The following is a 461373-nucleotide window of genomic DNA, read 5'->3' on the forward strand; positions in this document are numbered from 1 at the left end:
ATAAGACTCATTCCTGTCCTCAATACACCATCTTCTGGTCTTGCATGTGGGAAGGCCATTCCTTTAGATATTACGACATAAGGGCCTATTTCTTTGACCATATTTATCATTGCATCTATATATCTATTCTCTACTGCCCCGCTTCTTTCAAGGAGTTCCCCACCCTTCCGGACAGCCTCCTCCCAGTCCTCAGCATTAACCGCCAACTCAATAGAGCTTTCAGTAATTAAATCAATTAACAATTTAACCATCACCATCCAGCAATAATTCTAATTTATATGCATTGAAAAGAGATGCAATTAAGTATGTGTTTATATATGAAAATGCTACTGCTCCAGTATCATTAATAATAAATGCAATAATTGATACTATAAACATTATACAATATTTTTCAAAGGATTCAATGTCAATTTCAGTAATATGCTTAATAAACTTCTTTTCATCCTTATAAAACCTTCTAAGAAAAAGTATTTGAAACAAAATAATTATACTCCAAGGAGGCAATATTGATATAATCAAAAGCTGCTTTAGCTTAACAGTTAAAATATACATAAGTTCATTGAAGCCAAAGAATTTAATTCTTTCAATAAGACTCCCTGCATGACTAGTATTTGCGCTATTAATGTCAATGTACAAATTTACTCCAAAAATAATAATTCCAATACCTATTAAAAATAACATACCTTTTTTATCTTTATTGCGACCAAATAAAGTTGAATATATCAATATTAAAAATAATATAATTGAGGTTATATACCCGCCTACATTGGCACCATGCCTTCCTGATAATGCAATTATCACTACCCCAAAATATAATAATGCTAAGGAGGATGGCACATAGTTAGATAGCCATCCTTTCAATTTATAAAAGGTAATAATAGATGTCACAATTAGTACTCCCATTATATCATTATTAAGTCCATAAAATCTTCCTGCTGCGACTATATTGTTATATCCTATAAAAGAATCATATATCATATTTAAATTAAAATAGACACCTATTAAAATCAATATATTAGTAATTATAGATATCACATTAATAGAATTAATTCCTCTCTCAATCAAGATTTTTGATATGACTAAGGAAGTAATGATTATAAAAATACAATAGGTCACAATATGCCTATGGAAATTAAAAACCCCATAAATCAAGGATAAAAAAATGCTTAAAATTATACTTGTCATTATGAACTCATATTGATGAATATTCCTTTTTTTCATGAAAACGTAGTTGTACAAAACATAAAGCTGACCAATAATCACATATCCATGAAAAACATATTTAATTATATTTAAGTTCAAAAATTCAAGTAGGTCATTTTTACTTTCTTCAATAATATCTTTACTTCTGATAACTTCTAATCTGTTGCCTATATTAGTACCTTTACTAATATCATATTTCGCCTCTATATCTGTTTTTATATCCAAATTAGCTACTAGTCCGTCTCTTCTTGTTGTTTTACTAGTTAATGTCCCTACCCCTTCTCCACTACTTCGATATATTAGGGGAACAAGAGTACTATTCCATCTATAGGATATATCTCCATTAATATTTTCAGGAAAAACATATAGATGAATACTGCTAAAATTGTCAATATATCTTTTCAATATTTTAATTCTTTCCTGTTGTCCATCTATTTCATAAGAAACAACTAATACATCCACATATCTGAATAACTCATCAGTCTTTTCTTTAAGCCATTTATCATTATAGCTAATACTGTCTATACCTTTGTCAATTTTTCCATCTTTATCTGCTATTAATAATGACGAATGTCCTCTCCCCAAAAAGCCTGTCCTTATTCCATTTTTCCTTAAACTGTCACCTAACAAACTAATTTCCCGGGAAAAAGATGGATACTTATGTCTAAAATCTTTAATCACATTTTCATAACCCAAAATCCTAATTGAATCTGTATCTGTTCTTTGAATTCCTTCATATAATCCCATTTTAAGCTTTAGTCTTCTTCCCGCAGCCATAGTCATAAAAAAGCTTTCTTTGCTGCTTTCCTTATATAGCTCAGCTGTTTTTGTACTCATGAGACCTAGTGAAACATCGTCATTAATAATTTTTTCTGCTATGCTTAAATCTAGTTCATCCAATACTATGATTAATGCTTTTTGATTAATAGCTAGGCCATAGCTAGGCAATAAAAAAATTGAAAAGATAATTATAACTGCTATAAATAATATCATTTTTCTTCTTCTCATATTTACACCCTTTTAATATATTAAATAATTTCAAAGATATCTCCAAAGACACTGTATAACCCTAGCAAAATAAAGACTATTCCCACATATATCAATATATCACCCCATATATATGTCTTCTCCAATCGTTAAATATATATTATTGTATATTATGATTATTACGCAACTATTAAATAATAATACTATTTACTTAATATTAGAAGGATTTTCTCCCTCTCTGTCGAATATTGGTAAATAACTGTAGAAAGGGGTGTCTTTATGAATATTGCAATAGTAGGAGCAGGTCATGGAGGAACGAATCTCATTAAGTCTTTGACTGCAATAGATGGTATAAATATTACCATAGTTGTAGACTTAGATCTAGCAGCTCCTGGAATAGCTTTAGCAAAAGAACTAAAAATTAAATATTCTTCATCTATTGATGATATAGCAAGTGTGCCTGTAGATATGATAATAGAAGCAACTGGAACTAAAAAGGTTGCTCATATTTTAATAGAAAAATTCGATAATAGATACAAGATAATTGATTCTCATGCTGCTTTATTAGTATCTACCTTAGTTGAAGGAAATATGAGTACCTTAGAAAAAATGAATAAGCAAATTGAAGCCATTAACCAAACTTCTGTCTCTATACAAGAAAATTTACAATCCATCTATGGCTCTATAGATGAAATTCATACTGTAAGCGATAATCTTTTTGTTTCTACTAATGCTTCAAATAAATATATTGAAGAAAGTGATAAAGTAATTAAATATGTAAACAAGATAGCTAATCAAACTAAAATATTAGGCTTAAATGCAAATATAGAAGCTGCAAGGGCTGGAGAACATGGAAAAGGTTTTTCAGTAGTAGCTAAAGAGGTGCAGGTATTGGCAAGTAATAGCGAAAAGTTTGCTTCAGAAATTAGCCAGCTTCTTGGTAAAATATCTGAGGAAATTCATAAAATCAATTTTGAAATCGATAAGCTTAAAGATTTATCTGTAGCACAAATAGATTCATCTAGATTAGTCAGTGCTGCTATGGATAGACTAGACGAGGTAGCATCTAATAAATAAAAGAGAAAGTCTTTACTTTCTCTTTTATTTATTAGCTCACTAAACAGCAAGTACACTATTTATTCTATTGGCTAATTCTGAAATTTTATTGCTATTGGTCTCAATTAGCCCCAACATTTTTTGTGCCATAACATACTGTTCCATCTCATAATAGCATAATGCTATGTAATAATTTAGTTCCTCAAGCTTTGACCTATCAAGTACTTTTATGTTTCTAGTAATTTCATAGGATAAATTAAAATATACAAGAGCCTGACGTAGCTCTCTTTTATTATATAGTATAATTCCAATTTTTTCATAAATATCACTTACATATACGAAATCGTTTTCCTTTGCATAGTAAACCAAAGCACCTAATAGCTGTGTCATAGCGCACTGATATCTTTCATTATGCAGAGATATTATGCCCTTTAAATAAAGTGCCTTTGCTCTATAACCATTCAATCCATATTTTGAAGATATATGAATTGTCTTAGAAAGATTTAATATACATTCATTCTCACTGGTTTTTAAGTTAACTTCCGTCTCCTCCAACCATTTCTCACATTTATCCCTAGCTAAGTCTACATCGCTTTTCAAGAAATAAGAAGCATTTATGTTTATATCATACCCCTTTATTTTAGCATACTCATTAATTCTACTTGATAAATAAGTAGCATTAATAGCATTAATAGATCTTTTATTATTTTCAAACATAGAGATGTAGTTCTTAGAAAACTTCTCGCCTGCAATTTCACCCTGCCTCAGCTTCATCTTCTTTCTGATTTCCTTTAAGCGTTGTCCAGGGCTTAAAATATCTAGCTCATTCACTCTACATCACTCCTTGAATTTTCATGTTTAATAAAATTTTAACACAATGAATATAAAAAAATAGTCTTATTTTGTCGATATACTACGTAATTTAATGTGAAATTCGTTTTTTATGCTGTTTAATTAGCTTTTTTATCATTAGCATCTAGCCAAATGCATATATCGTCCATTACCTGATCCCTTGTTTTTTCATTCATTATTTCATGATAGAGGCCTTCATATAATATTATTTTCTTATCCTTTGACTGTATTCTACTATAAAAATTTTCGGAAGCTTCCTTCGGAACTATTTTGTCATCTCCACCATGTAAGATTAAGCAAGGATAATCATATTGGTCAATATGACTATTTAGCCATTTTACGCCTTTTACTAAGAACTCGACATAAAAGTTAAGAGTGGCCTCCTTTAAATTCAACTCATCTTTCAAATAATCTTCCACAACATCTTGATTTTTACATAGTGTTTTTGAGATAGGATTTTTAATTCTAATTTTAGGTGCAATTTTATTTAATGCCTTAAACATATGTCCCTTTATTCCCTTGACTTGAGATGATGTGGCTGTGGCGGCTCCCGAAAAAATCTGCCCCTTAAGCTTGTCTCTATATTTTACACCATAGGATGCAGTGATAAATCCCCCCATACTATGCCCAAGCATGTAAATAGGAAGAGAGTTATTCTCTTCTTTTGCCATCTCTACAATAGTATCAGCATCATACAAGAAATCTTCAAATTTCTTGATATGACCCCTTTCACCCTTAGTTTTTCCATGTCCCCTATTATCAAATCTATAAACTCCGTAACCTTGGTCATTTAACCTTTTTGTCAGATATTCATATCTTCCCAAATGTTCTGCAAATCCGTGGACTACTACAACAATTCCTTTTGCTTTCTCTGGTACATCCTTTACTGAGTATAGCTCTAGTCCATCATAGGATTTAACATAAGCCTCTTTATGCATGATAATACCCCTCCTTAATATTATCTGATATGTAGATAAAATTGTCTTTAGCTAAAAATAATAGAAATTCTCTCTAAGCCTCCAACACATTTATATATTGTTACTATTATTGTACTACATTTTTAATTAGTTTTCCGATTAAATGTGATAAAATATAGTAAGCTACAAAGAATTGAGAGGAGTATAACCATTGGGTAATGAATTTTTTGATTTTCTGAAGATGAAATATAGAATTAACTTAAATGAGCAGCAAAAAATGGCTGTATTGCATAAAGACGGACCTGCAATAGTGTTAGCAGTGCCCGGAGCTGGGAAAACTACAGTGCTAATATCACGTACAGCCCATATGATATTAAATCACAATATAAGGCCTGAAAATATATTGTCTATTACTTTTAGCAAAGCAGCGGCAAGAGATATGAAGGATAGATTTTCATCAATATTTGGACATAATGTTGGAAGTAGAACTATATTTTCAACTATACATAGCTTTGCATATTCAGTAGTAAGGGATTATGCAAATTCAGCTAAGATTTCTTATACTTTAATAGAAGGAGACAGCTCCTCAGCAAATAAAACAGCGATGCTAAGAGATATATATCGAAAAATTAATAATGCATTCATTAATGATGATAAATTAGAGGAGCTTCAAAGTAGCATAAGCTATATCAAAAATATGATGTTGGATGTTGACGATTATATGAAGCTCAATAACAGCTCACTCAATGGATTTAATCATATATACAATATGTATGAAAGCATAAAAAAAGAAAATAATTTTATAGATTTTGATGATATGCTAACCTTAGCTTATGATATCTTTAATTCTAATCCTAACATATTAAATAAATATAGAAATAGATTTAATTATATACAGGTAGACGAGGGACAGGATACTTCTAAAATTCAAAATGAGATTATAAAGGCTATCTCAAGGCCGAGTAACAATCTATTTATAGTAGCAGATGATGATCAAAGCATATATGGATTCAGGGGAGCTGTACCAGAAGAATTATTAAACTTTAATAAAGTATATCCTGCTGCTGAAATGTTTTACATGGAGAAAAATTATCGTTCTTCAAATAATATTGTATATATTTGTAATGAGTTTATTAAAAAAAATGTAAGCAGATACTCGAAAAATCTATCTACTTCAAATCCAAATAACCGACCAATAACTATAGTAAAGGTAAAGGATCAATGCCAGCAATATAAATATATAATTGATAATCTTATAAAAAAACAATGCTATTATAATGCAGCTATTCTGTATAGAAACAATCTTTCTTTAATAGGTATTGTAGAAAGCTTCACTAGACATAATATTCCCTTTTATGTAAGGGATTCAAAAATGAACTTTTTTAATCATTGGGTATTAAAGGATGTAGTAGCCTTTTTCAATGTTGCATTAAATCCTAAGGATAAGGCCTCCTTTGAAAAAATATACTTTAAAATGAATAGATACATATCCAAAAATGCTATGAATTTCGTTTTAAATGCCAAAAACTCTGAATCAGTTTTTGATTTACTTCTTGAGTTTCCGGGCTTTCAATACTTCCAGCTTGAAAACATCAGGAAACTTAATAGAGAATTTAAACAATTATCAAAAAAAAGTCCAACAGATGGGATTTCATTCATAGAAAAGGAGCTGGAATATGCCAGCTATTTAAAGGATAACTGCAAAAGCCTTGGATATTCTTTTGAAGGGATAAAATCTATAATATCAAATATAAAAATTATAGCTATGGAGACTAGAAATATTCCAGAGTTTCTAGAAAAGCTTAATAGACTGCAAAAATGCATTGAGGATTCTAAGTACAATAAAGGTAAAAATGCAATACATCTATCCACTATACATTCTGCAAAGGGATTAGAATTTGAAGAGGTATATATGATTGATCTAGTTGATGGTGAATTTCCTTCATCTTCTACTATAGAAGCTTATAGTGATGGAAACTTTAAACCTATGGAGGAAGAAAGAAGGCTTTTTTATGTAGGCATGACAAGAGCAAAGACTCACCTAGATATTATTACAATGGACTCAGTAAATAATGAAAAAACCGAAAGCTCTAGGTTTGTAAAAGAGCTTCAGGATATAATGCTAACCCTTCAGGAAAGTCAAACTAAAAACAGCATCAAATCAGGAGCACAAGTAGTACATACTAGGTTTGGTAAAGGCAGAGTACAAAATCTAAATAAGGATAAGATAGAGATATTATTTGACAATAATGGTTTGAAGAAAATGTCTTTAAGCAGCTGTTTGAAGAATGATTTGTTGAAGATAGTTAGGTAAGGGAATACATCATATGTATAAAAACGCACCATGTGTAGGGGACACACCCAAAAGCATGGGAATGTCCTCGTGCAGTAGGATTAAGCCGTCTAGAAAGCATTTTCAACCATGAGAACCTTCGCTATGCTCAGTGCGACAATTTCCATATAGCCTAATGTTGCTGTACATTAGCTGTCATATTGAGCAATTAGCGAAGAATCTATAGGTTAGAATGCTATGATTAGACCTCCATCATTTGCATATACTGTACTGATCCCTGCTGTTTCTACTATTATAATATCCTTAAAGTTATATCTTTGCTGAACCTCTTCCTTGAATTTCATAGCCTTTTCCAAACAATTACAGTGAGCTATGCCTAAAATCCTATCTTCAAGCTTTTCTCCCTGCTCTCCTATTACATCTACTAGCCTTTTTAAAGCTTTCTTAGAGCCTCTTACATTTTCCACTAAAGCAATTTCACCATTTTCAGTTCCTCTCATAATTGGCTTTATTGAAAGAAGTGAAGCTAATTTTCCCTTTAGCGAGCTTATTCTTCCTGACTTAATTAAATTCTCAAGAGATTCTAGAACAAAAAAGGTCTTCATACTTTTTATATATTCGTTTACTCTTTCAACTATTTTAGGAGGGTCCTGTTCATTTTTTAAAGTTTCTAGTATCTTTAGACTTACTAAAGTCTCTCCAACAGATGCACTGAGGGAATCAAAAACATGAATAAATTTATTTGGTAAGTCCTCCAAGACTATTTTCTTTGCCATCATGGCATGATTATGAGTACTGCTTAGCATAGAAGATAAAGTGACTACAAATACATTTTCTCCATCTTCATATTCTCTAATAAAATCTCCTGGAGAAGGGCTTGCAGTCTGAGGAGCAGTTTCAGAAGCGCTCATTACCCTTAACAGTTCTTTTTTATCTAAATTCATATCATCTACATATACCCTATCACCTATGTGTATAGTTAATGGAACTAGATTAATATTTACAGATTCCCGTAATTCTTCATTAAAATCACAACAGCTATCAGCAATAATCTTAAATTTCATAAAGCTTCCCCCTCAGTATTTTGATATGTTTTATTAATTATTACACTTTATAAGAAAATAAACAAGTTTTTTGTAGAAAAAACATGAAGTAGTTTTCATTACTACATACTATTATATCACCATTTATTTAAAAATTACAATAATTTATTTATTGTTTTCATTTTTATTTTATGTTATGTTATAACTAACCGAGGTGATGATATGAAAGTACCAGAAGAAAAGCTACATGAGCTTGTAGAAGAAATATCTTTGTTTAATGAAATTGATATAAGAGACATTCCCTGCATAGACCTCTACATGGATCAGGTCACTACCTTTTTTGATGATAGGCTTGGTCATTTAAAAAGAGATGAGAAGGATTCTATACTGACTAAGACCATGATAAATAATTATACTAAAGATAAAATTATTATACCACCTAAGAGCAAAAAATATGGTAAGGACCACATGATTTTACTTATACTAATATATAATCTAAAACAAATATTATCTATAAATGATATTAAATCCTTACTCATGCCGCTGACTAAAGAAATTATAGCAAATGATAATATTTCTCTAGAAGAAATATATTCTGCTTTCATTGAAATAAAAAAAGAGGAACTAAGTAGCTTCCATGAAGACTTCGAAAATAGATTTTCAAGCATTAAAGAGAAATTATTAGAAAGAAATAAAGAAGAGTATCCTAAACTTGAACTTCTTTTATTAGTTCTTTCATTAATTACACAAGCATATTCTCAAAAAAGGCTTGCAGAGAAAATAATTGATACCTATTTTAATCAGCCAAAGTAAGTCAAGAGCATTATTATAAAAAGCCACATTTACATGTGGCTTTCTATAATTGTGCACTAGAATAGGTGCATAATAGCTTAAAAAACTATCTGTCTCTGTTATCTCTGCTGTCTTTGTTGTTATTATCCTTGTTGTTCTTGTTTTCATTTCTGTTTGAATTGTTTTGATTATTGTTTTTGTCTTTGTTGTTATTATTGTTTCTGTTTTTAGCCATACATAAACTCCTTTCTTATAGTGATTCGATAATATTTTATCCATAGAATGTAATATTATGTATGGTCTAAAAATTATTTAAATATTATTTTTCTATTAATCACGGCATGTAGTACATACACGTTTATGAGCCTTTACACTTAATAGCTCTATATCCGGAGAAAGGAAGCCTTCTTTAACAGGCTCTTCTCTCATTAAATCAGTGCTTAAGTACTTTTTATTATCATCAGAGAAGACAGTAACTATTACACTGTCCTTTCCTAGCTTGTTTTGCGCAATAATGGCTCCTAGTAAATTAGCCCCAGAAGAAATTCCTACTCCTAATCCTAGTCTAGCAGCTAGCTTTTGAGCCATAATAATTGAATCTCCATCATCAACATGGATTATATCATCTAACTTCTCTAGCTTTACTATAGAAGGAATGAATTCATCTGATATACCTTGTATTCTATGCTTACCTACTTGATGACCAGTAGATAACGTAGGTGAATTAGCTGGCTCTAATGGAAAAAGCTTAATATCTGGATTTTTTTCTTTTAGATATCCACCAGCTCCCATAATAGTACCACCTGTTCCTACTCCTGCTACCATTCCATCTGGCTTGATGCCAATCTCTTGAAGCTGGTGCCATATTTCTGGTCCAGTTGTTCTATAATGAGCCTCGCAATTATCTGTATTTGAAAATTGATGAGGTAAGAAAACGTTTGCATTTTTTTCAGCAAGCTCATCTGCTTTATCAATACTGCCTAAAAAACCGCCTTCTTCTTTGCTAACTAATTGAACATCAGCTCCATAGCTTTTCATTAGATTTATTCTTTCTTGACTCATCCAATCAGGCATAAAAATAGTTACCCTATGCCCTAACGCCCTACCTATTGCAGAAAAAGCAATACCTGTATTTCCGCTAGTTGCTTCGACTATTGTATCTTCTGGCTTCAATCTGCCAAGCTCATAAGATTTTTTTAAAATGTGTAAAGCCATTCTGTCTTTAATGCTACCTGTTAAATTATAATGCTCAGCTTTGGCATAAATTGTACGTTCTTCATTTTTATACTTTAGTTTGATTTCCAGTAAAGGAGTGTTTCCAACCATCCCAGATAAATTATCAATTTGGCTGTTTAAGCATTCAGAACACATATACCCTGCCTCCCCTTTTATATTCACCTTAATTATAACCCTTGTCCTAGTATCTGTATACCTTATTCTAATAATATAAAGAACAGAAGACAGGAAACTTTGTTCCATGTCTTCTTGTTCTATATATTTAATTATCTCCTACTTTTGGCTTTCCCAGTATTTGTTTAAGAATTCTTTTGCTTTTGCAGGATCTGCATTGTGGATATTACCAGTATCTACCAATGTAGAAACTGTAGAATAAGCTTTAATCTTTAAGTTGTTATATACAGCTAAAAATTCATCTTGATTGATGCTGTATAGAACTGCTTTTCTTAAGTTAGCATCAGAGAATTTGCTGCTTCCTTTCAAGTTAAAGAATGCATAAGAAACTCCATTACTAGGTCTCTTTTGAAGGAAGAATTTAGGATCATTTTCTATTAATGAATATTTATCTTCAGGAACACTGTATAATACATGAACTTCTCCACTTCTAAATGCTGAAAGTGAACTGTCAGCATCTTTAATGAATTTAACAACTACTTTTGATATCTTAGGTTCATGCTTTGTTCCTTGCATATATCCAGGGTTCTTTTCAAATACTACTTCATAGTCATTCTTGTAAACAGCAATATATGGTCCACTAGTAGCTAAAGTATTGTTATATGTTGCACCTTCAGTTATAGTAGTTTGGTCACCATAAGCTATATCCTTGTTTCTATCATAAGTAGCTACATCATAAGTATTTATAGCTTCTACTTGAGCTTTAGAAACAATACCTGCTGATTGATGTGCTAGGTAGTTCAATACTTGTGGGAATGGTTTGTTAGTAGTTACTTTAACTACTTGATACTTTCCATCTGCATTTTTAACATCCTTTTTATCAGCTACAATTTCTTTGATTGGGTTTTGTAAATCTTTTTCTAAAGCTTCCTTTATAGTTATATCTTTACCAGATGCTTTTTTAGTTTCTAATTCTTCAATATCAGTAACTATTTCAATTTTATCCATGCTTGAGTGTAAGCTGTATGTTCTGTGATCAGGAACTGAGTCTTTATCTTTTGCTCTGTTCATTGAGAAAACAACATCTTCTGCAGCTACAAGTTCACCAGAATCAACTGCTTTTTTATCTACTACTTTAGCAAATCTTACGTCATCTCTTAAAATAAAGTAATACTCTTGATTACCTTCTCCTATAGCATGATTATAAGATAAAGAACCTTCTGAAGTTACTTCGTCGTCATCTGTAAGGTTAACTAATCTAACATATTGGTTAGTATTAATGATATTGATAGAACCATCATTACCTTTTATAGGGTCTAAAGAAGTAAGTGAAGGCATAGTTTGGCTAAATAAAAATGGTTCTGTTGTTCTTTTTGACTCATCAATAAAATCAAGCTCTTCCCATGGTAGTGAACGAGATTTGCTTAATCTAACGCTATCTAGCTTTAACACTTCTTGGTTTATAGCTTGGCTCTTGTAATTTGAATATAGAGGAATAATGTAAGCATTATCTTCTACAAGTATTTTTTCAAGCTCTTTATAAGTCTTAACATATTCTTCAGGTGTTTGAGTAGCAGCCTCATCTACAAGTCTGTCAAGATCTGGATCTGATAGACCATAATCGTTATAATCTCCACCTGTTGTAAATATAGATCTTACAGCATAGTCAGGGTTTCCTGTGACTGTAGTCCAGCCTGATATTGCTAGGTCATAGTTACCTGCATCTTTTTGACCAGTAAAGCTACCATAGTCTGGTTGTATATTTAGCTTAACATTAAAGCCTGCCTTAGAAAGCTGGTCTCTTACTATATTAACATCCTTTTCATTAGAGCTCATAGATAGTATTGTAATGTCAACTGGTTGTCCATTTGCAGCAGAGTTATCTGCATTGCCGTCATTTGCTTGGTCTTTTGTCTTTACATTACAACCTGATAGTACTCCTAGCATCAATACTGCAACTAGAAATAAAGCTACTGTTTTTTTCATTTTAAAATCTCTCCTTTGTTATATTTTATAAGTTGGTACAAAACTAAAGTTGTCTAGCATTTTATGATGTTGATACCACCTCCCTTAACAGGAATTAATAATTAAAATTATTTATTATTTGGTATCATAGTGTAGTGTCCCATTCTGAATCTCTTTATATCTGAAGCAAGCTACAAAATGCTCCTCTTCGACCTCCATAAATGGTGGATTTTCTTGAGCACATTGCTCTGTTGCAAATGGACATCTAACAGAAAATCTACATCCAGGCTTAGGATTAATAGGTGATACTATCTCCCCTTTAAGAATAATCTTCTTTTTCTTAACCTTAATATTAGTAGAAGGTATAGCTGATAGTAAGGCAATAGTATACGGATGTAGAGGCTGCTTAAATATATCCTTCTTAGGAGCTTTTTCTATAAGCTGTCCTAGGTACATAACACCGATATTATCGGAGATATGCTTAACAACTGATAAATCATGAGATATAAAAATGTAAGTAAGTCCAAATTTCTCTTGAAGTTCCATCATTAGATTTAATATTTGTGCTTGCACAGAAACATCTAACGCACTTACAGGCTCATCACAAACAATAAACTTTGGACCTATGGATAGTGCTCTTGCTATAACAACACGCTGACGTCTTCCACCATCAAATTCATGTGGATACAGGTTATAAGCACGCTTAGACAAACCTACATATTCCATAAGACCCTCAACTCGTTCTTTTCTTTCCTTGTCATTTTTATACATATTGTGCAGCTTCAAAGGCTCCTCAATAATCTGCGATATTGTAAACCTCGGATTTAGAGAGGCATAAGGATCTTGGAAGATAATCTGCATATGCTTTCTCATCTGACGCATTTCCTCTTTATTAAATGTTGTAATATCCATTCCATCATATATAACATTTCCAGAGGTAGGCTCGTGTAAACGAAGGATAACTCTTCCTAGAGTACTTTTACCACATCCTGATTCTCCAACAATGCCTAAGGTCTCCCCTTCTTTGATTGCTAAGCTAACATTATCAACTGCATGTAAATGTCCATTAGGTACACTAAAATATTTTTTTAAGTTTTTGACTTCCAACAAAGGCCTCATATTTATTGCTCCTTTTCAAATAATGAAAAATGACATTTATATAAATGTGACTGTCCTTTAACAGGTGGCGAAACCTTCTCGCAAATTTCCTGTCTATGCTTACATCTCGGATGGAAATAACATCCTGTTGGCAATGCTGCAGCATTAGGAGTGCTACCAGGAATAGGTATCAACTTCTCACTATCTTCATCTAGCTTTGGTATTGATTCGAATAAACCTCTAGTATAAGGATGCTTAGCATTTGTATATACCTCTTCTATAGTACCTGTCTCTACTATTTCACCAGCATACATAATAGCAACCTTATCACAGGTTTCAGCAACAACACCTAAATCATGAGTTATTAGAATCATAGACATATTATACTTTCGTTGCAGGTCATGAATAATATCTAGAACCTGAGCTTGTATAGTCACATCTAAAGCTGTAGTAGGCTCATCTGCAATCAATAACTTTGGATTACATAAAAGTGCCATGGTAATAACTACTCTTTGCTTCATACCACCTGAAAACTGGTGAGGATAATCATTAAATCTATCTTCTTTAACGCCTACAATCTTTAATAGCTCTATTACCTGTTTTTTTGCCTCTTCTTTACTAACCTTTTTATGGGCTAAAACAACCTCTACCAGTTGTTCTCCGATAGTCATTATTGGATTTAGAGAAGTCATAGGATCCTGAAATATCATAGAGATACCATACCCTCTCATTTGCTGATTTTCTTTATCTGTATTGTAAATAAGGTTTTTACCTTCGAATAATATTTCACCATCTGTGATTACACCAGGAGGATATGGCACCAATTGCATTATAGATAATGCTGTAGTAGTTTTACCAGCACCTGTTTCACCTACTAGACCTAAGCTTTCTCCTTGCTTTAAGGATAGGTTCACACCATTCACTGCCTTAACTGTTTCATCTTCTGTAATATAATGAACATGAAGATTTTTAATTTCTAATATATTATTATCCAAAATATAACCTCCTTCCTTACTTTAACTTAGGATCTAAAGCATCTCTAAGACCGTCACCAAAGTAGTTAAAAGCCAAAACAATTAGTATAATTGCTAGCCCTGGGAAAATAGCCAAATATGGGCTTGTCTCAAGATAAGCACTTCCTATCTTAAGAATATTTCCCCACTCTGGAATATGTGGCTCAACTCCTAACCCTAGATAGCTCAAAGAACTAGTAGATAGTACGGCTCCTCCTATCCCTAAGGTTGCTCTTACGATAATAGGTGCCATAGAGTTCGGTAAAATATGCTTGAATATTATGGTAAAGTCTTTTGCTCCACAGGCTTTCGCTGCCTCTACAAACTCTTGGTTGGCAATACTCATAACTGTTGCCCTCACAGTTCTCGCGTACATAGGTATAGAACCAATACTTAGTGCCAAAATCAAATTCATCGTATTAGCTCCAAAAGCAGCTACTATGGCAATTGCCAATAGCATTCCTGGAACAGCATAAAGCACATCCAGCAGTCTCATAATGATGTTGTCTACTCTCTTTCCATAATAACCTGACACTGCTCCTAAAATACCACCAATGACAATAGGTACTAATGTAGAAATCAGACCTACAACTAAAGAAATCCTAGCACCAAATACAATTCTTGTAAACACACATCTGCCGTAATTATCTGTACCAAAAGGATACTCTAGAGAAGGCGATAAAAGTATAGCTGAATAATTATTATCTATTGCAATAGAATAATCAAATGTTAGGTAGCTACAGATAGATAATGAAATAAGCAGTGTCACTACAAACATTCCTAAGACTGACATATAGTTTCTGAATAATCTTCTTAGAACATCAATCCATTCAATAGATATTTCCTCATCTTTATGTCTTACTTTACTTATAATTATCAATCCTAAAATAAATGCAAATACATTACCAATGAAAATACTAAGAATAAGAGGTATTGCAACAGGTATCAGTTTTTTATCAACATGTTTTCCATTAACATACTTTGATACCATAAGCATGGTGAATACATAAAATAAAGTAATACCAAGCAGTACACCCATACCTAACATAAATGTGTTAGATACATATTCTTTGAATAAATTCAATGCCGAAATAAGCATAATTGTAAAAGAAGTCAATATAGAGTATATGCAAAGAGTGTACTCAATAGTTTTTTCCTTCTTAATCAATGTAAATCCAGCTATTGCCATGAAAAAGTTTCCTGTCACTGCAAATGGGATAAGAAAATATCCTATTATTCTTGTTGAGCGTTTAATATCATCATATTTCAATATCTCTTTCTTGACTTTCAAAGTGACTAGATATTGGATGATACCAGATGCCAAAAACACAGCAGATACAGCCATAGATAGATAATTTATCTCACCGCTTGCTATATCTATGCTTGAAAGAAAAATAACTAAAAATAACAATAAGGATGCTCCCCACGCAAGTGTGGAAGTTTTATACTCTTGAAAACTATTTAATTTCCTATGTTCAATTCTTTTCTGATATTGTTTATTTACCATAGCCATACTCTCCTTAATAGGATTTCATTTTGGATTTAATTCTTGGATCCAAAAATGAATACATAATATCAACTATTAGATTAGCTAAACTTATGATTACTGCAACATATACTACACCTGCTAAAACAATAGGTATGTCAGGAATAAACTGCTTGTCTACTATGAAGCTACCAATACCATTGATGTTAAATACTTTCTCTGTAACAGCAGCTCCTCCAAGCATACCACCAAATTGTAATCCTATAACTGTAACTATAGGTATCATAGCATTGCCAAGAATATGCTTTGTAATGACCTTTTTTTCATTTAGTCCTTTTGCACGAGCTGTTGTAATATAATCCATATTTTTTACCTCTAGCATAGAAGATCTGGTCATCCTAGCTACGCTGGCAGCTAGACCTGTACCTAAAACAATACTTGGCATAATAAGCGTTTTCCAATTTCCTACAACAAATGTGGCTGGTAGCCATTTCAATTTAATTGAAAAATTCAATATTAAAATTAATCCCAACCAGAAATTTGGTATGGATAATCCTAACAAAGCGAACAGCATAAACATATAGTCAAATGAAGAATATTGTTTTATTGCAGAAATAATTCCCGAAGGTATTGCAATTAAAATTGCAACTAAAAGAGATGCAAATGTCAACTGTAATGTTATAGGGAATTTTCTTAATATTGCTGACAATACATCCTCATTTCCTACGTAGGATTTCCCTAAATCAAATGAAAATAAATTTTTAAAAGTGTTCAAAAGCTGAATATGGTAAGGCTGATCTAATCCATAAATGCTATTGAACTGCGCAACTTGATCTGGTGTTGCTGTTTGTCCTAATATGTTAGTAGCAGGATCCATTGGTGATAAGTACATTATTGTAAACACCAACCAAGTAACACCAAATATTACAAATACCATCATAAAAAGTCTTTCAACAATATATTTTGAATAAGGATTGCTAAAAATCAAAATCAATATATACATTGGAAAAGAAAGAATTATTGAAGCAGCAAGAAATAATTTATTACTAAACATCTCTATAAAAGTATTGCAAAAAGTAACATCACTTACTTGGTTCTGTCTAGATACTATATTTAATTCATTATCAATAATTTCATTAAACTGCTTATTTGTAATATCCTTGACTTGACGTTCAAATTCTTCTGCGCTTAATTCTTTCTTGAAAAATGACTGTTTGTTCTTAAGTTGTTCTTTAGCATTATTATATATTTCATCTTTAACGCCATCTTTTTCAAGCCTCTCATAAATACTTCCTCTTAACTTAGAATAATCATTATTTTGTTTGTTTTTCATATGCTTGATAAAAACAAACGGAAGAGAAAGAATTCCAAATATGAATACCAAGACTCTGTAAAAAGGACGTTTATACATTTTCTCAAATGTCAATCCGAGTTTTTTAATCAACTTGTTTACCTCCTTATTCCATTCTTAATTCCTCAAGATTTAATAATGACTTATCAAAAATAATTTCTTCACCATTATTTATTACAATACAAGGCAGACCTACTCTGCCAGCCTTCCTAATTTCATCAAATTCAGGTGCTTTGTCCCTATACTTTAGGAAGTTTTTTAAATTCAACATATTTTCGGTAATATCTAGATATAAAAACCGAATATTTTCGCTCGAAAGAAACTCTTTCATTGGAGCACAGCCTGGTCAATGCTTACTTCCAAAAACAATTATTTTTTTCATGACATTCCTCCCGTAGTTTAATTATGTGTCTTGTTTAAATAATGCAATAGTCATGCCATATTAATATAGGGATTTGGTCATGTTTTATAATCACAAAGTCTCAACAATGAGACTAAATAAAATCTGTTTCTACCTATGTTACGTTTTTTAGACATCCAACTCCCGATTCTCATTATTGAGACAAGTCTCATTGTTGAGACAAATGTCTAGTTCTTTTATTTTTCTATAAAAAGTAGCTCTTCCTATTTCTAATTCGTTACACACCTGCTGTACCATATAATCTCTACTGTTAAAAAATGAGTATTTATTTATACAGTTACTGATAAGCTCTTTTTCTAGCTCTTTTATTGAAGCACCAAGAGATTTACCATCAAAGCGATCTGATAGATTACTCTTATCCTGATTAGATAGAAGTCTTTTCTCAATTAATTCACTACGAATCATTTTTCCTGTCTCGAAATTGACTGCATATTCTATGAGGTTCTGAAGCTCCCGTACATTTCCTGGCCAAGGATACTTCAAAAGCAGAGACATGGCTTCATTGCTTATACACCTCATGTCCTTTTTTAGGATTTCAGCATAATATTTTATAAAATGATTGGTAATAAATACAATATCCTCTTTACGTTTTCTTAATGGAGGAATGTTTATTGGTATAACGTTAAGTCTATAGTATAAATCCTCCCTAAATAAGCCTTCTCTAACTCGCTTCTGCAAGTCAACATTTGTAGCTGCTATTATCTTGATATCAATTTTTTGTATCTTATTGCTTCCAATCCTAGATACTTCTTTTTCTTGTAGGATTCTCAGTAATTTTACCTGTAGCCTATATGGCATTTCACTGATTTCATCTAAAAAAACAGTCCCCTTATCAGCTATTTCAAATTTTCCAATCTTATTTGCATAGGCTCCAGTGAAAGCACCTTTTTCATAGCCAAAAAGTTCGCTTTCAAATAATTCATCTGGTATCGCACCACAGTTAATAGGAACAAAGGCATGTTCTTTTCTATCACTGCAATTATGTATTGCTCTAGCAAAAAGTTCTTTTCCTGTTCCGCTTTCACCTAGTATCAATACATTAGAATCAGATAAAGCTGCTTTCTCTGCAAGTTTTTTTACTTCAAGAATACCATCTGATATGCCTAAGATATTATCAAATTGAAGTCTAAGCTGGTTCTTTTCAATAGACTGCATTACCTGCTTTTTAAAATAGTTTATGTTTTGGATAGTCAACATAACTTCATTAGAAAGACTATCAGTATTCAAGCAAGTGATGGTTACAAGAAGGCTATACTTTACGCCAAGAATATCTATTGCTATTTCACAGGGGCGGGTACATTCATCATTATCTAAAAGACTTTGAAGAAGCTGGTTTTTCCTAATCTCCTTCACAAAACAATCAATGTCCTCTATGCCCATTTCGTTTAAAATCCTAACTAAAGAATTATTCTTGTATAAAACCTTACCCTTTCCATCATAGATTACAACTCCTGAATTAATGGTATCTAGTATCCCCTTCATTCTATCTGACAATATCTTTTTTTCCATGTTAACTTGGAATTCTGAATATTTTCCCTCGAGAAGAAGAGCCATCTTTTCCAGATAGTTTAAATAAATATCTGCATTTTTAATAATCTGTTTTTTTTGTTCTTCATTAAAAGCAATGATACCTAGTACACCAATAACTTTCTCTCCTTGCCTAATGGGAACGCAAATTGCAGCATGTTCGACACAGGTTAAAATCCTTGAGCAGCCACAGCACAATGAACTTTCCGGACATCTGTCAGTTATAACCTGAGATTTACCAGTAGACAGACATCTGTCAAAGGCAGAATTTTTCTCAATCTGATCATTGACTAAGGTTTTATAAATACCTGTCCCTGCTACACGTTCCATAGATTCATTCATTATTGTTACATCGATGCCAAGAACAGCTTCTATAGCTTCAGCAACTTTTTGTGATAATTCATAGTATTCTTGGATACCAGTTTTTTCATCCCCCATTAAACTGCCTCCTTTTATCAACTCTTGTAACTCATGAATATAATCAATAATAATAATAACTATTATAACCCATTTTGTTCATATTGTACACATATACGTCATTATTCGTGTTAATATACCAAAAAAATCGTTCTCTTTTTCTCTCAGTTTATTATATCTATACAGTATAATAATCATATACTTGATGTTTTCTACTTAGAAATACGTAATAGATATAGTAATAATAAAATAGAACAAGAGAAAAAGCTCTCTTGTTCTATTAGTTATTTTGTTGCATTTTTCAAATCTAAAATTGTGGATTTTAATTTTGGTATGTCATTATGAAGCTTCAATATTGTACTTCCAACAAATACTCCATCTGCATTGGCAGCCTTCGCCATCCTTATGTCTTCAGCATCTCTAATGCCTACTCCACAGTAAATTTCTCTATCTATGCCTAGAGCTTTTAAGTGAGCAATACAATCCTTCAATGTAGGATACTTATCATTAATATTATTTGACATAGGTTTTGCCTGCATATATACGAAACCATTAGACTCTATGGCTGCTTTAACTTCTTCTTCAGGCATATGGAATTGAACGTAGCAGGATATTTTCAAGTCATTGTCAATTAGCTTATTTATAAGCTCAGTGTTTTCTCCTACAAAAATAAGGTCTTTGATATCATTATCTAAACAAAATTTTATAAATTTATCTACGCCAATTCTTTCTATAGTATTTCCATAAGCTAAAAGCAGCATCTGTGTATTAGGATTTTCCTTTTTTATCTTTATAATTCCATCCATATATTTGGCATAATCATCGCAGTTATTTAAAGCCTCTTTCATTCTGCCGGCTATGAATTCTCCCTCTAGATATGGATCATGTGATGGAAAATCGACTTCAATAACATCACATCCAGCCTCAGTATATATTTTAGCCATCTCAATGCTGCTTTCTATAGTTGGATATCCATTTGATAAATAACAAATCAGTTTCATGTCTTCTACCTACCTTCTTCCGTAATATGAATATAAATATAGATCACGCAATTCTTCTCTTGTTGGAATAATTGGATTTGTCTTTGTACATCCATCTGCTAAGGCCATATCTATCATTGTATCCATATTCTCAAGATAGCTCTTTTCATCTGGTATTAAATCACTCAAGGTAGATGGATTATTTACCTTACTATTTAATTCCTTTACTGTACTTATTAAATCCATATTTTTATTTAAATTAGCAGCCAGTCTTTCATATTTATCCTTGGCCTCAATATTTTGGCTATTAAACTCCATAACAAATGGGAGTAAAACAGCATTCAACAATCCATGTGCAAGACCATAAAGGCTTCCTAAAGTGTGAGCCATTGAATGAACTATTCCTAAAGATACATTAGTGAATGCCATTCCAGCTACTAATGAAGCATTCAGCATTTTTTCTCTGTATTCTAAACTATTTCTATCTTCAAATACTCTAGGTAAATATTCTACTATATCCTTAACTGCTGCCTCTGCAAGTATATCACTGACATGATTAGCTCTATTTGACACCCAGGCTTCTAATGCGTGGGCTAATGCATCCATTCCTGTTTCAGCTGTGATTTTATCAGGCATAGAAACAGTAACAGCTGGATCACATATTGCTATATCAGGCATCATCTCCATATTTCCAATGCCGTATTTTTTATGAGTTTCGTCTTCTGTAATAACTATTGACCTGCTTACTTCACTTGCTGTTCCACTTGTGGAAGGTATACATACTAAGTAAGCCTTATTTCTTAATTTAGGGAATTCGTTTGGAGGCAATATATCATGTAAGGTTTTTAATTCTTCGTTTTCATAATATATCCACATAGCCTTTGCAGCATCCATTGCTGAACCTCCGCCTAGACCTATTATAATGTCTGGCTTATATTCTTTCATAGCATTAGCACCTTTCTCTACAGTGCTGAATAAAGGATCTGGTTCAACACCAGAAAATACAGTGCTGTCAATATTAGCTTCTTTTAGGTAGTCTATAACCTTTTGAAGTATTCCACTTTTTTTCATGCTTGTCCCGCCTGTGACAATAAAGGCTTTACTGCCCTTTAATGTTTTCAGGTGCTCTAAGCAGCCTGCTCCGAACATAAGCTCCTTACCTGCTAGTTTCATTGGTCTCATCATTTGATTTCACTCCTATTTATTTAGATTATCTACAATTTCCTTTGTTAGTTCATAAGAAATTGGGTTTGTAATTACACCGCCGACTTTTAATGCAGAGCCAATAATAGCTCCGTCAGCTATACCTAACTGTTCTTTTACATTGTTTTTATTGACTCCACTTCCAGCTATAACAGGAATAGAGGACATAGCTTTTACCTTTTTAATTATTTCAATAGGTGTCTCTTTACCTATGTGAGTTCCTGTAACAATAATAGCATCAGCTCCACAGCTAATAGCTGCACCTGCTGAATCTTCTATAGAAACAGTTGGAAGCACCATATGAGTATGTTTAACTTGAATATCTGCAAATATCTTCACATTTTCTGCTCCTATTTGCTTTCTATATAATAATGCTTCTCTTGCAACTGGCTTAATAATTCCACCATAAAACTCTACAGTATCAACAAATACTGGTATCCTAACAAAATCAGCATTGATGATTTTAGCTATAGATAATGCTGTTTCATAATCATTCATAGCGGCGTCAATTCCAATAGGTATATTGACCTTTTCTGCAACCAGTGTACCCACTGATGCCAAAGCTGCCACTTGGATATTGTCTAGTTTAATGTTGAATGGGTCATCTCCCATGTTTTCGATAATGATGGCATCAGCGCCAGCCTTTTCAAGTGTAATAGCATCGTTTATTGCTTGGGAAATTATTTCTGACATATTATCCTTATATTTAACTGTACCAGGAAAAGGCAAGCAATGTACCATTCCTATAATTAGTTTTTTATTAAAGTCTAATTTATTCATATTTGTATCCCTCTCTATCATAAATAATAATCCCATCAAGGACTATTTTACATAAATCCTCTTCAGCCTTCTTTCTATCTTCACCTTCAAGAACTTCTTTTAAGTTTCTTAGAACAGTTGTCATAGTCACGCTACATACTTTAATATCCATTAAATTACCTAAAACAAGCATTAAGCTGGTTTCCATATCAACACCAGATATATTGTATTTTTCAATATCGTCAAATGTCTTTAATATATCGGTATTCATCTTTTTTGATAATCTGGATTCTCTCATTTGACTATAAAAACCATCCATAGTACATGTAATGCCATTTATATATTTTCTGTTATTTGATAATACACTTCTATTCATGGAGTTTATTAAATCTATGTTAGCTACTGCTGGAAAACCTTTAGGTGCATAAGTATCACTGGTTGATTCCATTCTCATAGCGCCATTCGGTATCAATAATTTGCCTAACATATCATCTTTTAAACCCATTACAGTTCCCATTCTTACCGCTACTTCCATTCCACAATCATATAGTTCTTCCATAGCAATAGCGGCAGAAGGAGCACCTATTCCAGTTGAGGATATTGTAATAGGAACACCCTTATATGTTCCTGTATATGTGTTAAATTCCCTGCTAAAAGCTATATGCTTTGGATTATCCAGTAATTTTTGTAATATTTCAACTCTCCAAGGATCTCCTGAAAATATTACGTATTTTGATATATCCTCTTTACTAGCCTTTAAATATAAAGTAGACATAAATATCTCCTCTCCTTTAAATTTTAGTCCAAACTTTTTAACCAAAATAATAAAATAATGCCTTAATATTCTATTAAATATTTGAGATATCTACCTGCATTAATTTAATCTGTTATGTCAGTTAAAATAAATGATTTCTAGATACTCTTTAAATATGCTTCATATCGTTTAGAAAATACCTCATAGCTTGGTGCATTAGTAGTACATCCAACGCTTTCTATAATAAAGGAAGACATTACACTGCCCATATAGCAGGATTCCCTAATACTTTTATCATTAAGATATCCATATAAAAATCCTGAAATATATGCATCACCTGCACCAGTAGCATCTGCTACTCTTTCAGCCTTGCATGGCCTGATTTTTTCAGTTTCAAAGCCTGTGGTAGTTTTTGCGTAATATTGACTTCCATTCTCACCTAAAGTCGTTACTATAATTTCCGCAGAGCCGAGCTTAAATAAATCGGTAATATCATCGATATCCATAATTGATATGATGTCCTTTGCTTCTGACTCATTGGAAAAGATGATCTTGCTATTAAGCATAATTTCTTTAAGAAAATCTTTAGGAAATGCATCATAATCTAGCTTTGTACCAAAGACTATAGGCAATTTATATTTTTTGCACTTATTGTAGAATTCCAAGTTATCTTTATATGAGCCTACTGTCAGTACTCCTAGCTTTGAAGCTGCAAAAAACTCATCAGCCATATCCTTGCTATACTTTGAATCCATTGCTCCGGGATAAAAAATAGTGACATGATTATTATTTTTATCAGAAACAATATAGCAATTTGATGATGACTCACCTTTAATTACATCAACTGCATCAAGAATTACATTTGCTGATTCTAAATATTTTATAAACTCAGCAGTATCAGCGTCTTCACCAACTCTTATTATGGGCAGTGCTTTTAATCCCAATTTTCCTAGTATACATGAAATATTAATCGGGCAGCCTCCATAATAAACTTTCGTGTTATCTGAATTGGAAATAATAGAAGTGTATCCAATTTCCAAGGGGCTCTCTACTTTTATAATCCTATCCATGCTAATATATCCGCTAGTAACTATGTCGTACTTCATCCTATAGCTCTCCTTTTTCAAGAAGTTCAGAAAGCTCTTCTGATGATACTACTTTTCCAAAGTACTTTTTAATATCAGATAAATGAACATCATTTACTACATCATCATTAGTTGCCACACAGTCAGATACAACATATACGTTATAGTCTAAATAATAGGCATCTGTAACCGTTGCTCTTATGCAGCAATTGGTCTTAGTTCCTGTTATAATAACATTTTCAATATTATTTTCTCTTAGTACTAAGTCTAAATCTGTTCCGAAGAATCCACTATATCTTCTTTTTTTAATAACATAGTCTTTTTCTTCATCAACAGTAAGCATTTGATCTATTTCATCTCCGCCACTGCCCTCGATACAATTGGGTCTCATATTAATCAGGTTTTTATCAAATTTGTTTTTCCTATAGCTATGTCTAAAAAATATGACTAATATATCTTTTTTTCTACACTCCTCAAGGACTTTCTTTATTCTCGGCAAAACTTCTCGGTTTTGTGGATAGAAAACTAGTCCCTCTGGATCAGTGAAGTCTTTTACCATGTCTATTATTAATAAGGCTGTTTTATTCACTAATTAAAACCCCCTTAAATTAGTTTTTTTGCTGCTAATTCCTGATACTATGAATAGTACAAGCACTATCATCAAATAAGGAATCATTTCAAATAATCCTGATATAGGACCTGCATATAAGCCAAGATTAATAGCTAGAGATTTAGCTAATCCAAATATTATAGCGTAAACAGATGACTTATAAGGGCTTGCTTTTCCACAGTAGATTGCTGCAATTGCTATAAATCCTCTTCCTGCTATCATGTTGTCTGTAAATAATGCCATTCTTTCAGAGGATAAATTTATACCTGCTAAAGCACATAATAATGCCCCTATTAAAATTGCCGCATATTTATAATGATTGATTTTAATACCAACTGATTTTGCAGCTTCTTCATTTTCTCCTACAACTCTAAGATGTACTCCAAATTTAGTCTTATACAGTACAATAGCAACTATGAAAATTAAAGCTATACTTAAATATGTTATTGGAGTATGACCGCTTAATAAGCTTGACAAAACAGGTATGTCTTTAATAATAGGTAATTTAATTTTTAAATCATTTATATTTACTAAATGAGTAATATTTATATTTGGCAGTTTTTTAAATTTCAATATAAAAGTGCAAATAGCAGATACTAAAATATTTAAACCAAATCCAGTAATGATAAAATTACTCTTTAGAGATATGCTAAATATTGAGAACACTAATCCTACAATCAAAGTGCAAATTATGGCTAATATAATTCCTAGATAATAATTTCCAAACAGTAGAATAAGGAGAGAACTAGAAAATGCCCCCATCAATATCATTCCCTCAAGTCCAATATTAAGCACATTAGCCTTATAAGCAAACAATCCTCCCAATACTGCTAAAATTAGAGGGGTACTATGATATACCATATCGTACAATATATTGTCTAGTAGTCTCATTATTGCTTCCCTCCATTTTCATTTAATTTTATGCTTGCTGATTTTTTCTTATTGATTTTATTCTTGATTAATCCAGTAATATTAAACTTATCACTTACAAATTTTGCTGATAAGAATAGTATTAACAGTCCTTGAATAATTGCAACAATATCCTTTGGAACGCTTGTATATATTCCTATATATTCACTGCCTGTTTTTAAGGCAGCATAGAATATAGAAGCAATTAATACACCTATTGGATTATGGCTTCCTAATAAGGCGATAAGCATACCATCCCAGCCTAAACCAGGATTACCAGAGAAATCTAAAGTAAATCTATATTTTTCACTCATTAGATAACCAGCGCCTGCCAGTCCACTTAATGCTCCGCTTATAAGCATTATCTTTATAATATTTGTACTTACTTTCATACCCATTGCTTCGGCAAACTCTGGATTTTTTCCTATTGCAGTTATTTCATAGCCTAATTTCGTCTTTTTAAATACTATATAAAGTATGAAAAAAGCTAATAATGCAATGAAAAAGAAAATAGTAATATCTGTTCCAAATAATTTATTGAACATTGCGCTTGAAGAAATTGCATATGTGGCTACATAGCCTGAGGCAGGATCTCTATATACTCCTTGAGACAGATATTTTACCAGCTCAAATACTACATAGTTAAGCATCAATGTAACTACCATTTCATCAGCTTTGAAATATGCCTTTAGGATTGCTGGTATCAATGTAAATAGCATACCCGTCAAAACCCCAGTTAATAGACATAAAATAACGTGTAATATAGGTGGCAGACCATGTACTGAAAAGCCAACTACCCCAGCAAAGAAGCCTCCTAATACAGCTGCACCTTCAACTCCCATATTGAAAATATTAGCTTTAAATGTAATAGCTATAGCTAGACCAGTCAATATTAAAGGAGAGGCAAAATGTAGAGTCTTTAGTATGCCCGATGAATCAAATAAAGACTTTTGAATCATTATTTTATATGTTAATATGGGGTTCTCTCCTATGGAGATTATCAATACAGCGCCTAAAATAAATGCTGCAAGAATAGGGATTAGTATACCAGTTATCTTTTTAGATTTATTTTCTATTGACTTCATCTTCATCCCCCTTGCATAATTCTTTGTTTTTACCAATTCCCGCCATGAGTAATCCTAGCTCGGAAGCTGTTGTCTCTTCTGCATTTACGATGTCAATTATTTTTCCTTTGTACATAACTGCTATTCTATCACTTAGGTTCATTATCTCGGATAATTCACTTGATACTAAAAGAATAGCCTTGTTCCTTTTTCTAAATTTCAGTATTCTATTATGAATAAATTCAATTGATCCTATATCCACACCTCTAGTGGGTTGGGAAGCTATCAATAAGCTTGGATCAGACTCAAATTCTCTTGCAATTATTACCTTCTGTGCATTGCCGCCTGACAGCTGTGATACATTTCCATCTTTATCTGCAACTCTTATATCATACTTGTGTATAAGATTATTTGTTTTCTCTTTTATTTTATTAAATTTCATAAAGCCATGCCTTGAGTATTCTTCTCTATCATGATAACCTGCTATTATATTTTCTGATAGCTTCATATCTCTACATAATCCCTGAGCATATCTATCCTCAGGTATGATGCCTACGCCAGATTTTCTAATTTCCTTAGGCCATTTATTAGTTATATCTTTACCATTTATATAGATTTCGCCTTCTGATGATTCCATTAAACCAGTAATCACCTTCACTAGTTCACTTTGTCCATTGCCTTCTACTCCAGCTATACCTAATATCTCACCTTCATGAATCTTGAAGCTTATGCCATCTAAGCATTTCTTGCCAGGCTGAGGCTCAGTGGAGATATTCCTAAGCTCATATACAACAGAGGCTCCTTCTTTTTTAGCCCTATCTTTGTTAACATTTACTAGAACCTCTCTTCCCACCATTAAACTTGCCAGCTCCTCACTGGATGTATCTTTAGTCTTTTTACCGCCTAAAACCTTGCCACGCTTTATGACAATAACATTGTCACTAACATCCATTACTTCTCTTAGCTTGTGTGTTATGAGAATTATTGTCTTACCTTGTTTCTTAAGTTCCCTAAAGCTTTCTAGAATTTCATCTACTTCTTGTGGTGTAAGCACTGCTGTGGGCTCGTCAAATATGAGAATATCAACGTTTCTATATAGCATTTTCAGTATTTCAATTCTTTGCTTTGCTCCTATAGAAATATTTTCAACTTTATCATCAGGATTCAAATCAAATTTATAAAGGTCTATAATCTTCTGTACTTCTTCCTTTTCTTTCTTTTTATCGATTATAAAGCTATTTAACTTGAATTCTTTCCCGATTTTAACTTTCTTTTTTATTTCAATTCCAAGCATAATATTTTCAAAAACTGTAAGGCTGGGCACCAGCTTAAAGTGCTGGTGCACCATACCTATACCGTGTTCAATTGCATCTATAGGAGACTTAAAATTTACCGATTTGCCATTTATATGGATTTTTCCACTTGTCGGCTGTAATAATCCATATAACATATTCATCAAGGTCGTTTTACCAGCTCCATTTTCGCCTACAATTGCAGTAATCTCACCTTCCTTGATGGAAATATTAATATTATCATTTGCAATAAAATCACCAAATTTTTTTGTTAAATTAAAAGTCTCTATCTTATTCATGATATCTCCTCTTATCAGATACTTATTATTGGATTCTAGTCATTTGGCATTGACACATTATTTAAGTTAGCTTTATTGAACTCTTCTCCTGCTTGAGCATTAGTTACTTTTATTTCACCAGCTGCAATTTTATTTGCTATATCTTGTAATTCAGCTTTGATTTCTTCCAATTTAGCTTGTCCTGATTCTGTTACCTTTGACTCAATAACTGACAAATCAGTAATTCCTGTTGCCTTTGATTCTAAATTATAGCTTATTGACTGACCTTGAATTTTATCCATTGTGTTATTCTTATAATTTTCTGCAATGCTATATACAGGCACTTCAGTATTTTTTAATACACTTGTCAATACATAGCCTGGTTGATTATTATCTTTATCAGCATCTACTTCAATTGCTAGCTTTTTAACTTCTTTAGCTTTTGATGTTACTCCGTCTCCTACAGCTCCTGCAACTGAGAATATTATATTAGCTCCTTCTGAGTAATATGTGTTTGCTTTTGTAGCTCCTGCTGCTGAATCGCCAAATCCAACATTATAATCACTTATATATGAGTAATTAACTCCAAGCTTTTTAGCCATGTAGTCTATACCTTCTGCAAAGCCATAACCAAATACTGTGATTCCATTAGATTTTGTACCACCAAAGAATCCAATTTTTCTTCCTTGATCGTCTTTTGTAAAATTATAATCAGCTTCATTGAACAATACATCATGGTTTTCGTTTACTAGTACGCTTAATGCACCAGCTAAAAATGATGCTTCATGAACATCAAATAGAACTGAAACTACATTTTTATGCTTAGCTGTTCCGTCTTCATTTAAGTTTGGATTATCATTAAAAATGACAAAAGTCGTATCAGGATATTGCTCTGCTATTGGCTTTCCTCCGCCAACACCACTGATTAGGGCATCAAAATTGTATTCTAGTGAGAATACAAGCTTATATCCTGCTTTTGCTAATTCTGCAAGACTGCCAGGGATATCTGTTGATTCAACTACTCTATAGTTAATACCAAAATCATTTTTTACTTTTTCTAATCCTTTAATCGCTGAGGCATTGTAACCATTATCATTTGGTCCTGCAGCTGATGTTATTAGAGCAATACCAAGATCATTTTCAGTTGAACTATTGCTGCCACCACAACCTGTAAACACTAGGCTTACAGCCATTAACATTGAAAGCATTACAATTATTTTTTTTGAAGATTTAATCTTTGACATTTTGTTCCCCCTCTTTTTACTCAAAAATATTTTTTATTTCGAAACGGCTGATAATACACCGCTTAAAACAAGGATTTGCCTTCACTGTGCTTGTCCAACATTTACTTTACTTGATCTATATAGAATTTAAATCTATCAGTTCTATAAAAGCTTTTAAAGGTTTCTATTGGAATTTCTTTGCCATTAACTATTCCCATAGTTACGGCCCTAAACAGTATTACTGGCTCTTTCTGAACTAGTTCTAAATGATCTGCCGCTTCATCGATAGCTAAAACAGCTTCTAGGGTTCTTTGAGTCTTTGTAATTTTAACGCCATATTTATTTTCTACTACATCATATATTGATTCTTTGCTAAAATCATAATCTTCAATGCCAAGAAATACTTTGCATGGAAGATATGTAGTAGTGTAGTTTAATGGCTCATTGTCTGCATAATATACTCTTTTTAGCATTAGAACTTTATCGCCCTTAGCCAATTGAAGTCTTTTAACACGAACTGCATCGGCTTCTTGAACAGAATGAAATATTAATTTCTTCGATGGCGTCATTCCCATCCTTATGATATCTTGAGTACAGCTCATAAGAGAAACAAGATCATGATTCCCTTCATCTGATTTTATGAAGGTCCCTTTTCCTTGTATCCTATACAGATAACCTTCATTGACTAATTCATCTATAGCTCTTTTTACAGTGATTCTACTTACATTAAACATAGACACTAGTTCTCTTTCACTTGGAATCATTCCAGCTTCAGTAATTTCTTCACTATTTATCATCTCTATTATTCTATTTTTGATGATATAATATTTAGGTACCATTGAATTAAAAATCTCCATTTTTCACCTCCTAATTTCTTTCTATATCATTATGTTATTATGTTGATATATCCACTTACGTTTATTTTAATGTATACGTTTTCAATAGTCAATACTTTTAAACATTTTTTAATGTTTATTGATGATTTTTGTATGCTTTTTATGAAATAGCATATACTTTTAAGCGATATAGTATATCAAAATAGAAAATCCAAGCTATTTTTCTCAATAAAAAAAGAGCAAGCTAAGTTGCTCTTTTTGTTTAAATACTAAAAGGAAGCTGACAATGTATTTTTCTTGTCTCTTCGCATATTTATAGCTCCATTATCACATTTGTTACCCCAAGCATCTATGAGTTCATTATCCTTATATATGCATATGATTTCACAATTATTAGAACACTTTCCACATTCTACTCCCTTTGTGATAAATTCAATGTTTGCTATATCAAATGTAAAAGTCTTTTCTATTCTAGATTTCTTTGCCAATATAGCCACACCTAATGCACCTATTAGATGACTATTTGGGTCTACTGTTACTGGATATCCAGTAACAGCTTCAAATGCTTTTACTACACCTTCATTTTTACTTACTCCTCCTTGAAAAACTATTGGAGGAACTATTTTTTTACCCTTACCTACATTATTGAGGTAATTAAGAACAACTGACTTGCATAAGCCAGCAATAATATCTTCTTTTTTATAACCAATTTGTGCTTTGTGAACCAAATCCGATTCTGCAAAAACTGTACAGCGAGCAGCTATCTGTGTCGGTTTCTTAGATTTTAATGCTATTTGCCCAAATTCTTCTACTTTAATTCCTAGTCTATGTGCCTGACTGGATAAAAAGGCACCTGTTCCCGCTGCACAGAGGGTATTCATTGCATAATCTACAACTATTCCATTTTCAATTAATATAATCTTGGAATCTTGACCTCCTATTTCAAAAACAGTACGTACATCCGGATAAAGTGATGTGGTACCTATTGCATGGGCTGTTATTTCATTTTTTACAACTGCTGCCTCAGTCATTACCCCTATTAGTTTACGAGCACTGCCTGTTGTTCCCACTGCTACAATCTGATATTTGTCCATGTCAATTTGTTGATTTAGAGATACTAAAAGGCGCTTCACGGCTCCTACAGGATCTCCTTCTGACCATAGGTATTCTTTAGCAACAATATTGTTATCTTCATCAATAATAACTCCCTTAGTAGAAATAGAGCCAATATCTATTCCCAAATAAGCCTTATTCATTTTGCTTCTCCTTCCTCATAGTTATCATGTCATAAAATGCTTCAAGACGAGTTTGTATTCCTGTATCACTGGTCTGTGAATCAAAGCTAAAATATAGTATGGGTATTTTATAATCAGTACTTATGTTTTGCAGTACAGACATGGCATCAATTTCAGGTGTGCAGCCTGCTGATTTTATATGGATTATTCCATCATAACCTTTTTTAGCAAATTCCAATGCCTTGTCTATGCTATACATACTTGTAGCTCCCATATCATACTTAGCATATTTTTTTATATGCTCCTTTGCCTTTTTCTCAGGACGATGAAGCAGTGAATTTGTAATATTCATCCATCTGTCAACTACTATTCCCATTTGAGCTAGCTCTTTTTCAATGTAATGGTTGCTGAAGGGCTCTATAATAGTATAATACTCACCTACTATTCCGACCCTAAGTGGATTTTTAGGCTTGTTAACCTTGATTCCCTTGAAACTCTTCATGAATTTATTATAAATATTATTCAGTTCTTCCTTATTTCTTACAGCTCTAAGCTCTGATAGGAATTCTTCATGGACTCTATTAAAAGAGCCTACTTCGACTTCGAAGCCAATATTTTTTCGTATATAATCTTCTATTTCATCTATATATTCAACCATTTTTAACACTACTGGAAGAATCTTAGCTATCTTTTTTAAGGACATATTAGGATTTATTTCTTTAAATTCATTATAAAATGTAATAGGATTTGAATACTTAGCCTTTGCCATGTTTACAAATCGCACATTATAGCCTAAATCCTTGAGTATTTGCTCGTCAAGCTCTCCATAATATCCTAATCTACATACTCCTCCAGTTTGTACTAGTGTATTGGCACCTGATTCTATAGCCTCTAAAAAATTTCCAAGTGTATATTTAAATGGAGCGCAGACAAATTCAGGACTGTGACGGCTGCCTAGTTCCAAGGTTCTTTTAGTAATAGGCGGCGGCATGATGTACTCGACCTCTAAGCCTACTGTAAATAGAATTTCTAAAGGCACATTATAATTTCCCAATTGAGGAAAAGAAACTTTATATAATTCCACTGTAATCATCCTTTTTAAATTTGATTATATCTAAGAAGCTTTCTAATCTAGTTTCCATACCTGCACTTCCTTCTTGCCCATCTACTATGAGATTAAGTATGGGCTTGTCCTTTACACGTCTAATTATGATTTCATTGACTAAGGAATCTGGTCCGCAATTAAACGAGCTTATGAGTATGATTCCATCAACTCTATCTTTGTACATCGCAATTGAACCAATTAATTCTTTATTATATTCCCATGGAAGAGTTTCTGTTATTTCATATGATTTTTCAATTGCCTCCTTTTTATTAGCAATATCACCTATTATAGGTACAGCTCCTGTATCTCGAATATAATCAATAATAGGTGCACCGATATATTTATCATTAATATTGTAGTGATGTGCTATTAAAAGGATTTTGATTTTATTTTCATTAAGCAATTGCTCCTGATATTTTTCGTCCATGATCTTGGCAGTTTTTTCAGCTTGTTTTGCTATTAAATAAGCTCTCATACATTGAGATTTTCTTTTATTAAGCACCTTTCCCATCTTTAGAAAAGCTCTGACTTCAAAGTCAGCACTTTTAACATCTATATTATAGTACAATATATTAATATTCCTGTCTCTGAAAGTGTTTTTTACTATATCGTATATGGCTTGAAATTTTGTGCATACAGTTCCAGCGCTTCCATAGTTTGAAACACGTGGAACAAGTATATAATCACATTTATCTATTAGCCATTCAACATGACCTAAATATATTTTAGAAGAAAGACAGGCTTCGTCAATTGCATAGGTCATGCCTTTATTAATAATCTCTTTGTTCGTATCTGGACTAACAATATATTCTATCCCAAGCTCTTCAAAAAAAGTCTCCCAAAGATAACTGTATTTGTAATATAATAATGCTCTAGGTATACCTATCTTCACCAATATCATCTCCCTAGTTTGTAAAGTCTAATTTTATGCATATATAAAAAGTGCTAAAAAAACTCCATCAATATTATTATATTTTAATTTGTGAAAGATTTAAAGGAATATATGTCAACAAAACATAGAAAAAGCAGACATCTATTGTAGATCTCTGCTTTTATCTTTCTATTATATAATAATGAATTTCAAATCTTCTTGTACTACATACTTTCGTCCTTATTGAAAATAATAATAAAGAGGTGATAACAGTGACAAAAAATAATAAGAAGGAAAAACATATAGGAATTCCTATTGAAAAACAAAATACTGCTGCTTGGGCAAATATTGAAAGCCAGCAGCCAGTTTCTAAAGTTCCTATACCTAACTTCCATCAAGTAGAAAATGCTAAAGAATGGGTGGACAGTAATCAGAAATAAGATTTTAATAAGCTCTGATTAACACGCTCTAATAAAGAAATATCTATACAGCATACGGCATAGTCATTATGGCTATGCCTCTTTGCTGTTGTTTTCATTGATATCTGGTAATCTAATTGCCTCAACGCAGTTATAGCTGATTTCCACCTGTCGAAACATTGTAGAGTGTTTGAAAAAATAGAAATAGCATGAATATGCAGGCTATGATATAATGCAATCAACAAAGAGTTTTTTCACAGAGGTAAAGCGATAATTTAGAATTTGTGACTGAATTGTGAGTGAGTATTATTTGATTTTTGAGGGGGATATGTATGAAAAAAATATATCGATTTCTCCTATGGGGAGTAATTATAGCATTTGTTTATTTGCTAATTTTTCCTATTCCTATGAAAGTTGATAAGACCATTTCTGCTGTTGAGGTCAGTCTGGGAGATCCATCATTCTGTGAACCGGTTAATATAATAATTGATGGAACCTATCATTGGAAAATGCTTGGTGATGATACCTTTAACGGTAATATAAAGTTTGATGCTTATCCATTTACTATGGAAAATACACTGGCCCAAGGAACCAATCTTCCCACACTGCGGTTTGAAGGTGGAATCGATTCACTTGATTATGGAGAATGGTTGGATTCAGAGTCCTTCGGTAAAATCCATACCAAGCCTTTTTTCAAAGCTTTTATTGTACAGGTTTTTATAAACCGTGAAAATGGAGAAAAGGAAAGCTGGTCTACTGTTGACGGTCGCTGCATAGTTGCTCCTGCCAGCAACAAAGAAGAGGCACTATCCATATTAAGAAGGATTTCAAATAATGACTTGGCGCCATATGAATATTGGATAGAATAAATTAAGTGCTTTTTTCTTAACTAAATTAACACAATATGCATCTTTCAATTCCAAGTTTATCAGTAATCATATAGTAAAAACGAGAGAGAGCTTCAAGGATAATTAAGTGCTTTGTTATCCCTAGTATCCCTCCCGTTTTTACTTTTAAGTAGCCACTGTTCCTCAACATTTCCTTATTGGGGGTCAGTCTTATGGAACTTTGTAAACCTTAATACTTCATATCTGCTAGCCTTTTATAGGTTTCATATCTTTCTCTTGAATGTTTCTCTGCTTGAGTAAATAATTCATCTGTCACATCAGGGAATACATTCATAATCTGTGAATATCTAATCTCACCCTCTATAAATTCTCTAAAGCCCGCTGTTGGTTCCTTAGAGTCAAGAACAAATGGATTTTTACCCTCTTCCTTCAGCAGAGGATTATATCTATAAAGATGCCAATACCCTGCTTCTACAGCCTTCTTCTCTCGAGCAACACTAGTTCCCATTCCTGTCTTGATACCATGGCTGATACAAGGAGCATAGCAAATAACAAGAGATGGTCCTTTGTAGCTTTCTGCTTCTCTGATAGCTTTAATAGCTTGATTCATATTAGCACCTAGAGCAATCTGTGCTACATAGACATAACCATAGCTCATTGCCATCAATCCTAAGTCTTTTTTTCTAACTCGTTTTCCTGCTGCTGCAAACTTAGCTACAGCTGCTGTAGGAGTAGCCTTAGAAGATTGCCCTCCCGTGTTAGAATAAATCTCTGTATCAAGGACTAATAGATTTACATCTTCACCTGTAGCCAATACATGATCTACTCCACCATAGCCTATATCATAAGCCCATCCGTCACCACCAATAATCCACATGGACTTTTTTGTTAAATAATCCTTTTTCTCTAATATTTCCCTTGTAATTTGATCCTTATGGTTATGCTTTTTAAGCATCTCTAGAACTCTCTGAGAAGCCTTTTTAGACAGTTCCCCATCATCTATATTATCAAGCCAATCCTTAAAAGCTGCTTTACATTCCTCATCAAGATTTGACTCAATTCCTTGTCTCATCAACTCACCTAATCGTTCTCGCATCTGACGTACTGCCACTGACATTCCAAAACCATATTCTGCATTATCTTCAAATAAAGAATTACCCCAAGAAGGTCCCCTTCCATCAACAGTAGTGCTATAGGCAATAGAAGGCGCACTAGCTCCCCAAATAGAAGAACATCCTGTAGCATTGGAAATCATCATCCTATCCCCATAAAGCTGAGTCACCAGTTTTACATAGGCAGTTTCACCACAGCCAGCACAGGCTCCTGAAAACTCTAATAAAGGTCTAGAAAACTGACTGTTTTTCACCGTATTCTTATCCACTAAATAATCCTTGTCACGTACAGACATAGCAAATTCCCAGTTCTCTTCTTGCGTTGCTATTTCCTCATCTGCCTCCACCATAATTAAAGCCTTACCTGGCGCAGGACACACATCAGCACAATTTCCGCAGCCTGTACAGTCTAAGGGACTGACTTGAATTCGATAAGATAAATTTTCAATCCCTTTACCAACTGCCTTTTTGGTTTCAAATGTATGAGATGCCTTATCCTTTTCTTCCTCATCTAATAGGAACGGCCTAATTACCGCATGGGGACAAATATATGAGCATTGATTACATTGAATACATTTTTCTATCTGCCACTGAGGAATCATAGAAGCAATGCCTCTCTTCTCATAGGAGGTTGTTCCAAGTGGATAAGTTCCATCCTCCATTCCCTTAAATGCACTAACTGGCAGTTCATCTCCCTCATGCCTTGCCATTGGTCTTTGAATATTTTTTATGAAATCTGGTTCTTCCTTAATAGGTAGGCTTTCATCCTGTGCTTGAGACCAATGAGATGGAACTTCTATCTTAACTAAACTGTCCACGCCTCTATCAACTGCTTTCTTATTCATACTTACAATTTTTTCGCCTTTTTTTCCATATAGAGTTTCAATGTTCTGCTTTAAATATTTTACTGCATCTTCAATAGGGATCACCTTAGACAATTTAAAGAATGCAGCCTGCATTATCATATTGATTCTATTACCTAATCCTACCTCATGTGCAATTTTCATGGCATCTATGGTATAGAAATCAACCTGATTTTGAGCAATAACCCTTTTCAGAGAAGCTGGAAGCTTATTTTCCAACTCTTCATTAGTCCATGGACAGTTTAAAACGAAAATTCCCTTTTCCTTTATTCCCTTTAGTAAATCAAAATGATTCACATAGGACATATTATGACAGGCAATATAGTCAGCATTATAAATTAAGTAAGGAGATTTAATTGGGATTTTCCCAAATCTAAGATGAGAAATTGTAGAGCCGCCTGATTTTTTGCTATCATATGAAAAATAAGCTTGAGCAAAAAGGTTCGTATTATCTCCTATAATTTTCACAGCAGTTTTATTGGCTCCTACAGTTCCGTCTGATCCTAATCCCCAAAACTTGCATTGAATAGTTCCCTCTGGTGTTGTATCGACTATATCCTCTACAGGAAGCGAAGCCCCTCCTATGTCATCTACAATCCCTATGGTAAATCCATCCTTCGGTTCGGCCTGTCTTAAGTTTTTGTATACAGCAATAATTTGGGAAGGTGTTGTATCCTTAGATCCTAATCCATATCTTCCTCCTATGATTAATGGTTGGTCTTTTTGATTGTAAAAAAGACTCTTTATGTCTAGGTACAAAGGTTCTCCCACAGCACCTGGTTCCTTTGTCCGATCCAAAACTGCTATCCTTTTTACACAGGAAGGAAGCACTTCAAAGAAATGTTTCGATGAAAAAGGACGATAGAGATGAACCTTAATTAAACCTACTTTTTCTCCTTTGGCCAGCATATAATCGATAGTCTCTTCTATAGTATCGCAGGCAGATCCCATGGCTACAATAATATCCTCTGCTTCTTCTGAACCGTAATAATTAAAAGGTTTATAGCTTCTACCTGTCAACTGACTGATATTGTCCATATATTCTACCACTATATCTGGAACATTGTCATAAAAAGGATTAGCTGCTTCTCTTCCTTGGAAGTATACGTCAGGATTTTGTGCAGTTCCTCTAACTACAGGATGCTCAGGATTTAACGCACGCTCTCTAAAAGCCTTCAAAGCATCATGATCTAATAAATCTCCCAATTCCTCATATTCCAGCATTTCTACCTTCTGATACTCGTGAGAGGTCCTAAAGCCGTCAAAAAAGTGAAGAAAAGGCACTCTAGATTTTATAGCCGCTAAATGAGCAACTCCAGCTAAATCCATAACCTCTTGAACACTACTAGAAGCTAATAAAGCAAATCCTGTCTGTCTTGTTGCCATCACGTCTTGATGATCTCCAAAAATCGATAGGGCATGAGCTGCAATTGCGCGGGCACTTACATGAAACACTCCCGGCAGCAGTTCTCCTGCTATCTTGTACATATTAGGAATCATAAGCAAAAGCCCCTGTGATGCTGTATAGGTAGTTGTCAATGCTCCAGCCTGTAATGAACCGTGAACAGCTCCCGAGGCTCCAGCTTCTGATTGCAGCTCTACTACTCTTACCGATTGCCCAAATAAATTTTTCCTTCCATGGGATGCCCACTCATCTACTCCTTCTGCCATAGGTGTAGATGGTGTAATTGGATAAATTGCTGCTACATCAGTAAATGCATATGATATATAGGCAGCTGCTTGATTCCCATCCATAGTTTTCATTTTTCTTGCCATCGTCTTCCTACCTTTCCTATGATTTAATATTGTTTACCAGTATCTAGATATATTATTTGATATTTTGCTTGAATAATACATATTTATAAAACGGATTATTACGAAAGGCACAATTAGCAAAAAGTCTATAATTTTTGATACCTCTACATTTAATTAAATCAAAAAACGAAAAATCCGTCCTATATAATAGAACGGAATAATCTCCAAAATGTATATTACTGATTAAAGCTGTGTACAACTAAAAAAGAATATATGTCCATCTAACATCGTATTTAATATTCCCATACAAATCCCCTGAATAATATTTCTTCTACAAATTCTAAAAATATCCATACGCATATGATTTCTCATTTGACCTGCTTTTCTCCATATTTAACTTATTTCCTTAGTTCCGTCACCTATTCCAGTCAAATAAAAATCAGCTTCATATCCTATTTTGCTTTTATACATTTGACCAACTTTATCTATAAAATCCCCTACATCTTCATCTTTTACAAGAGCTATGGCACATCCTCCAAATCCTGCACCTGTCATTCTTGCACCTATACATCCATCTTGTTCTAATGCAAGGCCCACTATGGTATCTAATTCAATACCTGTTACCCCATATAAATTTTTCAAAGAGTAATGGGATTCTATAAGCAATTGTCCTAACTCAAGTATGTCTCCATTTTCTAAAGCTGTACAAGCCTTTAAAACCCTTTGATTTTCATAAACCACATGACCAGCTCTATTTTTAATATTGTCTTCATCTAAATATTTCTCTAGCTTCTCAAACTCCTCTATTGTAAGCTGACATAGATTATCTATATTTATATGTTTTTTAAGAATACTCAATGCTTTCTCGCATTCATCTCTTCTTTCATTATACTTCGAATCATTTAACTCTCTTCTTTTGTTAGTGTTCATAATAACTAATTTATAATCTTTAATATTTATTTTCACGTACTTATAAATTAGACTATTACAGTCTAAAAGCATAGCATTATTTGCTTTACCCATGACTACAGCAAATTGATCCATTACACCGCATTTCACTCCAATAAAATCATTTTCTGATTTTTGAGAAATCTTGATTAAATCCATTTTAGATATTGCTCCATCATTAAATAGATTGTTTATCATTTCAGCTATTAGTAGCTCCAAAGAAGCAGAAGAAGAAAGGCCTGCCCCATTTGGAATGTTTCCCCATACCAGTATATCCATTCCCGAAACCTTGTAGCCATTTTTTTTCATAAAAAAAATAACGCCTTTAGGATAATTAGCCCAGCCATGCTCACTTTCATATTTTAAATCTTCTATATCAACTTCAACCTTTAATTCAAAGTTCTCAGATACAAGTCTTATTTTATTGTCGTCTCTTTTTTGGACACAGCCATAGGTACCTAATTGGGTAGCACAGGGTAATACATATCCTCCGTTATAATCTATATGCTCCCCTATTAAATTCACCCTACTGGGAGAAAAGAACGTCCTCGACTCTCCGTTATTACCGTAAAGCATATAAAACCTCTGTTTTAAACTAGATAAGTCCATTTTCACACCTCATCTTAATTATTTAGAATTTTTACTAGAAAATTTTCTATAAGCTTCTCTAAGCTCTTCTGCTGTTTCCTCAACATTTCTTGGATTGCAATTAGCCCAAGCTCCAGTCTCTGAGGATGCATTGTACTTTATTTTGTCAGATTCTCTTAGAGGTGGATAAAATTCCACATGAAAATGAAAATACTTATCGTAGTCCCCATACTCTGCCGAATTTACAGGTGCTTGATGTATTGCCATCATATAAGGAAATACCTTATCATAAATTGAGTCAAAGGTACCTGTAATGTCTTTTAAAATTGAAGAAAAATTGTCCTTTTCTCTTTCTGTAAAATCAATCATTTTGCTCCTATGTTCCTTAGAAACTATAAATACTCCAAAGGGATAATCAGTAAAAAATGGAAGGTAGCATATAAAGTCTTCGTTCTCTATGATTATTCTCTTTTGAAACTCCTCTTCTTCTTTATTCATTCTACATATTAAGCATTCATTGTTTTCTTCATAATACTCTCTAGAAGATTCTAATTCCAATTGCAATTTTAGGGGTACAACTGAATAACCGTATATTTGCCCATGAGGATGAGGCATAGTCACCCCTACCTCTTTCCCTCTGTTTTCAAAGGGATAAATATATTTGATTTTTTCATCCTTAGAGAGCTCAATATATCTTTCACACCACAGGTCAACAAGTTTTCTCAAATGCTTTAAGTCTAGCTCCCATATCAATGCATCATGCTTTGGCGAGTACAATATTACTTCACATTTCCCATAAGCAGGTTTTGTCCTATAAAAATCGCTCCCTACATTTTCTGGTTCTGGTGGGCTCTGATCCAATGCAGGAAAATCATTGTCATACCTATATATATCATAATTCTCTGGGACTTTCCCTGAACCTGGACAAAAAGGGCACCAAGCTTTAGGCATTTGAGGTCTATTTTGTCTATGGGATGCTACAATCGTCCAGTCCTTTAATAAAGGATTCCATCTCAATTCCGCCATACACTAAGCCTCCTTAACTTCCATGTATATAGTCCAACAAAACTCTTCATATGGCTTAAGCCTCGTTACTTTCTCGTTTTGAATAGCTAATTCTAAAGAATCATAATGCCCAGTTGAAGGCTCAATAGCGCAATTATACTCCCCTTTAAATCCACCCTTAGTAACCCATACACCTAAATAAGGTATTTTTTCAGAATCATATCTCAGAACATACACTATATTTTCATTCTCATAATGTAGTCCTACTTCACCATTTTTTATTTGGTCTAAGAAATAATATTTATAGGATCTATTGTCCTTATAGTTCTTAAGTAAAGATAAATCTATTGAGTCTTCAGCCATGCTTTTAGCTATAGGGAAAAGGTTCTTTTTCCCTATCATTCCTAATACATCATTTTCGTGAACATTCAATATGCTTTGGGCTTCTTTAGGAACTAATGTCCTTGTTCCATCATCAAATACATTAAGTCCATGTAATGCCCATAAAAAATCTATACTTTCATTTTCTAGGTTTTTGACTTTGTAATCTATTTTTAAAATATTATCCACTTGGAATGCCAAAGTTTTATGAAATTGTAATGGAAGTTTTTTTAATTTTACTTCCCCTCTTACAGCATTATTCCTAATCTCTACATTCCAAGGTACGCTCCATACTTCACCATGGTCTGGCAATTGACGTCCCTTATATACACACTCATCTATAGTGGGTATCATTTCATCTAATCCTGAAGTATCATATTTTTCAAAGGGTGCACCATAATGTGGTATGTCATATGAGCCTTTTTCAGGCTGAAAAAGTAATTCTTTATCCTTTGAAATATATTTAAATGAAGCTATTTTGAAACCTAATTTAGGCAATATTTTAATCTGCAAATACTTGCTTTCCATTATTATTGCATCCATATTAAAATGCTTTCCGTCTCTTATCTGCACCATTTTCACAAATCCACCTATTTATTTTCTTTTACCACAGCTTTCTTTAACTATTAGCTTAGTATTATATACCACTTTTTTAGTTTTCGTATGCTTTCCCTTTATCATATCAATTAACACTGACGCTGAATTTTTACCTATTTCCTGCATATTTAAATCAACAGTTGTAATTTTAGGATGATTTACACTTGAAAGTAATGTATTATCAAAACCAATTACAGACATATCCTCAGGAACTTTGACTTTAGCTTTATTGCAAGCATTTATTACTCCTACAGCCATCAGATCATTACATGCAAAAATGGCAGTTCCTCTATCTTTAGAGTTTATAAACTCTCTACATATTGCTTCTGTCTTTTTTACTACTTCCAAACTATTTCCCATTCCTACAGATATTATTTTTTCATAGTTAAGGTTATTATCTTTCACAAACTGCCGGTATAAATCTTCCTTTAAGTCATAGGACAAACTCCTATCGCCACGAACAAAGGCTATTTCTCTATGTCCTAATTGCAGCAGATGCTTAAAAGCTTCTTTAGTTCCCACTTCTTCATCATAAGAAATAAAGTTGCATTTATACTTATTGGTATTTCCATTTATGATTATAATAGGAATTTTCTCAGATAAATTAGGGAAATAATTATTCTCCAGGTTCTCCATTGAGGGGTCAATAGCTATTATTCCATCCATATTTCTTGAAATAATACTATCAACTACTACCTTTTCCCTTTCTGTATCACCTTCTGTGATATATAGAGACATTGTAAATCCACTACTTACCAATACTCTATTAATCTCTTCAACTATTGTAGGGAAAAAAAGGTTAGTAATACCCGGCACAACTATTCCTACACTAGATGTGCTTTTAAGTATTAAACTTCGTGCTATTTCATTAGGCACATATCCTAATTCTTCAATAGCCTCTTCTATTTTTTTCCTTGTTTCCTCTTTTACTGGATAGTTATTATTTATGGCTCTTGATACAGTAGTAATAGAAACCCCTGCCTTTTCTGCCACATCATATATAGTAATTTCCATAGTCCCACCTCATAAAATAAGCCTTACTTTTTAACAATATATTTCCCCCTGTCTGTTGAGATAGCCTAGATATAAGATAAACAAGCATAATATATTTACACCTAATACTGCTGCTACCTCTGGGCTTACGCCTATTACAAACATATTTTCGCCTAATATTATTCCGTATAATATTATAACGGCTATAAGAGCCAATGTGGGTAAGTCCAGATTAAGAAGCAGTAAATCTTATTCAAATAGAATTAAAATATAGTTTATAAATGTTAGTAATATAAGAAGCTCCAATTTCGGGTCTAGCTAAGCTTAAATGCCTAGCACTACAAATTTATATCGTAATTTCAGTTTCTTTATCGAAAATATACATTTCATCCATATTAAAGCTTAAGTTAATATCTTTCATTCTTTCTGCTTTAGTTGAGGATTCTACATTTGCAACAAAATTTATATCTTTACTTATAAGATATAAATTTACCATAGAGCCCATGTTCTCAATAACATCAACTTTAGCAGTTATTTGAGCATTCTGATTTAATTTAATGAACTCTGGATCATCACTAATATGTTCTGGTCTTATCCCAAATATTATCTCTTTATCAATATAGCCCTTGTTCTCAATAACCTTAGCTCTATTCTCGGGAACTTCAAGCTTTACATCATTAAATCTAATGTAGAGCTTATTATTTTCTTTAGTTATCTTACTTTCTATAAAATTCATTGGAGGGTTCCCTATAAATCCTGCAACAAATAAATTTATAGGTTTTTTATATATATTATTAGGTGTGTCTACCTGTTGAATGATTCCATCTTTCATAACTACAATTCTATCCCCCATTGTCATAGCCTCTACCTGATCATGGGTAACATAAATAAAAGTTGTATTTAATCTTTTATGCAGCTTTAAAATTTCAGTTCTCATTTGAACCCTAAGCTTAGCATCCAAGTTTGACAAAGGCTCGTCCATTAAAAAAACCTCTGGCTCTCTGACAATCGCTCTTCCAAGCGCAACCCTTTGCCTTTGCCCACCAGATAATGCCTTGGGCTTTCTATGAAGATACTCTTCTATATCCAGTATTTTTGCTGCATTCTCAACTTTTTCTTTGATTTCCTTCTTTGGTGTCTTTCTCATCTTCAAACTAAATGCCATATTATCAAATACCGTCATATGAGGATATAATGCATAGTTTTGAAAAACCATAGCTATGTCTCTATCCTTCGGCTCCACATCATTACAAAGTCTGTCACCTATATAAAGCTCTCCTGAACTTATTTCCTCAAGGCCTGCAATCATTCTTAGGGTAGTTGATTTACCACACCCTGAAGGTCCCACCAAAACTAAAAATTCTTTATCCCTAATATGAAGATCAACATTATTAACAGCTAAAACATCTCCTGGATAAACCTTGCAAATATTGTTTAAAACTACATCTGCCATTTTATCGCCTCCTAAACCTTTATTCACAACATTATATTAAATATTCCATGCATAATAAAAGCAACATTCCTGCGGACCAGCTAAAGTTTGTACAATGAAGTCCTTCTCCATTTTCAGGATTATAATTTTCCCTTATGACTTCACCATCAACCATACCACCTTGGATATTCTCAACTATTTTCTTTGCTAATTCTTTAGCTTCATCTTCATAACCATTGTTCTTTAAACCCTTTACTGCAAAATATGCCTGATCAAGCCAAACTGGTCCTCTCCAGTATCTTTCCGGCTCATATCTTTCATTATCCTTTGAAGCTGTAGGAAAAGGAACTTTGGTATTAAATTTAGTCTCATCAACTAAAATATTCTTCACCATTTCTGCTTGTTTTTTTGAGGCCGCTTCTGCCCAAAGAGGAATAGCTCCTTCTATTCCCTTGCCTCTGTTTACAAGGGGTTTCTTAGTGTCAATATCTACATCATAGAAAAATCCTGTTTCCTCATCAAACATATTTCTTTGTATAAAATTCTTTACATATTCTGCTTCTTTTTTATATTTATTTGCATCAGAAGCTTTGTTTAATACTTCTGCAATTCTTTCCAGATACCTTTTTTCTGCATAAAGATAAGAGTTTAAATCCACAGATTCCTGATTAATAGAATAACCAATAAGCTCTCCATCTTCATTTATATTTTCAAGAACCCTAACCCCATAGTCCATATCAAATCTAACAGCATTATCCATTCCACTTTCCCAGGCAGCCGCTCTTATTATTTCCTCTTCTGTGTTGTTTAAAGCATCTACAGAACCGCCATACTCAGCAATGCCATTTTTGTCATTGTCCCTGGCAATATACCACCAATTGTGATAATTAACCAGTTTAGGATACATTTCCTCAAGGAATGACTTATCTCCACTAGATTCATAAACCTCCCATACTGCCCATGCTGCAAGGGGTGGCTTTGAATTTCGTTCATTCCAGTTTCTACCTTTTTCCCCAGGATAATTGTATTCATTTTTATTATAAAATATGGCATCTATAACCATCCCATCATCTCTTTGATAATCAAAAATTGCTCTTATATTATCCTTGGCAAGCTCTGGTGCAAAGCTTGTAACCGCTACTGCCTGTTTCCATGAATCCCAGGCCCACATCCCGCTAAACCATTTATAAGATATGGATGGAGTAATTCCATCTCTTTTTATTGCCCCAGCAGGACTTCTCCAATTGGTTATTAAGGTTTCCATTGTTTTTACAATCAGTTTATCATAATCACGATTTTCACCCTTTAAAGTATTCTTAAGATATTTTTCCCATCTTAATTCGTTATCTTTAATATATTCTAATGGGTTTTTAAGTATATTTGCTATTTTTTCACTTTCCCTATCTTTTTCATTCACAGTAAAGGTATAGGTGTTTGCAGTATTTATGGTATATTCCTTTTCTGGTTTTATAGATATTTCGTCTATTTCAATTATGTATTTTCTCCCATCGGTTTCAACATCCACTTCAAAGGGATATATAACTTCATATTCCATTTCATTCGAAGTAAAAGCATCCCATGTCCAATTTACATTCGGGAATTTAGCCTTTACTCCATTTTTGCAAGCTTCTAATTTAATATCCAATGCTTTACTGTCGTTGAGACTAGAGTGTTCTAGTAGTTCACCATCCCAACTTAGTTTTAAATTTAGATCTTTGTTGGTTTTATTTTGAATTCTTGTCGTAACAAGAGCCGTCCTGTTTGTAACAAATCTAAGCTCTATATTTAGAGTCAGATCTTTCATATTATATCTTTGTACTAATAATCCTGGGTAATATGATAAATCTATATCTTCACAATCTGCCAATCTAATCTCTTCTACATTTTTACTATTATATATTTTTATACGATTAAAAGATTTACTTAACCAGCGTCCATACTCCTGAGCAATATATAATGGGCCTATAAAACCTCCATAATATTCTTTGTCACCTATCCCTGGAAGATGGTATGCATGCCACGCGCCCATATCGGAAAATGGATTTATTTCGAGATTTGTATCAGGTACTGCTTTATTTGGAACTCCTTTTACATCTACTATATCTCTAAATTGATATCTGATATTTTTAGTTTCTAAGGAGGGTTTTTTACTGCAGCCCACCATAGTAGATACTATAAACAGACACGCAAACAGCTTTACAATTATTTCAATAGCTAACCTCATATAAACACTCCCATAAATACTTATATTTATTCTTTTAATGACCCCAGCATGCTACCCTTAACAAAATGCTTTTGTACAAAGGGGTAAATACACAGAATTGGCAGAGTTGAAATAACTATGGTACTGTATTTAATTAACCCCTTATATGCTTCAGCCTGAATAAATTGTGCAGAGCCTCGAGGAAGATTCATCATTTCCCTCATATCACCGGATATAAGTATTTCACGCAGAATAAGCTGCAATGGATATTTTCCTCTATCATCTAGGAAAATCATTGCATTAAACCATGAATTCCATTGACCTACCGCATACATTAATACCATAACTGCCATAGTTGCCTTGCAACTAGGTATGACAATCTTAAATAAAATAGTAAAATCATTAGCACCATCCATTTTTGCAGATTCTATAAGGCTTTTAGGTACTTTTTTAAATGCTGTTCTAAGTACAATAAGGCTCCATGCAGATATGGCTGATGGTAAAATAATTGCCCATCTAGTATCTCTTAAACCAAGTCTTTCCACCTGTAAAAAGAATGGAATCAAACCTCCGCTAAAAAACATGGTTACAGTAACCATTAGCATCAGAGGTTTCTTAAATAATAATTCGTCCTGAGCAAGCACATAAGCAGAAATTGCGGTAAAAAATATACTTATGCCTGTTCCTGCAACAACATAAAAAACCGTATTTAAAAAGCCTTTCATAATACTTGGATTCTTAAAAACTAAAGAATAACCTTGGAGAGTAAATCCTAAAGGTTTATATAAAAGTCCTTTATGCTGCATAAGGAGATATGGATCACTTAAGGATGCAAATAATACATACAAAAGAGGGTATACGCATACAACCATAAGAGCTATCAACAGTATTACATTAAATACATCAAAAATCTTTCCGCCTGTAATTTTCTTTGCAGGCTTTATTTTTTTTGAGCCTTGTTTTGCTAACATTCTATCCCTCCTACCATAAACTTTCTTCGGTTACTTTCTTACTGATCTTATTTGCTATTATGAGTAAAGCAAATCCAATTGCTGATTCAAAAAGACCTACTGCTGTACTGAAACTATATTCGCCACCTCTAACGCCTTTTCTATATACATAACTAGATATAACGTCAGAAGTTTCATATGTCAGTGGATTGTACAAATTAATAATCTTTTGGGAGCCTACACTCATAAGCCCACCGATATTAAGTATAAACATTACAATAATAGTTGGAGCTAAGCCTGGTAGAGTAACATGGAGCATTTGCTTCCATCTTCCTGCCCCATCAATTTTAGCTGCCTCATATAGGGAAGGATCTATTCCCGAAAGAGCGGCAAGAAATATTATACTGTCCCAGCCAATACTCTGCCATAACCCAGAGCCTATGTAAATGGTTCTAAACCACTCAGGCTTTGTAAGCCAATTTACAGGCTCTACCCCAAAGTTTACAAGTATTGAGTTTATCAAGCCATCAGTTGATGTAAAATCCACGATCAAGCCACATATTACTACCAGCGATATAAAATGAGGTAAATAAGTGATTGTCTGCACACTTCTCTTAAATTTTTCATTTTTTATTTCATTTAGCAACAATGATAAAATAATAGCTGCTGGGAATCCCCATGCTAAGGAGTAAAGACTCAACAGTGCTGTATTTTTTAGTGTTCTCATAAAATATATGCTGCCGAAAAAATTTCTGAAATGCTTAAGCCCCACCCATGGACTTCCCCATACGCCTAGCCTTGGGTTGAAATCCTTAAAACCTATAAGTACCCCATACATAGGCATATAGCTAAACAGGATAAAAAATATTATCATTGGTATAGCCATCATGTAAACATATTTATGCTTTTTAAAGTCTTTTTTGACTTTTTCCCATTTTGTTTTCTTCTTTTCAACAGGTTTATTATCTATTTGTTTTGTCGTATCCACAAGCACATCTCCTTTCTACTGAAACCTTCAATAAATTCTGAAGAGGCAAAAGCCTCCTCAGAATTTCAGAATAATTGATTAGCTTATCTGCTATTGTATCTATCAAGTGCATCTTGATAAATCTTTATTGCTTTATCTATATCCATTTTTTTGAGCTGTGCTACAAAGTTATCAAATTCGCTTAATGGTTCTTCTCCTACTATAAACTTTAATACCATTTCATCTTTATAAGTAGCTATATCTGTCATGACATTTGAATACATTTCATCATCTTCTGGAGTAAAGTTTACTGGAGGTATTACAAGATCTGTTCCTGCTTTTGTCCATTGCTCCATACAATCGTAATCGATGTCTGTAAACCCTGGTGTTGCAGTATAATCTCTTAAATATGGACCTACCTCTAATTTATACTTATTAGATACTGACCAGAAATCAAGCCCATCTGGGTTATTTGTTAAAAGCTCAGTAAATTGTGGTTTACCATCTACCATATTGTAGCTTACACCTTCTATACCGTAATTAAACAGCATAAAACCGTCTTGGCTATATGCATAGTCAAACCACTTAACTATAGCCGCTGGATTTTTAGCTGAAGTTGTAATAACAGCCTCATAGCCTCCGTTTCTATTATTGACTACCCTGTAATTTACTTTCTGACCAGGTTTTAGTGATGGCTGTACCCCAGCTACAAATTTTGCCTTAGGGTCAGTTGACTTAATTGCTGCCTGATATTGGTCTACCAGTGCATATTCAGTAATATATATTCCAGTTTCTCCTGAAGTAATTAAATTGGCTCTAGCTTTACTATCTCTTGTAGTGAAGTCCTTATCCAAAAGACCCTCATTATACCATTTGTTCATAGTAGTGAGATATTCTTTAAATTCTGGCTGCATAGGAGCGTACTTAATTACATTATCCTTTTTATAAAAACCAGGTCCAATGTCCCAAGCACTTATAATAGTTCCATATGGATCTATACCTCTAGTACTTATCACTAATGGTGCCTTAGCATTTTTCTTTAGCTTAAACTGGGTTAGTACATTATGCCACTCGTCTATGGTAGTTGGAATTTCTAATCCAAGGTCCTCAAGCCAGTCGCCACGGAAAACTGGTCCCCACCATGCAGGCTCATTTGGATCTATACCAATTACAGGAAAAGCATAGATATTTCCCCCATCTGTCATCGTCTGCCTTGCTAATTCAGGATCTTCTTCTCTTAGCTTTTTGAAATTAGGCGCATATTTGTCAATCAACTCATTAAGCCTTAGGTAAACTCCATCTTCTATGGCTTTATCCATACCACCTTTGTAATCTCCAGCATATGTCTGGATAACATCAGGCAATTCCTTTGAATTTAATAGAAGATTAAATTTCTCTGATTCTTCTCCCTCTGTAGGATGAATGAAATCCACATGAACTCCAGTCCTTTTTTCCAGTTCCTTGTACATTTCGCTTTCATTTAGACTTTGAATATATTGGTTTGGAGAAAAAGGTACCCAGTATTTAATTGTAATTTTTTCATTTGGGTCGTTTTCTGCTGATATTTGCTTATCTTCTTTCTTACACCCAACCATACTTGATAATATAAGCATGGTAATAAAAATTAATATCAACACTTTTTTCCCTTTCATAATATAACCCTCCTTATTTTATTATCAATTGCACCATAACTTTTATAATGCAATTAAGGTCGTTCTAAAGATCCTCTCCCTCACAAAATGGCCTTAATACCATGGCAAACTCGAAATCACACGGTTTAAGACTGTACTGCGGTTGTGGAACTGGCCCACAGCTATTGCTTCCAAGTCCATGATGCTTATAGTCGATATTTAATGTAATAAAGTCTCTTTTTCTAAGATCTGTTAAATGCTTAGCTTTTTCTATATCTTCTGTAGTATAGTAATGGGCACTAAAGTTAAGATATTCTTTACCTGTAGTCACAAAGCCCATTCCCCTTTCATCAGTTAAAGCTACCCATTTTACATCAGTTCTATTTCCATTGTCCTGAGGATATACATAGGGAGTATATAAACCATCTACGGTGCTACTATATATCCCGAAAGTATTAGCTTCCTTGCTGTCAACATAGGATTCCCCCGGTCCTCTTCCATACCATTTAACCCTTTCCATTTCATCTGGTAATTTCATCTGTAGCCCAATCTTAGGGAATGACTCTGGAAGATTTCCTCTTGGATTTCCCTTTACAGTTATGGATACTTCACCGCTACCACATATCTTATAGGAATACTTACATCCTATGGCCCAGTCACCATTTGGTGGTGATACAAGAGTATCCACATTTATAGTTACCTCTTTATTCTCTATCTCTGTCTCTACATTATCAATTCTATGCTGTATCATATGGATTCCTTTTTCATTCCACCTTTTTACAACATACATATCATTGTCTATAGGCGCCCTCCAAAGATTTAATCTAGGGCCTTCCTTCAAAATATTTACTCCTTCATAGTTCCAGGATAAAAGTTGTCCTTTAAGCTTATTGAATATAAAGTTAAAATTATATCCTTTAATATCCACAAACTTATTATCTTCTTTAACAGTTAGACTGGATATATTTTTCTCTACAATAACTGCCTTTTTTGAATAATTATTTGGCAATTTAAACTGCTCCCAGGCAATGACATGGCCTTTATCTGCCCAGATAGTATCAACAGCTAATACAAACTGAATATTTAACCATAAATCTGTTTTCAATTTATATTTTTTATTAAGATCAATAGGTATTGTTATATCTTTACTATCACCTGGTTTAACATCACGCATATTTAATATCCCACTTTGAAGCTTTCTGCCATCACCAAAAATATCCCAATGTAAATTTACATGATCTAAGGATAAAAAATCATATATATTTTTAACATTTATTTTACCTTTATCTAAATCAATTTCTTCTACCTTAATAGGCTCTATTATCTTTTTATATTCAAGTAAGCCTGGGGTAGGAGTTCTATCTGGCATCAACAATCCATCGCAGCAGAAGTTTGAATTATTTGGCTCATCTCCAAAATCTCCACCATAAGCAAAGTATTCTCTGCCATCTTCCGTGTATCTTCTGAGGCCATGATCAACCCATTCCCATACAAAGCCGCCTTGAAGTCTTTTATATTTATAGAAGATATCCCAATACTCTTTAAGTCCACCAGGACCATTTCCCATAGCATGGGCATATTCACATAGAATATGTGGCTTATCCATATTTTCTTTTCTCCCATGCTCCTCCATTCTTCCATGATTAGAATACATAGTGCTTACCACATCCGCTACCTCTGCATCACTATCTCCCTCATAGTGAACTAATCGAGAAGAATCTCTATTGTGACACCAATCCGCCATAGCCTTGAAATTAGGTCCAAATCCTGACTCGTTGCCCAAAGACCACATTATAATGGATGGATGGTTTTTATCTCTTTCTACCATTCTCTCGATTCTGTCCACATAAGCCTTCTCCCATTTTGGATCCACGCTTATTTCACTAATATCGCCCATTAACTCAAATCCATGACATTCTAAATCTGCCTCATCTATAACATATAACCCATACTCATCGCAAAGATCATAAAACCTTGGATGATTTGGATAATGAGCAGTACGAACGGCATTTATATTGTGCTTCTTCATTAGTACTACATCTTCTTCCATTGCGTAAAAAGGTACAGCTCTTCCTAAATCAGGATGTACTTCATGACGATTAACACCCTTTAACATTATAGGTACGCCATTTACAAGGAAGTTCCCATCCTTTACCTTTATGTTTCTAAACCCTACTTTAACAGGTGCAACTTCTAAGACCTTATCCTCATAGTCTTTAAGAATTATGAGAAAATCATATAGATACGGAGTCTCTGCAGACCATTTATTAGGTTGATTTACTGGTAGTTTTGCCTGAATTGTATTTGTAGAATTTGCAGCTAAATCTATATCTGCGACTGTTTCATTTATTACTAATGCGTTTTCATCTTGCAAAATATATTCTATTTTATATCCTTCTTCATCTCTAGAATTAACATTTTCTATTACAGTTTCTATATTGAGTACTCCATTTTCATAATTCTCGTCCAAATCAGTCTTAATAAAAAAGTCCCTAATATGTATATTGTTCCTAGCAATTAGTGCCACATCTCTAAATATACCACTTAACCACCACATATCTTGGTCTTCTAAATAACTGCCATCTGTCCATTGATAAACTCTCACAGCTAAAGTATTTTCACCAGCATTTATATATGGAGTAATATCAAATTCTGAAGGCATTCTACTTCCTTGACTATATCCTACTTCCTTTCCATTAACCCAAAGGTGAAATCCACTATCTACTCCTTCAAATCTAATGAGTATTTGCAGACCTTTCCAACTATCAGGTATAAAGAAGGTTCTTCTATAACAACCCGTTGGGTTTTCTGATGGAACTCTAGGAGGATCTACTGGAAATGGATATATTAAGTCTGTATAATGAGGATAACCATATCCTTGCAGCTGCCAATTTGCAGGTACCCTGATATCTGCCCAACTGCTCACATCAAAATTTTTCTCATAAAAACCTTCTGGGGATTCTTCAGGAGAATCAAAATATTGAAACTTCCACATTCCATTGAGAATCTTAAAGCCCTTTGCTCTTCTTCGCTCAAAAGACAGAGCCGAATCTACATCGGTATAAGATATAAAATAGGCTCTGCTATTTAATCTATTACGATGTAAAATCTCCAAATTGTCCAAATCTCTCGAATTTACCATTGTTTGACCCCCTTGAATAATGATCTTTATCTATAGAAAACGTTTTCTATGAGTATATTTTATTTTATCATATCACATATCAAGTATAATTCAATATTACATTTTTAAATTTCAGACCTGTTTGCCTTATCCTTATTTTTTTCAGTATCAATATTTTTACAGTAATAAAAGCTAAAATATCTGCTATACCTATATGATATGAATTCAATAAATATTATAAAATTCTAAGCCACAAAATTATATTCATTAGCATTCACAAGAAACCTTATATATAATATCCATACCATATCCAACTTTTATCCTATAGTACCCCTCTAAGGCATTGTCAGTTTCTCTGTCTCCTGTATAGACTAAAAGGGGCTTTCCCCTTAGATTAATTATCTTACTATTAGAGGAGATAATTATAATATTCTCTTTACCTATTTTCCTGACTATCTCTGCGCTTATCTGTTGATTTCCTCTCCCTAATAGATACCCTTGCCCTCCTGTAGGAGTTATAATGAGTTTTCCTGAATGATTACCTAAAACCTCTAGGATCTCTTTTTCATTGCAATCTAATTTTATCAATCTTTTATTCTTAACTATATCTACTCCAAGTAGTGTATTAGATAAGTTTATACTTTCCATAATTGTTCTTGTTGTAGTCCCGGGTCCAATTACGTAATATACATCATCTATCATATTATCAATAATATCTAGTGCAATAGCTTTTTGGGCAGCTTCTTCAGATAAAGGTGTTGGGGCTTTTTTATTTTGAATATATTCCTTCTTATAGGGAATTTTTAAATATCCATATAATTGGGTTCTAACTATATCGTTTCTAAATGAATCCTCATCTAAATCGATTACTTCCTCTTCTTTAACTATGATATCTTTGTCCTTTAAATATAATAATGCTAATTCTCCTGCTTTTTCTGGCGTATTTGCATAAACAGGCGAATGGATTTTTACTCCAGCTGGAATACCTAAAGTAATTACTCTATCTTCCACAGCTCTATAGATATCCCTTGCTGTTCCATCGCCTCCCGCAAACAGAATTAAATCAACTTTCCTTTCCTCCATTATTTTGGCAGTTTTTAATGTATCAAAGCAGTCAGTTAGTCTGTCAGATTCATATACTACCCCGTGACCAAAGCCTAGTGCTTTACATTGATTTTCTCCCATATCAGAAGAGGCTGTTAAAATATATAACCCTTCTTTAATAGGGAGCAGCTTTTCCAGGGCCTTTATTGCTTTGTCAGGGGCTTCTTTAGTTGCCCCCAGCATTATTGACTTATTTAAAATACCCTTTCCATCCGTGCCCTTAAGTCCAACTTTTCCGCCCATACCAGAGATAGGATTGATAATTAATCCAATGGTTTTCAAATTATCACATCCATCAATTCTCTTTACTCTTCCTAAGGTATACTCTCCAAGTTGGACACCATTTTTCAGGATCGTCAAGACTTGATTCATCCACTTGATGAATTGTACTATTATTAGGTGCACTATTGATTATTTCGGGATTTTCATAGGCCTCATTAAAAATTTGATGAAGTGTTTCTATGTACTCATCTAGATCTTCCTTAGAAGGAGATTCTGTTGGCTCAAGTGTAATTGGTTCAGGAATATAATATGGATGATGACTTGACCAAATATGCATTCCAAAATCCATTACTCTGCGAGCTATATCTCCTGAAGATATTCCAGTATCTTCGGTTATTTTTTCTACGGTGTATCTAGCTTGTTCAATTCTTTGAGTATCTAGCTTATATGGCAGCGTTACGCCTTTATGCTTTAACAGCTTTTTAATCAAGTAATTATTGTTTAATGCAGAAACCTTGGCTACTTCATAAAGGCCTTCTGCACCTAGGCTCATAATCCAGGCATAAGCCTTTAATACGACCTGAGGTGTTCCTAAAAAGGATTTAACCTTGCCTATGCTGTTTTTAACATCATAGTTTAAAAAATATTTTTCTCCATTAAAATCAACCAATGGTTTTGGAAGTAGGTCCTTTAATTCTTTAATAACCCCAATGGCACCTGAACCTGGTCCACCGCATCCGTGAGGTGTTCCGAAGGATTTATGAAGGTTGAAATAGCACATATGAAAGCCTGCTTCTTTTGCCCTTGCAATTCCGAATAATCCATTGGCATTAGCCTGATCATAGCAATTAAGTCCTCCAGCCTTTGTTACCAAATCAGTAAATTCTTTAACCCTTGGATTAAATATTCCAGTATCCTCAGGATTTGCAACTACAAATGCTGCTGTTCTTTCACTAACTGCAGCTTTAAAGGCCTCATAATCAGGATGTCCGTTTTCATCTGCCATAATAGTAATTATCTTATATCCTTTTAAAGCTGGAGCCGCAGCATCTGAAGGATGGGAGTAAACAGTTGTTATTATTTCATCTCTTTGATCCTCTTCTCCTCTTAGCCTATGATACATTCTTACTATTGACGCCATAGTCATAGTTGCTTGAGACCCACCTCCTGGTTGGAAGCTGAAATAGTTCATGCCGGAGATCTCTCTCATCATCAAATCTGTTTTATACATTATTTCTAATATTCCCTGTACTGTGCTTTCATCTTGCAAAGGATGAAGAGCTGTCATTTTTTCTGCATTTGCAATTTTATCGTTTATTTTAGGGTTGTATTTTACAGTACATGTACCCTGACCAATTTCCACATTTATATCTCCACCTAAAGTTTCCTGGGAGAGTCTTAAGTAGTGCATAAGAACTCTTTTTTGATTTATCTCAGGTAAGTTTGGTAATCCTTTTCTTCTCATGGACTGAGGAAGCTTAGATATTCCATCTCCCACCTGGTTAACAATTGCCTCCTCAGCTTTAGGAACCAATACTCCTCTTTCACCTTTTTGACTTAATTCAAATATAATAGGTTCATTCCATCTTGCCTGATGAAAATCTCTGACTTTAGAGTTTCTATTAATTCGATTCATCCAATCATTCCTTTCTATACAATCTATCACTAAAGAATTTCCGTTAGTGCATTAATCAAAGCATCTATATCTTCCTTTAAATGGACTTCCGTTACACAATATAAAGCTACCTGTCCTAACTCAGGAAATTCCTCAGAAAGGTCTTTACCACCAAAGATTCCTTTATCCAGTAATCTTTCATTTATCTCTTTAACAGTTTTATTTGTATCATTAAAATCTACTACAAATTCCTTAAATCCTATACTATTGAATCTGGAGCCTTTAACGCCCTTAATTTTTGACAATTCTTCAGTAGCATAAAGAGATTTTTGCATAATATTCTGACCTAATTCAAACATTCCCTTTGGTCCCATTAAGGAAAGATATACTCCCGCTGTAATTCCGCATAGAGCTGTTTGAGTACCTACATATTCCTTTGCCCTTTCCCTCAAATTTCCAAAGGATGTTCTTTCATAGGCTATATCTCCAAATCCATATTCTCCTTCTTTAATTGTAGGAGCTACTCCAAATAATCTTGATGGAAACTCTAGTACAAATCTTTCTTCATCCCTTGTAGAAATAAATCCAGACAACCCTCCGCCATAGTTCATGTGCATGCCAAGGGGCTGTAGGTCTCCACATATAATATCTGCTCCATAGGATGATGGAGGTGTCATTATTCCAAGGCTGCTTGGGTCTACGCCAACAACAGAAATTGCACCGGCCTCATGAGCTATTTTAGAAATTTCATCGCCTTTATCTTCAATAAAACCTAAATATGATGGGTTTTCAAAATATACTGCTGCAGTATTGTTGTTTATTTTTCTCTTTAAATCCTCCAAATCCATCTTTCCAGTTTCTTTGTCATAATCAACTAGAATAATATTAACTCCTGGGTCACAGTAGTTTTTAATTATCGTAAGCCTTTCACTACTTATGGTTCCAACTACTAATGCTTCGGATCTATCTGTAATCCTTGATGCCATTCTTAAAGAGGTTGCAGCAGCTTGCGGCCAGTCAAAGGTTGGCACATTCACAACATCCATATCTAATAATTCTGCCACTAAGGATTCGTATTCAAAGAGAGTTTGAAATCTGCCGTGATCGTTATAAGGCTCTCCCGCATAAGCAGTTAAAAACTCTGATCTGCTACTAATTTCATCACATACAGCTGGAACATAATGCTGCCAGCAGCCTGCTCCTAGAAAGCTTATATATTCACTAGAGGATATATTTTTGTTTAATATCCTGTTAACTTCTCTTTTTAATTCATATTCAGAAGTAAAAGGTTCAGGCAAATTCATTTTACCCTTAAATTTTAATTCTTCTGGTATTTCACAATGCAGATCTTCCAGAATTTCTAACCCTATTTCCTTAAGCATTTGTTTTTGAACTTGTTCATCTGAATTAGGAATATAGGGATGATTTTTAAATCCGCGTAATGTCATTTAATTACCTCCTCTTTTTTATGCTATTCCTCCACCGTCTACAACCAAAGCTATACCTGTAACCCATGAAGCTAAATCGCTACATAAGAATAATACTGCATGAGCAATATCATTCGGTGTTCCAAGTCTTTCAAGTGGTCTGCCTTTAGCTGAATCCACTAAGAAGCTATCTACTTGTTCACCCAATTGTCTTCCTTCATCTCTTAGCATATCTGTGTCTGTATCTCCAGGGCAAACAGAATTAACCCTTATATTTTGTGGTCCATGATCAATTGCCATTGCACGAGTTAAGTTAACGATACCACCCTTTACAGCACAATAAGCTGCTGCTTTGTCTCCACCTTTTAGCCCCCAGCCAGAACTAGTATTGACTATACTTCCTCCGCCGCCTTTTGCCATAACGGGTATTGCATATTTTGAAAGCAAAAATGTTCCTTTAAGTCCTACATCCAGAACAAAATCCCACTCTTCCTCTGTTAAATCTACAACAGTTTTTCTCACTGTAACTCCAGCATTATTAAACAGGATATCAATTCTGCCAAATTCTTTTTCTATAAATGCAATAATATTTTTACAATCTTCATTATTAGTAACATCACATTTTTTAAATACTGCAAAATTTCCTTTGTCTACAATTTCCTTTGCTGCAATATCTCCCTTTTCCTGATTAACATCTAGCAGTACAATCTTTGCACCATACTCAGCCAGTAATTTAGCTGTTCCGAGTCCAATTCCTGACGCTCCACCAGAGATTACTGCTACTTTCCCTTCTAATGATAATACATTATTCATAATTATCCTCCTTACAAGTTTTGAGTATCATGTTTAGGCAATGGAAGCAATTGCATCGCATCACCTGCTTGACTATAATTGCTATTTGCCACTTTCTCTAGAGATGGCGACATCTTAGCCTTGTTATATTATATACATTGCATGAATTATGCCAATGCCATAGGCTTCTAGCTTTTTTACTCTAAATCTTAAAAGTCTGCATCTTTACAACTTTCTCTACTAAAATTATTTTTTTGTATTTCAGATGTGATATAATAAGTATAAAATTATTGCCAGTAATGACAATTTAATTGTCAATAATTACAACGGAGGTAATTATGGATATAAAAAGTATAAGACAAAACTTAGTAAATATTATTTCTACAATTTCAAATCTTACTAATATGGAATATGCAGTGTTTGATACAAATTCCCAACTAGTATCTAGCACCAAGGTCTATTTGGAAAAGAAAGGGCCTAACGTTCACTCTGCCTCTATAGAAGAGGTTTTAAATCAAGGTAATGTAATAGTAAATAAGCCTGGTCATATGCTATCCTGTATTGGATGTAGGTTTGTCAATAATTGCCCCTCAACTATAGAGCTATTGTCTTGCATTAAATTAAATAATGTTCCTATAGGAGTACTTAGCCTTACTTCCTTCTCTCAGGAAGGCCATAATATGATTGAAAGCAACATTAGAAGCTATATGGAATTACTTGAATATATCTCTAATCTAATAACTATGTTTGCTGCTAATGAAGCTATAAAGCAAAATACTCAGATATTACATAGTGCTATAGACGAAATTATAAAAGAGATGGGGAAAAACCTTATCATAATCAATAAGGATGGTTTATTAATCCATTGGGATAAAAGCATAGAAAAGTTTTTCTCGTATTGCAATTTATATCCCCAAACAATATATCAAATGTTTCCCGACGAGATAACAAACTGGTTGTTTTCTACTAAAAGACATAGCAAAAAATATTTTTCCACGAAAGATTATAGTGGCAATCTATACCTAACTCCATTGATAATAGATAATGCAATTTTGGGCTATATTCTAAGGCTTGAAGAAGAAAATAAAAAAAGCTTAGATCATCCGAGGGAAAATTATGGAAATTATTTAGAGTCAATAATATCGAAGAGTAGCGAAATGGAAATTGTTAAAGAAAAAATAAGAAAAATAGGTAATTCCTCTTCCTCAGTTTTAATCACTGGCGAAACTGGTACAGGAAAAGAAATGGTTGCTAAAGCAATTCACTATACCAGTAACAGAAAATCACACCCTTTTGTACCTATAAATTGTGCTAATATTCCTGAAACTATTTTTGAATCGGAATTATTTGGCTATGAAGAAGGTGCTTTTACAGGGGCTAAAAAAGGTGGAAAGCTAGGGCTATTTGAAATGGCAAATGGAGGAACGATATTTCTTGATGAAATAGGAGAGCTACCTTTACACCTGCAAGCCAAACTATTAAGGGTTTTACAGGAAAACACTATTCAAAGACTTGGAAGTATAACATCCGTCCCAGTTGATATAAGGATAATTACCGCTACAAATAAAGATTTAGAAATAATGATGAATGAAAAAAAGTTCAGAGATGATTTATTCTATAGATTGAATGTAATACATATTTATATACCTCCCTTAAATAAAAGATCTGAAGATATAGAAATACTTACAAAGCATTTTGTAAAGAAATACTCCAATAAGCTTAATAAAGAAATTTTCTCAGTATCCAATGAAGCTATGGATGTATTGAAGTCCCATTCATGGCTAGGAAATATTAGAGAATTAGAAAATACTATTGAATATGCAATCAATATGGAAGATACAAATATAATTCAGAAATATAATCTCCCTGATAGAATCAATAGCTTCGCAGATAAAATAATAGATATTAAAGACATGGTTTTGGAAAAAGAAATTGATGTTATTATTAATGCATTAAATAAAAACGGATGGGATACTAAGGGAAAGGAAAAGGCCGCCAAGGAATTAGGCATTAGCGTTAGAACATTATATAGGAAGCTTAAACATTGTTAAGTGTCCCCAACTGCGATTATATGAAGGCTCAATAAGCTCTGATATGGTAAGGTTGAGTAAGCAAAGGGCTACCGAAAAAGTCTATTTATGTCATCTTGAGCGTAAGCGAAAGATCTCTCTTGTATTGAAAACATACATCTTCAACTGCATCTCAGAATGACAAACAAAACAGACTTTTTCAGTGGCCTTTCAAACAAAGGACTTTATTTTATTCACTGGCTTTAAAATTGTATATCGGTTTTATAACATCAAGTACTTGGGCTGTATCCTGAATATTGTTGATGATCTCATCCATAGGCTTGTATGCTAGTGCACATTCATCTAAAGTTGACTTGTTTACAGTAGTGCTATATATACCATCCATTGATTTTTCAAATTCTTCAAGACTAATAGCTTCTTTAGCTTGTCTTCTACTCATAAGCCTTCCTGCTCCATGAGGAGCTGAGAAATTCCAGTCCTTATTTCCTTTTCCAATGCAAATTAGACTTCCATCTCGCATATTTATTGGAATCAACACTTTTTCTCCCTTCCTCGCAGAAATAGCACCCTTTCTTAAAATCATGCTGTTTAAATCAATGTAGTTGTGTATAGTAGTAAACTGTTCCTTTGCTTCAAGATTCATTCTGCTCATAATCTCATGGACAATGGCTTTGCGATTGTATACAGCAAACTGTTGAATTATTTTCATGTCATATAGGTAGTTATTATAATTATCTCCTTTTACATAGGCCAATTGTTTATTAATCTTATCAGTACTTACTTTCTGAATTTCATCGTAGATTTCCTTTTCTCGTCCTTCTTTCTTTAATCTATTAACAATTTCTACCTTAAGCTTATTTTCTCTTACAAGCTCTTTGTATCCTAATTCCTGATAGTACTCGGCAGCCTGTTTTCCTAAATGCCTACTTCCAGAGTGAACAACCAAGTATAGCTCTCCGTATTTGTCTTTGTTGACTTCTATGAAGTGATTGCCCCCTCCTAAGGTTCCAATGCTAAGCTTTGCTCTATTAAGATTGACATGATTTTTACAGGCTAAATCGTCAAAATCAATATTTTCAGCATATTTATGCTGTTCTTTTCTAATGCAAAAACCTGATGGAATATATTCATAAATAATCTTATCTAATTTATCTAAATCAATCATTCTTTGCTTTAACTTTATGGTTTCCATTCCGCAGCCTATATCCACACCAACTAAATTAGGCACAATTTTATCAGATATTGTCATGGTTGTACCTATAGTACAGCCTGCACCAGCATGAGCATCTGGCATGATTCTGATAACACTATCCCTTGCAAATTCCTGATTGCATAATTCTATAATCTGAGCCATTGCTCCTTCATCTATATTATCTGTAAAGACTTTAGCAGTATTATGTTTTCCATTAATTTCAATCATATTTTCTCCCAACCCTTCTATGCACCAGTATTACCTGTCATTAATATTATCAAACGACCTATAGTTTAGCAATAAGTTTATGTATATTATCCCGTTTCCAAAATAAATTAAATGCCTGACAGCATCGATCTTTTAACTGTCAGGCACCACCTATTAGCTTATTTTAAAGTTACTTCTTTTAATACTGATTTTTACAGCATTATATAAAACCATGCCCACTACTGTATTTATGAGGACAGCAGGTATGACAATTGAAATTAATAATACACTGAAGTTTCCTGGAAGCCCTGCCAAAAGTGCTGCTGAAGACAGGAAAACTACTCCACTTATTAAAGTACCTAAGGATATTATGATTATCATCAATACTTGATCTTTAATATGCTTAGATAAAGCTCTAATACTGAAATATATTATAGTTGTAGTAATTATCTTATCAAAAATATTAGGTAATTGTCCTGCTGGGAAACCAGTTGTTAGTGCGGAAAATATCCCAATAACTAAGCCTGATGTTATACAGGATTTAAAATCTTCATTTAATGATATTACTATAAAGAGCATAACCAGCGAAAAGTCTGGCTTCATACCAAGCACTAATGGTGGAGTAATCTGATGCAAAAGAGCTCCAATCGCAAGTAGTAAAGAATTTAATACAAATTTTTTCATATTCATTAAAAACACTCTCCTTCGATTTTTCTTTCTGTTTTTTATTCTTATACTATTGACACTAGCTTCTCTTCACATCACCATCACTCCCTTCTGTATTTGTTAAATCAAAAAACAAAAAATCCGTCCTATATAATAGGACGGAATAATATCCGCGGTACCACCTAAATTGTGTAAAGTACACCTCTCTTCAAGTACTAACATACCCTATCCGCTGTAACGTGCGGCTAACGGCAGTGCTAATCTAAACATTTATTTCACACTACTCCTCAAGGGCCCATTCATCGAATATATCGTGCCAGATTTCCACCATCACCAGCTCTCTATGACTAAACATTCAACTACTATTCCCTATCAACGGAATGGATTAAATTATTAATATGATATCACTAGAGCCTTGAATAGTCAAATGATTTTTCATTGTAATAATAAATTTCATAGACAGAAATAGTCATCATATAAATACTAATAAATTAAAAAACATATGGTTTTGATCTATTAAATATTGATGGATAATGATTTCATCCGTACAAAAACAATATTTTAATCTATCAAGTTTAAATTCTGACGTTTTAAACTTCATATTCCAATCAGACTTTACATTGGTATTGACAATTGTATATACACCTGCTATTCTATTATTGAATAATATTAGGAGGTGTGCATCATGAATACAAAAAAACTAGCAATGGCAGCTTTACTGACAGCACTTGCAATTGTTATACCTTTTGCAGTATTTTTTAAAGTAATAATACCGCCATTTTCAGCTACACTTGGTTCTCATGTACCTATGTTTATAGCCATGCTGCTAGGTCCTGAAGTAGCAATTATGGCTGGTCTTGGTTCTGCTCTTGGATTTTTTCTAAATCTTGGCCCTTTAATTGGTGCTAGGGCCTTTATGCACGTATTCGTTGGATTAGCCGGGTCAAAGCTCATAAGAAAGGGGATGTCATTTGGAAAAGTATCTGTTATTACAGCCCCACTGCATGGATTACTTGAAGTTCTTGTAGTGATGCCATTTATAGAATTCAATGCTTATAATCTACTTATAATTACAGGGGTTGGAACTATACTTCATCATTATGCCGATGCCTTCATTTCATATGTAATTATAAACATACTTCAAAAATCACCTGCAGCTAATTTTATTAAACTAACTAATGAAAAAAGTCATAGTCACATATAAAATTAATTGTTTAGGTGAAAAAGAGACTTACTACAAGCCACTTGATTGCTTGTAGTAAGTCCCGTATTTTTGATAAATTTATTTCATCTCTAATTAAAAAAGAATTATATGTAGTTCCAATTCGCTTAGATAGCTTTTTTCCAAAAACTTGTCCAAAATCCCAATGTATTTTCCCTAGCCAAGTAACTGCCTCATTTATCTTATAGCCCATACTTTTCCTCCTGTCAATTTCATTTAACTGTATTCTCTTCTATTTATTCATCATTTTTAAGTGTTTTAAACATTGATATTATTATTGTATATCATATTTCATTATTACAGTCCACAATCATAGCCTTTGCTTTTAACTATTCTCACCATTCAGCATAATCAGGCATTATTAATCCTGCCTATTCAGTTAAGTATAACTAAAAAAATATTATATCAAAATTAAGCTTTTCACGTACTATTTTATTGTCCTATGGACATGCTATAATAATATTAGGAATAATTTTTAGGGGGAGAGTCTTTTGAATAGTAAAAAAATTAGATTTTTAGTAGAAGAAAACAGGGTAGGTATGGCGAACGAAATATTATCTGCTTTGGCTTCAAAAAATATAAACATTATTACTATGGAAATACATCCACCCTATATATCTATAAAAATTGAGTGTGAAGATATTAATTTTAACCAGCTTCAAAATTGGATTAAAGGCGAAATTAAAGAAATCTTAGATGTAACAGAAATAGATATGATGGATTCTGAAAAATTAGCCATGAAGCTACAGACAATTATTAATAGTATGACTGATGGAGTTATTGCAGTTGATAAACTAGGAAATATAGAATATTTTAATTCAAAGTCTGCCAGTCTTTTCAATATAACACATTTGGAAAGAGACATTAACATAAATTCTATAATTCCAAAAGAAATTTATGACCCTAATATAGATATAGATGATAAAAACAGCATTGAAGTATGTACAAAAATTAGAAATAAGAAGCTAAATTTAATCTTAAATATAAAGCATATAAAAAATCACTTAGGTATTAAACTTGGTGCTCTTTTAATTTTTAAAGAAATGGGGGAGGTTAGAAAGCTAATACAAACTATTTCTGGACCCTCTATGGTAGATTTTGATGATATCATAGGAGAATCAGATAGTATAAAAAACACTATCTCATTAGCTAAACTAGTATCAAAAACAGAATCTAATGTTCTAATATTAGGAGAAAGCGGAACTGGAAAAGAATTATTTGCTAGAGCTATTCATAAAAATAGCACACGTAGCAATGGACCTTTTGTGGCTGTTAATTGCTCAGCTGTACCTGAAACTTTACTTGAAAGTGAATTCTTTGGATATGAGAAAAATGCATTTACAGGTGCCAGCAAAACAGGTAAGCAAGGACTTTTTGAATTAGCCACTGGCGGCAGTATTTTTCTAGATGAAATAGGGGATTTGCCAATTCATTTACAAGGAAAAATATTAAGAGCTATACAGGAAAAACACATACGCCGTGTAAGTGGAGAAAAAGAAATCCCCATAGATGTGAGAATAATATCCGCAACCCACCGAGATCTACAGGACATGGTACAGCAGGGTACCTTCAGAGAAGACTTGTATTATAGATTAAATGTAGTACCAGTTCAAATATTGCCTTTAAGAAAGAGAAAAGAAGATATTCCTGTTTTAACAGAATACTTTATTCAAGTTTTATCAGAAAGTATGGGAAAAAAGAATATCCAGATAACAGACGAAGCGCTAGATAAATTATTAAACCACCATTGGCAGGGTAATGTAAGAGAGCTTCAAAACATTATAGAAAGAGCAATAATATTCGCAAAGGATAAAATAGAGATAAACCATATAATGATAAATAATGAAGGCTCAAATATAACAGAAAAAAATGTTGATGAAAGTAAAGCTGATTCTAATTTTCCAGTAAATCTACCACGAATAATAGAGAACATCGAATATAAATATATTAGAAATGCTAGTAAGGAATTTAACTCCTCAAGAGAAATAGCTAAAGCCCTTGGTATATCCCACACAACTGTGATAAATAAGCTAAAGAATTATAATCTTTTGTAAAATGTTTTTACGATATGTAAATATTGTTTACAATATTCGTAAAATATGTTTACATACGGAATAAAGTTTTATCTGCAAGCATGTAATTTTCAAGTTTTATCTATTATATTTTCTTGGCATTAATATTGCTTTATATATGTGTAACTTGATAATAAGGAGGAATATATAATGGATAAGAAATACATGCCAGAACCTTACAAGGTTAAGATGGTGGAGCCGTTAAGAATTCTACAAAAGGAAGAAAGAGTTGAAGCTATAAAAAAAGCAGGCTATAACACATTTTTATTAAATTCACGAGATGTTTATATAGACTTGCTTACAGATAGTGGTACAAATGCTATGAGCGATAGACAATGGGCAGGACTTATGATGGGTGATGAAGCTTATGCAGGTAGTGACAACTGGTTACATCTTAAAGAAACTGTTCAAAGCATAATGGGATTTAAACACGTAGTACCTACTCATCAGGGAAGAGGTGCAGAAAACCTATTATCACAAGTATTAGTTAAGCCCGGAACTTATATCCCTGGTAATATGTACTTTACAACTACAAGAGCTCATCAGGAAATGAATGGCGGCACATTTGTTGATGTAATAATAGATGAAGCACATATTTCCGATAAAGAGGATGTGCTCTTCAAAGGAAATATAGATATTAAGAAATATGAAGATCTAATTAATAAGGTTGGAGCGAAAAATATTCCTTATATATGTGTTGGAGTTACTGTAAATCTAGCAGGTGGTCAACCTGTAAGCATGAAAAACCTAAGAGAAGTTCATGAGTTATCTCAAAAGCACGGTATTAAAGTCATGTTTGACTGTACAAGATATGTAGAAAACGCTTACTTTATTAAGGCAAGAGAAGAAGAATATAAAGATAAAACTATTGCAGAAATAGTTAAAGAAATGTTCTCCTATGCTGATGGAGCTACAATGTCAGGTAAAAAAGATGGTATAGTAAACATCGGTGGATTCCTGGCTATGAATGATGAAGACCTATACTATAAAGCGGCTGCTTTAGTAGTGGTTTATGAAGGTATGCCAAGCTATGGAGGCATGACTGGTAGAGATATGGAGGCATTTTCCATAGGACTAAAAGAAGCGTTAGATTATAATTATATTAAACATAGAATAGAGCAGGTTGAATATTTGGGAAATAGATTAATTGAAGCTGGAATCCCTATTGTTAAACCAATAGGAGGTCATGCAGTATTTCTAGATGCTAAGAAGTTTTTACCTCACATTCCACAAAGTCAATATCCTGCTCAAGTTTTGGCAGCTGAAATATACATTGAATCAGGTGTTAGAACTATGGAAAGAGGAAATGTTTCAGCTGGTAGAAATAAGGAAGGTAAAGAATACTTCCCAAGCCTTGAATTAGTTAGACTTACTATACCAAGAAGAGTATATAGCTACGCTCATTTAGACTATGTTGCAGAAGCTATAATCAATACCTATAAGAGAAGAGATGAAATTAAAGGTCTTAAATTCTCTTATGAACCACCAGTATTAAGATTCTTCACTGGTAAATTTGAGTATATATAATCCCTTTAATCAACTTTTAAATCAAGAGTTATTCTGTAGATAATAAATAATAGTTAATATGTAAACACTCCAGGTTTAGAACTAGCAATTTCTAAAGCTTGGAGTGTTTTAGCTTTTCTTATCCCATAAATCAGCTACTAGCCTACTTGTGGAAGCTATTCTCTTTAAAGCAACTTTTTTGCTAGTTATAAAATCATCTTTTTATCTAGCTCTAGAATAAATTTCTTGCCTAGAGACTTTCATTAAAGTATCAATTGGATGTATTTAAATCAAAGAAGAAATGACAATTTAACAGTCGAATATGATAAACCTCAACATCAGTACGTTTTTAATATTATATATATATTGTTAGTTCCTTAGCATAACTCATTATAAAAGATCTAAAACTACAGCTTTAACTTATGACCATTTATTTTTAGCCACTCTCGCCTTTGAATATAGTCTGGCATCATAAGTCCTACTTCATCCCAAAAATCTTTTGAATGATTCATAACCTTTAAGTGGCACATTTCATGCACAACTACGTAATCAATTATAGAGATAGGTGCCATGACTAATTTCCAGTTTAAATTAATATTTCCCTTTGAACTACAGCTTCCCCATATGGTTTTCTGATCTTTAATAACCACTTTATGTGGTGCTAACTCAAGTTCTAAAGAATATTTTTTTATTCTCTTACCTATAATCTCAACAAAACACTTCTTGTACCATTCTAATAGCTCTTCCTTTACTATTTGCTTTTTATTTTCTCCCTCCAGCCCTTGAGGTAAATATACTGTTATTATATCACTCTGAACTCTCACTTTATCCTCATATAGCTCTTGCTCTACTACTTTAAGTTCATATTCTTTTCCAAGATAAAGAAGCTTTTCTCCATTTACATATTGCTTAAAAACTTCATTTTTCTTTATTTCCTGAACCTCACGTAGCTTTTTTAAAATCCAGTTTGATCTTTTCTCTACCACTTCTGCAATCTGATTTTCACTAATACGTAAAGGTACAGATATTTTAACCTCGCCATTTATATCTACAGTTATCCCAATTGTTTTTCGCTTGGTCCTAATTAAGCTATAATAAATGGCACTATTTTGGGTTTCAAGTAAATATTTTTTGTTTTCCATGTAACAATCACCTGTTAGCTTAAAATTTGTAAGTTTGATACTTAGAATATTATATCAGTAATTTTGAAGTTTTGTCTTGGTAGGTTAGACTATTTTATATATTATATTTTTAAGACTTATATTTTTAAGCTGAGCAGTAGTGTCAATATCTGCCTTAATTTTTGATGAATTTATTAGTATATGGTATTAAGAATTTTCTGCTCTAGCTCTATTAAAAGGTTGAAGGTGCTTGAAGCTTATTAAAGGGGCTTTATCACAGAGTTAATATTTCTATTGTATTTTCTGCTTTTATTTAAATACATCCAATGTTATGGTTTATCTCAGCTCCTGCGTCATATAAGTTCTCTAATATGCTTATTTAAATACATCCAATGTTATGGTGTTCTATTAAAGGTTGGATTGGAAGCATAAGCGTTTTTCCCAATATTGTACTTTACATTCTACTCTAGTTCTATTAAAGGAATTTGTATGATTTTATGCTGAATATTACAGTTTACTTTACATTCCACTCTAGTTCTATTAAAGGGTCTTTACCAAGGTAGCATGAAAAACCGCTTACCGCACTCTACATTCTACTCTAGTTCTATTAAAGGACTAAAAAAATGATTAGTTGCTTATCAGTTATTCCAACTTTACATTCTACTCTAGTTCTATTAAAGGTAAAAACATAATAAGAGCTCATCATGAAAGATGGGACTTTACATTCTACTCTAGTTCTATTAAAGGGAAAGAGAAGTGTTTAAACCAGATAAGCTTACTGACTTTACATTTGTGACTGGTATAATAAAAGGGAGGAATTATGGCAAACAAAAACGGAGAATATTTTCCAACTTAATACAATAATACCTTATCTTCTGATAAAATTAAAGATATGTTTTATCAGAGGAGGAATACAGCTTGAAGGGATGGAATATGTTTGCTGAAATTAAGCAGTATAAATTAAAAGGATTCAATAAGTCTCAAGTAAGTAGATTTCTTAATATTAACTACAAAACAGTAGATAAATACTGGAACATGTCTTATGAAGAATATGCAGAACTAAAGGAGGATGCTAAGAGTAGAAGTAAAAAGGTTGATAAATATATGGAGCTAATATTATCTTGGATAAAGGAATTTAGAGATATTTCAACTGCTCAAATATTTGATTGGCTTAGAGAAAGGTATGGTGAAGTGGATTTTAGTGATAGAACATTAAGACTTTATGTAAAAGATTTAAGAGAAAAACATGGACTGCCTAAAGTTCCTTGTGCAAGGCAGTACGAGGAGATTCCAGAGCTTCCAATGGGATATCAAGCACAAGTAGATTTAGGTCAAACTTGGTTATCCAAGCGTGATGGCTCAAAAATTAAAGCATATTGTTTTGCAATGGTACTTTCTCATTCAAGATATAAATTTCTATGGTGGAGAGACAAGCCTTTTAATACCCTATCATTCATAGAAGCTCATAATAAAGCTTTCGAATACTTTGGAGGCATGCCAAAAGAAATAGTATATGACCAAGATAGGATTTTGGCAGTATCAGAAAACCATGGAGATATTATCTTCACTGAAATGTTTCAAAACTACATAAGTAGCATGAAATTTAAGACTAGGCTATGCAGAGCTTTTGACCCAGAAAGCAAAGGAAAAATAGAAGCAGTAGTCAAATATGCAAAATATAACTTTGCAAAGCATAGAGCCTTTATAGATATTGATTTACTAAATGAAGACTCACTTAAATGGTTAGATAGAACTGGTAATGCTAAAGTACATGAAATAACAAGAAAGGTACCTAAAGAAGTGTTTACTCTGGAAAAGGAACACTTACAGAAAGTACCTAGCCTGTTTGAAAATATTCAACTTAATAATAGTTTAACCTATACCGTTAGAAAAAACAATACCATATCATACAAACAAAATAGATACCAGGTTCCAAAAGGCACATACAGACCAGGTAAAGAAGTTAAACTAATAATAAATGATAATAAGATGAATATAGTCGATTTAGATACTGAATTAGTTATTGCAACTCACAGTATCAGTAATCAAAAGGGCAAGCTAATTCAAATATATCATCCAGAAAGAGAAAAAAGAAAACCAGAGACGAAATGTATGATAAAGCCCTAAAGGCTCTTGGAATGACAGATGAAGCAAAAGAGCTATTAGATAACATACGAAAAGAAAAAGAGAGATATTGTAGAGATCAGTTTGGATTAATAATATCAGTAGTAAAGGATTATGACGAAAAGCTAGTAGGACAAGCAGTAGAATACTGTGTAAAACGAAAGCTATTTAGTGCAGGAATGTTTAAAGATACACTAGAATATTTGAGTATAAAAAAAGAAACAGGTTCAGAAAAGAAATATGATAAAGCAAATCTATCCATCTCTTCAAAGTACCAAGATGTAAAACCAGAGATCAGAAACATTGATGAATATATAAATGCTTTGAAGGGAGATAAAAAGACATGGATAAACTAGAGCAAATTAAAGAACATGCAAAAGAACTTAGCCTGAATTACTTAAGAATTAACGCAGATAAAATTATTGAGGAAGCTGATTTAAACGATTACTCATATCAAGATATATTAATAAAAATACTTGAAAATGAAATAGAAATAAGAGATAAAAAAGCACAAGAAAGAAGATTAAAGAATGCAGGATTTCCGGTAATAAAGAAAATAGAAGACTTTGACTTAGATTTTCAAAAATCTATAACAAAGAAACAGATAAATAGGCTATTAGAAATGGAGTGGATAGATAGGATGTATAATCTTATCTTCCTAGGCCCTCCAGGTGTAGGAAAGACGCATCTATCAATTTCATTAGGATATAAAGCAGTAGAAATAGGGTATAAGGTTAGCTTTGTAACAATGGATAACCTGATGCACGTACTAAAAACACACGAAATATCAAGAAAGAGCAAAGGAAAAATGAATAGAATACTATCTTCAAGCCTTGTAATAATAGACGAACTAGGTTACCTTCCAATAACAAGAGAAGAAGCAAATCTATTTTTTCAGTTAGTATCGGCACTTCATGAACAGGCTTCAATTATTATCGCATCTAATAAAGGCTTAGAAGATTGGACAGAGCTATTAGGATATCCTGCTTTAACAACAGCAGTATTAGACAGAATTACATACAGATGTGAGCTTTTTAGCATGTCTGGCAAGAGCTATAGACTAGAACACAGAAAGTCATTATTCTAATGTTCAAACTGGGAAAAATTCAGTAAAATTATTTGCCGAAATTTCTCCAAAAACACTTGCCAGTAACAACATTCTACTCTAGTTCTATTAAAGGATGTAATCACCTACTAAAAATATTGTAGTGTCCTTTCTTTACATTCTACTCTAGTTCTATTAAAGGAACATTTAGTGTATATGTGTATGTAAATATTAGCTATCTTTACATTCTACTCTAGCTCTATTAAAGGATACAGAATAAAGCATTGCGATAAATTAGCTTTAGTCTTTACATTCTACTCTAGTTCTATTAAAGGTAATCTACACGCAGGTTTTGTAACTTGATAAGTAACCTTTACATTCTACTCTAGTTCTATTAAAGGAAGATACTCCACAAGGTCGTACATACAGTGGTACACCCTTTACATTCTACTCTAGTTCTATTAAAGGTCTATGCCAGTAAAATCTGCTGTTTCTTTACATATCTTTACATTCTACTCTAGTTCTATTAAAGGACAATATGATTCATTTATAAATTCTAATAGAATAATCTTTACATTCTACTCTAGTTCTATTAAAGGATGCAACGTGTTGATTTAAATATAGTCTTCTAGCTTATTTACATTCTACTCTAGTTCTATTAAAGGGTGTTGATTGTCAAGTAATTTTGACCACTTTTTACGAATAAATTTGACCATCAAATCTAATAATCGTTTATATATAATTTTTGTATTTTCTTAGTGGTCAATTTTAAGCTTTTACACTTAAAATTAACCACTTGTATCATTTATTTACGTCTAAAATTGACCACTTTATAACTAGTTTATAGTTATCTGATAGCCATCCATTTTCAGTGCTGTTTTATCTATAATAACCGTATTTGAATATCGGTTGAGCTTAATATATTTACTTAATTCCATTAGCTTCTCTTGCATGAGGTCTTTGTATAGGAATTCAAGAGTAATATCTTCTATGCTATTAACAGAAACGGTTTTACGGATTGATATTTCGTTTTCAACCTTTTTATTACATAATTCTTCTATTCCCATAAAGATTTCTCCTTCTGAAGTACTGGAAGTTATTATCTTATTGTTTATGGAATCGAAACTAAACCCAGGAGAGTTCTTAATTCTCATTATTACACCCCTAGGAGCTTTACTTCCATAATTCTCACTAATATATTCCATTGCAGCCTGATTACCTGATTCATTATATATATTTGCTATTTTTTCGTAATCATATTTACGCACTTTAGACATCTATTTTCCCTCCTTAGTACTTTGTTTTCTAGATTTAGTTTCTTTTTGTTCTGCTAGATATTTCCCACCTTTGACACGGAAACTATCTCCTGTTACACTAAGGATATGACAATGATGGACTAATCTATCTAGTATTGCGGTCGCTGCTAATTGACCAGTAAATATTTCATCCCATCTGCTTAAGGGAAGATTAGTTGTTATGATTAGGGAGCTTTTTTCGTATCTTTGCCGGATAACCTGAAAAAATATGCTCTCTTTTTCTTTGCCCATTTTGACGTAGGAAAGCTCGTCTATGATAAGGAGCTGAACCTTACTTAAAGCCTTTAACGTCTGTTTTAAAGTATCTTTCTTAACCGCTTCTGATAGTTTGTCCATTAATTCCTTTGCGTTAATAAACATGACAGTTTTTCCAGCATTACAGGCGTTTATTCCAATTCCAGTGGCAATCATGCTTTTACCAACTCCAGGCGGACCAATGATAATGATATTTTCATTTCGATCCATAAATGACAGTGTACCTAGTTCTTTAACCTTTTGATAGCTGATGCTTTCATTAAAATCGTATTCTATGTCATCTAAGGTTTTGATAAAATCAAATCCTGCCTTAAGCGTTAACCTTTCTGTCAGTCTTTTTTTCTTTCCTTCTTCTTCAACTTGAATCAGCCTAATTAAGAAATCCTTGTATCCTAGCTTTTCTTTTATGGCCTCTTCTATGATGCTTTGATAGTTTTCACGTATATCAACAAGCTTGAAGAGTTTTAGCATTTCGCGGATATATTTGTCGTCATATTTCGCAGTACCTGCTATCATAATGCTGTTACCTCTCTAGTTCCCTCATAGTAATCTAGGCTTCTTATGATGCCCTCAGTATCAGTACTTTCGATAGCTTCATTGGTTTTAGTATCATCTGCTATGATTTTAAAGAAGTCATTCCTTATCAGCTGCTTTATTGACTTAATATCAAGCTTGTTATTAGCGATTGCGTATGCGATTATCTTATCCAGTACTTCAGGCTCATAAAGATCTAATAGTTCCAATATCTTTCTGGCATGATAACTAGGTTGTTGGAACAACCCGGTTGCAGCCTTTAAATATGCTTCTCCATTTTTAAATGTACTCGTAAAATCTCTTTTTATCTGTGGAATAGATTTATTAGCTTTGACTTTAATATCTTCATAATGTTCAGGGTTTCTAAAGATCCCATGTTTACCATCCTGAACCTCAAGAGACATTATGTATTCTTGTTCCTCTGTATATATTTCTATACGAAATCCATAAACAATGCGGTATTTAAGCTGTTTTGTAGCATATTTTATTGGTACGCTGTACTTATTAGTATTTATGTGTATATATCCATCATTGCTTACTATTCTTTTTTCAAGGGCTTTCATTCTAAATCTAGTGTTTGGTAGTGGCAATAGTGCCTGGATTTCCTCATTTTCGAAGAATTCATTAGGGATTCGCCTTGTGGTTGTATGCATTTCTCCATTCCAATCCCTGATAAATTTTTTTCCTCTTTTATTTAGCTCTTCCATAGAAGAAAATGTATTTCCTTTGATAAATTGCTCTTCTATATATTGAAATGGTTTTTCTATCTTGCCCTTGGTTCTAGGCCAGTAACAGTTACAGGCATTAAGCTCTGTACCAAGATGTGCAGCCAAAAGAAGCGCCTGCTCATTAAATTTTATTTCATCCTCACTCTTAGGGTTGTTTTCTATTACAAGAGTCTTAGGATTATCAATCAAAAGCTCTAGTGTAATGCCACCCAAATCATCATAGAGTTCTTGTATTGCTTCATAAATTGCTTCAGAATCACAAGATAATGAAAAACATATTGCCTTCTTTCTACTTGCTGCTAGTATCATGCTAAAACAGTAGACAGTTCTAACTCTCTCGGTTACTACAATCTGATACTCAGACCAATCATACTGAGCTTGATCTCCAGGAGGTGTTTCAATTCTAACAGTTGCATCGCGTGAGATCTCAGTCTTTCCTTCATCAATTTTCTTTAAGGCTCTGTAAATTGGATTAATTGAACCATCATAGCCCTTTTTAACTAACTCCCTAAAGATTCTTGTGCCATTGAAGTCGTATTCAGTGGAAGTACGCCATATTAATATCTGATCTAAATATGATTCAACCTTGGAAGGGTAATGAACTCTAGTGTACTTTGGCTCCTCCTTTAGCTTTATTAGCTTCTTAACAGTGTTTCTTGACATATTTAATTGCTTTGCAATCTTAAGTATGGGAACCTTTCTTTTATGTAATTCCTGTACTGCTGCCCATTCTCTCAAATTTTTCACTTCCTCCTTGACCACCTTTCGTAAATACTACAAAAGTATGGTATATTATTTATATTAGGTGGTCAATTTTGGGCGTAAAAAATTATGAGAAAACGAATTAAAATTTTTGGCTAGATGCTTTGAATTTTATCCACTTGGTGGTCAGTTTTATCTGTTAATTAGTGGTCACTTTTAATTGTAAATCAATAATAAAGCATTGCGATAAATTAGCTTTAGTCTTTACATTCTACTCTAGTTCTATTAAAGGTAATCTACACGCAGGTTTTGTAACTTGATAAGTAACCTTTACATTCTACTCTAGTTCTATTAAAGGGTGTATGGTTTGGTAGCTCTAAGTCATGCGTATGATTCTTTACATTCTACTCTAGTTCTATTAAAGGATAACTAGCATATGAATCTAGATTAGCGCCATCATATTTACATTCTACTCTAGTTCTATTAAAGGAGGCTTAGAAGGCCTAAGAGGTATGTCTGCTTGGTGATTTACATTCTACTCTAGTTCTATTAAAGGATGCAACGTGTTGATTTAAATATAGTCTTCTAGCTTATTTACATTCTACTCTAGTTCTATTAAAGGTATTATTATGTGATGGAGAATAGTTTTATCCATACGGATTTACATTCTACTCTAGTTCTATTAAAGGTATAACTTAAATAATAGAATTCCAACCATTAAAGAAATTTACATTCTACTCTAGTTCTATTAAAGGAATTAATTGAGATGGCTAGAAGAGGAGGTATTAAAAAATTTACATTCTACTCTAGTTCTATTAAAGGCTGTCTTTGCCTCCTGAGAAGCATAAGTAATATCCTTCATTTACATTCTACTCTAGTTCTATTAAAGGGGCTGAAAGAGATTAATTTAAGGAGGAATGTATAAAATTTACATTCTACTCTAGTTCTATTAAAGGCTGAAGTAGCTAGAAACCAAGTTGCCGAAATAGAGTATTTACATTCTACTCTAGTTCTATTAAAGGAAAATTAAATCAGTTATGGTGCCTTACTTGGAAAGCATTTACATTCTACTCTAGTTCTATTAAAGGGAACTTAGTAATAAAAATATAAATCTATTTTTTATATTTACATTCTACTCTAGTTCTATTAAAGGAGAATCTTCCCTGGAGGAAAACTTTTGGAGAAGCACATTTACATTCTACTCTAGTTCTATTAAAGGCAATATAGCTGCTTGTTCGTCGCTTTCAACTACTAAATTTACATTCTACTCTAGTTCTATTAAAGGGAAAAACTGATGAACTATATAATTATAGCTATAAAGATTTACATTCTACCCTAGTTCTATTAAAGGTATAATTATAAATGGAAGTGTAAGAGATACAAATGTATTTACATTCTACTCTAGTTCTATTAAAGTAACTGTATCTGAATTAGCTCTATTGGCCTTAGTAAATTTACATTCTACTCTAGTTCTATTAAAGTGGAATAGTGGCAACGGGAATAGTGGCAACAGGAATAGATTTACATTCTACTCTAGTTCTATTAAAGGGAAACTATATTCCTACTGGACTGCCGACTATAGACTAATTTACATTCTACTCTAGTTCTATTAAAGGTTATAGGCATTTTGATAGAAATGGCGCCCTTCCACATATTTACATTCTACTCTAGTTCTATTAAAGAAAACTACAAATGAGCAGTTTAAGAGCATTGAATATATTTACATTCTACTCTAGTTCTATTAAAGCAGAAGTATTTACTCCATATTCTATACAAAGAACAAATTTACATTCTACTCTAGTTCTATTAAAGCAGGGGTTAAAGACAAGAACGGAACAGAGCTTTATGAATTTACATTCTACTCTAGTTCTATTAAAGTGGCCACAAACCTTATACCGTCTAGCACATCATTTTATTTACATTCTACTCTAGTTCTATTAAAGCTGCTTGTCCCTCAACAGGCTCATATGAATCTGTATCATTTACATTCTACTCTAGTTCTATTAAAGTTACCTGCAAGGCTATGAGGTTGGCAAGGAAACCCCCATTTACATTCTACTCTAGTTCTATTAAAGTAGCACAAGTATTTTTACTTCTTATGATAATCATGTATTTACATTCTACTCTAGTTCTATTAAAGTACTGAATCAAATATTTGCTTGAACATCTGTAGCTCATTTACATTCTACTCTAGTTCTATTAAAGGCTCTGAAAGTGTTAGCATGCCTTGAGGTATATCTACATTTACATTCTACTCTAGTTCTATTAAAGAAGCTCCTGCATTTCATAAAATTCTTTTTCATATACATTTACATTCTACTCTAGTTCTATTAAAGGCTTGCTGTTGGTGTAGGTAACATCATTAAGGCTTGATTTACATTCTACTCTAGTTCTATTAAAGGAATGCAGGAGAGAAAAGTATTAAGTATTCTGATAAATTTACATTCTACTCTAGTTCTATTAAAGGTGCTATTGTATTAGCTTTTATGTAGCTTATTTTATTATTTACATTCTACTCTAGTTCTATTAAAGCAGCTTGCTACCTTTTATATAATCCCTCACACTATTATTTACATTCTACTCTAGTTCTATTAAAGGCATTAAAAGAAGGGAAGCTCTACCTAAGAAGGCAATTTACATTCTACTCTAGTTCTATTAAAGGGTTCATTAGCTTGCTCCCTCATGTCTTTAATAGTCATTTACATTCTACTCTAGTTCTATTAAAGGACAACAGATGAATGATGATGACTTAACCTTGATAAATTTACATTCTACTCTAGTTCTATTAAAGTAGAACTAGTAGAAGATAGTGAAAATGCAAATTTACATTCTACTCTAGTTCTATTAAAGTATTAGATAAGTCTTGATTGTTTGTTGCTTGATTTGAATTTACATTCTACTCTAGTTCTATTAAAGGTGTTTTTGTAGTAAACGATTTGATTGAAAAAAATATTTACATTCTACTCTAGTTCTATTAAAGGAAGCAAATAAAGGGTATGTTGCTCAAGCTTTCATATTTACATTCTACTCTAGTTCTATTAAAGGCTTTCATGTCAGAAGTGATGAAGATATCGAAATGATATTTACATTCTACTCTAGTTCTATTAAAGATGTAGTTCCTACTAGCAAGCCATTACCTGATTTAACATTTACATTCTACTCTAGTTCTATTAAAGCTCCTAACGTGTTTCACTATTATGCACACAAACAAACATTTACATTCTACTCTAGTTCTATTAAAGTTCAGTTGCAAGCTGATAAATAATTCCTTCAATGTTATTTACATTCTACTCTAGTTCTATTAAAGTTCCACATTAGTTAAGAAATCTGATGTCGTTTGCAAATTTACATTCTACTCTAGTTCTATTAAAGTCCTTGCCTTTCCCATTCTTTGTAATCAACACCATCATTTACATTCTACTCTAGTTCTATTAAAGATCCATCTAATGCATTAAATTTATTTCCATCTGCTCCATTTACATTCTACTCTAGTTCTATTAAAGGGTTAATAATTTGTTATTTCATCATGAAAATTATGAATTTACATTCTACTCTAGTTCTATTAAAGAATTATTGACAGAGTATATAACATTGTGTAATAAGTATTTACATTCTACTCTAGTTCTATTAAAGGAAGATGGGAAAAATGCAGAATATAGGTTTGGAAGCATTTACATTCTACTCTAGTTCTATTAAAGATAAAGAGTTAAGAGCGAATATAAAAAAGGAGAGATTATTTACATTCTACTCTAGTTCTATTAAAGATAGGATCTTTAACATTAAACTTGTCTAAAATAACTATTTACATTCTACTCTAGTTCTATTAAAGTCGAATGATACCAAATTTCAAAAGGACGTCCTTCGCATTTACATTCTACTCTAGTTCTATTAAAGGAACTCAGGTAATGGGAACTCAGGTGATTGGAACTCATTTACATTCTACTCTAGTTCTATTAAAGAATAAAGAAAAACCGTCCCTATTCATTAGATATTCATTTACATTCTACTCTAGTTCTATTAAAGCTAAAAAAGTTTACTCATAGAAAAGGTCATAGGATCAATTTACATTCTACTCTAGTTCTATTAAAGTCTGCTCTAGTTTCTACAGATGTAGCTGTATAAACATTTACATTCTACTCTAGTTCTATTAAAGGTCCTAAGATACCATTCATAAAATGCATGTGATTCATTTACATTCTACTCTAGTTCTATTAAAGTAATATGATTTTTACATATTATTCGACAAAATAATACATTTACATTCTACTCTAGTTCTATTAAAGATAATAACTATCGCATTTTGTCTTCCCGCACCTATATTTACATTCTACTCTAGTTCTATTAAAGCATGACCTTTCATCCATAGAACTAATCCAGGTATTTCATTTACATTCTACTCTAGTTCTATTAAAGTTAGAAGTGTAGGCAAAGTTTCTTGAACTAAAAGATATTTACATTCTACTCTAGTTCTATTAAAGTTTTCAACATACGATTAATCTATTTCAACCTCTAAAATTTACATTCTACTCTAGTTCTATTAAAGAATAACTTACAAAATAGAATACCAACCATTAAAGAAATTTACATTCTACTCTAGTTCTATTAAAGTAAAGGCTTCTTTATCAAATGATTTTATTCCTAAATATTTACATTCTACTCTAGTTCTATTAAAGCTGAATTATATAAGTCTATTGAATTTTTTAGTGAATTTACATTCTACTCTAGTTCTATTAAAGGTTTAATTGTTTTGTCCAAATCACAACCAGCAACATTATTTACATTCTACTCTAGTTCTATTAAAGATAACAGCACAAACAGGAGATAAAGCTTTAATAAAATTTACATTCTACTCTAGTTCTATTAAAGTATGTTTAGTCTTGATAGCCGTTCATTTAGTAGTAATTTACATTCTACTCTAGTTCTATTAAAGCTTGAGGATAAAGTGTATGTTACACGTAGTTTAAAGATTTACATTCTACTCTAGTTCTATTAAAGACAGCAAATGATTGATTTAGCAGTTGAAGAAAAGTAATTTACATTCTACTCTAGTTCTATTAAAGTGTAACAGGATTACAAGGAAGTGGTAAGACAAGCTTTAATTTACATTCTACTCTAGTTCTATTAAAGGTATTTTTGACGTTTTTTTGACGGCAAATGAAAAGGGATTTACATTCTACTCTAGTTCTATTAAAGGGAACTAGAAGCCAAGAATATACTTCTTTATTTTATATTTACATTCTACTCTAGTTCTATTAAAGATGTAATTACAAAGCATAGCAAGGAGGTGAAATTAAATTTACATTCTACTCTAGTTCTATTAAAGGCGAGAATGGAATCACATATTTTCATTTAACTGATGAATTTACATTCTACTCTAGTTCTATTAAAGATTGTTTTCTGATTGCTTTGCCATATTCTGTTCTTGTATTTACATTCTACTCTAGTTCTATTAAAGTAGTGTAGTAGGTAAAAATAAAACTTCTACAGATCAATTTACATTCTACTCTAGTTCTATTAAAGGAAATCATTTCGTAAGCGATCAATAATTGATGGATTGGATCAATCACTAATGGGTTGTATAATTTAAGGGAGATGATAGTTCCATCTCCCTTAGCTTGATTTTAGTCTGCTTTGCATGTTTTTTGAATTAATGAGTCCCATGGCAGCATAAGATCCAGTACTTTCGGATTAGTCTTAAAATTGGACCCAGGTATTCTGGATAAAATGAATTCTAAATATTTGTAGGGATTTAAGCCATTAGCCTTTGCAGTTTCCACTAATGTATATACACATGCACTTGCTTTAGCACCTTCAGGACTTCCACAGAACTCCCAGTTCTTCCTTCCCACTGTAAATGGCTTGATGCTGTTTTCTGCAATATTGTTGGATATTACACAGTTGCCATCTTCGAGGTATGTTTGAAGCTTTTCTTTGTGATTCATTGCATATTGAAGAGCTGTTCCAATTTTAGATTTTGGCAGTACTTGTGTGAGTGCTGTTTCTGCCCACGACCAAAAGGCATCAAGAATTGGTTTTTCCTTTTCTAGACGCTTAGCTTTTCTCTCTTCAGGCGGGAGATCTTTAAGTTTTCTTTCCCAGTCAAATAACTGATTGCAATATGCTATTCCTGTAGCAGGCAGAGTTGCTTCCTGACTTTTCGTATCTTTTGGCATAGCATCATTAAAGTATCTCCTGACATGGGCCCAGCACAAGCAGTGGTGGATATCTTTTACTTTTCCATAACCTGAGAAAGCATCCGTATGTAAAAATCCACTGAACCCTTTAAGAAATTTGCTTGCGTTTTCTCCAGCTCTTCCTGTAGCATATTTAAATATCCTAATGCCACGATTTGCATGGGTGGATGTAGAGTAAACCCACATGTATGATTTAGTAGTGTTTTTCTTTCCAGGTTCATTTAGTACTTGAACTGGAGTTTCGTCAGCATGCAAATACTTCTCCTTTAAGAGTTCTTCCTGAAGTCTTTCCACTACAGGCATTAGCCATTCTTCTGATGTCTTTAGTATCCAATTGGATAGTGTTGCACGGCTAATTGGAAAGCCCATCTGCTTCCAATCTTTTTCTTGGCGATATAGGGGAACTGCTTGTACAAATTTTTGATACATAGTCCAAGCAACGCTTGATGCAGTGGCATATGAATGTTGTAATACTGGCTCTGGAGTATATGGATTAAAAATAGAAGGCAGACCTTCTTTTTTGCATTTTCTGCACTCATAGGTCTCTTGATATATATTTACAATGCTGATTTCGGCTGGAATATATTTAATTTCAGAACGTAAGAATTTCTTACCTACAACTGATAGATTATCTCCACATTTAGGACAGTTCCTTTGAGTTTCTTCTAATTTGTATACTTGGTCTTGCTGAGGAATATTTTTAAATGCTGCCTTCCTTTTGTAACCTGAACGTGTTCTTCTTACAGGTTCTTCGAATGGAACTGGTTCTAGCTCTGTAAAATCTGCAGCTACCTCTGCTTCATTAAAAAGACCAAGAGCCACTTCCTCAATTACAAGTTGTCCATTAATTGCAGATGTTTTTTCGGTCTTTCTGCCATATAGTTTCTTTAATAGAAATTCTACATTTTCATTAGCACGCTGAAGCTCTTTTCTTAGAGATTCTATTATTTCATTTTGTGATTCAATTGTCTTTTGAAGTGTTTGTATTAATATGTTTTCAGTCACTTTAAATTAGCCTTCTCTCTAAGTTTTTATCTATCTTAATTATACCATTTTTTGTTTGAAAAAGCTACTAAAAAGGCTTAAAATACGCTTTTTGGTGCGTTTTTTAGCCTTTAAATTACTCTCTTTTTCTCTAATTTTGGTATGGTATTTTTCTGATGGATAGATAGACCTTCCATTAACCAACGATATTGCTGAGGAGTTATCTCTAATACTTCCTGAGGGTCTTTTGGCCAGTTAAAAGAACCGCCTTCAAGTCTTTTGTATAGTAGTAAAAACCCATCTCCCTCCCATAACAATCCCTTCAATCTGTCACGTCTTCTCCCACAGAATAAAAACAGACTCTTTTCAAATGGATCAAGATGAAAATTTTGAGCTACAATGGTTGCAAGACCATCGATTGATTTCCGCATATCCGTATGTCCGCATGCAACGTAAATATGGACAAAGCCGTTAAATTCTGCTAACATAAGCTATCTAATATCTGGAGAACCTGCTCCAATGTTTTAGGATTAGCAGCATTCTTAATTTCGATGGAAAATGAACTAGTTTTTATTACTGCACAGGTACCAGCCTCATCAGTATCTGTATTGTTCATTTCAGAAACTTTAACAGCTGCAAAAGAAGGTTGAACTACCTGCGGTTCTCTTGGTATCAATGCCAGGGACTCATTGCGAATCACCCTTAGCCAGTAATAGAATTGACTTGGTTTAATTCCATTTTCGCTACACCATTCTCGTACTGGCATACCACTATTTCTACATCTAGAGATAATTTCACGCCATTCCTGAACCTTAACCTGATGGCTTATAGATCTCATATCCATATGGATCCCTCCTTGAGACTTTTATAGTGTTTGTAACACTTGTAAACACTTTAAAAGTGTTCACAAGTTTACTTTATTATCTCATTTGGGGATTAGTTATAAAATCCATCAATTATTATACGCTTACATCATTTCTGCGATGTGAACACTAACAAGAATATTTACATTCTACTCTAGTTCTATTAAAGGATAATTGTATGAAGATAATAACAGATGCACTAAAATTTACATTCTACTCTAGTTCTATTAAAGGGGAAGGAAAAAGAGCTTGATAGGGGGAGAAATTTAATTTACATTCTACTCTAGTTCTATTAAAGCCGCAACAAATATAAGATGGGTAGAAATAAAAAGATTTACATTCTACTCTAGTTCTATTAAAGCACACAAAGAAATTATAAAAGAATTAGGATTCAGAATTTACATTCTACTCTAGTTCTATTAAAGACGGTTCAATATTTAGTACAAGTCTTATATGATGAAAATTTACATTCTACTCTAGTTCTATTAAAGTAAAAGGAGATGGTGTTTATGTTTGATGTTAAATGGACATTTACATTCTACTCTAGTTCTATTAAAGGATGTTGCGACTATAAAGAATTAAACCCTAAAAATAATTTACATTCTACTCTAGTTCTATTAAAGGGTAGTAACTATTTCTAGTCAATATGGATGTAATAGATTTACATTCTACTCTAGTTCTATTAAAGCTACATTCATTCTAATCGCATGTTCTCTGTATAAGTGATTTACATTCTACTCTAGTTCTATTAAAGCTGAAGCAAATTGGTATATTGGAAATGACAAAAACAAGTATTTACATTCTACTCTAGTTCTATTAAAGTAAACCGTTTAGGAAACCTGATGTAATGTCTACTTATATTTACATTCTACTCTAGTTCTATTAAAGTGATATTACTAACATTTAGCGATACACACACACGAATTTACATTCTACTCTAGTTCTATTAAAGTTGGTTAAGAATGACAGTAATTTGTCTAATGTGCAGATTTACATTCTACTCTAGTTCTATTAAAGGAAGTTAAAAGAACTAAAAGAGTTCAATTTTTAGCAATTTACATTCTACTCTAGTTCTATTAAAGAAATAAAAGATGATGAAAGTTTGGTTAATATGAAAATTTACATTCTACTCTAGTTCTATTAAAGTACAAGGACAATTTGTATGCAAAAGAGGTATTTTAAATTTACATTCTACTCTAGTTCTATTAAAGTTGCAATAATTTCTCTGGATTCTGATATAAACCTATTTACATTCTACTCTAGTTCTATTAAAGGCTAAATGAAAGAATAGCTTATACAGATGAAATGCATTTACATTCTACTCTAGTTCTATTAAAGCTTTTGTGTCTGGATTATGAGATATGCTATGTCCTACATTTACATTCTACTCTAGTTCTATTAAAGTAACATAGACCCACATACATTTTCAGCGATTTGGTAATTTACATTCTACTCTAGTTCTATTAAAGTATAGAGATACCCCTTACCCAAGCATAGGCAGCTGTATTTACATTCTACTCTAGTTCTATTAAAGGGTAACAATGACAGAGGGTGGAAAGCAGACTTTGACATTTACATTCTACTCTAGTTCTATTAAAGAGACTTACATGAGAAATTTAAGAGTATTTTTAAAAATTTACATTCTACTCTAGTTCTATTAAAGACAAGCAGCTACCAACTTATAATCCGCAAAAGACTACATTTACATTCTACTCTAGTTCTATTAAAGCTCTTATCTGCATTATACTTTTCACATATTTGCTCATTTACATTCTACTCTAGTTCTATTAAAGTACTTCTTCATTGAATCCTTGACTAACTGCTGCACTATTTACATTCTACTCTAGTTCTATTAAAGTTTATAGCATTAACTAGCCTATTTTTATTTCTAGTAAATTTACATTCTACTCTAGTTCTATTAAAGATGAGTATTTTTTCTGCACCTGGTTTAAGTAAACTATTTACATTCTACTCTAGTTCTATTAAAGGTAAATTAAGCAATCCTTACTGTTGTATTTTTTTATTATTTACATTCTACTCTAGTTCTATTAAAGATCTGCAATAGCTTGCAATATCGGATATACTTGCTGATTTACATTCTACTCTAGTTCTATTAAAGTATACATTCTTCACAATTAAATTCTAGTTTGCAAATTTACATTCTACTCTAGTTCTATTAAAGGCTGCTGCTTTTAGCGTTGTTGCACTTCCTGCGCAATTTACATTCTACTCTAGTTCTATTAAAGTAAGAAGCTTTTGCTGTTTCGTCTAAAATAACATTATTTACATTCTACTCTAGTTCTATTAAAGTGTTTATGGGATAATCTACAACGATTAACATTTGGAATTTACATTCTACTCTAGTTCTATTAAAGAAATGTTTATAGAAGCTCATAAAATGACTAGAAAAAATTTACATTCTACTCTAGTTCTATTAAAGTTAGTGACTGCTATGGACTGATTAAAGGATTTGCAATTTACATTCTACTCTAGTTCTATTAAAGGTTTATCATCTGCTTGGGAAGGCTTTCAAATAGTTATATTTACATTCTACTCTAGTTCTATTAAAGCATATACTCTCTCATGTATTCTTTTCTTTCTTCTAATATTTACATTCTACTCTAGTTCTATTAAAGTCATAGAGAAAGTTCCTGAAATAATAAACAAGTTTATTTACATTCTACTCTAGTTCTATTAAAGTGACGTAATTAAGTTAATATTATATTAATAATTTAAATTTACATTCTACTCTAGTTCTATTAAAGTCATCTATTACCAAATACTTGAGACTATCATCAAAATTTACATTCTACTCTAGTTCTATTAAAGACATTATAATCCTCCTCTCTTAAAGTATTTATATAAAATTTACATTCTACTCTAGTTCTATTAAAGTTGCGAGCCTATGAATTACGTTGAGCTATTCGATAATATTTACATTCTACTCTAGTTCTATTAAAGTTTATTGAGTGTGGGGAAGAGCATAATAACAACTTTATTTACATTCTACTCTAGTTCTATTAAAGGTTCATTATAACTGTTTCCTACATAAGCAATAGACAATTTACATTCTACTCTAGTTCTATTAAAGCTAAGTTCAACAATAGCGGGAAGATGATTTTTAACATTTACATTCTACTCTAGTTCTATTAAAGATCCTATAGCTGTCAGAATAAAATCTCTATACTTGATTTACATTCTACTCTAGTTCTATTAAAGCCATTAATAAAGCACCCATTTTTACCCTGTTTCCTTATTTACATTCTACTCTAGTTCTATTAAAGATTATACTCTATCATATAAGCTAAATTATCATCCTCATTTACATTCTACTCTAGTTCTATTAAAGCAGGTATAGAGGATGAGAACAGTAAAATAAAAAATATTTACATTCTACTCTAGTTCTATTAAAGCAGGTATAGAGGATGAGAACAGTAAAATAAAAAATATTTACATTCTACTCTAGTTCTATTAAAGGAGGATTTCCACCATCACCCTTTGTCTTATCTTCTATTTACATTCTACTCTAGTTCTATTAAAGATTATTGTCCTGAATGTAAGGAGGAATAAAGATGATATTTACATTCTACTCTAGTTCTATTAAAGCGGAAGCAACGAAGCTGCCTGAAGAAACAAAAGGGATTTACATTCTACTCTAGTTCTATTAAAGTTTATTTAAGATACTTGTTTCAGTTGCAGTAATAGGATTTACATTCTACTCTAGTTCTATTAAAGTATAAGATATGAGTTTAGAAGATTATCTACTATGAGATTTACATTCTACTCTAGTTCTATTAAAGAAGAAAACCTTAAGAGAGATATTAAAAAGCATGCTTCATTTACATTCTACTCTAGTTCTATTAAAGCAAAACATCTAGCAGTTTCATTTACTATGTTTTATTATTTACATTCTACTCTAGTTCTATTAAAGAGAAGCTAATGAAATGGATAGCCAGTGGTTATATAGGATTTACATTCTACTCTAGTTCTATTAAAGGTCAATTTTCCTGAGCAACTAGAGACTATACTCAATAGATTTACATTCTACTCTAGTTCTATTAAAGCTTTTGAATTTAAAGAATATGGCCTTCATATGTTTTGATTTACATTCTACTCTAGTTCTATTAAAGACCACCATATTTAGCAGGCATTGTTATTTCATATACATTTACATTCTACTCTAGTTCTATTAAAGAATGCAAGTTCTAACTTTGAAACTTTCATCAATTTCTATTTACATTCTACTCTAGTTCTATTAAAGACGTAGAAAGACATACTATATTTGGTTCAGAAGGATATTTACATTCTACTCTAGTTCTATTAAAGTAGTCCTTGCATTTATCTTGCTATTAACACTCCAATTATTTACATTCTACTCTAGTTCTATTAAAGGAAATCGATTGTCTTTTTTAATTCTTTTACTTCACCATTTACATTCTACTCTAGTTCTATTAAAGGATTTAAGACATACCTATGCAACTAGGCTAGTTCTAAATTTACATTCTACTCTAGTTCTATTAAAGACCTTTCAATTTACCTTGTTTGTCAATCATATCTAGATTTACATTCTACTCTAGTTCTATTAAAGGGGAGCAATATTTTATACAATGTAACTTGTTTAGAATTTACATTCTACTCTAGTTCTATTAAAGTAAGTAACACCCCCTTTCAAGAAGATTTTACCACACTATTTACATTCTACTCTAGTTCTATTAAAGGAAAGAAACGGAAAGTGAACACGAAGGAAACACGAATTTACATTCTACTCTAGTTCTATTAAAGTATTATAATTAAATTAAGATAAAGAGTTAAGAAAACATTTACATTCTACTCTAGTTCTATTAAAGTTAGCTTTGTTTCTGCCTAATACATGGTTTGTATCAATTTACATTCTACTCTAGTTCTATTAAAGCATATCACTTTGCTTACCTCCTTAGCTATAGAGTAGCATTTACATTCTACTCTAGTTCTATTAAAGATCTTTTATAGCTACTTTATAGCCTGTCCCTATCCAATTTACATTCTACTCTAGTTCTATTAAAGTGTCTTTAAATGCTTTAAAATTGATTTACTAATTTTTATTTACATTCTACTCTAGTTCTATTAAAGTAAGGAGGACTTAGGCATGGCATATGAAAAAACAGTAATTTACATTCTACTCTAGTTCTATTAAAGGGGGTAGCAATGTTACTAGATATAGTTTCAAAATATAATTTACATTCTACTCTAGTTCTATTAAAGTATTATCCCTTTTACTTCTAGCAAAATTTCTTCTTCATTTACATTCTACTCTAGTTCTATTAAAGAAGTTGAAAGAAAAATATTAGAGATGTACTATATGAGATTTACATTCTACTCTAGTTCTATTAAAGTTGTAGAGTGCAATACCTGCTGCTATTAACCCTGCTAATTTACATTCTACTCTAGTTCTATTAAAGAGCTCATGAAAATATAGATTATAGAGAACTTATTGAAATTTACATTCTACTCTAGTTCTATTAAAGTTCTTCTACTTAAGAAAGAAGATATTAATATATACCATTTACATTCTACTCTAGTTCTATTAAAGTATGATAACAGATGCTCTTATGTTAGAAATGGAGTTATTTACATTCTACTCTAGTTCTATTAAAGGTTGAAGCAGGCCCCTGCTCTTCCAGCTTTATTTCATTTACATTCTACTCTAGTTCTATTAAAGAAAGCAAGATTAAAAATTTCAGTTGAAGGATACCAGCATTTACATTCTACTCTAGTTCTATTAAAGCCGAAAATCAACAATATTAAAGGTATGATTTTTATATTTACATTCTACTCTAGTTCTATTAAAGGAGTTTCTATATTTGCAGCTACTATACTTGCAATAAATTTACATTCTACTCTAGTTCTATTAAAGGAAGATGTACTTGATGAATTAAAGGATTAGTTGAGAAATTTACATTCTACTCTAGTTCTATTAAAGTAAGTAATAAGCAAAACTTTTATATTCATAAATAAATTTACATTCTACTCTAGTTCTATTAAAGGGATATCCCTATTCCTTGTAGAATATAAATTCTAGAATTTACATTCTACTCTAGTTCTATTAAAGTGCCTATTTTAGCTGCAACTGTGCCTATTCCGACTATATTTACATTCTACTCTAGTTCTATTAAAGCAGTAATAGCTTTAGGTTTTCTAGCTGGTTTATTTGTATTTACATTCTACTCTAGTTCTATTAAAGATTTTCCTAATGATATTTATAAAAAAATTGATTATATATTTACATTCTACTCTAGTTCTATTAAAGTTAATATCCATTTAAACTCATCGAGCAATGAATATTTATTTACATTCTACTCTAGTTCTATTAAAGTGTACATTACAGAATCAAACAAAGTAAAGGAAATAAATTTACATTCTACTCTAGTTCTATTAAAGAGAAATCGAAAGACTTTTCCCAACTTCATACTCATATATTTACATTCTACTCTAGTTCTATTAAAGTAGTGAAAATCTTTTCCCTAGTGATACATTGTATCCATTTACATTCTACTCTAGTTCTATTAAAGCAGTTCATGCAGTTAGCAAAATATAAATATCTTTCAAATTTACATTCTACTCTAGTTCTATTAAAGGCATTATACCACCTCACTTATTTCTACCTCAATCCTATTTACATTCTACTCTAGTTCTATTAAAGCTATAATGTCATTCAATTCATCAATACTATTTAAATCATTTACATTCTACTCTAGTTCTATTAAAGTATAATGTCATTCAATTCATCAATACTATTTAAATCATTTACATTCTACTCTAGTTCTATTAAAGGAGGACCTCTGACCTGTTCTGAAACCTTTCATCTTTATTTACATTCTACTCTAGTTCTATTAAAGAGCTTTTATTATTGTATTTAAGTCTGGTAATTCTCCATTTACATTCTACTCTAGTTCTATTAAAGCAGTTGCTCCACTCATAGCTTTTACTTGTGACATACATTTACATTCTACTCTAGTTCTATTAAAGCTTTTAATACATCACAACAAAATCTGCTCATTCTTGAATTTACATTCTACTCTAGTTCTATTAAAGAAAGCACTCTTAATCAAAGAGTGCTTATGGTTCTGTATTTACATTCTACTCTAGTTCTATTAAAGAATGTTAATCCAGTTGTATTTAAAGCGTTATACACTATTTACATTCTACTCTAGTTCTATTAAAGAGGTATTAACTCAGCTATTAGCCCATCTTTTATTTTAATTTACATTCTACTCTAGTTCTATTAAAGCCTGTTATTTCATTCAATTTGTTAAAAGCTAGTCCCATTTACATTCTACTCTAGTTCTATTAAAGGCGTTTCTTTAAAGCCTTTGATTCTACAAGGCTGTGTACACAATAATTGTCTATGTACATGATTTGTCCTAATTCATGCAACAAATTTTTATAATATTTCAATCAAATTTTTGTTTATATGTCATGTTTAAAAGGTTTGTCTATCTCCGTATGTTTTTGTACTACTATAGGTCGACAGAATGTTTATCAAAAAAAATTAGATGTTTTATCATCTTTAAGACCTAAAAATTCTTTAGTCAACCATCTTTCATCTCGGCTTTTAAATATAATAAGAGAATCTTTATTATCTCTAATATATTGCTCCAATTCTTTTTTTAGTTTCATTAAGTTTAACTCCGATAAATTTCCCTCAAATACTGACATTTGTATATGTGTCAAATATTTTTTACATATTTTAAAGGTATTTCTCTGTACTCTTGCTCCTCCTTCATCCATCGTTATATCATACATTAACACTATATACATTAAATCACCACCAAATTTTAAATCCAGTATACTCTTTCTCACCTATAATATCTTTTATTAGTTTATAGCATTCTAACCTAATAAGATATCTATAAGAAACATCTCTTCCTAAATCTTTATGAGCTATAGTTTGTTCAAGTCGCTTATCATACTCCATTAATATTTTCCTTTTCCCAGATTCTTTTAAATATATAAAATTAGATTCTCTATCAAAATCATCTTCCGTTATCTGATTTTTATTAAGTAACGAAAATATCATTCTTTCTCCAATTAATGGCTTAAATATTTCTGCAATATCTAAACAAAGTGAAAATCTTTTTGTGCCAGGTTCATGAAGGAAACTTATTGTTGGATTTAATTGAGTTTTATATATTTCAGATAACACTGTTGTATATATAAGACTATTTACAAATGAAATCAAAGAATTAATCATATTATCAGGTGGTCTCTTAACTCTTTTTTCAAAGTTGATATCTTGCTTTACAATACTATTCCAAGTAGAATAATATATTTTTCTTATGTTCCCTTCTAAGCCCATAAGTTCATTTATAGACTTTCCATAATCAAGTTTTTTAATTAAACTATCAATATTTTTCATTTGCTCTTCTAAGTTAATACCTCTCCCATTATAATATCTGAGGTTTCTATAGATATTATAGGACGAAGCTTTTAATATCTCTTTAGCAATTCTCAATCTCTTTTCTTCATCATCATAATTTCTTACTTGTTGCACTAACAAATATCCACTTATATTAGTTTCTCTAGGATAATAACTACCGCTATAGAATCCATAATAGTTAAACACATGAAGTATAATACCCTTCTGAGATATAAAATTCAGTAACTTTGTATTAAGGTTAACCTCACCAAACAGATATATTTCATCTGCAACTTCTGCTTTGAGATTCTTTTTATCGCCTTCTAAGCTCGTAATAACTATACTATTATCTTTTCGTTTTAAATCTCCATCTTTAAAAATATAAAATGTTTCTCCCAATATCACACCCCCTATATATAGCACAATTCATAATAAGAACATTTCTTGCAAAATGCTTTATTAATAACTCCAGGAGGCAAGTCCTTATTGATTATGTGCTGAATTTGTTCTAATACCTCCATCAACTCTTCTTCCTCAGAAGTAGTTAGAAATATCTCTTCTCTTTTTCTTAAAAGGGGATAATCTAGTATCCCCTTTTCTATTTTAACTTCTTTATTTCTTAGAACCCAAATATAATATTTAAGTTGCCATTTAGCAGCCTCATCCAACTTTCTAGACTTTTTTACTTCATGTATGATTTTCCAATCCTTTAAAAAGTCAACATTAATAGTTTCATCAATTAATATATTCTTTTTCTCTCTATTATAAGAACTTTCATCAATCAATTTTCCCATTCCTACTAATTCACTAGTATGCTCCATATTTACATCATTATTGAAATACCATAGCTTTCTTTTGCATACAAAATAGTAATATACCATTACCCCTGTTATTTTTTTCATCTCATCACCTTTTCACTTACCAAGATCTTTCTTCATAGCTTGTACTATCTGCCTTCACATTATCTTTGGGTTTATATATTATCCCAGTCTTATCATTATAATCGCAGTCAAATATTTCTATAAATTCATAGTTACTAATATCTTTCTTTTCTAAAAGATGTTTTTCTGCTCGAAATAAAGGTATAGATAACGTAAAGTCATCTAAGTTAATTCTTGCTTCTAATTTTTCTTCTTTTATCATTTTTCGTTCTTCTAAAGTGGCCTCTTTATCGCATTCTTGTTTTAATGTTTTAATATATCCATCTATCTTATCATCACATTTGTCATATATAGGTTTAGGTATAATTGTTTTAGACTCTATGTTTCTAAAGATTTTCTTTATCTCTGAAGCTGATTTCTCATATGATTCTATCAACTTAACATACTCTACAGCATCTATTAATTTTTTATGATAATCCGTTTCCTTTAGTTTTTCCATAGTATAGATACTGTCTATTAATTTAATTTTTTCATCTTCTGTTATCGGTCCTTTTATCCTTCTTAAAGCTTCCTTAGAAAGCTTGAATATATATTCATCTATAACATTTCCAACTCCAGAACATTTAGAGTCTCCTCCATTAAATACATAACAATTATATCCTTCTTTATCCCAATCTCTATCCCTATAACATCTACCCAATCTTTGGAATAGTCCATTTAGATCTGAAAGCTCTGTAACTAAAATATCAAAATCTATATCTAAAGAGGCTTCTACTACTTGAGTTGTTATCCATATTCCTTCACATGTTTTTCCCTTATCTCCAAATTCTAATATTTCTTCTTCTTTTCTTTTTCTATCTTTTTTTATAAAACCACTATGAAATAAATTTATATTTTTCGCAATCTCTTCATCTTTTGATAGCTCTCCATATATTCGTTGTGCTTCCTTCACAGTATTACATATAACCAGAACCTTATTATTCTTATACACTTTTTTAATAAATTCGGAATTCAATTTCTCATTGACTACCTTTATGCTATGCCTTATTCTTTTATTTGTAAAAGGTTCTGGCTTTAGAAATTTTATATTTTCTTTTTCTAGCAATTCCACAAATATTTGAGGTAAGGTCGCTGTCAATATGGCAAATTTTCCACCTATTTTATCTATATAAGATAGACCTACAACTAAATATGCTAATAAATCTGGTGAATACATCTGCACTTCATCTATTACTACTTTAGAATATGCTAATGTAGCAAGCTTTGGCTCGAATCCTCTATATCTATATACAAAGTCAAATATTTGATCTATTGTACATACAGTTAAAGGTAAGGATAATTGCCTTGTCTTATTATAATACTCATCAAAATCTATTTCTCCTTTTCTGGTTAAATACTCTCTTTTAATATCTGAATGCAGAAGACCAACTTTATTTTCATAATCATCAACTACTATTCTCTCTGTTATTCTTTTATACATTGCATTTATAGCTGTTTTAAGTGGAAGTGTAAAAAAGCCTTTATTATTTCCTATCCATAAAAGTCCCGCTTCTGTTTTTCCCATACCAGTTTGAGCTACTATTATAAGATTACTATCTCTATGTTCTATCATATATTTCTGCAGTTTATTCCATTCAGCATCAGGCTTTTTTATTCTAAATGTTTCCAATAGATTTTCTTCTAAGTTTTGTAATAAAAAGTTGTTTTCTTTTTCAACGTCAATACCTCCACTAGATGCATAGTCTATTCTGTTAAGTAGACCTTTTATCATTATATACCTGAAGAAAATATCCTCTTCCTCGTCATCATGTTCCTCATTTTCTTCATAAATTCTATTCATGGAAAAATATTTAGAGCTTAATTTTTTTACAACTATATTATCTAATCTTCCGTAATTAAACTTACTAACCTCTTTCTTCATTAATTCTATTTCTCTTTTTAACATTTCCTTATCAAAGTTGAAATCTCTTTCATGATGATATGCTATTGCTTGTGCAAGTAGTTTTATTCTCTCTTTTGAATAACCTTGTTCCTCTAGGTCTTTAGCATTTATAAATGCTAGACTTAATATCCCATGAGGAATTTCATCTGCATGCCTTTTAATACGTTCTATCTTATCCTGAAATTTCCTATTCATTTTACCTAAATCATGATATAAACATGATAAGTATAATATATCCCAATCCACATTGAGATTGGGATATATTTTTTTAAACACTTTGTAATTCTCTATTAATTTTTCTGTGTGATCTACAATAGTTTCTCTTGGATTCGATTTAGCCCAATAATTGTTCATAATTAATACACCTCTACATTATGCCTTTAGTACAATATTATTATCTACATCTTTCAATACAACTGCATCTTCAACTGCTGTAATATGAGAAGAATATAGTACATCTACTTTGTTATTCCATGTTCTAAACATTTTAGGTGAGTTAGCTGTTCCATGATTTATTCTCTTATAATCTTTTGTAATTTTATATCTTGTTCCTCTATTCTTTATTCCATTGTCACCACCATCTACTACAATTGATTCATCTTTTATCATGTTTAGTGGAATATAGGCAATATAATCTTCTCTTAATTCAATATCTTCTTCTAACTCCTCTTCGAAAATATCAACTACTTTAACTTCTTCAATAATTACAAGATCCTCTCTTCTACCTAAAGAAGGATACTCTCTAGGATAAAGAAAAGCTTTCTCTATTTCTTCCACTAAACTTTGATCATGTGGAATAATATGAATTAATAGCTCTACATCAACTAATAATTCTACTGTGGAAATACCTCTGCTTATACCAAATTCTCCTACCTGTAATTGATGCCTTGCTGAATCAAATTTCATACCATTTTTAAACTCGTATCTGGTATATAAATCATTTACTTTAGAATGATATTTACCTTGTATACTAATTTCCATATCCTTATACTCTTTATAATCACAAAGGCTATGAACCATACCTATTATCGTTGAATATGGTGGAAGTGGGTAGGTTTCTTTAAGCTGAAAACTAGTTGGTTTCTTATAATTAGCCATGTTTTGATATAACTTTAATCTAACCGCCTTTTTATTTTCCTTCATAATAATCTTTCACCTTGCTTTTTAATCCATTAAAGAATTCAGGCATAGTCAATGAATTTAGTTTTTCTTTTATTTCATTGTCATTGATAAATTTGCCTTCAATCAATCCACAGTTTGTATCTTCTTTTACAGAATCAAACATAACTCCTTCAATTTGTTTAACCACTAGTCTGTTATCTTTTACATCTAGCACATTTTCAAATATAGGGTTCTTTATATCATAAACTCCACCTATAGCAAATAGAGGCTTTAAATCTTCTCTTCTGCCCCTTATATCTCTATATAAGAAAGCAATTGTATCTAATAATCTATTAACTCTTCTTATTTTCTCTTCATTCTCAAGTTCAATAGAATACACTTCATCTATCCCTATTTGATCTAAATCCATAACAACAGTATATCTATAATAGGATCTATGAATTTCAGATTGGGCTATATTCATATTTTCATCTATTCTATCTGCCAAACCTTTATTTGTTAGAAAATCTAAATCTCCTTTAAATGTCTCTAAAGATATAGCATTAGATAATCTTACTTTTGCAGTCCTCTTTTTTCCGCCTGTACCTTTTTCAGTCTTTAGATATCCAAAAAAGTCTATCTCTGGATAATCTCTTATGGTAGCTTCTTCTGCAAATTGGACAACCTTTTTATCTCCACTGCCTTCTGCCTTTACTGGTGCAATATCCTCCCCTAGTTGTTCTGATATATTATATCTAATTGCTTGTCTCGAAATATAGGTGTACTGTTCCCCTTTATCTCTGGTTAGTTTTTTTAAAGAGGCTACATTTCCTACTCCTTCACCGTAGTTTGCACTTTCAGCTTCAAATATCATTGAAATTGCTAATCCCTTTGGTTTTAATTTACTCATTATCTTTTCCCCCATTCTCATTATCAGTATTATTTTCTTTCCTTCCTTCTATAAGCCCTGCTACAAACGCATATCCAATGGTTTTAAACTTATCCTCATCCTTTAAAGTATCTAAAAATATTTCAGGTACTGATGACTTTACATACATATAGCAATTCAACAATGTATCCATAAAACTATCAACATTATTTGTCTTTAAAGAATTTAATAGTCTGTATGATATACCACTAAGCTTATCTACAGAGCCTTTACTACGATATTTTTCCCTTAATTTTTCTCCTGCGTCATTCCCTTCCTTAACTATGTCCTTATATACTCCTTTCATGCAACCTACCCCCTTTAAAAATCTTATATTAATTCTTAAAATTCTAGTTATATGAAATGTATGATAATAAGAATCCCTTGGCTGTGATAATTTATAATGTAGCATTTTTTGAATCAATGTAAACATATTCTGGCTATTCAATAGTCTATCTATAACTAGTTCATATACATTAAAATAGGTATTGATTTCTTTAAATCCACAATTAATCAATTTATTTAAATCATCTTCAGAATCTTTTATAACCTTTAGAGAATTTTTAGAAAGAATATTAAATCTATATTTCCCATCCTCATATCTAACTAGTTGGATATCTGCTAACTCATATTTTATTTTATCGTTATATTCCTCATTAATTGATTCCACCAATGCCTTATATGTTAGCTTTTTATCTTCATCTTTTTGCCTGTAAATTCCCATGTGTATTTTATTATTTATAGCTATAGCATTTCTCATACTCGAGTTATCGTTTATATATATTCCTTTATCGTAAAGATAAGAAATTCCAGCTGGCACACATGAATATACTAGTTTACAAATAGGACAAACAGCTATATCGTTCTGAAAATCCCATACATGAGAAGATTTTCTGCTTACATCAAATCCTGTTGAATTTAGAAAGCTAAGATCATTTGAAAAGTCTTTCATCTTTCTATTGCAAGAAAAACAACTATATTTAAATTTAGATTTATCTGTATTCAAATACTCTATTGTAGGGTCAATGAAATAGCACTTATAGTCTATATACATATCCTTCTCTTTTGTCTGAGGATTTAAAAAGCAAACTCCGTTCCAGCCATTTTTAATTACACTATACATAGCATTCTTTGCACCTATATACTTGCGAGATTCTTCTAGCTTCATATATTTAATTACTTGTTTCATCAAATCAAATATATCCTTTATTTCTGGTAATATATCTCTTATCTCCTGTTTCTTTTTTAAATTTATAGTTTTTAAGTTCTTTTCTAACCCTAAAATATCAACAGGTGATTCTATTAACTCGTAGGCTGACTTGTAGCTGTTGCTTTTTATTTGTTTCTTTGCTACATCAGATATATACTTGTTTGTAAACTCTAGACTCTTTTCATTGAAATTTTCAAAATTATTTTCTTCATGGTGCAATATAAATTTTTCAAATGAAATTATTTTATTCAATGACAGTGTATCCTTATATTTGTCTATAAAATAATTAAAGTATTTTTTTTCGAATCCTACTAGAGCATCAGATTCAAACTCTATATAATTTTGTTTTATTACTACATCATTTTCTGCATGCTTTAATACATTGTAAAATCCTACTAACCCACTATTATATAGCCAATCTTCCATATATAAGCGTGTCTTTTCTCCCATCATATCACCTCCTATACTAGATCTAGCATTCCAAACCCACTATTTCTTTTTGATCCTATACCTGATTTGTAAATATAATCTAAAATATATGGCTTAGCTTGTACCTTTATCATACATATATTTGACAGGATTTCTATTCCATAGTGTTTTACTTTGACCTCTTTATTGATTAACACCTGAAAATCTACTTCTTCAATATCTAATCTTCTCTCTTCACCAAAGCTATCTAATAACTGGTATTTAATATTTTCTATAAATATTTCTTTTCCTTTTTCTTCATTTAAAGAATGGTACCATGTTTTCTCATTATCACCTTTATGTTCTCTAACAACTACCGGAGACATAGAAGAATAGACAGCGTAATCATTAGTTATTATTTTTTCTTTATTCATATTTATCCTATTTATAGTTATAGAATTATCTTTCACTTTATAAGGTTTTCCTTTATTGGCTAATGCTGCATTATAGAAGAGAATTCCGTCCCTCATATCGGCTGTTGCAAAATTCAAAATTATTTTCTTGTTTGGAATTATTATTTCTTCTCTAGTAAATTCACAGTTTGGCATATATAAAGAAAAAGCGAAACTTTTGCTTTTGTTCTCTTCATTCTCGTATAATGATACATAATAGTCTTTATCATAGGATTCATAAATATGTTTTAGAAGAGAAATTATAATCCTATTTTTATCTTTTGGTATATTTTCATTAGATAATATTAATTCAACATTATATCTCATGCTTTCACCTCCCTTATAAGTGTTTTGGTGTTGTCTAGTAAAGCTGTAATCTTTTACAACTTAAAATTACAGCTTTATTAGAGTTGTTAAATTAAATTTAAGATATATTCTATTTTTCAATAATAATTTTAACAGAAACAGGTATCTTGCTTATTATTAAGAATATAACCAATAAGTAATTAATCACTTTTTTACTTCCATTGTTATTTTATTTATTTAATTAATGCTCTTAATAATAAGATATAAAAAAATATCTGCTTTGTCAATATGTATTTTTTAAAATTTTTAATAATATTTTTCTATTAAATATGATATACTATAAATGCGTATTTAATAGAATCAATATATGGAATGTAAATTTGTTATTTTATTTATTTAATCTTTTTAATAGAACTATATTAGAAATTATCTACTTCCAACTGAATGATATTATTACATCAATAATATCATTCAATGGTGAAGTAAAATGTACCTATTCATAAATAGTTTGCAATTTCTTCAATAATATCTCCCTTATGTTTATCTAGTTCTAAAATCTTCACCTTACTATCAATTCTTATTGCCCATATCTTAACTTCCTTATGACCTTTTAAATTTGCTTTAAAATTTATACTATTTTTATCTACTTCCGTTATTTTTTATTCAAAGAACAGTGATTTTCCTTTATACAAGTTAATTATTTTAGTAGCCTCTTCTATTATATCTTCTTTCAATTTATTAGGTTTAACGACATCTACATTACTTCCCATACTCATTACCCATGCTTTTATTTCTGGGTATCCATTCATTTTTGCTTCAAAAAGTATAGTCTTTGTATCCAATTCAGTTATTTTTTGTGACTTAGATATTTGTTTTTCTTTTACTATTTCACTCATTGGATAGAATATCTTCAATTCAAGATCAATAATTTCATCATTAAATATTCCAAATGACTTTTCCATAATTTCTTCAAACTTAAATCTATGCTTTATGTCAAACTTGTCTTTCATAACTTGATAGTCTAAGATTCTAGACAATTTAAAAAAACGTACATTTCTTGCACTTTCACAATACCCATAGAAATACGTAGCACCTTTATAGTCAAAAATACCATATGGGTTTACTATTCTTTCCTTTATTTCTAAACCATATTTCTTTAAGGATTTATATTTTATTTTTACTTTTTTTCTTTGATTTATTGCTAGATTAATATCTATCCATACTCTTTTTTCTTTTTCAACTATTTCATCCGATTCCTTCATTAGTTTATTGTGATAAGATATATTATCATCTAGGTGTTTTTCATAATTTAATATTTTACTCGTAAATATCTCGAACTTTGAACTATAGTGATATTTACCGCTTTTAATTGTTTCTTTTGCCATCTTTAAAGCACTTAACTCATCTTCCGTAAAAGATAGTCCATCTAGGTATCTCTTATTTTCTAAATAGTAACCTCCATACCTTCCTAATTTTGAACCTATGTATATACCTGCCATTTCTAAATCTTTTTTGTATTCTTTTATCATTCTTGAGCTTACTTCTAATTCACTTGCTATTTCATTGATTTTCATTATATCTCTCACTTGAAGTAAAAAATACATATTAAGTGCATTAGATATGCGAGACATCCCATCACCCTTTCAAAACGAAATAATTTCTTTTTACTAATTTTTTTGCCTTAATTAAATTTCTTGATTGTAAGCTAGTTTATACTCTGCCGTATATCGTACATATTCCACGTACTTCCTCAATTCCCTTTAAATTATTGACTTTTATCGGGTTCATTTTACTTTTAGTCCAATATTAACTTAAAATAACAATTAATTCGTTTTCATATACATTAAAGGGACGTTATACTTGTAATCCATACAATAACGTCCTTTTATTAATGGAAATAGTTTAAAACTTCAAATTGAAATAATTCTTCTGGTTCTTCTATCCCTTCTTATCTTTTTTATTTTCTTTATTCCAATCCTCAAGCTTTTTATTGTCTTTCATCTCTTCATTATCAACTATGCCATGTTCAGCAGCTATTTCATAGTTCACTTGATTAAAAAAGTTTTTATCAATTTTTCTCTTATTATCTTTGTCCTTTATTTTTATCACCTCAGATTTATTTTTTCTCTAATATATTGCTACATACAAGGCAATTTAAGGAATATCTATATTCTAATAATTTTATCTACAATATAAATAACCCATAGCATCAGCCATGGGTTATTTGCAATTTTTTACATAAACTTTCAAAAATAGAGATTTCTCACTAAGTTCGAAATGACAATATTACGCTTAAAGTGGCAATATTATTCTTAAAATAATTACTCTCTTACGCCTCTACAATAGTCCCACTCTCACCCTTCAAGGCTTCTTTAGCTTTGTCCAATGATGCTATAACTGCTTTTCTTCCTGGTTTTGATTCTGCGAATTCTATGGCGGCTAGGACTTTTGGTAGCATGCTGCCTGGTGCGAAGTGGCCTTCTGCTGCATATTTTCTCATTTCTTCTGTAGACACTTTGTCTAGCTCTTTTTGATCTGGTTTTCCGAAGTTAATTGCTACTTTTGGTACTGCTGTGAGTATAACTAGTATATCTGCATCTGTATCTTCTGCTAATCTTTGTGAGGCTAAGTCTTTATCTATAACTGCTGCCGCACCTTTTAGTCTTCCGTTTTCCTCTACTACTGGGATTCCGCCACCGCCTACAGTTATGACTACATTGTTGTTATTTATTAGAGTTTTTACTGTTTCTAACTCTACTATTCTTACTGGTTTTGGTGAAGCTACTACTCTTCTATATCCTCTACCAGAGTCTTCTACCATAACATAGCCTTTCTCTGCTGCTATTTTATCAGCTTCTGCTTTGGTGTAGAATGGTCCTATTGGCTTAGTAGGATTTTGGAACGCTTTATCATCCTTATCTACTACTACTTGGGTAACTATAGTTGCTACTGGCTTGTCTATTCCTCTGCTTCTAAGCTCATCTCCTAGAGCTTGTTGCATATGATAGCCTATCATTCCTTGACTCATTGCTCCGCATACATCAAACGGCATAGCAGGTGTTACATTATCTGCTACTTCATTTTGTATAACTATTCTTCCCACTTGTGGTCCGTTACCATGAGCTACTATTAGATTATAGCCTTCCTCTATTATATCTGCTAAATACACTGTTGTCTCTTTTACTACCGCAAGCTGAGCTTCTGCTGTAGCTTCGCTTCCTGTTGCCTGTAGTGCGTTTCCTCCTAATGCTACTACAACTTTTTCCATTTGCATCCCTCCCAGAAAATTATACAATAAGTTTAAATATAATGCCATATTTTTAAATTGACCTATAAAAAGCTTCTAACTAATCATTATAAGTCGGCTCTTTATGAAACCCATATACAAAAGCTTCTTGAAATTTAAAATAAGTGAGAGCTTTTCTGTGTATTATAAATATAGGCTCCTCCATAGGGGGAGCCTTTTATATTAAAGCGCTTTTTCATCTTTTAGACTTTGTATTTTTTCATCATCGTATCCTAATAGTTCCTTTAGGATTTCATCTGTATGTTGACCTAGTACCGGTGCTGGTGTTCTGACACTACCTGGTGTGTCGCTTAGCTTTATTGGTACTCCTGGCATCTTTAGCTTTCCTGCTACTGGGTGTTCTACTTCTACTATCATTTCTCTTGCTAGTACTTGTGGGTCTTGTATTACTTTATCTACTGTGTTTATTGGTCCATTTGGTACTCCTGCTTTATCTAGTAATTCTAGCCATTCTTCTGTTGTCTTCTTTGTCATTGGTTCTGCTATTAGTGGTCTTAGTTCATCATAGTTTTCGTTTCTTAATGGATTTGTTTTAAATCTTTCATCGTTTATTAGTTCTTCTGTTCCTATTACTTGACAGAACTTAGCCCATAGTACGTCGTTTCCTGCTGCTACTACTACTTCTCCATTTTTTGTATCGAATGGTTCAAATGGTACTATGGAAGGATGCCTGTTTCCTCCTGGCTTTGGTACGTTTCCTGTTACTACATAACGTGCTATTGCATTTTCTAGTATTGCTACTTGTGTATCTAGCATTGCCACGTCTACTTTTTGGCCTTTTCCTGTTTCATGTCTATTATTAAGTGCTGCTAGTATTCCTATGGCTGTAAATAATCCTGCATTTATGTCTGCTATGGATGAACCTACTCTTGTTGGCTTCCCATCTTTTTGACCTGTTATGCTCATTACTCCGCCCATTGCTTGTACTACTGCATCGTATGCTGCTCTTTTACTATATGGGCCTGTATGTCCATATCCTGATGATGCTGCATAAATTAGCTTTGGATTTATTGCTGATAGATAATCATATCCTAATCCAAGCTTTTCCATTGTTCCCGGTCTAAAGTTTTCTACTACTACATCAGCTTTTTTAACCATTTCTAAAAAAACGTTTTTTCCTTTTTCTGATTTAAGATTTATTGTAATACTTCTTTTATTTCTGTTAAGACTCATGAAATAAGCGCTTTCATTTTTTACATAAGGGCCAAAAGCTCTTGAATCGTCTCCTGTTAGTGGCATTTCTATTTTTATTATATCTGCTCCTAAATCCCCTAATATCATTGTTGCATAAGGTCCTGCTAATACCCTTGTAAGGTCTAGTACTCTTATATTATCTAAGGCTTGCTTCATTGTGTTCGCCCCCTTCATTTTTATTGGGATTCTTATCAAACGCTCAGAATGACAATTTGTCTAATTAAATAGCTACCCGCCAAAGGCGGGCAGTTATTTAATATATATTTCTAGTTAATTATTCAGCGTCAAATGCTACTATACGGCAGAATGCTGATTCTCCACCTTCAAATTTCCATGGGAAACAACCGATAATCATACGTTTGTTAAGTACTTTATCGATTTCTCCACCAAGGTTTTCAGCATGGATGATTTCGTGTGGTTGTGGGAATACTTGAATATGCATTGCTTGATATACGTTTGGCCATGGATAAATATCATTTAAGCCTTTTCCGTATTTTTCTTTTAAGTATTTGTCACAAGCTTCTGCTTCTCTTGGTTCCCAATCACGAATCTTAGTGTTCATTGGGTGGTCAGCAGAACCACAGTCAACACCTATCCAAGCTATTTCCATTTCTTTTACCCAATCAACGAAATCCATTGATGGTCCTGGATGTCTTAGCATATATCTTCTTTCGTCTGCTTCTGGTTGATCCCAGCCATATTTGTGGTATCCTGTATTGATGATAAGGATGTCGCCTTTTTTAACTTCTACTCTGTCCATAATATCTTGTGGAGTATAGATGCTGAAGTCTTCAGTTATATCTGATAAGTCAACTACAACTCCAGGTCCAACTAATTTGTTAAGTGGTAGAGAAGCGATGTCTCTTCCAGCAGTATCAAAGTGTAAAGGACCATCTAAGTGAGTTCCTACGTGATTAGATGTAGTAATAAATTGTCCATTAGCACCATTTGGTGACAATCTCTTGAAAAATTTAACTTGAAGTGGCTCATAAGTTGGCCATGGTGGTGTTAAATGGCTAGTATTTTGTGTTAAATCATACATTTTAACATTGTTCCAGTTTTGTAACATAATAAATTCCTCCTCGTATTTTTATTATTATTTTGGGACTTCATTTTTAATGATGAAGCCTATTTTGTTTCCTAGTTTATTTTTATAATTCGCCTTCAGCTTCTAACATTTCAACAAAAGCTTCTAGTGCATCTTCGAAACATTTCATAGGTGGATGAACTAATCCAGCTCCAACTTGACCTACACCGGCTCTATTACATGCAATACCTGTGTTGATTATTGGACGTATGCCTGTTTCGATAACCTTTTGTATATCTATACCCGTAGCTGACCCTCTGAAATCAAGAACTGGTATTTTATATGCATTATTTTCTGCTTCTGTTATTTCATACATTGATTTTGAGTAATTCATAGCATCTTGTGGAGTACCACCAACGAATTGTACTATTGGCATAGCTGCAGCCATTGCAAATCCACCAATTCCTGATGTTTCTGTTATAGCACTGTCTCCGATATCTGGGTTAGCATCTTTTTCAGTGTATCCTGGGAAATATAGTCCTTCTATCATTTCTGCTGGTGCTGTAAACCATCTATCTCCTAATCCTGCTACTCTTATACCAAATTCTGTACCATTTCTAGCCATTGTATATACTAGCGTACTGTATTTAACGCCTTTCATTGGCTCTAATGAACATTTAGCTGATGGCATTGTTAAGTTTAGGAAGAAGTGGTCATTGCTATGCATAAAGCTTAACACATCTGCTTTGATGTCATCTGAGAAATTAGTTTTTACAATATATGGAGCTAATTCTCTTATTAATAATGATGTACCTGCTTTATTTCTGTTATGTCCTTCATCACCCATTTGAACAACTTGAGCTATCATTGTTTTAAGATCTATTTCTCCAGAAAGCTCTAATGCAGCTTTAAGAACTGGTGCTAATGTGTTTTCCATCCATTTAAGTCTAGTTATAACTTCCTCGCCGTATGCTCCAAAACGAAGAACCTTTCCTAAACCTTCATTTAATGTACAGTAAGCATAGTTTCCAAAAGCTTTGTTTTGCACTATCCATACTGGCATTGAGTAAGTTACAACTCCTGCCATTGGTCCTACTGCATTACGATGATGACAAGGATCAAAAGTGATTTCTCCTGATTCTGCTAATTTAATAGCTTCTTCTTCATTTGATGCAAGACCTTCATATATAAGTCCGCCTATTACGGCTCCTTTTAGTGGTCCGCTCATCTTTTCCCATGTAACTGGTGGTCCAGCGTGAAGTATAGTCTTTTTAGTCATTCCAGGTAAATCTTTACCTGCTGTTCCTATTCCAACAAGTGTTGGCTGAGCATTTAGTAAACGTCCTACAGCCTCTTTATTGGCTTGTGCAATTTTTTCAGCTATCATTTATCTCACTCCTTAGAATTTTTATTATTACTTATAGTTATATCTATTTTAATTTAGATAAAAGTGAAGCCAACTTTTTGTTGCCACCTGCGGCAGGTCTCCAATTTACATGAATCGCAGACACTTCTTGCTTTTTTAAATCATTGTAGAATGATTCTAATCCTATATTAATAACTTTAAGTTCTTGCTTAAAAAGTTTATTTACATTTGACATTATCGTACCCTCCAAATCTATTTAATTTTGTTAAGGATAAGTCCTGTTAATCTTACAGCTTGTGCATTAGAAGGCATTACTATAACTCCTGCTTCCTCTAGTCTTCTTTGTGATTCTTCTAAGCTTTGTGGGTCATTTTCAGTACCACAAATTGAACCTACTACACAAAGGTATTTGCCTTTCTTAGCCATTTTTTCTTTAGCTTCTTTTATTGCTGGAAGCATTTCTCCTGCTGGATCTTCATGTGATCCATATCCTAGTACGAAGTCCATAAGCAATACAGCCATCTCTTCGTCGTCTCCTTCTTTCATAAGACGCTCTACTCTACCTATTGGATCAATCATTGGGTGAGGTTTTCCTCTTGTAAATTCATCATCACCAAAGTCAATACATGTATGTTCCTTACTAACTTTTGCGTTTTCCATCTTATATTCAGGAGTTAGTGGAATGTTAGAATAAATGTTTCCTATTTCATTGCTTAATAGCTTCATAGCCTCATCTGCCAATGTTCCACCAGTATAAAATGCTCTTAGATATTTCTGACCTTTATCTAATTTTTTAACTTCTCCATCTACTATCTTTTCTATCTCTTCATTTGATAGATCAAATCCTGCAAAATCTTTTGCTTCTTCTCCTCTTAACAGAGCAACTGCTTTTCTTGCAGCATCTTCAAGAGATACACATGCATGTGCGCCATATTTTTCTATTAGTTTTCTATCTCCGCCTATGAAATCTACAACAACTGGTTTAGGTGAATTTTCAATTGCTTTTAATACTTTTTCTGCCACTTCTTCTGCTGGTGGCTTAGAAATAAGTACTATGACTTTTGTATCAGGGTCATTTTTCAATGCTTCAATTCCTTGTAGCATCATAAGACCGCCAATTTCTGATTTTAGATCTCTACCACCAGTTCCTATTACTTGAGATACACCTTCACCTAGTTTATCTATTATAACTGTAACTTCTTGAGTACCTGTACCTGATGCTCCTACTACTCCTATATGTCCTTTTTTAATTACGTTTGCAAATGCTAATGGTACATTGTTTATAATAGCTGTTCCACAGTCAGGTCCCATCATCAGTAGACCTTTTTCACAAGCTAATTCTTTAAGTTCCTTCTCATCTTTTACACTTACGTTATCACTGAAAAGCAATACGTGTAAATTATTGTTTAGCGCTTTCCTTGCTTCTGCAGCTGCATATTCTCCTGCTACTGATATAACTACTATATTTGATTCTGGATCATGGTTTATAGCAGATTCTAAAGTTGGTGGCTTGTAATCTGAGCCGCTATTGCTTTTCTTTGCACTAAGTAGTCTCTCTACTTCTGCACTAATAGTTTCTATTTCTACACTGTCATCTGCAAGAGCACTTACAAAGAAATCGTTTGGAGTAAGTTCTCTTATATCAGCATGTGATATTCCAAGGTTCTCAGCTAATTCTTTATTTAACTCAGTTCCCATCCCAACAAGAGCTTCTTCTACTCCGCTTATTTTTTTTATTTCTTTTGAAATAATCATTAATGTAACTGAGTCATAATATGTGTTTTTTCTTATTTCATATTTTACACTACTCATGAATATACCTCCTAAGTATTAATTAAGCACTATACAGCTTCCTATATATATGCCTGAAATCATATCTGTTCCTGAAGTTTCTCCAAAATCAGCAACCTTTTTTAAGCATTCATAGAAAATATCAATAGAGCTATCTGTCAGTAAAGATACCATAAGATTTCTAACATGTTCATTTACTTCTCCTACTGAAGAGTACATCAGCATCTTTTCGCTGACTAAAGTTGTCTTGTTTTCTATGTCCTTAATGATAGCCTTGTTAACCTCATAAGCCTTTTTATCGTCATAGTTTAGATAGGATGATAAGTAAATTTTTGAAACCATGATACCTGATAAAAAATCATCCATAGAAGGTGTAAGGCCTATTCCATAGCCTACTATCCTACTAGCTCTTAGAGAAATTTCATCAATATTTTCTTTTATATAGCTATCAATAAAAGCTAAAAATCTTTCCTTAATAAATTCTTCCTTTTTACTGACAGCAATACTATCATCCAATAAAAGCTCTGCACCCTTTAAATTACCTTCAAGAGTTTTTAAAAGCGGAACAATTCCATTCTTTTTTCCTTCTTCTAGTATGAATATACCCATTTTATTAAGCTTTCTAAAAACGTTTTCCATAGAATCCCTTGTTAAATTTTTGTCTGTAAATAAAAGGGGACTCTTTTCCCATAAGGCAGCCTTATCATAATAAATCACAGTATTGTTTTCTTTAATCAAAACAAAGTCATCATAAAATTCAAGCTTCTGTCCTTGCTCAAGACCTAAATCTAAAAATGAAATCTTTTCTGCAATTTTTATAGAATTTGGTGCCATAGGTTTATTTGGGCCTAGAAATGAAATGAGCTGATTATCTTGGTCTAATACATTAAAACTACTATCAAATACTGAATGAATCTGTCCTTTCAGGCTATTTCCTTGTATAACCTTGTATAGCTTCTTACAGATACTGGATGCATTCATTATATCAATCCTTCAAAAGTTAACTAATTTGTTCTTTAATAATATAATATCCTATTTATGCAGCTATTTCTTTATATAGTCTACCTAAATATTAACCCTTTGCTTTGTAAGTAGTTCATAAAATGAAAAAAACTTCCCCAAATTAACGGGAAGTCTTTATTATTTACGGTTTGGTCTTTCGTTTTCTTGCATTTCTAAAATCTTTAAAGATATTTGGAAGTTAAGTCTATCATTATAGTTTTCAAAGTCTATACCTGTTATTTCTTTTATTCTTTGAATCCTATATATTACAGTATTATAATGGGTGTACATCTCCTCAGATATCTTTTTTAAATTTCCTGCACACTCGAAATATTTTTTTAGAGTTTCTATTAGTTCAGTTCCTTTTTCATTGTCATATCTTACTAAAGGCTCTAGTATTTCTTTATAAAACTGTTGCAGCTCTGGCTGTAATTCTTCATACGAAAGAATTCTAAATATACCTAAATCATCGTAATGAGTTACTTTTTTCTCATAAGATCTTTTCTGACATTCTACAGCTCTATTAGCTTCTCTATAGCCCTTCCATAAATCATGAGTATTTTTGTAGTTCCTTCCTACTCCAATAGAAACTTTATCGTTAATATACTCATATTCTGCATAGCTTAATATCTCATTGCAGAAGGAATTAATATCTTGTTTGATTTTTGCCTCTTTAGTTTCTATTTCAGTCCCGAAAAGAATTATTATACTATTGCTTTTATTGCCATATATAATTCTTTCCTTCCTATTTCTTGTTATCCTGTTTATAATACTTAATAATCTGACATTTATCTGCTGCAGAAAACCATTGGTATCAGGATTATATTGGCTATATTTATCACTGTCGCTTAAAGAAATAACTATTACAGAGTATCCCAAATTACTGTCAAAGTCAAAATATGAAGCTCTTTCTAGCGCTTTTTGATGTCGATTCTCTTCACTTGAAAATAGATCTTCAAAGAACTCAACCTTATGCTTGCTTTCAATCTCAAAAATAGATTGCTTTTTATAAAGATCTAGTGCAATAATTGGTGTAGAAGCCTCTATTACTGTTAATTCCACAGGAGTAATTTGTTTTTTATCCTCCCATATATATATACATCCATACTCTCTATCCTTTGTAAAAATAGGAATAGTCAATCTATCTACCTTTTCTCCGCCTAATATGTCAGAATGCTTTGTATGAAGAAATTTCTCACCAAATCCATAATTGAATTTTTCCTTTTTCAAGCTGTCGGCTTCGACAATCGTTTCGATATGTTTTTTCTTATCTTCATCACAAAAAATTACACTCGTTTCAAAAAGATATTCTTTTATAGCCATTGAATTTTCGTCAATGCTTTCATATAGTGCTTTAGCTATTTCTTTTAGGCTACCACCGCTTAGCATTAAGTTTATTAGCTTATTATGGGTATTGTCTATTCTGTAAAGTATATTAGTTTGATTATTCACAATCTCTGTTAAGGCATCAGCTATAATGGAAGAATAGGAAACCTCAAAAGGTATCTCTATTAAAGAAAATCCAAGCTCATTTGCTACTTTTAGGGTGTTGTCAGGGATTTCATTTATATATCTTTTGGTCTTGATACCCATACCTGCCAGTCCTTTTTTGTTTAGCTCTGATATAAGCTCATCAAGCCTTGTCAAATTATCTTTTATTGAATAGGCTGTCGTAAGCAGAAATTCACCATCTTCAACCCAATTTACTATATCTGGTACTTCCATTACATTTAATTTTGTTATCCTTCTATCTAGTCCGCCTTCTCCCGCCAAAATCTTTGCATCTTTCATTATCTCAAGCTCTAGCAATTCTTTTACTGTAATTCCAGAATATTTGTACATTTTAACACCCCGCTTTACTATATAATACCCAAAAAGCTTAGCTACCAATCTAAATATAAAAGCCTTTTTTCACATAGACTAACACATAAGCCACAGCCTGTACATTTTGAGTCGTCTATAACTATTATATCATTTTTTAATGAAATGGCGCCGTATATACATGATTTTACACATTTACTACAATTATCTACTGTGCATACTCCCTTGACCTTTGCGATATATGGCTCTATAGGTATCTCCTCAAAGGATTTCAAGGATGCCAATGCTTGTCCTCTGATATCTTCTAAAGAAGAATAGCCCTTACACTGAAGCCAATTTTCTAAATCTGCTAGTATTTCTCCAATTCTACCATATCCGTTCATAATTAAGGATGTACAAAGCTGTACAGTACTTGCTCCTAGCATTATAAATTCAATAACATTTCTATAGTTCTCTATTCCACCAATACCAGAAACAGGTATCTTTACGGCCTGAGATATACTGGCAATTGCGGCCAAGGCTATAGGTCTTATGCCTTCTCCTGAATATCCTCCATAGGTAGGCAACATTACCTTAGCTCTATCTATGTCGACTCCAATAATAGATCTTATAGTGTCTATGGCACTAATAGCCGAGGCACCAGCTTCTTCTACAATATGAGCTAAAGCTGTCAAATTGCTTACATTAGGAGAAAACTTCACCATAACTGGGATACTAACTGAATCCACTGCCATTTTAGTCAGATTATATAGTCTTTCCATATCACTTATAAGGAGTTCTACCCCTTCTCCATGAGGAATAGATATACCTAGTTCAATAGCATCTACTCCAAAACGTTCTACCTTTTTTGCTATATATGCCATTTCTGAAGGCGTATGAGCCAATATGTTTGCTATAATTGCTGCATCTTTTTCTTTTACATAGTATATTTCCCTTTCCCACTCTTCTAGAGTTAAGTTGCTATATAGCTCGATATTCTGCATTCCAAAGGAATTAGCCGCTATTCTTGGTCTGACGTTTTGCCTTACTTCATTAGTTATTGTTTGAGTCACAACTGCACCAGCTCCTGCTTCAATAGCCTTTCTTATCATACTGCCACTACCAGACAAAGGACTTGCTGCCACTATTATAGGATTTTTTAATTTAATCCCCATAAAATCTACTGATAGACTCATAATATCACCCTTTAACTAAATATTTCTTCAATTCTATTGTCATATCCACAAGATTTTCTGACTTTAAGCATAGGCTGAATAAATATTTTCTGTTTAAAGCAATCCTCTTCTTCATTTGTAATATTGTCTAGTAAAAGTCTTGCTGCTGTCAATCCCATTCTATATACTGGATGTGTTACTGTAGTCAACTTCGGCTCTATAAGCGACGCTACATCTATGTCATCAAATCCAACCACTGCAATATCATCTGGTACAGCATAGCCAGATACTTTTATTGCTTCAATGACACCTAAAGCCATTAAATCATTGGCGACAAAAATAGCATCTGGCTTTCCTTTTTTCTTAAGTATTTTCTTTAGCGCAAGGTGACCCCCACCAATTTGATTATCTCCTTCAATTACATATTCCTCATCATACTTATATCCAGCTTCTAATAAAGCTTTTTTATAGCCCTCTAGCTTTTCGACACTAGGCTTTCTATTCATAGGGCCAGATATATGAGCTATTGTTTTACAACCTGTTTTTATTAAGTGATTTGTAGCCATATATGCGCCTAGAAGGTAATCAGTATACACTACATTTATATCGGCATCTTCTATATAGTCCCCTAATAGAACTAGAGGAACTTTTTGCCTTATTATTGTATCAAAATCAGCCCTTTCTAAAATACTGGAGCAAATTATTAATCCGTCTACTTTTTTGCTTAAAAGCATTTCAATAGAGTCCTTTTCTCTTTTAGCATCGTTTTCTGTGTTGCTAAGAAGTATATTATAGCCTTTTTTATAGAATACATCCTCTACTCCCTTTGCAATACTAGGGTAAAGGGGATTAAGTATGTTAGGTATTATAAGTCCAATAGTGCTTGTTCTATTTGTACTTAAGCTTCTAGCAATGCTATTGGGAACATAGTTTACTTCCTCTATAACCTTAAGTATCCTGTTTCTAGTTTCTTCTGAAACAGTTTCAGGATGATTTAGAACTCGAGAAACAGTGGCTACAGAAACTCCAGCTAATTCCGATATTTTTCTTATATTTGCCATAATACCACTCCAAAATCAGGTTCATTTTACTTAATTATATCATTCTTATCCATATAAATAAACATGTCTCTGATAAAAGCGTTCAGAAAATCGGGTTAGGTCATTTTCCGCAGTCTCGCAACTCAAATTTATTTGTTCGCTGTCGCTCTCATAAATTTGGTGCTCGTTGCGTTTGACCTACCAGCGATTTTCTGATAAAAGCGTTCAGAAAATCGGGTTAGGTCATAAAAAGGACGGATATATTTATCCGTCCAGAAAAAATTTATATAGCTAATAGAGACTCTAAAGAAAGTGATACAGTAATAACTCCCCCTTTAAGAGGTACATGAAGAAACTTATACATCTGATTGTCTTCTACTCTCTTTCTAATAGGAGTAGCTAAATATGCTGTCTTACCTTCTGCTGCTTTTTTAGATACAGGATCAATTTCAAATGAATCCAAATTAATTGCCTGTTTTTCACTAGAGTTTACTATGATACCTCTATTGTTTACTATGTAAATATCATCTAATTTAAAGCTTTCTGCCAGTCTTTTTAGTTCAGTGCTGTCCAAATTTTTATTATCAATTAAACTTATCAATTCCACAGCCTTATGATACATATATCCTTCCATAGCTACTGAAGCAGAGCTTTGCTGTAGATAGTTAGCCTCCTCTTCTAATGCTTCTGTATTGGTGACAATATCTTTAAATGAGGCATTTATTTCTTGAATCATTGCGCTAAGCTCTTGACTTCCAGCGGCATTGGCCTCTGATACTGTTTGAATGCCATTAGTAAAATTAATAATTTCTTGTCCTCTTTCTTTAATTTTACTTACGAAGCTGCTGATTTCTCTTATACTTTCCTTAGTTATAAAAGCGCTTTCTTCAATTGTTTTAAAGGAGCTATTGGTCTTTTCTACTATCTCCTTACTTTTTTCTACTTCTTTAGCATTGTCCCTTAGAATTACGGTTAATTCTTTTAGCTTTGCTCCTGTATCATTAAGTATAACTTCAATATCCTTAGAAGCCTTTCTTGACTCCTCAGCCAAGCTGCCTATTTCTCTGGCAACTACAGCAAATCCTTTCCCATGTTCTCCAGCTCTAGCTGCTTCTATAGAAGAATTTAAAGCTAATAGGTTAGTATTGTCAGAGATTTCTGAAATAGTTTTTACGAATCCAGATATCCTAGATGTTTGGCTGTTCAAATCTGTTATAAGACCTAGAAGGTTTTCAGTTAACTGATATACCTTATCTATAGTGTCTTTAGTCTCAACCATTAATCCTTTACCTTCATTTGCATTGGTAAAAGAGCTTTCAGCATTTTCAACACTGTCTAGAGATTTATTTGCTATATTTTCTAAATCATTATAAATAATATCCAAGGATTCAATTATTTTTCCTAAAGATTGAATCTGATCTGAAGCTCCCTCTGCCAAATTCTCTGTGGAGGAAGTTATTTGGTCTGTAGCTATTTCCATTTCTTTAATAGTACCATTTAAAAATGTCATTGATTGAGCAACCTTAACGCTAGTCTTTAATGTGTTTTTATAGGATTCCTTAGATGTACTGAAAAGCTTTGATAAAGAATTTACAATTCTATGCAGTCTTACTGGAATATCAGCTTCAGAAATCGGCTCATCATATCTATCCTTTTCTATGATGTCACAGCGTTTTTCTAATGATTGCAATTTCTTTTCCCACAGTAAACTAGTGATTAAATAGCCTAATAAAACTGATGCCATAGTACCTAATATTCTATTAAGAATTAGCGGCATACCTCTATCAAAAATAATATAAACAGTAAACAAGGTAATGATTAATGCAAAAGCGACCATAATATTGTATTTTCTTCTTGTCATATGAACAACCCCTTCTGCTATGATTAGAAATGTATTCAAATTTTTAATGTAAACGCTTACATTAAAGTAGATTCTCCTTTATTTTTTGTTTTCCTTCTGTTTTATTTAATAGTTTATTTTTTTGTTAACTTACACCAATGCTTTTTAGCTATTTTAGTCACTTTCTCCTTTTTAATCTTTTTTCTTTGTATACTTTCCACTACATGTCAATTAAATGCCCTATATTTATTAACGCCTCTATAGCCTGTATATCTATTTGAATTTCTATTATCTATTATATATATAAAAGAATTGTATCAAAGTCTACATGAGCTTCAGCTTAATTAAATGCTTTAATTAATGCAATTATCCTACTCTTATACGTAAATTTATATTTTAAAATTTTTTTTAAAATAAAGAAGGATTTTCATTTTTTATGTCTAATTATACATTAAGCAAATGTAAACGTTTACAATTTTGTATTTCTTGGTAGGCCTTGAAATGCAGATAGATAAAGCAAAATTAGTTATATTTTTTTAAACAAAAATGTAACTGGTTACATTAAAATTGAATAGCTATATAATTCAACTTTAATGTTTTTTTATAATAATACTATGGTATTTATGTGGGACTAATCATTCCGCAATTTACTAAATTAAAAAATGAAGGAGGATTATCATGTCAGATTTAACAAAAAACAAAAATGTTGACACTGAACACTCTCTGTCAGCAGTGGATGCTGCAAGTAGGCAAGGTTTTTGGGCAGTACTTGTAGTTATGGTGGGCTTTACATTCTTTTCTCCTAGTATGACTGCTGGAGGTACTCTTGGTATTGGACTTAACATGAGAGACTTTTTTATCGCAATGACACTAGGTAATGCATTCTTAGGAGTATATACAGGAGCACTAGCTTATATTGGTCAATCTACAGGTCTTACTCTAGATTTACTAGCTCGCTACTCATTTGGTGAAAAAGGTTCTTATTTATCCTCTATACTTATTAGCTTTACTCAAATTGGTTGGTTTGGTGTAGGTGTTGCAATGTTTGCACTACCTGTAGGAAAACTTTTAGGCATCAATACTACTATCCTAATATTAGTAACAGGTATTTTAATGACAGCAACAGCTTATTATGGAATAAAAGCCCTTGCAGTACTAGGTTCCGTAGCTGTTCCTTTAATAGCAGTATTAGGTATTTATTCTGTAAATTTTGGAATCAATCAAGTAAACGGTTTCCAAAATGTATTTGCAGAAGTACCTTCAGCACCAATTACTATGGCAGCAGCACTATCAATAGTAATAGGGAGCTTTGTCAGTGGAGGTACTAGTACTCCTAACTTCACTCGTTTTTCTAAAACATCTAAAATTGCAGTATGGGCAACTTTAATAGCATTCTTTGTAGGAAACAGCATCATGTTCATATTTGGAGCTGTAGGCGGTGCAGTTACTGGAACTCCTGATATATTTGATATTCTAATCACTCAAGGTCTTATGATACCTGCTATAATTGTACTCGGATTAAATATCTGGACTACAAATAATAATGCTCTATATACTGCAGGACTTGGACTTGCAAATATAACTAAAATTCAAAGTAAGCCTTTAGTTCTTGTAGGCGGTGGAATAGGTACTGTTGCAGCTATTTGGCTATATAACAACTTCGTATCATACCTTAGTCTACTAGGCGGAATGATTCCTCCTGTTGGTGTTGTTATTATAATCCACTACTTTATGAATAGAAAACAATATGAAACTGAAGGATTTAAACCTGCTACAGTAAATATTGGAGCTATAATAGCAGTTGTAGTTGGAGCTTTAGCTGGAGTATTTGTTAAGTGGGGTGTTCCACCAGTAAACTCACTTGTTGTTTCTGCAGTAGTATTTTTTATAGCTGAAACTATTAACAAAAAGAATGCTTAAATAAATAGTCTAAAAATATTTTAAAAGGAGAGATTGATACTATGTTAATAAAAAATGTATTTCTAGAAAACAGCACTGAAAAAACAGATATACTAATTAAAGACGGTAAATTTGAAAAAATAGCTCCTAATATTACTCCGACACCTGGTGATGAAGTAATCGACTGCAATGACTGCATGGTATTGCCACAATTTATAGAATCTCACGTTCACCTTGATTCTGCACTTACTGCTGGAGACCCAAGATGGAATTTATCAGGTACATTATTTGAAGGAATTGCTTGCTGGTCTGAAAGAAAAGAAAAATTAACTAAACAGGATGTAAAGGATAGAGCAAGAGCTGCCATAAGAAAACAGGCATCAAACGGAATAGGACATGTTCGTACACATGTTGACGTAACAGATCCAACATTAGTAGCTATGGAAGGTCTATTGGAGTTAAAAGATGAACTAAAGGATGAGGTAAATATTCAAATAGTTGCATTCCCACAAGAAGGTATCATGAGCTTCCCTAATGGTGAACAGCTAATGGAAAATGCAGCTAAAATGGGAGCAGATGTTTTAGGTGCAATTCCACACTTTGAATTCACTCGTGAATATGGAGTTGAGAGCTTAAACTACACTATGAAATTAGCAGAAAAATATGGTTTGCTTGTTGACGTTCACTGCGATGAAATAGATGATGAGCAATCACGCTTTGTTGAAACCTTAGCAGCAAGAGCTTATGAATCAGGATTAGGAGATAGAGTAACAGCAAGCCATACGACTGCAATGCACTCCTATAACAATGCTTATGCATACAAATTATTTAGACTTTTACGTATGAGTAAAATGAACTTCGTAAGCAATCCATTAGTAAACACTCACCTTCAAGGACGCTTTGACACTTATCCAAAGCGTAGAGGAGTTACGAGAGTTAAAGAATTGCTTGCAGATGGAATCAATGTATCATTTGGTCATGATGACATATTTGACCCTTGGTATCCATTGGGAGATGGAAACATGAGAGATGCTCTTCATATGGGACTACACGTATGTCAAATGATGGGATATGAAGAAATTCTAAATTCTTATAATTTAATCACTCACAATGCTGCAAAAACTCTTCATTTGGGAGAAAGCTACGGTATTAAGGAAGGAAATCCTGCAAGCTTTATAATTCTTAATTCTGATAACTTCTATAATGCACTAAATGAAAAGAAAGAAGTTTTATATAACTTCACTAGAGGAAAATTAATTGCGAAAACAGAACCTGCTAAAAAATCTGTTCTATTTTAATTAAGTACTACAATAAATAGCCGTCACCCCCTGACGGCTATTTATTTTTATTTACCTTTCCTTTATTTTTTCCTTAGCTGAATATATTGCATTTTTTATACCTTCATATCCTGTACATCTACAAAGGTTGCTTTGCAGCCATTCTTTTATTTCTTCATCATTGGCCTCTGGCTTCTCCTCTAAAAGTGCATAGGCATTTAATAAAAATCCAGAGGTGCAATAGCCGCACTGGAAGCCCCCTTCTTCATGAAATGCCTCTTGGATTTCTGTATTATTTAAGCCTTCAATAGTCGTTATATCCTTATCGGCCACTTCTATAGCAAGTATCATACATGATTTCACTGGTTTTCCATCTATAAGTACAGTGCAGGCTCCACAGTCTCCATTTTCACAGCCCGGCTTACCACCTGTAAGTCCTAACTTTTCTCTAAGTACTCTAAGAAGTGTGTCCGAAGGCTTCACTATCACTTTTCTTCTTTCACCATTTATATTTAAAATTATAGATGTATAGTCTTTATATCCTATCATTATTTACCTCCCTCCAGTTCCTTGAGAGCATTAACTATTGCATTTTCAAATAAATATTTTCTAAAATCACTCGATGCAAACATATCATTTCTAGCACCACTTGGTAGGTTTTCTACTGCATAGTGAGCCCTTTCTTCAAAGCTTTTAGTCCTATCATTTAAGACCTTTTCTATCTCTAATGACCTAAAAGGATAAGCACATATACCTGAAAATGCAAATCTTATATTTTCACCCTCTTTAAGTGCTGCTAAATGAAATAAGGGGTAATCTATCTCTCCCTGCTTTTCCTTTCTTTCATTGAAGTATGGCAATGAAACGTATTTCTTGTCAATTTCCACCTGAAGCAGTATTTCGCCAGCTTTTAGGTTAACTCTTTTATCAAAGAATTCCAGCACGGAAATTCTTTTTATTCCTTCTTTTCCAGCCACTACTACATTTCCTTCTGCAGCTAATATAGGCAATATTGCCTCTCTATAGAAAAGTCTGCCACATATGTTTCCTCCTAGACTTAATCTATTTCTAACAGTATGGTCTGCTATTTTTCTAATTACATTTGCCATGAGCTTAAAGCTTGTTTTTTCTATTATTTCATTTAAGCTCAATGCAGCACCATAGATTATTTTATCCTCCTCTTCAGAAAATGCCAAACATTCTGGTATTCCTTTCAAATCTATTACTGTACCAGTATTGATTAGTTTTTTTCTAGCATATGTTACAGTTTCTGTTCCTCCACTATAGTATACTGGGTTTTTACCTTCTTTTACTTTTTCATCAAATAGCTCCAGTGCTTCCATATATGTTTCTGGTCTATAGTATTCAAAATCATAAGATATCATTACTCTACCTCCTTTTTAGCTTTCCAAAGGTTTTCAGGTGTTAGCGGTAATGCTTTTAGCTGCACTCCTAAAGCCCTAGATAGAGCATTTGCCAATGCACTAGGTATACCTATTATGGATTGCTCTCCTATGCCTCTTGCACCATAAGGACCATCACCTTGAGGAGTTTCTACATAATCTACATAATATTCTGGTTCTTCGCCATATCTCATGATTTTAAAGGATCTTAAATCATCATTTGTTACTTGACCTCTGCTGTTGAATATAAATGCTTCATTAGCTGCAAAGCTAAGTCCCATAGCCATGCCGCCTATTATTTGACCTCTAGCTATCTTAGGATTTATGATTTTACCTACGTCCATAACACATGCAGATTTAAGTATTTTATAGCTGTAATCTCTCAAATCTAATTCGACTTCTACTCCCTCTGCTCCCAAGGTCCATTCTAATGCTGGATGTCCTTCCCCTGTATCCTTATCTATGCCCGTTAATCTTCTAGAAATATATCTTCCACTGCCAATTATTTGACCCTTTATAGCATTTCCATTTTCATAGACATAGCCTAATACCACATACTTTAGTGGTAATCCTATATGCTTCTCATTTTTTATAAATACCCTATCACCTGCTACTTCTAAATCCTCTGGAGGACATCTCAGTACTTGTGAGGCCGTGTCTTTTATTTGTCTAATAGCATCATCCGCTGCCTCTATAACTGCTCTTCCTGCCATAAATAAGCCTCTACTGGCTGCTGTCGCCCAGTCATGTGGAGATACCTTTGTATTTACATCTAAAACTAAATGTATTTTATCTAGTCCTATTTTAAATTTCTCTGCTAATATTTGTGCTAGTCCTGTTTTAGTTCCTTGACCTATTTCTACTATTGAACAATGTAAGTTTATACTTGCATCCTCATTAAATGTTATTATAGCACCAGCATCTGTATTTGTAGGCATGGCAGGAGCTTTCCACAAGCATGTTAAGCTCTTGGCTCTTACTTTATTTTCGTCTATTTTTATATAAGTACCTTCGTCCCAATTTAAAAATTCTTTAACTCTATCTATACACTCTACCAGGTCTCCAGTATTTTCATCCATCAAGCTTCCTGTTGGAGATGTATCTCCTTCCTTTATAGCGTTAAGTCTTCTAATATCAGCTGGATCCATTGACAGCTTTTCAGCCATAATATCTAATGCAATTTCTATGGCAAATGCTAGTTCCATATGACCAAAGCCTCTAAAGGCATTTGTAAAGGGATGATTTGTGTACACACATAGAGAATCACAGGATACATTCGGAACTCTATAGGGACCTGTACATGCTATGGCTGCTGCTCTGCTTATGTTAACAGAGTAGTCAGAATACGCCCCTGCATCAAACATATATAATAGCTCTAATGATTTAATTTCTCCTTTTTTTGTACAGCCCATTTTGACTTTACCCTTAAAGCCTATTCTTCCCGGTGAGCCTGTTAGGTCTTGTTCCCTAGTATTCACTAGCTTTACAGGTCTTCCATCTACTGCCTTGGACAACAAATACGCCAATGCTTCAAGTTGAATGCCTGCCTTGCCACCAAATCCTCCTCCTATAGGAGGAGATATAATCGTAATCTTTCCTGTTGGAATATTGAAAAATTCACTCATAAGACTTCTTACTACAAAAGGTGCTTGACTTGTTGTAGTAATTATAATCTGTCCATCACTTTTAATCTCAGCTATAGATGCTCTAGTTTCCATAGCCACGTGGTCACCCGTTGGAAATGAAAACTCATCTTCTATGACTACTTCTGACTCTTCAAAGCCTTTTACTATATTACCTTTTCTTATTTTTGTTCTATTGGCCACGTTTGTTTTTGGTTCAGGATGTATTGCAGAAATATGCTGATATCTGCCTAATTCTTCATGAACTAATAGAGAATCCTCCTTGAGGGCATCCTCTACAGATAAAACTGGAGGAAGCTGTTCATATGTTATTTTAATTAAATCCACTGCCTCTTTTGCCTCTGCTTCACTATCTGCAATAACTGCTGCTATAGCCTCACCATAGTGCCTTACTTTCCCCCTAGCCAATGGATACTTGTCTCCTAAATATAAACCGACTACATAAGGTAGTTCCTCACCTGTAACTACTGCTCTTACACCTGATGCCTTCCTAGCTTCCTCTGTATCTATAGATATAATTTTAGCATGTGCATGAGGACTTGTTTTAAGCACTGCATGTAAAAGCCCAGAAGGGTTTAGATCATTTACATATTTAAGTCTTCCTGTTATCTTATCTCTACCTTCTATTCTTAGATGATTTTTACCAATTACGCTGTATTTATCCACTTTATCACTCTCCTTGAGAATATAGCCCTTAACCCATATATACCAATTTGGGCTAATTATAAACTTTTATTTCAGCTTTTATGATAAACAAAATCCCTATGCTAACTTTCAATTAGCATAGGGATTTTCCTAGTTATATTTTATGATTCCTTGATTATCTATCTTGTGGTAAAATTTTGTTCATTATGATTCCTACTATTGCTGCTAAAGCCATTCCTTCTATAGAGAAGTGTACTGAGCCAATGTTAAGAGGTACTACTGCTCCACCAAGACCTAATACTAATATAGTTGCAGCTATTATTAGGTTTCTTGATTTTGTAAAGTCAACCTGATGCTCAACTACTGTTCTAAGTCCAATAGAAGCTATCATACCAAATAGTACTATTGATATACCACCAATTACTGCTTGTGGTATTGAAGCGATTACAGCAGCTATTTTAGGAACTCCTCCTAATATAATAGCAAATACAGCAGCTATCTTCATTACTAATGGATCCCATACTCTAGTCAATGCTAAAACTCCTGTGTTCTCTGAATAAGTTGTGTTTGCTGGTCCACCAACAAATGCAGATAAAGAAGTCATTAAACCATCAGCTAACATTGTTCTATGAAGACCTGGGTCCTTTGTGAAGTCATCATCAACTGTAGCTCCTATAGCTATTATGTCTCCAATATGCTCAACGATTGTAGCAAGAGCTACTGGTGCAATTACCATGATGTATTGAAAGTCAAATTTAGCTATTGTAAAATTAGGTAATCCAAGCCATTGTGCCTGTACAATAGGTGCAAAATCAACATTTTTTGTAATTATTGCTACTACATAGCCAGCTATAAGTCCTGTGACTACAGGAATAATTTGTAGGAAGCCTTTTGCAAAAACGTTTACCGCAACAACTACTATAAATGCAACTATTGCTAAGAACCAATTTTCAGAAGCCATGCTTATAGCATTAGGTGCTAATTTAAGTCCTATAACCATGATTATAGGTCCAGTTACTATTGGTGGGAAGAAGCTAACTATCTTCTCAGAACCAAAGAAATAAATAAGTAATGCAACTATTGCGTAAATCAAACCTGCTACAACTATACCACCTGCTGCATAGGGAAGTCCATTCTCAATACCATTTGCATTCGCTAGCGCAACTGCTGCTCCTATAGGTGCAATGAAAGCAAATGAAGAACCAAGAAATACTGGAATTCTGTTTTTCATAATTAAGTGACCAATTAGAGTACATACACCAGCCATAAACAGAGATACTGATACGTCAAGTCCGGTTAATATTGGAACTAGCACGGTAGCACCAAACATTGTAAATGCGTGCTGTGCCCCTAAAAGAACTGTCCTGCCTACTCCAAGCTGTTCCAAGGCATTTCTAATAGGTTCCTGTTGTTTAACGTTTTCCATCTTTTAAATTCCCCCTTTTTTTAATTTCTGACAGATTACTCTGTTCAGTTTATATGCATTACCAAGCTGCTAGCTGCATAACAGCTTGGTAAGTACATTTAGAACTAAAAGAATATAGAATATGTTATAAGACAAGCGTTTGCATGTACTCACCTTGCTATTTATGGTTAAAAGTAAGTACATGCATTTTTCATTAGTATTTTTGTCCTGTATTTATATTAACTAGTTTTATCAGCTTTATTTATTTGTTTTTTCTTTAATCGCTTTTAATACTCTCTCTGGTGTTAATGGTATTTGGTGCATTCTTACCCCTATTGCGTTATATAATGCATTAGCTATTGCTGGTGCTGATGGTATCATTGCTGGCTCTGCCATTCCTCTTGCCCCAAATGGCCCATCATGTTGTTCATTTTCTACAAAGCTTACCATCATTTCGGGCATATCTCCTACTGCTGGTATCTTATAATCCATAAATGATTGATTTAAGAATTTACCTTTGTCTAGTTTAATTTCTTCAAATAATGCTGAACCTAATCCTTGTACTATTGCTCCTTCTACTTGTCCTTCTATTAATGTAGGGTTGATTACTTTTCCTACATCCCAGCAAGCTGATACCTTTAATACTTTTATGTGTCCTGTTTCTGTGTCTACTTCTATCTCTGCAGCATTTGCTCCATATGTCCAAAAGGCTACTGGTTTATCTCCTTGACCGGTTTCTAGATCAAAATTTTTCACATTTTCTGGTATAAATGAGCCTCTTCCTATTATTGGTCCATGAACTCCTGAACCATCTGGCATTGTTAATCCTAATGCTAATTCGGCATATGAGACCTTCTTGTCTGGATATTGAGTTGATACTACATGTCCATCTTCTAGTTTCAAGTCTCTCGGATATGTTGATAGCTTAATACTTGCTAGCTCAATTAGTTGTCTTTTCACATCTTCAGCTGCTTTTACTATTGCATTACCTGCACAGAATGTAATTCTACTAGCAACTGTCTGCCACTCATATGGTTGATTAGCAGTATCTCCTGTATTAATAGTGATTTTCTCAGGTGGAATTGATAACATCTCTGCTGCAATTTGAGTCAATGCAGTATCTGACCCTTGGCCTATATCTTGTGCACTTACTTGTAAATATGCTGTGCCGTCTTCGTTTAGTCTTATAACAGCGGATGATGCTACGTCGTTAGGCATTGATGGTGCCTTCATTCCACATGCTATTCCTTTAGCCCTAATCTTCTTAGAATCACTTGGCTGTTCAGATGGAGTATAGTAGTCTATATCCTTTGCAACTCTGTCTATACATTCCACTAAGCCACAATTATCATAAACAGGTGCACTTGTTGCTGTTTTTCCACCTGGTTTGTGTGCATTTAATTTTCTAAATTCTATTGGATCCATTCCTATTGCGTTTGCAACTGTATCCATGTTTTGCTCTATACAGAAGTGTATTTCTGCCATACCAAATCCTCTGTATGGTCCTCCTACAGGATGATTTGTATATACGCAATACGAGTCACCATGAATGTTTGGTACTTCATATGGACCTGCCATTGCAAATCCTGCTGACTTAGTTATATTAACTCCGTATTCTGTAAAAGCACCGCCATCCCAAACGAATTCAATTTCTTCTGCTACTATTTTCCCATCTTTTGTTACACCAGTTTTGAATTTAGAATGCATTGCCTGTCTAACGTATGAGTTACAGAACTCATCTTCTCTTGAATAAGTTAATTTAACAGGTCTTCCTGTTTTCATTGATAGTGGTATTACTATACCTTCTAGTGTTGTACCTGCTTTTGCTCCAAATCCTCCACCTACTGCTGGTGATATTACTCTTAGCTTATTTAGTGGTATTCCAAATGCAGCTGATAAAGCTCCTCTAACTGCATAAGGTGATTGACAGCTAGCCCATACTGTTAAACTACCATCTCTATCATATTTAGCTATGGCTACATGGTTTTCAATTGGACAGTGTTGAATGTGTGGAACATAAAAACTTGATTCTAACACATAATCCGCTTGCTTAAATGCTTCTTCTGCATTACCTTTTCTTAATTTAAAATGTTCACTTATATTTGTTCCTGGTACTGTATGGAATATTGGAGCATGTGTGTAATCTCCAAGCTCAGGATGCACAAGTGGTGCACCTGGTTTCATAGCTTCTATTGCATCTGTTACTGGTTCTAGTTCTTCATATTCTACTTCTATTAGCTTTACGGCTTCCGCTGCTATTTCTACTGTTTCAGCCGCTACCGCTGCTACTGCTTCTCCTCTATATCTCACTTTATCTACAGCAAGGAATGTCTTGTCAGCTAGATAAAGTCCTACTCTCTTTGGAAAGTCCTGCCCAATAGTTACTGCTTTTACTCCAGGTAATTTTTCTGCCTTGCTTATATCTATGCTCAATATTTTAGCATGAGGATACGGACTTCTTTTAACTGCCGCATAAAGCATTCCTGGCATTTTTATATCATCAACGTATTTTAAATCTCCAGTTACTTTCTTAATACCGTCCACTCTATTTACTCTTTGACCTATATATTTCATAATACTTGACCTCCCTTCGGCTTAAATACTCTCTATTTTTCCGCTACATCCATTATTGCTTCAATAATCTTTTTATATCCTGTACATCTGCAAAGATTTCCACTAATAGCTTCTTTAATTTCCTCTTCTGTTGGATGAGGATTTTCGTTTAATAATCCCTTTGCTGCCATTATCATACCAGGAGTACAATATCCACATTGTAAGGCACCATGTGTTATGAATGAAGCTTGAAGTTTATCTAATTCTGTTCCATTTGATAGTCCTTCTATAGTTAATACATCTCTACCATCGGCATCTACTGCTAACACTAGGCAAGAGTTTACTGGTTTACCGTCTAATAGCACAGTACATGCCCCACATTCTCCCTGACCGCAACCTTCCTTAGCTCCAGTAAGGTCAAAGTCTTCTCTTAACATTCTAAGAAGGGTTTTGTGTGATTCAACTTCATGTTCAACTTTTTCATTATTTAAAGTAAAACTGATTTTATATTTCATAACCTCCACCTCCTATTAGTCTCTTAGTTGCTCAAGACTTCTGCGAACCATTACTCTAACCATTTCTATTCTATATTCTCTAGATGCTCTAACATCATCTATAGGTTTAGCTTCTGAAGCTGCTGTGTCAGCAATTTTATTTATCATTTCATCTGTAAGTTCTGCCCCATTAGCAAGCTTTTCTGCTTCTTTAGCTCTTATTGGAGTTGGTGCTACTGCTCCCATAGCTATTCTTATTTCGTTTCCTACTTTTGCTACAGTTGTACAAACAGTAGACAAGTCTACTTCTTTTCTTCTTGAGTTTTTAATAAATACTCCTTTTAAGTCTTTATACGCTGGTATTTTTATTCCAGTTACAATTTCACCATGACTTAAACAAGTTTTCCTAACACCTTTAAAGAAATCGTGGATAGATACTTCTCTTTCACTATTAAGTCCATAAATACATACCACAGCGTCTAATGCTAGAATCGGAGTTGATGTATCAGCAAGCGGTGATGCATTACAGTTGTTTCCAGCCATAGTAGCAAGATTTCTGACTTGACCTGAGCCTACAGTTTCAGCTGCATCTGCTAAAAAACTATAATTCTCAACAACTGCTCTATTATGTGCCATGTCACTTAGTTTTACACAAGCGCCAACAAAAAGTCCTTCTTTTTCATCATAGCTTATTTTGTGAAGTTCCTTTATCCCTTTAATATCTACTATTACATCAGGTGTAGTCAAGTTCTCTCTCATTCTTACAACTAAGTCTGTACCACCATTAAGTATGTGAGAGTTCTCTCCATGTTTTATAAGTAGCTCACTAGCTTCTTTTAAAGATTGTGGTTTAAAATATTCAAATGACTTCATAGAATTTCACCTCCAGATTTAATAGAAAAAAATTATTTAAGACCTGCCTAGTATATAAAACAAAGGCAACGCCTCTATGAAAACGTTTTATTACTTCACTCCTAAGTATAGCACTAATGCTATTATCAAATTTATATAAATCGACAATGTTTTGCATAATTCTTTTAGTAATAATCGCTATACATTTAAACGGATAACGCTTTATACCATTAATCTATAGCATATTGTCCTCTAAAATCAAGTAAATCATCAATGTGCAAGCCTACTTGAACAATCCCTTTTTTGCCTTTTTTTGAAACTCCAGCAAACTTGAAATACTTACCATCTATATCTCTTATTTTCATTTCTTGACATACCTTCAAATTCGGTTCTAATAATATTCTATAAAAATCATAAGCTTGAGTAGTTGGATCATTACTAATTATAAAGCCTATTCCACTAAGATTGTTACAATACTCAGTTACTCCCTGAGAATCAGTGATATAAAACTCAGATATACCTGTTTTTTTAGATAGTTCTTGAAGGAAGGTGTTATTTATAAGCCCTTTTGCTTCAAGCTCCGCTATCTTCTCACAAGCTGCTATTAGTTGTTTATCTATTTCTTCCTCAAAGGTCTTCGTAAATTCACTAAACTTAATGGCTATTTCAGTGATACTGTTAGATGTATCAAGACTTTCTTTTTCCATCTGAACCTGCGTGGAAATATTGCTATCTATATCTTTAATAGTTTTATTTAAATCCCCTATAAAGCCTGCTGCATTTTCCACATTTTTTGCTAAGGACTCTGTTGCTTTATTTTGCTGGTCTATATTTTTACTAATATCATTTATAAAACCTGCCATTTCATTAATTTTATAGGTTATTTCATTTAAACTCTTAGTAGCATTGTTACTCTTTTCTCTAATTTCTATGGATTTATCAGCCCCTTGTTTTATTTCTTCAACAACTCTACCTATGCTTAGATCTATTAGAGAAACATTTTCCTTTATTTCAGTAGTTGTTCTTTCGCTTTCCTCAGCTAGCTTTTTTATTTCTTCTGCTACTACGGAAAAGCCTTTCCCAGCTTCGCCAGCTCTAGCAGCTTCTATAGATGCATTTAAAGATAGCAGATTTGTTTGATTAGCTATCTCAGAAATTGCATCGCTCATTTTGTAAATTGAGCTTAAATGTATTTTAAGCTTGTCTATTTCTTTGGATGCCTTAGACATTATGCTTTCAATTTCTGCAACATCTTCTAATGTCTTTTCTATTTCGCTGCTATCCTTCATAATTCTATCAGCTGATTCGTAGGTAACTGCACTGAATTTTACAGCATTCTCTGTAATTTCTGTATTTGAGCCAAGTAGCTCTTCAGCTATGGCAGCGTTTTCCGTTGTGTCCTCAGCAGCCTTAGCCGAGCTGAAGTTTATAGCATTTATAGCCTGTGAAATTTCATTTATACTTTCTAAGGTTGCACTAGTATTCTTATGCAATATTTCAGCATAATCATCTATCTTAACTCTAGAATATAAAACATTATAAAGCCAGTTTTGCATCTGAGTTCTTAAAGCACTTATTGTTTCTTTTATTTCTTGTTGCTTAAGGGACTTCATATCTCCTTTAAATTCTATAAGGAAGTTGCCCTTGGAGTATTCTTCTAGGATTCTTGTTATCTCTTTTACTAAGGTAGAATTATTGCGATTGTATATCATATATATACCCCAAATTATTAGCATAATCATGGATGATACAACAACTTTTACCAAAGAGCTTAAATTGTTATTGTTCATATAAATAACTGCTAACACATTTAAAGCTAAATTCGACAGTAAAGCTAAGTAGAAACCTTTTCCCTGTTTAAACATTTGACTAATCCCCCTTATAATTAATAACATGCATGATTTATTATAAATATCTCTATTTATTCTGCATGCTAAAATTATATCATGCATATCCTTTATGATATATAGGATTCCAGCAGCATCTTGCATATTTCATACAATTCTGTCTTGAATAAAAATTCTATATTTTTTTAAAATTACCTTTGTTATAGTTATACAAATGAATTTTGATAATTCGACAAATCCTTGTATCTATTTAATAAAAAAATGCTGAATCCTTAAATTATAGGAACCAGCATTTTCTTGAGTTTTAAATATTTATTTGGCTTTAGTAAAATATTGTTTACATCTTTTTTTATCTATTTAAGTATTCAAGCCAGTTTTCTTTAACTTCGCTATAGGCAACTCCGAATATACGTTTGAAACCATCTGCACCAGAACCATTTTTACAAAATTCTAGAAATATATCTAGAGAGTAGTTGTCAATTAAATATGCAGTAAAGGATGCAGCTTGGATATAGCTCAACTCATTTCCTTCATACTTTTTTACTCCTCCAATATGCTTATAGAATTCATATATTGGCATATATCCTCTAACCCAATTTCCTTCACTATTAAGTGTTGCATAAGCTAGTCCATCACTCCAAAGTCTTCTATCAATATTATCTATTTTTATGCTTCCATCATGGTTTATATAATATTCCAAAGCTAATAGATAGTACTCTGGAAATTCAGTAAGATCTTTTGATACTAGTTCTTCATCAAAACTAATTTCTATAAAATAATTTTCAGGACAAACAACCATACTTAAATATTCGGCTATACCTTCGTGCTGCCAATGGAAACTGTTGTATAGCGGCCATATTAATATATGACTGTATTCATGTAGATGATCAATAGCCTTGTTCCCTAAGCTTATATAACCATTTTCCAATGCATATGAACGAATATTTTTCAACATAGGATCACTTAAAAAATAATAAGAAGGTTTTTCGTTTTTTCTCACATAACTAAAATTTTCAGGTGCATTCTCCTTCAAGTATTTTAATATATAGCTTCTACCCTGTTGATCTTTATATATGAATTTCTCGATTTCTGCCCCAGTTGAGGCATCTTCAATAGGAATCATGTTATATTCTGCTGTATCTGACTGTATAATCATAGAATAGTCTCTAGACTTAGAGTATCTAAGGTTTTTAAATTCTCCCTCATACCTATTCTCGTACTCCCTGTCCACTCCAATTGATTTAAGCCAATCTCTTTTAAAATCTATGTCAACATTTTGACTTATGAGTTCTTCTACACTATTGTTCTCAATAAGATATTTGACTAAAGAACTTGCAGTATCCTTAGCTATCTTTATTTCATCTTCTGTGTTCCATTCTTCATAAAATCGTCCACCAAATAAACCTAATATACTCATGTCATCTGTGCTCTTATAATAATCTGTAAGGTAAGCGTTATCTTTTTTCTCTCCAAATACATAATCACTTAATCCATGTATTATCCAAGGCTCTGTTAGATTGTAGCAAGCTCTAATTAAAGCTTCTCTATACATATCATTTTCTATTTCTTCTATGGTAGTATATACATTTTTTCCTCCAACATAGAAACCGGTATCTAATAGAGTGTCTAAAACATATACATTAACTTTTTCTTCAATAAGTATTCCAACTTTTTTCTCAATATATTTTATATCAGAGAAAACTTTTTTTATGATTTCTTTGTTGTTTTTCTCATCATACAGCTTTTCTAAAAATCCGATCCCTACTTTGTCCGATTCTCCATAGTACATATCAAAGTTTCTTATACATACATCATTGCTTTTAAATTTCTGTAATGTAAAATCTAGGTTAGCTGGAATATCTTTAGAACAGGCTGATAGAAGGCAAAGAAATAGTATTGTAGCGAGTATAAAAGATACGACTTTCAAGTACTTTTTCATTACTATAATCGTCCCCTTTAATAGTTTTATATATTTAGGCTTTAACGATTACCAAAAGATTGTAATGAAAATATATTCTATATTGTAATTAAATATAGTCTATAATGAAATGTCATCAGATATGAATGTCAGAGATGAAAGTATGCAAAATTTTGTAATATTGTGTTTCAGCTGTAATGTTATTGATACTATAGCATAAATAGCATGTCGATAGTCGCTGAATCTTGTCAAAGAAGATATTAAAAACTTGTAACACTTGTATTTATACTTGCTTTTTTCAAGCGAGTAAACTTCGTAATTATGAAAAATTTATCTCTTTAGCTTTATCAAAAAACACCGTATTCCAAAATTTGGAATACAGCGTTCTTTTTAACTAATTGCTATTGAACTTTTTCAAGCTTTAAGCCAGTTTCATGATCATTTAGGCTGTGCTTTTCAAAGCTATTGTCTTGAGCTCTTTCTATACTCAAAGCTAATGTTTCCTTTTTAATATAATCTTCATGAACTTTGACTGCCTTAGCTATTTCATCATCAGTCTCATAAAATATTTTAATGTTATCCATCATTTCATAGCCATTATTTTTTCTCATCTGTTGCACCTTTGATATAAGCTCTCTTGCAAAGCCTTCATTGATCAGATCATCTGTTAGTGTAGTATCTAGAATTACAAAGTGGTTATCTTCCATTGCAACTGTAAAGCCTTCTTTTGCAGTTATTGTAACTGTTACAAACTCCCTTGTAACTTCAAAATCTTCGCCGCCAAGGTTTACAACTACATTTTCTCCACTTTCTATTTTAGGAGCAGCAACTGAACCGTCTAGCTCTGAAAGCACTTTGCCAAAATCTTTAATCTTTGGACCTAATACAGGGCCTGCTACTCTAAAGTTTGGCTTTAAGCTGAAATTCATATATTCATTCAAATTTTTTGCAAATTCTACTTCCTTGACATTAAGCTCCTCTTGTATCAATGGCACTAAATCTGAAATCTCCTCTTCATGCTTTCCATCAATTAAAACTTTTTGGATTGGCTGACGAACTTTTATCTTTACAGACTCTCTAGCCGCTCTGCCAAGTCCTACTAAGTCTCTTACAAGGTCCATTTTATGCTCTATTTTCTTGTCAATATATTCTTTCCTTACTACAGGATAATCACTTAGATGAACTGAAAATTCTCCTGTAAGATTTTTATAGATTTCTTCTGATAGATATGGAGCAAATGGAGCTATCATTTGAGATATTCCAACTAATATTTCATAGGTCGTATTATAAACAGCTTTCTTATCTTCAGTTAATTCCGTTTCCCAGAAACGTCTTCTAGAACGTCTTATATACCAGTTAGATAAATCCTCGTTTGCAAAATCTTGAATCTTTCTAACTGCTTTTGTCAAATCATATTCTACTAAATCCTCTTCAACTGCATTTAACAGGCTGTTAAATTTAGAAATAATCCATCTGTCCAGTTCAGGTCTATCTGATACTTCCACATAAAAATCCTTTGGATCTATTTCGTCAGTATTTGCATATAGCGTAAAGAAGTTGTAAACATTCTTTATAGTTCCAAAGAATTTGCTTAATACTTCTTTAAGACCATCTTCATCGAATTTAGTAGGTGTCCATGCAGGAGATACATAAAGAAGATACCATCTTAACGCATCTGCACCGTATTTATCGAACAACTCAAATGGATCTACTGTATTTCCCCTAGACTTAGACATTTTCTTTCCTTCCTTGTCTAGTATCAGGTCATTCACTAGTACTCTCTTGTAAGGTGACTTTCCAGTTACAAATGTAGATATAGCCAATAATGAATAGAACCAACCTCTTGTCTGGTCAATACCTTCACATATAAAGTCTGCTGGAAATAGCTCTTCAAAGAATTTTTCTTTATTTTCAAATGGATAGTGATGTTGTGCAAAAGGCATCGAACCACTATCAAACCAACAATCTATGACGTCTGTTACTCTTGTCATAGTTCCACCACATTTTTCGCATTTGATGTGAACATTATCTACATGTGGTCTATGAAGCTCTATATTTTCGTCTATAGGCTCTATAGCTTTCTCAACTAATTCTTTCCTTGAACCTATACTTTGTGTATGGCCACATTCACATCTCCAAATGTTTAGTGGAGTTCCCCAATATCTACTTCTAGAAATAGCCCAGTCATTAAGATTTTCAAGCCAGTTTCCAAATCTCTTTTCTCCTACATAATCAGGATACCATTTTACAGAGTTATTGTTCTCTATAAGCTGATCCTTAAGCTTAGTCATTTCTATATACCAGCTTGGCTTTGCATAATATAATAGTGGTGTCTTACATCTCCAGCAGTGTGGATAGTTATGTGCCATTTTTTCTTTTTTAAATAGCTTTCCTTCACCATGGAGCCATTTAATTATTTCTATGTCTGCATCCATTACAAACGTGCCCTTCCATGGTGTGTCGATATATTTTCCATCTTCATTTACAGGCTGTAATACTGGAAGATTGTATCTCTTTCCGGTGTTGTAGTCATCTTCTCCAAATGCAGGAGCAGTATGAACTATACCTGTACCGTCTTCTGTAGTTACATAGTCAGCTACAGTTACAAAAAAAGCTTTTTTGTCAGCCTTTACAAATGGCATAAGCTGTTCATATTCAATATATTCCAAGTCTTTTCCCTTTAATTCTTCTAATACTTCAAATTCTTGATCTCCAAATACTCTCTTTGATAAAGTTTTTTCAACATAATATACTGTTCCATCTGATTTTACTTTTAAATATGTGGCATCTGGACTTACTGTAAGAGCAACGTTTGAAGCTAATGTCCAAGGTGTTGTAGTCCAAACTAGAAAATATTCATCTGCATCCTTTCTCTTAAATTTGACTATAACTGTATTAGTCTTTATTTCTTCATACCCTTGAGCTACCTCATGTGAAGCTAATCCTGTACCACATCTTGAACAGTATGGCAATATCTTATGTCCTTCATATATTAATCCTTCTTTGAAGAATCTGTCTAATATCCACCATACGCTTTCGATATAATTATTATCTAAAGTTATATATGCATTGTCTAAGTCTATTTCATAAGCCATTCTCTTAGTCATTTCTCTCCAAAGGCTTTCATAGGTGAATACTGATTCTCTACACTTCTCATTAAATTCTGCAAGTCCATAATTTTCGATGTCATGCTTATCTTTAAGCTTTAATTGCTTTTCCACTTCAATTTCAACTGGAAGTCCATGAGTGTCCCAGCCAGCTTTTCTTTTTACTTGAAAACCCTTCATAGTCTTATATCTGCATACTGAATCCTTTAATGTTCTTGATATAACATGGTGAATACCTGGTCTACCATTTGCTGTAGGAGGTCCTTCAAAAAATACAAAAGGTTTGCTGCCATTGCGGACTTCTACTGTTTTAGTTAAAATATCAATATCATCCCAAAAATCTGATATTTGCTTTTCATTTTCTGATACTGATAGATTAGAGAGTTCTTTAAACTTTTGCATGATTTCACCCTTTCAATAAGTTAAAATTTATACAATATGATTAAAAATATTTAAATACTAGTCTTCCTTAACTTTCCGCAGTCTCGCAACACAAATTTATTTGTTCGCTGTTGCTCACATAAATTTGGAGCTCGTTGCGTTTGACCTACCATCGATTTTCTGATAAAAACATTCAGAAAATCGGGTTAGGTCATAAAAAAAAATCCCTAGGTCAAAAAAACCTAGGGACGATTATTTACCGTGTTACCACCCAAATTATAGGAATATAAGCTTCCTATCACTCATTACAATTTAACGCATATACACGTAATGCTTTACTTAATTTCAAGCATCAAGCTCAAAGGTGATTTTCATAAAAGGTTCCGCAATAATCTCTCACCACTGATTATCTCTCTGTATACTAAATCCTTTTATTACTGTCCTCGTCATAGCTTTTATATATTTTATTGTTTAATGACATATTATAATGTAATATTTAATAATATACCATATTATCAAATATTGTCAAGTGTAAATATTTGAAAAATAACAATAAGGTCATGGGAAAAGCTCAAGAACACAAAAAGCATGAATTTTCATTCACGCTTTTTGTGCCGTTTATTCTAGACATAATAAAACAATACATTAAACACTATGGATAATAGTAAAAACACACCACCTGCAACAAGAAAATGTGCTATTGAATATTCCTTATCTCTCTGCTGTTTAAAATCAAAATAAGTTTTTGGAAAATTAGTATCTCTATTTTCTTTTCGCTTGAATGTTTCCCTAATTAATCTAGAGCTATAGATAAAAATATCAAACATTCCTCCGTTACTTACTAAAAGCAAGATACCAATTCCTCCTATAATTACGGCAGGTACAAGAAAGCCATCACTTAATATCCTTACAATATAGGATGTATCAGAGGCGCCAAATATGTTTTTATAGGAAAATACAGCATATGCCATTATAATTCCTACTGTAAAAGTAATAATATATTTTATATATCTATTGCTCATTTTCTACTCTCCCAAATACATAGTGTTCATCGCATTAAAAATTAAAATGGATACAATTAAATTAATATGAGCTAGCATTTAATTGTTTCACATATTTATTATATTCAGCCTCATTGCAATAAACATAGTGCTCATCTCCAATATCCCTCAAGGTAGGCTTATCAATTGAATAATCATGCTCTAATGAAGGATTATATGTTATCCTTTTACGCTTTCTTTCATAATGCGGATCTGGAAGAGGAATAGCTGATAATAAGGATTTTGTGTAAGGATGCATTGGATTCTCAAATAAATCCTTTGAAGAAGCCAATTCTACAATCTTACCAAAATACATAACACCTATTCTATCAGAAAAATATTTAACAACAGATAAATCATGGGCAATAAATAAAATTGTAAGACCCATTTGATTCCTTAAGTCATTAAGTAAATTTATTATCTGAGCTTTAACAGAAACATCCAATGCACTTATAGGCTCATCAGCAATGACTAATTCTGGTTCTAGTGTCAATGCACGAGCAATACCTATTCTTTGACGCTGCCCCCCACTAAATTCATGAGGATAACGTCCAGCATGCTCAGGAACAAGTCCAACTAAGTCAAGCATCTTATAGACTTTGTCATCAATAAATTTTTCATCCTTAACTCCATTAATTCTCAAACCCTCTGCAATAATTTCACGAACAGTCATACGAGGATTTAAGGAAGCAATCGGGTCTTGGAATATCATCTGAATCTTAGTGATTATTCTTTCATTTTTAATTCCAACTTTTTCAGCATATATTTTATCACAATTATCATTATCACGTTTTGCTAATTTTATCAATTCCATTTGCTCTGCTATAAGCTTATTAAGTCTTTCTTTTTCTTGTGCATCAGCAGTTTTCTTTTTAGCTTTTGCTTCTTCTATAATCTCTTCATAGGAACCTACACCAGCACAAATTCTTTGGTCCTTAAAATATACATTGCCCGAAGTGATGTTGTTAAGCTTTATTATAGTCCGTCCTGTAGTAGTTTTTCCACAGCCTGACTCACCAACAAGGCCAAACACCTCGCCCTTCTTAATATAAAAGCTCACATCATCTACAGCCTTTAATACTGCTTTTTTCCCCAGTGGGAAATACTGTTTCAAATTTTCTACCTTAAGAAGTACATCTTTTTCATTATGCATTCTCTGCCACCCCCATATTCCTCATTCTTTCAATACGGTCTATAACAATTTTAGGTGGCTCTACCTTTGGTGCACTTGGATGAAGCAGCCAAGTAGCAGCATAGTGAGTAGGTGTTATTTTAAACAATGGTGGCTGCTCCTCAAAATCTATTTGCATGGCATACTTATTTCTAGCCGCAAATGCATCTCCAACAGGTGGAAATAACATATTAGGAGGAGTACCTGGTATTGCATCTAACTTTTCTTTTGTATCCAAATCAGGCATAGATGCCAAAAGAGCCCATGTATATGGATGTGCTGGCTCATAGAATACTTCGTCTGCAGTTCCTATTTCAACAATTTTGCCTGCATACATAACTGCTATTCTATCTGCAATATTAGCAACAACACCTAAATCGTGAGTTATAAATATAACTGAAAGCTGTCTTTCTGCCTTTATTTCATTAATCAATTCCAATATTTGAGCCTGAATCGTAACATCAAGAGCTGTAGTAGGCTCGTCACATATGAGTATATCAGGGTTAGCTGCTAAAGCTATTGCTATAACTATACGCTGTCTCATACCACCTGAAAATTGAAACGGAAATTGATTGTATCTTTTCCTTGGTTGCGGTATCCCAACTTCTTTCATTAGCTTAATAGCTCTATTTTTAGCCATGTTTGGTGTTACTCTATATACCATTGCTAAAGCCTGCTGCTTTAAGTGTTCTACCATTTCTTCAGATAGAATATGAAAGTCTATATCTGTAATATTGTCAATTTGATTTTTATATAAATCAATTAGATTTTTGATTAGTTTCACAGTATCTGATTTTAAAAGCTCTAAATCAACTATAACAGCAGGAGTAACTTTATGTGTGACCTTACCTTTCGCCCTAAGTTTTTCAATTTTCTTATTTTCTTTATCAAAACGGTTGTTATTCTTCTTATTTGATACAATACCGTTAAAATATTTATTCACAGCACTCATAATACTTGTACTAAAGGTATATGAAGCACTTTCTTTTCTAATAGATAATTTATCTATTGAATTGTTAACAGCATCGATCATTTTTTTTGCTGCATTTATGCAAGTATCTTTTTCCCAATCAACATTTTCAAAAACTGAAATATTAGCTTCAAGTGCTTTTATAGCTTCTTTTTTTGCTTCAAATGACTTCATATATGAATACTCTATTGCTTTTTCAATCATATTTTTAAAATCATTTAGGAAATTTTCATTAAAAAAAGCCTGCATAGTTTTATTTAAAGTATTTATATCTATATCTTTTATATTTGCTTCTTTTTTATAGGTTATATAATATGCCATAGCTAAAAAATCTGGCTTTGGCAGAGAAGTTGCTTCATCTAATATTTTTGCTATGTCATTTAAAATACTTGAAATAGTACCTTGGTTTTTAACATCATTGTATGCTTTTGCAGCTTCTGTCAAAGCTTCGACTTTCTTAGTAAGCTGACTATTATTTGCTACAACATAATCATTATAGGTTTTGTTTAGTTCAGGTATAATATATTTAATCTGCTCACGAATTTCCTTTGGATCTCCTTTTAAAATATCAATCAATAGATCCTTAATTTCATAGGAAGCATCAGAAGCGTATTGATATGCAATATTATATGCTTTTTCTAATTTAATTCCTTCATTGATAATCTTATTGAAGATATCAATTTTTTCTTCAGTATTGGCAACTCCAGCTTTTTGCAGATTCTCTTTTAAAAGAGTTCTTTTTAAATCATACTCTTTTTTTGCAGATCTTTGATTTGACTTCCCATTTAAAAGCATTGCCTCTGTAAGCTGTTTACCAATTCTCATAATAGGGTTTAAGCTCGACATAGGATCTTGAAATATCATGGATAACTTGTTCCCACGATAATCATGAAATTCATCCTCAGATATTTTTAACAAATCCTTGCCATCATATATTATTTCTCCGCTTTCAACAATACTATTGGGAGCTAGTAATCCAAGAACAGCCTTAGCAGTAACGGATTTGCCAGAGCCTGACTCTCCAACTATGGCCAAAGTTTCACCCTTATACAAATCTAAATCAATATCTCGAACAGCTTTGACTGTACCGTCATTAGTTCTAAATGAAACTCTTAGGTTTTTTATATCTAATTTTTTTTCCATATCTTAGCCCTCCGAACCTCTTAGTGATGGGTTAAATGCATCACGTAGTCCATTGCCAAATAAGTTAAATGATATCATCAGCAATGATATATATAATGCCGGGAAGAAAATAGCATGGGGATACGTTGATAATGCAGTTTGACCGTTAGAAAGCAATGTGCCGACACTTGTCAATTTTGACGTCTGTAAATTCACTATTCCCAAATATGAGAGGATTGACTCTGTGAAAATCACACCAGGGATAATCAATATTGTAGAGGTAATTATAGTCCCTATAGCATTTGGTAAAATATGGCGGAATATAAGCCTTCTATCTTTTGCCCCTAATGTCCTAGCGGCTAATACATATTCCTGCCCTTTAAATCGATAGAACTGTGATCTAACCCGATATGCGGGTCCAATCCAACCCGTTAGTATAAATGCAAACAACAGGGAAATAACTGGCCCAAGTTTTCTTGCAAAATGCATTTGAAACAATGCAAAAGTCACTATACTAGGAATTGAGCCCATAATCTCAGCAAAACGCTCCATCATCAAATCCAGGGTTCCGCCATAATAGCCTTCAATAGCACCATATATTGTTCCAAGAAATATGTTTATAGCAGAAACAGTTATTCCTAATATAAATGATAATCTTGCACCACTTGCAAGACGAACAAGAATGTCCTGTCCAAATCCATCACTGCCAAATAAGAAACAAGGATAAAAGCCATTGGTATATTTGTAATATTCATAGTATAAAACACGAGTCCTATACTGGTTTCCTCCCATTTTCATCGTATAATATGCATATCCATCTGGGCTATTTTTGTCCTCCAAATAAATGCTCTGATAATTACCGTTTTCATCATAAATAGCTGCACCTTTAGAAGTATGAGCAAACCAATAGTTAGGATCAGTATCAAAGCCAGGAGCTACTTTGGATAAATCAATTAGCGGATACAATATCTGTATTCCAGTTTCTTTTTCATATGCTAACACATCTTCGTATTCCTTCTGTGTTAGATTTTTATATACATATCCAGTTTTCATATATGAATCCAGTGTGACATCATAATAAGTAGTAGTAGTATTCCTTGGCCCCGGTCCTTCATAAGTATTATGCACCTTAACTATAGCTCCAGGAATAGCATTGTAGTAATCAAAGCTTTGCTGGTTGTATGTATATTTTGAATGTCCTTTCATAATACCAAATTTAGATAGAAACTCGCTTTTGGGCAGAGTATAAGTATAAAAACCATCTTTATAATCAACAGCATATTTGGAAAACATAGGAACCAATATGGCGAATAACAGCTGCAAACCTATTATGCAAGCTGCAATAACAGAGCCCCTATTTCTACTAAAACGAAGCCATGCATCCTTTAAATATCCAATTGGTTTAGTATCAAATTTTAGGTCATGGATAGTTTCATCTTGTTGGACTAAAACAAATTTTTCTAAAGGCATATGTTTAATATCAGTTGCTTTCATTAGTCTTTCCTCCTCCCATTCTAATACGTGGGTCTACTATTCCATAACTTAAATCTACCAACAAACCACTTACTAATCCTATAATTAGATAAAACATACTAATTGCCATAAATACACTATAATCTCTTAAAATAATTGATTGAACATATACATTGCCTATGCCAGGAATTGCAAATATACTCTCAATAATCATTGATCCTCCTAATATTCCCATAAATTCACCTATAATCATAGGCAATATAGGAACTAGAGAGTTACGAAAGGCATGTCTGAATGTGGCTTGTCCTATAGTCAAGCCTTTTGCACGAGCTAAGAGCATATATTCACTTGTTAGAGTTTCAGTAAGCTCAGCTCTTGTAAAACGCATAAACCTTGCAATAATACCAAATGACAATGCCATTATAGGAAGAGCCATAGTATATAACATCTTCATGCTGAAGAAATCTGTACCTGATTTAACTACAATAGGAAACCATCCTAGTTTAAAGCCTAGAAAATATTGTACTATAAAAGCATAAACATAATTAGGTACTGAAATAAATAGCATTACTATTACAGATATAACCTGATCCTGCCATCTGTTTTTCTTCAGTGCTGCATACATACCAAATACTATACCAAAAGGCACTCCAATAAGCATAGTGTAAGTATTAACTGCTACAGTAGCAGGTAGTTTATTTGCCAAATAACCTGTTACAGGCTTCAAATATGGTCCAATAGTGGTACAAAAGCCCCAGTCCCATTTAGTAAAAATATTCCTCAAAAATATTCCATACTGTGTAAGTATAGGTTTATTATATCCCCAGGCTTCACGCATGGCTTTAACAGCTGCTGCAAAGTCACCCATTCCTGGAGGTATTTGATTGGGCAACATACGAACTAAAACAAAGCATATAGTCATTATGATAAAAAACGTAATGAGCATTAGACCTAATCTTTTCAATATATATTTAGCCATATTCTCTCTCCCAACTTATCATATAATAGTCTACTAAGGTGAAACACCTTAGTAGACTTTAGTTTAATAATTAATAGTCAAGTTGATTATTGTTATCTGAACAATATTTTTCCCATTCTGCGTCTGTATAGTTGTATGTCATATAACGTACACCACCGAACTGTATTATTTGAACAAAATCATAAGTTGGATATTCTATTTTTTGTGAATATAATGAAGTTGCAGTTCTATAATAAATTGGTGTAGTAACATATGTCTCTAGTATCCCATACTCCATACCAGCAAGTATTTGAAGTTTTGTATCAGGATCTGCTGTTACATATTCACCATTACATAGAGCTTCATACCACTCAAGGAATGTCTTTGTCATCTCTTCTCCATTTACATTGATAGTACATTTTTGAATATCTGGTTTAAATCCATATTCATGCAAAGATTCATACTTAGTATAAACCTCCATTAAACCATATGGATCCATTCCGGAACCGCCCCAAGTACTGATTATGATTTCAAATGCTCCTTGTTTAGCATGGTCATAATAATCTTCGTCAGGTACCATTTTTATTGTAACCTTATTTTCTAATGGTGTACCTACAATTGCAGCATTTATAGCATCCTGTACAAAGTTAACTATCTTAACATAACTTTCATCAGATTTATAGACCAAAAATTCTAATTCAATCTTATCTCCAGCTTTTATATCTCCAGCAGCTAAAGCATCATTATATGCTTTTGTAAACAATTCTGCAGCCTGTACCTTATCATAACCAGTTATATCATCTACGCTGTCAGCATTGTACAACTTCATTAATGCTTGTTTTCCTTGTTCTGAGCCTCTATAAGACGAACCTGTTTCAGGATCATATATATACAAATTATTAAGTAATCCAAAGCCAGCAACATGCGTTGCTGTACATTGCGCAGCAAACTCTTGCCTATCTATTGATAAAGCAAATGCCTTACGGAAATCCTTGTATGCTAATATAGTTCTATTTACTCCTGGAACCTCACGACTCTTAAGCGCAGCCTTATCACTATTAAAAGTAAATTTAGAAGTATAGGTTTGAGGAGTATACAATATATAGTCACTTGTTCTATATGTTCCCATATCCTCTGCAATTAAGTCTACATTATCAAGCTTTCCTTGAATGAATAGCTGTAAAGCTGTAGCTTGAGCAGGAACTATCTGAGTATCTATTGCAGTTGTTTGGAACAATCCTTCATGTTTTCCATCAGTGTAGCCATACCAGTTTTCATTTCTTTCCATTCTTATTTGCTTATCTTGCTGATATTCAGTTAATTTATATGGTCCATAGGACATATAAGTATCTACTGAGGTACCATAAGTTGTCTTTATTATATCTCCTGTTTCTTTTTTGTTTTTCTCATACAAGCCTTCATGTACTAGCCAGCTGCCACCTGCCAGATTATATTTCAAATAGAAATCTGTTATTGGTTTGCTTAAAATAAGAGTTATTTCGTATTCTCCTGTTTTCTTTAAGCCAACTTTTTCAAAATCCATGCTTTCTCTTTCACCATCATAAGTAAAGCAGAATTCCTTATATGCTTCAGGATTAGTGTCTCCAATTGCTTTAGCTATAGTTAAAAGGTCTTTCTTAGCTTCATCTGTTAAATCATTATAGTCTTGTGAAGAGTATTTTGCAAAAAGGTCATTGCCTGCCTCATCCATAAATGGACTAGAATCTGAATCATAATATTTTTTTGCAGTATCACCATTAAAAAAAACTACTGGTTTTGTTAAGCTGAATTTCATATCAGAGTCAGCTACATCACGGTAAGCATCATCCTTATATATATCAGTATATATAGGTTCATTTTGTTTATAATAATCTTCTGCATTAGCTAGAGTTAGAGTTCCTGAATAATAACTACTTGCACGATAATTTTTCATTTCAGGATTTAACATCTGCTTCATAGAGTAGATATAATTATCTGCATTGATTTTGTCCCCATTTTCCCATGCTGCTTTTTCATTTAAGGCAATCTTAAATGCATATCCTTCTGTTGCATCAGCAGGTACTCCATAAACTTCATTTCCTGCATATTCTTTAGTAATATCTACTGGAAAATCAACTGCCATCTCAGGCACAAATACATATTTATCATAGGTTTCATTAAATCCATACTCGTAAAGTCCAAATTGCGTATAAGTCATAATGTAACTGTCAGAATTGGTTTCCCACTCATGAGGATTCCATGTTTTAGGAGATCCTGCCATGTAATCATTATATGTATAGCTAGCATTACTTTGATTACCATCTACTTTGCCAGGATCATCGCCATCACCAGTTGTACTTGGAACATCCTTGCCCTTACAGCCAACTGCTGAAATCATCATGCTAAGCACCAACATTAATACAAGCATTGGTCTCAACACTTTAAAGATTTTTTTTCTTTTCATTTTTTTACCCCCTTATTTTTTTTGAGATACGTCTTTATGCTTTTTAACGTATCAGCCTTAATATAATTATATACTACCTTAGAAATAATTATATATCTTTCCGTTCTTTTGTCAATCATATTCTGAAAATTATATATTTTCTCGACATTCTTCGTCAAAGTTCGTCAAGATTTAACAGAAATTTCCTATTAGGGATTTTAATTAGACACATTGCAAATACTCAATATCATAAATAAAGAACTTAAAGAAACAATCTAAGCACCATTTTTTAAATTTTATTCATATAATCCTTTTATAATCTCTGTGTCAGAGTTTAATTTATATACTATATCCTTTCTCTCTACTATTATCTGAGTTTTCTTTGAAAGCTCTGGATCATTCTTTATGGAATTGAAAAGATTTTTATTGGGATTGATAGCTATAGGATTTCCTACCATTTTTAGCATAGAAAAATCTCCTTGAGTGTCTCCATAGGCAAAGCTATTTGGCAAATCTACATCATATTTTTCAACAAATTCATCTATAGTCTTCTGCTTATTATCTGAATCCCACATCTTAATGATTTCACCAGTAAAGTTATTGTTTTCATCTACTACATATGTTGTCCCTCTAAATTCAGTGACACCGTATTTTTCAGCCATCTTAGATACTAAAAAATCAGGGCTTCCAGAGATGAAAAAAATTTTATGCCCTTCTTTTCTGTGCCAATCAATTCTTGTTCTAGAATATTTGTAAACCTTATCACCATTGAGGTTTATGACTTGACTTGCAATGAATTCTATATTTGACTTGTTAACTCCCTTTAGTTCCTTTAAATATACATCTGCTAGCTCCTCTAAATAGTCTTCATAATCACCATATCTTTTTTCCCATTCATCATAAGTATGCTTGACACTGCTATGCCAAATGTATGGGTCTATAACCTCGTATTTTATTAGCTTCTTAAAATGCTGAATCATTAGTGAATTTCTATAAATAGTTCCATCTATATCAAAAAATGCTGATATGTTACCCATTTCTACCACCCCTTTATTAAGATTAAATATTACTATTATATTCTGATAATTATAAAATTGCAATTGATTATTGCATTTTTTATACCCATATTTTTATTAAATATATGGCTATTATAATATTTCTTCCCTATTCCATGTGTACTATTCAAAAAAGTTAAACTTCTTTTTCACCAAAAAAACTACATTACATATAATGTATTAACAACATAAAATATGTTTGATTGTTAATATAAAGGAGGGTATTTTTATGACAGAGACTACTGGTAAACAAGGATGCGGCTTTTTTGGAGGAGAATTTATTTGGATAATTATCATCATTATTATCTTCTGTTGCTTCTGTAACCGTGACGGATTTGGTAAATGGTAATCTTTAAGTCACACCACTAAATCAACAATATAAAGGAGGGTGTTTCATGGTAGATACTGCTGGTAAACAAGGATGTGGATTCTTTGGAGGAGAATTTATTTGGATAATTCTTATTATCCTTATAATCTGTTTCTGCTTCTCCGGTTCTAGCTGTGGATTTGGTAAATTTTAATCTATAAAAAAATAAGGAGGTTGTGTTATGGTAGAAACTAATTGGAGACGTGATTGCGAAGGCGGCGTAGGAAGCGAGCTTTTGTTCTTCTTCATACTGCTAGTAATCATTTTCTGCACATGTGGAACTGATAGAGGATTTGGAAAATTCTAAAATAGAAAAGCAAAAGCCTTTCAAAGCTACATCATGGTCAAATGATCAATATATAAGAAAAAGAGGGATATTTGAGCCCCTCTTTTTCTATGCTATTTAGACATTAGGGCTATGATGTACATTTACATGCTTTTTCTCTATCATAGGCTTGTTTTTCCTATCTCTTAATCTGACTTTTATAGAGTTTCTGCTATCTATAGAAATAATTATTGCTCTTATAATATCCTTTTCTCTTTTAGTAAGCATAGTAAAACCCCTTTTATAGATTTAGATAATTAGACATAAATATAGCGAAAAAAGTTCCTTTGCATTGGCTACTGCATAATATTATTAGTTTTAGGCTTATGATTTTCGATTTTCGCATCATTATAATTAAAAGATACTGTATGCATAGCTGACAAAATAGAATCTCTTTTAAAGCTTCTTATGACACCTTTATCAATATCAACGGCCTTTATAAGATTGCCGCTTATATTAAAAACCCTTATTTTTCTTTTTGTTATTTCCATACCCTTCATATATATAATGTCTATAGGCTTACGATTTTTTAAAGAGTAATTGATGACATGATCTATCATAGTATCACTCCCCGTAATTTTCCTCTATTTATATTATAACAGAACAAGTGTTCTGTGTAAAGAGTAAAAAAATGACTAGATTTCTCTAGTCTGTTATTATTTCAGCCTTAGTGCTCTTTCTCTGGATTCTTTTTCTTCTTCATCTTTTGGTTCGTCTAGCACAATATTGTGAGGCATAGATTTATTATTTTCATCTACAAAAACAAATGTTATAAATCCATCAGATATGATTTTATCTGAGTTGTTTCTGGTTATTTTCCCATATACAGTAAAGCTAGTTTTTCCTGCTTTTACAACATAACTTTCTAAATTTACAATATCCCCCTTGTTACCTGGTGTTGTAAAGGTTAAACCATGTACATTGACACATACTATATTCTCTGGCTTGCCTGTTTCTCTTGCTCCACTTATAAAGCAAGCTTCTACAAACCATTCTGCCATCCTACCTGCAAATAATGTTCCGTGATGATTTAAATCTTCTGATTTTACTAGGCGTGATATTTTTATTCTGTTCATTTTTCTCCTCCTATAATTATTTATGATTACATACTATAATATTTTCTTATGTTATGCTTTAACACAAATAGTTGTCTATCTTTGTAAAGTTGTCCTAATAGGTTAAGACTGTCTATTGTAAAAAAACTAGAATATATTTAGGTTGTGATATAATAAATATATCACTTTAAACATTCATATAACAACATATAATAAAGGTAGGGGATGAAGATGAAAATTCAATTTTTAGGTGCAGCTAGAGTAGTAACTGGTTCATGTTTTTTACTCACTACAGAAAAAAGCAAAATTCTTATTGACTGCGGACTATTTCAAGGTAGTGAGAATCTTGAAAAGCTAAATTATGAAGAATTTCAGTTTAATCCTGCAGAAATAGATTATTTAATTTTAAGCCATGCGCATATTGACCATAGTGGTAGAATTCCAAAGCTAGTAAAGGAAGGCTTTGAGGGACAAATAATTTGCACTAAAGCAACTAGTGATTTATGCGAAATAATGCTACTTGATAGTGGTCATATACAGGAATCTGATGCAAAATGGGAAAACAAAAAAAGAAACAGAGCTGGTAAACCATTAGTAGAGCCTCTTTATACTGCAAAGGATGCCTCCACAAGTCTAAGGTATTTTAAGCCTATACTGTACGGTCAAAAAATAAATTTAAATGATGAAATATCTATTAGGTTTAGGGATGCTGGTCATATATTAGGCTCTTCTATAGTAGAATTATGGATAAAAGAAAAAGAAAAAACAGTAAAAGTAGTGTTCTCTGGTGACTTAGGATTGCCTAACAAACCAATATTAAGAGATCCTGAATATATTGAAGAAGCTGATTATCTTATTATTGAATCTACTTACGGAAACAGAGAGCATATAAATGTGGAAAACAGGGTAGAGAGACTTACTAAAATAATTGATTCCACTGTTTTAAGGGGCGGAACAGTTGTTATTCCTTCCTTTGCAGTTGGAAGAACTCAAGAGTTAATATATGAACTGAATAAGTATTACGAATATAATAAAAATATTGAAGCATTTATGAGAATTCCAATATATATTGATAGTCCTATGGCTGTATCTGCAACTAAAATTTTTCAAGAAAACTCGGATTGTTTTGATGCTGAAGCTAAAAAGTTAATATTAAGTGGGGACAACCCCTTTGAGTTTCAAAATCTTCATTACATTCGCTCTCAGGAGGATTCAATGAGATTAAACTCATATGATTTCCCTAAAGTAATTATTTCAGCTAGTGGAATGTGCAATGCAGGGAGAATCCGTCATCACATTAAATATAATCTATGGAAAAAATCCAATAGTATTGTATTTGTAGGATATCAAGCTGAGGGAACCTTGGGAAGAATGCTTAAAGACGGGATAAAAAGTGTAAAATTGTTAGGAGATAAGATAGCTGTAGAAGCTGAAATTCACAGTGTTGAAGGATTTTCTGGACATACTGATCAAAAAGGACTAATAGATTGGATGAGGGGTTTCAAAAAACTACCTAAAAATGTTTTTATAGTCCATGGTGAAAGTGAATCATCTCTAGGACTATCTCAAGCCATTGAAAAGCATTTTAATATAGAATCTGTAATCCCTGCCATGAATTCAGCCTATGAATTAGATACTGATATTATTGACAATGAACTCATTGATATTGTAGAAACTATTAAATTAAAAGATAATATAAAGGTAGAGCTACAGCAAGTATATGATCAGTTTGAAGGACTTGTATCTAAAACAGGAAAAATGATGGATGATGAAACTTTGAAAAAAGATTATGATTCACTAAAAAACAACTTAATAGAGCTTCAAAAGAAGCTAATGGACTTAAATATCTTAATTAGTGAATAAAATAAATAACTGCCAAAACTATTATATTATTATTTCAAATCTAAATAGTATTGGCAGTTATTATATTATCTATTTATTTTTTTCATCATTACTCATTATTTCTTTTAATGAAGTAGCTAATCCAGCTAAATTTTGTATTTCGGAAGGAATAATAATCTTAGTAGCCTTGCCATCTGCAACTTTAGCTAAAGATTCCAAGCTTTTTAGTGCAATTACTGATTGATCTGCTCCAGCTTCCTTTATCATTTTAAGTCCTTCTGCAGTTGCGTTTTGGACTTTCATAATAGCTTCAGCTTGACCTTCAGCTTCTCTAATAGCTGCTTCCTTTTTAGCCTCTGCCCTTAATATGGCTGCTTGCTTTTCTGCTTCGGCTTCTAGAATAGCAGACTCTTTTTTCCCTTCAGATACAAGGATAGCTGATTTTTTCTCTCCCTCAGCTCTTAATATAGCTTCTCTTCTTTCTCTTTCTGCTTTCATTTGCTTTTCCATTGCATCTTGAATTTCTCTAGGTGGTATAATGTTCTTTAATTCAACTCTATTTACTTTTATCCCCCATGGATCTGTGGCTTCATCAAGTATTAAACGCATCTCTGTGTTTATAGTATCACGACTAGTTAGAGTCTCATCTAATTCTAAATCTCCAATTATATTTCTTAATGTAGTAGCAGTAAGATTTTCAATTGCAGCTAGTGGATATTCCACACCATAAGTAAATAACTTAGGGTCAGTTATTTGAAAAAATATAACTGTATCAATTTGCATAGTTACATTATCCTTAGTAATAACTGGCTGAGGAGCAAAATCTGCTACCTGCTCCTTTAATGATACTCTCTTAGCTACCCTATCTATCAGAGGTATCTTAACATGTAGACCTACTCCCCATGTATCCTGGTATGCTCCAAGCCTTTCAACAACATAAGCATACGCTTGAGGTACTATTCTGATATTAGTCATAACTAAAATTAAAGCAATAAAAAGTAAAACAATAAACGTTATAATTCCTGCCATTATGATTCCTCCCCTTTACTTTTTTGTTTAACTACTAGCTTTACACCCTGTATATCTAATATTTCTATGATACTGTCTTCTAATATTTTCTCATCATCAAAGGACTTTGCTGACCATATCTGTCCTGAAACCTTGACTTGGCCAATTCCTTGTATATTATCTATTTCTTTAATCACAACTCCTGTTTTACCCTTTAGTGTCTCTGTATTTGTTTTAGTATGACCTATTTTCAGTACTTTTTGTGCTATTGGCCTTGTGAAGTATAGAAGTACACTTGATGAAACTAAAAACGTTAGAACTTGGGCCCATAATGGTGCATCAAATAATGAAATTACCCAGGCTATTAAAGCTCCTACTGCAAACCAAATTGTAGCCACTCCAAGTGTGATTGCTTCAATAAAACCAAAGGCTATAGCTGCTATTAGCCATAACATACTATTAGTTAGTTGAAATCCCAAATTTATGCCCCCTTTCAACTCAGTATAGAATAATTAATATTAATCCTATATTCATAATATACCACATTTTCACTCGTTATAACAGGGTTGTCAGAAATATAACAATGATATATAAAAGGCCAAGGTACCAAAACCCTTTAGCCTTTATTTTCTAGTTATTTTTTATTAATTAATTGTTTCTGTCCCATTTCAACTAAATTTTTTGTCATCATTCCGCCTACGAGACCAGCAGTAAACATATTTTCTATTGGATCTAATTTGTTTAGATTATTAGCCAAACCCATTTTCTTTGATATTTCTAGCTTCATTTCCTCTAAAGCTTTTTCTGCATTAGGATTCAATGCTCTTCTAGTCAAATAAATCACCTCGATATTTAATTTTCATTCATTATTTATTTTGTATATATAAATAGCTTTAGATACTAGGTAATTTTATGCAGACTAATAACAGTACTAGTAAAATAATCAAATTCATCAATTATTTATAGTATATATTAAGTGTTTTATTGCAGATAATAATCATGTAAGTGAAAAACTTACTAAAACTTTAATTGGAGGAATGAGCTAATGAAGAATACTATGGGTAGAGTTCCTAGTTTGAAAAATTCTAAAAATATAAGCCAAAGCGAAGCGCAAAACGCAAGGCAAAAGATGAACAATAGTTCGAATATGAGTCAAAGCTTTGCGACTGGTATGACATCAAATACTATGGCAAACCTAAGTAATTCTACTTCAGTAGGTTTTGGAGAAATAAATAATGCAAAACAAAATATGAATGCTACTAATGAATTTACTACAGGTATGACATCAAGTATGATGCCAACACTAAGCAATTCGACTTCTGTAGGACAATATGAAAAACAGAAGGCTAAACAAAAAGTACAAAAGTCAAATAGCTCAAACTCTAATAATTTTTACTAATCAATAATTTCGGCCCTCTAGTTCTTAGAGGGCTTTTTATTCTAAGAAAGCTTGTTATTAATATCTAAATTCCTATATAAAAAATAAAATTTTATTGGTATAATAGATGTTGAATTAAATGAAGGAAACAAGGCTTGAGTTGGAGGGCTGCATATGACAAATGATGAACAGCTAACTATATATGAATTAATAGGAAAAGCAAAACAGGTTGGAACAAAAAAAATTCCTGAAAATATTAGGCTAAAGAAAGGACAAAGCTGGTGCCCATATTGCAATAATATAGTTGTATTTATTAAAGATAAAAGGCTAAATGTAAAGAAATGTCCTCTTTGTGGAATATCTGATAATGATTTCTGGGTTAAGAAGGTCAACAAAAAATCAGGGAGGTAATTCCCTCCCTTTGAAGCCAAAAAATTTCCTGTTTATTTCTGTTTATTTGTTATGTGTTATTTTGCCTATATCCTTTATTAGTATTGATATCGTACCATCTGCATTGGTAATAAACTCAATTTTATCATTATTTCCATAGTATTCAACAGGCAGACTGATTTCTACTCCTGTATCTGTTTTGATTTTCTGCTTTCTAAAGTTTTTATCTACTATTTTTTCATTATCAATAGGAATACTTTTTTCTTTTATCCCAGCTTTTTCTACATGTTCTATATATTCTTGTTTAAGCTGCGGATTTTGTGAAAATACTGATTTTGCCACTTCTTCAACGTCTATCGCTTCATTTTCTTCTATACTTTCAACTACAGCTTTTTTTATTTCTGCATGAATTACTGGATCTTCATCAAAATATGTTTCACTAAATTTTTTGGTGGCCTTTGTGAATATCTTTACTTTCTCATTTAAGGATATTTGACTGCTGCATTTTAAAAACATGGATGAAAAATAGTAAATCTTCTCATCGTTAATGTTATATTTTTTCTCATAAAGATTTAAAGAAAAATCCTCTAAATTGATTATGGCACACTCATCTACTCTTTGCCCTATTGAAGGTAAAGTAGTTTTTTGCTTAACTATTGAATTAATAATTCCACTTTCTGTGGTTTCAATATGATGTATGTATGAGTGTTTATAATTAAGCTTTAATATTCCAAGATACATTACACTATCTATGTCAAATAGAATGAATATCACATCTGCTGGTGGAATTTCCACGTTTTCATACATTATCTTGAATAAAACATCTCCCATATCTATGGTACCTTTTAAGAAAAACTCATTTTCCTTTGATATTTTTTCACATATTGATCTTACTTTATTATCTTCTTCAATAAAAGTCGCAGATTTCAAACTGTCGTCATCAACTATTTTTTCAATATGTCTTCCAACAAATTCTATAATATCATCATCCAATTGACTCTCAACTTCCGAAAAAACAGGCATTTGTAAATTGTTATCTAATATATGCACAACTATTTTTTTTATAGATATATTTTCCACGGACACTATAATCATACCTTTCAAGGATATTTTTAGAAAATCAAGAAATGGATTTCTTAATACTTTTCTGCAATAAAAAGTGTGCAAAGACAAAATAAGCATGAAAAAAGACTTACAGAAAAACATCTGCAAGCCTTATTTTGCTATAATTTTCTGGTGCATCTTCAGGGACTCGAACCCTGGACCCACTGATTAAGAGTCAGTTGCTCTACCAACTGAGCTAAAGATGCAAAATTGACTACAAAAGATATTATACTACTATATTTTGATCTTGTCTATAGAAAATTTAAATTTAATTATTTTTTATTTACTTCTTTTTAAGTTGCCTTTTATTGGCTTTTTATTTATCTTTAGTACCAAGCAATCAACACGCTTTGTGCACACTTTCTAATGTCCAATGCACATAAAAAATAAAGGCTCTCTACTGCTGGAACCTTTATTTCATCATAGACTACTTTATGTTAGCATAATCCTCTCTTAATATACTCATAATTACTTCATCATAGTATCTACCATTTCTAAAAACTGATTGTTTCAGTTTGCCTTCTTCTACAAACCCATTCTTTTTATATGACCCTATAGCTCTTTCGTTAAATGAAAAAACAAAAAGCTGAATTCTATTGATATTCATTTGATTAAATATAAAATCAATTAAAAGACCCATGGCTTCTGTTCCATAGCCCTTTCCTCTAAAATCCTTGTCTCCAATATATATACCAACTGTAGCTACTCTGTTCTTCCAATCAATTTTGTTTATGCCGCAGCCTCCTATATATAAACCTGTTTCAATATCCTCTATAGAAAAATTATATGTATCCTTCATTGCTATTTGGTTCTCAAACCATTGCTTCTCTCTTTCTAATGTCATTGGATATGGTATTCCAGGACTTATATTTAGCAATACCTCAGGATCACACATATACTGATATGCTGGCTCTACATCTTCAATTTTTAAACCTCTTAGCTTTACCTTTTTTCCAACAAACACACTATCTCCCCCATTTAATAAAACCTGTCTTCAAAATTTCTCTTTGTTTTTTTCTTAACTTTTGTACCATCTTTTAACAGCTGTACTATATTTTCTATATATTCAACTGCTTTTTCATAATTTAAATTGGTTTCAAATATGAAGTAATCTAATATAGACATACTTAATGATGTAAGTAAAAAAGCCTTTAGCTTAACATCTATGGAATCATTTATATCTTTATTGTCTATCCCTTTTAATATTAATTCTTCAAACACATTATCAGTACTTAAGGATTCCTCTAGTATTTCCTTTTTAAATTCTATATTACGATTTTTTTTAAAATCTAGACTTATAGCTGAAAGCTTTGGTAAATCTATAGCAAATTTAACTTCTGAAAGAAAAATATCCTTTAATGAATCAAAATAGTCTGAGATATCCTGTTTTTTAATTGCAACATCTAGATATGAAAGCTTTTTCTTTTCTGATTCTCCTACTATATATCTATATAAATCCTTTTTATCTTCAAAATACTGGTAAAAACTTCCTTTTGCTATTTCTGCACTCTCCACTATTCTATTAATACTTGCATTTTCGTATGAGTATTCCTCAAATTCATCTATGGCTGCTTCAACTATTTTATCGATTTTATCTTTAGGTAAATTGAAAAAAGTATTTTTTGGCACCTTAACAACCCCCTTTTGTTATAAGTGTCAGTTTATGACTTTATAGTCATATTATATCACGATTTATCAGATTATCAATATGAAAACCATTCTACTGTTTTTCATATTTTTCTCTGAAATCTTTTACTGATTTTACTACTAGTGACGACAATCCTATTAAAGCAATAAGGTTTGGTATAACCATAAGTGCATTAAACATATCAGCTAAACCCCATACAAGCTCCACATCTAATAAAGTTCCTATTATAATTCCTGCTAGAACCAAAACTCTATAGAATGGTACACCACTATTTCCAAATAGGAATTTAATATTTTGCTCACCAAAGAAATACCACCCTATTATAGTTGAAAATGCAAAAAAGAACAAGGTTATTGCTATAAACTGAATTCCAAAGTTACCAGTAATACTGCTTAATCCTAAACGGAAGCCCTCCTGTGTCAATTCAGCTCCAGTAAGTCCAGAACCTAATGACCCTGTTGTCAATATGACTAAAGCTGTAATTGTACATACTATACCTGTATCTACTATAACTCCAATCATAGCTACTAAGCCTTGCTGAACAGGGTGATCAACCTTTGCCACTGCATGAGCATGTGGTGTTGAACCCATACCTGCTTCATTAGAAAAAAGACCTCTTGCTATTCCATACCTCATACTTTCTTTTACTGTCACTCCTATAAGTCCACCAGTTGCCGCTTTCGGATTAAATGCACCATATATTATCATCTTAAAAGCAGGTATAAACATATCAGCATTTATTACTAAAATAACTATCCCACCAATTAAATAAAATGCCGCCATTATTGGAACTAACTTTTCTGTAAAAGATCCTATACGGCTTATTCCACCTATAAAAATCAATCCCGCTAATATGGCAATTACAATCCCAACAGCTAAAGGTGGTATTGCAGGTGCCGCATTTTTTATTGCTACTGCTATAGAGTTTGATTGAACTATGTTACCCATTATTCCCAATGCTATTACAATGAATACTGCAAAAAATCCAGCGAGAAATTTGCTTTTTAATCCCTTACTTATATAATACGCTGGACCTCCTGTTAATACCCCATCTCTCTCTTCATTAAATAACTGCGCTAATACCGCTTCTGAAAATATGGTACCCATTCCAAAAAAAGCACTAATCCACATCCAAAATACTGCTCCTGGTCCTCCCGAGGCTATTGCTGTAGCTACACCTGCTAAGTTTCCAGTACCTACTTGAGCAGCTATGGCAGTAGTAAGAGATTGAAAAGGCGATAATCCTTCTGCTCCTGATTCTCCTTCTTTCTTCCTAAATATTTGCTTCATGGCTGTACCTAGTTTCGTAACTTGTAAAAATCTAAGTCTTAATGTGTACATAAGACCTGTACCTAGTAAAAGAAACATCATAAATGGTCCCCATAATACATCATTTATTTTATTAACAATTTCCATAATATTAGCCATTATAAAGAACCTCCCAGTTTTTTTCTTTCTTTTAGTTTTTTCTTTGTGGGGGCTTTATATTATCATAACTATATGGCAAAAAAGGATTATATAGGATTTCTATTTTCCCAAAATATTTTCGAAGCTAAAAAAGCAAAAAAATGAAGAGCAGAAAGCAATTTTATAAGATTCTTTCTGCCCTTAATTGGCAATTATTTATTTAGTTTCTCTTTCAAGAGCTAATTTATCAATATCAAAGACTCTTAAGCTATCATTGACACCTTTTTCTATAGCAAGCTTTCCATATTTATCTACTTCATTTCTATCCTTAGGACCATGATGCAACGACGCTGCTCCTCCAATGCAGCCTCCTGTACACACCATTCCTTCAATGAAATTTGCATCAAGCCTATTGACTCTAGCAAGCTTTAGGGCTTTATCACATTCTTTTATGCCATCACAGCTTATTGGCTTATATGCTATATCTATGTTGTCAGTTTCAATTACATGCCTTACTGCCTCTGAAAGTCCTCCTGTTCTAGCAAATATTCTTCCAAAGAATGATGCATTATCAAGCACTGCTTCATCGCAGTATTCAATCTTGATTTCCGCAGCATCTAATACTGCAGTTAGCTCCTCAAAAGTCATTACATAATCTACGCTTCCGCTTAAATCTTCCTCTTTAATCTCCATTTTTTTTGCAATACATGGTCCTATGAAAACTACCTTAGAATTCTCATCAGTACTCTTTATAAGCCTTGAAACCGCAATCATTGGAGATACTGAATGAGATATTTTGCTCTCTAGCATAGGATAAATTTTCTTTATAAATGAGACAAATGCTGGACAACATGAACTAGTCATAATTTTTTGATTTTCTATGTTTTGGGCAAACTCTATAGCCTCATGCTTAGCTATTATATCTGCACCGAGTGCAGCCTCTACGACATTATGAAAGCCTAACATTTTAATTCCATTTACTACCTGACCAATCTTTGCATATGTAAATTGACTTGAAATTGCAGGAGCTATTATTGCATATACTTTAGTATTTTTGTCATACTTAGCTTTTTTTAATAGCTCTATTATCTCTACAATACTTGACTTATCCATTACTGCCCCAAAAGGACATTGATAAACACATGCTCCACATTGAATGCATTTTTCATTATCAATAACAGCCTTTTTATCTTCATTAATAGATAATGCTGATGTAGGACATGCTCTTTTGCATGGCCTCATTACATCAGATATGGCATTATAGGGACACGATTCCTTGCACTTTCCGCACTCTATACATTTATTAGGATTTATATATGCCCTATGCTCCACGAAATGTATAGCATCTACAGGACATGCATCATAGCATCTATGTGCAAGACATCCTCTGCAAGCTTCTGTAACTACAAAGCGATTTATAGGGCAAGCATCGCATGCCGTTTCTAGAACCTCTACTATATTGTCATTATTTTTATTTCCTCCTAATGCTAATCTCACTCTCTCAACTGTTATGGCTCGCTCCTTATGAATACAACATCTAGTTCTTGGCTCAGGTCCTGGATCTATTATGGATGGAATTGTATCTAAACTTTCATCAAGTCTCCCTTCCAAAGCTAATCTGGATACTTCTCTTAAAACTTCATATTTAATGAGCTGAACCTGATTTTCAAATTTTCTCATGCAAGTCCTCCCCTTTGCTTCCATACTAAACATAATTAATTTTTACTATCTTGCCCATGCTTTCCATCAATGAGGAAAGTTCTTTAACCACTTTAAGTTTGATACTTAAATCAACTGGTAAGCTAGGATTCTGGTGGGCTGGATTGATGGCTTTTCCTACCCAAAGATTTAAATGCGTGCAGTCTTCTATTAGCGTCTTAGCCAAACATGATGCTCCATCCTTACCGTTTAGATTGTATATTTTTTCTCCATTGGAGGAACTATTTCTATATTTTTTTATTTTATCTACTGCTCTGCTGAGAGTAAGCACACCCTCCGTAACCAAATCTATTCCTCTTATAATAGCCATAGGTGGAACATCTACAGTCATAGAAGCTAGATCAACCTCAATATCACGCTTAAGCTCCCTACCCACTATCTTTGCAGCAGTACCTCCGCAGACTATTTTTTTTCCTTTACTTTTCATAAAGTCTTGAACAAGCTTTTGATCGTTTTCTTCATTTTCTGGTGGCCCCGTAAATAAGTCTACTACTTCAGGCTGTCGAACTTTTATTGTGACAACTGTAGTATCGTCTCCCGGCTTGCCTGCATACAAGCATTTACATGTATCTATAAGCCCTCTAGATATGCTTCTAGCACTCTTCTTGTTTCGGATTTGTCTTATTAGATAATCAGATACATTGTCCCATTGCCAGCCTAGATTCAATATTCCTCCTACACCAGCATGTATTACTCCATCACTTACAAGTGTGATGACATCTCCTTCTTCAAGCTTTATATAGCTTTCTTTTATCTTTTTTTCGTTTATTACTATATCATTCTTTTCAATCATCATAGTTTCATTATTTCTAGTAAAAAATAAAGGAGGATTATCATATTCTATAATATAAGCCGTTCCATCCTCCTGAATTTTAATTATTCCAAAGGTTGAGTATGCAAGCTTTCTAACATTACATACGGGAAGAGTATTGGCTATTGTATCTACGGTTTCTAGAATGCTCGCCCCTTCTTTTAACATAGTACCTGCTATTTTAGTTGTTAGAGTTGCTAGTATATTTGCTTTTACTCCACTGCCTAATCCATCTGCTAAGACTACTATGATGCTATTATCAGTATTGATTATTTCTACCTTATCTCCACAAAGCTCTTCTCCATATTTGTTTAGACTGTCATATGCAACGTCTACGAAGAAGTCCATTAAATATCACCTGCTTCCCCTAGAGCTATATCCTTTAGCTTTGTAAGTATAACCTTTGTCTCTGCAGTAGTCTCCCCTAGAAGACTTGCAATCTCTTGAGCTACTCTCATCTGCTTTTCGATTACTTCCTGTGCTGCATTTATAGTCTTTTCTTTTACTATAGCAAGCTCTTCCTTATTTTTTTCCGCCAAGGTCACATCAGTCATAATTACCATTAAAACTTTTTCCTTTTCAAGATATATAATATTTCCTATTAGAACTAGACCATATTCAGGATAAAAAACTTTTTGGCCTACTAAATTCTCTTTAGTTGAAATAACTCTCCTAAAAATATCTTCATCTATGAGCTTTAATATAGGCTCCCCTTTTATATTCTCAGCCTTTATTCCAAATGCTCTTTCAGATTTAGGATTAAATTCCTTTACGCAAAGCTCTTCATCTAGAAGGAAAATTATGTTTGGGCTATTTTCAAATATAACATTTCTTAGACTTTCTGCTTCTGCTCTCATAAAAGGCAGACACATATTTATATCGGACATTCCCTCAAATACGGATTCCGCCTTTTCTCTACATGAAAAATAACCACATGCATTACAATTAAGCTCATCTTCTGGCTTATGCTTGCCCATTTTCCCTAATATCTCTCTAAGCTCTTTCTCAGAAGCAGTTTTTCTATTTGCCTTTCTATTAAAAAATATCTTAGTAAAATCAATCTTTTCATAATTATATTCAATATCGCCTTGATTGCGATTTCTCTTTTTATTTATATATCCTTTTATTTTATCCTTCCTAACATAATGGTTGGTATTGTCTCTAGGCATTCCCGGTCCATCTATACAGCTGTTATTACATATATTTAATTCTACAAAAATACCACTTATGCTGTTATTTTCAATGCACTCGAGAAATTCCTTACAGTTTTCTACTCCATTTATCCTCATTATTTCATACTTACTTTCATTAGAACCATTATGATCAACCAATCCTCCTTTTGCAGGAAATGAGCTTCCCCTCTTGTATGAAGTATGGTTAAAGGGCTGAGGTTTGAGATTGTTCAATACTATATTTTCTTCTGCAAACCAATGTGATAATTCTTCAAAGGTCAAAACAGAATCGATTATTCCCCTGTGCTGAAAATCTTCTGCCTCGGCTTTTTTAGCAAGGCATGGCCCTATGAATACTACTACACTATCCATTCCATATCTATGCTTTAATAACTTTCCATGGGCAATCATTGGAGATACTACTGGTATCATGTATTTAGTCAATGAAGGATAGTATTTTTCTATGAGATTATTAACTGAAGGACAGCTTGTAGTAATAAGGTTTTCATATTTTTCTTCTTCCCAATACTTATCATAATAATCTAGTACTATTTCAGCACCTATTGCTGTTTCCTCAACCATTTCAAATCCAAGGAGCTTTAATGCTGTTACAATTTTATACTCATCATCTATATTAAATGCTCCAGGAAATGATGGTGCTATACTAGCTATCACTCTTTTTTTATTTTGTATAGCCTCTTTTACTTGTTCTATATTACTCTTAATATGTAGTGCCTCTTTTTGGCATACAACCTGACATTTCCCACAAGAAATACATAAATCATCAACTATTTCAGCATGATCTTCAAGAATAGTTATGGCTTTAGAAGGACATGTTCTCAAGCATTTATAGCAGTTGTTGCAATTCTCCCTTGTAAAACTTATAAATTTCATTTTATAGCCTCCCAACTACATGCTGTTCAAAAAATTCCTTCACAGTTTCCTCCCCAACTGAAACTACTTTATCCTCATCAACTCTTACAGATACTGCCTTTGTACATTCCCCTAGGCAAAAGGCGGCCTTTACAATAACCTTTTCTGACAGCTCTCTTTCTTCTATAATATGTTGCAGATTATTTATCACTTCGTAGGCCCCCTTTAAGTGACATGCACTGCCAATGCAGACATTTATAGTTACCATAATTGCAATCCCCCTTCTTTATTGTTATATTATTAACAATGTTTGCTAAAATTTTTTCCCTTTTAATTCGCTTAATATAATCTATAAATACAGTATACTTGTTTGTTATATTTTTATCAATGTTGTTGCTAAATTATAATAACTTATCAAGCTAAGTGTTTGAGCAGGCTATAGCAAATTAATATAATTATTACGAAAAGTTAAGAAAGGTCTTTTCTAAATCAAATAACATAATTTCCATATTAACAGACTTTTTACTATATATAAAAAAGCTTCATGAAAAGATTATGAAGCTTTTTTATAGTATATTTTTATTCCTCTTCGTTCAAAAAAAATATAGCTAAAGTTCCAGGGCCTGAATGTGCTCCAACAGCGCAACCTATAGTTCCTATGACAAATTCCTTACATTTAAATCTTTCTTCTATCATTTCTTTTGCTTTCATAGCTACTTCTAGGTCATCTCCATGAGTTATACCTATGGTTTGTCTGCTTAAATTAGCTCCTCTTTCTTCAATTATCTCTATCATTCTTTTTAAAACCTTATTTCTTCCTCTTATCTTTTCTAGAGGAATTAGCTTCCCATCTTCTACATGAAGTATAGGTTTAATATTTAGAAGAGAGCCTACTACAGCAGCTGTTCTGCTAACTCGTCCTCCTCTATACAGATACTCTAAATCATCCACTGTAAATATATGCTCCATATGCTTAGAATAAAAAATAGCTGTTTTTACTATGTCTTCCTTTGAGACACCTTCTTTAGCCATTTGAGCAGCCTTTAGCACTACTAGTCCAAAGCCACCAGATGCACATTTTGTGTCTATTATGGTTAAATCGAAATCTGGATAATCTTCTAGTATTTCATTTTTTGCCATGAGAGAGGCTTGATATGTTCCAGATAGTCCAGATGAAAAAGCTATGTAAATACAAGGCTCTTTTTTCTTTGCATATTCTTCAAATTTTTCTTTAAATACATGAGGTGGTATTTGAGCTGTCTTATATACTTTTCCTTCCCTCATGTTATCATAAAGCTCTTTTGGTTTTAATGTTTCTCCGTCTTTATATTCATTTTCTCCTAGATAAACTAGTATAGGCAATAGGTCTATTTCAAATTTTTTAATTAAATCAAGTGACAAATCGCATGCACTATCTGTAATAATCCTAGTTTTCACATAATCACTCCTCATAAATAAATCTTTGTATCCCTTATTATATTATACTTGTCTTAATCTGTAAATCTAAACCGCTATATAATACTATCATTTATGTTTCAAATTAATATACTTTCTATAATTTATTTAATAACTTTGCTAAAAACAATTTGTACGTTTTATGAATATATCTTCGGTCTTGCAAATAGATTATAATATGGAATACTGTACCCTAGTTTATAAATATATACAAGGGGTGATATTATGGCTAGGATTTTTTTCATAAGAAAAAAGGTATTGTATGGTGTTATTGCCATTGCTGTTTCTATTGTAGCACTCTTAATTATTCTTTCACTGCTCTAAGAAAATGCATAATACAGTCCACATAGCAACATGAGAAAAGCCCTAGCATCAAGCAAGGGCTTAGGTTTTATGCTTTTATCTTCTATTTTTTTGACTATTGTTTGAATTACTTTTCTTACTCTTATTTGTTTGTATTTCTTTATTCTTATTATCGTAATTACTATTTTTATTGTTCTTATTTTGATTCCTTATATTCGAATTGTTGATTAATTTGTTATCCTTCTTTTCACTATCGCTCTTACCAGTATTTGTTTTTTTATTAATCTTATTATCCCATTTGTAGATTTTATTATCCTTCTCATCATATTTTTTGCTATTGGTATTTAATTTGTCCTCTTTTTTCTTATCTTCTTTTTCTATGCTTTTATTATTTTTATCTAACTCCTTGTTCCATTTCTCTACATTTTTCATGCCTTTATATATTCCTTTATTTTCCTTTTTATTTTCTTTTATAATGCTCATTATTTCATTGATTGATTTATCTTTAATCTCGCTTGGATTAATATCTTTGTTTGCAGCCGCTGCCTTTTCAATTAATTTAGCCTTTCCAGGAGATAAGCTATTTTTCTTTGCATCATCATAGGATTTTTTATCACTTTTTATAACTACTACTTTAGCTTCAACTGATGAATCCTTTATGTGGGTATCTATTTCTTCTAATATTTTTTTATCATCAATTTCATTTTTATTTCCTGTTATTGTAACAAGAACTGTATTTTCCTCGTTATTCTTTATATAATTTTCTTTAATTGCACTATCTATAATTTTATTTACTACTACCTCTATAGGTTGATTTTTATAGTCTTTAACATTCGCTAAAATATTTTCTCCATCTTTGTTAAGACTTTTTATGCCTATTACTCTTTTATATCGATTATATGAAAGCTCTACATTTGGGTTTATATCCACATCTACATAACCATAAACTGTATGGTATCCAAGTATACCGTATCCGCTCGATAAAAACAATATAATTGCAGCTGCTATTGAAGCAACTTTCCTAAATATTTCAGATTTATGAATAGGATTATTTTTTACTTCTATTTCTTGTCCAATTTCTACTGATTTAACATGATTTTTTATTTCTAAAAACTGACCATTATCAGTCATTACAATAAGCCCGCTTTTATTTTTTTCCATTACTATTCCTCTCACAATATCACCTCCAGTCCGCATATTCTTTTAAGTAAGGATAATCGCCTTCCATCACTATTACTAATGATATTATATATATTCGACCTCTTTCTAATTTTTTTCGATGTATGCCAGTTAGACTTTCAATTTCTTTTATTGGTAATCTTTGTTTTGCAACTAATATATCAAATAACTCTTTGTTTTCTATTATTAATTTTGCGACATCCTTATAAAGACTTCTTAGCTTTTCTTGCTTAGGAGATACTTTTACTAAATCTGAAAATTCAATTTGCCAATCACTTAGCTCCTTTTTATATTGAAGAATTTCAAGCTTTCTAGCTTCATTTTCTCTTTCTTTTTCATATTCTTCTATAGACCTTATTGATCCAATATCAACTGTACTTTCATTATCATTCTGACTAATCAATTCCAATGAAATAACATTTCCCTCTTTTTTTGTCTTTCGATAATAGTCTATCATTCTTAAGTTAATGACATGTTTTGCAAAACTGAGGAACTTGCCCTTGCTTTTATCAAAGGAATCTATTGACTCTTTAAATGCTAGCATCCCAATAGTAAGCTCATCATCATGGCCATACTCTAGGAAACGTCCCGTTCTCTTCTGAACTGTACTTGCTATAAATGGCTTATATTCTTCAATAAGCCTATTTATTTCTTCTGGATTATTTTTTGCTTTCTCTACTCTGTCTTCAAGAGAACTCTTAAAAAACATCAGGTCACCTCTTTTCCATACGGCATCAATATATATTCGTTAAGTTTTATATAATAATCAAGGTAGCTTTTCCAATCAAATAATACACAGTCTATTTTATATAGAAAATTTATTACCCTTTGATTATCAATTATACTATAGTTTTTAAAAATAATTATACTAAAACCAAAAACAGGAATCTTTTACTAATTATATATTTAGATTAAACTCCTAATAATATTAGCAATGGAGGTGCTAAATAATGATAAAGAAAATATCTCTTGTCCTTCTTTGTTTACTTTTAACAGTTTCATGCATTAGACAACCACAAAGGCCAGATACTGGAGAAATGCTTAGGAATCAGTCCTCAATAAATGGAACTAATACTGTGAGAACTGTAAGAGCAGCAGTAGATAATTGTGAAATAAGGAGCGGTACTGGAACTGAATCTAATGTAATGCAAACAGTTAATAAAGGTACTTTACTTAATACAGTAGGAAAATCAGATAATTGGTATATCGTAAGACTAGACAATAATCAAATAGGAATAGTATCGGAAAATGATGTAGAGCCTGTAGTAGATGATTTTAAGGATACTCAAATACAAGGTGCAGTCAGACTTACAGCAGAGGAGCAACAGATGGTGACATTAGTAAATCAAGAAAGAGCCAAAGCAAATCTTCCTCCTCTAACTGTGGATATGGAAGTAGCAAGGGTTGCTAGAATGAAGGCTAAGGATATGGTAGACCATAATTACTTCAGTCACAATTCTCCTACTTATGGAAATCCTTTTGATATGTTAAATAATTTGGGAATTAAATATCTGCATGCTGGCGAAAATTTAGCCGGTAATCCTTCTATTGAAGATGCCCATCAGGCCCTAATGAACTCTGAAGACCATAGAAAAAATATTCTAAACACTAACTATACTCATATAGGAGTAGGGGCGCAGGCTAGTAAAAGCTATGGAAATATTATTGTTGAATTTTTTATTAGTAAACCAAAATAATATTTAGATTTGGATTCTTGAAAATTTGGATGGAATTATATAAGACTAGAAAGGAATACTCCCTTCTAGCCTTATTTTAATGAGTTAAAGCTGCTTCTTCTTGATGACCTTTTTCTTCATTTTCTTTATTGAGATTTCTAAAAGCCACTGATAGCATTAATTTTATACGATTAAGCTGATTGACCTCGCTAGCGCCTGGGTCATAGTCAATAGCTGCTATATTTGACTCAGGATATGCCCTTCTAAGCTCCTTTATCATACCTTTACCTGTAATATGATTAGGAAGGCAGGCAAAAGGCTGTAGACATACTATATTAGGTACTCCGCTATTTATCAGCTCTACCATTTCAGCAGTTAAAAACCATCCTTCTCCAGTTTGATTGCATAAGGATAAATGTCTCTCTGCCCCTTCTGCAAGCTCTTCTATAGATACAGGAGGTGTAAATCTTTTGCTGTTAGCTAAAGCTTTTTTCATGTCTTTTCTATAATAATCAATTGCTCCTATCGAAATATCAGCCAACAATGAACCCTTGTAAGGTCCTGATAGTTCTTTATATTTTGTTTTGCTATTGAATGCAGTATATAAGAAAAAGTCTGTTAAATCTGGAACTACTGCCTCTGCACCTTCTGTTTCCAATATATCTACTATATCGTTGTTTGCAGTAGGGTGGAATTTAACTAGTATCTCTCCAACTACTCCAACTTTCGGTTTAATCACATCTTCATGAATCTCAAGATTATCAAAATCCTCTACTATATCATATATATTTCGTATAAAGTCTTTTCGAGTCCCTTTTTCTAGGGTTTGTATGCACCTGTCTACCCAGTATTCATAAAGCCTATTTGCAGAGCCTGGTGCTTTTTCATAAGGTCTTACTTTATAGAGAACTCTCATTAGTAAATCTCCATATGTCATACCCATTAGTAGATTATTTAGAATTGGGATAGTTATTTTAAATCCTGGATTCTTTTCTAGTCCTACTGCATTAAGAGAAATCACAGGTATATTCTCCATGCCTGCATCTCTTAAGGCTTTTCTTATAAATGCAATATAATTTGTAGCTCTACATCCTCCTCCAGTTTGAGATATGATAACAGATGTATTGTCTAAATCATATTTTCCAGATTTTAAAGCCTCCATTATCTGCCCTACAGTTATAATAGAAGGATAGCATGCATCATTATGAACATATCTCAGTCCTTCATCAATAGCTTTTTTGTCTACTGATGGCAGTATTTCAACATTATATCCTGCCTTTCTAAATCCAGTCTGTAAAAACTGAAAATGAATAGGCGACATCTGTGGAGATAGAATTGTATGGGTCTTTTTCATCTCCTCCGTAAATATTATTCTTGTTGGAATACTATGCAGCTCTACAGGCTCAAAATCTCTCTTTTCTCTTTCAGCTATTGCCGCCATTAAGGAACGAATACGTATTCTAACTGCCCCTAAGTTATTTATTTCGTCTATTTTAATTACAGTATATATTTTCCCAAAGCGTTCTAATATCTCTTGTACCTGATCTGTAGTTACGGCATCTAGTCCACAACCAAAGGAATTCAGCTGAACTAATTCTATATCTTTTCGTTTAGCTACGTATGTGGCTGCTCTATACATTCTTGAGTGATATACCCATTGATCTACTACTCTAGTTGGTCTTTCTGTTTTAGCTAAATGACTTATTGCATCCTCTGAAATAACCGCAAATCCGTAGGATTTAATCATCTCTGGTATACCATGATTTATCTCTGGATCTATATGGTATGGACGACCTGCCAGTAGTATGCCCTTAATATTGTTTTTTTCTATATATTTAATTGCCTCTTCACCTTTTTTTCTGACATCTTCTTTATATTTCTCCAGCTCCATATATGCCTTATCTACAGCATTAGATATTTCTCTTTTACCTAAGCCTTCCATTGCCAGCTTTTCGTGTACCCTTTTCTTAAGTCTTTTAGAATCATCTATAGGTAAGAATGGATAGTAGAAGGTAATAATGTCTTCTTTCAATTCATCTATGTTTGCATTTATAGTTTCTGGATAAGATGTGACTATAGGACAATTGTAGTGATTGCCTGCTGTCTCATCCTCAATTATGTTATGAGCTATACAAGGATAGAATATCTTTTTGATCCCCTTATTTAATAAATCCATAATGTGTCCATGGACCATCTTACCAGGATAGCATACTGATTCTGATGGTATGGTTTCCATTCCTAGCTCATAAATCTTTTTTGAGGAACGTCCAGATAATATTACCCTATATCCTAGTTCTGTAAAAAATGTAAACCAGAAAGGATAATCCTCGTATATATTTAATACTCTAGGAATACCTATGGTTCCCCTCTTAGCCTCTTCTAGCTTTAAAGGCTTATAGCTAAAGAGTCTGCTGTATTTATATTCATAAAGATTAGGTATATCATTTTCAGCTTTTTCAATACCTGCTCCTCTTTCACATCTGTTTCCTGATATATATTCACGTCCATCAGAAAAATGATTTATTGTCAGTAAGCAGTTATTTCCACATAATCCACATCGTCTCATGGATGTTTCAGATGTAAAAACCTTTAATTCATCATTCATTAGTAGCTTAGTCTGGTATCCCGCATTATACCTTTCTTTTGCAACTAATGCAGCTCCAAAAGCTCCCATTATTCCTGCTATATCAGGTCTAACTACTTCCTTACCTACTATAATCTCCATAGCTCTTAGTACTGCTTCATTGTAAAAGGTTCCGCCTTGAACCACTATTTTTTCACCTAAATCTTCAGCACTTCTAAGCCTGATTACCTTATATAATGCATTTTTAATTACTGATATAGATATACCTGCTGATATATCGCCGATCTCAGCCCCTTCTTTTTGAGCCTGCTTAACTCTTGAATTCATGAACACGGTACAACGGGTACCTAAGTCTACAGGATGTTTTGAGCTCAGGCCTGCCTTTGCAAAATCCTTCACCTCCATGTTTAATGAATTGGCGAAGGTTTCTATGAATGAGCCACAGCCAGAGGAGCATGCTTCGTTAAGCATAATAGAATCTATAACTCCGTCATGAACCTTTAAGCTCTTCATATCTTGCCCTCCAATGTCTAGTACAAAGTCTACTCCTGGAAGGAAAAATTCTGCAGCCTTATAGTGTGCCACTGTTTCAATTTCTCCAATGTCTATTCTTAAAGCAGATTTTATTAGATGCTCTCCATACCCTGTAACTGCTGAATTTACTATATTTATTTTATCATCTAATTTGCTGTATAAATCCTTTAATGCATCTATTGTAGATTGCAATGGACTACCCATGTTGCTTCCATAAAAAGAATATAATAAGCCTCCATTCTCATCTATTAAGGCTACCTTTGTAGTAGTGGAGCCCGCATCTATGCCTAGATATGCGTTTCCAGTATAATCTTCTATTGATACTCTCCTGACTTTATGCTTACTATGCCTTTCTTTAAACTCGTTATACTCGTTTTCATCAGCAAATAATGACATTAACTTGTTTTCTTCATTTGTGTCCATTCTATTTATATCAGGTACTCTTTCATATAGACATTCAAAGGGAATTGAGTCTTCATTTCTCGAGGATAGAGCTGCTCCTAAGGCGACATAATATTGTGAATCTTCAGGAAATATTACATTGTCCTCTTCTAGGTTTAAAGTCTCGATAAATCTTTTTCGAAGTTCAGACATAAAAAACAAAGGCCCGCCTAGAAAAGCTACATTTCCTCTTATGGGTTTACCTTGTGCCAAACCGCTTATGGTCTGATTTACTACAGCCTGCAATACTGAAGCCGCAATATCCTCCTTATCAGCACCTTCATTTAATAATGGTTGAATATCTGTCTTAGCAAAAACACCACATCTAGATGCTACTGGATATATAGTTCTATGGTTTTTTGCAAGGTTGTTCAGTCCTTCTGCATCTGTCTGCAAAAGGGCAGCCATTTGATCTATAAATGCCCCAGTTCCACCAGCGCAGGTTCCGTTCATTCTTTGCTCAATAGAATCTCCCAAATAAGTTATCTTTGCATCTTCTCCGCCTAATTCTATTGCAACATCTGTATATGGAATATAGCTTTCAATTGTATTGGTGCAAGCTATGACTTCCTGTATAAATGACACGTCCAATCTTTTAGAAATAGAAAGTCCTCCTGAGCCAGTAATCATCATTGTAATCCTATTTCTCTCTAAGATAGATTTTGCATCTTCAAACATTGAAATAACTGTGTTTTTTATGTCTGAAAAATGTCTTGAATATTTTTTATATAAAATATTGGCCATCTCATCTAATATAACCATCTTTACTGTAGTTGAACCTACATCTAGTCCAACATTTAGTACACTGTTCATTTTACTTTTCCCTCCATGCATCATGCGAAGTAAGATTTTTAATAGAATTTACAATTATACAATTATATTTAACTGATCACAATAATATAGCTTGTACCACAAATTGTTTTTTTATCTAAAAAAGTCTCCCCAATATCACTGGTATTGCTGTCTCTACTCGAAGTATTCTTTCCCCTAGGCTAACTACTTCAAATCCCTGTTTTACTAGCATATCTATCTCGTAGGGAATAAATCCTCCCTCTGGTCCTATGGCTAAGGTCACTGGCTCTTTTATGCTCCTTGGGCATTCCGTATCTTGGACAGGATGAGCTACTATTGCCCTTGTTCCTTTTATTATATCTGGGATGCGGTCTTCCACAAAAGGCTTGAAAAGCTTAACTACCTCTATCTCAGGAAGTATTGTATCTTTCCCCTGCTCTAAACCTAATATCATATTTTCAAATAAGCTGTCTTCCTCTAAAACTGGACTATTCCAAAAGCTTTTTTCAACTCTCCAGGTTTTAATGATGTATATTTTTTTTATTCCCATAGTTGTTACATCTTGGACTATTCTCTTTAATGCCTTAGGTCTAGGCATAGCAAGAACTAGCTGAGCATTTAACGGTGGTGGATTAGGTTCTGATAGCTCCACCTCCATTTCCATTTCTTCCTCATTTAGCTTTATAATCATTCCTTTACCCATTTTACCATTTATTAATCCAACTCTCAGAGTATCTCCTAATTTTGCCCTGTGAACAGTTAATACATGCTTTAATCTTCTATCTTTTAATCTAACTTTATTTTCTGTAATAAAATCCTTTTCAAATAAGATTATTAGGTTCATCTGAAGCCCTTCCTTTGTTTTTTTCGACGAGTTTCTTCCTATATATAAGTATATTATATTGTACCACTTAATATAAATGTAAACAACAAGAATAATTGAGAATTTAAAAATGAAAATCGCGAATTATTAAAGCAATTAAAATCTAAGAATTGAATAGCAATTATTTATCTACTGCCTTACTGCTGTTTAACTAGTAAAAAAAAGCAACCTTTCGGTTGCCTTCTTATTTTTTCCTATCTATTTTTTCTTTTCCTCTACTTCTTTAACTACTTTTGCTATAAAATCTCCTACTGCCATCTGCCCAATATCACCTTCGTCTCTTACTCTTACAGATACTAGGTTGTTTTCTGCTTCTTTTTCTCCCACTATTAGCATATAAGGAGTTTTTGCAAGCTGGGCCTCTCTTATTTTAAAGCCTATTTTCTCTGCTCTTGCATCGACTTCAACTCTTATATCTTTATCTTGAAGCCTGTTTTGAATTTCATAAGCATATTCATTGAATTTATCTGATATTGGCAATACATTTACTTGTACTGGAGATAGCCATACAGGGAATTTTCCTGCATAATGCTCTATTAATACACCAATAAACCTTTCCATACTTCCTAATATAGTTCTGTGAATCATAACTGGCCTATGCTTCTCATTGTCTTGGCCTATATATGTTAAGTCGAATCTTTCTGGCATTTGAAAGTCTAATTGTATGGTAGCGCATTGCCAAGTACGTCCTATACTGTCTTCTAGGTGGAAATCTATCTTAGGGCCGTAAAATGCCCCATCGCCTTCATTGATAATATAATCAATACCCTTTTCCTCTAACGCTTCTCTTAAGTTGTCTGTAGCTCTTTCCCACTGTTCTTCTGTTCCCATAGAGTTTTCCGGCCTTGTGGAAAGCTCTACATGGTATTTAAAACCAAATATTTGATACATATAGTCAGCTAAATCTATTACTTTTATAAGTTCTTCCTTAACCTGCTCTGGCAGCATGAATAAGTGAGCATCATCTTGAGTAAATGTTCTAACTCTCATAAGTCCATGTAATGCTCCTGCTAGTTCGTGGCGGTGTACCTGACCTAATTCAGCCCATCTAAGGGGCAAATCTCTGTAGCTATACATCTGGGACTTGTATATAAGCATTGCACCTGGACAATTCATAGGCTTTATAGCATATTGTCCTTCGTCAATTGTTGTAAAGTACATGTTTTCCTTATAATGATCCCAGTGTCCTGATTGATGCCACAATTGTTCATTTAATATGAGTGGAGTTTTGACCTCTCCATATCCTCTTTTGATATGCTCTTTTTTCCAGAAGTCCTGTATAGTATTCCATAATACCATTCCTTTTGGATGGTAGAATGGAAATCCGGGTCCTTCTCCATGCATACTAAATAAGTCAAGCTCTTTGCCTAATTTTCTGTGGTCTCTTTTCTTTGCTTCCTCAAGGAAATCCAGATATGCATCTAAGTCTTTTTGTTTTTCGAAGGATGTTCCATATATTCTTTGGAGCATGGGTCTTTTTTCGTCCCCTCTCCAATATGCTCCTGCTATACTTGTTAGCTTAATAGCCTTTACTTTCTTAGTACTTGGTAGATGAGGTCCTCGACATAAATCTACAAACTCACCCTGCTGATAAAATGAAATTACAGAATCCTCTGGTAAATCTTCTATAAGCTCTACCTTATACTTTTCGTCAGATTTTTTTACGAATTCCAATGCTTCATCTCTTGAAAGGACGAATTTCTTAATTTCTAAATCTTCTTTTGCTATTTTAGCCATTTCTTTTTCTAGTATTTCTAAATCCTCTGGTGTAAATCTATGCTCCACATCTATATCATAATAGAATCCGTCTTTAATTGCAGGGCCTATAGCTAGCTTTGCATCTGGAAAATGTCTTTTTACGGCTTGAGCCAATATGTGAGCACTAGTATGTCTAAATACCTCACGTCCGCCTTCGTCTTCAAATTTTAATAATTGTACGTCTGCATCCTCGTCTACTTCATCATTCAGTCCAAGTAAATTTCCATTTACATTTGCTCCTAAAACCACTCTCGCAAGCCCTTCGCTTATGTCCTTTGCTATGTCTATGACCTTTACTCCCCTGTCGTACTGTCTAACCGAGCCATCCGGCAGCTTAATATTTATTTTTGACATTTTGTTACCTCCTTTTATTATTAATTTTGTCCCCCTGAGTATCAGCGAAGGGTCTAGCTTTTAGAAAATAGATTCTTCGACTGCGTCTCAGAATGACATATAATATTCTTTTATAAATTAAAAAAGCTCTCGCTCCCAGATATATTATCTAGGGGCGAGAGCTATTAATCCCACGGTACCACCCTAATTAGAACTTTTAATAAATAAAAATCCCACTTAAATGATTATAACGTCATCAACGGAAATCCTTATCCAGAAAACTGGCTTCAGATACAACTCAAGGGTAGTTTTCAATTAGGCTAGTCTGGGGTTGCTTCCAGCCACGGCGTCCCCTCTCTTTAGACCGTTTACTAATTTACTCGTCCTATCAATGCTTTATGTTATTTGGTTTTAATATATTATATTTTTATTTTAGTATTATGTCAAGGACATTTTCTGTTTTAAATACCTTTATTATCTTCGCTCATATCAAGTTTTTCAGCTAGTTTGTCTTCAAATTTATCTACATACCAGTTTCCACTATGATCTATGGTGGCATACATTACTTCATCAATCTTACTGACTCCATACATTTTTAGATTATTTATTAACGTTTTACCATCTATTTTCATTTTCTTTAGATTATCATAAATAATTTGACCTCCTATGATTAATTCTGTAGGGATTGTGTCGGGACTTGGCACTAGGTTTAAGTCTCCTAGTGTAACAGTTCTTTTATCTCCTTTTTTAATTATGCTTAGTTTTCCATTCGGTTCTAAAAGTCCATATTCAACATCACCAGGTGAAAAACAACCCGCCTCTCTTAAAAGCCCATTTAGCTCATCCATATGGTATCTAGCAATTTTCAAATTTCTTTCTAGTATTTTTCCGTTTTGTATTACTATTAATGGTTCTCCCTCAAGAACCTTGCTTATTGTCCTGCTTTTCATAGTTACATAGGATACTAAGAAAGTTAGTGCTCCAAATAATATTAATCCAATGAAATGCTGCCAGGTTCTTTGGTCAACATCTGTTGCAAGAGTTGCGGCAATTGAACCAAATGTAATGCCATTTATGTATTCATGAAAGGTCAATTGGGATACCTGTTGTCTTCCTAGCAATCTAGTGATATATAATATTGAAAAAAAAGCCAGCAATGTTTGCACAATAACTTCAATAACTGTTTTCAATTACTATCAGCTCCTAAATAATATTGACATCTATATTTTGCTCCTATGTTGACTATACTATTCTATAATAGATATTTTCATGAGGTGAAATTTGATGAAAAGGTTAATTATTGAAGTTGTTCTTTCTTTAGTGTTTATTGTTGTAGGGTATATAATTCTTTATGTGTTGAGTAAGAAAGAGTTGATTTAATAATAAAGCAATAGAGGGAGTGACTATGAACTCTTCGCAATCACTCCCTCTATTGTTTTTGTTTGTGGGGTTATATATATTATCAAACTAGAATATAGGGATTTTTTCTAGTTTGTTGTTGGTGGCATTACATCAAGGGTTACGTCTACATCCATATATTTCCCATCTCTATATATAGTCAACCTAATAGTATCTCCAGACTTATGTCCTTCAATAATATGTGATAGTTCTTCTGTTGTCTCTACCTTTATCTCATCTATTTTTACTATTATATCGTTAGGTTTGAGTTGTGCCTTTTCAGCTGGGCTATTATAATATACTTGCCCTACATATATACCAACTGGGATATTATACTGCTTTGATTCCACTTCTGTTATACCCTGTATGCCAACTCCTATCCAAGGTCGTTTTACATATCCATTTTGTATTAATTCATTTATTATAGGAAGTGCATCATTTATTGGAATAGCAAATCCCATACCCTCTATTTCTGGTGATGAAAGCTTTATACTGTTTATTCCTATTACTTCGCTATTCTGGTTAACTAATGCTCCACCACTATTTCCTGGGTTTATGGCAGCATCAGTTTGTATAAGCTTCATTTTCTTTTCTCCAATATTTAAGGAACGATTTAGAGCACTTATTATGCCTGCTGTTACAGTTCCCGAAAATTCTTCACCAGCTGGATTACCTATTGCAACTGCAAGCTCTCCTACCATTAAATTGTCTGAGTCTCCAATTTTAGCTGCTGGAAGATTATTAGCTTCTACCTTCACTACTGCTAAATCAGTTTTTGTATCTTGACCTAATACTCGCCCCTTATATTCAGTTCCATCATGTAAGGTTACTGTTAACTCTGTTGCGCCATCAATAACGTGTTGATTTGTGATTATATATCCGTCTTTTCTGTATATGATTCCTGAGCCAGTACCTTTATCTACTTGTTGAACTTCAAAACCCCTGTTGATATTTACTTTGTTCTTAATCATAACTATTGATGGAAGTACTTCATCAGCTACTTTTGCTACTGGATTTGTATACCAATCTGTACTTAACAATTTTTTTGTAGAAGCATTATTATTGGCAGAATTATTATCTGGAGATGTAGCTTCAGCAAATTTAAATAAGCCTAATCCATTGAATTGCAATATCCCATAGGTAAATGCTCCTCCTATCATGACTCCTATAAGTAAGAAAGCAAGTATAATATTTAATAATCTGCTCTTTTTATACCTTTTTTCATATTGTCTGTTCTCGCTGTCACTGTTATACATGTTAAAACTACTGTTTGTACTATAGCTTTTATCTAGGCTATTATTATTGTTTGTATATAAGACATCATTTGTTCCAAAATTACTGTTTAGGCTATTGCTATCATTAGAATCATCATTATAATTATTATTCATATTATAGTCATCCATATTAAAACCTCCCTTATTTACTTACCCTTCTTTAATTATATTATAGACAAAATATTTTAATAAAATATGAACAAATTGTAAATTAATTGTCACTATAGTTTTTTATTCATAATTTAATCACAAGAAATAAATGCTATTCTTATATTATTGATTATAACCATTTATTTACTGATTTTTCTATCTTTTTTTGTTGTATGCTTACATTGTATATCTATTTTGTTCATATATAATATTTGATGTGGCAAATTTTTTTTGATAAAGTTATTATGTCTTTCAAACGTAAGAAAAACCATATCAGTATATGGTGAAATATTACGCTGACAATTATTGTAGGGGGAATGGGTTATGTTTTTATATCAGCTTTCTATTATTTTAGCAGCAGGAGCTTTTGGAGGTTACATATCTAGAAAATTAAATCAACCTGCCGTGTTAGGACAACTCATCTTTGGTATTTTAATTGGACCATCACTTTTTAAATTAGTTGAACCCACAGAAACCTTTACTCATTTAGCTGATTTAGGTGTGGTGCTTTTAATGTTTATTGCAGGATTAGAAACAGATATTGATGAAATGATTGAAGCAGGAAAGGCTTCTTTTTCTATTGCAGTAGGAGGAGTTATTGTACCTATAATTTTGGGTATGGGCGCAAGTATTTTATTCAAGATCAATATTGAGGAAAGCTTTTTCATAGGAGTAATATTAGCTGCTACTAGTGTTAGTATAACTGTAGAAACCCTAAGAGAAATTAATAAATTAAAAACTAAACAAGGTATAACTATTCTTAGTGCAGCTGTTATAGATGACGTCATTGGCATTATATTGCTATCCTTGGTTTCTGGATTTATTAATCCAAGTGAAGGGCAAAATATTGTTTTAGTAATAGCAAAGCTACTTGGTTTCTTTATATTAGCTATGGGGTTAGGATTTTTGGTGGTAAAGCTTGCAAACAAATTTTTCAGTCTCAAAAATACTACCAGAAACGTAACTATAATAGGCTTGATATTCTGTCTTGGATTTGCCTTTGTATCTGAGGAAATGGGAGTAGCTGCGATTACTGGAGCTTACATAGCTGGTATAATACTATCTAGCACACCTTTCAAGCAAAAAGTATCTTACGGAGTGCAGGAGCTTTCTTATTTACTTTTAACACCTGTCTTTTTTGTAGTTACTGGTATGAAGGTTGATATCTCCCACATGTTAAATGACTTAACTTTTGGTATTGTACTAATGCTGGCAGCAGTATTAGGCAAGCTTATAGGCTGTGGTTTTGTAGCTAATCTTTTGAAGTTCAGTAAAAAAGAATCCTTACAAATTGGCTTAGGTATGATCCCTAGAGGTGAGGTTGCATTAATTGTTACCGATATTGGATTAAGGCTTGGAGTTGTTCCAAAGGGACTTTTTGCTGCCATAATATTTATGATAGTAGCTACTACTATGATTACACCACCTTTATTAAAAAAATCTTTTGAAAAAACCGTCTAAAGTTAGTATATTATTAATATAAGGTTATAAAGATACTTATGCTGTTTCCATCAGATAGAATAAATATTAATATGGGGGTTTAGCTATGTATGTTTTATTTGTGGTATTTAATAGTCCAGAATATTTACGAGAAATATTGAAAAAGATGAAAGCTATCGGAATAACCGGTGCTACAATTATTGATTCTGTTGGTGCAGGAAAGCTAAAACGTAGTATTGGTAAGGAGATTCCACTTATTGGCGGTATTATGAAATCTTTAGATGCGGATATTGCAAATAATAAAACTCTGTTTACTTTAATTGAAGGGAAAGAAAAACTAGACACTATCATGGACGAAATAGAAAAAATCTGTGGAGGGGATATGTCTCAACCAAATACTGGTATTATGTTTGCTGTTCCTGTAATTACTTCTAGAGGCGGCAGTGTAAGTAGAGTCAAGAATAATAGTAATGCTAATACAGAAAAATAGAAAATATCTTTGATAAATAAAAAGCTGGCTCAAAAGAGAGCCACTGAAAAAGCCATTTTTGTCATCCTAAGCGTCAGACTGTGTGAAAATTCACATTCAGCACGTTTTTGTCATTCTGAACGCAGTGAAGAATCTGTATTTGAAGCTATTAGAGACCCATTCGCTTCGCTCAGAGTGACAGTTTACACACAGTCTAGCGTCTCTCATGCATTGAAAACATAAGATTCTTCGACTGCATCTCAGAATGACAAACAAAAATAGACTTTTTCAGTAGCCATCACAAAAGACCAGCCTTTTATCTATTGATTTCCAGTTCCTTTATGAAAAGCCCTTCGTAGGTAAGGCTTATACTGCCAATCTCAGGATGACATTTCTCTGTTTCTCCACTTACTCTTTAGATGACACAAATCATTCATTATTACAAAGGCTTAGAGTAAAACTAAATACTGTCCCTTCTCCAGCTTTACTTTCTACCCATATTTGTTCATTATGGCTTTTTATTATTTCTTTTACTATAGAAAGACCAAGTCCCGTTCCTTTTACTTGTCTGGATCTTGACTTGTCCCCTTTATAAAATCTTTGCCAAATATTATTTAAATCCTCTTCTGATATGCCTATACCTGTATCCTTTATTGATATTAAGGCTTTATCTTCTTTTATGTCAGTATCAATAAACAAACAGCCACCATTATTCATGAATTTTATTGCATTATCTACTAAGTTCGATATTACCTGGGAAATACTTTCTTTATCCGCCATTACCAATACAGGATCGAATTTAAAATTAGCTTCTACATTAATATCCTTATCTTCAAGCTTATTGCTGTAATTAATTATATTTCTTCTAATTAACTCATTGATATCAAATTTCTCTACATTTAACATGTTTTTTCCTGACTCCATTTTAGATAAATCAAGCAGATTGTTTATGAGCTCAGTAAGTCTATCTGTCTCTTTATATATTATGTCTAAATATTCTTCTTTTCTTTCCTCAGATAGCTGTACATCCATAAGTCCTTTGACATACCCTTTTATTAGTGTCAATGGTGTTCTTAGCTCATGAGAAACATCTGCTATAAAGCCCTTTCTCATTTCTTCTAGTCTATCTAATTCTACTGCCATGTGATTAAATGAAATAGCCAGCTGTCCTATCTCATCCTTTGACATTATTGATACCCTTTTGTTAAATTCTCCTGAAGCTATGACTTTAGTTATTTCATTTATCTCTTTTATTGGCTTTGAAATCTTTTGAGAAATGAAATAAAGCAGTACTACTGCAATGACCATCGATATAAGCATTGAATAGATAATTATTTTATATGTTTCATTCAAGGTTTCTTTAATTTCATATATTGGTGAGTGCATAAAAATTCCATTCTCCACTCTCCCATTTATGAATATGGGAATCCCTACTGTCATAACTGGTCCGCCAAAATATTCATCATAGCTTCCTCGTTTAGCCACAACATTTCCTTTTAACACATTTACAATATCACCTTCCGTAAGCTGTCTTCCAATCCATTTTGTCTCAGATCGACTTGAAACACCATATACATATCCCATTTTATCTATAATCCATATCTTGGCATTCAAAAATCTTTCTATAGATTCCATCTCTATTCCAAGTCTCTCATAGGTGACTTGATTGTTAAGATACTTTATTACTGTAGAGTTAAGCTTCTGTCCCTCGGCAATCAATGCTTCACTCTTTTTTTCAAAATAGTAGTTCTCAAACATTTTCATCATAGATACTCCTAGTACGGCAAAAATAATCAGTATTACAACAAGATATACGGATACTAGTCTCTTAAATACTGTATTAAACAACTTTCTTCACCTCAAATTTGTAGCCTACTCCCCAGACTGTTTTTATCTCATATTTGTCTTCAACATCTTTCAGCTTTTCTCTCAACCTTTTTATATGAACATCAACGGTTCTTGTTTCTCCTAGAAAGTCGTATCCCCATATCTGCTCTATGAGCTGCTCTCTTGTAAATAACTTGTTAGGATTGGAGGCTAGAAAATATAAAAGCTCCATTTCTTTTTTTGGCAAGTTAATGACTTCATCTTTTAGTCTTATACTAAAATCATCCATATCTATCATCAATGAAGGAAAAATTATTTTTTCGCCCCTGCTATATTCTTTAGGATTAGTTCTTCTTAAAACAGCCCTGATTCTTGCAATAAGCTCCTCAGGATCAAAGGGCTTTACCATATAATCATCTGCTCCAAGTCTAAGACCTAGTACTTTATCAAAGGTCTCTCCTTTAGCAGTAAGCATTATTATGGGTACTTGGCTAATCTTCTTTATTTCTCTGCAAACATCGTATCCATCCATTTTAGGAAGCATTATATCTAATATAACTATACTTGGCATTTCTCTAGTGAATTTTTTTACTGCTTCTTCACCATCATATGCCTTTACTACCTGAAACTTTTCTTTCACCAAAAACATTTCAATCATATTACATATTTCTATATCATCGTCAACTACTAGCACCTTATCAAAATCATTAGACATAATAAAATCACCTCGTTTCATATCCATAACTTAATATTATCAAATAAAACATTCATTGTGAACTTTTTGATATAATACTTAAATATAGGGTAATAATTAGTTATGAAATTATACTCATTGTTTAAAATAGAAATTATTTTACATGGTTTTAAGCAAAATTTATATCTGAAGGGGGATTTTCATGGCAAATATTATAAACTCAGAAAATGTTATTTTAGTTGGAATTATAACAAGTATAATAGCTGGTTTTTCTACTGGCATAGGGGCTCTTCCTATATTCTTTACAAAAAATGTTTCTAATAAGGCACTTGATGTAATGCTAGGCTTCGCAGCTGGAGTCATGCTGGCAGCTACTTCCTTTTCCTTAGTTATTCCAGCTATAGAAGCTGGTGGTGGAGGATTTAAGGGGGCTAGTATTACCTTAGTTGGAATATTACTTGGAGGGATATTTTTAGATTTCACAGATAAGCATTCTCCTCATATGCATCTTCTTGATAAACGTGAAGAAGGTAACACAGCATCTCTGGCTAAAATGTGGCTATTTATAATAGCTATAACAATCCACAACTTTCCCGAGGGTCTTGCTGTAGGTGTTGGATTTGGAGGAGGAAATGTAGCTAATGGGTTATCAATTGCTCTAGGTATAAGCCTTCAAAACCTTCCTGAAGGATTGGCAGTGGCATTGGCCCTTGTGAGAGAAAAATATTCTACAAAGAAAGCCTTCTTAATTGCTATGCTGACAGGACTGGTAGAACCCATAGGATCATTTATTGGATTATTGCTGGTAAATATTGCGAAGCCCTTACTTCCTCTAATATTGGCCTTTGCAGCTGGAGCAATGCTATTTGTTATCAGTGATGAGATAATACCAGAAACTCACAAAAATGGCTATGAAAGGCAAGCTACTTATGGGATACTTATAGGATTTGTTATAATGATGTTTTTAGATGTAACTTTGGGATAGCTAAAGCGGCGAATATTTCGCCGCTTTAATATATTATTGAATATTTAATTCATTTTCTACTATTTCTGTACAATCCATGTAAAAATAGTGAAGACTATATACCCTATGGAATCATATCCAAAGGGTATTTAACTCAGTGTTTAAGCAGTCTCCTACATCTTATAGCTATAATATCTATATATAAGCTTGTCCAACTCAACACTTAGCTCTAGGGCTTTTATCTTATCTATGATCTCATCTTCTAAAAGCTTATTTAATTCTGCCTGTTTTATTTCTATAGCAACTTTTACATCTTCACTAGAACAATCGCACATGAGATTTCACTTCCTTATTAAAAATAGACAACAAACGGTAAATTTCGGCTAAGTACTATTTCTTTAGTGATAGTAGAACACACATACGCTATAGATTATAGCATTTTCTGACAATAAATACAACATAATCTAGAGGTTTTATTATATTTTTCACACTACAATCTACGACATTTTCTGATATAATCAATTATTGCCAATTGATTTGTCCTAAACTATAACCATTTTCTGTTTTTTCCAAACAAAGTTGCCTTATTAAACTTGCCCAGCTTGCCTATTTTGCCTATTTTAATTTCATTTATACACCTCCTCAATTTATTAATTACTTATATTTATTATATCAGTTTTTACATTTTTTTAATGGGTAAATAGTTACATTTGAATTACAATCACATTACTTTTTGAATAATCAACATCTCCAGCTGTCCACTTAGTATTTAATTTTATATATATCCTTCTCATTATGTAGGCAAACAAAATTTATTCGTCTATTTCCAGCAAATTTCTCTTCATATGTCTTAGATATTTTTTTGCACTTTTATAGTATGGCATTGTACTCAATTTTAAAGAGTACTATTTTTCTTATAGAATCTGTAGCTTTACGTCTTCTTCATTTTCCGCTTTTTCTTCAAGATATGTCCGTATTCATATTATATCATCGACCCTTATTTTTTGGAGATAAAAAAACTACAGGGGGGTAGCCCTGTAGTCAAAGGGGGGAATTATTATTGATTTTGGGGGTAATTTATTTAGTTGATAATTGTTATCAACTACTTATTATAATATTACCCAGGGTTAATAGCACTAAACATTTACATGTAAATTTTTTTATATTATCTATTAAACTAGCTTTGATAATATTTGTTCCAAGTTCTTCTATTTCTTTTATAAATGCATTATAATAAGTATTAAATGAAATAGTATAGTATATATAATAAATATGTTTTATGGGGTGAAATGTACAATGAAAAAAGTAGTTGATAGGTTCTTAAATTATGTGGCTATAGACACAAAATCAGAATATGATTCTCCAAGCTTTCCTAGTTCAAAAAAACAGTTTGATTTAGCAAATCTTTTGGTAAAGGAATTAAATGAAATAGGGCTTAAAGATGTATCGGTAGACCAAAATTGCTATGTTATGGCTACTCTTCCTTCAAATACAGATAAGGCTGTACCTGTTATAGGCTTTATTGCCCATATGGATACTAGCCCTGATATGTCAGGAGAAAATGTAAAGCCTAAAATAGTTGAAAACTATGATGGTAATAATATTGTATTAAATAAAGAAAACAACATCATTTTATCTCCAAAGGATTTTCCAGAATTGAAAAATTATATAGGAAAAACTTTAATCACTACAGATGGTACTACTTTATTAGGAGCCGATGATAAAGCAGGTATAGCAGAAATAATTACTGCTGTAGAATACTTAGTAAATAATCCACAAATAAAGCATGGAGATATAAAGATTGCTTTTACACCAGATGAAGAAGTAGGAAGAGGTGCAGATTATTTTAATGTAGATAAGTTTAATGCAGATTTTGCATATACAGTAGACGGTGGTGGATTAGGAGAACTTGAATATGAGAATTTCAACGCTGCTGGAGTTAAGCTAGTTATCAAGGGTAGAAATGTACACCCAGGGACTGCTAAAAATAAGATGATAAATTCAATAGAAATAGCTATGGAATTAAATTCTATGCTTCCTGAAAATCAAAAACCAAAATATACAGAAGGCTATGAAGGATTCTTCCTTCTTTCATCCTTAAATGGCGAGGTTGAGGAAACAAAAGCAAGCTATATAATAAGGGACCACTTTAAAGATAAGTTTGAAGAAAAAAAGGCTCTTATGCAAAAAGTAGTAGATTTCTTAAATGATAAATACGGTGAAGGTACTGTTCAGGTAGAAATAAGTGATCAGTACTACAATATGAAGGAAAAAATAGAACCAGTAATGCATATAGTTGACACGGCTAAAAAAGCAATGGAGAAGCTAGGTATAACTCCTATAATAACACCTGTACGCGGTGGTACTGATGGAGCAAGATTATCCTATATGGGACTGCCTTGTCCTAATTTATTTACAGGTGGACACAATTATCATGGAAAATATGAATTTATATGTACAGAATCTATGGAAAAGGCTGTTCATGTTATTTTAAAGGTTATTGAGTTATATAGCAAATAAGAAGTGTGACCGCAAGGTCACGCTTCTTATTTATATCACTCTATTCTGTGGATTTCCATCTAGCCAGCAGATTATGTTTTCAAAGGTAATCTGCGCTCTTCTTTTCATAGCTTCTTTTGTTGCAAAGCCTATGTGTGGAGTTAGTACTGTGTTTGGTGAGCCAAGTAACGAATATTCTAGCGGTAGTGGTGGCTCCATATCAAATACATCTATGCCCGCTCCTCCTAGCTGTCCGTTCTTTAATGCCTCCGCTAAGGCTTTATTATCTATAATAGGACCTCTAGCTGTATTTATAAGTAATGCATTTTCTTTCATTAATTTTAGCTTCCTTGCATCTATTAGCCCTCTTGTATCTTTGGTTAATGGAAGATGGATAGTTACTATATCACTTTCTCCTAATAGTTCTTCTAAAGGCAGATATGTTACTCCTTTATTTTTAAGTTCTTCATTTTCAGTTCTATTATACGCTAATACCTTACATCCAAAGGCTAATCCTATTTCCGCTACTCTTTTCCCTATGGCACCAGTTCCTATTACTCCTAAGGTTTTACCATATAAATCTGCTTGGTTAAACCCTGTCATGGTTTTTCCTTTTCTAGAAGCATCATCTAATGGAACTATGTTTCTAAGTAATGAAATTATTAAGCCATATGTAAGCTCTGAAACTGATGGGGTACTATATCCTGCTGAGTTTGAAACCACTATATGATTTTCTTTGCATACTTCTAAATCTACATGATCTACTCCAGTAAATGCTACTGAAATCAACTTTAACTTGTCACTAGATTCTATAACTTCTCCTTTTAATGGCATATTAGCTAATACTACAACATCCATATCTTTTGTTCTTTCTTTTAATGCTTCTATTTCTGTTACCTTATCATTATATATTATTAGCTCATGTCCTTTGTCAGTTATAGGTTTAGCAATGGCCCTGATTTCTTTTTCTGTTATTCCTAGAGGCTCTAGTACTGCAATTTTCATTTAACAACAGCTCCTTTGTTTTATGTTTCCTTATATTAATACCCTATATTCCAAGGTTATCAATAAACTTTTAAATATTTTTCTATGTCCTATTATAGCATTTTTGAAAACAAAAAAACTTAATCGATCAGAAACCTTTGCTAAGTGAAAAGTTGGCAAATTATTGACTGATTCTCTAGCTTTATACACAAGGGTATTACAATTTAATCTCTTGAAATACTGCTACAATAAATGAGGACATAAATATTGAAATGCCGAAGCATCCTGCTATTATAGTTTTAGTAGTTAACTTAAAGTAACTCTTTATATGAAATATCCTTAACAAATTATTTCAGTTCCTTTCTAAAGTCTGTCTTCTATTACAGCCTGAGTAAATAATTAATTATGAATAATAATCATAAACTACTTTAGATACTTTCCCTATAATTTCCTTAGCTTCTATATCGCTACTTGCTTCAGTAACAAACATGCCTAAAAGATAGTCAATGCTACCCAAGTAAAATATTCCTATATCATGGCTAAGGTTTTTAAGACTGCCTGTTTTGTGTGCTATTTTTACATCTTCTGAAAAAAATCTACCTAGGCAGTCTTTATATTTTTGTTTCTTCAATATTCCTGTCATTAATTCACACATGTCATGAGATAATATCTGCTTTCTATATATGCTTTCCATAATTATTGCCATATCCATAGGACTTGTGCAGTTTTGTCGTCCTTCTTTAATAGCTTTAAATTCTAACATTTTTCTAGATAATATAGTGTTTTTAAGTCCTAGCTTTTCTGCCATTTTATTGATATTATCATAGCCCAATAAGTCAATTAATATATTTGTGGCAGTATTATCACTTACTATTATCATGAGTGTTATAAGATCCACATAGTTATAATAGTCTGCTGTTAAGTCTTTTACTATGCTAAAACCAACCTTGTCTTCTTCTTTTATCCTTACTTTTTGCTTAAGCTGATATTTTCCCTCTAAAACTTGATTTAATGCCTCTATCATAATAAGTATTTTTATGGTACTGGCAGATGATACAATTCTATTTTCATTTAATGTATATATCCATCTGTCATTAGTTAAATCTTTCAAAACTATGGATATATTTGCTTTTGTGTCTGTGCAACAGGATTTAATGTTTTCTATAAGCATTTCTTCACCTCTTCTTTGTGTTTTACCATCCATTTTTCAAGTTAAAAACTCAAATTAAAACAAAGTAATAAGGCTTTTCATCTAATGGCTCCACCTAAAACCATACATGCTCTGAATAGCATAAATAACTCTAGATAGTCATCTGATTCTATTCTTATGGTCTTATTGTTTATCCTCTTAGCCTGAGGCAGTAGCATTACATTTTCAGCCTTAATCTCTGATACAAATTCTATATCCATAGTAGTATTTCCTTCATATTTAATTACAGGATAGCTTTTTATATTTTCAAATGCATTTTTAAGCTTTTCACCATAGGTTTTCTTTAGGTCATTATAGGATAAATTATGAGCTACATATCTGCTTACCGCTCTTTTAACTATAATAGTTTCTATATCTCCTATTTCCTCTATTGCCTGAGCTGCCAATAAATCATCACCTGAAATAGCTAAGACAGGTATTCCAAAGTATCCTCCGACTCCTGCATTTATTCCGCATTCTCCTGCTTCTTTTCCATTTATGAAAATCTTAGATATTGTGGAGCCCATGTATGTATGATTGAATACTCCATTAGGAGTGCCGCATCTTGTATGATAGCCTATAAAAATGATTCCATCAAAGGTATGATCTATGCCCTGCATCATGCTTAGAGGCTTTGGAGAGCCACTTATTAGCTGTGCCCTTGGATCTAACTCTTCAATCAATAAGTTATCCATATTGTCATGTGAATCATTTACTATTACTTCAGTAGCTCCATTTTTAAATACTTCGTCTATTACCAAATTAGCTTCTTTAGTCATAAGCCTTCTCATCCGTTGGTATTCGCTTGTATCACTGTTTACATGTGAAGGGGATACTACTCCCCATATGCCTTCCATATCTACAGAAATAAATATTTTCAAGTTTTTTCCTCCTTTTTTAATTTAGAATAGTAGTTGAACTGTAGCTAAACAGTAGAGACCCTTCGAAAGTAAAGCTTATACTGCCCATCTCAGGGTGACACTTTACCTGTCGTAATTTTCAAATTTCAATTGCTTTTCAAATTCCCTCATTCTCAATCAATTATTTTTTTTTATCAAATATGCTCCCACACTTAATTATAGACTTAGCCAGCTCCTCCCAATAATCCTCATGCTCTGGATTTAAACTATTTATAAATACTCCACTGTTTCGTGATGAGGAATGTATATATTTATCATCACCTAAATACATAGCAACATGACCTGGAAAGAATATTAAGTCTCCCTTTTTTATTTCTTCTCTAGGTATTTCTCTCATATCGTATCCATCTTTTATTTGAGCATCCCTGTAAATTGTGACTCCATTTATTAAATATGATATGGAGCATAGACCTGAGCAGTCTAATCCTAAATGTGATTTGCCACCCCATCTGTACTGGGTTCCTAAATAATCTAAGGCAGTATTCACCAGATTATTTCTTAGCTCTTTTTCTGGAATGCTATTAGATGATGCTCCATAGTCTCCTATATATACTGACTTTATCCAGCCCTCTCTACTATCTGGCAAAACTATCTTGGACCAGACATCAGAAGTCTCAGTAGTAGCTTTAATTATGGAACCTTTAACTAGATTGTGGATAATATGAGACTGATACTTAGGTTCTGCCATGACGTCTACATATCTATGGCTAATAATATTTTTTGCTTCTTCCTTCCACTTGCAGGCTTTTTCAGTATCGATAGATATATGGCTTTCATAAATATATCCTTTATATCTATAGCTAGTATTGCAATAATACCATCCTTTTGAAAGTTCCTCTATAATTTCAACAGTCATTCCACATAAAGCCTCATCAGCTTTTTCTGTGTTAAATTCAGGTACTGGCATTAAAGGGGCTATAGTACTAGTAACTATGGCTGACTTCATTTTATTCACCTCAATCTAAAAAATATACACCGCTACTTCCCCTAGCTATCCTCACCTTAGCTCCCAATGGTATAGTAACAGTAGGGAGATCATGACCACAGGGGAAGCTATATATGGTTGGCTTGCTTAGCGGCACTATTAGCTCCTTAAATATATCCATAAGAGTTAAGCTCTTTTCCGGCTCTTCAGCTATGCAATTTGTAAAGTAGCCTAAAATAATTCCTATGGCGCTATCTAATTTTCCTGCCTGCTTAAGCTGTAATAGCATCCTATCTACTCTATAAGGCTCTTCATCTACTTCTTCTATGAAGAGTATCTTTCCCTTTGTATCTATTTCATATTTAGTACCTATTGAAGCTGTTATTAAAGACAAATTACCTCCAGTAATAATTCCCTCACATTCGCCATCTACTAAGGTCTTGATCTCCATTCCTTCTGGAGCCTTTATCAAACCTATAGGTCTGTCTGTAAAAATATTGTTTAGGTAAGAATCCATTGTATAGCTGTCTAAACCCTTGTAAAGCTCAGTAGATGGCATTGGTCCATGGAATGTTACTAGTTTACAGATTTGATTAAATGCAATGTGTAATGCTGTAACATCACTATATCCTATAAAGAGCTTAGGGTTTGACTTTATCATTTCGAAATCTATTAAATCTAATAATCTTGCTGAACCATATCCTCCTCTAATGCAGAATACTCCTGCCACAGATGGATTTTGGAACATGCTGTTGATATCCTTTGCTCTTAGGTCATCTTTACCCGAAAGATACCCATATGAAGCATAGCAGCTTTCACCGGCTATAACATTCAAGCCAAGCATCTCCAAAGCCTTTATTGCTAGCTCTATTTTATCAGAAGGAGTTGAACTAGAGGCCCCTACCAAGCCTATTGAATCTCCAATTTTAAGTGGCCTTGGTCTTAACATATTTATTTCTCTCCAATATTTTTTTATAGTCTTCAAGCTCTTCCTCATTACCTAGGACAAAATGTCCTTTTTCTATCTCTACCCATTTAGGTAAGCTATACCTGTAATCGTGTATACTAGGGTCATATGATTCTAATATTTTTTTCTTCTCTGCTCTAGGATCTGGAAGAGGTATAGCAGATAAAAGTGCTCGTGTATAAGGATGTAATGGATTTTTAAAAAGCTTTTCTGTTTCTGCCAGCTCTACTATCTTTCCTTTGTGGATTACTGCTAATCTATCTGTTATAAATCGTACAACAGATAAATCATGGGCTATGAAAAGATAGGTCAAGTCTTTCTTTTTTTGAAGCTCTGATAGAAGGTTCAAAACCTGTGCTCGAATGGAAACATCTAATGCAGATATTGGCTCATCTGCTATGATTAATTCTGGTTCCATGACTAAAGCTCTCGCAACTCCTATTCTCTGTCTTTGTCCTCCTGAAAACTCATGGGGAAAACGGCTTAAAAATTCAGGCAGCAATCCAACATCTAATAGCGCCCTTTCCACTTTTTCTTTTCTTTCTTCTTCGCTTCTATAACTTTTTAAATTATACAATCCTTCTGATACTATATATTCAACCTTCGCTCTTTCGTTTAGAGATGACATAGGGTCTTGAAATATCATTTGAATTTTTCTAGTCAGTTCCCTATCTAACTCTTTATCTATATCTCCGTTTATTTTCCTTCCATTAAAAAGTATTTCTCCGCCAGCAGTCTCATTTAGTCTCATTATTGCCCTGCCAATAGTAGTCTTTCCTGAGCCTGATTCTCCTACTAACCCAAAGATTTCCCCCTTATATATATGAAAACTAACATCGTTTACAGCAACAAGTTTATCCTTTTTCTTTTTTCCGAACTCTACACGTAAGTTTTTGACTTCCAATAAGATTTTTCTCTCTTTAATAGACATTTTCTCCCTCCCATTGCCAACGTAGTACTTTTATAGATTCAGGTGGCTCTGTCTTTGGTGCACGTGGGTCCAATAACCAAGTCTTTGCTTTGTGTGTAGAGCTCACTGTAAAGTACGGTGGTTTTTCCACGAAATCAATTTTAAGAGCCTTGGGATTTCTTGGAGCAAAGGCATCGCCTTCTATTTCTAAAAATAGATTTGGTGGTGTCCCTTTAATTGAATGCAGAGGTTTTCCTTTAACTCCAAGCTGAGGAAGCGATGATAACAATGCCCAAGTATAGGGATGCTGTGAATTATAAAAAATTTCTTCGCTGTTCCCTATCTCTATGATGTCTCCAGCATACATTACGGCTATTCTATCTGCTACATTTGCTACTACTCCTAAATCGTGTGTAATATATATAATCGTTAAGTCATGTTTCTGTTTTAATACTTTTAAAAGATTAAGTATTTGTGCTTGTATTGTCACATCTAATGCAGTAGTAGGTTCATCACAAACTAGAATTTTAGGTTTACAAGCCACTGCTATGGCTATAACAACTCTTTGTCTCATACCTCCTGAAAACTCGTGAGGATATTGACTATATCTTTTTTCAGCCTCAGGTATTCCAACATCATTTAGTATCTCTATTGCCACCTTTTTAGCCTCTTCCTTTTTTAAGCCTTGATGAAGCTCAACTGCTTCTTGAACTTGTTTTCCTATGATTTTGAGAGGATTTAAGGAAGTCATTGGATCTTGAAAAACCATTGCTATATGCTTACCTCTAATCCTCACCCAATCATCTTCATCATGGAATAAGGCTATATTTTCACCATTATAAATTATATCTCCGCTGTCTATCCAGCCATTTGCATCTAACAATCCAATGAAGCTTTTAGTAAATACTGATTTGCCAGATCCAGATTCTCCAACTATGGCTAGACTTTCACCTTCACAAAGGTCTAAAGATGCTCCTCTTATTGCAGTCAATACCTTGCCTCTTAACCTAAACTTAACTACTAAATCTTTTACTGATAAAATGATTTTATTATCCGACATAATGGACCCCCTAAATATGATTTCTCGGGTCAGCTGCATCTGCAAATGCATTCCCCATGACATAAAATGATATAGTGATAATAGAAAGGACTATAGCTGGAAAAATCAATTGATAGCGTAAGGATGGAACCATCATAAGAGCTCTGCCTTCGTTGATTAAATTCCCTAAAGATGGGATACTAACTGGTAGCCCAAGACCTATATATGTCAAAAAAACCTCATAGCCTATGGCTGCTGGAATAGCCAATGCCATTCTGAGCATAATTACTGAAACTAAGTAAGGAAGTAAATTTCTGGTTATAATTCTTCTAGTTGGAGTTCCTAAGCATCTTGAGGCTAGATTATATTCTCTGTCTCTGATAATTACTATTAGATTACGTACGAAGCGTGCCATTCCTAGCCATCCTGTCATACACATTGCAAAAATCATTGTGGTTAGGCTGGGTCTCATTATGTATGTTAGGAGTATTAGAATGATTGTTGTTGGTATATTATTTATGACATTATATATTTCAGTTATTATACGGTCTAAATATCTCACATATCCCCACAATGCCCCTATTATGATTCCAACAGCTGCCTCCCAAAGACTGACTACTATTCCTATTAGCAATGATGTTCTCGTACCACTCCATATACGTGCCCAAAGGTCCTGTCCAATGGAATTAGTTCCAAACCAGAACTCCATATTTGGAGAATGATTTCTAAGCTGCATTTTTGTATCTTCATCAATATATATTTTAGTCGGAAGCTTTTGATTTGGTAAATATGGCTGAATTAAAGTAAAAGTTAAAACTAGTGCAATAAGTATTAAAAGAAAAACTGCTATTTTATTTTGGGTAAAAACCTGCCAAATAGAACGCCAATAGGAATAATTAGAATATCCTGCTCTCTTTGCTGCTTTATCGTCATATTCAGCAAACTCAAATAGTTTTTTATTTATAGTATTTGATGGCTTATTGACTTTCTTGTTGCTCATTATCTAGCGCCCTCCTTTTTTTGTAGATTTATACGCGGATCAAATGCTGCCATAAGTATATCTCCCAGTAATAGACCAATTATTCCTATTGATGAGTATATAAGAACTAAAGCTTGAACTAATGAATTATCTTGTCTTTGTATAGCATCAACTAATAATCCGCCCATACCAGGAATTGAGTATAATGACTCTATGTAGATAGAGCCTGATATTGTATACAGCAACGATGTAGGTAGATACTGAGCCATAGGGACAAAGGCATTACGAAAAATATGCTTAACCATAATTTTTTTATCTTTGAGTCCTTTAGCCCGTGCTAGTCTTACATAATCCTTGCTTATTTCATCTACCATATAGCGTCTCATCCACATAGCATAAGAGGCTGTACTGCCTAATGACATGGAAACAGTTGGCAAAATCCAGCTAATAGGTTTATCTGGATTAAATAAAATCGGTAGCTTTAAAATATCTGTAACGTATAGCTGTAAAAACAAATAATATACTGCTGCTGGAACTGCATTTATAAATACAATATATCCTGTACCAAGCTTATCCCAAAGCTTACTTCTACTGCGTGCCATGATTATTCCTAGAAAAACACCTGCAAAAAGAGATATTCCCATGGCTGCTAAACCGAAATATAATGAGTAAGGAATTTTAGTCTTGAGAATTTCTGCTACAGGCACTCTAGGCCTGTAAATTATTGATGTTCCTAAATCACCTGATAAAAGAGCTTTATAAAAGTTGCCTAGTTGTATATGGAGCGGATCCCTTAGCCCCATACTAATTAAAACTGCCTCTTTCTGAGCCTCATCTAACTTTTCATATCCACTTCCAAAGTATCCTTCTTCTGGCATAAGCCTCATTAAAAGAAACACAACTGTTATAATAATGAACAGAGTGATTAGAGATTGAAATAATCTTTTTAGTGAATATCTAACCATATCTCTCCCCCTTTTCCTGTTGCTGTAGAGAATAAGCTTCTTAGACTGCGTCTCAGATAAGCAGGAAGCCAAAGTCATGCTTTTGGCTTTGTGTTCATCGCTTATTCTTCACCTAATGATAGCAACAAGGACTATTGAACAATAGTCCTTGTCTTGTTTTTCTAATTCCCAGCAGCTTTTAATGCTTCAGCTCGTTCCTTTTCCCATTGTGCTAGGCCTTTAGTAAACTCTTCTGAATTCATGGATTTTACCATAACCTTTTGACCTTTATATCTTTCTGCAGAAACTCCAAATGGTGAATAAGGCGATTCAAATGGATTTAGCTTGGAGGCTGAGTATCCTCCACCGCCTACTGCATAAGGAATTGCAAAGGCTTGATCTATGAAAAATGTCTCAGCTTCTGCAAATAACTTGTAACGCTTTTCGTTGTCAAGTACTTCTGCTTTGGCAGCATCTACCATGTTCTGATACTTAGTGTTTCCGTTAGCCTCAACATAGCCTTCTGCGAACTCAGGCCAATTATAAGTTCCACCAGGATAGAATGGGTCTGTATATGTTTCAGGATCTGCATAATCTGGTCCCCAGTTACATTCTAAAAATGCATAATTTCCAGAACGTCTTACTTCCTTCAAGAATCCTGTAGGCGGCTTTGGATCTATGATTATATCTATATAATCTGTCCCTAGTAAGCCTTCCACCTGCTGCTCTATTACTTGTGCACGGTTTGCCCATTCAGTTAAGCCTGTATTATAAGGCATTAGAACCTTAATGGGAAAAGTAGCCTTTCCCTTTAGTTCTTCTATTGCCTTATCTCTAAATTCTTTTGCTTTTATTTCATTAAAGGAGTCAGTATTAGCAAACTTAGCCAAATCTCCAAGCTGAGTATAATCTACTCCATCTAAATCAACGAAGTTCTTTGGAGTAATAGTGTTAGATATTCTCTTTTCTGGATCATATGGCTCTGCTGTCATCATAGCTGCTTTTCTATCTAATGCATGAAATAACGATTTACGAAAGTTTAGATTGTTTACTGCTTTCTTCCAGTTTTCTGGCTCATATTCTGCTGGGAATTGCGGATCAAAGTTAAAAGCGTAAAAATAAGTATAGAATCCTGTTCGATTAGGACGTACCATATCTTTCTTTGCAGGGTCTTTCATCCATTCATCAATAATTGATGAAGAAACATCAGCATAATCTGTTTCCCCACGTAAAAATAGTTCCGGAGCTAGTGTCGCTGATTCTTTATTATAGGTAGATGTGATTTTTTTTATATGAATGTTTTCTTTATCCCAATAGTTGTCGTTTGCTAAAAGAATTCTTCTAGTCTGAGGTTCAAATGTTTTCATTATATATGCTCCGTTATACAGTATGGTAGTATTATCTGTGCCAAAACTTTCTCCTGTTTCACTTAAATACTGGCCATTAACTGGAAAGAAGCATACATAAGTAAGCATTGAAAGTAAATATGGGGTGGGCTTTTCTAGGGTATATTCAAGGGTATATTTGTCTTTTGCTTTTACTCCTACTTCATTAAAATCTGTAATCTCTCCATTATAAAACTTTTCAGCATTTTTAATAACCGAATATGCTATATTTGCAGTTTGAGATTCATTTTTACTATCAAGAATATACTTCATAGCATCTACGAAATCTTGAGCTATGACTTCTGCATATTCTTTGCCATCATATGTTAACCATTTAACTCCTTCACGAAGCTTAAATGTCCATATCAATCCGTCATCGGAAACTTTCCACTCAGTGGCCAGACAAGGCTGTGGAACTCCATACCTGTCATAATCAATCAATGTATCTACAAAATTAGCTGCTAGCCCAAACTCATTTGTGGTTGCAGTTACTAGATAGTTTATTGTTGATATTTCTCCGGAATAAACTGTTCTGTATTCTTGCACTACTTCGGGGATATCTATTGCACCCTCTGCACTTTCTTTAGGTTTTTCAGCATCAGCTGGTGTATTCTGCCCTCCTTTTGTACAGCCCGCTAGTATCATCAGTAATACTAGCATTAAAGCCATTACTCTTTTCATTGTCCCCCTCCTTAAAATTTAAAATCCTTCAGGTACAATTTTCTCAAAATATGACATTATTATAGTATATTCAAAAACGCTCTCTAATGTTAAACTCTTTTGCAATAAAAAAATTAATAGACTCAATCTGCTTCTAAGCATTAAGCTCTATTAATTTATATGTATTTTTTTATACAATTATTTGTTTTTATGTGCTTTTATAAATGATTTTTATATTCTTTATTTACATATTTCTTAAGTCAATCTGTTATGCTAGTTAAGTTAAAGACTAGTTATTTTCTGTGCTACCTCCTCTAAATCCTTTCCATTTACATCTGCATTTGCGCTTTTTTTTCCTATCTTTGCTGTTTTGCAGCCTGCACTTCTTCCTGCTTCAATATCCGTTTCCATATCTCCTATCATCCAACTGTTATTTAAATCTATATTATATTTTTCAGCTAATTCTAAAATCATACCTGGTTTTGGTTTTCTGCAATCTGATTCATTTTTAAAATCTGGGCAGTATACTATTTCAGCTATTTTACAGAATGGCTTTAATTCTGCAATTAGTCTTTCATGTATTTTATCTAGCTTTTCATGGGTTAAATGCCCTAGTTCAATTCCTCCTTGATTTGTAACTACAAAAATATGATAATCAGAGTCGTAAAGGAGTTCCATCCCCTTCTTTGCAGCATCATATATTATTATATCCTCAGGCTCATTGACATACTTTTTATTATCGTTTATTACACCATCCCTATCTAAAAAAACGGCTTTTATTTTAATCACCTCTGCTGTTTAATTATTGATTATTTTATTATATAATATTAATAAAGCAATCTATTGTGCTAGCTAAAGCAATATTAAGGAGGATTTCTAATGGGCCCACATTATAAGTATGTACAAAATTCAAAATGCGAATACTTTCCTTGTCACAATGTTAAGGATTCTGAACAATTTAATTGTCTGTTTTGCTATTGTCCACTTTATATGCTAAAGGATAAGTGTGGTGGAAATTTCGTTTATAGTAGTGGAATTAAAGACTGCTCGAAGTGTATTATTCCCCATAGTCCTGGAGGATATGAATATATAATGAAAAAAATGGAAGAAGTAATTCGCATAGGAAGTGAAAGAGACTAGGTTTTGATTCTAGTCTCTTTTTTCTCTAACCACTATTTCGTCTAATATCTCAGCTGCCTTTATGATTACATCATCACAGCCTTTCAGCGTAGTTCTATATTCTTTTTTCAATGGAGCACACTCAATGCTTTTCATTTCTTCTTTATATCTATTCAAGAACTCACTTGTTATTTCTCTTATTTTGCTTTCATGAGCTGTATTTTCTACAAAAAGCTTGCTAAGTGCCATAACTGATGCTGTTAGAGCTCCACATGTGCTCTCTATACCCATACCACCACCAAATCCTGCGGCTAGCTTCAGGGTCTCTTTATCTAATCCTAAACTATAAGCTTCATTGGCTCCATATAATATTTTTTCTGCGCAATTATATTTTTGTTCTTTTCCATATCCATTTGCAATCAATTTTTTAATCATACTAAGCCCTCCATTTTTAATAAATACATATTATCATAAAAAGTTAAATAAGCAATACTGAAATTTTAGGTATAAATATTAATTTGCTAAAAAGTTTCTGTTTATTAATAGAAATAATAAATCTAAAAATATTTCGTGTATCTAATTATTTATATTGAAAAATCTTTGATTTGAAGTTAATATTAATATGTATGGTAAAATTTGAAGACGGAGGGGAATCTATGGATATGAGATGGAGTTTAAATGAGCTTTATAATTCGTTTGAATCTGAAGAATTCAAAAGAGATATGGAAAAGCTCTACAATCAAATTGACAATTTAAAAGAATGGACCGAAGCAAATTTCAATTCTAAGGAAAATGCAGTAAAAAAGACAGAGGAATATATAAAACGTTTATCTGAATTTGTAACTTTATTTTCTAAACTGGCTTCATTTGCAAGCCTCACTGCCAGCGTAGATGCTAAAAACGAACAAGCACTAAAGATTTCTGATAGATTAAGCATTAAATATTCAGAATTGACTAAGGCCTTTGTCAGCTATCAAAAATGGATTGGCAGCATTGAAAATCTCGACGAATTATTTGCTTCATCAGAATTGTTAAAGGATCATGAATTCATCATTGCAGAAGCTGCAAATAACGCTAAATATCTACTTGGTGAAAAAGAAGAAATAATAATTTCTAAAATGAGAAATACTGGCTCTACAGCTTGGTCTAATCTTCAAAATATGATTACTTCAACTCTTCTAGTTGATATAGAGCTAAATGGCGAGAAAAGACAGCTTCCATTGCCAGCAATTAGAAACCTAGCTTTCGAAAAAAATCCTGTAACAAGAAAAACGGCTTATTATGCAGAGCTAGAATCCTATAAAAAAATAGAAGAATCATCTGCAGCATGTCTAAATGGAATAAAGGGTGAAGTAATAACTACATCAGGACTTAGAGGATACACTTCTCCTTTAGAAGAAACTCTATTTAAATCAAGAATGGATAAGGAAACTCTCGATGCTATGCTTTCCGCTATGAAAGAAAGCTTACCTGCCTTCCGTAAATACTTTAGAAAGAAAGCTGAACTTCTAGGACATTCTAATGGTCTTCCTTTCTATGATATGTTTGCACCAATGGGCGAAGTAAATATTACATTTACATATGAAGAAGCAAAAAATTATATTGTTAAGAATTTCAAAAGCTTTAGTGACGAGCTTGCAGATTTTGCAGACAATGCATTTGAAAAAAATTGGATTGACGCAGAACCAAGAGAAGGAAAACGTGGTGGAGCTTTTTGTTCTAATCTTCGTTCAATACAAGAAAGTCGTATAATGGCTAACTTCAATGGAAGCTTTAGCAATATGACTACTTTGGCTCATGAGCTAGGCCATGGATATCATGGACATTGCTTAAAAAATGAATCTATTTTAAACTGCAGCTATCCAATGCCCTTAGCTGAAACTGCTTCTATTTTCTGTGAAACAATCGTCGTGAATGCTGCATTAAAAGAAGCTTCTCAAGAAGAAGCCTTTGGAATTCTAGAATCATCTATTTCAGATGCTGGGCAGGTTATTGTAGATATATTAAGCCGTTATATATTTGAAACTAATCTATTTGAAAAGAGAAGAGACAGTGCTTTATCCGTTAAAGAATTAAAGGAATTGATGATAAATGCACAAAAAGAGGCCTATGGTGATGGGTTAGATCATGGCTATTTACATCCTTATATGTGGATTAATAAGACACATTATTATTCTGCGGGGAGAAACTTCTACAACTTCCCATATGCATTTGGTCTTTTATTTGCTAAGGGAATTTACGCAGAATATCTAAAACGTGGCAATGATTTCGTACCTGAATATAATAAGCTTCTAGTTGCTACTGGAAGAAATAGTATTGCTGATGTAACTAAGATGATAGGTATAGATGTTCACTCTATAGATTTCTGGAGAAGCTCCTTGAAGCTTGTTGAACAGGATATTGAAAGATTTATTGAACTTGCAGATGCGATAAAGTAGTTAATATGATAAGGTAAATAAAACACCGTTAGCAAATTTCAAACTACTGAAAATGCCAGTACGTCATTCTGAGGCAAAGCCGAAGAATCTCGTACTTTAAGTTTTATAGAGATCCTTCGCTTACGCTCAGAATGACAGAAAATAGCTTTTTCAGCAGTCTTCGTTATAACGGTGTTTCTTATTTAACTATTCTATTCCTGCTATACTTACATTTAGCAGCTTAATTGACTTTGGTCCACTAAAATTATTTATTTTTTGAATTTCCTTTGATAAATACATTTCTTTATGAACCTCATTTATATTACCTGAGATGGAGCCTCCTGTTACTGGCACTGTTTTTTCTCCATCATTGTACCAGCCTAATCTTATTTCTCCTGCAAAATCACCCGTCAATGTATCCATTTGAAAATCAGAAAATACTTCAAGTTCTAGATATGCTCCTTCTTTAATCTCTTTTAAAGTCTTAGTTCCACCCTCTACTACAATATTTCTTATATTGCCAGTAGGCTTGATATCTAAATAATGAGAAAACCTTGTGCTTCCCCAATATCTTTTTAAGATACCATCTTCGTATAATGAAACTCTTGCCAGTCTAAGACCATCCTCATCATAAGGAGCTGATTGTGTAGAGTTGTCTAGATAAGGGTCAAGAGCAATGTTGACTTTATCTCCTCTTACATCATCGCCCTGTATATTTTTATCTAGCTTAGCAGTTGAGGTCTGATCATAAACCGAACGTGCTCCTGCTTGAACATAATAGTAGGCAAAGAACTCTTTTACTGGCTCACCTGATAATATTACTGGTATATTTTTGAGTACAGGTGTAGGTTTTGCAATTGCCTTATCTCTACATATTTTTAACATCTCATCTACTGATTCAACTATTAATTTCTCGTCATAGTCTGAAAAGACAATATCCTTATATAGTTCTACTTCTTCGCCTTCTTTTTCTTCCTGCCAATTTGTAATGAACTCAAGCTCTCCTCTATAGGTTTCGTATGAAGCATCCACTCCATTAGAGTTTAGTATCCTTGTGCTTACCTTGTCTAGGAAAAGCTCTGTTGAATTAATCCAACCCTTATCATATTTATCAGCTATAAAAATTTCATCTGTAAGCTTAGGCGTCCAATTGGACATAGAATCCTTCGAAAACCTATTTTCCATTATAGGTCTAATCTCTACTTTAGGCTCAACTAATGGATAGTATTCATTTTTTACAAAGCTTGAAGCATATAATGCGCTGGTTATGGAACTCTCTATGTCTTCTTTACTCATAGTGGGATGTATTGCAGTTGTAGAAGATCCTCTATATTTTTTGCCATCTTCTTCAAAGTCCTTATAAACAGTGACTTTTATATGATGTACATCCTTAGCCCTATTCATATCAAGCTCTTTTTTTATGAAGAACAGTTCCTTTGACTCAATTCTTCTCTCATTGATTTTCCATCCATCTATTCCGTTAATATTTGATAATATTTCTTTTATTTTCTCTATCATTATCCCAACCTCACTCTTGCTTTAATATATGGTCCTCCATCAGCTGCTTTTACCCATTCCTTGTAGCCCTTTCCACAAGCTCCTGAACCAAATATCTCCACTTCCTCGGATACCATAGAGATGGATTTTAAAACATCTGGCACATAGCCAGTCACAATAACAGGAGACATAATATTTCCTGTAAGCTTTCCATCTTTTATTTCTTTTGCTACAAGGATCATGCATTGTATTCCCCAATTCTTAGGATCTTCCATACCACTTAGGACAACATCAAGAAGATATCCTTCTTTTATTGAAGCAATCATATCTTCAAGCTTGTTATTGCCTCCCGCAAAGAAAGTATTAGTCATTCTAGCATAGGCTTTTCTCTCAAAGGATTCTCTTTTCCCATTACCAGTAGGTGATGTTCCAAGTCTAAGAGCAGAAAGCAAATCTGATATTCCAGTTTTTAGTATTCCTTTCTCTATTATTATAGTATCTGTCCCAAGCACACCTTCATCATCAAAAAGGTATGAGGATACATTCTCTGCTGCAGCTGCTCCATCATGCATGATTACCAGCTCTGATGCAACCTCTCTATTGATAAACTCAGCAGCTTTTGCTCGATTTTTTACAAACATATCCATTTCAACGCCATGCCCAAAGGCTTCATGTGCTATTAAACCTGATATTCCTGGTGAACAGATAACATCATACTCTCCTGGAATGATTTTCTTTGCATCTAGAAGTTTTTCTGCATATGATACTACTTCTTTTACTTTATTCTGAAGCTCATCTAAGATCTCAACACCTTTTAGTCCTGCTTCACTATCATAATAAAACTTTGTGTTATCATCTTTTCTAACTACTGCTGAAAGACTACCTTGACTCCATATGTAAGATTGCTCAAGGTCTTTATTTTGAGAAATAAATATTTTGGATATATGACACTCTTCGTAGTTTATTCTGAAATCCACCAATAGATTTGAATACGTAAAGGCCTCATTTTTTATTTTAGTCATCTTCCCGATCTTTTCCTCTGCACTTACTTCTTCAGGAAGTACCCCTACCTCTTTGAAAAGCTTTTCTGCTATTTTATCTTCTTCTATAACTGGATAAGTACTCGTTTTTATTCCTGAAACTTTCAGATTATTGATATCTTCATTGACCTTGTTTTTTATATTTTCAACTAATAAGCCTAATTCTGCTTCTGAAAGTTCATTAAAAGAATACTCTGAGTAATTATATCCATTATGGACTCTCACTACAAAGCCTCTCTCGGCCCATTCTGAATCATTTAAGCTAGCTCCTGTTTTATAGACTGAATATGTTTTTCCACCTATATCTGTTCCTAAAACTGAAGCATACTTAAAATCCTTTAGTAGGATTTCTATTAATTTCTTTAGTGTCTTCTTTTGATTTGTTAAATATTTTGACATTGAAACCTGCATAATGCACCCCCTTAATTAATTTACAGTAAATGCTAACTTATAATTACACTTTATCAGTAATCTAATAATAATGCAATTAGTTTTGCCTCATTAATCTATTGTACTAGCTACATAGGATTTGGGCAGATGAAGCTATTAAAAACTTCATCTGCCTATATTAAACTTGTCAGGTATTGTCGATAAAATCAAGCTCATGACTTTCTAATAATCCTATATTTAATTCATCCCTGAAACTCCTTGATAAGGATAATAACTTATTCATGTTTATATACCTCCTATTTTTTATTATTAATCTTCATTCTTAATACCCGCAACGCTTGCTAAATCCAAGCTTTACATACTCATCAAAATTAGTATATTTCATAAGCTGAGGGAAAAACCAATATTCTGTTAATAAGCTAATCTTAAACATAACTTCCTACACCTCCTATTTTTTAATAACAAACCTTATTTTTTATATCACTAACACTTTCTAAGCTCAAGCCTTGCATATTCCTCATAACCAGTATACTTCTTACGCTTGGGGAAAAACAATGATTCTAATAGCAAACTCATCATAAATATCACCTCCTTAATATATGAATTAAATTACATTAAAGTAATTTGTTGTAAACCAGTAAGCACAAAAAAACCGCAGTAATAACCTACGGCTTTTTGTTCTATATTGGAGTGAATTTTTCCAAAATAAAAAGTCGTAGGAAATAGCCTACGACTAACTTTAGTTTTTAGTAAAAATATATTTATAATATAATTCACCAAATATATAATAAAGTCGCAGACTATATGCCTGCGACTAATAAATCAATTAAAAATTATAACAATATAATATAATTTTACAATTATCTACTTAATGCACAGGCCGTTATTACTATTTCTGTTTTTACTTTTATTAGCTTTGTTTAAAGTTATCATAATCATCTTTCACGGCCTCCTTTTCTATATTGGTAAACTGTACTAATTGCTCTACTTTTATATATTAACACCATTTTTTACATAATGCAATACCTTTTTTCAATTTTTATTATTTTTTTATATTTAACTTTATATATTCCTGCATCTTTTGCAGATATCCTTCAGCTATTCTTTTGATAATACTGTTATTCACTGAGTCCAATTTAATATCATCTATAGTAGCTATAGGAAGAGCATTGACTGATGTTCCTGTCATAAATGCTCCATCAAGGTCTTTTAAAGAATCCATATGAACCTCTTCTTCTATTACCTCTATATTTTGCTCTTTACATACATTCATGATTTCATTTCTTGTTATTCCTAGAAGCACATCTCCTGCTGAGGCTGTATATACCTTATCTCCTTTAACAAAGAACATATTAGATCTGCTGCCTTCTGTAATGTAACCCTTTCTATTTACTAATAAAGCTTCATAGGCATTTTGTTCCTTTATCTCATCATTGATTCTCTGTCTTAAATCAGCATTGACTATTTTAGCATTAGGATTTTCCCTTTCTGAGTGGAAAAGAATAGTATGGATTCCTTTTTCATATACTTCTTTTTCTGGATAGCTGCTTTTTATATAGTAAGCCATAAAGGTTTGATTTGGACTATCTACATTGCTACATAAAAGCTTTATATTCATATTATACTCTTTATTAGAATCTATCAGCCTATGTATTTCTTGTTTAATTTCTTCATCAGTTTTTTTTATTGTCTTACCTATGAGCTCAGCAGATTTTCTCATTCTTTCTATATGTCCCTCTAAAAATATGGGAACACCATCTATAACCCTAATTACCTCATATATTAATGGCGAAGATGCTTTCTCAAAGCCTTCATCATTTGATGTAGGTTCTATTTCACCATTGTACATATAATATTTTAATATTGATTCATTGTACATCCTACTCACCTCTAGTATATTGTTGGTATCCTTCATATACATTATAGCTTATTATGAGTAAAAATATAGTGTTTTTTATTCTTCATCCCTATCAATTTTTTTATTTCTTCTTTTTATAACTTTTTTTCCAATGTAGAAGGCAATCAACCCTATAATTAGTAAAATAAATACTACAGGTAATAGCACTGCTATAACAACTATAAGTTCCTTAGCTAAACTCACAATTCCTTTTATAGATTTGCTAAATCCATCTATTATTCTCTCGCCAAGCGTAACTGGCTCTGGTGACTTTATCTCTCTGACCTCATATACTATTACATCTATGGTTGAAAAGCTAACTAGGTTATCCCACTTTTTTAGGGTTCCTGTGTAATTTTCAATTTGGTATCTAACATTGGAAAGCTCTCTTTCTAATTCTATTATATCCGATACTTTATCTGCTTTTCTTAGTATTTCTAGTAGTCTTTCTTCTTGAATAGTTAAGGATTTCAGTCTTGCCTCAGAGTCAAAATATTGGCTCGTTATATCTTCTCCCCCACGTTCAATCCTTATTACATTTCCCATATCATTAAAATCAAGTAATAGCTGTTCAAAGCTCTTTTCAGGAATTCTAAGCTTAAAGGAAGCAACTCTATTCCTAAAATCTTCTTTATTAATTGGACGGCCTCCTGTTATACTGGAGCTTTCTATATAACCTCCAAGATAATTTGTTTTTTCTGTAATTATATTAGTGGTTTTATCAAACTCCTTTGTTTCTAGTTCCACGTTTGCAGAACGTATTACCTTTCTGCCAGCATTAACTTGAATATTTTCCTCTGATGTACTTTGCTCTGCTTCAACTTTCTTTTCATCATTACCGAAGCCCATATTACCTGTATAATCTAAATTTGAATCTCTTGAATACTCCATAGATTGTGATTCTTGCGTCTCTGGTTGGGCTGGTGATGCACTATCATTAGAACTAAAGTTGCCTTTACCAGAACAGCCTGAAATTATTAATATTAGCATCATGATGGTTAAAAAGAAGCTTAATGATCTTTTTTTACTCTTTAAAAACACAATAGCCACCCCCGTGCCTTTTTTATATTAGACGGAAATAGGTGGCCTTTGTTCCACTATAATTTACCTTTTATTTCATCTACGTTCTTTAATACAATATCCCTTTTAATTTTTGTAAGCTCAATATTTTTCTTAGGAATAGATGTTTTCATATTTATAATTGACAAGTTTAGTTTTTCCATAAGCTCTTGATCTTTTTTATCAAGCTTTATTTTTGCCCTAATCATACTCATAGACTCTTCTGCCTGCTTTATGCTATCTTCACTTTTATTCCATTCGTCCTCCATTCCGTATATGAGAGCTTGCCTAGCAAAGTAATTTAGCCTCATTAATTCCCCTTCATGGTTTCCCTTATATGAATCAAAGAAAGGAGTCATATTATAAGTGATTTCATTGGAATAATTTAATGACTTCAATATGTTTTTTTCTTCTACAGCTACAGTTAAGTTATTTATTGCCTCTTCATATTTTGATAATTCTGGTTTCTTGATACCATTTTCTATGGCTAATATTTCATAATTTCCCCAAGAAGTATGTATTTCTTCTGAGGTTTTTTTTGCTACCTCCCACATAGTATTGATCTTTTCTTGCTTTGTTTCAGTAGACTTCTCCTCTCCAGTCTTTTCACTAGAGGTCTTTTTTTGATTCTCGTCAGATTTTTTTTCTCCTTCTGAATCACTCTTTTTTTCTTCATTATCTCCATTGGATTTTTCGTCTTTCTCGCTCTTTTTTTCTTCTTCTTTTGGTTTTTCTGGCTTTTTCATTTCTTCAACTATTTTTTCTATTTCTTTTATCAAATCTTCATTCTTCTCTTGCATTGCCTTTAAGCTTTCAGGAATTTTTTCTTCCTTGCTTGGCAACTTCGGTTTTTCTGCTTTTTTACCACAAGCTGTTATCAAAATCATAATCATAGCTAGAATTAATAAAAGCCTTAAGGCTATGTTTTTCTTTAAAATAAACAAAGCAATCACCTCGAATTTAGTATATCCAAGATAATTGCTTTTAATTTATTTGTATTTTTTTATTTTTTAAAATACTTTCTTGTTCTCAATTAGCTACTTTTTCTCCGGTTTTTAAAGCAGCATTTATACTACCAAACTGCTACTTGTCCATCTGTTCTTGGCTCTGTAGCACCACAAAGAACACCATCATCATTTCTCCAAATTATCTGTCCTCTTCCAAAAACAGTACTACTTGCCTTGACTACAATATCATGGCCTGCTCTCATAAGCTCTAAAGCCAGCCTATTATCAAGGCTCTGCTCTACCTCTATAGTCCTTCCCCCAACCCATTGCCATCTAGGTCTGTCTAATGCCTCTTGAGGATTCATATTATAATCTATTGTATTTATCATTACTTGAAGATGAGCCTGTGGCTGCATAAATCCTCCCATAATCCCAAAAGGTCCTACTGGCTTTCCGTCCTTAGTTAGAAATCCTGGAATAATTGTATGATAAGGTTTTTTACAGCTTCCAATGCAATTGTCTGATTCTTCGTCTAAATTAAAATTTGCACCTCTATTATGTAATGAAATCCCTGTATTCGGCACCACTAGTCCTGAGCCAAAACCCATATAGTTGCTTTGTATATATGAAACCATATTTCCTTCTTCGTCTGCTGTACAAAGGTATACAGTTCCGCCCTTAGAAGGCTGTCCAGCTTCAGGCATTATGGCCTTATCTGATATTAACTTCCTTCTCTCTGCTGCATACTCTTGTGAAAGCAATTCTTCTGTCTTTACTCTCATTGTTTTTGGGTCAGCTACGTATTTTTGAGCATCTGCAAAGGCGAGCTTTAAAGCTTCTATTTGTAGGTGTGTGCTATTAAAGGAATCTCTAGGACCTAGATTCATATCCTTTAGTATATTCAATGCCATGAGGACAGTTATTCCATGACCATTTGGAGGTATCTCATATACTTCATATCCCTTGTAGTCAGTACTTATTGGCTCAACCCATTCTGGATAGTAGCATCTCAAATCTTCTTTAGTAATATATCCATTGTATTTTTTTGAAAAGGAATCGATTTTCTCCGCCAGCTCTCCACGATAAAAGCTTTCTGCCATAGTCCTTGCTATTTCTCTTAAAGTCTTTCCATGATCTTTTAATATTATATAATCTCCGATCCTAGGACAATTGCCATTTGGTGCAAAGGTATCAAACCAAGTTTGAAATTCCTCTTTATCTTCTCTTTCCTTAGAATAGTTTCTAAATGCTGCTGCCCATCCAGCTCCTACTCCTGGCTGAATAGCAAAGCCTTCCTCTGCATATTTAATTGCAGGCTCTAGTACTTCATCAAATGGAAGCTTGCCGAATTTCTTTGAAAGTTCTGCCCAAGCAGCTGGTGCGCCTGGCACATTGACAGGTATTATGCCATACTTAGGCATTTCTGTATAACCTAATTCTTTTAATGTCTTAGCGTTTATTGTCTTTGGTGAAGGTCCACTGCTGTTTAAGCCATGAAGCTTGTTTCCTGCCCATACTAGTGCAAATGCATCTCCACCTATTCCATTAGCTGTTGGCTCTACAACCGTTAAAGTAGCTGCAGTTGCAATGGCTGCATCTATGGCATTGCCTCCCTTTTTTAGTATTTCAAGTCCTGCTTGGGCTGCTAAGGGATTGCCTGTAGCAACCATACCTTTTTTACCATAAACCACGTTTCGCTTAGATTGGTAGCTGTAAGTTAAAGGATCAAATCTAAATTTCAAGACTAATTCCTCCTTAATATATGAAATACCCTAAAATCCCTGCCACAAATGTTATTAGTATGGGATTCATTTTATATTTATATGTTGCAAAAAAAGCTAGTGCAAAAAATATAATGCTTTTATAATCGATAAAGGTTTCTTTATTAATTAATAGCAGCATTGCTGATAATACAAGTCCTACTACTACCGGCCTAAGTCCTACAAATGCATTTTCTACATACTTGTTATTCTTAAATTTAAAAAAGAAATTGCATATTATCAGCATTATAATTACAGATGGTAGTGTAACTCCTAGTGTGGCAAAAAACGAGCCTAAAATACCATTTGTAACTGTATATCCAATATATGTAGCACTATTTATTGCAATAGGCCCTGGTGTAATCTGTGATATAGCAACTATATCCGTAAATTCACTGATACTAACCCAATTATTGATATCAACTACTTCTGTCTGTATAAGAGGCAGCATGGCATATCCTCCACCAAAGCTAAAAAGCCCTATTTTAAAAAATGTAATGAAAAGGCTTAGGTAAACCATTATTCTTTACCTCCCTTTTTAGCCATGTAAATATTTCCTCCAATAACGGCTAATATAATAAATATAATAGGAGTTATTTTAAAATATTTGACACAAAGAGCTACGGCTATGGGAATTATTAAGGCTTTTCCCTTTAACTTGGAGCTTTTAGATAGGCTAATGACTGAAGAAGCTATTAAGGCCACTACAGCAGGTCTTATGGCTTTAAATGCACTTTCAATTTCTTGTATGTCTCTTATCTGACTAAAGAAAGTAGCTATTGCTAAAATAATCAGAAATGAAGGCAATACTGCTCCTAATGTAGTAAAAAAGGCGCCTCTATATCTATCCATTTTAAAGCCCACAAATACAGCTGTATTTACTGCTATAGGCCCTGGTGCAGATTGAGCTAATGCCAGAGTGTCTACAAATTCATCTTTTTCAATCCATTTTTTCTTATCTACAACTTCAGCCTCAATGAGTGGTACCATGGCATATCCTCCGCCTATTGTAAATGCACCTATTTTGAAAAAAGCTGAAAACATTTCTAAATGTTTTTTCATTATGTCACCTCTTTTTTAGTTTGAGTCCTAATACATACTTTATCAGATAATAATCAAAAAGTGTATAGAAATCAAAGACTTTTAACTCAAGTTTATTTGTTAAAGAAGACTTAGGAAATCGGGTTAGGTCATAAAAAAACTGCCCATATTAAGGACAGTTGATAAAACTATGATTTTCTCTTTCATAACTAAGTACCCCTTATGTGTTTGGTATTTTAATTATAAAAAGAAAATATAAAGGGAATATGAAGGAAGTAACTTAGTTGCTAAATTGCTGGGCATATAATCCTTCATATATTCCATTAAGCTCTAATAGCTCTTCATGAGTTCCTATTTCTGCAATTTCTCCTTCTTTTAGAACTAATATATTATCTGCATCTTCAATAGTAGATAACCTATGAGCTATAATTAATGTGGTTCTTCCTATCATCAGTTTATTCAACGCTTCTTGAACTAACTTTTCCGATTCTGTATCAAGAGCAGAAGTTGCTTCATCTAATAAAAGGATTGTTGCATCCTTTAGTATTGCTCTTGCTATAGCTATTCTCTGCCTTTGCCCTCCGGAAAGCTTAGTACCCTTTTCCCCCACTAATGTGTCGTATCCATCCTCCATATTTATTATAAAATCATGAGCATTGGCCATTTTAGCTGCGTTCACTATTTCATCACGAGTTGCATCTTCTTTTCCTTGCTTTATATTATCCATAATGGTTCCTGAAAACAAGTATGCATCCTGTGGCACATAAGCAATATTGCTTCTTATATCCCTTATTTTTTGATTGGATATGAATTTACCATTTATTGTTATATTCCCTTCATTAGATGGATAGAAATTCAATAATAGCTTAAAAATAGTACTTTTCCCTCCACCACTGGGTCCAGCTAATGCATAAACCTTTCCCTTAGGTACTGTAAATGACAAATTATCTAATACTTTTTTATTGCCATATTCAAAGCTCACATCATAGAATCCAATAGCACTATCATCTTCAATATCTTCACTAATCACTGCATCAAAGCTTACAGGCTCTTCTTCCTCATCTAATATTTCAAATAACCTGTCTGCTGCTGCAAGGGAGCCTTGAAGCTCAGATATGAAATCTCCAAGACCTTGAGCAAGTGAGCTCACACCATTTTGCAGTTGAACAGCGGCAATAATTATTCCTATAGATATGTATCCCTTAATCGCCAAATATGCACCTACAGCTACAGTTCCTACAAATGTAATTATTCCTATAATGTTGTTTATAGTCGAGACCATAGCTTTTTTATTTACTCTACTACAAGATATGTCATATGCCTCTTCATTGGCCTTATTGTATTTGCCTAATATAACACTGGCTATATTGAAGCTTCTAATAATATGAATACTTTCCAATACATCTGTCAGTCTTTCATTTAATCTAGATAAGCTTTCCTGTACTTCTGCGCTCATATTTTTAAGTACCTTAGCGTAATTAATATTAACTAACAAACTGGTTAAACCAAATATTAGAGATAAAATGCCTAAACGCCATTCTAAAATAAATGTAAATATCAAAGTTCCTATTCCCATAAGTATCATAGATGAAAATTTAATAAAGTAACTGGAATAAGCTTTTTCAACCTCATTAATATCATTTGTCAATCTGGAAATTAGATCTCCACTATGTTTGCCTTTAATATATGAAAGAGGCAAGACCTTAACCTTTGAAAACACATTTTTTCTTATATTACCTGTAGTTATAGCAGCAGAATAGTGGGCCATATATAAAAATACTGGATAAATTACAAACATGAGTATAACATATATTCCATATTGCTTAACTGCGTATATTAACATTGACCATTCTTTAATAGCTATTGCATCAAACATATCCTTGAATATTAGGGAAATAAATACTTGGAGTAAAAGACCAAATATTGAAAGCACTAATAATCCAAATGTATATGGTATAAGTAGCTTTTTCATAAATTTAAAAATTCTTAGAAAGCTATTTTCCCTCATTTATACCACCTCCTTCTTTAAAGTCAGCTCTTGATTTTTAAGCTGATTGTTATAAAGTTCTGTATAGACTCCATTAAGGGTAAGTAGTTCATCATGGCTTCCTTCTTCAACTATTGCTCCATCCTTTAATACTAAAATTCTGTCTACATTTTTAATTGTTGATAGTCTATGGGCTATGATCAAACTAGTTTTATTTTTAATAGACTCTCTTAAGGCTTCTTGAACTAGCGCTTCAGATTCTGTGTCTAGTGCAGATGTAGCTTCGTCTAATAATAGTATGGGTGCCTCCTTTAACATAGCTCTAGCTATGGACAATCTTTGCTTCTGTCCTCCGGATAAAGTGTTTCCCAGTTGACCGACTACTGTGTCATAACTATTTTCAAGTTCAGTTATAAATTCATCTGCATTGGCACTTTTAGCAGCTTTAACAACATCTTCGTAGTCAGCATCTAATCTTCCGTAGTTAATGTTTGTCCTTATTGTATCAGGAAATAAGTAAGTATCTTGAGAGACCAATGCAGAGTTGCTCCTAAGACTATCTAGATTCCATTCTTTAATTTCCTTCTCTCCTACTTTTATTTCTCCACTATAGCTATCATAATATCCTAATAAAAGTCTAATTATTGTACTCTTTCCTCCACCACTTGGACCTACTATAGCAACCGATTCTCCTTTCTTAATAGCAAAACTCAGTCCATTAAGTATTTTTTCCTCTCTATTGGGATAGGAAAAAGCTACATTGCTAAAGCTAATCGCTTCTGAGGACTTGTCTATTTCAAAACTAGAGCCATCTATTCTTTCTTCATCTGCATCTAGTATTTCAAAAACCCTATCGGCAGCAGACAAGCTACTTTTCGTCTCCCCTATTAGTCTAGGAAGGGAGCTTATAGGATTAGTCAAGTAATTTAATAAATTTATAAATGCTATTAAACTTCCAACAGTCATAGTGCCTTTAATAGCCCAATATCCACCTATAATAAAGGTAGTGAAAAAAGGGATTATTCCTAATACTTGTGAAAAGCTCTCTAACATGGACATCAATTTTGCTAGACGTTTTCCACTTTCCACACTTTCATTAACAGCTTCGTCATGCTTTTTGCCTAAGCTTTCTTCTAGATTATATGCTTTACTTATCTCTATTCCTCCAATTACATCTTGTACAATGGAATTTACCTTTCCCAATTTTTCCTGAAGTGCTTTGCTAATCTTCCCTATGGGTTCGCTTAGTTTTCCTGCACCTAACAACAATATAGGAGTTAGGATTAAGCTTATTAGGGTTAACTTCCAGTTTAAAATACAGAGATATATTAAAGCTCCAATGGCTGAAAGCGGAATCATAACCATCTGTGATACTGTAGTTGATAAAAATGTTTTAATTTTTCCTATATCATTTGTTGCTATTGAAACATAGTCACCTGAGTGCCTACCCTCCAATTCTTTAACAGGCATAAGAACTATTTTCTCAGCTATTAGCTTTCTAAGTCTAGATACTCCAGATTCTGTATATATGCCTAGTAATCTATTTTTTGCATAAATTAGTATTGTATCTAAGCCAAAAATTATAAGGCCTAAAAAAATAGTTTCTTTAAAGTGAGCCATATTCTTATTAGTTGCTGCATCTAAAAATTCTTTGATGATATAAGAACCTAATATACTTGTTACTGATAAAATAGTAAGAAAAACTATTCCTAAAATAAAGTATAATTTTTTAGGAAATGCTTTCAGTAGTCTAATAAATTTTTTAAAACTGCTTTTACTCTCCATGCCCATCACCCCATACAATATTTGCTAATTAGATTATAATGCTGTATATTAAAGATGTCAATATATTTATTAAGATATTTAATATCTATATTAAACATCTTAATATTTGATTAGCTTTTTTATTCAAAACAAAAAAGGCGTAATAAAACTAATTTAATAGCTTTATTACACCTTTTTGATCAATAAAGAAAGTTATTTAGATATTTCCTTCACCATTTGATAAATGGTTCTCACTGCTACTCCTGTACCGCCTTCTGCTATATATTCACTGCCTTTACTTGTAAAAGCTGTACCTGCTATATCCATGTGTATCCAAGGTTTATCCTGTACAAATTCACCTACAAATAATGCTGCTGTTATTGCTTGAGGATTTCCTGCAGAATTGGTCAAGTCTGCTACCTTAGATTTTATAAGCTCTTTGTACTCTTCAAAGTTAGGCATTCTCCAAATCTTTTCTCCTGCTATTTTTGATGCATCCTCTAGGGCCTTGTAAAATTCATCATCATTAGATACTACTACTGTAGCCAATGAGCCTAAAGTAACTACAGCTCCTCCAGTTAATGTAGCTATATCCAAAACCTTTGTAACCTTTTCTTTTTCAATAATATAATGTACAGCATCAGCCAAAGTCAATCTGCCTTCTGCATCAGTACTTCCAATAAATATAGTTTTTCCTGCCATAGAGCCAATTATATCACCAGTTCTATATGCATTGCCGCTAATTGAGTTTTCACATGCTGCAACTACTGCGATTACGTTAGCTTTTAGCTTTCTCTCTGCAATGGCCTTCATAGCTCCTACCACAGATGCTGCTCCACCCATATCACTCTTCATATTTACCATGCCATCTTTTGATTTAATACAAAGACCACCACTATCATAAGTAAGGCCTTTCCCTACTAGACCTATAACCTCTTTTTTATTCTTTTTGTCCCCAAAATATCTCATAATTATTAATCTTGGTGTATTCTCTGAAGCTCTACTGACAGCTAAAAATGCTTCCATACCAAGCTCTTGTATCTTATCCTCTTTTAAAATTTCTACATCAAATCCGCTTTCTTTACCTGTTCGTTCTGCAATAGCAGCTAATTTTACAGGTGTCAATATGTTTGCAGGTTCATTTACCATATCTCTAGCTAAAATAGTTGCTTTGCTTAGAACATTTCCTTCTTCTATACCTTTATCTATATCTACTATCTCATCTGCCTCTGTTCCAACAATGTATATATTATTAATTGGGTTTTCTTTTTTATCTTTTATATATTTATCAAATTTATAGCTGCCTAGTAATAATCCCTCTGTCATTGTCCTTGTTATTTGACTTAATGATAAGTCATTATTGCTGCATACAGGATAAATATCCACCCTCTTTGCTTTAAGTTCCATTATCTCTTTTATAGCTTTTGCGAATATTTTTCTAATCTTTTCTAAATCTAATTCTTCTTTTTTTCCTAGTCCCAGCAATACTACTTTCTTAGGATTGTCCTTTCTAGCTAATTTAAAGCTTTGTACTTCATTATATTTTCCTAAAAACTCTTCTTCACTTAATAAGTATTTTATCATATTCTCAGCTTCTTTTATTGATGTATTTACATCTGAGTCTGCAAAGCCTTCATAATATGGCAATACAATTGCCTCAGAAAAATCATCAGTAATTTTTTTAGTTAATACTTCAAGTACCATAGTAACATCTCCTTCTTATTTTTAAATACTTATAACATTAGATTTCTATACAAAGGCCTATTTTCCTTCAATATATAATCATATGTATATTTTAAATTATTTATAATACATATTAATTATACAACATTATCGTAAGGGGGCCTTATTTTGCTATACGCAATTTTACTTTTTTTTATAGGTTTATTATTAATTATAAAGGGTGGAGATTGGTTCACAGATTCTGCAATTTCCTTAGCTAGAGCTTCGGGACTTCCAGAGGTTCTTATTGGAGCTACCATTGTAAGCTTCGCCACTACCCTTCCAGAGGCTATTGTCTCTATAACGGCTGCTCAAGATGGATTTACTACTATGAGTGTCGGAAATGCAGTTGGCTCAATAATCTGCAACATTGGATTAATACTTGCATTTGTTAGTATTATAAAGCCTAGTAAAATAAATAGCAACTTTTTTAAGCTAAAGTCTATTCTTATGATTTCTTATTTTATTATAATGGCATATCTGGCGTTTGACGGTACAGTTAGCAAATCAGATTCACTCATACTCATTGCTATGCTTATTATCTATGTGGTTTGTGACTTCTTTATTCTTAAAAATAGAACTAGCAAAAAAACTGTTAATGAAAAACTTCATTTGGAGCCTAAGACCAAATTAAAAATTGGTGTGCTCTTTGCAGTTGGGGCTATTTCCATATTTGCAGGAGCAGAGTTGCTTATACACAGTGGGATAGTAATTGCAAAAGGCATAGGTGTGCCTGAATCAGTCATAGCCCTATCAATAATTGCAGTAGGTACATCCTTGCCTGAATTTGCAACAGCAATTACTGCACTAAAAAAAGGCCATTCTAATATATCAATTGGAAATATAATAGGAGCAAATATATTAAATATCACCATGGTTACTGGAATATCTGCTTTTATAGCTCCACTTAAAATATTAAGACAAAATATATTACTTGACTTTCCTATTGCCCTTTTAATTATGCTAACTTTGGTTATTCCTTCTTTTATTAAAAAGAAAATTTATAGAGCTCAGAGTATAATTTTATTGGTGATTTATATTGGGTATGTTGTGTTTTTATATAGTGTATATCTGTAAATAAAAAGAAGATTAGCTCTAGACATAGGTCTACATAAAGCTAATCTTCTTTCTTTAATATCTTAGTTTTTAGTTATATTATTTTTTATATATTCTCTCTAAAACTTGTAAAACAACTAGGGCTATTGAACCTCCTATTAAGGCAGTTAAAAGCTGAGGGAAGCTTAATGCCGCTTTTATTGGAGGATTTACTGTTAAGAAGAAGTTTACAGCAGAATATAATAATCCAAACTTTATAAATGCTGCAGCAATAACTCCAATTATTTTACTTCTTCTTTTTAACAATGAATAGATAGTTCCATATAGAATATTACCTGCTATAATAAAAGGTACAACTATAATCATTGCAGGAGGTTGAACTCCTAAAACTACAGCCATAAAAGGTGTAATAAATCCAATAGCCATTGCCCATGGCAATCCACATATTTGGGCTGCTATGATTAGTACTGCATTGATACCAGATCCAGTGACTAGCTGACCCATTTTTACAAATTGAAACACTAAAGCAATTGCTAGCAATATAGCCGCTCTAGTCAAAGTACCTACTTTTTTATTCATTTATACCACCTAAAACCTTTCTCTTTTCACATAATGAGTGTGTAGTAGCTGGTGGGCCTTATGTCCATTAGCTTCTCCTAGATATTCATCGTACAAAGCCTTGATTTCTGGATTAGTATGAGATTTTCTCAATGGCATTTCTCTATCAATATTATATAGGCCTTGTGCTCTTAATTTACATACTTCTTCAGTTTTTTCTTTATCCATTATAATTGGCTGTCCTCCGCCGTTTATACAACCTCCTGGGCATCCCATTATCTCTATAAAATGATAATTTGCTTCACCATTTTTAACACTATCTAGAAGGCGTCCAGCATTTCCTGTGCCATGTGCAACTGCTACTTTTATATCTAAATCGCCTATCTTTACAGAAGCTTCTTTAATTCCTTCTAATCCTCTTACTGGAGCATATTCTATTTCTTTTAAATCTTGTCCTGTCAATATATCAGCTACAGTTCTTAATGCAGCCTCCATAACACCGCCAGTAGTACCAAATATTACTGCAGCACCTGTGGATTCTCCCATAATCTTGTCGAAGCTTTGTTCCTCCAAGGATTTAAAATCTATTCTAGCTTCTTTTATCATCTTAGCCAATTCTCTTGTAGTAATAACTGCATCTACATCACTCAATCCATTTACTGATAATTCCTCTCGTGCAGATTCATACTTTTTAGCTGTACAAGGCATTACAGACACGACAAAGACTTTTTTAGGATCTATTCCCATCTTTTCTGCATAGTATGATTTAGTCAATGCACCAAGCATTTGATGAGGAGATTTGCAGCTTGATAGATTATCTAGGAAATCGTTATGATAATGCTCACAATATTTAATCCAACCTGGTGAACAGGAAGTAATCATTGGTAGCTTTCCACCATTCTTTATTCTTCCTAGAAGCTCTGTACCTTCTTCTATAATTGTCAAATCCGCTGCAAAATCTGTATCAAATATCTTATTAAAACCTAATCTTCTAAGAGCTGTTACCATTTTCCCCTCTACATTAGTTCCTACAGGCATACCAAATTCTTCACCTAAAGCAACTCTAACTGCTGGAGCAGTTTGAACAACAACATGCAAATCATTGTCTTCTAATGCTTCCCATACTTTATCCCTATCGTCCTTTTCTCTTAAAGCACCAACTGGGCACACCTTTATACACTGTCCACAATTTATACATGCTATATCAGACAAGCTCTTTTCAAAAGGAGTAGTTACTACAGTTTCGATTCCTCTGCCAACAAAGTCTATAACTCCTGTTCCCTGAACATTTTTACATACTCTTACGCATCTCCCACAAAGTATACATTTGTTTTGATCTCTAACTACTGAAGGGGAGGCATAGTCTACAGCATATGGCTTCTTTTCATTTTGATAATCCAATTTATCTATACCCATTTCTTCAGCTAGCTTTTGAAGTTCGCAATTTAGATTTCTTGAACAAATAAGACATTCTCTTTCATGTCTTGCAAGAATAAGTTCAAGAATAGTTGCTCTAGCTTCTCTGACTTTCTTTGAAGATGTCAATACTTCCATGCCATCCTGAGCTTGAAGAATACATGATGCTTGCAGAGTTCTTGCCCCTTTTACCTCTACAACACACATTCTACAGGAACCAACTTCGTTGAGTCCCTTTAGAAAGCAAAGGGTTGGAATGTGAATATTTAATTCTCTAGCAGCCTCCAAAACAGTTCGTCCTTTTGGTACTTGTGTCTTGATGCCATCAATCGTCATGCTTATCATTTCCATAATATCTATCCCCTTTATCATAAACATTTTGAAAACAGAAAAAACTCCTTGCAAAAGAAGCTTTTTAAGCAGCTATAAAAAGCCACTACATCTACTAGATGACAATGAAATGAAGCTCCTTTCCAAACATGAGAGGCATGAGTATTTCTATTCATACCCATAGGCTTATATCCATTGACTCTTATCTTTAGGTTTATAAGCTCGGAATTATTCTTTTTCTAATCTTATTCTAAATCGTCGATATATTTTTGTCAACGTTACTTGCTAAATATGAAGCATTTGTTCTAAATAATCTTAAAGTTCAGAAAAAATCACAATCCAGCAGCTCAAACTTGTTAACTCCCTTCGATCGTTCAAACTTGGTCCTAGTGGACACTCCTATCATGTTCGCAATCTCGCAACTCAAATTTATTTGCTCGCTATTGCTCACATAAATTTGGTCCTAACGGACACTCCTATTATAAACCTACAACAGGGTTGGTGCTCGTTGCGTTTGACCTACCAGCGATTTCCCGATAAAAGCATTCGGGAAATCGGGTTAGGTCATGTTCGCAGTCTCGCAACTCAAATTTATTTGCTCGCTATCGCTCACATAAATTTGGTGCTCGTTGCGTTTGACCTACCAGCGATTTCCCGATAAAAGCATTCGGGAAATCGGGTTAGGTCATGTTCGCAGTCTCGCAACTCAAATTTATTTGCTCGCTATCGCTCACATAAATTTGGTGCTCGTTGCGTTTGACCTACCAGCGATTTCCCGATAAAAGCATTCGGGAAATCGGGTTAGGTCATAAAAGCCATAGTTGAGAATAATCTCTGCTATGGCTCTTATAATCTATTTCTTCTTAGATTTATATCTTAAACTACTATCAAGTATGCTTTTTCTTACTCTAATGCTCTCTGGAGTAATTTCTAGTAATTCATCATCTTCAATAAATTCTAATGCTTCTTCAAGGCTCATGACTTTAGGTGGTGAAAGTCTTAATGCATCATCTGAGCCTGAGGCTCTAGTATTTGTAAGCTGTTTTTTCTTACATACATTTACTTCTATATCATCAGATTTTGCATTTTGCCCTACTACCATACCTGCATATACCTTTGTTCCAGCTGTAATAAAGAGTATTCCCCTTTCTTGTGCAGCATATAATCCATATGTTACTGATTCTCCAGATTCATAGGCTACTAATGAGCCCTGAGGCCTTCTAGGTATGTCTCCTTTATATGGCTCAAATCCCTCGAATACTGAGTTTATTATTCCGTTCCCCCTAGTATCAGTCATAAACTCTGAGCGATAGCCTATCAAGCCTCTAGCTGGTATCATAAACTCTAATCTAGTATATCCTCCATTAGGCTGAGTCATAGTAACCAGTTCACCTTTTCTCTGTCCTAGCTTTTCTATAACTGAGCCAACGAATTCTTCTGGTACATCTATAGTTACCTTCTCTATAGGTTCATGTTTCTTTCCATCAATAGTCTTATATAGAACCTCTGGTTTTGAAACCTGGAATTCATAGCCCTCTCTTCTCATGGTTTCTATTAATATTGAAAGATGGAGTTCTCCTCTGCCTGATACCTTAAATGAATCTGTTGAGTCTGTTTCCTCTACTCTTAGACTTACATCAGTATTGAGCTCTTTGAATAACCTTTCTCTAACTTGTCTTGATGTTACAAATTTTCCTTCTTGACCAGCAAAAGGACTATTGTTAACTGAAAACGTCATTGCAATAGTTGGCTCTGATATTTTTATAAATGGAAGAGGCTCCGGGTTATCTGGCGCACATATAGTATCACCTATGTGTATTCCTTCAACACCAGATACTGCTATTATGCTTCCTATTTCAGCACTTTCCACTTCTACTCTATTAAGCCCTTCAAATTCATAGACTTTTGTTATCTTAACTTTTTTAGAAACCTCTGGCTCTAAATAATTTACTATTACTGCTGGTTCATTTACTCTAATGCTTCCTCTTTCAACCTTTCCAACTCCTATTCTACCTACATATTCGTTATAGTCTATTGTAGATATTAGAACTTGAAGAGGCTCATCTTTTTCTCCTTCAGGAGCTGGTATATATTCTAATATGGTTTCAAATAAGTCCTCCATATTATCTTTTTGCTCATTTACATCTAAGGAGGCCGTTCCACTTTTTGCAGATGCAAATATAAATGGACATTCTAGCTGACTTTCGTCTGCACCTAGCTCTATAAATAAATCTAAAACCTCATCTATTACTTCATTTGGTCTGGCCTCTGGTCTATCTACCTTATTTATACAAACTATTACAGGCAAACTTAACTCTAGAGCTTTTTTCAACACAAATTTTGTTTGAGGCATGGGACCTTCAAAAGCATCAACTACTAAGATTACACCATTTACCATCTTAAGAACACGCTCTACTTCTCCACCAAAGTCAGCATGTCCAGGAGTATCTATAATATTTATTTTTGTACCCTTATAGTGTACAGCCGTATTCTTTGATAATATTGTAATACCACGTTCCTTTTCCAAGTCATTTGAATCCATGACTCTTTCAGTAAGGACTTGATTCGCCCTGAATATACCACTTTGTCTCAAAAGCTGGTCTACTAGTGTAGTTTTACCATGATCAACGTGGGCGATTATAGCTAAATTTCGTATATCATCTCTTTTTGTCTTCACAATTATTCCTCTTTCCAATTAAAATTCCAACAAAAGCTATTTTATCATATTGAGTTTAAAAATCAATAAAAATCACTAATAGAAATTTTTTAGTACATAAATTAATTTTAATAAAAAGTGCACTAAATTATAGTTTTCCTCACAAATACTTTATACAGCCATGCTCTACAAATATAATTTAAATTTCTTTTAACTGTATGCATTTAGTTTTTGCCAATTCTAGTATATATATTAAACCAATTCATACCTAATAGAAATTCTCTTTTGAAACTTTTAAAAGAAAGCCTTTAGTAATAAAAAATACCCTCCATCAATTATTGAGGGAGAGCAAATAACTTTTTATTTTTTCTTTCTTGATTTTATACTATTCTTTGACTGATTGATTTTATTACTTTCTAACGAGAGCTTTCTCTCTTTTCCTTTATTATCCCTATTATTGCTATCCTTGTTGCTCTTACTAAACTTATCATTTTTATATCCTCTATTGGCTTTATTAAGACTTCCCTTAAATCTATTATTTTTTCCTTCATTTTCTTTCTTTTTAGGCCATATTAAGCACCTTCCTCCAAAACCTATTAAATCTGTCCTGCCTGCTTTTATAAGTGCCTCATGTACCAAATCATAATTTTTTGGATTTCTGTACTGAATCAATGCTCTTTGCATTGCTTTTTCATGAGGATTTTTAGGTACATATACTTCCTTCATTGTTCTAGGATCTAAACCTGTATAATACATGCATGTAGATAATGTTCCCGGAGTTGGATAAAAGTCCTGTACCTGCTCAGGCATATAGCCTAAATCTCTTAGATACTCTGCAAGCTCTACAGCTTCTTTTAATGTAGAACCTGGATGGCTGGACATTAAATATGGAACTATGAACTGATTTAAACCTAAGTTTTGATTAATTTTTTTATATTTTGCTACGAATTTTTCATAAACCTCTCGCCTTGGCTTACCCATTTTTTCTAGCACATTTGGAGAAATATGCTCAGGTGCAACCTTTAGTTGACCGCTTATATGATGCTCACATAGTTCATTAAAAAATTCTTCATCCTTATCATGTATTAAATAATCATACCTTATCCCCGAACGGATAAATACCTTTTTTACATTTGGCAGCTGTCTAAGTTTTCTTAAAAGGCTTAAATAATCTTTATGATCTATATTCAGTTGATTACAGGGATTCGGAAAAAGGCATTGCTTGTTTTTGCATACCCCATATTTTATCTGCTTCTCGCAGGCCCTGTGTCTAAAATTGGCTGTAGGTCCTCCCACATCATGTATATATCCTTTGAAGCCTGGTTCCCAAACAATCTTTTCTGCTTCTGTCATTATAGATATGTGGCTTCTAGCTTGAACTACTCTACCTTGATGAAATGTCAATGCACAAAAACTACAGCTTCCAAAACAGCCTCTGTTGCTTATTATGCTAAACTTGACTTCCTCTATGGCAGGGACACCACCGGCTTCCTCATATGTTGGGTGATAGTTTCTCATATATTGCAATGAATATGTTCTATCTAGCTCTGATTGCTCTAACGGCCTAGCAGGTGGATTTTCTACTATATACACATCTCTATAGGGTTCTATTAGAGTTTTGCCCCATACTGCATCCATATTATTATGCTGATTCATGAAGCTTTCAGCATACTTTTTCTTTGATTCTATTATTTCGTCGTATGACGGTAATATCGTGCCATCATATATATGGTCTATTGTCTTAGTTTTATATACAGTCCCTCTTATAAAGTTTAAATAATGAATATCTATTCCATTATCTAATCCATGGGCTATATCAATTATTTGATTTTCTCCCATACCGTACACTAACAAATCTGCTTTTGAGTCTAGTAATATAGAACGCCTAACCTTATCATCCCAGTAGTCATAATGAGCTAATCTTCTAAGACTGGCTTCTATACCTCCTAGAATAATTGGTACGTCGCTATAGGCTTCCTTTACTCTGTTGCCATAGACTATAGTTGCTCTGTCTGGGCGAAGTCCCATCTTTCCACCAGGAGAATATGCATCATTTTTCCTTCTTCTCTTAGCCACTGTATAATGATTTACCATTGAATCAATATTGCCGCCTGTTATCAGAAATGCAAGTCTAGGCCTACCTAACTTTTTAAAATCCTTAGTATTTTGCCAAGAAGGCTGAGATATGACTCCTACTTTAAAGCCTTCATTCTCAAGTAGCCTTCCAATAATAGCTGCACCAAAGGAGGAATGATCCACATATGCATCTCCTGTAATTATTACAAAATCAAGCTGTTCCCAGTCTCTTTCTTTCATATCTTCTCTATTCATAGGTAAAAATTGAAGCATTAAATCATTCCTTTAATTAAATTTTTAGTACCTAAAATTCATATAATAAGCAGTTTTATATAGAAATATACACTCTCAACTTCGAATACAATGGATCTCCAGAAAGCTTTAGTTTCGCTGATGATTCTTTTCATGTCAATGCTGACTAGAACAAATCAGAACCCTTTAACAAGCTATTTTTTAGCTTATATGACTTTTTAATACAGTCCTTTACCCAATGAGGGATGTCTTCATTCTCTAAAATTTCTTCTATTGTCATCCAATAGACTTCTGCAACCTCATTAGGTGATGCTGGATAAGGCTCACCTTTCTCATGCTTGCAGAGAAACACTACATCTACAACAGGTCCCCACTTTTTAGATATGAATCCTATGCTTTCAACATATATCATATCTTCCCCCAGCTCTATGCCTACCTCTTCCATAACTTCTCTTCTCAATGTATTTTCAAGAATATTATACTCTTCTCCTTCATTTTCTACCTTGCCGCCTACCATAGCAATTGTTCCAGGTGCATATTCTTCCTTCTCACTTCTTTTTATCATAAGCCACTTGTTGTCTCTATATATGGCACCTACAACGTTTATTACATTTCTTATGGTCTCCATGCTGCCCTCCCAAATACATTTTCCGACAAATTTTACTGTTATATTATATGTTATCATTTATATAGGTGTAATACTAGAGAAACCATTGATTTTGGATGCATTTATCAAGATTTAATGTATAGGCTAATGTATTTCATAGATAAAAAAGTAAAAAGGAACATAAGAAATATATCTCTAAAGTTCCTTTCTAATAAATCTATTTAATTACTTCGAGCTTTTTCTTAATGCAAAATACTTCTTTTTCAGTTTGAAATTCTTTATGAGTAAGAAATGCGATATCCTCTGAAATCTTATCGAGTCTAGTATTAGATGCTACATGATTTGCAGCATTTTTTCCTTCTAAATCAATGAGCTTATCCTCAATTCTGTCAAATCGCTCCAGAACTTCTTTATGATTGTTATCAACCTTGGTTTCAAGCTTATCAAATTTATTATCTAGATTATCAAACCGATTTTCCAGATTACCAACCTTATTTTCTAGGTTATCAAACCGATTATCTAGACCATTGAATCTGTTTTCTAGATTGTCAAACCTATTTTCTAGACCACTGAATCTGTTTTCTAGGTCGTCAAACCTATTTTCTAAATTATCAAATCGATTATTTATGCCTTTTATATCATGTTGTATGCCTTCCACCACATTAAGTAGTTTTTCAAGTATTTCATTTGACATAACAGCACGCTCCTTAGCAACTAATTAGTTTTATTATACACTACTTTAAAATATTTTTCATTACTTTGTCTAATTTTTGCTTCAATGACTAGATGACCAAGATTTTTTGCCAGCTACGATTACTTCCCTACGCAATAACTGTGATGTTTACCATATTGATATCTTTACTATTAGAGGTGCACCATTGATTGTTTGTTCAAAGGCTTCCTTAGAATATTCGTTGAATTTGACTTTTTGAATTGATATAATATTCTCCTCCTGTATTCTATTCATTCGATTTTTCCCAATCTACTTCAGGAAATTCTATTTTTACATTGTTAGTTTTAGATTTGAATGTATTTACCCAGAATGGTTGAGATGGTAGTTGTTTAGACGGCTCTCCATATTCTACATACTCATAGCCATCTGCCTTAATTGTTTTAAGTCCATGAAGCTCATACCATTCTTCATCAGTAAGTCGTTTGTCACTAGTAAATTCATAGTATGAATATACTGCTCCTCTTGTTAAATATAATTTGTCCTCAACAGGTATAACTACGTAGATTTCATCAAAATATCCTGTGCCCATACTGAGGTAATGATTACCTGGTAATGTTGCCACATCGGATACAATCATTGCACTTTTCTCAATTGGAAAAACTCCGTTAAACAGTTCGTCTTCAGAAGCACTTCCGACGGTGTAGCAGTTAATTATATTCTCAATAGCACCTCCAACCCATAAAAGACTATTTTTTTCATCCTCTGTAAGAGGTTCATTGTTAAGCTCTTTTATTGATGCTGATTTTAGAAGTTCTAATAATTTAATATGTGATTCAGTTCCTTCTAAAATGTTATTATTCAAAAGATTCCTTGCCTTTAAATTCTCTACAGTATATTTCATCAGCCAAAGCAATGTATCGTATAGTTCTGCATTTGGTTCAACATAATGCTGATCATAAGTTATCATAGGCCCACCGGCTTCAGCTACTGGCTGTTTTCCATATAGGACAGTATCATGCTTTAGCTCTGCATAGCTGGATAATGCTGCGTTTAAGGACTTACTTCTCCAGCCATCATTAATCATGAAAACAGGCATTCCAGAGTTTTCATCGAATTCAGTTAGTTGCTTTTTAATTGACCATAGCCATCCATTGTATAAATTGCTTTGCCATAATTCGTCTTTATAGCTTTTTACATCTGACTTTAACTCTTTATATTTTTCCTCATATTCTGGCCATGATTTTTGCGGCCTATAAACTTTAAATAGCAAGTCTTCTCCTCGATCACTTCCCAGCACTCCCATTACATCTAATCCATTAGGAACTGGTCTTTTAAGTGGTTCCATAAGCTCTTGCATTATAAATCCATCTAGTATATACCTCTGACCCATAAGTTTGAAGCTTTTCACCGTAGGCTTTGAAACGAACTTTCCAACTATTTTAGGTTCTCTCAAATCCTTTACTCCTTGTTGGATTTTATCATAAAATGAAGGGTCATTGAAGCTATTTACATCTATATCTTCACCAAATATGGAAATAATCATATCCCTAATGTCGATAATATTTATATCATCTGATTGGCCTACATAAAAGCCTGTTGGCTCATAAATATTACTCCATGCTTTAATATCGTTAGAGCCTTTATAGTCTATAAATGCTGTATAAGTAATCAAAAGTGTCATTAAGGTGTTTTCATAATACAACTCTTTTGTCTGTAAATTCATCAAATTAATCGGAGTAAATCCATACCACATCATGGTCTTAAAATAATTTTCGAGTGCAGTACTTCTAGTATAATGGCCTCTTACTGTAAACTGAGAATAGTCTAATTCTTCATTCTCAAATAAAACTGATTTTTCGATGCCTGAGGAATCTTGGATAAGCTTATATTCCTTCTTTGCTAAGCTTAATATATCATCATCTGCAGTAACAGCTATATTTTCATCCCCCAATATTAACATTTTAGCAATTAAGAAATATGTCACGTTCTTCTTCTGTAAATTCTTTAATTCATTGTCTTCTATTTGTTCTAATAAAGCTATGGATTTATTCAGCATCCTATCTGTTAATGTCTCTAACTCCTTAGATAAAAGCTCTGATTCAACAAAGATAAGTGATTTTCCATAAAACTGATGATACAAATGTAATACTGTATCTGCTGTTACAAAATTAGGTATGTCTGAATATTCGTTTTCTTCATATATGTAATTTAATTTTGTACTTCTACTTGGAAGTACAATGAATCCGTTTTCAGAAAGCATCTTTTTCTGCTCATCTGTAAATCCAGAAAAGCGCTCTATGTTTTCAATATTCGAGAGATCCTCTTTAATTGTATAAGGTTTAACATTAGCCTTATAAGCTGTAGGCTTGTAAGCTATCTGGATGTTTTTTATTTCTTCTGGTATTGACCAATTTATATTGGACTTATTGATATCCTCTAAATCCTTTTGTGCATTGGCAGGATTATCTTCTATGTCAATACCACTGTTGTTGCTACAGCCAAATAAAATGCTGTTAAAAACAATTATTATAACTAATAATGTGGCTATCCTTTTCAAACTATCTCCTCCAATCTTAATCAATTTCTATAATCTTACCCTTCTTTAAAATTACCTTTGCAGTAGCTTTGTTACTTTGTTCTTTATAAATTAATTCTAGTAAATTATTATCTAAGTACCTTACTTCTTCTATTGCATCATAAAATTTACTCTCCGCCAAAAGCTGAAAGCCAAAATCCAACCAATAATAAACTAATAATCTCTCATCTCCTTCTTGGTTTTTATCTATGACCACTAATTCATCACCTTTCACATCTAGAAAATCCATTATGTAAAAATTCTTTAAACCATAGCCTAGTCTTGTTCCAGTCCATTTCTTATAGAGCTTCTCACCGTCCCAATTAAATACGAAAAGCCGATTGTTTTTTTCTTTATCAAAGTAAGTGGTTTTATCTACTCCCATTATTACCTGAGGCCCGTCTAAATAATCAATATTCCCTATTTCAATTTTCCAAGGCGAAACCATAGTAAAATCATATTCTGCTATTTTTTCCCACCTTTCTTTTTCAGAAAAATCCTTTGATCTATAGATAAAGATATTTTTTTCGAAATCATCTCCTTCTTTTTCTTCAATAATTGCGAAAAGCCATTGTTCATTAAATGTGTAATCTATTAGTCTTTGGTTCTGAGCTAATTTCAAGGATAAACATAATTCTTCATGTAAGGGCCTCAATATAATTACTCCAAAAACTATAACAGCTAAAATTACGAATATAATTATCATCCGCAATTTATTAATCATATGCAATAAATTATCACCTCTTTGATATTTTTTAAATTATCATTTAGACGTTTTTTATAAATTGTTGTTCCATATAAATAAAATAAGCACTCCTTTTAGAGTTTTTCTCTAAAAGGAGTGCTTTAATCTATATTAATTAGGAGAGGTCTATAGGTTTATATTTTCTGCGTTTGAATTTTAAAATGAATATATAGGCTGTTATCAAGGCTAATGTACTTCCTCCTACTAGTAATAAGGAAACAATAGAGATATAGCTGCTTAAATCTCCTGACTGTTCAAATCCTATTGGAGAATTTCTATCTATTTGAGTTCTTTTTCCTCCTTGATTACCATTATTTTCAGTTTCAATATTAGCATTAGGTCCATTCACACCCATTCCATTTGGAAATTCTTGTCTTGTCATTTTAAGCATTTCCTCTATTTCAGCATCTGAAAAACCTAGTTCTTTTATCTTTGATTTTTCTTCTTCTGTTAAATTACCATCCTTTGAACTCATAATTATTTCCATGGCCTGCCTCATTACATCATTATTTCTAATTTCCTGCCCTTCAAACACTTCTCTCCCTTGCCCCTCTATCTGTCCTCTTGCCTCTCTATTTCCCATACCTCTGCCCATGGAACCTAGAACTGATAAATCTACAGTTGTGGCTAGTGTTCCATAAGTAGCTGCAGGCTGTTGCCCATTTAGCTGAGCCATTATACTGTCTCTTCTGTCCTTGCCAAATTGCAACAATACAGGCAATGATTTTTCATATTGAGCATAGGTATAAAAGGCAGTGGCATCTTTTTTTACATAATCGGCTATTAAATCATTCACTTTGCTTATGGCAGCCTCATATTTACCTGAACTTATATACTTTACTATCAGTTCTTCCAAATATTGATGATATAATGCTTTGTATTCATCCACTTCTAGTAATTTTGAGATAAGTGGACTGTTTTCCATAGTATCACTGACAGGATTATCTATTGGAAAGTTTACCGCCTTACCTCCATCTGACATTTGATAACCTGCAAAGGACATGTTTAAGTCCCAAGGTAATATTTGAAGTACCCCATCCTTTTCATATAAATAATAATTATGCTTTAAGCTGCCAGCATAGCTATCCAGATTTACTAGAAATGTATTTACAGCAAAATATCTGAGGACTCCGTTTACATCTATATATTTTTCTAAATCAGTCCCACTATTCAAATTTTTTAATATATTGATTAAGGTTCTTTGGTCTTTTTCATTTGTATATTTGAATATGGCATTATCAAAAATCCCAGAATAGCTTGATAGATTATCATCCGTATATACTAAATTAGTACCACTACTGCTGCTCCTGCCCATTCCAAATCCTGCCATATTATTTGACATGTCTTCCTGTTTAATATCTCTTTCTTTTGGTAGATTTTCACCTATGACTTCTGGATTTATTATATTTCCTTCATCATTTTGGTTATTCTGCCTAGGAGCATTCCTTTGTATATTGCCTACCATATCTCTGTTTTCAATGTTTCTATTTCCGCCCATCTCCATGCCTTCAGGCTTATATAGATTTCCATCTATACTGCCATAGTATCTTTCAATAAAGCTTTCCTCCATGACTTCAACTGCAAGGTATAAGCCCCAATCCTTACCATTTATTTTAATGTTGGAATAAGCAAAGCCTGGTGTAGGAATGTCCATTTCTGAAAACATATCATAGGAAAGATACTCCTTCATATAAGTGGCATCGGACATGTTATTGTTAAGTGCCAATTTATCCAGGCCATAGTAGCTTTGTCCTTTAATATATTCACTAAAATCTACTTTAAAGCTATATCTATCTGTAGTGCTGTCATTAGCTACCGTACTTAAGCTTGAATTTCCTTTTGCTCTAATTCCTACATTTGTAAAAGTTTCACCATTTATTGATATATCACAATTATAGTATTCTTCTTTAATTGCGTTATCTAAAAGCTCCTGCCATTTGTCTTCATCAATTATTATATTTATCTCTGAAACCTTATCCTTATCAAATACTTTAGACATATATTCAGGTTGAGAAGCTTCAAAAGAAACTTCGCTCTTATGAACAGAGGTCAATAAGACTGCTATGAAAATAGCTATTGTTGCCATAAATATAATGCTTATGGTAGTTATATACTTTTCTTTAATCAACTTTATTCACCACTCTTTCTGAAAAAGCTAACTACCCCATATAATCGCCATTATAGCTGACCATTACTACATTAGAAACTCCATTGATTTTATTTATTTCATTAATAAATGACGTAGTCATATTTTTAAGCCTAATTTCTACAGTGACTTCTAGTCCACTAATTTTAGAAGCAGATTTAGATTTAACAATGTATTTTTCAACCTTACTATCTATTACAGATAAAACTTCTTTTTCAGAATTATCATCTTCACAATTGACTACCATTATATATGGTATTTCATTAGATTTCTTATTTACAAACAGAACTAAGACTATTCCAATAAATATGGAGCCAAATATGGCCAAGGGTATAAGCCCTGCTCCTAGAACTATACCTCCAGAAATTGCCCAAAAGAGAAATGCTATGTCAATAGGTTCCTTTATGGCACTTCTAAAACGAACTATAGATAATGCACCAACCATACCTAGAGACAATACTATATTTGAAGTTACTGCCAAAATGATTAATGTTGTAATCAGTGTCAAAGCCATTAGAGCTACTCCAAAGCTTGAGGAATACATGACTCCCTTAAAGGTTTTCTTATAAACTGTCATTATAAATAATCCCAATATAAATGCAAGTCCTAGGGCTATTATCATATCAAGGGCTGATATGGCACCTATTTTATTGAGAAAACTTGATTTAAATATATCACTAAAATTTAAAGTATTTGTAGTTCCATTCATTCTCTCATCTCCTATATTCCATTATTATCCTATTACTCTGCACAATGCATATTTTGATACTGCTGTAGCTCTTCTATCTCCAATCTGTATAATATCTGAAATGAAATCTGGAAGAAATTCATCAAATTTTACTTCAAGAATTATGAGCTTAGTATCCAAAGCCTTCATTGTAGGTAATTTTGTATCAAATATATTAGTTGAAAATAGTCCAGATTTTATTGATTTGTCAAAGGTAACTCTTATATTACCTATTGGATAGATATAAGCTTCTCTGTCATAGTCTACAATAGTTTTAGGCCTAAATAGTTGATTCTTCATCTTAGTATACAGCTCATACAAAAGACTGTCCTCACTGGTTCTAATCCAATCCATGTCTCCATTAAGAATTTTTAAGCAGGCTTCAGCAGATATTTTAGTACTGAATTTTGCGGTGAGTCCATTATTTTTGATTTTTTTCTCTAACCGAATATATGAGGAATCTCCATTATAAAATCTTATCCTAAACTTTTCCCTGTGATTTACACCATTTATCTTTTCAAAAAGTGCAGTATCCTTTATATCATCAAAATATATGCTTCTAATAGAGTAGTCTCCGCTGTCTCTAGAATTTCTATCTAGCTTCATTAAAGCCTTTATCCTAGTTCTTAAAGCATAGTAATCCCCTGTATTTATAAAGAACTTATATTCATGTCTATATTTGATTTCATTCATTTTCTCACCTCCTAGATTTCGTCTTAATCTAACATTAATTTGTTTTTGTGAAAAACATATGATATTATTTAGAAATTCAGGTGAAAAGTCTCCAAAAAACACAAAAATAATAAAAAGCCAAGCCAATATTTGCAAGATATGGCTTGGGTTTCTACTATTTCCCATTTTAATCTACTTAGCTTTTAGCTGAAACCAAAAAGTGCTTCTCTTATCTAATATGCTCTCTACTCCAAACCTTGCATCATGGGCTATTAGTATGCTCTTGACTATTGATAAGCCTAAGCCGCTGCCTATGATGCCACGTTTATATGTTTTACCTGAGCTATAATACCTATCCCAAATATGTGGTATCTCCTCTTCAGAAATACCCTTGCCTGTATCAGTTACCTTAAATTCTATATATTCCCCTAAGTTTCTTAAATCTATGGTAATAAGTTTATCTTCGCCAGTATGATTAACAGCATTGCTGATTAAGTTATATATTACCTGTTCTATTTTCTGTTCATCTCCAATTGCTATATCGTCATCATCACTGTTTAGAATAAATCTGTACCCATATATATCTGATAAAACAGAAAATCTCTTTAATATGTTTTTAGTAGTCCTTCCAATGTCAAATTCTTTATAAGCTACTTCGTTTATTCCTGACTGAATCTTTGATAAATCTAACATATCATTTACTAATGCATTTAATCTATCACTCTCATCTATGATTACTTTCAAATGTGAAATCCGTTTATCTGGATTGTTTCCTGATATGTCTCTTATCATCTCAGCATAGGATTTGATTAGGGTTAAGGGTGTACGCAAATCATGAGAAACATTGGCAATGAGTTCTCTCCTAAGCTCCTCTGTCTTGGATAATTCTGCTGTAGTAAAATTCAGAGTATCTGCCAATTGATTAATCTCTGTATAATCGCCTCTTTGAAAAATCACATCATAATTACCCTTAGCAAGTAAAGCAGCTGAATTAGTTACATTAGTTATAGGTTTAGACAATTTAGTAGCTATCAGAAAAGAAAGTCCTATGGCTAAAAGTAAAGATATGACTGTTACTATTATTAATTGGTTTTTTAGTACGGAAGTAGTCGAATCTATAGGCTCTAATAAGCCATTAATATAAAGATAATGCTTCTCTCCATTTTTTCCTTCTAAAATAGCGCCATAAACTACTGAGTGTGTCCTCATTCTAAAATCTTCAATTGCATATATGATCTTACCATCTGGACTGTCTTCTAGTTTTCTAATAAAGCTCCCATTTATTGGAGCTTCTCTTTTAGGAGGTCTTATTTCTCCAAAAGTATTTATGGGAAATATTGAATCTCCGTACTCATTAAAAACTTGAATAATTATTCCTTTAATAAAGGATGTACTATAGATTAAGTCTTCAAAGCCATCCTTGTTGTATTCTTCAACTAGGGCATTGCCTATTTTCTTTATTTCATTTGTCTTCATAGACTTATAATAGGTGTTTAAAAAAACTATTTGTAAAAGCCAAAGTATTATCATTATAATGGCAGCAAAGAATATAAAATAAGTCCAAAGTTTAAATTTGAGACTATTAGTATCAAAGGATTTTCTCAAATCATTCACCACGCTTCATCTATTCTATATATTCAAACTTATAGCCTAAGCCTCTTAGAGTCACTATATAATCTCTATAAGGGCCTATACTGTTGCGAAGCATCTTTATATGCGTGTCTACAGTTCTGTCATCGCCATAAAAATCAAATCCCCATACTTCATTTAATAGCTTTTCTCTAGTAAGAGCCACATTCTTATTCCTGACAAGATAAAATAGAAGCTCATATTCCTTTGGAGTCATATCAGCCTTTATTCCGTCTACAAATACATTTCTGCCTATCATGTCTATCTGTAGACCTTTAAAGGTTAGTCTAGAGCTTTTCATGGTTTCTTCTTTTGATTTTCTGTTACGGTTCACTATCACATTTAGCCTTGCCATGACTTCTTTAGGTGAAAATGGCTTGACTACATAATCATCTATTCCTATTTCAAAGCCAAATAGCTTATCGTATTCCTCTCCACGAGCTGAAAGCATGAGAACTGGTATTTCCTTTGCCTTTTTTATCTCCTTATATGCAGAAAATCCGTCTAATTTAGGCATCATGATATCCATTACTATCACATCAAAATCTTCTGTTCTACAAAGGTTTACTGCTTCCATTCCATCTTTAGCTTCAACTACAGTATGACCTTCAAATTCTGCATATTCTCTGATAACCTCTCGAATTTTTTCTTCATCATCTACCACTAAAACTTTAAACATAAAAAAACCTCCAATTTAGTCCAGATATAAATATATTATAATAGATTATTGTGTTAGTTATGTGAAAAAAATCAAGGAGGATAAAAATTAGAAGCAGGTATACTGATTTGTATTATAAACCAATATATCTGCCCTTAATTTTTATCTAGGACATTAAAATAAAATAGTGCCATAAGTGTATCTAAAACGCAAAGCTTTAAAAGCTCATAATACTTCCAGCATTTGATGTAATCTATTGTACTATCTAATTCAAGTAATTCCCAAATTCAAAGTTCCTTATGACTTAATTAGAAATATAAAACTCACCAATAATTGTTTTTCCATCTTGAAGATACAAAGGAATATATCTTCCCCCTTTATGCTGCTTGTTATAGGCCAACGCTTCTTCAATAGATTTAACCTCTGGGCTTAGGTCAGATGCTTTTACATATCCTTTTACTCCATTGACACCCTCAGCAAGTATCAAATCAGGCTCAGGCAGTATACTGTCGTATATATCAGGTCCATATGTTTCGCCAAATTCATTTACAGGGTATCCATTAAGAGTTATTTCTTCAATTGAAGGAACGTCTAATTTGGCATAAATTGCATTAGTTGATGTTGTAATCAATGGCATTGATGATTCACCTGTACTCAATGTGGGCACTGCAAAAACAATACTAGCTGCTAGTACTAGAATAATTGCACATCCAAAGCCTAGAACCTTTGTTTTCTTATATTTCATAATTGACACAATCCTTTCTTGAATAGAATTCTTTCCAAATCCATTATAGAATAAAGAAATACTCGCTCTCTTCTCAGCTAAATTAATTAGAGCCAGTGCATATGCCTCTTTATTGTTTTCACCAAGAATAGATATAACTTCTTCATCACACGATATTTCCAAATCTCTATTGAATAATACATACATCACCCATACTAATGGATTAAACCAGTGTACACATACTGCTATTATGGATACTATTTTCCATAGGTTGTCAAATCTTTTAATATGAATTAACTCATGGCTCATTACATACTCTATTTGCTTATTGTCTGTAAGGCACATCATCTTTGGCAACACAATTTTCGGTGAAAATATTCCATATGTAATAGGTGTAGAAATTCTATCAGATACCCTTAGCTTTATAGTACGTCTTAGCTGATTTTCATGTAGCCATGCATTAAGAAGTTCATTGTCCTCCAATGGTAAAGCCTCCTGCAGCTTTCTATAGCTTCTTATGTATGACACAAGGAAAAATAGCAATAGTATTATGGCACCAATAACCCAGACAACATATAAAGTAGAAAAAATATTAGCGGCCTGCGGAGAGGTTTCCATTTGTCCTTGCATTAGGCCAGAAACGACATAATTCAAATCTAAAGCATTAGCTGTTTTATCTACATTTTCTACTAATATTCTTCCACCTAATGTATCTCCGATATTAATCTTTACTGGGATTGTAATAGGTACCAGTAATCGCAGCAATACTATACCCCATAACGCAACAAATGTCTTCTTTGGAAGTCTATTTATTGCGAGAGAGCGAATTACGAAAATAGCCAATATCAACATTCCAGCAGAAAAACTCATTTGAAGAATTCTCATGAGATCCACCTCATTTCAATTTATCCACTAACTTCTTCAATTGTTCTACTTCCTCTGTTAAAAGATTCTTACCATCCAAAAACGCAGCAAAAAATTTTTCTTTCGAGCCATCAAACATCTTATCAATTAACTCTGCAGTTTCATAGTTCTGCACCTGCTCCCTGCTAATAATCGCTCTGCACATGAAATTTGGTTCATAACGTTCAATGGCACCTTTATCTATACATTTTTTAATAACAGTATAAGTAGTATTTCTATTCCATCCTGTTTCAGCTTTCAAAATCTTCACAAGCTGTCCAGCAGATAAATCTCCTTCTTTCCATAAAACATTCATTACCTTTAGCTCTGAATCAAATAATTTTACATCCATAATACTATACTCCTTTCATGACTACCATGATAGTCATCCTTATGAATATACTACCAGAATATACACTCCATGTCAATGACTATTCTAATAGTCAAAAAGCAAAAGCAGGTATACTAGTTTATACTATAAACCAATATACCTGCCCTTAATTTTTTTCTAGCCCAATAAAGTAAAATATCCAATTACCAATAATCCTAGAATAATACGATACCAGCCGAAGGCTTTAAAATCGTTATTTTTAATATACCCTATAAGGAATTTGATAGCTATAATTGAAACAGCAAAGGCTACAATCATACCAGTAAGCAAAATGCTGATTTCAGCTCCAGTAAAGTTGAAACCAAATTTAATAAGCTTTAATGCACTTGCTCCGAACATTATTGGAATAGCCATGAAAAATGAATATTCTGCAGCAATATAGCGTGATGTACCAAGTAAAATAGCTCCAAGAATAGTAGCTCCAGAACGTGATGTTCCTGGAATTAAAGACAAAACTTGAAATATTCCAATTAAAAAGACTGTTCCATAAGTCAAATCCTCAAAGGAGTTAATTTTACTTCTTCGTCTCTTATTTCTATTTTCAATAATAATAAATAGAATTCCATAAACAACTAAAGTAATAGCAACTGTTTGATAATTATATAAATGTTTATCTAGCCAATCGTCAAATAAAGTCCCCAGCACACCTGCTGGAATAACACCAATAATTACTTTATACCATATGGACATTGTATTTCTCTTTTCTTTAAGAGACTTTCTAGGCGAAAAAGGATTTAGCTTGTGAAAATAAAGAAGAACGACAGCTAAAATAGCACCTAGCTGAATTACTACACGAAACATTTCCATAAAAGCTTCCGAAGCATCTAAACGTATGAATTCTTCAACTAAAATCATATGACCAGTACTGCTTATTGGCAGCCACTCAGTAATCCCTTCAACAATTCCTAAAATAACTGCTTTCAATAATTCCATGATCTTACCCCCAAAGTATTTAGTTATGCTGCATTCACTATTAAATTTATGAGCAACAAATATAATTAAGTACATTACACCTTTAAATAATATCACTTTAACTAGGTAATTTGCAACAACTAATCACACTAATCCTTATTTGACTGTCCTACTTAATTTTATAGCTTGCTTATAATCAAGTTTCCAGATTCATATTTTCGAAGTCCTCTATAGAAAAACCAGTATGAGAAGGTAGTCCATACTACTACAGCCAATAGCAATATAGCAATCCATTTCCATGAGAATACAGTTAGTATCTTTACAGGAACAAGTGAAATAAAGGCGGCTGGTATAGCAGTATATATTATAAGCTTCACTAATCCTTTATACATTCCCTCTGGGTAAATGCTGAAGGATATCATGAACTCCAAAATAAGACTACTTATCCCTTGTGAATTTCCCATATAAAATGTCAATGAATTTGCAAAGACTACAACGCTGGAAAGTATCAATGATGCAGTTATGCAAAATAGTAAGAATAGCAGAAAGCTGCCTATATGAAAGCCATTTACTCCAATGAATAGGATGATTCCATAGAATAAGTCTCCCCAAGCAGATACTACTGTACTTGATGAAATAATATTTAATAGTACATCCTTTGGCTGCAATAAATAAGTATCTAGTTCTCCGTTTATTATCATTCGAGATATATTTCTTATATTTCCGAAAAGAATAAATGCAATACCAAATGAAGAAGATGAAATAGCCCACAGTGTCATAACCTGTTCAAATCCATATCCGCCAATACTTTCAACGTTTTCAAACAAAATCCACCAGAAGAATATAAATGAAGCATTATTTATAATCATTCCAAATGTCTGTGTCAAAAAACTTGCGCGATACTCCATAGAAGCAGAAAGATTGAACTTAAAATACATTGCAATAAGCTTTATATTTTTTTTAACCTCCATTAACATTTAATGCTCGTGCCCCCTTTCTGAATATTATCATAGACAGTATGAAGAAGAAGCCTAAATATACTAGCTGAAAAGCTATAGTATATATGAATCCACTATAAGAAAAATTAACAGCAAGCTTTGCTGGTGCGTAAGTAACATATGCAAAGGGAAGATTTATAGCAATGCTTCTAAGCCACTTAGGAAACAGCTCTAGTGGCATTAGCATACCACCTAATGTAAATACTAGCTTATTATATATCCAAAAAAAAGCGCTGTTTTCTTCAAGCCAAAATGAAGTAAGAGAAAGTGAAATATGAATAAAAAAGTTAATAAATATACCTATTAATATGGAAATTATGATAAAAGGCAGATGAATAAGGCTGAAATTTTTAAGAGGTCCTACACATAAAATCCCTATAATAAATCCCATTATGGTATTATTCAACAATTTGATTCCCATCTCTCCCAAGGAATTGGAAAAGCAGTAGAGGATATAGTTATACGGCTTGTTCAGCATATATGCTATATTGCCATTCTTTACATCTTGAGTTGCCTCCATAAATATATTAGACCGAGACAGGGTAACTATTTCTGTTACGACTAAGTACCATATCATTTGATTTAAAGTAAGCCCAGCAACATTTCCGCCCTTACTTCCATAAATATTAGTCCATAGCATCATGTAGATATATATAATAAATAAAAAGAAGAAATTACGAATTAAGAAGTCTCCAAAGTACACAAAATTGTTTGACAAACTAATTTTAGTAATATAAAAGTATTTATTGACTTTCTTCATAGCTATCACCTGCCTTTGCTTTTTGCCGATAGATATGAGATATTATATCTTCCATTGGAGGCTCTGAAATGGTAATATCCGCAACTTTCCCCAGCTTCATTAGCTCTCCTATTACATTATCTATATCACAGATAGAGCTGTCTATCTCCACCTTTGCAGCATAGCCCTTATGCTTCAATACTTTTATATTAGGAATATTGATTTCAACAGGCTCCATGTATTTTATATCGATAATCTTTTGATTCAAATAGTTATATTTAAGGTTCTTTACTGATTCATCAAGGACTACCTCTCCATGGTTAATAATCATAACTCTCTTGCACATCTGTTCAATATCTCCAGCATCATGAGAAGTAAGAAATATGGTTGTATTCTCTTCCTTATTTAGCTTTGTAATAAGCTCCCTTATCTTATGCTTTACTACAACATCTAAACCAATAGTAGGCTCATCTAGAAAGATTATTTCTGGATTGTGTAAAATAGATGCTGCTATTTCACAGCGAATTCTTTGTCCTAAGGAAAGCTTACGTACAGGTATTTCTAGTAGCTCGCTTATCTCAAATAATTCTGTAAGATATGAAATCCTTTTTTTCAAATATTCATCCTCTAGTTCATATATCCTTCCTAATAGATTAAAGCTGTCAATAGGCGGAAGATGAAACCATAGCTGTGATTTCTGTCCAAAGACAGTGCCTATTCTATAGGACAACTGTTTTCTGTCTGTAGAAGGATTTAAGCCGAGTACACTAAGGTCTCCTGAGGTTGGATAAAGTATCCCAGTAAGCATTTTTATGGTTGTAGATTTGCCTGCACCATTTGGTCCAATAAATGCAAGAACTTCTCCCTTATCTACATTAAAGGAAATGTTTTTTACTGCCTCTACCTCCTTATATTCAGGAGAAAATATTGACTTCATGCTCCCTTTTAATCCTGCACTTTTAGTTTTTATCTTGAATGTCTTTTGTAAGTTTGTTACTTGTATTATGCTCATTACTTCCCCTCCCCTTTTAAATAATGCAGTCTCGCAACACAAATTTATTTGCTCGCTGTCGCTCACATAAATTTGGTCCTAACGGACACTCCTATCATAAACTTACACTAGAGTTGGTGCTCGTTGCGTTTGACCTACCAGCGATTTTCCGACAAAAGCACTCGGAAAATCGGGTTAGGTCATAAAAAAAGCCTGGAGACAAGTCGTTTTGAGACTCGTCCTCCAGGCTTTTCTCCTAGAAGTGTAGACAACATCCTGTACCGCTTGGACCTGCGCTTTATAGCCGGAACCCTAGGTACACTCTCAAGTATTACTATATAATATACAATGTACTGCCAAAAATGTCAATATTTAAATTCAATATCTTATGCTACTAGCTTATTGTCCCATAAAGTATTTAAGATATGGAGAGTTTATAGGCACCATTAAAACTGTTTCTCCGTCTATAGATGTCTTATATGAATTTAAGGTCGTATACAATTTAAAAAACTCTACATCCTGTCCATATGAATCATTATAAATCTTAGCAGCTTCTTTTTCGCCCTCTGCAACTATCTCTTTAGCCTGTGAATTGGTTTTAGCAATTAGCTCCGCTACTTCTCTGTCTGCATTTGCCATAATCTTAGTTTTCTCTGCATCTCCCTGTGATAGGTATTCTTGAGCTTTACTTGCTCTCTCTGAAATCATCCTCTTATATACGGACTGTTCATTGCTTTGTGGTAAATCTATTCTTTTCATTTGAATATCTACTATTTCTATTCCATTTAGATTGCTTTTAAGTATAGCATTGATATTATCCTGAACTACTAAATCTATACTGCCTCTATTATTGTCAGCAGGGTTAATGATTTCACCATATTCTAGTTTACCAAGTTCATTTCTCACAGATGAGTACATAATATCACTTAGTCTGGCTTCCGCTGCATTTATTGTCTTTAAGGTTTCTAGCATCTGTACAGGATCTGTTATTTTCCATAATGTATAGTAGTCAACTAGTATTCTTTTTTTATCAAAAGTATTTATTTCTGTAGCAGGTACATCATAAAAAAGTACATGCTTTGGTAGCTTTGATACTGACTGAACAAGAGGTACTTTTATCTTAAGTCCATCTTCCTCAATTACCTTCACTATTTTTCCAAATTGTTTTATTACTGCATACTCATTTGGCTTTACTATAAATGTATTGCTCAATAGAGCAAAAGCGATAATCAGGATAGGTATATAAATGAAAAATATCTTTTTAACTATGCTTCTATTTTTAACTGCTTCCATTTAATTTACCCCCTTTTTTATTATGTCATCTATAGGTAAGTATTTTACTGTATTACCGCTATCGTCTACTATAATAACTCTTGCTTCTTTGAACGCTAGCTCTATTGCCTGTATAGTTAATCTATGTCTAGTAATGCTTGGATTATTTTTATATTCGGAATAAATAGCGTTAAATTGTGCTACATCTCCTTTAGCCTTTTCTATTACACTAATCTTTTCTCCCTCTGCCTTGCTAAGTATGGCTGATTGTTCACCTTCTACCTGATTTATCTTTTCATTTCTATATTTATTTGCTTCGTTTATTTTCGTTATTCTTTCCTCTCTAGCATCGGTTACTGATTTAAATGCAGCATCTACCTCTGATGTTGGCAAGTCTACATCCTGGAGGTTTACATTTATTATTGATATCCCCAAGTTATAATGATTAGTTAACTCAATTAGATTTTGTCTTATATCATTTATTATCTTAGTTCTACCATCTGTTAGAGCATCATCTACTGTAGAGCTTCCTATTACAGTTCTTAAGGATGAGGAGGTTGCATTGAATAATATGGTCTTTGGATCACTGGTGCTATATAAAAATGCTATAGGGTCAACGATCTTCCACTGAACCTCTAGGTCAGCTAATATGATGTTTTCATCTCCAGTTATCATCTTAGATTCCGATTCGCTTACTTGTACCTGATTCTCTCTTTCTTTGTATCCTAGTGTTAATGAGAAGGTTTCTTTTGATAGCTTATGTACATTTTGTATGGGATAAGGTAATTTAAACTTTAGTCCAGATTCTACTATATCTCCGCTTGGCCTGCCAAAGGTTGTGAGTACAGCAAATTCAGTCTGATCAACAGTATAAATGCTGGAAGTTAAAAGAAATATAACTACAACACCTATAACTACACCCCATATAATTCTATTATCTACTTTTAATTTTGGCTTCTTATTCTCATTAGGGTTAATATCAATTACATTGTCATCATAATACTTTTTCTTTCTCTGCTTTTTTACTTGTTCAACAATTAAATAAGCTGCTACTGCAACAATAACTATTAAAAACTGCATAATATTTCTCCTCCTTTTATGTAGTTATTTCTAATTATATACCCTAATCGTTAGTTTGTTAACAATTTATTCTTTTCTTTCACCTTTTTTATATAAACCCACATCTCAGTCTTATAATAATCCTGCAATTCCACCATTGAGTATGCTTTATTGTAAGGTAAGAAAGATTATTTGCTTTTAACTTTTTTAATCAATACTCTTGTTCTTATACTCTAAAAGCTTGAAAATATTTGTCCTCTAAATCTTCTAAGTGACCAAATATGTGTACTAAATCTTTTCCAAAGCTTAGCAATGAATAGGATATGGTCTTGTCCTCAACTGTTTTCTCTATAACATTTTTTTCTATAAGTACATTTAATTTTCTATTTAGCTCTGTATGACTCATATATGGAATACTTCTTAATATTTCACTATAATGCTGGTTGCCAATCTGAATAGATTTTAATATTTCAGGTACCCACCTTAATTTAATTAAATCCTGTACAATTTGAAATCCGTTTGATATTTTACTTTTCATATCATCGCTCCTTACGAACAAATTTGCGCCTTTTTGTTTCTTTTATTATATCATATAATTATATTAACAAAACAAATATAGGATAATTTCTAAATATTTAAAATATCTTAAGGAGGTATGATTATGAAGCATATTGATTTATTACAAAATTATTTAGCAAACCTAAGTATCTTAAATGTAAAACTACACAATATTCACTGGAATGTAGTAGGTGGAAAATTTATGGAAGTTCACAATTTCACAGAAGAAATCTATGATGAGTTATTTAAAAATCTAGATGAAGTAGCAGAGTTATTGAAGATGAAGAATATAATGCCTTTATCAACTATAGCTGAGTATCTAGAAAAAGCTACAGTTCAGGAAATTAAAGCTAAGGATTTTACAGTTAAAGAATCTCTAGAAGTCATCAAAAAAGATATGGAATTAATGAAAGAATTAGCAACTGATATTAGAAATACAGCAGACGAAGAAGGAGACTTTGAAACAGTTGCTATCTTCGAAGACTATGTTGCATACTATAGCAAGAACCTATGGTTTGTAAGCTCTATGCTAAAATAAGATTCTAAATCGAGTAAGAGGAAAATAATTATTTTATTTTCCTCTTTTGATTTTTTTAAAATACTAGTACTGCAAATGCCCACCAAAAAGGTCTGTTTTTTTGTCATTCTGAGACGCAGTCGAAGAATCTTATGTTTTCAATAAGCACAGCGGTATTAATAGTATGCAAATTAAAATTTAATTTTATATAAACCTTCCAATTCTCTCAACAGGAATTGGAAAGGAATTTTTCAAGCTATTATACTCTCCTTCATCTATTGAAATAATAGCACAGGTTGCTGGTCCTGCTGATCTTTCTATGTCTAATGCTATCTCATCTTCTAAACAATAGCTAAGATTATTTGTCCTTGCCATTTCTTTTAACTCATACAATATTCCTTTTGAACCTACTGGCAGTATTTCATGAATACTTGGATTATTTTTAAGCTCTAATAGGTGAGAAATGGATAAAATTTCTCTTCCCTTATCCTCTATTATTTCATTTCCTATTTTAGGAACTCCCACTACTGCCACTAGGGTATTTGCCCTAGCTTTAGGCCTGCCCCAATTCTTTTTATCTATTATCCCTATTATAGTAATACCCATGCCAGTTTGACACACTGGAAAGTTTTCTTCTGTACTGCCTGTTATTATATCGACATCAGAAAAATCTAAAGGCTCTACCACACGTTTTATTCCTTCAATTATTCTTTTCCCCGTATCATCCATCTCTACAGACAATGTGTTGACTATAGTTATAGGCTTTGCTCCAATAGCAAGTATTTCCATAAGAGCTACTTGTGCCGTAAAATAACCTACTATCTCTGGTTCTACTTTTACTATATCCTTTTCCTTATTTCCTATAGCGCCTGCAGAGTCACAGGATATAACCATAACCTGATCATCGTTTATGTCAATAATGGTTAAGTCTCTAAATTTAGAAATCTTCATAGTCATCAAGCCTCCCGTTTTATAAGAACTTCAATCACAATCAGCTATGTTAGTCTCCTTAAAAAGCCAAAATTATCTACATACTCTATTTCAGCATACCCTGCGGGAGGGCATTGAAAATGCCACATCTTATCTAGTCCTAAGTCCAAAAGATGTGTAATCATAACCTGAATAACTCCTCCGTGAGTTACTATTATGGAATCCTTGTCCTTCTCTATAAGCTTATCTAAAAAAACTTTTATTCTGTCATATAGGTCTATTAGGTTTTCTCCCTCTGGTATTCTGTAGTTCACGTAATCTTCAATCCAAGACTTCCATTCATTATCATGATTTTTTTGAATATACTGCCCTTCCTTACCATCAAATATTCCAAAGTTCATTTCCTTTAAATTATCAACTATTTGTATCTCTTTATTTATGGATGCTGAAATAGCCTTTGCTGTAGTCAAAGCCCTATTCAAAGGACTGGAATAGATTATATCTACATTTTTGTATCTTTTTAAGTTTTTTGCCGTTGCCTGTATATCCTTGTTGCCCTTTTCAGTAAGGGGAAAATCCGTCCATCCGCTGTAAATTCCCCCAATATTAGCCTCTGTCTCTCCATGTCTAACTAGTATAAATTTCATATACTCATCTCCATTTTAAATATGTGATTCATCCTTTTATGTTATAAAATTTATCAAGGCTTTTTTGTACAAGAACTAATACCTCTAAGGCTCATTTTATAATTTACAACAACTAGTTTAAACTATTGCATGAACTATTTGTCCTTCGTTTCCCGTTTTGTTGACATCAATAATTCTTTGATTTTCAGAGCCTCTAAATTTAAATGCTAGATTTCTTTTTTCAATTTCAAATTTACCATCTATTAATATGTCAGTATTATATAGAAGCTCCTTCCAATCATGATTTTCGGAGAATCTGCTTGTTATGAATTCATAAGTATAGCCCGTATACGTTACTATATTATATCCTAATTCTCTTGTAATCTTAGCTAATTTAGATAAAGCTTTTGCTTGTTCAAAAGGTTCTCCTCCACTTAATGTTATCCCGTCTAATAGAGGATTTTCTTTTATCATATTGACAATACCTTGAATATTAATCAGCTCTCCTCCCTCAAAGGAGTGAGTATGGGAATTATGGCAGCCTAAGCAGCTGTGCCTACATCCTTGAACAAAAACTACAAGGCGTATTCCTGGCCCATCTACAATTGATTCTTTGACTATACCTGCAATTCTTATTTCGTCAGACAATACTATCACTACCTTAAAATCAATTTATTATTTCATAGATAAATGCTTGACTCTATCTCTCTCCTCTGCTCTTTTTGCATTATTGAATCTGTCTAAGGTACCTACTAGATAGCCTGTGATTCTTCGGATTCTTTCAAATTTTATGCTTCCTTCCTGTCTTCCGCATCCTGGACATTGATTTTTGATTATTCCAGAATAGCCGCACACAGGATCCCTGTCCACCGGATGATTTATTGAACCATATCCTATCCCATTTTCCTTCATGGCCCTTATAATTTTTTCAAATGCCATTATATTCTCAGAAGGGTCTCCATCTAACTCAACATATGTTATATGTCCTGCATTTGTAAGTTCATGATATGGAGCTTCTATTTTTATTTTATTAAATGCGGTTGTTTCACAATAAACTGGCACATGAAAGCTATTTGTATAATAGTCCCTATCTGTAATTCCTTCTATAGTACCAAATATTTTTCTATCCATATTTACAAACCTTCCAGCAGTACCTTCTGCTGGTGTAGCAATTAGAGAAAAATTCATTTTATATTTATTTGAAGCTTCATCCATACGCTTCCTCATATGTCCAATAATATTAAGTCCAATTTTTTGTGACTCTTCAGACTCTCCATGATGTTTTCCAGTTAATGCTTTAAGACATTCTGCTAATCCTATGAAGCCTAAAGTGAGAGTCCCATGCTTTAATACCTCTCTAACTTCATCCTCCCAGCTAAGCTTATCTGAATCAATCCAAACGCCTTGTCCCATAAGGAAGGGATAATTTTTAACCTTTTTACCTGCTTGTATTTCAAATCTATCCATAAGCTGATTTATTACTAAATCTATTTTTTCATCTAGCTCACTAAAAAAACTATCCATGTTTTTATTGCTTTTTAAAGCTATTCTTGGAAGGTTAATTGTTGTAAAGCTTAAGTTTCCCCTTCCGTACACTATCTCTCTTGATGGATCATGTTCATTTGCAATTACCCTTGTTCTGCAACCCATATAAGCTATTTCAGTCTCAGGCTTACCTTCTTTGTAATACTTAAGATTAAATGGAGCATCAATAAATGAGAAGTTAGGAAATAGCCTTTTAGCACTTACTCTGCATGCAAGCTTAAATAGATCGTAGTTAATATCTCCATTATTATAATTCAAGCCTTCTTTCACCTTAAATATCTGTATAGGAAATATAGGAGTCTCTCCATTGCCAAGACCTGCCTCTGTAGCTAAAAGTATATTTTTAACTACCATTCTTCCCTCTAAGGATGTATCTGTACCATAGTTAATAGAACTAAATGGCACCTGTGCTCCTGCTCTGCTGTGCATAGTATTTAAATTGTGTATAAAAGCCTCCATAGCTTGATATGTACTTCTATCTGTTTGAGTATAGGCTCTACTTCTTGCAAACTCTTGAGCTTTTTTTACTAATTCCATATCTTGAAAATGGCTTAATAGAAGCTTTTCTTCAATCTTAATATACTCTTCCTCTAGCTTTAAATTAGGCACAAGATTGTATTCCTTCTCAATTGCATTTACGATATTGTCTACTATTATTCCAGCCTCTTTATTATCTGTAAGCAGCTCTATAGCACTAGATAGATTTTTAATATAGTGTTTCTTATAAGTCTTTTTAACTCCAGGAGCCATTCCATAGTCAAAATTTGGAATACTTTGACCTCCGTGCTGATCATTCTGATTTGACTGTATTGCTATACAAGCAAGGGCAGAATAGCTTTGAATATCATTTGGCTCTCTTAAATGACCATGCCCTGTACTGAATCCATTTCTAAAAAGTTTTTCAATGTCAATTTGACAGCAGGTAGTTGTAAGAGTTAAAAAATCAAGATCATGTATATGTATATCTCCTTCTTTATGGCTCTTGGAATACTCTGGCTTTAATATAAACATATTGTAAAACTGTTTTGCACCTTCCGAGCCATATTTAAGCATAGTTCCCATTGCTGTATCTCCATCAATATTTGCATTTTCACGTTTTACATCATTATCTTCCGCTTCTTTAAAGGTTAGATCCTGATATATTTTCATAATCTTAGTGTTCATTTCTCTCAATCTAGTTCTCTCTGCCCTATAAAGTATATACGCCTTAGCAGTTTCAATCCATTCGTTTTCTATAAGAATCTTCTCAACTATATCCTGTATCATCTCGACTGATGGATTTACATTAATCATTTCCTTTTCAATATAATCCACTGTTTTTTCTGCTAACATAAATGCAGCATCATAATCCTTTATCCCCACAGAGCTTGAAGCCTTGAATATTGCATTTGCTATTTTTTCAATATTAAATGGAACTTCTCGCCCATCTCTTTTAATTATTTTAGTAATCACTTTACTTTCCTCCTCAAAATTGCACATAAGCTATTCTATTGTGTTAGTTAAGTTAATATATATTTTCCTGCATGTAAATGATAGTGTTAAAAATAATATAAAATCTACATTGTTCTATATATGGTATATAAATTTTAACACATACCATATATAGAGGTCAATGGATAGTTTTTAAATATAAATAGCTAATTTATTAGGTTCATGATTATGAATTGAAATTAAATCCTTCTCCTAATATTTCTCAATAAAATAACTCAGCAAGGATTTGCTGAGTTTATTACTCATGGTTATTGCACAATAAAAAAACATTCTTATAGAATAAAGGTTTTTATTTAACTATTTTTAAAACTCTTCATATTTCTGTAACATCTTATTTATCTAGGCTGCCTTGAATTTCAAATATACCTATTGTTTTCTTTCTAGGAATTATGTATGGGTATTCCTTTTCATCTTCACCTGTTTTAACTATCCGTTTAGATAGGAAAAATTCTAAATCCTCTTGACTAATTTCTGGCGAATAGGTTCTAACAAATCTTTGGGCATCTTCTATGGATATAAAGGGTTGACCAAATTTCAGCAAAGCCTTATCAAGGCAATAAGGTATTCCTTTGTCAATTAATTCTTTTTCAACCTTGTCATATGTATTTTTTTTAAATGTTCTATACTTTCTAGGGAATAGTTCCTCTTCATTGTCTTTTCCTACAACAGCAATAAGCTTCTTACAATTAGGAAGAAATCTTTCTATATTACGACTTCCAAAAAAACTTATAAAAATGACATCCCAGCTTTCTTCAATATCCTCACAGTCCATTAAACGTGGTTCAATATTTGTAATTTTTCTTAATTTCATATTTTTCTTTAAAGCATGGATGGCTTCATTGTTGATATCTATACAAGTAATGCTTTCAATGTGTTTACTAAGCTCCAAATCCACAAGACCTAAGCCGCAGCCTATATCACAAAAAGTAGAGTAGCCTTCTAATTTAGGTGCAATTAATTCAGCAACCTTTTTATTATAACCTGTATAAAAATTAGCATCTTGATACCATCTAATGGTATCTGAATTCCAATTAAAATTCATTTTGAATCTCACCCCATTATTTTCAAAGCGGTAAAAAGATATATCTATACCCTTTTACCGCCTGTTATGCAATTATATTTCAAATTTTTATTTTGAATTCTTTATTAAATCATTGTATTGATCTTCTGATAATTCGCAATGGTAGAATAGCTTATAATATTTGGCTGTTTCTTCATATAGATTGTATTGAGCTACTTCTGGATACAGTAGTTGAGTTATCCAAATCATACCCATATAGCGATTAACAGATGGAGGAGTTCCCATCCAATTGTATGGACCCATAGGAACTTCAAAGTATTTGTTGTTTTTAATAGCTTTAAGCTCCTGCCATGCTTTATCTTCAGCTACACCACTATAGTAGCTCCCTGGTGCAAAAATTATAACCTCAGGATCCCATAAAATAATCTGTTCCATGTCTACAGGATTTCCAGAGCCTTTACTTGAAATATCATCTACTACAGCTACATTGTTGCTTACCTGATCTATAATCTCTGCATGGAAAGAATCCTTAGCAAGCACACTAAGCCCATCTTCGCCTACACTATATATTAGGTTAACTTTTCCAGCCTCGCCAACCTTTTTCATTACTTCTTGTGTATTATTATAGATTTCTTCACAATACTGAGCTAATACTTCAGCTTCTTTTTCTCTTCCTAGAAGATCTCCTAGCATTCTGTAGGCTTTTCCCATGGATTCTGTTGTTGCTTCAATATGTACAGTAGGTATACCAACTTGCTCTGCAATACCGTCCATATCTTCAGCTATAGATGACTTTGATTCACCAATGTCAATAATTACTTGCGGATCAGCTTTAGCTACCTCTTCAAGATTTAAATCTCCCTTACCATAAAACTGTCCTAATACAGGAAGATTATAGTATTCCTTGTCTATATACTGTTCAGCTACAGAGCCCCATTCACCTGAAAGCCCTACAAGCATATCTGGCGCTAAAGCGAAAATCACTATTTGAGCAAGCGAACCAGAAGCTGCAATTCGTGTTATATCGGCAGGAACTTCTACTTCACGTCCTGCAGAATCAGTGAAAATTAAGGTTTTATTCTCATCTTCAGGTTTTTTTTCAGGCTCATCTGAGACTTTATTTACTGGTTCTGTATCAGGTGTTACTTCTGCTCCATTATTACTGCAAGCAGTTATCATGGACATAAATAAACAAACTACAATTAGTAATGAAATAATTTTTTTACTCATTTCCTCTCTCCTTTTATTGTTTTATATATTTTTATATTATAAGTAAGAGCAGCTAATAATTGGCCATATTGGTAATTACGCTTTTAGGAATAGATACTCTTACCTTATCACCATATAAACTCTGGATTTCTACCTCTGTTCCATAGAGATTGTAAATCAAATCATTGGTATAGACATCATGTGGTAAACCCCAAGCAAGGATCTTTCCATTCTTCATAGCAATTACGGTATCTGAAAATAAAAATGTCTGATCAGGATTATGCGTAGATTGTATGACAATATATCCTTCTTTCACCAAGGACTTCATCTGTGTCAGAACTCTAACTTGATTTCCAAAATCCAAGTTTGCTGCAGGCTCATCTAAAATAAGAATCTTAGCCTCCTGAACTAAAGCACGTGCTAACAAGACTAATTGCCGTTCACCACCGCTTATCTGAGTATATCCTCTGTTTCTTAAATGATATATCCCAAGCCTATCAAGAGCTGATTCCACAAGCTTTACTTGTTTTTTCCCAGGACTTGAAATACTGGATACTTGAACAGTAGTCCCCATGAGAACCATATCAAATACACTAAAGTTGAAGGCTGGATAATGGGACTGAGGAATATATGCTATTAATTTTGCCATTTCTTTTACACTAATTTTTTTAATGTCTATTCCATTCAATAGAATCTGACCCTTATAGCCTTTTAGCAAGCCTAACATACAACGAAATAATGTGCTTTTCCCCACACCATTTGGTCCTAAGATTGATAACAATTGACTATCCTTAGCTGCAAAATTGATATTATTGAGAATAGGTCTATCCCCATAGCTAAAACTGAGGTCTAATACTTCAATACTCATTAAGCCTCCTCCTTTCTTGTAATCAGGTAAATGAAGAAAGGAGCTCCGATAAATGAAGTGAGTATACCTAAAGGTATCTCCGTAGCAAGTAAATTTCTTGATACATTATCTACCATCAATAGAAAAATCGAACCAAATAACATGGATATAGGCATGAGATGCCTGTAATTATTGCCCACAAGCTTTCTAGACAGATGAGGAATTACTAGCCCTACCCAGCCAATCATACCGCTTACTGACACGCTAGATGCTGTAATGAGGGTAGAACAGATGATTACAATCAATCTAACTCGATTTGAATTTACCCCCATGGTCTTCGCTTCATCGTCTCCCATTGTGAGAATATTCATTCTCCATCTTAGAAGAAGTAAAGGAATAAGACCTACAGCCATAGGAATAATTACGAACTTTATGTCGTTAATCTTAGCTCCATTTAAACTTCCCATAAGCCAATAAGTTATTGCAGGAAGCTGATCATTAGGATCTGCAACCAGCTTAATAAATGATGTTCCCGCAGAAAAAATCGAGCTGACCATAATACCAGACAGGATTAAGCCCAGTATAGTATTTCCCTTAGCTCTTTTGCTGATTATATATACTAAAGCAACTGTTAATATACTGAACAGAAAAGCGCTTATAGTGATGGTATAGCTGCTTCCATGATTCAAAATTGCAAGTGCTGCACCAAAAGCAGCACCTGCTGATGCACCTAAAATCTCCGGCGCTGCCATTGGGTTTTGGAAAACCCCTTGATATGCCGCTCCAGAAGCGGACAAGCAACAGCCAACCAAACAAGACAAAATGATACGAGGTAAACGTATATTGAATAAAATAGTTTCTACTCTATTAGTCCAAAATTGTTCTATTGGATAAATTCTTGATATCAAAATTCCAAGTAGTTCTTTAATATGTATAGGATATCTGCCAAGTCTAAAGGAAAAAATAATTGCAATAACTAAAAGAACTCCAAGACTAATGACTACTAGGTTATTCCTATTATACTGCTTCATTTCTTACTCCTTTCCACACAAAAACTAAACTTCAATCTGCTCCAGCGCCTAATTTTAACAGGTATAATCAGCAGTATATTTACGACTTGAAGTTACTTCTAATTGTTTTGTGTATTTCATGAAAAATGATTGAAACAAATCCTATTAAATGCATAATGCTTCAAATTTTGCTATTTGAAAATGCTCTCTCTTAATATGAAATGTATCATTATATTTCATATAATATAACGGGTTTTATAATGTGTCCGTTATGTTTATAGCAGTATAACGGACGCTTAAGAAAAAGGCTTAGTTTCCTTCGCCTTTCGCTTAATTCATTATGTTAATTATTTCATTAACAGAAATAACTAAATTTCATAACTTTATTATATAGGACAGCCTATGCTAAGTCAATAATAATTCTTGTTTTGCAGCTCTTTGATAATAGATATCAGAATTATAGACATAGCTTTACACTTACTTTTTCATTTCTTAATAAATACAGCAAGTCCTCTAAGTAAAGATAGAATTAAATCTTTTCCTCTATACTTCCCTCTATTTGAAAATATACCTTTCTAAGCTCCTCCAGCTGTTCCTTTGTAGCAGCCCAATATCCTCTTTCTTTAGCCTCTAGCATTCTTTCTAGTATATCTAAATATGCCCATCTGTTGTTTTCCTTCATTTTCTCACGCATATTTTCATTTGATATATAAGTAGAATGCAAGCTGTCGAATATCCAGCTTTTTACTTCATTTGTAGTAGATGAAAGCCCTATTAGATTTTCAAATATCTTCTCTATCTTTTGAACACCATGATATTTATTTTGCAGCATGCCTTCTATCCATTTAGGATTTAGCAGTCTAGTCCTTACTCCACGTTCTATAGATTTCTCCACACTATCAGTTTCTATCTTCTCTCCAGTAGTATCATTGATATATATCTTAGCCTTTTCTTCCTTAGATACTTCAACTGCCTTAGCCAGACCTCCAAAATGTCCATAAAAATCATCTAAGTCTGTAACCTCATATCCGTGGTAGCTCCTTATTTGAGATACTATATCTACTTTAGACAGCATGTCTTCAAATAAGCCTTCCACATTTTTTCCTCTATAATTTCTTGTATATACATTCCCTGTATTTTGTATGAACAGCTCTCCTATTTGTTCTTCCATATTCCAGTTCTTAGTTTCTATTAGCTTAGTTACTCCATTACCATATTCTCCTTCTCTAGGTCCAAATAACCTAGCATATGATAATTCCCCCGCTTCTTCCCTTGTATAACCTTGGTCAATAAGTTTTTCATAGACCTTTTTACTATTAGCCTTAAAATAATTCAATTCATCAGACTCATCTAATAGATAAATGTCTCTAAATATATTATTGAGCTCATCAACCATATTAGGAAACATATCTCTAAAAAAGCCAGACATATCAATGGTTATATCTATTCTAGGCCTGCCTAGCTCCTCAATAGGAATAATTTCATATTGAAAACTGAACTGACTTTTGTTTTTTAGTATTCGTACCCCTAAATAGCTTAATATCTGTCCTAGAGTTTCTCCTTGTGTTCTGGATGTTTCTATTCCCCACAGCACAATAGCTACATTATTAGGATAAGTATCAGTTTCTTGCACATATTTTTCTATGGTGTTTTCTGCTATTCTCCATCCTCTTTCACAGGCAACCTCAGTAGGAACTGAATGAGGATCAAACTGATACAAGTTATATCCTGTAGGAAGCACTTCTGGATTTCTAAATACATCTCCACAAAGCTTCGCCGGTATATATTCACCACTTAAGACTTTTAACAAGCCATTCATTTCATTACACTGCTTAGCATTTTCCATACACTTTTTTCCGTACTCTAATGTGTCAAGATATACGCTGCTTACATTTTTGCCTTCTAAAAATTCATCTACTATTTCAGAAGCCCTTTCGTCTAATCTTTGCAGTATATCAACCTTATTCGCTTGTAAAAGCTTATCATAGTCTAATCCTTCATTTTCGCATATTGCCCTTTTTAAGGATTTGACCTCTGATCTGTCATACCTTAATATGAACTTCATATACTCTACTGCTTCCATATCTGAATACCCTTTTCCAAAGGTATGAAGTCCATAGGGCACTAAGGCTCTTTTCATTCTATAGAGTTCATTTTCTAAAGTATCTAAGTCTTCTAACTCAATGTTTATCTCTCTTGCCTTCTCTTCTATTTTGCTGAATATTTTATCACATTTAGTAGGATCAGTTTGTTCTGCACTGTGATATTCATTTATCAATGACTCTACTAGGAGCAAATCTCCATACAATTCTCCTTGAACAAATTGAGGTGGCTGATAGCTTATCAGTACTGCATGAGATCTTCTCTTTGCTATTGAAGATTCTGCTGGGTTAGTACAGTTGTATATATATGCGTGGGGAATATCATGTACAAGCATATCTGGATAACAGCCAGCAGACATACCACATTCTTTCCCCTTTAAAAACTCAAGAGTTCCATGGGTTCCCACATGAATCATTATATCAGCATTAAACTCTTCCTTTAGCCATTTATAGTAGGCTTGATACTGATGATGAGGTGTAAGTGCCTTATCATGATATGCTTTTTCTGGATTCTCATGTACTCCTCTAGTAGGCTGTAAACCTATGAATACATTCTGAAACACTTTTCCCGGAATTAAAAAATCAGCTTCTTTTGTCATTATGCTTCCAGGTGCTTCTCCCCACTGGTTACAGGTTTCTTTATAGGATAATGTACCTTCCTTTTCTTCTATATACTCTTTTGAATCATACTTAATCATATGATCACTTAGCTGGTCCTCTCCCCATCTTCCTGAGTTTACTATTTTTCCAGCAGTGAAGTAGTCCATTAGCTCTTCTTTGCTCAGAGCATCTACACTGTAGCCTTCTTTTTTTAATGTACTGAGTATATTCTCTACGGACTCAAAGGTATTTAAAAATGCTCCACCAAATATATTGCCTTCTGATGGAGGATAATTATAGCATATGATAGCTACTTTTTTAGCCTTATTTTCTTTATACCTTAGCTGAATCCATTTCTTTATCCTATTTATTAGTTTTTCAACCCTATCCTCAATTATATCTACTTCTATTAGCTCAATCTTGAATTCTTCATTCCATATATGGTCAGTAATTGCTCCTACAGGATAGGTTTCTATTGAACCATCTAGCTCTGGCAGCATTACAGTAGTTAAAAATTCAGCGGTACTAATTCCTCTTTCTGATTCCAGCCATTCTGAAGCTTGTCTTTTAGGCATAAAAAAAGGATGAAGACATGGAGCGTTTATCTTAGTCAATAGCTCCATGGATTGTTGTGCATCTTCTCCCATAGGTCCTGATCCTAATCTAAATGACATAAAGTTCAATATCAAATCCGTCTTTGGAGATTTAGGAGAAAGCAGTATATCTTCAATTTCCTTTAGATGTCTTCTCCCATAAGACATAAATGCTATGGGAATCACATTTGCAAATTCAGATATTCTACTAGATATTTTACCTATGGCACTTTGTACTCTATTAGGCGCACTGTTGCCATAATAGAACATAACCACAGTAGGCTTACTATAATCTATATATCCAGAAGCTATATACTCATCTATATTTGAAAATCTCTCCATGTTCATAGGATTACATATTGATATTGGATTATACTGACTAGGCTCTTTAGGCTCTGGAAGATTTCCATAGCCACCATAGTCTCTTAATATTAAATGCAGCATATTGGTTATCTCCTCTATGCCTGCATTCTTCCAATGCCTTCCTATATTCACATAGTTTATAATATCCTTATGCTTTCTAGATAAGGTATCTCTATCTATAAGCTCTATTTCCTTCGCTATGCTGAGAACTTCATCTGTAAGCAATTTTTTATCAGACTTATTTACTCGGCTTGTAATCTCATTTACAGTAAATTCTCCTAGTCTTGAAATTGAACTTAAATTATTTCTTCCTAAATTTCCTATAATAACTGTATTACAATCAGCAGATTTACAAGCCTTAAAGCAAGTTTTTCCCACTGCCTCTCCGCTTCCCATTAAGTCAAGTATTATAAAATCTCCCTCTAATATAGCTTTTTCTATTTCTTTTAAATCATTATCTTCTGTTTTTCTTCCAACGTAGAAAAGCTTTAATTCTAAAATATCTCCATATTTTTCTGTCAAAATACTTTTAGTCTCTATAATATCTGCTATAACAGGGTTAGATACACTTACTACGACTAATTTAAGCATGTTAGTCACCTCCATATTATCTGGCATAATGCTGGCTCATTTTGTTACTCAACAGAAATCACTTATTCTAAAATGGACTTTCCATATTAATTATGACAATAAATTAACTCTATGTGCTAGTTAATATAAATTGCATTGTAAATGGTTTGTTAGCTAAGCAGTGTCAAATGCCTTACAGAATCATATATTGCCTTATCACTTAAATCCTCTATGCTCAAATAATGTCCTCCTAATCTCATAGAAAGCTCTTTTAATGTCCCAAATTTTAAAAATCCACTTTCTGTATCTAATACTAGAGATTTAATTTCTTTTTCCCTGATTTTCTCTGCAATTTTAAAGCATTCCAGTAAAGGATCTTCTCCTGTCAAAGATACATTTGCTCTTCCATCTGATATGACTACAAGCAATGGTATCATATCCCTGTCCTTTATCCACTGACTCTTTATTTGGTTATATGCTGTAGTCATGCCAGCTGAAAGGGGTGTCTTCCCTCCAGAGGGCAATTCACTTAAGTGTTTTTTTGCTAACTCTACACTTCTAGTAGTCTGTAGCAAAACCTCTGCAGATTCTTTTCTAAAGGCTATTAGTGATACCTTGTCCCTTTTTTCATAAGCATCTGTTAATAGCGACATTATGGCTCCCTTTACTGCCTTCATTCTTTTTTTGGCAGAGATAGACCCACTGGCATCTACTAGGAAAAATATAGTTGCCCCAGTTCTTTTTTCTCGTATTTTTTCTCTTAAATCACTTTTGTCTATGGCTATGGCAACTCCGTTTTTTTCTCTATACTTTTGATAAGGCGCCGCCGCTCTTAGAGTTCCGTCTAAAGCTATATCTTTTATTTCGCTATTTTTAGGCATGTATCTTATATATCTGCCCTGCTTTGAATCAGTTTTTGTTACGCTCCTCTTTCCAGAACCCTTTCTTATTTTTCTATCTCTGCTTCTAAACTGTATATTTTTGGTCTTAAATGTATGTCCAATATCTTCTATCACTTCTATATCTGAAGACAATGCAGTAGAATCCAAATCATCAAAGTCATTTAAGCTGTCTTCTATGTCTTTTTCGGCCTCCTTATCTTTATTTTCATTTTTCTCATCATTATTACTATTTTCCTGATTATTTGCATCATCTTTGTTTTCTTCTCTATCCCTTGGCTTTTTCCTCATTCTATGGGGCAATACATAGCCAAATGCCTCTTTTATATCCTCTATATTAGCCTCTATTCTATTATCTAATGCTGCTATTGCCTTTACAGCTTCCACAGCTATTATTTCAGTTCTATTTCCCTCACAGCCACATTCATCCAAAGTACTGATAATAGTATTCAGCAGCTCCTTAGATATCTTAATTTGATTTATAAGCTTTTTCCCATTTTCTATTTTGTCCTTTAATGCTATGCATTCCTTAAGCCATTGCTCATGAAAATTTTCTTTATCCCCTTCATATAATAATCTTCTTCGAATGATTTCTTTTCTGTTTTCTAAATTCATTTCTCCTTCTACAGATACAAATAATCCGAACTTATCTAAAAATATGGACTTCAAGCTTCCTTCCTCAGGATTCATAGTTCCTATAAGCACAAATCTGGAGCTATGCTTATAGGAAATTCCTTCTCTTTCAATATTATTAAAGCCTGAAGAGGACACCTGCAATATAGTATTTATAATGCTATCACCTAATAAATTCACTTCATCAATATAGAGTATATTTCCATCAGCTTTTTTAAGTATCCCTTCATCAAGTTCCTTATTCCCAAATAATATTGCCTTTTCTAAATCTATACTGCCTATTAGCCTGTCTTCGGTAATATTTAAAGGTAAATCTATAATATCAACGGAATTAAATATAGATGGTATAGACCTGACTATAGTACTTTTACCTGTACCTTTTTCCCCACTTATGAGTACTCCACCGATTCTAGGATTCACTAAATTTAGCAATATGGCTTTCTTTAATTTTTCCTGACCTACTATTGCAGTAAAAGGATATATGGTCCTGTTCAATTTCAAGCCTCCTATTAGTTTTCCAGCAGCTCATGAATAACTGTAATATCTAAATTTCCTTCTTCAAAGGGTCTTTTCCTCATTCTATGTGGTATTACAAATTTCAGAGCTTCGGCTAAATCCTCTTTAGTTACTATTGTTCTGCCATTGAAAGCAGCTATTGTAGCAGCAGTCTTAATAGCAGTTATATCTCCTCTATGTCCGTCTAAATCAAGCTTTATGCATATTCCAACTGTAGCCTCTAATATATCATCTCCATATGTTACCTGTGACAATATATTCTTAGCGCTGATTATCTTTCCTGCAAGCTCATTATTTTCTCTCTCAAAGCTCTTTATGAAAGCTTCTGGGTCATTTTCGTAGCGCATACGTCTATTTATTACTTCTATTCTATTTTCATTGTTCTTTTCTCCAATTACATCTACAACAAGTCCAAATCTATCTATGAGCTGTGGCCTAATATCTCCCTCTTCTGGATTCATAGTTCCCACAAGTATAAACCTAGATGGGTGAGCATAAGATATGCCTTCTCTTTCTATGTTATTGACTCCCATAGCAGCAGCGTCCAACAGTATATCTACTATATGATCCTCTAAAAGATTTATTTCATCTATATAGAGAATATTTCTGTTAGCAAATGCAAGTATTCCAGGCTCAAACTTTTTTTCGCCTCTTTTTATAGCCGTCTGTATATCTAATGTTCCTGCAACTCTATCCTCTGTAGCATTTATAGGCAACTCTATTACTTTCATTTTTCCTTCTCTTGCCTCAAGCCTTTCACCGGCATTTACTTTGCTTCTGCATTCTTCGCACATTTTGCTCAAATCTAATGGATCACAGCTAAGTATACAATTCTCTACCTCTTCTCTCCTAGGTAAAAGGTCTACAATAGATCTAACAGCTGTAGATTTACCAGTTCCTTTTTCGCCTCTAATGAGAACTCCACCTATTGACGGGTTAATTATATTAAGAATCAACGCTTTTTTCATATCTTCTTGACCAACTATTGCAGTAAATGGGTAATTTTTTATGCTTTCTGTATTCAGATTAATCACGCCCCTTTCTACTTCATTTCTCTAAAGCTCATATAGACCCCAAAAACATAAAAGATAACAGAATATATAAAAAGTATAAAAATAGATTTGTAATCAAAATCACCACTTAAAACAATACTTCTAAGAGAAATAGAAGCATGAGAAAGGGGTAAAATACTTATTATTTTCTTTATGATTAAAGGCAGGTTATTCAAGGAAAAAAAAGTTCCACATAAAAAAGACATAGGCGTCATTATATAAGTAGTAAATCTATTCATATCATAATGACTGTCTATAGATAGTGCTGCTCCATATCCAAGAGCAGAAAATAAAAAACTATTTAAAAAGCATATTATTATGAAATAAATATCTATATTTATCTTAATTCCAAATAGATAGGATACCAGCACTATAAGTGCCGCGGCATACATACCTCTCAAAGCTCCTGACAATATATGACCTAATGCCATCAAAGGCATTCTGACAGGAGAGGTTAAATAATATTCAAAGCTTTTCTCATGTAATTTAGATATATTTATCCTCATAGCGACTGCATTAAAGCTAGTATTCATAGTAGAAAGAGCTATTATGCCGGGTATTATGAAATGCATGTAGGTTGAACCCTCTACTATCACATCTCTTCCAAGCCCCCATCCAAATGCTATAAGGTATAAAATAGGATTCATCACAGCACTAGAAGTAATTTTTCCAATTCTTCTTTTGAAAAAGATAAATTCTCTCCACATTACAGTAAATACTTCCATTTTATATTACCTTCCTATTTGTAAAGTTGTAAAATACGTCTTCTAAGGTGGTTTCCCTAAGAGTATAGTTTAAGCTAGTAATTTTATTGGAATACTCTATTGCATCTTCTTTATTTTTAAAATATTTGTATATAGTTTTCATCTCATCATCAAAGTATTCCATAGTGTAAGTCCCTAGATCTTTCTTAAGGTTATCAGGGGTATTCTTGTCAATTATTTTTCCTTTGTCTATTAAACATACCTTATTGCAAAGATAATCTGCCTCTTCAATATAATGAGTAGTTAGTAAAACAGTTTTTCCCATAGCCTTCATTGCCTTCAGTATGTCCCATATTTTTCTTCTGCCATTTAAATCTATACCTACAGTAGGCTCGTCCAAAAATATAATTTCTGGATCGTTTATTAATGCTTTTGCAATCATCAGACGTCTAGCCATGCCACCAGAAAGGTTCATAGCCTTTCTATCTTTATAACTCTCTAACTCCATAAATTCTAAAAGTTCAAATATCTTTTTTTTATAATCTTTAACACTAAAGAGTTTCGATGCAAAAACTAAATTTTCATATGCTGTAAGCTCTTTGTCCAGATTAGTATATTGAGGCACTATTCCTAATATTTTTTTTACGTCCTTATTATTTCTAGTCATTTTCTGACCATTGATGTATATATCTCCGCTGGTTGGCTTTAATAATCCTGTGAGCATTTTTATGATTGTAGTTTTTCCAGCTCCATTTGGGCCCAAAAGTCCTATAAAGTCTCCACTATCAATATTTAAGCTCACATTGTTTACAGCAATAAAATCATCAAACTTCTTCGTAACATTGTTTATCTGTATCATAAAATATCACTTCCAAAAAGTTTTATTTAAGCAGTCGTCTTTTTAGGAATAAAGTATGGACAATTATTTATCTTATCATCATATATATCAGCATCTATCCTAAAAACATCCTTCAATAAGCATTTATTGATTATTTTATCAGGTGTTCCCAATTCGCATAGTTTTCCATCTTTTATAACCAAAATCATATCTGAATACCTAGCAGCTTGATTTAAATCATGCAGAACCATGACTACAGTCAAACCTAAGGTTTCGTTTAATTCTTTTACCAGCTCTAAAACCTCTACTTGATAAGATATGTCAAGAAAGGTTGTAGGTTCGTCAAGTAGCAGTATTTTAGGCTTTTGAGCTAATGACATAGCTATCCAGGCTCTCTGTCTTTCGCCGCCAGAAAGTGTTGCAACAAATCTTTTTCTTAAGGAGCTAAGGCCTGTCTTTTCTAATGCCCAGTCTACTATCTCCATATCTTCTTTCCTTAGCCTTTTCCCAAACTTTAAGTGGGGGTATCTTCCATAGGATACTAGCTCTTCTACGGAAACATCTGAGGACACATTTTTTACTTGTGGTAATATAGCCAATCTTTGTGCAATAATCTTAGTATTTATTTCATCTATATTAGTTTCATCTATATAAATGCTTCCTCCTGATGGCTTCAAGCACCTGCTCATAGCTTTAAGCAATGTGGATTTTCCTGAGCCATTAGGCCCTATGATAGTCACTATCTGTCCAGAATTTATTTCGAAGTCAATATTTTTAACTGCTTCTTTATCCCCATAATTTACGCTTATGTTTTCAATCTTCATTTTCATACTAATATTCTCCTCTTCTTCTAAGTAGATATAAGAAAAACGGAGCTCCTAATGCTGACATTATAATGCCTACTGGTATTTCTGTCGGAGCAAATAGAAGTCTTGCAATAGTATCGCAGAGCATTACTATACTAGAGCCTGTAAAAATACATGCTGGTAATAGATATCTATAATCGGAGCCTATAAATAATCTAGTCATATGCGGCACTATAAGTCCTACGAATCCTAGAAGACCTACAACGCTTACTGCACTGCCTGCTAATAGTGAAGATATTATGATAAAAACAAATCTAGTCTTTTCTACATTTATCCCAAGACCTGTTGCTACTTCATCTCCTAGCATTAGTATGTTTAGTTTGTTTGGTATGAGTAAAAGCAATATTATCCCTACTATTGCATAAGGAAATATAGTATTTACATGTCGCCAGTTAGTTGCAGAAAGACCTCCAACCATAAATCCAATAACTCCAGCCACCTTATTTGGGAAAAAAGTCATTATTGCATTTGTTCCAGCTCCTAGTAGTGAAGAAACTGCCACACCAGCTAATATCAAGCGAGTAGGCACTACTCCCTCTCTCCATGCCAAAAAATATATGAATAAAGTAGCCAATAGTGCTCCAGCAAAAGCTCCTACAGGTGCTAAATAATAAAAATCTGGAAAAAGTATTAGAATAATCAATGTCATAAGCCCTGCACCAGATGAAACTCCAATTATATTAGGTCCTGCTAAAGGATTTCTCATGACTCCTTGCAATATGGCTCCAGATAAAGCTAGACATGTGCCAACAAATGCAGCAACTATGGTTCTAGGCAGTCTGACATTCCATATTATTTGATAATTTACTGTAGATTTATCAAGTAATATGGCATTTACTATTTCTTTAGGTGATATATTTACAGCTCCGTTTCCTATACTTATAAAAAAGCTGGCTATTGAAATGCATATGAATATAAATAAGATTAAATTTTTTTTCATCACTTCATTCTTTGTATCACTGCTGGCCATGTTTTCAATTCCCCTTAGTATTAGCATTTTAGACATAGGCTGTATAGCCTAAAGAGACTATACAGCCATATCATTTATTTAATTAATTAAATATTTCTGGATAAAGTATTTTTGCTAAGCCCTCATATGCCTCTGCATATCTTGCATTTGGTTTATATAGATATAAGTCTTTTGGAAGAACTATATATCTTCCTTCTTTTACTGCGGTAAGTGATGCCCATGCTGGGTTATCTTCTACGTCTTGCTTTAGTCTTTCCATTATTTTTTCCTTGTCACTTCCCATAGTTTGTACAAAAATAAAATCTGGATCCTCTTGTATTATTTTCTCCATACTAAATACTTTTGCATTTGCTGGATCAGTTTCACCATCAGATATGTTTATAGTATTAAGATCTTTAAGCATTTCTCCTACCATTGATTCTGAGTTTCTTACGGTAATGCTTTTAGCTGAAGCAAATACTATTAAAGTCTTGTAATTTTTATCTTTAGGTGCCTTTTCTATTATTGCATCTACACCCTTTTTAACTTCATTGATATGCTTTTCATACAAATCTTCTCTATCTGTTATTGCAGTGAAAAGTCTTACTGTTTTATAATAATCCTCTAAATAATCATTTCCTAAGGATATAACTTGAATATTATTTTGTTCTAGAACTGGTACCATCTCTGCTTGAACCTTGAAGCCATTAGTTACAATAACTAGGTCTGGCTCTAGTGCTAATACCTTTTCAAGGCTTGGAGCACCAGAAGTTCCTACAACTTCAGCTGACATAGCTTTTTCAACAGGCTTTTCTTCTGATTCTTCTACTCTGCCTATTACTTCTCCACCACAGCTATCCCAAATATCCAGATAGGAATTGTATAAGCAAACTACTTTTCGAGGAAGTTTTTTAATAGTTACTTCTTCTCCTCTTGCATCTGTAAATACAACATTGTCATCATTAATAGTTACTCCATATTCAGATACAGCTTTATTGGTCTCTGGATCCTTATTTTCTTTTTCTCCTTCATTGTTACTTTCATTGATATTGCTTGATACATTATTATCATTTCCTCGATTTTCTCTATTGCAGCCTACAAATATTGCTCCAACCATTACAATAATTAATAACAATGAGATTATTCTTGATTTTTTCATAAGTTATTCCTCCTAGTATTTTTTATAGTTAATTGTTTTTCATAGCATCTTTTAAATGTGATACAAATATATCCTGAATTTTTTCATTTTCGCCTAATCCATTCATGGTTACTTCTACTTGAAATCCATTGCTTATTAATATACTTTTCCATGAATCCTCTTCATCACCAGCCATATCATTCATTGCATGATCCCCAGCTACAAGCATGAAAGGCATTAACTTCACCTTATTTATTTTTTGCTCCAACAGCTGAGATATTATATCCTCTAATTTGGAACTGCCTTCTATTGTTCCAATAAATATCTTGTCTGAATACTCTTCTCTAAACTGTCTTTCTAATAAATCATAGCTACTGTCTGAATCATGGTCAGTTCCATGTCCCATGAAAACCACAGCTTCATTATTATTTAAGGCTTTTATTTCAATTGCTTCAACTGACCTTTTATAGTCTGCATCATTGTTTAGCAATGGTGCTCCTACATGTATTGTAATGTCACTATTCTTTTCTTTGAACAACTCAACCTGTCTTAAAAGCTTATTGTACTCATGTCCAGGTATTATGTGAAGAGACTGTATAAAAACTTGACAAATCCCTTCTTGTCTCATTTTTTCTAATGCTTCTGTTACATTATTTACTAATATTCCATCTCGCTTTCTTAGTTTATTGATTACCATCTGAGAAGTAAATGCTCTCTCTACTTGGTAGTCACTAAACTCTTTTTTAATTTTGTTTTCTATGCTTTCTATGCATAGTCTTCTAGTTTCTTCATAACTAGTACCAAAGCTTACTACAACAATTCCTTTTTTCATCTTGCCCTCCTTAATTTTTATTTTGTCAACATTCCTTCTGCAATGAGGTGTAGTGTATTTGTATTTAAGCAAATAAAAAAACCACAGCCTTTAAAACTATGGTTTCGTAGTATGCATAAAAAATCTATACACAAAATAACCACTTCCCACCGAAGGCTTATTTATAAAATTTACAGGCAGGTCTCCTGACTCGTGGTACTTCCTACTCTCAAAACCTTCCCAGAGAAGCTTCTCCAGTGGCAAATAATGATTTCGTTCCCACTTACAGTAGCGGGGGCTGTAGCGGATTCACACCGCTTTCCCTATTATTCTTGTTAAAGCACCTGTAATTTTTAACTATTTAATTTTATTACATTGTTACACTTTATAACTCTTGTTAACAGTCTCTATAACTTCATCTATGCTATTACATAAGCTTGTATACTCTATATTGGGACGTTGTATCATAACTACATTTACTCCTGCTTCTATTGCTCCTATAACCTTTTCTTTAGTACCTCCAACGTCTCCACTATCCTTTGTCACCATATGCCTTATATTATAATTGCAATATATGGCTTTATTAAGCTCCTTTGTAAAAGGTCCCTGAACTGCTATTATCTGCTTTGGAAGCAATCCCAGCTCTTCACATTTTTTCACTACAGAATGGGTAGGAAGGACTCTTGCATATAATCTACTGATGTCAAGAGAAGATGTGAAAGCCTGTAGATTATTGCTGCCAGTAGTCAGTAGAATATTCCCTTGAGTTTCTTTTAAATATAGTACTGCACTGTTATAGTCTGGAAAATAATGTACTCCATCATATACATGCCCTTCTCTTTCAAATCTTAAATATTGTATTCCCATAGATTTACTTGCAGCCATAGCATTTTTTGAAACCTTATCTGCATATGGATGGGTAGCATCTACTATATATTTTATATCTTTTTTTCTTATTAGCTTTTCCATATCAGTTTTTTCTAATCTTCTAGATATTATTTCTGTTATATTTTTATCAGATTCAACCAGCATTCCTCCGTACTCTGTAGCTGTAGAGGCTATTACTGGATATCCCATATTAGTCAGCAGCTCTATTATTTTTCTGCCGTCAGATGTCCCTGATAAAACTAGTATCATAGCTTATATCCCCTAGGTGTTATCATCTTTTCTTTTACTGAGTAGGTGTTTGAATTCCCCACAATAACTGTAGTAAACATATTTATTTCATGCCTTAGCATGTCTCCAAGTGTAGTTACGATAACTGATTCGCCGGCTCTTTTAGCATTTCTGACTATTCCTACTACTGTATTTTCACTTTTATATTTCAACAGTATCTCTCTGGCTATTTCTATTTGCTGTTGTCTTCCCTTACTTTTAGGATTATACAGGCATACTACAAAGTCACCTTCACCTGCACAATGAAGTCTTTTTTCAATCAGAGTCCAATCTGTAAGCAGATCGCTTAGGCTTATAGTAACATAGTCATGCATAATAGGCGCCCCTAGGGATGCTGCCGCTGCATTTGCGGCTGTAACTCCTGGTACTATCTCTACTTCTATATCACTTTTATCCTTTAATACTACTTCAAGCATTATTCCAGCCATTCCATAGACACCAGAATCTCCACTGCTAACTAAAGATACAATCCTGCCCTGTTTTGCATATTCTAAGGCTTCTGCACATCTTTCTATTTCCTTTTTCATTCCACTAGAAGCTACTTCCTTATCTTTTATCATATCTTCTAATAAATCCACATAAGTCTTGTATCCAACTATTATGTCTGATTTGTCTATAGCATTTTTAGCTTCTAAGGTCATATGCTCCTTATTTCCCGGACCTATTCCTACTACATATATCTTTCCTATTTTTTTCATCTATACTTCCTCCCATATAGATAAAGTTATTCCACTATAAGATTTTTTTCTCATTAAAAAATGTCCCTTTTTAGCTGTAAGTGCAGCACAAGGCTCACAAACTGCACCTACCCCTATGGTTTTTCTCACAAACTCTGAACACTGAAATTTATGTTCTACAGTCTTTATTTCTTCTCTCTGAACTATCTTAACAATAGTTTCATAGTGTTTTGCGGCTTCAAATATTCCTGCTTCCTTCTGTTTAACATCCACTGTTGCAAAATGCTTTATACTTCTACAGTCAATATTTAAAGAATTTAATGCTTCTGTTACTGCACATATTATAGCTTCACTGCTAATTCCTGACTTACATCCTATGCCTATTATTATGTTCTTAGGTATTAGTTGAACCTCATATATATGGTCAATATTCAAAATCCTGTTGGTTACGTAAATCCTACCTTTTGCTTCTCCCTCTGTTACTATGTTGTCAGGAAGCTCTATGCCCATATCTATATCGGATTCTATACGGACCATCTCATCATTTACTATAAGTGCTGTAACATTTTTAGCATTAGTCATGCTGGATATCTGGCAATCTAATTTTTCAGCCAATGTATCTACTGCTATTAAACCCTTCACATCTGATGCAGTAGTTATTACAGGCTGTCCTCCTATTTTATCTGCCAATAGCTCAGCGGCTTTATTGGCTCCTCCTAAATGTCCTGACAATAGACTTATTACAAACTGCCCTCTTTCATCCATGACTAATACTCCAGGGTCTGTAGTCTTATTTACTATATACTTTGCTATACTTCTGACTACTATTCCAGTAGCCATGATAAAAAGTATAATGTCATAGCTATAAAATATACTTCCTATAAATTCATCAAGCTTTCTGTCTATTGTTAATGTTTCTTCATCAGTCCATTTTTCTAATGTATAGATGTCTAAGTTCATCTCATTTAGCAATCTCTTTACCTTCTTAGCCTGATGAGTTCCCCCTTTAGTTAATGTAACTACTGCCCAGTTCACTTGGCACTCCTGTATTCATGGCTAAAATTCTTATCATATAGCTTAGATAATTCATACTCATCACCTAAAAAGTCTCCCACTAAAATCTGTGCGGTTTTAGTTATTCCTTCTGCCTTCACTTTTTCAGCTATATTGCTAAGATTTCCTATTACTATCTTTTGATCATCCCAGCTAGCCTTTTGTATCACTGCAACTGGTGTGGCTTCGCCATAATGCTCCTTTAATCTGTCTGCAACCTGATCTATCATCTGTACAGAAAGGAATATGGCCATAGAGGCCTTATGCGATGCTAGACTCTCAAGACTTTCTCTTTCAGGTACCTTAGTTCTTCCTTCTAATCTAGTGCATATTATTGTCTGTGAAATATTTGGAAGCGTAAATTCTTTTTTAATAGCTGCAGCCGATGCTACAAAAGAACTAACTCCAGGTATTACTTCACTATCTATGCCTAGCTTTTCAAGAGCATCTATTTGCTCTCTTATGGCCCCATATATACTAGGATCTCCTGTATGAACTCTAGCAACCTTCTTTCCTTCTCTGATACTCTCATCTATCACTTCTATTACTTCTTCCAATGTCATAGATGCACTATTGTACACTACACTTCCTTCTTTTCTGTCCTGTAGCACCTGTTCATTTACAAGGGAGCCTGCATATATGATTACATCAGATTCATCTATTATTTTTTTACCTTTTATGGTTATCAGCTCTGGATCTCCAGGTCCTGCACCTATAAAATATACCTTGCTCATATTAATTCACCTCTTATCTGCTGATATAATGTATATTGGATTTTGAGACTCCATCATAGTTAAACTGCCTATTGCTCTTCCTTTAGCTATGGACACGCATATAACTTCTATGTTCTCAAACTCTCCTGATTTCATAAGCTCTTGGGATTTATACAGGTTTTCTATTGTAATGGCATTGACTACTATTCTGCCGTTTGGCTTCAAATTATGTGATACCCAGTCGAATATACCTATTATGTTTCCTCCTGTTCCTCCCAATACTACCTTATCAACTTTACCTATTTGGGTTAAAGCTTCTGGAGCTATTCCTTCTATTACATCTATATTATTCACACTAAAAATACTGCTGTTTTCCTTAATAAGCTGTATGCCTTCTTTATTCTTTTCCACTGCATATACTTTTCCTTCATTAGCCACTAAAGCAGCTTCTACGGATATAGACCCTGTGCCTGCCCCTATATCTACTATAGAATCTGTACTTTCCAGCCTTAATTTACTTATAGTAATAGCCCTTACTTCTTCTTTAGTCATAGGCACTTTCCCACGTTTAAATAAGCTATCAGGTATTCCTGATGTGGCATAAGCCCATCTACTCATTGCTAATCACCACCACACAAATATGGTATTCTTTTTTCTCCGCAAATTGCTCAATGCTTCCTTTAGTTATTTTTTCATTTTCGTATGATAGATTTTCTCCCACATACATTATCTTTTGGTCAATTCCATTTATTAATAGCTCAGTAGCAATTTTATCTGGAGTCCACTTATTGTCAGTAAGCAGCCCTACCTTGTCATATTCTTTAACTTTTTCAATAAATTCACTTTTCCTACCGTGTAGGCTTCCTAAATAAGCATCTTCCCAGCTTTGTCCTATCCTTGCAAACATGTATTGCATAGAGCTTATGCCTGTTATTACATCTAATTCCTCAGCACCAAAATACTTCTTTAAATATCTAAGCATACTATAAAATCCCGTATCTCCTGAAACTACTACAGATATTTTTTTACTATCTCTATTATCATTTATAAACTCTATCATTTGAGAAAGGTTATTTCCTACTATAAAAGTAGCTTTACCACTTACATCGATGCTTTCAAGATTTCTCTTTCCTGCAATTACTATATCTGACTGTGCTATAGCACTTAGCGCCTTAGGCAATATATAATCAGTATGACCTGGTCCCAGTCCAACTACTGCTATCTTACTCATATCTTGAACTCCTCAAGCATTAATTTACCATTGCTGCATATGCCTAACATCCCATGCTTTAAAGAAAAAATTAATGTCCCAAATTTAATCTGGTCATAGGCCCTTTCTTCACATTTTTTGCTTATCTTCTGTGCAATAAAGTCAAATACTTTTTCCATATTACTTAGTAGGATAAAGTCTATAGCTTCTTCTGTAGTGTTGCTCTCCATTATGCTTTTCACAAGCAGTTGAGATCCTCCAAGGAGTGCACAATTTGCTGCAAGGGTTTCTAATCTGCCATCTGCTACCTTACTATGAGTGTTAAATATTCCAGCAGCAACCTTAATAAGCTTTCCTATGTGTCCTACAAAGAAAATCTCTTCTACATTGTATTCAACTGCTTTATCTATCATAAACCCTATATAATTGCTAGTCTTAATCAGCACCTTTTCGTTTAATTTATACTTTGCTCCAAAATCCTTCCCATAGTTTCCCGGTGAAAAAATTATTTTTTTAATACCCTGTTCCTTTAATATAGATAGTTCTAGCTCTAAAGAGCTTTTAAGTGCTTCCTCTGACATAGGCTCAACTATTCCTGATGTTCCAATAATAGATATTCCTCCTTCTATACCCAGCTTAGGATTGAAGGTTTTTTTTGCTATTTGAACTCCATCTGGCGCATATATTTTGATATTAACACCCTTATCATGAGGAAGCACCTTGCCAACCTCTGCTAAAATCATTTCCCTAGGTACTGGATTTATAGCGTATTCACCAACAGGTACTGATAGACCTGGCTTAGTAACCATGCCTATGCCTACTCCGCCTGTTATATTAATTTTTCTTTCATGGTTTCTAGTAACCTCTGCATATATTTTTAGACCATCAGTAGAATCTGGATCATCTCCTGCATCTTTTTCTATACAGCAGGTTGCACAACTATGGCTAAAAGATGGTTCTTCTACTTTAAGCCTAAGCTTCCATCCTTTTGGAGTATCTATTTCTATAAAGTCTAGTGCTCTTTTAGAAAAGAGCATTTCTGTAGCAGCTTTTGCAGCTGCTGCTGCACAAGAGCCTGTAGTATATCCGTATCGTAGTTTTTTTCCATCCTTTACTACATACCGTTCTAGCATAACCTAATCCTGTAGCATATACAAAAAGGCATTGATTATTGCTGCTGCAACAGTACTTCCGCCCTTTCTGCCTCTGGTTATTATATAGGGTACACCTAAATCTCTAATAGACTCTTTAGACTCTGCTGCTCCGACAAATCCTACAGGTACTCCTATTATTAAATCAGGCTTTGCCTTTCCTTCTTCTATGAGCCTTTTTAAAGTAAACAAAGCAGTAGGTGCATTGCCTATTGCAAATATTCTTATGCTCATATCTGAAGCTGCTTTTTCTAAGGCTATCATGGATCTAGTGATACCAGTCTCTAAAGCTTTCTTTGCTACGTCTTCATCATGAACGAAATTGAATATTTGTACTCCAAACCTTGAAAGACTTTTTTTATTTACTCCACCTATTATCATCTGAGTGTCAGAATAAATACAACAGCCTTCTTTTAGTGCTTTCTTGCCTGCTTCAATAGCCTTTGGATGAAACTCAAGTAAGTCTGCATATTCAAAATCTGCTGTAGTATGGATTACTCTTTTAGCTATTTTGCCCATGCTTTCTTCAAACTTTTTTTCTCCTAATTCTTCTGTTATTATTTCAAAGCTTCTACACTCTATTTCTTTGGGATCTTTTACATACTTATCCAATGCTAATCCTCCTCACAGTAAGCTGATATAGCTGTTTAAAGTGGTTTTACCTTTTCCGTTTCCTGTATATACATGAATATAACCTTTGTCCATTTACTCTCCTCCAATCTATCTGCTTTTATAGTCTAAGCATTTATTCAAAAACTCTTCTAAAAATTCTAAGTTGCTATAGAAGTGAATATGAGGATAGCCTGCTACTACATTATTTTTTACTAATCCGCATTTCCATTCACCTATAAATTTTTCTCTATACTTAGTTACATGATAGTAGTATTCTAGAGCATCATTTTTCTCTATACATGATCGGTGAAACTCATGGGCACGTATTTTTATTCCTGTTTTAGTCTCAACATTCACGTAGCCAAAGCGATTTAATCTATTAGTCATCATAGATTTAGCATCAAAAAATCCAACCATATTGTGATACTGTCCCTGTAAATCTACTATTCCTTCTGTAAGATACATTAGTCCTCCACACTCTGCATAAGCAGGAAGTCCATTATCAAGCAATGTTTTAATATCTGTTCTCATGGAAGTATTTTCTTCCAGATTTTCTGCAAACATCTCAGGAAATCCTCCGCCTATATAAAGACCATCTACTTCAGCTGGCACACTAGTATCTTTCAAGGGACTAAATGGTAAAAGCTGAACGCCTGCTTCTTCCATTAGCTGTAGATTATGCTGATAGTAAAAGCTAAATGCAGTATCCATTGCAATACCTATTTTAAGTCCTTTGTATTTCATAAGAATATCTTTAGCAGGATTCTCTACAGTCTCTATATCTTCCACATTAGCAATTTCTTCTAAAGCATTTAAGTCAATGTATTTTTCTACAAGCTCTACTAAGCCATCTATTTTTTGATTCAGTTCTTCTACTTCATCAGCGGGAATTAAACCTAGATGTCTGCTTTTTAAGGATATGTCTGCATTTTTGGGAAAATATCCTAAACACTTTATGCCTAAATCTCTTTCAACAACGAGCTTAAGCATTTCATAGTGCTTTTCACCACAGACCTTATTAAATATTACTCCTTTAACTTCTACGTCTTTGTCATACATCATATATCCCATTACAAGAGCTGCTGCGCTTGTGGACATGGCCTTAGCTTCAGCTACTAATATTACTGGAGTCTTTGTGATTTTTGCTACATGGGCTGTACTCCCATTGCTTCTATCTATTCCAAAGCCATCATGCATTCCCATGACGCCTTCAATGATAGATATATCCATATTCTGAATGTTTTTATTGAACAAATACCTTACAGTATTGCTGTCTAAAATCCAGCTATCTAAGTTATATGAAGGATTCCCTGTAACAAATCTATGAAAGCTGGGATCTATATAATCAGGTCCAACCTTGAAGGGTGCTACCTTTTTCCCTCTCCTAGTAAGTGCTGCCATAATTCCTAAGCTTACTGTAGTTTTGCCGCACCCACTATGTGTTCCAGCTATTACTACTCTTTTCATTACATTAACCTCCCTAATAGATATGCAAATAAAATAAATACTGATTGAGATATTTCTATAATAAATCCTATAGTATCTCCAGTATTGCCGCCAATCTTGTTATTAATATATTTTGATATTAGTATTGCTACGGCAAGTGTAGAAAATAAGGCTATTGTACTAATGGGATATCCCACTAAAAGACTTAAAATGATGGCAAAAGTTGTAGAAATGACTACTTCTTTTTTTCTACAATTCTCTATAAATGCCTTACCCATCCCCTGTCCTTTTCTAGCATATTTGTTATTTGATGCTGATAAAATAGCAGCACTACGCCCAACAACAGGCAGCATAATAAGAAGCTTAAAGTCAATATAACATGTAAATACTAGATTCCATATTAGTATCATAATTATACCAATGACTCCAAAGGTTCCTATCCTGCTATCCCTCATGATTTCTAAAATTCTTTCTCTATCTCTGTTACTGAATACGCCGTCAAATGTATCAGCCAAACCGTCTATATGAAGACCTCCAGTTATCCATATATAAATAATCCATGATAATAGAGCTATCACCGGAGCATGTACAATATCCTTGAAAAACGCAGGTATATACATAATAAAGCCTACGATTAGCCCAATAACAGGAAATAATTTTATCCCATTTATAAGGTCTTTTTCATCATAATCATAATTGTATTTTACTGGTATTCGTGTAAAAAAGGTTATCATCAATAGCAAACTTTTCATTTCAGGCCTCACTTAGTTTTATAGATTCTTCACTGACTTTAGAATGACAAGATTGTGTTCGGAACAACACCAGAATTGCCACTCTAAGTATTATGAAGAGTCTAAAGATTTTATATCAGAATAAGAGCATGTCCCCATTATATTTCTTTAAAGCTTGGGCGACAGTCTTATTTAATTTTCAAAGGAATTCCAGACACAGTAAAATATACTTCATCTGCTTGTTTTGCCAGATATTGATTTATCCTGCCTGCAATATCTCTAAATATGTTTCCCAATTTATATGAAGGCACTAGCCCCATTCCCACTTCATTAGTTACTATAATCAGCTTCTTTTTATGCTTAATGATTACTGCTAAAAGCTCTTTTACTTCTTTAAATATATTCTCCTCTAATGAATCTATTTCTTCCATAGAGCAATTATCAAAATCTATATTACCTTCTAAAAGTATATTGGAAACCATGAGAGTCATACAATCTAAGAGGACTAAATCACATTCAAGAAAATCCTTCTCTTTTTCTAATATATTGAAGCCTCTATATCTCTCAATAGTAGCCCAAGTATCAGGTCTTGAAGCCCTATGCTTTTTTATTCTATCTCGCATACCATCATCAAAGGCTATGGCAGTAGCTATATATACTATTTTCTCTCCCAGCTCCTTGGCCTTAGTCTCTGCTAGACTGCTTTTTCCACTTCTGGCTCCACCTGTGACTAAAATAAATTTGGACATATGACCTCTCCTTAACAGAATATAGTAGAATTATACGTTCATAGCTTGAGATCCTTCGCTACGCTCAGGATGACAAGATTATATGTTCAATGTGGCAACTTTTGTAACTCTGAACATAGCGAAGAAGTCTAGCCTTTCTTCTTTTTGTCACTCTGAGCGTAGCGAATGAGTCTAGGTTTCCCTCTTTTTGTCACTCTGAGCGTAGCGAATGAGTCTAGGTTTTTGAAATAGATTCTTTACTTCGTTCAAAGCAACAAGCATTGTATTTTTCAGCTATTTACATCGGTATAATATACGGAGTTTTATCTCCATTCCTTTTAAGAATATCTACTTTTACATCATATACATTTGATATGTTTTCCTGAGTCAGAACTTTTTCAGGTGTATCCATGATTTTTATTTGTCCTTTATCTAAGAGAACCAAATAATCGCTATATCTTCCTGCAAGGTTTATATCATGAAGAGTCATTATTACAGTCAACTTATTTTGTGTATTGAGCTTTTTACAAAGGTCAAGTATCCCAACCTGATATTTTATATCTAGATGTGATATTGGCTCATCAAGTATGAGTATCTCTGGCTGCTGTGTTAAAGCCCTTGCTATCATAACTCTTTGCCTTTCCCCGCCACTTATTTCATTTATACTCTTATCTCGCAGTTCCCAAGTTCCAGTACTGAGCATAGCTTCTTTTGCAATATCTATATCTTTTTTGCCTTCACTCTGAAATCTATTTAAATATGGAAATCTTCCCATAAGTACCACATCAAAAACTGAAAAATCAAATTGAATGTCAGTAGTCTGATGAACAACAGCTATTATCTTAGCTAATTCCTTGTATTTTATATTAGATACATTTTTGTTGTTCACAATAATTTTCCCATCATTGGGTTTAAGTATATTGCATATATTCTTTAAAAGCGTAGTTTTACCAGAGCCATTTGGCCCTAGTATACCTACGAAGCTTCCTTTTGGAATATCTATATCGATACTTTTCAAAATTTCATCAGTATCATATTTAAAAGTTAATCTTTCAATAACTACAGCAGAATTCATAATGTACACCTCTATATTAGCTTTCTACTCTTTGATTTTTTTAATAAATATAAGAAAAATGGTCCTCCAAATATGGAAGTAATTATTCCAACTGGTATTTCTGTGCCTGGAACTATGGTTCTAGCTAAAGTATCGCTAAGCAATAGGAATATTCCTCCACCAATAGCTGATACAGGCAAAAGCATCTTGTGATCAGCATCAAATAAAAGTCTGAATAAGTGAGGCACAATTATCCCAACAAAGCCTATTATTCCACTTACAGATACTACACAAGCAGAAAGCAAGGATGCAGTTACTAGTATCATTTTCTTTACTCTCTCCACGTTTACCCCCATATTTTGAGCATCTTCTTCCCCCATAACTATGGCATTCATTTCTCTTGAAAGTGAAACTAAGAAGACAAGACCTGCTGCTACAGGGACAACTATAACTCCTATCTGCTTCCAACTAGCTCCATTGAAGCTTCCCATAGTCCATGATACTATACTGGCCAGTTCGTCATGATTAAATATCATCATTATAGATACTCCAGCCGATAGTATAGAACTCATTACAATTCCTGCAAGAAGTATAGATGTAGTGGATATTTTATTCCCAACTCTAGCTAAATTATAGACTATTATAGTGGTAATTAATGCACCGACGAAGGCAAATATTGAAGTAATCCCAAAACCGAATACTCCTTTGTTAAGTCCTAGTACAATTCCTATGGTTGCCCCAAAGGCAGCCCCTGATGATACACCCATTACATAGGGGTCTGCCATTGGATTTTTAAATATGGCTTGATAAGAGCTTCCTACAACTGCTAATACACTCCCAACCAATGCCGCAAGTAGTATTCTTGGAAGTCTTATGCTTAATACAATAAATATATTTGACTCCTTAATATTACTAATATCAACCTTGGAGCTTAAGAAGCCAATCTTACTTGATATTATTTTCACTGTATCTTTCAAAGGAATCTTTACAGCGCCTACTGTTATAGAAAAAAGTATAGAAATAGCCAGTATCCCTAACAGTATAATGATTTTTATTTTATTGTTTTTTCTCATGTACTATCACATACCTTAATGTAGTCTAAAAGCTTAATTTGTTAACTATATTTTTATTAAACATTTCAACAAGTACCTTTAATCCTTCATCTATTAGCCTTGGTGAAGGCCTGCTGAATACATCTCTATCTACTATTTTGTAATTATTATTCTTAATAGCCTTTAATCCCTTATAGTTGTCACTTGTAGTCATTGTTTCATAATCTGAGTCTGGTCCAAATATAATATCAGGATCATTGTCTATAAGCTTTTCTAAGCTATAGCTCCAGCCTGTCACATCATCCGCTACATTTATTCCTCCAGCTACTCTTATGATTTCTGATATAAAAGTATCCTTCCCTGCTGTATACTCACCATATTGTCCTGTGCCAACTACATAATAAGCTTTTGGTTTATTCTTTACATTGCCAGTATACATCTTTACTGTCTCTACCTTTGACTTCATAGTTGAAACTAAGGCCCTTGCTTCATAGTTTTTATTTACCACTGCACCTATTTTTAATGTATAGTCATACATCTCTTCTAATGTTTTAGGTGATTCTTTAGCAAGTACTGATAGCTTGCCTTCTTTAAACTTGTTTAAAATTTCTTCTTTATAATGAGTAGCAGCTATTACAAGGTCTGGATTAATATCTATAACCACCTCAACATTAGGCTCATACATACTCCCTACTTCTTTTATAGCTGAAACAGCCTTAGGATAGTTACAATATTGGGTTCTACCCTTAACCTTGTCTCCTGCTCCTATGGCAAATAGAGTTTCTGTCACATCTGGCGCTAATGATACTATAGTGCTTGGCTCCTTAGCTACAGTATACTTAATTTCATTGCTTTCTATTGTCACTGGATAAGATATGTTTTTTTGCTTATCAGCTCTTATACCATTAGTGCCTTTGTCCCATTTAACATCATAGCCTAATGTTTCAAGAATAAATCTAAGTGGCAAATACACTTCCTGTCCATTTTTGTATGACTTTGAATCTAGGGTAAAATCTGTATTGTTTACTTTAACCTTGTTTGTATTCAATGTAAATCTCAATTCTACTTCTTTATTTTTTACTATTGCCGTACTTTGATTTAGTGTAAAGTCTAAACCAAGGCTTTTTAAGCTACTTCCCGCTACAAAGGTCCTTCCGTCCTTTAATTCTGTAGTTAAGACTTTTGTACTGCCATCAAACTTTAAGCTAGTAGATGCAAAAGCTAATCCTGAAAATAGTGCTGTTATTAAAATTGAAATTAACAATAATCTAGATATATTTTTCATTTTTGTTTCCTCCTGTTTTTTTATTGTTCCATATACTTTTTAATTGCATATATGATTTTCATGTTTTCTTCTCTTTTTCTCACTGCTATCCTTATATATTTATCTGATAGGCCTTCAAAATCCTTACAGCTTCTTACGAAGATTTTTTTATCTAGCAAGTACTCCTTTAATGACTCCGAAGTATGTCTAAGAAGTTTAATTAAGAAAAAGTTTGTTTCACTAGGAATTATCTTGATATCAGGTATGCTTCTTAGCTCATTGTATAAAAATTGCTTTTCTTCAAAATACCATTGTTGAGTTTGCTTCAAATATTGGTCGTCCTTTAAAAGTAAAGGTATGCTTCTAAGGGCAAGACTATTTATAGTCCAAGGCTCCTTCATTTCATTAAGCTTAGATACGATATCCTCTCTCCCAATTCCATATCCTATCCTTAAACCTGGTACTGCATATATCTTAGTCATTGACCTAAGTATAAATATGTTATATTCCTCAACGAATGACATGCAAGACTCTTTATCAGTGAAATCTATAAATGATTCATCTATAAATAAATATGCATTTATTTCTTTAAGCTTATCTAGCACAGGAATTAGCTCCTTGCTTTCAGTAAATACTCCTGTAGGATTATTGGGATTGCATATAACTAATACATTTGGCTTTATATGGTCTATAGTAGAAATAAGTTCTTCTATTTGTAGGGTAAAATCTTCTTCTTTAGTATAGTAGTTATATATGCTGCTTCCTGCCAATTCAAAAGCCTTGCTATATTCAGTAAAAGTAGGCTTCACAATGAGTACTTTTTCGGCTCTTATGCTCCTAGCAAATAGATATATAAGCTCTGTAGCTCCATTACCAAGTATGAAGTTTTCACTTTTCAAGCCTAGATGATGAGCCAAAAACTCCCTTCCACTTATCCCATCTATTTCAGGGTATCTCACCATTTCTTCCAGTTCTTTTTTTAAAGCTTCTATCAATAGCTCAGGCACCCCTAACGGATTTATATTGACACTAAAATCCGTTATTTCCTGATGATCTTCTCCATAGTATCCTCCGTGTTTATTCATGCGTACTTTTCTCCTTATTTTTAACTATCTTGTAGATTTAAATAAAACTCAATAAAATTATCATAAAAACTGCTGTAACTAGCTCTGCTCCATACATTATCTTTATGGTGTCCTTAATATGATATATATTTAATTCCCTGTGCGCATCCCCTATAGCTGGCTTATATACTTTTTGTCCAAAATACGTATTCGTACCGCCAAGCTGTATTTCAAGCAATCCTGCAACTGCGGATTCTGGATATCCGCAGTTTGGGCTCTTATGATTATGTCTATCTCTCACGAGTATCTGCATACCTTTTTTACCGTTATAACCCAAAATCATTCCAGCTAGTATCATCAATATACTTCCTAGCCTTGCTGGTATAAGATTAGCAATGTCATCGAGCTTGGCAGATGCATAGCCTATCTTTGTATAAGGCTCCTGAATATAACCTACCATGGAGTCTAGAGTATTTATTGTTTTATATAACAGAATAGCTTGCACTGGAATATTGAAGCAAAAGCCTATTCCTAAGTAAAATAGTGGAGCAAGCACTCCATCAATTGTGTTTTCAGCTACTGTCTCTATAGCCCCTCTAATTATATCTTCAGAATTTAAATGTGTAGTATCTCTGCCTACCAGATAAGACAGCATTTGTCTGCTCTTTGTCATGTCATTTGATTCTAAAGCTTTATATACTTTCATAGTCTCTGTATCCAGACATTTAGCAGCTAACAGTGCATATATAAGATATATTTCTATAAATATCTTCAACAATGGATGAATCATTTCTGCTAAGACTAATGCTACGGTACTCACTACTAAGACAGTAACTATGGTAGCTGCTGTTAATATAAAGCCGCCTACCTTTAGATCTAGATTTAAGCTTCTAATAAGCTTTTCATATTTCTTTATAGCTGCTCCTATGAAACGTACAGGATGAGGCCAGCTTGGTGAGTCTCCTAAAACATAATCTAAAGCTATTGATATAACCAAAATAATACTATTACTCATCTTTGAGCCCCATTATTTCTTTAATCTTTTCTATGTCAACATTATTTCTAAATGTATCTGCAAGCCTTTCAAATTCTTTGTTTCTTAATTCCTTGAATTCTTGTTGAAGATTTAAGCTAGCATCCTCTTGTTTCATGCTCAATAACTGAATTGGTTTTTGAGCTATATTATAATCATTTTTAACAACTAGGCTATCCTCTTCTTCTAGGTCTATGTTCATATAAGGAACCACACCAAGACAAGGCTTGTTTACTAGCTCTTCAATCATTTTTATCCCTGGCTTTAATAGTTCTAAATCTCCTCTAAACTTGTTTATTATAAAACCCTTTATTCTATTTTTTTCATCCTCTGACATCAGCATGATAGTCCCATATATTGATGCAAATACTCCACCTCTATCTATATCTCCTATAAGAATTACCGGAGCATCTACTAATTCTGCTAGACCCATATTGACAATGTCATTTTCCCTTAGGTTGATTTCAGCTGGACTGCCTGCTCCTTCAATGACTATTGTGTCGAAGGATGAAGCTAACCTATCATATGCTTCTTTTATTAAGCCCTTTAGCTCTGTTTTTTCATTATGGTATTCTGAAGCAGTCATGTTTTTATAAGGCTCCCCATTTAGCACTACCAAGCTTCCAATATCACTCATAGGCTTTAATAGTATTGGATTCATATTTTCGTCTGGCTCTATCATAGCAGCTTCTGCCTGAATAGCCTGCGCTATAGATATTTCTTTATTGTTTTTTGTTAAAGTAGATTTAGAGGACATATTCTGTGATTTAAAGGGAGCTACATTGCAGCCATCCTGTTTTAATACTCTGCACAGTGTTGCAGTCAATATACTTTTACCAACTGATGAAGCAGTCCCCTGAAACATAATATTCTTTGCCATTAAATCACCTCCCTAAAATTAATCTTATGTAGGTCAAAAAAATGAAACGATTCATCCGAAACAATCGGGTTAGGTCATTTGCAGTTTCGAAGCACAAATTTGTTCACTCCCTACGGTCGTGCAAATTTGGTTCTCATTGCATTTGACCTACCTACGATTCTTTCGGAAAAGCATCCGAAACAATCGGGTTAGGTCATAAAAAAAAACACATAGGGCGCCCTATGTGTTAATTTCATACAATGAAGTTAACATGCTCCCCTCCGGAACAGTTAGTAGCTGGTTTCATGGCAGGTTTCCTGACTTACAGATCACTTTACTCTCTTCTCCTTCCCAGTTTCCTAGTGGACAATAGAAGATTTCATCCCTGTTTACAGTAGCGGGGGCTGTAGAGGATTTAAACCTCTTTCCCTTTTAACTTCTTTATAGAAGCACCCTGAAACTATTTAATTGTCTGATTACCTTTCTAGTATATTTGAATAATGTTTTTTTGTCAATGATATTAGGTCTTTAATTCTAGAAATCCCCCTTATCTTACGCTTTCTAATTTATGAAAGGCTTCCTTCTTTACTTTCTGCTTCTTTGTTTTTTTCTTCTGTTATTTTATCTTGTTCTATACTAATAGTTAACTCATCTATCTTAGCTTGAAGCGTAGCATTCTCATCTGTAAACTTTGTCACTTCCTTCGTCAACTGCTTAATCTTCATATTTTGCTTTATTTGTTTAATAAGACCTAATAAAAGTACAATTATTGCACCTACAATAGCAGACACTAATATAACCACAGCCTGAGATACTGTAAATTTTGCAAATAAAAAATTAATCTCTACATTTCCAGCATTTTGAATAGCAAATATAGCAACTAAAACAGCAAATAATAAAGACACAATAAATTTAAATTCCATGTTTACCTTCACCTGCATAAATTTCTCTCCCTTGTAAGTAATTTTCTACATAACTAATTATAACATTTTTAATTCACAATACACAATTCGCAATAAAAAAAGAGATTCTTCATGAAGAATCTCTTTTTTATATTTTTCCATCTTTCATATGAACTATCTTATCTCCAAAGGAAGCGATATTTATATCATGAGTTACTAGAATAATAGTTGTCCCTTTATAGTTCACGTCCTCTAAAATTGTCATAATATCTCTGCTAGATTAGTCTGTTGACCCAAGTGAAAAATAGAGCAGAAACAAATCTCATAAAATCCCCTACTTAAATAGATTCTCGACTTCTTCAGGTGCAAGAGGGATATCCATACCTTCTTCCCAAATTAAAATTCTATCATTGTCATCTTTACCTTCATAATAAGCCTTTTTCACATCTCTAATTATAATTCCTCCATCAAAGAATCTAATCGAAGGCTTCTCTTTAAAATCCTTTGTTAAATCAATAATTCTCCATTCAGTCCTCATGCTGTTTTTAGAACTGAATATGGATTTCAATATAGTCTTTTTTAAAGATATAATGTAATAAGAATCTTGTATATCCTTTTGTAACTCTCCTTGAAAAGATACTCCTGTCCCCTCTGATAAAATTGTAGATTCATCAGCACCCTTTATATCTATACCAAAGCAAATCTTTCCATCCCTGAGCTTATATACTCCTTTAAGAGTCACCTGCTCACTGGCTATAGAAACAGTCTTCTCATTAGCAAAATAGACCAACCCAACCATTAAAGCTATTATACTGACCAGTGAAACTGCCAATTTTATTATATAAGACTTTCTTATTTTTCCCAGGAAATCAATCCTGTCCTTTGCTTTAAACTCCTGAGCTTCAATATCTTTAGTCATCGCTTCATAGACTTCTTTACAATGGGTGCAATCATTTAAATGCTCCTCTATGAATTCATTGGTAGAAGGACTTGTCAGTTCATTTATATAATTCGGCAATAAATCATATACTAATTCACATTTATTCATTTTCTTTCAGCTCCTTTTGAATTTTTGTCTTTCCCCTATAGAAATTAACCCTTGCCCAAGTCTCATTTTTACCCATTATATCTCCTATTTCCTTAAAGCTTAATCCTCCTAAAATTCTCAAATACATTAACTCTCGAATTTCTCCTTTTAACTTTCTCATAGATTTATATATTTCTACCTGCCCTTCTTTATCCATAAATATCTTTTCAGGTGAGATAAAAATTGAATTGTTTTGTAAATCTTTTTCTTCTAACAAAATAGTCGAATATTTTTCATTTTTTCTTATTTCCTCATAAAATACAAATTTCCCAATTTGACAAAGCCAGGTAAGAACTTTGCATTCTCCTCGAAATTCTTTATGCTTTTCCATAGCCCTGTAAAAAGTTTCTGCAGTTAACTCCTCAGCAAGCCCTGGATCCCTAACAAGGGTTAAAAGATATTTATATACTGGCAAAGCATATGCTTTATAAATCTGATCCATATTCAACTCTCTTTCACCTGCCTCATATATAAGTGCTAATAAAACATATTTCGTTACATTATGGAAAAATATTTTGTTTATCTCTTAAACTATATATCTACTTAGGATTAATAGACAACCGTACTTTAGTCTATTATCATATTTCCAATCGAATAGATCTGTGTAGCATAACTGTTCAAGCATCAAACAAACCACATCTCAAAAAAGATGTGGTTTATCTAACGTTTAATTCTATATAATTCTTATTATATGTCCTAAATATCAACATGAATAATGCTTATAACCCATATTTCAATGCAATTTCCTTTAATTCTTCTCATGTTGGTGTTTCTGTAATTAAACTTGCTTTAGTAGATTCAACATAAGACTTTGCTTTTTCCATAGTTTCGTCTGGAATCATTGTATTCTTCAAACAAACCTGACTGAAAAACCAAAATTGCTGCTCATATTCTAAATTTTCTTCCTGCACAGCAATCAATCTTTTAAACCACTCCTCCTGCAATAATTTCGGATGAAAAGCGGATTCACGCCAGAGTGTCATTCCCAAATCTTTAAAATAATAAGTACAACTGAGATATTCATCCTCGCAGTCACAATCGTAATCACTAAGTTTCTTTAAGGAATCAAAAATATCTTCTGCTTTTGTATTAAATAAATCTATATCATTTAACATAACTTTATAGTTCTCAAGATTATTCATATATATTTCAGAAACTATATCTTCTATATAGGTAATATGGTAATCATCATATCGTACTAGAATTCCCTCTCCCTCTGGTTCTTCTTTACAGTAAGCAGGAAGAAGAATTTCTTCAACTTCTTTTCTTGTCATTCCAAATAAAATATTTCCTATTCCTTTATGCGGATAAACAATAACTGTCTTCATAGTATTCTCCTCCAGAACGAATAATAAGCCATATTTCTATACCTGTGAATCCCTTATTTCAATCTCTGTACCTTCTGGAGCTTTAATTTTAAATAAATATCCATCTTCAACCTTATATATTGTTTCTCCATTTTTAACTTTGAAGTTTTTATATCCTAATTTTCTTATCCTGTCAAATTCTTCTTGAATGTTATGGACTAAAAAACACATATGAACTATTCCTTCATTTAATGAACTCCATTGTTTTAACCTTTCCCCCTTTTTAGCAGTCTGTAATTCAATCATGAATGTTCCTAATTTTAACCAAGTATTAAAATCTCGTCTATGAAAGTTTTCAGTTTCTTTAACTAATTCAAATCCTAAAATCTTAGTATAAAATTCAAGTGATTCTTCATATTTTTCCGTTTGAATACATACATGATGCATCATTTTTATGCTCATAACACGCCTCCTCAAGCAGCTGTTTATATGATTTTATTAAAAATGCTTAAGCCATCACATTATTATTTCTAAGTTCATTATGTATAATATGTTTTCATATCTTACATTAAAGAGCTCAAAGTTAGCATGCTCATAATCTTGAACAAAGTTTTATACCAATCTGTATGAAAAAACATGGGTTTCCTTAATCATAATAGTCACCATAATCATCTTTGGTTAAATTGGTAATATATATTTTCCATTCCTCTATAACATTTGTTATATTTTCCATAGTTTCATCAGGTAGCTTTTCTTCAAACATAATAGTATCAACAGCTTCTTCTCCATATGTCCTAACATAAGTAAATAGAAATTTATTTAAGTCTATAAGTTGTTCCAGGACCTTTACCTAGTTTTTGTATTATGTTTTTATCTACAAGATTATTTATTATCCTAAGTGTCTTAGACTTACTAAATCCTGATTTTTCATCTATTTCTCCCCTTGAAAGTTCTACTTCATCTTTCACTATATCAAGTATAAGCACCTCTTCTTCTGATAAATCCAATTGATTAAAATTTGTAGTTGGTAATAACATACATATGCTATTTCTACTTATATCAAAGCTTGGTTTAGATAGGTTTCTTTCATATTCCTTATTTATTCTCGCTATCCCAGTTCCGAACTTTTCTATAATGTCTAATCTGTAGAACACTCCTGCTATTATTGGGTTTCTTAATACTGAAATATTCCCATATAAATACTCATCTTTAGAAATACCTTCTGGTAATCCTCCGGGTGAAATTATCTCTATCCTATCTTCATACATAGATATTTGTATATATGAATTTATATCCCAAATTCTATGAACTATTGCATTAGCTAGAGCTTCTCTAAAAGCTTCCTTAGGAATTAGTTCTTTTTTAACTCTTATATACCCTTCTATTTCCTCATATTGATAGTATTGTTCAAAGATTTCTATGGCTCTATCATATTGAGATAATAAAGATTTTTTATTGATAGTTTCCCTATATAGAATTTTGCTGATATCTTTTCCAAACCTTACTATATCAATTCCGGAAAACTCCATATTGTTATCGTCAGCTAATAGTTCTGCAGCAATATTATAATATCCATCTTTATTATAGAGACCTAAAGTCTTTAAAATATCTAAATTTATATTTTTTATTCCTGTTTTTTCTTTTAGCTTAAATTCTAATTTATTAAATTCTAAGTCTTGAGATGATGACCCTGCCTCTTCATAATCCATATTTATTCCCTCAATAGCTAATCTTCTTAATTCAAATCTATCCACCTCTAAAGTAGCAGAATCCGATCTCTTATAAGCTTTTCCCTTATAGTAATATGGTGTATCTCTGCCTTTCATAACATTTAATACGATAATAGTCTTTTCGCCTATTTTTTTCACTTCTATTTTAAAATTTGGGGCAGGTTCTATAGAGTCATTTATCATATTCTCTATCCTAAGGCATTCGTCTTCTACACGGTCTATTCCTATCAAATCACCACTATCATCTATTCCAAATATAATCTGTCCGTCATTATAATTTGAATAAGCACTAACTGTTTTTAAAAATGTCTTAGTTATCTCTTTTTTAAATTCTAAATTAAATTTTTCTTTCATTCCCATAAACAACACTACCTCCCTGATATCCATAGCAAAATTTTATCATAAATATTTATTGTTTGCAACGATACATAGAATTGTTGCATTTATCGTTTCACTTTAATGCGATTGCTTGATTATCGTTGCATAACAATAGAGGCGATATTTATGTTCTCATTTATAAATATTACTTTCTGCCTTTTTAAAATTTATTAAGGATGCAAATTCAGATCTATTGATTTGTCAAAATTTTCTACTAGTGTCATTGTAGTATGGTTATAATTAATATCTTCATATTTCTCATATACGAAATGACCCCTTTTTAATATAATCACTTTCTCTTGAATCATCTCCTCATTAGAACTCAATTAAATTAATCGTACCATTATTTTGAATATTATGAAAACTGTGCGTAGGACATGTCACCGATTCGCATGTAAAATAGCCATTTATATTCCATGGCTTAGATATAAAAATCCCCCAAACCTAAGTCTGAGGGAAAATCTAAAATATACTCAGAAAAATTCAAAGGGCTCAAAGTTAGCATGCTCATAATCTTGAATAAAATTTTGTACCAATCTGTATGAAAAAACATAGACTACCTTAATCATAATAGTTACCATAATCATCTTTGGTTAAATTGGTAATATATATTTTCCATTCCTCTATAGTATCTGTCATATTCTTCATAGTTCCATCAGGTAATTTTTCTTCAAACATAATAGTATCAACAGCTTCTTCTCCATATGTCCTATCTATAAAATTAAACAGTGAAATCCAATAAATAGTTGGATATGTCCACCCGCTCACATAAAATAACTGGGGTATCTCTTCTCCAGATTCAATAAATGTATGGATCAATAAATCATTAAAAAGTAAGTGATAATCATCTTGATTGAGCTTTCTTCCTAAATACTTTTCAACTTCAGCTAATGGGTCGATTAAAATCAGCTCATTTTTTTGAATATTCTCTATGGCAGCTTTATACCAATAATTCAGGAAATAGTCCAGCTGAAAGTTACGAGAATAATATACTGCTCTCATTTCATCATATGCTGTATATTTAAACTTTCGATTAAAGCAATCATCCACAAAATGGACAAATTCGTGACTAAATGAAGATGCTGTGTCAAGGCTAATTTTACGGGAATATTTCTCATATTTTCCAACCAATCTATCGCCAGTGTCATTATAAATTCCATTATAAACTTCAACAGTGATAGTTGGAAGCTTACTGCTATCAAATTCCAATACTTCTTCAAGTCTTGATATTTCCTCATAGAAAATATTCATATAATCATAGAATGTTTTTGTATCATCATGAATATTAGGATAATGATCCGAAAGTAACTCTTTGTTATTTAGGTACAAAACCCAATAAATATTTTCTGTAGAAAAAGCAATAGTATTATCTTTTGGGTTCTGATTAAAAACTTCTCTATTTACTATTCTAATATCCTTAAAATCACCACCATTATTCTCAATCCATTCATCCAAAACTTCACTAACCTTATTAGCATGTACTGATTCCGATGATTTTTTCATTAAATCAAATAAATACTCGCCTCCATATTTATCTAAGATATAATTAACTAATTCTGTTGCAACATATTTTGCTATTTCTACCTCTGATTCAGAAGCAATCTCAGGTGTGAAATTAATATAGGATAAGAACATGTAATCCCAATACTCTTCTATTTCTTCAATACTATAATTATTAACTTCCTCAAATTTTAAGTCATAGGTTTTAGCTATATCATGTATTACACCATACATAAGTCCATAATTTAGGTAATCTGAGAATTCATGTTGCAAAATAATCTGCATCAGTTCAAAGTCAATTATGTTTTCAAAGTCAATTATTATTTCATTTTTGGGATGATCAATTCTTGTATTATTTGCTATGATAAATTTCACTTCATCAAGCTCATAACCCTTATCATCAAAGTACTTATACACTTTATCTATTTTTGACTTTATCTCCTTTACCTGTTCATCTGTTATGCCCTCAACTCCTGTAATAGTATAGCTGTACTCCTTACTGGTTGGTAAAACAGCACAACCTACAAAGCATAATATAGCAATTATGACTATAATTAATATCTTCATATTTCTCATATACAAAATGACCCCTTTTTTTAATATAGTTACTGTCCCTTGAATCATATCCTCATTAGAACATCGTTCAATATATTAACTTATAGAAAGTAACACTTAAGTAGTAAACCATTTTATTCTATGGGATTTTATCTCTTTTAATATAATTGATGAAACAATTATATTACTTGCTTCATCAATCGAATTAATCATATCATTATTTTGAATATTATGCAAATTATAACTAATTTGTATATAAAACAGCTACAAGACAGTTATTGCCTATTATAAGTAAGTAAAATAGCCATTTATATCCCCATGGCTTAGATATAAAAATCCCTCAAACCTAAGTCTGAGGGAAAATCTAAAATATACTTTTTTTAAGTTAGTAAACTTCATAGAATAATTCCGACTAATTTGAATCCTTTTTAGACTTGTCCTGAAGAAAATTACGGCTATAATAATATTCCATATTTCTGAAATCATCATATAGCTTTTGATTTTCAGGTGATAGCTCTGATGTATACTTACCATTTTCCTTAAAATATACTTGATTGACTACGTCAATATTAGCTTTAAAATCCGTTAAAAACTGCATGTATTCATTGCCTTCCCATCCAAAGTACTGGAATATCTCAGGCATGAGGAAGTTTGGACTTATGTTTTTGCCCTCGCTACTAAAATCCTTCCCAGCAACTTGCTTTGCAGCATCATTTCCCCAAATTATATATGGAGTTTCGTAATAATTTAGAAATCCTTCTTCGCTTGAAAAGTCAAGATTTATGTCTAGCATACTATAGCCTGTGGCACCCTCTCCAAGCCATGGGTTATGATCTCCAAAAAACACTACTACTGTTGGCTCTTCTTCATTTCTAAAATAATCAACAAGCTTCTTTATAGCAGAGTCTGTCTTATATATGCCTGCTAGATAATTATTGATTATATTGTAGGTTCCTTCATCATAGTGATCTTTTTTAGCTAAAAATTGGTTGTCTGAATATTTTTCATTAGAATAAGGGCCATGATTTTGATATGTTACAGATAAATTAAAATAAGGCTGATTATTTTCCTTGCTATCCTCATATCCTTTTATTATATAATCAAAGAATTCCATATCCTCATAAAAAGCTTCTTGTATAGCCTGATATTTATTTTCGTAATAATCAAATGAATCAAAACCTAGATATTCGTTCACGTTACGTCTATTATAAAACCATCCATAAATAGGATGCATGGCTTCTGTTCTGTATCCTTGCTCCTTGAAATACCTTACAAAGGAGTTAGTATTTTTTATATAATTAGGATGAGTATTAAACCCGGTAGCAAATGCTCTTTCTGTGTCAATTGTCCCTCCAGCAAAGATATTTGTAACTAAATTTCCATGTAAAGACTCCTTCTGAATTTGATGAAAGTTCTCATAAGGGTCTATTCCAAATTCTACACCATCAAACTTTGAGAAATCATTATATGCCTCTAGCATTACGGCAATAACATTAATCTTTTTATTTTCAGGGATGTCACTATACTTATATTTATTCAATTCTTCTATTGCTTTATCCTCATCGTATCCTTCAAGCTCTGTATCCTTTGCACCTTGGATACTGTATATAAAAGGATATACAAAGCCTTTTGACTGGAACTGTTGAGTCTGAGACCATACATTAATTATGGACTTATCGCCTACGCTAGCATAAGTTTCATAATTAAAATAAGGCTTACCAAAGATAATTATACTTAATACACAAACAAATGTTAAAGAATATAGTCTTATTTTTCTGGATGTAATTTTATAGTTTAAAAACATCTTTAGTATTACTGTTATAATAATTAGTCCTACTATTAAAATAACCATATTTCGGGTTAATTGAATCTCATATTTACCTTTCATCTCCATAGATTCTTTTATTAGCTTTATATCTATAAAAGAAAAGGGATCATCTCTAAAGGTAAGCTTAAATCTATTGACTATAGACATAGTGACAAATAGCAGCCAAGATGAAAGAAAGCCTACCCACAACCTATTAGAAATAATATAAACAAAAGACATAAATAAAAAGATTGGAACTAAATTCATTAGTATTAATTTTATACTTTTAAAGTAACTCAAAAACATTGGCATGTTCCATGTTGAGCTAGAAAATATAAATGTCACAGACATTATAAAAAAGCTTAATGCAAATAAAACAAATATGGTAAATAGCTTCTCTAGAAATTTGTTTTTAAACTGAAAAATATTTTTAATCATAAGTTATTGTCCTCCAAACTAAAAGTGATTTTATAATATAGTAGCAAATAACTATAAAATTACTTCACAATTAATTATACACTTTTTTTGCCTTTTATGTAATAGTAAAAAGTAGAACACCACATAAAGCCAAAATTTATGTTGTAAAAAAGCCTCTAGAGCCTAAAAAAACAAGAGACGGATTAATCCGTCTCTCAATGTACCCTATTTTTGTCGTGGAAAAGACTAGTTCATTCCACAGATGATGCGTAGCCTATTTTATACTTAGCAGGTTATATACCACAACTGCTGCTTGTTCTTTTGTCATATTAGTTTTAGGATTAAAGATATCATTATCTCCTTCAACTACTCCCAAGCCTGATGCTATGGCAACATACCCTATAAGCTCTGAAGATATCTTATCTGCATCTTTAAAGCTTAGCTTGTAAATATCTTTTAAATTTGCTACTTTTTCATATCCTAATGCCCTCACAACATACTTTGCTGCCTCTTCCTTTGTAATTGTTGATTCAGGTGATTTCTCGTTTTCTTGTATTATCTTTTCGTTAATTAAATACTTATATAGTTTTTCAATAAAATCTTTGTCTTCATCTGAAACATCATAATAAGAGTTTTTAGCTTTTAATATCAAGTATAGAAATTCCTTTTGTTTTATATTTGCTTTAGGATTAAATTTATCACCTGAGAATGATACTCCATACTTTGCTAATGTCTCTATTTGCATCTTTGCATAGCTATCTTCAATATCGCTATATTGAGAAACAGTATTGTCCTTATATGGTCTATTTAATCCATATAAAAGTTCTCCTGTAAAAGCATCTATATTCAATGGTTTATCCTTTTTAATAGCATAAATGAGTTTAGCATTATTTTCTTCTTTTTCTTGTTCATCATATATTACGTAATCCTTTGCATATTGAAGCTCCATGCCTATTTTGTTATATAAAATATCATATGCCTTATCTAAATTGATTGCTTTATCAGTTGACGGAAGCTGACCTTTGTACCAGTTGTAGTTATAGTTTGTAATTTCCCCTGTCACCGCATCCATATTTAGGTCAAAACCATTTCCTTGGAAATAAGCATTGCCTACCTTTCTAATAAATGTGAAGTACTGCTGTCTTGGCATTTCTTCTGATAAAGGCCTAACTATTGGCTCATTTATATCTATAAGTTCTACTGAATTAAACTTATCTTTTTGCACTTTCTTTATAAATTCTTCAGCCTTCTTTTGCAATTCCTCTCTATCGTATTTAGCTACTGCTTTTTCTGAGTAAGGAACATACTTGTAGAAGCTTTTAATATCTTTATTTTTTGCATCTACAGATATGTTAATATGGTTTTCTTCTTTATGAGAAAAACTCATACTCCACATAAAATCATCTTTGTTATACCATTGAGAATATAGATTTATATTGTTTAATTTATATTCATCGTCTATTTGTAATATTTGTCTTGCAACCTTTTCCGCTTCCTCTTTGCTAATTATATCTTTAGCTTTTGACACTGCTTCTAACTCTTCAGGAGAAAGGCTTACGCTACCTGCTACATTATCTGCAGCCATTTCTTTATCTGCTACATCATCATTTCCATATCCTATATAATAATTAAAGCTTGTTGGCTCTCCAGTTTTTGCGTCAATTTCTTTATCATTATTTAAACTTGTATAAACTATATACGGAGTAAGCTCTCTATTCCTGCGCTCAAGCTTATATACTAATTTTAGGCCTATTTTTTCAGCATAAGCTTTTTTTGCATCTTCTAACCCTATTATGCCATCCTTACTATCAAATTTAATATTCTTATCCCAATAACAGTTAAAGCTCTGTACTTCTCCTGTCATATTGTCTACATTTACATATATACGGTTTTGGTAGAAAGGTACTCCATTTTCTATTCTATAATAGTTATAATAATACGTTCTATCATAAACATTTAAGGGCTCGTTGCTCTCTATATACATTACCTTATCTACTACTTCAGGAACTACCTTCTTGAGAAAATTATTTGCTTTCTCTAATCCTTCTTCTTTACTAACTTTAGGCAGAGTATCGTTGCCTCTTTCTAAATTATAGTTATATTTATAGTAATCCCTTACCATGCCGTCAGAATCAATAGTTACCTGCAGATCCCCTGCTTTTTCAGTACTATCATACCATCTTAAATAATACTCTACTGTCCCAGAATAACTGTTAATTTGATATTCGAACTTATCATAATCACTAGTGATGTTAAATAATGTTTTTGCTTTTTTGATGACATTTTCCAACTCTTTATCATACCCTTCAAGAGCGCTAACAGGCATAACAAAAGTAAACAACATAAATAATGCTAAAATTAGACTTATACTCCTTTTCACGCTAAACCCTCCTATTTATTCTAATGATTATATTTAAGACGCATTAATAAAAGGGAAAGTTCCATATCATAGAAAAAACTATTTAAAAATAACCTTATCGCAATTAAATACAAAATCCATATGGAATGGACATTCGTTTTTTCCGCCAAATAGATTATTCATTCCTAGTGCTATATGATAAGTTCCTAGCGCTTTTTCATCAAATAAACTATGACCAGTTAAATCTTTAATCTTAGGATTAAGTCCAATACCAAACTCACATAGAATTCTATGATTATCCGGTAAGGAGAGTAAAAAATTCTCAAGCTGTTCTGATGAGCATTTAACAAGACTGCCATCCTTAAAAGTCATATGTACATTCTCATAGTTTTGTCCTCTAAAAATGATTTGTGGAATAAGCAATTTCCCATGACTATTGCCTTCTATAGGTGCTATATAGATTTCTCCTGGAGGGAAATCACCACATCCATCATCTGCGTGCCATTGTCTGTTACTAATATCTAGCTTCAATGAATATTCTTTTCCAGTAACTATCTCTATGCTTTTCTTGCCTTTAAGAGCTTCAATTTTATCTTTGCAGACTTTTTTTAATTCTTTAAAATCTACAGATAGGGCATTGCATAGTATATCTTTATAAAGGCTATACTCAATACCTGCATTATCAGCATTTATTTCTGTAGGCATATTTAGCTGTATATAATACTCCTTATTATCAGTCAATGCTTTAAATAATCCAGCTAGACTTTTTTTGAACATGGGGATATCTTCTTCTAGTATTCCTTCTGGAAAGCTTGGAGGATACATGAATATATCCACTGCATTTTTAAAAGAAGATAATACCTCAAAATATCCACTAGAAATATTTTCTTCATTTCTTATTAAATTAAGAACTACCTTTTCAAAAAAATTTCTTGAGCAATGATGTTTAAAGGGAATTATTCCTTTTCTGCTTAGGTTTTCCGAGATCAGATCCAAAACCTCTAAATCTTCATTATCTCCCCAAAAATTCAATAAAACAAAATCTCCTTTTTCAAATGGAAATCCTTCGCAAATATTTGAAATTACGTCTATAAAATCCATAATATCTCCTCCTATTATTTTCTGTTTCTGTATGTATCGAATTAATATTAACATATGGAATTCAAAAATGCAATCTATTTTGGTTTATATAGAAATAAATCTTGACTATTTAATTATATAACTATTGAAATACTATATGAAATGATGTAGAATAATAATATAAAATATTAGGAGGATGTACGATATGAAGGATGCAAATTGGCTGAAAGAAGCTTATCTTCTTTTCTTAGATGAAAGGCAAGCAAATTTAAAAGCTCTTATTGAAAATTTACATGAAGAAGAACGTATAGATGAGGCTATTTTAGAAAAAATAAAACTCAACATAGTTGAAATTTTCTCTAAAATATTTAACATTAGTATCTCTAATAATTGCGAAGCTTCTAAAGAAAAGTATTTAAGTTATTTAGATAAAATATCTAGTCCTTGGCAAATAAATAAACTTAAAGCTATAGAATTTGATAGAGAACAAGAAATCATAATAGAAAGCATTAAAATTCAAGAAGCAGATGAGCTAAAATCTAAGTTTTTAGAATATTATAGCCAAAGCACTGAGCAAGGAGTGATGTGATTGAACTCAATAAAAATATTTAAATGTTTATCTGACAGTTCAAGGCTAAAGATAATAAATAGTCTAATGATAGAGCCTATGTATGTGGAATTATTAGCAGAAAGACTTGATCTGTCTACTTCAACTGTATCCTTTCATCTAAAAAAACTAATGGATGCTGATATAGTTTCTTCTGAGAAGGAACAGTATTATACAATCTACAGCTTAAATGAAGAGATATTTTCTCTAAATCTTAAAGATTTGATAAAAGATAACAGAAAAGAAGAAGATATATTAGAACAAAGAGAGAAAAAATACAGAGATGGAGTTATAAAATCTTTCTTTCAATATGATAAATTAAAAGAAATACCGGTACAAAATAAAAAGAAGCAAATTGTACTAGAGAAAATAGTAGAAAGCTTTGAAGAAAACAGGAATTATACGGAAAAAGAAGTCAATCTTATAATATCTGATTTCCATGATGATTTTTGCACAATAAGGAGAGATTTAATAGGGTTTGGCCTTATGGAAAGAAAAGATGGAATATACAAAAGAAAAATAGATGTTTAGCTCATTCAACGATATTTAACAGACTGAAATTAGCTTAAGGGGGAATTTTCCCCCTTTTCATAAAATCACCTCTAGATAAAGCTAAAGAGGATCTTCCTAGTCCTCTAATATTTTAATGCCTACTAATTTCATTAAATATTTTGCATTTGTTGATGTAGATTTACCTTCCCTGATTTTATAGCCAAAATATATTTTATTGTTTCTGTACTGTTCAGAAAAATTATAATTCACTATACGATCATGTTTATCTAATGTACATAGCTCTAAATCATGGGTTGTTATGGCTCCTATTGTTCCTAATTCATTAAGATTTGCTAAAACATTTTTAGCACCGAGTATCCTATCTTTAGAGTTCGTTCCTCTAAAAATCTCATCAATAAGAAAAATCAGCTTTCTATCCTTTTCCGCATAATTGATTATTTCTTTAATTCTAAGAAGCTCTGCATAAAAAGTTGATATACCGTTTTTCAAATCATCTGTAACTCTCATACATGTAAATATATTCATTATTGCACATGACATTTTAGTAGCATATACAGGTGCACCACTATATGCTAATACTAGATTAATACCTATTGTTCTTAAAAAAGTGGTTTTGCCAGACATATTTGATCCAGTAATAATAAAAATATTGTCATCCAAGCTTATATTATTCAATACTCTTTCTTTACTATTTATTAAGGGATGGCCTAAGGATGTAGCCCTTACACTTAACTTAGAGTTATCAATAGTTGGGAAAGAATTATTTTCATCTACATGTAGCAAAACACTTAGACTCATAAGAGATTCTATTTCTCCTATGGCTTCAATCCATTTCTTAACTTCTAATCCATACTTGTTTTTCCAATATTCTAATGAAAAAACACATTCATAATCCCATAATAGTAACCCATTTAGTATAAAATATGGGATGGGACTGTGTCTAATATTAATTTTTTCTGAAATTTTATCTAATTCTTTTATTACTAACATAGATGAATATTTTTCATTGAACAACACCTTTTTTATATCATTTAGTTTTTTAGATTTAAAATTCTCTTTTTCTATTAGCTCTAATATGTTTTTATAGGTCTCTAAATTATATTTAAAATCTCCCACTGTATTCATAGTTCTACTGTTTTTTGAAAAACCTATTAGCCACATTATATATTGAAAGAAGATTAATGCTGCAGACAGCATATACATATTTTCAATTTTAAATATTATGATTGCAAAAGATAGTGGAGTAAATATTATGGGCATAATATGAATTAATTGCTTAATCGTTTTAGATCTTATTGAGGTTTCTTCACTTTCAGCATATTTAATCACTTTTTCTGGGCTTTGAAGCTTTTCCTTATGTTTACCTGATATGTATTCTAGGCTTTGACAAAAATCTAGCTTTTCGCTTAATTCTTTTATTGCTTGCTGTCTTAATGCTATTTCGCCCTCATCATATTGGGCTTGTAATAAAGTATTAGTTAGTCTTGCCCTTCCATGCCAAGTATTAGTTATATTAATAAGTTGAAATAAAGAGCCTTGCCCTACTATGTCTAAGTCGAATGAATATCTATGCTTTCTATCTACAAATTCTTCTCCAGCATCATTAAAGTCAATCCAACTTCCATCGATTCTAGCTAAATATCTGTTATTTATATCTATGATTCCTCTTGAGAAATTTAACTTATCTTTAATTGCATTATGATATATTATTAAGCAGATAAACAGTATACATAGGACACATACTGAAATTAAATAGTTCTTGGTAAAGCTGACTTTGAAAACAGCATATAGAGCACATATAATTACTACAAAGGTTATAATCCTAGCAGTACTGATTAAACTGGATTTTTTATTGTATTGTTCAATGATTTCATTATGCTTTTGTATTCTCATAATAAACTTATCTCTAATCATGAAAAATCCTCATCCCATCATATAGCATTTTAAATATTTCATTAATCTTTAATTTAATCGGTTGCGCTAGTTAGCTTATACTTATCTAGTTTATCACAATTGCATGACTTTAAATACTCTTTCTTCAAATATTCAACGTTATCAATCTATAAAGTATATATATCTTTTATAATCATTTTATGCAAATTTTTTTGTGTACATAGGAGGAATCTATAAATATAATTTTCTTCATTATTCAAATTTCGCAATCATATGAATAGCTAAAATAAATGAAGGCAATAGAATGCAAAATTTCTTACTTAGCTTTAGAGAATGACCATAAATTTCGTATCTGTGGCATCACAACTTGTAAATCCCATTCTTTATTGCTTCTTTCTATGCTATTAGGATCATGAATTAGAAGTTTTCCATCTGAAGTTATTCCCCTTAATACTATAAAATGTCCAATAGTTGTAAAATCACCTGCTCTTACTGAAGCTATAATTGGTCTTCCATTTTTTAATTCTTTAGTAATTGCTGCTTCACTTAAGATTATTTCCGATGACTTTAATCCAAAACCCTTTATCCCTTTAGACATTAATAACCAGCTTGTTCCTGCTTCATCTTCATAAAAACCTTCCTTTTGACTATAATCTGCTATTACTTTAGGATTTAGCGTAGTATCACCTGTTAACCCAACAGCTACCATAGATAAGCAAACTGGCCCGCATCCATTTATCGCAATCATATTATCACCATATTGCCTATAGCCCCACCTTTTATCCCATTGTAAAAATAATGGTATCTTTCCTTTTTCATAATCATCTGAGATATCAATTTCTCCTTCATAGCTTTGACGATTCAAATAATCTGAAATGAAATCAATTGTTTCAGGATTTTTAATCAATAAATCTAGTATTTCTGTAGGATATTCATTGATGTTGTCAATAATAAAGTCTATTTTCTTTACATCTTCTGACATCTGAGAAAGCTGTGAAACATATATTTTTTGTTCTTCAGTATAATCTACCATATTCTCAATACTTTCTTTTTTATTGGCATTTAAGTTAGTAAAGTATAACCATATTTTAGAACATATTACGTAAACAATAAGTAGAAGCAATGCAAGCAGTATTAAGCGTATTATTGGTTTTTTTCTGCTTTTAGCTTTTCTTCTTTGTCTAGTTTGCCTAGTTAAAGCATAATCATTCCTACTGTTAAGCAAATAATCTACATTCACATGAAAAGCATCACCTATTGCAATATAATCTTGCATTTTCGGCTGTGATTGCCCTAGTTCCCACTGAATAACTTTCTGCTTTGATACTCCTATTTTATTTGCAAATTGTTCCTGTGACAAGTTATTTTCTAATCTTAACTTTTCTAGATCTCTTGCAAAATTCACGTCTATCACCTCATAGGTAGCCAATGACTCCCAGTATTTATTATAAAGTACTGTGAATCATTGGCATTTATTTTGTTCACTATTACATATCTAATTACCTTCTATCATATCCTTAAAAGCTTTTATGTTTTCTTCATACATTCTTTTTTTATATCTTTTTGTAATTCCTCCTATTAATTTATTTGCCTTAATACAATTATATCTTTCCACTCTATTTCATATATTAAAACTTCCTTAATATATTCTTAAGTTTATAGTAAGATTTTAGCTGTTTACTAGCAGCGTTCTCTTATTACTGTCTTTTGGTTATTTGTACTGTTATAAAAAATAGACTGAAAGCTTTCAGTCTATTTTTTATGGTATATATTATAAATCATAGTATTTTAAACATTCTCATTCCAATCAGCATAATAGCTGCATCTGCTAATATATGAACTATCCATGAATTAATAAAATTCTTGGATTTTGTGTCTATATAATCGAAAATAAATCCTACTGAAACTAGGCCAAATATGGCTAATATTATTAGCCACGGATTAAACCAATTTTTGAAAATTCCTATATGATATAAAGCAAATAAAGCTGATGAAAAAATATATGCCAGCTTTTTGAAGCCAAGTTCATATAAATTCAGAAATATAAATCCTCTAAAGAAGAATTCCTCTAGGAATGAATTAACGAAGGTTATATAAAAAGCTACCAAAAGGAAGTTATTCGAGCTTACCTTAGATTTAGATTGCAGCTCGTTAGCAATCGTGTTTAAATCTATTGCATCCTTTAGGAAAAAATAAGCTGATATAAGAACTATAAAACAAGCCACCCCTAGCCCTGCTCCTAAATACAAATCTTTTTTATTGATTTTAATTTTATCTGACACTGGAGATCTTTTTATTAAACGAACATAAATATAGGGGAGGACAGTGAAGAAAATTATTTTACATAGAATTTTTACTAAGTAGCTCATAACCAGTACTTGCTCAATAAAATAAAGTATAATGCAGGCTATAATAGATGAAATAATTATATACTTTTTACTTTTATTCCTCATGATTCACCTTCTTTTCTAATTTCAAACACTATACAATTGACACTTATTTTAATATTATCAACTCTTCTATTATTCTTCAACATCCTATTATTTTTAAATGCATAAAGCTCCCAGTCAGTATTCTAGCAAGGAGCTTAGGGTTATGCCACTTTCGGAGTCTTCTCTTTTTTAGTTGACAGTACAGGAACTTTTCCTATAAATAGCCATCTCCACTTAAATAATGCAAAGAAATAACATAAAAGTATAGTTAGGGTCCATCCTAATCCTATAATAATCGCTATGGAGCTTATTCTGCTATACCCTATGTGATTTGGAAAATTGGACATTAGTTTAATTTTTATGTATTCTAGTACCATTGGATGTGCAAAATATACACCCAACGAATATGTACCAAAAGATTTTATTAATCTTATTAAAGTATTACCCTCATCCTTTATTTTTCTTGTTAGCCATACTAAAACCGCAAATGTTAAGAGTCCGTACACCATATTCATTGGTCTTATGGAACCATATCTTTCAAAATTATATCTGCCTTTATTGACATAAATATCAAGATACACTTCTCCTAAAAATAAAACTATGGATAAAGCATAAAAAGGTATCAATAGCTTTATTTTCCTGTCCACAAATTCAACAAATTTATCATAATGATAGGCTATAATGCCTCCAGTTATAAAATAAAAAAACCAACCTAAAAAAGTTTTCCAATAATATGCATTGATGAAATTAATAATAGCTATATTTGTAGGTTTTCTAAAATAAAATTCGTATATAAGTATTATGGCTTGAAGTATAGCAGTACATACAAATACCTTAAAGGGATTGTCCATCATGCTTTTTGACAAATATTTAATTAATAAGGGAAAAATAATATAAAATTGGACTATAAGAAAAATAAAATATAAATGTGAAGATCCTTCTCCTAATAATATGTTTTTAGGAAGTCCCAAAAGTCCATCTAAGGTTATAGGGATTCTGTACATATAACTAGAAAAAAGAAAATATCCAATTGACCATAATATGTAAGGCAAGACTAAAAATGTAGCCTTCTTTTTATAAAATCTAGCTCCATCAAATTCCTCTGGTTTTCTATAATTATAAAAAAGTACAAACCCAGAAACCATCATAAATACAGGTGTACCAAATCTGAAGAATTGGTTTAGAAATATTCCTAGATACATAGCCTTACTTTTAAACTCTGAATATAAAGCAAAGCCACCAGTTGCATGTATGGTAAATATACCAAAAGCAGCTATAGCTCTAATATAATATAATTCTAAGACTTGATGTCTTTTCTTCACCATCATCACGCCCTCTAATTATTTTCTGAAACCTTCAAGCATTAACACTATATTATAATTTTTTTTCTATTCAGTCAAATTTGCCAATTTCTCTAATTATTATAAACATTCCTGTACAAAACTAAAGTGCCATCTTTCTATTGACTCATTTCATAGAAAGATAGCACTTAACTTTACTTCTCCTTAATCATGTTATCGTATTTAAGCATTCCTAAAGGAGATAATTTATTACTTATAATTCCATCTTTTGAGCATATACCATTTTGCGAATGATATAAAGGAATGCACGGAGCATCTGCAGATATTATATTTTGTATTTCCTTATATAGCTCTAGCCTTTTAATAGGATTAACAGTATATTTTGCCGTATCAAGGAGCTTCATTAGCTCCGGATTATCATATCCACTATAATTAGAAGCACTATCTGGTGAGAATAGAGGTTCTATAAACGAAGATGGTTCCATGGCATCTGCAATCCAACCATACATGAATATATCATATCCTTTTTGAAGCTTTGTTGATTCAGAATATTCTTTATTAGACACTTGTTTATATTTACAAGTGATACCTATAGCTTTTAAGTCTTCTTCAATGTACTTAAAAACAGAATTAATATTTTCTCCGCAAAGAATATTCAGAGGCTGATTCAAGTTTACCTTTTCTCTTCTAAGGATTTCCTTTGCCTTTTCAGGATTATAATCATAACCCCTTACATGATCAGTCGGTACTAGTCCATGTGGAATCATGCACTTTGCCTCAGAGGCAAGCCCGCCTAGCATTTCATTTATTATCCTTTTCTTATTTATTGCATGGTTAAGAGCTTGTCTTACGCTCTTGCGTGTATAAGGAGAATCAGTATTTTTAGTTTTAAAACCAATATAGAATGTAGATAGTAAATCTGTAGCCCTATAGTTTCTGTAATACTCAGTATTTCTGATGCTTTCTATATCCTTTTTATTTTTTACTATATAAAAATCATATTTTCCTTCAAGAAAGCTATTGAGAGCATTTTCATCTCCGCTTTCTACCTCTACGATGTCACAATATGACCTTCCCCCAATATAATTCTCAAATGCTGCTAACTTATATACATTATCCTTAAACTCTACTAGTCTGTAAGGACCACAACCTACTAAATTGCCCTTTGCTAACTCTTCTGAATCCATTACAGCACAACAATATTGCGATATAGATAATAAGAAACCATTGAAAGGTATAGTCAATTTAATAGATAACCTATGATCATCTAAAAGCTTAATTCCGCTTACCTCTCTAGCCTTTCCTGACATAAACTCCTTGGCACCTTCTATATAATCTATAAACCAAGTGTTTGGAGATTTTAACTGTGGTGAAAGCATTCTCTCTAGAGAATATTTTACATCCCTTGCACGAACTTTTTTTCCATTATGGAATGTAGCATCGTTTCTAAGAATAAATACCCAAGTTAGGTTGTCATCTTCTACATACCAGTTCTTTGCCAAGAGTGGTAGAACATCTCCTGTATCGCTAGTAGCAAGCAGACTAGCATGGATATTGGTCAGCACTCTAATAGTTTCCATAGCATTTCCCACAGCTGGATCCATAGTGGCTAATGGCTCAGCAATATTACATCTGATAGTTATTGCTTCTTTTTCAGTGTGGACTGTCTCTTCTATTAACTCCTTTGTCATGGAATCAAGAAGACTGGAAACTCGTCCCAATGCTGCCAATGCGGCTTTTGTAGATTGAGTGTTCATCAAAGCATTCTCTACCATAGACATAGCCTTATCAGAAGTTTTCGACATTTCATCGGTAGAAAGAACTATGGCTTCAAGACTAGTTGTTTGAACAGATATTGCCTTGTTAATTTCATTTATGGTTTCAATCATAGCCCGAATGGCCTCTTCAATTTTTTTAAATGAAGTGTTGGATTGCTCTGCAATATTTGATCCTTCAGTTATTTTTTCATTACTCTTATCAATGGCATTAATTGTTTTATTTACATTAGTATTTATATTCTTTATAATTTCAGATATCTCATTAGCTGATTTTGCACTTCTATTTGCTAACTCTTTAACTTCATTTGCTACAACTGCAAAGCCCCTACCTGCATCACCAGCTCTAGCAGCCTCGATTGCAGCATTTAAAGCTAACAAATTTGTTTGGCTTGCTATGTCTTTAATAATATTTAAAATTTTATCTATTTGCGCAGTACTAACTCTAAGTCCATTTATTTCCGCTATAACCGATAAAGTGGATTCATTTATTTCCTTCATAGCTTCTATTGTATTATGTACAGCGCTACTGCCTTCCTCTACAACACCTAATGTATCCTGTGCTGTTTGATACGACATACTGGCGCTAGCATTTAACTCTTCAGCCATTGCTGAATAATTGCTGATTTCAGATACTACCTCTGAAATTGACTTTGTTTGTTCTTCTACTCGCTTAGATATTGCCTCTATAACACTTACCAGATTTTCCACTTGACTGTTAGTGTTTTCTATCCTTATGTCTAGCCTATTTAGTAAATTTTCTTCGTTTTGTTTGATTAAGTTAAGTCTAGAAGATATTATATTTTTATCTTCATATGTAATTGGTTGAGCTGCTGGCTCATTTTTCTTTTTCTTAAATCTACCTTTCCATGTGCTGACCAAATCCCATCCCCCCAAATATAGTGACTTCTCAAACACCCCAAGATTCATTATTTATTTTAGTTTATACCATTTATTACAAAAATGCAAGAATTTCGACACAAGCAGATTGCCGAAATCTTTGATTTCGTGTAAGTCGCTTATGTAGTGGCTCATAAAAAAACTCTCCTCAAATTGGAGAGTTTATATATATTTTATTGAAACTACTTTATTTTTATCAACATAAAATTCATCGCTGAGGCCATCTACTATGACAAGACCTCTGCCACAGCATCTAAGCTCTAGAGGGTTATATTGGTTTTTATCGTATATGAAGCCGCAGCCTTCATCAATTACCTCGATTCTAATTCGCTTATCATGTATTTCCAAAAACAACTTAATGAACTTATCAGTATCACAATTATTTCCATGTAAAGCGCTATTTACTACGAGTTCATTTAATATAAGCCTTATATCAAATAATAGGGACTCGTCCTTTATTATTTTACATAACTCCTTTAATATATCTTCCATTGTTAATTTTATATTAAATAAGTCGCTTTTTATTATTTGATTTATTCTAAAATTCAAGGCAAATCCCCTCTATCTATATATAATAAATACTCATATCTATTATGATTTTACCCAGAAAAAGCTCACCTAATCAGATTCATAAAAATACTGCTTATTGTTTAGTATTAGACATCAACATTTTTTATTATACCATAATTCTATTATATTTAAAAATTTAAAAAATCAAGTATAAATCCTTGTTAAAAAAATATATAATGTTATATAATATATAAAACAAACTTGGTTTAGAAAATGCTTTATTGGGTATTATTATGTTGTACATAAAACATAAATGAAAGGGGAATTATTATGGAAAAATACGTATGTATACCATGTGGTTATGTTTATGACCCTGCTGAAGGGGATCCAGACAGTGGAATAGCTCCAGGAACACCTTTTGCAGAACTGCCAGATGATTGGGTATGCCCAGTATGTGGTGCATCTAAGGATGATTTTGAGGTAGAAGAATAGTATTAATTTTAACAGGAAAATAAAACAACTGAGATGGAATATTTCTTTCTCAGTTGTTTTTTTATTTATACAAATGAACAAATCTCATAATCTAAATCGTTGATCTTACTTAGATTTATTGAATTTTACTCTATTTATCAAATGGAGTAAATGTGAACAGAATCACTAGCAATTAAAAATCGCTATTTAGTTCACTACAATGCATTTTAAGTAGAATATTTCTCTTTCCTTGCCATAGGCTAGTTTTTTAGCCCATTTTGTGTCTAAGCTCTTAAGCATATTATTATCCCATATATATGCATCCTCAATGTTAATTCCATAAGCCATATATTGTTTCTTTAAATGCGTCTTTATAAAATCTATGGACAGTATAGGAAGTTCTCTTTCATGAATCTCTCTTTTTTCATATTTAGTACTATAGGTGACACAAATATCTATCTCAGCCTTAACCTTCGAAATTTTTTTAATATTACTTAGCACAATTTCCTCTCCCTTGACAAGCCCATCTCTTAAGCTACCCCAAGGCAAGTTTATAGTTATTTTATCCGCTGTAGCTGTCATTTCATTTGGTAAATCATCCACATTTCCAACAACAAACAGTATATTATTTAACCCACCCTTAGAGGGCTTTTTTGTTGTCTTGATAGAGTACTTGCGCATGTTATCTATCGACGAATCTACGCCTATATATAATTCTCCAGCATTACTTTTTGCTCTTTTATAAATAAACTGTCCATCCCCAGTACCTATATCAATAGCTACTGAGTTATATTGTTTAACTATGTTTTTAAACTCATATTTGTTTATTTCTATTATCTGATTCCCTACTAGTATCTTCATCATAATCCTCCGATTTCTTTTTTACATCTTGTAAAAAAGAATCAAAGGTGGTCCTCTGGCAAAAATTCTTTTGCCAAAAAGACTAATGATGAAAACTAATAGTATTGTTAGTTATTATCTATTATATATCAGTAATCTATCAAGATAGAGTTTAACCATCTTAATCATCCTTTCTAAAATACACCATAATTATAAATAATCATCCATGATATGTCAATTAATTATTCATAAGACATAAATACTGATTATTATAAAGTAATGATAATCATGATATAGTCATTATTCCTATTTTCATACCATTCTTATCTTTTCATCAATGGAAAGGCTATGACATCCTTTATTGAATTAGCTCCTGTTAAAAACATGATCAATCTATCTATACCTATTCCAAGCCCTCCTGCTGGCGGCATTCCTATATCAACTGCCAGTGCAAACTCTTCATCCATGGGGCTTGCTGTTTCTAGTCCTGCTCTTAACTGCTTAGCCTGTTCATATAGCAAGATTCTTTGTCTTATTGGGTCATTCAGTTCTGAATATGCGTTTCCTAACTCTACACCATATGCATAGGGTTCAAACCTTTCTATTAACTCATGGTTGTCTCTGTGAACCTTGCATAATGGTGAAGTTTCAACTGGAAAATCTATTACAAAGGTTGGCTGTATAAGCTTTTTTTCACAATAGTTTTCAAACAAATATACAATCAGGTCTCCCTTTGCAGCTTGTTCCATATTAATCGCTCTAAGCAATTCCTCTGATAATAGATTTTTAATATTCATAGCCTCAATTATTTTTTCCTTAGATAAATTTTCAACATCTATATCTGTTTCACTCTTTACTAAGTCACACATTCTCGCTCTTCTCCAAGGTGCCTTAAAATCTATTTCAACACCATCATAAGCTATTTTAGACGAGCCATTTACCTGAGTAAATACGTACTCATAAAGGTCTTCCATTAACTCCATCATATCAGTGTAATCAGCATAAGCCATGTAGCACTCGAAAAGTGTAAACTCTGGATAATGAGTTCTGTCAATACCTTCGTTTCTGAAGGATCTTCCAATGGTATATACTCTTTCAATTCCCCCTATCATAAGTCTTTTTAAATACAGCTCAGGTGATACATTCATGAATGCATCAATATCTAAAGCATTTATATGACTTTGAAAAGGCTTTGCCTCTCCGCCACCATATTTAGTGTCAAGAATTGGAGTCTCTACCTCAACAAAGCTTCTTGAATTCATAAAGCTTCTAATAGCTGTCATTGCTCTGGAGCGTTTAATAAATCTTTCTTTCACCCCCTCGTTCATAATCATATCTAGGGTACGGTGCCTTTGCCTCAAATCTGTATCTTGTATCCCATGATACTTTTCAGGTAAAGGTCTTATGGATTTAGATAGTATGGTAATATCCTCTGCCTTTAATGTTATTTCTCCTGTCTTAGTTTTGAAAACATTTCCTACTATACCAATTATATCCCCTATATCTATTAGCCTTAATAAATCATATTTTTCTTCTCCTACTATATTTCTACTAATATACACCTGTAGGCTGCCCTCTTGATCAACTATATTCAAAAAGGTTACTTTTCCCATTTTTCTAAACAGCATTATTCTTCCAGCAATAGTAAACTGTTGTTCCTCAGATATACTTTCAAAATTATCTACAATATTTCTAGAATGTGTTACACTTCCAAAGCTATATGGATATGGATTAACTCCTATATCAATCAGTTCATTCAATTTCTTTATACGCTCGACCATATGATTATTTGCATCACTCATTATTTGCTGCAGGTTTTCTAAATCTTCATAATATCTATACATTTACCTTCCTCCTTCACATGCACTTATATTTTTTAGCAGTTCTAAAACAATAAAAAAACTCTCACCCCCAAGACAATAGTCTTAGGGACGAGAGCTGCTTATTTCGTGGTACCACCCTAGTTTACTGATATGTCACCATATCAGTCTCTTTAAGTACGGCTTTGTTAAGCTTATACTTTATCTCTATAACGGGAGCTCCCGTCACATCATCACTTTAAAAAGGTCCAATGTGAAACTCAGAGTCTTTTTTCAATAGACAACATTATACCCATTCTCAGCTTATAGGGCTCTCTGTAACAATAAATTGCCTACCTACTCTTCTCTTCATAGTCTTTAAATGTTTTGTATAATTCTATCACTGATGGATTAATCTGTCAACTACAAATATATGTTGACCAGCATCAAAGAGTAAACTCTTTATAATTTAAGTTAGTCACTTTATTACAGTCTAATCTATACAAAATATTCCGAAATAATGTTTCTTCTCATAATTGAAAAAACGATACTTTAATTGCAGATGCAACTAAATTTAGTTTGATAATGTCTTCAACGGTTATGAAATCCTGGCGAAAAGATTCTAGTAACCTTGAAGATATTTCTTTTATAGAAGCCTTTAAGCCTCTTATTAGCTCATATCCCTGTTCAAATTAAGGTCTCATATGTAGTTTTAGATAACTTTCATTTTATAAGATTATATAATAGAAAACCCAAGGAAAACTACTCTTCCTAAGGTCTATTTTACTTTCCTTATAATTATCTCTTCGTGTCTCGTTACTTCGTTTTCTATTCTCTCTAACTGACTGTTTATTTGAGTATGACCATCAAATAAGGCTTGTAGTTTTTTACCATGCTCATTTTCGATGTGAATAACTGTTTTTTTGACGCTTGCTAATTCACCTTCTACTCCGTCAAACCTTCCTTCCACCTTGTCGAGCCTTCCTTTAACGTCTTTAAATCCCTCTTGCATTTCACCGTACATTTTCGACATTAGCTCAAATAATTGTTCATTTCCGCTCACGATTTTCCCTCCTGTTTACATTTGTATTCTGTAAATTTGCGTATCACTTTATCCGTATCTATTACCTATTAGTTTAATTATATAATAAAAATTGGATATAGCAAACATATTTCAGAAAAGATTTTAACTCGGAATTATACGCATTTTGTTCCTATACTCATCCACATATTTACATTTTTTCTCTTTGTTATATAATACATGGTAGTAAATGATTTTACAACCTACTTTAATGTTAGTTGACTTTGAAGAATTATTCTGATAATATGTTTAATTTTTTCTATATGCTTCATAACATATTTAAAAGGAGAGTAATGTTCTTGTATTACAATCTTAGTTTGTTTGGCAAAAAGTTATGTAAGCTTAGACAAGCCTTAGGTTTTGCCCAAGATGAGATTGCCAGATTATCAAGTATAAATATACAGACTTTAAGAAGAATAGAAAATGGTAAAGTAATTCCTAAGCAGGAAACCCTAGAACTTTTATCTCCTATATATAAAAAAGATTTAAATAATTTACTTCTCAAATATAGAATGGATGACTATTCAGGTTTTAATGACATCAAAAACAGATTCGAGTCTAAAATCGACAGGGATGAATTCTATACCCTAGATATTGAGCTAAATGAATTAAATAACTTACTTACCAACGTAAATCACCCTTATTTCAAATTACTCATCAAGCAACTAATATTTCTAATAGAAGCAATTATATTAAATAAAAAAGAAAAAAACCAAATATGGCTCTCGAAAAACTGATTAAAGCTATTGAAATTACTACTCCAAACTTTTCTATGTCTAATTATGATTCTTTTATCTATAGTACTATGGAAATTAGAATACTAATGAATACAGGTCTATTGCTAGATATAATTGAATCAACAGAGAAATCTTTAGAGATTATGGAATTTTGCTTTAAGTCTATGGAGCCAATGACGAAATATATGCTAAAATATGCTACAATTTGTCTTATATATATCACAAGCTATGTAGGCATGAAGAAGCTTTAGAAGTTGCCTCCTCAGGTATAAACTATTGCTTAGATAATAGAGACTATATTGGATTAAATCATCTATATTTTAGAAAAGGTATAGCAAAACTTGAACTCAAACATGATGACTATATGGAATTTTTAAGAAAGGCAGTATACCAATGTGAAGTTTTAGGGCAGCAAGAATTGGAAAATATGATGGTACGTAATTGTAAGAAAGTTTATAATATAAAACTATAATTTTGACTATAAAAAACCTGAGGCAAACTATTCTTCCTCAGGTTTTATTCTATCTAAATCAGCATGCTCATCTTGTAATTCCAAAATACTACCTACTGTCTCCCATACCTTTTCAACATTTAATTTCTTAGCTGCTGAAAAGGGTATGATTAAATCATTGTTTGTTACCCCTAGCTTTTTCTTAATAATATTTGTGTACTTTTGCCATTGACCCTTTGATATTTTATCTGCCTTTGTAGCTATAATATAGCCCTTGTACCCAAAGGATTTTATCCAGTCATACATCATTTTATCGTGTTCTCCAGGCTCATGTCTTATGTCTAGCAGCAGAACTACTTCCTTAAGACTTTCCCTGCTTGTAAGATATTTTTCTATCATCTCTGCCCATCTTTGTCTCTCAGTGACAGATACCTTTGCATATCCATATCCAGGCAGGTCAACTATTCTAAAATCTCCATTTATGTTATAAAAGTTTATAGTCTGAGTTTTTCCTGGCTGTCCACTGGTTCTGGCAAAATTATTTCTATTTATTAAAGCATTTATCAGTGAAGATTTCCCTACATTTGACCTTCCAGCCAACGCAATCTCAGTTAAGCCTTCTTCTGGATACTGGATTGGCTTTGCAGCTACCGCTTCTAATTCTACTTTTCTAATTTTCATTTTTCTCATCCTCTTTAACTAGTGCATAGCTTAAAACTTCATCCATAGTCTTTACAAATACAAACTCCATTTTTCTCCTTACCTTATCTGGAATCTCCTCTGCATCTTTTTTGTTATCCACTGGAAGAAGGACCTTTGTTATGCCTGCTCTATTAGCTGCTAATACTTTTTCCTTAACTCCACCAATAGGAAGGACTCTTCCTCTTAGTGTAATCTCTCCAGTCATGGCTACATTTCTATTTATTGGCACATTTGAAAGTGCAGAAATAACTGCTGTAGATATAGTAATACCTGCTGAAGGCCCATCCTTTGGTATGGCTCCCTCTGGCACATGTATGTGAATATCCCTATCCTTATAGAAATTATCATCTATTTTAAGTTCAGCTGCCTTTGACCTTATATAGCTGATTCCAGCCATAGCTGACTCCTTCATCACATCTCCCAGTTGTCCAGTAAGCTGTAGTTTACCAGTTCCAGGCATAGGCGTAACCTCTATTGACAGAGTTTCTCCACCTACTGCAGTCCAAGCTAAACCAGTAGCTATACCAACTTGATTTTCCTCCCCAACCTTTTCGTATCTAAATCTTGGAACTCCTAGATATTTTTCTAAGTTTCCACTATTTATTCTAACTGTCTTCACATTGTCTTCTACAATCTTTTTAGCAGCCTTTCTGCATAGGTTTGCTATGTTCCTTTCAAGATTTCTTACTCCAGATTCTCTAGTATAGTTATTTATTATATCTCTTATAGTATTTTCAGATATGTGGACATTTTCTTCTTTTAATCCATGCTCCTTCATCTGTTTAGGTAATAAATATCTAATAGCAATTTGAAGCTTCTCCTCCTCTGTATAACCTGAAATCCTAATGACTTCCATTCTGTCGAGAAGTGGCCCTGGTATTGAAGCCGTAGTATTTGCTGTAGTTATAAACATTACCTTTGAAAGATCAAAGGGTGCTTCAAGAAAATGATCCGTAAATGTATTATTTTGTTCTGGATCTAGTACCTCCAATAATGCTGAAGCTGGATCTCCTCTAAAGTCACTGTTTAATTTATCTATTTCATCAAAGAGAAACACGGGATTTTTAGAGTTAACCTTCTTTATAGATGATATTATCCTTCCTGGAATAGCACCTACATAAGTCCTTCTATGTCCTCTTATTTCCGCTTCGTCTCTCACTCCACCTAAAGACATTCTTACAAACTTCCTATTAAGTGATTTCGCTACTGATTTAGCAATCGATGTTTTACCTACTCCAGGTGGCCCTACCAAACATAGAATAGGTCCTTTAATTCCCTTTGCCAGCCTTCTGACAGCTAAATATTCTAGTATTCTTTCCTTTACATCTTCAAGTCCATAATGATCTGCATCTAGTATTTCCCTTGATTTTTTAATATCTATTCTATCCTTGGTTTCTTTGCCCCAAGGCAGCTCTACAATCCAATCAAGATAAGTCCTGATAACACCAGATTCAGCAGATGAAGGAGACATTTTAAAAAGTCTGTCTACTTCCTTAAAGGCCTTTTCCTTAACTTCCTCAGGCATTTTTAGGCTATCTATTTTTTCCCTATAATTTTCTACTTCTTCTAAAAGCTCATCATCTTCTCCAAGCTCATATTGTATAGCCTTTAATTGTTCTCTTAAATAGTATTCCTTCTGCACCTTACTTATCTGTTTCTTAACTCTTTGGCTTATCTTTTCCTCTAGCTTTAGTATCTCTATTTCTTCCTTTAAAATAATTTGAAGTATCTCTAAACGCTTATATGGATGAAAAGCTTCTAAAATTTTCTGTTTGTTTTCAAGTGTTAAAAACATATAAGAAGCTATAACATCTGCTAGCCTACCTGGTTCCTCTATTTTTGATACATTTACAAGAGCTTCAGCAGTTATCCTGTTGCCTATGCTTATATATTCTTCAAATGAATCAATTACCATTCTCATAAGAGCCTCTACCTTTTTGTCCTTAGTAATTTCTTCATCAAATATAAGCTCTTCTATTTCTACTTCGAAATATGGTTCTTCTTTTATAACTTCAGTTACTCTTGCCCTATCAATACCTTCTACCAGAACTCTTATATTATCCCCTGGAAGCTTTAATAACTGTTTTATCTTACATACTGTTCCAACATGATAAAAATCATCAGGCATTGGTATATCTACATCAGCTTCTTTTTGAGCTGTTAAAAATATTAGCGAATCATTAACCATTGATTCTTCTAAAGCATTTACTGATTTATCCCTGCCTACATCAAAATGTACAACCATATAAGGAAATATAGAAAGTCCTCTTAGAGGTATCAATGGTATCTTTCTTTTTTCTACTTTACAATTCTGTTTTTCCATGCGCTCAACTCCCTTTAACACTATCTTTATCTATAGGTTTACTTGTGTAAATCTTAAAATATTTTTTTAAATTAGTCTATTATAAATGTTACCCTAAACAATAGTCTATAGTCAACCTGTTGTTTATATTATTCTAACCTTTATTTTAACATATATATGCCAACTTCAAGAAAAATTATAGCCCATTCCTATATAAAAGAGAATAACTGTGTATAATTATCTTTGCTATGTTTCATAAATTCAATGATCATTAAGTTTTCCTATCTATATATTAAATTTACTAAACATATTAATTGCATTAATAAAAATACCTCTCCGAATAGTAATTCTATGGTTTTTAGATAGTATTTTTAGGAATAATAATATCTTTTTGAAAGAAGATATATTAAATGGGTATGTATACTATGCGCAAGAAGGCCAAATGTAAAATTAGCAGAAAAAACCTAGTTTATTCCTTGATTTTGTCGCAATATTTGCTTGCATATTCTGATAAATTTATATATAATTATCTAGATTTTTATAATTATATTAAAGAAAGGTTGCTGATGGTAGGGTTGAAAGAGAATAAAATAACACTTTACGGTTTTAATAATCTTACAAAAACACTTAGTTTTAATATCTATGATGTTTGTTATGCAAAGACGGAAAAGGATAAGCAGGATTACATTGCTTATATTGATGAGCAATATAATTCTGAACGTCTTACTAAAATTTTATGTGATGTAACTGAAATTATAGGAGCTCATGTGCTAAATGTTTCTAAGCAGGATTATGAACCTCAGGGAGCTAGTGTTACTATTCTCATTACTGAGGAGGCTATTCCAGTCCATGTAATTGACCCGAGCTGTAATAAGGGAAACTTAAATTGTGTTGCTTTAAGAGATAGCGTTGTAGGACACCTAGATAAAAGTCATTTGACTGTGCATACCTACCCAGAATTTCATCCTGATAATGAAATAACTACTTTCAGAGTTGATATAGATGTCTCTACTTGTGGTACAATTTCACCTTTAAATGCTCTAAATTACCTTATATCAAGCTTTGACTCTGACGTAATAACTATTGACTATAGGGTTAGGGGCTTTACAAGAGATGTGGAAGGAAATAAATATTATATGGACCATGATATAAATTCTATACAGAATTATATAGATAAAGAAACTCTTAATAAATATGATGCTATTGATGTTAATGTTTATCAATCAAATATATTTCATACTAAAATGATGTTAAGTGAGATAAATCTAAGCAATTATCTGTTTAATAAAGATATTCGCGAACTTTCTCCTAATGAACGTCGTGAAATTAGAGATAAAATTTCTCGCGAAATGATTGAGATATATTATGGAATGAATATTTACAGGTGATTTTTGGGGGTGATAATAAAATGAACAAACTTAAACATGAAGCTGCACCTATACATGATGCTTTAATTGACTACAGGAACACTAGAATCGTCTCCTTTGATGTTCCAGGTCACAAGCAAGGAAAAGGCAATATAATGCTTAGGGATTTTTTAGGAGAGAAATGTCTTTCTGTAGATGTCAATTCAATGAAGCCTCTAGACAATCTAAATCACCCCACATCTGTTATTAAAGATGCAGAGGATTTAGCTGCAGATGCTTTCAAATGTGATAGAGCTTTTTTTATGGTAAACGGTACATCCTCTGCTGTACAAGCAATGATAATGAGCGCATGTAATGAAGGCGATAAAATAATTATGCCTCGAAACGTTCACAGGAGTGCAATTAGTGCTGTTATATTAAATGGTGCTATTCCAGTATATGTGAGTCCAGGCATAAATAAAGAGCTAGGCATTCCCCTAGGTATGTCTGTAAAGGATGTTGAAAAAGCAATAATTGAAAATCCAGATGCTAAAGCCGTTTTTGTCAATAACCCAACATATTATGGTATTTGTTCAAATCTAAAGAGCATTATTGATATTGCACACAAACATAATATGCTTGTTTTGGCAGATGAGGCACATGGAACACATTTTTATTTTGGTGAAAATCTCCCACCTGCTGCTATGCATTTAGGAGCAGACATGTCAGCAGTAAGTGTCCATAAAACTGGAGGCTCATTGACACAGAGCTCTTTATTACTGGCAAATACTAAGAGAATCAATCCAGGCTATATAAGAACCATTATAAATCTAACACAAACTACAAGTGGTTCTTATCTTTTGCTATCCTCTCTAGATATTGCTCGAAAAAATTTAGCATTAAACGGTAAAGATATCTTTGCAAAGGTTATAGAACTCTCAGAATATGCTAGAAAAGAAATAAATACAATTGGTGGATATTATGCTTTTTCAGAAGAAATTATAGACGGTGACAGTACCTATAATTTTGATAGAACTAAACTCAGTGTCCATACACTAAATATAGGTCTAGCTGGTATTGAAGTATACGATATGCTGCGTGATGATTATTCTATTCAATTGGAATTTGGTGATCTAGCTAATTTCCTTGCTATTATTTCAGTAGGTGATAGCTATTTTGCTATTGAAAGGCTTGTATCAGCACTTGCAGAAATAAAACGCACACATTCAAAAAGCAAAGCTAATATGATTGAGCATGAATATATTTCACCAGTAGTCAAGGTTTCTCCTAAAGCAGCTTTCTATGCTAATAAGAAAAAAATTAGGTTGACAGAAAGCGTTGGCCTGATTAGTGGAGAATCTATTATGTGCTATCCACCGGGAATACCTATTTTAGCACCTGGAGAAATGATAACTAAGGAATCTGTAGATTATATATTATATTCAAAGGAAAAAGGTTGTCTTCTTACAGGAGCAGAGGATATGGGAGTAGAATATATAAATGTTTTAGATATTTAAGGAGGTGCATTTAATGGATTTATGGTATACAGAAGAACATACTGATACTGTTAGATTTTCAATAAAAGTCAAAAATCAACTATATAGCAATGAGAGTCCCTTTCAGCAAATAGATGTATTTGACTCAGAGGAATTCGGAAAATTTCTTACTCTTGATGGACTGATGATGGCAACTGAAAAAGATGAATTCATCTATCATGATATGATTGTCCATGTTCCTATGGCAGCAAAGCCTGATGTTAAAAAGGTACTTGTCATAGGTGCAGGTGACGGAGGTACTGTTAGGGAATTGACACGTTATGATTCTATTGAAAAAATAGATATGGTTGAAATAGACAAGATGGTTGTCGAAGTCTGCAAGGAATTTTTGCCTCAAACTGCTGAAAAGCTTGACGACCCAAGGGTCACATTGTATTTTGAAGACGGACTTAGATTTGTTCGTTCAAAGGAAAATGAATATGACCTTATTATAGTGGATTCTACTGACCCTATTGGACCTGGAGAAGGATTATTTACAAGGGAGTTTTATGGAAATTGTTATAAAGCTCTTAATTCCGAAGGAATTTTAGTTAATCAACATGAAAGTCCATATTATAAGGAATATGCTAATTCAATGAAAAGGGCACATAAGAGAATAAGAGAGCTTTTCCCTATTTGTAAGGTTTATCAAGCACATATACCGACATATCCATCTGGTCATTGGCTTTTTGGATTTGCATCAAAGAAAATAGATCCTATTGCTAACCTTGATGCAGATAAATGGAATGCCTTAGGAATAAAAACTAAATACTATAACACAGAGCTACATAAAGGCTCTTTTGCATTACCAAATTACGTAAAGGAAATGATAGAAAATGACAATAAGTAAAAATTATCAGAACTTTATTGGCTGTGACAAAGCATACGATGAAGCAAATATAGTAATTTTCGGTGCTCCTTATGATGGTACTACTTCATATAGACCTGGAACTAGATTTGCTGCTAAGGCAATGAGAGCAGAAAGTATTTTAGGCTTTGAAACCTACAGTCCATATCAAGATAAGGACTTAACTGAAATATCTGTATTCGACTATGGGGATTTAGTGCTTCCTTATGGGGGACCTCATCTAATATTAGATATTATCTCTGATTTTACTAGAGATGTCCTGTCAGATAATAAGATACCTGTTATGATAGGTGGAGAGCATTTAGTAACCTTGGGAACAGTGAGAGCTTTAGTAGAAAAATATCCTGATTTACATGTTATTCATTTCGATGCTCATACAGATTTACGTCATGAATTTTTCGGCAAGGAATTATCCCATGCCACTGTAATAAGGAGAGTTTGGGATCTTGTAGGAGACGGCAAAATATTTCAAATGGGTATTCGCTCTGGCGACAGATCTGAGTTTGAATGGGCTAAAGAGCACTTACATCAAAATAGATATAATTGCGATACTATAGATTATATTATTGAGCAGACTAAAGGAAAGCCGGTATATGTTACTATTGATTTGGACGTGCTAGATCCTTCTGTTTTCCCTGGAACAGGTACTCCTGAACCTGGCGGAATAGAATTCTCTACACTCTTAAATTGCATATTAAAAATGTCTGAACTAAATATAGTTGGGGCAGATATTAATGAACTATCTCCTCACTATGATCCTAGTGGCTCTTCAACTGCTGTAGCTATTAAAACCTTGAGAGAATTATTATTGGTAATAGAAAAATAGAAAAAGCCCGCAAATTTGCGGGTTTTTTACTTGCAATCCTATATATAGTGTTTGAGAATATTAATTTTATTCTTCATCAACCTCATCTATTATTTCAACAACTCCAAATAGAATTCTCATAAAATCCTGCCTATCATTTAGTACTCGAATAATCTTAACGGTTTTCTCCTCGTTTCTATAAAACACATAATTTTTTTCAATTACTAGATATAGATAATCAGTCGGTACATCAATTAAATTAGCAAGTGGCCTTCCCATAAGTGGAAATTCCTCCAAGTTTCTAATCTTCGTTGTTATCCTCTTTAATATTTCCTTTGTCAAGTTTTCGCTAAATTCTGCCCGAATATAGCTTTTAGTTCTTAATAAATCTTCTTTTGCTTTCGGTGAATACTGCACTTTATACATTTCTAGATACCTAAAGCCGTTTCTATATCATTTACAGATAACCAGCCTTCCTCTCGTGCAGCTTTTTCACCCTCCTCTAGATTGGCTAATAGTTTTAGTGAGGCTTTCATCTTCTCATAATCCCCAATATCCAAAAGTACATACTTTCCTCTACCTTTTTTAGTAAGAAAAACTGGAGATTCATTTTGACAAGACTTCAAAACTTCATTATAATTTCGTAAATCGGACACTGGTCTAATATTAGCCATAATATCAACTCCTTTTCTTTATTATATTCAAAAATGCTGTAAAATACAAGTTGCATTTTACAGCATTTTTGAATATAATTTTAAGTTCTCTTTGATAATTTAAACACATTTCTATTATGAAAAAAGTATCGCGAACTACTTAAATAAGTAGTTTTGCGATACTTCTTTTTATGCTGTCTCTTCTTTATTAGATTTTTTAGCCTTTTTCTTTTTTCTCTTATCAGAAAGAACAAGAGTTGGTTCTTGCTTGTTTGCTATTGTGTCTTTTGTAATAACACATTTTTCAATGTCTTCTCTAGAAGGTATGTCATACATTATGTCTAACATTATCTCCTCTAGTATTCCTCTAAGACCTCTTGCTCCTGATTTTCTTTCTATAGCCTTTTCAGCTACTACCTATGATAGACAGAGAGCATTTAGTAACCCTGGGAACAGTGAGAGCTTTAGTAGAAAAATATCCTGATTTGCATGTTATCCATTTTGATGTTCATACAGATTTACGTCATGAATTTTTCGCAAGGAATTATCCCATGCCACTGTAATAAGAAGAGTATGGGACCTTGTGGGAGATGGGAAAATATTTCAAATGGGTATTCGTTCTGGTGACAGATCTGAATTTGAATGGGCTAAGGAGCATCTACATCAATGTAGATATAATTGCGATAATATTATTGAGCAGACTAAAGGAAAACCAGTATATGTAACTATTGACTTAGATGTATTGGATCCTTCGGTTTTCCCAGGAACAGGAACTCCTGAGCCAAGTGGCTCTTCAACTGTTGTAGCTATTAAGACCCCGAGAGAATTGTTATTGGTAATGCATAAGTAATATGAAAAACTCGCAAGATTGCGAGTTTTTTAAGTTTGTTAAAATTTATTTGTTATGTTTCTTATTAGATAGGTGACTCTCGAAATATAAGAGTAGACATCCTAATAATATTATTGCAACGAAAGAAAAAAGGCTCTTATTTTCATTAAAAAAACTAGTGCTAATAGTGCCTTTTTGCATCAGGTAATCTACTGTTATATCTTTATAGCTAGTATCTAGAAAATAAACTCTAGGCAAGCTTTTAGTATCTTCAGAGACTATGAACAAACTAGTAAAATAGCTATTTTGGTCAATTGGTTTATTATACTTTTTGTTATCTAGCGCTATTTGAACATAAGATATTTTCTTTTGGTGATTTTTACCGCTAACTAAGATGTATCTAGTACCGTTATTTTCAAAGTCATGCAAGTCAAAAGCTAAAGAATCCCATGATTTCACTTTTACTATTTTATAATGATTAATTATACCCTTTTTTAAATCAGCACGTCCAAGTTTATTATCATTATCATATGTAAATAATATAAATCTCAATGAGTCGACATCACAAAAAGTTTGAATATTTAGATCCGCAATGGAGGTATATTTTCTAAGAGTAGTTTCGGTAATTTTGATGTCATCATTAAGAGGGTAGTTTAACAGGCATATTAAAAACAAACCTAAAAGTATAGTTAAAATAATAATTATTTTTTTAATAAACTTGTACATTTTATTTATTTCCTCCAATTGATATGATGTGTTTCTTTAATTCTTAAACAAAGAAAGGAAAGGTAGTAAAAATCCAAATAACTAACTCATATGAGTTAGTTATTTGAATTTTTTATCTTGAATAAAAAGTATCTTTGTCTTGCATTGTATCTATTTTCCATGATGGACCAAAACTTAAAGACATGTTATTAGCGTCTATGCTAAGTTTAGGAGTAAAAACAAGATAACTATGCCCATAAGCCCAAGATAATTGAATGGCAGTTGTATAAAGGTCCCTGTTAAAAAGTTCAATTTGCATATATCCGAATTCTGCATTATCACTCATTGGCGGCACACTTCTTCTGAGTGGGAAACTAAATGATATCGCGTTATCATTTACTAATATTCCGTCTATAGCTTCTTCAGTGAAATCTTCTAATCCACTTAACATGTACCCTACTCCTGCATCTACATAATCTTCATTACATATAAGGTTACCAGAGTTAGCTTTCCATGCCATACCAATGGCATCAGTATGATTATTAATAGGAGGCTCAGTCCATTCCCAGAACATCACAGCTCTAAACCTAGTTTTAACACTTACTCCACTATAGTTTCTAACATCATGTTTAAAATCATATGACGATAGTTCAAGATCTAAATCACCACCTATTGCAAGTAAAGATTCTTGGGAACCATCGTAATTTTTTATAGCCTCAACTCTATTGGCACTGTAACCTAAACTATAAAGCTCTTCTTTACTTTTCCTACTTAATTCTTCGACTTTTAACTTAAAGTCATCAACATAAGATTTTTGTTGAGAATCATGAATATTAGTATTATCAATTTGTTCATATAACTCATATTCACTAATACTCACTTTATACTCTGCAGGTCTACTCTTCAGATACTGATAAATTTCTTCTGATGGCATTTGTTTGATATCCAGTTCTATAGCTGATGAAGAGTTTGAAAAAACTCCTAAACTAAGAAAAATAATTAATGAAAATGCTAAGACTTTCAACATACGATTCTTAAGATTCATATTCATCTACCCCTTAAATAGATTTTATTTAATCATATGTAAAGCGCTCCACATAAATAGAAAAATTTTCCCTTACTGTCACTTTACCACTTTTTATCCAGGAAGTAAATGTACTTTTTGTTAAAAACTTAATATAGTTCCAAAGTACTAGCTTAAAATATCTATTCCAATGGCTAAAAATTCTCTAATTTGGCTAATATATAGTTTATAATAAAGATTTTACATATGAATGTAGATTCGGCCTATACTACCATTATACTTTTGACTAGCAAATTTCTCAAAACTTCCCACAAATATATTACGTTTTTAGCATTGGAACAAAAACACTATTATTATTACTAGCTTTAGCAATCCTTTAAGCAGTCTATAAGATTACAATTGGAGTATTTTTAGTATCAAATATCTTATCTCATTGTGTAATTTTACCACTATTTTATATTATTCTAGTCTACATACCTAGATTTTGTACAAACAAAATCATAATATTTTCCTAAGTTTACCATGGTATTGTTGCCAAAAAACAACTAAAGGTGAGAATAGCCCGCCTATAGAAGTGTTTTTTACCCCTAAAAAATTCTATGAAAGGCGGTATCTCACCTATGAAAAGTATATCAATTATCTGCTGCTTTTATAGAGGTACAGCTGGAACAAGTTTCTATGTTTTTTGATCCAAGTAATACCTCTTGTACAAATAGGTTTGAGGATTTATTAAAATCAACTACCTTTAAATTCAAGGAACATCTGCCTAAAAATAACTTGATTATCCGAGCTGATTCAGGATACGGATCTTTTGAAAATATACAACTACTTAAGGCTACAGGAACAAAGTTTATTGTAAAAGGTTTTTCAATCCAACAATCAAAAAATCTTGAAAAGTCAGTACAAAACCAAAGGATCAATATCCAAGTGCATGTTGCAGAGATTCTTACTTCCACAAATCTAGGAATTATTGTCTGCGAATTTGTTGGTAAAAGTGGACAAATTAAATACTCTCATTTACTCACTAACATAAAGGCTTGAGAAATGAATGCAACCGAGCTATATCATTTTTACAACAAAAAACAAACTATAGAAGCTTTTCTTAAAGTCTGTAAAACAGTATATGGAATTAAGAATTTAAGGACATTTAAATTCTATGGTATATATGGTTTTTTATGGCAGTATTCATAACCCATAACTTGATTACATTAATGAAAAATACTACATTTAGCTCATCTAACCTTCAAGATATGAGTATTCAAACATTGTTTAACAAGTTAGGAAGTATCACTGCTAAGATAATAGAACTAAAAGATCGTATTGAAATTGTTTTATCAAGTTTATCAGAACTAGCAAAATTATTTGTTGAAGCTTTGCAACCTAAGTATGTCCAATTAAACTTCCACGATTTGTTAAATGCAGCTTAGCTATTTGTACAAAACTTAGGTACTTCAATAAGTAGTTTTGCGATACTATAGATTATATTATTGAGCAGACTAAAGGAAAACCGGTATATGTTACTATTGATTTGGACGTGCTAGATCCTTCTGTTTTCCCTGGAACAGGTACCCCTGAACCTGGTGGAATAGAATTCTCTACACTCTTAAATTGTATATTAAAAATGTCTGAACTAAATATAGTTGGGGCAGATATTAATGAACTATCTCCTCACTATGATCCTAGTGGCTCATCAACTGCTGTAGCTATTAAAACCTTGAGAGAATTATTATTAGTAATAGAAAAATAGAAAAACCCGCAAATTTGCGGGTTTTTTTATGCTGTCTCTTCTTTATTAGATTTTTTAGCCTTTTTCTTTTTTCTCTTATCAGAAAGGACAAGAGTTGGTTCTTGCTTGTTTGCTATTGTGTCTTTTGTAATAACACATTTTTCAATGTCTTCTCTAGAAGGTATTTCATACATTATATCTAGCATTATTTCTTCTAGTATTCCTCTAAGACCTCTTGCTCCTGATTTTCTTTCTATAGCCTTTTCAGCTACAACTTCTAAGGCATCATCATCTATTTCTAGCTCTACTCCATCCATGTTAAATAGCTCCTTATATTGCTTAACTAAAGCATTTTTAGGCTTAGTTAATATCTCTATAAGAGCTTCCTTATCTAAGAGATTTAGAGTAACCATTACTGGAAGTCTACCAACAAACTCTGGTATCAGTCCAAACTTAAGCAAGTCTTCAGGCTGTAAATGTTTTAACACCTCACCTACATCCTTAATCTCTCTGCTTTGTATTTCAGCACCAAAGCCCATGGATTTTTTGCCTATTCTTCTTTGGATGATATTTTCTAATCCATCAAAAGCTCCACCAACTATAAATAAGATGTTTGTAGTGTCTATTTGAATAAACTCTTGGTGTGGATGCTTTCTGCCGCCTTGTGGAGGAACGCTAGCTACTGTCCCTTCAAGTATTTTAAGTAAAGCCTGTTGAACTCCTTCACCACTTACATCTCTAGTTATAGATGGATTCTCTGACTTCCTGGCTATTTTATCTATCTCGTCTATATATATTATACCCTTTTCTGCTCTCTCTATATCATAATCAGCAGCTTGAATAAGCTTTAGCAATATGTTCTCAACATCCTCACCCACATATCCTGCCTCAGTAAGAGACGTAGCATCTGCAATAGCAAAAGGAACATTTAATATTCTAGCTAATGTTTGTGCTAATAATGTCTTTCCCGAGCCAGTAGGCCCAATCATAACTATATTACTTTTTTGGAGTTCTATGTCATCAGATGCTGATTTTCTATTAATTCGCTTGTAATGATTATATACAGCGACAGCTAAAGCCCTTTTTGCTCTATCTTGTTTTACTACATACTCGTCCAAAACCTTTTTTATGTCTGTAGGTTTTGGCAGCTCTTTCATCTCAAGTTCAAAAGTATCTTCAAATTCCTCGTCAATTATTTCCTGACATAATTCAATACATTCATCACATATATACACATTAGGCCCTGCAACAAGCCTTCTTACTTGTTCCTGAGATTTACCACAAAATGAACACTTAAGCTGCTTCTCTTCATATTTTGGCATGGTTCACCTCTCCTAACTAACCTTATTTCTTAAATACTATCACTTCATCTATTATACCATAATTTTTGGCTTCTTCGGCAGACATAAAATTATCTCTATCTGTGTCTTTAGAAATTTTTTCTAGAGGTTGCCCAGTCCTATCACTTAGTATCTTGTTTATTTGATCTCTTGATTTCAATATTCTCTCTGCATGAATTTTAATATCCGCAGCTTGCCCTCTTGTGCCTCCTAAAGGCTGATGTATCATAACTTCAGCATTTGGAAGTGCAAATCTTTTTCCCTTAGCTCCTGCTGTAAGTAAGAATGCTCCCATACTTGCTGCCATACCAATGCATATAGTTGAAACATCTGGTTTTATATACTGCATAGTATCGTATATTGCAAAGCCTGAGGTAATGGATCCTCCAGGGCTATTTATATATAGCTGAATGTCTTTATCTGGATCCTCGGCTTCAAGAAACAAAAGCTGTGCTACTACAAGGCTTGCAGTAACATCATTAATTTCATCGCTAATAAAAATAATTCTTTCCTTTAAAAGCCTTGAATAAATATCATATGATCTTTCTCCTCTATTTGTTTGTTCAACAACCATTGGAACTAAAGCCATGTTATCTCCTCCCAACTTACTTATTAAGACAATTTAGCTTCTTTAGTTAAGAACTCAACTGTCTTTCTTTTAATTATACCCTTCTTAATATACTCTAAATCGTTATCTTTTATGTTGGATTTAAACTTTTCAACATCTTGATTGTATTGCTTAGCAATACTTTCTAACTCTTCATTTAGTTCTTCATCTGTAGCTTCTATTCCTTCTTTTTCAGAAATAGCTTCTAATACTAAATCAACCTTTACTAATTTTTCAGCATTTGGTTTAAATTGTACTCTTAAATCTTCAACTTGTGTGCCAGTTATCTCTAAATATTTTTCGAATTCTAGTCCTTGATATCTTAGTCTGTATGCAAAATCATTTATATCATCATCAATTTGTCTTTCAACCATAACTTCTGGAATATCTATTTCGCTCAACTCTGCTACTTTTTCTACTACTTTATTTTCATTTTCAACTTTTTCTTTTTGCTCTGCTTGTTTCTTAAGTTTATTCATTGTATCAGATTTTAATTCATCTAGTGTATCAAATTCACTTACATCTTTTGCAAATTCGTCATCAAGAACTGGTAACTCTTTCTCTTTTATTTCATGTATTACAACTTTGAAAATGGCATCTTTACCTGCTAATTCATCTGCATGATATTCTTCAGGGAATGTAACCTTTACTTCTACTTCTTCTTCCTTATTTTTTCCTACAAGTTGGTCTTCAAATCCTGGAATAAATCTACCAGATCCAATTTCAAGAGGTTGATTTTGTGCTGTTCCTCCTTCAAATTGCTCTTCTCCAACAAATCCTGAATAATCAATAGTTAAAATATCGCCTTGTTTTACTGGTCTATCTCCAGCCTCTATAATCCTTGCATTTCTCTCTTGCATTTTCTTTAGTTCTGCATCTAAGTCATCTTCTGTAACATTATACTCAGTCTTTTCTACTTCTATACCCTTGTATTCGCCTAGTTTAACTTCAGGCATTACTGTAACATCAGCTATAAATACTACTGTTTTTCCTTTTTCAATATCTTCAACATCTATAGATGGTCTATCTACTGGGTCAAGTTTATGTTCTTCTATAGCTTTATCATATGCTTCTGGAAATACAATGTTTATTGCATCTTCATAAAAAATTCCTTCCCCATAGTTCATTTCAATTATCTTTCTAGGAGCTTTTCCCTTTCTAAATCCTGGGATATTGAATCTTTGCTTATTTTTCAAATAAGCCTGTTGAACACCCTTCTCGAATGTTTCTGCATCTACTTCAATTTTTAAGGTAACAACATTGTTTTCCTTTTTTACTACTGTTGAACTCATCTAATTTCCTCCTTAAACCTTTATATTAGTCTCTTTAATTCACACCTATTTATATCATCGACATGCTAATCAAATATATATCCGAAAGTCTGTGTCTATGTATAGTGTGAATATACCCATTTTTAAAAAATTCCTATATACTGCAAACAATATTTATGTCATTTTCAATTATAAGGTTACAATTGGCGTAAATTAACCATTCTCATAATTAACCACTATATTATATCATAAATTCTTCCCATGTCCAATTGTAGCATACATTTTTTCAAAAAATATATAAAAAAACCAATGGAATATACCATTGGCTGTTGTGGTGCGGGAGAGAGGACTTGAACCCCCACGTCAATGACACTAGATCCTAAGTCTAGCGCGTCTGCCAGTTCCGCCACTCCCGCGTAATTTGTTTTTTCTTACCGACAAAATTTATTATACCACGTACAGAAATAAAGTCAACAATATTTTTAAAATTTTTTTATGGAATTTTGAGGAAAATAAAGAGACTAATTAATAGTCCCTTATTTTTTTGAAAATACTTAACATACATAGCAAAATGTCTATCTATTTTTACACAGTCCATAACCCTTATTATAGTTTCCAAAACTCATCTAAATGCTTCATCATGCTCTTATTCGTCACTCTTATATAAGGAAACCATTCCCTAGGAAATAATCTTTGATAATTTGAGTACACAAATCTTTCATCAAGCAGAAGAATAATGCCTCTGTCCTCTTCTGTTCTAATCAGTCTGCCAGCTGCTTGGAGAACCTTGGTCATACCTGTGTACATGTAGGAATATTCATAGCCTAATCTGTTTATTTTATTGAAATAATCTTTAATAATATCTCTTTCCAAGCAAATCTGAGGTAAACCAACTCCAACTATTATAACTCCTATTAGCCTGTCATGCTTAAGATCTATCCCCTCGGAGAATACTCCTCCTAAGACACAAAATCCTAAAACATTTTTTTCCTTGTCTAATTCGAATAGCTCTAAAAAATCTTCCCTTTCTTCCTCAGACATATTAGGTGCTTGAATGTAGGTTTCAAATTCAGAATATCTCTCTGTAAAAATCTCATAAACCTTATTCATATATTGATAGGATGGGAAAAAAATTAAATAGTTTCCTTCTTTAGCATCTAAAACAGATTTGATGTATTCTGCAATATCTGTATAACTCTTTTCTCTTTCTCTATATTTTGTTGATATTCTATCAGCCACAAGAATACGTCTATTTTCAATAGAAAAGGGAGAATCTAAATAAATCGTATAGTCATCCTCTTCTCCACCTAATATATTGCGGTGATAATCCATTGGAATTAATGTAGCAGAAAAAAATATAGCTGCCTTGCCTTTCTTTAAGGTTTCTTTTAATAAATGAGATGGATTGAGGCAAAAAAGCTTTATTTTCATATCTCCATTAGAGCTTTCTCCATATGTAATATATTTATCGTCATAAAGCTCCCATATTCTTGTAAAGGAAATGGCATCAAAATACAGGCTTAAATAGTCTTCGTTTATCTCATTCTTTTTTTGTTTTAACAAATATTCCTCACATTCAGCAATAAACTTTTTTAATAGATAATATATATCATTGTCTATTTCTTCTTTAGTATAATAGCCGTCATCGTTACATTTCTTTTTTAGGTCTAGCATATATTGGTTAACTTTATTAAGAGCTTTAGATAGTTTAGGATAAGTAGTCTTTACTTCTCTTTTGAAATCTAAAAAAGGCTTCTTATAAAGCTCTGCTGAATACATTTCTCTAGCTCTGTCAACTAAATTATGGGCTTCATCAATTAAAAAAACATAATCTCCTCCCTTTTCAGAGAAAAATCTTTTTAAGTATACCCTTGGGTCGAAAACATAATTATAATCACAAATCACCGCATCTGCCCAAATAGTCAAATCTAATGCAAATTCAAAGGGACATACAGTGTGTATCTTTGCATATCTTTCTATGGTTTCTCTATTAAGGTCATCCTCATTCTTCAAAATATCCATTATGGCATCATTTATCCTGTCATAATGGCCTTTAGCATATTCACAAGACTCTGGATTGCAGGCAGTTTTTTCTTTAAAGCATATTTTATCCTTAGCAGTAATGATTACAGTCTTTGCCTTCAGCCCATTTTTTCTCATTAAAGAAAAAGCCTCACTGGCAACAGTTCGAGTTATGGTCTTAGCAGTTAAATAAAATATTTTAGAGGTGTGCCCTTCTCCCATAGCCTTAATGGCAGGAAAAACAGTAGATATTGTCTTTCCTATTCCTGTAGGAGCTTGGGCATATAGTTTTTTCTCATTTACTATAGTCTTATACACAGCAACAGCCAAATCTCTCTGACCTTTTCTATATGTTTCATGAGGAAAAGATAGTTTCTTAATTGAAGTCTCTCTCTCAATATTCCAATTATGCTGCATTTCCGTCCAAATAAAGTATTTTTGAATTAAATCAAAAAAGAATTCCTTTAATTCATCAAAGTAAAATTCCTTAACTAATCGTTTAATTTCATCTGTATCTATTTGATAATATGTTAACTGTACATTTATACTTGATAGCTGATTCTCTTCAGCATAAATAAAGGCATAGCATTTTGCCTGTGCCCAATGAAGGTGATTGAAATCTTCATCTATTTTCTCAATAGGTGCTGCTGTGCTTTTTATTTCATCGATTGTAACAGTATCATCATCCCTAATGATACCGTCTGCTCTGCCTTCAAGACTTAATATATAGTCCTTATATTCTACATCATATTTAAGGGTAACCTCAGCCTCATAATTTTCTCCACTGGCATTCTGGACTTTTTTATGTATTCTAGTGCCCTCTACAGCTCTGTTATTGCTGCTACCTATAAATCCTGTCTCTATATCTCCAGATCTTAGGATAAACTCAACTAGGTTACGGACAGACACCTTGATTTTTTGCTTTAGCTCCATGATTATCAACCTACTATCATTCTAGTCTCTTTAGTTATAATAGTATTAGAAAATAACATACTTTGCAATATCCTAGATATAACTTATACTTTGTTATTAAATGGAAATGTCAGTCATTGTTGACAATGATTAACATCTGTGGTACGATTATTTAAAGAAGCCATTCCGTAAAAACACGGAATGGCTTGTTGTATATTTAATTATTTACCATTTAATGTATAAAGGGATAGGGGGTGCATCAAAATAAGCACAGCAGCAAAATCAATTTATGAAAAACTCATAGAGCATTTAGTGAAAATTGAAGATGAAAAAAATGAAGTTATTGAAGAATACTACTATGAAATGTCGGCTGAAAGATTGGAGTTCGAAACACTAATTGCAAATTATATTTCGCATATCGATAAGTATGTTAAAAAAATAAAAAAGACTAATAAATCAAGTACTGATTGTCCCTTTGTTATAATCGATAGTATCGTTGAAGTGGAGGATATAAACAGCAAAGAAAGAGAAAAGTTTAAAATAGTTTCTCCTTTCTTAACTACAAATCCTCTAGATGGGGACTTTGCATCTTACCTTTCACCAATTGGGAAATCGCTTTTACTAAAAAAGGTTGGAGATCATGTCTTGGTAGAAACGCCTATGGAAAATATTGAATACGAAATAAAATCTATTGAGCTTTCGTGAAAAAAAAAAAAAAAAAAAAGAAAGAGCAAAAAAGCTCTTTCTTTTATATTTTTATGGATTTCCATCTGCCTCGTCTGTATCTAATTGTCATTAAGACAGCTTCTACTATAAATTGTATAGCTGTTGCCCACCATACAAATACTATATTCCATTTTAAAACAAATACAATGATAAAAATCAAAGGAAGCCTTACAGCTAGATTTGTAACTAATGATATTTTAAATGGTCCTTTAGTATCCCCAGCTCCTTTAAGAGCTCCTGAAACTGACATAGCTATTGCTATAGGTATCTGTTCAACTGCACCTACACGTAAGCATCTTGAGGCTAATTCTACGGTTTCTAGATTATTGCTAAAAAGTCTCATGATTTCAAAGGGTACAAATAAAAATACTGAGGCTACTGTCGTCATCAACAAAACTGAATATATTACTGACTTTTTTGTACTAATTTCTGCTCTTTCTATATTTTTTGCTCCCAAGCTTTGCCCAACCATTGTAGTAGCTGCTACAGCAAAACCGTAGCCAGGCATGAAGGATATTGACTCTGCTGCATTAGCAAGGGAATGTGCAGCAAAAGCAGCTGTACCCAGCTGTGCTATCCAAAATGAGGATAATAATCTGCTTCCTTCATTCATAAATGTTTCAAGTGTAGCTGGCACACTTAAATTAACAATACTTTTAATAATATCTCTGTTTAACTTAAATACCTTGTTGATGTGAAGCTTAATACCTGATTTTCCTCTAATTAAGAAAAAGAATGTAATGGAGGCACCAATTATTTGTGAAGTTCCAGTAGCAATAGCCGCTCCATTCACTCCAAGCTCTGGAAAACCAAACTTTCCAAATATAAGCACATAGTCCCCAATAATATTAAATGCATTAGCAAATGCTGCCGATACAAGAGGAATAACTGTATTCCCTGCGCCTCTTAATATGGAATTAGCTACAAATTGTGGTATCAAGAAGAATGCACCTATGAAAACTATTCTAAGATAATTACTTCCTAAAGATATGACTTCCGGATCATCTACTATTAGATTAAATGTCGTATTTGCTGATAAAATTCCTGTAAGTCCTATTATGATACTCGCTATAAAAGCTATTCCAATTGCTTGAGCTGCAATATTTTCAGCCTCTACTCTGTCTTCCGCCCCTATTTGCCTAGACACCATAGCAGTAGCACCAATTCCAAGAGCACCAAAAATATTGCTTATTGTAAACATTATCTGTGCTCCTAAATTAACGGCAGATATTGAGGCAGGATTAAGTCTGCCTACCATAGCCATATCAGCAGTCCATACTAGAGTATGCAGTGTCATTTCCATTATTGCTGGAATAGCTAGTTTAAAAATTCGATTTCTAACATCCCTATTGTCTAATCTTTCCATGTCTTTTTCACCAAATCCTTTGTATTATGCAGAATAAGTAACAGATAACATTATACCTTATTGTTTTGTATAAAGACAACACAAATCAGTTAAAAAACATAATATTCCAATTCATTCAAATAGTACTGAGGTACTTAATATAATCACTTCATTAAATTGTGATAGCGTAATGCTCTGCTTATCAATTTGTATATATTATTTACTATGCTAAATATATCAAGAAGTTTCTTCACACTAAAAAAGAAATAAAAAATACCTACAAAGAAAGTATAAAGCTCTGTAGGTATTACAGCAACGCCTAATAAGAATGACACCAATGTGATATGCATTATTTGATTTTTATCTCTATAGGTTGGCTCAATTCCACTTTTCGTGAGAATATAGGTGACATGTAAACTATATCATAAGGGTAATCTACTAAGCATATCTCTACATGGAATACTTCCATATTGTTTTGTTGTTCATCCCAATATTTACTGCTCCTATGATATGACCAGCTATTGTATGTGTATTCATTACCATTCTCATCATAATAGTTATGACTCCATATCTGATATGAAGAATTTTCTTTGTACTGCTTCCCTGTAAAAGTAAGTATCCAGCTATTGCCTTTGCGTTCAGCATTTTCAAACATAACACCTTGTGGTAAATTCTCTGCAGTGACATTGACAAGGTCAAGTCTTATCTTTTCCATCTCCTTATCCAACCAATCTACACCTGTAATATAAAGCTTCAATTCATCACTTTCAGAAAAGAATGGACTTTCAAGTCTATGAGAAGCCATCATAGGTGAATCAATGGAGCCTGTGGCAGTAATGCCATTTTTTATTTCATCAAATCTTTTACCTTTTTCGTTTTCTATATAGAAAGATAAACTTTTCAGCCAAGCTGTATTTTCCTCTATATCACAAAATTCCATTCTTATGTGAGTTGGGTATATTTCAGCTGTCTTCAATGTTAAAGTTTGATTATCAATTATAAATGTTTTATCTACATCAATTTTTTCACCCTGAGCTGTATAATATGGATCAAAGCTCAGATCAAATGTAAATGTTGAAATGTATTTAGGCTCTTTATACTCATCTTGAGACAAAATAGAGTCCTCTACACGTACAGTTTCAATAAAGCTTCCATTGTCATGAACCTTGAGTATAAGCCGCATACCATTTGGCATATTATGTTCCATAAAATCAACCGTCATAAAGCTAAGTTCCCCATTGGGGGTTTGTGGATTTCCAGAAGATATTCCATAGCCATCCAAAGCTGAACCATCAAGTGCTTTAATTTCAGGTGTAGCATCCATTGCTGTGTAGATTTCAGAGTTAAGAGAATAGAAAATATTAAGCTGTTTTTGATCCACAATAACATATTCTATTCGTGCCGTAATTCCATTTAAGCTTTGCTGTTGTTCAATAGGCTGGACGTATTCATTTTCTATTGCAGCTGAAAGCGACGGTGAAAAAGCTACCAGCTTAGCAAGCTCTTTAAAAAGTGGTATTTTCCCACAGGCATAAGCAAAAGTAGGAAAGCAATTAATAAGAACTATAAACACAATCAAAAATGATGCCACACTGCTTAGAGATACAGCAAAAATGCGTCGTTTATTCTGTTTAAGCCTAATTCTTGCTTCAGCTCTCTCAATAATATTTTCTAGCTGAACAGGTGTATTTTCCATTTCTTCCATCAATAAAATATATTCTTCATTTCTGCTCATCTTTATTCTCCCTCCCGTAATTCAAGTTTTAGTAATTGCAATGCTCTGCGTTGTCTTGTAACAACTGTACCCTGGGGAATATCAAGGGTTTGGGCAGTCTGAGCAAGGGTTAGTCCGGAAAAAAATCTTAAAATAATTATAACTTTTAATCCCTCTGGAAGATGCCTAATTGCTTCTTTCAAAGAAAGATTGTCGTAATTGCGTTCTTCAAGTTTCTCCAATGGTATGTATTCCTCCGGCCTTATTCGCTTAAGCCTTTTCAGTTCTTTCTTGCATTCATTAATTAAAATGCGTGTAATCCATGTATTAAAATATTCAGGTTGTCTTAGTTTTTTTATGGCTTTAAGCGCCTTATAAACACTTTCGTCAACGGCCTCTAAAGCACTGGCCTCATTACCCAAATACAAGTAAGCAGTTTTATACAGCTGTTTTTTTACTGCCTCTGTTTTTTGGGCAAACTCTTTTTTGTCCATTAATTGTGCTCCTTTCAAAATGAAGTACTTCTATATATTAGATAAACAAGTGATACGTTTTGATTTATTTTTCATAATATTTTTATATCTTTATTTTATAATACATTTCTTCCTTTACCATATAAAATAATTTTTGTTGTCAATATTCGAATCTCCGATCTATTATATGTCCTTATAGGCCTACACATCTTTATGTTTTTTGCGTTTACAAGCAATGTCGTATTTGCTTTGAAATTGGCAGCTATCTTTACTGTGTAATTTAGATATTATATAATATTTCTAAAGCTTAATTTAGGAGTTGATTTTGTGAGAACTGTAGATTTTAGAAGTGATACTATAACTAAACCTACTAAAGAAATGAGAGAAGCAATGTTTAGTGCTGAAGTCGGTGATGATGTTTATGGTGAAGATCCTACAATAAACAAGCTAGAAGAAATGTCAGCTGATTTAATAGGTAAGGAAGCTGCATTGTTCGTTCCAAGTGGAACTATGGGCAATCAATTAGCAGTACTATGTCATACTCAAAGGGGAAATGAAATAGTTTTAGAGGAAAGGTCCCATATTTATAATTATGAAGTCGGAGGAATTGCCTTTCTATCTGGAGTTCAGGCTCGTATTGTAAAAGGTAATAATGGAATAATGAAATCTGAAGATGTAGAAAAGGCTATTATAGCTGATGGCGATATACATCACCCTCAAACTGGACTCATATGCATGGAAAACACTCATAATATGGCAGGAGGCATTGTTGTTCCTAAGGAACCAATGAAGGAAATTTATAATCTAGCTAAAAAACATAATATTCCAGTACATCTAGATGGAGCAAGAATATTCAATGCAAGTACTGCTTTAGGCTGTGATGTAAAAGAATTAACACAATATTGTGATAGCATAATGTTCTGTTTGTCCAAAGGCTTATGCGCTCCAGTAGGATCAATTCTTTCAGGCAGCAAAGAATTTATTAATAAAGCTAGAAGATATAGAAAATTACTTGGCGGTGGCATGAGACAAGCTGGTATTTTAGCGGCAGCAGGTATCGTAGCGCTAACAAGTATGGTTGAAAGGCTTTCAGAAGATCACAAAAATGCAGGGCTTCTTGCTGAAGGGCTTAAGGATATAGAAGGTATCAAAATAGATATGAATACCATCCAATCCAATATATTGATGGTAGATATAGCCACTCCTAAATATGATAGCATTAATCTTGTTGCTAGACTAAGAAAAGAAGGTATACTGACATCTGACATCAATAGCAGCAGAATTAGATTCGTTACACATAATTATATATCTAATGATGATATTAGATATACTGTAGATGTAGTTAGGAGAATTTTAAGCTAATCATCTAGCCAGTTCTTGCCGCTCTTTAAAAAGGCTATGGGTCACCCCATAGCCGACTTTTTAATCTTTATATTTCCTTTTCATTGCTTTAGGATCAGAGATAACTTCATAGCTTCCAATAGAAGTAATACTCACTACTACTGAATTCACTACTGTAAGGGCAATTCCCTTAATTCCCTGACCAGGCTTTGCAAATATAAAAGTTAGTATCAATGCTATTATGAGGGTATATAATCTAATATAAGCATCGCCGAATTTATTTTTCACTATTGATTTTGTGAACTGTACTATGATACTTACTGCAGCTACTAGTCCAGCAAAGGTACCCAGCATTTCAATAGTCATGAAACCATTAGACATTCTTAGTTCCCATCCTTTACAAATAATATATAGCTTTATTTTTCTAATTCATTACTTTTCATATTTATATTAATTCAATAGCTCTGTAAATATAAAGCTTATACTATTTAATATGCTAAATTTAGCATAAAGTTTCTTCATAGTTAAACAAGTACAAAAAAACAAGAGACTGCACGCTAACATTTGCTTATATACTAGTGCGACAGCCTCCGGCTAAATCTATCTCTCTTGAATCAAGTCTATGCCGCCCAATACTATATGGGCTAATCCGAAACCTATTAAACCTGTAGCTATCATAGGAGCTATTTCGTCTTTTTCTATTCCTCTTTTCTTAATATCTAAAGCCCTAGCTGTCAAGGCTGCTCCAGTAACTGCTACTCCTAATAGCATGGGTATCAACCCTTCTCGCATCATACATATCCTCCTCCCATAGTAGATAGATTCAAAATTATTATCTCTATTTGAGGTTTTATATATACTCTTGTTATTCAATGATTGTTGTCAAACTATTGTCATATAAAGATTCCCTCATAAATATTTCCTTAAAATATTATTCCATTAGGCCAAAATAGATGCAGAGTGAATTCCACTTAAAGTCTTATTAATATACCTGCACTACTATGCTTCCAGCTATTTCATACTATAAACAATCTGATACAATTTTATTATTTTTATTCTTCCTCTTGCTATTTATCTGCTTTTATTTGGATCGGCACGAAGTAGCGAACCTTGCCATAATTTAATTCTTTCATCTTTTCCGAATGCGGTCCGGCAAAATGGTATAACATATGCCGGTTGGGAGATTTATCAAGTTCTAAGCATTCTTGATGTGTAAGCCATTCCACTATACCCTTATATACTCGGTCATATTCACTAAATTCCCAACTATCTGCAAGCGCTGCTGCAAATAAGCCACCATCAAATGTGATAATCTCAAATCCTTCAGTATCTGCTTCGGTCATCCAGTCCTCAAGCATAAAAAGCCAAACACTTTTTTGATTTTTTTCATCGTAATACATAAAATCGCGTGGATTTATCTTGTCGGCTATACTTGATCCAAGACGCATCCACATCGCGTCAAATCGGCGGCTTTCATCGCCGCTGTCTGTCTGTTCAGTTATCAACCCCGATGTCACCATACGGCAAGGTGGCATGTCGACAATGAGGATATCCGGCTGTCGTTCCACCTTTTCTGCGGCGATTAACAAGCGGTTTACATTTGACGGATTTCCCTCGTAATCCACGTTGATAAGCTGCGTTTCTATTTCTTTCGCTTTTTCATATAATAGCTTGACATCGGATTCCTTAGCGAAATCGGCTTGTTCAATCTGCTGAATAAATTCAAGAACGATCTCTTTGAGTTCATACAGAAGGGATACTTCTTCATCAATGGAGTCGACTTTTTTTCCAAGCACCTCTAAAACAACTTCAGAGCCAGATGTATTGAATATGCACTGAATATCTTTGATACTAATATTCAATTTGCGCAGAATCAGAATTTGCTCAAGGCGTTTTATAGCAATATCATCATATAGTCTGTATGCATAATCATCGCTCCGCGAGCTTGATATTAATCCCATATCTTCGTAATAACGCAGAGTGCGCGCGGATATATCGTATTTTATTGATACTTCCCTGATTTTAATTAATTCGTTCATAGCAAAACCCCCTATCGCTGATTTTAATATAGTATAAACTATTCCCCAACGGCAGAGTCAATAGCTTTTTTTAAAGCAAAGTATATCAATATGTTTTGCCAGATGTCAGCAGGAAAAGAATCTCATATCCAGCCAATCCTAAGGCAGATAACGCACAAAAGGAAAACAGCGTCTTGCGTCGGAAACAATCACCCTTATAAATAAAGAAGTATAGAGAAAGACCAATGATAATCCTACCAATAACAGCAGGAATCATATGCATGTAATCGGATAAGTGGAGCAATTCGTTTAAGCCTTCAGCAAGAAAAACAGAGGGCAGTAGACTTGCAGCCCAATAATATTTCGAGTTTTTTTGCAAAAAAGCACCTGCTCCAAAAATGATGCCTGCCACGACAGCACAGGCAAGCCAGATATAAAAGTAGTAGCCTCCAAATGAAAAGGAATGGCTGTTTACAACTGATTCTACCCAATAGTATGAAATTATGCAAACTACAAGCGTTTCTATACAGAGTAGAATCGATAAATATTTCCCCTTTCCAGCTGATGCTATAAAGAACGCTGGTATTAGCCAAACCGCCCCCGAGTTTGCCAAGGAACTCAGCGAATCTGGCAGGTACTTTTGCCCAAACACCGTCAGAATCCCTGTAAACAGTCCAACGAATAAGGCGCATACAATTTGAATGGTAATGACCTTTTTATTTGAGTCCATAGAATTCTCCCTTTTGGATATAATCTCGTTTATTTACATGTCGCATAAAACCTAAAATTTAGTTATGCCCTTTAAGCATAATATAAATAATCAGGCTAAAAATATATACAATTCTGTATCTATTTTAACCTGATAACCTTGGCGCACCCTGAGGGATTCGAACCCCCGACAAACAGATTCGAAGTCTGCGACTCTATCCAGCTGAGCTAAGGGTGCCTGTTGTAATTTATCAAATTTATCAAACAAAATGATTATAGCAAAAAAAGAAATAATCGTCAAATTTTATAATTACACAAAGGACACCTCCTCTTATATTCTAGTTCATTTTGTTTCTTCTCTATACCATTATAGGCTCATGCCTTTTTGTGTTTTCTATAAACTATGATAGAGATAATAGAGATAATTACTTTTAAAATACAAGATAATATAAATTCTTTTGATGTAGGATTTGATATTGTTGCTCCAATAAACGTCACAGCTAATAAGTCGGGAAGCATAGCTAATATAGAAATAATTAAATGCCTTCTATAAGATATTCCAGTAGAGCCCATAAAAATGCTGACAACATCCATTGGGAATATACCTACTATCCTTATTAAGAAAATAAAAAGTGATTCATTATTTTGTTTAAAAGAACTGATTTGCCGTAGCTTAGGATACCTATCAACAATCTGATTTGTTAATTTGTTTCCAGAGAAATAACCTATTGAGTAGGGAATAGATAAAGAAACAGCCGTTCCAATAATATTAACAATAACAGCCATATATACTGGAAATATTATTCCAGCACTAGCATAGAGTGCCATTATAGGAAACACGATAGATAGTGATTTTAGAGCATACATTCCAAGTAGATAAATAACTGCAGCAAAATAATTTTGTGGTGCTAAGTTAAATATTTGCTTTGGATCAACATTTTTTCCATATGAAAAATATAAGAGTATTCCAATAATAATAAAAATAAAAGGCAGTAAACTAAAAATCCTCTGTATTTTCGAATTAAATTGTCTCAAATTCATCGCCCCAAATTACTATAATTTTTACAATCATTTATATTTTATAATAATTATCGAAAAAAAGCACTCTATTAAGTAGATTTTTTAATAGAGTGCCTCTAATAACCTATTTCTGCCATAATCTATCTGCAACAGGAGCCCAATTTTTAGCTGCATTTTCACATTTACTGCTTAGTTCATGTACATCCTCTGGATTCTGCATATCTGTGGATTTTGCTTTCGATTTTTCTACCATGTTAGTTAATCTTCCTGGATTGTCTAGCAATGGGCAAGGACGTAAATGGTTGTTATTAAACGGTTGGTTATCATGATACTGCATAAACAATGGTGACTTAAGTGCTTCTAATAGAGTCTTTTCTTTAATATTTGTATCTGAGTAATGGATAAAAGCACAAGGTTCAACATCTCCATTAGCATTGATATGAAGGTAGTTACGACCTCCTGCAATGCAACCATTTACATATTCTCCATCGTTCCAGAAATCCATAGTAAACAAAGCCTTAGTATTTCGAAATCCTCTGATTTGATGGTACATAAATTCACGCTGTTCTGGGGTTACCATTAATTCTGGAACGGCATCTTTGCCAACAGGCATGTAGGTAAAGAACCATGCAAATTTTGCTCCTTTTGCTATCATATCATCAAAATATTCCTCACTACCTATAATATCAGTATTTTGGCTGGTATAGCAGCATGATATCCCAAAAGGCAACTTATTTGCCTTAAGAATTTCCATTGCTTTCACTACGGCCTTGTATGTATCTTTACCACGACGAGAATCTGTCTCTTCTTCAAAGCCCTCTACACTAATAGCTGGTACAAAGTTCTTAACACGAAGCATTTCATCGGCAAATGCTTGATCAATTAAAGTCCCATTAGTAAAAGAAAGAAACACACAATCATGATGCTTTTCACAAAGACTTATTATGTCCTTCTTGCGCACTAATGGTTCGCCACCAGAATAGATATACATGTACACACCCATTTCCTTACCTTGATTGATTATATCATCAAGAGTATCTAGGTCCATATTCATGCGATTCCCATATTCGGCGGCCCAACAGCCAGTACAGTGAAGATTGCATGCAGAAGTAGGATCCATCAAAATAGCCCAAGGAACATTGCAATTGTTTTCTTTTCTTGTCTTTTCCTGCCTATTCCCTCCAACAATGGTAGCATTAATGATGAAGTTTTCAAACATAGTCTTTCTCACACCATCATCCACATCTGTCCATAAGCTTTTAATTAGTTTGTACCAATTTCCTTCTGGATTCTCCACTACGTCTCGAAATGTTTCAAGCTGTCCTGTTACTCTGCCTTCCTTATCAAACTTTTCTACCCAGTCCAATATTTTAGGAATGTTGGTATCTGGATCACTATCTAGATAATTCAGCACTTTCTTTAATCCGAATGTCTGTAGATTTTCTACAATTGTTTTTTTACTCATAGTATTTCTCCCCCTTCTAAAATTTTAGATTATTCTATATAAATTAATTATAAAACCATTCCTAATGAGTTTCATTGGTCAAAAAACTAAAATGTTTCATTTTTACACAATTCAGAATATTGTTACCTTTTTACACATTTATAAATTCTGTTCCTTTACACTGAAAACATAAAAGACTATAGTTAAAATACGTATATAATATATAATATGAATGGAGTGACTTCTAAATGCATCAGCAAGTATTAAGAGTCATGATAGAATCTGCAGTTGATCAAGGACTATATGGTCTTAAAACAGATTTAAAGCGTACTGTCCGCAATCTTACAGACTTAGGAAGCTATTTCGCAAAGGGGCGTTTTCAAAAAGATTTTTTTGAAATTGCTCAAAAGATGCTTGCTAATGAAAATAGTCCCTATTATGAACTGGTTTCTAATATTGTCAATAATGTAGATCATCATATAATTAAAAATTTTGGTATTAATATAGGATTAAATAGTTGGACAAATGGAGCAAAAAAAATTAGAGAATATGAAAAAAAGAATGGTTACAATATACCTTGGACAATTGTATTTGATTTTCAAAATAAAGTTCAGAATCCATTAACAGTACCAGAAATCATTGAAATTATCAATGAAGGTAAAGAAATGGGTATATACAGCTATTTCTTTTTCACTAGCTATGAAGCAGCTCATATAGATGAATTATTGGAGATTTTCGATCAAAACCGAGACTGTGCTTTTATAATCTATACCAGTTATGATTCTTTATCAGAAAAGCATATATATAAGCTTAGGGAATATGGAAATGTTATTGTCTCTATAGCCATGGATGAATTTAATTTATGCCCGGGATTTGTACAAACAATGGAATTGTTACTAAAAAATAAATGCCTATTTGGTATTCATATTAACTATGATGATAATAATGTGGACATTATTTTGAGCGATAGTTGGATAGAACAAATAAGGGAACTACATTGTACCTTTGCATTTCTAATAAAAGCAAAGGATTGCAGCCCAACAAAAGAAAAAGAAATTATATCCTATGTAAGAAACGGAAAAACCAATCAGAAATATCCAATTTTTTTAATTGATTTCTATGAAGATATTGAACATGTTGATGTGGTCATTTCTACAGAGCCTTGTTTTTTCAAAATACTACAAGATGGTACAGTAGTTTCATCAAAAGAAAATATAGTAACTAATTTTGAAATTCGTAACACAACACTTTGTGAAACCTTACCCCATGTTACACCTAAGGTAGGCTATTAGCAGGAAGCCATAGCCTTTGCCCATCTAAGCATAGGTAAGAATCTCGGATTTAACATCCTTCCCTACGCTTAGAATGACAAAAGTAGGCTTTTTTATTGATATCTTGAAGCTGTTTTTATCTAATAATTATCTATAGTCTGCCCATTATAACTAACTGTGTGCTTCTCTCTATACCAAAGCTGTCTAAATTTTTCTTTACATCTTCAGCTAATTTTAAGAGTTCTTCATATTCAGGATAATCTTTAACCTTAGCTACTTTTTGTGGCAATTTATGAACTCTATCAACTAGTTTTCTTTGTATATCTCTATCTGTTTCATAATCTTCAAATATTTCATCTATCTCTATGCCTATATTCTTAATTAAATCTATTGTTTCTTGTTTTTTAAGAGTTTTGCTGTGATGATCTCCTAACAAGGTATCTATTAAACCACCTAGCTCATGGAGTTTTACATGTGTCATTTGTGCAGGTGACTGCTCCTCACTGAATAGTTCGCTTATTATAAATCTTCCTCCTGGCTTCAAAACTCTTTTCATTTCATTAAGTATTTTGTTTTTATCTGGCAAATGATGAAGAGTATTTGACATACAGACTATATCAAAAGAATTATCTTCAAAATCCATATTGCCTGCATCCATCAATAGATATTTCACATTTTGATCAGTGTTTTTCTCGCTGTTCTTATTAATGATTTCTTCATCATTGTCTATTCCTATTATCTCCGTATAGTTTTTAAGTCCTTCTTTAAGCTTTAAAATAAAGGCACCATCTCTTGTGGCTACATCTAATACTCTACCACCTTCAATATCTTTCAGCTTGCTTATTAATTTTTTCATTAGTTACCACTCCTATTTTATATAAAATTTCATAAAATCATTCTATCATATTTTAGTTATATTTGATTAGATTATTTTTATTTTTGCTATAATGATTGATATTAGATTTTAATATATAGGATATTTGTAGAAAAAAGCCTTATTCTTCTATTTCTCTCATAACTTGAATCGCCACTCCCATAACTGCAGACTTTATTAGCTCCACATATTCTTTAGGAAGTATCTTGGCGCCTTCTGACAGCCAATTAGTGATTGAAGTTCGAATGGCATTAGTATAAAACGTAATATAAAATTCTTTATGCTCAGAGTCTCCGAATATACTTCTAAAATGTATCTCAATCACTGGCGATAAAAGCTCACCAAAATAATCATAAAATGAGTTCTGACCTCTTACTTCTAATGCATTGCGATAGAAAGCTTTATTTTCATAAAAAAACTCACATATACTTTCAAGTAAACTCCAGCCAAAGATATCAGAGTTATTCTGAAAATTGGATGCAAATTCCGTATAGTATATCCAATTTACTAGGTCATACTTATCTTTAAAATGATAATAAAAGCTTTTTCGGCTCAAATTACAACGTTCTACAATATCTCCTATATTGATTTTAGACAGTGGACACTCCATCATTAATTCCTTCATAGAGGTTGCCAATGCTTGCTTTGTAATTGATGAATCAGACATATCTTTTCCACCTTTCAAGGGCATTGCCTAATATGCTATTTCTATTTTAAACTAAATTTTCTTATCAGATTAGTCTGATTGAGAATTACAATTTATCATATTATAAATATGTAATCGGTTCTATACTTACACTTAGATATAATACTCTTTATGTCTATGTTATATTTTTTGTCATTTCATGTCAATTAGTTTCATGATAATTTCCACAATATTTATAAATAAGACATTATAGTACATAATCTTTCATTATTACACTAAAGATTTATATTTACAAAATATATCTGTATTTTATTAATTTCATAAATCTATCATCCAAAGATAAAAACTTGGCCTGCCAATTAAAAAAGGCAGACATTCAATGAATATCTACCTCAACCAAGCATATTTCAATATATATTTTCTACATGCTATGTTTCTTATTCAACCCACGTAAAATCATTAATGATAATGTACCACAGACCGACAAGCTTAACATGCTGATAACAAATTGGACAGGTGTTGATTCATAATAGCCTGACACACAAAAGACTGCTGTAATTGGATAGACAAAGCGCAATGTACTTTGCATTCCCATGAAAAGCCCCATGAACGAATAAATTTCTGTAAATATCAAAGCAAGCCAGTATCCTTTTTTTAATCTGTATACAATGGCTATGATAGGAGATATAGCAAGAAATAAACCAATGCCTTCTAAGAAATATATTTTAGCAAAGTCAAGCACTGTACCTAAATCAAGTAAAGATATATGAAGTGCTACCTCTACAACCAAAGTAATGATATACACAAAAGCATATATTGAGACCGCGAAAATCGCTATGACAATCATCTTGGCTCCTACTAATTTGGAAAGATCAACAGGCACTAGGGCAAGTGACTTCATCGTATCATCCTGATCCTCCCTGCAAATGATATAGCTTCCCATCAAGGCTATAATTGCAGGAAATACATACAAGCTACCCAAGGATTGTGTTGCATTCATATACCATCCGACTTGGTCAACGTAACGTTGGCCATTATATAAAAACTGTCCCTGCATAAATACGATGATTGCTACCATGGCAGCGGAAAAAACAGTAATCCACAGTATTTTTGAGCGTTTCAGCTTCAATCTTTCTGCCCATAACAATATTTTCATTTTATTCACCTACTTTCTTTTCTTAAGCATACAATTTGCCCAAACAGTTGAGACTATCCCCCATATTCCTATACACAAAAAGGCTTTACCTAAATGTATAGGAGCTATCAAATCAACACCCTGAATATTTCTCACAAGGATGGCAGTCATGCTTGAAAGTGGATGAATGTACATATTTATCATGAGCAGAATAAAGCCAAGAAACGTATAGACGATAGTTACACATACCGGCAAAATATAACCCTTTTGCGAGGCAGCCACAGCTAGAACAGGTATCATGGCAAAAGGCACTAAAATTCCAATTTCCAAGCACTTGATAAACAAGAATAGCACGCTGTCTGCCGTTAATGATATTATTTCGGTCAGTACCCCCGCTAGAATGGAACCCACAGAAGCAAACAACATGAAGCAAATGGAATAGAAAAATACTATGGCAAATTTACTGAAAAAGTATCTCATTTTGCTAATTGGAATAATCCATAGCTGCTTTAGCATATCATTTTGATTTTCATCATACATCAGCATTGTGCAGAGCATTCCTAACACGATAGGAAGGATTATCCACGGTGTGTAGGAAAAAGCAGTCCATTTGTAAAATTTCATTGGTGAGATTTCTGCCGTACCTGATGCACTGAAATAGAATATTCCAATAAGCGGCATGAGTATGGATGCAAGTAACATCAGCCAAATAAATTTTCTGCGACGGAGCTTTAGAAATTCTGTCTGAATTAGATTAAGCAATGCCTTCTCCTCCTGTGACCTTTTTAAAATAATCCTCTAGAGTATCATTGCAAAGCTGTGAACCTGTTACAGAAATATTTTCAAGCATTAGTGCCTTGTTGATTTCACCCATATCAAGTGTCGTGTCATAAAGCCTCAGCGTATGGGTGTCCTGTACCGAATATTCTTTTATATGGAACCTCCGCTCTAATACTAGTGTAGCCTTTGCCGTATCAGAGACTTGTAGCAGAATATACTTGTTGTTTTTCTTTTGAAGTTCTGCTAAGCTATTTTCTTCCAGTAAAATACCGTTATGAATAATACCGATATCATCAGCCAACAGTGCAATTTCAGAAAGAATATGGCTGGAGATTAAAACTGTTTTTCCTCGTTCTACACACAAATCCCGTATAAATTTCCTGACTTCGGCAATACCGATAGGGTCAAGTCCATTTGTTGGTTCATCCAATATAAGAAGTTCAGGATCATGCAGAATGGCGTTAGCAATTCCAAGACGTTGTTTCATTCCAAGAGAATATTTGCTGAACACTTTTTTGTCCTTATATGGCAAACCTACAACTTCAAGGGATTCTTTTACCGCATTCGGTTTCGAAGTTCCGCGCAGTTTCGAAAAGATTTCAAGATTTTCCGTTCCCGTCAAATTAGGATAAAAGCCAGGCGTTTCTATGATTGCCCCAATACGAGGATAAATACGCTTCTCATTACCTTTGATGTTCTGTCCAAAAACATAGGCTTCGCCGGAGGTAACGGAGGTAAGGCCTAAAATCATTTTCATAATGGTGGTTTTGCCCGCTCCATTCCTGCCAAGCAGCCCATAAATACGTCCTTTTTGTACATGAAGATTGACTTTATTTACGGCAGTTTGTTCCCCATATACTTTTGTCAACTGCTGAGTTTCAATAATAAGATTATCCATTTATATTTCCTCTCTTTCTTAAAGATTTTGCTTTTTAAGTACTATAACAGAAAGCACACTTGATAAAATACTGACTATTATTAAATTAATTAAAGCAAGGACATATCCAGGAGTTGAGGATACTCCCTCTATGACTCGTGCCATTCCGTTTACCATATCTGCCGCAGCTGGGGATGAATAGCTGTAAACACATAATACACTTGCCAAGGGATGAATACCCATGAGAGGGGCAGGCAGAATAATGATAGGGAGCAGATACAAAAGAGTTGCTCCAATCGGCAAAAGATAGCTTTTTTGTCCTAGTACAGCCAAAAAAACAATAGGCAACATGGCAAGCGGAACAAGAATACCTCCTTCTGCAAATAAAATGAATGCTTGCCAGATTGTTTGCATATTAAAGTCAGGAAAACCTCCCGCCATAAATCCACCTAATACGGTAAACACATATGTGTACAAACACAGCCCCAAGGACAGTAAAAATACAGTTATGATTTTAGAAAAATATAGCTGTCCTTTAGAAACAGGTATAATCAGCAATTCTTTTAGTGTATCATTCTTATGCTCGTCAAAGAATAATGAGGTAGCGAACATGCCTAGCACAATAGGAAGATAAATTATACTAAGATTTTTAAAAGCCAATGTATATAAATCCCCAAAGCTATCCATATAGCTGCTTCCTCTGGAAATACTGCAGGCACGTTCAATTGCAAAAACAGCCAGCAGCGTTGTCAAAATAAAGATACCTATCATCATTTTCTTACGTTTCAGTTTTAATAATTCAGTCTGAATAATTGTCCACATAGCTTTCCTCCTTCCACTTTTAAGTATAGCGTAAAAACCTTGCCAAAACCTTGCTGGTTTCTTGCTTATTTCTTGCTTTAAAATAGTAAAGCCCTGCATCGTTACAGGGCTTTCGGAAATGTTATGATAAATGTTGTACCACCATATGGAGAACGTTCTGCACAAATCGTACCACCGTGTACTGTGACAAGTTCCTGAGCAATGGATAGGCCAAGGCCATTTCCACTAACCATGCGAGATTCATCACCTTGATACAGCCGTTCAAAAATATGGGGCAGATCCTTTTTAGGTATACCTTTCCCATTGTCCGCTACGATGATATTCACTTGCTTCTCATCTTCTAAAATTTGAATGTCAATTCTATCTCCTTCACTATGCAAAAGTGCATTTTGAAGCAGATTATTTATTATACGCGTGTAAGCGTTGCAGTCTAATTGTATGCTACATTCCTCATCAGGAATTTCAATCTCATAAGCAAATTGTTTATCCTCCAACATTGGTATCCAGTCTGCTAAAATATTTCGGGACAGCTCATTTAAATCACAAATTTCAAATTGAAATATCTGCTCTTTGGCATCTAGCTTTACCCACTCAAACAAAGATTCTACGAAGTCCTTTAGGTGATGTGCCTTATCTAAAGCTACACCAATATATTCCTCTTTTTCTTCCCCTGTCACAATCTTTTCCTGTATGGCCTCCAAGTAGCCGACTAAGGAAGTTAATGGTGTTTTAACATCATGGGAAAGACTAGTCATGAGGCGCTTATAGGCTTGCTCAGATTGCTTCAGCTTGATAAGCTGTGCCTGATTGTCGATGGCAATTTCATTGATATTGTAGCAAATTGTTTTTGTCATATCGTTTTTTCTCGCAAGAATGCGTCTGTTCAGATTTCCACTTTTTATATCTTCCAAGGCCTCCTTAATAATAGAAAGCTGTTCCTTTACACGACAGAGCTTTGTCGCAAGATAGACAATGATACAAATACATAGAAAGGTAGAGAAAAGGAAAATCAATGTCAAATTCATGTGCTATGCCTCTTTATTAAAGCGATAGCCAACACCATGTATGGTTAGTATATAAAAAGGATGTCCCGCATCTGGCTCAATCTTTTTTCGCAGCTTGCTGATAAAAGACATGATATTGTTATCATCAAGAGCATACTCGCCTTCCCAAACCTGGGTGTAGATTTGCTTTTTAGTAAAAACACGTCCTTTATTTGAGGCCAAAAACACCAACAAATCAAATTCCTTTCCAGTAAGATCAACTGATTCTCCGTTTACGCAGACAGTTCGGTTTTCCTTGTCAATCATCATATTCTTAAAGTTAAGAATATCAGTGGGCGCAGTTTGATTAAATGTTGTGTATCGGCGTATGAGGGATTCCATTCGTGCCATCAGTTCATTGATACTAAATGGCTTTGTCAAGTAATCATCTGCCCCAAGACGCAAGCCTGTCACTTTATCTATTTCATCGCCTTTAGCTGTCAGCATGAGTATAGGAACGATACTGCTTTTTCGTATTTCAGCTAAGACCTGAAAGCCATTCATACCAGGCAGCATAACATCCAGAATCACAAGGCAATATGCGTCATTTTGTTCTGTGATTTTTAATAGTCCTGCCTTGCCCGTATAGGCAATATCGGCTTCCAATTCCTCTTGCATAACACATTTTCTCATCAATGCGCAAAGCTCTATATCATCATCTATGATTAAAACTCTATTTGCCATAATTTCCTCCTGTATCTATCTTTGTTCTTCTCGCATCAGCAGGCTTTGAATAATCTTTATGCATGGCTACGCATGGCCAAAGCGAGCAACTCCATCTGTTTTGTTTAGAGATACCCCACTTAACAAAAGTCTGCTGGACGGATATGTAATGAAGCATATTTATTCCTTCACGGTATGTATAATTTTTAGTATATACACAAAAGTAAATAAAAGCAATCTGATAAACTCGTTCATTCTAGTTGTCTATTGGTCAAAAAGATCAGGCAGGAGGTAAATAAGATTTCCCTCAGCATTGACTGAATCAAGTCTTCTTGTTAAAAAATATGTATATCCAATAGGCTCTTTTAAAAAATGTTTACAAATAGCAATAATAGTTATATAATATTGAATATAGATTCAATGAATGGAGGTTCAATAGTGAATATTCGTGAAGAACAAAAAGAAAAGCGGAGAAACGAGATACTGAATGCAGGAATGGATTTGTTCATACGTAAAGGATATTATGCTACAAAAGTAAGTGATATTGCAGATCAAGTTGGAATGAGTGTTGGATTATTGTTTCATTATTTCGCTTCAAAGGAAAAACTATATGAAGAATTGATAAGCCTTGGTATTTCAGGACCTATGAGTATTATGGCTCATACAGAAAAGGAACCCCTTGCCTTTTTTGAAGATATTACAAGGCAAATTTTTCACTATATCAAAGCCGAACCATTCACTGCAAAGATGTTTATACTAATGAGCCGAGCCTTTTATAATGAAGCAACTCCTGACTGTGTCAAAGAGATGCTTGCCAGCTTTAATATTTACAAGCCGACTTCTGAGCTAATTTTGAAAGGTCAGAAAGGAGGTACTATCCGTAGCGGTGACCCTTATGCCCTTTCAATTGCTTTTTGGTCTGCTGTAAGGGGTATTGCGGAGGAAATTGCACTTAATCCAAATTCACCATGTCCTAATAGTGATTGGATTATTGATATAATAAGGAGGTAAGGTTGATGAAAAAGGTTATTATTATCGGTGGTGGTATTGCTGGGCTAACAGCAGGCGTATATGCCTGCCAAAGTGGTTTTGATGTGACGATTTATGAGGCCCATTCCATTCCAGGTGGTGCATCTACAAGCTGGAAAAGAAAAGGATATCTTTTTGAAGGTGGCATGCATTGGCTGACAGGCTCTTCTCCGAAAACCGCCTTCCATAAGCTTTGGCGTGAAGTCGGGGCATTGGATGATAATACTACCATTTATACTCGAGATCCATTTTTCGCCTTTGAGGATAATGGAAAGACAGCTTTCTTGTATCGGGATATTGATAAGCTGCAGTCTCATTTGATTAAGTTGTCACCGGAAGATGAAAAGGAAATAATCCGCCTTTGCAGGGATTTAAGAAAATTTATGAAGGTAGATATGCCGATTACCGATATTAAGAACATAAAGGTTAAAGAAAAGTCCACTATACCGATATCAAAACTGATTTCTATGATTCCTGCATTTTTTAGAATGTCTTTCTACTCAAATCAAACGGTAAAAGAATATGCAATGCGGTACAAAAATCCTTTTCTACAAAAATTGTTCAGAAATATTGTCGGCGGTGATAACAATGCCACAAGCATGTTGTTTACATTGTCAACTCTTGCAAAGGGTGACGGAGGATATCCTTCAGGTGGCTCACTTGCTATGGCTGGCAGGATGGCAAAACGGTTTGAAGCTTTAGGTGGTATAATAAAATATAATAGTAAAGTTGAAAGGATTATAATTAAAAACGGTAGTGTTAAGAGTATTATTTTTAACGGAGCAGAAATTTCTGCAGATGCGGTTATCATCGCACAAGATACACTGGCTGCGATTGATACTCTATTTGACAGTCCACTTAGAGAACCATGGGCGGATAAAATGCGTTCTGAAATCAAACCTATGCTAAATACTTTTATTTGTTTAGGCATCAAAGAGGACTTGTCGGATGTTCATGAGAGTATAGTCTTTACAAGTGATACTCCGGTAATCTGTGCTGGAGAAGAAATCAAGGAAATCAGTATAAATAACTATGCGACTTACGAAGGCTATGCTCCAAAGGGATGTACTGCCATTACTTCTATACTTGCAGGAGATAGTTATGAGTGGTGGAAAGAGCAGAAGATAAATGGTACATATGAATCAGAAAAACAAAAGCTTGCAGAAAACTTCATTGATGTTTTAGCTAAAAAATATCCTCAGATTGCTGGTAGGGTAGAAGTGTGTGATATCGCTACTCCTTTGACTTATGAACGCTATCTGAATTCTTATAAAGGTTCATGGATGTCGATTATGGGTAAAGGTGTAAAAATGCAGTCCTATCCTTCAAAACCTGAAAGTATATCCAATCTTTATTTTGCGGGCCACCGACTTATAATTCCCGGTGGACTTCCTATTGCCCTTGAAACGGGACGAAAAGCAGTACAATATTTATGCAGAGATACCAATATGGTATTTCAGGGGAATGCTTAGGACGGCTCCGCTCCAGATAAAAACCATGTGTCAAGATTAAATTGACACATGGTTTTTATCTGGAGCGGAAGACGAGATTCGAACTCGCGACCCTCGCCTTGGCAAGGCGATGCTCTACCACTGAGCCACTTCCGCATTTGGTGCGGGAGAGAGGACTTGAACCCCCACGTCAATGACACTAGATCCTAAGTCTAGCGCGTCTGCCAGTTCCGCCACTCCCGCATATTTTTATAGTCCTTTCGGACACTACTATCATAATTTCAACTTAATATTGGTGACCCATCCGCGATTCGAACGCGGGACACCCTGATTAAAAGTCAGGTGCTCTACCGACTGAGCTAATAGGTCTAAATAGATATATTTCTCGGATTGACCATATCATTACATTAACTCATTCTACTAATAGAATTTTATGGGGTGGATAACGGGATTCGAACCCACGACCTCCAGAGCCACAATCTGGCGCTCTAACCAACTGAGCTATATCCACCATAATATTTACATTTATGGCGTACCCACAGGGATTCGAACCCCGGACACACGGCTTAGAAGGCCGTTGCTCTATCCTACTGAGCTATGGGTACAAACAAGATTAGTCCCATTGAACACTTCAACCAAAAGCTTGTATTGAAGTAGGCCCTATCAAGCAATCCTATCAAAAACCCACATTAAGTTTGGAGCGGGTGAAGGGAATCGAACCCTCACAACCGGCTTGGGAAGCCGGTGCTCTACCACTAAGCAACACCCGCACTGGGCGTACAAAATAACTTTTCAGCTGACAATAATAAATTATACCACCCTTAGTCATATTCGTCAATACTTTTTCGACATTTTTTTATAGAATGTATTCCCAAAAAGTTTCTATACCTGCCTTATAACTAAATGGTCACTATTTCTCCTCTGACATTGTTATCGTCTACATATAGCATTCCTATACTCTTTGATGTACCTGCTCTAGGTAAAGTAGGGCTTCCTGGGTTTAGAAAAAGAATTCCGTCATGTTCTATTAGAGTTGAAGTATGACTATGTCCAAACAAAGCCACATCTGCATTTAGTTCCTTAGCTTTATAGTATATATCATTCAATCCATGCTTTACTCTATATAGATCTCCATGAGACATAAATATTTTTTTACCTTTTATTTCGATAATATTGTCATCTGGGGTATCAAAATCGTAATGATCACAATTTCCCTTTACATTAATGATTGTGGTATCAAAAGCTTCTTTTATATCCTTTACATCCTTTGAGTAGTCTCCAAGATGTATAATCAAATCAATACCATCTATTTTATTCAACGCGTTTATTGAATCCTGTACATGTCCATGAGTATCACTTATTACTGCTATTTTCATTTCCTTCGTCCTCTAAAAACTTTTTAAGCTCTTCTTTTAAGTTTCTCAATGCATTAGCTCTGTGGCTTATAGTATTTTTTATTTCTTCACCTAGCTCAGCAAAAGTCTTCCCATATCCATCGACTATAAATAAAGGGTCGTAGCCAAACCCCTTTTCTCCCCTTGGTTCAAAGCCTATTTTACCACTGCATTCTCCTGAAGTCAGCTTTATATTTTTATCCTCTAAAACTATTGCAATTATAGTTTTAAACATTGCTGTTCTTTCTTCTAGTGGCACACCTTCTAATTTTGTTAATAGTTTTTTATTATTACTGCTATATGTGGCATTTTCACCACTATATCTAGCAGAATAGACACCAGGCTCTCCATTAAGCTTATCCACAAAAAGGCCTGTGTCATCAGCTATAACTATTGCATTTGCTTTTTGAGCTATTTCTACTGCTTTTTTTGTAGCATTCTCCTCTAGTGTATCGCCATCTTCTATTACTTCAATATCACCATATCCTGCTTCTGTTTTTGATAGTACAGTAATAGGTAAATCCTTCAGTATATCTCTTATTTCCATTATTTTATGACTGTTATCACTTGAAACAATAAGTGTCTTTCTACTCATCTTTTGCTTCTCCTTTACTTACTGGTTTGATTAGGCCTACAAGGCTGCTTATCTCTTCCCCAAGAGACTCTTTTTGGAGTCTTATTAGCTCTTTGTTTCCTTTTTGCGCTAATGCTATTAATTCATTTAAATCCTTCAAAGAAAATGGTGATTCTTCTCCAGTACCTTGAATCTCTACAAAGTCTCCATTACCAGTCATGATAACATTCATATCTACCTTTGCATTGGAATCCTCTACATAGCATAAATCCAATATTGCCTCCTCATTGACAATTCCAACACTTACTGCTGACAAAAATCCCCTTAATGGAAGGTATGATATACTCCCTTCCTTATATAGTCCATGTAATGCATCTGTTAATGCAACAAATGCACCTGTTATAGAAGCTGTCCTAGTACCTCCATCAGCTTGTATTACATCACAATCCATCCAAATTGTCCTTTCTCCAATATCTTCTAATATGACAACAGATCTTAATGCTCTGCCTATTAGCCTTTGGATTTCTTGACTTCTACCTTCTACTTTACCCCTACTGGATTCTCTGATTTTTCTAGTAACAGTAGAACCAGGTAGCATAGAATATTCTGCTGTTATCCAACCTGTACCTGCACCTTTTAAAAAAGGCGGTACTCTATCATCTATCATTGCAGTACAGATAACTTTTGTCTCTCCCATTTCAATCAAGACTGAGCCTTGAGGATGCTTTATGTAGTTTCTAGTTATCTTAACCTTCCTTAACTCATCATTATTTCTTCCATCTATTCTACTCATCTGTATTCACCTTTCAATCAATTTTACACATAATATTGTTTCCTACTACTGAATATAATAACAGAGATTTTGAGTTTTATCTATAAAATTATTCCTTACAACTAAAAACTTAGATAAAATATTAAACAAACTTACAAATAAAAACTTTAATCCTTAGCAAATACAAATAAAAATATATATCGCTCAACCAATGTTAAGTAGAAAACCTACAATAAAATCAGGTATTTCTACAATTCTATCATGTTCGAAACCGTGAACTTATATTTTATATGGATTTCTTTTTATTTTAATAAAAAAACTACCAGCTGAGTGGTAGTCTTTTAATATTCATTGGCAAATACTGGTACAGTTTCCTGAGCATCTAGTTCTAGTCCTGCTTCTTCTATAGTCTTCCCATCAAATAATATTTCCACATATTCTATTTCTGGGAATTCCTTTAAGGTTAACCCGATATTTTTAGTCATTTTATTGAATACTGCTTGATCTGATATTATTTCGAAATCATGTGAAATAATATCTACATAAGCAACTCTATTATAAACCTCTACACCTTGAAACTCTATTCCATCTGGAATGTCTGAATAAAGTCCAGACAGTTCAGGTGCTCCTTTAAATAATGTTTCAAGAGATGTTAAAATATTTGTAGTTGGAGCAGATGTAGGTACAGTTACAGGAACATAGTATTCATATTCTCCATTGCCTATTCCTTTATAATAAACTGTAACCTTCGAAGTCCCATCACTTGAACCTTCCACTACATTTATATCTGCTCTTACTAATGGTTTCTGCACCTTTGTACCGTATTTGAGTTCTGGTACTATCTTTCCATCTACCATAAACTGTACTTCTTTAATATTTGAGAACTCAGTTAATGTATACACAACGCCCTTTATCATGTTTTCTTCATCTTTTTTTGATTGACTGTTCATGATTTGACTGTTGAAGTCAACCTTACACAAACCTGTATCTTGGTTAATTGACATTCCAATTATCTCCGTCCCTGCTGGAATCAAAGGCTTTAGTCCTATGCTTCCAATATCCTCTCTTATAGTTGGAGTATCTGTCATGTTTTTAAGTGCTGCTTTAGCTATGCCTTCTTCCCAAGGGACTTTTCTTTTTACAGGCACAAGATACCCATTTTCGTTCTGATAATAAAGAACTGTATTTCTTAAGCTTGCATCATCCATAATATTTGCATCATCATCGCTTCTTATTATTTGTATCTCTGGCTCATCGTTAGTTATTAAATCCTTCATCGTGTCTATTGCCTTACAACCAAATAGACCAAGTGCTAAGACTAATACTATAGCAAGTATAAACAACTTTTTGATATACATTCATTACCCTCCCTTTGCTAAAACTACTTAATAAAGTATATTAGCCCTAAGGGAATACTATGAATATTTTGTTTATTTCTATTTTCTTTTAATTTTTGAGAAATACCCTCCACTAATAAGTTTTGTTGTACTTACTGTAATAAAAGCTTCCTTGTCTAGGTTAGCTAATAGACCGTTAAGCTTATTTAGATCTTTTCTCTTTAGCATGATAGTCAATAAGTTTTTAGGCCCTTCCTTCCCTTGCCCTTCTATTACAGTGACTCCAAAACCATTGTCCCTTAATTCATGAACAATCTTATCGTCGTTATCATTTAATATGACCTGAGCAGTTAAATTACCCAGAGCAATTTTTTCCTCAATATAACTTCCTATGTAATTGCCACTAGCAAAGCCAAAAGCATATGCAAGTAGGTTTCCAGGGTTACTTAACCCATTTACAACCTTACCTAGAGCTACAATATATATAATGACTTCAAAAAAACCTATTATTGCAGCGTGCTTTCTCCTGCCCTGTACCACCATCAGCATTCTTATAGTTGACATAGAAACGTCCATTATTCTAGCCCCAAAGATAAAAAGATATCCAAATACAGCCTCCATACATTACCTCCTCACTCATCTCTTTTATATATAATACCCTATTTAAAATAATTATCAATAATTAAATAAAAAAATCACCCTACGTATTATAGAAAAATCTTAAACCTAAGATTCTCTACTACAATTAGGGTGATAGTAATTGCATCTATTTTTCTGTACTATTAAAATAATTCACTATTCCATTTGCTAGTGCTTGCGCTGCTTTTTCGTGGTATTCATCTGTAATGATTAGCTTTTCTTCTGCAGGATTAGTAACGAATCCAAGCTCTGCAAGTGCTGCTACCATCTTTGTCTCTCTTATTACAACTAAATCAGGCCTTTTTATTATTCCCTTATCTTTGTTGTTAAGTCCTGATAGCAATGAATCCTGTATAGCCTTTGCAAATGGGTACTGATCTCCTTCTTTTACCTTGCTGTCAAATGCAGGACAGTATAGGGTCTGTACTCCTGCTATGTCACTTTTTGTATTTGAGTTAAAGTGAATGCTAATGAATGCATCTGCATTATTTCTATTAGCAATGCCTGCCCTTTCATATAGATCTATAAATTCATCTGTACTTCTTGTAAGTATGGTTCTAAATCCAAGCTCTTTAAGCTTTTTATCAAGCTTAAGTGCAACCTTTAAATTCAAATCTTTTTCCTTTACCTTAGTGTTAGGTGCTATGGCTCCTGGATCTTTTCCTCCATGTCCTGCATCAATTATAATAAGCTTCGATCCATTGTTTTCTTCCATCTTATTAAAGGATATTTGTATTGTATCATCTACTGAATCTGAAAGTATTTCATATTCAATCTTTTCTTTAAAGCTAAAGGTGATAATCTTATGTTTTTCATCCTCATCTACTGCAATATTGGTAATATTCTCATCATTTACTTCCATTATGCCTTTTTCTAAGTTTATATCATTTTTATTTACCTTAATTTCCATCCGTCTGTTATTCTCGTCATAATTAACAGAGTAATTTGTTTTCTCCTCTGCAGATATCTTTATCAGACCGCCGTCTTCATATTTATTTGAATAAGATATATTCCTAAAGGCTTCATCATCAACAAAAATCGTCATTGTAGTTTTCTTAACATCTATCATAATATTAGGAGTTGTCTTATTTTCATTTATATCCAATACTACTCTTACCACATTATCCTGGTCGGCACTTGTAGGGTCTGGAACATATTGTGATGAGCGAATTCTCTTAATGAAATTTGAATTCACATCTAGCTGTAGGCTGTCTGTCCACAATTTTGAATCTAATATATCAATGACTACTCTGCTAGGATTAGATAATGTAAACATATTATATTTAAATTCTTCTGAGTTCTTTATAACTATAGCTTCTCTACCGTCTACCTTTTCTGAACTAATATCCCGGACATTATTTAAAAAGGATATTGTAGTAAGCTTGCTATCATTAGAAGAGCTAATACTGTATCCAATATGTTCATCTAAATCTATTACTATTCTAACTGTCTCAGGATAGCTAGAAAACTCAGCCATTCTTATACTCTTAATTGGCGACTTATTTACATCCATATTAATAGCTCCATTTGAATCAAGCATGGACTTATCACTAATATTTAGTTTACTATTATGTACATCTATAATTAGCCTGTCTGGCTCTGTAGAGTATTCTTCGCTATATTCTATTTTACCTGTGGAAATGATATTAATCTTTGGTTTGGCTTCTGTAGTATTCTCTACTGAAATCCCTGTAATTTCAGATATTGGACTAGTTATAGTGCCTGTCCGAGTTTTCTGGTCCCAATCAACTGTATATCCTAGAATTTCTGATACAAACCTTAAAGGAACCATAATTCTTGAATCATTTACTAAAATAGCTGGAACTCCATATGGTATTTCTTTTTTCACACCATTTACCGAAACTATAGAACTGTTTAATGTTAAAATAATTTCTTGATTTATTGTTTTGACTGTGGCCTCTTTTGTTTGTTGATTCCAATCCACCTCAGCATTGAGATGATTTCCGATAGATCTTATTGGCACTAGTGTTCTATCTTTAAGAATGATTGGAGGTATATCAGTTTCAATAGGCTTCCCATCAAACATCACATTAGCAATCGTAACGCTGATCTGTTTCCCATTGATACTGATCTTTGTGGAATTTTGCGACCCAGCTACTGCACCAGCTCCAATTCCCATCAACATAACAAGCACCATAAAAACTGCAACTATTTTCTTCATATCCTACCTCCTAAATCTCCATAATATTTTGTGATTATGTATACCTCCTTTAAAGTCAGTTCTACATACATCTACATTTTTCACAGCTGTGTATAGTATATATATATCACTTCATAAAATATTATGTCAATCGATTTGGGATTTTGTAATATTCTTTTAATATAGGAAGAAAAAAATATGAGCAAATAAATAATTGCACAATATTAAATCACCTTATATAACTCATCACTATCCGGTGACTCGATTTCTTTTAACTCTCCGTCAATTTCAACTAAAATATCTTTTTCTGTTATCTCCCCTATTACTGCTGATTCTATGCCATTTTGGCGAAGCTCTTTTTGAATTATGTCTACCTTTTCAGCAGGTGAAACCACTATTAAACTCCCACTGGATATTAGTTTAAAGGGATTGATATCTAATACACTGCATATTTCCCTTGTAGATTTCTTTAATGGTATGACTTTCATGTTTATTCTTACTCCTTTTTTTGTTGCTACTCCCGTTTCCCAGACGGCTCCAAATACTCCACCTTCAGTTATATCATGCATATAGGGAACCCCAATTTGTCCGCAAATTTTGCCTTCAGTCACAACACTGATATCCTCTATTAAAGACTTCCCTTCTTCTATAAGGTTTTGAGGAATTAAGGCCTTTAGTTTTTCTTCAAGCTCATTAGCTATTATAGCCGTTCCCTCTATACCAGCAGTTTTAGTAATTAATATTTTATCCCCTACTCTAGCCTTTTCAGGATTCAACATGTTTTTCTTTGGCTGCATTCCTAGAACTGTTGTTGAAACCACTATTTTATTCACTGCTTCTGTTATCTCTGTATGTCCTCCGATAATCTCAACATTTATCTCTGAAGCTGCTTTATTTGCATCCTCCATTATTCTTTTTATATCTTCCTCCGTACTGCTAGGAGGAACTAATATGGTCATGAGTAATCCTACTGGCTCTGCTCCATTGGATGCTACATCATTGCATGAAATATGCACAGCTAGCTTTCCTATATCTTTGGCAGCTCCTGTAATAGGATCAGTAGACACCACGCATACATTCTCACCAAAGTCTAATACAGCACAGTCTTTTCCTATGCCTGCTCTGGTCAATACTTCATTTCTTTTGTAGCTTATATTAGAAAATACGATTTTTTCTAATACCTCATTAGGTAATTTTCCTATCTTCATCTTTTACTCCCCCTTGTAAAGCTCCAAGCACTCTTTGACTGTCATTATTTTATGATCTGAAATTATTCTAAGTATAGTTATATCATCAGGCTCTATGTCGTGAAATATCATAACCTCTGCATCATATCCCTTTTCTTTATCACGTCTTGCTACTAGATTTTCATTAAAGCTTAAGGATGTATTCCAGTAATCCTCTATGACTTTTTTGCCTTCTTTATCTAAGTATTTGTTTGCTATTTCAAAGGATTTGATATTCTTTAATATAAATGGCTCATATATTCTATTTGCTAAATTTTCATTTGCAACCCAGCACCTGTCCTTATCTATTTTAAATGACATGATAACCGTATGAGAATGCCAGGAATGATCACTATTATAATTTAAGCTGGCAAATATAGCTTTTTCTCTCTTAACCCAATCTGGAATATTATCAGGTTTAAGTGAACTAATATATTTATGAAAGTCAAAATACATGGTATCATAGGTTGATTTATCATTGTATTTGATTCCATTCCTTAATATATTGTCTATGTCAGTAATGCAAGCCACATGATAAACAACTTCTGTATCATTGTAATCAGAAAAAAATGTAATATGATCACCTTCCTTCAAAATAAGTCTCTCATTACTATAGAATAACACATTATAGTTCAAAACTAAATCAGTAAATATAATACTTAAGTCATCTGGGCAAAATATATTAAATTTCTATTTAACAAGTTATTCTTGAAAAGGAGGTGTTTATAATGACTATAAACTGTTCAGAGAAATGTCTTTATGAAAATGAGGGAATATGCACATTAAATCGAATAATAATTTCATCAGGAAACATATCTTCTGGTTGCCCTTATTTTAAAAATAAACATGAATCACAGAAAAATATTGATGATAATTTGAAATAAAAGAGTTTTTATATATTATTATGCTTTTCCCATGATAAAACTATACAAAAAACAGCGGTGAAATTTTTCACCGCTGTTTTCTCCATATTTTTAGTGTTCTACAATATAAGCCCACTTATATTCTGTATCACAGCCAACTGCAAATCTAATAATATCCTTTACATATTCTCTTTGTACATATATTCTTGCTGGATGATATACGGGATATATTGGAAGATCCTTGACCAATAGCTTCTCTGCTTCTAGCATAGCATCTATTCTTTCGTCTCCCTCACCTTCAATAGCCTTCTTAATATATGCATCGTAATCTGGATTTGAATAATATGCATCGTTATTTCCGCCATCTGTTACAAATAAATCCATAAATGACATTGGATCATTGTAATCTCCGCCCCAACCAGCTAAACTTATTGTGTAATCCTTCTTATTGTATCTTTCTAGACGCATAGCAAATTCCATTTCCTCTATTTTAAGCTCTATTCCTAGATTATCCTTCCACATTTGTTGGAATGCCTGACTTATTCTGCTCCATGTTGTAGTATTACCTGCCACAATCGAAGAATGTTTTTGTAATTCTTCTTTAGTTATTCCAAGTTCTTTTAATCCTGTTTCTAAATATTCTTTAGCTTTCACAGGGTCAAAAGGTGCCGTCAAATCTCCACGATTCTCTGCAAAGTCTTTTCCATCTTTTCCTGCCAATAGTGGTGGTGTTAATCCTCCTGCTACTATAGAGCCATTTGCTAGCACTTTATCAACAAATGCTTGCCTATCTGCACCATATGCAAATGCTTTTCTAATATTTATATTGCTATAATACTTGTCATCCATATTAAACTGGAAATACCATGTAGTTGAATCTGCTGCTGAGCCAAATTCTGGTGTATTATGATAAGTAGTTAAGAATTCTGGTGGTACTACTATTACATCAAGTTCACCAGTATCATAAAGATTAACTATAGTATTATTTTCTTTGATCATGTCTCCTTCTATTCTTTCAAGCTTGACTGTATCTGCATCCCAGTAATTGGGATTTTTAGCCAATACTAATTTTTGTTCTCTTTCCCAAAGCTCAATTACAAATGGTCCACTGTAAACCATTTTGTCTGGAGCTGAAGCAAATTCTTCACCATACTTTTCTACAGCTGCTTTTTGTGCAGGTACATAAGTTACAAATGATGTCAAGCCTAGGAAAAATACCGTTGGTCTTACCAATTCAACCTGCAATGTCTTTTCATCTAAAGCCTTAATACCTACTTCATTTTTATCTGTAATTTTTTTCGTGTTAAATTCTTCTGCATTTTTAATATGATAAAACTGATATGCATATTCCGCTGCTACTTCCGGATCTATAGCTCTAAACCATGCGTATTCAAAATCATATGCAGTTATTGGAGTACCATCTGACCATTTAGCATCTTTTAGCTTGAATGTATAAATTAGTTCATCATCACTGATAGTCCAGTCTTCTGCTAATCCTGATCCCTTTGGAGTAGAACCATCTGGTTGAGTTCTTACTAAACCGTCATATATTGCGTTAGTAATCCACATAGAAACCTGATCTGTTGTAGTTTGCGGATCTAAATCTGGTGGATCTGATCCCCAGTTCACTCTTAATGTTTGATCTGCTGCTAACTTTTCCCCAGGGTCATCAGCAGGTGTATCAGTTGGCACGTTATCTTTTCCTTGCTGGTCTGGTCCTTGTTGGTCTGGTCCTTGAGATACAGGTTCAGTCTTATTACATCCTACAAGACCTAGCGACAAAATTATCACTAAAACCAATGTTAATGCTATGAGCTTTCTCATTAAGCTTTCCCCCTTAATTTTCTATTTACTTGCACATTTTAAAAATACTTATCAATCCTTCTTGCTAAACTTTCACCTCCTAAATAAATAAAATAATATAGCATTCTAATATTCTGTATATTTAGAAAAAATACTTTAGTGTAATAATGTTATTACATAATAGTAACATTTGTCAATAGGTTAATGCATATAAACATATTTAATAATATGATAAATACCTTTCAAAATTGCAGTTTCTTTGATAATAGCTATCTTAGAAGAATAAATCTCTTTTCTGCAGATCAATTTACTTTTGTATTAATTTTTATGCATGTACATAGCTTATAATTACTTTATTATAAAAAAAAGCGATGAATTTAAAATTCATCGCTTTTTTTATTCTAGTGTTCTAGGACATATGCCCATTTATATTCAGTATCACAACCAACTGCAAATCTTTCAATTCCTTTAACATATTCTTTTTGTACATATACTCTTGCTGGATGGAATAATGGATATATTGGATAATCTTTAGCTAATAGATTTTCGGCTTCCAGCATAGCATCGATTCTTTCATCCCCAGAGCCATTCATAGCCTTATTAATTAATTCATCATATTCTGGGTTTGAATAGAAGGCATCGTTATTTCCTCCGTCTGTTAAAAATAAATCCATAAATGTCATCGCATCGTTGTAGTCTCCACTCCAACCAGCAACGCTTATTCCATAATCTTTTTTGTCATATCTTTCTAGACGCATAGCAAATGACATTTGTTCTATCTTAAGCTCTACTCCTAGATTATCCTTCCACATTTGTTGCAATGCTTGCATTGTTCTGCTCCACCATGTGGATTCTCCTCCTATAAAGGATACATGCTTTTCAAATTCTTCTTTAGTTATTCCAAGTTCTTTTAATCCTGTTTCAAAATATTCTTTAGCCTTTGCTGAATCAAATTCTGGATACAAGTTTCCACGATTTTCAGCAAAATCCTTTCCATCTTTTCCTGCTAGTAGTGGTGGTGTTAATCCACCTGCTACCATTGAACCATCTGCAAGTATATTATCAACATATGATTGTCTATCTGATGCATAACCAAATGCCTTTCTGATGTTTATATTACTGAAGTATTTATCTTCCATATTAAATTGTAAATACCAAGTCGATGCATCTGCTGTTGAGCCAAATTCTGGTGTATCTTTATATTTGCTTAAAAATTCTGATGGAACTGCTGTAACATCTAACTCACCAGTATCATAAAGATTAATTTTAGTGTTATTGTCAGAAATCATATCTCCTTCGATTCTTTCAAGCTTAACAGTATCTGCATCCCAATAATTTGGATTTTTAGCTAGATTTAATTTTTGCTCTTTATCCCATGATTCAATCATAAATGGTCCGCTATAAACCATTTTATCTGGTGCTGAAGCAAATTCTTCACCAAATTCTTCAACAGCCGCTTTTTGTGCAGGTATATAAGTGATAAATGATGTTAAACTTAGGAAGAATGGAGTTGGTCTTTCTAGTGTAACTTCCAATGTCTTTTCATCTAACGCTTTGATACCTACTTCATTTTTATCTGTTATTTTTCCAGTATTAAATGCTTCTGCATTTTTAATGTGATAGAACTGATATGCATATTCTGAAGCTACCTCTGGATCGATTGCTCTAAACCATGCATATTCAAAATCTTGTGCAGTTATTGGTGTACCATCTGACCAGTTAGCATCCTTTAGTTTGAATGTATAAGTTAATCCATCCTCACTAATTGTCCAGTCTTCTGCTAATCCTGAACCCTTTGGAATAGTTCCATCTGGTTGAGTTCTTACTAAACCATCATAAACAGCATTAATAATCCAAAATGAAACCTGGTCTGTTGTTGTTTGTGGATCTAGATCTGGTGGATCAGATTGCCAGTTCACTTTTAATACCTGCTCTGCTGCTAATTTTTCTTCCCCTTTAGAAGCATCGCTACCATTGTTATCATTTGTTCCTTTGTCGTCTGCGTTAGTTTTACCACAGCCGGCTAATCCTAGAGTTAGCACCATCATTAGAGCTAAAACTAATGCTACCCATTTGTTTCTTCTCATACTTTTCTCCTCCCTTTATTGTAAAAATATTAAAGTGTATATATGAAATTGATTCCTTCAGGTTTTCAGGAGTATAGTTAATTTCCTTGATTTCCTGCTAAAAGTGAAGGAAATCAATGTTCATCCTATGCTAGTTAATGATCTATCTCACCATATGACATGCAACAAAATGTTCTGGATAAGCTTCTTTTAATTCAGGAGCACTTTTCCTGCAAATATCTTGAACCATTCTACATCTACCTTGGAACTTGCATCCTGGTGATGGATTTATAGGGCTTGGTACATCTCCCTCCAGCATTATTCTAGTCCTGCCCCTTTCGACATCAGGATCAGGAATCGGTACAGCCGATAATAGTGCCTGTGTATAAGGATGAAGAGGTTTTTCATAAAGCTCATTGCTAGCTGCAAGCTCTACTATCGCACCTAGATACATGACTGCTATTCTATCTGAAATATGCTTAACCATGCTCAAATCATGAGCAATGAATAAATAAGTGAGTCCAAACTCATTTTGTAAGTCTTCAAGTAGATTTACTACTTGAGCTTGAATAGATACATCAAGAGCAGAAATAGGTTCATCACAAACAATGAATTTAGGTTCAACAGCAAGTGCTCTAGCTATTCCTATACGTTGTCTTTGTCCACCACTAAACTCATGAGGATATCTATTTGCATGTTCTCTTCTCAAACCAACTAATTCTAGCAAATTATATATTCTTTTTTGTCTATCTTGTCCTTTGTAAAGCCCATGAATGTCTATTCCTTCTCCAATAATATCAGTAACTGTCATTCTAGGATTGAGGGAAGCATATGGATCTTGAAATATCATCTGTGCTGATCTAGTGAAATGCTTCTTTTCTAATCTGCTAAGTCTGCCAACATCCATACCATCAAAGATAATCTCTCCGCCTGTTATATCGTATAAGCCTACAATAGTCCTACCAGCAGTGGATTTGCCACAGCCTGACTCTCCAACTAGTCCTAAAGTTTCCCCTTCTTTTATACTGAAGCTTATTCCATCTACAGCCTTAAGAGTTAGTCCTCTGCCAACATTAAAATGTTTTTTTAAGTCCCTGACTTCTATTAATGTTTTTCTTTCATCCATAATAGCTACCTCCCTTCCCCGGTAATAGGATTTTTAACCTTAGGTGCATCTTCATGTTGAAGCCAACAATGCACATAATGTATATCATTTAGGTTGCTCTTTTCAGGATGATTTTCTTTACATATTTTCATAGCATAATCACATCTAGCTGCAAATGGACAGCCCTTAGGTGGGGCAAATAAATCTGGAGGAGTTCCTTCTATTGGTACAAGTCTCTCCTTTTGACCTATATCTAGTCTTGGCACTGATTTTAAGAGTCCCCATGTATATGGATGCTGAGGGTTGTGGAATATTTCATTTGCTGTACCACTTTCAATTATAACCCCTGCATACATAACTGCTATTCTATCTGCTACCTTAGCAACAACTCCAAGGTCATGGGTTATCAAAATAATAGATGTATTAAGTTTATTTTGTAAATCCTGCATTAGCTCCATGATTTGAGCTTGGATAGTAACGTCTAATGCTGTTGTAGGCTCATCAGCTATTAATAGCTTTGGATTACATGCTAGAGCAATGGCAATCATAGCTCTTTGCCTCATACCACCACTAAATTCATGCGGGTACTGCTCAACACGTTTTTCAGGTGTTGGCATACCTACTAGCCTTAGCATTTCCATAGCTCGTTCTTTTGCTTCTGACTTAGTCATTTTTTGATGTTTCATAAGACCTTCCATTATCTGTTTACCAACTCTCATAGTTGGGTTTAAAGAAGTCATAGGATCTTGGAAAATCATACTTATATCTTTACCACGAACTGCTTCCATCTGTTTATCTGTAAGCTTAGCTAAGTCTTTTCCCTCAAAGAATACATTGCCTTTTTTTATCCTTCCAGGGGGCATTGGAATAAGCTGCATTATTGTCTGTGCAGTAACTGATTTACCACAACCTGATTCTCCAACTATAGCTAAGGTCTCACCTTTTTTTACATGAAATGTTGTTCCTCTGACAGCCTGCACTTCTCCAGCATAAGTGTCAAAGGATACAGTCAAGTCTCTAACATCCAGCAAAACATTGTCTTTACTTTCCAATTTCTATCCCCCCTTACTTTCTAAGTCTTGGGTCTAATGAGTCTCTTAGACCATCACCTAAAATATTAAATGCAAGCATCGTGACACATATTAGAAGTGCTGGAAAGAACAATTGATATGGCTTTATTAATAGCATCAATGTTCCTTCATTAGCTAAACTACCCCAGCTTGCTAGAGGTGGCTGAATACCAAGTCCGATATAGCTTAAGAAGGCCTCAGTAAATATAGCACCAGGAACCTGGAATGTAAGGTTAATAATAATTGGTCCCATTGCATTTGGAATCAAGTGTTGTGCAATAATTCTAGATGTATCAGCTCCTAGTGTCTTAGCAGCCAATACAAATTCCATTTGCTTCAATTGCAATACCTGACCTCTAACTAATCGGGCCATTCCTCCCCAGCCAGAAATAGATATGGCAATAATTATGGTTTTTAATCCTGTACCCAATACTACCATTAGAAGAATTACCCATAGTAGTTCTGGAATAGAGTATATAATCTCAACAAAACGCATCATAATGATATCTACATATCCACCTAAATAACCAGATATACCACCATAAATAATACCTATTGTAACATTAATGACTGCCGATACTAAACCTATAAAGAGTGAAACTTTCGCACCTTCCCAGCATCTAACAAATATGTCCCTTCCTAAAGCATCTGTACCGAACCAGTGTGATGAACTTGGTTCTTTATTTATAGAAGTAAAGTCCTGTTTATCATAAGTGTGAGGACTTATCATAGGTCCTACAAAAGCCATGATAACTACTAAAGTCAATACTATTAATGCAATTATTGCTAGCTTATTCTCTTTAAGCCTTCTCCAAGCATCTGCCCAGTAAGTTAAACTTGGTCTAATTATTGCATCAGCACTCTCTAAATCTTTGCCTACTACTTCAAACATATCTTTCTCTATTCTATCTTGTGCCATTTTATTCCCCCCTTTAATCATCTAATCTTATTCTTGGGTCAACTAGTCCATAGACAATATCTATTAAATACATCATAACTACAAGAATCACCGCATAAAATATTGTTGTTCCCATGATTAACGTATAGTCGCTTTGCTGAATACTCTGAACATAATATTTACCCATACCAGGAACAGCATATATCGATTCAACAACGAATGAGCCTACTATAACACCTGCAATACTTACACCTATTATAGTGACTACTGGAAGTATAGCGTTTCTAATTGTATGCTTCCATGTTACAACACTTCTTGAAAGACCCTTTGCCTTTGCAGTTCTAATGTAATCTTGATTCAAAACATCTAGCATACTAGTTCTCATCATTCTGGCAATATACGCAATCATAGTAAATCCTAAAGCTGAAACTGGAAGTACATAGTGCTTCCATGTACCCCATCTAGCTACAGGAAACCATTGAAGCTTTGCTCCGAACCAGTATTGGAACAATGCTGCAAACACAAAGCTAGGTACCGAAACTCCTATGACTGCAAGAAAAATAACGAAGTAGTCAAATGCTTTACCTCTGTGTAATGCTGCAATAATACCAAAGGTAATTCCTAACCCTGCTCCTAAAGTTGCTGCCATTAAACCAAGCTTAGCAGAGACAGGGAAGGAGGTTTTTAACATTTCATTGACTGTTCTTGTTTTGTACTTCATAGAATCTCCTAAATCACCTTTAAGCAGATTTTGAAGATATTTTCCATATTGAACTACTAGAGGCTGATCTAAGCCGTATTTTCTCTTTAAGTTCTCCATAATTTGGGGTTGAATTTTCTTTTCATTAGTAAATGGATCTCCAGGTATTGCACGCATTAAGAAAAAAGTAACAGTTATGATTACCCAGATAGTAATTAAAGCTATAATACCCCGTTTCAAAGTATACCTTAACATGAATACACCTCCAAAATTCTATTAAAAGTCCTAAAAAACGTCAAAAAAACCACTCTCCCTCCCCAATAATTTCAATAGAAAATAAAATTAGAATGAAAAACATTTTGAAGCCTCTAAGATAATAGATTATTAAGATAAGGCTACATTATAAGCAAGATAAGTATGATATGAAATGCATTTACCAATTGTCAGAACTTTTAAAACTTTTTTATTATGATACATCATATCTATACACATTTCAATTAAATCTAGTTAAATAAATTATTAATAAAATGTAACAATACTTAATTCATGCGATTTTCTTAGCTTATATTTATTAAGAAATAGCTATTTTAAAAAGAAACTCTTCAAATACTTATGGTATAAAATTCTTTTTTTGTATTTATTTAATCTCTATTTTATAAAATAAATTCATCTGATTTATTAAGAAAATTTAACAATTCTATTTGATGTATTGAATTCTTATTCTATTTTTTTGAATAAGTATTAAATCAAACTTGGTAATTTAAAAATAAAAATATCTTAATTGGCTTAATATGCCAGCTTATAAAACTTGCCTATAAGAAAATATTATACGCATAAAAAGAAAAAGATGCAACATTATTCTTCTTAAAATAACAAGAAAATGCAGGAATGATTGGCACATCCTGCATTTTCTTGTTATTACTTAGATAATATTGCTTTATTATCTTATTTTACTATATTTAAAAACTCTTCACCAGTAATTATCTTTACTCCTAGCTCTTTAGCTTTATCTGCCTTGGAACCAGCTTCTTCCCCAACAATTACATAATCTGTTTTTTTGCTTACACTTCCTGAGGCTTTCCCACCCATTTTTTTGACCTTTTCCTCAGATTGGCTTCTGCTATACCCCTCGATGGTACCAGTTATTACAACTGTTTTACCAGTAAATATGGTTTCTTCTTCTATTTTCTCGTGTTCATATCTAATCTTAATTCCTTCTGATAATAATTTGTCAATACTATTCACTATTTTTTCATCATGAAAAAATTCAATTACGCTATTAGCCACTATATCTCCAATATCAGGTACTTTTATAAGTTCCTCATGCTTTGCTTCCATTAACTTTTCTAAGGATTGAAATTCATCAGCTAGGTCAGTGGCAGTTTTTTTACCTACATTAGGTATTCCCAATGCATATACAAATGAATCTAATTTACATTCTTTGCTCTTTTCAATAGCATCCAGAAGATTTTGCGCTTTTTTAGGTCCAAACCTCTCCAGATTTATTATATCTTCGAGCTTAAGCTCATATAACCCAGGTATATCCTTTAAGTGAATCTCTTCGAAAAGCTGAGAGGCAGTCTTTTCACTAAATCCTTCTATGTTCATAGCATCCCTGCTGGCATAATGGACTAATCTAGATACAAGCTGAGGCTTACAGGATAGAGAATTGGGACAAAATATATGTACTCCTTCTTGCACAAGCTCACTATCGCAGGCTGGACATTTTTCAGGCTTTGGTATTAATTCTGCTTCCTGACAGCTATCCTCTACGGTTCCCATTATCTCTGGTATTACATCATTCGACCTTCTTATCCACACTCTGCAGCCTATGGCTACCTTTTTTCTCTGTATATCATCCCAGTTATTGAGGGTTGCCCTTTTTACTGTGACTCCTCCAATATCAATAGGCTCCAGGAGCGCTGTTGGAGTAACCTTTCCAGTCCTTCCCACATTCCACTCTATACCTAAAAGCTTCGTAGTTACTTCCTCTGCCTCAAATTTGTATGCAATAGCCCACCTAGGAAACTTCTGCGTATATCCTAGAGCTTCTCTAGTTCTCATGTCGTTTATTTTTATTACTAGTCCATCAGTAAGTATGTCTAAACCTTTTCTATCTTCTTTCACTCTCTCAATTTCTTCTATTACTTCTTCTATGTTGTTAAATGATTTAAAGTATTCATTTACTGGAAACCTATTTTCCTTCAAAAATTCTATCATTTCGACATGAGTGTTAAACCTAAGCCCTTCAGAATAACCTATATTGTAAAAATAAGCTGTTAGATTTCTCTCTGCAGTAACCTTTGGATCAAGGTTTCTTAAAGCACCTGCAGCAGCATTTCTTGCATTCTTAAGAGGTTCTGCTGCTGTTTCATTGTATTTTTCAAGAGCAGAAAGTGGCATTAACCCTTCCCCTTGCACCTCTATAGTGCCTTTATGCTTTATACTAAGTGGTATAGATTTTATAGTTTTTAGCTGTGGCAATATAGCCTCTCCTATAGTTCCATTTCCTCTAGTAGCACCTTGGACTAGATTTCCATCTACATAAGTCAAATTAATTGTTAATCCATCAAATTTTAACTCCATGTCATAAGTTGGCTCTGGCAATTTTTCATCATGTTCTGAATTATACTGCTCAATTAGCTTTCTTGCTCTTTGATCCCAGCTTCTAAGCTCTCCAAAGCTTTGCCCCTTATCTAAACTCCACAAACTTCTTAGATGTCTATGCTTTTCGAATTTTTCTAGAGGTGCTCCACCTACTCTTTGAGTAGGTGAATCTGACAATATAATGCCAGTTTCACTTTCAAGTCTCAACAGCTCATCATAAAGTGCATCGTACTCCTTATCGCTGACCTTTGGACTATCTAATGTATAGTAATAGTAACTAAGCTGATTTAGTATATCTACTAGTTCCTTTATTCTATCCTGTTTATTCAAAAAGTTCACCCTCTCTCTATAAAATTTCTATAGGTGCAAATGAAAGCATCAATTTCTTTATACCCTGACTATTAAATGCAATTATTAACTCTTTATCATTATCTAAATCTTTGACCTGAACTACTGTACCTATACCCCAAGCCTTATGGTTAACCTTCGTCCCAGGCTTAACGTCTAGATTTGAAACCACAGGAGCTTTTCTGGTATTTTCTACAGTATATCCTGCAAAGTATTTCGAAGAAGTATTAACATTTATCTTAGTAGGTATCGTAGATACAGTACTTGCTTCGCTTTCATTTAAATCCTCAATAAACTCATCGGGTACTTCTCTTAAAAATCTAGACATGGAGTTAACACCTGTTTTACCATAAAGCATACGACTGAAGGCACGTGTCATAAATAACATTTCCTCTGCTCTTGTGATGCCTACGTAGCATAGCCTTCTTTCCTCTTCCATATCGTCCTCACTAAAATATGCTCTAGAAGTTGGAAATAGACTTTCTTCCATTCCGGTCATAAAAACTACTGGAAATTCAAGTCCCTTTGCACTATGCAGAGTCATCATTGTAACTGTGTCTCTATCATTTTCATCTGTTTTATCTAAATCTGAAAGAAGTGAGATATTTGCAAGAAACCCTTCGAGAGTTTTGTCTTCACTGGTTTCTTCAAAATTCACAGCTACTGATAAAAACTCTTTAATATTCTCTATTCTAGACTCTGCCTGTACAGTTTCCTCCTGTTGTATTTCCTCAATATATCCAATTGAGTCTATTATATTTTCTATTAACTCCGTTACAGTAAATAGCTCTTTCATGGCCATAAATTTTCTTATCAATAAAGAAAAAGAGTTCAAGCTGTCTTTAGCTCTTGGAGTAAGTCCCGGTATTTCATCACATTCTAGCATTGCTCCAAATATACTGTCTTCTTTTTTTATACTGTATTGCTCTAATCTATCTAATGTTGTCTTGCCTAACCCTCTTTTTGGCACATTTACTATCCTTTTAAATGCATAATTGTCTACAGGGTTCTGAATTAATCTTAAATAAGCTATGATATCCTTTATTTCTTTTCTATCATAGAATTTATGTCCTCCAACTATTTTATAAGGTATATTAGCTTTTAAAAATGCTTCTTCTATTACACGTGACTGAGCATTTGTTCTATATAAAATAGCAAAGTCTGATAATTTTTTGTCTTCTTTTTCAGATACTTCTTTTATTTTATCTACTATGAAATTAGCTTCTTCATGTTCATTTGCTCCGCTGAAAATTTTTATTAGACATCCTTCGTCGTTTGCAGTCCATAATCTTTTACTCTTTCTACCTTCATTGTTTTCAATTACCTGGTTGGCAGCATTTAGGATTGTCTTTGTGGAGCGGTAGTTTTGTTCTAGTTTGATGACCTCTGCATTTGAATAATCCTTTTCAAAGTCTAGGATATTTCTGATATCAGCCCCGCGCCATCCATATATGGAGTTATGAACAGCTATACCTTGGCACAAATATTGTCTAAAATTAGGTACAGAGATATCATAAACATATCCATCATATTCTTCAATTGAAACTTCTTCAACAATATCTTCTATTATTTTACCATCTTGGAATGCAGCTATACTCATTGATGGCTTGATGTGAGAAGCTGGCATATAGTAAAAGCTTTCATCCTCAGTTAATCTTGCCCTTCTCACTATCTCTATTCCGTTATCCAATTCTTGAATACTCTTTCCATACACATTAGTTTCATCATAGTATATTCTCTCAGTTTCAATTCTCCAAGTATTCCTTTGCCCTTTCCTCACAGGGAAGCCTGCCCTTCTAGCTTTTTCTTCCAGTTCATCATTAGAAGTGTTAAATGCGATTCTATGGCTATGCCAACCTTTATCTGCGCCTGTTATTCTCCCTCCAAAAAAGGTTAAGTTTACAAGTCTTCTTATAGTTCCTCCACTAATTATAGCATTAGGTCTATGGTGTGGAAACTCTTCAAAAATTAGGAGATCATTCATTAGCTTAATGGCATTACTTTCTGTATCTATTTCACTAAATAGTTCATCTATATAGTTTTGAGTTAATGAAATCCCTCTACCAACATTATGAAATACAGTAGTAGGTATTCCATACTTAAATGAATATAACTGCTCATAAAAAACTGTTTCTTCTTTGCTGTTACATATTTTAAGAATCCAAGCCTTATCTCCATGTTCTTGGTTTAATCTCACCATTAAACCATTAATAATCTCACCTTCTCTGCTTCTAACTCCTTGTGTTTGTCCGATTCTGTATCCTTTTCCTTTTTTGTACATAAGGTAAACATAATATACTCCAGGTTGAACATTTAGCTTTCCAAACATAATATGATTAGGAGTTGTCTTAATAACATTTCCTTTTTGAGTTTTAATTTTTACTATTGGACCCGAATATTCTTTTTCTATCTTTTTTTCTACAATTCCTTCTAACACGTTTCCCCAGCCAGACGGTGAGTAAACCCTTTGCCCCTCTAAAAGTTGTTCAATAGGTATGCTGCCGTCCGGCGTATTAACCAACATACCTTGAAGAATACATTGGTCATCATCTCCCACCACACAGATGTTATTATATTTCTTTGACAATAAATTGATTAGTATATACTGTGCTCTGTTTGTATCTTGATATTCATCAACTAATATATACTTAAATTTATCCTGATAAAATTCGAGTATATTTGTAAACTGTTTAAATAGTTCTATAGTTTTATTAATTAAATCATCAAAGTCTAAAGCGTTGTTTTCCTTAAGCTTTTTTTGATAGAGGCTATATATCTCTCCTTTTTGTCTCTCTCTAAAATCGCCATAGTTTTGATTTATATAGGTATCTGGTTCTACTAGATTATCTTTTTGTGACCCTATGAAGCCCATCATTGCAGCTACTTCATACATTTTTTCATTTAGATTCAATTCCTTGATACAGTCCTTGATTAAAGTCTTTTGATCTGTTGTATCAAATATGACGAAATTTTTTCCATATCCAAGCTTCTCAATATCTCTTCTAAGTATTCTCACACATATTGAGTGAAATGTACCTGCCCAAATGTTTTCTGCTTCGTCCCCAATTAATCTTGCAATTCTTTCCTTCATTTCATTTGCTGCCTTATTCGTAAAAGTAAGAGCAAGTATATTATATGGCCTTACTCCTTTTTCTTGTATTATATATGCTATTCTATGAGTAAGTACCCTTGTCTTTCCACTACCTGCACCAGCAAGAACTAACAGTGGTCCTTCTGTAGCCAATACCGCTTCTCTCTGTTTATCATTAAGTCCATCTAGAAAATTCATCGATAGGTTTCTCCTTTCATTTTCCTCTCTTTTCATTATTATATAGGAAAAATAAAATGCCCTCAACTATCTAAAATTGAAGGCAGCAAAATACAGAAATATCTATCTAAAACTATAATACATTCTTAATAACTCTCAAGGCATTCTTATAAAATATTTTATCTATTTCATCCTCTGTAAATTTATTATCCCTTAGACCATATGCCAATTTTTCAATCTCTCCAATATTATCAATTTCTATATTGGGACTGCATCCATCAAAATCCGAGCCTAATGCTATAACATCTATTCCACCTATATTTCTAATATGTTTAATATGCTTTATCATATCTTCAACCTTTGCATTCTCACTTTCTCCTAAGAAATATTTCTCAAAGCATATTCCCATTATTCCGCCCTTTTCTGAAAGAGTTTTTATCATGTCATCATTAAGATTTCTAGAATGCTCCTTAACTGATCTAGCATTAGAATGAGAAGCGATAAAGGGCTTTGAAGACAGTCGCGCCACATTATAGAAGCCTTGGTCCGAAAGATGAGAGACATCTATCAACATTCCCAATCTATTCATTTCATTTACAACTTCTGCTCCAAAATTAGTTAGACCTTCATCCTTACATTCATAATATGTATTAGGAAATCCAATTTCATTTGGAAAATTCCATGTAAGAGTTATTGCTCTGACTCCTAATCTATAGAAATTCCTTAAGTTTTCAAGTTTTCCCTTAATAGTCCCGCCTTCTTCTATAGTAAGCACGGCAGACATTTTACCTTCTCTGTCATTTTTTATAATATCCTCATAGCTAGTTGCTATTGAAATACTGTCTTTATTCTTTTCAAGTTCAGTATAAAACTTATCTATCATTTCAAGACACATTTCCATAGGGTCCTTTTCTTCTTTTAAGTATACAAACATAGCAAAAAACTGAGCTAATGAATTTCCTTTTTTCATTTTTTTGATATCTATGCTAAAGTCGTTTTCGTATAGCTCTAGATTTTCCTTATCCTTCATAAGTCTCAATATTGTATCGCAATGCATATCAATTGGTCTCATTTTTTCAGTCCCTTCAAAGTTTTTTAGGCTTCTTTTTTTCTGATTTAGTATTATTCAGAAATATCTTAAATCCTATTTATCCTTTTTCCTCTTTCTACTAAATGAAATACCTCCAAAGCCACTTATTATTGCCATATAGAAGCCAAAATCATACCACCAGCCCTTATTTACGGCTTCATAAACTCGTATGCTGCGTTTGAATATACTTATAATCAACGAAATTGGAGCAATCCATCCATGCCATATGCCTGACAGAAAACCTGCTGGCTTACTACTGGTGTAGCTTCCATCTCCAGGTATACATCCAGATAGCAATACAGCTACTAATATAGTTAATATGCATAATAATAATACCTTCTTTTTCACACATATCTCCCCCTTTATTTCATTTTACCATATCCTTCTTAATCATAGGAAACGATTCTATAATAAATATTAGCTAAAAAAATTTCCCCATCTTCATCTCCATATTCATTTGCTTTTAAACCCTTTTAACAGAACAAATAATCCCTAAGTTTTTAAGCCTTAGGGATAAGATAGATTAACTATATAGGTATGCTTTGCTATTCTGCTATCAAAAAAATAAATAATGTTCAAATGTAATTGACAATAATATTATACCAGCTTTTATTCACTCATTTTATATACTCTAATTCCTCCACCACTAAAAAAGCCATAATCTCTTAAGGAAGCATTTATTGTATCATTCGAATGAGCAGCACATATTAAATCGTCCTTACTATAATCAATAATTATCAATGTATGAAAGGGTCTGCCATTGCTGTTTAATAAAGATACTGCATCTCCCCTGTTTCCATATGAGAGGACTTTTTTGAATTTAGAGTCTTCTTTAAAATGAGAACTATCGAAGTTCCTATAGGAAACTGCCCTTGTCATCCAATAATGTCCAAATGCGTCTGCACCTCTCCAGGTTGAAGAAATTTTATTTACGTCCCATAGTTGGTTTGACCTGCAAAACCAATTGCTAAAATTAGTGGAATTTATACCTACCATTGGCTTTCCGCCAGCATTTAGCGCTTGTGAAATAAAGTTGGCACAATCTCCTCCCTTGCCTGCATAGCTTGGATATTTGGCGGTGTTATAATTAAAAGCATAGGTTATTGCATATTCCACAGCTTTTTCAGGAGAATATGCAGATATAGTACTTATTTCTCTTCTAATCTTATTGAAGGAGCTGTTTTTCGCATTATCAACAAAGGAATATCCTTCTATATAGGAATTTATTAAACCAATATCAATACTTTTATCCTTCAATATATCAGAGTAGTTACCTTTTAATAAATATAAGTTCATTTTCCAATTGGATATAGATGTTTCCCTATTATATTTTTCAGTAATGAATCTAGTAACATATTCCTCTTCATGTATTATATTTCTATAGCCTTGAATTTCCTCCATATTTTGAATCTCATTATTGCCTGACCCTGATTCTATAATAGTATTATTATTATATTTTTTATTGATTACATATTTATAAAGCTTTTCTAAATCATATGAGTTAAACCTTTTCCTCTGTACCCTATGACGAATCTCCTTATAGATTTGTTCTTTAGTTAAATTCTTATCTAAAAATGATTCTTTTTTGATTCCAAGCAGTAAAAATTTATTCCACATTGCAAAATTCCCTCCATTGCTTTTATTCATCTTATGCTATAAAAAGGGAATTTGATATATTACATGATAGGTCAATGACAAGCTCCTTTGCTCTTCTTCGCAAAAGCCAGTATTGCTGCTGCTAAAGCTCTATATTCTGATGGCAATAAAAATGTTATAGTATGTGCTGGTATCCAAAAAATAGGTATTGTCTTAAATACAACAAATGAAATGGAACCATGGTGTAAAAAATTGATTATTAATTGTCAAAGTTTATATTGACATATAAATTTTTACAGAGTAATATAAGCTTTGTGTCCAGTAATGGACATGCTTAGCTGATGCAAGTAACTTCATATGTTGAATAAATTAAAGGGAGGTATATATTTGAAAAAAAGTATAGGAGTAAAAATAACCGTATTATTTCTGATCGCTGCTCTATCAGCTTATAGCCTACTATCATTTGTACTCTATTATCAAAGTTATAAAATGGTAACAAAAAATGTAGCCGATGTAGCATATAGAATAGCTAAGGAAGCCAGTGAAGAAATAGATATTGACGAATTTGTGAAATTAGAAACTATAGAGGACGAGAAAAGAGATTCATATATACAAATGAGGGACAAGCTTGGATATATCGGCAATATGAATGGAGTTAAGTACATATATACCATGAGAAAGACGGAAGATGGAAAATTCATGTATGTTGTTGATGGTTCTTCTTTAGATGAAATATCACATATTGGAGATACTGAGGAGTCCAGTTTACAATATGAAAAAGCATGGGCCGGAGAAGCTTTTATTGGCAATAAAATTAAGAATTATGGCGAATGGGGAATTCTTATAGATTCCTATTATCCACTGAAAGATAGTGACGGAAATGTAGTAGGAATACTAGGTGTCGATTATGATGCAGAATCAGCTTTCTTTGAGCTTAGTAAGTTCAAAACTACTAGTATTATAGCATTTTCATTATTTGCTCTAATAATCTTGTTACTGGGAGCAATTATTTCAAATAATATTGCAAAGCCTTTAAAAAGTATGGCAGCAATAGCTCAAAAGGTGTCTAATTATGACTTGAAAGTTGAAAAATTAGTTATAAAAGGTGAAGACGAAATAGCTCAATTAGCAAGCTCCATAAATAGTATGATAGATAACCTGAAGGATATTGTGGCACAAACTTCTAAGGTTTCAGAGAAAATCAATATTCAAAGCAGTGAGTTAAATAAAATTAGTGTTGAAGTAAAACAAAATAGTGAACTAATTGCTTCAACAATGGATGAAATGGCTGCTGGCGCTGAAGAACAGGCAAGCTCATCCACTAGTATTGCGAGCTCAGTGGATAACCTAAACATCTTAATTGAACAAGCAAATGAAGAAGGAATAACTCTTCATAATTCTTCAAATATAGTCCTAACTTCATCTAATCAAGGCGATAAAGAAATGAATGAGTCAATTAAGCAAATGGAGATTATCAATAAAATGGTTAAAGATTCAGTTATTAAGCTAGAGGATTTAAATGAAAATACTAAAAAAATATCTGTGTTAGCTGAAGTAATAAATAATATTGCTGATCAAACCAATTTGCTAGCATTAAATGCTGCTATTGAAGCTGCTAGAGCAGGTGAATCTGGAAGAGGTTTTTCAGTAGTAGCCGAGGAGATCAGAAAGCTTGCTGAGCAGGTTGATGCATCTTCAATAGAAATATCTGATATTATCAATGTAGCTCAAAAAGAATCTAAAATTGTGACAGATTCTTTAAGCAAGGCATATGATCAGGTTGAACGAGGAACTAATCAAATTAAGATATCCTCAGAAATGTTTAATCAGATTAATGTTGAAATATTAGATATGATTGGAAAAATAGATAATATATCAAATCATTTAAAGGAAATCACAGAAAATAGCAATAAAATTACTATTGGAATTGAGCAGATTGCTTCTATTGCAGAAGAGAACTCTGCTGGTATTGAAGAAACTGCTGCTTTAGTACAGCAAGAAGTTAATTCCATAGAGAATCTTGCTGATTATGCCAATATATTATCTGAATTAGCTTCCCAGCTAAATCATATGAATAATAGATTTAAATTATAGCTCAAATAATATATATTGCAAGGAAGAGCATTTTTATGTCGAATATCTTTAAGTAGCTTCTAATTAATTTTTCTAAAGAAAGAAAATGCACAAAATTATTTATATCTCTTAGAGTATGCTGACATAAAAATGCTCCTCTTCAGCTTTAACCTTATTTTGATTCTTACCAGAAAACAGTGGTATAATTAATAGAGTCATAGATTTATTTGCATCTTCTATTTTTAAAAAATACTATTACTTCTTCTGGCAAAAGCGGTTTGCTAAAATAGTATCCTTGAATCTTATCGCATCCTATCGATTTTAAATACTCATACTGTTCTTCCAGCTCTACTCCTTCTGCTATTACTTCTGCATTGATTTTATGTCCAAGAAGTACGATAGTGTCAATAATTACTTTGTTAATATGAGCTTTAATATTGAAGATAAATGTCCTATCAATTTTTAAACTATCTACAGTAATATTTTGAAGATACTTCAAGGAATTATATCCTGTACCAAAATCATCAATTGAGATTCTAACACCTTGTTTACTTAAATTAATTAAATTCATTGCCACAGCACTATTGGTCTCCAAAAATGCACTTTCAGTAATCTCCAGTTCAAGATATCTAGGTAGCAGCCCAGTTTCAGAGAGAACTCTGCTTACACCATCAGAAAAATCATTCTGCTGTAATTGTATAGCTGAAATATTTACTGACAATCCATAGTTACTATAGCCAATATCATGCCATTTCTTTAGCTGATTACAGGAAGTTCTAAGCACCCATTCACCTATTGGAACAATAAGTCCCGTCTTTTCAGCAATTAATATGAATTCTCCAGGACTTATTATGCCTTTCTTAGGATGGTTCCATCTTATTAAGGCTTCTAGTGATACTATGTTTTTTGTCCTGCTATCTATAATTGGCTGGTAGCATAGAAAAAATTCTTCTTTCTCTAATGCCCTTATTAAGTCCTTTTTTATATCATTATGCAAGCTTATTTCTATACTAACAGCATTATAATAATCAGCAATTATTTCAATATTATCATAAAACTCCTGCTGTCCAATGCTAAAGATATTCCTCAATTCACTTAATGCAGGAGCTTTTCTGCTTAAGCTACTAAGCATTTGTACTGAATCAGAAACATTGGGAGTCAAGGTAGGTGCTATATGATTTATAACTTCTTTTATCCAATTAATGGGAAAGCTATGTTCCACATCTCCTGCTTTAAAAGACACTACCTGCTTTGTATCTTGCATATTCCTAACCGTCCTTTACATTCTGAACTTCGAAACTGATTTAATTAACAAGTCTGATTTTTCTCTTGCCATTTCTGTCAGTTTTATTACATTATCTGACATTTGTCTTATGGCTGAGGATTCTTGTGCAATATTAGTAGCACCATAAGCTTCTTCATTAGCTGCACTGGATATTTCGTCTATTGCCTTCACCATATTTTGCATTGAAGCCAACAATTCTTCAGATGTTGCACTAAAATCAGTTACCATATCGTTTATATTTATGGAGTTAAGGCTGTATTGTTCACTAGAATTAACAAGATCATCATAATCACTTAATACCTTCCTATCAATAAATTCTATAATCACAGTAGAGCTAGATGAAAGGGCATTGACAGCCTTAAATATCACATCAGTTACTTCTTGTATCCTAGAAATCGAATTTTTTGAACCTTCTGCAAGTTTTCTTATTTCATCTGCAACAACTGCAAATCCTCTTCCAGCTTCACCTGCTCTTGCAGCCTCAATGGCAGCATTTAATGCAAGTAGATTAGTTTGTTCAGTTATTTCAAGAATAGCCTCAGATAATTCATTTATTTTATTTACTGCCTTTGATTGCTCAATTGCCATTTTTAAATCGTCTTTTGTTTTCCCATATATTTCAATAGTTTCTTTTTTTGAAGATACGGCTTTTCTCTTCATTTCCTCGCTCATATTGCTAACATCACTTGCCGTAACTGCTCCTTCTTCTGCTTTCTTTGCAATAGCTTCAATGGCTTTTTCAATTTCTATAGAAGTTGCATTCATTTCCTCAGTAGATGCAGCAGTTTCTTCAGATCCTGCTGATAATTCTTCTGTAGTAGCAGAAATATCTTCTATGCTTTTGTTAAGCTGCTCCATATCATTATTAATATTAATGAGCATTTGACTTACATCAGAAGACTCACTGTTAACCTCCACAATAATATTTTTTATAGATTCCTGCATGGTATTAATTGCCTTTGCTAAGACACCTGTTTCGTCATTAAGCTTAAGCAGATGATGAGGAATTTCTCCTGTAAAATCTCCAGTTGCTACTACATTTAGATAATTAGTTGCTGTTTTTATAGGTGATGTAATATTTCTTGATATTAATAAAGTAATAGCTATACCTACTCCAATAAAAACAATTGAAACAGTGATCATTGTTTTTGCAAGTAGGTTCACTTTTGCCATAACTTCTGATTTTGGAGCTGTTACAGCTAATGACCAACTAGTTCCTTCCACTGGAGCAAATCCCATGTATTTAGTTATACCTTTATAGGTATATTCTCCTACTCCCTTTTTTCCCTCAATCATATGATTTTCCAACTCAGCAAGAGATTTTAGTTCAGGATTGCTTTTAACACTTTCAAAAACGTTGTCCATTTCTATAACAAGATTTCTGTCTTTATTAGCTATAGCTGTACCTTCTTTATTAATCATGAATACTTGACCATTTTCCCCATACTTCATATCATCAGTAAAATCACTAAGTACATTTCCGTCACGAGTAGCAACTAATACACCTTTGACTCTATTGCCATCTTTAATTGGAACTGCATAGCACAATATAATACTATCAATAACCTTGCTTACAATGGGATCCGAAATTGCACTTTCACCTGATAAGGCCCTCATAAAATACTCTCGATCTGAAAGAGAACAGCTTGCACCATTGGTGTCTTTTGCATAGCCACTAACATCTGCAATTGTAAGGTCTATATGTCCGCTCCTTTTCACTTCATTTTTAAGTAAATCTAGCTTTTCATCTAAAGTCAGAGTATCGCTTTTTAAAAATTCAGTTTCTGCCAATGCCTCTAATGCGTTTAATTGCACTTTCATGCCTTCAGCAACAACCTTAGCATCCTCTTCTGCTATTTGACCCAATGACTCATTGATACTTGCTGATATTGCATTAGAGGATGTTATATAGGATATAACCCCGAATCCTATGCATATAATCAACAGTAATGCTCCATAAGATAAAGATAGTTTTGTTTTAATACTCTTTAATTTCAACATACATCTCCCCCATTTAATTTAGTAAAAGCATTATTGGATTGTTCTCTTCCTTCAGACTTTGCATATGAAATTGCTGTAGTTTTATGTCTTTTATTGTCCTATAAGTTATCTAATATAATATTATATTAGATAACTTGTACTATTTTGTAGAATTGTCATTGCCATGTTTGTGACAATTTCATCTTAATATTAAATCCTTTGAGAAATACTTCATAAAGATAGGGATTTGTCTCTGCAAATGGGGATAAAAAGGAAGTTATCTCACGGATACAGTATCAAATAGACTCACTGCTAAAATAGATTAGATAAAATTTTTAAAATTAATATAATAGAAAACACCCCAATCATGACTAATGTTTGAGGTGTTATTCAATATAAAGCTATTCTAAATTACTTTCAAATCCTAGGTATTCTTCAAGTGTAATATCCTTTTCATATATTTCTTCTGCTACATCCTTACCAACGTATCTAATATGCCATGGCTCATAGCTGTATCCAGTTATATCAATTTTTTCATTTGAGTATCTTATTATAAATCCAAACTTATGGGCATTTTCCTTTAGCCAAATGCCTTCAACAGTTTGTCCAAAAGATTCGTCTAATGAAAGATTTACGCTTATACTAGATACATCCATTGCTAGACCTGTTTGATGCTCACTTTGTCCTGGTCTGGCTACTAGTTTATTTGCCTTTTCAACTCCATCTTTTTTTACTCTATTATTAAAGAGCAACTCCTGTCTTGCATAGGATCTATAGCCTGAAACTGCATATAAAATTATATCCTCTTTCTCTCCTTCTTTAAAGAGTTCCTCTAGAGCTGTAGCAGCCTCTTTTCTTAAGTATTTTTTTTGATCATTTCCATCAAAAGAGAATTTTACATTAGGTATTACTAAATCACTTGGTTTATAATCAGAAGCTAAATTTCTTTCTTTGTTAGCTAAAACTAAAATGTCATCGGTATTTTTAATAATTTCTTGTCCTTTATCATCTATGTAAACAGTATCCTTTAATAAATCCTTCTTCTCTTTATTTCCTTTTCCTATATTGTCATCACTAGAATCACTATTATCCCCTTTAGTTGATTCAATATCTTTATCAGTACTCGATTTATCTTCTTTGTCCAGAGCATCGCTATCAGCTAAAACATAGTCACCATGATCAGACGATGAATTATTAATAATAGCTCTTTTAATAATTGGAAATAGCCTGTCCTTAATCTGTGTAATAGCTATTATAAGAATGAACAATATTATTATGTTATTGAAAAGTCTTTTTTTTCGTTTCATTTTTGAACTGGAGCTTCTGCTCGTATTTCTCATCTTCGTGTCATCCTTTCATGTCATGCTTTCATATGGCTATATATGACCATATATTACTAATTATAACATCTATCAACATGAAATTCAGATTAAGCGACAAATTGTAATACAAATGTCATAATTATTGCAATTAAAATAATTCTTAAAGCTCTTAATAAGCAAAGATTAATTTCAGCAAAAGTCTTTGCTCTATATTATGATAGAGTAAAAAAGGAACTAGAGAATCCTCCCTAGCTCCTTCGCTTTATATAGTATTACTTGAATATACAATCTTCCCATTTACCATAGTCATAACTACATTATAATTATCGTCTATAACAGTAAAATTAGCTTTTTTACCTTTCTCTATGCTGCCTTGTACATGGTCTACTCCAGCTATTTGTGCAGGAATTAATGATGCCATATTTACTGCCTCTATTAAGTCTACACCTACATATTCATTCATATTCTTTACGGCATTTATCAGTTTTAACGTACTTCCTGCAAGTGAGCCATTTTCTATTCTAGCTACTCCATCTTCCACAAATACCTTTAACTCACCAAGCATGTATTCACCATCGTCCATTCCACCAGCCATCATACAATCAGTAATCAGGCCTATATTATGAGAGCCTTTAGTCTTTACTATTAGCTTCATTACAGCAGGATGAACATGTGTCATATCGGCAATTAATTCACAGCATACCCTACTATCTGATAGTACTGCTCCCACTATACCAGGCTCCCTATGATGGAGTCCCCTCATTCCATTAAATACATGTACTGCAATATTTGCTCCGGCTTCGATGGCAGCCAATGCTTCATCATAAGTTGCATTGGTGTGACCTATAGATGAATTAATATTTTGGGATTTTAAATATTTTATCAACTCTATTGCATTTTCTTTATCAGGTGCGACAGTAACAGTCTTTATGCACGAAGGAAAGCTATCTACTAGCTTTTTCATATCTTCAATGTATATTTTTCTAATATACTCAGAAGGATGAGCTCCTCTGTATTTTTCTGTAATAAAAGGACCTTCTATATAGGCTCCTAATAGCTCTGCTCCTTCTACTCCTGATTTCATAGTCTCATGAATATTTTTAACGGCAGCAGTTATTTTATCCCAAGGTGCTGTTACTGTAGTAGCTAAAAATCCTGTTACTCCAATGGTTCCTAGATATTTAGATATCTCATTTAAGGAAGCATAATTTGCATCCATGGTATCATAGCCATTTGCGCCATGAATGTGAGTGTCTATGAGTCCTGGCAGTACCTTGTAGTTACTTAAATCAATAATTTCTATATCCTCATATGTATTTACCGTCTTCACTTCTTCTATTATTTCATTATTGATTAAAATAGCACCTTTGTTCAGAATTCTATCCTTTAAAAAAATTTCCCCTGATTTTATTAAATATCTCATATTCCTAGCCCCATTTATTTAATTATCTGTGCAACTAAATTATACCCTCCTAAAAGCCCAAGAAACAAACCAGCTACGTTAAGAATAATCAAAAATCTCTGGTTTTTTGCATTGCCTTTTCTCTTTGAAATCGAATAAAGATTCTTTCCTGCGAGATAGATTAAAATAACTGTAGGATCATATCCTTTAACATATAAGAATACAGCCAATCCTATAACTAGTAATGATATACACATCTCAATTATCTTTTTAGTTCTCATTTTTTTTATCATTTCATTTCTTGCATTCATATCCATAGCTTTCATGTTTTTAGTACTCATCTCTTGTCTCCTTATTTTTTAATATATCCTAATTTATCTAGTATCAAATTGTATCCTTCTGCTCCATAGTTTAGTGCTCTGTTTATTCTGCTTATGGTTGCAGTACTGGCTCCAGTTCTTTCCTCTATTTCATTATATGTTTTTTCTTGCCTCAATAATTTTGCTACCTCCAGCCTCTGACTAATGGATTTAAGCTCATTTATGGTACATATATCTTCAAAAAATCTGTAGCACTCTTCAATATTCTCAAGCCTCAATATTGCTTCAAACAATTCATCTGTTTGTCTGTCCCTAATCTTTGGCTTATACTCCACAAAATCACCCCTTAGCCGTTTATTATAAAACGTTTTCTTATTCTAATACTACATACCTTTAATTCTAATTGTATTATTAATACGTAACTTTTACAATATGATTAATAAAAAACAAACAGCAAGTAATTGATTCAATTTACTTACTGTTTGTAAATATAGTTTAGAAAAATGTTTTTATTCTTCTCCAAGATAAGCCTTGCGAACTCTGTCATCGTGTAATAGCTCATTTGCATTCCCTGAAAATACAATCTTTCCTGTCTCAATAACATAACCAATATCAGCTACCTTTAAAGCTGTGTTTGCATTTTGCTCTACTAATAATACTGTAAGTCCAGTCTTTTGACTTAATTCCTTTATTGTTGCAAATATTTCCTCAACCACTATAGGAGCCAAGCCCATTGAAGGCTCATCCAGCATCAGTAGCTTTGGAGCAGACATTATGGCTCTTCCAATAGCTAGCATTTGCTGTTCTCCACCACTTAGCGTTCCACCATATTGTTTGGCTCTTTCTTTAAGTCTAGGAAAAAGCTCATATACATACTGTAAATCTTCTTCTATTTTCTGTTTGTCATTTCTCAGATATGCACCCATGGATAAATTCTCTTCTACTGTTAGAGCCGTAAATATTTTTCTTCCTTCTGGCACATGAATTAAACCTTGTGCCACTATTTTTTCTGAATGCATATTGCTTATTTCCTGTCCATTATATTCAATACTGCCCTTAGATTTTACTAAATTGGATATTGCCCTTAAGGTTGTAGTCTTTCCTGCACCATTACTTCCTACAAGGGTAACTATCTGGCCTTGTTTAACCTCAAAGGAAATTCCTTTGAGAGCATGAATACCGCCATAATAAACCTCTAAATTCTTTACATTCAACATATTTAATCCCACCTTCCTTAACCAAATTCTATCATAACTCAGGGTTAGGCTTTTATAATTTTGTACCTCTCTAAATCATTTTATCCTATAGTTATTTTAGCTAAAATCAAAGATTAATACAATAATAACATATAGTACCATGGAAAATAATCTATAAAATAAAATTATTATTTTAAAATAAAGAAATAATAATTTTAGGATTAGTTTTAATCCTACTATATTTCTTTAGTCAGGAGGTATAAATGTGAAGAATAAAGGTGAAAAGAATAAGTCCACAGGTATAAATGGATATGAATTTCTCCTTGAGACATATAATTCACATAAGTATCCTATTATTGAAAATCAAACTAATGCAACTTTTTTTCCTTGGAGTATGTTAAGAGATGTGGATGCTATTGATACAATGAAATTCTATGAGGGAACAGATGCAGTAGAGAAAAAACAAATCAAATAAAAGTTAAAAAGGCACCAACGGTGTTGGTGCCCTAGAAATTACTCAGCTGTATATCCGATTGATGTGTCTATTCCTACTGTCTTTGTTGCATTGTCCCAAGTTACTCCAATATCAAAAGCTTGCGCTAAATCTCTTAACTTGAAATAGTTATTGCCGTTGATTGTATATGCGGTTAGCTGTACTTCTTCTCCATCTTTGTATATCTTTGAATTATTTAGAACTGGTGTTTTAGCTTGTCCATCACCTTTTTCTAGTTCTCCGCCTACTACTGTATAGGCAGCATTAGAGATTAAATTGATGGCTTTCTTTTCTCCATCCCATTTTACTTCAAATTGCTTTTCTGTTCCACTTACTACCTTTGCTAAATCTCTTAATTTAAAGTAATTGCTTCCATCAATATTATAAGCATCAAAAGAAGTCTCTACCCCATTTACCAATACCTTTGATGCTGTTGGTGAAGCTGTCAATATAGATTGTACTGGTTCCTGTTCTTTTTCTGGTTCTTTTGTTGGTTCTTCTTTTGTTGGTTCTTCTTTTTCTGTAGCATTTGAATCTTCAACTCTAATAAATGCTTCGGCAGCTCCAGACTCAGCATCATATCTAAAGATTACATAATACTCACCTGGCTCTGTTAATGTAACACTACATCCAGGTAAATACATTATTTCATCTTCCTCGTAATTCTTAACTTCTGATGCATCAATAGCTTTTTCCAAAACTATAGGAAATCCGAATTCATCCTCAGCACCTGAAGGATCGATTACATAAGCTATAGCTTTACCTGAAACCGTCAACTCTTAACCAGGAAAGTACTCCCATTCACCTTCTCCTTTTGGAGACAATTTATAGGCATTAAATACGATTCCATGCTCAACTAATACAGTAATAGTTGAAGGAGATTGTACTACAAAAGCACTATCAAGATTTTCATCTATTGCTTTTGCATCTAATGTTTCTATTACATTAGTTACTGAAAGTTGTTCAGGAGCTTGAGCTATTTCTTCCTCATCCATCCACTCCCATATGTATCCTTTCACATTGACCGTTTTACCACTTTCAGCAAATATCGTAGTGCTTATTGTTAGAATCATTGCAACTACCATAAATGCTGTCATGCCTTTTCTAAATGTTTTTCTTATTTTTTATCTCTCCTTAGCTCTTATTTCTAAACACATTTAGAGTGTTTAGTCTATGTCTTTTTTAGCTATAGAACTCGTAGAAATATAATGCCCCACAGCATGGTAATATTATAGCAAATTTTTTTGGTATAATCTACATGTTTAGACAAGTATCTTCAAAAAAATAAAGAATGGATTAAAAATTTGTAATTATTAGGAATAATTCGTGCTTTTAATCCATTCCTTTAATTATTTATACTACCTCTTCTTTATTTTTTACTCTAGTATTATCTTTTCTAGCATTAAAGGCTCAATATATTTCCCTTCCCTATAAGCCCTCATATTGCCCCCAGAAATTTCATCTATTAAAACGATTTGATTATCTTCTCCTACTCTTCCGAATTCCAGCTTAATATCATATAATTCTATATCTTTTTTGGCTAATTCTTCTTTTATTATATCAGAAATTTTCTTAGTCAAATTTTTTAATGTCTTGTACTCATCTGATGATAGAATTCCTAGCATAGTAAGTGCATCTTCAGTTATAAGAGGGTCTTGACGTTGGTCATCTTTTAGGGTAAATTCTACATATGCATCTAGAGGCTGTCCTTCCTTTGCATAAGCACCGTATCTACGCATGAAGCTTCCTACTGCTCTGTAACGACAGATTACTTCAAGGCCTTTTCCAAATAGCTTTGCAGGTTTAACAGTCATAGTTGTTTCTTCTAGACTTGAATCTATATAATGTGTAGGAATCCCTTTTTCCTTTAAAATTTCAAAGAAAAATCTAGTCATCCTAAGACCTGCTTTTCCTGAACCTTCAATTGATAAGCCTACTGAATTAGCTCCCGGATCAAATACTCCATTTTCTCCTGTTACATCATCTTTGAACTTGAGCAAATAGTTTCCATTTTCTAATACATATATGTCTTTTGTTTTTCCTTTATAAAAAACTTTCATAGCACCAGTCCTTTCTTTTTTCTATTCCAATATCTTTTCTATATTGCATTCCGTCAAAAAGTATTTTATTTATATTCTCGTATACCTTTTTTCTTCCTTCATCTAAGCTATCTGCCAATGTAGTCACGGCAAGAACTCGTCCTCCATTTGTCTTTATTCCATTTTCTTTTTTAGTTCCTGCGTGAAATACTAGCACATCTCTGTCAACCTTTTCTAGTCCAGATATAGCTCTATCCTTTTCACAAGTTTCTGGATATCCTCCTGATGCTAATACTGTACAGACACATGATTTCTGACTCCATATTAAATCTTCCTGGCATATGGTTCCATCTATAGTTTTTATAAAAATATCTACAATATCGCTTTCTAGTCGTGGCAGTACTACCTCTGTTTCCGGGTCGCCAAATCTAACATTAAATTCTAATACCTTTGCTCCAACTGAATTTATCATAAGACCGATAAAAAGTATTCCCTTAAAATCTAGTTTTTCATTCTGCAGTCCGTTCAATACATTATCTAATATTTTTACTTTTATTTCAGCCATCAATTTAGAATCTAGTATTTTATTCGGAGAAATACAGCCCATGCCACCTGTATTAGGTCCCTCGTCATTATCAAGCAGTCTTTTATGATCTTTTGCACTTTCGAGAGGTATTATTTTATTGCCAGCTACTAAGCACATAAGAGAAGCCTCTGTCCCTTCTAGAAACTCTTCAATGATGATTTCATTGCCTGCATTTCCAAATCTTTTATTTTCTAATATGCCTCTGAGAGCTTCATAAGCTTCTTCTTTGTCGCTGCATATGATTACTCCCTTGCCTGCTGCCAGACCATCTGCTTTAATTACTAATGGAAAAGTAAATTCCTCTAAGCCTTTTATGGCATTATCAAGGTCGTGATATGCTACATATTTAGCTGTTGGTATCTGATATTTCATCATAAACTCTTTTGCATATTTTTTACTTCCTTCAAGCATAGCAGCTTTTCTACATGGTCCAAAAATTTTAAGTCCCTTCTCATTAAACTTGTCTACTATTCCGTCCACTAGTGGACCTTCTGGACCTACAATAGTTAAATCAATACTTTCTTTTAATGCAAATTCCAAAAGAGAATCTATATCATCTAATTGTATATTTGTACACTCTGCTATATTACTAATGCCTCCATTGCCCGGTATAGCATATATTTTAGATACCTTTGGGCTTTGTAATAGCTTCCAAGCTATTGCATGTTCTCTTGCACCACTGCCTATAACAAGTACCCTCATATTTTCACCTCTCACTAATAATATTTTTTGTAGATATGTGTCATTACCCGGGAAATATGTCGTACATTACCCTATTTTAATTTCTTTAGTGTTTAAAATGTCTAGTCCCAGTGAAAATCATTGCTATTCCAAGCTTGTTTGCAGCTTCAATTGATTCCTTGTCATTTATTGAGCCACCTGGCTGTATGATAGCAGTTATTCCAGCTCTATGAGCTGCTTCCACACAATCAGGAAATGGGAAAAATGCATCTGACGCCATTACACTGTCTTTACAGTTTTCTTCACTTTGCTTTATAGCATTTTCTAATGCCCATATTCTGCTAACTTGTCCAGGTCCTACTGCCACAGTACCTTGATTTTTAGCCAAGACAATAGCATTTGATTTAGCATTCTTAACTACCTTCCAAGCAAACAGCATATCTTCTACTTCCTTGTCTGATGGCTTTCTATCAGTTACTACCTCTAGTTTTTCGTAGAGACAGCTTTGATCCCTGTCTTGTACTAACATTCCTCCTAGAACCTTTTTCATGTCATAGCTTGAATATTCACTCTTTGCTATGTCAGGTACTATTAAAAGTCTTATGTTTTTCTTAGATTTTAAAATTTCTTGTGCTACTTCTGAATAAGAAGGTGCCATGACTAGCTCTATAAAGATTTTATTTATGAATTTTGCTGTATTTTCATCTATCTCTCTATTTGCAGCAATTATTCCTCCAAATATAGATTGCTTGTCTGCTTCATATGCTTTCTTAAAGGCTTCTTCTATGGTTTCTCCGCTTCCTACTCCACATGGATTTCCGTGCTTCACTGCTACAACTGTAGGCTTATCAAACTCCTTTAATATTTCTAATGCTCCATTGCCATCTCCTATATTGTTGTAGGATAGCTCCTTTCCATGAAGCTGTACTGCAGCTGATAAAGTACCTTTAGTCTCTAATATTTCAGTATAAAATCCAGCACTTTGATGAGGATTCTCTCCATACCTTAAATCCTGCTTTTTCTCGAATGCAAGAGTAATAGTATCTGGAAGTCTCATATCTGTTCTTTTGTTAAAGTAGCTTGAAATCAATGCATCGTAGCTACTGGTATGTTGAAAAACTTTTGCTGCCAGATATTCTTTAGTTTTTTCTGATACTTCTCCTCTATCCTTCAGCTCATCTATTACTGCATCATAATCTCTAGGATCTACTAATACAGTTACAAATCTATAATTCTTAGCTGCCGCTCTTAGCATTGAAGGTCCACCTATGTCGATGTTCTCAATTATTTCTTCATGAGTGACGCCCTCTTTTAAAATAGTCTGCTTAAAAGGATATAGATTGTTGACTACCATATCTATTGGCTGTACTCCAAGCTCATCCATAGTCTTTAGATGGTCTTTATTATCTCTTAGAGCTAAAAGCCCGCCATGTATCCTTGGGTGAAGTGTTTTCACCCTTCCATCAAAGCATTCTGGAAAATCAGTAATACTAGATACGTCTATAACATTAATTCCTGCTTCTATAAGTGCCTTTCTCGTACCTCCTGTTGAAATAATCTCCCATCCCATATCAACAAGCTTTCTTGAAAATTCTACTATACCAGTTTTGTCATAAACACTAATTAATGCTCTTCTCATGTCTTCACTCCCTAATAATAACTTTTCTTCCATTTACAATTATCTTTTCCTCACAATATAACCTTACTGCTTCAGTAAGAAGCACATGCTCTACGTTCAGTACCTTATTTTTGATGGACTCCACATTATCCTGTTCACTTACCAGCACTGGTTTTTGAAATATTATAGGACCTGTGTCTGCACCTTCATCTACAAAATGAACTGTCGCTCCCGTGACCTTAGATCCGTACTCTAGTACAGCCCTATGGACTTTTTCTCCATAGTATCCTTTTCCACAAAAGCTCGGAATTAATGATGGATGTATATTGATTATTCTATTTCTATATTCATTGATAATGTCGCTGCTCAATATTTTTAAATATCCTGCTAATACTACAAGCTGAATGCCTCTCTTTTTTAATTCTTCTAGGATTTTTCTATTAAAGTCTGTATCATTTAAAAACTCTTTTCTATTTACGAAAATAGCATCAATGCCATTCTTCTTAGCTCTTACAAGACCATAGGCATCTTTTTTATCAGATATTACTACGCAAATCTCGCCATTAATATCTCCAGAATCTACATTGTCGATTATAGTCTGAAGATTTGTACCACTTCCAGATATAAGGACTCCCAGCCTTACTGGTGACATATTGATACGCCTCTCTCCCCTTCAATTATTTCGCCTATTACATATGCCTTTTCATCCTTAGCTTCTAAAAATTTTATTATGCTATCAGCATCTTTCTGCTCTACTGCCATTATGATGCCTATTCCCATGTTAAAAGTAGAATACATCTCATCTATTTTTATATTTCCAAGTTTCTGCATTACATTGAAAATAGGAGGAACTTCAACATGCTTTCTATTTACTACAGCTCTAAGACCACTAGAAAGCATTCTAGGAATATTCTCATAAAATCCTCCACCAGTTATATGGCTGATGCCTTTTATATCAAATTTTTCATTTAATTCTATTAAAGCATTTGAGTATATCTTTGTAGGCTTAATAAGTTCCTCGCCTAATGTGCTGCCTAGTTCATCAATGTATTGATTTACATCATATTTTTTCACATCAAAGAAAAGCTTTCTGACTAATGAAAAGCCGTTGCTGTGAAGTCCGCTAGAAGGCAAGCCTATCAGTACATCGCCTCTTTTTATGTTGTCTCCCGATATGATTTTTTTCTTATCTACTACCCCTACTGCAAAGCCAGCTAAATCATACTCTTCTATACCGTATAAGCCTGGCATCTCAGCTGTCTCTCCTCCAATGAGAGCGCATCCTGCCTTTACACATCCATTAGAAATTCCTTCTACTATGCTTGCTATTTTTTCTGGATATAGCTTGCCTGTAGCAATATAATCTAGAAAGAAAAGTGGTCTTGCCCCTTGGCAGAGTATATCATTTACGCACATGGCAACACAATCCTCCCCAATAGTGTTATGCTTGTCCATAGCAAATGCAATCATCAGCTTAGTGCCTACACCGTCTGTTCCAGATACTAATACTGGTTCATCAAGCTGGCTTTTATCTAATGCAAACATACCGCTAAACCCGCCTAAATCTGATATAACTCCTTTGGTAAAAGTTTTTTGTACATGTGTCTTCATACGTTTCACTGCTTCATATCCTGCTGTTACATCTACACCTGAGTTTTTATATGTTAATCCATTATTACTCATTAGCTTCTACCTCCTCTCTAGGTATCTCCATGGGATAATCACCATTTATACAAGCCAGACAAAAACCTTCTGCTTTTCCTGTTGATTTTATAAGCCCTTTCTCAGATAAAAAGCCTAAGCTATCTGCGTTTACCATTTCACATATTTCTTCTGGAGTTTTATTTGCTCCAACTAAATGCTTTCTATAAGGAGTATCTATTCCAAAATAACAAGGATATATAACAGGTGGCGAGCTTATTCTCAAATGCACCTCTTTTGCTCCAGATTTTTTCAGCATTTTCACTATTTTTTTGCTTGTTGTACCTCTTACTATTGAATCATCTACAAGGACTACTCTTTTTCCCTCTACATTTTCCTTTAAAACATTTAGCTTTATCTGTACTCCTTGTTCTCTATCGCTTTGATTTGGCCTAATAAACGTTCTTCCTATATATCTATTTTTAACTAATCCAATGCTGTAAGGTATTCCTGACTCTTCTGCATATCCTATAGCAGCAGATGTACCAGAATCCGGAACCGAAATCACTACATCAGCATCAGTTGGATGTTCTTTTGCTAGAATCTTTCCTGCTTCTTTTCTTGCAAGATATACGCTTATATCATCAATTCTGCTGTCTGGCCTTGCAAAGTATATGAGTTCAAATATACAGAGTCTTTTTTTGCTCCATTTATCATTGAATATGCTTTTCACACCATTTTCATCTATAATGACCATTTCTCCAGGCTCAATATCTCTTATAAACTCTGCTCCTATAGTATCTAATGCACAGCTTTCAGAGGCTAGAATGTATCCGTCATCTATCTTTCCTAGGCAAAGTGGTCTTATGCCTTGATTATCTCTAACGCCTATAAGCTTGTTTTCAGTCATTAGCACAAGAGCATATGAACCCTTCAGTAATTCCATTACTCTATTTACTGCCTTTTCTATTTCTTCTTTATGATATCTTGCTATCATATTTGCCATTACTTCGCTGTCATTAGTAGTTTGAAACACTACTCCACTGTCTTGAAGTATTTCTCTAAGGCTATCTGCATTTACTATATTGCCATTATGCGCAATAGCAATACTTCCTTTTTTATATTTGACTACTAAGGGTTGTGCATTTACTGCTGAGCTTTTCTCATCTGTTGAGTACATTACATGGCCTATGCCCATATTTCCATCTAGCTTTTCTAATATCTCATTATCGTTAAAGACCTCTGATACCAGTCCCATATTTTTATGATAATTTATAGCTCCATTTTGATTTATTGCAATGCCTGCACTTTCCTGCCCTCTATGCTGAAGGGCATAAAGTCCATGATAAATCATTTCAGTAACGTTTTGTTCCTTTGAATATACTCCTATTACACCGCACTCTTCTTTAAGTTTATCTTCATCTAAAAAATTCAAGTTCATTATCATCGCCTCCTAACGATTTGTTAGTTGCATAGCTTTTGACTAAGCTCCCTATCTTTTTCCTCAACTTGTTTAGCCATTTTTTCTCTATATTCCTTAAGCTTTTTCCTTAAATCCTCATATTTTACAGATAAAATTTGAACTGCTAAAAGCGCTGCATTTTCTGCTCCATCAATGGCAACTGTAGCTACTGGTATTCCCTTAGGCATTTGCACTATAGACAACAGTGAGTCTAGTCCGTCTAGTGTAGATGATTTAATAGGCAGCCCAATAATAGGAAGTACAGTAACTGCTGCTAATACTCCTCCAAGATGTGCAGCCTTTCCTGCGGCTGCTATTATTACCTCAATACCATTTTCCTCTGCTTTTTTTCCGAACTCGACTGCTTTATCAGGAGTTCTGTGAGCTGATATTATCCTAACTTCCGTACCTACTCCAAACTCCTTTAATATTTTTAAGCCTCTTTCTACTACTGGAAAATCAGATTCACTTCCCATTACGATTGCAACTTTCACTTTATTACCTCCTCATTTATGAGATCCTTCACTTTATTCAGGATGACATGGTATTTTCTCGCCAAGAAGTATGGGAAATACAATAAAAATATTAAGCGAACATTTGCAGGACACGACTATAATTCTTAGCGAATGTAGGTGAAAAATCCGTTAAGCAACTTGCACTGTTTGAGCGTAGCGAGTTTGCAAGTTGTAGGATTTTTTGCCGGAATGAGCTTTAGAATTATTCGTGGCCGAAACCGAGAGCGTATATTTTTGTTGTATTTCCCTTTTTGCTCCACTACTATCTAAAGTATCTTATCCCTGCTTCAAATAGCTTTTGATCCGTTTCACCGTAATTATTCTTATATAAGTCTTTTCCTATTCTCTCTGAATGCCCCATCTTCCCTAGGATTCTTCCATCTGGACTGGTGATTCCTTCTATACTGTGTAGAGAACCATTTGGATTGAAGTCTCCATCATAGCTAGGGCTTCCACTAAAATCAACGTATTGAGTAGCTACTTGTCCTTTTTCTATCATTTCTTTAAGACTATCTTCATCAGAAACTAGTCTGCCCTCACCATGTGATATAGGAATAGTGAATACATCTCCTACACTTACATTGTTAAACCAAGGTGAAAGATTAGATACTACCTTAGTTTGAACCATGCGTGATGCATGCCTTCCCAGCTTGTTAAATACCAGTGTAGGTGAGTTTTCTTCCATTTCCCTTATTTCTCCGTATGGAACGAGTCCAAGCTTTATAAGAGCTTGAAAGCCATTGCATATCCCAAGCATTAGACCGTCTCTATTCTTGAGTAGCTCCATAACCTGCTCTGCTATATATGGGTTTCTGAATACAGTTGCTATGAACTTCCCTGAACCATCTGGTTCATCACCTGCACTAAAGCCACCAGGCAAAGCTATTATCTGACTATCTTTTATCTTCCTAACCATTGTATCTATAGATTCTTTTATGGTTTCTGTAGTCAAATTTTTGAACACAAATGTGTCAACTACTCCTCCTGCTCTCTCAAAAGCCCTTTCCATATCATATTCACAGTTAGTACCCGGAAAAATCGGAATGAATACTTTAGGCTTTGCCATATTGCATTTTGATTTCACTATATTTCCTTTGCTATAGCAAGCTTTTTCAGGTAAGCCTTCTATATCCTTTTTTATAGGAAATACGTCATTTAAAGGCTCTTCCCATTCTTTTATAGCTGAATCTATATCAATATGAACATCATCAATAGCTATAACTGGATTTTCAGTTGTATGTCCTAGTATTTCATACTCTAAGCCTTCAAATAACTCATTTAGATTTTCACTATTATGAATTTCTAATATTATTGAGCCATAGTCAGCAGCAAATAGCTTCTTTATACCTAGATTTTTTGTAAAAGTCATTCCTATTTTGTTTCCAAAGCTCATCTTACTTATGGCAGTTCCTATACCACCGACCCCAACGTTATGCGCTGACAGTATCTTTCCTTTCTTAATCAGCTCATGTATACATAGTAGGTTTTTATTGAGAGCTTCAAAATCAGGTATTTCATTCTCCATTCTAGGTGAGCTGAGTAAAATTACTTGGCTGTCTTTTTTCTTAAATTCTGGAGAAATGACATCCCTTACATCACCTGTACATACTGCAAAGCTAACTAATGTAGGTGGAACATTTATCTCATTAAAGGTTCCAGACATGCTGTCTTTACCTCCAATAGAAGGTACCATAAATCCTTTTTGAGCCTTAAATGCTCCTAGCAATGCTGCAAAAGGCTTGCCCCATTTATTATCATGATTTCCTAGCTTTTCAAAATACTCTTGGAATGTAAGTCTTATTTTCCTAGGATCTCCTCCCATTGCCACAATCTTAGCCACAGAGTCAATTACTGCATATATCCCACCGTGGAAGGGACTCCAAGAAGAAAGCTCAGGATTAAATCCATAAGTCATAAGAGTGCATGTATTTGTACTTCCTTTCAAAACAGGAATCTTAGCTGCCATTCCCAGTGATGGTGTTAGATTATATTTTCCCCCAAAAGGCAGCAATACAGTACCGGCCCCTACTGTACTATCAAATCTCTCAACTAATCCCCTTTGACTAGCAATGTTTATATTTTTCAAATTATTTATCCAAGCATTTTTTAGATTATGTTCTCCGTTTTCATCATAAAATGGTATGTCGAAATAGCTTCTAGAATTGGGCTCCTCTACATAGACCCTAGTTTTTTGTCTAATTCCATTAGTATTTAAAAAATCTCTATCTATATCTAATATTGTTTTATTTCGCCAATTCATTTTTAATCTATTATCAGAGGTTACCTTAGCTATTACTGTAGCCTCTAAATTTTCCTCAGCCACATGCTTTTCTAATATATGAAGATTGTTTTTATCTATGACTACTGCCATTCTCTCTTGGGATTCCGATATTGCAAGCTCAGTACCATCTAGCCCTTCATATTTTTTTAATACATTGTCTAGATTTATCTCTAGGCTATCAGCAAGCTCTCCTATTGCTACGGACACTCCACCTGCTCCAAAATCGTTGCATCTCTTTATTATTTTACTGAACTCTGGTTTTCTAAATAATCTTAAGAGATTTCTCTCTATTAATGGATTTCCTTTTTGAACCTCTGCTCCACTTGTCAGAATTGATTCATCAGTATGTGATCTTGATGAGCCTGTTGCCCCTCCACAGCCATCTCTACCTGTTCTTCCTCCTACTAAAACAATTACATCTCCTTCTTTTGGCTCTTCTCTAACCACATTTTTCTTTGGTGCAGCTGCTATAACAGCTCCCAATTCCATTCTCTTGGCTACATAGCCTTCATGATATATTTCAGATACATGACCTGTAGCTATACCTATCTGATTTCCATATGAGCTGTATCCTCTGGCAGCCTCTGTAGTAATCTTTCTTTGAGGCAGTTTTCCTGGAAGAGTATCCTCTATTTTCGTTCTTGGATCTCCACTGCCAGTAACACGCATTGCTTGATAAACATAAGATCTTCCTGACAATGGATCTCTTATGGCTCCTCCTAAGCATGTAGCAGCTCCACCAAAGGGCTCTATTTCAGTAGGATGGTTGTGAGTTTCATTTTTAAACATAACCAGCCATTCTTCTATTTTCCCGTCCACATCCACATTTACATTTATGCTACATGCATTTATTTCCTCAGAAACATCTAAATCATCTAGTAGACCTTTTTTTCTAAGCTCCTTCATTCCTATGGTTGCAATATCCATTAAACAAATAGCTCTATTATTAGCACCATAAACATAATCTCTAGAATCTAAATATTCCTCATATGCTTTTTTTACTGCACTACTGAATGTTCCTTCTTCAAATTTCACGTCCTCTATTTCTGTCATAAAAGTAGTATGTCTGCAATGGTCTGACCAATAAGTGTCTATGACATTTATCTCAGTTATTGTAGGATTTCTCTTTTCTGTAAGCTTAAAATATTCTTGACAGAATTTAATGTCGTCAGGGCTCATTGTAAGCCCCATATCTTCCTTAAATCTTATAAGCTCCTCAGAAGATTTAAGAATAAAATCTTTTATCTCTTCTACATCCTTTGGATGAATTATACTGTCCTCTAATGTTTCTGGTTTAGTTAAAGCTGTCTCTCGACTGTCTACAGAATTTATACAATAGCTTTTTATCTTTATAAACTCATCATCTGTAATATTTCCTTTAAGCATAATTATCTTGGCAGTCTTAATAATAGGTTTTTCGCCTGTAGTAAGAATCTCTATGCATTGAGCAGCCGAATCAGCTCTCTGATCATATTGTCCTGGAAGATATTCAACTCCAAAAACCTTGTAATCATGATCCGCAACTAAGTTTTCCTCATACACTAAGTCAATATTAGGCTCTGAAAAAATATTTCTTAATGCTTTTTCATATGCCATATTTGATAAGCCTTGGATATCGTATCTGCTGGCAATCCTGACTTCCATCAGCCCTTTTATGCCTAAACTTTGATTTAAATCATAAAATAGCTGTTCTGCTTCGGTGTCAAATCCTTTTTTCTTTTCAATAAAGATTCTTCTTACCTGCTTATCCATAGTTACACTCCTTTCAAAATAAAAATGCCCGGGCAGAGTAAGTTTCACTATACGTGAAACCTACCCGCCCGGGCTTTTATCCCCAAGGTGTAATATTACCAATCAATAAGCACAAGTAATATCTGTACCGCTCGGACCAGACAAATGCTAATAAGCACCTCGGAACCCTAGGTACACTTTCATCCATAGTCAAGTGATTTACGGTCACTTGGTAGAAACTTCCCAGCCATATTCTGAGATTTATATGGGCATCTATTAATTTGTTTTATCTTACAACACAATGGTAACAGTAAAAATTAAATTAGTCAATATATTTAAAAAATTTTAATTTCCATATTTTATACTAGCCTTCATAAACAGGCATCTGGCATACTTTTTTCGTAGTAACCTTTTTCTTCTTTTCCTCTACCTTTTTATTAATTCTCACTCGTTCTCTTCTAATTAAGAAATATGAAGTTATAGTTGATATTATATCAGATATAGGATATGAAATCCAAGCACCAATAGCTCCAAGTTTTAGAACTCCAACGAATAATACTGAAAGTGGAATAAACAATAATAGCTGTCTGTATATTGAAAGCAAGAAAGATGTTTTTGCTTTTCCTATAGCTTGGAAATAATATATGGATACATAGTACAAGCTTATTATAGGGAATACAGATATCATTATTCTGAAAGCTTTAACTGACTCAGCTATAATATGCTTATCCTTTACGAAAACAGATATGATTTGCTTTGCAAATATCAATGCTCCCGCCCATAATATAATCGAAGTTATGAATGCTACTATAATAGATTCTCTAATGACTTTTCTTAATCTGGTATATTCTCCAGCTCCAGAATTATAGGCTGCTATAGGCTGCATGGCAGAGCTTATCCCGATTATGGTAATGAACATAAACATAAAAACCTTGGATATTACACCAGATACTATAACTCCTATATCTCCTACATTGTTAAGCAGCAGGTTATTTAATACTGCCAGTGCTAATCCATCCTCTGCCTCTATTATAAATGCAGCGAACCCAATCATAATAATTGATTTAGCTATTTTTCTATTGATATTAAACCCAATCTTTATCTTGAGAACCTTATTAGCCTTGACAAAATTGTACAGCATATAAGTAAAGGCTAAAATTTGAGACGCTACTGTGGCTATTGCTGCACCTTTTACTCCAAGATTAAATGACACTACAAGAATATAATCTACTATTATATTTGTTGTTGCTCCAATGAAATTGCTTGTGAGTAATACTCTTCTATTTCCCAAGGACATTAAAATATATCCGATTACCACAGTAAAGCATTGAAAAATAGATCCCATAAGTATTATAGAAAGATAATCATTGGCATATGGAAGAACTACGCTACTTGCTCCTAAAAACACTAGCAGCTTCTCTTTAAAAATAAATATTGATATTATAAGCAGAAAAGTAAGTACCATAGCTAAGCTTAAGGCGTTCCTTATATACAATCTTAAATTATCATAATCTTTTTCTCCATTGCTTCTAGCAACAGAAGTTGAAGTACCTATGGCTAATAGCATGCCAACTGCTGCTATTATACGTTGAATCGGGAATACTACCACAAGAGCTCCTATTGCATTTGCTCCTATTTCTCTACCTACAAATATTGTATCCACCATATTGTAAAGCTCAGCTACCAGTAAAGATACTATAGCTGGCACCGAAAATTTAAATAATAATTTACTAACTTTTTCTTTTGAAAAGGCTTCATCATTCAAGCCCATAAATATTACCTCCTTTTATGACCTAACCCGATTTTCTGAGTGCTTTTATCAAGAAATTGATGGTAGGTCAAATGCAACGAACACCAAAAATAAAAAAAGCTCCATAATATTATGTTAATCTTAATAGAGCTTTTTTTCATTCACTTGGATATCTACTTTAAGGTACTTATTTATGGTCTTTGTATTTGTGCTTTTATGGAAAATTCATAGAATTGTACGTTGATTACATTATTAATGTACTTTTTTAAACTCTAAAAGAACTGTACCATTCCTATTTATTGAAATAATTTTATTAGAAAAAGTACTTTTCTTTATGCTGCTAAATGTGGTTTCAGGAAAAGATATTCTTTTTAAGAGCTCTATTTCATCATCCCCTAATCTTTTAGGTCTTCCCATTGCAATCCAATATCCATAAGAAGAACCTTTATTTTCACTGATTTCATATTTTGCTATTCTATAGTTATTGGGTATATTCATAAAATTAAGTGAAAATTTTCTTTTTAAATTACTCTTATTATCATTCACATCATATAATAAAATCTGTATATTTTCATTTTCTTCTGTTATTATGAAGCCTTCTCCTTGCTTTATTAAGTTCTTGCCTAGTTTTGACAGAAAATAATATCCATAATAAGAAGGTTTCCTTATTCCATTTTGGGTAACTATCCCTAAATCACCAAAAAACAGTTCATTGTCTTGCTTGGTTTCTTTATGTGGAGTATCAAAAGCCTTCAGTATTATATCCTCACGAACAGAAATACAGTTTTGAATAATATGTGTCACTATATTACAAGTATCATATGCATTATCAGGCTCAAACGCCTGCTTAGACTTTATATCAAAGTTTATTATTTGCTCCTCTAATATTATTTCATCTGCAACTAGACTGATTCCCATGCCTTCATTAAAAGCATATCTCCACTCAGACATCTTGTTACCATACTTATTGTAAAAGTAATCTGTAAACTTTAATAATAGATTCTTTAGTATATCCTGTTCTTCTATATCTAATATTGTGATTATTGGTATTAAATCTACTTTATGAAAGTAATCCAATATTTTCTCTATGCTTCTCCAGTTGATGAAGTCCGAATTCTTGCCTATATACACACCCATTTCTTCACTAATTAGATTACTTATTATGCCATATTTAAATCCTATATTTTTTTGTATATCAACTACTATTAACATATTATCCTCTATAAGAAGGTTCATTGCATCTCCTAAGTCTATAATATCTATAGAATTAATATCTATATCACCTTCTGAGATAGATAAATCCACATCTATTGTTTCTATTCTGTCTTCAATGTTAAAACGGCTATAGTCCTCTAAGTATTGCGAAGCCATGTCTAGACCTTCTCTAAGGTCAAAATAAGTAAACTGCTTCATTTTCTCAAGCTTATCATCATCGACTTTATATTTTTTTCTATACTGCATAGGAGTAACTTTATAATGCTTTTTAAAGTGTTTATTATAGTATCTGACATGAGAAAATCCAACTTCCTCGGATATTTCTGATATATTCATCTCCGTGTCTAATAAAAGCTTAGTGGATTCCATTACTCTAACAAAATTCAAAAAATCGTTGAAGGTATATCCAAAGGTGTTCTTTATTTTATAGGATAAATATTGAGTGCTTAGAAATTCATTTCTTGCTATGTCCTGTAAGCTAACCTTTTCCATATAGTTGTTGCTAATGTATTTTGCTATACGGTGATATCTTTCAAGTTGGACATCATCACCCTTTAAGCTTTCCTCATCATAAAATAGGTAATGGAAGTGATTCAGTAAATGATATAAAAGCTCTAAAAGTGATTCCCTAACTACATCATCATAATCATCATGCTTTTCAGTTACTTCACATAATAGCTGTGAAAGATAATTTCTGAGAACATAATACTCTTCTTTTTCTTGTATCCCTTCTTCTGAGGAATTAGTATAAAAAAATACATTTTCTATATCATTATAGTATTTTTTAAGGAACTTAGGATCAATCTCAAACACTAAAACCCTGTTATCCTTATCACTGCTCCTAATGCTATGGACCTCATTGATGTTTATTATCTCTATTTCCTTTTCCTCTACTATGTATGTTTCATTTTCTATAGTTACGTTAATGCTGCCTTTAAGCACGAAAAGGATCTCTATTGAATCATGCCAATGTAATGGATATCCTAGTATATTTACTAGAGATACACTTATAGGTACATTGGTCATGTATTCTACGAATTCTTTTCTCATTTTATTTTCCTCGCTCTTTGTGTAGTTGTACTTTAATATTATTATAGCATATTACAATTCATCTAAATATCTCAAACACTATTTCATCAATTATAGGTTCTTTGGCAGCCTTTGATAAGATTTCATTTTGCTTTATAAACTTTGGTATTTTATTTCTTGGCTTTCGTTTAAATATTTCATAGTTATCTATTGCCCTAGTATAAAATTCGTCATATTTATACATTTTAAATTTCTCAAGCTCGCATTTTTTAGCTATTTCCTCAACTAAAGCAATGACTAGATCCTCGTAGCTTATATCCTTGTCTAATTTTAAAAGCTCTATTAATCTGGGAATTATGAATTCCAGCAGCATCCTTCTATAGGGAATGTTTTCTATTCCTAAAATGCTCCCTATTCTTAGCACCTTTCTTTCACCAATATCTAAAAGATAATTCAAAAAGAATTCCTCATCATTTTTGGGCTCCAAATAATACTTTCTTCCTTTTAAATTTTTAAATATCTTTATAGTGTCATAGTATCCAAGCTGGAGATTTCTTCTTGCACCCCTATTGGTAAAGTCTAATGTATGGCACAGCTTTTCAGAAGGCTCTATATATGTTACCTCTAAATCCTTTTCCTTAACCTTTCTTACCCTTCCTACTGCATAAAGCCTTATGGCAATAATATTTCTATAGCCCTTTTCATATAGAAGCTTTATAGGAAGATTATCAAAAAAGCTTCCATCTATGAATAGCTTTCCATCTACCTTTTCAAGCTTAAAAGCAGGATGGTAAGCGCTAGCCATTATATAATCTGTTATCTTGCCTTCTGGGATGTCTTCTTTGAAAAGCTCCATTGGCTTCTTGTCTGTCAATGATACTGTAACTATTCCGAAATCCATATTAGACTGTCTAAGCTTTTTTTCATCTATATTTTCATCTAAGAGATTTCTTATATTTTGCGTATCAAATCCTTTGTTCTTAATGATTTTTATTAGCTTTCCTGCAAGCCTAGGAACATCCTTAGTTTTTATATCCATATTCATAATTTTTTTAAAATCCCTGTCATTTACATCAAGAACATCTGAAGGAGTTATATCATACCAAAGCTCATAAGCTTTTTCTAGATCGCCCTGTACAATCATTGCTCCGTTTATGGCACCAATAGATGTGCCTACTACCCCATCTATTTCTATACCTAATTCCTTTAAAGCCATACATGCTCCTATTTCATAAGAACCCTTGGCCCCTCCTCCTTCTAAGACAAGTCCAAGCATAATGTTACCTCCTAAAAGTTTTAACAGTGTTTTACATCTTAACTAAATCTTCTGTTTATATAATAGTATAAAAATTTTTCATTTTATTCTACATTTTTTTATAAAGTAGCATATTATAAATAACCTTGACTATTTATATATTAATACATACAATCTTGTTCAAAAACCTATAACTTGCTACTATACGTTTATTGCTAATGACACATTATATTTAATGTTTGGTTCTGCTCACTTATTTCTCTCATATTAGTAAAACATCACATACTGACAGTGCCTTATTTATAAACTATTCATATATAAGATTCTTAGCTTATTTAATATAATTATTATAAGGATAGATTTCCAATATTTGTATTGAAAAAATCTATATCATTTCAACTAATTATAGATTATCTAAATCTAAATACCCTTCCCATTGAATAATGTTTGCATAAAGGGGTATTTATCAAAGAAAGCAAATTTCTATAAGTATTTTTCTTTATCTTACAAAACACTTATAAATCCAGCATCAGTAGATAAAAAAATAATCTATGTATTTCTCATACATTATAAAGCCATCAATTCATGCATTTGCATTGAATATAATAATAATAATAAAATAAGGAGGTTAGCTATGTTAAGTAAATTTGATTATGTTAAACCACAAACTCTAGAAGAAGCATTAGATTACTTAAAGAGCAATCCTGGTACTAAGGTTTTTGCTGGAGGAACTGACTTAATGATAGTCCTACGCCGCAATATTGAGTTAGTCAATCATATTCTAGATATCAAAGGTATTGCTGAACTAAATCGTATTGAATACAAACCAGGTGAAGGACTATTTATTGGAGCTGCAGTTACTGTAAATGAAGTTTGCCAATCAGAAATTGTCCGTGAAAAATACGAAGCTTTAGGACAAGCAGCAGATAGTGTAGCTTCATATCAATTGAGAAATCGTGCAACCTTAGTAGGAAATATCTGCAATGCATCTCCAGGTGCTGATTTATCTTCTCCTCTTTTAGTATATAATGCTAAGGTTCATATTGCTGGCCCAGAAGGTGAGCGTATAGTAGATATTGATAAGTTCTTCACAGGTGTAAAGAAAACGGTTGTTCAAAAAGATGAAATTGTAACAGGTGTGTCACTTCCAGATGTTCAAGAAGGAGATATGAGCACATATAATAAGCAAGCCCGTATCAAGGGACATGATTTAGGTATAGCTGGCGTATCAGTGCGTATAACATCTGATAAAAAGGTTTTTATAGCTATGTCAGCAGTGGCTCCTACCCCAATAAGACTTACTAAGCTTGAAGAAGCTCTTGTTACAAAAGACTTAACACCTGAAACTGCTACTTGGCTTAGTAAGGAAGTAGCTAATCACATAAACCCAATTTCAGATGTCCGTTCTTCAGCAGAATACCGTCTACATATATCTGGTATTCTTGCTAAAAAAGGATTGTTAAAGCTTATTGAAAAGGGGGTTAATTAGTATGTGCGACAAACATAATGGAAATTGCTTTGAGTATACTATATCAGGTATGCCACCTGTGCCTCTAAACTGTGTAGTAAACGGTGAAGATGTTCACAAAATGGTAGACCCTACAATGACTTTGCTTCAATTTCTACACAATGAACTAAAGCTTTTTGGTACTAAGGAAGGCTGTGGTGAAGGTGAATGTGGAGCTTGTACTATTATAATGAATGGAAAAACTGTAAACTCTTGTATTGTATTAGCAATTGAAGCAGAAGATGCAAACATACTTACAGTTGAAGGTTTAGCTGAAGGTAATGAGCTTTCTATTCTTCAGCAAGAATTTATCAAGTACGATGCTCTTCAATGTGGTTTCTGTACACCAGGAATGCTAATGTCAGCACGTGAACTACTTGATAGAAATTCCGATCCAAGCGAAAAAGAAATTAAAGAAGCTCTTGCTGGTAACTTCTGTCGTTGCACAGGATATGTTCCAATTATCAATGCAGTTAAAGCTGCGGCAAAAAGGGAAAGAGAGGAGTTGAAATAATGAGCGATAAACAATATAAGCATATTGGTAAACCTTATGATAGAAAAGAAGCACAAGAAAAGGTAACAGGTCAGGCAGTCTATGTACATGACATGGAGCTTCCGGGAATGCTTTATGCAAAGTGCTTGCATTCTCCATATGCTCATGCTGAGATCGTATCTATTGATACTTCTGAAGCAAAGGCACTTCCTGGAGTTAAAGCAGTTATTACAGGAGATGATGCTCCTTATTTAGTTGGCTTGTACATGGTAGACAAGAATGTAATAGCAAGAAGAAGAGTAAGATATCAAGGTGAAATCGTTGCAGCTGTTGCTGCTGAAAACGAAGTAATCGCAGAACGTGCAATATCACTAATCAAGGTTGAATATAAAGAATTGCCTGTTGTCCATACTATAGATGAATCCTTAGAAGGGAAAATATTACTTCACGAAAATCTTCATACTTATGAGCATATGGAAGGCGTTTTCTTCCCTAAAGCTCATACAAATATAGCAAGCTGGAATAGAACTAAGAAAGGTGACGTAAATAAAGGATTTGAGGAAGCAGATTTTATATTTGAGGATGAATTTTCTGTACCAGCAGTAGCACACGTCCCTATGGAGACTCACGTAACTATTGCTCAAGCAGATCCATATTCAAATAAGGTTAAAATATGGTCTTCAGCACAATCTCCCTTTGCAGTACGTCAGCTTTTAGCTAAATCTCTAGGTATATCTAAAAGCGATGTCCATGTTGTTGTACCATATATCGGCGGTGGCTTTGGAGGTAAGGCTGGTATTCACCTTGAACCACTAGTAACAGTTCTGTCAAGAGCAGCTAAAGGCCGTCCTGTTAAACTAAAAGCTACTCGTGAAGAAGAATTCAACCTACTGCCTACTCGTGCAGGTATGAGAAGTAGATTCAAAACTGGAGTTAAGAAAGATGGTACTATTACATCTATGATAGTTTATCATGACTGGGATAGTGGTGCATATGCAGACTATGCTGTAAACGTTGGTAAAACAGCTGTTTATTCTGGAGCAGGACCATATGTAATACCTAATATAGAGTTGCATTCTCGTACATTATATACAAACAAGGTATTCAGTACTGCATACCGTGGATTTGGTCACCTAGAAACTCACTGGGCAGTTGAAAGACATATGGATATCATAGCACAAAAATTAGGAATAGATCCATACGACTTCAGAATGAAAAATCTACTTCATCCAGGAACAACTACTATAAGTGGTGAATTGATATATGATACTACTGGAAGTCCAAAGGCCTGCTTAGACGCAGTTGCAAAAGAAATAGGTTGGACAGGACGTAAATCAGAAGAAGAGCGTCTAGCTGAATTAAAAACTGGTAAGATTCGCGGCAAAGGATTTGCAATGCTGCAAAAAGCTCCTGCTATGCCAAGCAATACCTCTACTTCTGCAATCATGCAAATGAATGAGGATGGACATGTAAAGGTTATGATTGGCGCTGTAGATATGGGGCAAGGTGCTAATACTATAATGGCACAGGTAGCGGCTGAAGAGCTACGTATACCTATAGAAGACGTTGAAGTAGTATGGAATGTCGATACTGACAAGCATCCATATGATTGGAATACAGTTGCTTCTAAATACACATTCATGGGTGGTAATGCTGTTAGAAAAGCTGCAAGAAATATGGTTAACCAAATGAAAGAAGTAGCCGCTCAAGTCTTAAGATGTCATCCAGACGAGTTAACTCATGGTGATGGGTATATTTATCACATACATCAAACCCATAGACGTATTCCATACACTAAGCTAGCAATGGGTTATGCTTATGAAAATGGAAACGGTATAGGCGGACCAGTAATCTCTCATGGAATATATATGGCAAGCGGTTTAACAAATCCACATCCTGAAACAGGGCAAGGCAGACCAGGTCTAGTATGGACCTTTGGCGCTCATGGTGTAGAGGTAGAAGTAGACGTAGAAACCGGAGAAGTTCATGTAATAAAAATTGCCTCTGCCTTTGACATAGGACAATGTATAAATAAAAAATTAGTTGATGGTCAAGTATTTGGAGGTGTTATCCAAGGAATAGGATCTGCACTGGTTGAAGGATACAAATTCAGTCCAAATGGTAAGCTACTTAATCCTTCATTTACTGATAATAAGATACCTACAGCTAAGGATATTCCTGATGAGATCATACCAATATATATAGAAAATCCTGAATCAGCTCAAGTAGATGGTCCTTATGGTGCTCGTGGCATAGGAGAACATCCAATGATATCAGTGCCTTCTGCAATAGGAAATGCTCTTTATGATGCACTAGGAATTAACTTCCATAGGTTACCACTATCTCCTGAAAACGTAGCTTTAGCTATTTCAAATAGTAAAAAAGATGAATAAATAATTAGAATTAATATACACTAAACTCCACCTCAGTCAGAGTGTACACTCTGACTGAGGTCTCCATATTTATTCCTCAGCTATAAATAAATTGGAGGTAATTTAAATGAATAAAATTGTAGTAGAAAACAAGGACTTAAAAAAAGATTTAGCAGTTATCATATTAGCAGCAGGCTATTCGTCAAGAATGAAACTATTTAAGCCATTATTGCCCTTAGGCCATTCTACAGTCATAGAATATTCCATAGATGGATTTAAAGAAGCTGGTTTTGAAAATATTATTGTAGTAGTAGGTTTTCAAGCTAAAAAATTGATACCTATATTGGAGCATAAAGGTGTAAGGTGGATATATAATGAAAGATATGAAGAAGGCATGTACTCATCAATTGTTGCTGGAGTAAAATCTCTTTCTTCTCATGTAAAAGGCTTCTTTTTATTACCTGCTGATATTCCTCTTGTAAAAAACGAAACAGTTGATAGCCTTGTTGAGGGCTACAAGCAAAGTAAAAAGAGTATTATATATCCTTCCTTTTCAAAAAGACGTGGTCATCCTCCTCTAATCTCATCCTGCTTGTTTTCAGAAATCGTTAAATATGATGGATCAGGAGGACTTAAAGCCTTGCTTAAAAAGTACGAGGATCAGGCTTATTATGTTGAAGTAGAAGATGAAGGTGTCGTTATAGATATTGATACTTACGAGGATTATTTAAAGCTGCGTGCTAAGTTTGAATGCCAATTGCAAGCATACGATACTTTATAAGAATATCGAACTATTAATTTTTCTTGATTAGAATTCACTGAAAAACCATAATTAATAAAATTGAGAGCATAATTTCTGTATAATATAACAATATAGAATTTATGCTTTTATGCTGTAGAAAACTAAACTTAATCTATGAACTAGTGTGGCATCTTTTAAATCTAGTATATAGAATTCAAAGCTACTATAAACACTTCATTTTTTAGGCTTCTTTTTTTATAGTCGAAAGAAATAATAATACGAGGGTAATTGCCATAGAAAATAGAGCTATTTTACCTATATAATTTCCTTCAAGCATTCCAAATAAATAGAAGCTTTTTGTAATCTTACCCTTCGAAAACATTTCAAAGAAATAATAAATGAATGGCATTAAAACACCAACAGATATTTCTTCAGTCATATATCCTAATATCATTCCAATGACTCCTAAGTAAAAAGATGTTACAAAGCTTCCAAATAAAATATTAATTACATTAAAATCTCCTCCTGAAAGCTTCAAAGTGATAAATGCAATGGATAATAATAAAAATAATTGTATTGAGGCAATGATTATTCTATAGAGAATAATCCTCCAATATGAATATATTTTTGAATATGTTATTTCACTCACTCCATAATCATGCTCAATCAATGCTATCCTAACAAATAAAATTATTCCAATTGGAGATAGGAGCTGTTCTCCAATAAAGGCCATTGTATTTTCCGACAAATCGCTTTTATCTATCATTAAATAAATAGCCCCTATGTACACTAAAGCTAAAGCTACAATATTAAATGAAACTATCTTTACATTATTGTAAAATACCTTTTTTTCTAAAGCTAAATCCATTATTTATATCCCCTCTCTTTCTGTCCCATAGCTTTATAGCTACAAATAATAATACTAAGGAAAATACAGTAAACAAAATTCTGTTTAAATATATATACTTAATAAAGGGCTGAAATTGAGAGTAAGGAATTACTCTATTGAACCTTATAAAATATTTTGTAGGCTGAACCCCTTGTGGTGTTAAAGGAGTCATACTATGCAACCAATAGAAAAACTGAACAATAATAGGCACTATTCCATTATCAAATATAAGCTGAAGCACATAGCTCAGAGAAGTTATAAACATAATAGTAGGAATAATCCATAATATAGAATATTTAAAGAAAGCAGTATAGGAAATGTTATCTCCTGTCAACATTGAAAAGTCATGAAACTGCCATGTTGCGTGGCCTGCTACTATAAATACTATTAATGATGTCACCAGTATATTGGCTAAATATTTACCTAGTATATATTTATAGGATGAAACACTGGTAGTATATATAAGCTCATTTGAATTATATCTCTTGTCCTTTGTAAGAGTAAAAGCAGTTACAAATACAGTAAAAAATCCTATACTAATTCCTATATAGTCAGCAAAAATTCTTCCATAGGCACCAGTTACTTTATCTTCTTTAAGAATAGTGTTGTAAAGCTCCATATCTTCATTGCTAGTCCTAGTACGCATGAAAGACGAAAAATTATTTTCTTCACTATATATAGTATTTCCTCCTAAGGCTTTGTCGACTTTTTCTATAAAAGCATCATATTCTTGGTTAAATTGAAAATTTGTCTTTTCCATTTCTTCTATTGCCATGGCTAAAATTTGTCTTTGTTCTTCATTTATCTTTTCATAGGACATATTTATTCCTTTAATCCTTAAAATGCTTTCCAGCTCATAATCGGCCTTCATGCTTTTATAAGTATACTCTATAAGTTCTTCTAGGGTGGCGCTATTATAGCTCTGTTCTTCTCCAGAAGTATTCTCATTACTATAATTGACTCTAGGAGGTGCAGGCTTTATACCGTCAACTTTCATATCACATATAAATTGAGTATAATAAAATAGAAATATAGATACTATTAAAATCAATATACTCAAGCTTTTAAGCTGTTCTTTAACTTCTTTTATAAATATCTTTCTAAACATCTATATCTATACCTCCTTTATTAGTCTCATATATGCGTCCTCTAAGGTTGGAGAAGCAGCAAATGCATTTATTGAAGGTTTTTCCTTTGATAATAGTCTTAAGGAAACTTTATTGCCATCTACTATGGATGAGATAACATTATACTTGTCCATATATTGTTCATATTTCTCGAAATCCACAGTCAAATCCCACACATATCCTTCTGCATTTTTAATTACATCTTTTACTGTACCATTATAAACAAGCCTTCCTTTATTAAGAATGGATAGACTTTTGCAGCTTAAAGCAATATCTTCAACGATATGAGTAGATAATAGCACAGTTTTTGTCTTTCCAAATTGAGAAAGCATGTTCCTCACTCTTATTCTTTCCTCAGGATCAAGACCTGCTGTAGGCTCATCTACAATTAATACTTCTGGATCTCCCACTATTGCTACAGCAATACCAAGCCTCCTTTTCATTCCCCCTGAAAGAGCCTTCGTCTTTACCTTCCACAAATCTTGAAGATTTACTATTTCTAGTCTATTTAGTGCAACCTTTTTACTTAGATTTATATTAGAAAGAGAAGCAAAATAATCTAAGGTTTCATAAACTGTGAAATTAGGGTAAAAGGAAAATTCCTGTGGAAGATATCCTACTATCCTTCGTATTTCTTTTTTATTCTCTACTTTTATATTATTATAATAGACTTCTCCAGATGTCTTAGGTAATAATGTAGATAAGATTCTAATAAAGGTCGTCTTTCCTGCTCCATTAGGTCCTAAAAGACCATGAATTCCTTCATCAAAGGTAATACTTATATTATCTAAGGCTCTACAAGAGCTATAGTCCTTTGTCAATTCTCTAATCTCAATTTTCAAGATAAATCCTCCTTTTAGCTTCGACAAAGCTTAAATATTCATATATCTGAACACCAAATAAAAACGCTGATACACATGCAATTAACCACCTCATACTAAGTCCTAATACAAAATACAATATTAAGCTCATAAGAGCTAGGCTTCCAAATATTAGGCAGGATAATTTTATTTCTATGCTTCTTAAAAGCTTCTTATTTGCTTTTGCTTTTTCTAATTGGTATCGGTCATATTCCTGTATCTTCACCTTTCTCCATACTTCACTTAAATACTGACGGCTATTTTCATCAGATATCATAGGTTATACCTCCCTTTAACTTTACTTTTCAGCATATGAAGCCTTTAATTCCTTTCTTGCTCTAAAAATAGTGACTTTCACCTTGGCTAGGCTTATTCCCAATACCTCTGCAATCTCCTTATAGGACATTTGCTGAAATGCATATAAATAGAGTACATTTTTTTGTTCTTCATTTAATTTACTAAAGCTTTTCATAAATTTCTCTTTCTTTTCTTTATTTATAACAATTTCCTCAGGAGAAATAGTGGAAGCAACATCATAATTGCTATAAATGCTTTTATTGTTTTTTCTGATATAGTCTACAGACTTATTATGTATTATAGAAAATAAATAAGATTTCAATGTGCTGTAGCTTTTTAGCCTTTCTCTATATACGTAAAATGTAGCAAAGCTATCTTGTACAATATCCTCTGCTAAATAATAATCCTTAAGTATATTCAATGCAAAATTAACAGCTTCTTTTCTATGCATAAGGATGAATTCTTCAAATATCTCTTCATTTCCATCTTTTAATAGCTGTAACTGTTCATCCACCTTTCCACCTCCTTTTTTAGTCCAGCAAAGATATGGATTGTTTTCTATTTCACTATTGACATTTCTTAGCTGGACTATGTTTTTCTATAATCTTGCTATATAAAAAGATCCATTATTCTTTTACTGTTCTCACACATGTATAGGTTAAAAATACAACTCCTAAAAGTACAAATACAAGTCTAGTATGTATAAAGGAGCTTGATAGATTAAATGGTACAGATTCCATCGTTCTCCCTAAAAGTTCTGTAAATGTACATATCCTGAAATAATGGGTCCCAAAAATGTCTAACCAATCTGGAAGAATATTTGATGTATCAATAGTACCCAATAAAAATGCAACAGGAATCAATCCATATAAAAATTTTATACTAATTTTTCCTAGAATCATACTCAATCCTAGAAAAAATATGAAAGCAGGAATAAAAAACCATAATATAAACTTTGTAAAGCTAGCAAAGCCAACATAATTAAACAAGCCCTTATAATATATAAAGCTCATAACAATAGGAACTAATGCTGTCAGTACAAAGGTAATAGCTATTGTAAGGATTTTCAACATATAGTATCTGCTTTGAGATATTGGAGCTGAGAATAATATCTTCCTTGCCCTCAGCTCCTTTTCATCAAAAATATTTGTCATCATAAATATGATAACACTTATTACTGCGGGTAAAATTAATTGAATAAAAAAAGTATAGGTCCATTCTGAAAATGGAGCAGTACCATAATATCCTCCTGTTACTAACCTAGTTAAGAAATCATAGGTCATTCCCATAATTAGAAGAATCATGTAAAAATACTTTTTTGATATAATAACCCTTCTAATTTCATATTTTAACAAAGTAATATTATTCAATTTCCATAGCCTCCTCTGAAATATTCATTTCCTTTAGGAATTCATCGAAGGTTAAGTTTCTTAGCAAGTAACTATTATAAACTTTTCCTAATCCTTTTAAAAATTCCTCTTCTCCTAAAGCTTCTTCCGCTCTTAATAGTTTTATAGGCATTAAATAATATAACTCGCTCTGGAGCTTTTCCATTTCTAATGATCTTCTATATTTCTCGTTTACTTTATCCAGCATTTCACTATTGTTTATATAATAATAATTTTTTAGCTCTCTTACACGACTTTCCCATCTGCTTAGAAACACTTTAGATTCCATGTCTCCGAATTTACTTTGTATATATTTATAAGAAGAATACTGGGCAAGCCCTTCACATGACCAAGGACTATCTTCTACTACATCAACTCCTGTTCCCCACCATTGATGTGCCATTTCGTGAGCAATAATACTTATATCAGTCATAAGTACATCCATGCTCAGACCCATATATTGAATGTTTTCACTTTCTATTAATGAATACATACTCTTATCCCGATTCAACATATTTTCAGAAATAGTTATAACATTTTCCGATGAATGTCCTCCTCGCTTATATAAAGCAACTTCTGCAATCTTTAAAGGATATATATCTGAATAATACTGTCCAATATTTTCAGTATAATATTTCATTATGTCTTTTATATGCTCTTCTATCTTCATGTTTTCCACATATTCTTCATGCCTAGGAGAATAATAAAATTCTACATTCATATTTTCAAAAGCAATCTGAGATTTTTTATATTTACCTGCAAATGCTCCAATATCTGATGTATGGGACTCGTACTCAAACATCCACTTTTTCATACCGTCTATTGTCTCTACATCTGTAAGTATTCCTGGTACCACCATAGTTAAATAATCTGGTGCAGAATAATATCCAGAAATCCTTATGGAATCTCCATCTTTAACTAAAGGTCTGAAAATCCAATTGGAGTTTTCAAGCAAATAAATACTGTCTTTAGAAATATATCCTGGCATACCTCTGCCTACACCATTCTTATCAGACTTAATTTTTCCTCCATAGGAAATGCTTATTTCTACTTTCTCTGTATTAGGTATAGGTATTTCAATAATATTTTCATATTTATCTGCTGTATATTCCATTTCTTTTCCATTAGCTTTTATAGAATCGATTTTTAAACCTTCATTAGTGTTAAACTTTATTAGGTCAGAGCCTTTATTTATGAAATTGTATATGACTTCACCATTCATTTCTCCTTTTTCATTGTTAAAAACGATTTTAGGGATAAGGCCAGTTAAACAAACTTTTTCATCAATAACTGTATCAAAATTCCCGACCAGCTCCATAGTATATGGTTCTTTTATGTAAGTGAAGCCACTTCCCAGAATAGCAGCTATAACTAATAGTACCAAGCCTCTGTTTTTTATATTAACTAAAAATGAGTTTCCTATATTAAGCTCATATCTTCTTTTAAACAACAATCCTATACAAAATATTGATATACAAGCAAAGAACCATAATATTCTATTATAAAGAATCGTATTTCCTACAGGCTGTATTCCTGCAAAATCAGATATAATATCTATGTTAGTCTGTACCCAAGTAAATAAGTAGTTGTTAGAAGTCAAACTCTTAGCAAAAAATACTCCCAAGGTTATAAAGCTTATATCTAAGCTATCTGTTAAAAGGTATAACCCACTTATTATTAATGTGGAAAATAAAAGTGATGGAAAAAATACTACAAAATAATTAAATAGATAATAAGAAATATTAATTGGAATGCCATATGTAAACTTCTGCATAGCCATAACAACTATCATTCCAAGTAAGGTAACTAAAAGCTCATAAAAAACTATGGACAGAATGCGAATAACCATTAATTTATAATAGCTCTGATTTGACTCAATAATAGCTTTACTTCTTTTCCTTTTATCTTTATCCAATGTCAATACAGTAAACAAACCAAATAACAGAGAACATATTGAAGCTCCAAACTTAGCTGACCCAAAGGAAATAGTTGAAGAAGACCTTTTTATATAAAACAAATCAAAATCATTGGACATATTTAATGAATTGATACCTATAGTCATGATAATGCAAGCTACAATAATTAAAAGTATCATTCCCTTAGACTTTAGCATGAATTTGATTTCGTTTTTAAGCAAGGACATATTCATCCTCCTCCAACATGCAGTAAATATACGCATCTTCTAATGAAGGAACTATTTCTTCAAAGGATGAATGTAGATTTTTAGATACAACTCTATATTTAGTGCCATTAGGAGTTATGACTGTAGAGGTAATCTTAAACTCTCCTTGCAGTTCCCTTTCTAAAAATTTCTCTTTATCATTATTTGAAATCTCTATAGTCCCCACATGGCCTATAGCTTTTTTAACTAATGCGCTAGGCTCTCCAGTAAAGAGTATTCTGCCTTTATTTATAACGATAATTAAATTGCATATGGATTCCACATCCTCAATAATATGTGTAGATAATATGACTATTTTATTAATTGAGTCCTCAGAAAAAAGATTTCTAAATTTAATTCTTTCTTCAGGGTCAAGTCCTACAGTTGGCTCATCAACTATAAGTAGCTCAGGATTATTTAGCATTGCCTGGGCAATTCCAACTCTTTGCTTTTGTCCTCCAGAAAGAGTTTTTATCTTAAGCTTTTTCATTTCCTTTAAATTAGTCATTACTAGGACTCTTTCAATTTCTTCCTTCTTATTTTCTTTTATTCCTTTTAATGAAGCCATGTAATCTAAATATTCTTCCACCTTTAATTCTTCATATAAGCCAAAGTCCTGAGGTAAGTATCCAAGTCTTTCCTTCAAATATTTTTCTCTTTTATTTAGTGGAGCTCCATCTATTACAACATTTCCTTCTGTAGCTATAAGTTGTCCCACTAAGATTTTCATAAGAGTGCTCTTTCCAGCTCCATTTGGACCTACAAGTCCAATCATAGCAGGAGTATTAATAGTTAGGTCTACATTATTTAAAGCCCTTACATTTTTATATTTTTTACTAAGATTTTGTATTTTTATTTCCATTTCATCCCCTCCAATATATATTCGAGAAAAAGATGAAAAAGTTACAAATAAAATAAAAAAAGACAAGGGGACATTTGTGAAGTGCACCCCAAAAGTTAGACAATAAAATTAACTTTTGGAGGTGCATTTTTAAATGAGCAAATATAATAAAAAAGATAAAATTAAAGCTATCAGATTAATTCAAAACGAAAATTATTCAATAAGAGCTGTTTCAAAAGAACTAGGTATTTCTAAATCTACCATTGCAAGATGGTGGAATAGCTATGATATTCATGGAGAAGCTAGCTTTTCTATGAATCCTAGAAAATATACTGGTGAATTTAAAATAGAAGTAGTAAAATATATGCATAATAACCATCTATCCCTAGACCAGGTATCTGCCCTGTTTGGAATACCAGGTACAACTACTGTTCAAAATTGGGAACGCATATATAATGAGGAAGGAGAAGTTGGTCTTTTAACTGAAAGACGTGGAAGATCACAAAAACAAGGTATGAAAAAAGATAAAAATGAAATAAATATGGACTCCTTAGATAAGGCTACAGAAGATAAATTAATATTAGAAATTAAAAAGCTTAAAGCAGAGGTTGCCTACTTAAAAAAATCTATAGCCTTAAAGGAAGAAAAAATGAGCTTAAAAACAAAGAAAAAGCACAGGTAGTAAACTCTTTAAGGCATGAACACGATCTAAATACCCTGCTAGAAGTTGCAGGATTAAAAAGGTCAACATTTTACTACCATATAAAAAGATTCGACATACCAGATAAATATGAAAAAATTAAAGAAAAGATAAAAGAAATATATGATAGCAGTAAAGGTAGATACGGCTATAGAAGAATAACTATGTCCCTAAATAGCTTTGGCTTTGTAATTAATCACAAAACTGTACAAAAACTTATGAAAGAACTAAATATCATATGCCAAGTGAGAATGAAAAAATATAAATCCTATAAAGGTGAAGTAGGAGAAGCAGCACCAAACCTATTGAAGAGAGATTTCTCAGCAGAAAAACCTAATCAAAAGTGGGTTACAGACATAACAGAGTTCTCACTATTCGGGGAAAAATTATACCTATCACCAATACTAGATTTGTTTAACGGAGAGATCATTAGTTATTCTATTACAAGTAGACCACACTTCGGGCAAGTAATGGAGATGCTTGATATTGCATTTGAAAAGCATAAAAACTTAGAAGGTTTAACATTTCACTCAGATCAAGGGTGGCAATACAGACACAAAAGATACAGTTATCGATTAAAACAACTAGGAATAAAGCAAAGTATGTCCAGAAAAGGAAACTGTTTGGACAATTCAGTAATTGAAAACTTTTTTGGTTTGTTAAAATCAGAATTACTATATCTTCAAAAATTTGATGATACAGATCACTTTAAGAGAGAACTAATAGATTACATAGAGTGGTATAATAAATACAGAATAAAGACCAAACTAAAAGGATTAAGCCCTATCCAATATAGAGCTCAATCCTTATCAGTAGCTTAATTCAAAATGTCCAACTTTTTGGGGTCAGATCAGAAACGTCCCCTTGTCTTACCCTTGTCTTATAAGTTATACTTCTTAAATTTACGAACTACTGTTGAATGATCAACTCCAATGGCTTCTGCCATTTGTCTTGTACTTGAAAATAAATCTTTCACATTACATAGATATTCTTTTTCTGTGTGTTCCATATATTCCTTCAATTTGTACTTTGACATCTCTTCTCTATTCACATTATTACTAGAAGGGAAATCCAAAGTATTTCCTTGACTCAATATCACCATTTTTTCTATCATATTCTTTAACTCACGAACATTTCCCGGCCAATCATACTGCTGTAATTGAATTAGTGTATCTACTTCTAGCTTTTTTGCAATTCCATATTTACTTGTATATCGCTTTAAGAAATGTACAGCTAAGGGAATAATATCAGCTTGTCTCTCTCGTAAAGGCGGAATATTAATAGTCACAACACTTAATCTATAATATAAATCTTCTCTAAACTTATTCCTCAGAATTTGTTCTTTAATATTTTGATTTGTTGCTGCAATAATTCGAGTATCAATAGGAATCTCTTCTACACTACCTATAGGTGAATATACTCTGTTCTCTAAAACTCGCAAAAGCTTTACCTGCAAATATTGAGGTAGTTCACCAATCTCATCTAAAAAGAGAGTTCCGTTTTGTGCATAATGAAGAATTCCTTTCTTTCCTTCTTTTAATCCTCCTGTAAAACTTCCTGGTGTGTAACCAAATAGCTCAGACTCCATAAGTTCACCAGGTATTGCTCCGCAATTTAATGTAATAAAACGATTATTGGCTCTTGGACTTTTTTTATGAATATAGCTAGCAATAACGTCCTTACCAACTCCAGTCTCACCTAAAATTAATACACTTGCATCTACTTTGCTTACTGTTTTAGCCAAATTGATAACCTGCATCATTTCTGGAGAATTAGCTATAATTTCTTGATCGCCACATTCTATATCATGTGACGAAGGAGTAAATTTTTTGTTTACTTCCGTTAATTTTTGATTTAAATTAACATAACTAGAAATATCCCTAACATTGGTAACTGTATACTTTAATTCACCATTTTCTGAATAAATAGGTCTTGAAACAGTAATAATCTCTACCCCATTTTTTTCATGATGTATATGAGTATATGTACGTCGGTATTTAATACAGGATAAACAACTAGATTGAGTAATAATTCCCTTTGATACGTATTCATCAATATTATGGCCTAAAATAGATTTATCTAATTTGGTCATAACTAAATAGCTTGCATTTACGTATAAAATTCTTCCCTCTGCATCACTAATCATTATCCCATCATTGCTCTCATCTATGCATTTTATCATATCTTCGTTTGTAATAAAGTTGTTTTTCATTGATTCTCTCCCTTTCAAAAAACAAAAGTTACAAAATTAACAAAGTTAGACGCTTATACTCATAGTTTAATAATACCACCACAATGTTTAATGTTAAAGCAATATAATAATAAAGATTAGTATAAGAAAAGATTATCTGACACTAATCTTTATTATTATATGATGAATTTGCAAATAATTCTTAATATCCAAATTTTCTTATCATCTCTACAGTATGTATAGAAATTTCTGAAGAGCGGAATGGAGAGCTGAAGTTAATGGTACATCACTTCCATTCCTTCTTCAGAAGATAAATTATTGTAATTGCTACTTTGTTTACATTGAAAAAGTTTTAAATAATACAATAATTTATTAATAATCCATACTTTCTATAAAGCCTTGAAGTCTTGTATTAATTTGCTCAAAGGCTGTTGCTTGCTGGCCAACCTCAATTACTAATAGAGGAATATTCTCTTCCTTCATCCTTGACATGATAATTGGTACATCATATTCCTCAGGATCGCAAAACTTCATTAATGCTAATACGACTCCATCCGCTTTGGAATGATGAGCTAAGTCAACTAAATGCTGAATACGTTGCTTATATGGATCAAAAGCCAAAGAACAAGCATTATGGTTTATCCATTGCCTTGCCAAGCTTTTTAGAGCATCTCCTGCAAAAGGTACATCTGTCCTAAACTGTCTAGATTCTTGTGCTAAATCATCTCCAACTACATCAATTCCTAACGCTTCAAAATGGCTGAGAATGCCTTTAGGCTCTAGCATAATTCCAGAAACAACAACTCGTTTGTTTTTAGAATGCTCTGCTGGCTGTAGTCGAAGCTTCTCATTTAACTTCTTAATATAGCATAGATACTCTTTCTTGTCCATAAAATAGGATGCTTTGATAATTTGATGACGCACCGTAGGGGAAATAGTAGTTGTATGCATAGCAGCAATTTCTGTAAACTCACGCATAGCTGCTCGATAATCATTGTAAAGAATTATGCTTTCTCTTAATGCTTCCTCTGTAATATCTACATTTAAAATATCTTCTAATTTTTTAATGATCAATCTGTATTCATTTTCTAAAAATAATTCTGCACTTTGTACTCGTCTATTTTGTGGGTAAACAAAGGGAATAGCCGGGCAAGCTCCCTTCCACTTCTGTCCAAAGCACTTTAGAGTATCACACACTGCAGGAATTAAAACTGCTTTTAATATATCGTAAGTACCTCTGGTTTCATATTCCATTATAGACTGCATTATTGAGCAAGCAAATGCTGGAAGGTAAGTTCTAGCTTTTCTAAGTTCAACCTCTCCTCCCCATAGTCCCACAGGTATACAATTTGCAGCATAGATTATTTCCTCTGGCGCATAAGGTGCAACCCAACCTACTGCATTTTTATGATTTTTTTCACAGGATAGTTTAACAGCTTTGTCTGGTGAATCAGCAATTTCTATAAGATAATTAATAATTTGATTTATTTCCATTTCATTCTCCTTTCTTTTTAATCTCCAGAACTATTTCTGGAGGGAACCTTTTGACTCATCATTTCTACTAAAGCTTCGATGCGTGTTTCATATTGTGCCTTAGAATAATTTCTTGGATCAGCCTGGTCTCCATCAAAAGTCGTAATAGGAATATTCAAACTATCTCTCAATTCTTTTCCCACTTCATATTGAAGAAAATCACACATTTTACAGCTACGATTCATATGCATAATTACACCGTCACATTGAGTTTCTTTAATAATACTTTTTCGAAGATTAATTTGACCATCTAAGGATAGATTATTTCCCATGCCTGTATAAGCCCTTGCCATTTCAAAAAGATTTCCCGGCGTATACTCCAATGCCCAAGCCGAAGGATACGTTGAACCAGTCATGTTGACTCCATGTTGCTTTAGAACTTTGTACGTATGAGATAAATATGGCCAACATGCTATTCCATCCCACATGATTCTATATTTTTCATCTGCACCCTTTAATCCACACTCGCCCCTTGAAATCTTTTCTTCTAGTTCTTCCTTTAATTTTCTGAATGTCATTCCACATTCTGCTTTTCCCCTCATACAGACAATTAACGCCATATAATTAAACATATCAAAACCACTTAAAGGCGAAGGACGAGCTGAACAAAGCATAGTAGCATCATACCAGTCTTTTGCGTTCTGTGCAGATATCTTCATGACTTCTTGAAATTTTTTTTCATCAAAAGGCTTATTGCAAATTACTTCTAATTGATGAATGATGTCATGAAATTGTGCTTCAACATATTTTATATTCTCTTCTGTAATTTCTTTATCATGATTATATGGGACATCAACAATAAGCAAAGGTATATTCAATTCATATGCAATATTTTCATACCACTTTAATAGAGTTTCACAGATGTTGTTACATAGTAAAACTAAGTCTGGTAACGGCAGTTCTTCTGATATACATTGCTGTACATCCATATAGGCTAAATTTGCTCTAGCATAACCACATATATCATTGGAGTATCCTTTTCGCTCTGCATATTCCAATAATTCTGGCGCTCCTTTACGTGCTGCAATTCCTACAACATGATTTTCAGGATAAACGGTATAGATTCCCATAGCCTCACAAAATTCACAGGGAGCAATGGAACTGGACCAACAAACTAAATCACCTCGTTCCTTAGCTTTTCTTGCATCCTCCATATTTTTAGCTACCAATATATCCAGCATTTCTTTTGAAGTCATACTTTCATTGATAATACTCATATCCTACTCCTTTCTTGTCCAAACTCAACAGCAAAGAGTGCTGCACCAATTGCACCAATTAGCTGAGGAGTTTTGGCTACGTAAACTTTTTGTTTTAAAGCTCTTTCCAAAGCACGAACTACACCTTGATTTTGTGCTACACCGCCAGTCAGTGAAAAATCCTTTTCCATACTGGTACGATATAATAAGCCAAGTGCACGATTAACAATAGAATTGTGTACACCTCTAGCAATATCTTCTCGTCTAGTATCTTTGGATAATAATGAAATTACCTCAGATTCTGCAAATACAGTGCATGTACTACTTACAGTTGCTGGATTTTGTGATAATTCATCTAAAGCATCCAATTCATCAATAGGTGTTTCCAGTATACGTGCCATGACTTCTAAAAATCTTCCCGTGCCAGCTGCACACTTATCATTCATATAGAAACTTAGTACTTTCCCTTTTTCATCAATAGAAATGGCTTTAACATCTTGCCCTCCAATATCTAAAACCGTTCTTACATTTTTGAAGACAAAATTAATCCCCTTGGCATGACAACTTATTTCACTAAATTGTTTATCTGCATATTCAAGCGAATACCTGCCATATCCAGTAGCCACCGTATAGCTGACTTGCTCAACAGATAAATCTGTTGTCGAAAACAACTCATCAATTACTTTTTTGGGCCCACTAGTTCCCGTTCCTAATTGCACCACACTTGTGTGAATGATTTCTCGATTTTTATTCATTAATACAGCTTTAGATGATGCTGAACCAATGTCCACGCCTAAATAATAAGAAGTATTCATCTACTTTACTCCTAACCATGAAGAAAGCACTATTTTCTAAACCTCAGAAGTTCCTTCATAATATGATGTATTTAGGTTAATAAAGGCAACCTATAATCCTTTCTTAAAAGTATCAAATACGGTTGGTATATATCTACTATATTGACATAGATCCAGTCATTCCTTCTCATCATTTTGATAGCTCTAACATTCCCATTATCTTATGTTTTGCCAACTTTTTGATAGATACAAGATCAATTTTTCCTGTACTGTTCATCGGAAACTTATCTAGTTGAAAAACAAAATTCGGTGTTTTATAGCTAGCAAGATGATGTTTAACAAAGTCTTTTAATCCATCAGCATCAATTTTTTTACCTGGTTTCATTACTACTAACGCAGTAATCTCTTCCTGAACAGCAGTATCTACATCTACTCCTATAACTTTAGCATTAAGAATATCCTCGCTATAATGCTCTATAACGCATTCGATTTCACTTGGAGAGATGTTTTCTCCACCTCGAACGATCATATCACTCATGCGTCCGCAAAAGTAAAAATAATCATTCTTATCACGATACCCAACATCATCAGTTTTAAGCCAACCGTCATGAGTATACTTTTCCAGGTTCTTTTGTTGCATATCATAATACCCCTTCATTACACAAAAGCCTCTTGCCTGGATTTCCCCTTTAACATTTACATCGCACTCACAATTGGCTTCATTGTCCCAAATACGTATTTCCATATTAGGAATTGCCTTACCTACGGTTTCTGATTTTAACATAGTATCATCATCATAGTCTGACAAAGTAATTAAAGGTGATGTTTCAGTCTGACCATATCCTATTTGTAAATGAGGAATATTTACCTTCGAAACTAACTCACGATATTTCTCACCCACTATGCCTGAACCTGCTAAAATACCAGAATTCCATGATGAAATATCATAACTGCCAAAGCTTGGATTCTTAACTAGAAGCATTAACATAGAAGGAACCACATTAAATGCTGTAACACAATACTTCTCTATGAATTTCATAGCTTGGTCTGGTTTATATTTACGCATTATTATTGTAGGCATTGCAACCATTAATCCCAATAATAATCCACATGTCATACCTGAGCAGTGGAATATTGGCATACCAATCAGCATAATATCTTTATTTTTATTCCATCGCATTAAATCTGATAGTATTCTCGCATCATTAAGTATGCTATAGTAAGATAGTAAAACACCTTTAGGTAGATGTGTGCTCCCAGAAGTAAAAAGCATACAAGCTGTATCGTCAGTTGCAACCAATCCCTTGACTTTATTAAGTTCTTCCATAGCTTGTAATCCTATGGAATCATTGGATTTCTGCAATTCAAAGGCTTCATCAAATATACTTATGATACTAAAATAGTCTTTTAACTTAGGAAGATCCTTCTTGACTTTATTAATAACTTCCAAATAGTCAATAGAGCCTGTAGATTCTCCATAGAATAAATATTCAGCATCAGCATAGGATAAAATACTTTTCATTTCTAAATGCTTATATGAATAGTTAAAAATAGCTGTAACTGCACCGATCTTCATTGCTGCATATATGATACAAATCTGTTGGATAGAATTAATGCTCCAAACCCCCACATGTGTACCTTTTTTAATATTTTTTTTTATCATCGTTGCTGCTATGATGTCGGTAATTTCATCCACTTGCTTCCAGCTATAGCTGACATCATCAAAAATATAGGCTATGTCATCAGGATAATCTTCTGCATTTTTTTTCAACACATCTGAAAGAGTAACATTCAATAAATCCATTTTATCCTCCTTGCTCGATAAGTACAGTCAACTTACTAGAATTATTTTTCTTGATCAGCATGTAGATGCTTCTCAATTAGAATGCCTTTTGATATCATTTCTTGAATCTGTACTTCGCTATATCCAAGTTCAGCTAAAATCTTTGAAGATTGCTCACCTAAGAATGGAGCACGATTTCTCGGTGGAAGTGTAACGCCGCCAAATTTCGCAGGTGTAGCACTCTCTATATATTGATCACCATTAGGCTGAGTAAACTTGGACAAGTACAAATTATCCTTTGCTTGTTGAGATTCTAATATTTCATAAACATTACATACTATGGAATGAGGTATATCATTCTCTCTTAAAATTGCATCTAATTCATCTCGAGTGAATTTTAAGAAGCCTTCACTAATAATTTGAACAATTTCTCTACAGTTTTCATTTCCCTTAGCAAATGTATTATATTCTGGATTTTCAATTAGCTCTTCTCTGCCTATAATCCTCATGAAATATGGGAAATAGCGTTCATACTCATGACAGCATACCATTATCCACTTATCATCCTTACACTTATAGGTGTTATTTAAAGGAGTATTCTCAAGACGACTTTTTGGATATTTGTCTAAATCACTGCACTGAATAGAAAGTATAGGCTCTAGCATATTGTAAATAGCTTGTCCATAAAGCGATACAACAATTTTACTGCCTTCTCCACTACATTTTTGCTTGTACAATGCAGCACATATTGCAGCAGCCATAGTACTAGCAGTAGAATTATCTCCAAATGAACTTGGAGGAATTACAGGAGCTGTATCTTTTTCCATAGAAGCAATCATTGCTCCTCCTAATGCCCAGAAGCAAACATTATCAAACCCCGGGTCATTTGCCATTGATCCTGTTTCTCCAAATCCAGTCATATGTGCATGGATAAGTCTAGGATATTTGTCATGAAGAGTATCATAATCTAATCCCAACTTTTCAAGAGCACGGCCACGATTATTAGTTAGAAAAACATCCGCATCTGCCAATAATTTATCCATTACTTCCTTACCTTCAGTAGTCTTCAAGTCCAAGGCAATACTTTTTTTATTGGCGTTATGAACATCGTACGTAATATATTTCATTCCAGGTAAAGGAACCGCATAACGTGTCGTATCTCCTTTTGGTACAGCTTCTACCTTAACTATATCAGCACCCCAATCGGCTAATATACGTCCAGCTGAAGGTGCTGCTACGTATGTTGTTAGTTCAACTATTTTCACTTCTTCTAATAGATTATATGGATTATTACTCATAATTCGTTTCTCCTTATATAATGTATTTAGGTTAATAAAGGCAACCTATAGTCCTTTTTTAAAAACTGATAATTATATAATTTAAGCTGAATTTTCTCGTAATCTTTATTAGTTAGCCTTTAATTACTTTTGTGTTTTTTTAATTCTTCAATAAATTGTGGTATAACCTCAAAAAGATCTCCTACAATTCCATAATCCGCGGCTTTAAATATAGGTGCATCTGGATCTTTGTTGATTGCAATAATAGTATCTGAGCCTGACATCCCTGCTAAGTGCTGAATTGCTCCAGATATTCCACAAGCTATATATATTTTAGGAGCTACGGTTTTTCCTGTTTGTCCTACTTGATGAGCATGTGGTATCCAGCCACTATCCACTGCCGCTCTAGATGAGCCTACTGCTGCTCCCAATACTTCAGCTAATTCCCGAATGTAGGAGAAGTTTTCTGCTTTTCCCAATCCACGTCCTCCAGAAACAATAATTTCTGCATCTTCTAAATTTACTTCTGCCAATACTTCCTTTATAGTTTCACATATTCGAGTTCGAACGTTTTCTTCTGGTATTAAAATGTCTTCTTGAATAATTTTTCCCTCTGCTTGTCCATTTCGTAATGGTTTTTTATATACACCAGGTCTAACTGTTCCCATTTGCGGACGACGATCTGGACATTCAATTTTTGCCATAAGGTTTCCACCAAATGCTGGACGTATCCAAGTTACATTATTGCTTTCTTGGTTGAACTCAATATTAGTACAGTCTGCAGTTAAACCGGTTCCTAGCTTACAAGCTACTCGTGGACCAAAGTCTCTTCCATTACTTGTTGCTCCAATTAAGATGGTATTTGGCTTATATTTGTCAACTAGCTGTGTAAAGCATAAATAAACTGCATCAGTTAAGTACCTATTATATACAGGATTATCAACTAATATAACTTCATCTACTCCATATTCTAAGGCTTCTTTCGCTACTCCCTGTACATTATGTCCAATTATAACGGCAACTAACTTTTCTCCTAATGCATCAGCTATTTCCCTGCCCGGACGTAATAATTCAAATCCTACTTTTTTTTCTTTTCCATCTTCGGTTTCAACATAAACCCACACATTTTTATATTCTGAATTCACACTCATGATTTGCCTCCTTTACAGTACTTTAGAATCTACTAGTAATGACATTAAAGCTTTTACAGAATTTTCTACTGTTTCTTGTTGGATAATTACGCCATTTTTAGATCGTACTGGTGTATAGGTTTTCTTCACCTTTGTCGGAGAACCTTTTAATCCGCATTTCTCTAAGTTTATGGATACATCTTTTGAAGTCAACACTGGAATTTCTGCTCGATTTGCAGCCATTTTGCTTTTTATAGTAGCATATCTTGGCTCATATTCTGTTTTGGATACTGTAATTAACGCAGGAGTTTGAACTTCAATCCAATCGTATCCCTGATCATTGTCTCTTTTGATTAGTGTTTGAGCACCTTCCTTTTTTATATCGATTGCATAGGTTACTTGAGGTAAACCCAGATGTTCTGCAATTTCTGGTCCCACTTGCCCAGTATCTCCATCTATGGCTTGCATTCCACAGAAAATCAAATCAAATTTGCCCTTTTCTTGCTCCAAGAATCGAATATAAGTAGATAAAATATAACTTGTAGCTAAAGTATCAGATCCCCCAAAAACTCGATCACTGATTAGATACGCTTCATCTGCCCCTACAGATAGACATTCCTTTAAAGCTGTTTTTGCTTGTTCTGGTCCCATTGAAATTACTGTTATTTTTCCACCTTCCTTTTCCTTTAGGCGAACAGCTAATTCCAAAGCATAAGCATCAAAGGTATTTACAATACTAGGTACACCCTGACGTATAAGGGTATTAGTTACAGGATCAATCTTGATTTCTGTCGTATCAGGAACCTGTTTTACGCAAACTAAAATATTCATTATAAATCCCTCCTATTAATGCAGCATTATTCCTGAAATAACAACGCGTTGTATTTGATTTGTTCCCTCATATATTTGAAGAATCTTTGCATCTCTCATCATTTTTTCTATAGGATATTCTTTCATATAACCGTATCCGCCAAATATTTGTAATGCATCACAGGCCACTTTCATGGCAGTATCTGATCCCATCACCTTACTCATGGCAGAGTAAATAGAATAGTCTGCTCCATCGTCTATCAGCTCCGCAGTATGGTGTACTAGCTGACGAGCCGCTTCTGTTTGGATTTGCATGTCTGCAAGCATAAACTGTAGCCCTTGCTTATAGGCAATGGGCTTGCCAAATTGAACACGCTCTTTTGAATACTTTACAGCTTCATCAATAGCTCTTTGTGCTAGTCCAACACCAGTAGCCCCAACGAAAGGACGAGAAGTATCTAATGTCTTCATTGCATAAACAAATCCTTTGCCTTCTTCCCCAATTAAATGATCCTTTGGAATTCTGCATTCATCAAAAATAACCTCGGTAGTATTCGATAATCGGATTCCCATTTTGTCTTCATGTTTTCCAATAGATACACCTGGACGATCTCTTTCCACAAAAAACGCTGATAAACCTTTAGTTCCTTTGGATAAGTCAGTAGATGCAAATACAGTATATACTCCAGCTACTCCTCCATTAGTGATGAAACACTTTGTTCCACTTAATACATATTCATCTCCCTCTAAACGAGCTTTTGTACTTACAGAAGCTGCATCTGAGCCAGCATTTGGTTCTGTCAAGCAAAAAGCAGCTAATTTCCCAGATACAAGGATATCAAAGTATTGCTTTTTTTGTTCAGCAGTTCCAAATAAATTTATAGTACTGCATGCAGAATTATTTGCTCCAATAGCTGAGGCAATCCCACAATCATATCTGCCTAATGCTTCCGCAATATACACCTCAGTTTTTCGATCCACCATCGCTCCACCATATTCTTCAGGAACCTCCAACAAGTGAAGTCCCATATCTAAAATATCCTTATAAATTTTTTCAGGAAATTCACCAGAGGCATCAATTTCTCCCACTACTGGAGCTACTTCTTTTTCCATGTAACTTTCAACTAATTCTCGTAAATCTTTCATTTCATTTGTAATTTGCATAATAATCCTCCTATTCTTGAAAATATTTAGCTAATTATTACAGTTACTCTTTTTATGTTTCTTATTTCGAAAATGTCCATAAGTTAAGGATGGCAAAATTACCAAGAAAATTCCAATGTAACCAAAGTAAGAATATCCTACAGCAATAATCTTTGTTAATCCTACAGAAGAAACTAGCATAGAAATCAAAATTATTATTATACCTACAATCAAAGATAAAGTGTTTTTGTTATTTGCAATTTTAAGACCCTTTTCAGTAGAAAGACGGCTAAACAGCATTATATTTCCATAAACTACAGCAACTGCAGTAGATAGAAATGCGCTAAATAAAGCAATAGAGTAAATTGCAACTAAATAGCCTCCACCCATAAGTTTTGTGGCAGCTAATATTGGTAACGTTTCTTTTGCAACGTCAGGCATATACGCTTGAATGAATAACACAGTTAATGCAATCATAACTCCATTAATAATAAATCCAATTCCTGTTACCTTTGTACAATCTTCATCTGTTTTTGTTAATGACGTTGCACCTAAAAGACCTAAAAATGCAAAACATTGAAATCCAGCATAGCTTAAAGCCTTCCAAGCTCCTTTCCAAAATGTTGATCCATCAACAGATTGAGATAAGTTTTGCTGTAAAATCGCACTGTTTTTACCTATTCCTTGAACGCAAATTACTAAAAATGAAACAACTATTAATATAGTTAAGACAGAAGAAGCTTTACTAACCAAATTTGATCCAAACATACTTAATAAAAGTGTCAATATACCAATGATTAATACGGATAATAAATATGTTATCCCAAGGACTTGAGTTAATAATGTTGCAGCTCCAGCAATAGATGCACTAACTGCCAACATCCCTGCCATTATATAGCAAATGTCATAAATTGGAGATAAAATTTTGTTATATGGTTGAAATAATACTTTGCCAAATGAGTGGTAATCATAAGCATTATAATGACGTGCCATAATCATATTTTCACGATAAGTTAATCCTACGACAACCATTGATAATACAGCAAATAATGCTGCATGCTTACCATATTGAATAAAAAAGCTCATTGTTTGACTCCCGCTAGCAAAACCACCTCCTACATGCGCACCAAACCATACAGATGCAATACTAAAGACACCAGCCCATGCTAAACCTTTTCCTTCTTTGCTCATCTTTAATTCTCCTTATCAATTTATTTAGATTATTAAAGGGAACCTATAAAACCTTGTTAAATAATAAACGAACAAACTTAAATATATAATAAATTTATTAGACAGAGTTACACCATACTCTCTTTGAAACCAAGATGTGTTACCTCTATCTGATAAAGAGCCACAAATAGGTTATACATTTACTCTTTCTTTCATTATTTTTATTAGTTAATTCTTCAAATACTTATTATTTAGTATCTAATTATTATATAAGCATTTTTTGTGCCAATTATTTAAACCGCTACAAATAGCCTTTTTAAAAAATTGTTTTGAAATTATCAACAAATTTTTAACAAATATCGGTGCATAAATGCCACACTATATATGCTAGCGGTGTATTAATGCACCGATTATATTTTTAATATCAATATCTACGACTCATTTCTCCTTGAACTTACTTTCTGAAAAGTCTCTATATAATAAAAATGGTGCTATTTTGCCGACTTTACTTTTATAAATTTTATATTTTTTCATTCTTGCTTAACATATTATTCCTCACTATTTCAAAGGTCTTTGCACTGTTTATAGTTAATTACAATATCAAGACTATTGTGATTCCTCAATAGCCATATCTGCCTTTGCTTCCATAATATATTTCTTTTATTTTTTCTATTTCTAAGAAAAATTTAGTCATGCAAAAATGCACCTCTTAGAAGGAGCTTGATTGCAAATATAGATTAGGACTCTCTGTTTACTTATTAAAGAAGTGTGGAACCGTTCATGGTGAACGTAGAAAGGAAAATTCATATGGTAATGTAACAATGAAATCATTTTATAGAGTTATAAAAAAAGAGCTTATTCAGAAAGCTAATTACGCTTCACCTGAACAAGCTGAGAAAGAAAACTATAATATAATATTAATTGAATTTATTCTTCATTGGTATATATTTTCAATATTAATACGAAGTACTAATTTCTTCCTTATGGAACTTGGTATCTGTTTTATTTGTATGCTCTGATATTGTATTTCCTAACAGAATAAATCAAACTGTTATTATCGATTTTCTTTAGTTTATTTAGTAATTTCAAAACTGCTTTTTAGCTTAGCTTGCACATTAATAGATTCTCTTTATCCATATGTTTTTTCTTGATGCTTAAGCATATGTAAAAATCACTATTGAAGTTGATACTATTCCAATAATAGTTCCTGCAATCAATTCTTTTATAGTATGTCTTCCCATATTTATTCTTGACCAGAACACCATTGGAAGCAATATCAATGCATACCATGCCTTTCTGCCTACAAAATATATGAACAGTGTCATAGGTCCTGATACCCCACATGCATGTCCGCTTGCTTTAAATTTTATTACCTTGTTGACAAATGTGAGCACTATTCCAGAAACCAAATATGATAAAAATATTGTTGTTAGTCCTTTTGGAGCCTTAAATATGATACATACTATTGTACCAATAATATAACCCATAACTCCCGTTATGAATGCAAGTTTTCTTTCACCACTTCTTCCTTTATTCCTATATTTTGGTATTATGTTTTTAAGCCCATAAGCAGAAATAGGCATTAGGAATAAAAAAAGAAAAGCAAAAATACACCATGCAAAACTGTTATTAAAAACATAGCTACATTGCCTAAATAAAATAATTAATAATGCAAACGCGATGACAGGCACCACTGTCAAAATACTTATTATTTTAGCTATTTTTAGCTTCATACTCTTTACCCTCCTTAAACGTCCCCTTCTCTTATTATACTTTAACACTATGACGAAAGAAGTGCACGTTCCTCATCAGTTTGGTAATATTTTGCCTGTGCATTCCATAAGGTGTAGTACATGCCGTCTGAATCTACAAGTAAATCATTATGGGAACCAACTTGAACAATCTGCCCCTGATCAAAGACAACTATTCGGTCACTAAATCGGCAGCTAGACAATCTGTGGGAAATGAATACAGTTGTTTTATCTTCTACTATATCATTAAGCTTGGAATACACTTCAAACTCAGCAATGGGATCCAAAGCTGCTGTAGGCTCATCCAAGATTAAGAAAGGTTCGTCTCTATACAAGGCTCTTGCAATAGCAATTTTCTGAGCTTCTCCACCTGAAATCTCCACGCCTTCATCTGAAAAATCTTTATACAAATATGTATCAAGTCCGTCCCTTAATTCTTCAAGACGATGCTCAAATCCTGCTTTTTTAAGGCTATTTATCACCAGACTGTAATCATAGGTTTTGCTTGTGCCCACATTTTCTCCTAATTTAAAAGCCAAGAGCTTAAAGTCCTGAAAAACCACAGAGAAAATTTGCATATATTCTCTATAATTGTACTTGCGAATATTGATGCCATTGAGTAATATCTCTCCTTCATCAGGATCATAAAGACGGCAAAGTAGTTTGATAAAGGTAGATTTTCCGCTGCCATTTTGGCCAACTATTGCAAGGCGTTCACCAACATGAAATTTCATGGAAACATGTCTCAGTGCCCAGGTTTCAGTATTTGGATACTTGAAAGAAACATCCTTAAATTCAACTGTATAATTGTTATCTTGCCGCTTCTCAATAGTTAAGGAACCTTGGTACATATCGTTTTGAATATCTAGATATTCGAAGGTCTTTTCTAGAAAAGAAGCATTGTTTCGCATATCTCCAAGTGTGCCTATAAAATCTGATAGTCCATCAGATAATTGTGTAATTGCACCAATATACTGGGTGACAGATCCAATACCAAATGCTCCAGCCCAGGCTTTTAGGCAAACAAAAGAGTAAACCACTGCAGTTAGTATTCTAGAAATAGATGCAGATAGAGCATGTAAAATCCCCATCGGACCTCTTGCATAGGCAGCAATGAGACCCTTAGGTGTAAAAGAGTTGTCATCCTTCATCTTGCTGCTACAGAATTCTTCTTGCTCATACATTCTAATATCTAATGCGCGATCTCGATTATATCCCATAAATCCATAAAAGCCAAAAACACGGTTCCCCATTCTTGCTTTATCAGCTGCCTTTGCCCAATAGGTATTCGCTTTGTTTGACAATACAGGTGATACCCATGTGAGCAAGAAAAGAACCGCTAGTATAAGGACAATAAACAGAGGATTATTCAGCACAATAAGCTTACCACTGGTATTTACAACCTTTGAACTAAACAGAGTAACAGACAATGTAATCGAGCCAATAATTCTTGTGACTGCTGTCAATAGTTTCTGGTAGTGTGTTATGGTTCTATTTATCCCCCACCCAGACCAGTTGTCGTTTTGTCGAATTTGTGACAGCAAATCCAATGTTTTCGAATTATCAACATCACAAAAGTCTATAGATAACATTTTTTCAGCATAGAACCTTTGTGATTTGTAGTAGGTGCCAGCATAGCAGCCATTACTCCAACGTAGCAAAACAGCTCGCAAAAGCTGGGCTCCTACTCCTATAAAAAGTGTAAGAAGAACCCAATGAGCAAGCTGGTCTGGTCTTCTTGAACCTGCGAGCTCGTTAATAATTTTAGCAGAAAAATAGATTCCGATAAGTGGGAATAGTGCATCAACCATTGCATGAAGTGTATAGGAAGCAAAGAGATCTGGAGAGTTATTCCACCAAAGAAGCATAGATCGAATATTGAGTCTCCATACTTTATGAATAGACATTTGTTTTTTATCCTTCTTCATGCCCATTGCCCTCCTTTTGATAATACTGGCTCTGTATCTGGAAGAGCTCTGCATAGCGACCTTGGTCAGCTAGTAACGATTCATGAGTCCCTTCTTCAAAAACACATCCATTCTCAATCAATAAAATTTTATCACAGAAACGTGTAGAAGCCAGTCTATGAGAAATATAAATCGACGTTCGTCCTTGAGTCAGCTCGTTATAACGCTGGTATATTTCGCTTTCCGCCAATGGATCAAGAGCTGCAGTTGGTTCATCTAGAACTATGATAGGAGCATCTTTGTAAAGTGCCCGAGCCAACATTAAACGCTGCATTTCTCCACCAGAGAGTTCAGGAGCATCCTCATAGACTTCTTTTCCCATATGAGTATCCAACCCATTTGGCAATTTTTTTAATCTCTCCGTCAAACCAGCACGTTCAATGACTTGATGAACCTTCTGCTGATCAACATCTTGATCCCTTTGTGCCACATTTACATAAACAGGTCCAGCTAAATAAGAAAATTTTTGGAAAACAGCAGAGAACATTCTATAGTAATCACTACGATTATACTCTCTAATATCAACACCATTTAGAAGTACTTGTCCCTCTGTAGGGTCATAAAAACCACAAATCAATTTAATAAGGGTAGTCTTACCTGCACCATTCAATCCAACGACTGCAATTTTTTCACCTGGCTGTATGGTGAGGTTTATGTGCTCAAGCGTCATAGAATCAGCATCAGGATAACGGAAACTAACGTCTCTCAACTCAATACTATAGGACATATTTAAATCGGGTATTAATTCCTTACCTTTTTCAAATTCAAATGTCTCTGTCCAATCTAAATATTCCCTTACGGAAGACATATCAAGACTTTGTTTATGTAGTGTGTTAAAGGAAGTCAGTAGTGCATGTGTTTGGGCTGTAAAAGCACCAACAGCACTAAAATAAAGCAAGAAAGTCGCTGCACTCAGCCTCTGTGCCAGTATCAGTCTAATTAAATAGTAATAGGCTATTCCATTTCGCATCAACGATAAAAAAATATCTATAACATCTGCTCCAAAATATATTTTCTCTGCACGATTATGAAATCCACGGTAAAGACTTAAAGCTGATTCATAAATATCTTGAATCCAGGGCTGCATTCCAAAGATTCGAATATCTTTGCCATAAGTATAATCTTGAGATTTTTTAACCACATATTCCATATGCTGTGCATATTCTGCTTCTTCATCACGGTGGCGATAACCCCACTCGTTAATACGTTTGCCGGCAAAATAACTTAAAATCGTTGTGCCAAGTGTGACTGCCGTAATAAGTGGAGGTAACTGGGTCAATACAATAAAATATACAACTAATAAAATGCTATATTTCAATATATCAACTAAGGTTGACCATATGGCCTCGGTGGCTTCTTGATTATTACTCACCGAGCGTGTAGCTTTATTACACAACTTAAGGAAATCCTGGTTTTCAATGTTTGGAAAACTTGTAGTCATAAATTTGCGTTGTACCTTTCTGACAATTTCACTTCGCACTTCAACTCGTCCATAAAGTGTATTTTCATCAATATAAGCTTTTAGTCCAGAAATAATAAGAAGTCCTGCCGAAAAAGCAAGGATGATCATAATAATATTTCTAATAGAGTCCCGACTTTCGATCATAGAAAGAACACTAGGTGTTATAAAAAACTCTAGCAGTTGATGAATGATGAATATAAAGACCTGAGCAATTGCAAGTGAAATGACGCTTTTCCTTACACCGCTCCCTAGCTTCAACATAAAAAATACATTACTGCCAACTCCAAATTGTGGTTTTTGTTTATTTTCTATTTTGTCCTCATTCAATATCAATCACATTCCCTCCTTTACTCCTTGTTTATACCATAGAAAAATTGCCTCGTACTATTTATTGTATAGTTATTTTCAGCATGAATAGTCGTATAATTTTGATCAACTGAAATATATTCGATTTCATATAATGGAATACGTATCATTTCTCCATCAATCAGTAACGGTAAAGCTTTCTCTTGTTTTTTTAATCTTTCTGTGGCCTTATCAAGGACTCTATATAGCTTGTTTTCGTCAACTGGTTTTATCAAGTAATGCAATGCCTCAACATCATAGCCTTCGATAATATAGTCCATATAGCCAGTAATAAAAATAATCTGAACTTCACGATTATTTTCTCGAATTTTACGTGCTAACTCAACACCATTCATTTCAATATCTAGCAATAGTATATCGTAAGATTTATCCTCTGCATACTGAAATAAAAAAGCTTCACTTGATGGATACTTTTCAATTTCTAGTAAGTGGCCTGAGACTTCTCCCAATCTCTCTACAAGATATCCTATATGTTGAATGCTTGACAATTCATCATCACAAATAGCAATATGAAAATTCATCAGTAGTCGCCTCCAATTTTGGGCTATTAGTATCTAATTTATTATTCTATGAATGTATTTACTCTTCCTTCTTCACATACTCAATAATATCGCCAAAGGTTATTGTAGCTCTCCTTAGATAAACCTTTACTTTATATATGTAAAATTATTATGCCATATATTTCTCAAAAAAGGAAACAAGTAGCTAGAAAAGGTGTAATATAGCCAATGCTTATATAAAAAATAATGGATTTAAAGAAAGATAAGCTGCATTGGTTTAACTATATACATTATATGGTAATTAATGTTATAATCTTATCAGGTTTATTAATTTTACAGGAGGGGTTTATTATGCGAATTAACTTGCAGGCATACCTAAAGGGAAGTATTGGAGCAGTAGATTTTTACCAAAAAGCTTTTGATGCTACACTTGGTTACAATGTACGAAATCCTGATGGTACATACATGCACGCTGAGATTGATTTGAATGGTCAGAATATTATTTGTATAAGCGAATCAGATGAATGGGCTGTTTCAGGGAAAAGTATGCAGTTTTGCATTACATTTGGTAGTGAAAATGAAGAAGCAGTGAAAAAAGCATATGAAATTCTAAAAAAAGATGGTTAAATTCTCTACCCATTGGGTCCATGCGATTGGAGCAAATGTATGGCTGATGTAATTGATAAATTTGGTGTTCGATGGTATCTCTCTGTATAAATAATCTTTAAAGTATAAGCATATTTCTTATTGACATAATTTTCAAAAAATAATTTAAGGGCTAAAGCCTAATGAATCAATAAAATTCATTGGGCTTTAGCCCTTTTTCAAGACAAGGGAAGACAAGTGAAACGTCCGACTATGTGAAAATTCACATTCTGCACGTTTTCGTCATTCTGAACGCAGTGAAGAATCTGTATTTGAAGCTATTAGAGACCCATTCGCTTCGCTCAGGGCGACAGTTCACACACGGTCTGACGTCCTCTTGCCTTATCTTGTCAATGTTAAACTTTTCTTGAATGTTTTATTTGATTTTGCTTTAAATAAAAATAATACAGCTGTTCCTAATGCTATGACTATTCCTACAGGATATGCTATTGTAGTTGATAATTTAAATCCTTCTGGAGCTTGTAATAAGTAAGTTGCAGATACAGCTGTCATAAAAGTAGCAGGAATACTAGCCATCCAGTGGCTTTTATTGACTTTAACTAAATAAGCTGATGCCGCCCATAAAACTATCATTGCCAATGTTTGATTTGACCATGCAAAGTATCTCCATATAATGTTGAAGTCAATTCTAGTTAGGCCTAAAGCAATAATGAATAAAGGTACGGCTAATACCAATCTTTTCTTTATTGGTCCTTGCTCATATTTCATAGCATCTGCTATGGTAAGTCTTGCAGATCTAAAAGCAGTATCTCCTGATGTAATAGGCGCTGCTACGACTCCTAGCATAGCTAATAAACCGCCTACAGGTCCCAATAAAGTATTAGAAATAGTGTTTACTACTCCTGCAGCCCCACCGCCATTATTTAAAGCATCTGCTAATCCTGGAACTCCATTAAAGAACACCATGGCTGCAGCTGCCCAGATCATAGCTATTACTCCTTCTGCTATCATTGAACCATAGAATATTCTTCTACCATAGCTTTCTTTTGGCATACATCTAGCCATCATAGGTGATTGAGTCGCATGAAATCCACTAATTGCACCACATGCAATTGTAGTAAAAAGAATAGCCCATATTGGTAATCCATCAGGGTGTAGACTAGATACTGTGAAGGTTGGTAATTCATAACCTTTTACTAATATCATAGTACCTATTCCACCAGCCATTATAAGTAATGATATACCGAATATCGGATATATCTTGCCGATTAATTTATCAACTGGTAATATTGTAGCTATAAAATAATAAGCAAATATTATTGCTAACCATATATTCACGTTGTCTAATCCGAATAATTTAATATTAGCTAACAATCCCGCTGGTCCTTGCATAAATACAGTACCTACTAAAACTAATAGCACAACTGAGAATACCCTCATTATTTTTCTAATACCTTCTCCTAAGTAAATCCCCACTATTTCAGATATACTTTGTCCATCATGTCTAAGAGAAAGCATACCTGAAAAATAATCATGAACCCCTCCTGCGAAAACAGATCCTAAAGCAATCCATACAAATGCCATTGGTCCAAATAAAGCTCCTTGGATAGCTCCAAATATAGGTCCTAATCCTGCAATATTAAGTAATTGAATTAGGAAAATCCTAAACCAGCTCATAGGGACAAAATCTATACCGTCCTCTAATCTTATAGCAGGTGTTTCTCTACTGTCATCAATTTCAAAATGATTATCAACTACTTTCCCGTAAATAAAATAGCCTACTGCAAGTATAATAATTCCAATAATAAATTGTAACATCGAAAAAACCTCCTTATACATTTATTTAACATAAATTATATATCACTATATATCAGTAAATGAGGTTTTATGTATAAGAGGTTTTATTTCATATTTAAGATGCAATTTAGGAGTCCCAAATGCATATTCATTCTATATTCATTATTTTTTTAAACTCTTTAGAATAATTTCTACTTACTGGAATTACAGTACCATTACCCTTTAAATTAATATTGTAGGTAGAATTAAACCAAGGCTCTATGGATTCAATATAGTTTAGATTCACTATATATGATTTATGACTCCTAAAAAATGTTGTTGAATCTAAACCTTCCATTAATTCATTCAGTGTATGGTTTGTTTCAAATTTACCCTTATTGCTTTGGATTATAGTATTTCTACCTTCAGTAGTTATATAGATTATATCCTTAGTCTCTATTGGTATAAGCCTGCCTTGATGGTATAAAGATATACGTTGGAGAGCTTTTTTAGTGTTTAACTCAACATACTCTATTAGTTTCTCTAATTTATCCTTCCTAGGTTTTTCTTTTTCAGTAGATATGATTTTCTTCAAGCTTTTTTCTAATCTATCTTCTCTTATGGGCTTCAATAAATAGTCTATGGCATTTACTTCAAAGGCTTCTAAAGCAAATTGGTCATAGGCTGTAACAAATATTATAATTGGAACATTTTCATCCTTGTATGACAATCGCCTAGCTACTTCTATTCCGCTCATCTGTGGCATTTGAATGTCTAGAAAAACAATATCAGGTTTTAGTTCCTCAATTCGTTCCAAGGCTTCCATACCGTGGGATGCCTCCCCTACAACATCTATACCTTCAATGCCTCTTAGAATATATATCAATTCCTGTCTTGCTGGCATTTCATCATCTACTATTAAGCATCTATACATGTTCTACCTCCTAATGCTTAGGGATTTCAATAGTCGCTATTGTACCTACATTTAGTTCTGACTCAATTCTTATCCCATATTTAGGCCCATATTTATTCTTTAACCTTTCATTTACGTTTTTTAGTCCAATGCTTTCCTTATTATCCTTTTCTTCAAATAATGAATCTAATAAATCCTTACTCATTCCAACTCCATTATCCTTAACTATTAACTCAGTAGCATTTTCATTTTCTCTTGCAATTATTTCAACTTTTCCGCCTTCAATCTTGTCTATGACTCCATGTTTTATTGCGTTTTCCACTAAGGGTTGAAGTATTAATGGTGGTATCTTACAGTTTATGTCCTTTGGTATATCATATGTGATTTCCAGTTTATCCCCAAATCTTGCTTTTTCAATTTCAATATAGGAGTTAATATGCTCTATTTCCTTGTTTAAATCCACATCCTCTATTTCCTGTTCAAGATTTGTTCTAAAATAATCTCCTAGATGAATGAGTAATCTTCGTGCATCATCTGGCTGAGTTCTTGTTAATGAAACTATGGTATTAATTGCATTAAACAAAAAATGAGGGTTGATTTGTGACTGTAAAGCTTTTAATTCAGATTTAGCTAATAATTCCCTCTGATAATCTACCTTACTTAATTCTATTTGTGTTGAGAATATTTGTGCTAGCCCTAGGGCTAATTCTATTTCTACCTTCGTTATTGAATTTTCTTTACCCTTATATAGCTTTAAGGTTCCAATGACCTTGTCGACTTCTCGAATCGGAACAATTATTGCTGACTTTAATGAACAATTCTCATGATGGCAACCTATCTCTTTCTTTGTATTCGCAACAATATATCTATTAGACTGTAAAACTTCACGAGTTAAATTTGTTTGCAAATGAGCACCCGATAGATGGTGATCCTCACCTATTCCTACATGAGCCAATATCTTTTCAGTATCTGTAAATGCTACTGCCTCAATCTTGGTCATTTCTTGAATAACCTTTGCAGCATCCTTAGCAGTAGATTCATTGTAGCCTTTTCTAAAGTATGCCAGAGTCTTATCTGCAATTTTTAGAGCCAATTGTGCTTGATAAACGGACTCGGTTTCTATTTCCTTAAAAATACTATCAGTTATGGCAATAAATACAGCTATACCAATGCCATTTGCAAGAATCATTGGTATCCCAATAACCCTCACTAATTCTAATGCTTCACTAAATGGCTTAGCAACTGTAAGGATAATGACCATTTGCATTACTTCTGCCAAGAGGCCAAAAATAAGTGCAAAGATTATTCTATATCTGCTCTTTTCAAATTTTTTTCTTAATACCCCTGCCATAATTCCTTCAAGAAGAGTAGATATACCGCAAGCAATGGAAGTAAATCCTCCTATATCTATTAATACCCTATGACCGCCGGCTATTATTCCTGACAAAAGTCCTACTGTAGGTCCTCCCAATAATCCTCCTACAAAAACACCCATGACTCTAGAATTAGCTATTGCTCCTTGTATGGGAATTCCAGTATAGGTTCCCACTATGCCGAATACACCAAATATAATAGATAAATATATTTTATCTTTTTTATTAATATTTTGTTTTGAAACTAACTTTCTAAACAATCCAATCTTCGAAAGAAAAAGTGCCAAAACTAAAATGATTCCAACTCTATCAACTAGATTTTTGAGCAATATAGTCAGCAAGATAAGCACTCCCTTTAATAATCTTCTTCTTTTAGTATAACATAAAGTTCTCTACGCCTATAAAAAATTAACCCAAAATAGACTAGTTTTATAAAATAGACATTAGTCCCTTAAATAAATCAAACCTTACAATAGCTATTTCTAGCCATTATAAGGTTTTTGTCTATTACTCCCACTCAATTGTTGCAGGAGGTTTATTCGTAATATCATACACTACTCTATTTACTTCAGGTACTTCATCTGTAATTCTTGTAGATATCTTTTCTAATAGCTCCAATGGAATTGGGTACCATTTAGCTGTCATAGCGTCCTTAGTAGTTATAGCTCTTAAAGCTATGGTATGGCAATATGTTCTTTCACCATTTACAACTCCAACAGATTGAACATTTGGAAGTACTGCAAAGTATTGCCAGATTTCTTTGTCTAGACCTGCTTTTTTGATTTCCTCTCTAAATATCCAATCAGCTTCTCTTAAAACATTTAGCTTATCTACAGTTAATTCTCCTAGCACCCTTACTCCAATACCTGGTCCAGGAAATGGCTGTCTATTTACTAACTCATCTGGAAGTCCAAGACGTCTTCCCACTTCTCTTACATCATCCTTATAAAGCATTTTTAGAGGCTCTACTAGTTCAAAGTCTACATCCTCTGGAAGTCCACCAACATTGTGATGACTTTTTACAACAGCTGTTCCTTCAGTTCCACTTTCTATTATGTCTGGATATATTGTTCCTTGTACTAGAAAATCGCTTTGCCCCAATTTCTGCTTTTCTTCTTCAAAAACCCTAATGAATTCTTCACCTATTACTTTTCTTTTTGTTTCAGGGTCTGTAACTCCCTTTAGCTTGTTTAAAAAACGTTCCTGAGCATTTACTCTTATAAGATTCATATCAAATTTATTTCTAAATACTTCTTCTACCTCGTCTGCCTCATTTTTTCTTAAAAGACCATGGTCTACAAATATACAAGTAAGATTTTTACCGATAGCCTTGTGAACTAATACAGCACATACTGACGAGTCAACTCCACCAGATAATGCACATATTGCTTTTTTATCCCCTATTTGATCTTTTATTTCTTGAATTGATTCGTCTACAAAGTTCTCTGATATATTGCTGCTCATTTTCATTCCTCCAATTGTTTTATTTATTAAAAACTTTTACTGTAGTTTGGAGCTTCCTTAGTAATTTTAACATCATGTGGATGGCTTTCTAATAATCCAGCATTGGTTATTCTGATAAATTGTCCTCTTTCTTTTAAATCTTCTATAGTTGCGGTGCCGCAATATCCCATGCCAGCCCTCAATCCACCTATTAACTGATAAGTTACATCGCTGATAGGTCCTCTATATGGTACTCTTCCCTCAATTCCTTCTGGTACTAGTTTCTTGTTGTTCTCTTGGAAATATCTATCCTTGCTGCCTGCAGCCATAGCCCCAAGTGAGCCCATACCTCTATATACTTTAAATCTTCTGCCCTCGTACAATTCCATTTCTCCAGGGCTTTCTTCTGTACCTGCAAACATGGAACCAATCATAACTACATCCGCACCTGCTGCTATTGCTTTTACAATATCTCCTGAATATTTTATACCACCATCTCCGATTATAGGTATACCATATTTTTTCGCAGCCTGTGCGCAATTTAATATTGCAGTAACCTGTGGTACGCCAACTCCTGCTACTACCCTTGTGGTACATATGGAACCAGGACCTATTCCTACTTTTACTGCATCTGCTCCCGCTTTTATAAGAGCCTCTGTTGCTTCTGCTGTAGCTACATTTCCTGCAATTATCTGCAAATCTGGATACTCATTCTTTATCCTAGCAACTGTTTCCATAACTCCTTTTGAATGTCCATGAGCAGTGTCTACAACTATTACGTCAACCTTAGCCTTTACTAATGCTTTTACTCTATCCATTACATCTGCTGTAACTCCTACTGCTGCTCCTGCTAAAAGCCTTCCCGTGCTATCTGTTGCAGAATTAGGAAATGCTATTTTCTTTTCAATATCTTTTATAGTAATAAGTCCTACTAGAACATTATTATTATCTACTAAAGGAAGCTTTTCTATTTTATGTGACTTCAATTTTTCCTGTGCTTCATCTAAGGTTATGTCTGGCTCTGCTACAATTAAATTTTCCTTTGTCATTACATCATATATTTTTTTTGAAGAATCTGTTTCAAATCTTATATCTCTATTTGTGATTATTCCTACTAACTTCATGTCATCATCTACAATTGGTACTCCAGATATTCTGTATCTCGCCATAAGTTCTAATGCATCTGATAAGATGTGATTTGGCGATAAATAAAAGGGATCCGTTATAACACCATGCTCTGATCTCTTCACTCTGTCAACTTCTAAAGCCTGACTTTCTATGGACATATTCTTATGAATAATTCCTATACCGCCTTCTCTGGCAATTGCTATAGCCATCTTTGAGTCAGTTACCGTATCCATTCCTGCACTCATAATAGGCATATTTAATCTAATTTTTTTAGTAAGATTTGTACTTGTTTGTACATCCTTAGGAAGTACTTCCGATTGTGCTGGTACTAATAGTACATCATCAAATGTTAAACCTTCTCCGACAAATTTTTCCATTTTATAGCCCCCTAAATATTTTAATTGTTAATTGATAATTAAGAATTGTTTAAAAAACTAAAGAAAATAATAAAGAAAAATAAAAGCATTTGAACAGACAATAATTAAAAAGAAAAGTACACAGTCCCCTGAGTGGAATTGTGTACTTAAAAGCACAATTAATCCTAGAATTTATATAATTCTAGCTATTTCATTCCACCCATAGTCGGATAATTTACGGTAATCCGGTAGAGACTCCCTAGCCTTATTCTAGGGTATATATGAGTTTTCAAATCTGTTTTTCCTATAAACTTAACAAAAAATTACATGGTTGTCAAGGAAAATATCTAATATTATTATTAACATTTCTTAATATAATATCTATTATTCCCAATAATTATCATAGAAAAGAAACAAAATATCTTATAAAGTCCTTTGGTTAGTTATCTTTTGTTTTAAGTCTCATTTTTTACATGCTATATATTTTTAATAAACTGACATAATAATTATACTATAATTTAAGCTATCAAGGTGTGGAGGTGGTATATTGGAAAAAACCACGATAAAAAAAGATTCTGATTATAAAACACTTCAATTATTAGAGGAGCTTTTAAATCATGAACAGCTTCTTTCGAAAAAATGTTCTTCCTACAGTAACACAATCTTCGATAGTGAGTTGAAAAATATTTGTTATAATACTGGAAAAGTGCATGAAGAAAACTATAGATTGCTACTGTCATATTTGAATTCCTGACAATACAACATCTATAGCAATGAGATTCTTTAGTGATAAAATTCTATTATAAGGAGAGGATTATCTTGTACATAGATAAGCATCTTACGGAAAAGGATTTGTTGACTGATCTTATTTACTCTGAAAGGCAAATATCAAATTCTTATAACAGCACTATAATGGAATCTTCATGTTTAGAGCTTAGGCAAATACTTTTAAAATGTCAATCAAATATCGAGCAAATACAATCTACTGTTCTTGAAGCGGCTGAAATTAGAGGTTGGAATAGCGTGAAATTAGCTAGCGAAAAAGAAATCGAAAGCATAGTTAATAAGTGTAAATAAAGATATATTTTTTAAGAGTGCCATAAAAACCATACCTTTTAACTAGGTATGGTTTTTAATACAATTTATATACTTGACCTTAATTTAACTATTTCTCCCCAGTTGTGTGCAGTTGCTGCTTCTACTAAACTCATATTTTTTTCTATAGATTCCAATTTACCTGTTATCTTATTTATGTCATGCTTCATGTTTTCTTGTTCAGCCTTTACTACATCTAGTTTATGTTCTAAAGCAGACAATATTTGTCCATGCTCTTTTAATGTAGATTTCATACTATCTACATCTTGCCTTAATCCCGTTACATTTTGCTTTAGTATAGAGATATCCTGTTTTACCGGCCCTATCTCTTCTCTCACTATCTCCCGAATGGCAACTAGTAATTCTTTGCTATCCATATACTTTCACCCCCGATAACATTCTTGGGTATATTATATCATTTATAAATAGATTATGTTAATTTATATCCATCTTATTATATTATGAATTACTCTAGTTGTACTTCTAATCAATTTTCCTTCAAATCTTCCGCAGGTTGACCCACCACTGTCTAAACCTATTCCAATATTGCAGCCTAGGTTCTTTAATATCTTAGACCCTTCTTCTACATCTGCATTTTGAGCAATGACTACAAAAACCTTATTTTTGCTTTCAGAATACCCTAGCACGCTTCTCCATGTTCTATAACCTAAAGCATTATAGTCAAACCACTCTGATTTTAACTGCTCTCTGATTGTTTTGCCTACTGGTATTATATTATATCCCCCAATAGCAAATTTAATATCATTCAGCTTATGGTATTTGCTGATAAAGTCTATCATCTCAACTGAAACCATACCATCTTTCCAAACAATAAAAGTACCACGCCTTACTGTATCATGAGATAACTGTTCAGCTAATACCTTGCCATCTTTAACTAATGTAGAGATAGATACCATACTACTTCGATACATTCCAAATAAACCGCCATTAATGAAATCTCCTAAGATTACATTTCCTGCTTTTTTGACTACATCTATATATAAATCAAGTGGTTCTATTTCAATTACATGGGCACTATTGTATTTATAATACCTACTTTCCTTTTTCCAATTATATAGTGCTTTTATAGTAGCTGGACCTACAATACCATCTACTACAAGTAAGCTTTTAGACTGAAAGGTTTTTACAGCTCTATCTGTTGCGGGTCCAAACATTCCATCTATAGCCCCTTTATAATAACCTATTTGTAATAATCTTCTTTGTAACTCCTTTACATCTTCACCTTTACTTCCTAGCCTTAATAGCCTAGCGATTTAAATCACTTCCTTAAATCTATTTCCTATCCTTGTACTATTTTCTACATTAATTATATGCTATATCTTTCATATTGTTCAAAGCAACTTTTTTACAATAAACCAATACTCAATTCAGAGAAAGTCTAGTAACTATTATCTATCAAATAAATATAATCGTAAAACCTATAACAAAATATATTAAAAAAGAGGCTCCACATAAGTTCAGTACACTTATGCAAAGCCTCCAAGGGCAACAAATATAGCTTCAATTTGATATTGTCTATTTCTAAACTAGCGATATCAATTGGAGTACGGTTTTGTTACATCATTCCGCCCATTCCACCCATGCCACCCATTCCTGGCATAGCTGGTTCGTTTTCTTCTGGTAAATCAGTTACTACAGCTTCTGTAGTAAGTATCATAGCAGCTATTGATGCAGCATTTTGAAGAGCTGATCTTGTTACCTTTGCTGGGTCTACTATACCTGCTTCAATCATATTTACGTATTCCTCATTTAATGCATCGAATCCAATGCCTGTTTCACTTTCTTTAACCTTTTCTACTATAATTGATCCTTCTAATCCTGCGTTTGCAGCAATTTGTCTTACTGGCTCTTCTAAAGCTCTCACGATTATATTGATTCCTGTTTTTTCGTCTCCATTAGCAGATCCTAATAATTTTTTAACTGCTGGAACAACATTTATTAATGCAACTCCACCACCTGATACTATACCCTCTTCAACTGCAGCTCTAGTAGCAGCTAATGCATCTTCAATTCTAAGTTTCTTTTCTTTTAATTCTGTTTCTGTAGCTGCTCCAACTTGGATAACTGCAACTCCACCAGATAATTTTGCTAGTCTTTCTTGAAGTTTTTCTTTGTCAAATTCTGAAGTTGTTTCCTCTATTTGAGCTTTTAATTGTTTAACTCTATCTTGAATAGCTTGCTGTTCACCAGCACCATTTACTATTGTAGTATTTTCCTTGTCAACCTTTACAGTTTGAGCTTTTCCTAGCATATCTATTGTAGCTTCTTTTAGGTCATATCCTAATTCTTCTGATATAACTTCTCCACCTGTTAGAATAGCTATGTCTCTTAACATGTCTTTTCTTCTATCTCCGAATCCTGGTGCCTTAACAGCAACACATGTAAATGTTCCTCTTAGCTTGTTAACTACTAATGTAGCTAATGCCTCTCCTTCAACTTCTTCAGCAATGATTAATAATTGTTTTCCTTGTTGAACTATTTGCTCTAATATTGGAAGTATTTCTTGAATATTAGTTATCTTTTTATCAGTAATTAAGATATATGGATTTTCTAATACAGCTTCCATTTTATCTGTATCAGTTACCATGTATGCTGATAGATATCCTCTATCAAATTGCATACCTTCAACAACATCAAGGGTAGTTCCCATTGATCTTGATTCTTCAACTGTAATAACTCCTTCTTTGCCAACCTTATCCATAGCTTCTGCAATTAAGCTTCCTATTTCATCATCACCAGCTGATATAGATGCAACTTGAGCTATAGACCCTTTACTTTCTATTGGCTTAGAAAGTGCTTTAATTTCATCTACAGCAACGTCTACTGCTTTATGTATACCTCTTTTTACTATCATTGGGTTAGCACCTGCAGCAACGTTTTTTAATCCTTCTCTAATTATTGCTTGAGCTAATATTGTAGCTGTAGTAGTACCGTCTCCAGCAACATCATTAGTTTTTGTAGCTACCTCTTTTACTAATTGAGCTCCCATATTTTCATATTTATCTTCAAGTTCTATTTCACGAGCTATAGTAACACCATCATTTGTAATTAATGGCGAACCAAACTTTTTATCTAATACAACATTTCTTCCCTTTGGTCCTAAAGTTACCTTTACTGTATCTGCAAGTTTGTTTATACCTTTTTCCATAGCACGACGTGCTTCTTCACTAAATCTAATTTCCTTAGCCATTACATTCACACTCCTTATATTTAGTCAAATTTCTTATAATTCTTTAATCTTAATCAACTACAGCTAATATATCAGCCAATTTAACTATAGTATATTCTACATCGTCAACCTTAATTTCAGTTCCTGAGTATTTAGAGAATATTACCTTATCTCCAACCTTTATTTCATCTTTTTTCTTTTCATCTTCTGTTATTCCAGCACCAACTGCAACAACTTCAGCTATTTGTGGCTGTTCTTTAGCTGAGCTTGGAAGAACTATACCGCTCTTAGTTTTTTCTTCAACCTCTACCTTTTTAATTACAACTCTGTCTCCTAATGGCTTAATATTCATGTTTTACCCTCCCTGTTTATTTTAAATTTGTCTTTTACTTTTTCATTTATTAGCACTCTCCAACGTTGAGTGCTAATTCTTACACCATATATGTTATCTAAAGAATTTTATAGAATCAAATTCTTATTTTAGCTGTATTTCAGTTTATTCTGTTGTTTATTGAGTTTATGATATCTTTTATCCGTTTTTCACTTAATATCGTGATATATCTATACTTTTCATAACGCCATGAAACTTTCTTGTAAAATCTCCAATTCACCCAATTATATTATCGATATATCAATCAAAATAGAGCAAGTATAAGAATTATTCTCCCTTGTCCTTAGGCTCTATTGTTCAGCTACAATTTTTAATTCTCAATTCTCGTTATTTCCCTATGCCTAGCTCCCTGGCATAATAGAATAAGTATTGTTGAGCATATCCTGCATAGTCCCGAAATTTATTTTGTCCATATTCCTGTATAATCTTTAAACTAGTATCTTGTTTTAAATAGAAATATTCCATAACCCTTTTTACCCAAACATCTATTGGAAATGCATCATACTTATTCATTGAAAATAGCATAATACAGTCAGAAACTTTTGGTCCTACTCCTGCAAATCTCATCAATTCCTTTCTAGCGTCCTTTGTAGAAAGATTTTTAATCCTATATATATCTATGTCTCCCCCTGACACTATAGCAGCAGCATTAGCTATGTATTTCGCTCTAAAAGATGTTTTGCAATCCTGTATATCTTCAAGAGATAGTTGAGCTAGGACATCAGCCTCAGGAAAACTATAATAATTTTTCCCATTGTACTCACCTATGTATTTGCCATATCTTTCGCTTAGAATATTTATGGATCTCTTAATCATAGGGATACTATTTCTTGCAGACATAATAAATGATATAAGCATTTCCCACTCGTCTTGCTTTAATATCCTTATTCCGTAACCAAATTTAATAGCTTCTTTTAGCGTTGGATCATCAGATAATTTATCTTTAATTTCTCCATAGTCATTTTTTAAATCAAAATAATCTACCCATATGTCATTAAAGTCATCTAAGCTTGTATTAGAAAAAATGATATTCTCCCCATCTTTTCTAACATTCAAAATTTTCCCATGAGCCACACCTGTGTAACTGTCGTCAGCTTCTTTGTCCCATCTAAAGCATTGCCCGCATTCAAATATATGCTTCGGTTCAAAATGCTTCATCTTTCGAATAATTACTTTATCGCCTCTTGTCATCACATTATATTTCATAATTTTTCCCTCTCTACTTAATTGGTATTTTGAAAAAATTTCTCATGTAAATATAATTATTATACCACTTTTATAGTTATACAATCTGATTATTTAATAAAAAAACGAAGAGATTACATTTGCAAAGCATGACAAGCCTTGAGCCAAAGTACTTTCTAAAAATTTAAAAGCCCTCGTTTTTTCACGAGGGCTTCAATTTATATATTAAGCTGCTTTAATTTTTTTATCAAATATCTTGCTTAATATCACGTATACAATACAGCTTGTTAGTATTCCCACTATTGGTGGTACAAATACATCTGCTTTTAGTGATATATAGCTAGCTATACCAGCTACAAGCCATGAAATAAGAGCTACTCCATTTACACTTAATTTTTCCTTTGAATTCTTTACAAAGAACTCTTCTCCTATAATCAGTCCTGAAACTGGTGGAATTAATAATGATAAAAATTGGATTATAGGAAGTATATGTTTATATATTCCAAGTGCTGCAAACACAGCTGCTAATCCTGCTGTAGCTAGTGCAATATGCTTATGTTGTATTTTTCCTTTATATTTAGTTTCTTCTAATATATTTTGAATTGCTAAACTTGCTCCATAAATATTATTGTCTTGGGTAGTCCATAGACAGAATATTGCAGCGAAAAATGCTATTAAAGAAAGTCCTAATGCAGCCATAGCTACTGTAAAATCACCGTTACCTGTAGATATAGCAACTAGTGCCCCCGCAAATTGTAGGCCTAAGCACCCTATAGTAAAGGCAACTATTCCTGAAATAATCAAGTCTCTTGTACTCTTAGCAAATCTACATACGTCTGGAGTTATGGTAGCTCCAAATACCCATCCACCTATGATAGAGGATGTAGCTGCTGTAAATGAAATTGGCTCAACTGGTATGTAGCTAAATACATCACCAAAGCCTCCAGTAGTTCTTGCAACTGCAATAACTCCTATTGCAGATAATATCAATGCTGCAGGCACGCCTAAAAAGCTTATTATTTCTAGACCTTTATAGCCTCTAATAGCTGATTGAGTCCACAATGCTATACATATAATTGCAGTGATTGAAACTGGCAAAGTCCACCATGAAAATGTACTTTTTATTAATCTAGCAAAAATATCACCATTTAATGATATCCAGGTTACAGAGGAAATGGCTAGTAAAATTGAAAAAATACTAGAGCCTTTTTTCCCGAAAGCTCTTCTAGATAAGAAAGATGTTGAGAGGCCTGTTTTAAATGCCATATACCCAGTGGCTAAAACGATTGCCATAAGAACACCATTACCAACTAAAAGCGTCATTACCGCCTTAGGAAACGTCATCCCTACTCCTACTGCTCCGCCTATGACAAAATTTGATAGTGCAATTGGATATCCTGCTAAAACAAATGTAAGGCTTATTAATGACTTTCTTTCAGAATCTGGCACTGGATTAAAAGCGTTTTCCGTACCTTTATTTGCTACTTGTCCATCATGATTTTCAGCCAATTTGAACTCCTCCTTAAATTATTAATTTTTAATAAGCTACAATACAGGTAGGCCACCCCTTCGCCGCCACTTTGTTATAAAAATAATTAACTTTCTCACACCCTCTCGTCAATTTTTTTTATTGATAGTAATTAAAAATAATTCATCTATTTGCTATTGGTAGCTAAAAGGATATTTGGTCTCCTCATCTATTATATTAATGCACTTTTCATGCCAACTAAAACATACTTATTTACGTGTTTTGATAGGTTTATTTGGCAAAATCAGTGACTAATTTTGACATTTTTTTCGTATTTGCAATGTTCTCTAAAAATTAAGCCGTAACCATTGGTAATACTTAATCTAATCATATTTCAAAATTGAAACCAGAATTTCATAATTGAAATGTTTTTGGTTAGTTATTTAACAATAAATATACTAAAAACTTACTAATTTAAGCTACTTTTAAGCTTATTTCTTTTAATATTAAATTTATAGTTCATATATCCAGCTGATATAATAATGAGTCCACCTAGAAGACTAAATACATCTGGAAACTCATTCCACATAATAATTCCTATTATTATAGAAAATACAATGCTTATATACAAATATATAGATAACTCACTAGCTGAAGCAAGACTATATGCATATGCCATAAAAACCTGTGCAGCTGCAGCAAATATTCCTACAAATATTAGCTTTAAGAATTGAGGAAAACTAGATAACACAAATCCATCTAAAAGCATTAGAGGAATTACCGCTATAGTAGATATTAAGCCAAAGTAGAAAACTATAGTATCTGGATCATCTGTGCGATTTAAGTATCTTACCATTGTATAAGCCGCCCCTGCAAAAAATGCACCAAACAGCCCAGCTAAAGCTGGTACTACAGAAAAATCTAGTCTAGGTTTTATTACAAAAATTCCTCCAATAAAAGCTAAAATAATTATAAAAATTTGCTTCCTTGTTATTTTTTCATTTAAGAACATTCCTGCTAATATTATTACAAAAAAAGAAGATGTTTTATTTAATATTTCTGATTCAGCAAGTGGTAGTCTAGATATAGCATAATAATTTCCTGCTACTCCCAATAGACCAAAAATACTTCTAATAAATAATCCTTTTTTATTTTTACCTATAAAAGATTTTTTATTTCTGACTATCATAATACCTGATACTATTAAAGTTAAAAAATTTCTGAAAAACATTTTTTCAGATATGCTTATTTCTGGAACTGACTTTACAGCTGTAGCCATCAAAGCAAAGCAAAGTGATGAAGATATCATGAGTATTACACCTTTAGTTTTGTTATCCATATACATATAACTCCTTTATATATAATACTGACCATGGAGATTGCTTTTCCATGGTCAGATTTAGAATTGGTTATATATTTTTAGTAATTTTATTAGGATAATGAGATGTATTTTGTTAGTCTTTTGATGACTATCTTAATCCATCTTCACCTTTAATTTCTTCAACTTTTAATCCGCCAACTCTTGGATGTGGTCTTCCACAGTTTGTAACTGAAAGAACTAATACTAATTCATTGTCTCTTGGGGCATCTGGTACTCTAACTTCCATTGCATCAAAGTGAGTTCTAACGAATGCTGCATCTTTATAGTGTAGAGGCACATCTATTGTACAACCTGGGTATCCCATTTTCTTAGCTGAAGGAATGATTGCTTTTCCTCCGCCTAATCCTTCTCTAAATGGTTTTCCTAGTGATGGGTGAAGTAATGCTGCTGCATGCTCAAGTTCACCATTTCCACCAACTATAGCTCCTTTACCATAGCTTTCTGCTTCGCTTTTATCAATTCCAGCTGCTTTTAATGCTCTTTCAACTAAATCTGGTGTTACTGATGCAGCCCAATCTGATAATGGAGAAAGATCTTCTACATATTTTCCTGCATATGGATTTTCAAATACTACTGCTATTGATACTCTTTTGTGATCTTTTCCTTCGATTGCCTTTTCGCCATCAGCTTTAATTTCTTCTACAAAAGTATAATATTTTCTAATTTTAACATCCATTTGTAAAACCTCCTTAGTTTTTTTATGATTATAATTTTATTGATTCTAAAAGTAAGCTATCTGGATATTTTACTATTGTATTTCCTATTGAGATTATTGCACCCTTTATTATTCCTTTGTTGTACAAGTCTTCTGCTACATTTAGTCCATTTAATAATGCTTTGTATTTTTTATCTTCTCCAATTTTGCCTACTTTTAACGTGACAAGCTGACCTTTGATATCTGTTCCTGAGTCTATTTCTTCTGCAAGACAGCGAATAATATTTTCATCCTCTACATAAGTCATATTGCCTAAATAAGTAGCGCATGCATCTGCTGTAGCCGCATCAGATGCTAAAGCAACTGCAGCAGTAGCTATGCCCTTTGTAAAGCTTCTTCCACCAGTACCACTAGTACAAATACCATGGATATCTTGTTCTTCGGTAATTGTTAAAACTAGCTGACCTTTCTCATTATCATTTGTATATGGAATCCCAACTTTAATTGGTTTTCCTTCTAAATCCTTTAGTGCTATATCTCCGCCATTGTTTACAATAGCTCTAGTTCCACCTAGTTCTATTGCTTTTTGAAGAGCTATATCAGAAAAGGAACCTGCCACAGCTCCAAGAGTATTAAGTTCTTTATATCCACTCTTCTCAACGGCAATAATCATCTTATTTAGGACTTCCGGAAATTCATCACTTGTATTTTCATAGGCTCGCATTATTTTTAGTTTAGGAATGTATTGTATTAGCTTATCAAATTGTTCTAATACATGCTTACCTGCTTCAAGGCCTATTTCCGGCATTCTTTTTCCCTTCACAGACACATCTATCACCATTTGTATAGGACCATGATTTATAAATATTCTTTCATCTTGAAGCTTTTCAATCATAATTATTCCTCTTTTTCAAGCATTTTTAAAAGTTCATCTTTAGTAATTATATGATCAGTATGTCCGCCAAGCTCTTCATACTTATCTCTTGTCATAGTGTATTCAACTGGTGCTACAGTAGCAGGAGTTGGAACCCAAGTTGTAGCTTCTGGAATCATCTTTGCTACATCCACCATAAAGTTTATTCCTCCTCCTGGAAGAATAAATACTGGTGCGCCAGCTACAGTCATTCTAATCTGGTCACTGTGGATAGCATCTGTTAGCTTTCTAGGGAAATTAGTTACTCCAGCTCTTGCACTTCCACCTGTTCCTCCAGTATAAATAACTGCAACTTTTGATTCTTCACATGTGTCTGAAATTATCTTAACTGTGTTTAATACTTCGTCTGTCATAGGAATTTCTTTAACTGATCCATCTGCTTGAACTTCTAGTAAAGCTGCTTTCTGTCCAGTAGTTTCAGTTACTAATATTTTATTTCCTGCTTTAGATAAATTCATATCGACAGATACAACCGCATCTATTGGGTTCACAATTTCTGTTCCGCCCCAACCATGTCCATGATTTCCAAAGTATCTTCCTCTTGTACTCTTTACTCCATAAGGAACTACTCCGCTATAAGTCATTCCTACCTCTTGACCTGCAAAGTGTTCTGAAAGAAGTCCAATAACATGGTAGTCTAATATTATTGCTTCATCTACAACTTTACATAGATGTCTAGCAAACATTCCGATAGTAGCACTACCGCAGCCTACTCTCATAAGTTTTTCTTTTACACCATCTATTATAGGAGCTTCACCTTGTTGTATCTCAAGAGTGCTTCCATTGTCTACTTTTAGTGTTAATCTTCTTCCGTTTGCTAAGTCTACTATTGTTCTTGCAACTACAAATCCATCATTACCATTGCTTAGAAGATTAGCTCCACCAATTGTAAGCATCTTTGCTCCATATTCTTCAGTTGTTACCATTCCAACAACTTTTCCATCTCTTTTAACCTTTGCACCCTCTTCACCTATGTGCATGTTTGTATCTATTTTTACTTTTACGCCACTGTAGCTAAGAGGAGCTTCAGTTACAACTGTTACAACATCTACGCCTTCTACATTATCTTGAACGATAAATGGTGCAGGACGGCAACATGGATAGCTTGTTCCACTACCTACTGCTGTTATAAGAGGTTTGTAAGGTAATTTTTCTGTTTCTGGAATGCTTGTTATTGCATCAACAACAAGTTTTCTGTTTCTTACAGTCTCTCCGTTGATATTTGTATATCTCTTACATGCTCCTGTTTTTCCTTCAGGTATTGTACAGTTAACAGGACAGTGAGTACATTTTACTGTCTTTGGAGCTTGTTCGTCTGTTCTTTCAATAGCCTTGAAAGGACAAACTCTTGTACATATACCACAAGATACACATTTATCATTAGTGTGAGCCTTCTTTTCTTTTACCTCTATAGCATCTAGTGGACAGTTTTTAACACATATGCTACAACCTTTACACTTATCAAGAATAACTTTAATCATAAGTTATTTTTCCCCTTTCTAATTTACCAAGTAAAAAATAGCTTAGCAGATAACAGCACCATGAGTTGCAGGAGGAGTGTTTTTGCTCTTTGTAAACATTACTTCTCCATCTACTATTGCCATTGAAACTCCTGGAAGATCTCCTGCTTCAAGAGCTTTTAATGCATCTTCTCCTATTGAACCTAAAGGTGCATCCATGATTACAAAATCTGCTTCTTTTCCTTCTTCAATAAATCCAACATTTAATCCATATACCTTAGCTGTATTACCTGTTGCAAAGCAAATTGCTTCTGCTGCTGTTGCATCTGTTTCTGAAGCTACATAGGAAATAGTTCTTAAAACTCCTAGAGGTATAATGCCTGTACCTGATGGAGAGTCATTTCCAACGATAATTCTTTCTAATTGTCCTTTTGCTTTTACTTGATTAACAGTATGTTTCATAACTTTATAGTTACCACATTGTACAATCTCTAAAGCCATTTTAGTGTTATCGATTATTTTATCAACTTCTTTAGGAGCTATAGCTGTAGGTCCACCATTAATATGTGAAACTACATCTGGGTCTGTTTTTATAACATCATCTGCTGTTATAGTGCTGCTTCCAGGAATTGAAGTACCGCCTGTATGCATCATAACTTTAAATCCATTTTTCTTAGCCCATTTAACCATTGGAGCAGCTTCTTCTGGATCTTTTACTGAGCCTAAGCCTACTTCTCCTACTATCCATACTCCTTCTTTTGCAAGTTCTTCAAAATCTTTTTCAACTAATCCTTTTTCAAGAATTAATCCACCACCATGAAGCTTAACTCCGCCTGGTCTTGCATTTTTTGAGCTCTTATGTGCAAGCACTGCTAATGCTTTTGTTCCAGCAGCATCCTTTGGTCTTCCTGGTGTATGACACTCACCTGCTGATATCATTGTTGTAACTCCACCATGCATTGAGCCATTTATAAATCCTAGTGTATTTTGTCTTGGTGTAAAATCTCCTAATACTGGATGCACGTGAGAATCAATAAAACCTGGTGCTACAGTTGAACCCTTTGCATCTACTACTTTATCGCATTTGAATTCATTTAATAGCTTCTCATCACCTATTTTAAGGATTTTGCCATCCTCTACAATTATTGTAGTTGCTTTTGATATAGGATTTTTTACATCTCCGGTTACTAAAATACCTATGTTTTTAATACCTAATCTTGACATTATAACTACCTCCCTTTATTTTAGCTAATTAATTTATATAAATACTAATCTTTGTTTACGAATATTTCCTCAAACTTATCTCAAGTACGGGATAATATTCGTAAACTCTAGACTGTATTAACTAAAATCCAGTAAGGGCAAACTGTATAATGCTCTACTGAACTAAGCCCTAATTTATAACTCCGGAACTTCTACTATTCTCTAACGTATTTGTTTTCTAGCTCTGCAAATTCTCCTAATCCTACTAAATCGTTGAAATCAGGGAATGTTATCATTTTATCAATGCTTTTCGCAGTAGTTCCGTTTACTTTTAATGCTTCCATAAGATCAAACATAGCTTTTGCAGCTACATATGTTGATGCTGTTGGATATATAACTAAGCTATATCCGATTTCTTCTAGTTTTTTATTTGTTAATAGTGGAGTTCTTCCGCCTTCAACCATATTAGCAAGTGTAGGAACTTTTATTTCACTATGAACTCTCTTCATTTCTTCTTCATTTTCAACTGATTCAACAAATATTACGTCAGCTCCAGCAGCTTCATAAGCTTTTGCTCTTTTTATAGCTTCATCTATTCCATGAACTGTACGCGCATCTGTACGAGCTATTATTACGAAATCTGGGTCTTTTCTTGCTGCTTTAGCTGCTTCTATTTTGCCAACCATTTCTTCCATGCTTACAACTTTTCTTCCAAGCATATGTCCACATCTCTTAGGAGCTATTTGATCTTCAAGCTGAATTGCAGCTACTCCTGCAGCTTCATATTCTTCTACAGTTCTCATAACTGTTATAGCATTTCCAAAACCAGTATCTCCATCAGCAATTACAGGAATATTTACTGCACTTGCAAATTTTCTAGCCCTGTCTAGCATTTCAGTCATGCTTAAAAGTCCAATATCTGGCTTACCTAAAACACTTGCTGCTTGGCCATATCCTGTCATATACACTGCTTTAAATCCTGATTTTTCTATTACTCTAGCTGTAAGGGCATCATGTGCACCTGGTGCTACAAGTATTTCTTTAGCATTTAATAATTGTCTTAACATAGTAGTTTTTTTCATATTGTTACCTCCAACTATTTTAAATTAAAACTATTCTTTAGTACTTGGAATGCATAATCTTCATCAACCTGAGAAATAAGCCCTCCAGTGTATAGTATATAGTTTTCATCTATTATTATTTTAGGTTCATTTGGTAAAAGTGAAATACCTTTATCCTTTAGTGCATTTTTTATTATTTCCTTGCCTTCGGAAGGGTCTCTATGAGAGAATATCCCTCCAACTCCTATTATAGTATTTACATTTCTTAAGTCTCTGCCAATAGGCATTCCAGGCATAATACCAGTTATAGGATCTGCAACTGTAGATATGAATCCTGCATGTCTTTTTAATGCTACTTCAACAGCTGTTTCTGCAATGAATGTATCAAACATATATTCCTTTTCATTTTCTGCTATACGCCTAGGTGTTTTTTCTATTTCCATACAATACTGAGTAAACTCTTCTAAAAGCTCTTCATCCTTAATTCCTCTTTTGTGAAAAATAGCTCTAGGGCTTACTGTATCTAAAACTCCCATGGCACTTATACGCATGCCTAAGTTGCCTTCAACTGTTCTATAGGACATTTGTTTTTCATTGCTCACTATAAGACCTATTTCTTCATCCTCAAGGTTAGCATAGCCAGGTATTACAGAGTGAATGTCTGTAGTAGCTCCACCTAAATCTACTACAATGATTTCACCTATCCCCTTCTCCAAATAGGTTCCCTTTGCCAAAAGCTCAGAAGCCATTAAAACTGCTCCAGGAGTAGGTATGATTTTATCATTTGTTATTTCCTCTTGTAATATACTCAAGCCTTGTGCCTTAGTAATCTGCTTAATAAATTCTCTATGAATAGCCTCTCTAGCTTCTTTTACCCTAAGCTTATGAATTGTAGGCATTATATTGGGAACCCTCAAATGGGCTACATTTCCGGCTTTTAATATTTTGGCAACTTCTGCTTGTGCATTGATATTTCCAGCTATAACTACTACACCTTTAACTCCGCTTTCTACTATTAAAGAAGCATTTTCTATAATAGAAGATTCATCGCCAAAATCAGTTCCTCCAGCTAAAAGTATGATATCAGGGTTTATTTCCTTTAAAATCTGTATTCTATACTCTGGGAGGTTTTCATTGGAAACTATTTCAAGTATTTTAGAGCCAGAGTTCATAGCAACTTCCTTTGCTGCCTTTGCAGTAACTCTAGTCATGTAACCCATAGCTACCATTCTCAATCCACCTGCAGCACTACTAGAGGCAAGTACATGCTTTGCTTCTATTCTGCTTTCCTTTAATGTTTCCTTGATGATGTCCTGTCCAGCTTTTATTCCTTTGTAGACATTTTCAACTGTTGTAGGCGACTGTACAGTCGCCATCAATTCACAGTCCTTAAACAGCCTTTGCTTAGTATATGTGCTTCCTATATCTATAATTAAATAATCATATCTGCACATAAGCTTACCTTCCTTTATTTTACTGTATAGCAATTACCATCCATGATTCTTCTTGCTGTTCTATTTATTGCAGCTTTTTCAAGCTTCCAACCATTGCCTTCTTTGCTTGCAGCCACATCTATAGTGATTACACCAGCTGGATGTCCTATTCTAAGAATTGCGTCCTTGCCTTTGCCTTTAGCATTCATTGCTTCATTTACTATTGTGCCTTCTATTCTTGCAGCTGCTCCTGTACAAGTTGTTGCTGTACCAGCATAGGTCTTGTGAACAACTTGCATGAACATAAGTCTTGAAACAAAATCTACATCATTTTCACTTATTTTTCTGCCTTTTGTAAAGTCAACATAGTCTTGAGCTGGAGAAACAAAAGCTATCATTGGGAATGCAGGAGCTTCTTTAACTGCATTTTTCCAATCGCTAACTAATCCCATCATAGCTGCTCCTTTTCCTCTTATTTCTTCTAGAGTAGCTAGCATTGCTTTGTTTTCATCTATTTGTGATGGTGTTTCAATACCAGTTAGGCCTAAGTCTTTTGCTCTTACAAATACAACTGGGTTTGCAGCATCTACTAATGAAGCTTCTATTTCGCCATATCCAGTTACTTCAATTTTATCTACAACATTTCCTGTTGGAAGTAACTTTCCAGTTGCTGCTCCAGCAGTATCAGAGAAGTCAATTACTATCTCTGAACCTGTTCCAGGAACTCCAGCTATACTATAGTCTCCTGTAACTTTAGCTTTGCCATTTACAACTTCAACTCTTTCAATTATTAGTTTACCTGTATTAGTATTGTGTACCCTCACTGTTGTAAAAGGCTCTTCAACTTTTACAAGACCTTCATCTACAGCAAATGGTCCAACACCAGCAGAGATATTTCCACAGTTTCCTGAATAATCGATTTTTGGTGCTACATATGATACTTGACCAAATGTATAGTCAACATCAGCATCTTCTCTTGTTGAAGGTCCTATAATAGCTAGTTTACTAGTTAAAGGATCTGCTCCACCTAAACCATCAATTTGTCTGATATCTGGACTTCCAAATATCTTTAGAATTAATTGATCTCTTTCTTTTTGGTCTTTAGGCAAATTTTCTTCTTTAATGAAAATTCCCTTGCTAGTTCCCGCTCTCATAATAACAACAGGCGTTTTAATCTGTTCCATATTTATGCCTCCTCACATTCTTAAGCTTTCATAATATATGTCAAATATCATCTATTTTTAGATTTACTTATTTTTCTTTTTAGCTAATTCTTCTTCTATCCATTTAACACATTCATCAAGATCGGTTCCTGGGCCAAAGAAGTTATCAACACCAAGGAATGCTGTTCCTTCTTCTTTAATTTTCTTTTCATACATAGCGTGCTCTTCTTCTTTTTCAGCTATTCTACCACCTGCTAGAAGCACTACATCATCTCTAAGTCCAAGCTCTTCAAGTCTCTTAGATACTCTAGGAAATAATGTCATTCCTAATCCTAATAGGTTACTTACTCCAACAACACTTGCTTTAGTTTCAGCTGCAACTTCAGCAACTGTTTCTGGAAGATTCATTCCTCTTAAGAATATTACTTCATAGCCAGCTTTTTGTATTGCTTCCTTTACCATGTTTATACCCACTACGTGTGCATCTGCTCCTACAGTTGCTAAAACTACTTTTTCTTTCTTAGTTACAGGAGTTTCTTTTGGAATTTCTATGTTTTCCTTAGTAATAGGCATATATTTTTCATCTACTCCTAATGGAGTGTAGCCTGAAACATATCTTCTGATGCCGTCTTTATCTCTGTTTGTTTTAACGAATCTCTTAAGATCCCATCCTCCTGCTCTAGGAGTATCTAAGATACCGCTTTTACCAGCTTCAACTATTAAATCAATTAGCTCGTGCTCATCATATTGAGCCCAGAATTCTGCATTTATTTCTTCAGGCTTTAACATTTTATCTCTCTTTAATGCAGCTGTTAGTACTGCCATTGCTTCAGTTTTTATTTCTTCTTTTCTTTCATCTATGAATGGATCATGGATTTCTACTTTATATGTTCCTTCAAATACATTTTGTGTAGCCCAAATAGCTTTTGCCATTGATTCACCAGTTGGGATACCTACATTTTCTGCAGCCTTTGGTCTGTAGAAGTTAGCTCCTGCAAGCTTAGCAGTAACTGCCATTCTAGCAAAGTGTGCTTGTTCTGCAATAAGGTCTGCTGGTGGGTTTTGGAATGTTTCAGGTACTGCTATAATAAATTCACTCCAAATAGTTTCTCTGAATGCTTTTACTAGAGCTAAATCAGCAAGTATATTTATCCCAGCCACATTCATCTGAATAGCACTTAAAGCTCTATCTAATTTTGCTTTTACTGCTAATCCTTCAGATAGTAAAACCATTGCCAATGCCATTCCATCCGTACCCATTATATTGTTAATATGCTTATGAGTATCAAGCTGAACGAATATATTGTTTTCTGCACATATTTGTATTGCCTTGTATCCATTTACTACCTTTGTTCTGAAGTCATGGATTCCTCTTCCTCCAAAGTGTACGTGGATTACTGGACCTAAGTCTGTGCCATCAAATCCAGCTATTAATGCATTTAATACATTTAGGTGAGTAGTATCACCTGTAGCATTTATTCTAATAGGATGCTTTGAACCTCCACCCATTTGAACAAATTCTCTTTCGCCAGCTGGAGTAATTCCGCCTTTACCTCTGGATTGCTCTATTAGTTCTATACCATCTAATGGGTCAATATGTCTTGTTGCCTCTGAGTGTACGAATTGGAATAGTGTTATTCCAAGCTTTTCAGCCATATCATACATATGTTGTGACTCTCTATATGTTTCTTCTGCACTATTTCTACCAAGTATTGGGTTTTGAACTGGATTTCCTGTCTTAACAGCTTGTCTTCCTAGCTCTGTCAATCTATAACCACTACGGATTACACCATTAACTTCTCTTGGGTAAGCATCTGGTAACCCTTGAACTTCTCCATTTTCATCTACATATGGCATTTTAACACCGAAAGCTTTTTCATACGCTTTTATTCTATCTATGTCTTCTTTAATAATTCTTTCCGTATTTGGTCTTGCTTTTGCCATTAAATAGCACCTCTCTCCTTAAGTTTCTTCTTAACTTTATTAATTAATCCACCTGCTTGAAGTGTTTCAAGTGTAGTTTCTGACAATTGATTTAATTTATACTGATTTTGTGTTCTTAAATTAGTTATTATGCCATTGACTAAATCCACTTCAAATTCATCATTTTCTTTTGCTTCATTTTTGATTTCGTTTATATATTCACAAGTCACTACAGGAAGCCCTATGTTTATTGAGTTTTTCCTAAAGATTCTCGCAAAAGATTTTGCTATTACTACTCCTACTCCACAGCTCTTCAAAGCTACAGGAGCCTGTTCTCTACTTGAACCACAGCCAAAGTTGTCATCAGCAATGATTATATCACCAGATTGAACCTTTTCTGGAAAATCTGGAATAATGCTTCCTCTTAGTGTAACCTTCCTTAGCTCTTCAACTGGATAGCTCATAGCATATCCAGGAAGTATTTGGTCTGTATCTACATTCTCGTTTAATATAAATGCTTTTCCTTTTATATTGTTCATGATAACTACCCCTCCAATGGAATTACAGTACCTGGACATGTAATACATCCTTTTACTGCACTTTCTGCTACTGTTCTAGGAGAAGCTAAGTAAATCTTCGCTTCTTTGTGCCCCATTCTTCCTGGGAAGTTTCTATTTGTAGAAGATATAGCTACATCTTCTTTTGATAACAATCCTTGATGTGCTCCAAAGCAAGGTCCGCAGCCTGGATTAGTAACTATTGCGCCTGCTTCTCTAAATATCTTAGTAAGTCCTTCTTCTTCCATCTTCTCTAAAATTATCTTTGAAGCAGGAACTATTATCATATTAACTCCATGGGCAACTTTTCTACCTTTTAACACTTCTGCAGCTATTCTCATGTCTGATAGTCTTCCATTTGTACAGCTTCCAATAACTGCTTGGTTTATCTTCTGCCCTTCTATTTCTTTAATAGTTCTTACATTTCCAGGTGATGAAGGGCATGCAGCTACAGGTGAAATATTTGATGCCTTGATGTTATACACATTCTTCACATCGCCTATTTCTTCATCTCCTTGATCGATGTAGCCAATCATAGCACCCATTTCTATCATCATATTAGCAATTGTCATCTTATCTTCATTGGTCAATCCTAATATTGTACTTCCACTAAAAATAACTGCTTTATCTGTAAATCCATTTGTTCCGAATTTTCCTATTACATATAATATAATATCTTTTCCATAAACACCTGGTCTCAATTCTCCATCAATGTTTATTAAATATGTTTCTGGTACTTCTAAGTCAAGCTCTCCAAGTGCCATAACTGCTGCAAGCTCAGTTGAGCCTAATGGTATAGCTACTGCTCCATAAGCTCCGGCAGTACAAGTATGAGAATCTGCTCCTACTATGATGTCACCTTTTTTGTACAATCCTTCTTCGTGTATAACTTGATGTATAACTCCTTCAGATCTGCCATATACTTTTGCACCAAATTTATCGCAAAATTCATGTATTGTCCTATGTTGAATTCTAGAATCTACTGATGCACAAGGTATATTGTGATCCATTACAAAGACAACTTTATTCTTATCAAATACTTCTTTTACTCCTATTTTCATGAACTGATCTACTGCTAAAGGGCCAGTAACATCATGAGCTATTGCTAAATCAACCTTTACACTTAGTTCTTGTCCAACTTTAACCGTATCTTTGTTTGCTTTTTTAGCAATAATTCTTTCTATTATATTCACTTGTCTCACCTTCCTTCTATGCTTCAACTAGAATGATGCCTAGTTTATTTGCAATATCAACTGCTTCTTGTCTTGAAGGCTTGGCATCTCTAAGAACTAATCTTCCGCCACCTCTATTTAATGCATCTACCATAAACGTTCCCTCATCAGTTACTACTGTAACCTTTTGGGCTTGGTATTCCTCTACCTTAGCTATTTCTACTTCAATTCCTTCTTTTTCTACAAGCTCCATTACTTCCTTATACATCTTTCCATCAGCAGTGGATGAACCATAAACTGATCCCATTAGTACGCCTGGAACATTTATTCCTCTACGTGCAAATAGTTCTGGATAAAGCTCTATTTTAACTTTCTTTATTTTGCCCTTTGCTAAAAAGTGAGCAATTCTTCCTGTATTTGTTGGAGAGCCTACAGCTTGGCTACTTCCACCAACAACAGCTTCTCCTAAAGTATTAGTAATTGGTCTTGCTCCCTCAGCTAATTTCTTAGCCATTTCTTTAGCTTTAACTAATGTTTGCTCTATATGAACTTTTTCTTCATCTTTAATCGCTTGATCTATTAGTCTTTCAACAGGTTCCTTAGTTTTAAAGAAAGGCTGCATGAATTCTACTACTGAAGGTACTATAGCCTTAGCTGATATTGGATGAACTGCAGTAGCCATAGCCAACATTACATCTATAGGTACATTTACTTCCATATCAGTTTTAGCAGCTAGCCCTCCAGCTAATGTTCCCACTAATATTGCTCCTCCTATATGAGTAGCACATAATGCTGGCACCATAACTCTAGGAGTACAAGGAACACCTATAGTTGGGGAAATTGCTGTTACCATTGCACGTTCTGTAGCTTTTGCACTTCCTCCTAATAATTCAACTGTCGCTGCTGCTACTGCTGTTGATCCAGCACCAAAGCCTTCCATATTACATCCAGTTGATGTCTTACCAACTCTAAACATTGAACCTACTTTTAAAAGAATTGCTGCTATTTCAGCTACTCTTTCTCTTCTATATCCTGTCTCATACATAGCTTTTATAAATCCTGTATAAGGACATGAATCGCCAGTACCTGCACATGGATTTAATCCTATACCATGATTACCTACTTGAGCTGCTATTGTATATACTAAAGCCTTATCTACAAATTCGTCTTTGAATAATCTAAAGCCTTCCATATTGTTTAACTGAGCACCAGTTGTTCCAAGTAATAAACTGCTGCCAGTAGTTAATCCAACTTCAACAGCATGTAAATTGTGTTCAAACTCTTTTAAGACTTCATCTAATATTTCTTCTTTGCTCTTGCCTGTTTGAATTTCTGCTTCAGCTAAAACTATATCAACAAATCTTACATTATTTTTATCTGCAATTTCTACTATATCCCCAAGAGTTAGGGGCATTTTTTCTTCAATCATAGTTTTAATATCCATAATTAAGCTTGCTCCTCTCTCACTTCGATATTTCCCCATTCTTCATACAGCTTTAATACAGCTGAAATATCTTCAGTTCCTAATCCTTTTGCTCTTGCAACTTCATACATTTGTTGTGATAGGTTTCCTATAACTAATGGCATTTTTAAATCTTTAGCAGTATCTACTGCAAGCTGTAAATCTTTATATTGTAAATCAATCATAAATCCAGGTTCAAAGTTGCCCTTAGCAATAAAGTTATTATACTTTGCAGTTAATGCATATGAAGAACCTGAGCTTTGACTAATGATGTTATATAATACTTCTGGTTTAAGTCCTGCCTTAACTCCTAGAGCCAAAGCTTCAGCAACTGCCACCATATTTGCTCCTAATAAAAGATTGTTTACTAATTTAGCTGTATCTCCTGCTCCAATTTCGCCAACATGGATTACTTTTTTACCTATACAATTTAATACTGGAAGAACTTTTTCAAAAGCATCTTTATTTCCTCCAACCATAATAGTAAGAGTACCTTTCTCTGCTCCTGAAGCACCACCGCTTACAGGTGCGTCTAATACTTCCACGCCTTTTTGACTAGCTTTCTTAGCAATATTTTGTATTGATTTTGGAGTAATACTACTTAAATCAACTATTATTGTTCCTTCTTTAATTCCCTCTAAAGCACCATCTTTTCCTAATATAACGCCTTCTACTATAGCTGAGTTTGGAAGAGATGTAAGCAGTACATCTACATCTTTTGCAACATCAGCAGGAGTGCTACCTTCTTTTGCACCCATTTCTTTTAATTCTCTTACTGCTTCTTTGTTTAGATCGGATACTACGAGCTCGAATCCACCTTTTAGTACGTTTGTAGCCATTCTTTTACCCATAACTCCTAAACCTATAAAACCTATTTTCATGGTGTACCTCCTATTTTTTGTTTCTTTTTCTTTATATTCATGTTTTTATTTTAGTCCATCATATACAATAATATAGCAAATTTCA

The 461373-nt window shown here is 33.1% G+C and carries 381 protein-coding genes, 9 tRNA genes, 6 pseudogenes, 3 CRISPR repeat arrays, 5 riboswitches and 4 other annotated features (1 of these 408 only partly in view); of the genes and pseudogenes, 57 read left to right on the forward strand and 339 right to left on the reverse strand.

Going from position 1 to position 461373, the window contains the following annotated elements:
• Both QO263_RS16090 and QO263_RS16095 read right to left on the reverse strand, forming a co-directional pair.
• On the reverse strand, nucleotides 1–242 hold the 5' portion of the coding sequence (locus QO263_RS16090; protein ID WP_285623573.1) for a PTS sugar transporter subunit IIA. The gene continues 205 nt to the left of window position 1, outside the view; only the first 242 of its 447 coding nucleotides appear in the window; it begins with the start codon at nucleotides 240–242; the stop codon falls past the left edge of the window.
• A 1-nt stretch (nucleotide 243) separates the two neighbouring features.
• Nucleotides 244–2211 carry a hypothetical protein gene (locus QO263_RS16095; protein ID WP_285623576.1) on the reverse strand — a complete coding sequence of 656 codons (1968 nt, stop codon included), beginning with the start codon at nucleotides 2209–2211 and terminating at the stop codon, nucleotides 244–246.
• Between the two features lie 258 nt (nucleotides 2212–2469).
• On the opposite strand from QO263_RS16095, the gene QO263_RS16100 reads away from it, so the two are divergent.
• Nucleotides 2470–3267 carry a methyl-accepting chemotaxis protein gene (locus QO263_RS16100; protein WP_285623579.1) on the forward strand — a complete coding sequence of 266 codons (798 nt, stop codon included), beginning with the start codon at nucleotides 2470–2472 and terminating at the stop codon, nucleotides 3265–3267.
• Nucleotides 3268–3306: 39 nt separating this feature from the next.
• Here QO263_RS16100 and QO263_RS16105 read toward each other — a convergent pair whose 3' ends face one another.
• Nucleotides 3307–4077, reverse strand: coding sequence for a helix-turn-helix domain-containing protein (locus QO263_RS16105; RefSeq protein ID WP_285623582.1), 771 nt, complete (start codon nucleotides 4075–4077; stop codon nucleotides 3307–3309).
• 119 nt (nucleotides 4078–4196) lie between these two features.
• Nucleotides 4197–5036, reverse strand: a complete 840-nt coding sequence (locus QO263_RS16110; protein ID WP_285623584.1) for an alpha/beta hydrolase — start codon at nucleotides 5034–5036, stop codon at nucleotides 4197–4199.
• A gap of 190 nt (nucleotides 5037–5226) precedes the next feature.
• Here QO263_RS16110 and QO263_RS16115 point away from each other — a divergent pair, with 190 nt between their 5' ends.
• Nucleotides 5227–7329: an ATP-dependent helicase gene (locus QO263_RS16115; protein ID WP_285623587.1), complete on the forward strand. Its 2103-nt coding sequence runs from the start codon at nucleotides 5227–5229 to the stop codon at nucleotides 7327–7329.
• A gap of 206 nt (nucleotides 7330–7535) precedes the next feature.
• Here QO263_RS16115 and QO263_RS16120 read toward each other — a convergent pair whose 3' ends face one another.
• Nucleotides 7536–8372, reverse strand: coding sequence for a DegV family protein (locus tag QO263_RS16120; protein WP_285623589.1), 837 nt, complete (start codon nucleotides 8370–8372; stop codon nucleotides 7536–7538).
• A gap of 201 nt (nucleotides 8373–8573) precedes the next feature.
• Between QO263_RS16120 and QO263_RS16125 the strand changes: the two genes are divergently transcribed.
• Nucleotides 8574–9164, forward strand: a complete 591-nt coding sequence (locus tag QO263_RS16125) for a DUF1836 domain-containing protein (RefSeq protein WP_285623591.1) — start codon at nucleotides 8574–8576, stop codon at nucleotides 9162–9164.
• Between the two features lie 85 nt (nucleotides 9165–9249).
• On the opposite strand, the gene QO263_RS16130 is transcribed toward QO263_RS16125, so the two are convergent.
• The 23 genes from QO263_RS16130 to QO263_RS16240 all read right to left on the reverse strand — a co-directional run bounded on the left by QO263_RS16130 (nucleotide 9250) and on the right by QO263_RS16240 (nucleotide 33996).
• Complete coding sequence (locus QO263_RS16130; protein WP_285623593.1) at nucleotides 9250–9378, reverse strand: hypothetical protein; 129 nt, start codon at nucleotides 9376–9378, stop codon at nucleotides 9250–9252.
• A 95-nt stretch (nucleotides 9379–9473) separates the two neighbouring features.
• Nucleotides 9474–10514: a PLP-dependent cysteine synthase family protein gene (locus QO263_RS16135; protein WP_285623595.1), complete on the reverse strand. Its 1041-nt coding sequence runs from the start codon at nucleotides 10512–10514 to the stop codon at nucleotides 9474–9476.
• Between the two features lie 138 nt (nucleotides 10515–10652).
• Nucleotides 10653–12479, reverse strand: a complete 1827-nt coding sequence (locus QO263_RS16140) for an ABC transporter substrate-binding protein (RefSeq protein WP_285623597.1) — start codon at nucleotides 12477–12479, stop codon at nucleotides 10653–10655.
• A gap of 114 nt (nucleotides 12480–12593) precedes the next feature.
• Complete coding sequence (locus QO263_RS16145; RefSeq protein WP_285623599.1) at nucleotides 12594–13577, reverse strand: ABC transporter ATP-binding protein; 984 nt, start codon at nucleotides 13575–13577, stop codon at nucleotides 12594–12596.
• A gap of 2 nt (nucleotides 13578–13579) precedes the next feature.
• Nucleotides 13580–14551, reverse strand: a complete 972-nt coding sequence (locus QO263_RS16150; protein WP_285623601.1) for an ABC transporter ATP-binding protein — start codon at nucleotides 14549–14551, stop codon at nucleotides 13580–13582.
• A 16-nt stretch (nucleotides 14552–14567) separates the two neighbouring features.
• Entirely contained in the window at nucleotides 14568–16076 is a 1509-nt protein-coding gene (locus QO263_RS16155) for an ABC transporter permease (protein WP_285623604.1), read from the reverse strand.
• A gap of 13 nt (nucleotides 16077–16089) precedes the next feature.
• The gene (locus tag QO263_RS16160; RefSeq protein ID WP_285623606.1) at nucleotides 16090–17499 is read right to left on the reverse strand and encodes an ABC transporter permease; all 1410 of its coding nucleotides are present in this window, start codon (nucleotides 17497–17499) and stop codon (nucleotides 16090–16092) included.
• 13 nt (nucleotides 17500–17512) lie between these two features.
• Entirely contained in the window at nucleotides 17513–17737 is a 225-nt protein-coding gene (locus QO263_RS16165) for a hypothetical protein (protein WP_285623609.1), read from the reverse strand.
• A 198-nt stretch (nucleotides 17738–17935) separates the two neighbouring features.
• The gene (locus QO263_RS16170) at nucleotides 17936–19792 is read right to left on the reverse strand and encodes a sigma-54-dependent Fis family transcriptional regulator (RefSeq protein ID WP_285623611.1); all 1857 of its coding nucleotides are present in this window, start codon (nucleotides 19790–19792) and stop codon (nucleotides 17936–17938) included.
• A 263-nt stretch (nucleotides 19793–20055) separates the two neighbouring features.
• Nucleotides 20056–20772, reverse strand: a complete 717-nt coding sequence (locus QO263_RS16175) for a tryptophan synthase subunit alpha (RefSeq protein ID WP_285623613.1) — start codon at nucleotides 20770–20772, stop codon at nucleotides 20056–20058.
• A 9-nt stretch (nucleotides 20773–20781) separates the two neighbouring features.
• Entirely contained in the window at nucleotides 20782–21936 is a 1155-nt protein-coding gene (locus QO263_RS16180) for an iron-containing alcohol dehydrogenase (protein ID WP_285623616.1), read from the reverse strand.
• Between the two features lie 12 nt (nucleotides 21937–21948).
• The gene (locus tag QO263_RS16185) at nucleotides 21949–22734 is read right to left on the reverse strand and encodes a BtpA/SgcQ family protein (RefSeq protein WP_285623618.1); all 786 of its coding nucleotides are present in this window, start codon (nucleotides 22732–22734) and stop codon (nucleotides 21949–21951) included.
• Complete coding sequence (locus tag QO263_RS16190; protein ID WP_285623620.1) at nucleotides 22727–23488, reverse strand: nucleoside phosphorylase; 762 nt, start codon at nucleotides 23486–23488, stop codon at nucleotides 22727–22729. The genes QO263_RS16185 and QO263_RS16190 overlap by 8 nt, the downstream gene beginning before the upstream one ends.
• Before the next feature lie 137 nt (nucleotides 23489–23625).
• On the reverse strand, nucleotides 23626–24573 hold the full coding sequence (locus tag QO263_RS16195) for a carbohydrate kinase family protein (RefSeq protein WP_285623621.1): 948 nt from the start codon (nucleotides 24571–24573) through the stop codon (nucleotides 23626–23628).
• A gap of 1 nt (nucleotide 24574) precedes the next feature.
• Nucleotides 24575–25141, reverse strand: coding sequence for a cysteine hydrolase family protein (locus QO263_RS16200; RefSeq protein ID WP_285623623.1), 567 nt, complete (start codon nucleotides 25139–25141; stop codon nucleotides 24575–24577).
• Between the two features lie 3 nt (nucleotides 25142–25144).
• Complete coding sequence (locus tag QO263_RS16205) at nucleotides 25145–26053, reverse strand: ABC transporter permease (RefSeq protein ID WP_285623626.1); 909 nt, start codon at nucleotides 26051–26053, stop codon at nucleotides 25145–25147.
• The gene (locus tag QO263_RS16210; protein ID WP_285623628.1) at nucleotides 26053–27156 is read right to left on the reverse strand and encodes an ABC transporter permease; all 1104 of its coding nucleotides are present in this window, start codon (nucleotides 27154–27156) and stop codon (nucleotides 26053–26055) included. Before QO263_RS16210 ends, QO263_RS16205 begins: the two co-directional genes overlap by 1 nt.
• Nucleotides 27137–28726 (reverse strand): ABC transporter ATP-binding protein, encoded by a 1590-nt coding sequence (locus tag QO263_RS16215; protein ID WP_285623630.1) that lies wholly within the window; start codon nucleotides 28724–28726, stop codon nucleotides 27137–27139. Before QO263_RS16215 ends, QO263_RS16210 begins: the two co-directional genes overlap by 20 nt.
• Before the next feature lie 35 nt (nucleotides 28727–28761).
• Nucleotides 28762–29949 carry a BMP family lipoprotein gene (locus QO263_RS16220; protein ID WP_285623632.1) on the reverse strand — a complete coding sequence of 396 codons (1188 nt, stop codon included), beginning with the start codon at nucleotides 29947–29949 and terminating at the stop codon, nucleotides 28762–28764.
• Between the two features lie 101 nt (nucleotides 29950–30050).
• The gene (locus QO263_RS16225; protein ID WP_285623635.1) at nucleotides 30051–30785 is read right to left on the reverse strand and encodes a GntR family transcriptional regulator; all 735 of its coding nucleotides are present in this window, start codon (nucleotides 30783–30785) and stop codon (nucleotides 30051–30053) included.
• A gap of 248 nt (nucleotides 30786–31033) precedes the next feature.
• Nucleotides 31034–32020 carry an acyl-CoA dehydratase activase gene (locus QO263_RS16230; RefSeq protein WP_285623639.1) on the reverse strand — a complete coding sequence of 329 codons (987 nt, stop codon included), beginning with the start codon at nucleotides 32018–32020 and terminating at the stop codon, nucleotides 31034–31036.
• On the reverse strand, nucleotides 32013–33083 hold the full coding sequence (locus QO263_RS16235; protein ID WP_502928675.1) for a 2-hydroxyacyl-CoA dehydratase: 1071 nt from the start codon (nucleotides 33081–33083) through the stop codon (nucleotides 32013–32015). The genes QO263_RS16230 and QO263_RS16235 overlap by 8 nt, the downstream gene beginning before the upstream one ends.
• Nucleotides 33070–33996, reverse strand: a complete 927-nt coding sequence (locus QO263_RS16240; protein ID WP_285623643.1) for an acyl-CoA dehydratase activase-related protein — start codon at nucleotides 33994–33996, stop codon at nucleotides 33070–33072. Before QO263_RS16240 ends, QO263_RS16235 begins: the two co-directional genes overlap by 14 nt.
• Before the next feature lie 251 nt (nucleotides 33997–34247).
• Between QO263_RS16240 and QO263_RS16245 the strand changes: the two genes are divergently transcribed.
• Nucleotides 34248–34415, forward strand: coding sequence for a CDIF630_02480 family spore surface protein (locus tag QO263_RS16245; RefSeq protein ID WP_285623647.1), 168 nt, complete (start codon nucleotides 34248–34250; stop codon nucleotides 34413–34415).
• A gap of 311 nt (nucleotides 34416–34726) precedes the next feature.
• Entirely contained in the window at nucleotides 34727–35263 is a 537-nt protein-coding gene (locus QO263_RS16250; protein ID WP_285623650.1) for a hypothetical protein, read from the forward strand.
• Nucleotides 35264–35471: 208 nt separating this feature from the next.
• Here the strand turns inward: QO263_RS16250 and nifJ are convergent, their stop codons facing one another.
• From nifJ to QO263_RS16325, 15 genes are all read right to left on the reverse strand, one after another.
• Nucleotides 35472–38993, reverse strand: coding sequence for a pyruvate:ferredoxin (flavodoxin) oxidoreductase (nifJ, locus tag QO263_RS16255; RefSeq protein WP_285623652.1), 3522 nt, complete (start codon nucleotides 38991–38993; stop codon nucleotides 35472–35474).
• A 372-nt stretch (nucleotides 38994–39365) separates the two neighbouring features.
• Nucleotides 39366–40529, reverse strand: a complete 1164-nt coding sequence (locus tag QO263_RS16260; protein ID WP_285623654.1) for a galactokinase — start codon at nucleotides 40527–40529, stop codon at nucleotides 39366–39368.
• Nucleotides 40530–40547: 18 nt separating this feature from the next.
• Nucleotides 40548–41534 (reverse strand): galactose-1-phosphate uridylyltransferase, encoded by a 987-nt coding sequence (gene galT, locus QO263_RS16265; RefSeq protein WP_285623656.1) that lies wholly within the window; start codon nucleotides 41532–41534, stop codon nucleotides 40548–40550.
• A gap of 3 nt (nucleotides 41535–41537) precedes the next feature.
• Nucleotides 41538–42470 (reverse strand): aldose epimerase family protein, encoded by a 933-nt coding sequence (locus tag QO263_RS16270; RefSeq protein WP_285623659.1) that lies wholly within the window; start codon nucleotides 42468–42470, stop codon nucleotides 41538–41540.
• A gap of 18 nt (nucleotides 42471–42488) precedes the next feature.
• Entirely contained in the window at nucleotides 42489–43505 is a 1017-nt protein-coding gene (locus QO263_RS16275; protein ID WP_285623661.1) for a LacI family DNA-binding transcriptional regulator, read from the reverse strand.
• Nucleotides 43506–43830: 325 nt separating this feature from the next.
• Nucleotides 43831–44937, reverse strand: a complete 1107-nt coding sequence (locus tag QO263_RS16280; protein WP_285623663.1) for an ABC transporter ATP-binding protein — start codon at nucleotides 44935–44937, stop codon at nucleotides 43831–43833.
• Between the two features lie 31 nt (nucleotides 44938–44968).
• A complete protein-coding gene (locus tag QO263_RS16285; protein ID WP_285623665.1) occupies nucleotides 44969–47140 on the reverse strand; it encodes an MGH1-like glycoside hydrolase domain-containing protein in 2172 nt (723 codons plus the stop codon).
• 26 nt (nucleotides 47141–47166) lie between these two features.
• Nucleotides 47167–48090 carry a carbohydrate ABC transporter permease gene (locus QO263_RS16290; protein WP_285623668.1) on the reverse strand — a complete coding sequence of 308 codons (924 nt, stop codon included), beginning with the start codon at nucleotides 48088–48090 and terminating at the stop codon, nucleotides 47167–47169.
• A 10-nt stretch (nucleotides 48091–48100) separates the two neighbouring features.
• A complete protein-coding gene (locus QO263_RS16295; RefSeq protein ID WP_285623670.1) occupies nucleotides 48101–49057 on the reverse strand; it encodes an ABC transporter permease in 957 nt (318 codons plus the stop codon).
• Nucleotides 49058–49140: 83 nt separating this feature from the next.
• Nucleotides 49141–50688 carry an extracellular solute-binding protein gene (locus tag QO263_RS16300; protein WP_285623673.1) on the reverse strand — a complete coding sequence of 516 codons (1548 nt, stop codon included), beginning with the start codon at nucleotides 50686–50688 and terminating at the stop codon, nucleotides 49141–49143.
• A gap of 64 nt (nucleotides 50689–50752) precedes the next feature.
• Complete coding sequence (gene ebgA / locus QO263_RS16305; protein WP_285623676.1) at nucleotides 50753–53809, reverse strand: beta-galactosidase subunit alpha; 3057 nt, start codon at nucleotides 53807–53809, stop codon at nucleotides 50753–50755.
• A 246-nt stretch (nucleotides 53810–54055) separates the two neighbouring features.
• Nucleotides 54056–55252 (reverse strand): ATP-NAD kinase family protein, encoded by a 1197-nt coding sequence (locus tag QO263_RS16310; RefSeq protein WP_285623679.1) that lies wholly within the window; start codon nucleotides 55250–55252, stop codon nucleotides 54056–54058.
• On the reverse strand, nucleotides 55188–56780 hold the full coding sequence (gcvPB, locus tag QO263_RS16315) for an aminomethyl-transferring glycine dehydrogenase subunit GcvPB (protein WP_285623681.1): 1593 nt from the start codon (nucleotides 56778–56780) through the stop codon (nucleotides 55188–55190). Before gcvPB ends, QO263_RS16310 begins: the two co-directional genes overlap by 65 nt.
• A complete protein-coding gene (gene gcvPA / locus QO263_RS16320) occupies nucleotides 56780–58177 on the reverse strand; it encodes an aminomethyl-transferring glycine dehydrogenase subunit GcvPA (RefSeq protein ID WP_285623684.1) in 1398 nt (465 codons plus the stop codon). Before gcvPA ends, gcvPB begins: the two co-directional genes overlap by 1 nt.
• 18 nt (nucleotides 58178–58195) lie before the next feature.
• Nucleotides 58196–58969 carry an SDR family NAD(P)-dependent oxidoreductase gene (locus QO263_RS16325; RefSeq protein WP_285623687.1) on the reverse strand — a complete coding sequence of 258 codons (774 nt, stop codon included), beginning with the start codon at nucleotides 58967–58969 and terminating at the stop codon, nucleotides 58196–58198.
• Nucleotides 58970–59286: 317 nt separating this feature from the next.
• On the opposite strand from QO263_RS16325, the gene QO263_RS16330 reads away from it, so the two are divergent.
• Nucleotides 59287–60999 carry a sigma-54 interaction domain-containing protein gene (locus QO263_RS16330; RefSeq protein ID WP_285623689.1) on the forward strand — a complete coding sequence of 571 codons (1713 nt, stop codon included), beginning with the start codon at nucleotides 59287–59289 and terminating at the stop codon, nucleotides 60997–60999.
• 208 nt (nucleotides 61000–61207) lie between these two features.
• Here QO263_RS16330 and QO263_RS16335 read toward each other — a convergent pair whose 3' ends face one another.
• Both QO263_RS16335 and QO263_RS16340 read right to left on the reverse strand, forming a co-directional pair.
• Nucleotides 61208–62398, reverse strand: coding sequence for an RtcB family protein (locus tag QO263_RS16335; RefSeq protein WP_285623691.1), 1191 nt, complete (start codon nucleotides 62396–62398; stop codon nucleotides 61208–61210).
• A 153-nt stretch (nucleotides 62399–62551) separates the two neighbouring features.
• Nucleotides 62552–63067: a tryptophan transporter gene (locus QO263_RS16340; protein ID WP_285623694.1), complete on the reverse strand. Its 516-nt coding sequence runs from the start codon at nucleotides 63065–63067 to the stop codon at nucleotides 62552–62554.
• 127 nt (nucleotides 63068–63194) lie between these two features.
• Nucleotides 63195–63428 (reverse strand) — a binding site (T-box leader).
• Nucleotides 63429–63725: 297 nt separating this feature from the next.
• Here QO263_RS16340 and QO263_RS16345 point away from each other — a divergent pair.
• Nucleotides 63726–64247 (forward strand): ECF transporter S component, encoded by a 522-nt coding sequence (locus tag QO263_RS16345; protein WP_285629335.1) that lies wholly within the window; start codon nucleotides 63726–63728, stop codon nucleotides 64245–64247.
• Nucleotides 64248–64257: 10 nt separating this feature from the next.
• Here QO263_RS16345 and QO263_RS16350 read toward each other — a convergent pair whose 3' ends face one another.
• Nucleotides 64258–64458 carry a hypothetical protein gene (locus tag QO263_RS16350; RefSeq protein WP_285623696.1) on the reverse strand — a complete coding sequence of 67 codons (201 nt, stop codon included), beginning with the start codon at nucleotides 64456–64458 and terminating at the stop codon, nucleotides 64258–64260.
• A gap of 298 nt (nucleotides 64459–64756) precedes the next feature.
• On the opposite strand from QO263_RS16350, the gene QO263_RS16355 reads away from it, so the two are divergent.
• Together QO263_RS16355 and QO263_RS16360 are read left to right on the forward strand one after the other, a co-directional pair.
• Entirely contained in the window at nucleotides 64757–66319 is a 1563-nt protein-coding gene (locus QO263_RS16355) for a sigma 54-interacting transcriptional regulator (protein ID WP_285623699.1), read from the forward strand.
• 168 nt (nucleotides 66320–66487) lie between these two features.
• A complete protein-coding gene (locus QO263_RS16360; protein WP_285623702.1) occupies nucleotides 66488–67864 on the forward strand; it encodes a tyrosine phenol-lyase in 1377 nt (458 codons plus the stop codon).
• Between the two features lie 386 nt (nucleotides 67865–68250).
• On the opposite strand, the gene QO263_RS16365 is transcribed toward QO263_RS16360, so the two are convergent.
• A complete protein-coding gene (locus QO263_RS16365; RefSeq protein WP_285623705.1) occupies nucleotides 68251–68985 on the reverse strand; it encodes a M48 family metallopeptidase in 735 nt (244 codons plus the stop codon).
• Nucleotides 68986–69882: 897 nt separating this feature from the next.
• On the opposite strand from QO263_RS16365, the gene istA (QO263_RS16370) reads away from it, so the two are divergent.
• From istA (QO263_RS16370) to istB (QO263_RS16380), 3 genes are read left to right on the forward strand one after another with little or no spacing between them, the layout of a single operon-like run.
• Complete coding sequence (gene istA / locus QO263_RS16370) at nucleotides 69883–71091, forward strand: IS21 family transposase (protein ID WP_285623707.1); 1209 nt, start codon at nucleotides 69883–69885, stop codon at nucleotides 71089–71091.
• Complete coding sequence (locus tag QO263_RS16375) at nucleotides 71073–71444, forward strand: hypothetical protein (RefSeq protein WP_285623710.1); 372 nt, start codon at nucleotides 71073–71075, stop codon at nucleotides 71442–71444. Before istA (QO263_RS16370) ends, QO263_RS16375 begins: the two co-directional genes overlap by 19 nt.
• Nucleotides 71432–72175, forward strand: a complete 744-nt coding sequence (gene istB / locus QO263_RS16380) for an IS21-like element helper ATPase IstB (RefSeq protein WP_285623712.1) — start codon at nucleotides 71432–71434, stop codon at nucleotides 72173–72175. Before QO263_RS16375 ends, istB (QO263_RS16380) begins: the two co-directional genes overlap by 13 nt.
• A gap of 64 nt (nucleotides 72176–72239) precedes the next feature.
• Nucleotides 72240–72798: direct repeats of the CRISPR family, unit length 30 nt; unit sequence CTTTACATTCTACTCTAGTTCTATTAAAGG.
• A gap of 171 nt (nucleotides 72799–72969) precedes the next feature.
• On the opposite strand, the gene QO263_RS16385 is transcribed toward istB (QO263_RS16380), so the two are convergent.
• The 27 genes from QO263_RS16385 to QO263_RS16515 all read right to left on the reverse strand — a co-directional run bounded on the left by QO263_RS16385 (nucleotide 72970) and on the right by QO263_RS16515 (nucleotide 114895).
• Nucleotides 72970–73410 (reverse strand): hypothetical protein, encoded by a 441-nt coding sequence (locus QO263_RS16385; protein ID WP_285622922.1) that lies wholly within the window; start codon nucleotides 73408–73410, stop codon nucleotides 72970–72972.
• Nucleotides 73411–74220: an IS21-like element helper ATPase IstB gene (gene istB / locus QO263_RS16390; RefSeq protein ID WP_285622924.1), complete on the reverse strand. Its 810-nt coding sequence runs from the start codon at nucleotides 74218–74220 to the stop codon at nucleotides 73411–73413.
• Nucleotides 74217–75713 (reverse strand): IS21 family transposase, encoded by a 1497-nt coding sequence (istA, locus tag QO263_RS16395; protein ID WP_285622927.1) that lies wholly within the window; start codon nucleotides 75711–75713, stop codon nucleotides 74217–74219. Before istA (QO263_RS16395) ends, istB (QO263_RS16390) begins: the two co-directional genes overlap by 4 nt.
• A gap of 217 nt (nucleotides 75714–75930) precedes the next feature.
• Nucleotides 75931–81188: direct repeats of the CRISPR family, unit length 29 nt; unit sequence ATTTACATTCTACTCTAGTTCTATTAAAG.
• Between the two features lie 101 nt (nucleotides 81189–81289).
• A complete protein-coding gene (gene tnpC, locus QO263_RS16400) occupies nucleotides 81290–82849 on the reverse strand; it encodes an IS66 family transposase (RefSeq protein WP_502928725.1) in 1560 nt (519 codons plus the stop codon).
• A gap of 128 nt (nucleotides 82850–82977) precedes the next feature.
• Nucleotides 82978–83334, reverse strand: coding sequence for an IS66 family insertion sequence element accessory protein TnpB (tnpB, locus tag QO263_RS16405; protein WP_285623714.1), 357 nt, complete (start codon nucleotides 83332–83334; stop codon nucleotides 82978–82980).
• Nucleotides 83328–83690 carry an IS66 family insertion sequence element accessory protein TnpA gene (tnpA, locus tag QO263_RS16410; protein ID WP_285623717.1) on the reverse strand — a complete coding sequence of 121 codons (363 nt, stop codon included), beginning with the start codon at nucleotides 83688–83690 and terminating at the stop codon, nucleotides 83328–83330. Before tnpA ends, tnpB begins: the two co-directional genes overlap by 7 nt.
• A 159-nt stretch (nucleotides 83691–83849) precedes the next feature.
• Nucleotides 83850–91041: a CRISPR direct-repeat array (repeat unit 29 nt; unit sequence ATTTACATTCTACTCTAGTTCTATTAAAG).
• 186 nt (nucleotides 91042–91227) lie between these two features.
• Nucleotides 91228–91506, reverse strand: a complete 279-nt coding sequence (gene cas2, locus QO263_RS16415) for a CRISPR-associated endonuclease Cas2 (protein WP_285623719.1) — start codon at nucleotides 91504–91506, stop codon at nucleotides 91228–91230.
• 4 nt (nucleotides 91507–91510) lie between these two features.
• Nucleotides 91511–92503: a type I-B CRISPR-associated endonuclease Cas1b gene (cas1b, locus tag QO263_RS16420; RefSeq protein WP_285623721.1), complete on the reverse strand. Its 993-nt coding sequence runs from the start codon at nucleotides 92501–92503 to the stop codon at nucleotides 91511–91513.
• A gap of 11 nt (nucleotides 92504–92514) precedes the next feature.
• Entirely contained in the window at nucleotides 92515–93006 is a 492-nt protein-coding gene (gene cas4, locus QO263_RS16425; RefSeq protein ID WP_285623723.1) for a CRISPR-associated protein Cas4, read from the reverse strand.
• Nucleotides 93007–93022: 16 nt separating this feature from the next.
• Nucleotides 93023–95281, reverse strand: a complete 2259-nt coding sequence (cas3, locus tag QO263_RS16430; protein WP_285623726.1) for a CRISPR-associated helicase Cas3' — start codon at nucleotides 95279–95281, stop codon at nucleotides 93023–93025.
• An 18-nt stretch (nucleotides 95282–95299) separates the two neighbouring features.
• Entirely contained in the window at nucleotides 95300–96070 is a 771-nt protein-coding gene (gene cas5b / locus QO263_RS16435) for a type I-B CRISPR-associated protein Cas5b (protein WP_285623728.1), read from the reverse strand.
• A complete protein-coding gene (gene cas7i / locus QO263_RS16440) occupies nucleotides 96057–96938 on the reverse strand; it encodes a type I-B CRISPR-associated protein Cas7/Cst2/DevR (RefSeq protein ID WP_285623730.1) in 882 nt (293 codons plus the stop codon). The genes cas5b and cas7i overlap by 14 nt, the downstream gene beginning before the upstream one ends.
• Nucleotides 96931–98616 (reverse strand): type I-B CRISPR-associated protein Cas8b1/Cst1, encoded by a 1686-nt coding sequence (gene cas8a1, locus QO263_RS16445; protein WP_285623733.1) that lies wholly within the window; start codon nucleotides 98614–98616, stop codon nucleotides 96931–96933. Before cas8a1 ends, cas7i begins: the two co-directional genes overlap by 8 nt.
• 11 nt (nucleotides 98617–98627) lie before the next feature.
• The gene (gene cas6 / locus QO263_RS16450) at nucleotides 98628–99353 is read right to left on the reverse strand and encodes a CRISPR-associated endoribonuclease Cas6 (protein WP_285623735.1); all 726 of its coding nucleotides are present in this window, start codon (nucleotides 99351–99353) and stop codon (nucleotides 98628–98630) included.
• A gap of 638 nt (nucleotides 99354–99991) precedes the next feature.
• Complete coding sequence (locus QO263_RS16455; RefSeq protein WP_285623738.1) at nucleotides 99992–100963, reverse strand: helix-turn-helix transcriptional regulator; 972 nt, start codon at nucleotides 100961–100963, stop codon at nucleotides 99992–99994.
• A 307-nt stretch (nucleotides 100964–101270) separates the two neighbouring features.
• Nucleotides 101271–101441, reverse strand: coding sequence for a hypothetical protein (locus QO263_RS16460; protein WP_285623740.1), 171 nt, complete (start codon nucleotides 101439–101441; stop codon nucleotides 101271–101273).
• Nucleotides 101442–101661: 220 nt separating this feature from the next.
• Nucleotides 101662–102600: a carbamate kinase gene (gene arcC, locus QO263_RS16465; RefSeq protein ID WP_285623743.1), complete on the reverse strand. Its 939-nt coding sequence runs from the start codon at nucleotides 102598–102600 to the stop codon at nucleotides 101662–101664.
• A gap of 201 nt (nucleotides 102601–102801) precedes the next feature.
• Complete coding sequence (locus QO263_RS16470) at nucleotides 102802–103989, reverse strand: CaiB/BaiF CoA transferase family protein (RefSeq protein WP_285623745.1); 1188 nt, start codon at nucleotides 103987–103989, stop codon at nucleotides 102802–102804.
• 118 nt (nucleotides 103990–104107) lie between these two features.
• A complete protein-coding gene (locus tag QO263_RS16475; protein WP_285623748.1) occupies nucleotides 104108–104902 on the reverse strand; it encodes a cyclase family protein in 795 nt (264 codons plus the stop codon).
• Between the two features lie 82 nt (nucleotides 104903–104984).
• Entirely contained in the window at nucleotides 104985–106247 is a 1263-nt protein-coding gene (locus QO263_RS16480; protein ID WP_285623804.1) for a YlbE family protein, read from the reverse strand.
• Between the two features lie 43 nt (nucleotides 106248–106290).
• Nucleotides 106291–106461, reverse strand: coding sequence for a fdrA domain protein (locus tag QO263_RS16485; RefSeq protein WP_285623807.1), 171 nt, complete (start codon nucleotides 106459–106461; stop codon nucleotides 106291–106293).
• Nucleotides 106462–106478: 17 nt separating this feature from the next.
• Nucleotides 106479–108038 carry an acyl-CoA synthetase FdrA gene (fdrA, locus tag QO263_RS16490; RefSeq protein ID WP_285623810.1) on the reverse strand — a complete coding sequence of 520 codons (1560 nt, stop codon included), beginning with the start codon at nucleotides 108036–108038 and terminating at the stop codon, nucleotides 106479–106481.
• A gap of 18 nt (nucleotides 108039–108056) precedes the next feature.
• On the reverse strand, nucleotides 108057–108998 hold the full coding sequence (locus QO263_RS16495) for an oxamate carbamoyltransferase subunit AllH family protein (protein ID WP_285623813.1): 942 nt from the start codon (nucleotides 108996–108998) through the stop codon (nucleotides 108057–108059).
• A 159-nt stretch (nucleotides 108999–109157) separates the two neighbouring features.
• Entirely contained in the window at nucleotides 109158–110861 is a 1704-nt protein-coding gene (locus QO263_RS16500) for a PucR family transcriptional regulator (protein WP_285623817.1), read from the reverse strand.
• A gap of 41 nt (nucleotides 110862–110902) precedes the next feature.
• Nucleotides 110903–112015 (reverse strand): nitronate monooxygenase, encoded by a 1113-nt coding sequence (locus QO263_RS16505; RefSeq protein ID WP_285623820.1) that lies wholly within the window; start codon nucleotides 112013–112015, stop codon nucleotides 110903–110905.
• A gap of 11 nt (nucleotides 112016–112026) precedes the next feature.
• The gene (locus QO263_RS16510) at nucleotides 112027–113055 is read right to left on the reverse strand and encodes a LacI family DNA-binding transcriptional regulator (RefSeq protein WP_285623823.1); all 1029 of its coding nucleotides are present in this window, start codon (nucleotides 113053–113055) and stop codon (nucleotides 112027–112029) included.
• A 262-nt stretch (nucleotides 113056–113317) separates the two neighbouring features.
• Nucleotides 113318–114895, reverse strand: coding sequence for a methyl-accepting chemotaxis protein (locus QO263_RS16515; protein ID WP_285623826.1), 1578 nt, complete (start codon nucleotides 114893–114895; stop codon nucleotides 113318–113320).
• A 657-nt stretch (nucleotides 114896–115552) separates the two neighbouring features.
• Here QO263_RS16515 and codB point away from each other — a divergent pair.
• Nucleotides 115553–116794 (forward strand): cytosine permease, encoded by a 1242-nt coding sequence (codB, locus tag QO263_RS16520; protein WP_285623829.1) that lies wholly within the window; start codon nucleotides 115553–115555, stop codon nucleotides 116792–116794.
• A gap of 41 nt (nucleotides 116795–116835) precedes the next feature.
• Nucleotides 116836–118071: a cytosine deaminase gene (gene codA, locus QO263_RS16525; RefSeq protein ID WP_285623832.1), complete on the forward strand. Its 1236-nt coding sequence runs from the start codon at nucleotides 116836–116838 to the stop codon at nucleotides 118069–118071.
• Nucleotides 118072–118122: 51 nt separating this feature from the next.
• Here codA and QO263_RS16530 read toward each other — a convergent pair whose 3' ends face one another.
• The 18 genes and pseudogenes from QO263_RS16530 to QO263_RS16615 all read right to left on the reverse strand — a co-directional run bounded on the left by QO263_RS16530 (nucleotide 118123) and on the right by QO263_RS16615 (nucleotide 144491).
• Nucleotides 118123–118599 (reverse strand): (2Fe-2S)-binding protein, encoded by a 477-nt coding sequence (locus tag QO263_RS16530; RefSeq protein ID WP_285623835.1) that lies wholly within the window; start codon nucleotides 118597–118599, stop codon nucleotides 118123–118125.
• Nucleotides 118599–119435, reverse strand: coding sequence for an FAD binding domain-containing protein (locus QO263_RS16535; protein WP_285623838.1), 837 nt, complete (start codon nucleotides 119433–119435; stop codon nucleotides 118599–118601). The genes QO263_RS16530 and QO263_RS16535 overlap by 1 nt, the downstream gene beginning before the upstream one ends.
• On the reverse strand, nucleotides 119435–121762 hold the full coding sequence (locus QO263_RS16540; RefSeq protein ID WP_285623841.1) for a xanthine dehydrogenase family protein molybdopterin-binding subunit: 2328 nt from the start codon (nucleotides 121760–121762) through the stop codon (nucleotides 119435–119437). Before QO263_RS16540 ends, QO263_RS16535 begins: the two co-directional genes overlap by 1 nt.
• Nucleotides 121763–121916: 154 nt before the next feature.
• Nucleotides 121917–123167 (reverse strand): uracil-xanthine permease family protein, encoded by a 1251-nt coding sequence (locus QO263_RS16545; protein ID WP_285623844.1) that lies wholly within the window; start codon nucleotides 123165–123167, stop codon nucleotides 121917–121919.
• A gap of 237 nt (nucleotides 123168–123404) precedes the next feature.
• Complete coding sequence (locus QO263_RS16550) at nucleotides 123405–125720, reverse strand: xanthine dehydrogenase family protein molybdopterin-binding subunit (protein WP_285623847.1); 2316 nt, start codon at nucleotides 125718–125720, stop codon at nucleotides 123405–123407.
• 32 nt (nucleotides 125721–125752) lie between these two features.
• On the reverse strand, nucleotides 125753–126214 hold the full coding sequence (locus QO263_RS16555) for a (2Fe-2S)-binding protein (protein ID WP_285623850.1): 462 nt from the start codon (nucleotides 126212–126214) through the stop codon (nucleotides 125753–125755).
• A gap of 15 nt (nucleotides 126215–126229) precedes the next feature.
• Nucleotides 126230–127066 carry an FAD binding domain-containing protein gene (locus QO263_RS16560; RefSeq protein WP_285623853.1) on the reverse strand — a complete coding sequence of 279 codons (837 nt, stop codon included), beginning with the start codon at nucleotides 127064–127066 and terminating at the stop codon, nucleotides 126230–126232.
• Between the two features lie 209 nt (nucleotides 127067–127275).
• Nucleotides 127276–128910, reverse strand: coding sequence for a methyl-accepting chemotaxis protein (locus QO263_RS16565; RefSeq protein ID WP_285623856.1), 1635 nt, complete (start codon nucleotides 128908–128910; stop codon nucleotides 127276–127278).
• Nucleotides 128911–129241: 331 nt separating this feature from the next.
• Nucleotides 129242–130831, reverse strand: coding sequence for a hypothetical protein (locus tag QO263_RS16570; protein ID WP_285623858.1), 1590 nt, complete (start codon nucleotides 130829–130831; stop codon nucleotides 129242–129244).
• 380 nt (nucleotides 130832–131211) lie between these two features.
• Nucleotides 131212–134319: an isoleucine--tRNA ligase gene (gene ileS / locus QO263_RS16575; RefSeq protein ID WP_285623860.1), complete on the reverse strand. Its 3108-nt coding sequence runs from the start codon at nucleotides 134317–134319 to the stop codon at nucleotides 131212–131214.
• A gap of 220 nt (nucleotides 134320–134539) precedes the next feature.
• Nucleotides 134540–134757, reverse strand: a binding site (T-box leader).
• A gap of 164 nt (nucleotides 134758–134921) precedes the next feature.
• Complete coding sequence (locus tag QO263_RS16580) at nucleotides 134922–135320, reverse strand: DUF3899 domain-containing protein (protein ID WP_285623862.1); 399 nt, start codon at nucleotides 135318–135320, stop codon at nucleotides 134922–134924.
• A 61-nt stretch (nucleotides 135321–135381) separates the two neighbouring features.
• A complete protein-coding gene (locus QO263_RS16585) occupies nucleotides 135382–136491 on the reverse strand; it encodes an ABC transporter ATP-binding protein (RefSeq protein WP_285623864.1) in 1110 nt (369 codons plus the stop codon).
• Complete coding sequence (locus QO263_RS16590) at nucleotides 136484–138274, reverse strand: ABC transporter ATP-binding protein (RefSeq protein ID WP_352169759.1); 1791 nt, start codon at nucleotides 138272–138274, stop codon at nucleotides 136484–136486. Before QO263_RS16590 ends, QO263_RS16585 begins: the two co-directional genes overlap by 8 nt.
• Nucleotides 138248–138622, reverse strand: a pseudogene (locus QO263_RS16595) (ATP-binding cassette domain-containing protein); the annotation flags it as partial. The gene QO263_RS16590 and the pseudogene QO263_RS16595, both read right to left, overlap by 27 nt.
• A 3-nt stretch (nucleotides 138623–138625) precedes the next feature.
• Complete coding sequence (locus tag QO263_RS16600; protein WP_285623866.1) at nucleotides 138626–140095, reverse strand: ABC transporter permease; 1470 nt, start codon at nucleotides 140093–140095, stop codon at nucleotides 138626–138628.
• Nucleotides 140082–141053 (reverse strand): ABC transporter permease, encoded by a 972-nt coding sequence (locus tag QO263_RS16605; protein ID WP_285623868.1) that lies wholly within the window; start codon nucleotides 141051–141053, stop codon nucleotides 140082–140084. Before QO263_RS16605 ends, QO263_RS16600 begins: the two co-directional genes overlap by 14 nt.
• Nucleotides 141054–141123: 70 nt before the next feature.
• The gene (locus tag QO263_RS16610) at nucleotides 141124–143475 is read right to left on the reverse strand and encodes an ABC transporter substrate-binding protein (RefSeq protein WP_285623870.1); all 2352 of its coding nucleotides are present in this window, start codon (nucleotides 143473–143475) and stop codon (nucleotides 141124–141126) included.
• A gap of 275 nt (nucleotides 143476–143750) precedes the next feature.
• Nucleotides 143751–144491 (reverse strand): HAD family hydrolase, encoded by a 741-nt coding sequence (locus QO263_RS16615; RefSeq protein WP_285623872.1) that lies wholly within the window; start codon nucleotides 144489–144491, stop codon nucleotides 143751–143753.
• A 413-nt stretch (nucleotides 144492–144904) separates the two neighbouring features.
• Here QO263_RS16615 and QO263_RS16620 point away from each other — a divergent pair, with 413 nt between their 5' ends.
• Complete coding sequence (locus QO263_RS16620) at nucleotides 144905–145030, forward strand: hypothetical protein (protein ID WP_285623874.1); 126 nt, start codon at nucleotides 144905–144907, stop codon at nucleotides 145028–145030.
• A gap of 27 nt (nucleotides 145031–145057) precedes the next feature.
• On the forward strand, nucleotides 145058–145183 hold the full coding sequence (locus tag QO263_RS16625; protein ID WP_285623876.1) for a hypothetical protein: 126 nt from the start codon (nucleotides 145058–145060) through the stop codon (nucleotides 145181–145183).
• A gap of 96 nt (nucleotides 145184–145279) precedes the next feature.
• Here QO263_RS16625 and QO263_RS16630 read toward each other — a convergent pair whose 3' ends face one another.
• From QO263_RS16630 to QO263_RS16640, 3 genes are all read right to left on the reverse strand, one after another.
• Nucleotides 145280–145429 carry a hypothetical protein gene (locus QO263_RS16630; protein WP_285623878.1) on the reverse strand — a complete coding sequence of 50 codons (150 nt, stop codon included), beginning with the start codon at nucleotides 145427–145429 and terminating at the stop codon, nucleotides 145280–145282.
• A gap of 68 nt (nucleotides 145430–145497) precedes the next feature.
• Nucleotides 145498–145761, reverse strand: a complete 264-nt coding sequence (locus QO263_RS16635) for a hypothetical protein (RefSeq protein WP_285623880.1) — start codon at nucleotides 145759–145761, stop codon at nucleotides 145498–145500.
• A gap of 96 nt (nucleotides 145762–145857) precedes the next feature.
• Complete coding sequence (locus QO263_RS16640) at nucleotides 145858–146277, reverse strand: acyl-CoA thioesterase (RefSeq protein ID WP_285623882.1); 420 nt, start codon at nucleotides 146275–146277, stop codon at nucleotides 145858–145860.
• 210 nt (nucleotides 146278–146487) lie between these two features.
• On the opposite strand from QO263_RS16640, the gene QO263_RS16645 reads away from it, so the two are divergent.
• Nucleotides 146488–148119, forward strand: coding sequence for an MBL fold metallo-hydrolase RNA specificity domain-containing protein (locus QO263_RS16645; RefSeq protein ID WP_285623884.1), 1632 nt, complete (start codon nucleotides 146488–146490; stop codon nucleotides 148117–148119).
• A 69-nt stretch (nucleotides 148120–148188) separates the two neighbouring features.
• On the opposite strand, the gene QO263_RS16650 is transcribed toward QO263_RS16645, so the two are convergent.
• From QO263_RS16650 to QO263_RS16660, 3 genes are all read right to left on the reverse strand, one after another.
• Nucleotides 148189–149127 carry an SPFH domain-containing protein gene (locus QO263_RS16650; RefSeq protein ID WP_285623886.1) on the reverse strand — a complete coding sequence of 313 codons (939 nt, stop codon included), beginning with the start codon at nucleotides 149125–149127 and terminating at the stop codon, nucleotides 148189–148191.
• On the reverse strand, nucleotides 149127–149585 hold the full coding sequence (locus QO263_RS16655) for an NfeD family protein (protein WP_285623888.1): 459 nt from the start codon (nucleotides 149583–149585) through the stop codon (nucleotides 149127–149129). Before QO263_RS16655 ends, QO263_RS16650 begins: the two co-directional genes overlap by 1 nt.
• A 155-nt stretch (nucleotides 149586–149740) precedes the next feature.
• Entirely contained in the window at nucleotides 149741–149941 is a 201-nt protein-coding gene (locus QO263_RS16660) for a small, acid-soluble spore protein, alpha/beta type (RefSeq protein ID WP_285623890.1), read from the reverse strand.
• A gap of 210 nt (nucleotides 149942–150151) precedes the next feature.
• On the opposite strand from QO263_RS16660, the gene QO263_RS16665 reads away from it, so the two are divergent.
• A complete protein-coding gene (locus QO263_RS16665) occupies nucleotides 150152–150505 on the forward strand; it encodes a hypothetical protein (RefSeq protein WP_285623891.1) in 354 nt (117 codons plus the stop codon).
• A gap of 153 nt (nucleotides 150506–150658) precedes the next feature.
• Entirely contained in the window at nucleotides 150659–150895 is a 237-nt protein-coding gene (locus QO263_RS16670; RefSeq protein ID WP_285623892.1) for a hypothetical protein, read from the forward strand.
• A 42-nt stretch (nucleotides 150896–150937) separates the two neighbouring features.
• On the opposite strand, the gene QO263_RS16675 is transcribed toward QO263_RS16670, so the two are convergent.
• From QO263_RS16675 to sigI, 12 genes are all read right to left on the reverse strand, one after another.
• A complete protein-coding gene (locus tag QO263_RS16675; RefSeq protein ID WP_352168986.1) occupies nucleotides 150938–152080 on the reverse strand; it encodes a nucleoid-associated protein in 1143 nt (380 codons plus the stop codon).
• 28 nt (nucleotides 152081–152108) lie between these two features.
• Nucleotides 152109–152184: transfer RNA gene (locus QO263_RS16680), tRNA-Lys, on the reverse strand.
• Between the two features lie 221 nt (nucleotides 152185–152405).
• Nucleotides 152406–152942: a GNAT family N-acetyltransferase gene (locus QO263_RS16685; RefSeq protein WP_285623894.1), complete on the reverse strand. Its 537-nt coding sequence runs from the start codon at nucleotides 152940–152942 to the stop codon at nucleotides 152406–152408.
• A gap of 14 nt (nucleotides 152943–152956) precedes the next feature.
• On the reverse strand, nucleotides 152957–153607 hold the full coding sequence (locus QO263_RS16690; protein WP_285623895.1) for a TetR/AcrR family transcriptional regulator: 651 nt from the start codon (nucleotides 153605–153607) through the stop codon (nucleotides 152957–152959).
• 91 nt (nucleotides 153608–153698) lie between these two features.
• On the reverse strand, nucleotides 153699–155054 hold the full coding sequence (locus QO263_RS16695; protein ID WP_285623897.1) for an alanine/glycine:cation symporter family protein: 1356 nt from the start codon (nucleotides 155052–155054) through the stop codon (nucleotides 153699–153701).
• 195 nt (nucleotides 155055–155249) lie between these two features.
• Nucleotides 155250–156713: a 4Fe-4S dicluster domain-containing protein gene (locus QO263_RS16700; RefSeq protein WP_285623899.1), complete on the reverse strand. Its 1464-nt coding sequence runs from the start codon at nucleotides 156711–156713 to the stop codon at nucleotides 155250–155252.
• A gap of 25 nt (nucleotides 156714–156738) precedes the next feature.
• Entirely contained in the window at nucleotides 156739–157911 is a 1173-nt protein-coding gene (locus tag QO263_RS16705) for a SpoIIE family protein phosphatase (RefSeq protein WP_285623901.1), read from the reverse strand.
• Nucleotides 157911–159629, reverse strand: coding sequence for a [Fe-Fe] hydrogenase large subunit C-terminal domain-containing protein (locus tag QO263_RS16710; RefSeq protein WP_285623902.1), 1719 nt, complete (start codon nucleotides 159627–159629; stop codon nucleotides 157911–157913). Before QO263_RS16710 ends, QO263_RS16705 begins: the two co-directional genes overlap by 1 nt.
• Before the next feature lies 1 nt (nucleotide 159630).
• A complete protein-coding gene (locus QO263_RS16715; RefSeq protein ID WP_285623904.1) occupies nucleotides 159631–159876 on the reverse strand; it encodes a (2Fe-2S) ferredoxin domain-containing protein in 246 nt (81 codons plus the stop codon).
• Between the two features lie 311 nt (nucleotides 159877–160187).
• Entirely contained in the window at nucleotides 160188–161045 is an 858-nt protein-coding gene (locus tag QO263_RS16720) for a DegV family protein (RefSeq protein ID WP_285623906.1), read from the reverse strand.
• Nucleotides 161046–161462: 417 nt separating this feature from the next.
• Nucleotides 161463–162542: an anti-sigma factor domain-containing protein gene (locus QO263_RS16725; RefSeq protein WP_285623908.1), complete on the reverse strand. Its 1080-nt coding sequence runs from the start codon at nucleotides 162540–162542 to the stop codon at nucleotides 161463–161465.
• A gap of 4 nt (nucleotides 162543–162546) precedes the next feature.
• Nucleotides 162547–163254, reverse strand: a complete 708-nt coding sequence (sigI, locus tag QO263_RS16730; RefSeq protein ID WP_285623910.1) for an RNA polymerase sigma-I factor — start codon at nucleotides 163252–163254, stop codon at nucleotides 162547–162549.
• 241 nt (nucleotides 163255–163495) lie between these two features.
• On the opposite strand from sigI, the gene QO263_RS16735 reads away from it, so the two are divergent.
• On the forward strand, nucleotides 163496–164242 hold the full coding sequence (locus QO263_RS16735; RefSeq protein ID WP_285623914.1) for a CAP domain-containing protein: 747 nt from the start codon (nucleotides 163496–163498) through the stop codon (nucleotides 164240–164242).
• A 76-nt stretch (nucleotides 164243–164318) separates the two neighbouring features.
• Here the strand turns inward: QO263_RS16735 and QO263_RS16740 are convergent, their stop codons facing one another.
• From QO263_RS16740 to QO263_RS16760, 5 genes are all read right to left on the reverse strand, one after another.
• Nucleotides 164319–168593 carry a 2-hydroxyacyl-CoA dehydratase gene (locus tag QO263_RS16740; protein WP_285623917.1) on the reverse strand — a complete coding sequence of 1425 codons (4275 nt, stop codon included), beginning with the start codon at nucleotides 168591–168593 and terminating at the stop codon, nucleotides 164319–164321.
• A gap of 115 nt (nucleotides 168594–168708) precedes the next feature.
• Complete coding sequence (locus tag QO263_RS16745; RefSeq protein WP_285623919.1) at nucleotides 168709–169416, reverse strand: 16S rRNA (uracil(1498)-N(3))-methyltransferase; 708 nt, start codon at nucleotides 169414–169416, stop codon at nucleotides 168709–168711.
• A 237-nt stretch (nucleotides 169417–169653) separates the two neighbouring features.
• The gene (gene thrS / locus QO263_RS16750; protein ID WP_285623921.1) at nucleotides 169654–171567 is read right to left on the reverse strand and encodes a threonine--tRNA ligase; all 1914 of its coding nucleotides are present in this window, start codon (nucleotides 171565–171567) and stop codon (nucleotides 169654–169656) included.
• A gap of 147 nt (nucleotides 171568–171714) precedes the next feature.
• Nucleotides 171715–171947 (reverse strand) — a binding site (T-box leader).
• Between the two features lie 60 nt (nucleotides 171948–172007).
• Nucleotides 172008–172736: a YetF domain-containing protein gene (locus QO263_RS16755; protein WP_285623924.1), complete on the reverse strand. Its 729-nt coding sequence runs from the start codon at nucleotides 172734–172736 to the stop codon at nucleotides 172008–172010.
• A gap of 297 nt (nucleotides 172737–173033) precedes the next feature.
• Nucleotides 173034–174347: a S1C family serine protease gene (locus QO263_RS16760; RefSeq protein ID WP_285623929.1), complete on the reverse strand. Its 1314-nt coding sequence runs from the start codon at nucleotides 174345–174347 to the stop codon at nucleotides 173034–173036.
• A 345-nt stretch (nucleotides 174348–174692) separates the two neighbouring features.
• Between QO263_RS16760 and QO263_RS16765 the strand changes: the two genes are divergently transcribed.
• Both QO263_RS16765 and QO263_RS16770 read left to right on the forward strand, forming a co-directional pair.
• Nucleotides 174693–175829 carry a cation:proton antiporter gene (locus QO263_RS16765; protein WP_285623930.1) on the forward strand — a complete coding sequence of 379 codons (1137 nt, stop codon included), beginning with the start codon at nucleotides 174693–174695 and terminating at the stop codon, nucleotides 175827–175829.
• 85 nt (nucleotides 175830–175914) lie between these two features.
• Nucleotides 175915–176298 carry a P-II family nitrogen regulator gene (locus QO263_RS16770; RefSeq protein ID WP_285623933.1) on the forward strand — a complete coding sequence of 128 codons (384 nt, stop codon included), beginning with the start codon at nucleotides 175915–175917 and terminating at the stop codon, nucleotides 176296–176298.
• Nucleotides 176299–176706: 408 nt separating this feature from the next.
• On the opposite strand, the gene QO263_RS16775 is transcribed toward QO263_RS16770, so the two are convergent.
• Together QO263_RS16775 and QO263_RS16780 are read right to left on the reverse strand one after the other, a co-directional pair.
• Nucleotides 176707–178125, reverse strand: a complete 1419-nt coding sequence (locus QO263_RS16775; RefSeq protein WP_285623936.1) for a sensor histidine kinase — start codon at nucleotides 178123–178125, stop codon at nucleotides 176707–176709.
• On the reverse strand, nucleotides 178118–178819 hold the full coding sequence (locus QO263_RS16780; protein ID WP_285623939.1) for a response regulator transcription factor: 702 nt from the start codon (nucleotides 178817–178819) through the stop codon (nucleotides 178118–178120). Before QO263_RS16780 ends, QO263_RS16775 begins: the two co-directional genes overlap by 8 nt.
• A 181-nt stretch (nucleotides 178820–179000) precedes the next feature.
• On the opposite strand from QO263_RS16780, the gene QO263_RS16785 reads away from it, so the two are divergent.
• Nucleotides 179001–179783, forward strand: a complete 783-nt coding sequence (locus QO263_RS16785) for a ZIP family metal transporter (protein ID WP_285623942.1) — start codon at nucleotides 179001–179003, stop codon at nucleotides 179781–179783.
• Nucleotides 179784–179935: 152 nt separating this feature from the next.
• Here the strand turns inward: QO263_RS16785 and QO263_RS16790 are convergent, their stop codons facing one another.
• On the reverse strand, nucleotides 179936–180097 hold the full coding sequence (locus QO263_RS16790; protein WP_285623945.1) for an aspartyl-phosphate phosphatase Spo0E family protein: 162 nt from the start codon (nucleotides 180095–180097) through the stop codon (nucleotides 179936–179938).
• Between the two features lie 961 nt (nucleotides 180098–181058).
• On the opposite strand from QO263_RS16790, the gene pepT reads away from it, so the two are divergent.
• On the forward strand, nucleotides 181059–182282 hold the full coding sequence (pepT, locus tag QO263_RS16795; RefSeq protein WP_285623947.1) for a peptidase T: 1224 nt from the start codon (nucleotides 181059–181061) through the stop codon (nucleotides 182280–182282).
• A 30-nt stretch (nucleotides 182283–182312) separates the two neighbouring features.
• Here pepT and QO263_RS16800 read toward each other — a convergent pair whose 3' ends face one another.
• The 11 genes from QO263_RS16800 to QO263_RS16850 form a co-directional block, all read right to left on the reverse strand.
• Nucleotides 182313–183266, reverse strand: coding sequence for a 2-hydroxyacid dehydrogenase (locus QO263_RS16800; protein WP_285623949.1), 954 nt, complete (start codon nucleotides 183264–183266; stop codon nucleotides 182313–182315).
• A gap of 382 nt (nucleotides 183267–183648) precedes the next feature.
• Nucleotides 183649–184416, reverse strand: coding sequence for a serine hydrolase (locus QO263_RS16805; RefSeq protein ID WP_285623951.1), 768 nt, complete (start codon nucleotides 184414–184416; stop codon nucleotides 183649–183651).
• A gap of 77 nt (nucleotides 184417–184493) precedes the next feature.
• Nucleotides 184494–185315 (reverse strand): M55 family metallopeptidase, encoded by an 822-nt coding sequence (locus QO263_RS16810; protein ID WP_285623954.1) that lies wholly within the window; start codon nucleotides 185313–185315, stop codon nucleotides 184494–184496.
• 160 nt (nucleotides 185316–185475) lie between these two features.
• Nucleotides 185476–186300: a C40 family peptidase gene (locus QO263_RS16815; protein WP_285623957.1), complete on the reverse strand. Its 825-nt coding sequence runs from the start codon at nucleotides 186298–186300 to the stop codon at nucleotides 185476–185478.
• A gap of 10 nt (nucleotides 186301–186310) precedes the next feature.
• Nucleotides 186311–187228: a S66 peptidase family protein gene (locus QO263_RS16820; RefSeq protein ID WP_285623959.1), complete on the reverse strand. Its 918-nt coding sequence runs from the start codon at nucleotides 187226–187228 to the stop codon at nucleotides 186311–186313.
• On the reverse strand, nucleotides 187206–188177 hold the full coding sequence (locus tag QO263_RS16825) for an oligopeptide/dipeptide ABC transporter ATP-binding protein (RefSeq protein WP_352168995.1): 972 nt from the start codon (nucleotides 188175–188177) through the stop codon (nucleotides 187206–187208). The genes QO263_RS16820 and QO263_RS16825 overlap by 23 nt, the downstream gene beginning before the upstream one ends.
• Nucleotides 188167–189216, reverse strand: coding sequence for an ABC transporter ATP-binding protein (locus QO263_RS16830; protein ID WP_285623962.1), 1050 nt, complete (start codon nucleotides 189214–189216; stop codon nucleotides 188167–188169). Before QO263_RS16830 ends, QO263_RS16825 begins: the two co-directional genes overlap by 11 nt.
• A 10-nt stretch (nucleotides 189217–189226) precedes the next feature.
• On the reverse strand, nucleotides 189227–190195 hold the full coding sequence (locus QO263_RS16835; protein WP_285623964.1) for an ABC transporter permease: 969 nt from the start codon (nucleotides 190193–190195) through the stop codon (nucleotides 189227–189229).
• The gene (locus tag QO263_RS16840) at nucleotides 190195–191139 is read right to left on the reverse strand and encodes an ABC transporter permease (RefSeq protein ID WP_285623966.1); all 945 of its coding nucleotides are present in this window, start codon (nucleotides 191137–191139) and stop codon (nucleotides 190195–190197) included. The genes QO263_RS16835 and QO263_RS16840 overlap by 1 nt, the downstream gene beginning before the upstream one ends.
• A 161-nt stretch (nucleotides 191140–191300) precedes the next feature.
• The gene (locus tag QO263_RS16845) at nucleotides 191301–193184 is read right to left on the reverse strand and encodes a peptide ABC transporter substrate-binding protein (protein ID WP_285623968.1); all 1884 of its coding nucleotides are present in this window, start codon (nucleotides 193182–193184) and stop codon (nucleotides 191301–191303) included.
• Nucleotides 193185–193445: 261 nt separating this feature from the next.
• Nucleotides 193446–193952 carry a D-glycero-alpha-D-manno-heptose-1,7-bisphosphate 7-phosphatase gene (locus QO263_RS16850; protein WP_285623971.1) on the reverse strand — a complete coding sequence of 169 codons (507 nt, stop codon included), beginning with the start codon at nucleotides 193950–193952 and terminating at the stop codon, nucleotides 193446–193448.
• A gap of 90 nt (nucleotides 193953–194042) precedes the next feature.
• On the opposite strand from QO263_RS16850, the gene QO263_RS16855 reads away from it, so the two are divergent.
• Nucleotides 194043–194303: a cysteine-rich small domain-containing protein gene (locus QO263_RS16855; RefSeq protein ID WP_285623974.1), complete on the forward strand. Its 261-nt coding sequence runs from the start codon at nucleotides 194043–194045 to the stop codon at nucleotides 194301–194303.
• A gap of 9 nt (nucleotides 194304–194312) precedes the next feature.
• On the opposite strand, the gene QO263_RS16860 is transcribed toward QO263_RS16855, so the two are convergent.
• Nucleotides 194313–194717 (reverse strand): C-GCAxxG-C-C family (seleno)protein, encoded by a 405-nt coding sequence (locus QO263_RS16860; RefSeq protein WP_285623977.1) that lies wholly within the window; start codon nucleotides 194715–194717, stop codon nucleotides 194313–194315.
• Between the two features lie 221 nt (nucleotides 194718–194938).
• On the opposite strand from QO263_RS16860, the gene QO263_RS16865 reads away from it, so the two are divergent.
• Nucleotides 194939–196720 (forward strand): M3 family oligoendopeptidase, encoded by a 1782-nt coding sequence (locus QO263_RS16865; protein WP_285623980.1) that lies wholly within the window; start codon nucleotides 194939–194941, stop codon nucleotides 196718–196720.
• Nucleotides 196721–196906: 186 nt separating this feature from the next.
• On the opposite strand, the gene QO263_RS16870 is transcribed toward QO263_RS16865, so the two are convergent.
• The 11 genes from QO263_RS16870 to QO263_RS16920 all read right to left on the reverse strand — a co-directional run bounded on the left by QO263_RS16870 (nucleotide 196907) and on the right by QO263_RS16920 (nucleotide 211785).
• A complete protein-coding gene (locus tag QO263_RS16870; protein ID WP_285623983.1) occupies nucleotides 196907–198217 on the reverse strand; it encodes a metallopeptidase TldD-related protein in 1311 nt (436 codons plus the stop codon).
• A complete protein-coding gene (locus tag QO263_RS16875; protein ID WP_285623986.1) occupies nucleotides 198217–199647 on the reverse strand; it encodes a TldD/PmbA family protein in 1431 nt (476 codons plus the stop codon). The genes QO263_RS16870 and QO263_RS16875 overlap by 1 nt, the downstream gene beginning before the upstream one ends.
• A 1021-nt stretch (nucleotides 199648–200668) precedes the next feature.
• Nucleotides 200669–201505: an aminotransferase class IV gene (locus QO263_RS16880; protein WP_285623987.1), complete on the reverse strand. Its 837-nt coding sequence runs from the start codon at nucleotides 201503–201505 to the stop codon at nucleotides 200669–200671.
• A 75-nt stretch (nucleotides 201506–201580) separates the two neighbouring features.
• Nucleotides 201581–202564: a DUF4349 domain-containing protein gene (locus QO263_RS16885; RefSeq protein ID WP_285623990.1), complete on the reverse strand. Its 984-nt coding sequence runs from the start codon at nucleotides 202562–202564 to the stop codon at nucleotides 201581–201583.
• 56 nt (nucleotides 202565–202620) lie between these two features.
• The gene (locus tag QO263_RS16890) at nucleotides 202621–203526 is read right to left on the reverse strand and encodes a hypothetical protein (protein WP_285623995.1); all 906 of its coding nucleotides are present in this window, start codon (nucleotides 203524–203526) and stop codon (nucleotides 202621–202623) included.
• A gap of 128 nt (nucleotides 203527–203654) precedes the next feature.
• The gene (gene ggt, locus QO263_RS16895; RefSeq protein ID WP_285623997.1) at nucleotides 203655–205271 is read right to left on the reverse strand and encodes a gamma-glutamyltransferase; all 1617 of its coding nucleotides are present in this window, start codon (nucleotides 205269–205271) and stop codon (nucleotides 203655–203657) included.
• 13 nt (nucleotides 205272–205284) lie between these two features.
• Entirely contained in the window at nucleotides 205285–205809 is a 525-nt protein-coding gene (locus tag QO263_RS16900; protein WP_285624000.1) for a chromate transporter, read from the reverse strand.
• The gene (locus QO263_RS16905) at nucleotides 205809–206351 is read right to left on the reverse strand and encodes a chromate transporter (protein WP_285624003.1); all 543 of its coding nucleotides are present in this window, start codon (nucleotides 206349–206351) and stop codon (nucleotides 205809–205811) included. Before QO263_RS16905 ends, QO263_RS16900 begins: the two co-directional genes overlap by 1 nt.
• A 259-nt stretch (nucleotides 206352–206610) precedes the next feature.
• Nucleotides 206611–208338 carry an ABC transporter ATP-binding protein gene (locus QO263_RS16910; RefSeq protein WP_285624006.1) on the reverse strand — a complete coding sequence of 576 codons (1728 nt, stop codon included), beginning with the start codon at nucleotides 208336–208338 and terminating at the stop codon, nucleotides 206611–206613.
• Complete coding sequence (locus tag QO263_RS16915) at nucleotides 208339–210102, reverse strand: ABC transporter ATP-binding protein (protein ID WP_285624009.1); 1764 nt, start codon at nucleotides 210100–210102, stop codon at nucleotides 208339–208341.
• A 192-nt stretch (nucleotides 210103–210294) separates the two neighbouring features.
• Entirely contained in the window at nucleotides 210295–211785 is a 1491-nt protein-coding gene (locus QO263_RS16920; protein WP_285624011.1) for a leucyl aminopeptidase, read from the reverse strand.
• Between the two features lie 147 nt (nucleotides 211786–211932).
• Between QO263_RS16920 and QO263_RS16925 the strand changes: the two genes are divergently transcribed.
• Nucleotides 211933–212880 carry a calcium/sodium antiporter gene (locus QO263_RS16925; RefSeq protein WP_285624014.1) on the forward strand — a complete coding sequence of 316 codons (948 nt, stop codon included), beginning with the start codon at nucleotides 211933–211935 and terminating at the stop codon, nucleotides 212878–212880.
• Between the two features lie 78 nt (nucleotides 212881–212958).
• Here the strand turns inward: QO263_RS16925 and QO263_RS16930 are convergent, their stop codons facing one another.
• The 23 genes from QO263_RS16930 to QO263_RS17040 form a co-directional block, all read right to left on the reverse strand.
• Nucleotides 212959–213438, reverse strand: a complete 480-nt coding sequence (locus QO263_RS16930) for an ECF transporter S component (RefSeq protein ID WP_285624016.1) — start codon at nucleotides 213436–213438, stop codon at nucleotides 212959–212961.
• A gap of 9 nt (nucleotides 213439–213447) precedes the next feature.
• Nucleotides 213448–215184: an NADH-dependent [FeFe] hydrogenase, group A6 gene (locus QO263_RS16935; protein WP_285624018.1), complete on the reverse strand. Its 1737-nt coding sequence runs from the start codon at nucleotides 215182–215184 to the stop codon at nucleotides 213448–213450.
• Between the two features lie 98 nt (nucleotides 215185–215282).
• Nucleotides 215283–215403, reverse strand: a riboswitch (molybdenum cofactor riboswitch).
• Nucleotides 215404–216016: 613 nt separating this feature from the next.
• Nucleotides 216017–217840 (reverse strand): translational GTPase TypA, encoded by a 1824-nt coding sequence (gene typA / locus QO263_RS16940; protein ID WP_285624019.1) that lies wholly within the window; start codon nucleotides 217838–217840, stop codon nucleotides 216017–216019.
• A gap of 339 nt (nucleotides 217841–218179) precedes the next feature.
• Nucleotides 218180–220168, reverse strand: coding sequence for a YgiQ family radical SAM protein (locus QO263_RS16945; protein ID WP_285624022.1), 1989 nt, complete (start codon nucleotides 220166–220168; stop codon nucleotides 218180–218182).
• Between the two features lie 145 nt (nucleotides 220169–220313).
• Complete coding sequence (locus QO263_RS16950; protein ID WP_285624024.1) at nucleotides 220314–220775, reverse strand: NUDIX hydrolase; 462 nt, start codon at nucleotides 220773–220775, stop codon at nucleotides 220314–220316.
• A 196-nt stretch (nucleotides 220776–220971) separates the two neighbouring features.
• Nucleotides 220972–221448 (reverse strand): hypothetical protein, encoded by a 477-nt coding sequence (locus tag QO263_RS16955; RefSeq protein WP_285624026.1) that lies wholly within the window; start codon nucleotides 221446–221448, stop codon nucleotides 220972–220974.
• A 147-nt stretch (nucleotides 221449–221595) separates the two neighbouring features.
• Nucleotides 221596–221721, reverse strand: a complete 126-nt coding sequence (locus QO263_RS16960; protein ID WP_285624029.1) for a hypothetical protein — start codon at nucleotides 221719–221721, stop codon at nucleotides 221596–221598.
• Nucleotides 221714–223984 carry a DUF3160 domain-containing protein gene (locus tag QO263_RS16965; protein ID WP_285624032.1) on the reverse strand — a complete coding sequence of 757 codons (2271 nt, stop codon included), beginning with the start codon at nucleotides 223982–223984 and terminating at the stop codon, nucleotides 221714–221716. Before QO263_RS16965 ends, QO263_RS16960 begins: the two co-directional genes overlap by 8 nt.
• 16 nt (nucleotides 223985–224000) lie before the next feature.
• Entirely contained in the window at nucleotides 224001–224657 is a 657-nt protein-coding gene (locus QO263_RS16970) for a hypothetical protein (RefSeq protein WP_285624035.1), read from the reverse strand.
• A gap of 205 nt (nucleotides 224658–224862) precedes the next feature.
• Nucleotides 224863–226875 carry a CotH kinase family protein gene (locus QO263_RS16975; protein WP_285624037.1) on the reverse strand — a complete coding sequence of 671 codons (2013 nt, stop codon included), beginning with the start codon at nucleotides 226873–226875 and terminating at the stop codon, nucleotides 224863–224865.
• Between the two features lie 31 nt (nucleotides 226876–226906).
• Nucleotides 226907–227602 (reverse strand): DUF4956 domain-containing protein, encoded by a 696-nt coding sequence (locus QO263_RS16980; RefSeq protein WP_285624040.1) that lies wholly within the window; start codon nucleotides 227600–227602, stop codon nucleotides 226907–226909.
• Between the two features lie 24 nt (nucleotides 227603–227626).
• Nucleotides 227627–228313 carry a polyphosphate polymerase domain-containing protein gene (locus tag QO263_RS16985; protein WP_285624042.1) on the reverse strand — a complete coding sequence of 229 codons (687 nt, stop codon included), beginning with the start codon at nucleotides 228311–228313 and terminating at the stop codon, nucleotides 227627–227629.
• A gap of 171 nt (nucleotides 228314–228484) precedes the next feature.
• Nucleotides 228485–229906 (reverse strand): sensor histidine kinase, encoded by a 1422-nt coding sequence (locus QO263_RS16990; RefSeq protein WP_285624044.1) that lies wholly within the window; start codon nucleotides 229904–229906, stop codon nucleotides 228485–228487.
• A 10-nt stretch (nucleotides 229907–229916) separates the two neighbouring features.
• The gene (locus QO263_RS16995; RefSeq protein ID WP_285624046.1) at nucleotides 229917–230600 is read right to left on the reverse strand and encodes a response regulator transcription factor; all 684 of its coding nucleotides are present in this window, start codon (nucleotides 230598–230600) and stop codon (nucleotides 229917–229919) included.
• A 283-nt stretch (nucleotides 230601–230883) separates the two neighbouring features.
• Nucleotides 230884–232188, reverse strand: a complete 1305-nt coding sequence (locus QO263_RS17000) for a M56 family metallopeptidase (RefSeq protein ID WP_285624048.1) — start codon at nucleotides 232186–232188, stop codon at nucleotides 230884–230886.
• 10 nt (nucleotides 232189–232198) lie between these two features.
• Entirely contained in the window at nucleotides 232199–232558 is a 360-nt protein-coding gene (locus QO263_RS17005) for a BlaI/MecI/CopY family transcriptional regulator (RefSeq protein ID WP_285624051.1), read from the reverse strand.
• 156 nt (nucleotides 232559–232714) lie between these two features.
• Nucleotides 232715–233530 (reverse strand): undecaprenyl-diphosphate phosphatase, encoded by an 816-nt coding sequence (locus QO263_RS17010; RefSeq protein WP_285624053.1) that lies wholly within the window; start codon nucleotides 233528–233530, stop codon nucleotides 232715–232717.
• A 158-nt stretch (nucleotides 233531–233688) separates the two neighbouring features.
• On the reverse strand, nucleotides 233689–234486 hold the full coding sequence (locus tag QO263_RS17015) for an ABC transporter permease (protein WP_285624055.1): 798 nt from the start codon (nucleotides 234484–234486) through the stop codon (nucleotides 233689–233691).
• The gene (locus QO263_RS17020) at nucleotides 234470–235267 is read right to left on the reverse strand and encodes an ABC transporter permease (RefSeq protein WP_285624056.1); all 798 of its coding nucleotides are present in this window, start codon (nucleotides 235265–235267) and stop codon (nucleotides 234470–234472) included. Before QO263_RS17020 ends, QO263_RS17015 begins: the two co-directional genes overlap by 17 nt.
• Nucleotides 235251–236258, reverse strand: a complete 1008-nt coding sequence (locus QO263_RS17025) for an ABC transporter ATP-binding protein (RefSeq protein ID WP_285624058.1) — start codon at nucleotides 236256–236258, stop codon at nucleotides 235251–235253. Before QO263_RS17025 ends, QO263_RS17020 begins: the two co-directional genes overlap by 17 nt.
• A 378-nt stretch (nucleotides 236259–236636) precedes the next feature.
• Nucleotides 236637–237530, reverse strand: coding sequence for a protease modulator HflC (hflC, locus tag QO263_RS17030; RefSeq protein WP_285624060.1), 894 nt, complete (start codon nucleotides 237528–237530; stop codon nucleotides 236637–236639).
• Complete coding sequence (gene hflK / locus QO263_RS17035; RefSeq protein ID WP_285624062.1) at nucleotides 237531–238589, reverse strand: FtsH protease activity modulator HflK; 1059 nt, start codon at nucleotides 238587–238589, stop codon at nucleotides 237531–237533.
• Nucleotides 238590–238794: 205 nt separating this feature from the next.
• Nucleotides 238795–239106 (reverse strand): winged helix-turn-helix transcriptional regulator, encoded by a 312-nt coding sequence (locus tag QO263_RS17040; RefSeq protein ID WP_285624063.1) that lies wholly within the window; start codon nucleotides 239104–239106, stop codon nucleotides 238795–238797.
• Nucleotides 239107–239229: 123 nt separating this feature from the next.
• On the opposite strand from QO263_RS17040, the gene QO263_RS17045 reads away from it, so the two are divergent.
• On the forward strand, nucleotides 239230–239664 hold the full coding sequence (locus QO263_RS17045) for a Dps family protein (RefSeq protein ID WP_285624066.1): 435 nt from the start codon (nucleotides 239230–239232) through the stop codon (nucleotides 239662–239664).
• 183 nt (nucleotides 239665–239847) lie between these two features.
• On the opposite strand, the gene QO263_RS17050 is transcribed toward QO263_RS17045, so the two are convergent.
• The 44 genes from QO263_RS17050 to QO263_RS17265 form a co-directional block, all read right to left on the reverse strand.
• Nucleotides 239848–240594, reverse strand: coding sequence for an AIR synthase related protein (locus QO263_RS17050; protein WP_285624068.1), 747 nt, complete (start codon nucleotides 240592–240594; stop codon nucleotides 239848–239850).
• Nucleotides 240595–240638: 44 nt separating this feature from the next.
• Nucleotides 240639–241220, reverse strand: a complete 582-nt coding sequence (locus QO263_RS17055; protein WP_285624070.1) for a histidine phosphatase family protein — start codon at nucleotides 241218–241220, stop codon at nucleotides 240639–240641.
• Between the two features lie 117 nt (nucleotides 241221–241337).
• Nucleotides 241338–241847 (reverse strand): anaerobic ribonucleoside-triphosphate reductase activating protein, encoded by a 510-nt coding sequence (gene nrdG / locus QO263_RS17060; protein ID WP_285624072.1) that lies wholly within the window; start codon nucleotides 241845–241847, stop codon nucleotides 241338–241340.
• A 27-nt stretch (nucleotides 241848–241874) separates the two neighbouring features.
• On the reverse strand, nucleotides 241875–244196 hold the full coding sequence (locus tag QO263_RS17065; protein ID WP_285624074.1) for an anaerobic ribonucleoside triphosphate reductase: 2322 nt from the start codon (nucleotides 244194–244196) through the stop codon (nucleotides 241875–241877).
• Between the two features lie 370 nt (nucleotides 244197–244566).
• Nucleotides 244567–245277: a class I SAM-dependent methyltransferase gene (locus tag QO263_RS17070; protein ID WP_285624077.1), complete on the reverse strand. Its 711-nt coding sequence runs from the start codon at nucleotides 245275–245277 to the stop codon at nucleotides 244567–244569.
• 87 nt (nucleotides 245278–245364) lie between these two features.
• Nucleotides 245365–246486, reverse strand: coding sequence for an ABC transporter substrate-binding protein (locus QO263_RS17075; protein ID WP_285624079.1), 1122 nt, complete (start codon nucleotides 246484–246486; stop codon nucleotides 245365–245367).
• Nucleotides 246487–246538: 52 nt separating this feature from the next.
• Complete coding sequence (locus QO263_RS17080) at nucleotides 246539–247333, reverse strand: ABC transporter ATP-binding protein (protein WP_285624082.1); 795 nt, start codon at nucleotides 247331–247333, stop codon at nucleotides 246539–246541.
• Nucleotides 247333–248343 (reverse strand): FecCD family ABC transporter permease, encoded by a 1011-nt coding sequence (locus QO263_RS17085; RefSeq protein WP_285624084.1) that lies wholly within the window; start codon nucleotides 248341–248343, stop codon nucleotides 247333–247335. Before QO263_RS17085 ends, QO263_RS17080 begins: the two co-directional genes overlap by 1 nt.
• A 508-nt stretch (nucleotides 248344–248851) precedes the next feature.
• Nucleotides 248852–252571, reverse strand: coding sequence for a magnesium chelatase subunit H (bchH, locus tag QO263_RS17090; protein ID WP_285624086.1), 3720 nt, complete (start codon nucleotides 252569–252571; stop codon nucleotides 248852–248854).
• Between the two features lie 149 nt (nucleotides 252572–252720).
• Nucleotides 252721–254577, reverse strand: a complete 1857-nt coding sequence (locus QO263_RS17095) for a magnesium chelatase subunit D family protein (RefSeq protein WP_285624088.1) — start codon at nucleotides 254575–254577, stop codon at nucleotides 252721–252723.
• Nucleotides 254578–254591: 14 nt separating this feature from the next.
• Nucleotides 254592–255632 (reverse strand): magnesium chelatase ATPase subunit I, encoded by a 1041-nt coding sequence (locus QO263_RS17100; RefSeq protein WP_285624090.1) that lies wholly within the window; start codon nucleotides 255630–255632, stop codon nucleotides 254592–254594.
• An 8-nt stretch (nucleotides 255633–255640) separates the two neighbouring features.
• Nucleotides 255641–256375 carry an ABC transporter permease gene (locus QO263_RS17105; protein ID WP_285624093.1) on the reverse strand — a complete coding sequence of 245 codons (735 nt, stop codon included), beginning with the start codon at nucleotides 256373–256375 and terminating at the stop codon, nucleotides 255641–255643.
• A 1-nt stretch (nucleotide 256376) separates the two neighbouring features.
• The gene (locus tag QO263_RS17110; protein WP_285624095.1) at nucleotides 256377–257213 is read right to left on the reverse strand and encodes an ABC transporter ATP-binding protein; all 837 of its coding nucleotides are present in this window, start codon (nucleotides 257211–257213) and stop codon (nucleotides 256377–256379) included.
• A 26-nt stretch (nucleotides 257214–257239) separates the two neighbouring features.
• Nucleotides 257240–258022 carry an ABC transporter ATP-binding protein gene (locus tag QO263_RS17115; protein WP_285624097.1) on the reverse strand — a complete coding sequence of 261 codons (783 nt, stop codon included), beginning with the start codon at nucleotides 258020–258022 and terminating at the stop codon, nucleotides 257240–257242.
• A 1-nt stretch (nucleotide 258023) separates the two neighbouring features.
• Nucleotides 258024–259028: a FecCD family ABC transporter permease gene (locus QO263_RS17120; RefSeq protein ID WP_285624098.1), complete on the reverse strand. Its 1005-nt coding sequence runs from the start codon at nucleotides 259026–259028 to the stop codon at nucleotides 258024–258026.
• 82 nt (nucleotides 259029–259110) lie between these two features.
• On the reverse strand, nucleotides 259111–260166 hold the full coding sequence (locus QO263_RS17125) for an ABC transporter substrate-binding protein (protein ID WP_285624099.1): 1056 nt from the start codon (nucleotides 260164–260166) through the stop codon (nucleotides 259111–259113).
• A 28-nt stretch (nucleotides 260167–260194) separates the two neighbouring features.
• Complete coding sequence (locus QO263_RS17130) at nucleotides 260195–260977, reverse strand: sirohydrochlorin cobaltochelatase (protein WP_285624100.1); 783 nt, start codon at nucleotides 260975–260977, stop codon at nucleotides 260195–260197.
• A 158-nt stretch (nucleotides 260978–261135) separates the two neighbouring features.
• Nucleotides 261136–261319, reverse strand: a riboswitch (cobalamin riboswitch).
• 15 nt (nucleotides 261320–261334) lie between these two features.
• Nucleotides 261335–262093, reverse strand: coding sequence for a precorrin-6A reductase (gene cobK / locus QO263_RS17135; RefSeq protein WP_285624101.1), 759 nt, complete (start codon nucleotides 262091–262093; stop codon nucleotides 261335–261337).
• Complete coding sequence (gene cobJ / locus QO263_RS17140; RefSeq protein ID WP_285624102.1) at nucleotides 262090–262830, reverse strand: precorrin-3B C(17)-methyltransferase; 741 nt, start codon at nucleotides 262828–262830, stop codon at nucleotides 262090–262092. The genes cobK and cobJ overlap by 4 nt, the downstream gene beginning before the upstream one ends.
• On the reverse strand, nucleotides 262831–263844 hold the full coding sequence (gene cbiG / locus QO263_RS17145; RefSeq protein ID WP_285624104.1) for a cobalt-precorrin 5A hydrolase: 1014 nt from the start codon (nucleotides 263842–263844) through the stop codon (nucleotides 262831–262833).
• The gene (gene cobM / locus QO263_RS17150; RefSeq protein ID WP_285624107.1) at nucleotides 263841–264596 is read right to left on the reverse strand and encodes a precorrin-4 C(11)-methyltransferase; all 756 of its coding nucleotides are present in this window, start codon (nucleotides 264594–264596) and stop codon (nucleotides 263841–263843) included. Before cobM ends, cbiG begins: the two co-directional genes overlap by 4 nt.
• Nucleotides 264597–264602: 6 nt before the next feature.
• Nucleotides 264603–265193: a precorrin-6Y C5,15-methyltransferase (decarboxylating) subunit CbiT gene (gene cbiT / locus QO263_RS17155; protein ID WP_285624109.1), complete on the reverse strand. Its 591-nt coding sequence runs from the start codon at nucleotides 265191–265193 to the stop codon at nucleotides 264603–264605.
• Complete coding sequence (cbiE, locus tag QO263_RS17160; protein ID WP_285624111.1) at nucleotides 265186–265806, reverse strand: precorrin-6y C5,15-methyltransferase (decarboxylating) subunit CbiE; 621 nt, start codon at nucleotides 265804–265806, stop codon at nucleotides 265186–265188. Before cbiE ends, cbiT begins: the two co-directional genes overlap by 8 nt.
• Entirely contained in the window at nucleotides 265803–266918 is a 1116-nt protein-coding gene (gene cbiD / locus QO263_RS17165; RefSeq protein ID WP_285624112.1) for a cobalt-precorrin-5B (C(1))-methyltransferase CbiD, read from the reverse strand. Before cbiD ends, cbiE begins: the two co-directional genes overlap by 4 nt.
• A gap of 3 nt (nucleotides 266919–266921) precedes the next feature.
• Nucleotides 266922–267548 (reverse strand): precorrin-8X methylmutase, encoded by a 627-nt coding sequence (locus QO263_RS17170; protein ID WP_285624114.1) that lies wholly within the window; start codon nucleotides 267546–267548, stop codon nucleotides 266922–266924.
• Nucleotides 267549–267656: 108 nt separating this feature from the next.
• Complete coding sequence (locus QO263_RS17175; RefSeq protein ID WP_285624116.1) at nucleotides 267657–269015, reverse strand: cobyrinic acid a,c-diamide synthase CobB; 1359 nt, start codon at nucleotides 269013–269015, stop codon at nucleotides 267657–267659.
• Nucleotides 269015–269746: an adenosylcobinamide-GDP ribazoletransferase gene (cobS, locus tag QO263_RS17180; RefSeq protein ID WP_285624118.1), complete on the reverse strand. Its 732-nt coding sequence runs from the start codon at nucleotides 269744–269746 to the stop codon at nucleotides 269015–269017. The genes QO263_RS17175 and cobS overlap by 1 nt, the downstream gene beginning before the upstream one ends.
• Before the next feature lie 167 nt (nucleotides 269747–269913).
• Nucleotides 269914–270474, reverse strand: coding sequence for a bifunctional adenosylcobinamide kinase/adenosylcobinamide-phosphate guanylyltransferase (gene cobU / locus QO263_RS17185; RefSeq protein ID WP_285624121.1), 561 nt, complete (start codon nucleotides 270472–270474; stop codon nucleotides 269914–269916).
• A 277-nt stretch (nucleotides 270475–270751) separates the two neighbouring features.
• Nucleotides 270752–271528, reverse strand: a complete 777-nt coding sequence (locus QO263_RS17190; protein ID WP_285624123.1) for an ABC transporter ATP-binding protein — start codon at nucleotides 271526–271528, stop codon at nucleotides 270752–270754.
• Nucleotides 271529–271539: 11 nt separating this feature from the next.
• A complete protein-coding gene (locus QO263_RS17195) occupies nucleotides 271540–272580 on the reverse strand; it encodes a FecCD family ABC transporter permease (protein WP_285624125.1) in 1041 nt (346 codons plus the stop codon).
• 25 nt (nucleotides 272581–272605) lie between these two features.
• A complete protein-coding gene (locus QO263_RS17200) occupies nucleotides 272606–273844 on the reverse strand; it encodes a helical backbone metal receptor (RefSeq protein WP_285624127.1) in 1239 nt (412 codons plus the stop codon).
• Nucleotides 273845–273864: 20 nt separating this feature from the next.
• Nucleotides 273865–274908 (reverse strand): threonine-phosphate decarboxylase CobD, encoded by a 1044-nt coding sequence (gene cobD, locus QO263_RS17205; RefSeq protein ID WP_285624129.1) that lies wholly within the window; start codon nucleotides 274906–274908, stop codon nucleotides 273865–273867.
• 37 nt (nucleotides 274909–274945) lie between these two features.
• Nucleotides 274946–275902, reverse strand: coding sequence for an adenosylcobinamide-phosphate synthase CbiB (gene cbiB, locus QO263_RS17210; RefSeq protein ID WP_285624131.1), 957 nt, complete (start codon nucleotides 275900–275902; stop codon nucleotides 274946–274948).
• Nucleotides 275895–276800, reverse strand: coding sequence for a cobyric acid synthase (locus tag QO263_RS17215; protein WP_285624133.1), 906 nt, complete (start codon nucleotides 276798–276800; stop codon nucleotides 275895–275897). Before QO263_RS17215 ends, cbiB begins: the two co-directional genes overlap by 8 nt.
• A 269-nt stretch (nucleotides 276801–277069) precedes the next feature.
• Nucleotides 277070–277251: riboswitch (cobalamin riboswitch) on the reverse strand.
• A 94-nt stretch (nucleotides 277252–277345) separates the two neighbouring features.
• Complete coding sequence (locus tag QO263_RS17220) at nucleotides 277346–277720, reverse strand: LapA family protein (RefSeq protein WP_285624135.1); 375 nt, start codon at nucleotides 277718–277720, stop codon at nucleotides 277346–277348.
• Nucleotides 277721–278015: 295 nt separating this feature from the next.
• A complete protein-coding gene (locus QO263_RS17225) occupies nucleotides 278016–278729 on the reverse strand; it encodes an anti-sigma factor (RefSeq protein ID WP_285624137.1) in 714 nt (237 codons plus the stop codon).
• Nucleotides 278722–279210, reverse strand: coding sequence for an RNA polymerase sigma factor (locus tag QO263_RS17230; RefSeq protein WP_285624140.1), 489 nt, complete (start codon nucleotides 279208–279210; stop codon nucleotides 278722–278724). The genes QO263_RS17225 and QO263_RS17230 overlap by 8 nt, the downstream gene beginning before the upstream one ends.
• A 316-nt stretch (nucleotides 279211–279526) precedes the next feature.
• Nucleotides 279527–280096: a hypothetical protein gene (locus QO263_RS17235; RefSeq protein WP_285624142.1), complete on the reverse strand. Its 570-nt coding sequence runs from the start codon at nucleotides 280094–280096 to the stop codon at nucleotides 279527–279529.
• A gap of 36 nt (nucleotides 280097–280132) precedes the next feature.
• On the reverse strand, nucleotides 280133–280537 hold the full coding sequence (locus QO263_RS17240; RefSeq protein WP_285624144.1) for a VOC family protein: 405 nt from the start codon (nucleotides 280535–280537) through the stop codon (nucleotides 280133–280135).
• Between the two features lie 353 nt (nucleotides 280538–280890).
• The gene (locus tag QO263_RS17245; RefSeq protein ID WP_285624146.1) at nucleotides 280891–282165 is read right to left on the reverse strand and encodes an ATP-binding protein; all 1275 of its coding nucleotides are present in this window, start codon (nucleotides 282163–282165) and stop codon (nucleotides 280891–280893) included.
• A gap of 579 nt (nucleotides 282166–282744) precedes the next feature.
• Entirely contained in the window at nucleotides 282745–284259 is a 1515-nt protein-coding gene (locus tag QO263_RS17250) for a hypothetical protein (RefSeq protein WP_285624147.1), read from the reverse strand.
• 391 nt (nucleotides 284260–284650) lie between these two features.
• Entirely contained in the window at nucleotides 284651–286483 is a 1833-nt protein-coding gene (locus tag QO263_RS17255) for an LTA synthase family protein (protein WP_285624148.1), read from the reverse strand.
• Between the two features lie 253 nt (nucleotides 286484–286736).
• Nucleotides 286737–288842, reverse strand: a complete 2106-nt coding sequence (locus tag QO263_RS17260) for an S-layer homology domain-containing protein (RefSeq protein ID WP_285624151.1) — start codon at nucleotides 288840–288842, stop codon at nucleotides 286737–286739.
• A 78-nt stretch (nucleotides 288843–288920) separates the two neighbouring features.
• Nucleotides 288921–289922, reverse strand: coding sequence for an aminopeptidase (locus tag QO263_RS17265; protein ID WP_285624153.1), 1002 nt, complete (start codon nucleotides 289920–289922; stop codon nucleotides 288921–288923).
• A gap of 184 nt (nucleotides 289923–290106) precedes the next feature.
• Here QO263_RS17265 and QO263_RS17270 point away from each other — a divergent pair, with 184 nt between their 5' ends.
• Together QO263_RS17270 and QO263_RS17275 are read left to right on the forward strand one after the other, a co-directional pair.
• Complete coding sequence (locus QO263_RS17270; RefSeq protein WP_285624155.1) at nucleotides 290107–290490, forward strand: hypothetical protein; 384 nt, start codon at nucleotides 290107–290109, stop codon at nucleotides 290488–290490.
• Nucleotides 290491–291039 carry a DUF2087 domain-containing protein gene (locus QO263_RS17275; RefSeq protein WP_285624156.1) on the forward strand — a complete coding sequence of 183 codons (549 nt, stop codon included), beginning with the start codon at nucleotides 290491–290493 and terminating at the stop codon, nucleotides 291037–291039.
• A gap of 96 nt (nucleotides 291040–291135) precedes the next feature.
• On the opposite strand, the gene QO263_RS17280 is transcribed toward QO263_RS17275, so the two are convergent.
• The 6 genes from QO263_RS17280 to QO263_RS17305 form a co-directional block, all read right to left on the reverse strand.
• Nucleotides 291136–292935 carry a MutS-related protein gene (locus QO263_RS17280; RefSeq protein ID WP_285624158.1) on the reverse strand — a complete coding sequence of 600 codons (1800 nt, stop codon included), beginning with the start codon at nucleotides 292933–292935 and terminating at the stop codon, nucleotides 291136–291138.
• A 295-nt stretch (nucleotides 292936–293230) separates the two neighbouring features.
• The gene (locus tag QO263_RS17285; RefSeq protein ID WP_285624160.1) at nucleotides 293231–294319 is read right to left on the reverse strand and encodes a C39 family peptidase; all 1089 of its coding nucleotides are present in this window, start codon (nucleotides 294317–294319) and stop codon (nucleotides 293231–293233) included.
• A gap of 373 nt (nucleotides 294320–294692) precedes the next feature.
• Nucleotides 294693–295367, reverse strand: a complete 675-nt coding sequence (locus QO263_RS17290; protein WP_285624161.1) for a CPBP family intramembrane glutamic endopeptidase — start codon at nucleotides 295365–295367, stop codon at nucleotides 294693–294695.
• Between the two features lie 140 nt (nucleotides 295368–295507).
• On the reverse strand, nucleotides 295508–296671 hold the full coding sequence (locus QO263_RS17295) for an acyltransferase (RefSeq protein WP_285624163.1): 1164 nt from the start codon (nucleotides 296669–296671) through the stop codon (nucleotides 295508–295510).
• Nucleotides 296672–296841: 170 nt separating this feature from the next.
• Nucleotides 296842–299304, reverse strand: a complete 2463-nt coding sequence (locus QO263_RS17300; RefSeq protein WP_285624165.1) for an ABC transporter substrate-binding protein — start codon at nucleotides 299302–299304, stop codon at nucleotides 296842–296844.
• Nucleotides 299305–299484: 180 nt separating this feature from the next.
• Nucleotides 299485–299871, reverse strand: a complete 387-nt coding sequence (locus QO263_RS17305) for an ATP-binding protein (protein ID WP_285624167.1) — start codon at nucleotides 299869–299871, stop codon at nucleotides 299485–299487.
• 291 nt (nucleotides 299872–300162) lie between these two features.
• Here QO263_RS17305 and rd point away from each other — a divergent pair, with 291 nt between their 5' ends.
• A complete protein-coding gene (rd, locus tag QO263_RS17310) occupies nucleotides 300163–300324 on the forward strand; it encodes a rubredoxin (protein WP_285624170.1) in 162 nt (53 codons plus the stop codon).
• 186 nt (nucleotides 300325–300510) lie between these two features.
• On the opposite strand, the gene QO263_RS17315 is transcribed toward rd, so the two are convergent.
• The 3 genes from QO263_RS17315 to QO263_RS17325 form a co-directional block, all read right to left on the reverse strand.
• Nucleotides 300511–301164: a methyltransferase domain-containing protein gene (locus QO263_RS17315; RefSeq protein WP_285624173.1), complete on the reverse strand. Its 654-nt coding sequence runs from the start codon at nucleotides 301162–301164 to the stop codon at nucleotides 300511–300513.
• 302 nt (nucleotides 301165–301466) lie between these two features.
• Complete coding sequence (gene lysS / locus QO263_RS17320) at nucleotides 301467–302987, reverse strand: lysine--tRNA ligase (protein ID WP_285624176.1); 1521 nt, start codon at nucleotides 302985–302987, stop codon at nucleotides 301467–301469.
• An 80-nt stretch (nucleotides 302988–303067) separates the two neighbouring features.
• Nucleotides 303068–303324: a binding site (T-box leader), on the reverse strand.
• A 396-nt stretch (nucleotides 303325–303720) separates the two neighbouring features.
• Nucleotides 303721–304005 (reverse strand): hypothetical protein, encoded by a 285-nt coding sequence (locus QO263_RS17325; protein WP_285624179.1) that lies wholly within the window; start codon nucleotides 304003–304005, stop codon nucleotides 303721–303723.
• Nucleotides 304006–304322: 317 nt separating this feature from the next.
• Between QO263_RS17325 and QO263_RS17330 the strand changes: the two genes are divergently transcribed.
• Nucleotides 304323–304760, forward strand: coding sequence for a helix-turn-helix domain-containing protein (locus QO263_RS17330; RefSeq protein WP_285624181.1), 438 nt, complete (start codon nucleotides 304323–304325; stop codon nucleotides 304758–304760).
• The gene (locus QO263_RS17335) at nucleotides 304742–305011 is read left to right on the forward strand and encodes a hypothetical protein (RefSeq protein ID WP_285624184.1); all 270 of its coding nucleotides are present in this window, start codon (nucleotides 304742–304744) and stop codon (nucleotides 305009–305011) included. The genes QO263_RS17330 and QO263_RS17335 overlap by 19 nt, the downstream gene beginning before the upstream one ends.
• Nucleotides 305012–305259: 248 nt before the next feature.
• On the opposite strand, the gene yihA is transcribed toward QO263_RS17335, so the two are convergent.
• Entirely contained in the window at nucleotides 305260–305892 is a 633-nt protein-coding gene (gene yihA, locus QO263_RS17340; protein ID WP_285624186.1) for a ribosome biogenesis GTP-binding protein YihA/YsxC, read from the reverse strand.
• Nucleotides 305882–308236 carry an endopeptidase La gene (lon, locus tag QO263_RS17345; protein ID WP_285624189.1) on the reverse strand — a complete coding sequence of 785 codons (2355 nt, stop codon included), beginning with the start codon at nucleotides 308234–308236 and terminating at the stop codon, nucleotides 305882–305884. The genes yihA and lon overlap by 11 nt, the downstream gene beginning before the upstream one ends.
• A 545-nt stretch (nucleotides 308237–308781) precedes the next feature.
• Here lon and speD point away from each other — a divergent pair.
• The 4 genes from speD to speB are packed head-to-tail and all read left to right on the forward strand — an operon-like array spanning nucleotide 308782 to nucleotide 312790.
• Nucleotides 308782–309603, forward strand: coding sequence for an adenosylmethionine decarboxylase (speD, locus tag QO263_RS17350; RefSeq protein WP_285624191.1), 822 nt, complete (start codon nucleotides 308782–308784; stop codon nucleotides 309601–309603).
• 20 nt (nucleotides 309604–309623) lie between these two features.
• Nucleotides 309624–311078, forward strand: coding sequence for an aminotransferase class I/II-fold pyridoxal phosphate-dependent enzyme (locus QO263_RS17355; protein ID WP_285624194.1), 1455 nt, complete (start codon nucleotides 309624–309626; stop codon nucleotides 311076–311078).
• Between the two features lie 13 nt (nucleotides 311079–311091).
• Nucleotides 311092–311946, forward strand: coding sequence for a polyamine aminopropyltransferase (speE, locus tag QO263_RS17360; protein WP_285624196.1), 855 nt, complete (start codon nucleotides 311092–311094; stop codon nucleotides 311944–311946).
• Entirely contained in the window at nucleotides 311933–312790 is an 858-nt protein-coding gene (gene speB, locus QO263_RS17365; protein ID WP_285624198.1) for an agmatinase, read from the forward strand. The genes speE and speB overlap by 14 nt, the downstream gene beginning before the upstream one ends.
• A gap of 66 nt (nucleotides 312791–312856) precedes the next feature.
• Here the strand turns inward: speB and QO263_RS17370 are convergent, their stop codons facing one another.
• The 3 genes and pseudogenes from QO263_RS17370 to QO263_RS17380 form a co-directional block, all read right to left on the reverse strand.
• Nucleotides 312857–313195 carry a type II toxin-antitoxin system RelE/ParE family toxin gene (locus tag QO263_RS17370; protein WP_285624200.1) on the reverse strand — a complete coding sequence of 113 codons (339 nt, stop codon included), beginning with the start codon at nucleotides 313193–313195 and terminating at the stop codon, nucleotides 312857–312859.
• Nucleotides 313196–313197: 2 nt separating this feature from the next.
• The gene (locus tag QO263_RS17375; RefSeq protein ID WP_285624203.1) at nucleotides 313198–313443 is read right to left on the reverse strand and encodes a type II toxin-antitoxin system Phd/YefM family antitoxin; all 246 of its coding nucleotides are present in this window, start codon (nucleotides 313441–313443) and stop codon (nucleotides 313198–313200) included.
• Nucleotides 313444–313611: 168 nt separating this feature from the next.
• Nucleotides 313612–313836 (reverse strand): annotated as a pseudogene (locus tag QO263_RS17380) (ClpB D2-like domain containing protein); the annotation flags it as partial.
• 5 nt (nucleotides 313837–313841) lie between these two features.
• Here QO263_RS17380 and QO263_RS17385 point away from each other — a divergent pair.
• Nucleotides 313842–314272: pseudogene (locus QO263_RS17385) on the forward strand (arginase family protein); the annotation flags it as partial.
• Nucleotides 314273–314317: 45 nt separating this feature from the next.
• Here QO263_RS17385 and QO263_RS17390 read toward each other — a convergent pair.
• Both QO263_RS17390 and QO263_RS17395 read right to left on the reverse strand, forming a co-directional pair.
• Nucleotides 314318–314977 (reverse strand): hypothetical protein, encoded by a 660-nt coding sequence (locus QO263_RS17390; RefSeq protein ID WP_285624209.1) that lies wholly within the window; start codon nucleotides 314975–314977, stop codon nucleotides 314318–314320.
• Between the two features lie 112 nt (nucleotides 314978–315089).
• The gene (locus QO263_RS17395; RefSeq protein WP_285624213.1) at nucleotides 315090–316001 is read right to left on the reverse strand and encodes a hypothetical protein; all 912 of its coding nucleotides are present in this window, start codon (nucleotides 315999–316001) and stop codon (nucleotides 315090–315092) included.
• A 657-nt stretch (nucleotides 316002–316658) separates the two neighbouring features.
• Here QO263_RS17395 and QO263_RS17400 point away from each other — a divergent pair.
• Both QO263_RS17400 and QO263_RS17405 read left to right on the forward strand, forming a co-directional pair.
• Nucleotides 316659–317021, forward strand: coding sequence for a transposase (locus tag QO263_RS17400; RefSeq protein WP_285624216.1), 363 nt, complete (start codon nucleotides 316659–316661; stop codon nucleotides 317019–317021).
• A gap of 424 nt (nucleotides 317022–317445) precedes the next feature.
• Nucleotides 317446–317727, forward strand: a pseudogene (locus QO263_RS17405) (arginase family protein); the annotation flags it as partial.
• Between the two features lie 26 nt (nucleotides 317728–317753).
• Here QO263_RS17405 and clpX read toward each other — a convergent pair.
• The 5 genes from clpX to QO263_RS17430 all read right to left on the reverse strand — a co-directional run bounded on the left by clpX (nucleotide 317754) and on the right by QO263_RS17430 (nucleotide 323879).
• Nucleotides 317754–319028: an ATP-dependent Clp protease ATP-binding subunit ClpX gene (gene clpX, locus QO263_RS17410; RefSeq protein WP_285624219.1), complete on the reverse strand. Its 1275-nt coding sequence runs from the start codon at nucleotides 319026–319028 to the stop codon at nucleotides 317754–317756.
• Between the two features lie 22 nt (nucleotides 319029–319050).
• Nucleotides 319051–319635: an ATP-dependent Clp endopeptidase proteolytic subunit ClpP gene (gene clpP / locus QO263_RS17415; RefSeq protein WP_285624222.1), complete on the reverse strand. Its 585-nt coding sequence runs from the start codon at nucleotides 319633–319635 to the stop codon at nucleotides 319051–319053.
• 23 nt (nucleotides 319636–319658) lie between these two features.
• Nucleotides 319659–320945: a trigger factor gene (gene tig / locus QO263_RS17420; RefSeq protein ID WP_285624225.1), complete on the reverse strand. Its 1287-nt coding sequence runs from the start codon at nucleotides 320943–320945 to the stop codon at nucleotides 319659–319661.
• A gap of 311 nt (nucleotides 320946–321256) precedes the next feature.
• Nucleotides 321257–321340: transfer RNA gene (locus QO263_RS17425), tRNA-Leu, on the reverse strand.
• A 190-nt stretch (nucleotides 321341–321530) separates the two neighbouring features.
• Nucleotides 321531–323879 carry an ATP-dependent DNA helicase gene (locus QO263_RS17430; RefSeq protein WP_285624227.1) on the reverse strand — a complete coding sequence of 783 codons (2349 nt, stop codon included), beginning with the start codon at nucleotides 323877–323879 and terminating at the stop codon, nucleotides 321531–321533.
• Between the two features lie 291 nt (nucleotides 323880–324170).
• Here QO263_RS17430 and QO263_RS17435 point away from each other — a divergent pair, with 291 nt between their 5' ends.
• Complete coding sequence (locus QO263_RS17435) at nucleotides 324171–324563, forward strand: GreA/GreB family elongation factor (protein WP_285624230.1); 393 nt, start codon at nucleotides 324171–324173, stop codon at nucleotides 324561–324563.
• Nucleotides 324564–324606: 43 nt separating this feature from the next.
• Here the strand turns inward: QO263_RS17435 and QO263_RS17440 are convergent, their stop codons facing one another.
• The 3 genes from QO263_RS17440 to QO263_RS17450 all read right to left on the reverse strand — a co-directional run bounded on the left by QO263_RS17440 (nucleotide 324607) and on the right by QO263_RS17450 (nucleotide 328137).
• Entirely contained in the window at nucleotides 324607–325950 is a 1344-nt protein-coding gene (locus QO263_RS17440; protein WP_285624233.1) for an MATE family efflux transporter, read from the reverse strand.
• A 328-nt stretch (nucleotides 325951–326278) separates the two neighbouring features.
• On the reverse strand, nucleotides 326279–327664 hold the full coding sequence (locus QO263_RS17445; RefSeq protein WP_285624235.1) for a DUF4179 domain-containing protein: 1386 nt from the start codon (nucleotides 327662–327664) through the stop codon (nucleotides 326279–326281).
• 2 nt (nucleotides 327665–327666) lie between these two features.
• Nucleotides 327667–328137: a sigma-70 family RNA polymerase sigma factor gene (locus tag QO263_RS17450; RefSeq protein WP_285624237.1), complete on the reverse strand. Its 471-nt coding sequence runs from the start codon at nucleotides 328135–328137 to the stop codon at nucleotides 327667–327669.
• A 306-nt stretch (nucleotides 328138–328443) separates the two neighbouring features.
• Between QO263_RS17450 and ltaE the strand changes: the two genes are divergently transcribed.
• Nucleotides 328444–329478 carry a low-specificity L-threonine aldolase gene (ltaE, locus tag QO263_RS17455; protein WP_285624240.1) on the forward strand — a complete coding sequence of 345 codons (1035 nt, stop codon included), beginning with the start codon at nucleotides 328444–328446 and terminating at the stop codon, nucleotides 329476–329478.
• Between the two features lie 60 nt (nucleotides 329479–329538).
• Here the strand turns inward: ltaE and QO263_RS17460 are convergent, their stop codons facing one another.
• The 7 genes from QO263_RS17460 to QO263_RS17490 form a co-directional block, all read right to left on the reverse strand.
• On the reverse strand, nucleotides 329539–329838 hold the full coding sequence (locus tag QO263_RS17460; protein ID WP_285624242.1) for a hypothetical protein: 300 nt from the start codon (nucleotides 329836–329838) through the stop codon (nucleotides 329539–329541).
• A 219-nt stretch (nucleotides 329839–330057) separates the two neighbouring features.
• Nucleotides 330058–330252 (reverse strand): asparagine synthase, encoded by a 195-nt coding sequence (locus QO263_RS17465; RefSeq protein ID WP_502928676.1) that lies wholly within the window; start codon nucleotides 330250–330252, stop codon nucleotides 330058–330060.
• 272 nt (nucleotides 330253–330524) lie between these two features.
• Entirely contained in the window at nucleotides 330525–331496 is a 972-nt protein-coding gene (locus QO263_RS17470) for a MerR family transcriptional regulator (protein ID WP_285624245.1), read from the reverse strand.
• Between the two features lie 85 nt (nucleotides 331497–331581).
• Complete coding sequence (locus QO263_RS17475; protein ID WP_285624250.1) at nucleotides 331582–332205, reverse strand: DUF6518 family protein; 624 nt, start codon at nucleotides 332203–332205, stop codon at nucleotides 331582–331584.
• Nucleotides 332206–332344: 139 nt separating this feature from the next.
• Nucleotides 332345–332421, reverse strand: a tRNA-Arg gene (locus tag QO263_RS17480).
• A 137-nt stretch (nucleotides 332422–332558) separates the two neighbouring features.
• Nucleotides 332559–333218: a TVP38/TMEM64 family protein gene (locus tag QO263_RS17485; RefSeq protein ID WP_285624252.1), complete on the reverse strand. Its 660-nt coding sequence runs from the start codon at nucleotides 333216–333218 to the stop codon at nucleotides 332559–332561.
• Between the two features lie 109 nt (nucleotides 333219–333327).
• Entirely contained in the window at nucleotides 333328–334668 is a 1341-nt protein-coding gene (locus QO263_RS17490) for a radical SAM/SPASM domain-containing protein (protein ID WP_285624256.1), read from the reverse strand.
• Nucleotides 334669–334895: 227 nt separating this feature from the next.
• Here QO263_RS17490 and QO263_RS17495 point away from each other — a divergent pair, with 227 nt between their 5' ends.
• A complete protein-coding gene (locus QO263_RS17495) occupies nucleotides 334896–335939 on the forward strand; it encodes a hypothetical protein (protein ID WP_285624259.1) in 1044 nt (347 codons plus the stop codon).
• Nucleotides 335940–336069: 130 nt separating this feature from the next.
• On the opposite strand, the gene QO263_RS17500 is transcribed toward QO263_RS17495, so the two are convergent.
• From QO263_RS17500 to QO263_RS17535, 8 genes are all read right to left on the reverse strand, one after another.
• Nucleotides 336070–336774 carry a class I SAM-dependent methyltransferase gene (locus tag QO263_RS17500; RefSeq protein ID WP_285624261.1) on the reverse strand — a complete coding sequence of 235 codons (705 nt, stop codon included), beginning with the start codon at nucleotides 336772–336774 and terminating at the stop codon, nucleotides 336070–336072.
• A gap of 139 nt (nucleotides 336775–336913) precedes the next feature.
• Nucleotides 336914–337459: a TetR/AcrR family transcriptional regulator C-terminal domain-containing protein gene (locus QO263_RS17505; RefSeq protein WP_285624268.1), complete on the reverse strand. Its 546-nt coding sequence runs from the start codon at nucleotides 337457–337459 to the stop codon at nucleotides 336914–336916.
• Nucleotides 337460–337859: 400 nt separating this feature from the next.
• Entirely contained in the window at nucleotides 337860–338594 is a 735-nt protein-coding gene (locus tag QO263_RS17510; protein ID WP_285624270.1) for an ABC transporter permease, read from the reverse strand.
• Between the two features lie 9 nt (nucleotides 338595–338603).
• Nucleotides 338604–339335 (reverse strand): ABC transporter permease, encoded by a 732-nt coding sequence (locus QO263_RS17515; protein ID WP_285624272.1) that lies wholly within the window; start codon nucleotides 339333–339335, stop codon nucleotides 338604–338606.
• Nucleotides 339328–340251: an ABC transporter ATP-binding protein gene (locus QO263_RS17520; protein WP_285624274.1), complete on the reverse strand. Its 924-nt coding sequence runs from the start codon at nucleotides 340249–340251 to the stop codon at nucleotides 339328–339330. The genes QO263_RS17515 and QO263_RS17520 overlap by 8 nt, the downstream gene beginning before the upstream one ends.
• Nucleotides 340252–340269: 18 nt before the next feature.
• Nucleotides 340270–341052, reverse strand: a complete 783-nt coding sequence (locus QO263_RS17525) for an ABC transporter permease (RefSeq protein ID WP_285624276.1) — start codon at nucleotides 341050–341052, stop codon at nucleotides 340270–340272.
• A gap of 101 nt (nucleotides 341053–341153) precedes the next feature.
• Nucleotides 341154–342077: a sensor histidine kinase gene (locus tag QO263_RS17530; protein WP_285624278.1), complete on the reverse strand. Its 924-nt coding sequence runs from the start codon at nucleotides 342075–342077 to the stop codon at nucleotides 341154–341156.
• 3 nt (nucleotides 342078–342080) lie between these two features.
• Nucleotides 342081–342779, reverse strand: coding sequence for a response regulator transcription factor (locus QO263_RS17535; RefSeq protein WP_285624279.1), 699 nt, complete (start codon nucleotides 342777–342779; stop codon nucleotides 342081–342083).
• A gap of 417 nt (nucleotides 342780–343196) precedes the next feature.
• On the opposite strand from QO263_RS17535, the gene QO263_RS17540 reads away from it, so the two are divergent.
• Together QO263_RS17540 and QO263_RS17545 are read left to right on the forward strand one after the other, a co-directional pair.
• Nucleotides 343197–343769 carry a TetR/AcrR family transcriptional regulator gene (locus tag QO263_RS17540; protein WP_285624281.1) on the forward strand — a complete coding sequence of 191 codons (573 nt, stop codon included), beginning with the start codon at nucleotides 343197–343199 and terminating at the stop codon, nucleotides 343767–343769.
• Between the two features lie 5 nt (nucleotides 343770–343774).
• Nucleotides 343775–345259 carry a phytoene desaturase family protein gene (locus QO263_RS17545; protein ID WP_285624284.1) on the forward strand — a complete coding sequence of 495 codons (1485 nt, stop codon included), beginning with the start codon at nucleotides 343775–343777 and terminating at the stop codon, nucleotides 345257–345259.
• 60 nt (nucleotides 345260–345319) lie between these two features.
• Here QO263_RS17545 and QO263_RS17550 read toward each other — a convergent pair.
• From QO263_RS17550 to QO263_RS17615, 14 genes are all read right to left on the reverse strand, one after another.
• Nucleotides 345320–345394, reverse strand: a tRNA-Gly gene (locus QO263_RS17550).
• 3 nt (nucleotides 345395–345397) lie between these two features.
• Nucleotides 345398–345481 (reverse strand) — tRNA-Leu (locus tag QO263_RS17555).
• 50 nt (nucleotides 345482–345531) lie between these two features.
• A tRNA-Lys gene (locus QO263_RS17560) sits at nucleotides 345532–345607 on the reverse strand.
• Nucleotides 345608–345672: 65 nt separating this feature from the next.
• A tRNA-His gene (locus QO263_RS17565) sits at nucleotides 345673–345749 on the reverse strand.
• A gap of 17 nt (nucleotides 345750–345766) precedes the next feature.
• A tRNA-Arg gene (locus tag QO263_RS17570) sits at nucleotides 345767–345843 on the reverse strand.
• A gap of 91 nt (nucleotides 345844–345934) precedes the next feature.
• Nucleotides 345935–346008, reverse strand: a tRNA-Gly gene (locus tag QO263_RS17575).
• 129 nt (nucleotides 346009–346137) lie between these two features.
• A complete protein-coding gene (locus tag QO263_RS17580; RefSeq protein WP_285624286.1) occupies nucleotides 346138–346614 on the reverse strand; it encodes a metallophosphoesterase in 477 nt (158 codons plus the stop codon).
• Nucleotides 346592–347227 carry an XTP/dITP diphosphatase gene (locus tag QO263_RS17585; RefSeq protein ID WP_285624288.1) on the reverse strand — a complete coding sequence of 212 codons (636 nt, stop codon included), beginning with the start codon at nucleotides 347225–347227 and terminating at the stop codon, nucleotides 346592–346594. The genes QO263_RS17580 and QO263_RS17585 overlap by 23 nt, the downstream gene beginning before the upstream one ends.
• Complete coding sequence (rph, locus tag QO263_RS17590) at nucleotides 347220–347999, reverse strand: ribonuclease PH (protein ID WP_285624290.1); 780 nt, start codon at nucleotides 347997–347999, stop codon at nucleotides 347220–347222. The genes QO263_RS17585 and rph overlap by 8 nt, the downstream gene beginning before the upstream one ends.
• Before the next feature lie 320 nt (nucleotides 348000–348319).
• Nucleotides 348320–349336 (reverse strand): GerMN domain-containing protein, encoded by a 1017-nt coding sequence (locus tag QO263_RS17595; protein ID WP_285624292.1) that lies wholly within the window; start codon nucleotides 349334–349336, stop codon nucleotides 348320–348322.
• A gap of 78 nt (nucleotides 349337–349414) precedes the next feature.
• A complete protein-coding gene (locus tag QO263_RS17600) occupies nucleotides 349415–349936 on the reverse strand; it encodes a DUF2179 domain-containing protein (protein ID WP_285624295.1) in 522 nt (173 codons plus the stop codon).
• Between the two features lie 145 nt (nucleotides 349937–350081).
• A complete protein-coding gene (locus QO263_RS17605) occupies nucleotides 350082–352136 on the reverse strand; it encodes an N-acetylmuramoyl-L-alanine amidase (protein ID WP_285624298.1) in 2055 nt (684 codons plus the stop codon).
• Nucleotides 352137–352339: 203 nt separating this feature from the next.
• Entirely contained in the window at nucleotides 352340–353323 is a 984-nt protein-coding gene (locus tag QO263_RS17610; RefSeq protein WP_285624300.1) for an AIR synthase family protein, read from the reverse strand.
• Nucleotides 353324–353326: 3 nt separating this feature from the next.
• Nucleotides 353327–353935 (reverse strand): hypothetical protein, encoded by a 609-nt coding sequence (locus QO263_RS17615; RefSeq protein ID WP_285624303.1) that lies wholly within the window; start codon nucleotides 353933–353935, stop codon nucleotides 353327–353329.
• 134 nt (nucleotides 353936–354069) lie between these two features.
• Between QO263_RS17615 and QO263_RS17620 the strand changes: the two genes are divergently transcribed.
• Entirely contained in the window at nucleotides 354070–354225 is a 156-nt protein-coding gene (locus tag QO263_RS17620; RefSeq protein ID WP_285624306.1) for a hydroxymyristoyl-ACP dehydratase, read from the forward strand.
• A gap of 90 nt (nucleotides 354226–354315) precedes the next feature.
• Here QO263_RS17620 and QO263_RS17625 read toward each other — a convergent pair whose 3' ends face one another.
• The 11 genes from QO263_RS17625 to QO263_RS17675 all read right to left on the reverse strand — a co-directional run bounded on the left by QO263_RS17625 (nucleotide 354316) and on the right by QO263_RS17675 (nucleotide 370776).
• A complete protein-coding gene (locus tag QO263_RS17625; protein WP_285624308.1) occupies nucleotides 354316–356028 on the reverse strand; it encodes a peptide ABC transporter substrate-binding protein in 1713 nt (570 codons plus the stop codon).
• Nucleotides 356029–356408: 380 nt separating this feature from the next.
• Nucleotides 356409–358094, reverse strand: a complete 1686-nt coding sequence (locus tag QO263_RS17630; protein WP_285624309.1) for a peptide ABC transporter substrate-binding protein — start codon at nucleotides 358092–358094, stop codon at nucleotides 356409–356411.
• 142 nt (nucleotides 358095–358236) lie between these two features.
• Nucleotides 358237–359199 (reverse strand): ABC transporter ATP-binding protein, encoded by a 963-nt coding sequence (locus QO263_RS17635; RefSeq protein WP_285624311.1) that lies wholly within the window; start codon nucleotides 359197–359199, stop codon nucleotides 358237–358239.
• Between the two features lie 5 nt (nucleotides 359200–359204).
• Entirely contained in the window at nucleotides 359205–360230 is a 1026-nt protein-coding gene (locus QO263_RS17640; RefSeq protein WP_285624313.1) for an ABC transporter ATP-binding protein, read from the reverse strand.
• A 13-nt stretch (nucleotides 360231–360243) separates the two neighbouring features.
• A complete protein-coding gene (locus QO263_RS17645; protein WP_285624316.1) occupies nucleotides 360244–361167 on the reverse strand; it encodes an ABC transporter permease in 924 nt (307 codons plus the stop codon).
• 13 nt (nucleotides 361168–361180) lie between these two features.
• Nucleotides 361181–362101: an ABC transporter permease gene (locus QO263_RS17650; RefSeq protein WP_285624320.1), complete on the reverse strand. Its 921-nt coding sequence runs from the start codon at nucleotides 362099–362101 to the stop codon at nucleotides 361181–361183.
• A 690-nt stretch (nucleotides 362102–362791) separates the two neighbouring features.
• Nucleotides 362792–364783, reverse strand: coding sequence for an NAD-dependent DNA ligase LigA (gene ligA / locus QO263_RS17655; RefSeq protein WP_285624323.1), 1992 nt, complete (start codon nucleotides 364781–364783; stop codon nucleotides 362792–362794).
• Nucleotides 364784–364799: 16 nt separating this feature from the next.
• A complete protein-coding gene (locus QO263_RS17660; RefSeq protein ID WP_285624325.1) occupies nucleotides 364800–368090 on the reverse strand; it encodes a UvrD-helicase domain-containing protein in 3291 nt (1096 codons plus the stop codon).
• 112 nt (nucleotides 368091–368202) lie between these two features.
• Nucleotides 368203–369141: a dipeptidase gene (locus tag QO263_RS17665; protein ID WP_285624328.1), complete on the reverse strand. Its 939-nt coding sequence runs from the start codon at nucleotides 369139–369141 to the stop codon at nucleotides 368203–368205.
• 72 nt (nucleotides 369142–369213) lie between these two features.
• Nucleotides 369214–369507: a hypothetical protein gene (locus QO263_RS17670; RefSeq protein WP_285624331.1), complete on the reverse strand. Its 294-nt coding sequence runs from the start codon at nucleotides 369505–369507 to the stop codon at nucleotides 369214–369216.
• Between the two features lie 261 nt (nucleotides 369508–369768).
• The gene (locus tag QO263_RS17675) at nucleotides 369769–370776 is read right to left on the reverse strand and encodes an amidase domain-containing protein (protein WP_285624334.1); all 1008 of its coding nucleotides are present in this window, start codon (nucleotides 370774–370776) and stop codon (nucleotides 369769–369771) included.
• A gap of 366 nt (nucleotides 370777–371142) precedes the next feature.
• On the opposite strand from QO263_RS17675, the gene QO263_RS17680 reads away from it, so the two are divergent.
• The gene (locus QO263_RS17680) at nucleotides 371143–372849 is read left to right on the forward strand and encodes a methyl-accepting chemotaxis protein (protein WP_285624336.1); all 1707 of its coding nucleotides are present in this window, start codon (nucleotides 371143–371145) and stop codon (nucleotides 372847–372849) included.
• Between the two features lie 202 nt (nucleotides 372850–373051).
• On the opposite strand, the gene QO263_RS17685 is transcribed toward QO263_RS17680, so the two are convergent.
• From QO263_RS17685 to QO263_RS17715, 7 genes are all read right to left on the reverse strand, one after another.
• On the reverse strand, nucleotides 373052–374092 hold the full coding sequence (locus QO263_RS17685; protein ID WP_285624338.1) for a putative bifunctional diguanylate cyclase/phosphodiesterase: 1041 nt from the start codon (nucleotides 374090–374092) through the stop codon (nucleotides 373052–373054).
• 15 nt (nucleotides 374093–374107) lie between these two features.
• Nucleotides 374108–376114 carry a methyl-accepting chemotaxis protein gene (locus tag QO263_RS17690; RefSeq protein WP_285624341.1) on the reverse strand — a complete coding sequence of 669 codons (2007 nt, stop codon included), beginning with the start codon at nucleotides 376112–376114 and terminating at the stop codon, nucleotides 374108–374110.
• Nucleotides 376115–376494: 380 nt separating this feature from the next.
• A complete protein-coding gene (locus QO263_RS17695) occupies nucleotides 376495–377433 on the reverse strand; it encodes a M15 family metallopeptidase (RefSeq protein WP_285624343.1) in 939 nt (312 codons plus the stop codon).
• Nucleotides 377434–377677: 244 nt separating this feature from the next.
• On the reverse strand, nucleotides 377678–378838 hold the full coding sequence (nagA, locus tag QO263_RS17700) for an N-acetylglucosamine-6-phosphate deacetylase (protein WP_285624346.1): 1161 nt from the start codon (nucleotides 378836–378838) through the stop codon (nucleotides 377678–377680).
• Between the two features lie 14 nt (nucleotides 378839–378852).
• Nucleotides 378853–379158, reverse strand: coding sequence for a hypothetical protein (locus tag QO263_RS17705; RefSeq protein WP_285624347.1), 306 nt, complete (start codon nucleotides 379156–379158; stop codon nucleotides 378853–378855).
• 11 nt (nucleotides 379159–379169) lie between these two features.
• Nucleotides 379170–379472, reverse strand: coding sequence for a YerC/YecD family TrpR-related protein (locus QO263_RS17710; protein ID WP_285624349.1), 303 nt, complete (start codon nucleotides 379470–379472; stop codon nucleotides 379170–379172).
• 174 nt (nucleotides 379473–379646) lie between these two features.
• The gene (locus QO263_RS17715) at nucleotides 379647–380354 is read right to left on the reverse strand and encodes an ABC transporter ATP-binding protein (RefSeq protein WP_285624351.1); all 708 of its coding nucleotides are present in this window, start codon (nucleotides 380352–380354) and stop codon (nucleotides 379647–379649) included.
• A gap of 244 nt (nucleotides 380355–380598) precedes the next feature.
• On the opposite strand from QO263_RS17715, the gene QO263_RS17720 reads away from it, so the two are divergent.
• Nucleotides 380599–380808, forward strand: a complete 210-nt coding sequence (locus QO263_RS17720; protein ID WP_285624353.1) for a hypothetical protein — start codon at nucleotides 380599–380601, stop codon at nucleotides 380806–380808.
• A 38-nt stretch (nucleotides 380809–380846) separates the two neighbouring features.
• On the opposite strand, the gene QO263_RS17725 is transcribed toward QO263_RS17720, so the two are convergent.
• The 13 genes from QO263_RS17725 to QO263_RS17785 all read right to left on the reverse strand — a co-directional run bounded on the left by QO263_RS17725 (nucleotide 380847) and on the right by QO263_RS17785 (nucleotide 398650).
• Nucleotides 380847–381602 (reverse strand): stalk domain-containing protein, encoded by a 756-nt coding sequence (locus QO263_RS17725; RefSeq protein ID WP_285624355.1) that lies wholly within the window; start codon nucleotides 381600–381602, stop codon nucleotides 380847–380849.
• A 3-nt stretch (nucleotides 381603–381605) separates the two neighbouring features.
• Complete coding sequence (locus QO263_RS17730; protein ID WP_285624358.1) at nucleotides 381606–381923, reverse strand: hypothetical protein; 318 nt, start codon at nucleotides 381921–381923, stop codon at nucleotides 381606–381608.
• 279 nt (nucleotides 381924–382202) lie between these two features.
• On the reverse strand, nucleotides 382203–382886 hold the full coding sequence (locus tag QO263_RS17735) for a phosphoribosylaminoimidazolesuccinocarboxamide synthase (RefSeq protein WP_285624362.1): 684 nt from the start codon (nucleotides 382884–382886) through the stop codon (nucleotides 382203–382205).
• On the reverse strand, nucleotides 382870–384153 hold the full coding sequence (gene purD / locus QO263_RS17740; RefSeq protein WP_285624365.1) for a phosphoribosylamine--glycine ligase: 1284 nt from the start codon (nucleotides 384151–384153) through the stop codon (nucleotides 382870–382872). Before purD ends, QO263_RS17735 begins: the two co-directional genes overlap by 17 nt.
• 85 nt (nucleotides 384154–384238) lie before the next feature.
• Nucleotides 384239–385771: a bifunctional phosphoribosylaminoimidazolecarboxamide formyltransferase/IMP cyclohydrolase gene (gene purH / locus QO263_RS17745; RefSeq protein WP_285624367.1), complete on the reverse strand. Its 1533-nt coding sequence runs from the start codon at nucleotides 385769–385771 to the stop codon at nucleotides 384239–384241.
• Nucleotides 385772–385775: 4 nt separating this feature from the next.
• Nucleotides 385776–386402, reverse strand: coding sequence for a phosphoribosylglycinamide formyltransferase (purN, locus tag QO263_RS17750; RefSeq protein WP_285624369.1), 627 nt, complete (start codon nucleotides 386400–386402; stop codon nucleotides 385776–385778).
• The gene (gene purM, locus QO263_RS17755) at nucleotides 386390–387433 is read right to left on the reverse strand and encodes a phosphoribosylformylglycinamidine cyclo-ligase (protein ID WP_285624371.1); all 1044 of its coding nucleotides are present in this window, start codon (nucleotides 387431–387433) and stop codon (nucleotides 386390–386392) included. The genes purN and purM overlap by 13 nt, the downstream gene beginning before the upstream one ends.
• On the reverse strand, nucleotides 387426–388832 hold the full coding sequence (gene purF / locus QO263_RS17760) for an amidophosphoribosyltransferase (protein WP_502928677.1): 1407 nt from the start codon (nucleotides 388830–388832) through the stop codon (nucleotides 387426–387428). The genes purM and purF overlap by 8 nt, the downstream gene beginning before the upstream one ends.
• 23 nt (nucleotides 388833–388855) lie before the next feature.
• Nucleotides 388856–389347 carry a 5-(carboxyamino)imidazole ribonucleotide mutase gene (purE, locus tag QO263_RS17765; protein WP_285624375.1) on the reverse strand — a complete coding sequence of 164 codons (492 nt, stop codon included), beginning with the start codon at nucleotides 389345–389347 and terminating at the stop codon, nucleotides 388856–388858.
• 283 nt (nucleotides 389348–389630) lie between these two features.
• The gene (locus tag QO263_RS17770) at nucleotides 389631–393401 is read right to left on the reverse strand and encodes a phosphoribosylformylglycinamidine synthase (protein WP_285624377.1); all 3771 of its coding nucleotides are present in this window, start codon (nucleotides 393399–393401) and stop codon (nucleotides 389631–389633) included.
• A gap of 166 nt (nucleotides 393402–393567) precedes the next feature.
• A riboswitch (purine riboswitch) is annotated at nucleotides 393568–393669 on the reverse strand.
• Between the two features lie 75 nt (nucleotides 393670–393744).
• Entirely contained in the window at nucleotides 393745–395151 is a 1407-nt protein-coding gene (locus tag QO263_RS17775) for an MATE family efflux transporter (RefSeq protein WP_285624379.1), read from the reverse strand.
• A 231-nt stretch (nucleotides 395152–395382) separates the two neighbouring features.
• Nucleotides 395383–397395, reverse strand: a complete 2013-nt coding sequence (locus tag QO263_RS17780) for a helix-turn-helix domain-containing protein (protein ID WP_285624381.1) — start codon at nucleotides 397393–397395, stop codon at nucleotides 395383–395385.
• Between the two features lie 58 nt (nucleotides 397396–397453).
• The gene (locus QO263_RS17785; protein ID WP_285624383.1) at nucleotides 397454–398650 is read right to left on the reverse strand and encodes a patatin-like phospholipase family protein; all 1197 of its coding nucleotides are present in this window, start codon (nucleotides 398648–398650) and stop codon (nucleotides 397454–397456) included.
• 613 nt (nucleotides 398651–399263) lie between these two features.
• On the opposite strand from QO263_RS17785, the gene QO263_RS17790 reads away from it, so the two are divergent.
• The 4 genes from QO263_RS17790 (at nucleotide 399264) to QO263_RS17805 (ending at nucleotide 403782) form a co-directional block, all read left to right on the forward strand.
• Complete coding sequence (locus tag QO263_RS17790; protein WP_285624386.1) at nucleotides 399264–400118, forward strand: FAD binding domain-containing protein; 855 nt, start codon at nucleotides 399264–399266, stop codon at nucleotides 400116–400118.
• Nucleotide 400119: 1 nt separating this feature from the next.
• The gene (locus QO263_RS17795) at nucleotides 400120–400650 is read left to right on the forward strand and encodes a (2Fe-2S)-binding protein (RefSeq protein ID WP_285624389.1); all 531 of its coding nucleotides are present in this window, start codon (nucleotides 400120–400122) and stop codon (nucleotides 400648–400650) included.
• A complete protein-coding gene (locus tag QO263_RS17800; RefSeq protein WP_285624391.1) occupies nucleotides 400650–403022 on the forward strand; it encodes a xanthine dehydrogenase family protein molybdopterin-binding subunit in 2373 nt (790 codons plus the stop codon). The genes QO263_RS17795 and QO263_RS17800 overlap by 1 nt, the downstream gene beginning before the upstream one ends.
• A gap of 106 nt (nucleotides 403023–403128) precedes the next feature.
• Complete coding sequence (locus tag QO263_RS17805; protein WP_285624394.1) at nucleotides 403129–403782, forward strand: nucleotidyltransferase family protein; 654 nt, start codon at nucleotides 403129–403131, stop codon at nucleotides 403780–403782.
• Between the two features lie 202 nt (nucleotides 403783–403984).
• Here the strand turns inward: QO263_RS17805 and QO263_RS17810 are convergent, their stop codons facing one another.
• The 8 genes from QO263_RS17810 to QO263_RS17845 form a co-directional block, all read right to left on the reverse strand.
• A complete protein-coding gene (locus QO263_RS17810; RefSeq protein ID WP_285624396.1) occupies nucleotides 403985–404611 on the reverse strand; it encodes a hypothetical protein in 627 nt (208 codons plus the stop codon).
• Nucleotides 404574–405740: an ABC transporter permease gene (locus QO263_RS17815; protein ID WP_285624399.1), complete on the reverse strand. Its 1167-nt coding sequence runs from the start codon at nucleotides 405738–405740 to the stop codon at nucleotides 404574–404576. Before QO263_RS17815 ends, QO263_RS17810 begins: the two co-directional genes overlap by 38 nt.
• Nucleotides 405741–405746: 6 nt before the next feature.
• Nucleotides 405747–406601 carry an ABC transporter ATP-binding protein gene (locus tag QO263_RS17820; protein ID WP_285624402.1) on the reverse strand — a complete coding sequence of 285 codons (855 nt, stop codon included), beginning with the start codon at nucleotides 406599–406601 and terminating at the stop codon, nucleotides 405747–405749.
• Nucleotides 406591–406896 carry a hypothetical protein gene (locus QO263_RS17825; RefSeq protein ID WP_285624405.1) on the reverse strand — a complete coding sequence of 102 codons (306 nt, stop codon included), beginning with the start codon at nucleotides 406894–406896 and terminating at the stop codon, nucleotides 406591–406593. The genes QO263_RS17820 and QO263_RS17825 overlap by 11 nt, the downstream gene beginning before the upstream one ends.
• A gap of 21 nt (nucleotides 406897–406917) precedes the next feature.
• Complete coding sequence (locus QO263_RS17830) at nucleotides 406918–407430, reverse strand: RNA polymerase sigma factor (RefSeq protein WP_285624408.1); 513 nt, start codon at nucleotides 407428–407430, stop codon at nucleotides 406918–406920.
• Nucleotides 407431–407542: 112 nt separating this feature from the next.
• Nucleotides 407543–408286: a hypothetical protein gene (locus QO263_RS17835; protein WP_285624410.1), complete on the reverse strand. Its 744-nt coding sequence runs from the start codon at nucleotides 408284–408286 to the stop codon at nucleotides 407543–407545.
• Nucleotides 408279–410447 carry a M1 family aminopeptidase gene (locus QO263_RS17840; protein WP_285624412.1) on the reverse strand — a complete coding sequence of 723 codons (2169 nt, stop codon included), beginning with the start codon at nucleotides 410445–410447 and terminating at the stop codon, nucleotides 408279–408281. Before QO263_RS17840 ends, QO263_RS17835 begins: the two co-directional genes overlap by 8 nt.
• Nucleotides 410434–411327 (reverse strand): ABC transporter ATP-binding protein, encoded by an 894-nt coding sequence (locus QO263_RS17845; protein WP_285624415.1) that lies wholly within the window; start codon nucleotides 411325–411327, stop codon nucleotides 410434–410436. The genes QO263_RS17840 and QO263_RS17845 overlap by 14 nt, the downstream gene beginning before the upstream one ends.
• Nucleotides 411328–411460: 133 nt before the next feature.
• Between QO263_RS17845 and QO263_RS17850 the strand changes: the two genes are divergently transcribed.
• Nucleotides 411461–411988 carry a helix-turn-helix domain-containing protein gene (locus QO263_RS17850; RefSeq protein ID WP_285624417.1) on the forward strand — a complete coding sequence of 176 codons (528 nt, stop codon included), beginning with the start codon at nucleotides 411461–411463 and terminating at the stop codon, nucleotides 411986–411988.
• On the forward strand, nucleotides 411931–412827 hold the full coding sequence (locus tag QO263_RS17855; RefSeq protein ID WP_285629346.1) for an IS3 family transposase: 897 nt from the start codon (nucleotides 411931–411933) through the stop codon (nucleotides 412825–412827). Before QO263_RS17850 ends, QO263_RS17855 begins: the two co-directional genes overlap by 58 nt.
• Nucleotides 412828–412886: 59 nt before the next feature.
• Here QO263_RS17855 and QO263_RS17860 read toward each other — a convergent pair whose 3' ends face one another.
• The 14 genes from QO263_RS17860 to QO263_RS17925 form a co-directional block, all read right to left on the reverse strand.
• Nucleotides 412887–414218 (reverse strand): sigma-54 interaction domain-containing protein, encoded by a 1332-nt coding sequence (locus tag QO263_RS17860; RefSeq protein WP_285624419.1) that lies wholly within the window; start codon nucleotides 414216–414218, stop codon nucleotides 412887–412889.
• 351 nt (nucleotides 414219–414569) lie between these two features.
• Nucleotides 414570–415691, reverse strand: a complete 1122-nt coding sequence (locus QO263_RS17865) for a 2-hydroxyacyl-CoA dehydratase subunit D (protein WP_285624422.1) — start codon at nucleotides 415689–415691, stop codon at nucleotides 414570–414572.
• Between the two features lie 17 nt (nucleotides 415692–415708).
• Nucleotides 415709–416947, reverse strand: coding sequence for a 2-hydroxyacyl-CoA dehydratase subunit D (locus tag QO263_RS17870; protein ID WP_285624424.1), 1239 nt, complete (start codon nucleotides 416945–416947; stop codon nucleotides 415709–415711).
• Nucleotides 416944–417741, reverse strand: coding sequence for an acyl-CoA dehydratase activase (locus tag QO263_RS17875; RefSeq protein WP_285624427.1), 798 nt, complete (start codon nucleotides 417739–417741; stop codon nucleotides 416944–416946). The genes QO263_RS17870 and QO263_RS17875 overlap by 4 nt, the downstream gene beginning before the upstream one ends.
• Before the next feature lie 169 nt (nucleotides 417742–417910).
• The gene (locus tag QO263_RS17880) at nucleotides 417911–419524 is read right to left on the reverse strand and encodes a class I adenylate-forming enzyme family protein (protein ID WP_285624429.1); all 1614 of its coding nucleotides are present in this window, start codon (nucleotides 419522–419524) and stop codon (nucleotides 417911–417913) included.
• A gap of 41 nt (nucleotides 419525–419565) precedes the next feature.
• Nucleotides 419566–420801, reverse strand: a complete 1236-nt coding sequence (locus tag QO263_RS17885) for a CaiB/BaiF CoA transferase family protein (protein WP_285624431.1) — start codon at nucleotides 420799–420801, stop codon at nucleotides 419566–419568.
• A gap of 119 nt (nucleotides 420802–420920) precedes the next feature.
• A complete protein-coding gene (locus tag QO263_RS17890; RefSeq protein ID WP_285624433.1) occupies nucleotides 420921–421931 on the reverse strand; it encodes an electron transfer flavoprotein subunit alpha/FixB family protein in 1011 nt (336 codons plus the stop codon).
• Nucleotides 421932–421943: 12 nt separating this feature from the next.
• Nucleotides 421944–422741, reverse strand: coding sequence for an electron transfer flavoprotein subunit beta/FixA family protein (locus QO263_RS17895; protein ID WP_285624436.1), 798 nt, complete (start codon nucleotides 422739–422741; stop codon nucleotides 421944–421946).
• A 15-nt stretch (nucleotides 422742–422756) separates the two neighbouring features.
• On the reverse strand, nucleotides 422757–423884 hold the full coding sequence (locus QO263_RS17900; RefSeq protein WP_352169041.1) for an acyl-CoA dehydrogenase family protein: 1128 nt from the start codon (nucleotides 423882–423884) through the stop codon (nucleotides 422757–422759).
• Nucleotides 423885–423914: 30 nt separating this feature from the next.
• Entirely contained in the window at nucleotides 423915–425054 is a 1140-nt protein-coding gene (locus QO263_RS17905; RefSeq protein WP_285624438.1) for a YkvI family membrane protein, read from the reverse strand.
• A 1133-nt stretch (nucleotides 425055–426187) separates the two neighbouring features.
• Nucleotides 426188–426766 (reverse strand): phosphatase PAP2 family protein, encoded by a 579-nt coding sequence (locus QO263_RS17910; RefSeq protein WP_285624440.1) that lies wholly within the window; start codon nucleotides 426764–426766, stop codon nucleotides 426188–426190.
• A 47-nt stretch (nucleotides 426767–426813) separates the two neighbouring features.
• Complete coding sequence (locus QO263_RS17915; protein ID WP_285624443.1) at nucleotides 426814–428712, reverse strand: ABC transporter ATP-binding protein; 1899 nt, start codon at nucleotides 428710–428712, stop codon at nucleotides 426814–426816.
• Nucleotides 428699–430546, reverse strand: a complete 1848-nt coding sequence (locus tag QO263_RS17920) for an ABC transporter ATP-binding protein (RefSeq protein WP_285624444.1) — start codon at nucleotides 430544–430546, stop codon at nucleotides 428699–428701. The genes QO263_RS17915 and QO263_RS17920 overlap by 14 nt, the downstream gene beginning before the upstream one ends.
• A 14-nt stretch (nucleotides 430547–430560) precedes the next feature.
• A complete protein-coding gene (locus QO263_RS17925) occupies nucleotides 430561–431100 on the reverse strand; it encodes a LytR/AlgR family response regulator transcription factor (RefSeq protein ID WP_285624446.1) in 540 nt (179 codons plus the stop codon).
• A 330-nt stretch (nucleotides 431101–431430) separates the two neighbouring features.
• On the opposite strand from QO263_RS17925, the gene QO263_RS17930 reads away from it, so the two are divergent.
• Nucleotides 431431–431706 (forward strand): VOC family protein, encoded by a 276-nt coding sequence (locus QO263_RS17930; protein WP_285624448.1) that lies wholly within the window; start codon nucleotides 431431–431433, stop codon nucleotides 431704–431706.
• 360 nt (nucleotides 431707–432066) lie between these two features.
• On the opposite strand, the gene QO263_RS17935 is transcribed toward QO263_RS17930, so the two are convergent.
• From QO263_RS17935 to guaB, 5 genes and pseudogenes are all read right to left on the reverse strand, one after another.
• A complete protein-coding gene (locus QO263_RS17935; protein WP_285624451.1) occupies nucleotides 432067–433503 on the reverse strand; it encodes a carbon starvation CstA family protein in 1437 nt (478 codons plus the stop codon).
• 127 nt (nucleotides 433504–433630) lie between these two features.
• Complete coding sequence (locus QO263_RS17940) at nucleotides 433631–434395, reverse strand: LytR/AlgR family response regulator transcription factor (protein ID WP_285624454.1); 765 nt, start codon at nucleotides 434393–434395, stop codon at nucleotides 433631–433633.
• 10 nt (nucleotides 434396–434405) lie between these two features.
• Complete coding sequence (locus tag QO263_RS17945) at nucleotides 434406–436088, reverse strand: sensor histidine kinase (RefSeq protein ID WP_285624457.1); 1683 nt, start codon at nucleotides 436086–436088, stop codon at nucleotides 434406–434408.
• Nucleotides 436089–436254: 166 nt separating this feature from the next.
• Nucleotides 436255–437190, reverse strand: a pseudogene (gene guaA / locus QO263_RS17950) (glutamine-hydrolyzing GMP synthase); the annotation flags it as partial.
• A 47-nt stretch (nucleotides 437191–437237) separates the two neighbouring features.
• On the reverse strand, nucleotides 437238–438695 hold the full coding sequence (gene guaB / locus QO263_RS17955) for an IMP dehydrogenase (protein WP_285624459.1): 1458 nt from the start codon (nucleotides 438693–438695) through the stop codon (nucleotides 437238–437240).
• Nucleotides 438696–438877: 182 nt separating this feature from the next.
• Nucleotides 438878–438979: riboswitch (purine riboswitch) on the reverse strand.
• Nucleotides 438980–439221: 242 nt separating this feature from the next.
• On the opposite strand from guaB, the gene QO263_RS17960 reads away from it, so the two are divergent.
• Nucleotides 439222–439428, forward strand: coding sequence for a hypothetical protein (locus QO263_RS17960; protein WP_285624461.1), 207 nt, complete (start codon nucleotides 439222–439224; stop codon nucleotides 439426–439428).
• 65 nt (nucleotides 439429–439493) lie between these two features.
• Nucleotides 439494–439751: a spore coat protein gene (locus QO263_RS17965; protein WP_285624464.1), complete on the forward strand. Its 258-nt coding sequence runs from the start codon at nucleotides 439494–439496 to the stop codon at nucleotides 439749–439751.
• A 65-nt stretch (nucleotides 439752–439816) separates the two neighbouring features.
• On the opposite strand, the gene QO263_RS17970 is transcribed toward QO263_RS17965, so the two are convergent.
• From QO263_RS17970 to QO263_RS19085, 20 genes and pseudogenes are all read right to left on the reverse strand, one after another.
• On the reverse strand, nucleotides 439817–440146 hold the full coding sequence (locus QO263_RS17970) for a hypothetical protein (RefSeq protein WP_285624466.1): 330 nt from the start codon (nucleotides 440144–440146) through the stop codon (nucleotides 439817–439819).
• Between the two features lie 63 nt (nucleotides 440147–440209).
• Nucleotides 440210–441043 carry a peptidoglycan-binding protein gene (locus QO263_RS17975; protein WP_285629350.1) on the reverse strand — a complete coding sequence of 278 codons (834 nt, stop codon included), beginning with the start codon at nucleotides 441041–441043 and terminating at the stop codon, nucleotides 440210–440212.
• A gap of 302 nt (nucleotides 441044–441345) precedes the next feature.
• Entirely contained in the window at nucleotides 441346–442980 is a 1635-nt protein-coding gene (groL, locus tag QO263_RS17980) for a chaperonin GroEL (RefSeq protein WP_285624468.1), read from the reverse strand.
• Between the two features lie 49 nt (nucleotides 442981–443029).
• Nucleotides 443030–443311, reverse strand: coding sequence for a co-chaperone GroES (locus QO263_RS17985; RefSeq protein ID WP_285624471.1), 282 nt, complete (start codon nucleotides 443309–443311; stop codon nucleotides 443030–443032).
• Between the two features lie 366 nt (nucleotides 443312–443677).
• Nucleotides 443678–444556, reverse strand: coding sequence for a DNA-3-methyladenine glycosylase family protein (locus tag QO263_RS17990; RefSeq protein ID WP_285624474.1), 879 nt, complete (start codon nucleotides 444554–444556; stop codon nucleotides 443678–443680).
• Nucleotides 444557–444760: 204 nt separating this feature from the next.
• Entirely contained in the window at nucleotides 444761–446044 is a 1284-nt protein-coding gene (locus QO263_RS17995) for a purine-cytosine permease family protein (protein WP_285624477.1), read from the reverse strand.
• 428 nt (nucleotides 446045–446472) lie between these two features.
• On the reverse strand, nucleotides 446473–447342 hold the full coding sequence (locus QO263_RS18000; protein ID WP_285624481.1) for a DMT family transporter: 870 nt from the start codon (nucleotides 447340–447342) through the stop codon (nucleotides 446473–446475).
• Between the two features lie 130 nt (nucleotides 447343–447472).
• Nucleotides 447473–448060, reverse strand: coding sequence for an amino acid synthesis family protein (locus tag QO263_RS18005; protein WP_285624484.1), 588 nt, complete (start codon nucleotides 448058–448060; stop codon nucleotides 447473–447475).
• Nucleotides 448061–448088: 28 nt separating this feature from the next.
• Nucleotides 448089–448934, reverse strand: a complete 846-nt coding sequence (locus QO263_RS18010) for a UPF0280 family protein (protein ID WP_285624486.1) — start codon at nucleotides 448932–448934, stop codon at nucleotides 448089–448091.
• Between the two features lie 2 nt (nucleotides 448935–448936).
• Nucleotides 448937–450454, reverse strand: coding sequence for a DUF362 domain-containing protein (locus tag QO263_RS18015; RefSeq protein WP_285624489.1), 1518 nt, complete (start codon nucleotides 450452–450454; stop codon nucleotides 448937–448939).
• A gap of 42 nt (nucleotides 450455–450496) precedes the next feature.
• Nucleotides 450497–451657: an amidohydrolase family protein gene (locus tag QO263_RS18020; RefSeq protein WP_285624490.1), complete on the reverse strand. Its 1161-nt coding sequence runs from the start codon at nucleotides 451655–451657 to the stop codon at nucleotides 450497–450499.
• A 194-nt stretch (nucleotides 451658–451851) separates the two neighbouring features.
• Entirely contained in the window at nucleotides 451852–452718 is an 867-nt protein-coding gene (locus QO263_RS18025) for an isocitrate lyase/PEP mutase family protein (protein ID WP_285624492.1), read from the reverse strand.
• Nucleotides 452719–452732: 14 nt separating this feature from the next.
• Entirely contained in the window at nucleotides 452733–454151 is a 1419-nt protein-coding gene (locus tag QO263_RS18030; protein ID WP_285624495.1) for a glutamate mutase L, read from the reverse strand.
• A gap of 14 nt (nucleotides 454152–454165) precedes the next feature.
• On the reverse strand, nucleotides 454166–455314 hold the full coding sequence (locus QO263_RS18035) for a 2-methylaconitate cis-trans isomerase PrpF family protein (RefSeq protein WP_285624498.1): 1149 nt from the start codon (nucleotides 455312–455314) through the stop codon (nucleotides 454166–454168).
• A 63-nt stretch (nucleotides 455315–455377) separates the two neighbouring features.
• Nucleotides 455378–457237 (reverse strand): cobalamin-dependent protein, encoded by a 1860-nt coding sequence (locus QO263_RS18040; RefSeq protein ID WP_285624500.1) that lies wholly within the window; start codon nucleotides 457235–457237, stop codon nucleotides 455378–455380.
• On the reverse strand, nucleotides 457237–457755 hold the full coding sequence (locus QO263_RS18045; protein ID WP_285624503.1) for a LeuD/DmdB family oxidoreductase small subunit: 519 nt from the start codon (nucleotides 457753–457755) through the stop codon (nucleotides 457237–457239). Before QO263_RS18045 ends, QO263_RS18040 begins: the two co-directional genes overlap by 1 nt.
• Nucleotides 457756–457760: 5 nt before the next feature.
• A complete protein-coding gene (locus QO263_RS18050) occupies nucleotides 457761–458966 on the reverse strand; it encodes a 3-isopropylmalate dehydratase large subunit (protein WP_285624506.1) in 1206 nt (401 codons plus the stop codon).
• Between the two features lie 16 nt (nucleotides 458967–458982).
• A complete protein-coding gene (locus QO263_RS18055) occupies nucleotides 458983–460389 on the reverse strand; it encodes a serine dehydratase (protein ID WP_285624508.1) in 1407 nt (468 codons plus the stop codon).
• Between the two features lie 2 nt (nucleotides 460390–460391).
• The gene (locus QO263_RS19080; protein ID WP_352169766.1) at nucleotides 460392–460832 is read right to left on the reverse strand and encodes an NAD-binding protein; all 441 of its coding nucleotides are present in this window, start codon (nucleotides 460830–460832) and stop codon (nucleotides 460392–460394) included.
• Nucleotides 460818–461309: pseudogene (locus tag QO263_RS19085) on the reverse strand (NAD(P)-dependent oxidoreductase); the annotation flags it as partial. The pseudogene QO263_RS19085 and the gene QO263_RS19080, both read right to left, overlap by 15 nt.
• Between the last annotated feature and the right edge of the window lie 64 nt (nucleotides 461310–461373).

It is taken from the genome of Proteiniborus sp. MB09-C3, assembly GCF_030263895.1.
In the GTDB taxonomy this organism is placed as follows: domain Bacteria; phylum Bacillota; class Clostridia; order Tissierellales; family Proteiniboraceae; genus Proteiniborus.

Bases quoted from the DNA above. Each gene is read 5' to 3' on its own strand.
- nagA (WP_285624346.1), bottom strand. From the start codon at position 378,838: ATGAGATATTTAATAAAATCAGGGGAAATTTTTTTAAAGGATAGAATT.
- QO263_RS16630 (WP_285623878.1), bottom strand. From the start codon at position 145,429: ATGCTTACTAAAAGAGAAAAGGATATTATAAGAGCAATAATTATTTCT.
- QO263_RS16580 (WP_285623862.1), bottom strand. From the start codon at position 135,320: ATGAGCAATAGATATATAAAATATATTATTACTTTTACAGTAGGAATT.
- QO263_RS17940 (WP_285624454.1), bottom strand. From the start codon at position 434,395: ATGTATAGATGCTTAATAGTAGATGATGAAATGCCAGCAAGACAGGAA.
- QO263_RS17810 (WP_285624396.1), bottom strand. From the start codon at position 404,611: ATGGATTTAGCTTTAGAAAAAAAGGTATTTTACAATAATGTAAAGATA.
- QO263_RS16845 (WP_285623968.1), bottom strand. From the start codon at position 193,184: ATGAAAAGAGTAATGGCTTTAATGCTAGTATTACTGATGATACTAGCG.
- QO263_RS16790 (WP_285623945.1), bottom strand. From the start codon at position 180,097: ATGTGCGATTGTTCTAGTGAAGATGTAAAAGTTGCTATAGAAATAAAA.
- QO263_RS16640 (WP_285623882.1), bottom strand. From the start codon at position 146,277: ATGAACAGAATAAAAATATCACGCCTAGTAAAATCAGAAGATTTAAAT.
- QO263_RS17535 (WP_285624279.1), bottom strand. From the start codon at position 342,779: ATGGCAAATAGAGTTTTAATCATAGATGATGATATAGAGCTTTGCGCA.
- QO263_RS16715 (WP_285623904.1), bottom strand. From the start codon at position 159,876: ATGGTAACTATAAATGTCTGCATTGGCAGTGCATGTCACTTAAAGGGG.
- QO263_RS16920 (WP_285624011.1), bottom strand. From the start codon at position 211,785: ATGGTACTTGAAGTATTAACTAAAAAAATTACTGATGATTTTTCTGAG.
- lysS (WP_285624176.1), bottom strand. From the start codon at position 302,987: ATGTATAGATATTATGAAGATTTAGAAAACCTGCAGCAAATAATGAGT.
- QO263_RS16915 (WP_285624009.1), bottom strand. From the start codon at position 210,102: ATGGAGAGTAAAAGCAGTTTTAAAAAATTTATTAGACTACTGAAAGCA.
- QO263_RS17780 (WP_285624381.1), bottom strand. From the start codon at position 397,395: ATGAGAAAAGAATTCGTAGAATACATGACCAATGTACCTATAAGTGTA.
- QO263_RS17500 (WP_285624261.1), bottom strand. From the start codon at position 336,774: ATGAAAAAATTAATAAGCAAGCTGAAAGATATTGAAGGTGGTAGAGTA.
- QO263_RS16860 (WP_285623977.1), bottom strand. From the start codon at position 194,717: ATGATTAAAAAATTGATTGCAAATGGATATGGAAAAGAACAAAAATAT.
- QO263_RS16605 (WP_285623868.1), bottom strand. From the start codon at position 141,053: ATGGCTAAATATATATTGAAAAGATTAGGTCTAATGCTCATTACGTTT.
- istB (WP_285622924.1), bottom strand. From the start codon at position 74,220: ATGATAGCAGGTACTGCGAAATATGACGACAAATATATCCGCGAAATG.
- QO263_RS17850 (WP_285624417.1), top strand. From the start codon at position 411,461: ATGAGCAAATATAATAAAAAAGATAAAATTAAAGCTATCAGATTAATT.
- QO263_RS17770 (WP_285624377.1), bottom strand. From the start codon at position 393,401: ATGGATAAGCAGGTAAGAAGAATCTTTATTGAAAAGAAAAAAGGATTT.
- QO263_RS16710 (WP_285623902.1), bottom strand. From the start codon at position 159,629: ATGAAATTTATAAGTTTTACAAGGGAGAATTGCAACAACTGCTATAAA.
- cas3 (WP_285623726.1), bottom strand. From the start codon at position 95,281: ATGAACAATTATTGGGCTAAATCGAATCCAAGAGAAACTATTGTAGAT.
- QO263_RS16365 (WP_285623705.1), bottom strand. From the start codon at position 68,985: ATGGAAAACAAAAAATATTTACTTGAAACCCAAAATAGTGCCATTTAT.
- purF (WP_502928677.1), bottom strand. From the start codon at position 388,832: ATGAACTTGAATTTTTTAGATGAAGATAAACTTAAAGAAGAGTGCGGT.
- QO263_RS17800 (WP_285624391.1), top strand. From the start codon at position 400,650: ATGAGCGATAAACAATATAAGCATATTGGTAAACCTTATGATAGAAAA.
- QO263_RS16095 (WP_285623576.1), bottom strand. From the start codon at position 2,211: ATGAGAAGAAGAAAAATGATATTATTTATAGCAGTTATAATTATCTTT.
- QO263_RS17840 (WP_285624412.1), bottom strand. From the start codon at position 410,447: ATGTCCTTGCTTAAAAACGAAATCAAATTCATGCTAAAGTCTAAGGGA.
- QO263_RS17735 (WP_285624362.1), bottom strand. From the start codon at position 382,886: ATGAAAGTTTTTTATAAAGGAAAAACAAAAGACATATATGTATTAGAA.
- QO263_RS16610 (WP_285623870.1), bottom strand. From the start codon at position 143,475: ATGAAAAGAAAAAAAATCTTTAAAGTGTTGAGACCAATGCTTGTATTA.
- QO263_RS16765 (WP_285623930.1), top strand. From the start codon at position 174,693: ATGTTTTTATATCAGCTTTCTATTATTTTAGCAGCAGGAGCTTTTGGA.
- QO263_RS16705 (WP_285623901.1), bottom strand. From the start codon at position 157,911: ATGGACTTCTTCGTAGACGTTGCATATGACAGTCTAAACAAATATGGA.
- QO263_RS17235 (WP_285624142.1), bottom strand. From the start codon at position 280,096: ATGAAGACAGTTATTGTTTATCCGCATAAAGGAATAGGAAATATTTTA.
- QO263_RS16510 (WP_285623823.1), bottom strand. From the start codon at position 113,055: ATGGCAAATATAAGAAAAATATCGGAATTAGCTGGAGTTTCTGTAGCC.
- QO263_RS17450 (WP_285624237.1), bottom strand. From the start codon at position 328,137: ATGGACAAAAAAGAGTTTGCCCAAAAAACAGAGGCAGTAAAAAAACAG.
- QO263_RS17900 (WP_352169041.1), bottom strand. From the start codon at position 423,884: ATGCAAATTACAAATGAAATGAAAGATTTACGAGAATTAGTTGAAAGT.
- QO263_RS17355 (WP_285624194.1), top strand. From the start codon at position 309,624: ATGAACAAACTTAAACATGAAGCTGCACCTATACATGATGCTTTAATT.
- QO263_RS17175 (WP_285624116.1), bottom strand. From the start codon at position 269,015: ATGAAAAGAGTAGTAATAGCTGGAACACATAGTGGGTGCGGCAAAACT.
- QO263_RS17265 (WP_285624153.1), bottom strand. From the start codon at position 289,922: ATGGATTTTATAGACGTAATTTCAAATATTTGCGAAGGATTTCCATTT.
- QO263_RS16865 (WP_285623980.1), top strand. From the start codon at position 194,939: ATGGATATGAGATGGAGTTTAAATGAGCTTTATAATTCGTTTGAATCT.
- arcC (WP_285623743.1), bottom strand. From the start codon at position 102,600: ATGGAAAAAGTTGTAGTAGCATTAGGAGGAAACGCACTACAGGCAACA.
- QO263_RS16600 (WP_285623866.1), bottom strand. From the start codon at position 140,095: ATGAAAGCAACTGATATTAAACATATGCCTTTAGAAAAATTTGTTTTA.
- QO263_RS16960 (WP_285624029.1), bottom strand. From the start codon at position 221,721: ATGAATAGAATACAGGAGGAGAATATTATATCAATTCAAAAAGTCAAA.
- QO263_RS16375 (WP_285623710.1), top strand. From the start codon at position 71,073: ATGTATGATAAAGCCCTAAAGGCTCTTGGAATGACAGATGAAGCAAAA.
- QO263_RS17605 (WP_285624298.1), bottom strand. From the start codon at position 352,136: ATGAAGAAAATAGTTGCAGTTTTTATGGTGCTTGTTATGTTGATGGGA.
- QO263_RS17045 (WP_285624066.1), top strand. From the start codon at position 239,230: ATGAAGCATATTGATTTATTACAAAATTATTTAGCAAACCTAAGTATC.
- QO263_RS16475 (WP_285623748.1), bottom strand. From the start codon at position 104,902: ATGTTACAAAACTGGAACAATGTTAAAATGTATGATTTAACACAAAAT.
- guaB (WP_285624459.1), bottom strand. From the start codon at position 438,695: ATGGAAAAATTTGTCGGAGAAGGTTTAACATTTGATGATGTACTATTA.
- QO263_RS17875 (WP_285624427.1), bottom strand. From the start codon at position 417,741: ATGAATACTTCTTATTATTTAGGCGTGGACATTGGTTCAGCATCATCT.
- QO263_RS17660 (WP_285624325.1), bottom strand. From the start codon at position 368,090: ATGAATTTTCTAGATGGACTTAATGATAAACAGAGAGAAGCGGTATTG.
- QO263_RS16340 (WP_285623694.1), bottom strand. From the start codon at position 63,067: ATGAATATGAAAAAATTTGTATTAAATTCTTTACTACTTGCGATTGGA.
- QO263_RS17910 (WP_285624440.1), bottom strand. From the start codon at position 426,766: ATGAAGCTAAAAATAGCTAAAATAATAAGTATTTTGACAGTGGTGCCT.
- QO263_RS17730 (WP_285624358.1), bottom strand. From the start codon at position 381,923: ATGACAGCATTTATGGTAGTTGCAATGATTCTAACAATAAGCACTACG.
- clpP (WP_285624222.1), bottom strand. From the start codon at position 319,635: ATGGCTTTAGTTCCAATGGTTGTTGAACAAACAAATAGAGGAGAAAGA.
- QO263_RS16260 (WP_285623654.1), bottom strand. From the start codon at position 40,529: ATGGACTTATCTAGTTTAAAACAGAGGTTTTATATGCTTTACGGTAAT.
- QO263_RS18055 (WP_285624508.1), bottom strand. From the start codon at position 460,389: ATGGATATTAAAACTATGATTGAAGAAAAAATGCCCCTAACTCTTGGG.
- hflK (WP_285624062.1), bottom strand. From the start codon at position 238,589: ATGCAGTTTTTAATAGTTATTGTTGCAGTAGCAGCTTATTTAATTGTT.
- QO263_RS17460 (WP_285624242.1), bottom strand. From the start codon at position 329,838: ATGTCTAATGGTTTCATGACTATTGAAATGCTGGGTACCTTTGCTGGA.
- rd (WP_285624170.1), top strand. From the start codon at position 300,163: ATGGAAAAATACGTATGTATACCATGTGGTTATGTTTATGACCCTGCT.
- QO263_RS16135 (WP_285623595.1), bottom strand. From the start codon at position 10,514: ATGTGTTCTGAATGCTTAAACAGCCAAATTGATAATTTATCTGGGATG.
- QO263_RS17375 (WP_285624203.1), bottom strand. From the start codon at position 313,443: ATGGCTAATATTAGACCAGTGTCCGATTTACGAAATTATAATGAAGTT.
- QO263_RS18005 (WP_285624484.1), bottom strand. From the start codon at position 448,060: ATGGATGTTAAAATTAGAAAATATTATACTTTTGTAGAAGAAATTAAA.
- QO263_RS17430 (WP_285624227.1), bottom strand. From the start codon at position 323,879: ATGGAGCTAAAGCAAAAAATCAAGGTGTCTGTCCGTAACCTAGTTGAG.
- QO263_RS17070 (WP_285624077.1), bottom strand. From the start codon at position 245,277: ATGAATTTTAATTGGAATTCAGATACCATTAGATGGTATCAAGATGCT.
- QO263_RS17055 (WP_285624070.1), bottom strand. From the start codon at position 241,220: ATGAAATTTATACTAGTTAGACATGGAGAGACAGAGGCTAATATTGGG.
- QO263_RS16620 (WP_285623874.1), top strand. From the start codon at position 144,905: ATGGTAGATACTGCTGGTAAACAAGGATGTGGATTCTTTGGAGGAGAA.
- QO263_RS17395 (WP_285624213.1), bottom strand. From the start codon at position 316,001: ATGAATCTTAAGAATCGTATGTTGAAAGTCTTAGCATTTTCATTAATT.
- QO263_RS17990 (WP_285624474.1), bottom strand. From the start codon at position 444,556: ATGAAATATAATGTGATGACAAGAGGCGATAAAGTAATTATTCGAAAG.
- QO263_RS17510 (WP_285624270.1), bottom strand. From the start codon at position 338,594: ATGAAAATATTGTTATGGGCAGAAAGATTGAAGCTGAAACGCTCAAAA.
- QO263_RS17465 (WP_502928676.1), bottom strand. From the start codon at position 330,252: ATGATGCGAGAAGGGTTGATACCCATGCTATTAGGAGTAGCAGTTACT.
- QO263_RS17270 (WP_285624155.1), top strand. From the start codon at position 290,107: ATGAAGGATGCAAATTGGCTGAAAGAAGCTTATCTTCTTTTCTTAGAT.
- QO263_RS17895 (WP_285624436.1), bottom strand. From the start codon at position 422,741: ATGAATATTTTAGTTTGCGTAAAACAGGTTCCTGATACGACAGAAATC.
- QO263_RS17665 (WP_285624328.1), bottom strand. From the start codon at position 369,141: ATGAGACCAATTGATATGCATTGCGATACAATATTGAGACTTATGAAG.
- QO263_RS17495 (WP_285624259.1), top strand. From the start codon at position 334,896: ATGCATCAGCAAGTATTAAGAGTCATGATAGAATCTGCAGTTGATCAA.
- QO263_RS16185 (WP_285623618.1), bottom strand. From the start codon at position 22,734: ATGAATAAATTAGACTTTAATAAAAAACTAATTATAGGAATGGTACAT.
- cobD (WP_285624129.1), bottom strand. From the start codon at position 274,908: ATGAATAAACACGGAGGATACTATGGAGAAGATCATCAGGAAATAACG.
- QO263_RS17530 (WP_285624278.1), bottom strand. From the start codon at position 342,077: ATGAATTTGACATTGATTTTCCTTTTCTCTACCTTTCTATGTATTTGT.
- QO263_RS17880 (WP_285624429.1), bottom strand. From the start codon at position 419,524: ATGGATTTATTGAATGTTACTCTTTCAGATGTGTTGAAAAAAAATGCA.
- speE (WP_285624196.1), top strand. From the start codon at position 311,092: ATGGATTTATGGTATACAGAAGAACATACTGATACTGTTAGATTTTCA.
- hflC (WP_285624060.1), bottom strand. From the start codon at position 237,530: ATGGAAGCAGTTAAAAATAGAAGCATAGTTAAAAAGATATTTTTCATT.
- QO263_RS17635 (WP_285624311.1), bottom strand. From the start codon at position 359,199: ATGGATGAAAGAAAAACATTAATAGAAGTCAGGGACTTAAAAAAACAT.
- QO263_RS17970 (WP_285624466.1), bottom strand. From the start codon at position 440,146: ATGGATAGCAAAGAATTACTAGTTGCCATTCGGGAGATAGTGAGAGAA.
- QO263_RS18040 (WP_285624500.1), bottom strand. From the start codon at position 457,237: ATGGCAAAAGCAAGACCAAATACGGAAAGAATTATTAAAGAAGACATA.
- QO263_RS17010 (WP_285624053.1), bottom strand. From the start codon at position 233,530: ATGGAATTATTGAAAGCAGTTATTTTAGGAATTGTTGAAGGGATTACT.
- QO263_RS17250 (WP_285624147.1), bottom strand. From the start codon at position 284,259: ATGAGAAATATGAAGATATTAATTATAGTCATAATTGCTATATTATGC.
- lon (WP_285624189.1), bottom strand. From the start codon at position 308,236: ATGGAAAAACAGAATTGTAAAGTAGAAAAAAGAAAGATACCATTGATA.
- cbiE (WP_285624111.1), bottom strand. From the start codon at position 265,806: ATGAGTAAGATAGCAGTAGTTGGACTGGGACCAGGTCATACTGATTAT.
- QO263_RS16515 (WP_285623826.1), bottom strand. From the start codon at position 114,895: ATGACAAGAAGAAAATACAATATTATGGTCGCTTTTGCATTAATCATT.
- QO263_RS16210 (WP_285623628.1), bottom strand. From the start codon at position 27,156: ATGAAGTCAATAGAAAATAAATCTAAAAAGATAACTGGTATACTAATC.
- QO263_RS17805 (WP_285624394.1), top strand. From the start codon at position 403,129: ATGAATAAAATTGTAGTAGAAAACAAGGACTTAAAAAAAGATTTAGCA.
- QO263_RS17255 (WP_285624148.1), bottom strand. From the start codon at position 286,483: ATGATTAAAAATATTTTTCAGTTTAAAAACAAATTTCTAGAGAAGCTA.
- QO263_RS16870 (WP_285623983.1), bottom strand. From the start codon at position 198,217: ATGATAGAGAAAATAAAAGAAATATTATCAAATATTAACGGAATAGAT.
- QO263_RS16650 (WP_285623886.1), bottom strand. From the start codon at position 149,127: ATGGCAGGAATTATAACGTTTATTGTTTTACTTTTTATTGCTTTAATT.
- QO263_RS17040 (WP_285624063.1), bottom strand. From the start codon at position 239,106: ATGAAAAGTAAAATATCAAACGGATTTCAAATTGTACAGGATTTAATT.
- ebgA (WP_285623676.1), bottom strand. From the start codon at position 53,809: ATGGTAAATTCGAGAGATTTGGACAATTTGGAGATTTTACATCGTAAT.
- purM (WP_285624371.1), bottom strand. From the start codon at position 387,433: ATGAGTAATAATGGATTAACATATAAAAACTCAGGTGTAGATGTAACA.
- purN (WP_285624369.1), bottom strand. From the start codon at position 386,402: ATGTCACCAGTAAGGCTGGGAGTCCTTATATCTGGAAGTGGTACAAAT.
- yihA (WP_285624186.1), bottom strand. From the start codon at position 305,892: ATGAAAATTAGAAAAGTAGAATTAGAAGCGGTAGCTGCAAAGCCAATC.
- QO263_RS17120 (WP_285624098.1), bottom strand. From the start codon at position 259,028: ATGGCCAGCAGTGATACAAAGAATGAAGTGATGAAAAAAAATTTAATC.
- QO263_RS17490 (WP_285624256.1), bottom strand. From the start codon at position 334,668: ATGAGTAAAAAAACAATTGTAGAAAATCTACAGACATTCGGATTAAAG.
- QO263_RS16950 (WP_285624024.1), bottom strand. From the start codon at position 220,775: ATGGAGACCATAAGAAATGTAATAAACGTTGTAGGTGCCATATATAGA.
- QO263_RS17025 (WP_285624058.1), bottom strand. From the start codon at position 236,258: ATGAGCATAATACAAGTAACAAACTTACAAAAGACATTCAAGATAAAA.
- QO263_RS17190 (WP_285624123.1), bottom strand. From the start codon at position 271,528: ATGAATTCTGCTGTAGTTATTGAAAGATTAACTTTTAAATATGATACT.
- QO263_RS16695 (WP_285623897.1), bottom strand. From the start codon at position 155,054: ATGGCTAATATTATGGAAATTGTTAATAAAATAAATGATGTATTATGG.
- QO263_RS17390 (WP_285624209.1), bottom strand. From the start codon at position 314,977: ATGTACAAGTTTATTAAAAAAATAATTATTATTTTAACTATACTTTTA.
- QO263_RS17200 (WP_285624127.1), bottom strand. From the start codon at position 273,844: ATGAAAAATATATCTAGATTATTGTTAATTTCAATTTTAATAACAGCA.
- QO263_RS17685 (WP_285624338.1), bottom strand. From the start codon at position 374,092: ATGCAAGATACAAAGCAGGTAGTGTCTTTTAAAGCAGGAGATGTGGAA.
- QO263_RS16530 (WP_285623835.1), bottom strand. From the start codon at position 118,599: ATGATAGGATATAAAGACTATACATCTATAATTTTAAATATAAATGGT.
- QO263_RS17525 (WP_285624276.1), bottom strand. From the start codon at position 341,052: ATGTGGACAATTATTCAGACTGAATTATTAAAACTGAAACGTAAGAAA.
- QO263_RS17245 (WP_285624146.1), bottom strand. From the start codon at position 282,165: ATGGGAATGAAAGAAAAATTTAATTTAGAATTTAAAAAAGAGATAACT.
- QO263_RS17695 (WP_285624343.1), bottom strand. From the start codon at position 377,433: ATGAGAAATACGAGCAGAAGCTCCAGTTCAAAAATGAAACGAAAAAAA.
- QO263_RS17845 (WP_285624415.1), bottom strand. From the start codon at position 411,327: ATGGAAATAAAAATACAAAATCTTAGTAAAAAATATAAAAATGTAAGG.
- QO263_RS17005 (WP_285624051.1), bottom strand. From the start codon at position 232,558: ATGGATGTAAAATTATTTGATTCAGAGCTAAAGGTAATGAATGTTTTA.
- QO263_RS16590 (WP_352169759.1), bottom strand. From the start codon at position 138,274: ATGCTTTTAAATGGGAAGTCAAATCAAAGATCTGCAAAAAAAGAGTAT.
- QO263_RS16560 (WP_285623853.1), bottom strand. From the start codon at position 127,066: ATGAAGTCATTTGAATATTTTAAACCACAATCTTTAAAAGAAGCTAGT.
- QO263_RS16545 (WP_285623844.1), bottom strand. From the start codon at position 123,167: ATGGAAAACGTTAAACAACAGGAACCTATTAGAAATGCCTTGGAACAG.
- QO263_RS16175 (WP_285623613.1), bottom strand. From the start codon at position 20,772: ATGAAACTGATTTGTTATTTATCAAATGGATATCCAACTATAGAAAGC.
- QO263_RS16840 (WP_285623966.1), bottom strand. From the start codon at position 191,139: ATGGTTAGATATTCACTAAAAAGATTATTTCAATCTCTAATCACTCTG.
- QO263_RS16665 (WP_285623891.1), top strand. From the start codon at position 150,152: ATGAAGAATACTATGGGTAGAGTTCCTAGTTTGAAAAATTCTAAAAAT.
- QO263_RS16585 (WP_285623864.1), bottom strand. From the start codon at position 136,491: ATGCATAATGAAAAAGATGTACTTCTTAAGGTAGAAAATTTGAAACAG.
- QO263_RS17885 (WP_285624431.1), bottom strand. From the start codon at position 420,801: ATGAGTAATAATCCATATAATCTATTAGAAGAAGTGAAAATAGTTGAA.
- cas8a1 (WP_285623733.1), bottom strand. From the start codon at position 98,616: ATGGGAGAAAAGACACGCTTATATATGGAAGATTGGCTATATAATAGT.
- QO263_RS17400 (WP_285624216.1), top strand. From the start codon at position 316,659: ATGTTTTTTGATCCAAGTAATACCTCTTGTACAAATAGGTTTGAGGAT.
- QO263_RS17545 (WP_285624284.1), top strand. From the start codon at position 343,775: ATGAAAAAGGTTATTATTATCGGTGGTGGTATTGCTGGGCTAACAGCA.
- clpX (WP_285624219.1), bottom strand. From the start codon at position 319,028: ATGCCAAAATATGAAGAGAAGCAGCTTAAGTGTTCATTTTGTGGTAAA.
- QO263_RS17905 (WP_285624438.1), bottom strand. From the start codon at position 425,054: ATGAGCAAAGAAGGAAAAGGTTTAGCATGGGCTGGTGTCTTTAGTATT.
- QO263_RS16815 (WP_285623957.1), bottom strand. From the start codon at position 186,300: ATGAAGTCAGCCATAGTTACTAGTACTATAGCCCCTTTAATGCCAGTA.
- QO263_RS18010 (WP_285624486.1), bottom strand. From the start codon at position 448,934: ATGATTGAAAAGCTTCAAGATGAAAGAATATTTATAAATCATGGTCCT.
- QO263_RS16875 (WP_285623986.1), bottom strand. From the start codon at position 199,647: ATGCAGGTTTCAATGTCAAAATATTTAACAAATCAAAAGAAGACACTA.
- QO263_RS16985 (WP_285624042.1), bottom strand. From the start codon at position 228,313: ATGAATGAAATCAAATATAGACATGAATATAAGTTCTTTATAAATACA.
- QO263_RS17085 (WP_285624084.1), bottom strand. From the start codon at position 248,343: ATGAAGCAGTATAATAGGAATAACCTAGTAGTCATTAGTCTTGGAGTT.
- QO263_RS16995 (WP_285624046.1), bottom strand. From the start codon at position 230,600: ATGTTTAAAGTTTTAGTGGTAGATGATGAAGAAAAAATTCGAGAGGTT.
- QO263_RS16250 (WP_285623650.1), top strand. From the start codon at position 34,727: ATGAAAAAAATATATCGATTTCTCCTATGGGGAGTAATTATAGCATTT.
- QO263_RS16360 (WP_285623702.1), top strand. From the start codon at position 66,488: ATGGATAAGAAATACATGCCAGAACCTTACAAGGTTAAGATGGTGGAG.
- QO263_RS16385 (WP_285622922.1), bottom strand. From the start codon at position 73,410: ATGTCTAAAGTGCGTAAATATGATTACGAAAAAATAGCAAATATATAT.
- QO263_RS17650 (WP_285624320.1), bottom strand. From the start codon at position 362,101: ATGTTAAGGTATACTTTGAAACGGGGTATTATAGCTTTAATTACTATC.
- pepT (WP_285623947.1), top strand. From the start codon at position 181,059: ATGAAAAAAGTAGTTGATAGGTTCTTAAATTATGTGGCTATAGACACA.
- QO263_RS16225 (WP_285623635.1), bottom strand. From the start codon at position 30,785: ATGGAGATTTTTAATTCAATGGTACCTAAATATTATATCATCAAAAAT.
- QO263_RS17020 (WP_285624056.1), bottom strand. From the start codon at position 235,267: ATGAAGAAAGTCAATAAATACTTTTATATTACTAAAATTAGTTTGTCA.
- QO263_RS17870 (WP_285624424.1), bottom strand. From the start codon at position 416,947: ATGAGTATTATCAATGAAAGTATGACTTCAAAAGAAATGCTGGATATA.
- QO263_RS16270 (WP_285623659.1), bottom strand. From the start codon at position 42,470: ATGGTGCAGATAAGAGACGGAAAGCATTTTAATATGGATGCAATAATA.
- QO263_RS17080 (WP_285624082.1), bottom strand. From the start codon at position 247,333: ATGAGTATTGAAGTATTAGACCTCAGTTTTAGCTATGGGGATAGACCT.
- istB (WP_285623712.1), top strand. From the start codon at position 71,432: ATGGATAAACTAGAGCAAATTAAAGAACATGCAAAAGAACTTAGCCTG.
- QO263_RS18035 (WP_285624498.1), bottom strand. From the start codon at position 455,314: ATGGAACAGATTAAAACGCCTGTTGTTATTATGAGAGCGGGAACTAGC.
- thrS (WP_285623921.1), bottom strand. From the start codon at position 171,567: ATGTCAAAAATAAATATTAAGCTGCCGGATGGCTCGGTTAGACAGTAC.
- QO263_RS18020 (WP_285624490.1), bottom strand. From the start codon at position 451,657: ATGTCAAGATTAGGTATTAAAAACATAGGTATTTTAGTAACCGGAGAT.
- QO263_RS18030 (WP_285624495.1), bottom strand. From the start codon at position 454,151: ATGTGCAGATATGATTATTTAATTATAGATATAGGAAGCACATATACT.
- QO263_RS17585 (WP_285624288.1), bottom strand. From the start codon at position 347,227: ATGAGTAGAAAGACACTTATTGTTTCAAGTGATAACAGTCATAAAATA.
- QO263_RS16740 (WP_285623917.1), bottom strand. From the start codon at position 168,593: ATGAACAGTGTACTAAATGTTGGACTAGATGTAGGTTCAACTACAGTA.
- QO263_RS16455 (WP_285623738.1), bottom strand. From the start codon at position 100,963: ATGTCTCGCATATCTAATGCACTTAATATGTATTTTTTACTTCAAGTG.
- QO263_RS17705 (WP_285624347.1), bottom strand. From the start codon at position 379,158: ATGAGTACTAAAAACATGAAAGCTATGGATATGAATGCAAGAAATGAA.
- QO263_RS16880 (WP_285623987.1), bottom strand. From the start codon at position 201,505: ATGTACAATGAATCAATATTAAAATATTATATGTACAATGGTGAAATA.
- QO263_RS16935 (WP_285624018.1), bottom strand. From the start codon at position 215,184: ATGGAAATGATAAGCATGACGATTGATGGCATCAAGACACAAGTACCA.
- QO263_RS17520 (WP_285624274.1), bottom strand. From the start codon at position 340,251: ATGGATAATCTTATTATTGAAACTCAGCAGTTGACAAAAGTATATGGG.
- QO263_RS16555 (WP_285623850.1), bottom strand. From the start codon at position 126,214: ATGAAATATAAAATCAGTTTTACTTTAAATAATGAAAAAGTTGAACAT.
- QO263_RS16110 (WP_285623584.1), bottom strand. From the start codon at position 5,036: ATGCATAAAGAGGCTTATGTTAAATCCTATGATGGACTAGAGCTATAC.
- QO263_RS17925 (WP_285624446.1), bottom strand. From the start codon at position 431,100: ATGAATTTTCATATTGCTATTTGTGATGATGAATTGTCAAGCATTCAA.
- QO263_RS17000 (WP_285624048.1), bottom strand. From the start codon at position 232,188: ATGAGAATTCTTCAAATGAGTTTTTCTGCTGGAATGTTGATATTGGCT.
- cobM (WP_285624107.1), bottom strand. From the start codon at position 264,596: ATGAGCAAGGTATATTTTATAGGTGCAGGACCTGGAGATCCAGAGCTG.
- QO263_RS16760 (WP_285623929.1), bottom strand. From the start codon at position 174,347: ATGGATGACTATAATATGAATAATAATTATAATGATGATTCTAATGAT.
- QO263_RS17440 (WP_285624233.1), bottom strand. From the start codon at position 325,950: ATGGAAAGATTAGACAATAGGGATGTTAGAAATCGAATTTTTAAACTA.
- QO263_RS17675 (WP_285624334.1), bottom strand. From the start codon at position 370,776: ATGTGGAATAAATTTTTACTGCTTGGAATCAAAAAAGAATCATTTTTA.
- QO263_RS17280 (WP_285624158.1), bottom strand. From the start codon at position 292,935: ATGATTAGAGATAAGTTTATTATGAGAATACAAAAGCATAATGAAATC.
- rph (WP_285624290.1), bottom strand. From the start codon at position 347,999: ATGAGTAGAATAGATGGAAGAAATAATGATGAGTTAAGGAAGGTTAAG.
- cas6 (WP_285623735.1), bottom strand. From the start codon at position 99,353: ATGAGATATAATGTTGAATTAATATTATCTAATGAAAATATACCAAAA.
- QO263_RS16190 (WP_285623620.1), bottom strand. From the start codon at position 23,488: ATGTCTACTTTATATTTAAAGGCTAGTAAAGAGGATATATCAAAATAC.
- QO263_RS16495 (WP_285623813.1), bottom strand. From the start codon at position 108,998: ATGAATGCATCCAGTATCTGTAAGAAGCTATACAAGGTTATACAAGGA.
- nifJ (WP_285623652.1), bottom strand. From the start codon at position 38,993: ATGGCAAGAAAAATGAAAACTATGGATGGGAATCAAGCAGCTGCCTAT.
- QO263_RS18015 (WP_285624489.1), bottom strand. From the start codon at position 450,454: ATGATTAAAGTTATTCTTGATAAGTGTAAAGGTTGTAGCATATGTGTT.
- QO263_RS16625 (WP_285623876.1), top strand. From the start codon at position 145,058: ATGGTAGAAACTAATTGGAGACGTGATTGCGAAGGCGGCGTAGGAAGC.
- fdrA (WP_285623810.1), bottom strand. From the start codon at position 108,038: ATGAGTAGTGTAAAATATGAAATAAGAAAAAACACATATTATGACTCA.
- QO263_RS17625 (WP_285624308.1), bottom strand. From the start codon at position 356,028: ATGAGAAAGCTCATAGCATTAACATTGGTTTTAGTGATAATTTTGTCG.
- cas7i (WP_285623730.1), bottom strand. From the start codon at position 96,938: ATGAGTAAATTAAAACCAAAGGGATTAGCAATTTCAATGATATTTGAA.
- galT (WP_285623656.1), bottom strand. From the start codon at position 41,534: ATGGCGGAATTGAGATGGAATCCTTTATTAAAGGACTGGACGATTGTA.
- QO263_RS17470 (WP_285624245.1), bottom strand. From the start codon at position 331,496: ATGAACGAATTAATTAAAATCAGGGAAGTATCAATAAAATACGATATA.
- tig (WP_285624225.1), bottom strand. From the start codon at position 320,945: ATGAGTTCAACAGTAGTAAAAAAGGAAAACAATGTTGTTACCTTAAAA.
- QO263_RS16335 (WP_285623691.1), bottom strand. From the start codon at position 62,398: ATGATTGAAATTAATGGAAAACATAATACTGCTAAAGTCTTTACAGAT.
- QO263_RS17315 (WP_285624173.1), bottom strand. From the start codon at position 301,164: ATGAAGATACTAGTAGGGAATCAGATAATAGAAATAAACAAATATGAG.
- QO263_RS18045 (WP_285624503.1), bottom strand. From the start codon at position 457,755: ATGAACAATATAAAAGGAAAAGCATTTATATTAAACGAGAATGTAGAT.
- QO263_RS16570 (WP_285623858.1), bottom strand. From the start codon at position 130,831: ATGAAAAAGTACTTGAAAGTCGTATCTTTTATACTCGCTACAATACTA.
- QO263_RS17860 (WP_285624419.1), bottom strand. From the start codon at position 414,218: ATGAAAAACAACTTTATTACAAACGAAGATATGATAAAATGCATAGAT.
- QO263_RS16285 (WP_285623665.1), bottom strand. From the start codon at position 47,140: ATGAGGTTAGCTATTGAAATAATTGTAAAGCTGTTTGCGTGTCTGTTT.
- QO263_RS18025 (WP_285624492.1), bottom strand. From the start codon at position 452,718: ATGAAAAAAACTACTATGTTAAGACAATTATTAAATGCTAAAGAAATA.
- codA (WP_285623832.1), top strand. From the start codon at position 116,836: ATGTTAATAAAAAATGTATTTCTAGAAAACAGCACTGAAAAAACAGAT.
- QO263_RS16470 (WP_285623745.1), bottom strand. From the start codon at position 103,989: ATGAAGCAAGCCTTAGATAATATAAGAGTACTAGACCTTACAAGGGTA.
- QO263_RS17815 (WP_285624399.1), bottom strand. From the start codon at position 405,740: ATGTTTAGAAAGATATTTATAAAAGAAGTTAAAGAACAGCTTAAAAGC.
- groL (WP_285624468.1), bottom strand. From the start codon at position 442,980: ATGGCTAAGGAAATTAGATTTAGTGAAGAAGCACGTCGTGCTATGGAA.
- QO263_RS18000 (WP_285624481.1), bottom strand. From the start codon at position 447,342: ATGGATAACAAAACTAAAGGTGTAATACTCATGATATCTTCATCACTT.
- QO263_RS16125 (WP_285623591.1), top strand. From the start codon at position 8,574: ATGAAAGTACCAGAAGAAAAGCTACATGAGCTTGTAGAAGAAATATCT.
- cbiB (WP_285624131.1), bottom strand. From the start codon at position 275,902: ATGAGTAATAGTATTATTTTGGTTATATCAATAGCTTTAGATTATGTT.
- QO263_RS17580 (WP_285624286.1), bottom strand. From the start codon at position 346,614: ATGAAAATAGCAGTAATAAGTGATACTCATGGACATGTACAGGATTCA.
- codB (WP_285623829.1), top strand. From the start codon at position 115,553: ATGTCAGATTTAACAAAAAACAAAAATGTTGACACTGAACACTCTCTG.
- QO263_RS16670 (WP_285623892.1), top strand. From the start codon at position 150,659: ATGACAAATGATGAACAGCTAACTATATATGAATTAATAGGAAAAGCA.
- gcvPA (WP_285623684.1), bottom strand. From the start codon at position 58,177: ATGACATTACGCGGATTTAAAAATCATCCCTATATTCCTAATTCAGAT.
- QO263_RS17335 (WP_285624184.1), top strand. From the start codon at position 304,742: ATGGCTCTCGAAAAACTGATTAAAGCTATTGAAATTACTACTCCAAAC.
- QO263_RS17985 (WP_285624471.1), bottom strand. From the start codon at position 443,311: ATGAATATTAAGCCATTAGGAGACAGAGTTGTAATTAAAAAGGTAGAG.
- QO263_RS16195 (WP_285623621.1), bottom strand. From the start codon at position 24,573: ATGAAGTACGACATAGTTACTAGCGGATATATTAGCATGGATAGGATT.
- QO263_RS16825 (WP_352168995.1), bottom strand. From the start codon at position 188,177: ATGTCTATTAAAGAGAGAAAAATCTTATTGGAAGTCAAAAACTTACGT.
- QO263_RS16855 (WP_285623974.1), top strand. From the start codon at position 194,043: ATGGGCCCACATTATAAGTATGTACAAAATTCAAAATGCGAATACTTT.
- QO263_RS16180 (WP_285623616.1), bottom strand. From the start codon at position 21,936: ATGATGAGACCAATGAAACTAGCAGGTAAGGAGCTTATGTTCGGAGCA.
- QO263_RS17595 (WP_285624292.1), bottom strand. From the start codon at position 349,336: ATGTATATCAAAAAGTTGTTTATACTTGCTATAGTATTAGTCTTAGCA.
- QO263_RS16500 (WP_285623817.1), bottom strand. From the start codon at position 110,861: ATGTACAAATATTCTGGAATTACAGTAAAAGAATTGCTAGAGCTTGAG.
- QO263_RS16130 (WP_285623593.1), bottom strand. From the start codon at position 9,378: ATGGCTAAAAACAGAAACAATAATAACAACAAAGACAAAAACAATAAT.
- QO263_RS17130 (WP_285624100.1), bottom strand. From the start codon at position 260,977: ATGAAAAAAGGAATTGTTGTAGTAAGCTTTGGTACTAGTTATGAAGAA.
- purD (WP_285624365.1), bottom strand. From the start codon at position 384,153: ATGAGGGTACTTGTTATAGGCAGTGGTGCAAGAGAACATGCAATAGCT.
- QO263_RS16805 (WP_285623951.1), bottom strand. From the start codon at position 184,416: ATGCTTATAGAAAACATTAAATCCTGTTGCACAGACACAAAAGCAAAT.
- QO263_RS16350 (WP_285623696.1), bottom strand. From the start codon at position 64,458: ATGGGCTATAAGATAAATGAGGCAGTTACTTGGCTAGGGAAAATACAT.
- QO263_RS16550 (WP_285623847.1), bottom strand. From the start codon at position 125,720: ATGAAATATATAGGTCAAAGAGTAAATAGAGTGGACGGTATTAAGAAA.
- purH (WP_285624367.1), bottom strand. From the start codon at position 385,771: ATGAGAAGAGCATTAATTAGTGTTTATGACAAAACTGGTATAGTAGAA.
- QO263_RS17505 (WP_285624268.1), bottom strand. From the start codon at position 337,459: ATGTCTGATTCATCAATTACAAAGCAAGCATTGGCAACCTCTATGAAG.
- QO263_RS17295 (WP_285624163.1), bottom strand. From the start codon at position 296,671: ATGGTGAAGAAAAGACATCAAGTCTTAGAATTATATTATATTAGAGCT.
- cobK (WP_285624101.1), bottom strand. From the start codon at position 262,093: ATGATACTAGTTTTATCAGGGACATCTGACGGCAGAAAAATAATAGAG.
- QO263_RS16745 (WP_285623919.1), bottom strand. From the start codon at position 169,416: ATGAACCTAATAATCTTATTTGAAAAGGATTTTATTACAGAAAATAAA.
- QO263_RS16820 (WP_285623959.1), bottom strand. From the start codon at position 187,228: ATGTTAAGACCAAGGCCACTTAAAATTGGAGATTCAATAGGCTTGGTA.
- QO263_RS17825 (WP_285624405.1), bottom strand. From the start codon at position 406,896: ATGATATCTGATGAAAATAGCCGTCAGTATTTAAGTGAAGTATGGAGA.
- QO263_RS17015 (WP_285624055.1), bottom strand. From the start codon at position 234,486: ATGTTAATGGAGGTTAAAAAAAATATAAAGCTTATTGCAATGTATTTT.
- QO263_RS17240 (WP_285624144.1), bottom strand. From the start codon at position 280,537: ATGAGCATAAAAATGATGCATCATGTATGTATTCAAACGGAAAAATAT.
- QO263_RS17110 (WP_285624095.1), bottom strand. From the start codon at position 257,213: ATGATACAGATAAACAATGTTACGAAGAAGTTTGATGATTTTATTGCT.
- QO263_RS17370 (WP_285624200.1), bottom strand. From the start codon at position 313,195: ATGTATAAAGTGCAGTATTCACCGAAAGCAAAAGAAGATTTATTAAGA.
- QO263_RS16325 (WP_285623687.1), bottom strand. From the start codon at position 58,969: ATGAATAATGTATTATCATTAGAAGGGAAAGTAGCAGTAATCTCTGGT.
- QO263_RS17715 (WP_285624351.1), bottom strand. From the start codon at position 380,354: ATGTTGAATGTAAAGAATTTAGAGGTTTATTATGGCGGTATTCATGCT.
- QO263_RS17785 (WP_285624383.1), bottom strand. From the start codon at position 398,650: ATGCTTGGACTTGTCTTAGAAGGAGGAGGGGCCAAGGGTTCTTATGAA.
- QO263_RS17915 (WP_285624443.1), bottom strand. From the start codon at position 428,712: ATGAAGAAGGATAAAAAACAAATGTCTATTCATAAAGTATGGAGACTC.
- tnpA (WP_285623717.1), bottom strand. From the start codon at position 83,690: ATGGATATGAGATCTATAAGCCATCAGGTTAAGGTTCAGGAATGGCGT.
- QO263_RS17125 (WP_285624099.1), bottom strand. From the start codon at position 260,166: ATGAAAAAATCAAGAATAATCTCATTGTTATTAATTATTGTAATGGTT.
- QO263_RS17630 (WP_285624309.1), bottom strand. From the start codon at position 358,094: ATGAGAAGAAACAAATGGGTAGCATTAGTTTTAGCTCTAATGATGGTG.
- QO263_RS17220 (WP_285624135.1), bottom strand. From the start codon at position 277,720: ATGCAGGTGAAGGTAAACATGGAATTTAAATTTATTGTGTCTTTATTA.
- cobU (WP_285624121.1), bottom strand. From the start codon at position 270,474: ATGTCCAAATTTATTTTAGTCACAGGTGGAGCCAGAAGTGGAAAAAGC.
- QO263_RS16100 (WP_285623579.1), top strand. From the start codon at position 2,470: ATGAATATTGCAATAGTAGGAGCAGGTCATGGAGGAACGAATCTCATT.
- cbiT (WP_285624109.1), bottom strand. From the start codon at position 265,193: ATGAGTAGATGGGCTTATGCCACATCAGGAATACCTGATAGCTTATTT.
- QO263_RS16215 (WP_285623630.1), bottom strand. From the start codon at position 28,726: ATGAATAAGATAGAGACTTTTAATTTAACAAAAAAATTTGGTGATTTT.
- QO263_RS16945 (WP_285624022.1), bottom strand. From the start codon at position 220,168: ATGCTTCAATTTTTACCTATGAATAGAGAAGATATGAAAGAAAGAGAC.
- QO263_RS16535 (WP_285623838.1), bottom strand. From the start codon at position 119,435: ATGATATCTTATGATTTTGAATACTATAGACCAGAAACATATATGGAA.
- QO263_RS16275 (WP_285623661.1), bottom strand. From the start codon at position 43,505: ATGGAAATTACTATATATGATGTGGCAGAAAAGGCAGGGGTTTCTATT.
- QO263_RS16785 (WP_285623942.1), top strand. From the start codon at position 179,001: ATGGCAAATATTATAAACTCAGAAAATGTTATTTTAGTTGGAATTATA.
- QO263_RS17645 (WP_285624316.1), bottom strand. From the start codon at position 361,167: ATGGCACAAGATAGAATAGAGAAAGATATGTTTGAAGTAGTAGGCAAA.
- tnpB (WP_285623714.1), bottom strand. From the start codon at position 83,334: ATGTTAGCAGAATTTAACGGCTTTGTCCATATTTACGTTGCATGCGGA.
- QO263_RS16505 (WP_285623820.1), bottom strand. From the start codon at position 112,015: ATGAGTCTATCAGTAGATTTTATGGGGATTAAATTAAAAAATCCTATA.
- QO263_RS17775 (WP_285624379.1), bottom strand. From the start codon at position 395,151: ATGGGCTTGAATGATGAAGCCTTTTCAAAAGAAAAAGTTAGTAAATTA.
- QO263_RS16485 (WP_285623807.1), bottom strand. From the start codon at position 106,461: ATGTCAAATGTAAATAAACTTTTTAAGCAAGAACTTAAAGTTATTAAT.
- QO263_RS16735 (WP_285623914.1), top strand. From the start codon at position 163,496: ATGATAAAGAAAATATCTCTTGTCCTTCTTTGTTTACTTTTAACAGTT.
- QO263_RS17075 (WP_285624079.1), bottom strand. From the start codon at position 246,486: ATGAGTAAAAAAATTATTTCATTACTAATTGTAGTTTGTTTATTTATG.
- QO263_RS16780 (WP_285623939.1), bottom strand. From the start codon at position 178,819: ATGTCTAATGATTTTGATAAGGTGCTAGTAGTTGACGATGATATAGAA.
- ileS (WP_285623860.1), bottom strand. From the start codon at position 134,319: ATGCAAAAGTTTAAAGAACTCTCTAATCTATCAGTATCAGAAAATGAA.
- QO263_RS16230 (WP_285623639.1), bottom strand. From the start codon at position 32,020: ATGAATAAGGCTTATTTGGGAATAGATATTGGCTCTATTTCTACTAAG.
- cbiD (WP_285624112.1), bottom strand. From the start codon at position 266,918: ATGCTAGAACGGTATGTAGTAAAGGATGGAAAAAAACTACGATACGGA.
- QO263_RS17230 (WP_285624140.1), bottom strand. From the start codon at position 279,210: ATGGATCAGATTTATAAAGCATATGCTTTGCCAGTATATAAATATCTT.
- QO263_RS16120 (WP_285623589.1), bottom strand. From the start codon at position 8,372: ATGAAATTTAAGATTATTGCTGATAGCTGTTGTGATTTTAATGAAGAA.
- QO263_RS16205 (WP_285623626.1), bottom strand. From the start codon at position 26,053: ATGAGACTACTAGACAATATATTGTACGATATGGTATATCATAGTACC.
- QO263_RS17620 (WP_285624306.1), top strand. From the start codon at position 354,070: ATGACTATAAACTGTTCAGAGAAATGTCTTTATGAAAATGAGGGAATA.
- QO263_RS17105 (WP_285624093.1), bottom strand. From the start codon at position 256,375: ATGGAAGTATTTACTGTAATGTGGAGAGAATTTATCTTTTTCAAAAGA.
- QO263_RS16565 (WP_285623856.1), bottom strand. From the start codon at position 128,910: ATGTTTAAACAGGGAAAAGGTTTCTACTTAGCTTTACTGTCGAATTTA.
- QO263_RS16645 (WP_285623884.1), top strand. From the start codon at position 146,488: ATGAAAATTCAATTTTTAGGTGCAGCTAGAGTAGTAACTGGTTCATGT.
- QO263_RS17610 (WP_285624300.1), bottom strand. From the start codon at position 353,323: ATGAAGATAGGAAAATTACCTAATGAGGTATTAGAAAAAATCGTATTT.
- QO263_RS16155 (WP_285623604.1), bottom strand. From the start codon at position 16,076: ATGGTAAATAAACAATATCAGAAAAGAATTGAACATAGGAAATTAAAT.
- QO263_RS16980 (WP_285624040.1), bottom strand. From the start codon at position 227,602: ATGAATGGAACTACAAATACTTTAAATTTTAGTGATATATTTAAATCA.
- QO263_RS16220 (WP_285623632.1), bottom strand. From the start codon at position 29,949: ATGTCAAAGATTAAATCTTCAAAAAAAATAATTGTAATGCTTTCAATG.
- cas5b (WP_285623728.1), bottom strand. From the start codon at position 96,070: ATGAAGGAAAATAAAAAGGCGGTTAGATTAAAGTTATATCAAAACATG.
- QO263_RS17225 (WP_285624137.1), bottom strand. From the start codon at position 278,729: ATGAATAAATGTGAATTAGTATATGATTTATTGCCGAATTATATAAAT.
- QO263_RS16300 (WP_285623673.1), bottom strand. From the start codon at position 50,688: ATGAAAGGGAAAAAAGTGTTGATATTAATTTTTATTACCATGCTTATA.
- QO263_RS16140 (WP_285623597.1), bottom strand. From the start codon at position 12,479: ATGAAAAAAACAGTAGCTTTATTTCTAGTTGCAGTATTGATGCTAGGA.
- QO263_RS17115 (WP_285624097.1), bottom strand. From the start codon at position 258,022: ATGAAAATGAAGATTGAAAACATAAGCGTAAATTATGGGGATAAAGAA.
- cas2 (WP_285623719.1), bottom strand. From the start codon at position 91,506: ATGTATATAGTGTTAATGTATGATATAACGATGGATGAAGGAGGAGCA.
- QO263_RS16835 (WP_285623964.1), bottom strand. From the start codon at position 190,195: ATGAGCAACAAGAAAGTCAATAAGCCATCAAATACTATAAATAAAAAA.
- QO263_RS16800 (WP_285623949.1), bottom strand. From the start codon at position 183,266: ATGAAAATTGCAGTACTAGAGCCTCTAGGAATAACAGAAAAAGAAATC.
- QO263_RS16480 (WP_285623804.1), bottom strand. From the start codon at position 106,247: ATGATAGCTGAAAAAATTGCACAAGCCAATAAAGAGGCTGTAGGACGT.
- QO263_RS17690 (WP_285624341.1), bottom strand. From the start codon at position 376,114: ATGTTGAAATTAAAGAGTATTAAAACAAAACTATCTTTATCTTATGGA.
- QO263_RS16330 (WP_285623689.1), top strand. From the start codon at position 59,287: ATGGATATAAAAAGTATAAGACAAAACTTAGTAAATATTATTTCTACA.
- cas4 (WP_285623723.1), bottom strand. From the start codon at position 93,006: ATGAAAAAAATAACAGGGGTAATGGTATATTACTATTTTGTATGCAAA.
- QO263_RS17935 (WP_285624451.1), bottom strand. From the start codon at position 433,503: ATGTTACAATTTATTATTGGAATTATTATACTTGCAGTAGGCTATTTT.
- QO263_RS17195 (WP_285624125.1), bottom strand. From the start codon at position 272,580: ATGAGAAAAAACAATAAAATAAAAATCATTATACTGTTAGGGATACTG.
- QO263_RS16770 (WP_285623933.1), top strand. From the start codon at position 175,915: ATGTATGTTTTATTTGTGGTATTTAATAGTCCAGAATATTTACGAGAA.
- QO263_RS16280 (WP_285623663.1), bottom strand. From the start codon at position 44,937: ATGGCAGATGTAGTTTTAAACAATATTTGCAAGGTTTATCCAGGAGAT.
- QO263_RS16290 (WP_285623668.1), bottom strand. From the start codon at position 48,090: ATGTTAGCAAAACAAGGCTCAAAAAAAATAAAGCCTGCAAAGAAAATT.
- QO263_RS17290 (WP_285624161.1), bottom strand. From the start codon at position 295,367: ATGAGGAATAAAAGTAAAAAGTATATAATTATTTCATCTATTATAGCC.
- QO263_RS17600 (WP_285624295.1), bottom strand. From the start codon at position 349,936: ATGGAGGCTGTATTTGGATATCTTTTTATCTTTGGGGCTAGAATAATG.
- speB (WP_285624198.1), top strand. From the start codon at position 311,933: ATGACAATAAGTAAAAATTATCAGAACTTTATTGGCTGTGACAAAGCA.
- QO263_RS16675 (WP_352168986.1), bottom strand. From the start codon at position 152,080: ATGTTTTTCTGTAAGTCTTTTTTCATGCTTATTTTGTCTTTGCACACT.
- sigI (WP_285623910.1), bottom strand. From the start codon at position 163,254: ATGTTTTTTAAGAGTTCTCTTGAAGACAGAGTAGAGAAAGCAAAAAAT.
- QO263_RS16615 (WP_285623872.1), bottom strand. From the start codon at position 144,491: ATGGGTAACATATCAGCATTTTTTGATATAGATGGAACTATTTATAGA.
- QO263_RS17475 (WP_285624250.1), bottom strand. From the start codon at position 332,205: ATGGACTCAAATAAAAAGGTCATTACCATTCAAATTGTATGCGCCTTA.
- QO263_RS16170 (WP_285623611.1), bottom strand. From the start codon at position 19,792: ATGGGGGATGAAAAAACTGGTATCCAAGAATACTATGAATTATCACAA.
- QO263_RS16910 (WP_285624006.1), bottom strand. From the start codon at position 208,338: ATGAGGGAAAATAGCTTTCTAAGAATTTTTAAATTTATGAAAAAGCTA.
- speD (WP_285624191.1), top strand. From the start codon at position 308,782: ATGGTAGGGTTGAAAGAGAATAAAATAACACTTTACGGTTTTAATAAT.
- QO263_RS17050 (WP_285624068.1), bottom strand. From the start codon at position 240,594: ATGAAGATTTCTAAATTTAGAGACTTAACCATTATTGACATAAACGAT.
- QO263_RS16905 (WP_285624003.1), bottom strand. From the start codon at position 206,351: ATGAAAAAACATTTAGAAATGTTTTCAGCTTTTTTCAAAATAGGTGCA.
- cobJ (WP_285624102.1), bottom strand. From the start codon at position 262,830: ATGAAAAAAATAGGAAAGATATATGTAGTAGGAATAGGTCCGGGAAAT.
- QO263_RS16830 (WP_285623962.1), bottom strand. From the start codon at position 189,216: ATGTCGGATAATAAAATCATTTTATCAGTAAAAGATTTAGTAGTTAAG.
- QO263_RS16635 (WP_285623880.1), bottom strand. From the start codon at position 145,761: ATGATAGATCATGTCATCAATTACTCTTTAAAAAATCGTAAGCCTATA.
- QO263_RS17445 (WP_285624235.1), bottom strand. From the start codon at position 327,664: ATGAGCAGAAATGAAGAATATATTTTATTGATGGAAGAAATGGAAAAT.
- QO263_RS16955 (WP_285624026.1), bottom strand. From the start codon at position 221,448: ATGTCAAATGAAATACTTGAAAAACTACTTAATGTGGTGGAAGGCATA.
- QO263_RS17215 (WP_285624133.1), bottom strand. From the start codon at position 276,800: ATGGCAAAGAATATTATGTTTCAGGGGACTGCTTCATCAGTTGGTAAA.
- cobS (WP_285624118.1), bottom strand. From the start codon at position 269,746: ATGAAAAGTTTGCTATTGATGATAACCTTTTTTACACGAATACCAGTA.
- QO263_RS16145 (WP_285623599.1), bottom strand. From the start codon at position 13,577: ATGAGGCCTTTGTTGGAAGTCAAAAACTTAAAAAAATATTTTAGTGTA.
- QO263_RS16700 (WP_285623899.1), bottom strand. From the start codon at position 156,713: ATGAGAAAATTTGAAAATCAGGTTCAGCTCATTAAATATGAAGTTTTA.
- QO263_RS16165 (WP_285623609.1), bottom strand. From the start codon at position 17,737: ATGAAAGAGTTTCTTTCGAGCGAAAATATTCGGTTTTTATATCTAGAT.
- QO263_RS17890 (WP_285624433.1), bottom strand. From the start codon at position 421,931: ATGAGTGTGAATTCAGAATATAAAAATGTGTGGGTTTATGTTGAAACC.
- QO263_RS17795 (WP_285624389.1), top strand. From the start codon at position 400,120: ATGTGCGACAAACATAATGGAAATTGCTTTGAGTATACTATATCAGGT.
- bchH (WP_285624086.1), bottom strand. From the start codon at position 252,571: ATGCTTAAATTAGTCGTAGTAAGTGTATCTAACCCTGTTATAGCAGAT.
- QO263_RS17930 (WP_285624448.1), top strand. From the start codon at position 431,431: ATGCGAATTAACTTGCAGGCATACCTAAAGGGAAGTATTGGAGCAGTA.
- QO263_RS17865 (WP_285624422.1), bottom strand. From the start codon at position 415,691: ATGGAAATAAATCAAATTATTAATTATCTTATAGAAATTGCTGATTCA.
- QO263_RS17790 (WP_285624386.1), top strand. From the start codon at position 399,264: ATGTTAAGTAAATTTGATTATGTTAAACCACAAACTCTAGAAGAAGCA.
- QO263_RS16930 (WP_285624016.1), bottom strand. From the start codon at position 213,438: ATGAATAAAAAAGTAGGTACTTTGACTAGAGCGGCTATATTGCTAGCA.
- QO263_RS16900 (WP_285624000.1), bottom strand. From the start codon at position 205,809: ATGGTTTACCTAAGCCTTTTCATTACATTTTTTAAAATAGGGCTTTTT.